Origin of the sequence: Mesorhizobium quangtriensis (genome assembly GCF_040081925.1) — a bacterium.
GTDB lineage: Bacteria > Pseudomonadota > Alphaproteobacteria > Rhizobiales > Rhizobiaceae > Mesorhizobium_K > Mesorhizobium_K quangtriensis.
Genome location: NZ_JBEBMF010000002.1, coordinates 827,834 through 1,275,744, shown reverse-complemented (window position 1 = coordinate 1,275,744; position 447,911 = coordinate 827,834). Strand labels below are relative to the sequence as shown.

At 62.5% G+C, this 447,911-nt stretch carries 454 protein-coding genes, 3 tRNA genes and 5 pseudogenes (1 of these 462 cut by a window edge); 241 read left to right on the top strand and 221 right to left on the bottom strand.

Annotated features, from left to right (window positions below; genetic code table 11):
* From ABMA32_RS14820 to ABMA32_RS14750, 15 genes are all read right to left on the bottom strand, one after another.
* Positions 1-3,121, bottom strand: the 5' portion of a protein-coding gene (locus ABMA32_RS14820; protein ID WP_349014513.1) for an efflux RND transporter permease subunit. Its footprint begins 50 nt before the window's first position; only the first 3,121 of its 3,171 coding nucleotides appear in the window; it begins with the start codon at positions 3,119-3,121; its stop codon lies beyond the left edge, outside the window.
* Positions 3,122-3,147: 26 nt separating this feature from the next.
* Positions 3,148-4,281 (bottom strand): efflux RND transporter periplasmic adaptor subunit, encoded by a 1,134-nt coding sequence (locus ABMA32_RS14815; RefSeq protein ID WP_349014512.1) that lies wholly within the window; start codon positions 4,279-4,281, stop codon positions 3,148-3,150.
* A 270-nt stretch (positions 4,282-4,551) separates the two neighbouring features.
* Positions 4,552-5,955 (bottom strand): dihydrolipoyl dehydrogenase, encoded by a 1,404-nt coding sequence (lpdA, locus tag ABMA32_RS14810; RefSeq protein WP_349014511.1) that lies wholly within the window; start codon positions 5,953-5,955, stop codon positions 4,552-4,554.
* A gap of 27 nt (positions 5,956-5,982) precedes the next feature.
* Positions 5,983-6,735: a glucose 1-dehydrogenase gene (locus tag ABMA32_RS14805; RefSeq protein ID WP_349014510.1), complete on the bottom strand. Its 753-nt coding sequence runs from the start codon at positions 6,733-6,735 to the stop codon at positions 5,983-5,985.
* Between the two features lie 2 nt (positions 6,736-6,737).
* Positions 6,738-7,142: an MAPEG family protein gene (locus ABMA32_RS14800; RefSeq protein WP_349014509.1), complete on the bottom strand. Its 405-nt coding sequence runs from the start codon at positions 7,140-7,142 to the stop codon at positions 6,738-6,740.
* A 107-nt stretch (positions 7,143-7,249) separates the two neighbouring features.
* Positions 7,250-7,981, bottom strand: coding sequence for a DUF4241 domain-containing protein (locus tag ABMA32_RS14795; RefSeq protein WP_349014508.1), 732 nt, complete (start codon positions 7,979-7,981; stop codon positions 7,250-7,252).
* Positions 7,982-7,989: 8 nt separating this feature from the next.
* Positions 7,990-9,282, bottom strand: a complete 1,293-nt coding sequence (odhB, locus tag ABMA32_RS14790) for a 2-oxoglutarate dehydrogenase complex dihydrolipoyllysine-residue succinyltransferase (RefSeq protein WP_349014507.1) — start codon at positions 9,280-9,282, stop codon at positions 7,990-7,992.
* A 42-nt stretch (positions 9,283-9,324) separates the two neighbouring features.
* Positions 9,325-12,312: a 2-oxoglutarate dehydrogenase E1 component gene (locus ABMA32_RS14785; RefSeq protein ID WP_349014506.1), complete on the bottom strand. Its 2,988-nt coding sequence runs from the start codon at positions 12,310-12,312 to the stop codon at positions 9,325-9,327.
* Between the two features lie 110 nt (positions 12,313-12,422).
* Positions 12,423-13,325, bottom strand: coding sequence for a succinate--CoA ligase subunit alpha (gene sucD / locus ABMA32_RS14780; protein ID WP_349014505.1), 903 nt, complete (start codon positions 13,323-13,325; stop codon positions 12,423-12,425).
* 7 nt (positions 13,326-13,332) lie between these two features.
* Positions 13,333-13,704: a cupin domain-containing protein gene (locus ABMA32_RS14775; RefSeq protein WP_349014504.1), complete on the bottom strand. Its 372-nt coding sequence runs from the start codon at positions 13,702-13,704 to the stop codon at positions 13,333-13,335.
* A gap of 4 nt (positions 13,705-13,708) precedes the next feature.
* Complete coding sequence (gene sucC / locus ABMA32_RS14770) at positions 13,709-14,902, bottom strand: ADP-forming succinate--CoA ligase subunit beta (protein WP_349014503.1); 1,194 nt, start codon at positions 14,900-14,902, stop codon at positions 13,709-13,711.
* Between the two features lie 12 nt (positions 14,903-14,914).
* On the bottom strand, positions 14,915-15,883 hold the full coding sequence (gene mdh / locus ABMA32_RS14765) for a malate dehydrogenase (protein WP_349014502.1): 969 nt from the start codon (positions 15,881-15,883) through the stop codon (positions 14,915-14,917).
* 260 nt (positions 15,884-16,143) lie between these two features.
* Positions 16,144-17,340: a cell division protein ZapE gene (gene zapE / locus ABMA32_RS14760; protein WP_349014501.1), complete on the bottom strand. Its 1,197-nt coding sequence runs from the start codon at positions 17,338-17,340 to the stop codon at positions 16,144-16,146.
* Positions 17,341-17,371: 31 nt separating this feature from the next.
* A complete protein-coding gene (locus tag ABMA32_RS14755) occupies positions 17,372-17,911 on the bottom strand; it encodes an AprI/Inh family metalloprotease inhibitor (RefSeq protein ID WP_349014500.1) in 540 nt (179 codons plus the stop codon).
* Between the two features lie 154 nt (positions 17,912-18,065).
* Positions 18,066-18,518 (bottom strand): VOC family protein, encoded by a 453-nt coding sequence (locus tag ABMA32_RS14750; RefSeq protein ID WP_349014499.1) that lies wholly within the window; start codon positions 18,516-18,518, stop codon positions 18,066-18,068.
* A gap of 159 nt (positions 18,519-18,677) precedes the next feature.
* Here ABMA32_RS14750 and dapF point away from each other — a divergent pair, with 159 nt between their 5' ends.
* From dapF to phnE, 8 genes are all read left to right on the top strand, one after another.
* Positions 18,678-19,562 carry a diaminopimelate epimerase gene (gene dapF / locus ABMA32_RS14745; RefSeq protein ID WP_349014498.1) on the top strand — a complete coding sequence of 295 codons (885 nt, stop codon included), beginning with the start codon at positions 18,678-18,680 and terminating at the stop codon, positions 19,560-19,562.
* On the top strand, positions 19,562-20,869 hold the full coding sequence (gene mtaB / locus ABMA32_RS14740) for a tRNA (N(6)-L-threonylcarbamoyladenosine(37)-C(2))-methylthiotransferase MtaB (protein ID WP_349014497.1): 1,308 nt from the start codon (positions 19,562-19,564) through the stop codon (positions 20,867-20,869). Before dapF ends, mtaB begins: the two co-directional genes overlap by 1 nt.
* A gap of 5 nt (positions 20,870-20,874) precedes the next feature.
* Positions 20,875-22,236 (top strand): signal recognition particle-docking protein FtsY, encoded by a 1,362-nt coding sequence (gene ftsY, locus ABMA32_RS14735; protein WP_349014496.1) that lies wholly within the window; start codon positions 20,875-20,877, stop codon positions 22,234-22,236.
* Between the two features lie 3 nt (positions 22,237-22,239).
* Entirely contained in the window at positions 22,240-22,890 is a 651-nt protein-coding gene (locus tag ABMA32_RS14730) for a septation protein A (RefSeq protein WP_349014495.1), read from the top strand.
* A 14-nt stretch (positions 22,891-22,904) separates the two neighbouring features.
* Positions 22,905-23,525 carry a pyridoxamine 5'-phosphate oxidase family protein gene (locus tag ABMA32_RS14725; protein ID WP_349014494.1) on the top strand — a complete coding sequence of 207 codons (621 nt, stop codon included), beginning with the start codon at positions 22,905-22,907 and terminating at the stop codon, positions 23,523-23,525.
* Positions 23,526-23,659: 134 nt separating this feature from the next.
* Positions 23,660-24,520: a PhnD/SsuA/transferrin family substrate-binding protein gene (locus tag ABMA32_RS14720; RefSeq protein ID WP_349014493.1), complete on the top strand. Its 861-nt coding sequence runs from the start codon at positions 23,660-23,662 to the stop codon at positions 24,518-24,520.
* Positions 24,501-25,340 carry a phosphonate ABC transporter ATP-binding protein gene (locus ABMA32_RS14715; RefSeq protein ID WP_349014492.1) on the top strand — a complete coding sequence of 280 codons (840 nt, stop codon included), beginning with the start codon at positions 24,501-24,503 and terminating at the stop codon, positions 25,338-25,340. Before ABMA32_RS14720 ends, ABMA32_RS14715 begins: the two co-directional genes overlap by 20 nt.
* Complete coding sequence (phnE, locus tag ABMA32_RS14710; protein ID WP_349014491.1) at positions 25,333-26,142, top strand: phosphonate ABC transporter, permease protein PhnE; 810 nt, start codon at positions 25,333-25,335, stop codon at positions 26,140-26,142. Before ABMA32_RS14715 ends, phnE begins: the two co-directional genes overlap by 8 nt.
* Positions 26,143-26,197: 55 nt before the next feature.
* Here the strand turns inward: phnE and ABMA32_RS14705 are convergent, their stop codons facing one another.
* The 4 genes from ABMA32_RS14705 to ABMA32_RS14690 form a co-directional block, all read right to left on the bottom strand.
* The gene (locus ABMA32_RS14705) at positions 26,198-26,893 is read right to left on the bottom strand and encodes a class I SAM-dependent methyltransferase (protein ID WP_349014490.1); all 696 of its coding nucleotides are present in this window, start codon (positions 26,891-26,893) and stop codon (positions 26,198-26,200) included.
* Between the two features lie 12 nt (positions 26,894-26,905).
* Positions 26,906-27,700: a DUF805 domain-containing protein gene (locus ABMA32_RS14700; RefSeq protein WP_349014489.1), complete on the bottom strand. Its 795-nt coding sequence runs from the start codon at positions 27,698-27,700 to the stop codon at positions 26,906-26,908.
* Between the two features lie 63 nt (positions 27,701-27,763).
* Positions 27,764-28,225, bottom strand: coding sequence for a hypothetical protein (locus ABMA32_RS14695; protein ID WP_349014488.1), 462 nt, complete (start codon positions 28,223-28,225; stop codon positions 27,764-27,766).
* Positions 28,226-28,246: 21 nt separating this feature from the next.
* Positions 28,247-28,627 carry a DUF6152 family protein gene (locus ABMA32_RS14690; RefSeq protein ID WP_349014487.1) on the bottom strand — a complete coding sequence of 127 codons (381 nt, stop codon included), beginning with the start codon at positions 28,625-28,627 and terminating at the stop codon, positions 28,247-28,249.
* A gap of 144 nt (positions 28,628-28,771) precedes the next feature.
* On the opposite strand from ABMA32_RS14690, the gene ABMA32_RS14685 reads away from it, so the two are divergent.
* A complete protein-coding gene (locus ABMA32_RS14685) occupies positions 28,772-28,930 on the top strand; it encodes a hypothetical protein (RefSeq protein ID WP_349014486.1) in 159 nt (52 codons plus the stop codon).
* A 105-nt stretch (positions 28,931-29,035) separates the two neighbouring features.
* Positions 29,036-30,070, top strand: a complete 1,035-nt coding sequence (locus ABMA32_RS14680) for an aspartate-semialdehyde dehydrogenase (protein WP_349014485.1) — start codon at positions 29,036-29,038, stop codon at positions 30,068-30,070.
* Positions 30,071-30,251: 181 nt separating this feature from the next.
* On the opposite strand, the gene ABMA32_RS14675 is transcribed toward ABMA32_RS14680, so the two are convergent.
* The 5 genes from ABMA32_RS14675 to htpX form a co-directional block, all read right to left on the bottom strand.
* A complete protein-coding gene (locus tag ABMA32_RS14675) occupies positions 30,252-30,596 on the bottom strand; it encodes a hypothetical protein (RefSeq protein WP_349014484.1) in 345 nt (114 codons plus the stop codon).
* Complete coding sequence (gene purH, locus ABMA32_RS14670) at positions 30,596-32,212, bottom strand: bifunctional phosphoribosylaminoimidazolecarboxamide formyltransferase/IMP cyclohydrolase (RefSeq protein ID WP_349014483.1); 1,617 nt, start codon at positions 32,210-32,212, stop codon at positions 30,596-30,598. Before purH ends, ABMA32_RS14675 begins: the two co-directional genes overlap by 1 nt.
* Positions 32,213-32,274: 62 nt before the next feature.
* A complete protein-coding gene (locus tag ABMA32_RS14665) occupies positions 32,275-34,011 on the bottom strand; it encodes a heparinase II/III family protein (RefSeq protein WP_349014482.1) in 1,737 nt (578 codons plus the stop codon).
* Positions 34,012-34,148: 137 nt separating this feature from the next.
* The gene (locus tag ABMA32_RS14660) at positions 34,149-35,534 is read right to left on the bottom strand and encodes an RsmB/NOP family class I SAM-dependent RNA methyltransferase (protein ID WP_349014481.1); all 1,386 of its coding nucleotides are present in this window, start codon (positions 35,532-35,534) and stop codon (positions 34,149-34,151) included.
* Positions 35,534-36,580: a zinc metalloprotease HtpX gene (htpX, locus tag ABMA32_RS14655; RefSeq protein WP_349014480.1), complete on the bottom strand. Its 1,047-nt coding sequence runs from the start codon at positions 36,578-36,580 to the stop codon at positions 35,534-35,536. Before htpX ends, ABMA32_RS14660 begins: the two co-directional genes overlap by 1 nt.
* 114 nt (positions 36,581-36,694) lie before the next feature.
* On the opposite strand from htpX, the gene ABMA32_RS14650 reads away from it, so the two are divergent.
* From ABMA32_RS14650 to ABMA32_RS14630, 5 genes are all read left to right on the top strand, one after another.
* Entirely contained in the window at positions 36,695-36,907 is a 213-nt protein-coding gene (locus ABMA32_RS14650; protein ID WP_349014479.1) for a DUF1674 domain-containing protein, read from the top strand.
* Positions 36,908-37,021: 114 nt separating this feature from the next.
* Complete coding sequence (locus ABMA32_RS14645) at positions 37,022-37,891, top strand: transglutaminase-like domain-containing protein (RefSeq protein WP_349014478.1); 870 nt, start codon at positions 37,022-37,024, stop codon at positions 37,889-37,891.
* 62 nt (positions 37,892-37,953) lie between these two features.
* Positions 37,954-38,388 carry a thermonuclease family protein gene (locus ABMA32_RS14640; protein ID WP_349014477.1) on the top strand — a complete coding sequence of 145 codons (435 nt, stop codon included), beginning with the start codon at positions 37,954-37,956 and terminating at the stop codon, positions 38,386-38,388.
* 254 nt (positions 38,389-38,642) lie between these two features.
* A complete protein-coding gene (locus ABMA32_RS14635) occupies positions 38,643-40,025 on the top strand; it encodes a TadE/TadG family type IV pilus assembly protein (RefSeq protein WP_349014476.1) in 1,383 nt (460 codons plus the stop codon).
* A 345-nt stretch (positions 40,026-40,370) separates the two neighbouring features.
* On the top strand, positions 40,371-41,648 hold the full coding sequence (locus ABMA32_RS14630) for a class I SAM-dependent methyltransferase (RefSeq protein ID WP_349014475.1): 1,278 nt from the start codon (positions 40,371-40,373) through the stop codon (positions 41,646-41,648).
* A gap of 3 nt (positions 41,649-41,651) precedes the next feature.
* Here the strand turns inward: ABMA32_RS14630 and ABMA32_RS14625 are convergent, their stop codons facing one another.
* Positions 41,652-42,380 (bottom strand): MOSC domain-containing protein, encoded by a 729-nt coding sequence (locus ABMA32_RS14625; RefSeq protein ID WP_349014474.1) that lies wholly within the window; start codon positions 42,378-42,380, stop codon positions 41,652-41,654.
* The gene (acs, locus tag ABMA32_RS14620) at positions 42,377-44,332 is read right to left on the bottom strand and encodes an acetate--CoA ligase (protein WP_349014473.1); all 1,956 of its coding nucleotides are present in this window, start codon (positions 44,330-44,332) and stop codon (positions 42,377-42,379) included. The genes ABMA32_RS14625 and acs overlap by 4 nt, the downstream gene beginning before the upstream one ends.
* 331 nt (positions 44,333-44,663) lie before the next feature.
* Here acs and ABMA32_RS14615 point away from each other — a divergent pair, with 331 nt between their 5' ends.
* Positions 44,664-44,936, top strand: a complete 273-nt coding sequence (locus ABMA32_RS14615) for an usg protein (RefSeq protein WP_349014472.1) — start codon at positions 44,664-44,666, stop codon at positions 44,934-44,936.
* Positions 44,937-44,972: 36 nt separating this feature from the next.
* On the opposite strand, the gene ABMA32_RS14610 is transcribed toward ABMA32_RS14615, so the two are convergent.
* Both ABMA32_RS14610 and ABMA32_RS14605 read right to left on the bottom strand, forming a co-directional pair.
* Entirely contained in the window at positions 44,973-46,022 is a 1,050-nt protein-coding gene (locus tag ABMA32_RS14610; protein ID WP_349014471.1) for an aldo/keto reductase, read from the bottom strand.
* Positions 46,023-46,152: 130 nt separating this feature from the next.
* Positions 46,153-46,815, bottom strand: coding sequence for a YggS family pyridoxal phosphate-dependent enzyme (locus ABMA32_RS14605; protein WP_349014470.1), 663 nt, complete (start codon positions 46,813-46,815; stop codon positions 46,153-46,155).
* Positions 46,816-46,959: 144 nt separating this feature from the next.
* Between ABMA32_RS14605 and leuS the strand changes: the two genes are divergently transcribed.
* Together leuS and lptE are read left to right on the top strand one after the other, a co-directional pair.
* Positions 46,960-49,593 (top strand): leucine--tRNA ligase, encoded by a 2,634-nt coding sequence (gene leuS / locus ABMA32_RS14600; protein WP_349014469.1) that lies wholly within the window; start codon positions 46,960-46,962, stop codon positions 49,591-49,593.
* Positions 49,580-50,149, top strand: coding sequence for an LPS assembly lipoprotein LptE (lptE, locus tag ABMA32_RS14595; RefSeq protein WP_349014468.1), 570 nt, complete (start codon positions 49,580-49,582; stop codon positions 50,147-50,149). The genes leuS and lptE overlap by 14 nt, the downstream gene beginning before the upstream one ends.
* A 6-nt stretch (positions 50,150-50,155) precedes the next feature.
* On the opposite strand, the gene ABMA32_RS14590 is transcribed toward lptE, so the two are convergent.
* Positions 50,156-50,962 (bottom strand): 2-keto-4-pentenoate hydratase, encoded by an 807-nt coding sequence (locus tag ABMA32_RS14590; protein WP_349014467.1) that lies wholly within the window; start codon positions 50,960-50,962, stop codon positions 50,156-50,158.
* Between the two features lie 6 nt (positions 50,963-50,968).
* Positions 50,969-51,625, bottom strand: coding sequence for a fructose-6-phosphate aldolase (fsa, locus tag ABMA32_RS14585; RefSeq protein ID WP_349014466.1), 657 nt, complete (start codon positions 51,623-51,625; stop codon positions 50,969-50,971).
* Between the two features lie 95 nt (positions 51,626-51,720).
* On the opposite strand from fsa, the gene ABMA32_RS14580 reads away from it, so the two are divergent.
* From ABMA32_RS14580 to ABMA32_RS14545, 8 genes are all read left to right on the top strand, one after another.
* Complete coding sequence (locus ABMA32_RS14580; protein WP_349014465.1) at positions 51,721-53,910, top strand: primosomal protein N'; 2,190 nt, start codon at positions 51,721-51,723, stop codon at positions 53,908-53,910.
* A gap of 108 nt (positions 53,911-54,018) precedes the next feature.
* The gene (locus ABMA32_RS14575) at positions 54,019-54,429 is read left to right on the top strand and encodes an MAPEG family protein (protein WP_349014464.1); all 411 of its coding nucleotides are present in this window, start codon (positions 54,019-54,021) and stop codon (positions 54,427-54,429) included.
* A gap of 70 nt (positions 54,430-54,499) precedes the next feature.
* Positions 54,500-54,895: an AGROH133_08824 family phage infection protein gene (locus ABMA32_RS14570; protein ID WP_349014463.1), complete on the top strand. Its 396-nt coding sequence runs from the start codon at positions 54,500-54,502 to the stop codon at positions 54,893-54,895.
* Between the two features lie 257 nt (positions 54,896-55,152).
* Positions 55,153-55,713, top strand: a complete 561-nt coding sequence (locus tag ABMA32_RS14565) for a F0F1 ATP synthase subunit delta (protein WP_349014462.1) — start codon at positions 55,153-55,155, stop codon at positions 55,711-55,713.
* On the top strand, positions 55,713-57,242 hold the full coding sequence (gene atpA / locus ABMA32_RS14560) for a F0F1 ATP synthase subunit alpha (protein WP_349014461.1): 1,530 nt from the start codon (positions 55,713-55,715) through the stop codon (positions 57,240-57,242). Before ABMA32_RS14565 ends, atpA begins: the two co-directional genes overlap by 1 nt.
* Before the next feature lie 15 nt (positions 57,243-57,257).
* Positions 57,258-58,142 (top strand): F0F1 ATP synthase subunit gamma, encoded by an 885-nt coding sequence (locus ABMA32_RS14555; RefSeq protein WP_349014460.1) that lies wholly within the window; start codon positions 57,258-57,260, stop codon positions 58,140-58,142.
* 47 nt (positions 58,143-58,189) lie between these two features.
* Positions 58,190-59,656: a F0F1 ATP synthase subunit beta gene (atpD, locus tag ABMA32_RS14550; protein WP_349014459.1), complete on the top strand. Its 1,467-nt coding sequence runs from the start codon at positions 58,190-58,192 to the stop codon at positions 59,654-59,656.
* Between the two features lie 94 nt (positions 59,657-59,750).
* Positions 59,751-60,149 (top strand): F0F1 ATP synthase subunit epsilon, encoded by a 399-nt coding sequence (locus ABMA32_RS14545; protein WP_349014458.1) that lies wholly within the window; start codon positions 59,751-59,753, stop codon positions 60,147-60,149.
* An 837-nt stretch (positions 60,150-60,986) separates the two neighbouring features.
* Here the strand turns inward: ABMA32_RS14545 and ABMA32_RS14540 are convergent.
* The 5 genes from ABMA32_RS14540 to tsaD are packed head-to-tail and all read right to left on the bottom strand — an operon-like array spanning position 60,987 to position 64,486.
* Positions 60,987-61,661: a class I SAM-dependent methyltransferase gene (locus ABMA32_RS14540; protein WP_425475544.1), complete on the bottom strand. Its 675-nt coding sequence runs from the start codon at positions 61,659-61,661 to the stop codon at positions 60,987-60,989.
* Entirely contained in the window at positions 61,658-62,083 is a 426-nt protein-coding gene (locus ABMA32_RS14535) for an EVE domain-containing protein (protein WP_349014457.1), read from the bottom strand. The genes ABMA32_RS14540 and ABMA32_RS14535 overlap by 4 nt, the downstream gene beginning before the upstream one ends.
* Before the next feature lie 12 nt (positions 62,084-62,095).
* Positions 62,096-62,401, bottom strand: a complete 306-nt coding sequence (locus ABMA32_RS14530) for a YciI-like protein (RefSeq protein ID WP_349014456.1) — start codon at positions 62,399-62,401, stop codon at positions 62,096-62,098.
* A gap of 22 nt (positions 62,402-62,423) precedes the next feature.
* Entirely contained in the window at positions 62,424-63,404 is a 981-nt protein-coding gene (locus ABMA32_RS14525) for an NAD(P)H-dependent glycerol-3-phosphate dehydrogenase (RefSeq protein WP_349014455.1), read from the bottom strand.
* Positions 63,401-64,486, bottom strand: coding sequence for a tRNA (adenosine(37)-N6)-threonylcarbamoyltransferase complex transferase subunit TsaD (gene tsaD, locus ABMA32_RS14520; RefSeq protein WP_349014751.1), 1,086 nt, complete (start codon positions 64,484-64,486; stop codon positions 63,401-63,403). Before tsaD ends, ABMA32_RS14525 begins: the two co-directional genes overlap by 4 nt.
* Positions 64,487-64,598: 112 nt before the next feature.
* On the opposite strand from tsaD, the gene hemC reads away from it, so the two are divergent.
* From hemC to ABMA32_RS14490, 6 genes are all read left to right on the top strand, one after another.
* Positions 64,599-65,528 carry a hydroxymethylbilane synthase gene (gene hemC, locus ABMA32_RS14515; RefSeq protein WP_349014454.1) on the top strand — a complete coding sequence of 310 codons (930 nt, stop codon included), beginning with the start codon at positions 64,599-64,601 and terminating at the stop codon, positions 65,526-65,528.
* Positions 65,529-65,532: 4 nt separating this feature from the next.
* Positions 65,533-66,267: a uroporphyrinogen-III synthase gene (locus ABMA32_RS14510; protein ID WP_349014453.1), complete on the top strand. Its 735-nt coding sequence runs from the start codon at positions 65,533-65,535 to the stop codon at positions 66,265-66,267.
* A gap of 61 nt (positions 66,268-66,328) precedes the next feature.
* Positions 66,329-67,747: a COG4223 family protein gene (locus ABMA32_RS14505; protein WP_349014452.1), complete on the top strand. Its 1,419-nt coding sequence runs from the start codon at positions 66,329-66,331 to the stop codon at positions 67,745-67,747.
* 9 nt (positions 67,748-67,756) lie between these two features.
* Positions 67,757-69,352: a heme biosynthesis protein HemY gene (locus tag ABMA32_RS14500; protein WP_349014451.1), complete on the top strand. Its 1,596-nt coding sequence runs from the start codon at positions 67,757-67,759 to the stop codon at positions 69,350-69,352.
* 15 nt (positions 69,353-69,367) lie between these two features.
* Complete coding sequence (locus ABMA32_RS14495; protein WP_349014450.1) at positions 69,368-69,853, top strand: tellurite resistance TerB family protein; 486 nt, start codon at positions 69,368-69,370, stop codon at positions 69,851-69,853.
* The gene (locus ABMA32_RS14490) at positions 69,853-70,581 is read left to right on the top strand and encodes a glutamine amidotransferase (RefSeq protein WP_349014449.1); all 729 of its coding nucleotides are present in this window, start codon (positions 69,853-69,855) and stop codon (positions 70,579-70,581) included. Before ABMA32_RS14495 ends, ABMA32_RS14490 begins: the two co-directional genes overlap by 1 nt.
* Here ABMA32_RS14490 and ABMA32_RS14485 read toward each other — a convergent pair.
* Complete coding sequence (locus ABMA32_RS14485) at positions 70,574-71,827, bottom strand: MFS transporter (RefSeq protein ID WP_349014448.1); 1,254 nt, start codon at positions 71,825-71,827, stop codon at positions 70,574-70,576. The genes ABMA32_RS14490 and ABMA32_RS14485 overlap by 8 nt on opposite strands.
* 201 nt (positions 71,828-72,028) lie before the next feature.
* Here ABMA32_RS14485 and ABMA32_RS14480 point away from each other — a divergent pair, with 201 nt between their 5' ends.
* Entirely contained in the window at positions 72,029-72,727 is a 699-nt protein-coding gene (locus ABMA32_RS14480) for a fumarylacetoacetate hydrolase family protein (RefSeq protein WP_349014447.1), read from the top strand.
* Positions 72,728-73,189: 462 nt separating this feature from the next.
* Here the strand turns inward: ABMA32_RS14480 and ABMA32_RS14475 are convergent, their stop codons facing one another.
* Positions 73,190-74,200: an NAD(P)H-quinone oxidoreductase gene (locus ABMA32_RS14475; protein ID WP_349014446.1), complete on the bottom strand. Its 1,011-nt coding sequence runs from the start codon at positions 74,198-74,200 to the stop codon at positions 73,190-73,192.
* A 100-nt stretch (positions 74,201-74,300) separates the two neighbouring features.
* On the opposite strand from ABMA32_RS14475, the gene ABMA32_RS14470 reads away from it, so the two are divergent.
* The 4 genes from ABMA32_RS14470 (at position 74,301) to ABMA32_RS14455 (ending at position 76,934) form a co-directional block, all read left to right on the top strand.
* Positions 74,301-74,492 (top strand): DUF1192 domain-containing protein, encoded by a 192-nt coding sequence (locus ABMA32_RS14470; protein ID WP_349014445.1) that lies wholly within the window; start codon positions 74,301-74,303, stop codon positions 74,490-74,492.
* A 91-nt stretch (positions 74,493-74,583) separates the two neighbouring features.
* Positions 74,584-75,837, top strand: coding sequence for an MFS transporter (locus ABMA32_RS14465; RefSeq protein WP_349014444.1), 1,254 nt, complete (start codon positions 74,584-74,586; stop codon positions 75,835-75,837).
* Positions 75,838-75,897: 60 nt separating this feature from the next.
* Positions 75,898-76,161 (top strand): ArsR/SmtB family transcription factor, encoded by a 264-nt coding sequence (locus ABMA32_RS14460; protein ID WP_349014443.1) that lies wholly within the window; start codon positions 75,898-75,900, stop codon positions 76,159-76,161.
* Positions 76,162-76,229: 68 nt separating this feature from the next.
* Positions 76,230-76,934: a pentapeptide repeat-containing protein gene (locus ABMA32_RS14455; RefSeq protein ID WP_349014750.1), complete on the top strand. Its 705-nt coding sequence runs from the start codon at positions 76,230-76,232 to the stop codon at positions 76,932-76,934.
* Between the two features lie 208 nt (positions 76,935-77,142).
* On the opposite strand, the gene ABMA32_RS14450 is transcribed toward ABMA32_RS14455, so the two are convergent.
* A complete protein-coding gene (locus ABMA32_RS14450; RefSeq protein WP_349014442.1) occupies positions 77,143-77,322 on the bottom strand; it encodes a YdcH family protein in 180 nt (59 codons plus the stop codon).
* Between the two features lie 238 nt (positions 77,323-77,560).
* Between ABMA32_RS14450 and ABMA32_RS14445 the strand changes: the two genes are divergently transcribed.
* The 3 genes from ABMA32_RS14445 to ABMA32_RS14435 all read left to right on the top strand — a co-directional run bounded on the left by ABMA32_RS14445 (position 77,561) and on the right by ABMA32_RS14435 (position 79,483).
* Positions 77,561-77,764 (top strand): YdcH family protein, encoded by a 204-nt coding sequence (locus ABMA32_RS14445; protein ID WP_349014441.1) that lies wholly within the window; start codon positions 77,561-77,563, stop codon positions 77,762-77,764.
* Positions 77,765-77,891: 127 nt separating this feature from the next.
* Positions 77,892-78,389 (top strand): 5-(carboxyamino)imidazole ribonucleotide mutase, encoded by a 498-nt coding sequence (purE, locus tag ABMA32_RS14440; RefSeq protein ID WP_349014440.1) that lies wholly within the window; start codon positions 77,892-77,894, stop codon positions 78,387-78,389.
* Positions 78,386-79,483 (top strand): 5-(carboxyamino)imidazole ribonucleotide synthase, encoded by a 1,098-nt coding sequence (locus ABMA32_RS14435; RefSeq protein WP_349014439.1) that lies wholly within the window; start codon positions 78,386-78,388, stop codon positions 79,481-79,483. The genes purE and ABMA32_RS14435 overlap by 4 nt, the downstream gene beginning before the upstream one ends.
* A 3-nt stretch (positions 79,484-79,486) precedes the next feature.
* Here ABMA32_RS14435 and ABMA32_RS14430 read toward each other — a convergent pair whose 3' ends face one another.
* Positions 79,487-79,897, bottom strand: a complete 411-nt coding sequence (locus ABMA32_RS14430; protein ID WP_349014438.1) for a lysozyme inhibitor LprI family protein — start codon at positions 79,895-79,897, stop codon at positions 79,487-79,489.
* A 183-nt stretch (positions 79,898-80,080) separates the two neighbouring features.
* Between ABMA32_RS14430 and ykgO the strand changes: the two genes are divergently transcribed.
* From ykgO to ABMA32_RS14415, 3 genes are all read left to right on the top strand, one after another.
* Positions 80,081-80,206, top strand: a complete 126-nt coding sequence (gene ykgO, locus ABMA32_RS14425; RefSeq protein WP_292766300.1) for a type B 50S ribosomal protein L36 — start codon at positions 80,081-80,083, stop codon at positions 80,204-80,206.
* Between the two features lie 79 nt (positions 80,207-80,285).
* A complete protein-coding gene (locus tag ABMA32_RS14420; RefSeq protein ID WP_349014437.1) occupies positions 80,286-80,942 on the top strand; it encodes a tetratricopeptide repeat protein in 657 nt (218 codons plus the stop codon).
* Between the two features lie 55 nt (positions 80,943-80,997).
* Positions 80,998-82,050, top strand: coding sequence for an alpha/beta fold hydrolase (locus ABMA32_RS14415; protein ID WP_349014749.1), 1,053 nt, complete (start codon positions 80,998-81,000; stop codon positions 82,048-82,050).
* Between the two features lie 107 nt (positions 82,051-82,157).
* Here the strand turns inward: ABMA32_RS14415 and pyk are convergent, their stop codons facing one another.
* Positions 82,158-83,633, bottom strand: coding sequence for a pyruvate kinase (gene pyk / locus ABMA32_RS14410; protein WP_349014436.1), 1,476 nt, complete (start codon positions 83,631-83,633; stop codon positions 82,158-82,160).
* Entirely contained in the window at positions 83,630-84,166 is a 537-nt protein-coding gene (locus tag ABMA32_RS14405; RefSeq protein WP_425475528.1) for a DUF1036 domain-containing protein, read from the bottom strand. Before ABMA32_RS14405 ends, pyk begins: the two co-directional genes overlap by 4 nt.
* Before the next feature lie 229 nt (positions 84,167-84,395).
* On the opposite strand from ABMA32_RS14405, the gene ABMA32_RS14400 reads away from it, so the two are divergent.
* From ABMA32_RS14400 to ABMA32_RS14385, 4 genes are all read left to right on the top strand, one after another.
* Positions 84,396-85,205: an N-formylglutamate amidohydrolase gene (locus ABMA32_RS14400; protein ID WP_349014435.1), complete on the top strand. Its 810-nt coding sequence runs from the start codon at positions 84,396-84,398 to the stop codon at positions 85,203-85,205.
* An 8-nt stretch (positions 85,206-85,213) separates the two neighbouring features.
* Positions 85,214-85,522, top strand: coding sequence for a DUF1244 domain-containing protein (locus tag ABMA32_RS14395; protein WP_349014434.1), 309 nt, complete (start codon positions 85,214-85,216; stop codon positions 85,520-85,522).
* 101 nt (positions 85,523-85,623) lie between these two features.
* The gene (locus ABMA32_RS14390) at positions 85,624-85,884 is read left to right on the top strand and encodes a DUF2312 domain-containing protein (RefSeq protein ID WP_349014433.1); all 261 of its coding nucleotides are present in this window, start codon (positions 85,624-85,626) and stop codon (positions 85,882-85,884) included.
* 111 nt (positions 85,885-85,995) lie between these two features.
* Positions 85,996-87,825: a mechanosensitive ion channel family protein gene (locus ABMA32_RS14385; RefSeq protein WP_349014432.1), complete on the top strand. Its 1,830-nt coding sequence runs from the start codon at positions 85,996-85,998 to the stop codon at positions 87,823-87,825.
* Positions 87,826-87,834: 9 nt separating this feature from the next.
* Here ABMA32_RS14385 and ABMA32_RS14380 read toward each other — a convergent pair whose 3' ends face one another.
* From ABMA32_RS14380 to ABMA32_RS14370, 3 genes are all read right to left on the bottom strand, one after another.
* Positions 87,835-88,314 carry a class I SAM-dependent methyltransferase gene (locus tag ABMA32_RS14380; RefSeq protein ID WP_349014431.1) on the bottom strand — a complete coding sequence of 160 codons (480 nt, stop codon included), beginning with the start codon at positions 88,312-88,314 and terminating at the stop codon, positions 87,835-87,837.
* A 100-nt stretch (positions 88,315-88,414) separates the two neighbouring features.
* Complete coding sequence (locus tag ABMA32_RS14375) at positions 88,415-88,552, bottom strand: hypothetical protein (RefSeq protein ID WP_349014430.1); 138 nt, start codon at positions 88,550-88,552, stop codon at positions 88,415-88,417.
* A 62-nt stretch (positions 88,553-88,614) separates the two neighbouring features.
* The gene (locus ABMA32_RS14370; protein ID WP_349014747.1) at positions 88,615-89,547 is read right to left on the bottom strand and encodes a tyrosine recombinase XerC; all 933 of its coding nucleotides are present in this window, start codon (positions 89,545-89,547) and stop codon (positions 88,615-88,617) included.
* Between the two features lie 93 nt (positions 89,548-89,640).
* Here ABMA32_RS14370 and rimM point away from each other — a divergent pair, with 93 nt between their 5' ends.
* The 8 genes from rimM (at position 89,641) to ABMA32_RS14330 (ending at position 94,970) form a co-directional block, all read left to right on the top strand.
* Entirely contained in the window at positions 89,641-90,216 is a 576-nt protein-coding gene (rimM, locus tag ABMA32_RS14365) for a ribosome maturation factor RimM (RefSeq protein ID WP_349014746.1), read from the top strand.
* Positions 90,213-90,917, top strand: coding sequence for a tRNA (guanosine(37)-N1)-methyltransferase TrmD (gene trmD, locus ABMA32_RS14360; protein ID WP_349014428.1), 705 nt, complete (start codon positions 90,213-90,215; stop codon positions 90,915-90,917). Before rimM ends, trmD begins: the two co-directional genes overlap by 4 nt.
* A complete protein-coding gene (locus tag ABMA32_RS14355) occupies positions 90,914-91,279 on the top strand; it encodes a DUF4260 domain-containing protein (protein ID WP_349014427.1) in 366 nt (121 codons plus the stop codon). The genes trmD and ABMA32_RS14355 overlap by 4 nt, the downstream gene beginning before the upstream one ends.
* Positions 91,280-91,484: 205 nt before the next feature.
* Positions 91,485-91,991 (top strand): 50S ribosomal protein L19, encoded by a 507-nt coding sequence (rplS, locus tag ABMA32_RS14350; protein ID WP_292766274.1) that lies wholly within the window; start codon positions 91,485-91,487, stop codon positions 91,989-91,991.
* A 187-nt stretch (positions 91,992-92,178) separates the two neighbouring features.
* Positions 92,179-92,970 (top strand): transporter substrate-binding domain-containing protein, encoded by a 792-nt coding sequence (locus ABMA32_RS14345; RefSeq protein ID WP_292766269.1) that lies wholly within the window; start codon positions 92,179-92,181, stop codon positions 92,968-92,970.
* A 9-nt stretch (positions 92,971-92,979) separates the two neighbouring features.
* Positions 92,980-93,507 (top strand): GNAT family N-acetyltransferase, encoded by a 528-nt coding sequence (locus ABMA32_RS14340; protein ID WP_349014426.1) that lies wholly within the window; start codon positions 92,980-92,982, stop codon positions 93,505-93,507.
* 1 nt (position 93,508) lies between these two features.
* A complete protein-coding gene (locus ABMA32_RS14335) occupies positions 93,509-94,339 on the top strand; it encodes an amino acid ABC transporter permease (RefSeq protein ID WP_349014425.1) in 831 nt (276 codons plus the stop codon).
* 160 nt (positions 94,340-94,499) lie between these two features.
* Positions 94,500-94,970 (top strand): class I SAM-dependent DNA methyltransferase, encoded by a 471-nt coding sequence (locus ABMA32_RS14330; protein WP_349014424.1) that lies wholly within the window; start codon positions 94,500-94,502, stop codon positions 94,968-94,970.
* Positions 94,971-94,974: 4 nt separating this feature from the next.
* Here the strand turns inward: ABMA32_RS14330 and ABMA32_RS14325 are convergent, their stop codons facing one another.
* From ABMA32_RS14325 to sdhC, 7 genes are read right to left on the bottom strand one after another with little or no spacing between them, the layout of a single operon-like run.
* Positions 94,975-95,610 (bottom strand): YceH family protein, encoded by a 636-nt coding sequence (locus ABMA32_RS14325; RefSeq protein WP_349014423.1) that lies wholly within the window; start codon positions 95,608-95,610, stop codon positions 94,975-94,977.
* Positions 95,607-96,416, bottom strand: a complete 810-nt coding sequence (locus tag ABMA32_RS14320; RefSeq protein WP_349014422.1) for a nucleotidyltransferase domain-containing protein — start codon at positions 96,414-96,416, stop codon at positions 95,607-95,609. Before ABMA32_RS14320 ends, ABMA32_RS14325 begins: the two co-directional genes overlap by 4 nt.
* A 7-nt stretch (positions 96,417-96,423) precedes the next feature.
* Positions 96,424-97,203: a succinate dehydrogenase iron-sulfur subunit gene (locus ABMA32_RS14315; protein ID WP_349014421.1), complete on the bottom strand. Its 780-nt coding sequence runs from the start codon at positions 97,201-97,203 to the stop codon at positions 96,424-96,426.
* Positions 97,204-97,206: 3 nt separating this feature from the next.
* Complete coding sequence (locus tag ABMA32_RS14310; RefSeq protein ID WP_349014420.1) at positions 97,207-98,001, bottom strand: glycosyltransferase family 25 protein; 795 nt, start codon at positions 97,999-98,001, stop codon at positions 97,207-97,209.
* Between the two features lie 20 nt (positions 98,002-98,021).
* Complete coding sequence (sdhA, locus tag ABMA32_RS14305; protein WP_349014419.1) at positions 98,022-99,851, bottom strand: succinate dehydrogenase flavoprotein subunit; 1,830 nt, start codon at positions 99,849-99,851, stop codon at positions 98,022-98,024.
* A 1-nt stretch (position 99,852) separates the two neighbouring features.
* Complete coding sequence (sdhD, locus tag ABMA32_RS14300) at positions 99,853-100,236, bottom strand: succinate dehydrogenase, hydrophobic membrane anchor protein (RefSeq protein ID WP_349014418.1); 384 nt, start codon at positions 100,234-100,236, stop codon at positions 99,853-99,855.
* Between the two features lies 1 nt (position 100,237).
* On the bottom strand, positions 100,238-100,642 hold the full coding sequence (gene sdhC / locus ABMA32_RS14295) for a succinate dehydrogenase, cytochrome b556 subunit (RefSeq protein WP_349014417.1): 405 nt from the start codon (positions 100,640-100,642) through the stop codon (positions 100,238-100,240).
* Between the two features lie 495 nt (positions 100,643-101,137).
* On the opposite strand from sdhC, the gene ABMA32_RS14290 reads away from it, so the two are divergent.
* Together ABMA32_RS14290 and ABMA32_RS14285 are read left to right on the top strand one after the other, a co-directional pair.
* A complete protein-coding gene (locus tag ABMA32_RS14290) occupies positions 101,138-101,554 on the top strand; it encodes a hypothetical protein (protein ID WP_349014416.1) in 417 nt (138 codons plus the stop codon).
* A 96-nt stretch (positions 101,555-101,650) separates the two neighbouring features.
* Positions 101,651-102,493 carry a COG3904 family protein gene (locus tag ABMA32_RS14285; protein ID WP_349014415.1) on the top strand — a complete coding sequence of 281 codons (843 nt, stop codon included), beginning with the start codon at positions 101,651-101,653 and terminating at the stop codon, positions 102,491-102,493.
* Between the two features lie 3 nt (positions 102,494-102,496).
* On the opposite strand, the gene ABMA32_RS14280 is transcribed toward ABMA32_RS14285, so the two are convergent.
* Both ABMA32_RS14280 and ABMA32_RS14275 read right to left on the bottom strand, forming a co-directional pair.
* On the bottom strand, positions 102,497-103,702 hold the full coding sequence (locus ABMA32_RS14280) for a GGDEF domain-containing protein (protein ID WP_349014414.1): 1,206 nt from the start codon (positions 103,700-103,702) through the stop codon (positions 102,497-102,499).
* Positions 103,703-103,796: 94 nt separating this feature from the next.
* A complete protein-coding gene (locus ABMA32_RS14275) occupies positions 103,797-104,996 on the bottom strand; it encodes a GGDEF domain-containing protein (RefSeq protein WP_349014413.1) in 1,200 nt (399 codons plus the stop codon).
* Between the two features lie 130 nt (positions 104,997-105,126).
* On the opposite strand from ABMA32_RS14275, the gene ABMA32_RS14270 reads away from it, so the two are divergent.
* On the top strand, positions 105,127-105,438 hold the full coding sequence (locus ABMA32_RS14270; protein WP_349014412.1) for a hypothetical protein: 312 nt from the start codon (positions 105,127-105,129) through the stop codon (positions 105,436-105,438).
* 76 nt (positions 105,439-105,514) lie between these two features.
* Here the strand turns inward: ABMA32_RS14270 and leuC are convergent, their stop codons facing one another.
* The 5 genes from leuC to ABMA32_RS14245 form a co-directional block, all read right to left on the bottom strand.
* The gene (gene leuC, locus ABMA32_RS14265; RefSeq protein WP_349014411.1) at positions 105,515-106,924 is read right to left on the bottom strand and encodes a 3-isopropylmalate dehydratase large subunit; all 1,410 of its coding nucleotides are present in this window, start codon (positions 106,922-106,924) and stop codon (positions 105,515-105,517) included.
* A 59-nt stretch (positions 106,925-106,983) separates the two neighbouring features.
* On the bottom strand, positions 106,984-107,106 hold the full coding sequence (locus ABMA32_RS14260; protein WP_349014410.1) for a hypothetical protein: 123 nt from the start codon (positions 107,104-107,106) through the stop codon (positions 106,984-106,986).
* Between the two features lie 90 nt (positions 107,107-107,196).
* Positions 107,197-107,751: an MgtC/SapB family protein gene (locus tag ABMA32_RS14255; RefSeq protein ID WP_349014409.1), complete on the bottom strand. Its 555-nt coding sequence runs from the start codon at positions 107,749-107,751 to the stop codon at positions 107,197-107,199.
* 89 nt (positions 107,752-107,840) lie between these two features.
* On the bottom strand, positions 107,841-108,266 hold the full coding sequence (locus tag ABMA32_RS14250; protein WP_349014408.1) for an OsmC family protein: 426 nt from the start codon (positions 108,264-108,266) through the stop codon (positions 107,841-107,843).
* Positions 108,267-108,379: 113 nt separating this feature from the next.
* Entirely contained in the window at positions 108,380-108,838 is a 459-nt protein-coding gene (locus tag ABMA32_RS14245; protein ID WP_349014407.1) for a YbaK/EbsC family protein, read from the bottom strand.
* 132 nt (positions 108,839-108,970) lie between these two features.
* Between ABMA32_RS14245 and ABMA32_RS14240 the strand changes: the two genes are divergently transcribed.
* Positions 108,971-109,162 (top strand): hypothetical protein, encoded by a 192-nt coding sequence (locus tag ABMA32_RS14240; protein WP_349014406.1) that lies wholly within the window; start codon positions 108,971-108,973, stop codon positions 109,160-109,162.
* Positions 109,159-109,515 carry a YciI family protein gene (locus tag ABMA32_RS14235; protein ID WP_349014405.1) on the top strand — a complete coding sequence of 119 codons (357 nt, stop codon included), beginning with the start codon at positions 109,159-109,161 and terminating at the stop codon, positions 109,513-109,515. The genes ABMA32_RS14240 and ABMA32_RS14235 overlap by 4 nt, the downstream gene beginning before the upstream one ends.
* Before the next feature lies 1 nt (position 109,516).
* Here ABMA32_RS14235 and ABMA32_RS14230 read toward each other — a convergent pair whose 3' ends face one another.
* Complete coding sequence (locus tag ABMA32_RS14230; protein ID WP_349014404.1) at positions 109,517-110,773, bottom strand: ubiquinone biosynthesis hydroxylase; 1,257 nt, start codon at positions 110,771-110,773, stop codon at positions 109,517-109,519.
* Positions 110,774-110,860: 87 nt separating this feature from the next.
* On the opposite strand from ABMA32_RS14230, the gene ABMA32_RS14225 reads away from it, so the two are divergent.
* The 3 genes from ABMA32_RS14225 to ABMA32_RS14215 all read left to right on the top strand — a co-directional run bounded on the left by ABMA32_RS14225 (position 110,861) and on the right by ABMA32_RS14215 (position 113,704).
* Positions 110,861-111,733: an acyl-CoA thioesterase gene (locus ABMA32_RS14225; protein ID WP_349014403.1), complete on the top strand. Its 873-nt coding sequence runs from the start codon at positions 110,861-110,863 to the stop codon at positions 111,731-111,733.
* Positions 111,734-111,956: 223 nt separating this feature from the next.
* Positions 111,957-112,295, top strand: a complete 339-nt coding sequence (locus ABMA32_RS14220) for a P-II family nitrogen regulator (protein WP_292766213.1) — start codon at positions 111,957-111,959, stop codon at positions 112,293-112,295.
* A gap of 32 nt (positions 112,296-112,327) precedes the next feature.
* On the top strand, positions 112,328-113,704 hold the full coding sequence (locus ABMA32_RS14215) for an ammonium transporter (RefSeq protein ID WP_349014402.1): 1,377 nt from the start codon (positions 112,328-112,330) through the stop codon (positions 113,702-113,704).
* Positions 113,705-113,864: 160 nt separating this feature from the next.
* Here ABMA32_RS14215 and ABMA32_RS14210 read toward each other — a convergent pair whose 3' ends face one another.
* Entirely contained in the window at positions 113,865-114,170 is a 306-nt protein-coding gene (locus ABMA32_RS14210) for a hypothetical protein (RefSeq protein ID WP_349014401.1), read from the bottom strand.
* 170 nt (positions 114,171-114,340) lie between these two features.
* Here ABMA32_RS14210 and ABMA32_RS14205 point away from each other — a divergent pair, with 170 nt between their 5' ends.
* The 3 genes from ABMA32_RS14205 (at position 114,341) to ABMA32_RS14195 (ending at position 118,734) form a co-directional block, all read left to right on the top strand.
* Positions 114,341-117,007, top strand: coding sequence for a DNA translocase FtsK (locus ABMA32_RS14205; RefSeq protein WP_349014399.1), 2,667 nt, complete (start codon positions 114,341-114,343; stop codon positions 117,005-117,007).
* 111 nt (positions 117,008-117,118) lie between these two features.
* On the top strand, positions 117,119-117,826 hold the full coding sequence (locus ABMA32_RS14200) for an outer membrane lipoprotein carrier protein LolA (RefSeq protein ID WP_349014397.1): 708 nt from the start codon (positions 117,119-117,121) through the stop codon (positions 117,824-117,826).
* Positions 117,827-117,927: 101 nt separating this feature from the next.
* A complete protein-coding gene (locus ABMA32_RS14195; RefSeq protein ID WP_349014396.1) occupies positions 117,928-118,734 on the top strand; it encodes an exodeoxyribonuclease III in 807 nt (268 codons plus the stop codon).
* Between the two features lie 5 nt (positions 118,735-118,739).
* On the opposite strand, the gene ABMA32_RS14190 is transcribed toward ABMA32_RS14195, so the two are convergent.
* Both ABMA32_RS14190 and ABMA32_RS14185 read right to left on the bottom strand, forming a co-directional pair.
* On the bottom strand, positions 118,740-119,192 hold the full coding sequence (locus tag ABMA32_RS14190) for a cyclic nucleotide-binding domain-containing protein (protein WP_349014395.1): 453 nt from the start codon (positions 119,190-119,192) through the stop codon (positions 118,740-118,742).
* A gap of 79 nt (positions 119,193-119,271) precedes the next feature.
* On the bottom strand, positions 119,272-119,955 hold the full coding sequence (locus ABMA32_RS14185) for a response regulator transcription factor (protein ID WP_349014394.1): 684 nt from the start codon (positions 119,953-119,955) through the stop codon (positions 119,272-119,274).
* A 97-nt stretch (positions 119,956-120,052) separates the two neighbouring features.
* On the opposite strand from ABMA32_RS14185, the gene ABMA32_RS14180 reads away from it, so the two are divergent.
* Positions 120,053-120,646, top strand: coding sequence for a L,D-transpeptidase family protein (locus ABMA32_RS14180; protein WP_425475527.1), 594 nt, complete (start codon positions 120,053-120,055; stop codon positions 120,644-120,646).
* 101 nt (positions 120,647-120,747) lie between these two features.
* Here ABMA32_RS14180 and ABMA32_RS14175 read toward each other — a convergent pair whose 3' ends face one another.
* A complete protein-coding gene (locus ABMA32_RS14175) occupies positions 120,748-120,975 on the bottom strand; it encodes a hypothetical protein (RefSeq protein WP_349014393.1) in 228 nt (75 codons plus the stop codon).
* A gap of 127 nt (positions 120,976-121,102) precedes the next feature.
* On the opposite strand from ABMA32_RS14175, the gene gcvA reads away from it, so the two are divergent.
* From gcvA to ABMA32_RS14160, 3 genes and pseudogenes are all read left to right on the top strand, one after another.
* Entirely contained in the window at positions 121,103-122,023 is a 921-nt protein-coding gene (gene gcvA / locus ABMA32_RS14170) for a transcriptional regulator GcvA (RefSeq protein WP_349014392.1), read from the top strand.
* A 26-nt stretch (positions 122,024-122,049) separates the two neighbouring features.
* Positions 122,050-122,283: pseudogene (locus ABMA32_RS14165) on the top strand (divalent metal cation transporter); the annotation flags it as partial.
* 159 nt (positions 122,284-122,442) lie between these two features.
* Positions 122,443-123,135, top strand: a complete 693-nt coding sequence (locus tag ABMA32_RS14160) for a DUF1013 domain-containing protein (RefSeq protein ID WP_349014391.1) — start codon at positions 122,443-122,445, stop codon at positions 123,133-123,135.
* A 34-nt stretch (positions 123,136-123,169) separates the two neighbouring features.
* On the opposite strand, the pseudogene ABMA32_RS14155 reads toward ABMA32_RS14160, so the two are convergent.
* The 4 genes and pseudogenes from ABMA32_RS14155 to ABMA32_RS14140 form a co-directional block, all read right to left on the bottom strand.
* A pseudogene (locus ABMA32_RS14155) lies at positions 123,170-123,612 on the bottom strand (GFA family protein).
* Between the two features lie 3 nt (positions 123,613-123,615).
* The gene (locus ABMA32_RS14150) at positions 123,616-124,338 is read right to left on the bottom strand and encodes a helix-turn-helix transcriptional regulator (protein WP_349014390.1); all 723 of its coding nucleotides are present in this window, start codon (positions 124,336-124,338) and stop codon (positions 123,616-123,618) included.
* Positions 124,339-124,496: 158 nt separating this feature from the next.
* Complete coding sequence (locus tag ABMA32_RS14145; protein WP_349014389.1) at positions 124,497-124,670, bottom strand: hypothetical protein; 174 nt, start codon at positions 124,668-124,670, stop codon at positions 124,497-124,499.
* A gap of 107 nt (positions 124,671-124,777) precedes the next feature.
* Positions 124,778-125,563, bottom strand: coding sequence for an SDR family NAD(P)-dependent oxidoreductase (locus ABMA32_RS14140; protein ID WP_349014388.1), 786 nt, complete (start codon positions 125,561-125,563; stop codon positions 124,778-124,780).
* 173 nt (positions 125,564-125,736) lie between these two features.
* On the opposite strand from ABMA32_RS14140, the gene ABMA32_RS14135 reads away from it, so the two are divergent.
* From ABMA32_RS14135 to ABMA32_RS14125, 3 genes are all read left to right on the top strand, one after another.
* Positions 125,737-126,033: a DUF6958 family protein gene (locus tag ABMA32_RS14135; RefSeq protein ID WP_349014387.1), complete on the top strand. Its 297-nt coding sequence runs from the start codon at positions 125,737-125,739 to the stop codon at positions 126,031-126,033.
* A 143-nt stretch (positions 126,034-126,176) separates the two neighbouring features.
* Positions 126,177-126,836, top strand: coding sequence for a peroxiredoxin (locus ABMA32_RS14130; RefSeq protein ID WP_349014386.1), 660 nt, complete (start codon positions 126,177-126,179; stop codon positions 126,834-126,836).
* A 68-nt stretch (positions 126,837-126,904) separates the two neighbouring features.
* Entirely contained in the window at positions 126,905-127,936 is a 1,032-nt protein-coding gene (locus tag ABMA32_RS14125) for an MBL fold metallo-hydrolase (RefSeq protein WP_349014385.1), read from the top strand.
* A 44-nt stretch (positions 127,937-127,980) separates the two neighbouring features.
* On the opposite strand, the gene ABMA32_RS14120 is transcribed toward ABMA32_RS14125, so the two are convergent.
* Positions 127,981-129,645, bottom strand: coding sequence for an alpha/beta hydrolase (locus tag ABMA32_RS14120; RefSeq protein WP_349014384.1), 1,665 nt, complete (start codon positions 129,643-129,645; stop codon positions 127,981-127,983).
* A gap of 142 nt (positions 129,646-129,787) precedes the next feature.
* Between ABMA32_RS14120 and ABMA32_RS14115 the strand changes: the two genes are divergently transcribed.
* The gene (locus ABMA32_RS14115; RefSeq protein WP_349014383.1) at positions 129,788-129,949 is read left to right on the top strand and encodes a hypothetical protein; all 162 of its coding nucleotides are present in this window, start codon (positions 129,788-129,790) and stop codon (positions 129,947-129,949) included.
* A 48-nt stretch (positions 129,950-129,997) separates the two neighbouring features.
* On the opposite strand, the gene ABMA32_RS14110 is transcribed toward ABMA32_RS14115, so the two are convergent.
* From ABMA32_RS14110 to tkt, 5 genes are all read right to left on the bottom strand, one after another.
* Positions 129,998-130,900, bottom strand: a complete 903-nt coding sequence (locus ABMA32_RS14110; protein ID WP_425475526.1) for a fructose bisphosphate aldolase — start codon at positions 130,898-130,900, stop codon at positions 129,998-130,000.
* A 112-nt stretch (positions 130,901-131,012) separates the two neighbouring features.
* Positions 131,013-132,212, bottom strand: a complete 1,200-nt coding sequence (locus ABMA32_RS14105; protein WP_349014381.1) for a phosphoglycerate kinase — start codon at positions 132,210-132,212, stop codon at positions 131,013-131,015.
* A gap of 96 nt (positions 132,213-132,308) precedes the next feature.
* Entirely contained in the window at positions 132,309-133,214 is a 906-nt protein-coding gene (locus ABMA32_RS14100; protein ID WP_349014380.1) for a bestrophin family protein, read from the bottom strand.
* 124 nt (positions 133,215-133,338) lie between these two features.
* Positions 133,339-134,349, bottom strand: coding sequence for a type I glyceraldehyde-3-phosphate dehydrogenase (gap, locus tag ABMA32_RS14095; RefSeq protein WP_349014379.1), 1,011 nt, complete (start codon positions 134,347-134,349; stop codon positions 133,339-133,341).
* Positions 134,350-134,493: 144 nt separating this feature from the next.
* The gene (tkt, locus tag ABMA32_RS14090; protein WP_349014378.1) at positions 134,494-136,545 is read right to left on the bottom strand and encodes a transketolase; all 2,052 of its coding nucleotides are present in this window, start codon (positions 136,543-136,545) and stop codon (positions 134,494-134,496) included.
* A gap of 283 nt (positions 136,546-136,828) precedes the next feature.
* Between tkt and ABMA32_RS14085 the strand changes: the two genes are divergently transcribed.
* The 4 genes from ABMA32_RS14085 to ABMA32_RS14070 all read left to right on the top strand — a co-directional run bounded on the left by ABMA32_RS14085 (position 136,829) and on the right by ABMA32_RS14070 (position 140,300).
* Complete coding sequence (locus tag ABMA32_RS14085) at positions 136,829-137,101, top strand: DUF4164 domain-containing protein (RefSeq protein WP_349014377.1); 273 nt, start codon at positions 136,829-136,831, stop codon at positions 137,099-137,101.
* Between the two features lie 4 nt (positions 137,102-137,105).
* Positions 137,106-137,474, top strand: coding sequence for a cell division protein ZapA (locus ABMA32_RS14080; RefSeq protein WP_349014376.1), 369 nt, complete (start codon positions 137,106-137,108; stop codon positions 137,472-137,474).
* A 184-nt stretch (positions 137,475-137,658) separates the two neighbouring features.
* Positions 137,659-138,726, top strand: a complete 1,068-nt coding sequence (locus ABMA32_RS14075; RefSeq protein WP_349014375.1) for a glycosyltransferase family 2 protein — start codon at positions 137,659-137,661, stop codon at positions 138,724-138,726.
* Positions 138,723-140,300, top strand: a complete 1,578-nt coding sequence (locus ABMA32_RS14070) for a glycosyltransferase (RefSeq protein ID WP_349014374.1) — start codon at positions 138,723-138,725, stop codon at positions 140,298-140,300. Before ABMA32_RS14075 ends, ABMA32_RS14070 begins: the two co-directional genes overlap by 4 nt.
* 75 nt (positions 140,301-140,375) lie before the next feature.
* Here ABMA32_RS14070 and rpoH read toward each other — a convergent pair whose 3' ends face one another.
* A complete protein-coding gene (gene rpoH / locus ABMA32_RS14065) occupies positions 140,376-141,287 on the bottom strand; it encodes an RNA polymerase sigma factor RpoH (RefSeq protein ID WP_349014373.1) in 912 nt (303 codons plus the stop codon).
* A gap of 206 nt (positions 141,288-141,493) precedes the next feature.
* Complete coding sequence (locus ABMA32_RS14060) at positions 141,494-142,555, bottom strand: RluA family pseudouridine synthase (protein WP_349014372.1); 1,062 nt, start codon at positions 142,553-142,555, stop codon at positions 141,494-141,496.
* A gap of 20 nt (positions 142,556-142,575) precedes the next feature.
* Between ABMA32_RS14060 and ABMA32_RS14055 the strand changes: the two genes are divergently transcribed.
* From ABMA32_RS14055 to ABMA32_RS14045, 3 genes are all read left to right on the top strand, one after another.
* Complete coding sequence (locus ABMA32_RS14055; protein WP_349014371.1) at positions 142,576-142,962, top strand: fimbrial protein; 387 nt, start codon at positions 142,576-142,578, stop codon at positions 142,960-142,962.
* Complete coding sequence (locus tag ABMA32_RS14050; RefSeq protein ID WP_349014370.1) at positions 142,959-143,357, top strand: VOC family protein; 399 nt, start codon at positions 142,959-142,961, stop codon at positions 143,355-143,357. Before ABMA32_RS14055 ends, ABMA32_RS14050 begins: the two co-directional genes overlap by 4 nt.
* Before the next feature lie 95 nt (positions 143,358-143,452).
* Positions 143,453-143,527 (top strand) — tRNA-Glu (locus tag ABMA32_RS14045).
* Positions 143,528-143,756: 229 nt separating this feature from the next.
* Here ABMA32_RS14045 and ABMA32_RS14040 read toward each other — a convergent pair.
* Entirely contained in the window at positions 143,757-144,896 is a 1,140-nt protein-coding gene (locus ABMA32_RS14040; protein WP_349014369.1) for a sugar ABC transporter substrate-binding protein, read from the bottom strand.
* 56 nt (positions 144,897-144,952) lie between these two features.
* The gene (locus ABMA32_RS14035; protein ID WP_349014368.1) at positions 144,953-146,305 is read right to left on the bottom strand and encodes a sensor histidine kinase; all 1,353 of its coding nucleotides are present in this window, start codon (positions 146,303-146,305) and stop codon (positions 144,953-144,955) included.
* A gap of 185 nt (positions 146,306-146,490) precedes the next feature.
* On the opposite strand from ABMA32_RS14035, the gene ABMA32_RS14030 reads away from it, so the two are divergent.
* Positions 146,491-146,985 carry a YciE/YciF ferroxidase family protein gene (locus tag ABMA32_RS14030; RefSeq protein WP_349014367.1) on the top strand — a complete coding sequence of 165 codons (495 nt, stop codon included), beginning with the start codon at positions 146,491-146,493 and terminating at the stop codon, positions 146,983-146,985.
* 318 nt (positions 146,986-147,303) lie between these two features.
* Here ABMA32_RS14030 and ABMA32_RS14025 read toward each other — a convergent pair whose 3' ends face one another.
* The 6 genes from ABMA32_RS14025 to ABMA32_RS14000 form a co-directional block, all read right to left on the bottom strand.
* A complete protein-coding gene (locus tag ABMA32_RS14025) occupies positions 147,304-147,612 on the bottom strand; it encodes a hypothetical protein (RefSeq protein ID WP_349014366.1) in 309 nt (102 codons plus the stop codon).
* Positions 147,609-147,881, bottom strand: coding sequence for a hypothetical protein (locus tag ABMA32_RS14020; RefSeq protein WP_349014365.1), 273 nt, complete (start codon positions 147,879-147,881; stop codon positions 147,609-147,611). The genes ABMA32_RS14025 and ABMA32_RS14020 overlap by 4 nt, the downstream gene beginning before the upstream one ends.
* Positions 147,882-148,111: 230 nt before the next feature.
* Positions 148,112-148,297, bottom strand: coding sequence for a hypothetical protein (locus tag ABMA32_RS14015; protein WP_349014364.1), 186 nt, complete (start codon positions 148,295-148,297; stop codon positions 148,112-148,114).
* A gap of 55 nt (positions 148,298-148,352) precedes the next feature.
* Complete coding sequence (locus tag ABMA32_RS14010; RefSeq protein WP_349014363.1) at positions 148,353-148,835, bottom strand: hypothetical protein; 483 nt, start codon at positions 148,833-148,835, stop codon at positions 148,353-148,355.
* A gap of 25 nt (positions 148,836-148,860) precedes the next feature.
* The gene (locus ABMA32_RS14005; protein WP_349014362.1) at positions 148,861-149,058 is read right to left on the bottom strand and encodes a hypothetical protein; all 198 of its coding nucleotides are present in this window, start codon (positions 149,056-149,058) and stop codon (positions 148,861-148,863) included.
* A 45-nt stretch (positions 149,059-149,103) separates the two neighbouring features.
* On the bottom strand, positions 149,104-149,364 hold the full coding sequence (locus ABMA32_RS14000) for a hypothetical protein (protein ID WP_349014361.1): 261 nt from the start codon (positions 149,362-149,364) through the stop codon (positions 149,104-149,106).
* A gap of 108 nt (positions 149,365-149,472) precedes the next feature.
* Between ABMA32_RS14000 and ABMA32_RS13995 the strand changes: the two genes are divergently transcribed.
* The 8 genes from ABMA32_RS13995 (at position 149,473) to ABMA32_RS13960 (ending at position 154,451) form a co-directional block, all read left to right on the top strand.
* Positions 149,473-149,757 carry a helix-turn-helix domain-containing protein gene (locus ABMA32_RS13995; protein ID WP_349014360.1) on the top strand — a complete coding sequence of 95 codons (285 nt, stop codon included), beginning with the start codon at positions 149,473-149,475 and terminating at the stop codon, positions 149,755-149,757.
* A complete protein-coding gene (locus ABMA32_RS13990; RefSeq protein WP_349014359.1) occupies positions 149,750-150,721 on the top strand; it encodes a hypothetical protein in 972 nt (323 codons plus the stop codon). The genes ABMA32_RS13995 and ABMA32_RS13990 overlap by 8 nt, the downstream gene beginning before the upstream one ends.
* A gap of 445 nt (positions 150,722-151,166) precedes the next feature.
* The gene (locus ABMA32_RS13985) at positions 151,167-151,850 is read left to right on the top strand and encodes an SOS response-associated peptidase (protein WP_349014358.1); all 684 of its coding nucleotides are present in this window, start codon (positions 151,167-151,169) and stop codon (positions 151,848-151,850) included.
* Positions 151,851-151,870: 20 nt separating this feature from the next.
* Entirely contained in the window at positions 151,871-152,104 is a 234-nt protein-coding gene (locus ABMA32_RS13980) for a hypothetical protein (RefSeq protein ID WP_349014357.1), read from the top strand.
* A 109-nt stretch (positions 152,105-152,213) separates the two neighbouring features.
* Positions 152,214-152,963: an outer membrane protein gene (locus ABMA32_RS13975; RefSeq protein ID WP_349014356.1), complete on the top strand. Its 750-nt coding sequence runs from the start codon at positions 152,214-152,216 to the stop codon at positions 152,961-152,963.
* 115 nt (positions 152,964-153,078) lie between these two features.
* On the top strand, positions 153,079-153,765 hold the full coding sequence (locus tag ABMA32_RS13970) for an outer membrane protein (protein WP_349014355.1): 687 nt from the start codon (positions 153,079-153,081) through the stop codon (positions 153,763-153,765).
* Positions 153,766-153,950: 185 nt separating this feature from the next.
* A complete protein-coding gene (locus tag ABMA32_RS13965; protein WP_349014354.1) occupies positions 153,951-154,133 on the top strand; it encodes a DUF3606 domain-containing protein in 183 nt (60 codons plus the stop codon).
* Positions 154,134-154,235: 102 nt separating this feature from the next.
* On the top strand, positions 154,236-154,451 hold the full coding sequence (locus ABMA32_RS13960; protein WP_349014353.1) for a hypothetical protein: 216 nt from the start codon (positions 154,236-154,238) through the stop codon (positions 154,449-154,451).
* Positions 154,452-154,517: 66 nt separating this feature from the next.
* On the opposite strand, the gene ABMA32_RS13955 is transcribed toward ABMA32_RS13960, so the two are convergent.
* From ABMA32_RS13955 to ABMA32_RS13905, 11 genes are all read right to left on the bottom strand, one after another.
* Complete coding sequence (locus ABMA32_RS13955) at positions 154,518-154,724, bottom strand: hypothetical protein (RefSeq protein ID WP_349014352.1); 207 nt, start codon at positions 154,722-154,724, stop codon at positions 154,518-154,520.
* 68 nt (positions 154,725-154,792) lie between these two features.
* Positions 154,793-154,993: a hypothetical protein gene (locus tag ABMA32_RS13950; RefSeq protein ID WP_349014351.1), complete on the bottom strand. Its 201-nt coding sequence runs from the start codon at positions 154,991-154,993 to the stop codon at positions 154,793-154,795.
* A gap of 4 nt (positions 154,994-154,997) precedes the next feature.
* Positions 154,998-155,327 (bottom strand): hypothetical protein, encoded by a 330-nt coding sequence (locus tag ABMA32_RS13945; protein WP_349014350.1) that lies wholly within the window; start codon positions 155,325-155,327, stop codon positions 154,998-155,000.
* Between the two features lie 285 nt (positions 155,328-155,612).
* Positions 155,613-155,879 carry an HGGxSTG domain-containing protein gene (locus ABMA32_RS13940; RefSeq protein ID WP_349014349.1) on the bottom strand — a complete coding sequence of 89 codons (267 nt, stop codon included), beginning with the start codon at positions 155,877-155,879 and terminating at the stop codon, positions 155,613-155,615.
* 5 nt (positions 155,880-155,884) lie between these two features.
* Positions 155,885-156,571 carry a hypothetical protein gene (locus ABMA32_RS13935; RefSeq protein WP_349014347.1) on the bottom strand — a complete coding sequence of 229 codons (687 nt, stop codon included), beginning with the start codon at positions 156,569-156,571 and terminating at the stop codon, positions 155,885-155,887.
* 17 nt (positions 156,572-156,588) lie between these two features.
* On the bottom strand, positions 156,589-156,717 hold the full coding sequence (locus tag ABMA32_RS13930) for a hypothetical protein (protein ID WP_349014346.1): 129 nt from the start codon (positions 156,715-156,717) through the stop codon (positions 156,589-156,591).
* 57 nt (positions 156,718-156,774) lie between these two features.
* On the bottom strand, positions 156,775-156,933 hold the full coding sequence (locus ABMA32_RS13925) for a plasmid mobilization protein (protein ID WP_349014345.1): 159 nt from the start codon (positions 156,931-156,933) through the stop codon (positions 156,775-156,777).
* Between the two features lie 1,455 nt (positions 156,934-158,388).
* Entirely contained in the window at positions 158,389-158,916 is a 528-nt protein-coding gene (locus ABMA32_RS13920; RefSeq protein ID WP_349014344.1) for a hypothetical protein, read from the bottom strand.
* A gap of 493 nt (positions 158,917-159,409) precedes the next feature.
* Positions 159,410-159,586 (bottom strand): helix-turn-helix domain-containing protein, encoded by a 177-nt coding sequence (locus ABMA32_RS13915; RefSeq protein ID WP_349014343.1) that lies wholly within the window; start codon positions 159,584-159,586, stop codon positions 159,410-159,412.
* Positions 159,587-159,698: 112 nt separating this feature from the next.
* Positions 159,699-160,385 (bottom strand): hypothetical protein, encoded by a 687-nt coding sequence (locus tag ABMA32_RS13910; protein ID WP_349014342.1) that lies wholly within the window; start codon positions 160,383-160,385, stop codon positions 159,699-159,701.
* 70 nt (positions 160,386-160,455) lie between these two features.
* On the bottom strand, positions 160,456-161,802 hold the full coding sequence (locus tag ABMA32_RS13905) for a tyrosine-type recombinase/integrase (RefSeq protein ID WP_349014341.1): 1,347 nt from the start codon (positions 161,800-161,802) through the stop codon (positions 160,456-160,458).
* Positions 161,803-161,934: 132 nt separating this feature from the next.
* On the opposite strand from ABMA32_RS13905, the gene ABMA32_RS13900 reads away from it, so the two are divergent.
* The 4 genes from ABMA32_RS13900 to ABMA32_RS13885 all read left to right on the top strand — a co-directional run bounded on the left by ABMA32_RS13900 (position 161,935) and on the right by ABMA32_RS13885 (position 166,483).
* Positions 161,935-162,014: transfer RNA gene (locus ABMA32_RS13900), tRNA-Glu, on the top strand.
* Positions 162,015-162,950: 936 nt separating this feature from the next.
* Positions 162,951-164,339: an aspartate aminotransferase family protein gene (locus ABMA32_RS13895; RefSeq protein ID WP_349014340.1), complete on the top strand. Its 1,389-nt coding sequence runs from the start codon at positions 162,951-162,953 to the stop codon at positions 164,337-164,339.
* 44 nt (positions 164,340-164,383) lie between these two features.
* Positions 164,384-165,301, top strand: coding sequence for an LLM class F420-dependent oxidoreductase (locus ABMA32_RS13890; RefSeq protein ID WP_349014339.1), 918 nt, complete (start codon positions 164,384-164,386; stop codon positions 165,299-165,301).
* 6 nt (positions 165,302-165,307) lie between these two features.
* Positions 165,308-166,483, top strand: a complete 1,176-nt coding sequence (locus tag ABMA32_RS13885; RefSeq protein WP_349014338.1) for a M24 family metallopeptidase — start codon at positions 165,308-165,310, stop codon at positions 166,481-166,483.
* 15 nt (positions 166,484-166,498) lie between these two features.
* Here the strand turns inward: ABMA32_RS13885 and ABMA32_RS13880 are convergent, their stop codons facing one another.
* On the bottom strand, positions 166,499-167,443 hold the full coding sequence (locus ABMA32_RS13880; protein ID WP_349014337.1) for a nucleoside hydrolase: 945 nt from the start codon (positions 167,441-167,443) through the stop codon (positions 166,499-166,501).
* A gap of 360 nt (positions 167,444-167,803) precedes the next feature.
* Here ABMA32_RS13880 and ABMA32_RS13875 point away from each other — a divergent pair, with 360 nt between their 5' ends.
* The 11 genes from ABMA32_RS13875 to ABMA32_RS13825 all read left to right on the top strand — a co-directional run bounded on the left by ABMA32_RS13875 (position 167,804) and on the right by ABMA32_RS13825 (position 177,424).
* Complete coding sequence (locus ABMA32_RS13875; RefSeq protein WP_349014336.1) at positions 167,804-168,919, top strand: ABC transporter substrate-binding protein; 1,116 nt, start codon at positions 167,804-167,806, stop codon at positions 168,917-168,919.
* Positions 168,920-169,000: 81 nt separating this feature from the next.
* Positions 169,001-169,885: a branched-chain amino acid ABC transporter permease gene (locus ABMA32_RS13870; RefSeq protein WP_349014335.1), complete on the top strand. Its 885-nt coding sequence runs from the start codon at positions 169,001-169,003 to the stop codon at positions 169,883-169,885.
* Between the two features lie 3 nt (positions 169,886-169,888).
* On the top strand, positions 169,889-170,764 hold the full coding sequence (locus tag ABMA32_RS13865; protein ID WP_349014334.1) for a branched-chain amino acid ABC transporter permease: 876 nt from the start codon (positions 169,889-169,891) through the stop codon (positions 170,762-170,764).
* Positions 170,748-171,521, top strand: a complete 774-nt coding sequence (locus tag ABMA32_RS13860) for an ABC transporter ATP-binding protein (RefSeq protein ID WP_349014333.1) — start codon at positions 170,748-170,750, stop codon at positions 171,519-171,521. The genes ABMA32_RS13865 and ABMA32_RS13860 overlap by 17 nt, the downstream gene beginning before the upstream one ends.
* A complete protein-coding gene (locus ABMA32_RS13855) occupies positions 171,518-172,240 on the top strand; it encodes an ABC transporter ATP-binding protein (RefSeq protein ID WP_349014332.1) in 723 nt (240 codons plus the stop codon). The genes ABMA32_RS13860 and ABMA32_RS13855 overlap by 4 nt, the downstream gene beginning before the upstream one ends.
* Before the next feature lie 4 nt (positions 172,241-172,244).
* Complete coding sequence (locus ABMA32_RS13850; RefSeq protein WP_349014331.1) at positions 172,245-173,144, top strand: polysaccharide deacetylase family protein; 900 nt, start codon at positions 172,245-172,247, stop codon at positions 173,142-173,144.
* A gap of 42 nt (positions 173,145-173,186) precedes the next feature.
* A complete protein-coding gene (locus ABMA32_RS13845) occupies positions 173,187-174,320 on the top strand; it encodes a DmpA family aminopeptidase (RefSeq protein WP_349014330.1) in 1,134 nt (377 codons plus the stop codon).
* 27 nt (positions 174,321-174,347) lie between these two features.
* Positions 174,348-174,845 (top strand): Lrp/AsnC family transcriptional regulator, encoded by a 498-nt coding sequence (locus tag ABMA32_RS13840; RefSeq protein ID WP_349014329.1) that lies wholly within the window; start codon positions 174,348-174,350, stop codon positions 174,843-174,845.
* A gap of 739 nt (positions 174,846-175,584) precedes the next feature.
* Positions 175,585-175,893, top strand: a complete 309-nt coding sequence (locus ABMA32_RS13835; protein ID WP_349014328.1) for a hypothetical protein — start codon at positions 175,585-175,587, stop codon at positions 175,891-175,893.
* A gap of 279 nt (positions 175,894-176,172) precedes the next feature.
* On the top strand, positions 176,173-176,295 hold the full coding sequence (locus ABMA32_RS13830; RefSeq protein WP_349014327.1) for a hypothetical protein: 123 nt from the start codon (positions 176,173-176,175) through the stop codon (positions 176,293-176,295).
* A 64-nt stretch (positions 176,296-176,359) separates the two neighbouring features.
* Complete coding sequence (locus tag ABMA32_RS13825) at positions 176,360-177,424, top strand: zinc-binding metallopeptidase family protein (RefSeq protein WP_349014326.1); 1,065 nt, start codon at positions 176,360-176,362, stop codon at positions 177,422-177,424.
* A 76-nt stretch (positions 177,425-177,500) separates the two neighbouring features.
* Here ABMA32_RS13825 and ABMA32_RS13820 read toward each other — a convergent pair whose 3' ends face one another.
* Positions 177,501-177,791 carry a hypothetical protein gene (locus ABMA32_RS13820; RefSeq protein ID WP_349014325.1) on the bottom strand — a complete coding sequence of 97 codons (291 nt, stop codon included), beginning with the start codon at positions 177,789-177,791 and terminating at the stop codon, positions 177,501-177,503.
* A 459-nt stretch (positions 177,792-178,250) separates the two neighbouring features.
* Here ABMA32_RS13820 and ABMA32_RS13815 point away from each other — a divergent pair, with 459 nt between their 5' ends.
* The 4 genes and pseudogenes from ABMA32_RS13815 to ABMA32_RS24310 all read left to right on the top strand — a co-directional run.
* Positions 178,251-179,738, top strand: a complete 1,488-nt coding sequence (locus ABMA32_RS13815; RefSeq protein WP_349014324.1) for a sensor histidine kinase — start codon at positions 178,251-178,253, stop codon at positions 179,736-179,738.
* The gene (locus ABMA32_RS13810; protein WP_349014323.1) at positions 179,735-180,181 is read left to right on the top strand and encodes a response regulator; all 447 of its coding nucleotides are present in this window, start codon (positions 179,735-179,737) and stop codon (positions 180,179-180,181) included. The genes ABMA32_RS13815 and ABMA32_RS13810 overlap by 4 nt, the downstream gene beginning before the upstream one ends.
* Positions 180,181-181,218: a sensor histidine kinase gene (locus ABMA32_RS13805; protein WP_349014322.1), complete on the top strand. Its 1,038-nt coding sequence runs from the start codon at positions 180,181-180,183 to the stop codon at positions 181,216-181,218. Before ABMA32_RS13810 ends, ABMA32_RS13805 begins: the two co-directional genes overlap by 1 nt.
* 146 nt (positions 181,219-181,364) lie before the next feature.
* Positions 181,365-181,516 (top strand): annotated as a pseudogene (locus ABMA32_RS24310) (IS3 family transposase); the annotation flags it as partial.
* Positions 181,517-181,522: 6 nt separating this feature from the next.
* Here ABMA32_RS24310 and ABMA32_RS13800 read toward each other — a convergent pair.
* A pseudogene (locus ABMA32_RS13800) lies at positions 181,523-181,854 on the bottom strand (ubiquinone-dependent pyruvate dehydrogenase); the annotation flags it as partial.
* Between the two features lie 305 nt (positions 181,855-182,159).
* On the opposite strand from ABMA32_RS13800, the gene ABMA32_RS13795 reads away from it, so the two are divergent.
* The 3 genes from ABMA32_RS13795 to ABMA32_RS13785 are packed head-to-tail and all read left to right on the top strand — an operon-like array spanning position 182,160 to position 186,330.
* Positions 182,160-183,410 (top strand): FAD-dependent oxidoreductase, encoded by a 1,251-nt coding sequence (locus tag ABMA32_RS13795; RefSeq protein ID WP_349014321.1) that lies wholly within the window; start codon positions 182,160-182,162, stop codon positions 183,408-183,410.
* Positions 183,407-184,447 (top strand): glycosyltransferase family A protein, encoded by a 1,041-nt coding sequence (locus ABMA32_RS13790; protein WP_349014320.1) that lies wholly within the window; start codon positions 183,407-183,409, stop codon positions 184,445-184,447. The genes ABMA32_RS13795 and ABMA32_RS13790 overlap by 4 nt, the downstream gene beginning before the upstream one ends.
* Positions 184,444-186,330 (top strand): glycosyltransferase family 2 protein, encoded by a 1,887-nt coding sequence (locus ABMA32_RS13785; protein WP_349014319.1) that lies wholly within the window; start codon positions 184,444-184,446, stop codon positions 186,328-186,330. Before ABMA32_RS13790 ends, ABMA32_RS13785 begins: the two co-directional genes overlap by 4 nt.
* Here ABMA32_RS13785 and ABMA32_RS13780 read toward each other — a convergent pair.
* Together ABMA32_RS13780 and ABMA32_RS13775 are read right to left on the bottom strand one after the other, a co-directional pair.
* On the bottom strand, positions 186,311-186,700 hold the full coding sequence (locus ABMA32_RS13780; protein WP_349014318.1) for an SOS response-associated peptidase family protein: 390 nt from the start codon (positions 186,698-186,700) through the stop codon (positions 186,311-186,313). The genes ABMA32_RS13785 and ABMA32_RS13780 overlap by 20 nt on opposite strands.
* A 26-nt stretch (positions 186,701-186,726) precedes the next feature.
* Positions 186,727-187,677, bottom strand: a complete 951-nt coding sequence (locus ABMA32_RS13775; RefSeq protein WP_349014317.1) for a DMT family transporter — start codon at positions 187,675-187,677, stop codon at positions 186,727-186,729.
* A 177-nt stretch (positions 187,678-187,854) separates the two neighbouring features.
* Here ABMA32_RS13775 and ABMA32_RS13770 point away from each other — a divergent pair, with 177 nt between their 5' ends.
* The 6 genes from ABMA32_RS13770 (at position 187,855) to ABMA32_RS13745 (ending at position 196,349) form a co-directional block, all read left to right on the top strand.
* Positions 187,855-189,192: a malonyl-CoA decarboxylase gene (locus tag ABMA32_RS13770; RefSeq protein ID WP_349014316.1), complete on the top strand. Its 1,338-nt coding sequence runs from the start codon at positions 187,855-187,857 to the stop codon at positions 189,190-189,192.
* Positions 189,189-190,703 (top strand): malonate--CoA ligase, encoded by a 1,515-nt coding sequence (locus ABMA32_RS13765; RefSeq protein ID WP_349014315.1) that lies wholly within the window; start codon positions 189,189-189,191, stop codon positions 190,701-190,703. The genes ABMA32_RS13770 and ABMA32_RS13765 overlap by 4 nt, the downstream gene beginning before the upstream one ends.
* A gap of 270 nt (positions 190,704-190,973) precedes the next feature.
* Positions 190,974-193,034, top strand: a complete 2,061-nt coding sequence (locus tag ABMA32_RS13760) for a hydantoinase/oxoprolinase family protein (RefSeq protein ID WP_349014314.1) — start codon at positions 190,974-190,976, stop codon at positions 193,032-193,034.
* The gene (locus ABMA32_RS13755) at positions 193,031-194,944 is read left to right on the top strand and encodes a hydantoinase B/oxoprolinase family protein (protein WP_349014313.1); all 1,914 of its coding nucleotides are present in this window, start codon (positions 193,031-193,033) and stop codon (positions 194,942-194,944) included. Before ABMA32_RS13760 ends, ABMA32_RS13755 begins: the two co-directional genes overlap by 4 nt.
* 28 nt (positions 194,945-194,972) lie before the next feature.
* Entirely contained in the window at positions 194,973-195,515 is a 543-nt protein-coding gene (locus ABMA32_RS13750) for an SRPBCC family protein (RefSeq protein WP_349014312.1), read from the top strand.
* A 36-nt stretch (positions 195,516-195,551) separates the two neighbouring features.
* Positions 195,552-196,349 carry a creatininase family protein gene (locus ABMA32_RS13745; RefSeq protein WP_349014311.1) on the top strand — a complete coding sequence of 266 codons (798 nt, stop codon included), beginning with the start codon at positions 195,552-195,554 and terminating at the stop codon, positions 196,347-196,349.
* Positions 196,350-196,352: 3 nt separating this feature from the next.
* On the opposite strand, the gene ABMA32_RS13740 is transcribed toward ABMA32_RS13745, so the two are convergent.
* Positions 196,353-197,213 carry an IclR family transcriptional regulator gene (locus ABMA32_RS13740; RefSeq protein WP_349014310.1) on the bottom strand — a complete coding sequence of 287 codons (861 nt, stop codon included), beginning with the start codon at positions 197,211-197,213 and terminating at the stop codon, positions 196,353-196,355.
* 95 nt (positions 197,214-197,308) lie between these two features.
* Here ABMA32_RS13740 and ABMA32_RS13735 point away from each other — a divergent pair, with 95 nt between their 5' ends.
* From ABMA32_RS13735 to ABMA32_RS13700, 8 genes are all read left to right on the top strand, one after another.
* Positions 197,309-198,733, top strand: coding sequence for an amidase (locus tag ABMA32_RS13735; protein WP_349014309.1), 1,425 nt, complete (start codon positions 197,309-197,311; stop codon positions 198,731-198,733).
* Positions 198,734-198,982: 249 nt separating this feature from the next.
* Entirely contained in the window at positions 198,983-199,852 is an 870-nt protein-coding gene (locus ABMA32_RS13730) for an FAD binding domain-containing protein (RefSeq protein ID WP_349014308.1), read from the top strand.
* Positions 199,853-199,856: 4 nt separating this feature from the next.
* Positions 199,857-200,390 (top strand): (2Fe-2S)-binding protein, encoded by a 534-nt coding sequence (locus ABMA32_RS13725; protein ID WP_349014307.1) that lies wholly within the window; start codon positions 199,857-199,859, stop codon positions 200,388-200,390.
* An 11-nt stretch (positions 200,391-200,401) separates the two neighbouring features.
* The gene (cutA, locus tag ABMA32_RS13720) at positions 200,402-202,789 is read left to right on the top strand and encodes an aerobic carbon-monoxide dehydrogenase large subunit (RefSeq protein WP_349014306.1); all 2,388 of its coding nucleotides are present in this window, start codon (positions 200,402-200,404) and stop codon (positions 202,787-202,789) included.
* 89 nt (positions 202,790-202,878) lie between these two features.
* Complete coding sequence (locus ABMA32_RS13715) at positions 202,879-203,961, top strand: BMP family ABC transporter substrate-binding protein (RefSeq protein WP_349014305.1); 1,083 nt, start codon at positions 202,879-202,881, stop codon at positions 203,959-203,961.
* Between the two features lie 17 nt (positions 203,962-203,978).
* Complete coding sequence (locus ABMA32_RS13710) at positions 203,979-205,514, top strand: ABC transporter ATP-binding protein (RefSeq protein WP_349014304.1); 1,536 nt, start codon at positions 203,979-203,981, stop codon at positions 205,512-205,514.
* On the top strand, positions 205,507-206,604 hold the full coding sequence (locus tag ABMA32_RS13705; protein ID WP_349014303.1) for an ABC transporter permease: 1,098 nt from the start codon (positions 205,507-205,509) through the stop codon (positions 206,602-206,604). The genes ABMA32_RS13710 and ABMA32_RS13705 overlap by 8 nt, the downstream gene beginning before the upstream one ends.
* Before the next feature lie 5 nt (positions 206,605-206,609).
* A complete protein-coding gene (locus ABMA32_RS13700; protein WP_349014302.1) occupies positions 206,610-207,542 on the top strand; it encodes an ABC transporter permease in 933 nt (310 codons plus the stop codon).
* A gap of 169 nt (positions 207,543-207,711) precedes the next feature.
* On the opposite strand, the gene ABMA32_RS13695 is transcribed toward ABMA32_RS13700, so the two are convergent.
* On the bottom strand, positions 207,712-208,677 hold the full coding sequence (locus ABMA32_RS13695; protein ID WP_349014301.1) for a sugar-binding transcriptional regulator: 966 nt from the start codon (positions 208,675-208,677) through the stop codon (positions 207,712-207,714).
* 233 nt (positions 208,678-208,910) lie between these two features.
* Here ABMA32_RS13695 and ABMA32_RS13690 point away from each other — a divergent pair, with 233 nt between their 5' ends.
* The 8 genes from ABMA32_RS13690 to ABMA32_RS13655 all read left to right on the top strand — a co-directional run bounded on the left by ABMA32_RS13690 (position 208,911) and on the right by ABMA32_RS13655 (position 217,712).
* Positions 208,911-210,221: an ABC transporter substrate-binding protein gene (locus tag ABMA32_RS13690; RefSeq protein ID WP_349014300.1), complete on the top strand. Its 1,311-nt coding sequence runs from the start codon at positions 208,911-208,913 to the stop codon at positions 210,219-210,221.
* A 185-nt stretch (positions 210,222-210,406) separates the two neighbouring features.
* The gene (locus ABMA32_RS13685; protein WP_349014299.1) at positions 210,407-211,279 is read left to right on the top strand and encodes a carbohydrate ABC transporter permease; all 873 of its coding nucleotides are present in this window, start codon (positions 210,407-210,409) and stop codon (positions 211,277-211,279) included.
* 9 nt (positions 211,280-211,288) lie between these two features.
* Positions 211,289-212,113, top strand: coding sequence for a carbohydrate ABC transporter permease (locus ABMA32_RS13680; RefSeq protein WP_349014298.1), 825 nt, complete (start codon positions 211,289-211,291; stop codon positions 212,111-212,113).
* A gap of 19 nt (positions 212,114-212,132) precedes the next feature.
* On the top strand, positions 212,133-213,131 hold the full coding sequence (locus ABMA32_RS13675) for an ABC transporter ATP-binding protein (RefSeq protein WP_349014297.1): 999 nt from the start codon (positions 212,133-212,135) through the stop codon (positions 213,129-213,131).
* A gap of 1 nt (position 213,132) precedes the next feature.
* Positions 213,133-213,903 (top strand): L-iditol 2-dehydrogenase, encoded by a 771-nt coding sequence (locus ABMA32_RS13670; protein WP_349014296.1) that lies wholly within the window; start codon positions 213,133-213,135, stop codon positions 213,901-213,903.
* Positions 213,904-213,918: 15 nt separating this feature from the next.
* Positions 213,919-215,394, top strand: coding sequence for a mannitol dehydrogenase family protein (locus ABMA32_RS13665; RefSeq protein WP_349014295.1), 1,476 nt, complete (start codon positions 213,919-213,921; stop codon positions 215,392-215,394).
* Positions 215,395-215,409: 15 nt separating this feature from the next.
* Positions 215,410-216,090, top strand: coding sequence for an HAD family hydrolase (locus tag ABMA32_RS13660; protein ID WP_349014294.1), 681 nt, complete (start codon positions 215,410-215,412; stop codon positions 216,088-216,090).
* Entirely contained in the window at positions 216,090-217,712 is a 1,623-nt protein-coding gene (locus ABMA32_RS13655; protein WP_349014293.1) for an FGGY-family carbohydrate kinase, read from the top strand. Before ABMA32_RS13660 ends, ABMA32_RS13655 begins: the two co-directional genes overlap by 1 nt.
* Before the next feature lie 110 nt (positions 217,713-217,822).
* On the opposite strand, the gene ABMA32_RS13650 is transcribed toward ABMA32_RS13655, so the two are convergent.
* Complete coding sequence (locus tag ABMA32_RS13650; RefSeq protein ID WP_349014292.1) at positions 217,823-218,752, bottom strand: dihydrodipicolinate synthase family protein; 930 nt, start codon at positions 218,750-218,752, stop codon at positions 217,823-217,825.
* Between the two features lie 58 nt (positions 218,753-218,810).
* Positions 218,811-219,719 (bottom strand): helix-turn-helix domain-containing protein, encoded by a 909-nt coding sequence (locus tag ABMA32_RS13645; protein ID WP_349014291.1) that lies wholly within the window; start codon positions 219,717-219,719, stop codon positions 218,811-218,813.
* Between the two features lie 170 nt (positions 219,720-219,889).
* On the opposite strand from ABMA32_RS13645, the gene ABMA32_RS13640 reads away from it, so the two are divergent.
* The 7 genes from ABMA32_RS13640 to ABMA32_RS13610 all read left to right on the top strand — a co-directional run bounded on the left by ABMA32_RS13640 (position 219,890) and on the right by ABMA32_RS13610 (position 228,898).
* On the top strand, positions 219,890-221,443 hold the full coding sequence (locus tag ABMA32_RS13640) for a sugar ABC transporter ATP-binding protein (RefSeq protein ID WP_349014290.1): 1,554 nt from the start codon (positions 219,890-219,892) through the stop codon (positions 221,441-221,443).
* 4 nt (positions 221,444-221,447) lie between these two features.
* Positions 221,448-222,515, top strand: coding sequence for an ABC transporter permease (locus ABMA32_RS13635; protein ID WP_349014289.1), 1,068 nt, complete (start codon positions 221,448-221,450; stop codon positions 222,513-222,515).
* A 50-nt stretch (positions 222,516-222,565) separates the two neighbouring features.
* The gene (locus ABMA32_RS13630) at positions 222,566-223,675 is read left to right on the top strand and encodes a substrate-binding domain-containing protein (protein ID WP_349014288.1); all 1,110 of its coding nucleotides are present in this window, start codon (positions 222,566-222,568) and stop codon (positions 223,673-223,675) included.
* 86 nt (positions 223,676-223,761) lie between these two features.
* Complete coding sequence (locus tag ABMA32_RS13625; protein ID WP_349014287.1) at positions 223,762-225,012, top strand: LVIVD repeat-containing protein; 1,251 nt, start codon at positions 223,762-223,764, stop codon at positions 225,010-225,012.
* Positions 225,013-225,022: 10 nt separating this feature from the next.
* On the top strand, positions 225,023-226,441 hold the full coding sequence (locus tag ABMA32_RS13620) for an FAD-binding oxidoreductase (protein ID WP_349014286.1): 1,419 nt from the start codon (positions 225,023-225,025) through the stop codon (positions 226,439-226,441).
* Positions 226,438-227,646, top strand: a complete 1,209-nt coding sequence (locus tag ABMA32_RS13615; RefSeq protein ID WP_349014285.1) for an MFS transporter — start codon at positions 226,438-226,440, stop codon at positions 227,644-227,646. Before ABMA32_RS13620 ends, ABMA32_RS13615 begins: the two co-directional genes overlap by 4 nt.
* A gap of 109 nt (positions 227,647-227,755) precedes the next feature.
* Entirely contained in the window at positions 227,756-228,898 is a 1,143-nt protein-coding gene (locus tag ABMA32_RS13610) for an NAD(P)/FAD-dependent oxidoreductase (RefSeq protein ID WP_349014284.1), read from the top strand.
* 44 nt (positions 228,899-228,942) lie between these two features.
* Here the strand turns inward: ABMA32_RS13610 and ABMA32_RS13605 are convergent, their stop codons facing one another.
* Positions 228,943-229,905 carry a dihydrodipicolinate synthase family protein gene (locus ABMA32_RS13605; protein ID WP_349014283.1) on the bottom strand — a complete coding sequence of 321 codons (963 nt, stop codon included), beginning with the start codon at positions 229,903-229,905 and terminating at the stop codon, positions 228,943-228,945.
* Positions 229,906-230,306: 401 nt separating this feature from the next.
* Here ABMA32_RS13605 and ABMA32_RS13595 point away from each other — a divergent pair, with 401 nt between their 5' ends.
* The 3 genes from ABMA32_RS13595 to ABMA32_RS13585 all read left to right on the top strand — a co-directional run bounded on the left by ABMA32_RS13595 (position 230,307) and on the right by ABMA32_RS13585 (position 233,087).
* The gene (locus tag ABMA32_RS13595; RefSeq protein ID WP_349014282.1) at positions 230,307-231,347 is read left to right on the top strand and encodes a sugar phosphate isomerase/epimerase family protein; all 1,041 of its coding nucleotides are present in this window, start codon (positions 230,307-230,309) and stop codon (positions 231,345-231,347) included.
* Between the two features lie 188 nt (positions 231,348-231,535).
* Positions 231,536-232,081, top strand: coding sequence for a dTDP-4-dehydrorhamnose 3,5-epimerase family protein (locus tag ABMA32_RS13590; protein WP_349014281.1), 546 nt, complete (start codon positions 231,536-231,538; stop codon positions 232,079-232,081).
* 49 nt (positions 232,082-232,130) lie between these two features.
* Positions 232,131-233,087, top strand: a complete 957-nt coding sequence (locus tag ABMA32_RS13585) for a glycosyltransferase family 2 protein (RefSeq protein WP_349014280.1) — start codon at positions 232,131-232,133, stop codon at positions 233,085-233,087.
* Positions 233,088-233,120: 33 nt separating this feature from the next.
* Here the strand turns inward: ABMA32_RS13585 and ABMA32_RS13580 are convergent, their stop codons facing one another.
* On the bottom strand, positions 233,121-233,906 hold the full coding sequence (locus ABMA32_RS13580; protein WP_349014279.1) for a DeoR/GlpR family DNA-binding transcription regulator: 786 nt from the start codon (positions 233,904-233,906) through the stop codon (positions 233,121-233,123).
* Positions 233,907-234,272: 366 nt separating this feature from the next.
* Between ABMA32_RS13580 and ABMA32_RS13575 the strand changes: the two genes are divergently transcribed.
* The 10 genes from ABMA32_RS13575 (at position 234,273) to ABMA32_RS13530 (ending at position 243,322) form a co-directional block, all read left to right on the top strand.
* The gene (locus ABMA32_RS13575) at positions 234,273-235,682 is read left to right on the top strand and encodes an ABC transporter substrate-binding protein (protein ID WP_349014278.1); all 1,410 of its coding nucleotides are present in this window, start codon (positions 234,273-234,275) and stop codon (positions 235,680-235,682) included.
* 105 nt (positions 235,683-235,787) lie between these two features.
* Positions 235,788-236,660, top strand: coding sequence for a carbohydrate ABC transporter permease (locus ABMA32_RS13570; protein WP_349014277.1), 873 nt, complete (start codon positions 235,788-235,790; stop codon positions 236,658-236,660).
* A gap of 4 nt (positions 236,661-236,664) precedes the next feature.
* Positions 236,665-237,582 (top strand): carbohydrate ABC transporter permease, encoded by a 918-nt coding sequence (locus ABMA32_RS13565; protein WP_349014276.1) that lies wholly within the window; start codon positions 236,665-236,667, stop codon positions 237,580-237,582.
* Complete coding sequence (locus ABMA32_RS13560) at positions 237,582-238,673, top strand: ABC transporter ATP-binding protein (RefSeq protein ID WP_349014275.1); 1,092 nt, start codon at positions 237,582-237,584, stop codon at positions 238,671-238,673. Before ABMA32_RS13565 ends, ABMA32_RS13560 begins: the two co-directional genes overlap by 1 nt.
* Complete coding sequence (locus tag ABMA32_RS13555) at positions 238,670-239,770, top strand: ABC transporter ATP-binding protein (RefSeq protein ID WP_349014274.1); 1,101 nt, start codon at positions 238,670-238,672, stop codon at positions 239,768-239,770. The genes ABMA32_RS13560 and ABMA32_RS13555 overlap by 4 nt, the downstream gene beginning before the upstream one ends.
* On the top strand, positions 239,767-239,967 hold the full coding sequence (locus ABMA32_RS13550; RefSeq protein ID WP_349014273.1) for a hypothetical protein: 201 nt from the start codon (positions 239,767-239,769) through the stop codon (positions 239,965-239,967). Before ABMA32_RS13555 ends, ABMA32_RS13550 begins: the two co-directional genes overlap by 4 nt.
* Positions 239,960-240,967: a dihydroxyacetone kinase subunit DhaK gene (locus tag ABMA32_RS13545; RefSeq protein WP_349014272.1), complete on the top strand. Its 1,008-nt coding sequence runs from the start codon at positions 239,960-239,962 to the stop codon at positions 240,965-240,967. The genes ABMA32_RS13550 and ABMA32_RS13545 overlap by 8 nt, the downstream gene beginning before the upstream one ends.
* Before the next feature lie 10 nt (positions 240,968-240,977).
* Positions 240,978-241,610 carry a dihydroxyacetone kinase subunit DhaL gene (gene dhaL, locus ABMA32_RS13540; RefSeq protein ID WP_349014271.1) on the top strand — a complete coding sequence of 211 codons (633 nt, stop codon included), beginning with the start codon at positions 240,978-240,980 and terminating at the stop codon, positions 241,608-241,610.
* Between the two features lie 25 nt (positions 241,611-241,635).
* Positions 241,636-242,523, top strand: a complete 888-nt coding sequence (gene lsrF, locus ABMA32_RS13535) for a 3-hydroxy-5-phosphonooxypentane-2,4-dione thiolase (protein ID WP_349014270.1) — start codon at positions 241,636-241,638, stop codon at positions 242,521-242,523.
* Between the two features lie 25 nt (positions 242,524-242,548).
* Positions 242,549-243,322: an SDR family oxidoreductase gene (locus ABMA32_RS13530; protein ID WP_349014269.1), complete on the top strand. Its 774-nt coding sequence runs from the start codon at positions 242,549-242,551 to the stop codon at positions 243,320-243,322.
* Positions 243,323-243,357: 35 nt separating this feature from the next.
* Here ABMA32_RS13530 and ABMA32_RS13525 read toward each other — a convergent pair whose 3' ends face one another.
* On the bottom strand, positions 243,358-244,332 hold the full coding sequence (locus tag ABMA32_RS13525) for a glycosyltransferase family 2 protein (protein WP_349014744.1): 975 nt from the start codon (positions 244,330-244,332) through the stop codon (positions 243,358-243,360).
* A gap of 442 nt (positions 244,333-244,774) precedes the next feature.
* Positions 244,775-244,918 carry a hypothetical protein gene (locus tag ABMA32_RS13520; protein WP_349014268.1) on the bottom strand — a complete coding sequence of 48 codons (144 nt, stop codon included), beginning with the start codon at positions 244,916-244,918 and terminating at the stop codon, positions 244,775-244,777.
* Positions 244,919-245,165: 247 nt separating this feature from the next.
* Between ABMA32_RS13520 and ABMA32_RS13515 the strand changes: the two genes are divergently transcribed.
* From ABMA32_RS13515 to phoB, 7 genes are all read left to right on the top strand, one after another.
* On the top strand, positions 245,166-248,867 hold the full coding sequence (locus ABMA32_RS13515) for a PAS domain-containing protein (RefSeq protein ID WP_349014267.1): 3,702 nt from the start codon (positions 245,166-245,168) through the stop codon (positions 248,865-248,867).
* A 463-nt stretch (positions 248,868-249,330) separates the two neighbouring features.
* Positions 249,331-250,353 carry a substrate-binding domain-containing protein gene (locus tag ABMA32_RS13510; RefSeq protein ID WP_349014266.1) on the top strand — a complete coding sequence of 341 codons (1,023 nt, stop codon included), beginning with the start codon at positions 249,331-249,333 and terminating at the stop codon, positions 250,351-250,353.
* Between the two features lie 142 nt (positions 250,354-250,495).
* Entirely contained in the window at positions 250,496-251,869 is a 1,374-nt protein-coding gene (gene pstC / locus ABMA32_RS13505; protein WP_349014265.1) for a phosphate ABC transporter permease subunit PstC, read from the top strand.
* 2 nt (positions 251,870-251,871) lie between these two features.
* A complete protein-coding gene (gene pstA / locus ABMA32_RS13500; RefSeq protein WP_349014264.1) occupies positions 251,872-253,257 on the top strand; it encodes a phosphate ABC transporter permease PstA in 1,386 nt (461 codons plus the stop codon).
* A 64-nt stretch (positions 253,258-253,321) separates the two neighbouring features.
* Positions 253,322-254,137: a phosphate ABC transporter ATP-binding protein PstB gene (gene pstB, locus ABMA32_RS13495; RefSeq protein ID WP_349014743.1), complete on the top strand. Its 816-nt coding sequence runs from the start codon at positions 253,322-253,324 to the stop codon at positions 254,135-254,137.
* A 46-nt stretch (positions 254,138-254,183) separates the two neighbouring features.
* Positions 254,184-254,891: a phosphate signaling complex protein PhoU gene (phoU, locus tag ABMA32_RS13490; RefSeq protein ID WP_349014263.1), complete on the top strand. Its 708-nt coding sequence runs from the start codon at positions 254,184-254,186 to the stop codon at positions 254,889-254,891.
* A gap of 25 nt (positions 254,892-254,916) precedes the next feature.
* Positions 254,917-255,606 carry a phosphate regulon transcriptional regulator PhoB gene (gene phoB, locus ABMA32_RS13485; protein WP_292765895.1) on the top strand — a complete coding sequence of 230 codons (690 nt, stop codon included), beginning with the start codon at positions 254,917-254,919 and terminating at the stop codon, positions 255,604-255,606.
* Between the two features lie 14 nt (positions 255,607-255,620).
* Here the strand turns inward: phoB and ABMA32_RS13480 are convergent, their stop codons facing one another.
* Positions 255,621-256,862: an ROK family protein gene (locus ABMA32_RS13480; RefSeq protein WP_349014262.1), complete on the bottom strand. Its 1,242-nt coding sequence runs from the start codon at positions 256,860-256,862 to the stop codon at positions 255,621-255,623.
* Positions 256,863-257,101: 239 nt separating this feature from the next.
* Between ABMA32_RS13480 and xylF the strand changes: the two genes are divergently transcribed.
* The 4 genes from xylF (at position 257,102) to ABMA32_RS13460 (ending at position 262,147) form a co-directional block, all read left to right on the top strand.
* Positions 257,102-258,142 (top strand): D-xylose ABC transporter substrate-binding protein, encoded by a 1,041-nt coding sequence (gene xylF, locus ABMA32_RS13475; RefSeq protein ID WP_349014261.1) that lies wholly within the window; start codon positions 257,102-257,104, stop codon positions 258,140-258,142.
* 163 nt (positions 258,143-258,305) lie between these two features.
* Positions 258,306-259,619: a sugar ABC transporter permease gene (locus tag ABMA32_RS13470; protein ID WP_349014260.1), complete on the top strand. Its 1,314-nt coding sequence runs from the start codon at positions 258,306-258,308 to the stop codon at positions 259,617-259,619.
* Between the two features lie 13 nt (positions 259,620-259,632).
* Positions 259,633-260,418, top strand: coding sequence for an ATP-binding cassette domain-containing protein (locus tag ABMA32_RS13465; RefSeq protein WP_349014258.1), 786 nt, complete (start codon positions 259,633-259,635; stop codon positions 260,416-260,418).
* 88 nt (positions 260,419-260,506) lie between these two features.
* Positions 260,507-262,147, top strand: a complete 1,641-nt coding sequence (locus ABMA32_RS13460; protein ID WP_349014257.1) for a CHASE domain-containing protein — start codon at positions 260,507-260,509, stop codon at positions 262,145-262,147.
* Here the strand turns inward: ABMA32_RS13460 and ABMA32_RS13455 are convergent.
* The 5 genes from ABMA32_RS13455 to ABMA32_RS13435 form a co-directional block, all read right to left on the bottom strand.
* Positions 262,144-262,395, bottom strand: a complete 252-nt coding sequence (locus ABMA32_RS13455) for a hypothetical protein (RefSeq protein WP_349014256.1) — start codon at positions 262,393-262,395, stop codon at positions 262,144-262,146. The two genes, ABMA32_RS13460 and ABMA32_RS13455, sit on opposite strands and share 4 nt — an antisense overlap.
* Positions 262,396-262,464: 69 nt before the next feature.
* Positions 262,465-262,908: a hypothetical protein gene (locus ABMA32_RS13450; protein WP_349014255.1), complete on the bottom strand. Its 444-nt coding sequence runs from the start codon at positions 262,906-262,908 to the stop codon at positions 262,465-262,467.
* Positions 262,909-262,922: 14 nt separating this feature from the next.
* Positions 262,923-263,981, bottom strand: a complete 1,059-nt coding sequence (locus ABMA32_RS13445; protein ID WP_349014254.1) for a PAS domain-containing sensor histidine kinase — start codon at positions 263,979-263,981, stop codon at positions 262,923-262,925.
* Positions 263,982-264,112: 131 nt separating this feature from the next.
* Complete coding sequence (locus ABMA32_RS13440) at positions 264,113-264,277, bottom strand: DUF1328 domain-containing protein (RefSeq protein ID WP_121583648.1); 165 nt, start codon at positions 264,275-264,277, stop codon at positions 264,113-264,115.
* Positions 264,278-264,395: 118 nt separating this feature from the next.
* On the bottom strand, positions 264,396-265,190 hold the full coding sequence (locus ABMA32_RS13435; protein ID WP_349014253.1) for a response regulator: 795 nt from the start codon (positions 265,188-265,190) through the stop codon (positions 264,396-264,398).
* Positions 265,191-265,418: 228 nt separating this feature from the next.
* Between ABMA32_RS13435 and ABMA32_RS13430 the strand changes: the two genes are divergently transcribed.
* The 6 genes from ABMA32_RS13430 (at position 265,419) to ABMA32_RS13405 (ending at position 268,585) form a co-directional block, all read left to right on the top strand.
* Complete coding sequence (locus tag ABMA32_RS13430; protein ID WP_349014252.1) at positions 265,419-265,613, top strand: NepR family anti-sigma factor; 195 nt, start codon at positions 265,419-265,421, stop codon at positions 265,611-265,613.
* A gap of 4 nt (positions 265,614-265,617) precedes the next feature.
* Positions 265,618-266,166 carry a sigma-70 family RNA polymerase sigma factor gene (locus ABMA32_RS13425; RefSeq protein ID WP_349014251.1) on the top strand — a complete coding sequence of 183 codons (549 nt, stop codon included), beginning with the start codon at positions 265,618-265,620 and terminating at the stop codon, positions 266,164-266,166.
* 143 nt (positions 266,167-266,309) lie between these two features.
* A complete protein-coding gene (locus tag ABMA32_RS13420) occupies positions 266,310-266,639 on the top strand; it encodes an ElaB/YgaM/YqjD family protein (RefSeq protein WP_349014250.1) in 330 nt (109 codons plus the stop codon).
* Positions 266,640-266,645: 6 nt separating this feature from the next.
* Positions 266,646-267,101 carry a hypothetical protein gene (locus ABMA32_RS13415; protein WP_349014249.1) on the top strand — a complete coding sequence of 152 codons (456 nt, stop codon included), beginning with the start codon at positions 266,646-266,648 and terminating at the stop codon, positions 267,099-267,101.
* Between the two features lie 76 nt (positions 267,102-267,177).
* Positions 267,178-267,432, top strand: a complete 255-nt coding sequence (locus ABMA32_RS13410) for a hypothetical protein (RefSeq protein WP_349014248.1) — start codon at positions 267,178-267,180, stop codon at positions 267,430-267,432.
* Positions 267,433-267,664: 232 nt separating this feature from the next.
* On the top strand, positions 267,665-268,585 hold the full coding sequence (locus ABMA32_RS13405; protein WP_349014247.1) for a PRC-barrel domain-containing protein: 921 nt from the start codon (positions 267,665-267,667) through the stop codon (positions 268,583-268,585).
* A gap of 57 nt (positions 268,586-268,642) precedes the next feature.
* Here the strand turns inward: ABMA32_RS13405 and ABMA32_RS13400 are convergent, their stop codons facing one another.
* A complete protein-coding gene (locus tag ABMA32_RS13400; RefSeq protein WP_349014246.1) occupies positions 268,643-270,208 on the bottom strand; it encodes an alkaline phosphatase family protein in 1,566 nt (521 codons plus the stop codon).
* 203 nt (positions 270,209-270,411) lie between these two features.
* On the opposite strand from ABMA32_RS13400, the gene ABMA32_RS13395 reads away from it, so the two are divergent.
* The 5 genes from ABMA32_RS13395 to ABMA32_RS13375 all read left to right on the top strand — a co-directional run bounded on the left by ABMA32_RS13395 (position 270,412) and on the right by ABMA32_RS13375 (position 273,275).
* On the top strand, positions 270,412-271,344 hold the full coding sequence (locus ABMA32_RS13395; protein WP_349014245.1) for a VOC family protein: 933 nt from the start codon (positions 270,412-270,414) through the stop codon (positions 271,342-271,344).
* A gap of 11 nt (positions 271,345-271,355) precedes the next feature.
* Entirely contained in the window at positions 271,356-271,985 is a 630-nt protein-coding gene (locus ABMA32_RS13390) for an alpha/beta hydrolase (protein ID WP_349014244.1), read from the top strand.
* Positions 271,982-272,290: a GNAT family N-acetyltransferase gene (locus tag ABMA32_RS13385; RefSeq protein ID WP_349014243.1), complete on the top strand. Its 309-nt coding sequence runs from the start codon at positions 271,982-271,984 to the stop codon at positions 272,288-272,290. The genes ABMA32_RS13390 and ABMA32_RS13385 overlap by 4 nt, the downstream gene beginning before the upstream one ends.
* A 34-nt stretch (positions 272,291-272,324) precedes the next feature.
* On the top strand, positions 272,325-272,621 hold the full coding sequence (locus ABMA32_RS13380) for a GNAT family N-acetyltransferase (protein WP_349014242.1): 297 nt from the start codon (positions 272,325-272,327) through the stop codon (positions 272,619-272,621).
* Positions 272,622-272,900: 279 nt separating this feature from the next.
* Positions 272,901-273,275, top strand: a complete 375-nt coding sequence (locus ABMA32_RS13375; RefSeq protein ID WP_349014241.1) for a hypothetical protein — start codon at positions 272,901-272,903, stop codon at positions 273,273-273,275.
* A 150-nt stretch (positions 273,276-273,425) separates the two neighbouring features.
* Here ABMA32_RS13375 and ABMA32_RS13370 read toward each other — a convergent pair whose 3' ends face one another.
* Positions 273,426-275,510, bottom strand: a complete 2,085-nt coding sequence (locus tag ABMA32_RS13370; protein WP_349014240.1) for a PAS domain S-box protein — start codon at positions 275,508-275,510, stop codon at positions 273,426-273,428.
* Positions 275,511-275,559: 49 nt separating this feature from the next.
* Positions 275,560-276,342 (bottom strand): response regulator, encoded by a 783-nt coding sequence (locus tag ABMA32_RS13365; RefSeq protein WP_349014742.1) that lies wholly within the window; start codon positions 276,340-276,342, stop codon positions 275,560-275,562.
* Positions 276,343-276,398: 56 nt separating this feature from the next.
* Here ABMA32_RS13365 and ABMA32_RS13360 point away from each other — a divergent pair, with 56 nt between their 5' ends.
* Positions 276,399-277,085: a winged helix-turn-helix domain-containing protein gene (locus tag ABMA32_RS13360; protein ID WP_349014239.1), complete on the top strand. Its 687-nt coding sequence runs from the start codon at positions 276,399-276,401 to the stop codon at positions 277,083-277,085.
* A gap of 55 nt (positions 277,086-277,140) precedes the next feature.
* Here the strand turns inward: ABMA32_RS13360 and ABMA32_RS13355 are convergent, their stop codons facing one another.
* Complete coding sequence (locus ABMA32_RS13355) at positions 277,141-277,368, bottom strand: hypothetical protein (RefSeq protein WP_349014238.1); 228 nt, start codon at positions 277,366-277,368, stop codon at positions 277,141-277,143.
* A gap of 174 nt (positions 277,369-277,542) precedes the next feature.
* Here ABMA32_RS13355 and ABMA32_RS13350 point away from each other — a divergent pair, with 174 nt between their 5' ends.
* The 8 genes from ABMA32_RS13350 to ABMA32_RS13315 all read left to right on the top strand — a co-directional run bounded on the left by ABMA32_RS13350 (position 277,543) and on the right by ABMA32_RS13315 (position 286,626).
* Positions 277,543-279,765, top strand: a complete 2,223-nt coding sequence (locus ABMA32_RS13350; RefSeq protein WP_349014237.1) for a CHASE2 domain-containing protein — start codon at positions 277,543-277,545, stop codon at positions 279,763-279,765.
* Between the two features lie 81 nt (positions 279,766-279,846).
* The gene (gntR, locus tag ABMA32_RS13345; RefSeq protein ID WP_349014236.1) at positions 279,847-280,878 is read left to right on the top strand and encodes an HTH-type transcriptional regulator GntR; all 1,032 of its coding nucleotides are present in this window, start codon (positions 279,847-279,849) and stop codon (positions 280,876-280,878) included.
* 185 nt (positions 280,879-281,063) lie between these two features.
* Positions 281,064-282,188, top strand: a complete 1,125-nt coding sequence (locus ABMA32_RS13340) for a sugar ABC transporter substrate-binding protein (protein WP_349014741.1) — start codon at positions 281,064-281,066, stop codon at positions 282,186-282,188.
* Between the two features lie 68 nt (positions 282,189-282,256).
* Positions 282,257-283,810 carry a sugar ABC transporter ATP-binding protein gene (locus ABMA32_RS13335; protein WP_349014235.1) on the top strand — a complete coding sequence of 518 codons (1,554 nt, stop codon included), beginning with the start codon at positions 282,257-282,259 and terminating at the stop codon, positions 283,808-283,810.
* On the top strand, positions 283,807-284,787 hold the full coding sequence (locus ABMA32_RS13330) for an ABC transporter permease (RefSeq protein ID WP_349014234.1): 981 nt from the start codon (positions 283,807-283,809) through the stop codon (positions 284,785-284,787). The genes ABMA32_RS13335 and ABMA32_RS13330 overlap by 4 nt, the downstream gene beginning before the upstream one ends.
* The gene (locus ABMA32_RS13325) at positions 284,784-285,773 is read left to right on the top strand and encodes an ABC transporter permease (protein ID WP_349014233.1); all 990 of its coding nucleotides are present in this window, start codon (positions 284,784-284,786) and stop codon (positions 285,771-285,773) included. Before ABMA32_RS13330 ends, ABMA32_RS13325 begins: the two co-directional genes overlap by 4 nt.
* A gap of 7 nt (positions 285,774-285,780) precedes the next feature.
* Positions 285,781-286,326: a gluconokinase gene (locus tag ABMA32_RS13320; RefSeq protein WP_349014232.1), complete on the top strand. Its 546-nt coding sequence runs from the start codon at positions 285,781-285,783 to the stop codon at positions 286,324-286,326.
* A 159-nt stretch (positions 286,327-286,485) separates the two neighbouring features.
* Positions 286,486-286,626, top strand: coding sequence for a DUF1127 domain-containing protein (locus tag ABMA32_RS13315; RefSeq protein ID WP_292765817.1), 141 nt, complete (start codon positions 286,486-286,488; stop codon positions 286,624-286,626).
* A 134-nt stretch (positions 286,627-286,760) separates the two neighbouring features.
* Here ABMA32_RS13315 and ABMA32_RS13310 read toward each other — a convergent pair whose 3' ends face one another.
* The 5 genes from ABMA32_RS13310 to ABMA32_RS13290 form a co-directional block, all read right to left on the bottom strand.
* Entirely contained in the window at positions 286,761-287,108 is a 348-nt protein-coding gene (locus ABMA32_RS13310) for a winged helix-turn-helix domain-containing protein (RefSeq protein ID WP_349014231.1), read from the bottom strand.
* A 43-nt stretch (positions 287,109-287,151) separates the two neighbouring features.
* Positions 287,152-288,294, bottom strand: a complete 1,143-nt coding sequence (gene modC / locus ABMA32_RS13305) for a molybdenum ABC transporter ATP-binding protein (protein WP_349014230.1) — start codon at positions 288,292-288,294, stop codon at positions 287,152-287,154.
* On the bottom strand, positions 288,291-288,995 hold the full coding sequence (modB, locus tag ABMA32_RS13300; protein ID WP_349014740.1) for a molybdate ABC transporter permease subunit: 705 nt from the start codon (positions 288,993-288,995) through the stop codon (positions 288,291-288,293). Before modB ends, modC begins: the two co-directional genes overlap by 4 nt.
* Positions 288,996-289,019: 24 nt before the next feature.
* Entirely contained in the window at positions 289,020-289,787 is a 768-nt protein-coding gene (modA, locus tag ABMA32_RS13295; protein WP_349014229.1) for a molybdate ABC transporter substrate-binding protein, read from the bottom strand.
* 187 nt (positions 289,788-289,974) lie between these two features.
* Entirely contained in the window at positions 289,975-290,688 is a 714-nt protein-coding gene (locus ABMA32_RS13290; protein WP_349014228.1) for a DeoR family transcriptional regulator, read from the bottom strand.
* A 159-nt stretch (positions 290,689-290,847) separates the two neighbouring features.
* Between ABMA32_RS13290 and deoC the strand changes: the two genes are divergently transcribed.
* Together deoC and ABMA32_RS13280 are read left to right on the top strand one after the other, a co-directional pair.
* Complete coding sequence (gene deoC, locus ABMA32_RS13285; protein ID WP_349014227.1) at positions 290,848-291,843, top strand: deoxyribose-phosphate aldolase; 996 nt, start codon at positions 290,848-290,850, stop codon at positions 291,841-291,843.
* A 10-nt stretch (positions 291,844-291,853) separates the two neighbouring features.
* The gene (locus ABMA32_RS13280) at positions 291,854-294,235 is read left to right on the top strand and encodes an aldehyde dehydrogenase family protein (protein WP_349014226.1); all 2,382 of its coding nucleotides are present in this window, start codon (positions 291,854-291,856) and stop codon (positions 294,233-294,235) included.
* 9 nt (positions 294,236-294,244) lie between these two features.
* Here the strand turns inward: ABMA32_RS13280 and ABMA32_RS13275 are convergent, their stop codons facing one another.
* Positions 294,245-295,501 carry an aminopeptidase gene (locus ABMA32_RS13275; RefSeq protein WP_349014225.1) on the bottom strand — a complete coding sequence of 419 codons (1,257 nt, stop codon included), beginning with the start codon at positions 295,499-295,501 and terminating at the stop codon, positions 294,245-294,247.
* 236 nt (positions 295,502-295,737) lie between these two features.
* Here ABMA32_RS13275 and ABMA32_RS13270 point away from each other — a divergent pair, with 236 nt between their 5' ends.
* Entirely contained in the window at positions 295,738-298,107 is a 2,370-nt protein-coding gene (locus tag ABMA32_RS13270; protein WP_349014224.1) for a trimethylamine N-oxide demethylase, read from the top strand.
* 155 nt (positions 298,108-298,262) lie between these two features.
* Here ABMA32_RS13270 and ABMA32_RS13265 read toward each other — a convergent pair.
* A tRNA-Met gene (locus ABMA32_RS13265) sits at positions 298,263-298,339 on the bottom strand.
* Positions 298,340-298,550: 211 nt separating this feature from the next.
* On the opposite strand from ABMA32_RS13265, the gene ABMA32_RS13260 reads away from it, so the two are divergent.
* Complete coding sequence (locus ABMA32_RS13260) at positions 298,551-299,504, top strand: Gfo/Idh/MocA family protein (RefSeq protein WP_349014223.1); 954 nt, start codon at positions 298,551-298,553, stop codon at positions 299,502-299,504.
* 11 nt (positions 299,505-299,515) lie between these two features.
* Here the strand turns inward: ABMA32_RS13260 and mnmA are convergent, their stop codons facing one another.
* Positions 299,516-300,706, bottom strand: coding sequence for a tRNA 2-thiouridine(34) synthase MnmA (mnmA, locus tag ABMA32_RS13255; RefSeq protein WP_349014222.1), 1,191 nt, complete (start codon positions 300,704-300,706; stop codon positions 299,516-299,518).
* A 247-nt stretch (positions 300,707-300,953) separates the two neighbouring features.
* Here mnmA and sciP point away from each other — a divergent pair, with 247 nt between their 5' ends.
* Positions 300,954-301,229: a CtrA inhibitor SciP gene (gene sciP, locus ABMA32_RS13250; RefSeq protein WP_023679563.1), complete on the top strand. Its 276-nt coding sequence runs from the start codon at positions 300,954-300,956 to the stop codon at positions 301,227-301,229.
* 27 nt (positions 301,230-301,256) lie between these two features.
* On the opposite strand, the gene ABMA32_RS13245 is transcribed toward sciP, so the two are convergent.
* Together ABMA32_RS13245 and ABMA32_RS13240 are read right to left on the bottom strand one after the other, a co-directional pair.
* Positions 301,257-301,709, bottom strand: coding sequence for a paraquat-inducible protein A (locus ABMA32_RS13245; protein WP_349014221.1), 453 nt, complete (start codon positions 301,707-301,709; stop codon positions 301,257-301,259).
* A gap of 61 nt (positions 301,710-301,770) precedes the next feature.
* Positions 301,771-302,148: a flagellar export protein FliJ gene (locus ABMA32_RS13240; protein WP_349014220.1), complete on the bottom strand. Its 378-nt coding sequence runs from the start codon at positions 302,146-302,148 to the stop codon at positions 301,771-301,773.
* A gap of 431 nt (positions 302,149-302,579) precedes the next feature.
* On the opposite strand from ABMA32_RS13240, the gene ctrA reads away from it, so the two are divergent.
* Positions 302,580-303,275, top strand: coding sequence for a response regulator transcription factor CtrA (ctrA, locus tag ABMA32_RS13235; RefSeq protein ID WP_292767409.1), 696 nt, complete (start codon positions 302,580-302,582; stop codon positions 303,273-303,275).
* A gap of 76 nt (positions 303,276-303,351) precedes the next feature.
* Here the strand turns inward: ctrA and ABMA32_RS13230 are convergent, their stop codons facing one another.
* Positions 303,352-303,720, bottom strand: coding sequence for a response regulator (locus ABMA32_RS13230; RefSeq protein ID WP_349014219.1), 369 nt, complete (start codon positions 303,718-303,720; stop codon positions 303,352-303,354).
* 121 nt (positions 303,721-303,841) lie between these two features.
* On the bottom strand, positions 303,842-304,471 hold the full coding sequence (chpT, locus tag ABMA32_RS13225; RefSeq protein WP_349014218.1) for a histidine phosphotransferase ChpT: 630 nt from the start codon (positions 304,469-304,471) through the stop codon (positions 303,842-303,844).
* 338 nt (positions 304,472-304,809) lie between these two features.
* Here chpT and ABMA32_RS13220 point away from each other — a divergent pair, with 338 nt between their 5' ends.
* Positions 304,810-305,325, top strand: a complete 516-nt coding sequence (locus tag ABMA32_RS13220; protein ID WP_349014739.1) for a DUF1134 domain-containing protein — start codon at positions 304,810-304,812, stop codon at positions 305,323-305,325.
* 174 nt (positions 305,326-305,499) lie between these two features.
* Positions 305,500-306,738: a coiled-coil domain-containing protein gene (locus ABMA32_RS13215; protein ID WP_349014217.1), complete on the top strand. Its 1,239-nt coding sequence runs from the start codon at positions 305,500-305,502 to the stop codon at positions 306,736-306,738.
* Here the strand turns inward: ABMA32_RS13215 and ABMA32_RS13210 are convergent, their stop codons facing one another.
* The 6 genes from ABMA32_RS13210 to ABMA32_RS13185 form a co-directional block, all read right to left on the bottom strand.
* Positions 306,739-307,539, bottom strand: a complete 801-nt coding sequence (locus ABMA32_RS13210) for a TrmH family RNA methyltransferase (RefSeq protein ID WP_349014216.1) — start codon at positions 307,537-307,539, stop codon at positions 306,739-306,741.
* Positions 307,536-309,731 (bottom strand): heavy metal translocating P-type ATPase, encoded by a 2,196-nt coding sequence (locus tag ABMA32_RS13205; protein WP_349014215.1) that lies wholly within the window; start codon positions 309,729-309,731, stop codon positions 307,536-307,538. The genes ABMA32_RS13210 and ABMA32_RS13205 overlap by 4 nt, the downstream gene beginning before the upstream one ends.
* Positions 309,732-309,746: 15 nt before the next feature.
* Complete coding sequence (locus ABMA32_RS13200; RefSeq protein WP_349014214.1) at positions 309,747-309,956, bottom strand: heavy-metal-associated domain-containing protein; 210 nt, start codon at positions 309,954-309,956, stop codon at positions 309,747-309,749.
* Positions 309,957-310,039: 83 nt separating this feature from the next.
* Positions 310,040-310,336, bottom strand: coding sequence for an ArsR/SmtB family transcription factor (locus ABMA32_RS13195; RefSeq protein WP_349014213.1), 297 nt, complete (start codon positions 310,334-310,336; stop codon positions 310,040-310,042).
* A gap of 160 nt (positions 310,337-310,496) precedes the next feature.
* A complete protein-coding gene (locus tag ABMA32_RS13190; RefSeq protein ID WP_349014212.1) occupies positions 310,497-311,264 on the bottom strand; it encodes a HugZ family pyridoxamine 5'-phosphate oxidase in 768 nt (255 codons plus the stop codon).
* A 79-nt stretch (positions 311,265-311,343) separates the two neighbouring features.
* On the bottom strand, positions 311,344-311,874 hold the full coding sequence (locus ABMA32_RS13185; RefSeq protein WP_349014211.1) for a GNAT family N-acetyltransferase: 531 nt from the start codon (positions 311,872-311,874) through the stop codon (positions 311,344-311,346).
* Between the two features lie 245 nt (positions 311,875-312,119).
* Between ABMA32_RS13185 and ABMA32_RS13180 the strand changes: the two genes are divergently transcribed.
* Positions 312,120-313,109, top strand: coding sequence for a glutathione S-transferase family protein (locus ABMA32_RS13180; protein WP_349014210.1), 990 nt, complete (start codon positions 312,120-312,122; stop codon positions 313,107-313,109).
* Between the two features lies 1 nt (position 313,110).
* Here ABMA32_RS13180 and ABMA32_RS13175 read toward each other — a convergent pair whose 3' ends face one another.
* A complete protein-coding gene (locus ABMA32_RS13175) occupies positions 313,111-313,608 on the bottom strand; it encodes an NUDIX domain-containing protein (RefSeq protein ID WP_349014209.1) in 498 nt (165 codons plus the stop codon).
* A gap of 74 nt (positions 313,609-313,682) precedes the next feature.
* Here ABMA32_RS13175 and ABMA32_RS13170 point away from each other — a divergent pair, with 74 nt between their 5' ends.
* Complete coding sequence (locus tag ABMA32_RS13170) at positions 313,683-314,630, top strand: metallophosphoesterase family protein (RefSeq protein WP_349014208.1); 948 nt, start codon at positions 313,683-313,685, stop codon at positions 314,628-314,630.
* Positions 314,631-314,632: 2 nt separating this feature from the next.
* Here ABMA32_RS13170 and ABMA32_RS13165 read toward each other — a convergent pair whose 3' ends face one another.
* From ABMA32_RS13165 to ABMA32_RS13140, 6 genes are all read right to left on the bottom strand, one after another.
* On the bottom strand, positions 314,633-315,238 hold the full coding sequence (locus tag ABMA32_RS13165; protein ID WP_349014207.1) for a hypothetical protein: 606 nt from the start codon (positions 315,236-315,238) through the stop codon (positions 314,633-314,635).
* Positions 315,239-315,349: 111 nt separating this feature from the next.
* The gene (gene leuA / locus ABMA32_RS13160) at positions 315,350-317,020 is read right to left on the bottom strand and encodes a 2-isopropylmalate synthase (protein WP_349014738.1); all 1,671 of its coding nucleotides are present in this window, start codon (positions 317,018-317,020) and stop codon (positions 315,350-315,352) included.
* Positions 317,021-317,343: 323 nt separating this feature from the next.
* The gene (locus tag ABMA32_RS13155) at positions 317,344-318,426 is read right to left on the bottom strand and encodes an AbrB family transcriptional regulator (RefSeq protein ID WP_349014206.1); all 1,083 of its coding nucleotides are present in this window, start codon (positions 318,424-318,426) and stop codon (positions 317,344-317,346) included.
* Positions 318,427-318,502: 76 nt separating this feature from the next.
* Complete coding sequence (locus ABMA32_RS13150) at positions 318,503-319,441, bottom strand: cation diffusion facilitator family transporter (RefSeq protein WP_349014205.1); 939 nt, start codon at positions 319,439-319,441, stop codon at positions 318,503-318,505.
* 1 nt (position 319,442) lies between these two features.
* On the bottom strand, positions 319,443-321,632 hold the full coding sequence (locus ABMA32_RS13145) for an anthranilate synthase (protein WP_349014204.1): 2,190 nt from the start codon (positions 321,630-321,632) through the stop codon (positions 319,443-319,445).
* A 215-nt stretch (positions 321,633-321,847) separates the two neighbouring features.
* Positions 321,848-323,026: an MFS transporter gene (locus ABMA32_RS13140; protein ID WP_349014203.1), complete on the bottom strand. Its 1,179-nt coding sequence runs from the start codon at positions 323,024-323,026 to the stop codon at positions 321,848-321,850.
* Between the two features lie 286 nt (positions 323,027-323,312).
* On the opposite strand from ABMA32_RS13140, the gene ABMA32_RS13135 reads away from it, so the two are divergent.
* Positions 323,313-325,028, top strand: a complete 1,716-nt coding sequence (locus ABMA32_RS13135) for a trimethylamine N-oxide permease (RefSeq protein ID WP_349014202.1) — start codon at positions 323,313-323,315, stop codon at positions 325,026-325,028.
* A gap of 62 nt (positions 325,029-325,090) precedes the next feature.
* On the opposite strand, the gene ABMA32_RS13130 is transcribed toward ABMA32_RS13135, so the two are convergent.
* On the bottom strand, positions 325,091-326,149 hold the full coding sequence (locus ABMA32_RS13130) for a M14 family metallopeptidase (RefSeq protein ID WP_349014201.1): 1,059 nt from the start codon (positions 326,147-326,149) through the stop codon (positions 325,091-325,093).
* A gap of 707 nt (positions 326,150-326,856) precedes the next feature.
* Between ABMA32_RS13130 and ABMA32_RS13125 the strand changes: the two genes are divergently transcribed.
* Positions 326,857-327,333, top strand: a complete 477-nt coding sequence (locus ABMA32_RS13125; RefSeq protein WP_349014200.1) for a DUF1801 domain-containing protein — start codon at positions 326,857-326,859, stop codon at positions 327,331-327,333.
* A gap of 12 nt (positions 327,334-327,345) precedes the next feature.
* On the opposite strand, the gene ABMA32_RS13120 is transcribed toward ABMA32_RS13125, so the two are convergent.
* Entirely contained in the window at positions 327,346-328,005 is a 660-nt protein-coding gene (locus ABMA32_RS13120; RefSeq protein WP_349014199.1) for a glutathione S-transferase family protein, read from the bottom strand.
* 82 nt (positions 328,006-328,087) lie between these two features.
* Between ABMA32_RS13120 and ABMA32_RS13115 the strand changes: the two genes are divergently transcribed.
* A complete protein-coding gene (locus ABMA32_RS13115; RefSeq protein ID WP_349014198.1) occupies positions 328,088-328,507 on the top strand; it encodes a DUF1801 domain-containing protein in 420 nt (139 codons plus the stop codon).
* Positions 328,508-328,613: 106 nt separating this feature from the next.
* On the opposite strand, the gene ABMA32_RS13110 is transcribed toward ABMA32_RS13115, so the two are convergent.
* The 5 genes from ABMA32_RS13110 to ABMA32_RS13090 all read right to left on the bottom strand — a co-directional run bounded on the left by ABMA32_RS13110 (position 328,614) and on the right by ABMA32_RS13090 (position 334,768).
* Complete coding sequence (locus ABMA32_RS13110) at positions 328,614-329,519, bottom strand: carbohydrate ABC transporter permease (protein WP_349014197.1); 906 nt, start codon at positions 329,517-329,519, stop codon at positions 328,614-328,616.
* Positions 329,519-330,457 (bottom strand): carbohydrate ABC transporter permease, encoded by a 939-nt coding sequence (locus ABMA32_RS13105; protein WP_349014196.1) that lies wholly within the window; start codon positions 330,455-330,457, stop codon positions 329,519-329,521. The genes ABMA32_RS13110 and ABMA32_RS13105 overlap by 1 nt, the downstream gene beginning before the upstream one ends.
* 202 nt (positions 330,458-330,659) lie before the next feature.
* Positions 330,660-331,991, bottom strand: a complete 1,332-nt coding sequence (locus ABMA32_RS13100) for an ABC transporter substrate-binding protein (protein WP_349014195.1) — start codon at positions 331,989-331,991, stop codon at positions 330,660-330,662.
* A gap of 70 nt (positions 331,992-332,061) precedes the next feature.
* A complete protein-coding gene (locus ABMA32_RS13095; protein ID WP_349014194.1) occupies positions 332,062-333,129 on the bottom strand; it encodes an ABC transporter ATP-binding protein in 1,068 nt (355 codons plus the stop codon).
* Between the two features lie 196 nt (positions 333,130-333,325).
* Entirely contained in the window at positions 333,326-334,768 is a 1,443-nt protein-coding gene (locus ABMA32_RS13090) for a patatin-like phospholipase family protein (RefSeq protein ID WP_349014193.1), read from the bottom strand.
* Between the two features lie 153 nt (positions 334,769-334,921).
* Here ABMA32_RS13090 and ABMA32_RS13085 point away from each other — a divergent pair, with 153 nt between their 5' ends.
* Complete coding sequence (locus ABMA32_RS13085) at positions 334,922-335,392, top strand: cupin domain-containing protein (RefSeq protein WP_349014192.1); 471 nt, start codon at positions 334,922-334,924, stop codon at positions 335,390-335,392.
* 3 nt (positions 335,393-335,395) lie between these two features.
* Here ABMA32_RS13085 and ABMA32_RS13080 read toward each other — a convergent pair whose 3' ends face one another.
* The 3 genes from ABMA32_RS13080 to epmA all read right to left on the bottom strand — a co-directional run bounded on the left by ABMA32_RS13080 (position 335,396) and on the right by epmA (position 338,438).
* Positions 335,396-336,778: an FAD-containing oxidoreductase gene (locus ABMA32_RS13080; RefSeq protein ID WP_349014191.1), complete on the bottom strand. Its 1,383-nt coding sequence runs from the start codon at positions 336,776-336,778 to the stop codon at positions 335,396-335,398.
* A complete protein-coding gene (locus ABMA32_RS13075) occupies positions 336,775-337,236 on the bottom strand; it encodes a DUF4126 domain-containing protein (protein ID WP_349014190.1) in 462 nt (153 codons plus the stop codon). Before ABMA32_RS13075 ends, ABMA32_RS13080 begins: the two co-directional genes overlap by 4 nt.
* Before the next feature lie 149 nt (positions 337,237-337,385).
* Positions 337,386-338,438 carry an EF-P lysine aminoacylase EpmA gene (gene epmA / locus ABMA32_RS13070; RefSeq protein ID WP_349014189.1) on the bottom strand — a complete coding sequence of 351 codons (1,053 nt, stop codon included), beginning with the start codon at positions 338,436-338,438 and terminating at the stop codon, positions 337,386-337,388.
* 111 nt (positions 338,439-338,549) lie between these two features.
* Here epmA and efp point away from each other — a divergent pair, with 111 nt between their 5' ends.
* Complete coding sequence (efp, locus tag ABMA32_RS13065) at positions 338,550-339,119, top strand: elongation factor P (protein WP_349014188.1); 570 nt, start codon at positions 338,550-338,552, stop codon at positions 339,117-339,119.
* Positions 339,120-339,741: 622 nt separating this feature from the next.
* Here efp and ABMA32_RS13060 read toward each other — a convergent pair.
* The 9 genes from ABMA32_RS13060 to ABMA32_RS13020 all read right to left on the bottom strand — a co-directional run bounded on the left by ABMA32_RS13060 (position 339,742) and on the right by ABMA32_RS13020 (position 350,245).
* The gene (locus ABMA32_RS13060; protein WP_349014187.1) at positions 339,742-341,421 is read right to left on the bottom strand and encodes a formate--tetrahydrofolate ligase; all 1,680 of its coding nucleotides are present in this window, start codon (positions 341,419-341,421) and stop codon (positions 339,742-339,744) included.
* A gap of 289 nt (positions 341,422-341,710) precedes the next feature.
* Positions 341,711-342,928 (bottom strand): DUF2333 family protein, encoded by a 1,218-nt coding sequence (locus ABMA32_RS13055; RefSeq protein WP_349014186.1) that lies wholly within the window; start codon positions 342,926-342,928, stop codon positions 341,711-341,713.
* A gap of 33 nt (positions 342,929-342,961) precedes the next feature.
* Positions 342,962-344,248 (bottom strand): DUF6638 family protein, encoded by a 1,287-nt coding sequence (locus ABMA32_RS13050; protein WP_349014185.1) that lies wholly within the window; start codon positions 344,246-344,248, stop codon positions 342,962-342,964.
* Between the two features lie 64 nt (positions 344,249-344,312).
* A complete protein-coding gene (locus ABMA32_RS13045; RefSeq protein WP_349014184.1) occupies positions 344,313-344,726 on the bottom strand; it encodes an endonuclease domain-containing protein in 414 nt (137 codons plus the stop codon).
* Between the two features lie 58 nt (positions 344,727-344,784).
* Complete coding sequence (locus ABMA32_RS13040; protein ID WP_349014183.1) at positions 344,785-346,695, bottom strand: AAA family ATPase; 1,911 nt, start codon at positions 346,693-346,695, stop codon at positions 344,785-344,787.
* A gap of 2 nt (positions 346,696-346,697) precedes the next feature.
* A complete protein-coding gene (locus tag ABMA32_RS13035; RefSeq protein WP_349014182.1) occupies positions 346,698-347,480 on the bottom strand; it encodes a Fic family protein in 783 nt (260 codons plus the stop codon).
* Between the two features lie 66 nt (positions 347,481-347,546).
* Entirely contained in the window at positions 347,547-347,999 is a 453-nt protein-coding gene (locus ABMA32_RS13030; RefSeq protein ID WP_349014181.1) for a hypothetical protein, read from the bottom strand.
* Positions 347,992-349,137 carry a hypothetical protein gene (locus ABMA32_RS13025; RefSeq protein WP_349014179.1) on the bottom strand — a complete coding sequence of 382 codons (1,146 nt, stop codon included), beginning with the start codon at positions 349,135-349,137 and terminating at the stop codon, positions 347,992-347,994. Before ABMA32_RS13025 ends, ABMA32_RS13030 begins: the two co-directional genes overlap by 8 nt.
* Before the next feature lie 19 nt (positions 349,138-349,156).
* Complete coding sequence (locus ABMA32_RS13020) at positions 349,157-350,245, bottom strand: hypothetical protein (RefSeq protein WP_349014178.1); 1,089 nt, start codon at positions 350,243-350,245, stop codon at positions 349,157-349,159.
* A gap of 264 nt (positions 350,246-350,509) precedes the next feature.
* Here ABMA32_RS13020 and ABMA32_RS13015 point away from each other — a divergent pair, with 264 nt between their 5' ends.
* The 3 genes from ABMA32_RS13015 to choV all read left to right on the top strand — a co-directional run bounded on the left by ABMA32_RS13015 (position 350,510) and on the right by choV (position 353,606).
* Positions 350,510-351,454, top strand: a complete 945-nt coding sequence (locus ABMA32_RS13015) for a choline ABC transporter substrate-binding protein (protein WP_425475525.1) — start codon at positions 350,510-350,512, stop codon at positions 351,452-351,454.
* 119 nt (positions 351,455-351,573) lie between these two features.
* Positions 351,574-352,425 (top strand): choline ABC transporter permease subunit, encoded by an 852-nt coding sequence (gene choW / locus ABMA32_RS13010; protein ID WP_349014177.1) that lies wholly within the window; start codon positions 351,574-351,576, stop codon positions 352,423-352,425.
* Positions 352,425-353,606 carry a choline ABC transporter ATP-binding protein gene (gene choV, locus ABMA32_RS13005; RefSeq protein WP_349014176.1) on the top strand — a complete coding sequence of 394 codons (1,182 nt, stop codon included), beginning with the start codon at positions 352,425-352,427 and terminating at the stop codon, positions 353,604-353,606. Before choW ends, choV begins: the two co-directional genes overlap by 1 nt.
* Positions 353,607-353,661: 55 nt before the next feature.
* On the opposite strand, the gene ABMA32_RS13000 is transcribed toward choV, so the two are convergent.
* The 3 genes from ABMA32_RS13000 to ABMA32_RS12990 form a co-directional block, all read right to left on the bottom strand.
* Positions 353,662-354,183, bottom strand: coding sequence for a hypothetical protein (locus ABMA32_RS13000; protein ID WP_349014175.1), 522 nt, complete (start codon positions 354,181-354,183; stop codon positions 353,662-353,664).
* The gene (locus tag ABMA32_RS12995) at positions 354,180-354,515 is read right to left on the bottom strand and encodes a hypothetical protein (RefSeq protein ID WP_349014174.1); all 336 of its coding nucleotides are present in this window, start codon (positions 354,513-354,515) and stop codon (positions 354,180-354,182) included. The genes ABMA32_RS13000 and ABMA32_RS12995 overlap by 4 nt, the downstream gene beginning before the upstream one ends.
* A gap of 188 nt (positions 354,516-354,703) precedes the next feature.
* A complete protein-coding gene (locus ABMA32_RS12990) occupies positions 354,704-355,654 on the bottom strand; it encodes an AraC family transcriptional regulator (protein WP_349014173.1) in 951 nt (316 codons plus the stop codon).
* Between the two features lie 209 nt (positions 355,655-355,863).
* Here ABMA32_RS12990 and clpS point away from each other — a divergent pair, with 209 nt between their 5' ends.
* On the top strand, positions 355,864-356,175 hold the full coding sequence (gene clpS / locus ABMA32_RS12985) for an ATP-dependent Clp protease adapter ClpS (protein WP_349014172.1): 312 nt from the start codon (positions 355,864-355,866) through the stop codon (positions 356,173-356,175).
* A 3-nt stretch (positions 356,176-356,178) separates the two neighbouring features.
* Here the strand turns inward: clpS and betC are convergent, their stop codons facing one another.
* A complete protein-coding gene (betC, locus tag ABMA32_RS12980; protein WP_349014171.1) occupies positions 356,179-357,690 on the bottom strand; it encodes a choline-sulfatase in 1,512 nt (503 codons plus the stop codon).
* A 55-nt stretch (positions 357,691-357,745) separates the two neighbouring features.
* The gene (locus ABMA32_RS12975) at positions 357,746-358,687 is read right to left on the bottom strand and encodes a choline ABC transporter substrate-binding protein (protein ID WP_425475524.1); all 942 of its coding nucleotides are present in this window, start codon (positions 358,685-358,687) and stop codon (positions 357,746-357,748) included.
* 120 nt (positions 358,688-358,807) lie between these two features.
* Here ABMA32_RS12975 and ABMA32_RS12970 point away from each other — a divergent pair, with 120 nt between their 5' ends.
* Positions 358,808-359,692, top strand: a complete 885-nt coding sequence (locus ABMA32_RS12970; RefSeq protein WP_349014170.1) for a choline sulfate utilization transcriptional regulator — start codon at positions 358,808-358,810, stop codon at positions 359,690-359,692.
* A 142-nt stretch (positions 359,693-359,834) separates the two neighbouring features.
* On the opposite strand, the gene ABMA32_RS12965 is transcribed toward ABMA32_RS12970, so the two are convergent.
* The 6 genes from ABMA32_RS12965 to ABMA32_RS12940 all read right to left on the bottom strand — a co-directional run bounded on the left by ABMA32_RS12965 (position 359,835) and on the right by ABMA32_RS12940 (position 367,974).
* Complete coding sequence (locus tag ABMA32_RS12965) at positions 359,835-360,203, bottom strand: DUF2019 domain-containing protein (RefSeq protein WP_349014169.1); 369 nt, start codon at positions 360,201-360,203, stop codon at positions 359,835-359,837.
* Positions 360,200-360,910 carry a hypothetical protein gene (locus tag ABMA32_RS12960; RefSeq protein ID WP_349014168.1) on the bottom strand — a complete coding sequence of 237 codons (711 nt, stop codon included), beginning with the start codon at positions 360,908-360,910 and terminating at the stop codon, positions 360,200-360,202. Before ABMA32_RS12960 ends, ABMA32_RS12965 begins: the two co-directional genes overlap by 4 nt.
* A gap of 208 nt (positions 360,911-361,118) precedes the next feature.
* Positions 361,119-363,203, bottom strand: a complete 2,085-nt coding sequence (locus ABMA32_RS12955; RefSeq protein WP_349014167.1) for a hypothetical protein — start codon at positions 363,201-363,203, stop codon at positions 361,119-361,121.
* Positions 363,204-366,020 (bottom strand): DUF4159 domain-containing protein, encoded by a 2,817-nt coding sequence (locus tag ABMA32_RS12950; RefSeq protein WP_349014166.1) that lies wholly within the window; start codon positions 366,018-366,020, stop codon positions 363,204-363,206.
* On the bottom strand, positions 366,017-366,922 hold the full coding sequence (locus tag ABMA32_RS12945; protein ID WP_349014165.1) for a DUF58 domain-containing protein: 906 nt from the start codon (positions 366,920-366,922) through the stop codon (positions 366,017-366,019). The genes ABMA32_RS12950 and ABMA32_RS12945 overlap by 4 nt, the downstream gene beginning before the upstream one ends.
* A 44-nt stretch (positions 366,923-366,966) precedes the next feature.
* Entirely contained in the window at positions 366,967-367,974 is a 1,008-nt protein-coding gene (locus ABMA32_RS12940; protein ID WP_349014164.1) for an AAA family ATPase, read from the bottom strand.
* 160 nt (positions 367,975-368,134) lie between these two features.
* Here ABMA32_RS12940 and ABMA32_RS12935 point away from each other — a divergent pair, with 160 nt between their 5' ends.
* From ABMA32_RS12935 to ABMA32_RS12925, 3 genes are read left to right on the top strand one after another with little or no spacing between them, the layout of a single operon-like run.
* Positions 368,135-368,764, top strand: coding sequence for a DUF1285 domain-containing protein (locus ABMA32_RS12935; RefSeq protein ID WP_349014735.1), 630 nt, complete (start codon positions 368,135-368,137; stop codon positions 368,762-368,764).
* Positions 368,761-369,396 carry a CoA pyrophosphatase gene (locus ABMA32_RS12930; RefSeq protein WP_349014163.1) on the top strand — a complete coding sequence of 212 codons (636 nt, stop codon included), beginning with the start codon at positions 368,761-368,763 and terminating at the stop codon, positions 369,394-369,396. Before ABMA32_RS12935 ends, ABMA32_RS12930 begins: the two co-directional genes overlap by 4 nt.
* Positions 369,393-370,658 (top strand): CCA tRNA nucleotidyltransferase, encoded by a 1,266-nt coding sequence (locus ABMA32_RS12925; protein WP_349014162.1) that lies wholly within the window; start codon positions 369,393-369,395, stop codon positions 370,656-370,658. The genes ABMA32_RS12930 and ABMA32_RS12925 overlap by 4 nt, the downstream gene beginning before the upstream one ends.
* Here the strand turns inward: ABMA32_RS12925 and ABMA32_RS12920 are convergent, their stop codons facing one another.
* The 3 genes and pseudogenes from ABMA32_RS12920 to hemF form a co-directional block, all read right to left on the bottom strand.
* Positions 370,659-370,844, bottom strand: a complete 186-nt coding sequence (locus tag ABMA32_RS12920; protein ID WP_349014161.1) for a DUF1059 domain-containing protein — start codon at positions 370,842-370,844, stop codon at positions 370,659-370,661. It abuts the gene before it with no gap.
* 136 nt (positions 370,845-370,980) lie between these two features.
* Positions 370,981-371,244, bottom strand: a complete 264-nt coding sequence (locus ABMA32_RS12915; RefSeq protein ID WP_349014160.1) for a DUF1344 domain-containing protein — start codon at positions 371,242-371,244, stop codon at positions 370,981-370,983.
* 279 nt (positions 371,245-371,523) lie between these two features.
* A pseudogene (gene hemF / locus ABMA32_RS12910) lies at positions 371,524-372,399 on the bottom strand (oxygen-dependent coproporphyrinogen oxidase).
* A 124-nt stretch (positions 372,400-372,523) separates the two neighbouring features.
* On the opposite strand from hemF, the gene ABMA32_RS12905 reads away from it, so the two are divergent.
* On the top strand, positions 372,524-372,781 hold the full coding sequence (locus ABMA32_RS12905; protein WP_349014159.1) for a hypothetical protein: 258 nt from the start codon (positions 372,524-372,526) through the stop codon (positions 372,779-372,781).
* Positions 372,782-372,858: 77 nt separating this feature from the next.
* The gene (locus tag ABMA32_RS12900) at positions 372,859-373,557 is read left to right on the top strand and encodes a hypothetical protein (RefSeq protein WP_349014158.1); all 699 of its coding nucleotides are present in this window, start codon (positions 372,859-372,861) and stop codon (positions 373,555-373,557) included.
* A 9-nt stretch (positions 373,558-373,566) separates the two neighbouring features.
* On the opposite strand, the gene ABMA32_RS12895 is transcribed toward ABMA32_RS12900, so the two are convergent.
* A complete protein-coding gene (locus ABMA32_RS12895; protein ID WP_349014734.1) occupies positions 373,567-374,025 on the bottom strand; it encodes a tRNA (cytidine(34)-2'-O)-methyltransferase in 459 nt (152 codons plus the stop codon).
* A gap of 291 nt (positions 374,026-374,316) precedes the next feature.
* Here ABMA32_RS12895 and ABMA32_RS12890 point away from each other — a divergent pair, with 291 nt between their 5' ends.
* From ABMA32_RS12890 to ABMA32_RS12850, 9 genes are all read left to right on the top strand, one after another.
* On the top strand, positions 374,317-374,733 hold the full coding sequence (locus ABMA32_RS12890; RefSeq protein ID WP_349014157.1) for a hypothetical protein: 417 nt from the start codon (positions 374,317-374,319) through the stop codon (positions 374,731-374,733).
* A gap of 48 nt (positions 374,734-374,781) precedes the next feature.
* Complete coding sequence (locus tag ABMA32_RS12885; protein WP_349014156.1) at positions 374,782-376,671, top strand: ABC transporter ATP-binding protein; 1,890 nt, start codon at positions 374,782-374,784, stop codon at positions 376,669-376,671.
* On the top strand, positions 376,668-378,536 hold the full coding sequence (locus ABMA32_RS12880) for an ABC transporter ATP-binding protein (RefSeq protein ID WP_349014155.1): 1,869 nt from the start codon (positions 376,668-376,670) through the stop codon (positions 378,534-378,536). The genes ABMA32_RS12885 and ABMA32_RS12880 overlap by 4 nt, the downstream gene beginning before the upstream one ends.
* 26 nt (positions 378,537-378,562) lie before the next feature.
* A complete protein-coding gene (locus tag ABMA32_RS12875; protein WP_349014733.1) occupies positions 378,563-378,862 on the top strand; it encodes a DUF6665 family protein in 300 nt (99 codons plus the stop codon).
* Positions 378,863-379,110: 248 nt separating this feature from the next.
* A complete protein-coding gene (gene petA / locus ABMA32_RS12870; RefSeq protein WP_349014154.1) occupies positions 379,111-379,674 on the top strand; it encodes a ubiquinol-cytochrome c reductase iron-sulfur subunit in 564 nt (187 codons plus the stop codon).
* 14 nt (positions 379,675-379,688) lie between these two features.
* On the top strand, positions 379,689-380,990 hold the full coding sequence (locus ABMA32_RS12865) for a cytochrome b (RefSeq protein ID WP_349014153.1): 1,302 nt from the start codon (positions 379,689-379,691) through the stop codon (positions 380,988-380,990).
* 14 nt (positions 380,991-381,004) lie between these two features.
* Positions 381,005-381,862: a cytochrome c1 gene (locus ABMA32_RS12860; RefSeq protein ID WP_349014152.1), complete on the top strand. Its 858-nt coding sequence runs from the start codon at positions 381,005-381,007 to the stop codon at positions 381,860-381,862.
* 98 nt (positions 381,863-381,960) lie between these two features.
* The gene (locus ABMA32_RS12855) at positions 381,961-382,506 is read left to right on the top strand and encodes an adenine phosphoribosyltransferase (protein WP_349014151.1); all 546 of its coding nucleotides are present in this window, start codon (positions 381,961-381,963) and stop codon (positions 382,504-382,506) included.
* A gap of 34 nt (positions 382,507-382,540) precedes the next feature.
* The gene (locus tag ABMA32_RS12850; RefSeq protein ID WP_349014150.1) at positions 382,541-383,530 is read left to right on the top strand and encodes a glycosyltransferase family 8 protein; all 990 of its coding nucleotides are present in this window, start codon (positions 382,541-382,543) and stop codon (positions 383,528-383,530) included.
* 4 nt (positions 383,531-383,534) lie between these two features.
* On the opposite strand, the gene ABMA32_RS12845 is transcribed toward ABMA32_RS12850, so the two are convergent.
* From ABMA32_RS12845 to ABMA32_RS12830, 4 genes are all read right to left on the bottom strand, one after another.
* Positions 383,535-383,993 (bottom strand): MaoC family dehydratase, encoded by a 459-nt coding sequence (locus tag ABMA32_RS12845; RefSeq protein ID WP_349014149.1) that lies wholly within the window; start codon positions 383,991-383,993, stop codon positions 383,535-383,537.
* Positions 383,990-384,451: a MaoC family dehydratase gene (locus tag ABMA32_RS12840; RefSeq protein WP_349014148.1), complete on the bottom strand. Its 462-nt coding sequence runs from the start codon at positions 384,449-384,451 to the stop codon at positions 383,990-383,992. The genes ABMA32_RS12845 and ABMA32_RS12840 overlap by 4 nt, the downstream gene beginning before the upstream one ends.
* A gap of 75 nt (positions 384,452-384,526) precedes the next feature.
* On the bottom strand, positions 384,527-385,501 hold the full coding sequence (locus ABMA32_RS12835; RefSeq protein WP_349014147.1) for a magnesium transporter CorA family protein: 975 nt from the start codon (positions 385,499-385,501) through the stop codon (positions 384,527-384,529).
* Between the two features lie 131 nt (positions 385,502-385,632).
* The gene (locus ABMA32_RS12830) at positions 385,633-386,523 is read right to left on the bottom strand and encodes a GntR family transcriptional regulator (RefSeq protein WP_349014146.1); all 891 of its coding nucleotides are present in this window, start codon (positions 386,521-386,523) and stop codon (positions 385,633-385,635) included.
* 225 nt (positions 386,524-386,748) lie between these two features.
* Between ABMA32_RS12830 and ABMA32_RS12825 the strand changes: the two genes are divergently transcribed.
* The 4 genes from ABMA32_RS12825 to ABMA32_RS12810 all read left to right on the top strand — a co-directional run bounded on the left by ABMA32_RS12825 (position 386,749) and on the right by ABMA32_RS12810 (position 390,561).
* Positions 386,749-387,684, top strand: a complete 936-nt coding sequence (locus ABMA32_RS12825) for an ABC transporter permease (RefSeq protein WP_425475543.1) — start codon at positions 386,749-386,751, stop codon at positions 387,682-387,684.
* Positions 387,681-388,442 carry an ATP-binding cassette domain-containing protein gene (locus ABMA32_RS12820; protein WP_349014144.1) on the top strand — a complete coding sequence of 254 codons (762 nt, stop codon included), beginning with the start codon at positions 387,681-387,683 and terminating at the stop codon, positions 388,440-388,442. Before ABMA32_RS12825 ends, ABMA32_RS12820 begins: the two co-directional genes overlap by 4 nt.
* A 94-nt stretch (positions 388,443-388,536) precedes the next feature.
* Complete coding sequence (locus tag ABMA32_RS12815) at positions 388,537-389,436, top strand: sugar ABC transporter substrate-binding protein (RefSeq protein ID WP_425475542.1); 900 nt, start codon at positions 388,537-388,539, stop codon at positions 389,434-389,436.
* Between the two features lie 105 nt (positions 389,437-389,541).
* The gene (locus tag ABMA32_RS12810; protein ID WP_349014142.1) at positions 389,542-390,561 is read left to right on the top strand and encodes a zinc-binding alcohol dehydrogenase family protein; all 1,020 of its coding nucleotides are present in this window, start codon (positions 389,542-389,544) and stop codon (positions 390,559-390,561) included.
* Positions 390,562-390,575: 14 nt separating this feature from the next.
* Here the strand turns inward: ABMA32_RS12810 and ychF are convergent, their stop codons facing one another.
* The 9 genes from ychF to pgeF form a co-directional block, all read right to left on the bottom strand.
* Positions 390,576-391,679, bottom strand: a complete 1,104-nt coding sequence (gene ychF, locus ABMA32_RS12805; RefSeq protein WP_349014141.1) for a redox-regulated ATPase YchF — start codon at positions 391,677-391,679, stop codon at positions 390,576-390,578.
* Positions 391,680-391,689: 10 nt separating this feature from the next.
* Complete coding sequence (locus ABMA32_RS12800) at positions 391,690-392,148, bottom strand: PIN domain-containing protein (protein WP_349014140.1); 459 nt, start codon at positions 392,146-392,148, stop codon at positions 391,690-391,692.
* The gene (locus ABMA32_RS12795) at positions 392,126-392,356 is read right to left on the bottom strand and encodes a hypothetical protein (protein WP_349014139.1); all 231 of its coding nucleotides are present in this window, start codon (positions 392,354-392,356) and stop codon (positions 392,126-392,128) included. Before ABMA32_RS12795 ends, ABMA32_RS12800 begins: the two co-directional genes overlap by 23 nt.
* A gap of 98 nt (positions 392,357-392,454) precedes the next feature.
* Positions 392,455-393,183: an aminoacyl-tRNA hydrolase gene (gene pth / locus ABMA32_RS12790; RefSeq protein WP_349014138.1), complete on the bottom strand. Its 729-nt coding sequence runs from the start codon at positions 393,181-393,183 to the stop codon at positions 392,455-392,457.
* 24 nt (positions 393,184-393,207) lie between these two features.
* Positions 393,208-393,840 carry a 50S ribosomal protein L25/general stress protein Ctc gene (locus tag ABMA32_RS12785; RefSeq protein WP_349014137.1) on the bottom strand — a complete coding sequence of 211 codons (633 nt, stop codon included), beginning with the start codon at positions 393,838-393,840 and terminating at the stop codon, positions 393,208-393,210.
* Between the two features lie 192 nt (positions 393,841-394,032).
* Positions 394,033-394,968, bottom strand: coding sequence for a ribose-phosphate pyrophosphokinase (locus ABMA32_RS12780; RefSeq protein ID WP_349014136.1), 936 nt, complete (start codon positions 394,966-394,968; stop codon positions 394,033-394,035).
* A 123-nt stretch (positions 394,969-395,091) separates the two neighbouring features.
* On the bottom strand, positions 395,092-395,661 hold the full coding sequence (locus tag ABMA32_RS12775; protein ID WP_349014135.1) for a hypothetical protein: 570 nt from the start codon (positions 395,659-395,661) through the stop codon (positions 395,092-395,094).
* A gap of 51 nt (positions 395,662-395,712) precedes the next feature.
* On the bottom strand, positions 395,713-396,864 hold the full coding sequence (locus tag ABMA32_RS12770; protein ID WP_349014134.1) for a M24 family metallopeptidase: 1,152 nt from the start codon (positions 396,862-396,864) through the stop codon (positions 395,713-395,715).
* Positions 396,864-397,658 (bottom strand): peptidoglycan editing factor PgeF, encoded by a 795-nt coding sequence (pgeF, locus tag ABMA32_RS12765; protein WP_349014133.1) that lies wholly within the window; start codon positions 397,656-397,658, stop codon positions 396,864-396,866. Before pgeF ends, ABMA32_RS12770 begins: the two co-directional genes overlap by 1 nt.
* On the opposite strand from pgeF, the gene ABMA32_RS12760 reads away from it, so the two are divergent.
* Positions 397,591-398,694 (top strand): hypothetical protein, encoded by a 1,104-nt coding sequence (locus ABMA32_RS12760; protein ID WP_349014132.1) that lies wholly within the window; start codon positions 397,591-397,593, stop codon positions 398,692-398,694. The genes pgeF and ABMA32_RS12760 overlap by 68 nt on opposite strands.
* 19 nt (positions 398,695-398,713) lie before the next feature.
* On the opposite strand, the gene ABMA32_RS12755 is transcribed toward ABMA32_RS12760, so the two are convergent.
* Together ABMA32_RS12755 and lgt are read right to left on the bottom strand one after the other, a co-directional pair.
* Positions 398,714-399,796: a class I SAM-dependent methyltransferase gene (locus ABMA32_RS12755; protein WP_349014131.1), complete on the bottom strand. Its 1,083-nt coding sequence runs from the start codon at positions 399,794-399,796 to the stop codon at positions 398,714-398,716.
* On the bottom strand, positions 399,793-400,644 hold the full coding sequence (gene lgt / locus ABMA32_RS12750; RefSeq protein ID WP_425475541.1) for a prolipoprotein diacylglyceryl transferase: 852 nt from the start codon (positions 400,642-400,644) through the stop codon (positions 399,793-399,795). The genes ABMA32_RS12755 and lgt overlap by 4 nt, the downstream gene beginning before the upstream one ends.
* Before the next feature lie 151 nt (positions 400,645-400,795).
* Between lgt and ABMA32_RS12745 the strand changes: the two genes are divergently transcribed.
* The 3 genes from ABMA32_RS12745 (at position 400,796) to ABMA32_RS12735 (ending at position 402,296) form a co-directional block, all read left to right on the top strand.
* Positions 400,796-401,110: an accessory factor UbiK family protein gene (locus ABMA32_RS12745; protein ID WP_349014129.1), complete on the top strand. Its 315-nt coding sequence runs from the start codon at positions 400,796-400,798 to the stop codon at positions 401,108-401,110.
* Positions 401,111-401,429: 319 nt separating this feature from the next.
* Positions 401,430-401,930 carry a type III secretion system chaperone family protein gene (locus tag ABMA32_RS12740; protein ID WP_292766650.1) on the top strand — a complete coding sequence of 167 codons (501 nt, stop codon included), beginning with the start codon at positions 401,430-401,432 and terminating at the stop codon, positions 401,928-401,930.
* Positions 401,931-401,936: 6 nt separating this feature from the next.
* Positions 401,937-402,296: a tRNA-binding protein gene (locus tag ABMA32_RS12735; RefSeq protein ID WP_349014128.1), complete on the top strand. Its 360-nt coding sequence runs from the start codon at positions 401,937-401,939 to the stop codon at positions 402,294-402,296.
* On the opposite strand, the gene ABMA32_RS12730 is transcribed toward ABMA32_RS12735, so the two are convergent.
* From ABMA32_RS12730 to ABMA32_RS12715, 4 genes are all read right to left on the bottom strand, one after another.
* A complete protein-coding gene (locus ABMA32_RS12730) occupies positions 402,293-403,300 on the bottom strand; it encodes a glycosyltransferase family 4 protein (protein WP_349014732.1) in 1,008 nt (335 codons plus the stop codon). The two genes, ABMA32_RS12735 and ABMA32_RS12730, sit on opposite strands and share 4 nt — an antisense overlap.
* Before the next feature lie 161 nt (positions 403,301-403,461).
* Positions 403,462-403,758 (bottom strand): type II toxin-antitoxin system RelE/ParE family toxin, encoded by a 297-nt coding sequence (locus ABMA32_RS12725; RefSeq protein WP_349014127.1) that lies wholly within the window; start codon positions 403,756-403,758, stop codon positions 403,462-403,464.
* Complete coding sequence (locus tag ABMA32_RS12720) at positions 403,746-404,024, bottom strand: CopG family ribbon-helix-helix protein (RefSeq protein ID WP_349014126.1); 279 nt, start codon at positions 404,022-404,024, stop codon at positions 403,746-403,748. The genes ABMA32_RS12725 and ABMA32_RS12720 overlap by 13 nt, the downstream gene beginning before the upstream one ends.
* Before the next feature lie 76 nt (positions 404,025-404,100).
* A complete protein-coding gene (locus tag ABMA32_RS12715; protein WP_349014731.1) occupies positions 404,101-405,441 on the bottom strand; it encodes an ATP-binding protein in 1,341 nt (446 codons plus the stop codon).
* A gap of 344 nt (positions 405,442-405,785) precedes the next feature.
* Here ABMA32_RS12715 and cls point away from each other — a divergent pair, with 344 nt between their 5' ends.
* Positions 405,786-407,225 (top strand): cardiolipin synthase, encoded by a 1,440-nt coding sequence (gene cls / locus ABMA32_RS12710; RefSeq protein ID WP_349014125.1) that lies wholly within the window; start codon positions 405,786-405,788, stop codon positions 407,223-407,225.
* Between the two features lie 6 nt (positions 407,226-407,231).
* Here cls and ABMA32_RS12705 read toward each other — a convergent pair whose 3' ends face one another.
* Entirely contained in the window at positions 407,232-407,951 is a 720-nt protein-coding gene (locus ABMA32_RS12705; protein ID WP_349014124.1) for a response regulator, read from the bottom strand.
* Entirely contained in the window at positions 407,938-408,477 is a 540-nt protein-coding gene (locus ABMA32_RS12700) for a MarR family winged helix-turn-helix transcriptional regulator (protein ID WP_349014123.1), read from the bottom strand. The genes ABMA32_RS12705 and ABMA32_RS12700 overlap by 14 nt, the downstream gene beginning before the upstream one ends.
* A gap of 247 nt (positions 408,478-408,724) precedes the next feature.
* Between ABMA32_RS12700 and ABMA32_RS12695 the strand changes: the two genes are divergently transcribed.
* Both ABMA32_RS12695 and ABMA32_RS12690 read left to right on the top strand, forming a co-directional pair.
* A complete protein-coding gene (locus tag ABMA32_RS12695; RefSeq protein ID WP_349014122.1) occupies positions 408,725-409,615 on the top strand; it encodes a branched-chain amino acid aminotransferase in 891 nt (296 codons plus the stop codon).
* A gap of 141 nt (positions 409,616-409,756) precedes the next feature.
* Positions 409,757-410,071, top strand: coding sequence for a hypothetical protein (locus tag ABMA32_RS12690; protein ID WP_349014730.1), 315 nt, complete (start codon positions 409,757-409,759; stop codon positions 410,069-410,071).
* A 54-nt stretch (positions 410,072-410,125) separates the two neighbouring features.
* On the opposite strand, the gene ABMA32_RS12685 is transcribed toward ABMA32_RS12690, so the two are convergent.
* Positions 410,126-410,815 (bottom strand): outer membrane protein, encoded by a 690-nt coding sequence (locus ABMA32_RS12685; protein WP_349014121.1) that lies wholly within the window; start codon positions 410,813-410,815, stop codon positions 410,126-410,128.
* A gap of 150 nt (positions 410,816-410,965) precedes the next feature.
* Between ABMA32_RS12685 and ABMA32_RS12680 the strand changes: the two genes are divergently transcribed.
* The gene (locus tag ABMA32_RS12680; RefSeq protein ID WP_349014120.1) at positions 410,966-411,607 is read left to right on the top strand and encodes an MBL fold metallo-hydrolase; all 642 of its coding nucleotides are present in this window, start codon (positions 410,966-410,968) and stop codon (positions 411,605-411,607) included.
* A gap of 27 nt (positions 411,608-411,634) precedes the next feature.
* On the opposite strand, the gene ABMA32_RS12675 is transcribed toward ABMA32_RS12680, so the two are convergent.
* The 3 genes from ABMA32_RS12675 to ABMA32_RS12665 all read right to left on the bottom strand — a co-directional run bounded on the left by ABMA32_RS12675 (position 411,635) and on the right by ABMA32_RS12665 (position 413,081).
* Positions 411,635-412,054, bottom strand: a complete 420-nt coding sequence (locus tag ABMA32_RS12675) for a BA14K family protein (protein ID WP_349014119.1) — start codon at positions 412,052-412,054, stop codon at positions 411,635-411,637.
* 182 nt (positions 412,055-412,236) lie between these two features.
* Positions 412,237-412,449, bottom strand: coding sequence for a cold-shock protein (locus tag ABMA32_RS12670; protein ID WP_121581102.1), 213 nt, complete (start codon positions 412,447-412,449; stop codon positions 412,237-412,239).
* Positions 412,450-412,868: 419 nt separating this feature from the next.
* Positions 412,869-413,081: a cold-shock protein gene (locus tag ABMA32_RS12665; protein ID WP_349014118.1), complete on the bottom strand. Its 213-nt coding sequence runs from the start codon at positions 413,079-413,081 to the stop codon at positions 412,869-412,871.
* A 384-nt stretch (positions 413,082-413,465) separates the two neighbouring features.
* On the opposite strand from ABMA32_RS12665, the gene ABMA32_RS12660 reads away from it, so the two are divergent.
* Positions 413,466-413,993: a Kazal-type serine protease inhibitor domain-containing protein gene (locus ABMA32_RS12660; protein ID WP_349014117.1), complete on the top strand. Its 528-nt coding sequence runs from the start codon at positions 413,466-413,468 to the stop codon at positions 413,991-413,993.
* A 61-nt stretch (positions 413,994-414,054) separates the two neighbouring features.
* On the opposite strand, the gene ABMA32_RS12655 is transcribed toward ABMA32_RS12660, so the two are convergent.
* From ABMA32_RS12655 to uvrB, 5 genes are all read right to left on the bottom strand, one after another.
* Positions 414,055-414,339, bottom strand: a complete 285-nt coding sequence (locus ABMA32_RS12655; protein WP_349014116.1) for a hypothetical protein — start codon at positions 414,337-414,339, stop codon at positions 414,055-414,057.
* Between the two features lie 105 nt (positions 414,340-414,444).
* A complete protein-coding gene (locus ABMA32_RS12650) occupies positions 414,445-414,798 on the bottom strand; it encodes a DUF1428 domain-containing protein (protein ID WP_349014115.1) in 354 nt (117 codons plus the stop codon).
* A gap of 79 nt (positions 414,799-414,877) precedes the next feature.
* The gene (locus ABMA32_RS12645; RefSeq protein ID WP_349014114.1) at positions 414,878-415,285 is read right to left on the bottom strand and encodes a hypothetical protein; all 408 of its coding nucleotides are present in this window, start codon (positions 415,283-415,285) and stop codon (positions 414,878-414,880) included.
* A gap of 98 nt (positions 415,286-415,383) precedes the next feature.
* Entirely contained in the window at positions 415,384-416,163 is a 780-nt protein-coding gene (locus tag ABMA32_RS12640) for a pseudouridine synthase (protein WP_349014113.1), read from the bottom strand.
* A 6-nt stretch (positions 416,164-416,169) separates the two neighbouring features.
* On the bottom strand, positions 416,170-419,193 hold the full coding sequence (gene uvrB, locus ABMA32_RS12635) for an excinuclease ABC subunit UvrB (RefSeq protein WP_349014112.1): 3,024 nt from the start codon (positions 419,191-419,193) through the stop codon (positions 416,170-416,172).
* 146 nt (positions 419,194-419,339) lie between these two features.
* On the opposite strand from uvrB, the gene ABMA32_RS12630 reads away from it, so the two are divergent.
* Both ABMA32_RS12630 and ABMA32_RS12625 read left to right on the top strand, forming a co-directional pair.
* A complete protein-coding gene (locus tag ABMA32_RS12630) occupies positions 419,340-420,329 on the top strand; it encodes a hypothetical protein (RefSeq protein WP_349014111.1) in 990 nt (329 codons plus the stop codon).
* Positions 420,330-420,841: 512 nt separating this feature from the next.
* Positions 420,842-421,768 (top strand): diacylglycerol/lipid kinase family protein, encoded by a 927-nt coding sequence (locus ABMA32_RS12625; protein ID WP_349014110.1) that lies wholly within the window; start codon positions 420,842-420,844, stop codon positions 421,766-421,768.
* Positions 421,769-421,832: 64 nt separating this feature from the next.
* On the opposite strand, the gene ABMA32_RS12620 is transcribed toward ABMA32_RS12625, so the two are convergent.
* The 4 genes from ABMA32_RS12620 to ABMA32_RS12605 all read right to left on the bottom strand — a co-directional run bounded on the left by ABMA32_RS12620 (position 421,833) and on the right by ABMA32_RS12605 (position 426,145).
* On the bottom strand, positions 421,833-422,753 hold the full coding sequence (locus tag ABMA32_RS12620) for an NAD(P)-dependent oxidoreductase (protein WP_349014109.1): 921 nt from the start codon (positions 422,751-422,753) through the stop codon (positions 421,833-421,835).
* The gene (locus ABMA32_RS12615; RefSeq protein ID WP_349014108.1) at positions 422,750-423,958 is read right to left on the bottom strand and encodes a mandelate racemase/muconate lactonizing enzyme family protein; all 1,209 of its coding nucleotides are present in this window, start codon (positions 423,956-423,958) and stop codon (positions 422,750-422,752) included. The genes ABMA32_RS12620 and ABMA32_RS12615 overlap by 4 nt, the downstream gene beginning before the upstream one ends.
* 75 nt (positions 423,959-424,033) lie before the next feature.
* The gene (locus tag ABMA32_RS12610; protein ID WP_349014107.1) at positions 424,034-424,465 is read right to left on the bottom strand and encodes an endonuclease domain-containing protein; all 432 of its coding nucleotides are present in this window, start codon (positions 424,463-424,465) and stop codon (positions 424,034-424,036) included.
* Between the two features lie 63 nt (positions 424,466-424,528).
* Positions 424,529-426,145: a GMC family oxidoreductase gene (locus ABMA32_RS12605; protein ID WP_349014106.1), complete on the bottom strand. Its 1,617-nt coding sequence runs from the start codon at positions 426,143-426,145 to the stop codon at positions 424,529-424,531.
* Between the two features lie 241 nt (positions 426,146-426,386).
* Between ABMA32_RS12605 and ABMA32_RS12600 the strand changes: the two genes are divergently transcribed.
* On the top strand, positions 426,387-426,722 hold the full coding sequence (locus ABMA32_RS12600; RefSeq protein ID WP_349014729.1) for an acyl-CoA thioesterase: 336 nt from the start codon (positions 426,387-426,389) through the stop codon (positions 426,720-426,722).
* 9 nt (positions 426,723-426,731) lie between these two features.
* Here the strand turns inward: ABMA32_RS12600 and ABMA32_RS12595 are convergent, their stop codons facing one another.
* Positions 426,732-427,121 carry a winged helix-turn-helix transcriptional regulator gene (locus tag ABMA32_RS12595; protein WP_349014105.1) on the bottom strand — a complete coding sequence of 130 codons (390 nt, stop codon included), beginning with the start codon at positions 427,119-427,121 and terminating at the stop codon, positions 426,732-426,734.
* Positions 427,122-427,206: 85 nt separating this feature from the next.
* On the opposite strand from ABMA32_RS12595, the gene ABMA32_RS12590 reads away from it, so the two are divergent.
* Positions 427,207-427,809, top strand: a complete 603-nt coding sequence (locus tag ABMA32_RS12590) for an NADPH-dependent FMN reductase (RefSeq protein ID WP_349014104.1) — start codon at positions 427,207-427,209, stop codon at positions 427,807-427,809.
* A gap of 58 nt (positions 427,810-427,867) precedes the next feature.
* Here the strand turns inward: ABMA32_RS12590 and ABMA32_RS12585 are convergent, their stop codons facing one another.
* The 6 genes from ABMA32_RS12585 to ABMA32_RS12560 all read right to left on the bottom strand — a co-directional run bounded on the left by ABMA32_RS12585 (position 427,868) and on the right by ABMA32_RS12560 (position 434,147).
* Entirely contained in the window at positions 427,868-429,175 is a 1,308-nt protein-coding gene (locus ABMA32_RS12585; RefSeq protein WP_349014103.1) for a hemolysin family protein, read from the bottom strand.
* 83 nt (positions 429,176-429,258) lie between these two features.
* Entirely contained in the window at positions 429,259-429,993 is a 735-nt protein-coding gene (locus ABMA32_RS12580) for an LssY C-terminal domain-containing protein (RefSeq protein ID WP_349014102.1), read from the bottom strand.
* A 41-nt stretch (positions 429,994-430,034) separates the two neighbouring features.
* The gene (locus ABMA32_RS12575; RefSeq protein WP_349014728.1) at positions 430,035-430,931 is read right to left on the bottom strand and encodes an extensin-like domain-containing protein; all 897 of its coding nucleotides are present in this window, start codon (positions 430,929-430,931) and stop codon (positions 430,035-430,037) included.
* 200 nt (positions 430,932-431,131) lie between these two features.
* Positions 431,132-432,370, bottom strand: coding sequence for an extensin-like domain-containing protein (locus ABMA32_RS12570; protein ID WP_349014101.1), 1,239 nt, complete (start codon positions 432,368-432,370; stop codon positions 431,132-431,134).
* A 49-nt stretch (positions 432,371-432,419) separates the two neighbouring features.
* Entirely contained in the window at positions 432,420-432,854 is a 435-nt protein-coding gene (locus tag ABMA32_RS12565; RefSeq protein ID WP_349014100.1) for a DUF3775 domain-containing protein, read from the bottom strand.
* A 66-nt stretch (positions 432,855-432,920) separates the two neighbouring features.
* On the bottom strand, positions 432,921-434,147 hold the full coding sequence (locus tag ABMA32_RS12560) for an SLC13 family permease (RefSeq protein WP_349014099.1): 1,227 nt from the start codon (positions 434,145-434,147) through the stop codon (positions 432,921-432,923).
* A gap of 198 nt (positions 434,148-434,345) precedes the next feature.
* Between ABMA32_RS12560 and ABMA32_RS12555 the strand changes: the two genes are divergently transcribed.
* The gene (locus ABMA32_RS12555; protein ID WP_349014098.1) at positions 434,346-435,215 is read left to right on the top strand and encodes an SDR family oxidoreductase; all 870 of its coding nucleotides are present in this window, start codon (positions 434,346-434,348) and stop codon (positions 435,213-435,215) included.
* 2 nt (positions 435,216-435,217) lie between these two features.
* On the opposite strand, the gene ABMA32_RS12550 is transcribed toward ABMA32_RS12555, so the two are convergent.
* The 3 genes from ABMA32_RS12550 to ABMA32_RS12540 all read right to left on the bottom strand — a co-directional run bounded on the left by ABMA32_RS12550 (position 435,218) and on the right by ABMA32_RS12540 (position 439,967).
* On the bottom strand, positions 435,218-437,347 hold the full coding sequence (locus ABMA32_RS12550; RefSeq protein ID WP_349014097.1) for a DUF294 nucleotidyltransferase-like domain-containing protein: 2,130 nt from the start codon (positions 437,345-437,347) through the stop codon (positions 435,218-435,220).
* A gap of 68 nt (positions 437,348-437,415) precedes the next feature.
* Positions 437,416-437,928: a TIGR00645 family protein gene (locus ABMA32_RS12545; protein WP_349014096.1), complete on the bottom strand. Its 513-nt coding sequence runs from the start codon at positions 437,926-437,928 to the stop codon at positions 437,416-437,418.
* Between the two features lie 245 nt (positions 437,929-438,173).
* Positions 438,174-439,967, bottom strand: a complete 1,794-nt coding sequence (locus ABMA32_RS12540) for an OmpA family protein (RefSeq protein WP_349014095.1) — start codon at positions 439,965-439,967, stop codon at positions 438,174-438,176.
* Positions 439,968-440,172: 205 nt separating this feature from the next.
* On the opposite strand from ABMA32_RS12540, the gene ABMA32_RS12535 reads away from it, so the two are divergent.
* Together ABMA32_RS12535 and ABMA32_RS12530 are read left to right on the top strand one after the other, a co-directional pair.
* Positions 440,173-440,619, top strand: coding sequence for a YcgN family cysteine cluster protein (locus ABMA32_RS12535; RefSeq protein ID WP_349014727.1), 447 nt, complete (start codon positions 440,173-440,175; stop codon positions 440,617-440,619).
* A gap of 144 nt (positions 440,620-440,763) precedes the next feature.
* Positions 440,764-441,168 carry a hypothetical protein gene (locus ABMA32_RS12530; protein WP_349014094.1) on the top strand — a complete coding sequence of 135 codons (405 nt, stop codon included), beginning with the start codon at positions 440,764-440,766 and terminating at the stop codon, positions 441,166-441,168.
* A 525-nt stretch (positions 441,169-441,693) separates the two neighbouring features.
* Here ABMA32_RS12530 and ABMA32_RS12525 read toward each other — a convergent pair.
* Positions 441,694-442,404 carry an SIMPL domain-containing protein gene (locus tag ABMA32_RS12525; RefSeq protein ID WP_349014093.1) on the bottom strand — a complete coding sequence of 237 codons (711 nt, stop codon included), beginning with the start codon at positions 442,402-442,404 and terminating at the stop codon, positions 441,694-441,696.
* Positions 442,405-442,622: 218 nt separating this feature from the next.
* On the opposite strand from ABMA32_RS12525, the gene ABMA32_RS12520 reads away from it, so the two are divergent.
* Together ABMA32_RS12520 and ABMA32_RS12515 are read left to right on the top strand one after the other, a co-directional pair.
* Complete coding sequence (locus tag ABMA32_RS12520; RefSeq protein ID WP_349014092.1) at positions 442,623-443,789, top strand: efflux RND transporter periplasmic adaptor subunit; 1,167 nt, start codon at positions 442,623-442,625, stop codon at positions 443,787-443,789.
* A gap of 3 nt (positions 443,790-443,792) precedes the next feature.
* The gene (locus ABMA32_RS12515; RefSeq protein WP_349014091.1) at positions 443,793-446,936 is read left to right on the top strand and encodes an efflux RND transporter permease subunit; all 3,144 of its coding nucleotides are present in this window, start codon (positions 443,793-443,795) and stop codon (positions 446,934-446,936) included.
* Positions 446,937-447,911 lie beyond the last annotated feature (975 nt).

Here is a 447,911-nt window from a genome sequence, read left to right as displayed (position 1 = left end):
TTGGCGCAGCTGTGACAGGTGGCTTCCTGCCAAGGAGCCGTCGAAGCCAGCCGCGACGTGCACTCTTCCTCGGCGCGTCGCGTGTGAAGACCATCAGCATTGACGGCGTCACGATCAGCGTAAGGACCGTTGCAAAGGACAGGCCGAACACGATCGCGGATGACAGCGCGATCCACCATTGCGTCGAGGGCGCGTTGATCGTGGTTTCGTGGTGGAACAGTTCGAGGCCGAGGCCGAAGGCGATGGGCAGAACGCCGAGGATCGCGGCAAGGGCCGTCAGCACGACGGGACGCGCGCGCTCCCGGCATGTCTGCAGGACCGCGTCTTGCCGGTTCCAGCCTTCCTCGCGGAGGCGGTCGTAGGTGTCGATCAGCACGATGTTGTTGTTGACCACCACCCCGGCGAGCGCGATGACGCCGATGCCCGACATGACGATGACAAAGGCCTGCCCCGTCAGCATCATGCCGAGCAATGCCCCGATGGTGGCCATGACGACGCACGAGAGCACCAGCCAGACGCTGGTGAACTTGTTGAACTGCGCCAGCAGCACTAGGAAGATCAGGAAGATCGCCGCGCCGAAGGCGTTGGTAAGGAACGCGCCGGCCTCCTCGCTGTCCTGGTTGGAGCCGGCCAGCTTCCAGCCGATGCCGCTCTGATCCAGTCCCATGCCGGCAACCAGTTGGCTGACCTCGCCCTGCACCGCCGCCACCTGATAGCCGGTCGCGACATTCGCCTGGATGGTGATGGTGCGCTTGCCGTCGATGCGATTAAGGATGCCGACCGTCCTCTCCGGCTTGCGCGAAACGAAATTCGAAATCGGCACCGAGCCCTGGCTCGTTTCGATGCGCAGCTGGTCTAGGGCGCCAAGAGTACGACGGTCTTCCGGCAGGCGCAGCCTGATATCCACCGCGTCATCAGCCCCAGCGGGACGATAGTCGGTGAGCTTGAGGCCGGTGGTGACAAGCTGCACGACAGTGCCTACAGCGATTGGGCTGACGCCGAACTGCGCAGCCTTGGCGCGATCAATCTCAAGCGACCAATCGATACCTGGCGGTGGCAGTCCGTCGGAAATGTCGATAACGCCCGGCACCTTGGCGACCGCCGCCGCGACTTCGGCTGCCTTTTCGTTCAGGCTTGTTGGATCCACGGCCGAAAGCTGGATCTGGATCGGCTTGCCGGTCGGTGGCCCCGCATCGGGCACGCGCACCTCCACGTCGACACCGGGTATCCCCGCCATGGCAATGCGAAGCTCGTCGAGGATCTCGTGCGCGGACTTGCGCTCGCGCCAGTCGATGAATTCGTACTGGATCACGCCGACGACATCCTCGGGAATTTCCGCGCCGCCACCCCGCGCCTTGCCGGAGCGCGTGTAGACCGACTTGATGCCCGGCCAGTTCAGGATGCGGTTCTCGGCCTCGCGTGTCGCGGCGTCCATCTCGGCGAGCGAGAGGTTGCCCCGCGCATGCACGTACAGCAGGCCGTAGTCCGGCTCGACTTGCGGGAAGAACTCCACACCAGCGCCGAATCTTGAATATGCCACGGGCACGGCCACCAGAAGCGCCAGGGTCAGCACCAACACGGTCTTGGGATAGGCGACCGCGCGCTTGACGATCGCCATGTAGAGCCCGTCGCGGTTCTCGCCTTCTTCGTGGATCGGCGCCTTGGCGAACATGGCGCCCAGCGTCGGCGCGAAGATCAGCGCATAGGCCATGGAGGCCGCCAGCGTGACGATCAGCGTGATCGGCAGGTACTTCATGAAGTCGCCGACGATGCCCGGCCAGAAGAGCAGCGGTGAGAAGGCCGCGATGCGGGTCATGGTCGCCGCGATCACCGGTCCTGCCATGCGCTTGGCGGCAAGCTCGAAGGCTTGCTCTTTCGGCATGCCTTCCGACATGCGCCGTTCCGCGAATTCGGTGACGATGATCGCGTCGTCGACGAGCATGCCGACAGCCAGGATGAGGCTGAAAAGCACGATCATGTTGATCGTATAGCCCATCAGCGCCAGCGCCAGAATGCCCATCAGGAACGATGCCGGGATCGCCAGCCCGATCAGCAGCGATGCGCGCCCGGAGAGCGCGTAGAGGATGACGATGAAGACCAGGATGACGGCGATCATCACATGGTTCTGCAGGTCGTTCAGCAGCGTGTTGACGAAGACCGACTTGTCCTGCGTGTAGGTGACTTCCATGCCTTCCGGCGCTTGCGCCAGAAAAGCATCGGCCACGGCCTTCGCGCCGTCGATCGTCTCGACGATGTTTGCGCCGATGCGCTTCTTGACCTCGATCGCAATGGCCGGCTTGCCGTCAAGACGGGTGATCGTCTCGGCATCCTTGAAGGTAGAGCGAACGGTGGCGAGGTCCTGCACGCGCACGATTGCATCCGGTCCGGCGACGACAGGCAGTCGTGCAATGTCCTCGGGCGTCTCGATGAGGGCCGGGACACGGACGGCGTATTTGCCTTCTGAGCCTTCTATCGCGCCCGCCGCGACGAGGCTGTTCGACGCGCCGATGCCCTGGATCAACTGGTCGAGTTGCAGGCCGTACGACGACAGCTTCACCGGATCGATGATCGCCTCGACCTGTTCGTCGCGCGAGCCCTGGATCGTGCCTTCCAGGACGCCGGGCACTTCCTCGATGCGGTCGCGCAATTCCTTGGCGGCGGCTGTCAACGTGCGTTCGGGAATGTTACCCGAGAGCGTCACGACAAGGACCGGGAATTCCGATAGGTTGACCTCGTTAACGGTTGGCTCCTCGACGCCAGACGGTAGGTCGCGCTTGGCGTCCTGCACCTTGTTGCGTGTGTCGATCAAGGCGTCGGAGAGGTCGGTCGACGGGTCGAACTCGACCAGGACATAGCCGCCGCCTTCATAGGCGGCCGACTTCATCTCCTTGAGACCCTTCAGGTTCTTGAGCTGCGATTCCACAGGTCGCAGCAGAAGCCGCTCGGAGTCCTCCGGCGAAATGCCCTGATAGACCAGGCTGACATACATGATCGGAATGGCGACGTCGGGCTCCGCCTCCTTCGGCACCGCGCGATAGGCGAGCGCACCTGCGATGACGAGGAATATGAGCACGGACAGCGTCAGCCGCGCATTGTTGATCGCAATCTTGACGATATCCATTGCGGCTGACGTTTCCTGCCTTGTAATCAGGTACCGTTACCGGCCTGGCCGATGAGCTTCTGGATTGTCGCGGCATCGGCCTCGACGGGCACCACCTCGTCGCCGTCATTAACGAGATCCTGCCCTGCGACGATGACCCGGACTCCTGCAGGGATACCACCAAGGACAAGGCCTGTCGGCGTGTCGTCGACGAGGTCGATCGGGTAGAAGACCACCTTGTTGTCGTCGCCGACGGCGCGGATACCGAGATCACCGCCCGAACTCAATGTCACAACCGACCGGGGCAGCACGACGGAATCCGTCGGCGCAGCGCGCAAGGTGATTTCCGCCGTCATGCCTGCCGGCAGCGACTTGTCCGGGTTAGGGATCGACACCTCGATGGGGAAGGTGCGGGTCGCCGACGTCGCGTCCCGGCTGATGTACGTTACGGTGCCTTTCACCGACGTCCCGTCGACTAGAACGATGTCCGCCGCGCTGCCGAGGCTGACATATTTCAGGTCGCGCTCGCTGACCTGGCCGATCGCCAGAAGCGGATCGAGATTGATAAGCGTCGCGACCTCTGCACCGGCGAGGATGGCACTACCGCGTTGCACAGGCAGCTTGTCGATAACGCCGTTGTAAGGTGCGTAGATGCTGTACTGCGCGAGCTCCGCTTTCGCGCTCTCGAGCTGCGCACTGGCGGTGGCCAGCGCGGCGCGCGCCTGGTCTGCCTGAAGCTTGGGGGCGTTGCCGCCGCCGACAAGCCGCTCGGCCGCGTCGGCCTCAGCCTGGCGTTGCGTGACGACGCTTTCGGCCATGCGCACGGCCGCTTCCTTGTCTTCGGCATTCAGATGCATGACAAGGTCGCCGCGCTCGACCCGCTGGCCCTGCCTGACCGGCAGCTTCTCGATGACGCCCATCACGCGGGTCGCAAGCGTGACGCGCTTCTCCGCGTCCGTGCGGCCGGAAATGCGGATGGCCCGCTGGTGCTCGACACGCGGCGGCGCGATGACTGCCACGGTTCGCAATGGAACTTCCACCTGATCGCTGGCCTCCGCCGGAGTGGGCGGCGCCTCGTTCTGAGCGCTGCCCACGGAGGAGAATTCTCCCGTCGCCACCCAGGCGCTGACACCGATCAGAACCGCGATCGCGGCCAGTTTGTGGAACCTGAACTTCGCCATGCTCACTTGTCCGATTGCGCGACGCCAATATAGCCGCGTCTGTCCGGATATGGGCCCGAGCCACTTGGAGATCAAACAGACAAGCCGTCCCATCGCCGGGCTTACGCTGGGGCGGGCGAACCCTTACATCAGTTTTGCAGTGCAAAACAGTCACAAAAAATGATGCGCCGATCAGTCCTGACAGGACTCTTGTCAGGAATTGACTGCAGGCGCGTGGGAAGTCCGCGACAGCCTTCAGGCGGCTTTCCGGGCTTACGTTAGGTCAGGAACTCAGATGTGGATCGGCTTGAAGAAGGTGGCCAGCGCAGCTTCCTTGACCGCTTCCGACATCGTCGGGTGCGGGTGGCAGGTCCGCGCCAGATCTTCCGAAGAGCCGCCGAATTCCATGAGCACCGACGCTTCCTGGATCAGTTCGCCCGCGCCGAAGCCGATGATGTGCGCGCCGAGCACGCGGTCGGTTGCCTTGTCGGCGAGGATCTTCACAAAGCCATCAGTGTGCAGCGTCGCCCGCGCTCTTGCATTGGCCGAGAACGGGAACTTGCCGACCTTGTAGTCGATGCCAGCCTTCTTGAGTTCCTCTTCGGTCTTGCCGACCGAGGCGATCTCGGGGCTGGTGTAAACGACGCTCGGGATCACGTCATAGTTGACGTGGCCGGCCTGCCCAGCGAGGATTTCCGCGACGGCGACGCCTTCGTCCTCTGCCTTGTGCGCCAGCATCGGCCCGGCAATCACGTCGCCGATGGCATAGATGCCTGCGACATTGGTCTGGAAATGGCCGTCGGTCTTGACGCGGCCGCGTTCGTCGAGCGCCACGCCTGCCTCGGCCAGCCCCAGCTTGTCGGTATACGCCTTGCGTCCGGTGGCGATCAGCACCACGTCGGCGTCGATGGTCTCGGCATTACCGCCCTTGACCGGCTCGAAGGTGACGGCCGCACCCTTCTTCGCCTTCTTCACGCCAGTGACTTTTGAGCCTAGCTTGAACTCGAAGCCCTGCTTGGCGAGCAGGCGCTGGAACTGCTTGGCGACCTCGCCGTCCATGCCGCCGAGAATGGTGTCGAGATACTCGACCACGGTGACCTTGGCGCCGAGCCGAGCCCAGACCGAACCCAGTTCCAGTCCGATCACGCCGCCGCCGACCACGACGAGATGCTCGGGCACCTTGGCGAACGACAGCGCGCCGGTGGACGATACGATGACCTTCTCGTCGATCGCGACTTCGACGCCGGGAATGCCTGATACATCCGAACCCGTTGCGATGATGATGCTCTTCGTCGCGACTTCCTCGGTCTTGCCGTCTTCCCCGGTGACGGAGACGAGGCCAGCGCCGAGCACCCTGCCGGTGCCCTTCAGCCAGTCGATCTTGTTCTTCTTGAACAGGAAGGCGACGCCGTTGACGTTGGATGACACCGTCGTGTCCTTGTGCGCCATCATCTTCTTGAGATTCAGCTTAGGCGTCACTTCGACGCCGAGCGTGTCGAAGGAGTGGTTGGCCTCGGCGAACACTTCCGAGGCGTGAAGCAGAGCCTTGGAGGGGATGCAGCCGATGTTGAGGCAGGTTCCGCCCAGCGTGGCGTTCTTCTCGACCACGGCGACCTTGAGGCCGAGCTGAGCCGCCTTGATGGCGCAGACATATCCGCCCGGTCCCGAACCGATGACGATGAGATCATAAGCCATTTTTCGAAACCTCGTTTCGTAGCCGCCTCAGCGGCCACCGCTGACATTTAGGATGCTGCCGGTGACATAGGAAGCATCGTCGGAAAGGAGATACAGGACCGCGCGGGCTACCTCGTCGGGCTGGCCCGCGCGCTGCATCGGCAGGAGTGAAGTCATATCGCGGGGCCAGTCGGGTTCGCCCCGCGAGGCGTGGATGTCCGTCTCGATAATGCCCGGCCTGACGCCATTGACCCTGATGCCCTCGGCTGCGACTTCCAGCGCCAGACCGTAGGTGAAGGTGTCGACTGCTCCCTTGGAAGCGGCGTAGTCGACGTAGAGCGACGGACTGCCAAGCTGGGCCGCCATTGACGAGATGTTGACGATGACGCCGCCTTTGCCGCCATGCCGTGTCGACATGCGCCGGACAGCTTCACGCGTGCAGAGCATCGTTCCCACCGTGTTTACGGCCACCATGCGCTGAAGCCGCGCGGCGTCCATTTCGTCCAGCCGCGACCTGCGACCAACGACGCCAGCGTTGTTGACCAGCGCATCCAGCCGGCCGAAGCGTTCCTCGACCGTCGCGAACATCGCCAGGATGTCTTTTTCCTCGCCGATGTCGGCGCGGATGGCGAAAGCCTCGCCGTCGCCTGCCTCGATTTCGCGCACCACCGCGGCAGCCGCCTCGGTGTCAGAGACGAAATTGACGGCGACGCGGTATCCGGCCTTGGCGGCAAGTCGCGCAATCGACGCGCCGATGCCGCGCGAACCGCCGGTAACGAGGAGAACCTTTCGTTCGGACATGCTCAGAACAACAGCCTTATCAGCATGAGTACGAGACCGGCCGTGGAAACCAGCCAGACCAATGTGCGCAGCAGCGGGATGCCCGCCGCGTAAACCGCCACGAAAACCACGCGTGCGACGAGCCAGATGACCGCACCGGTCGCGGCGATGCCGCCAGTCTTGCCTGTGACCACCAGCGCCACCACGATGGCGATAAAGGCAGGATAGGTCTCCAGCAGGTTTCGCAGAGCGCGCTTGAGGCGACCGGCGAGAACGTTTCTCGACACGCGCTTTTCGTCGCGCGGGCCGAGCAGGTATTTCGGGCCGAGGTCATAGCTCGACGTAGCCTGCAGACAGACCTGCACGATAAGGAGCACTGCGCTCCAGCCGAGAATCCAGATTTCGGTAGATGCCGCGGCGGTTTCCATGTCCTCACTCTCTTGGCGCGAAGCGCGCGTCACAGTTGCAGGCGAATGTCACTTCATGCCTCCGACGGCACACTGCACGCGCAACAACCCCAACCCTCACACCAGGTCTACTGTAGATTCTTTCGAAACCGCGCTTCCAGCAGATAGAAGCTCACCACCAGTGCCGCCGGCTCTCCGTTCGAGGCGAGCCCCCAATAGATTGGATAGCCTCCGTCGCCGATGCCGGTGCCGATGAACAACAAATTGTCTGGTCCATCGCCAACACGATAGTCTTGAGCAACTAGATCGTATTGCTCATTCATCTCTCCGAGTTGATCGCCCTCATCGCCGATCTCGCCGGCCTCAATGCGCCGCTTGACGATATTTCTGAGGTTATCGATACTGCTCAAATCGCCCAATCCGATGGTACCCGCATCCACATAAATCAGATGCGTGGGCTCATCTGGAGCGTACTTGAGCGAGCTAGCAAAGCTTGCGGCTGTCCACTCGACGGGTTGTGCTCCTTCGAACGTCACAACGAACATTGCATTGCACTCGCCCCACTTCCCGGCTTCGCAGGTAAGAATGTAAGCATCATGAGCGCCGTTAGGCACGGTAAGGTCGAGCGGGTCAGACCACTGTTCCATCGGCCAAAGAGGGTCGAACACAGCCAGTCGGCCGCTGGTTACGACAAGCTGGCCAGTATCTTTCCTAGTTAGCGCGAGCAGTTCTGTATCGGGCCGCTCCAATGTCCTTAGAGCAAATCGGTCAGCGGCCGTCAGGCGATACTGATCGCCCGTGCGCGAAAAACCTGGGTGATTCTCTGCATTGTATCGCTCGAACTCGTCGCGGTCGTCCATCGGTCCGCCTAAAGGTCCAGCACCAGCCGCTCGGGATCCTCGAGGCTTTCCTTGACGCGCACAAGGAAAGTCACGGCTTCCTTGCCGTCGACGATGCGGTGGTCGTAGGACAGGGCGAGATACATCATCGGGCGGACGACGATCTGGCCGCCGACCACGACCGGACGGTCCTGTATCTTGTGCATGCCGAGAATGCCCGACTGCGGCGCGTTCAGGATTGGCGTCGACATCAGCGAACCGTAGACGCCGCCATTGGAGATGGTGAAGGTGCCGCCCTGCATGTCGGCAACGGACAGCTTGCCGTCGCGAGCCGCCAGTCCAAGCCTGCCGATCTCCTTCTCGATCTCGGCAATCGACATCTGGTCGGCGTCGCGCACCACCGGCACGACGAGGCCCTTGTCGGTGCCGACGGCCACGCCGATGTGGGCGTAGTTCTTGTAGATGATGTCGGTTCCGTCGATCTCTGCGTTGACCGCCGGAATCTCCTTCAGCGCATGCGTCACCGCCTTGGTGAAGAAGCCCATGAAGCCGAGCTTCACGCCGTGCTTCTTTTCGAATACGTCCTTGTACTTCGCGCGCAGGTCCATGATGCCCTTCATGTCCACCTCGTTGAAGGTGGTGAGCATGGCGGCTGTCGACTGGGCTTCCTTCAGGCGGCGCGCGATGGTCTGGCGCAGCTTGGTCATGCGCACACGCTCTTCGCGCACGGCGTCGCCCTCGGATGAAGCAGGACGTGGCGCAGCGGGCGCTTCGGCAATCCTCGGCGTCTCGACCGGCTGGGAAGCAGCGCCCTTGGCGATCGCTTCCAGCACGTCGCCCTTCAGCACCTGGCCCCGCTTGCCGGAACCGGCGACCTGGCCGGCCGACAGGTTGTTTTCCGCGAACAGCTTGGCGGCGGCGGGCGCGGGCGGCATCTTGCGTTCCTCGATCGGTCCCTCGCCGGCAATGGCCGCTGTCTTCTTCGCGGCTTCCTTCACGGTGTCGCCACCGGAGGAGCCGGCTGCCTGCGCCACAGCTTCGGGCTTTGCCTCAGTCTTCGCCGCAGGCTTTGCGGCTGCCGCGCCGCCTGCGCCGATCTGGCCGAGCAGGGCGCCGAGGCCGACCGTGTCGCCTTCATTCGCCGCGATCTCGGAGAGCGTTCCGGCGACCGGCGAGGGCACCTCGATGGTCACCTTGTCCGTTTCCAGTTCGACGATCGGCTCATCTGCGGCGATCGTGTCGCCGACCTTCTTGAACCACTTGCCGACAGTCGCCTCGGTGACGGATTCGCCGAGAGTGGGAACGCGGATTTCGGTAGCCATCGTTTCGGTCCTGCCTGTCCGTTTGCCAGTTGCCGTCTTCAGTTATTCGCCCAACGCGTCTTCCAGGAACGCCGCAAGCTGGGCCAGATGTTTCGACATCAGGCCCGTCGCAGGCGACGCGGCCGCCGGGCGACCGGTGTAACGCACGCGCTGGTGCTTGGCGTCGATATGGGCGAGCACCCATTCCAGATAGGGGTCGATGAACGACCACGCGCCCATGTTCTTGGGCTCTTCCTGGCACCACACCATCTCGGCGTTACGGAACCGCGACAGTTCCGTAATCAGCGCCTTTGCCGGGAAAGGATAGAGCTGCTCGACGCGGAGCAGGTAGATGTCGTTGATGCCGCGCTTTTCGCGTTCCTCGTAAAGGTCGTAGTAGACCTTGCCCGAGCAGATGACGACGCGACGAATCTTCGAATCCTTGACCAGCTTGATCGACTGACCGCTGAGGAATTGTGCGTCGTCCCACAGCAGCCGGTGGAAGGTGGACTCGCCCGACATCTCGGCCAGCGTCGAGACAGCGCGCTTGTGGCGCAGCAGCGACTTCGGCGTCATCAGGATCAGTGGCTTGCGGAAGTCGCGCTTCAGCTGCCGGCGCAGGATATGGAAGTAGTTGGCCGGCGTCGTGCAGTAGGCCACCTGCATGTTGTCTTCGGCGCAAAGCTGCAGGAAACGCTCCAGGCGTGCCGAGGAATGCTCGGGCCCCTGTCCCTCATAGCCGTGCGGCAGCAGGCAGACGAGGCCCGACATGCGCAGCCACTTGCGTTCGCCCGACGAGATGAACTGGTCGAACACCACCTGCGCACCGTTGGCAAAGTCGCCGAACTGCGCCTCCCACAGCGTCAGCGCATTGGGCTGCGCCAGCGAGTAGCCGTATTCGAAGCCCAGCACTGCCTCTTCCGAGAGCATCGAGTTGATGACCTCATAGCCAGCCTGCGCCGCCGACAGATTGTTGAGCGGAATATAGCGTGCCTCGTGGCGCTGGTCGTAGAGGACCGAGTGGCGCTGCGAGAAGGTGCCGCGCTCCGAGTCCTGACCCGACAGCCGGATAGGGTTGCCGTCCAGCACGATCGAGCCAAAGGCAAGCGCCTCCGCCGTCGACCAGTCAAGACCTTCGCCGGTCTCGATCATGGTCCGGCGCGTCTCGAGGAAACGCGCGATGGTGCGATGGACCTCGAAGTCCTTCGGCACCTCGGTCAGCTTCTTGCCGATTTCCTTCAGCGTCTTGACCGGCACGGCCGTCTTGCCCCGGCGCAACTCGTCCTCGTTGTCGGCAGCACGCAGTCCCGACCACGCGCCGTCGAGCCAGTCAGCCTTGTTGGGCTTGTAGGCCTGCCCGATCTCCCATTCGGTTTCGAGACGCGCGCGCCAGTCGGCACGCATCTTGTCGATATCTTCCTGCGTGAGCAGGCCTTCGGCGATCAGCCGTTCGGCATAGATGGACGCCGTGGTCTTGTGGCTGCGGATGTTGCTGTACATCAGCGGCTGCGTGAAGGCCGGTTCGTCGCCCTCATTGTGGCCGAAGCGGCGGTAGCAGAACATGTCCACCACGACCGGCTTGTGGAACTTCATGCGGAATTCGGTCGCGACCTTGGCCGCGTAGACCACGGCCTCGGGATCGTCGCCATTCACGTGGAAGATCGGCGCCTCGATCATCTTGGCGACGTCCGACGGGTATGGCGATGAGCGCGAGAAGCGCGGATTCGTCGTGAAGCCGATCTGGTTGTTGATGATGAAATGCACGGTTCCGGCGACGCGGTGGCCACGCAGGCCCGACAGGCCGAGAATTTCCGCGATGACGCCCTGTCCCGCAAAAGCCGCGTCGCCATGCAACAGCAGCGGCATCACCTTGGCGCGTTCCTCGAGCGGCACGATCTCCTCCCGGGTCCGCCCGTAGAGCTGGTCCTGCTTGGCGCGCGCCTTGCCCATGACGACGGGATCGACGATCTCGAGGTGCGATGGGTTGGCGGTTAGCGACAGATGCACCTTGTTGCCGTCGAATTCGCGGTCCGAGGAAGCGCCGAGATGGTATTTCACGTCACCGGAGCCCTCGACATCATCAGGCGCGTAGGAACCACCCTTGAACTCGTGGAACACGGCGCGGTGCGGCTTGCCCATGACGTTGGTCAGCACGTTGAGGCGCCCGCGATGGGCCATGCCGAGCACGACTTCCTTGAGGCCGAGCGCGCCGCCGCGCTTGAGGATCTGTTCCAGCGCCGGAATGAGCGACTCGCCGCCGTCGAGGCCGAAGCGCTTGGTGCCCTTGTACTTCACGTCGATGAACTGCTCGAAGCCCTCGGCCTCGATCAGCTTGGCGAGAATCGCCTTCTTGCCTTCGGCCGTGAACTTGATCTCCTTGTCGGAGCCTTCGATGCGCGCCTGGATCCAGCCCTTCTCCTCGGGATCGGAGATGTGCATGAACTCGACGCCCAGCGTCGAGCAATAGGTCCGCGTCAGGATGTCGAGCATCTCGCGGATCGTCGCGTATTCGAGCCCGAGCACGCCGTCGATGAAGATCCGCCGATCGTAGTCCGCTTCGGTGAAGCCGTAGGACGTGGGCGACAGTTCGTTATAGTCCTCAAGCGGCTTGGCGATGCCGAGCGGGTCGAGGTTGGCGTGCAGGTGACCGCGCATGCGGAAGGCGCGGATCATCATGATCGCGCGCACCGAGTCGCGCGTCGCCTGCAGGACATCGGTCTCGGAAGCCGCCACGCCATTGGCAGCGGCCTTTTCCTTGACCTTCTTTTCGATGACCTTCTCGACAAGGCCCCAGTTGCCGTCGAGGGCGGAAACCAGTTCGCCGTTTGCCTGCAGAGGCCACGATGGCTGCGACCATGATGCGCCCTTGGCGTTCTTGCGAACGTCGATGGCGTCATCCTTCAGCGCGCCGAAGAAATCCTGCCACTGCGGATCGACGGACTGCGGATCGCTTTCCCACGCAGCCTGAAGCTGCTCCAGATAGTCGGCGTTGCCGCCGTAGAGGAACGATGTAAGCGAAAATTCGTCGTTGGCCTGATCTTGTCGTGCCATCTTTGCCTCTCGGAGCGCCGCGCTCCGTCTCCTTTGAGGGGAGTGAATGGTGACTATGGGAGTAGCGATATTCGTGCCCTACGAACCTACTCCCCTGATCCCATACTCCCTTAACCCTTGATCGCCTCGACCAGCGTCTTGCCGAGACGTGCCGGCGAGGGGGACACGCGGATGCCCGCAGCCTCCATCGCCGCGATCTTGTCTTCCGCGCCACCCTTGCCGCCCGAGATGACCGCGCCGGCGTGGCCCATCGTCCTGCCGGGAGGGGCGGTGCGACCCGCGATGAAGCCTGCCATCGGCTTGCTTCGACCTTTCTTCGCCTCGTCGATCAGGAACTGCGCCGCGTCTTCCTCGGCCGAGCCGCCAATCTCGCCGATCATGATGATCGACTTGGTCTCGTCGTCGGCCAGGAACATCTCGAGCATGTCGATGAACTCAGTGCCTTTGACGGGGTCGCCGCCGATGCCGACGGCAGTCGTCTGGCCGAGCCCTTCATTGGTGGTCTGGAACACTGCCTCATAGGTAAGCGTTCCCGAGCGCGAGACAACACCCACCGAGCCCTTGCGGAAGATGTTGCCGGGCATGATGCCGATCTTGCACTCATCAGGCGTCACGATGCCGGGGCAGTTCGGCCCGATCAGGCGCGACTTCGACTTGTCGAGCTTCGCCTTCACCTTGACCATGTCCATAACCGGGATGCCCTCGGTGATGCAGACAATGAGTGGGATCTCGGCCTCGATCGCCTCGATGATTGCAGCGCCGGCGCCCGCCGGCGGAACATAGATCACGGACGCGTCCGCGCCGGTCTTCTGCTTGCCCTCGGCCACCGTCGCGAAGATAGGCAGCATCTCGCCCTTGGAGCCTGTCCAGGTCTCGCCGCCCTTCGACGGGTGGATGCCGCCCACCATCTTCGTGCCGTGGTAGGCCAGCGCCTGCTCGGTGTGGAAGGTGCCCGTCTTGCCGGTCAGGCCCTGCACGAGGACCTTCGTGTTCTTGTTGATCAGGATGGACATGGGGTTCCTACAATCTCTTCAGCTCAGCGACAGTCAGGTCACTCTTGGCATTGCCGGTGTTGAGGGTCGTCGAGGGTTCGAACATCAGTACGATGGGTTCGGCCGTCATCGAGCGCGGGCGATGCTCGACGCCGCGCGGCACGACGATGAAGTCGCCCTCGCCGAGCTCGACTTCACCATCGCGGAAATCGATGGCGATCCTGCCGCGCAGAACCAGAAACGCCTCGTCCTCGGCCTCATGCGCATGCCAGTCGAAAACCGCGCCGAACTTCGCGACCTTGGCCTGGGCATCGTTGATGTCGCCGGCGATGTGCGGATCGAAGACCTTGGCGATCTTCTCATCCGCCGCCTGAACGAGGTTTATCTTGCGCGGGGGCACAGGGTCAGCCCTTCACCGCCGCGACGATCTTCTTCGCGGCATCGTCGAGGTCGTCGGCCGAAACAACGTTCAGGCCGCTCTCGTTGATGATCTTCTTGCCTAGTTCCGCGTTGGTGCCTTCCAGCCGCACGACAAGCGGCACCTTCAGCCCGACTTCCTTGACGGCTGCGATCACGCCCTCGGCGATGACGTCGCACTTCATGATGCCGCCGAAGATGTTGACGAGGATGCCTTCGACCTTCGGGTCAGCGGTAATGATCTTGAAAGCCGCCGCGACCTTTTCCTTGCCGGCGCCGCCGCCGACGTCGCAGAAGTTGGCCGGCTCGGCGCCGTAGAGCTTGATGATGTCCATCGTCGCCATGGCAAGGCCGGCGCCGTTGACCATGCAGCCGATGTTGCCGTCGAGCGCGACGTAGGCGAGGTCCCACTTGGAAGCCTCGATTTCCTTGGCGTCTTCCTCGGTCTCGTCGCGCAGCGCCTTGATGTCGTCATGACGGAACAGTGCATTGCCGTCGAACGACATCTTGGCGTCGAGAACGCGCAGGCGACCGTCCTTCATGACGATCAACGGGTTTACTTCCAGAAGGCTCATGTCCTTGTCGGTGAAGGCCTTGTAAAGCAGCGGGAACAGCGTGCTGCCATCCTTGGCAGCGTCGCCGTCGAGCTTCAGCGCGGTGTTCAGCTTTGCGACGTCCGCAGCGGTCACGCCCGTCTCGGGGTCGATCGCCACGGTGATGATCTTCTCGGGCGTGTCATGCGCGACCGTCTCGATGTCCATGCCGCCTTCGGTCGAAACGACGAAGGCGATGCGGCCGACCGAGCGGTCGACCAGGATGGAGAGGTAGAGTTCGCGTGCGATGTCCGCGCCGCCCTCGATATAGAGGCGGTTGACCTGCTTGCCTGCCGGGCCGGTCTGCTTGGTGACCAGCGTGTTGCCCAGCATCTCCTTGACGTTGGCAACGACCTCCTCGACGGACTTCGCCAGCCGCACGCCGCCCTTGGCGTCAGGCGAAAGCTCCTTGAACTTGCCCTTGCCGCGTCCGCCGGCGTGGATCTGGCTCTTCACCACATAGAGCGGGCCGGGCAACTTCTTCGCAGCGGCCTCGGCGCCGGCTGCGTCAAACACCGGAACGCCCTCGGCGATCGGCGCGCCGTAGGCCTTCAGAACCTGCTTGGCCTGATATTCATGGATATTCATGGCTGCGGCACCTTATTTGCGGGCGAGGTTCGGCGCGATCTTCACGCAGGCCTCGCACAGCGTCTGCACGGATTCGACCGACTTCTCGAACATCTTCTGCTCGGCCTTGTTCAGGTCGATCTCGATGACGCGCTCGACGCCGCCGGAGCCGATGACTGTCGGCACGCCGACATAGAGGTTCTTCACGCCATACTGGCCGGACAGGTGGGCGGCGGCGGGCAGCACGCGCTTCTTGTCCTTAAGGTAGGACTCGGCCATCTGGATCGCCGAGGAAGCCGGAGCATAATAGGCCGAGCCGGTCTTCAGCAGGCCGACGATCTCGGCGCCGCCATCGCGGGTGCGCTGGACAATCTGGTCGAGCTTTTCCTTGGTGGTCCAGCCCATCTTGACGAGGTCGGGCAGCGGGATGCCGGCGACCGTCGAATAGCGGGTCAGCGGCACCATCGTGTCGCCGTGGCCGCCAAGCACGAAAGCGGTCACGTCCTCGACGGAAACCTTGAATTCCTCGGCGAGGAAGTAGCGGAAGCGTGCCGAGTCGAGCACGCCGGCCATGCCAACCACATGCGTCTTGGGCAGGCCGGAGAACTTCTGCAGCGCCCAGACCATCGCGTCGAGCGGGTTGGTGATGCAGATGACAAAGGATTTTGGTGCATATTTGCGAATACCCGCTCCGACCTGCTCCATGACCTTCAGATTGATGCCGATCAGGTCGTCGCGGCTCATCCCGGGCTTGCGCGGTACGCCGGCGGTGACGATGCAGACGTCCGCACCCTCAATGCCGGAATAGTCGTTGACGCCGGCGTAACGGGCGTCAAATCCCTCGACCGGCGAAGACTGCGCGATGTCGAGGCCCTTGCCCTGCGGTGTGCCTTCCGCGATGTCGAAGAGCACGACGTCGCCCAGCCCCTTGAGGCCAATGAGGTGTGCAAGCGTGCCGCCGATCATGCCTGACCCGATGAGGGCAATCTTGTTGCGTGCCATGTGAGGATTTTTCCCTATAATCCGTGAACCAGGACAGCCCCGGTCTATGCGAAAGCCAAAGATTAGGCGGCATTGACGCCGGAAAATGTGCGCATGCAAATAAACCCATGCCAGAAAAACTTCAAACGATAATTTTGAGTCGAATGTTTTCAATCGTTTAGATAAATATTCATTTACGTAAACGTCAAAGTTTTGTCATCAATTCGTCATCAACCTAGCGCAAAGAACCGTCTGGAAGCAGTGATTTTACGGGGCGGACATCATTCCGGAACCGAAGCGTTCGGGCTGGTAAGCGTGCGCTCCTTCGACCATGCCTCCAGCCATTCCGCGCTTTGCATCTCCATCAGGCGCGAGACGGTGCGGTCGAATTCGAACGCTTCCGTGACGCCGGATGCGCCGGCATAGAGCCCGTCGGGCGGTGTAGCGGCGCTGATCACCACCCGCATGTGCCTGTCGTAGAGCGTGTCGACCAACAGGATGAAGCGCTTGGTGGCGTTGCGGCGCGACTGGTCCATCACCGGCACATGGTCAATGAATATCGTGTCGTACTTTTCGGCGATGGCCAGATAGTCGCGCGCGGCAAGCGGCGCGTCGCAGAGATCGGCAAAGCCGAAGCGCGCGGCCTTGCCGGCGCTTAGCGTCACCGCGACCTGCCGGCCTTTTACCGTGACCATGTCCGGCGCGGCGACCTTGCCATGCGTCACAGCGGCCCAGGCCTCGCCCATACGTCGGTCGGTCTCCGCCGAAAGCGGCGTCAGGTAGACCGGCATGCGATTGAGCTTTTCCATGCGGTAGTCGGTCGGGGACTCCAGCGTCATGACCTGCGTATGGCGCTTTAGCAGCGCTACGAAGGGCAGGAAAAGCTGGCGGTTCAGGCCATCGCGATAGAGGTCGTCGGGGGCGACGTTGGAGGTGGCTACCAGCACGACGCCGTTCTCGAACAGCGCGGAGAACAGCCGAGACAGGATCATTGCGTCGGCGATGTCGGTCACCGTGAATTCGTCGAAGCACAGCACCCACGCCTCGTCCGCAAGCGCCCGCGCCACCGGCGGTATCGGATCGTCCTCGCGGACTGTCCCTTCCTTGCGTGCCTGCCGGTGCTTCTGGATGCGGTCCTGCGCATCCGCCATGAAGGCGTTGAAGTGGACGCGACGCTTGCGCCGCACCGGGACAGTGTCGAAGAACATGTCCATCAGCATCGTCTTGCCGCGCCCGACGCCGCCGTGGATGTAGAGGCCGGTGACTTTCTCCTGCGCGGCTCGGTTCTTGGCGAACAGCCAGCCGAGCGCGCTCGACTTGCGCTGCAGCCTTTTGGCGCGGATTTCGTCGATCAGGTTGTCGAGAGCCGCAACCACCGGACGCTGCGCCGGGTCGTCAGTGATCTCGCCCTTTTCGACTAGACGCCCATAGCGCTGCGCAACGGTCGAATACGACTCTGGACCGTCACGCAGGTGCATTGATCATTAGGACGAAAAGTGGATGGGACAATTACCTGGAAAGCGAGATAGGCAATCCGGTGGCTGTCTGTCCATTGAATTTTCCTTCGCCGGAAGAATACAGAGTCGCCACCACCGAACCGCTCTCGTCATAGAGCGAGAGCTGCTTGCCGGCGACGTTCCAGCTCTTGACGCCATCGACCGGAGCCGGGCAACGCAGCGGGCCGGCGCGGTAGCCGGAGCCGAACTTGGTCTGCGGGGTCGCGACGCGGCAGCTCTGGCCGGCGACCGAAGCGCTCCAGACGCCTGCGACATTCGCCGTCGTCAGATCGGGCGCGGCTGCCGCTGCCGGATCGGGTCCCGCGGCCGCAACCTGCGTGCCTGCGCCGGGTGCGGTCGGGAAGGCTGCAGGGTCAGTCGGCGTGGTCGGCGATGCCGGCGGCGGCAGGGTCGTCGAGGACGTGACACTGCCCGACGGCGCCGCCTGCAACGGGGCCGGCTGTTCGTTCATCGACGAGAAGCGCGTGCTGGAGCAGCCCGCGGTCAACACCGCCAGCGACACTGCAGCAAGGCTGATCTTCGAAAATGCCATAACACCCCTCCGTCGGGCCGGCGCGCGGCCTCGGGACAATCCTTCCACCACCTACAAGACGATGAAGGTGGCCAAATTTCAGCCTGATATGGTTAAAATTGGGTGTGCGGCGAGATTTATCGCGAAATATTCTCAATATTTATGACGTTCTGTGTCAGCCGGGACGACTTCCTGGCGCTAAGCTCGGTACGAAGACATACCCGCTCGGACCTATGACGTAGCATTCCCGCAGGCCGTGCGGCTTGTCGAGTGAGCCAGCGAGAACGTGGTAGTCATGTTCGCGCGCCTTTGCCTCGGCCATGTCGGGGTCGAGGCCATAGATGCGGATCTCCATGCCTGTTCCGCGCTGTTCTGCGCCGTCGATCAGGCCGGCCATGGGATTGTCCGAATAGGAATGGTCGGCATGCAGCATGAAGACCGAGCCCTGTAGCGTCACGGCTGCGAAATCCTCGTCGGCATAGACGATCGTTGCGCCGAGGACATCGCGACAGAAAGCCTGCATCGGCGCGATATCAGGCACGAGCAGGTTGATCCCGATCCCGCGCGGCAACGAGCGGCCGAAATCGTCGGCGCTCATCCACGGCGTCCTGGTGCGTTTCATCGCCATGAAGTCGATCCTAGCCGGCCTTGTTGCCGGCGCGGCGTCCAGTGTTGGCGAATTCTTGTGCCAGGGAGAGCCTTGGCCACCATGGGTGGCTGCGGGCCGCACTGGTAATTGCCCGTCGATTCGGCCATATAGCCGGAAACCGAAGCGGAAGCGTTCTCCATGGCCAGCGCGGCCCCATTTGCCAAGATGAACGGGCTCGGCAACGCCATTGTCGTTGCCGACATGCGCGGCCGCGCCGATCGCGTAACGCCGGATGCTGCGATCGCGCTCAATGCCGATCCCGCGACCAAGTTCGACCAGATCATGGCCATCCACGATCCCCGAACGCCGGGCACGGCCAATTATATCGAGATCATCAATTCCGACGGATCGCGGGCGCAGGCCTGCGGCAACGGCATGCGCTGTGTCGTGCAGGCGCTTGCGGCCGAAACCGGCGAGAAGCGCTTCACCTTCGAGACCGTCGCCGGCATCCTGACGGCGGAAGAACATGCCGACGGGCTGATCTCCGTCGACATGGGCGTGCCGCGTTTTGGCTGGCAGGATATCCCGCTGGCCGAAGAATTCCGCGACACGCGCATGATCGAACTGCAGATCGGGCCGATCGACGCGCCTGTCCTGCACTCGCCCTCGGTCGCCAGCATGGGCAATCCGCACGCCATCTTCTGGGTCGACAATGACGTTTGGAGCTACGCGCTCGACCGCTTCGGCCCGATGCTGGAAAACCACCCGATCTTCCCGGAGCGCGCCAACATCACCATCGCGCAGGTCACCTCGCGTGACACGATGACGATCCGCACCTGGGAACGCGGTGCGGGCCTAACGCTGGCCTGCGGATCCGCCACCTGCGCAGCGGCGGTGTCGGCAGCGCGCACGGGCCGCACGGGCCGGAACGTCGCGGTCACCGTACCGTCGGGTGGGACGCTGACAATCGAATGGCGCGGCGACGACCATGTCGTCATGACCGGCCCGGCGGAGTGGGAATTCTCCGGCACCTTCGATCCCGCGATCGGCACATGGCTGCGTGATACGGAAAGCGACGCCTGATGTCGGGTTCGACACGCGGCATCGACATCGTCACCTTTGGGTGCCGGCTCAATACCTATGAGTCGGAAGTCATGCGCCGCGAGGCGACCGCCGCCGGACTTGGTGAACTGCAGGACGGCGCCGTCATCTTCAACACCTGCGCCGTAACGGCGGAAGCCGTCCGGCAGGCCAAGCAGTCGATCCGCAAGGCGCGCCGCGAGAACCCGAACGCCCGCATCATCGTCACCGGCTGCGCCGCGCAGACCGAGCCGGCGACCTTCTCCGACATGGACGAGGTCGATCTCGTCCTCGGCAACGAGGAGAAGCTGAAGGCCCACAACTACCGCGCGCTGCCGGACTTTGGCGTCAACGATTTCGAGAAGGCGCGCGTCAACGACATCTTCTCGGTGCGCGAAACCGCTGGACATCTGGTCGACGCCATCGAGGGCCGCGCCCGTGCTTTCGTGCAGGTACAGAACGGCTGCGACCATCGCTGCACCTTCTGCATCATCCCCTACGGTCGGGGCAATTCGCGCTCGGTGCCGATGGGCGCTGTTGTCGAGCAGGTGAAGCGGCTGGCCGGCAATGGCTATGCCGAGGTGGTGTTGTCGGGCGTCGATCTCACCAGCTACGGCGCCGACCTGCCCGGAGCGCCGAAGCTCGGCAAACTCGTCAAGACGATCCTGCGGCAGGTGCCGGATGTGCGCCGGCTAAGGTTGTCCTCGATCGACTCCATCGAGGCGGAGGCGGAACTGATGGAAGTCATCGCCACCGAGAAACGGCTGATGCCGCATCTGCACCTGTCGCTCCAGTCCGGCGACAACATGATCCTGAAGCGCATGAAGCGCCGCCATCTGCGCGACGATTCCATTCGCTTCTGCGCCGAGGTTCGCGCACTGCGGCCAGACATCGTCTTTGGCGCGGACATCATCGCCGGCTTTCCGACCGAGACGGAGGCGATGTTCGAGAATTCGCTTGGGATCGTCGAGGAATGCGGACTGACGCACCTGCATGTCTTTCCGTTCTCGCCGCGTGAAGGCACGCCTGCCGCGCGCATGCCGCCGGTGCGGCGCGAAGTCGTCAAGGAGCGCGCCGCGCGACTGCGTGCCGTGGGCGAAAAGGCCTACAAGCGGCATCTCGCCTCTGTCGTGGGAACCGCCCAGTCCGTGCTGATCGAGCGCGAGGGACTTGGCCGTACCGAAGGCTTTACGCTGGCCGCGCTCGACGCCGGCCGCCCGGGTGAGATCGTAGAGGCTATCGTCACCGGCCATGATGGCGAGCGACTGGTCGCCGTGCCCGCCCCAACCCAACAGGTACGGGCTGCCTGACACCCATGGCCACCGGTTTCTTCAAACGCGTCTTTTCCTTCGGTAGCGACCCGGTTCCGCCGCCGCCTCCGGAAACACCTGCTGCACCGCCGGAAGCGCCCCCCGTTCCACGGGAGACGCCGAGCCAGCCCCCCGAGACGCCACCCGCCGCTCCGCCAGAGACGCCGCAGCCTCCTGCCCCCGCGCGGCCTGCTGAAGTCCCGCCAAGCTCGCCGCCGGAGGTGCCCGCCGAACCGGTCCCGGAATCCGACCCCGCGCCAATAGAAATACCGCAAGCGCCGGACCTTCAGCCCATCGAGCCGCCGCCGGAGATTCCCTCGCAAACGGTTATCTCGGCTCTTCCTGTTGCAGGCGTCGAGCCGCCACGCCCCGGCGGCGCGAAGGTCATCGTCGGCAAGACTGTCGGTCAATCCGCCGAGCCCGTTGCAGTTGCTCCGACGGAAGCGCCGAAGCCCTCGTGGTTCCAGCGTCTAAGCCACGGTCTCGCCCGTTCCTCGCGTGAGCTTTCGGGCAACATCGCCGGCGTCTTCACGAAGAAGAAGCTGGATGAGGAGACGCTGCAGGATCTGGAGGACGTGCTGATCCGAGCCGATCTCGGCATGGAGACGGCGCTGCGCATCACCGACGCGCTGTCGGCAAGCCGCTATGGACGCGATGTCTCCGACGCTGACGTGCGCACCATCATGGCCTCCGAAGTCGAGAAGGTGCTGACGCCTGTGGCGAAGCCGCTGGAGCTCGATCTCTCGCATAAGCCACATGTCGTCCTCGTGGTCGGCGTCAACGGCACCGGCAAGACGACCACCATCGGCAAGCTTGCGGCCAAGCTGACCGCCGGCGGTCTGAAGGTCACGCTTGCTGCCGGAGACACCTTCCGCGCCGCCGCGATCGAGCAGCTGAAAATCTGGGGCGAACGCACGGGCTCGCAGGTCGTGTCTTCGAAGCTTGGCGCGGACGCTGCCGGCCTTGCCTTCGAAGCCTACGAAAAGGCAAAGGAGGCTGGCTCCGACGTCCTCATCATCGACACGGCCGGCCGGTTGCAGAACAAGGTCGAGCTGATGGCCGAGCTCGAGAAGATCGTGCGCGTGCTCGGCAAGCATGATGCCGACGCGCCGCATACGGTGCTGCAGACTGTCGATGCGACGACCGGGCAGAACGCCATGAACCAGGTCGAAATCTTCCGCAATGTCGCCGGCGTCAGCGGTCTCGTCATGACCAAGCTCGACGGCACGGCGCGGGGCGGCATCCTCGTGGCCATCGCCGCCAAGCACAAGCTGCCGGTCTATTTCATCGGTGTCGGCGAAGGCGTCGACGACCTCGAACCTTTTTCCGCAAGCGATTTCGCCAAAGCGATCGCAGGAGTGGCGTGACGCATGAATTCTTCCGTGATCGAACGCGAACCCGGCGACCCCAAGAAGAAGGAGATAAATCCGCTTCTGAAGCTGGCGCTGGAGCTTGGGCCGCTGCTGGTGTTCTTCTTCGCCAATGCGCGCGGCGAATGGCTTGGCGAACGGTTTCCTGTCCTTGCCGAGTTCGGCGGGCCGATCTTCATTGCGACCGGCCTGTTCATGATCGCGACCGCGATTGCGCTTTCGGTATCTTGGGTGCTGACGCGCACCTTGCCGATCATGCCGTTGGTGTCGGGCGTTGTGGTCTTCGTGTTCGGCGGGCTGACGCTCTATCTGCAGGACGATCTCTTCATCAAGATGAAGCCGACCATCATCAACACGCTGTTCGGCGCTGTCCTGCTTGGCGGTCTCTTCTTCGGCAAGTCGCTGCTCGGCTACGTCTTCGATTCGGCCTTCAGCTTGGACGCGGAGGGATGGCGCAAGCTGACGCTTCGCTGGGGCCTCTTCTTCCTGTTTCTGGCTGTTATCAACGAGATCGTCTGGCGCAATTTCTCGACCGATTTCTGGGTGGCGTTCAAGGTGTGGGCGGTGATGCCTATCACGCTGGTCTTTACGTTCAGCCAGATGCCGCTCATCATGCGCCATTCGCTCGATGACAGGTTCAAGAAGAGCTAGCGGGGACACGGCCGGTGGAATTCATTGCGACATATGACGAGCTGCGCACAGTCTATAAGACGCCGGAGCCCGATGCCGGTTCAATCCGCAAGGAACTGAAGAAGCTCGACGGCCACTGCAAGGCTTTTATTGCGCGCAGTCCCTTCGTCCTCATCGGCTCGTCGGATGGCATGGGCAATGCAGACGTGACGCCGAAAGGCGACAAGCCCGGTTTTGCCGCGATCCTCGATGACAACACGATCGCCATTCCCGATCGACCCGGAAACAACCGGCTCGACACGCTGGAGAATATTATCGTCAACCCTGCGGTCGGTCTGCTGTTCCTTATCCCCGGCATGAACGAGACGCTGCGCGTCAACGGCGAGGCGAGGATCACCGTCGATGCCGGCTTGCGCGAGCGCCTGACGGTGGATGGCAAGCCGCCGCTCAGCGTCGTGGTCGTCACCGTGAAGGCCGCCTACATGCATTGCGCCAAGGCTTTCATGCGCTCCGATTTGTGGAAGCCGGAGGCCTGGCCCGACCGCAAGTCGATGCCGACGCTCGGCCAGATCCTGCACGACCAGCTTTCGCTCGAAGAAACGCCGGCTGAGACAGACCGCTGGCTGGACGACGCCTACGCCAAGTCCATGTGGTGACCGACCGCCCGCGCGGATAAGGAACGCGCCGGACGTCGTCCACAGCCCCATATCCTTAGCCGGATACCGTCATCCGCCTGTCAACCGGCCGCGCTAAGCCAGTCCCGACCTGTGATCCAAGGAAGGGACTCCGAATGCTGAAGATGATTGGCGCGGTTGCCGCGCTGGCGATGATGACTTTGACCGCCACCGCCGCCGACAAGGTGCGCTTTGCCGTGACCGACGTCGAGGGGTTGGAGAAGCTGCACCAGGAATTCGGTCCGTTCCGCGACGAGCTGCAGGAACTCACCGGCCTTGAGATCGAGTTCTTCCCCGTCAATTCGCGCACCGCCGCCGTCGAGGCGCTGACCTCCGACCAGGTCGATCTGGTCCTCACCGGCCCGGCCGAATATGTGGTGATGAAGGAACTCACCAACGCCGAGATCGTCACCGCATGGCAGCGCCCGGAGTACTATGCGCAGGTTGTCGTGCTGGCCGACGGCCCCATCAAAACGGTCGCCGCCCTCAAAGGCAAGAAGGTGGCCTTCGGGTCGGTCGGCTCGACCTCGCAGCATCTCGGCCCGGCGCAGGTGCTGACCGATCTTGGTCTGCCGCAGAGCGACTACACCCCTGAGATCATCAGCCGCAACGTCGCTGTGGAAGCGATGATCAATGGCGACATCGCCGCCGTCGGCATGAACCGCGGTCACCTTGCCAGCATCCGTGAGGCCTATCCCGAGACGGCGTTCATCGTGCTGGCGCGCGGCCGCGATCTGCCGAACGACGTGCTCGTCGCCCGCGCAGATGCGGACGCCGCCGTCGTGCAGAAGGTACGCGACGCCTTCGTCAACAACGGCAAGGACCTTATGGCGTCCGTTGTCGAAACCACTGACGACAACAAGAAGTACGAAGGCGGCTTCTTCATCACCACTGTGAAGGACGCTGACTACGACTACGTCCGCGACATGTACCGCACCATCGGCGTCGACAGCTTCAATGCCTTCGTCGGTGACTGAACTCGACCTGCCGGGGACCGCATCGCGGTCCTCGGCTGTCATTGAAAGCCTGTGTCCGCCGCCCACGCGGGTGGCGGCGCTGATCGAGACGCGCGACCTCGTCCAGCGTTACGCGGGCGCGTCCCCCGTCCTCGACCGCATCGACCTGACTATTCGCGAAGGCGATACAGTTGCGCTGATCGGATCGAACGGTGCAGGAAAATCGACGCTCCTGAAGACGCTGGTTGGTCTGAACGCCATCGATGCCGGCAGCGTCACCATCTTCGGCGAACGGTTCGAGCGTCGGCCCGGGCGCAGTCACATGGCCGCGATCCGCCGGCAGATCGGTTTCGTCTTCCAGCATCACGGGCTGGTGCGCCGGCAGACGGCGCTGACGAATGTCGTCCAGGGCATGCTCGGCATGCCGGGCGGCTGGCGGGCATGGCACCATGCGATCGCACCCGCCGAATGGCGGGACCGGGCTGTGGGCGCGCTCTCGGCTGTTCGCCTCGCCGACAAGGCGCAGTCGCGTGCCGACCGACTGTCGGGGGGGCAGGCACAGCGAGTGGCCATCGCGCGCGCCTTGGTGCGCCAACCGCGTCTGCTGATCGCGGACGAACCGGCGGCGAGCCTCGATCCGGCTACGGGTCACGATGTCATGCGCACCTTCCTCGAGATCGCGGAATCGACCGGCACCACGCTCGTCTTCACGTCGCACGACATGGAGCATGCGCTTTCCTATGCGCGGCGGGTCATCGCTCTCAAGGGCGGACGCGTGTTCCTCGATGCCGAGAGCCGCGATCTCAGGGCACACGATCTGGAGCCGGTTTTCCGTGGCTGACATTCTTTCGTCGCGGCACGAGACGCCGCCTCGCTTGGCGGGCGCTTCGGCGCTCCGCTTCACGCTTCTCGTCGTTGCGGCGGCGCTCGTCATCGTGTCGATCGGTGATGTCGCACCATCGCCCGAAAGGCTGCTGAACGGGTCTGAGCGCATGGTGAAGCTGGTCGGCCGCATGCTGCCGCCGGAGACGAATCCGGAATTCCTCTGGCGCATTACGCTCCGGCTGATCGAGACGTTCCAGATCGCCATCGCCGGAACTGTGATCGGCATACTGGTCAGCCTGCCCATCGCCTGGATGTCGGCACGCGGCATCACTCCGGTCGCGATGACCGCCTTTCTCTTCAAGGGGCTGGTTTCATTCTTTCGCACGGTGCCCGACCTCGTCTGGGCACTCGTCTTCGTCGCTTCGGTCGGGCTCGGTGCGGTGGCCGGCACGATGACGATCATCGTCGACACAATAGGCTTCTGCGGGCGCTTCTTCGCGGAGGCGATGGAGGATGCCGACAGGGAGCCGCAGGAAGCGCTGACAGCGATCGGCGCCAGCCGCTTCAGTATATTGTGTGGAGCGGTGATCCCCGACGCGCTGCCGTCGATGGTCAATACGGGGATTTTCGCGCTGGAGAAATCCGTACGTGCCTCGGTGGTGCTCGGCCTCGTGGGGGCCGGCGGCATCGGGCAGGAACTGAAGGTCGCCTTCGACCTCTTCCAGTACCGCAACGCGTCCACCATCATCATCGCGGTCTTCGTGGTCGTGCTGGCGATGGAATGGGCGACCGACCGGCTGCGGGCGCGGCTGGCCTGAAACAAACACCTGAAGGCTTCGCCAGCCTTCAGGTGTTAAAGTGCGATGCCGATTCTCAGAGCTTCTCGGCTACCACGTGCCAGTGCCAGTGGCCCGGCTTCTGCTCGCGGTCGACGAGGCCCTTCAACTCGAAACCGGGCAGCAGAGCGACGAGTTCGCCCGCGTTGCAATAGAAATGGGGATGGACTTTGTCGTCGCTGGCGTCCTTCACGACGAAGGTGTTCGGCGCGATCTCCTCGCCGACGCCGTAGTTGACGTTGCGCTTGGATAGCATGGTGAGCTGCAGCGTGGCGCCTTGGCGCAGGACGCGCGATATTTCGGCGATAGTGGCGGCCAGGATTTCGGGGTCGCCGTGATAGATGACGTTGAAGGCGAGCAGATAGTCGAAGCTGGCGTCGGCGAAGGGTAGCTCGGTCATGACGCCGTGATGCGTGCGCACCGACAGCCGCTCGGACTCGGCGTCCTTGCGCAGTTGAGCGATGCCGACCTCGCTGCCATCCAGCGCATCGACGTTGAAGCCCATGCGGGCCAGGGCAAGCGCATGACGACCGACGCCACTGCCGAGATCGAGCGCGTCAGCCCCGCCCGCAGAAATCACCGAAGTCGCGCAGGCAAGAACGTCCGGGTCCGCCTGCGACCAAGCGCGTCGCCCATCCTCGGACTGCCAGGTCTCGTTCCATTTCCGGTGTGCCGTATCTGTGCGCATCGCCTGCTCTCCGTTGGGGTTCAGGCGCGCGTAGCAGAACTGCATGACAGCCGTGCGTCAGGGGCCGGTATAGGGCGGCGGGATCGGCACGCCCTCGGGCATCGGTCCCCACTTGTTTTCGCGCTTCTGCGAGGGGATCAGCGTCACTACGAAGATGATCAGGCCGCCGATGGTGAAGAGCGAGAGCACGACGAACAGCAAATAGAACCAGCCCGACATGCCGACATCGTGGAAGCGCCGCACGGTCACCGCAAGTCCCGGCAGGAAGCCGACGAGGATGGCGAGCCCGAGAGCTATCAGGATCCCCACCGGCCCGCTGCCATAGGGATCGAAATTGCCGAGCATGGCATCGGCCATGAGGCCGGCAAAGGACAGGACGATCAGCGCAAGCGTCGAGAACAGCACGAAGGCCCAGTATTCCTTGCGCCGCGCGCGCCCGCGGAATGTGGCGTAGTCGGCAGTCATGCAATTCCAGAAGTAGGCCCACAAGCCCATCGAAGGCGTCGGTTGGGCTACCGGAGCGTCGCTAGCGGAAGCGTTGCGGCCAAAATGCTGTTGCGCAGTGGGAGCGGCGCGCGGCGCCGCCGGCGGTGTAGCCAGCGAAGGCACGGAAGATACGCGTACGCGCGGCTCCGATGTTTCGACCGTTGCCGTTCCGCCTGCCTGAGACACGCCCGCCTGGAACACGTCGCGCGCCTGCGTGCCGTTTTCGCGGAATTCAACCGCCGTTCCCCTGGCGATTGGGAAGGCGCGCCGCATGTCTTCGCGCCGGAAGGTGTAGCGGTTGCCGTCGTCGCCCGTGATAAAGCCGAAGCCTTGCGCCTCGTCGTAATGTAGCACTTCCCCGCGCATCGATCCCTCCGAATCCCCGCGTCAGCCTAGCATTGGGCTTGCTGTCCCGCCAATCGCGGGCGTTCAGAGGTAGCCTATGAACCGGCCAGCCAGAAGCGCGCCGCTCCAGGCCAATATGGAGAGAACTGCGCTGATGCGCATCGCTGTCGGTGGCGCGTCAGAACGCTTCCGATGCGCAGACGCGGCGAAGACGAGGAAATTGAGTGCTGCCAGCGCGATCAGCCCGAGCTTCAACAGGAAGGCAAAGTTGCCGGCATAGGTTGTCGCCTGAACCGAGAAAAGCAGCAGCCCCGTGACCGCCGCGAATGCGAATGCCCCGAGTGCGATGGGCCGAAGCAACTCGACGAGCTTTTCGGTAGTAATAGAGCGTATGGCGCCCAGCGTCGCGAAGTCCATCAGCAAGACGCTCGTGAAAAGCGTTCCGATCGAAGCGATGTGCAGCGCGTTGACGAGCGGATAGGCAAAGAACGAACCCTTGAGCACGCGGGCCGGCCACAAGTGCTCGATGGCTTGCAGGAACTCCATGCTTCCGCCGACTCTGGTCGATCAGCTCGGCGCTCGGTTCGGATAAACGTCATAGGACTTTCCGTTGACCGTCACGCGTACCGCCTTCATGTGCTTTTCTGTCTCTTCCCGCGAGCGGTTGCCAAGCACGACGACATCGTCGCCAACCTTGGCGGTGTCTTCCATGAAGCCGGCGCGCGCTGTGGCCGAGGGCGTGGCGAGATCGACGCGCCAGATCTCGCCCTCCACGTCAACATCGAGCGTCGGGTGCGGGTTTCCGTAATAGATGGCGCTGATCTTGCCGGTCAACTCGAAGAAACCGTCCTCGGTCCATGCCCAGCCGTGGTGGGCAAATGCAGGCGCGGCCGCCAGCAGCGCAATCGCTGCCGCTCCCGTTAGCAGAACCCGTCTGGTGATTGCCATGGTCCTTCTCCTTATCTGAATGCCGCCAAAGCTAGGGCTTGGTGCCAGGCCGTCCAATCACATCCGGCTGAACGCCGGGGAGCCTCCCGATTGACTATTTGCGGATTCCCGGTAAAAGCCCGGCCTCGAACGGGAATTCGGACAATGCGCGGCCTCGCCATGGCGCTTTTTGCACTGGACTTCCCCGGCAACGAAGGATCGCTTGCAGCGAACCGTTGGGCCGGGCGGTTTGGCGTGCCGTTCCTGTCGATACTCACCACGACCAAGACGATCAGCAAAAAAACGACCGCCAAAACGGTCTGATCTCCCTTGGCCTAACCTTCCCTCCCGGGTTTGGCCCGGGGAGACGAGGCCCGCGCCGACCGGCGGGGTTTCCTCCAAACAACAGGCGAGGGCAGGAGAACTACCATGGGTTTCAAGGTTGCAGTCGCCGGTGCCACGGGCAATGTCGGTCGTGAAATGCTCAATATCCTCGAGGAGCGCGGCTTTCCGGCCGACGAGGTCGTGGCGCTTGCCTCGCGCCGCAGCCAGGGCACGGAAGTGTCCTATGGCGACAGGACGCTGAAGGTCAGGGACCTCGCGACTTACGACTTTTCCGACACCGACATTTGCGTCATGTCGGCCGGCGGCGAGGTGTCCAAGCAGTGGTCGCCCAAGATCGGCCAGCAGGGTTGCGTCGTCATCGATAATTCGAGCGCCTTCCGCTACGACCAGGACGTGCCGCTGATCGTGCCGGAGGTGAACCCCGACGCGATCTCGCTGTTCTCCCGCAAAAACATCATCGCCAACCCGAACTGCTCGACCGCGCAGCTTGTCGTCGCGCTGAAGCCGCTGCATGACGCCGCCACCATCAAGCGTGTCGTCGTGTCGACCTACCAGTCCGTTTCGGGCGCCGGCAAGGAAGGCATGGACGAACTGTTCACCCAGACCCGCGCTGTCTTCGTCGCCGATCCGGTCGAAGCGAAGAAGTTCACCAAGCGCATCGCCTTCAACGTCATCCCCCACATCGACGTGTTCATGGAAGACGGCTCCACCAAGGAAGAGTGGAAGGTGTCGGCCGAGACCAAGAAGATGCTCGACCCGAAGATCAAGGTCACCTGCACGGCCGTGCGCGTGCCGGTCTTCATCGGCCATTCGGAAGCCGTCAACATCGAGTTCGAGAAGCCGATCACCGCCGACGAGGCGCGCGACATCCTGCGCGAGGCGCCGGGCGTGCTCGTCGTCGACAAGCACGAGAACGGCGGCTACATCACGCCGATCGAGAGCGCCGGCGAAGACGCCACCTACGTCAGCCGCATCCGCGAGGACCAGACCATCGACAATGGCCTGAACATGTGGGTCGTCTCCGACAACCTGCGCAAGGGCGCTGCCCTCAACGCCGTGCAGATCGCCGAACTGCTGATCGAGCGCGGCCTGATCCAGCCGAAGAAGAAGGCGGCGTAGTTTTCGCTCACGGGCCCTATCGCCGCCTGTGGCGGCCGGCCCTTCGCGGGGGCCGGATAAGCAGGCGGCCCGCAGTCGCGAGTTCGGCCTAACGGGGACCAGAGAATGGATATAAAGCGAATTTGCAGACAAAGAATCTGTCCAATCACCTTTCGTAGAAGACTCGAGACCTCTACCAAATTCAATCGAACTGATAGCGCTTATAGAATACCATGATCCGTATCCCAGCCTTAGTGCTACGGACGAACAGATTTATGTCTGGACCGTTAGCGGCTTTGTGCGGAAGCCCGACATGAATCAGTCTATCGCCACCAGAAAGTTTTTCGACGAAGGCGTTGTCTTCCCATCGGCTTAGGTCGTCCGAAATCAGCTTTACGGTATCGTCGAATTGCTCCTTCATGCTTGCGGGGTTGATAAACGGAAGATCCGACAGAGCTTCGAAGCGAGGCCAGTCCTTTGCCAGGGCCGCTGCGAGGATGTTGGCTATTTTTTCCCGTTCCAGGGAAGTAAGCGGTAGGCTGGGCATCAGTGCCTGAAATGCCTCGTGCCGGTGAACACCATGGCGATGCCGTGCTCGTCGGCGGCGGCGATCACGTCTTCGTCGCGCATCGAGCCTCCCGGCTGGATCACAGCCGTCGCGCCGGCCTCGACCGCAGCCAGCAGTCCGTCGGCGAAAGGGAAGAAGGCGTCCGACGCCACGACCGAGCCCTTCGTCAGGGGTTCTGAGTTTCCGGCCGCCTCAGCAGCATCCAGCGCCTTGCGCGCCGCGATGCGTGAAGAGTCCACGCGGCTCATCTGGCCGGCACCGATGCCGACGGTGGCGAGATCCCTCGCATAGACGATTGCGTTGGATTTGACGTGCTTGGCAACGCGGAAGGCGAATTTCAGGTCGGCCATCTCTGCATTCGTCGGTGCACGCTTGGTTACGACCTTGATATCGAGGTCATCGACGACTGCATTGTCGCGGCTCTGCACGAGCAGCCCGCCGGCGACCGACTTCACGCCCATGCCAGCCCCGCGCGGGTCGGGCAAGCCGCCCGTCACCAGCAGGCGCAGGTTCTTCTTCGCCGCGACGATGGCCTGTGCAGCCTCGCTCGCGTCGGGAGCGATGATCACCTCGGTGAAGGTCTTCACGATCTCCTCGGCCGCCTCCGCATCGAGCAGTCGGTTCAGCGCGACGATGCCGCCGAAAGCCGAGACAGGATCGCAGGCGAGCGCCTTCAGGTAGGCGTCCTTCAGGCTCGTGCCCTCGGCCACGCCGCACGGGTTGGCGTGCTTGATGATGGCGACGGCTGCCGTCCGTGCCGGGTCGAATTCACCGGCAAGCTCGAAGGCGGCGTCGGTGTCGTTGATGTTGTTGTAGGAAAGCTGCTTGCCCTGCAACTGGCGCGCGGTGGCGACGCCCGGGCGCTTCTCGCCGGTGACGTAGAAGCCGGCCTGCTGGTGCGGGTTCTCGCCATAGCGCATCACGCTGTCGAGCTTGCCGCCGAAAGCGCGCCACGTCGGATGCTCGATCGCAAGCGCATCGGCGAACCAGCTCGAGATGGCCGCATCATAGGCGGCGGTGCGCGCAAACGCTTTGGCGGCCAGCTTCTGGCGGAACTCCAGCGACAGGCTGCCGAAGTTCATTTCCAGTGCGTTCAGTACGGCCGCATAGTCTTCCGGGTCGGTGACGATGGCGACATAAGCGTGGTTCTTTGCCGAGGCGCGCACCATCGCGGGCCCACCGATGTCGATGTTCTCGACGATCGACGCGTAGTCCGCGCCCGACTGGCGGACCTGCTCGAACGGATAGAGGTTCACCACGACGAGATCAATCGGCTCGATGCCGTGCCTCTCCATCGCCTCGACATGTTCCGCGTCGTCGCGAATGCCGAGTAGAGCCCCATGCACCGAGGGATGCAGCGTCTTGACGCGGCCGTCCATGATCTCGGGGAACCCGGTCAGTTCGGAGACGTCGCGCACGGCGATGCCGGCCTGTTCCAGCGCCTTGGCGGTGCCGCCCGTCGACACCAGCTCCACGCCGCTCTTCGACAGCGCCGCCGCGAACTCCGTCAGTCCGGTCTTGTCGGAGACGGACAGCAGCGCACGTCGTACCGGCACGAGGTCAGGCGCGGGAATCTTCTTGGAGGCGACCGCCATGTCGGGAGGCCTTTCTTTGTGGCTGACAGAAAGGCTGCGCGTAACCCCTCGGGAGCGGGAAATCAAGAAGCCGAGGGACCTCGGGGCTCAAGCTCCACGATATGCGTGCGGGTCAGCTGCCAGTGCACCTCGGGAATCTCGGACGCCTTGAAGGCAAGCAGGATCTGGCGGCTGCGGCGCGGTCCGCCGAGGCCAGCGAAATAGATGGACTCCTCCACCGTCGGCATGACCTCCTCGCAGGACAGCACCCAGCGGTCGGCGTTCGTCGCGGTCAGCACGAAGCGGTCGGCCTCGTCCTGAAAGAGCTCCACGTCAGGATGCAGATGGAAGCGGATCGTCACGAGGTCGCGCCCGTTGTCGCGGGCGGCAGCTCCGCCGGAACGCAGGAAGCGGTCGACGCCGGCCAGCACGTTGCCTTCCGAGGACAGCGAAAGCTCCCGCTCGTGGTAGAGCGAGAACCGCGCAACGTAGCCGTCGTGGCTGGCGATGAAACCCTGTGAGCCGGGCCGGTCGGTGCGCTGGCAGGGTACATGCTGAGGGCCGCCGATCAGCGGCGGGCTTTGCAGATCGTTGACGCGGATGGAGTGGTTGAAGCGCGCCGACGAGGTGTCGTTGATGGTAGCCGTCGAATGCGCTGCGGTCGCCCGCGCGAGCGGCCGGAACTCGGCCGCGCCATAGGTGTCGACGCCACAATTGACGACAAAATGCTGCCGGCCCGACGACATCTCGAAGGAGAGGCAGCCGGCATGGGCGGCGTTCGACACGTCGACCGGCGGCGGCTGGCCCGTGTCGGCGATGACGGTCACCCCGCCCATCGACAGCCGCTCGTAGCCGGAGTGCGGCGCGTGCAGAAGCGGCGCGCCTTCGGTGTCGTCATGGCGCAGGATGGCCGCGATGCGGTCGTGGATGGTGGCGCCCATGCCGTTGAAGCGAGCGAGCGCGCCGTCCTCGTGGCGGAAGAAGCGCAGGGCCGGCAGCATGCGGTCGACCGCGCCGACAAGCGCAGGCGGCGGCGTCTCGGCCTGGTTGGTGTAGGTGTGGCGCAGCGGCAGCAGGTCCGCCAGCAGTTCCATCACGGTCATCGGGTTGCGCGAGATGTGCCCACCGTCGGGCAAAATCTGCCGCTCGAGCTCCTCCGACAGTTGGCGCGTGGCGTTGCGCAGCGCCGAAACAGGAGTTGGCAGCGAGAGCGCGGCGAAAGCAAGCGCGATGCGCGCGCGCAGCCTGTCCTTTCCGTCCGGCATCTCCTTCACGACCGAGCGAAGGTACCGGATCTGCATGGCCAGCGATTTCAGATAGGCCCGGTAGAATGGGAACTCGGCCCCCTGCAGAACGACAGGCGAATGCTGCAGCCAGGCGATGATGCGCTTGGCCGTCGTCGACGGCTCCCAGGCGACGCCCGAGATGGTTCCGCCATGGGTGGAGATCCAGTCGGAGACCAGCGCCCGCGCGTTGGCGGCGGAGAGGTCCGTGCCGGCGGCGCGCATGTGGCGCAGCCAGCGGAAGCCGTGCAGCGTCTTCAGCCAGCCGCGGTTCTGCACCTCGATCTGGAAAGGTGAGCGCCCCCCGGTCTCGACGAGATGGCCCGAAAGCGGAAAGCGGCCGTAGTAGATTTCCAGCGCGATCTGCGGGTCGGCGAGACGAAGGTCCGGCGGCGCGATCAGCACCCGCTCGGGCGTTCGGCCCGAGTAGCGCCAGCGGTAGAGTGGGCCGGCGCGCAGCCGCCGCCGCGTCTTTCGCCACATCTCGCGTGCGACGAGCGTCCAGAGACGCGTCGTGTTGCCCGTCGCAGTCGCCAATGCAAATTCCTCTCCGCTTCGCAGCCGGACGACCGCTGTCCCGGGGTGGTCGAATGGCTAGCCGATTCAGGACTTTACATGAGAGTGAATTTTACGTGAAGGCAATTGCGTGGTTTTTGGGCAATCCGGACGGGCAATCAGTCTTTTCGGCGAAAACGGGCAGCGAAGAAACCATCCAAGCCGGAAATGCCAGGGGAGCCAAGCGTCATGCCGGCCGGCGTGGTCCGTAGGGTTCCTTGGGAAGTCAGGAATTCGTCGGCGCCAGCGATCTCGCCCGGCTGGATCGGGTCCGCCTCAACATCGGCCGAGGCGGAAAAGGTGCGACAGATATCCTCGCCCTCGGCGGGATCGAGCGAACAATTCGAAAAAACGATGCGCCCGCCCGGCTTCACCAGTTTGGCGGCGGCGGCGAGCATCTTCGCCTGCAAGGCTGCCAGCTTCTCGATGTCGGCAGGAGATTTCGTCCACGGCACATCAGGATGCCGGCGCACTGTCCCGGTCGAGGAGCAAGGCGCGTCGAGCAGCACGGCGTCGAACAGTTCTGTCGGCCTGAATTCGAGGAGGTCGGCCTGCAAAGTCTCGGCCGTCAGCCGCAGCCGTTCGAGGTTCCGCTGCAATCGGACAAGCCTGTTCTTCGAGGTGTCGAGCGCGGTGACATGCGCTCCCGCTAGCACCAGTTGAGCGGTCTTGCCGCCGGGTGCAGCGCAGAGGTCAGCGACGCGCTTGCCGGCGATGTCGCCGAGCAGGCGCGCGGGCAGGGCGGCGGCGGCGTCCTGCACCCACCATTCGCCCTCGGCAAATCCGGGTAGTTCTGAAACGGCGGCGTTCAACTTCTCGACGCGAACGCCGCCCGTCGGCAACACGATGCCGCCGAACCGTTCGGCCCAAAGTGCCGCGTCTGCCTTGACGCTGAAATCGACAGGCGCCTCTACGCGATGGGCAGCAAGGATCGCTACGGCCTTTTCCTCGCCATAAGCCGAGACGAGCCCCTGCACGAACCAGTCTGGTGCATCCCGCGTAGTGTCGAGCATGGGCCGCAGTTCGGCGTCCTTGCCACGCGCCAGCGAGCGGAGCACGCCGTTGACGAGCGCCGCGAAGCGGGTCGTGCGCGGGTCGGACTTGGCGTGGGTGACGGCGAGGTCGACCGCAGCGCTGTCCGGCACATCGAGAAACAGGATCTGTGCTGCGGCAACATGCAGGATGTGCGTCAGCGTGGCGGCGTTGGGTGGCAGCGGTCGTTCGAGGCGCAGCGTAAGCAGCTTGCCGATGGTGACGCGGAACCGCAGGGCGGTGGTTAGAATAGCACGCACCAGCGCCCGGTCGCGTGGCTCAAGCGCCAGATAGTGCGGATGGCCGTTGTCGTTGTCGGTCAACCCGTCGAGGGGTGTCTTCGCATCGATGACGATGGCAAGCAGCTTGGCTGCCGTCATGCGTGCAGCAAGGCCGGGAACGTTCCTGTTCCCGGCCTCAGCGTCTTGCTTTGGTTTCGTGGGTCGCGCCTTCCGCCCGGCTTGGCGATCCATCACCAGCGGCTCTTCGGCCCGGTGGGGTTCCGCCCCCACGGGTTCTGTTTCGGCTGCTCCGGCTCGGCCGGCTGCGCCGACTTTCGGGTGCCCCAGGGTCCATCGCCGGGTTCGTCATGCGAGCCTGTGCTCGGCGCTTCCGGTTCCGGCTGGGGTGCTGGAGGTGGAGCTTCCGCGCGGCGCTGCGGCCGGGCAGGTTCAAAGCCATCGTCGGCCATCTGCTGCAGCGCGCGGATGCGATTTTCCGTGTTCGGATGGGTCGAGAACAGATTGTCCATGCGCTCGCCCGACAGCGGGTTGATGATGAACAGCGATGCGGTCGCCGGGCTGCGTTCGGCGTCGGGGTTGCGGATGCGCTGCGCGGCGTTGGCGATCTTGCCGAGCGCCGAAGCCAGCCACAGGGGATGGCCGCAGATTTCCGCGCCACGCCGGTCGGCGGAATATTCGCGGGTGCGGCTGATAGCCATCTGCACGATCGCCGCCGCGATCGGCGCCACGATGACCGCGACCAGCACGCCGATGGCGCCGAGCCCATTGTTGTTGTTGCGGTTGCCGCCAAAGAACAGCGCAAAGTTGCCGAGCATCGAGATCGCGCCGGCGATGGTCGCGGTGATCGTCATCGTCAGCGTATCGCGGTTCTGGATGTGCGCGAGCTCATGCGCCATCACGCCCGCCACTTCCTCGTAAGACAGGCGCTCCAGAAGCCCGGTTGTCGCCGCCACCGCCGCGTTCTGCGGATTGCGGCCGGTGGCAAAGGCGTTGGGCTGTGGGTTGTTGATGAGGTAGACTTTCGGCATCGGCAGGTTGGCGCGCGCGGCGAGATCGCGCACGATGCCGTAATATTCCGGCGCGTTCTGCTCGTTGGTTTCGACGGCATGGTGCATCCGCAACACCATCTTGTCGGCGTTCCAGTAGCTGAAGAAGTTCATGCCAGCCGCAATGAGGAAGGCGATCAGCACGCCGCTCTGGCCGCCGATCAGATAGCCGACGCCCATGAACAGAGCAGTCAGGAAGGCCAGCAGCATGGCTGTGCGAAGGATATTCATGCCGGTCTCCGTTGGGCTGCCGAGACATTTGACGCAGCCGTGGTTCGCCAATCCTTGTTGGCGATTATATGATGGGAAAGATATGAAGTCATTTCAACGTTCCGGACCGCAATCATGACGCAAGACATCCAGCAGACGGGCGAACCCGGGAAGTCCGGTGCCAAGCCGCTGTCGCCGGCGGCGCGTCGCGCCCTTGAGGAAGCCGCCGCGCGCCGTATCGCGGCGGACACCGACGCCGCCCGACCGAAGGAAGTGGGCGGGCGCGGTGGCAAGGAACCCATCCGCTACGGCGACTGGGAAGTGAAGGGTCTCGCCTCCGACTTCTGAACCCTGAGGTCTTCTGGCGTTTTCTATCGAGAATCTGGCCGGACGCCGGAACCCTCCGGGGGTTGTGGGCGTTGTCGACCAAATTTTCCGAAATCCCTCAACGAGGTTCCCGCCATGCTCATCCGGCTCGGCTACGAAATAGCCATCGAGTGCCAGCAGCAGACGCCGATCATTTCTCTTCTTGAAATCCACGAGGAGCGACAGGCCGACATCAAGCGCCAGACGCGGGTGCTGACGTCACCATCGGTTCCCTCCTCCGTCTACAACGACCGCTATGGCAATGCGTGCCGCAGGTTCAGCGCACCGGCCGGCACCTTCCGCATTCTGTATGACGCGGTGGTAGAGGACTCGGGCGAGCCTGATGAGGTCAACACGCTGGCGAAGGAGACTCCTGTAGATGACCTGCCGCCGGACGTGCTGGGCTACCTGCTCGGAAGTCGCTATTGTGAAACCGATCACATGAGCGGGCTCGCGTGGAGCCTGTTCGGGCACATGCCGCCCGGCTGGGCGCGCGTTCAGGCGATCGTCGATTACGTGCACAACCGCTTGTCCTTCGGCTACGGCTACGCCCGCTCCACCCGCACCGCGGCGCAGGCACATGAGGAGCAGGTCGGCGTTTGCCGCGACTTCGCCCATCTTGCCATCACGCTCTGCCGCTGCATGAATATCCCGGCGCGCTATGTAAACGGCTATCTCGGCGATATCGGCGTGCCTGCCGACCCCGCGCCCATGGACTTCTCCGCGTGGATGGAGGTGTTCCTCGACGGCAAGTGGTACACCTTCGATCCGCGCCATAACAAGGCGCGCATAGGCCGCGTCGTGCTGGCGCGCGGGCGCGACGCCACCGACGTTCCCCTGCTGCACAGCTTCGGGCCGCACAACCTCAGCCTGTTCAAGGTCTGGACCTACGAGCAGGAGAGCCATCCGGCCAAACCGCCCCTCCACGGTATCGACCGTACAGTCGGCGCGCAGATCCTCGCCTAGGCGCAGTCGGCGACAACCCACGGTTTCTTGTCGAAACTTCATAATAGGATTAAATTCCTCTAATGAAGTTTCGATTTGCGATAATCGCGATATGTGTCGTCGTTGCGCTTCCCGCATTTGCCGGTTCGCGTTCGTTTCCCGGGCCCGTCGATGCGCGGGTCCTCGATGTGCTCGACGGCGACACCTTCCTCGCAGATGCGCTGGTGTGGCCCGGCCATGTGGTGCGCATCAACGTCCGCATACGGGGTATAGACGCGCCGGAGATGAAATCGCGCTGCGCGGCCGAGCACGATGCGGCGCAAAAGGCGCGCGATGCGCTGGCCGATCTTCTTCGCGACGGCGCGGTCGCCCTGTCGAACATATCAGGAGCGAAATACTACGGCCGCGTGCTTGCCGATGTCGAAACAAGCGGCGGGCAGTCTGTGGCCCCGATCATGCTTGGAGAGAGGCTGGTGCGGCCCTATGACGGCGGGCGTCGCGCGCCGTGGTGCGGATGACCCATCTCGGTACAGTCGCGCGTCCCATCCTGATACGCCTTCGTTAATGCCAATCCCCTGCCCCGTCCTTTGGGTAAACAAGCCGTTAGCGTTTTTCACGCAACACGGAAATGTTTACCGGTCATTTACCATGATCGGGCGTCATATCCTTTGTTTTCAATGGCTTGCGAGAGGCGCGCCTGCCGCCTGCCGATACGAAACAAGTTGGCCGGAATCCTGCTCTGTCTGCTTCAGTTGCGCGGATGGAGGCCTGAATGCGGTTCAACCTGATTGGAAAAGTTAACGAGTTCGCCCGTTCCAGGTCAGGCAGCTTTGCCATCCTGACGGCGATGGTGGCGGCGGTTCTGGCGCTGTCGGCGGGTTTCGCCGTCAATCTCGCCCAGCTCTACAATGTGCGATCGGCGCTCAGGAGTTCGCTCGATTCTGCGGTCACCTCGACGGCGCGCGACATCACGACCGGCGTCATCGACGTGAAGGATGCCCGCGAGTGGGTCGAGCGCTTCCTGATCGTCAATGGCGAACCGACCATCATGGACGGCGAGCGCATCGTGCTGAACACGCTCGTCGTGGACAAGCTTCTCGGCACGCTGGAGGCGACGGCCTATGTCGATGTCGCAATCTATTTCCCGCTCTTCGGCTCCAACAAGGAACGCCGCGTCAGCGCCCAGTCGTCCTCGCTCTATTCCGACAAGAAGATCGAGGTCGCGATGATGCTCGACGTGACGGACTCGATGGGTGGTCAGAAGATCAAGGACTTGAAGACGGCCGCCAGCAACGCTGTCGATGCGCTGACGAAGAACCAGAAGATGGACAATCCGCGCGTGCGCATCGCGCTTGTGCCTTACTCCGATGGCGTCAATGTGGGCGCGCTTGCCAAGGACGTAGTCTTTGTCGAAAAGTCCGGCGGTTGGGATCTGCCGCCGCCGGTTGATGCAACCAAGGCGGAGATAAGCAACAATACCGGCACTGCCTCCGACAATTGCGCCACCGAGCGAAAGACTGTCGATCTCAAGGCCGATTTCACCGATGACGCGCCAGACTCCATCCGCACGCGCAAGATCAGCGGCAAGTCCCGCGATTATCCCGCCAAGGTCAACCGCGACGATCGACTGAACGCCTGCGCCAAGGCGGTGCTGAAGCCCCTCAGCGCCGACGCCGATGCACTGAAGAAGCAGATCAACGACTTCTCGGTTGCCGGTTACACGGCTGGCGCGACGGGCATTCAGTGGACCAACTATATGCTGTCCGAGAAGTGGGCGCCCGCAATCAAGAATGCCGGGCTCGGAGACGGCCCGGCGAAGGCCGATCCCAAGAAGATCGCCAAGATCGCAATCCTGATGACCGACGGCGAGTTCAACACAGCGCACGCAGATGTCACCGGCAATGTTCGCTCCCAGGGAACGAAGTCGCGCTCCTATGCCGAGTCGCTCTGCGAGACCATGAAGAAGAACGGCATCGAGGTCTTCACCATCGGCTTCAAGCTCACCAACAACGACGCCAAGGGCGTAATGAAGAAATGCGCCTCACCGGATACCGGCGCATTCAAGCGCTACTACGAGACCTCTTCGGGTGACGAGCTCAACGAGGCGTTCCTGACGATCGCCCGCAACATCGAGGCGCTTGTCCTCACAAACTGACACATTCTTGCAGCGCGAACCGTCCAGGCAACACAGACGTCCGCGCATAAAGCAAGGGCCGCCTCGCGAGAGGCGGCCCCGTGCTTTCGTCCGTGGCGCGGCTCGTGGCCGTAGCTAGGCTACCGGCCGCGCATCATGCCGCTGTCAGGAAGGCTGCTTCCCGAAAGAGCAATCCGCACGAGCCACGCTCTGGAAACCGAAACCACTCGACATCGGATCACCTCCTTTCGTTTCGTTGAACACGATACATAGAATGGGGTGTCGGCGAACGAATGACAATGGGGAAAAGTCGCGTTACATGTCGCGCGCAGCCAACACCAGCGGCATAGCGACAGGATAAATGCGATGAACAGCGCGGACAGGGCGGCCCGGCTTATCCGGACCATCGTCGGGGAATTGCAGCCGGGCTTCGCGGTGCGCCTGTGGAACGGCGAGCGCATCGATCCGCCCGGCGCCTCGTCCAGTGGCCTGACGCTGCTCATCAACGACAGCGGCATCGTCGGCCGTGTGCTGCGACATCCCAATGTCGATACACTGGTCGCGCTCTGGGTCTCCAAGGCTGTCGACATCGAGGGCGGTACGCTGTTCGACCTGATCGAGCAGCGCCAGATGAACAGCCTGAAGGTCAAGTTGCGCGCCATGTCCAAGGGCAGGCTCCTGCGCGATGCTCCCTTCCTGTTCTTTGCGCGCGGCAAGGAAAGCCAGGGCATCCACGATCTCGCCGGGCGCGTGGCGAGCGGCTCCGACAAGCAGGCGATCACCCACCACTACGATATCTCGAACGCGTTCTATCAACTCTTCCTCGACAAGCGCATGCTCTACAGCTGCGGCTACTTCACGGACTTCTCCAACGACATCGACCAGGCGCAGATCGACAAGCTCGACCACATCTGCCGCAAGCTCAGGCTGACGCCCGGCGAGACGATGCTCGACATCGGTTCCGGCTGGGGTGCGCTGCTCATCCATGCCGCCAAGAATTATGGCGTCCTCGGACGCGGTGTGTCGCTGTCCGAGGCGCAGACCGAAATCGCCCGCCAACGCATCCGCGCCGAGGGGCTGGAGGACAGGATCACGATCGAGGTCAAGTCCTATACGGAACTGACCGGAACGTTCGACAAGATCTCGTCGATCGGCATGTTCGAGCATGTAGGCTTCGCCCACCACGACGAATATTTCCATGCCGTGAATCGCTTGCTGAAACCCGGTGGGGTCTATCTGCACCACGCCATCACACGGCGCATGAAGCGCGATATGAAGACGTTCCACCGCAAGGGGCCGGGGTACCGTGCAATCCTCAAATACATCTTCCCCGGCGCCGAGCTCGACGCGATCGGGCTGACCGCGAACAATCTGGAATCGCATGGCTTCGAGGTTCACGACATCGAAAACCTGCGCGAACATTATGCGCAGACCTGCCGTCTCTGGGCCGAGCGGCTGCAGGCGCGCTTCGATGAAGCCATCGCGGAAGTCGGTGAGCCGAAGGCACGGCTTTGGCTGCTTTATCTGGTCGGCTGCTCGCTTGGCTTCGACGGCGGCTCGATCATGATCTACCAAACCGTCGCGACACGCCGGACCAAGGGCCGCAGCGGCCTGCCGCCTACGCGCGCCGATCTGTATCGCTAGCGCTCAGTCGAGGAACCGCATGGCGTCGGCCGGCCGCACGGTGCCGGGCCGTGTCACTTCGCAATAGACGCCGAGGTTGTGCCGGTTCTTGCGCACCAGCGTGCGCAGGATGTCTGCATCGAACTCGAAGCCGTCCTGTCCAATGATCGTGAAGCCGCAGCGGCGGCAGGGGTCGGTGATCTCGAGCTCGACCTCGCCGATGGCGATCCTGCGGCCGAGCCAGTCCGTCTCGGGGAAGTGCCCCGGCACACGCGGCATGTCGACGACGATATTGGGGCGAAAGCGGCGCGGGTCCGGATCGCCACCCGGATGCTGCGCCTTCAGTTCAGCCAGCGACGCCGTTGTCAGCAGATGGATGGGCGCTTTTTTATAGCGCGGCGCCTCAAGGGTGGTGCCTTCCTCGAAACGGCGGATCGCCGCATCGAAACCAAGGAAGGAACTCGCCGCCTTGTCTGCCGCGTCGCTCGGAGCTGGCAGCCAGTTGCCGCCGGGAACTTTTATCTCCAGCGCGCCGCCGTCGAGCCGTGCCGCGATCCGGGGAACAGGATGCCACTTCCTGTCCGAATCCGGCTTGGCGATCACGCCCGTTGCCGCGTCCACGATACCGAACAGCCGGTCGCCCTCGACGCCGTCGGTGCGAAGCGGGGCCGCGTCGAGACGCTCCCCGCCCAGCGAACTGGCGGGATAGCGCCAGAGGGACGCGACGCTGCCGATTTCCTCGGCCGCGCTCAAGCCTTCTTGTTCTGCCGGTTGGCGACGAGATCATCTACGACGCCCGGGTCGGACAGCGTGGAGGTGTCGCCCAGCGCGCCGAAATCGTCCTCGGCGATCTTGCGCAGGATGCGGCGCATGATCTTGCCGGAGCGCGTCTTCGGCAGGCCCGGCGCGAACTGGATCTTGTCCGGCGTGGCGATCGCGCCGATTTCCTTGCGCACATGCGCTACCAGTTCCTTGCGGAGGTCTTCCGAGCCTTCCTCGCCGGCCATCAGCGTCACATAGCAATAGATGCCCTGACCCTTGATGTCGTGCGGATAGCCCACGACCGCAGCCTCGGACACCTTGTCGTGGCTGACGAGCGCGGACTCGACCTCGGCGGTGCCCATGCGGTGGCCCGAGACGTTCAGCACGTCGTCGACGCGGCCGGTGATCCAGTAGTAGCCGTCCTTGTCGCGGCGGCAGCCGTCGCCGGTGAAGTACTTGCCCTTGTAGGTCGAGAAATAGGTCTGCACGAAACGTTCATGGTCGCCATAGACCGTGCGCATCTGCCCCGGCCAGCTGTCGGTGATGCAGAGGTTGCCGTCGGTAGCACCTTCCAGCACCTTGCCTTCGCCATCAACCAGCTGCGGCTGTACGCCGAAAAAGGGGCGCGTCGCCGAGCCGGCTTTCAGGTTGGTCGCGCCGGGCAGCGGCGAGATCAGGATGCCGCCCGTCTCGGTCTGCCACCACGTGTCGACGATCGGCACCTTGCCGTTGCCGACCACGTTGAAATACCACTCCCAGGCTTCCGGGTTGATCGGCTCGCCGACCGAGCCCAGCACCTTCAGCGACTTGCGCGAGGTCTTTGTCACGAAGTCGTTGCCGGCACCCATCAGCGCGCGCAGCGCGGTCGGGGCGGTGTAGAAGATGTTGACCTGATGCTTGTCGATGACCTCCCAGAAGCGCGACATGGACGGGTAGTTGGGCACGCCCTCGAACATCAGCGTTGTCGCGCCGTTGGCCAGCGGTCCGTAGAGGATGTAGCTGTGACCGGTCACCCAGCCGACATCGGCCGTGCACCAGTAGATGTCACCTTCGTGGTAATCGAAGACGTATTGATGCGTCATCGACGCGTAGACGAGATAGCCGCCGGTCGTGTGCAGCACGCCCTTCGGCTTGCCGGTCGAGCCGGAGGTGTAGAGGATGAACAGCGGGTCCTCCGCCTTCATCTTCTCTGGCGGACAGTTGACGTCCACTGTCAGCATCTCGTCGTGGTACCAGAGGTCGCGGCCGTTGGCCCATCCGACCTTGCCGCCGGTGCGGCGCACCACCAGCACGTTCTTGACGAGGACATGGTTCTTCGCGGCGATGTCGATCGCCTTGTCGGTGTTCTCCTTGAGCGGAATGGTGCGGCCGCCGCGCAGGCCCTCGTCGGCGGTGATGACAAAAGTGGATTCGCAATCGACGATGCGGCCGGCGAGCGAATCCGGCGAGAAGCCGCCGAACACCACCGAATGGACCGCGCCGATGCGGGCGCAGGCCAGCATCGCATACGCCGCCTCGGGGATCATCGGCATGTAGATAGTGACGCGGTCGCCTTTCCTGACGCCGTGCTTCTTCATCACATTGGCCATCCGCGCGACGCGGTCGTGCAGTTCGCGGTAGGTTATCTTCTTGTCGTCATAGGGGTTGTCACCCTCCCAGATGATCGCCGTCTGGTCGGCGCGCTTCTTAAGATGGCGGTCGATGCAGTTCCAGGCGACGTTGGTGACGCCGTCCTCGTACCACTTGATCGAAACCTTGCCCTTGAAGCTGGTGTTCTTGACCTTGGTGTAGGGCTTGAACCAGTCGATGCGCTTGCCGTGCTTGCCCCAGAACTTGTCAGGGTTGGCTATGCTGTCCTTGTACCATTTGAGGTAGGTGTCGTTGTCGATCAGCGCGCGCTTCTTCCACGCAGCCTGAACCTTGTGAACATGAACTTCGGACATCTCGTCTTCCCCTCCCGGTACGGCCGCCACGGGTCGGCGGTGGGCTCTGGCGCGCACTGGCCCCTGGATTGCGCGGGCATTTATTATCAGTTCGCGGTTGAGGGCAATATTAGACGTTCGGTCTGCGCGGCGGCTTGCCGCAGCGGCAACAAGCTCTCTGTGCCAGTGTCGTGCCGTAACGTGGCAGCACTCGGGTCGATGCGCTGCTAACGTATTGGATTCACGAGACTTTTATTCGTGAGGCATGGAAAACTCAATAGACGGGTAATGAAATTTGCATGACACTCTGTCCTTGGGAGGAGACGATTCTTGTCGGAGCAGGGGACCTGAAATGCGCAATCACGCCGAGATGGAGATGATGCTCAAGGGCTACGGCCTCACCACGGCGGAAATACTCTATCGAATGCCGGATCATCCACATGTCCTGCAGACCTACATCTGGCAGGACTACGACTTGGCGCCGAAGTTCCCGGCGCTCATCCGTTTCATCGATTTCTGGAAGGCAAAGCTCGAAGGCCCGCTGCATTCGGTGCGCTACACGCACAAGAAGCTGATCTCGCCGTCAGAATGGCGCAGCGTCTGCGGCGAGTTCGCGCTGAATTAAGGGAAGACCGGCACACCCGATGCCGGGCCGGACGTTTCATGCCTTCGGCACGAATGGCCCCGGCACGCGGCCCGCTCCCTGCCTCTCGACCATCCAGCCCGGATATTCGGAAGGCAGCGCGCTGGCTTCGTCCAGCTTGGCGATGTCTTCCGCATCGAGCTTCAGGTCTACCGCTGCGAGGTTCTGTTCGAGCTGGTCCATGCGGCTCGCGCCGATGATGATGCTCATCACAAACGGCTTCGCCAGCACATAACCCAGCGCCACCGTAGCGACGCTGACATTGTGCTTCTCGGCGATCCTGCGCATCTCCGCCACCGCCGCCCAAGCGCGGTCCTCGTTGACAGGCGGGAAGTTGAAGTTGGCGCGGCGACCCTCGCCGTTGCCCGGCGCGCCGGGACCGTATTTGCCTGACAGCAGTCCGCCCGCCATCGGCGACCAGACCATCAGGCCGAGTTTCTCCTCGTTGATCAGCGGCACGATCTCGCGTTCGAGGTCGCGCCCGGCGATGGAGTAGTAGGACTGTATCGTCTCGAAGCGGGCGTAGCCCTTGCGCTCCGAAATGCCGAGCGCCTTGGCGATGCGCCAGGCTTGCCAATTGGAGACGCCAACATAGCGCACCTTGCCGCTGGCGACGAGATCGTCCAGCGCGCGCAGCGTTTCGTCGATCGGCGTCACCGTGTCGGTGCCGTGCAACTGGTAGAGGTCGATGTGGCTCGTCTGAAGGCGCTTCAGGCTGCCCTCCACGGAATCCATGATGTGGCCGCGTGAGGAGCCGCGCTGGTTGGGGCCGTCGCCCATGGCGCCATGCACCTTGGTGGCGATGACGACGCTCTCGCGGTTGAGGCCGAGATTGCGGATCGACTGGCCGAGCAGTTCCTCCGACTTGCCGATGGAATAGACGTCTGCCGTGTCGAAGAAGTTCACGCCTGCCGCTACCGAGCGTCCGACGATCTCATCGACACCCTTCTGGTCGAGGCTGGCGATGTTGCCCCACAACCCGTTCTCGCCGGGAGGTCCGAAGGTCATCGTTCCGAGACAGAGTTCGGAGACGAACAGACCGGTGTTGCCAAGCTGTTTGTAGCGCATGGGGTAGGCTCCATGTTGGGCCTCGCGCGTCGGGAGGGGCGCTGCGGCGAAAGGGAGAGAGAACCTCGAAACAGATAGGGTGCCGCAACAGTGCTGCCAATGCCGTGCGAGGAATTGGAGCGACCCGGGCCTATCGCGTCCCGAGAATCGCGCTGCCCACGCGCACGCTGGTTGCGCCGAAAGCTACCGCCGTTTCGTAGTCGCCCGACATGCCCATTGACAGCTTTTCGACGCTGGCTTCCTTCGCCAGTTTGGCCAGCAGCGCGAAGTGCGGACCGGGGTTCTCATCCGCTGGCGGAATGCACATCAGGCCTTCGATGGCGAGGCCGTGGGTATCGCGGCAACGTTTCACGAACGCCACGGCTTCGGTCGGCTCGATGCCGGCCTTCTGCGGCTCCGAACCGGTGTTGACCTGCACGTAAAGCCTCGGCGCCTTGCCCTGCTTCGCGATTTCCCTGGCGAGTTCCGCTGCGATCTTCTCGCGATCGACCGTCTCGATCACGTCGAACAGGGCCACTGCCTCTTTGGCCTTGTTGGATTGCAGCGGGCCGATCAGGTGCAACTCGATATCGGGGAATTCAGCCTTCAGTGCGGGCCATTTGCCTTGCGCCTCCTGCACGCGGTTCTCGCCGAAGACGCGCTGTCCCGCCTCGATGACAGGACGGATATCCGCTGCATCGAAGGTTTTCGACACCGCGACCAGCGTTGCCGAACCTGCCGGCCGCTTCGCCTCGCGCTCCGCTGTCGCGATCCTGTCCCGCACCTCGCCCAGCCGTTCGACCGCGCTGCTCATGCCTGATTCCGCTCCGTTTCGGGCAGCCCAGCCGCCCGCGCAGTTGACGCTTCGGGCAAACCATGGTGAAGGTCCGCCCGAATTTTCCATGATCTGCCGGACGCACCCGGCGGATAGCTTGCTCTTTTAAGTGAAATACCGGTCATGGCAACCGAACGATACAACGCCCGAGCGTCCGAACCGAAGTGGCAGAAGGCCTGGGACGCCGCCAAGCTCTTCGAGACGAAGAACGACGATTCCCGGCCGAAATACTACGTGCTCGAGATGTTCCCCTATCCGTCCGGGCGCATCCACATGGGCCACGTCCGCAACTACACGATGGGCGACGTTGTCGCGCGCCACCGCCGCGCGCTTGGCTACAACGTGCTGCATCCCATGGGCTGGGACGCGTTCGGCCTGCCGGCCGAGAACGCAGCACGCGACCGTGGCGTCAACCCGCGATCGTGGACCTACCAGAACATCGAGGCGATGAAGGCGCAGCTCAAGGTGATGGGCCTGTCGCTCGACTGGGCGCGCGAGATCGCCACCTGCGATCCGTCCTATTACAAGCACCAGCAGAAGATGTTCCTCGACTTCTGGAAGGCAGGCCTCGTCGAGCGCCGTTCGGCCAAGGTCAACTGGGATCCCGAGGACATGACCGTGCTTGCCAACGAGCAGGTCATCGACGGGCGCGGCTGGCGCTCCGGCGCGCTCGTCGAACAGCGCGACCTGACGCAGTGGTTCTTCAAGATCACGTCGATGTCGCAGGATCTGCTGGACAGCCTCGATACGCTCGACAAATGGCCCGAGAAGGTCAAGCTGATGCAGGCCAACTGGATCGGCCGCTCGGAAGGCCTGTTGCTGCGCTGGAAGCTCGACGCGGCGACCGCGCCCTCAGGCGAGACGGAACTGGAGGTCTACACGACCCGTCCGGACACGATCTTCGGCGCGTCCTTCATGGCGATCGCGGCCGATCATCCGCTGGCGAAGAAGGCAGCGGAAGACAATCCGAAGCTCGCTTCCTTCATCAAGGACATCAGCCATCGCGGCACCGCCGCCGCCGATCTGGAGACCGCCGAGAAGCAGGGCTTCGACACCGGCATCCGCGTCGTGCATCCCTTCGATCCAGCGTGGACGCTGCCAGTCTACGTGGCGAACTTCGTCTTGATGGAATACGGCACGGGCGCGATCTTCGGCTGCCCAGCGCATGACCAGCGCGACCTCGACTTCGCCAACAAGTATGGCCTGCCGGTCACGCCGGTCGTCATGCCCGAAGGCGCGGACGCCGCGACCTTCCGCATTCTCGAAGAGGCCTATGTCGATGATGGTGCGATGATCAATTCGCGCTTCCTCGATGGCATGAAGCCGAAGGACGCCTTCGACGCGGTCGCCGAGCGCCTGTCGGGCGACGTGCTCAACGGCCGCCCGCAGGGCGAACGCAAGGTGCAGTTCCGTCTGCGCGACTGGCTGATCTCGCGCCAGCGCTACTGGGGCTGCCCGATCCCGGTCATCCACTGCGATTCCTGCGGCGCGGTGCCAGTGCCTGCCTCCGCCCTGCCGATCGAGCTGCCGACCGACGTCACCTTCGACCGGCCAGGCAATCCTCTCGATCATCATCCGACATGGAAGCATGTCGAATGCCCGCAATGTGGCAAGGACGCGCGTCGCGATACCGACACGATGGACACGTTCGTCGATTCGTCCTGGTATTTCGCCCGCTTTACCGATCCGTGGAACGAGACGGCCCCCACCACGCTGTCGGCTGTCGACGGTCCGAAGGGCTGGCTGCCGGTGAACCAGTATATCGGCGGCATCGAGCACGCGATCCTCCACCTGCTCTATTCGCGCTTCTATGCCCGCGCCATGAAGGCGACCGGCCACCTCAACACGGTCGCGGAGCCGTTCGAGGGCCTGTTCACGCAGGGCATGGTCGTGCACGAAACCTACAAGGGGCCGGACGGCTGGGTCACGCCCGCCGAGATCAAGGTCGAGGAGTTCGACGGTTCGCGCAAGGCGTTCCTGCTGACGGACGGCACGCCGATCGAGATCGGCGCGATCGAGAAGATGTCGAAGTCGAAGAAGAACGTGGTCGACCCCGACGATATCATCGGCTCTTACGGCGCCGACACCGCCCGCTGGTTCATGCTTTCCGATTCGCCGCCCGAGCGCGACGTGATCTGGACCGAGGCCGGCGTCGAGGGCGCGCACCGTTTCGTGCAGCGCCTGTGGCGGCTTGTTTCAGAGGCAGCGCCGGGTCTGACCGGTGTCGCGCCCGCGGCCGCGCATGACGGCGAGGCGGCGGCTCTCTCCAAGGCCGCGCACAAAATCGTGAAGTCGGTCGGCGAGGAAATCGAGAAGCTCGGCTTCAACAAGGCCGTCGCCCGCATCTACGAACTCGCCAACGCGCTGCAGGGGCCGGTTTCGGACATCGCCGCCGGCAAGGCATCGGCCGAGCTGAAGGCGGCGACGCGCGAGGCGCTGGACATGCTGGTCGGCCTGATCGCACCGATGATGCCGCATCTGGCCGAGGAGTGCCACGCCGAGCTCGGCGGTGCCGGGCTGGTCGCCGACAAGCCGTGGCCAGCCTATGACCCCGCGCTGACTGTGGACAGCGAGATCGTCATGCCTGTTCAGATAAACGGCAAGAAGCGGGGGGATTTGACAATCGCCCGCGACGCAGATCAATCTGCCGTAGAGAAAGCCGCGCTCGCGCTCGATGTCGTGCAGAAGGCTCTCGAGGGGAAAACGCCGCGCAAGGTCATCGTCGTGCCGCAGAGGATCGTGAATGTCGTCGTCTGAACGGTCCCTGCCGAAAGCCCGGCTGCGCGCGGCAGCACTTTTCGCCGTTCTGGCCCTGCCTTTTCTGGCCGCCTGCACGGTGCAGCCGCTCTATTCCAATCCCGATTCGGGCAAGCCGCAGGGGGCCGTCACCGCCGACCTGTCGTTGATCGCGATCAAGCCGGTCGATGATCGCGCGGCGCAGCAGCTGCGCAACCAACTGATCTTCCTGTTTGGGCGCGGCGCTGGTCAGCCTGCCACACCCGCCTATACGCTGACGCTGAACGTCATCACGGTCCACCAGACCGGCGCGGTCGTCCAGATCGGCGAGGACAACGAGCCGACCGCGGGCACGGTCACCATGACCGCCAACTATTCGCTGACCGCTGCTGGCAGCGCAGAGGTCGTCACCACCGGCCGTAGGCGGATCACCTCGCAATATGACGTGCCGCGACAGGAATTCGCGGCCTATCGCGCGCGCCTCAACGCCGAGGACCGCGCCGCCCGCGAACTCGCCGAACTGCTCAACATCGTGATTGCGCAGGAACTGTCGAAGCGTCCGACTTCGCTGAAGTAGCCGGCTTCAGGCGATCCGGACGACCAGCCCCGGCAGGTCGACGCCCGCGATTTCAGTCGACCATTTTTCGCCCGGCAGCACCGGAAAGGCACGAGTCAGCGTTCCGGTCGTGACGATCTCGCCTGCTCTCATTGGCGGGTTGAGCCGATCCTTCTCAAGCACGGCGACCAGATGCGCCAACGCATGGATCGGCCCATCCAGCACGTTCGCGCCCACGCCCGTGTCGATGACGGTCCCGTCGTGGCTCAACCGGATTGTCAGGCTGGACAAGTCGGCTGCGAGCGTCCTGCGCTCCCTGTCTGACAGAATCCGCCTCGGCCCGACGAACAGCCGCCCGTGCAAGCCGCCATCGGCGACACAGTCAGCCACGTTGAATTTCCAGCCCGGAAAGATCGATTGCACAAACTCGAATCCATGCGCGACCCAGCCTATCGAGGCCGCGATCTCCTCGACGCCCATGTCAGGCGTCAGGTCGCTGGCCAACCCCAGCACGATCTCCGGTTCGATGCGCGGCTCGGGCAATTGCGAGACGACGACCCGGTCGCCGGGCGACACGTCGCGCACGGTCGTGTCGTAGACATCGCCCCAGATCGGCTGGAAGACGCCGTATTCGTCCCAGATGGTGCGGTTGGTGAAGCCGATCTTGCGGCCAATGGGTTTTTCGCCGCGCGCGATGCGAAGCGCGCGCAGCTCGGCCGTCACGGCGTATGCGTCTGCCTCCGAAAAGGCCGCATCGCGCGTCGTGAAAGGCTGCATCTGGCTGCCGCCGTCGATCGCTTCCAGGACGGTTTTGGCGATCGCGGCGGCGTCCATAGGGGATCAGGCGATCTTCTGGCCGGTCTTCGCCCAGTCGGCGAGGAACTGCGCCAAGCCCTTGTCGGTCAGCGGATGGCTGACGAGAGCCTTCAGCGTCGCCGGCGGCGCGGTCACCACGTCGGCGCCGATCAGCGCAGCCTGCTTGACGTGGTTCACGGTGCGCACCGAGGCGGTCAGGATTTCGGTCGGGAAGTCGTAATTGTCGTAGATCTGGCGGATTTCGGCGATCAGCTCCATGCCGTCCGAACCGGTATCGTCGATGCGCCCGACGAAGGGCGAGATGAAGGTCGCGCCGGCCTTGGCCGCCAGCAATGCCTGGTTTGCCGAGAAGCACAGCGTCACGTTGACGAGGCGGTTCATGCTCGTGCGGATGGTGCGGCAGGCCTTGAGCCCGTCCAGCGTCAGCGGCACCTTGATGCAGATGTTGTCGGCGATCTTGGCCAGAACCTCGGCTTCCTTGATCATCTGGCCGTATTCGGTGGCGACGACCTCGGCCGAGACCGGGCCCTCCACGATAGAGCAGATTTCCTTGGTTACGTCGGTGATGTTGCCGCCCGATTTCAGGATCAGCGACGGGTTGGTGGTGACGCCGTCGACCAGGCCGAGGTCGTGCAGTTCGCGGATTTCCTTGATGTCAGCGGTATCGACGAAGAACTTCATGGGCGTATCCTTCCAGTGACCGGAGTTGTTCCTGAGGGATCTTCGATCCCAGCCGGCCTTTGCTCTAGCCGAAAGTCGCGGCAAGGTCACGCGCCATGAAAGACGATTCGCGCAAGCCACCCATGCGCTCGGCCCCCGTTCTGGTGCCGATGCCTGCGGAGCGACCCTACACCTACGCGGTGCCCGACGATATGCATGTCGAGCCGGGTTCGATCGTGCGTGTGCCGCTGGGGCCACGTGAGGTTGCAGGCGTTGTGTGGGACACCGACGCCGGCGACGTCGATTCGAAGAAGCTGAAGCCAATCTCGGAAGTCTTCGATTGTCCGCCGATCGACCCTGAAACCCGCCGCTTCGTCGACTGGGTCTCGGCCTACACGCTCTCCGCACCCGGCATGGTGGCGCGCATGTTGTTGCGCGCGCCGGCCGCCTTCGACCCCGAACCCTGGACGGAAGGCCTGCAGCGCACCGAAGCAGCGCCCGACCGGATGACGGCGGCACGCGCCCGCGTGCTTGACGCCGCCCATGACGGGCTTGCCTGGACGCGCTCCGGTCTCGCGCATGCCGCCGGCGTCTCGTCCACGGTCATCGACGGGCTGCGGGACCAGGGCGTGTTCGAGACGGTCATGATCCCGCCGCGCCCGGTCGTCGCGCGTCCCGACACTGATTATTCGAAGCCCGAGCTGTCCGATGACCAGCAGGCGGTGGCCGATATGCTGCGCGCCTCCGTCGAAAAAGGTGGGGCAGGGGTGACCCTCATCGACGGCGTCACGGGGTCAGGCAAGACGGAGGTGTATTTCGAGGCCGTCGCCGCCGCGCTCGACAAGGGCAGGCAGGTTCTCATCCTTCTGCCCGAGATCGCACTGACCCATGCTTTCCTCGAACGATTTCAGGACCGCTTTGGCGCAAAGCCTGCCGAATGGCACTCCGATCTGGCGCCGCGCATGCGCGAACGCGTCTGGCGGCAGGTGGCCGAGGGCAGCATCCGCGTCGTCGCCGGCGCGCGCTCGGCGCTGTTCCTGCCCTTCAACGAGCTTGGTCTGATCGTCATCGACGAGGAGCACGATCCTGCCTACAAGCAGGAGGATCGCGTCACCTACAACGCGCGCGACATGGCTGTGGTGCGCGGCCACATAGGCAGCTTCCCCGTCGTTCTGGCCTCGGCCACGCCCTCCATCGAAAGCCGCGTCAACGCAGATCAGGGGCGCTATGCGCGCGCCGTGCTACCCGCCCGTTTCGCCGAAGCCTCGCTCCCCGACCTCAAGGCGGTCGACCTGCGCCGTTCACCGCCCGCCCGCGGCGGCTTCCTGTCGCCGGCCCTCCTCGCGGAAGTACGCAAGACGCTGGAGCGCAAGGAGCAGTCGCTGCTCTTTCTCAACCGTCGCGGCTATGCGCCGCTGACGCTCTGCCGCGTCTGCGGCCACCGCTTCCAGTGCCCGGATTGCTCGAGCTGGCTGGTGGAGCATCGCTTTCGCGGTCAGCTCGTCTGTCATCATTGCGGGCACCATAAAAAGCGGCCTGATGCCTGCCCGGAATGCGGCACCTTCGACCATCTTGTCGCCTGCGGCCCCGGTGTGGAGCGCGTCGCCGAAGAGGTCGTCAGCCATTTCCCCGACGCCCGCACCATCGTCCTTTCGTCGGACCTGCTTGGCGGCGTCAAGCGGCTGAGGATGGAACTCGACGCCATCGCCAATGGCGAGGCCGACATTGTCATCGGCACGCAGCTTGTCGCCAAGGGGCATAATTTCCCGAACATGACGCTGGTCGGCATCGTCGACGCCGACCTCGGCCTCGCCAATGGCGACCCGCGCGCGGCCGAGCGCACCTTTCAGCTTCTCAGCCAGGTCACGGGGCGGGCCGGGCGCACCGGCAAGAAGAGCCTCGGCCTGCTCCAGACCTACCAGCCGGACCATCCGGTCATGCGGGCGATCGTCTCGGGCGACGCGGAAACCTTCTATGTCAGGGAGATCGCCGAGCGAGAACGATCCGGACTGCCGCCCTTCGGACGGCTGGCGGGCATCATCGTCAGCGCCATGACGCGCGCCGAAGCGGAAACTCATGCGCGCGGCATCCGCCGGGCCGCGCCGCCTTCGTCCGACATCCAGGTCCTCGGACCGGCCGAGGCGCCGCTGGCGCTGGTCGCCGGTCGTCATCGCTTCCGCCTGCTCGTCCACGGCGAGCGCCGCTCGGACATGCAGGGCTACATCCGCGCCCTGCTTGGGGCAGGGCCGAAGGTCAGGGGCTCGGTGCGCGTGTCGGTCGACATCGATCCGCAGAGCTTTCTTTAATAGTCCCGCGTCAGAAACGGTTTGCCGACTGCCGCACCCCAGACCATGATCGCGACCATATTCTGATCCGCACCAAGTTCCGGCAAAGACCGACATCGGGAGTTGTGAATGTCATTTCCCACCATCACCGCCTTCTATGCCGGCCTGTTCGGGCTTCTCTATGTGGCGCTCTCGCTTTGGGTCAGCATGGGACGCCTGCAGATGAACGTGATCAACGGCGACGGCGGGCATGCCCGGCTCAGCCTGCGGATTCGCGCGCATGCCAATTTTGCCGAGTATGTCCCGCTCGGCTTGCTGGTGGCTGCTCTGGCCGAAGGGCTGGGTGCCGCCTCGACAACCATGCACGCGCTGCTTCTGCCCCTGCTGGTCGCCCGATTGCTGCATCCATTCGGCATGTTCGCCCCCGTGCGTTCCATGCGTCAGCTTGCAATGCGCGGCTTGCCCGCCATCGCGACATGGGTGGTTCTCGCGGCGGCATCGGCCATTTTGCTGATCCAGCTCGTCCCGCGTATGTCCTGATCGACGGTCGGACGCGACAGCGCCGCGTCCGTTCGCTAATCTCACAATTGCGATTCGAATGGAGGGCGCATTGGGATTCGCGTTTTCGTGGCCTGTGACACAAGGCGAATGGCTAGCCTGGATTTCCGCCGTTGTGACGGTTCTTCTCGGCGTTTTCCTGCTGTTTGCGCCCGGCACGGCCTTCCGGCTTCTGCGGCTGCCGGCGAAACCGGAGCGCCCGGAAGCCTATGCGGTGGCACGGGCCAACATGGCCGGTTTCTATCTCGGAGCGGGCCTGTCGGCGCTGTTGCTCGCGCAGCCGCTGCTCTACATGGCGCTGGGCTTCTGCTGGCTGTTCACCGCCTTCGGTCGAATCGTCTCGATGATGTCCGATCAGGCCAACCGGCTTTCCAACTGGCTGTGGCTGGTCATCGACGTCACACTGGCCGCCATGGCGCTGGCCTTTTCCTTCGGGCTGGTGGCCTGAATCTTCGCTGAATCCGGCCCGAATCCGGCGGCCTCTTGCGGGCCGGTTTCCACAGTGCGACAAAAGTGCCGGAAAGCCCGCGCGGCAACGTGTTGCGGTATCGGAAAGCCTGTGCTAGACGGCAATCGACTTTCGGCAGGGGGATGCGGAACGCGTAAGCCCAGGTCGGAAAAAATCCAATAAGGCCAGGTACTTAGCCAGCTCTGCAGCTAGCCACATGGAACCTGCGGCCGACAAGACAAGAGAACAGACGAAACGTGGCACAGTCCTCTTCGCCAGTCTCCGGTATCGCCGAACGCTACGCCGGCTCGCTCTATGAGCTGGCGGCCCAGTCAAATTCCGTCGACAAGGTCGAGGCGGACCTTTCCAGCTTCGAGAAGCTTCTCGTTGAGAGCGCCGATCTCGATCGTCTGATCAAGAGCCCGGTCTTCTCGGCCGAGGATCAGCTGAAGGCAATCGCATCGATCGCAGACAAGGCAGGCATCACCGGGCTGGTCGGCAATTTCCTGCGCGTCGTCGCGCAGAACCGCCGGCTCTTTGCCGTTCCGGCCATGATCAAGGCGTTCCATGCCATTGCGGCGGATGCGCGCGGCGAGGTTGCGGCCGAGGTTACCTCGGCGCATCCGCTGTCGGCTGCGCAGCAGGATGAACTCAAGGCGGCGCTCAGGGGCGTCACCGGCAAGGACGTGGCGATCGCCGCCACTGTCGACCCGTCGTTGCTCGGCGGGCTCGTCGTGAAGATCGGCTCGCGCCAGATCGACACGTCGCTCAGGACAAAACTCAATTCGCTCAAGCTTGCACTGAAAGAGGTCGGCTGATGGACATCCGCGCCGCGGAAATTTCCGCAATCCTTAAGGACCAGATCAAGAATTTCGGCAAGGAAGCCGAAGTCTCCGAGGTCGGTCAGGTTCTCTCGGTCGGCGACGGTATCGCCCGCGTCTACGGTCTGGACAACGTCCAGGCCGGTGAGATGGTCGAGTTCCCCGGCGGGATCCGAGGCATGGCGCTCAACCTTGAAAGCGACAATGTCGGCGTCGTCATCTTCGGCGCCGACCGCGACATCAAGGAAGGCGACATCGTCAAGCGTACCGGCTCCATCGTGGACGTGCCGGTCGGCAAGGGCCTGCTCGGCCGCGTCGTCGATGCTCTCGGCAACCCGATCGACGGCAAGGGCCCGATCGAGGCGACCGAGCGTCGCCGCGTCGACGTCAAGGCCCCCGGCATCATTCCGCGCAAGTCGGTGCACGAGCCGATGTCGACTGGCCTCAAGGCTATCGATGCGCTGATCCCGATCGGTCGCGGCCAGCGCGAGCTGGTCATCGGCGACCGCCAGACGGGCAAGACCGCCATCATCCTCGACACCTTCCTCAACCAGAAGCCGCTCAACGAAGGCGACGACGAGGGCTCCAAACTCTACTGCGTCTACGTCGCCGTCGGCCAGAAGCGTTCCACCGTCGCGCAGTTCGTGAAGGTTCTGGAAGAGCGCGGCGCGCTCGAATACTCGATCGTTATCGCCGCCACCGCCTCGGACGCTGCGCCGATGCAGTTCCTGGCGCCGTTCGCCGGTTGCGCCATGGGCGAGTACTTCCGCGACAACGGCATGCACGCCGTGATCGCCTATGACGACCTGTCCAAGCAGGCCGTCGCCTACCGCCAGATGTCGCTCCTGCTGCGCCGCCCGCCGGGCCGCGAAGCCTATCCGGGCGACGTGTTCTACCTGCACTCCCGCCTGCTGGAGCGTGCCGCCAAGCTCAACGACGAGAACGGCAAGGGTTCGCTCACCGCGCTTCCCGTCATCGAGACGCAGGCCAACGACGTGTCGGCCTACATCCCGACCAACGTGATCTCGATCACCGACGGCCAGATCTTCCTCGAAACCAACCTCTTCTTCCAGGGCATTCGTCCGGCCGTGAACGTCGGCCTGTCGGTGTCGCGCGTCGGTTCTTCGGCGCAGATAAAGGCGATGAAGCAGGTTGCCGGCTCGATCAAGGGCGAGCTCGCCCAGTATCGCGAGATGGCTGCCTTCGCGCAGTTCGGCTCCGACCTCGACGCCGCCACCCAGCGCCTGCTCAATCGCGGCGCTCGCCTGACCGAGCTCCTGAAGCAGCCGCAGTTCTCGCCGCTGAAGACGGAAGAGCAGGTTGTGGTGATCTTCGCCGGCGTCAACGGCTATCTCGACAAGCTGACCATTCCGCAGGTCGGCAAGTTCGAGCAGGGTCTGCTGGCTCACATGCGCTCCGACGGCAAGGACGTGCTTGACGCGATCCGCATCGAAAAGCAGATCAGCGACGACACCAAGGCCAAGCTCAAGGGCCACATCGACGCCTTCGCGAAGAACTTCGCCTAAGCAGACGGGTAAGGCATGGCCTCGCTAAAAGAGCTCCGCAACCGGATCGCCTCGGTCAAGGCGACGCAGAAGATCACCAAGGCGATGCAGATGGTCGCCGCGGCGAAGCTGCGTCGTGCGCAGGAGGCCGCCGAGGCCGCGCGTCCGTACTCGCAGCGCATGGGCGCGGTGCTTTCCAACATCGCACAGGCCGTCGGCTCGGGCGGTGATGCGCCGGCCCTGATGACCGGTACCGGCAAGGACGACGTGCACTTGCTCGTGGTCGCCACCGCCGAACGCGGTCTCTGCGGCGGTTTCAACAGCCAGATCGCCCGTTTTGCGCGCGACCATATCCGTCGCCTGCAGGGCGAGGGCAAGACGGTCAAGATCATCACCGTCGGCAAGAAGGGCTTCGACATCCTGCGCCGCGACTTCGCGTCGCTCATCATCGAGCGCGTCGATCTGCGCGAGGTGAAGACGCTGAACTTCAGCCATGCGGATGCGATCGGCAGGAAGGTCATCCAGCTTTTCAACGAAGGCCAGTTCGACGTCTGCACGCTGTTCTATTCCGAGTTCAAGTCGGTGATCAGCCAGATCCCGACGGCGCAGCAGATCATCCCGGCCGCAGCCTCGGTCGCTGCCAACGCGGCGGAATCGGGTGGAGCCGCGATCTACGAATACGAGCCGGAGCCGGGCGAGATCCTCTCCGATCTCATCCCGCGCAACATCTCCGTGCAGATTTTCCGGGCGCTGCTCGAAAACGCGGCCGGCGAGATGGGCGCCAAGATGAGCGCGATGGACAATGCGACCCGCAACGCAGGCGAGATGATCGGCAAGCTGACGATCACCTACAACCGCCAGCGTCAGGCAAACATCACCAAGGAACTCATCGAGATCATTTCGGGCGCGGAAGCGCTCTAGGACGCCGCTAATACGGCTCCCGAACCAGATAAAGACGAGAGGCACACATGGCTAAAGCAGCTACCACCAAGAAGGCCGATGCCGGCAAGGCCGGCCACGTCGCCCAGGTCATCGGCGCCGTTGTCGACGTCCATTTCGACGGCGAACTGCCGAAGATCCTGAACGCTCTGGAGACGGAGAACGGCGGCAACAAGCTGATCCTCGAGGTTGCCCAGCACCTCGGCGAGAACACCGTGCGCTGCATCGCCATGGACATCTCCGAAGGCCTCGTGCGCGGCCAGCCGGTCTATGACACCGGTTCCCCGATCACCGTGCCTGTCGGCGACGAGACGCTCGGCCGCATCATGAACGTCATCGGCGAGCCGGTCGACGAAGCCGGCCCGGTCAAGACCTCGTCGCGCCGCGCCATCCACCAGGACGCCCCTCCCTATGTCGACCAGTCGACGGAAGCGCAGATCCTCGTCACCGGCATCAAGGTCGTCGACCTGCTCGCACCTTATGCCCGCGGCGGCAAGATCGGCCTGTTCGGCGGCGCCGGCGTCGGCAAGACCGTGCTGATCCAGGAACTCATCAACAACGTCGCGAAGGCGCACGGCGGTTACTCCGTGTTCGCCGGCGTCGGCGAGCGCACCCGCGAGGGCAACGACCTCTATCACGAGATGATCGAGTCGGGCGTGAACAAGGACCCGCACGAGAATAACGGCTCGACCGAAGGTTCCAAGTGCGCGCTGGTGTTCGGCCAGATGAACGAACCTCCGGGTGCCCGCGCCCGCGTCGCGCTCACCGGCCTCACCATCGCCGAGCACTTCCGCGACCAGGGTCAGGACGTGCTGTTCTTCGTGGACAACATCTTCCGCTTCACGCAGGCAGGCTCGGAAGTGTCCGCTCTGCTCGGCCGTATTCCTTCGGCCGTGGGCTATCAGCCGACGCTCGCGACCGACATGGGAGCGATGCAGGAGCGCATCACCACCACGACCAAGGGGTCGATCACGTCCGTGCAGGCCATCTACGTTCCGGCCGACGACTTGACCGACCCGGCGCCGGCAACCTCGTTCGCCCACCTCGACGCGACGACCGTGCTTAACCGCGCGATCTCCGAGAAGGGCATCTACCCGGCGGTCGACCCGCTCGACTCGACGTCGCGCATGCTCGACCCGCTGATCGTTGGCGAGGAGCACTACACGGTTGCCCGCCGCGTGCAGGAAACGCTGCAGCGCTACAAGTCGCTGCAGGACATCATCGCCATCCTGGGCATGGACGAGCTTTCCGAAGAGGACAAGATCACGGTCGCCCGCGCCCGCAAGGTCGAGCGCTTCCTGTCGCAGCCGTTCTTCGTCGCCGAGGTGTTCACCGGTTCGCCGGGCCAGCTCGTGCCGCTCGAAGACACGATCAAGAGCTTCAAGGGCCTCGTCGACGGCGAATACGATCACCTGCCGGAAGCTGCCTTCTACATGGTCGGCGGCATCGACATGGCGATCGCCAAGGCGCAGAAGCTCGCTGCGGAAGCAGCGTAAGACAGCGAATAGCGGATAAGGGAGTAGTGAATAGGGGAAGACGAGTTTCGCGGATAACTATTCGCTACTCGCTACTCGCTATTGGCTAAATTCGATGGCTGAAGCTTTCCAGTTCGAACTCGTCTCGCCAGAGCGCCTGCTCGTTTCCGAGCAAGTCGAGTCTGTCGTCATTCCCGGCACGGAAGGCGAGATGACTGTTCTCGCCAACCACGCCCCGGTCATGACAACGATCAAGCCGGGCGTTGTCACGGTGAAGACCGTCGCGGGCGCGACCGAACGCTACTGCGTGTTCGGTGGCTTCGCCGACATCCTGCCGTCCGGCTGCACGCTGCTGGCCGAATCGGCTGTTGACGTCGGTTCGATCGACCGGGACGATCTTGCCCGCCGCATCAAGAATGCCGGCGAAGACGTGGCCGACGCCAAGGATTCGCATTCGAAGCAGAAGGCCGAGGAATACCTCAACCATCTCAAGACGCTCGAAGCCGCGGTCTGATCCTCCGTTAGCAATTGCTTACCGATTAAAGCGAGGCTTCGGCCTCGCTTTTTTCTTTTCGCCGGTGCGGCGGGTCGCGGGAGGCTCACCTCTGTTTTCGTCATCCCAGGGCAAGCGCAGCGCGACCCTGGCATCCATGCCGTGACAGTCCAGCAGCGCACTGCCTTCCACCGCCGCACCCGTTGACGCCGTCATCCCGGGACGCGCAGCGGACCCGGGATCCAGAGGGTCGTGCTGTCTCCAGTCTGCGCCGTCATAGAAGCCTGTTCTCACAAGCGTCCGCGCTCTGGATTCCGGGTTCCGCTCTGCGGCCCCGGAATGACGGCGGGATGAGCTACCGCGCTCAAACGTGGATAGTTCTTCGCAACTGGAAACATATGCCACTGAAATCGCTCGGTTTTCCATTTTTCCTTCGCAACTGGATTCACACCCTTCCAACCTCCCGCATACTTCCCCGCATCGCCCTCACGGGAACCTGGTGCGCACCGGGTATCAGGGAGGGCGGCGGTGTCCGGGTCGGCCGCGCCGGAGCTGATCGCGAAAGGCGGGAAACCGTTCTTTGCGATCATGCTCCATCGGTAGCGCGGTTTGGGGAGGCGATCACCTAAGACCCGGGCCCGGCGATGTGTCTGGCCGGCGGCGAGCTTTGCCCCGACCGGCCCACCATCGTCGCGGTGACAGCACTGGCGGGGCGCGGAAGTCGCGCCACGTACTAAATTTTGAGAGGCTCGGCCCCGTGCCCCGCTTCCCGACTACTCCTTGCAAGCCAAGGAGCGTTCTTTGAAATGGCCAGACTGCGAAAGCAGGGCGTGGCAACGGGAAAGTGCGGCCAAGCGCCTACCCGAACCGCCACACCACCGTGCGCTTGACCTCCGCGTCCTCCAGCGCCCGCGTCACCGGCACCTGATATTCGGCAAGTTTCGTCAGGCGTTCGCGCGGCAGATAGCTCCGTCCGGGATCGCCCACGATAATGTCCGTCCCGCTCTGCACCAGCTTTGCAAACCACGGGATCAGCCGATCCGCAAAGGCCCGATCATAGAAGACATCGCCTGCAAGCAGCACGTCGGCATCGACCACGTGGCCAACAAGGTCGCGTCCGTCGAAGGTCGCAGCCGCGCCATTCGCCGCCGTGTTCAGCCGCACCGCCGCCGCGCAGAATGGATCGATGTCGGCAGCCGTCACGTCGCCTGCTCCCGACTTCCAGGCAGCAACGGCGACAAGCCCCGAACCGGTCGCGAAATCCAGAACCCGTTTGCCAGAAACCGTATGCGGATTGTCGAGCACGTACCGCGCCAACCCCTGTCCGCCGGCCCAGGCAAAAGCCCAGAAGGGCGGCGGCAGGCCGATCTCGGAAAGCTCGTCCTCGGTGCGTTGCCAGAGGTCGTGCGCCTCGTCGGCCAGATGCAGCTTCACTTCCGGCACATGCGGCGGCGGCTGCAGCCTCGTATTGTCGAGGATGAAGCGCTCGGCGTTGTCGGGCGTCAGACGGGTGCTGAGGTAGTGGGCGCTCAGGGCGCGGCCTTCAGCCCGCCCATGCGGCAGACTTCCTTCCACTCGGCAGGCGTCACCGGCTGCACCGAAAGCCGCCCCAGCCGCACCAGCGCCATCTCGGCGAGCTTCGGGTTGGCCTTGATGTCGGCCAGCGTCGGTGGTTTTGGCATGTCGGCGAAGGCGCGCACGTCGACGCATTCCCAGCGCGGGTCGTCGGTCGTCGTGTCGGGATGTGCCAGCGCACAGACCTCGGCGATGCCGACGATATTGAGGCCCTCGTTCGAATGATAGAAGAAGCCGAGGTCGCCGACCTTCATCGCCTTCATGTTGTTGCGCGCCGCATAGTTGCGCACGCCGTCCCATTGCGTGCCGGCCTTGCCCTTCTTCTTCAACGCGTCGAAGGAGAACTTGAACGGCTCGGACTTGAACAGCCAGTAGTTCATGGAAGCCGGTCCTTACGGGTTCGACGGATTGGCCGGGTTGTTGAAGGTCCAGTTCCAGGCCCGGACGCGCACGCTCTCGAACAGGCCGGCCCTGGCGTATGGATCCTGCGCGCCGATCTTGGCGGCTTCGTCCTTGTTGGCTGCCTCGATGACGACGAGGCTCCCGTAGGGCTTTCCGTCGTCATCCAGGAAAGGCCCCGCGATCTTCAGCGTGCCTTCCTCGTTCAGCTTGCGCAGGAACGCGACATGGTCCGGCCTGTTGTCCAGCCGCACCTGAAGGTGGCCGGGCTTGTCCCTGCAGATCAACGCAAAAAGCATGTGTTCTACTCCCTCTCGAACGTCACTCGGCCTCGGCGCGCAGCGGCCGGGTCATCAGCGCAGATACAGCCTCGGTTATGGTCAGCCGTCCAGCCAGAATCGCTGCGACGGCAGAAATTATCGGCGCGCTGATGCCGCGATCGGCGGCGATCCGCGCCGCGATGCCGGCGGTCGCGACGCCTTCGGCGAGCGGCCTGCCTTCGAGACTTTCGCCGCGCCCCAGCGCGAGGCCATACGCAAAATTGCGCGACTGCGCCGAGCCGCAGGTCAGCAGCAGGTCGCCGAGGCCCGACAGGCCCATTACCGTCTCCTGTTCCGCGCCGAAGGATTGCGCGATGCGCCTCAACTCGACGAAGCCACGCGTCACCATGGCGGCCTGCGCGCTGGCGCCGAGCCCCGCGCCGGTCACCGCGCCGGCGGCGATGGCGAAGACATTCTTCAATGCGCCGCCGATCTCGACGCCGACGAGGTCGCCGGTAGAGTAGCAGCGGAACCGTTCGGTCGAGAAAGCCTGTGCAAGCTCGGCCGCCCGCTCCTCTTCCTGCGACGCGATCACCACCGCCGTCGGCAGACCCCGCGCGAGATCGGCCGCGAAGCTTGGACCGGACAATGCAGCGATCGGGTTGTAGGGCAGGAATTCACCGGCGATCTGCGACAAGAGCAGCCCGGTGTCGTGTTCGATGCCCTTGGCGCAGAGCACCAGCGGCGCGGCTTCCGGAATATGCCGGCCGATGGAGCCCAGCACGGTGCGCAGCGCCTGCGCCGGCGTCACCACCAGCACGCAGTCGGCGCCGTCGAGGGCGTGGGCGGCGTCCGTCGTCGCGCCGAGGTCCGCATCGATCGTGACGCCCGGGAGGTAACGGGCGTTCGCTCCGGCCCGGATCGCCTCTACCATGTCGGCATTGCGAGCCCACAGCCGGACCTCGTGGCCGGCGCGATGCATTTGCATCGCCAGCGCCGTGCCCCACGCGCCCCCGCCGAGAACCGCGATCCGCATGCTCATGCCTTGGCTCCGCGTCGGCCCGAACCGACAACCGGAGCAGAGACTTCGTCCAGCGGCCAGCGGGAGCGGGGAACAAACCGGAATGCGTCCTCGCCGCGAAGCCCTGCGCGGATGCGCTCGATCCCTGCCCAGGCAATCATCGCGGCATTGTCCGTGCAAAGCTCGTGCGGTGGTGCGATGAAGCGAAAGCCGCGTCGGGCGCATTGCTCCTCCAGCGCCGCGCGGATCGCCTTGTTCGCCGCCACTCCACCGGCAACGACAAGGGCAGGCTCGGCGATATCAGGAAACTCTTCGCGAAAGCGCGCAAGTGAACGCCCCACCCTGTCAGACAGCGCATCGGACACGGCGGCCTGAAAGGAGGCGCAGATGTCGGCGACATCCTTGTCCGAGAGTGGCGCAACCGCGGTCGCTGCCTGCCGAACGGCTGTTTTCAAACCGGCGAAGGAAAAGTCGGGCTGGGCGGAACCCTTCATCGGGCGAGGGAAGGCAAAACGCGTGGCATCGCCTTCCTTCGCGACCCGCTCCACATTCGGTCCGCCGGGATAGGGCAGGCCGAGCATCTTGGCCGTCTTGTCGAAGGCCTCGCCGAGTGCATCGTCAATCGTCGTCGCCCAGCGCTGGTAATCGCCAACGCCCCGCACCAACACGATCTGCGTATGCCCGCCGGAAACCAGCAACAGGAGATACGGGAAGTCGAGGCCATCAGTCAGACGCGCCGTCAGAGCGTGGCCTTCGAGGTGATTGATCGCCAGCAACGGCTTTCTGGCTGCCGCCGCGACAGCCTTCGCCGTCATCAGACCGACGATCAGTCCGCCGACAAGGCCGGGGCCGGCCGTAGCAGCGACCGCATCGACATCGGCGAGCTTCAGGCCTGAATTGGCCAGCGCGGCATCCACGATGCCGTCCAGCGCCTCGACATGAGCGCGCGCGGCGATCTCCGGCACGACACCGCCGAAGGCGGCATGTTCCTCGATCTGGCTCAACACCACGCTGGACAGAATTTCCGGCTCCGCGCCTTCGCGCAGCGCAACGACGCTGGCGGCGGTTTCGTCGCAACTCGTCTCGATTCCGAGAACGCGGATCATCTTGTCGCGCGGTTCAAACATTGCCGGTCCGGCGTGTCCTGGGTTAGGAGGTGTGGGCAAAACCCGGTTGGCCAAGTGTTGTCGAGCCGGGCGTATCACGGACCATGCCATGCAAACAACCGTGCTCAGGATCGGAACGCGCGGCAGCCCGCTGGCGCTGGCTCAGGCGCACGAGACCCGTGCGCGGCTGATGGCCGCCCACGATCTGCCGGAACACGCCTTCGCCATCGAGGTGATTACCACCAGCGGCGATCGCATACAGGACCGGCCGCTTTCAGAAGCCGGCGGCAAGGGCCTGTTCACGAAGGAAATCGAGGAAGCGCTGATCGGTGGCCGCATCGATATCGCTGTGCACTCCTCCAAGGACATGCCGACCGTGCTGCCTGACGGCCTCGAATTGTCGGCTTTTCTGCCGCGCGAGGATCCGCGCGACGCTTTTATCGGCAAGGCGGCCAAGTCGATCCAAGACCTGCCTCACGGCGCGACGGTCGGTTCCTCATCCCTTCGTCGTCAGGCGCTGATCCTGCGCATGCGGCCCGATCTCGAGGTGGTGACCTTCCGAGGCAACGTACAGACCAGATTGCGCAAGCTGGAGGAGGGCGTTGCCGATGGAACGATCCTCGCGCTCGCCGGTCTGAGGCGGCTCGGGCTGGAGCATGTGGCAACAGACGTGATGCTGCTGGACCGGTTTCCGTCCGCTCCGGGGCAGGGCGCCATCTGCATCGAGAGTCGTACAGGTGACCTGCGCATCGAGGAAATGCTTGGCGCGATCAATCATGTCGAGACGGCACAGGCGCTTGCCTGCGAACGTGCTTTTCTTGCCGCGCTCGACGGTTCTTGCCGTACGCCGATTGCCGGCCACGCGATGGTCGATGGGGACAGGCTGACATTTGAGGGTGTCATCCTGACGCCCGACGGTACGCAGTCACATGAGATCAGGGCCGAAGGCGCGGTATCCGAGGCAGACAAAATCGGCAGGGCAGCCGGAGAAAAAATCCGCCGGGACGCCGGCTCGCATTTCTTCGATGGTTGGGCCTGAGCGCATGGCGACGCGACGACGGGTCCTCGTCACGCGGCCGGAGCCCGGCGCAAGCGAGACAACCCGCCGGCTGGAAACGCTTGGCTTTCAGCCGATCAAGCTGCCGCTGCAGGAAACACGTCCGCTGCCGGTGGACGATTCTGCTTTTCCCGAAGACGTCTCCATCGTCGTCATTCCAAGCGCCAGTGCTGTCCACCATTCGTCGCGAGGGTTGCTCAACAAGTGGGCCGACATTCCTTGCCTTGCGGTGGGCCAAGCTACGGCGCGGGTAGCCAGGGCGGCGGGCTTCACACAAGTGCGCGAAGGCGGTGGCGATGCGGAATCGCTTGCTGATGACATTATCGCGAACAGGCCGGCAGGTGTTGTCGGGTATATGTGCGGAAAGGTCAGGCGTCCTGTATTCGAGCAGCGGCTTACAGCCGCGGGCATTCCGGTTTGCGTCGTCGAAACTTACGATACGGTGCCGATAGCGCGTGACGAGGAGGCCGTGATCGACGCCCTAGGCGAGGGTCCGATAGACCATTCGCTGGTCTATTCCGCGAATGCCGCTGAGTTGCTGCTCGATCTCATGACGCGGGAAACGTTGCAAAACCTGTTCGCCAGCACGACATGGATCTGCATCTCGGCCCGCGTGGCGGAGCTTTTTCCCGAGGATCGCAACAAAATCGTCATCGCTCAGGAACCAAATGAAGGGGCGCTGCTTGAAGCGCTTTCGCACTCAGCGAATCGGGTGTCATAAGCCTGCCTCTTTTTTCGCAGCACGGGTATGCTAGGACCAATCCAAGAACGCGGAGGCCGTAATGGTCAAAACCCCCAGGACAGGACATTCAAAATCGGGGCGGGATCCGCTGACCATCGAGTTGGGGCCGGGCGACATTTCGCGTGTCGAGGGTGTCTCTGATGAGGTTTCAGGGACGCAAGCCCAGCCCGATCCGCAGGCAGAAGAGGTTCTGGCGCCTGTTACTGAGCCGCCTGCGCAAGATGCCGGGAACAGCCCCTCGTTTGAGCCGGCTTCCGAATCCGCGGGCCCTGAGAAATCGTTTGACGCCATCAATGAAGGCGAGAATACCAGCCACACAGGGTCTTTTGGCAGGGCGTCCGAAGAGCCGAAATCCGAAACACCGCCACCACGTCCGTCCACCGCTGCGCCGTCGAAACCCTCGCGTGCGTCTTCCCTCGGAGCAGGACTTGCAGGAGGCGTCGTCGCGCTCGCCGCTGCCGGGCTGCTGCATTATTCGGGGCTGCTTGCCCTGCCGGGAGCCTCGACGGTATCGGATACCGTGCCGGCTTCGGTCGAAGCCGAGCTTGTCGCCCTCAAGGCTGAGATCGAGGCGCTGAAATCCGGTCAAGCTGCGCCGGTCGATATCAGCGGTGTAACCAGCCAGGTCGATGGGCTGTCGCAAGGCCTCGATCAGGTGAAGTCGGATATCGCTTCCCTGCGCCAGTCCATCGAGGCAGGCGGGGCAGGTGACGGCGCTGCCGTCGAAGCGCTGAATGCCAAGATCGCCGACATCGAGAGTCGTATTGCCAGCATCGGCCCCGGTACTGAAGGCCCCAGCGCTCAGGATATCGCGGCCATCGGCGAACGCATCGCCTCGGTCGAAGCTTTGGCGAAGGCAGCGGGCGAGGCCGACTCCGCGTTGACGACACGGCTCGGCGCGCTTGAGCAGTCTCTGACTGCCCTGTCGACAAAGGTCGATGCGCAGGCCGGGCAGCCCAAGATCGCGCTGGCGATTGCGTCCGCTGCGCTCAAATCCGCGATCGAGCGCGGTTCGCCCTTCCAGTCCGAAATCGAAACGTTCGCGGCAATCGCGCCGGACGCTCCGGGGCTTGCCGAACTTCGGCCCTATGCAGAGCAAGGGGTGGCGACGCGCGCCGACCTCGTGGCCGAGACCGATGCCGCCGCCAAGGCGATGATTGCCGCCGCCAATCCGCCACCCGCCAATGCCGGTTTCTTCGAGCGCCTGCTTTCGAGTGCGGAATCGCTGGTGTCGGTCAGGCCGATCGGCGCGGTCGATGGGCCGGGAGTGCCCGAGACCGTTGCGCGGATGGAAGTGGCCCTGCAGGCCGGCGATCTCGCCAAGGCGGTGGCCGAATACGACACGCTGCCCGATGTCGCGAAATCCGCCGGCGCGGCTTTTGCCGACAGGATCAAGGCGCGGCTTGCGGTCGAACAGCTTGCCGATCAGGCCGTCGCTGCGGCGATGCAGGCGGCGTAAGGATACGACATGATCCGCATCCTCATCTTTCTCACGATCGTCTTCGGTCTAGGGCTGGGCTTTGCCTGGCTTGCCGACCGGCCGGGCGACATGGTCGTCACGTTCAGCGGCTACCAGTATCAGGTGAGCCTGATGGTGGCGGCCGTTGCCGTGACCGCGATTGTCGCCGCGGTCATGATCACCTGGTGGCTGGTCAAGTCGATCTGGAACAGCCCCTATACGATCGCGCGCTATTTCCGCGTCCGTCAGCGCGACCGTGGCTATCAGGCGCTTTCCACGGGCATGATCGCGGCCGGTGCGGGCGACGCCGCGCTCGCCCGCAAAATGAACAAGCAGGCCGCCAAGCTGATCCGCTCCGAGACCGAGCCGCTGATCAATCTCTTAGACGCGCAGGCGTCGCTGCTGGAGGGCGATCACAAAAGTGCGCGCGAGAAGTTCGAGCGGATGCTCGACGATCCGGAGATGCGGTTGCTCGGCCTGCGTGGCCTTTATCTCGAGGCCGAGCGTCTGGGCGACCGTTCGGCAGCGCGCCATTATGCCGGCCGTGCGGCAGACATCGCGCCGCAGCTTGGCTGGGCGCTCGATTCGACGCTGGAAGAAAAGACCGCCGCCGGCGACTGGGATGGCGCGCTCAAGCTTGTCGATGCGCAGAAATCTGCGGGCGGTGTGGAGAAGGACGTCGTCAACCGCAGGCGTGCCGTGCTGCTGACGGCCAAGGCAGAGGACCTGCTGGACACCGACCTTGCGTCCGCCAAGGCGGCGGCCATCGAGGCGAACCGGCTCGCGCCGCATTTCGCGCCTGCCGCAGTGGTCGCGGCCAAGGCGCTGTTTCGCCAGAACGATGTTCGCAAGGGCTCGAAGATCCTGGAGGCGGCGTGGAAGGCCGAGCCGCATCCGGCCGTCGCCGACCTCTATATCCACGCGCGGCCCGGCGACGCCGTGCTCGACCGCTTGGCGCGCGCTCGCAAGCTGGAGCAGCTGCGGTCCAATAATGTCGAGACGTCGCTTGCCGTCGCCCGCGCAGCGCTTGACGCGCATGAGTTCAGGCTTGCGCGAGAAGCGGCCGAGGCTGCCGTCCGCATGCAGCCGCGCGAGGGGGGCTATCTGCTGCTGGCCGACGTCGAGGAAGCGGAGACCGGCGATCAGGGTCGCGTCAGGCAGTTCCTCGCCCGCGCGGTGCGGGCGCAGCGCGACCCGGCATGGGTGGCGGATGGCTTCGTTTCGGAACGCTGGGCGCCCGTTTCGCCCGTCACCGGCAAGCTCGATGCTTTCGAGTGGCGCGTGCCAGTAGAGCGTCTTGGCCCGGTGATCGAGCAGGATATGCCGGAGCACCCCTCGCTCGCGCTGCCCTCGGCTGCTGAAGACGAGGCGGGAGACGCCACGATCCTGGATGAGGTCGATACGACGGTTGCCGGCCCGCTCGAAATCGTCGAAGAGAAGGTGGAAATCAAACCGGAAGCGACAGAAGCGCGGCCCGCCGAGCAGGGTGTCGCCGAACCGGTGGACGTTTCCGAGCCGGCCGAACCGGTTCGCTTGCCTGATGATCCGGGCGTCGAGCCCGAGCAGGAACAGGAAAAATCGGAGCGCCGGTTCCGGCTCTTCTAGATCATGAGAGACAGGATGTTCGACCGCATAATAGCCTTCCTGAAGGATCTGCCGTCCGGCGACAGTGCGGCCGCACAGCTCGGCCCCGAAGACCCGCGTGTCGCGGCGGCCGCCCTGATGTATCATGTGATGGACGCTGACGGCGTTCGTCAGGACGCCGAGTGGGAGCGGATGAAGGAATTGCTGTCCGAAGCCTACGGGCTGACGGGGGCGGCGCTCGACGACCTCGTGGTTGCCGGGGGCGAAGCCGACGAAGAGGCCGTCGATCTTTATGCCTTTACCAGCGTGCTGGCACGTCATCTCGATGCAGCGCAGCGGGTCGAGTTCATCGGCCTGATGTGGGAAGTCGCTTATGCCGACGGCGAGTTGCATGAACTGGAAGACAATACACTCTGGCGGGTTGCCGAACTGCTCGGCGTCGACAGCCGCGACCGCATCCTGGAGCGCCAGAAGGCCAAGGCCGAATCCGTGAAGCTGACGGGAAAATCCTTGGACGACTAATGCCGAGACGCGAGCGTCCGAGAGAAAGCATACTGGTCGTCCTGCACCAGGAAAGTTCTAGCGCCGGCCGTGTCGGCCACCAGCTCATCGAGGCCGGATTCGATCTCGACATCAGGCGGCCGCCGCTCGGCGACCAGCTTCCGGAGACGCTGGAACGCCACGCTGGCGCGGTGGTGTTCGGCGGGCCGATGAGCGCCAACGATCAGGAAGAATTCGTGCGCCGCGAGACGGACTGGCTGAAGGTCCCGCTCAAGGAAAACCGGCCGCTGCTCGGCATATGCCTCGGAGCGCAGATGCTGGTGAATCATCTTGGCGGCAAGGTCGAGGGCCACGGCGACGGGCTGGTCGAGATCGGCTGGTATCCGATCAAGGCGACTGACGACGGCAAGGCGCTGATGCAGTGGCCCGAGATGGTCTACCAGTTCCACCGTGAAGGTTTCTCGTTACCTAAGGACGCCACGCTGCTCGCCACGGCCGACGCCTATCCCAACCAGGCGTTTCGTTATGGCGAGAACGCCTGGGGCATCCAGTTCCACGCGGAACTCACCCGCATGATGATGCACCGCTGGGTCGTGCATGGCGCGCATCGCTTCGAACTGCCGGGCGCGCAACCGGGTCGCGACCATCTCGGCGGGCGGCTGATCTGGGACATGCACCTGAAGCGCTGGCTGCAGGAATTCCTGGCGACGATTTTCGGACGGCCTGCCGATAAGAACGCGGTCAGGTAGACGAGCCGTCCGAATGCTTCCCGCGCAGGTCGCGGATGTTTCTAAGTTGCGGGAACAGGAACGCCCAGAGGCCGGCCACGCCGATCGCCCCCACGCCGCCGAACACGACGGCGGGCACCGTGCCGATAAGCGCCGCCATCGTTCCGGCGCGGAACTCACCGAGTTCGTTCGATGCGCCGACGAAAACCATGTTCACGGCGTTGACGCGGCCACGGACCTCGTCGGGCGTCCACAGCTGGATCAGGGTCTCCCTGATGTAGACACTGACCATGTCGGTCGCGCCGAGCGTTGCGAGTGCGAAGATCGAGAGCCACGGTATGGTCGAGACGCCAAACACGACGGTGAAGGCGCCGAACAGCGCAACAAAGGCGAGCATGATGACGCCGGCATGGTTGCGGATCGGGTGGCCGGTCAGCCAAATCGCGACGAGGATCGCGCCGACACCGGGCGCCGCGCGCAACAGGCCGAGGCCCCAGGGGCCGAGCTCGAGGATGTCGCGTGCATAGACGGGCAGCAAGGCGACGGCTCCGGAGAGCAGCACTGCGAACAAATCCAGCGAGATTGCGCCGAGCACGACCTTCTCGGTCCAGATGTAGCGGAAGCCTGCGAACAGGCTTTCCAGACTGGGTTGCTCGCGCGTGTCCTGCTGCGCCGGTTTCGGGATGGTGAAGATGAAGACTGTCGCGGCGGCCATCAGAAGCACGGCAGTGCCGTACGCGGCTTCAGCCGACAGCCCGTAGAGCAACCCGCCGGCAACCGGTCCGACGATCGTTGCCGTCTGCCATGCCGACGAATTCCAGGCCACGGCGTTCGGGAAATCTTCCCTGGGGACCAGATTTGCTACCAGCGAGGCGGACGCGGGTCCGAAGAAAGCGCGCGCCACGCCGAAGGCGGCAAGGACGATGAAGATGGGGCCGACGCCGGTCAGTCCCCGTACCGTCAGCAACAGCAGCGAGAGCGCGCAGATCGTCTCGATGCCCATCGTAATGCCCATGATGAGCCGTCGGCCGAAACGGTCTGACGCCGCCCCTGTTACGAGCACGAGCAGCAGTGACGGCAGGAACTGGATGATTCCGACGAGCCCGAGATCGAAAGGATCGCGGGTCAGGTCGTAGACCTGCCAGCCAACCGCTACCGAAACGATCTGGGTGGCGAAGGTAGCGAGAAACCGCGCAGCCCAGAAGCGCACGAATGCCCTGTGTCGGAAGGCGGCATAGCGCCGGTCGGATGAACTGCCTGGGGTCATGCCTGCCTGATCATCTCCGCCGACCAGAATTTTTATGCTGCCTTAGATAGCGCTCCGGCCTTGGCTCGGCGCGCTGATTTGGAGCCTTCTCGTGCAAATCCATTGTGCCACGGCCTGACGAGTCTCTTCTCCGGCCCACTGTTGATTGAAGATGATTGTGTTTGTGTCATATCTGCTCAGCGAATTTGAAGGAGAGAGCGGATGAACGCCGGGAACGTGCAATACGCTGTAAGGCCGGTGCCCGCGGCAACGCTTCCGATTGCCGGGTCGGACATGCTCTTTCCCATTCATCGCGTCTACTGCGTTGGGCGGAACTACGCAGACCACGCGATCGAGATGGGCGGCGACCCGAATCGCGAGCCTCCGTTCTTCTTCCAGAAGAACCCCGACAATCTTTTTGCCGGCGACAGTTTCCCCTACCCGTCCGCGAGCAACGACGTGCATCACGAGATCGAGATGGTCGTGGCACTGAAGGGTGGTGGTGTGGATATTCCGGTCGCCGACGCGCTCGACTGCGTCTGGGGCTACGGCGTCGGGCTCGACATGACGCGGCGCGACCTGCAGGCGAAGGCCAAGGAACTGGCGCGCCCATGGGAGGTTGCCAAGGCGTTCGAACAGTCCGCGCCGTGTTCGCCGCTGGTTCCCGCCGAAAAGATTGGCCACCCTTCGCGCGGTCTGATCCAGCTCGACGTGAACGGCGAGCGTCGGCAGGCAGGCAATCTGGATCAGATGATCTGGAAGGTGCCGGAAATGATCAGCTGCCTGTCCGGCCTGTTCCGGCTCGCTCCGGGCGACGTGATCATGACGGGCACGCCGGCCGGCGTCGGGCCGGTAAGCCGGGGCGACGTCCTGCATGCCCATGTCGAGGGGGTAGGCGACCTCCAGGTGCGGGTGGTGTGACCGGCTTGCATATGTGGAAACGATTTCCACTCAACCCTTTGATTTAGCTGCATATCAAAGAAAAGATCGCCTTCTTTATCCCCACCCTATCGTCCTCCCGCATAATCGCCCTGCCTGCGCGGGGAAACGGATGCGCACCTATCATTCAGGCAGGCGGGTACCGGGTAGGTCGTGCAGGGGTGCATGGCTGGGCGATGAGCCCACAGGTCCGGCCCTCGAACCGGACGTCGTGTGCTGCCTGTGGCGTCAAAACCACCACGGGATGGCCGGCGGGTCGGTTGAGGGAAGCATGCCTGACGGGCGGCCGCGAGGTCGCACGCAATACCTTTATATGAGCGACCAAACGGCCGCCCGTCTTCCTCACTCCCTGAAACGGGAGCGTTCTTTGACAATGGCCAGACTGCAAAAAGCAGGGCGTGGCAACGGGAAAGCGCGACGCCTGTTAAGGGGCGAATCCCCAGGCTACGCCACATCCAGCATGATCTTGCCGACGTGATCGCCTTCTTCCATGCGCTCGTGTGCGCGCCACGCTTCCGACAGCGGAAAGATCATGTCGAGCACAGGCGCTACCCGGCGTGCTTCCAGGAGCGGCCAGACATGCGTTTCGAGTTCCCGGGCGACCTCGCCCTTGAATTCGACGGTTCGCGGCCTGAGCGTCGAGCCCGTGTGCGTCAGCCGCTTGACCATGAGGCGTGAGAAGTCTGTGCTGGCGACCGCGCCGTCTTGCGTCGCGATCTGCACGATACGGCCCTCGACTGCGGCAGCGTGATAATTGCGGGCGACATAGTCGCCTCCGACCATGTCGAGGATAAGGTTAACCCCCTTACCGCCGGTCGCCTGCTTCACCGCATCGACGAAATCCTCCTCGCGGTAATTGATCGCGCGCTCGGCCCCAAGCTTGATACAGGCCGCGCACTTTTCCGCCGAGCCGGCGGTCGTGAAGACACGCGCGCCGAAGGCCGAGGCAAGCTGGATCGCCGTGGTGCCGATGCCCGACGAGCCGCCGTGGATCAGGAACGTCTCGCCGGCCTTGAGGCCGCCGCGCTGGAAGACATTGTGCCAGACGGTGAAATAGTTTTCGGGCAGCGCGGCGGCTTCCGTGAAGGTGAACCCGCCCGGAACAGGCAAGGCGTTGCTTTCATGCACGGTGACATATTCGGCATAGCCGCCGCCCGATGTCAGAGCGGTGACCGTGTCGCCGCCGTGCCAGCGTTTCACCTCGGCCCCCACGGCTGCGACCTCACCCGCAACTTCAAGGCCGGGCAGGTCCGATGCGCCCGGGGGCGGCGGGTAGAGCCCCTTGCGCTGCTGCACGTCCGGCCGGTTCACACCTGCAGCGCGGACGCGAATTAGGATTTCGCTCGGGCCCGGCCTCGGCACCTCGCGCTGTTCGGGCTTCAGGACGCGCGGCCCGCCCGGTTCGGAAATGGCGACTACCGTCATGAGCGCCGGAATGCTCGCCGTTCTCGCCATCGTCATCTCCCTGTGCCGCGTCGTTCCGGCATCCCCTGGTTGGTGCTTCTCGCTGGACTATGTATTCTTTGCCGACGGGTGATGCAAAGCGGAGGACGTGATGGCGCTTTTCGACGACGAGCCGAAGAAGAAGCCGAAGGCGCACGAGATCGGCCAAGACCTGTCGCTTCTGTCTGTCGCCGAACTGACCGACCGCATAGGCATCCTGCGTGGCGAGATCGAGAGGCTGGAGGCTGAGCTGAAATCAAAGGGCGCGACCAAGACCGCTGCCGAAGCGCTGTTTCGCCGCTGAGGAAAACGATGTCGCGCTACTGCCGCAAAAGAAGCTCAAAACCGCTATCCTGCCGGTTGCCTGCTCATTCCGATTCGGACTCCGATCCCGCATGCTGAATTTTGGGGCCTACAAACCCATCTTCTCGCTGTTGCGCGGCACCGCTTTCCTGCTGGCCGCCTCCGGCCTGCATGGCCTTCTGCTCCCATTGCGCGGTCAGATAGAAGGATTTTCAACGGCTTCGCTGGGCTTCATGGGAACCGCCTGGGCTGGCGGCTTCGTCGCCGGCTGCATCTTCGCGCCGAGGATCGTTCGCCGCGCTGGGCATGTTCGGGCTTTCGGAGCCTTTGCCGCTTCCGGGGCAATCGTCGCGCTTTTGACTGGCCTGATGATTGATCCCTACATCTGGATCCTGCTGCGCGCCTTTACCGGCTTCACGATGGCGGGCGCATTCATGGTAATCGAAAGCTGGCTCAACGAGCGCGCGACCAACGAGAACCGGGGCACGGTGTTCGGCCTCTACATGATGGTCACCTATGCCTCGATCATGGCCGGCCAGATGATCGTTGCTGCTGGCGACGTGGGCTCCGCATCGCTTTTCATGGTCGCCGGCATTTTCTTCTGCGCGGCGCTTCTGCCGACGGCGGTATCGACCGCAGCGCATCCGAGGCCGTTGCAGGACGTGACGCTCGATATACGCGGGCTCTACGCGAATTCGCCGGTGTCGTCAGCGGCCTGTCTGCTGATCGGGGTTGCGAATGGCGCGTGGGGCACGCTCGGCGCGGTTTATGGCGCGCGCATCGGCATCTCGACGGCCGAGATTGCCTTGATGATGAGCCTTGTCGTGGTGGCCGGCGCAGCGATGCAGATGCCCGTGGGGCGCCTTTCGGACAAGACGGATCGACGCTACGTGCTGGTGGGAGCATCAGCAGCCTGCGCGGCTGTCGGCGTGCTGATCTTTCTGTTCACGCCGCGCTCGGGCGCCGCCGTCATCGCCATGACGGCGGCCTATGGCGCGTTCGCCTACACGCTCTATTCGCTGGCCGTGGCGCATGCCAACGATCACGCCAAGCCGGAAGAATTCGTCAAGGTGTCGGGCGGGCTGCTTTTGCTCTACGGTTTCGGCACCATGATCGGGCCGATGGTCGGCGCGGCGCTTATGGGGGTGATGCGGCCCGAAAGCCTGTTCCTCGCAACCGCGCTCGCACATTTCCTGCTCGTCGGCTACACTATCCTGCGCATCGGCCGCCGCGCCCCTGTGCCGCTTGAGCAGCGCGAGGCGTTCAAGACCATGCCCGCCGATAAGGGCGCGACACCGGAGGCTGCGCGGCTCGATCCACGCACACCGGCGGAGGATGCCAAATAGAAGAGCGTTCACGGTGAAGAAGGGAGTTGTGATCGCTCCCGTTCTGTCCCACAAAAAGCGATGACCTTCGCCGATGCATTCCTGGCGATAGCCGACCCGAACCGGCGCCACCTTCTGGAGGAGCTTCGCCGGGGACCGAAGACGGTCAGCGAACTCGCCTCCGGCCTGCCGGTATCGCGCCCGGCCGTTTCGCAGCATCTGAAGATATTGCTCGATGCCGGACTGGTCGATGTAGAGGCACATGGCACCCGTAGGATTTATGCGGTGTCGGCAGGCGGGTTCATGAAGCTCAACATATGGCTGGACCAGTTCTGGGAAGCATGATGGAGATGACGGCGCGGTGCCGAATGGATAGGGTGCGGCAAGGTCCCTGGAGGAGGGTTGAGTTGACGATGTGCGCTGGTTCGACATTCGCCATGAAAGCCGCGCTGATCGTGGCGGCCTCGCTGCTGGCCCTGTCTGCTGCGCAAGCAGCGCCCGACTGCTCGGCCTCCGCTGCGCCGGGCGTCGACTGGACCGGGTGCTCGAAGAAGGTGATCGTCATCAGCGGCAGCGACCTGAAGGGCGCAACGCTTGTCGAGACCGATTTTACCTCCACCGACCTGCGCGACAGCAATTTGATGGCGGCCAATTTCGAAAAGGCGACGCTGGTGCGGGCGTCGCTTGCCGGTTCGCATGCTGAGGGCGCGAAGTTCGACCGCATCGAGGCCTATCGCACGAATTTCAGTGGGCTTCTCGCCAAGGGCGCCACCTTTGCCAGCGCCGAGTTGCAGCGCTCGAATTTCGCCAACGCCAATCTCGTCGACGTGGACTTCACGAAGGCCGATCTCGGCCGGGCGGATTTCACCGGAGCTGACATAACCGGCGCGAAATTCGCGCTCGCCAATCTGTCTCGCGCTGACCTCAGCAAGGCGAAGTTCACCGGCGCGCTCGACTTTGCCAACGCCTTCCTCTTCCTGACCCGCTTCGAGGGCCAGGACTTGTCGGCGGCGACCGGACTGCAGCAGTGGCAGGTCGACATGTCGTGCGGCGATGCGCAGACGAAGCTGCCGGCGGGTCTCAATGTGCCAGGGAACTGGCCCTGCGCGTTCGATTGACGCCGCAGGCCGGGATGTTCCGGAAAGATCGGCGTTAGCCGGAGAAGGCTCAGGGACAAAGTATCGCTCGGTGCGAGCGCAAGGCCTCAAAAGCCCCGCTCGAAAATCCCTAATCCGCCGCTGCACATCAGAAAAATCAAACCACCAACCGGCGGCACGATATGCGCCGCCGACGATAGATATTCGCCGCGTGTGCGACGAAGGGGCGTCAGTGTTTCGTGGGCTGCGCCCTCAGTTTCTCAATCTCGTCCTTGAGGGCCAGCTTGCGCCGCTTGAGAGCCGCGATATCGAGGTCGTCGACCGACGGATGAAGCAATGCTTCATCGATCTCACGCTCGATATCGCCGTGCTTTCGCTGCAGCTCTTCAAGATGGTTGGCAAGAGACATGATTGGTTCTCCCTTTCATGGTTTCCTCGATGCTAACCGAAACAGACGGTATCCACCGCTGGTTCCGCCTATGACGGCACGATGACAGTTTGCCACCTTACGGCTTCGGTGTCGAAGGGCTCTTGGTAGCATTCCCGTGAACGCAAAAATGTGCTATGGGCTGCCGCGCCGGTGGTGCTTGCTTCCGGAGCCCTCCGGATGGCGCTTTTCGGCGCCAGAAACCCTGCAGACGGTAGACATGTCCGACCAGGAACAGAGCGAAATTCGCCTGGAATTCGCAAAGCTCAAGCAGGAACACACGGATCTCGATGCCGCGATCAACGCAATGATGGCGGTCGGCTGTGATCCGCTGCAGATCCAGCGCATGAAGAAGAAGAAGTTGGGGCTCAAGGATCGGCTGAAGGCGTTGGAAGACAAGATCATCCCGGACATCATCGCCTGATTCGCGTTGGAGGCTGGCGCGAGCCGCGATTCCTGCGGCTGCCGTCCTTGCGAGGGCAGGCGAATTCCACTAGGGCCATTTGCGCATTGGGGCCACAGCGCCCGACGAATCGCCGGGAGACATGCCGTTGAACAGCAAGCGCGCCGACGTCGCGATCATCATGGGCAGCCAGTCCGACTGGGCGACCATGCGCCACGCGGCCGAAACCCTCTCCGCGCTCGGCATCGGCCATGACAAGAAGATCGTCTCCGCCCACCGCACGCCCGAGCGTCTCTACGATTTCGCCAAGGGGGCAAGGGACGCCGGCTACAAGGTCGTGATCGCTGGCGCCGGCGGGGCGGCACACCTACCGGGCATGACGGCGGCACTGACGCCGCTGCCGGTGTTTGGCGTGCCGGTGGAATCAAAGGCGCTTTCCGGTCAGGATTCGCTGCTCTCCATCGTGCAGATGCCGGCCGGCATTCCGGTCGGGACATTGGCGATCGGCCGCGCCGGTGCAGTCAACGCCGCGCTTTTGGCCGCGGCGGTGCTTGCGCTTCACGACGAGGCACTGGCCAAGCGGCTGGACAAGTTCCGCGCTGCGCAGACCGCGAAGGTGGCGGCAGAGCCGTCCGAGGGACAATGATCGGTCGGACCAAAACGAAACCGCTCGCTCCCGGAGCGACGATCGGCATCGTCGGCGGCGGCCAGCTTGGCCGCATGCTGGCGATGGCCGCTGCCCGGCTGGGCTACAGAACGGTCATTCTCGAACCGCAGGCCGACTGCCCGGCGGCGCAGGTCGCCAACCGGCAGATCGTGGCGGCCTATGACGATCCGGACGCGTTGGCGCAGCTAGCGCAGCTCTCGGACGTCGTGACATACGAGTTCGAGAACGTGCCGGTTGCGGCAGCCAACAGCCTTGCCGGCCCCGTTCCGGTTTACCCGCCGCCGAAGGCTCTCGAAGTGAGCCAGGACCGGCTGGTCGAAAAGCGCTCGTTGAAGACAGCCGGCATCGCAACTGCTAACTTCCTGCACGTGAACAACGATGCCGATCTGGCGGTTGCGCTTGCCGGCTTTGGCGGGACGGGCGTTCTGAAAACCTGCCGCATGGGATATGACGGGAAAGGCCAGCGCGTTTTCCGGAATTTCTCCGGTGACCCGACCGGCATATACGCCGCCATGGGCGGCGTGCCGCTCATTTTCGAGCAACTCATCGCCTTCGAGCGCGAGATTTCGATCATCGCGGCGCGTGGATGGGACGGTACGATCCGTTGCTACGATCCGGCGGAAAACGTTCACCGTGCCGGGATTCTCCACACGTCCACGGTGCCGGCGCGTATCCCGGCCGCCACGGCGGAGGCCACACGGGCAGCTGCCTTCGCCATTGTCGAGGCGCTGGACTATATCGGGGTCATTGGCATTGAGTTCTTCGTGCTGGCCGACGGCTCGCTGCTGGTCAACGAAATCGCGCCGCGAGTCCACAATTCCGGCCACTGGACGGAAGCTGCCTGCGCCGTCTCGCAGTTCGAGCAGCATATCCGGGCGATTGCTGGCCTGCCGCTCGGGGATACCACGCGCCATTCGGACTGCGTGATGGAAAACCTGATCGGGGACGAGGTGGCGCGGGCGCCTGCACTGCTCGCCGAGCCGAACCTCGTGCTGCATCTCTACGGCAAGGCCGAAGCCCGGCCTGGCCGCAAGATGGGCCATTTCACGCGCATCCGTCCGGTTGGATCGTAAGCGCTATTGGGCGGCCGGAACCGGGCACGACATGTCGCCTTCCTCGCAGTCGAGGTAGGCGCCAAGCTGCTTGGTGCGCGCTTCGGTGAGGTCGGCCAGGCACTGTGACAGCAACATGGGATAGATGGAGCCGTCCTTGCTGTCGTTGGTCGAGAAGGCGCATTCGGCGTCGCGGAAGGCGATCCAGTCGCGCTGGGCGGTCTGGAGCAGTTTCTTGTCCTCGGGCGAATCCGCCAGCCGCTTGACGATTTCGCGATAGGCGCGGTTCAGCTTGGCGTCTTCGGCCTTATAGTCGGCGGCCGCGCAGATGTTCATTCCCATCTGGCTTTCGTCGTTCGGGTCGCATTCCTGCGACATGGCTGGAGAGGAGAATGCAAGGGGCATGAGGGCGATAGTGAGGGCAAGCCGTCGCACGGTTGTTCTCCTGTGGCGTGATGAGGTTAAAGAGGCTGCATCCGGGTCGCAAGCCAGAAGGGGCATGCCGCCGTGGTTGACAGGGACAAGATTCCTCGTCTATGAGCCTTTCACAAATTCGGGCGCGCTCTTGGGCGCGCCTTTTAGTTCGGCCCGAATGGGCCCATTCGACAGGCCAGACCGATGAAGATCAAGAACTCCCTCAAGGCCCTGAAGGCCCGTCACCGCGACAACCGCCTGGTTCGCCGCAAGGGCCGCGTTTACCTGATCAACAAGACCGCTCCGCGCTTCAAGGCGCGCCAGGGCTGAGCTGATCGGAAGCGCCGCGAGGCCTTCGACACGAAAAATTCAATTTGACCTTTGTGCAGGTGCGAATAGATTCGCACCTATGCGGATTCGTTTTGCCTTCTGCGGCATGGCCCTCACCGCCGCTCTTTTCCCGGCCTTCGCCAACGAACCGCCGGAAGAATCCTTGCCCGAATTGCCCCAAGCACTGCCTCAAGAGGCCCTACCAAGCGAGGCGTTTCCAGCGCCAGACACCGCGTTGTCTTCCGGCGAAAAGCAGCACAATCGCATCGACGCCTTGTTTGGCCAGTTGAAACGCGAGCGCAACGAAAAGGCGGCCGAACGCATCGCCAGCCGCATCTGGGAAGAGTGGAGCCGCTCCGGCAGTGCTTCCATCGACCTCATGATGGGCTGGTCCAAGAATGCGATCGACAGCAAGAAGTTCGACGTGGCGCTGGACTTCCTCGATCAGGTCGTGACGATGAGGCCCGACTATGCCGAGGGCTGGAACAGGCGCGCGACCGTGCATTTCATGATGCACAACTACGCCAAGTCGATGTCCGATATCGGACATACGCTCGAGATCGAGCCGCGCCATTTCGGTGCGCTTTCGGGCATGGGCCAGATCATGAAGACGACTGGCCGCGACGAACTGGCGCTGCAGGCCTGGCAGCGCGTGCTCGATGTCTACCCGATGATGCGCAGTGCCCAGAACGAAGTTGCCACGCTATCCGAGGAACTGGCGGGCGAAGGCATCTGACCAGCTCTCGGGCCGACTGCCCGCATCCAGATCATCTCAATCTTACCGTTCGGTCATCGTGGCTGCCTTCGTTCTCGTTCTTCTGGTTCCGCTGGTGCTGCTCGCTGTCTTCACACGCGTGAACACATGGCTGATCGGCCGGCGCAATCCGCCGGCCGGGGTGTTCGCGGAGGTCGGCGGCGTCCGATTGCACCATGTTCACCTTCCCGCTCCGCATGGGGACCTTCCGCCGGTCGTGTTCATTCACGGTGCCAGCGCCAATCTCAACGACCAGATGATGCCGATGAGGCCGTTGCTGGAGAGTCGGGCCGAGATGCTGTTCCTCGATCGGCCGGGTCATGGCTGGTCTGGTCGCGCGAAGGGGCATGAGTCGCAACGCGAGCAGGCTGCGATGATTGCCGCATTGATGGACCGCCTTGGCATCGGCCCTGCGATCATCGTCGGGCATTCTTTCGGCGGATCCATCGCCGCAGCATTCGCGCTCACCTTTCCTCAGAAGACGAAGGGTCTTCTGTTCCTCGCCGCAGCCACGCATCCGTGGCCGGGTGGCAAAACTTCCTGGTACTACAGCCTGACCCGGATGCCTGTGATTGGCTGGCTGTTCTCCGAGACTGTCGTCAGCGTCGCGGGCTCATGGCAGATGCGCCGGGCGACGGAATGCGTGTTCGCGCCGAACCCGATGCCAGACGATTATATCACGCAGGCGCAAATTCCTCTCGTGCTCAGGCCCGGAGCGTTCCGGTCGAACGCAGCCGATGTCGAGGGCCTGTACGGCTTCGCACTTGCCAATGCGCCGCGCTACCGCGAGATCGCCGCGCCGGCGGTGGTTATTTCCGGGAATGCCGATACGGTCGTCTATGAGGAAATCCATTCGCTCGGACTGGCGCGCGATATCCCGACTGCAGAACTGGTCTGGGTGAGGAACATGGGCCACAAGCCAGACTGGATCGCGCCTGACCTTGCCGTGGCGGCGATCGAGAAACTCGCCGGTAGTCCACGCGATCTGCAGGCGATGGCGAGGCAGGTGGAGGTGCGGATCGCGGGCGACAAGTTTTCGCCCGGTTGTGAGCCGACCGCAAATCCAGGCGGAGAGTTTGCCGGGATCTGAGTGCCCAGAGCGGTTCTGCTTTTTCGTTGAATCGCAGACACGCTCCAAGTATTTGTTCTGACGCAATTCCGGACGGAAAACCGGTGCGCACTTTTCCTGAAATTGCCCTAGCGAGGGTTCTTCTGTGGCGTGATGCGCCCGCGCTCCGGATCGGCTGAGCCTTCATCGACGCCGATATAGGCGATGCGCAGCATGTTGGTGGAGCCCGGAGTGCGCAGCGGCACGCCGGCCGTTATAATGATACGATCGCCCTTAGCGCCGAAGTTTTCTTCCTGCGCGATGCGGCAGGCGCGATCGACCATGTCATCGAGATCGGCGGCGTCCGGCGACACGACGCAGTGCGTGCCCCAGAGAAGCGACAGACGGCGTGCGGTGTTGAGGATCGGCGAAAGCGCGATAATCGGCACCTGCGGGCGTTCCCGCGCGGCGCGCAGCCCGGTCGTACCAGATGCCGTGTAGGTCACGATGGCGGAAAGCTTCAGCGTTTCCGCGATCTGGCGTGCGGCGAGCGAAATGGCATCCGCGCCGGTGGCTTCCGGCTCGGAGCGCTGCGCGTTGATAATGCCGGCATAAAGCGGATCGGTTTCGACCTTGGTGGCGATCCTGTTCATCGTCGCCACCGCCTCGACAGGATAGGCACCCGCCGCCGATTCCGCCGAAAGCATGATCGCGTCGGCGCCTTCGAACACGGCGATCGACACGTCCGACACTTCCGCACGCGTGGGTACGGGCGAGGTAATCATCGACTCCAGCATCTGCGTGGCAACGACCACCGGCTTGCCGGCGCGGCGTCCGGCGCGGGTGATCTGTTTCTGGATGCCCGGCACGGCCTCCAGCGGCATCTCGACGCCGAGGTCGCCGCGCGCGACCATAAGGGCATCGGAATGCTCGATGATCTCCGAGAGGCGCGCGACCGCCTGCGGCTTCTCGATCTTGGACATAAGGAGCGCCCGGCCGCGTGCGATCTTGCGCGCCTCGGCCAGATCGTCGGGGCGCTGGATGAAGGAGAGCGCGACCCAGTCCACACCGGTCTCGAGCACAGCGTCGAGGTCGGCACGATCCTTGTTCGTCAGGGCGCCGACTGGAAGATCGGTGTCGGGAAGGCTGACGCCCTTCTTGTCGGAAATGGTGGTGCCGGCGATGACGGTGGAGGTGATGGACTTGCCGTCACAGGCCGTGGCTTTGAGTTCCAATTTGCCGTCATCGATCAGCAGGCGGTGTCCCGGTTCGACGGATTTCAGGATTTCCGGATGCGGCAGGTAGACACGGGTCGCGTCGCCGGGCTCCGGATTGTCGTCGAGCGTGAAGGTCTGGCCCTGCTTCAGGGTTTCCTTGCCGTTGGCAAACTTGCCGACACGAAGCTTTGGCCCCTGAAGATCGGCGAGAATGCCGATCGGCCGACCGACAGCTTTCTCGACCGAGCGGATGCGCGCTACGAGGGTGCGCATCAGGTCGTGATCAGTGTGGCTCATGTTGATGCGGAACACGTCCGCGCCGGCGTCGAAAAGCTTCCTGAGCATCTCCTCGCTGGAGGAGGCCGGACCTATGGTGGCGAGTATCTTGACCTTGCGGCTACGTCTCATTGAGCAGTTGGTTCCATGGGAGTGGTTTGCCCGTCGACGGATGGCCCATCGACGGATGGCCCGTTGACGGATTGCTCGGCGTCGGGCGCGGGCTCGTCTGTGAGCTGGACCATCCAGCTTGCCTGCTCGCCCGTGTCATATTCCTGGAAGCCGGCCCGCTGGTAACCGCGCGCGAGGCAGTCGTTGACGCCGGCGATCTTGAACTCTTTTTCCGCCACGCACATGGTGATGGGCCCATCCCATCGTCCGCCGCGCTCGGCGTCTTCTGCATAAAGATAGTAAAATCTGGATGACAGTGCGCCCTCGATCAGCGTCTTGCAGGTCGATCCCTCTATGTGCCACCAACCCTCGGTGACCCAGCCCGCCTGCGCGCGGTAGCCGATGCCGACGCCGACGAGGTTCTGCGTTGCGTTGCAGACGCGGAAGTCGGCCTTCGCGCCCGTCGTTCCGAGCGCAGTGAAGCAGGCCATGGCCAAGAGGATGAGCGGTACGGGCGACGCACGAAGAACGCGTTGCCCAGCGGCAAAAGCCATCCCCGAACCTCTCTTGGATTTCAGAAGCATTGTCTGCGCCCCTTTTCGGAAAAGTCCGGCCGTATGTCAACGCGCGCAACTCTTCCGGTCCAATCGATTTAGCCGAGTGAAGCACGCTTTTTGCCGCGCGCCGCAGAATTCCTTGAAAAGCATGGCCAAACAGCGGCATTGTTCTCGGCATCCCTTAAAACGCGCAGTCCGTTCGCGCTCCATCGCAGAAGCCATTTTCATGACCCGTTCGGCAGTTTTCGCTCCTTTCGAAATCGTGGACGGCAACCGCGGCCAAGGTCTCGTTCTGGTCGCAGACCATGCGAGACGCGATCTTCCCGACGAGTATGGGGACCTCGGTTTGCCGGCGTCAGAGTTCGACCGGCATATCGCCTACGACATCGGCGTCGAAGCGGTGACGCGGCGGCTGGCGGAGCTTACAGGTGCGCCGGCGGTTATGGCGGGCTTCTCGCGCCTGCTCATCGATCCCAATCGGGGCGAGGACGACCCTACGCTGATCCGGCAGCTCTACGACGGCACAGTCGTGCCGGCCAATTATCCGATGCCGGAAGTGGAGCGCGAAAGGCGGCTGGAGCAGTTCTATCGCCCCTATCACGATGCGGTCGGCGCCATGGTCGCCTCGGTTGCCGCTGCGTCCGGCCGGCCGCCGCTGATCGTTTCGGTCCATTCCTTCACGCCCGTCATGCAAGGTTTCGTGCGTCCTTGGCACGCTGGCGTTCTGTGGGATCTGGACGACCGGGCGGCGCGTCCGCTGATCGACATGTTGGCTGCCGACCCGTCGCTCGTGATCGGCGACAACGAGCCCTATGACGGCGCGCTGCGCGGCGACACAATGTACCGGCACGCCATCGTCAACGGCTTGGCGCATGCGCTGGTTGAAATCAGGCAGGACCTGATCGCCGACGAAAGCGGCGCACACGACTGGGCGGCGCGGCTGGCACCGATTGTTGACGCCATCAACCGCCGGCCCGATATACAAGAGGTCAGGCAATATGGCTCGCGAACCGGGCTGGTGCCGTTTGAACCGTGAGGACAGCCATGACCGATCTCAGCGAAACGCAGCGGCGCGATTTCGAGGCGGCTGCCTTCCGGCGGCTGGTCGCGCACCTCCGCGAACGAACCGACGTGCAGAACATCGACCTGATGAACCTCGCCGGCTTCTGCCGCAACTGCCTGTCCAACTGGTACCGCGAGGCGGCGGAAGCGGAAGGCCTGCCGCTGTCGAAGGACGAGTCGCGCGAGATCGTCTACGGAATGCCCTATGCCGACTGGCAAAAGAAATACCAGACGGAAGCGTCGGATGCCAAGAAGGCGGCGTTCGAGATCAACCGGCCCAAGGACCATTAGGCGCGGTCGCGCGGCCCCTTGACCCTCCCGGCTGCTTGAGGCATCGAACCGCACCCCGTACGGTCCGCCCGAGTCGGGCCGCAAGAGTTCAGGAGAGCACCATGGCCGATGACATAACCGAGACCAGCCAGACTGTGGCCGCGGGCCAGTTGCGCGCCTTCATCGAGCGCGTCGAGCGCCTGGAGGAAGAGAAGAAGACGATTGCCGACGACATCAAGGAAGTCTTTGCCGAGATGAAGGGCACCGGCTTCGACACCAAGGCGGTGCGCAAGATCATCCGCCTGCGCAAGCAGGACCAGGCGGAGCGGCAGGAAGAGGAAGCGATCCTTGACCTTTATCTGGCCGCGCTCGGGATGGTGTAACTTCGGCAATAGCGAGCGTCCTGCCGCTTGAAGTCATCTTTGTTTCCCCGAAAATCTGCTATAAGTGTGGCGATGTGGCCCGGCTCCGCCCGAGGCCACTGAGAGGGGAAAATGGCGGAAGAGACTTCTTTGCCGGCGACCGATGTTACGTCGATCGTATCCGGCTTCGAACAAATGATGGGTCGTTTCGTTGCCGGGCTGGAAACCCGCGCCAGCGCTTTCCGAACTATCGGGGCGGAAATTGAATCCTTGCGCGCCTCTTTCGTGGCGGGTGGGACGAGCCTTGGTGAACTTGCGCTACAAATTCTGCTCGTGGTCCTCACCACCGTCGCGGTGTTCCACTTGTGCCGGCGCTGGTTTGGGCGTGCACATCAAGGCGCTTGGCGCCGGCTTTTTGCACTTGTTGCTTCAATATTTTTAGCCATCGTTGCAGGCGTCGTCGTGCAACGCTTGATGTTGGCTGAAGGGCTTGCAGTTCGTACACTGCGAATCTGGATCGTGGCAGCCGCAATCGCCTTGGTTGGCTTCGAATCGCTTCATGCGCTCTTGTCGAAATCGCCGCTCGGCAGGGGACATCTCGGTAAATTGGCGCGGGATCTTTGCGTCGCGGTCGGATGGGCCTTGGTTGGCATGGCCACCATGGCGACGCTGCGACTCTGGAAAGCGGGACCCGGCATTGGCGACGTCTTGGGAACGCTGCTGTTCGTCCTCCCCCTCTTCGCCATGTTCTGCTGGATAGTCTGGTACCACGGCAAAACGCTCTCCGCTGCCATAGCGGGCTCCAAGCCCCGAGCGCGTTGGCACGGATGGCTTGCCCGACTTTGGCCAGCGATCGTTATCGGATTTCTGATCGTTACTTTAGCGACGACTCAGATTGCACAGACTCTCGGGGTTGCACTGCCAAGCGGGTCGGTACTCCTCACGATCATAATTGTCTTTCTGCTTCCGCATATTGATGCGCTAATTGCAACGCGAGCGAACACTGCACTGGAAGCAACACGCGTATCCTTTGTCGGTATAGCTCTTCAGCAAACTCTAAGGTTTGCGGTGCTGATCGCAATGCTCACCATGCTCGGCGCGATCTGGGCCTCGCCGCTGGCATCCGGTTTCGGGATCAACCTTCACAGTATTCGCACCGAAGCAATTCACATCGGTCTGATTGCTACAGCCGCCGCCTTCTGCTGGAATCTGCTTGGGACCGTAATCGGACGGATCGCCTTACGGGACCGGGAATCGGCAGGCAATCCGGCGACACCCTATTCGCGCCTAGGCACATTGGTGCCGCTGATCGGTTGGGTCGGCAAGTCGGCCATCGCCGCGCTTGCCTTTCTTTCGGTTCTTGTATCGTTCGGCGTCAATGTCTGGCCGCTGATCACGGGTCTCAGCGTCTTCGGCCTGGCCATCGGTTTCGGCTCGCAGACGCTGGTCAAGGACATCGTGTCGGGCCTCTTCTTCCTGGTCGACGATGCTTTCCGCATCGGCGAGTATATCGAGACGTCCGGCGCCAAGGGCACGGTCGAGAAGATTTCCGTGCGGTCGGTCACACTGCGCAACCCGCGCGGTCCAGTGGCGACCATCCCCTACGGCCAGATCAGCAAGGTCGTGAATTTCAGCCGCGACTGGGCGATCGAGAAGATCGCCTTCCGGCTGGCCTTCGATACCGACATGGAAGTCGTGCGCAAGCTGTTCAAGAAGATCGGACAGGATCTGCTTACAAACCCGGAACTGTCACCAGGCATCATAGAGACGTTCAAGAGCCAGGGTATTGCGAACGTCGAGGATGGCACGCTCGTGGTTCGAGGCAAGTTCACTGCAAAGCCGGCCGACGTTTCCGGGATACGACGCGAAGTCCTGAAGGCCGTGCACCATGCCTTCCGTGAAAACGGCATCAAGGTGGTCCCCAAGCCATTGACCGGAGATGCCCCGGCACCCGCAGCCTGATAGGAACCGTCAGACCTTTCGGTAAAGGAAGTACCGGCCCGGGCGGATTCCTTCCGGCAAAGGCAACACGTTCAATTCGGGATGGTCGAGCGGTACGCCGCTTGCCGCGATTCCGCCCGTGGCGAGCAGGTCGACCGTCAGTTGCGGGAGCCAGCGCAGGTTCATCTCATCGAGATCGTCATAGCCGCTGCCGATGTCCGCGTGGACAAGGGCGGCACCGATCCCGGCGAAAGCGGGGGCGGTTTCGCTGATCTCTCCGAGGATGAGATCGCCTTCCAGGGGCAACGAGCGTAGATTGGCGCCGTTCACCCGATCGAAGGCGATGATGCGCCGTCCGGGCAGCCTTTCGCGCAGGTGGTCGTAGGTGCGACCGTTCCCGAGACCGAGTTCCATGACCGGACCGTCGCGAAGGTCCAGGTCGCGGCAGATCATGTCGAGGATGTCGCGCTGCGCCGTCAGGCGGCGGATGAAGCTTTCGAGACGGCTCATGACGACTTTTCAGTGGGGAGTAGAGGTCGCACCTGATAGCGGCGAGATTGGCGGACGGCAACCACCAAGTCTTCTTACAGAACGGTGAAGTGGCGGGGTGCTAAGGCCGGGCTATAGCAATAGCCGTGGCGAGCGCCATGAGGAACGAGGCAAGAAACAGAAGATTGCCAGCCGTGATCAGCTTCAGCGCAACAGGAGCCGCACGGTCTGCAATGGCGATGGCGCGTTTCTTTCTCATGACGGCGAGCCTACGCCCTGAATTGCGGCGAAACCGTTAACGCGAATGGCGAAATTGTCGGATCATGCGCGTGGATGCGCCGCGTCGTAGATGTCGAGCAGGCGCTGCGTGTCCACACCGGTGTAGATCTGTGTCGTCGACAGGCTGGCATGACCCAGCAGTTCCTGGATGGTGCGCAGGTCGCCACCGCGGCCGAGCAGGTGGGTGGCGAAGGAATGCCGCAGCGCATGCGGCGTGGCCGTGTCTGGCAGGTTCAGCGCCGAGCGCAACTTGCGCATCTCGCGCTGGATAATCGCCGGATCGAGCGGCCCGCCGCGCGCGCCACGGAAAAGCGATTGTTCCGGATCGAGATGGTAGGGGCAGAGCCTGCGGTATTCCGCAACCGCCTTCTGGGCAACAGGCAGGACCGGCGTCAGGCGTGTCTTGCCGCCCTTGCCAGTGACGCGCAGAACGCCGGGACCGGGTAAGTCACCGGCCTTGATACCGAGCGCCTCGGAGATACGCAGGCCGGAACCGTAAAGCAGGGTGAAGACGGCGGCATTGCGCGCGGCGATCCAGGGCTCCTCGGCGAGTTGTTCGTGGGCAGATGCCACGCGCCGCGCGTCCAACGCCGTCAGCGGCTTTGGCAGCGACTTGGGTTGTCTCGGAGCGCGCATCGCAACAGCGCCGGTGGCATTGGCGAGGCCACGCTTTTCGAGAAAACGCAGCAGCGAACGCACACCTGCAAGGCCGCGTCCAAGCGTTCGCGCGCCAGCGCCTTGTGCGCGGCGATTGGCGAGGAAGCCACGCAGGTCGGCTGGGCGAAGTTCGGCGATATCCGAAATGCCGGGCGGGCCGGCATTGTATCCGGTGAGGAATTGCAGGAATTGCCGAGAATCGCGCTCGTAGGCCTCGACGGTTTCCGGCGACAGTCTGCGCTCCTGCGACAAAGAGGCCAGCCAGTCCTGGCGAGCCTTTTGCAGGTCCGGCTTGGCCGAGATGAGGAATTCCTGCATCGCCTTTGGCATTGGCAGCGCGTATCCGGTTGGAATACATCATTCTTGATCGAACGAGGTTAGCAAGGCGTGAAGCTGCAAAGTCCTGTCCAGATGGCCGTCATCGGCGCCGCGCATGGCATCAAGGGCGAACTGCGCGTGAAGACATTCACCGGCGACCCGCTGGCGCTTGGCGACTATGGGCCATTGTACACGAAGGATGGACGGGCTTTCGAGGTCGAGGACATCCGCCCGGCCGGTGAGGTCGTGGTGGTGCGCTTCAAGGGTTTGCGGGACAGGACGGCGGCCGAGAGGTTGACAGGGACGGAGCTGTTCGTCGATCGCTCCGTGCTGCCGCCCGAGGAAGAGGACGAATTCTATCACGGCGATCTGGTCGGGCTTGCCGTGCGCGACGAGACGGGTGTCGAAGTCGGGCGGGTCAACGCGGTTCACAACTACGGCGGCGGCGACATCCTGGAAATCACCTTCCAGGGTCTTAAGGGGCTGCTCATCCCGTTCACGCAGGCAGCCGTGCCGGAAATTGACCTCTCAGGTGGCTTCATCCGCGTCGATACCGTCGCGGCCGGACTGGTTGAAGACGCGGACGAGGATGGCGAACCCGATCGGCCGGGGCAGTTCAATCCGAAGGCCCGCCCGCGTGGCCCGAAGGATGCAGGCGGCAACCGATGAGTTTTCGTGCCACGGTGCTGACGCTCTACCCCGAGATGTTTCCGGGTGCGCTGGGACTTTCGCTGGCTGGCCGCGCGCTGGAGGCCGGAAGCTGGTCGCTGGAGCCGGTGCAGATCCGCGACTTCGCCACCGACAGGCACCGCACGGTGGACGATACGCCGGCTGGCGGTGGCGCCGGCATGGTCATGCGCGCCGACATTCTGGCGAAGGCAATCGACCATTCCTCGCCTCCCGGTGATGTCCGTCCGCGCCTGCTGATGAGCCCGCGCGGCAAGCCGCTGACGCAACAGAAGGTGCGCGAACTCGCTGCCGGTCCCGGTGTGGTTATTCTCTGCGGGCGCTTCGAGGGTGTCGACCAGCGCGTCATCGAGGCGCGTGGGTTGGAAGAGGTATCGATAGGCGATTTCATCTTGTCCGGCGGCGAACCGGCAGCGCTTGTGCTGCTCGATGCCGTTGTGCGCTTGCTGCCCGGCGTCATGGGCAACGAGGCTTCGGGCGACGAGGAGAGTTTCGAGAACGGGTTGCTGGAGCATCCGCATTATACGCGGCCGCCGGTCTTCGAGGGGCTGGAAATTCCGGCCGTGCTGACGTCAGGCAATCACGGCAAGATCGCCAAGTGGCGGCGGGAGCAGGCGGAACGGCTGACGGCGGAACGCCGGCCGGATCTGCTTGCCGCTGCACGTGACGCGGGTAAGACATGACCCTGCTCCTGCGCCTCGAATATGCGGCGCTCGCCATTGCGGCGCTGGTTGCCTATCAGCTTTCGGGCGGAAGCTGGTGGCTTTTCGCGATCCTGATCCTGGCGCCGGACCTCTCCATGCTCGGCTATCTAGCCGGTCCGAAGGTCGGCGCATGGTGTTACAACGCCGTGCATACATGGCTGGCGCCGGTGGCGCTCTGGCTCGTCGGAATGGCCGCAGGGTCGCTACTCGTTGTGCATCTCGCGATCATCCTTGCCGCCCATATCGCTATCGACCGGGCCCTCGGGTACGGGTTGAAGCACGAGAGCGGTTTCCAGGACACGCATCTGGGGCGGATCGGAAAGGGCGGCGCGGCTGGTTGATAAGGCTCAGTTGTCGAGCCGCTGTTGATTCAATCAGGGATGTGGTGTATGTGCCCCGCCACAAACGGCTTATAGCCGGGAATTCAACCAGAACACGTGAATTCGCTCCTGTCTCCTTCGTCAAGAAGGAGCGCTTTCAAGGCGGTCAAGGACTGCCGGAAAGACGGGCGCTCTGGCGGTTCGCAAGAACTAAAGGAACATTCCGATGGACATCATCCGTCAGCTCGAGGCCGAACAGGCCGCCAAGATCGAAGCCAAGCGCACCCTGCCCGAATTCCAGCCCGGCGACACCGTCCGTGTCCAGGTGCGCGTCACGGAAGGCACGCGTACCCGCGTGCAGGCCTATGAGGGCGTGGTCATTGCGCGCTCCGGCTCGGGCCTCAACGAGAACTTCACCGTGCGTAAGATTTCCTATGGCGAGGGCGTGGAACGCGTGTTCCCGGTCTACTCGCCGCTGGTCGAGGGCGTCGAGATCGTGCGCCGCGGCAAGGTGCGTCGCGCCAAGCTCTATTACCTGCGCGACCGTCGCGGCAAGTCGGCCCGTATCTCCGAGAATACCGGCGTGCGCGCCCGCAAGCTGAACGACGCCGAGCGCGAGGCTCTGCAGGCCGAGAAGGCCAAGCTGGAGGCCGAGAAGGTCGCTGCCGCTGAGGCGCTGGCCGTCGAGAAGGCCGCGCAGGATGCCGCCGAGAAGGCAGCCGCCGCCGAATAAGGCGATGCGCATTGATTGAAGGAAAGGGCGGCTTCGGCCGCCTTTTTTCTTTGGTGGTTTGTGAAAGCTCCAGACGTCCTGTCGATGTTGCCCGGATTGGAACGCCTGCACTTGCAAGGTCGCGCGCGCGGAATAGAGTAGCGGCGAACGCCGGCAGGACGCCGGACTGGTACAGGGAGTTTACCGCATGATCCGGCTCTTCTCGTCTCTGGCTGCAGTCGCCGCTGCCGTCGTCCTTTCCGCCTCGGCGTTCGCGCAGGAGGTCCCCGACCTCGGCGGGCGGACCGTTTCGGTGGTGACGGAAAACGCCTATTTCCCGCTGCAGTTCGTCGATCCAGCGAGCGGCAAGCCGATCGGCTGGGAATATGACGCCATGGACGAGCTGGCCAAGCGGCTGAACTTCAAGGTCGAGTACCAGAACACCTCTTGGGACGCGATGATCCAGGCCGTTTCGGACAAGCAGTACGACATCGGCATGACCGGCATCACCATCAAGGACGACCGCAAGGAGAAGGTCGATTTCTCCGATCCCTACATGAAGTCGGAGATTTTCATGCTGGTGCGCGGCGACGAGACGCGCTTCACCGATCCCAAGAGCTTTGCGGCCAACGACAAGCTTCTGGTCGGCGCGCAGGCGGGCACCTCGCCCTTCTACGTCGCCGTCTACAATGTGCTCGATGGCAACGAGGCCAATCCGCGCATCAAGCTGCTCGAAACCTTCGCCGCGACGGTCGAGGCGCTGAAGTCCGGCGACGTCGACCTGGTGCTGACCGACAGCGCGGCCGGCAAGTTCATCTCCGACGGTTCCGGTGGCAAGCTGAAGCTGATCGGCGAGCCGCTGCAGGCGGAGGAATTCGGCTTCATCTTCCCTAAGGGTTCCGACCTCGTCGCCCCGATCAATGCCGGGATCGCGGCGCTCAAGGCTGACGGCACGCTCGACAAACTCACTCAGAAGTGGTTCGTCGACTACAAGCCTTAAGGAGACCCGATGGCGAACGGGAAGAGTACCGGGCCGAGCTACGCGATCGACGGATACAGGCCGGGCGCGCTTTCCGACATCGTCGGCCTGCATGCGCGGTACTATGCGAAGCATTGGAATTTCGGCCTACCCTTCGAGACGAAGGTGGGCATGGAACTGGCCGAGTTCCTTGCGCGCCACGACGCGGAGCAGGATCTTTTCCTTGCCGCCTACACGGACGACGGCGCGGTCGCGTCGGTCATCATCGATGCCAGCGGCGGCGGTCAGCGCGGCGCGCATCTGCGCTGGTTTATCGTCTCGGAGCAGATGCAGGGCAGGGGGCTGGGCGCCGACCTCATCGGCCGCGCGCTCGGCTTCTGCGACGGGCGCGGCTACGAGCGCATCTGGCTGACGACCTTCGCCGGGCTCGACCGGGCGCGCAGCCTCTATGAGCGAACGGGTTTCGTCCTGACCGGCGAAGACGAGATCGACCAGTGGAACGGGGGCGTGCGCGAGCAGGTCTTCGAACGGGTGAAGCCTGCGGCGAGCCGCCCCTGAGATGGCTCCGGGGGCAGGGTCGGGACGGACCGGAAGAAACGACTTTCCCTGGTGGCTGGTGGCGGCGGTTGCGATCTCGATCGTCGCCGCGATCGTCATCGCGACAAACGAGATTTATTCGCAGGTGTTTTCCATCGTCCTGAAGGGCGTGGGCATCACCATCTTCGTCACCATCGTGGCCTTCGCCATGGCCTCGGCGCTTGGGCTCGGCGTCGCGCTAATGGCGTTGTCGCCATCGCGCCTGCTCAGCCAGGCGGCGCGCTTCTATGTCGAGATCATCCGCGGCATCCCCATCCTGGTGTTGCTGTTCTGGATCGCCTTCGCGGGCGTACCTGTTTTCGTGGTCGGCTGGAATTATCTCGCAGCGCCTCTGCAACAGGCTGGCGTCATCGGCGAGATGCAAGTGCGCGACGTGTCGCTTTTGTGGCGCGCGATCATCGCGCTTACCATCGCCTATTCGTCCTTCATTGCCGAGATTTTTCGGGCTGGTATTCAATCCGTCGATCCAGGCCAGATCGAGGCTGCCAAGGCGCTTGGCCTGTCGCGCTACCGTCGCTTCAGGCACGTCGTCTGGCCGCAGGCTTTCCGCACCATCCTGCCGCCCTACAGCAACGACTTCGTCGCCATGGTGAAGGACTCCTCGTTGGTCTCCGTGCTGGGTGTCGCCGACCTGACCCAGATGGGCAAGGTCTATGCAGCGGGCACGTTCCGCTTCTTCGAGACCTATTCCATCGTCGCCTATATCTACCTCATCCTCACGGTGGGGCTGTCGCTGGCCCTACGCGCGCTCGAACGGCGCATGCGCAACCACGGCGCGGAGGAGGGCAGATGAGCGGGAAGGGACACAGCGAGGCGCTGGACGGTGTCTATGCGGCAGCCTCGCGGACGAACTGGCGCGCGCCTATTCGGACTGGTCGGCCTCCTACGACCACGAGACGCTTTCGCTCGGCTATGCGCTGCCCTTCGTCGTGACGAGCTGGCTGGCGCGTCATGTGCCAAAGGGCGACGGTCCGATCCTCGACGCCGGCTGCGGCACCGGGCTTTCGGGAGGTTACGCGAAGGCGCTGGGCTACGACCGGCTTGAGGGGCTCGATTTTTCCCCCGATATGCTTGCGGTCGCGGCTGGACGCGGCGCCTACGCCAAGCTGACGGAGGCCGAGCTGGACAAGGCGCTGCCTTGGCCGGACGGTCATTTCGCGGCCTTCTTCTCGACCGGCGTCTTCACGGAGGGCCATGCGCCGGCCTCGGCGCTGGATGAACTCGTCCGCATCACGCGGCCGGGTGGTTACGCCGTGCTGACTGTCCGCGACACGGTTCTGGATGCCCAAGGGTTTCGCGCGAAATTCACGCAGCTTGAAAACGAGGGGCGCTGGGAGCCGGTTGAGGAAAGCCTGTCCTTCCGCGCCTTTGCGATCGCCGAGCCCGAGGTGCTGGTTAAGGCCTTCGTCTTCAGGGTGCTCTGAAGGCTTATTCGCCGACGAGGATTCGCAGCTTTTCAGACAGTTCGGCAACCTGTCTTTCCAGTGCCTCGACGCGCTCTTCCAGATCGGATCGATGGGAAGAGTATGACACCGCAGCCGGTTGCGCCGCGTAGACCGGCATCTGCACCTCGCCGGACAGCAGATGCGCGTAGCGCTCCTCGCGCTGGCCGGGGCCGCGCTCGATCAACTGGACAAGTGGCGGGCGGCGGCCAATCAGCAGGTCGAGGTCGCCGCGCAACTGCTCGATCGACTGGAAGCGCGCCATGCGCTCAGTACGCGCCAGAAGCTCATGCGCCGTCTGCGGGCCGCGCAGCAGGAGCAGGCCGACAATGGCGATCTGCGACTGGGTGAGCGAAAATTTCTGCGACAGCAGATGTTCGTATCGTTCGACGCGCGAGCCGAAAGCCTGCCGCACCAGTCCCTTCTCGGTCAGCGTCTTCAGCGCGCGGTTCACCTCGACCTGTTCCAGAGCCATCACCGGCTCACGCGCTGTCTTCTGGTTGGCGGCTGCGACCGCGCTGTTCAGCGTCAACGGATAGACGTCGGGCGTCAGCTCGCGCTTCTCGATCAGGCAGCCGAGGACGCGGGCTTCGGCAGGGTTTAGGATCGGCAGGTCTGTCATTGGCTTTCGGCTTCCCGGCGGTAGAAGGCGGTTGCCAGGGCGCGGTTGCGCGCGTGACGCTCTTCGTCCCTGACCGATTCCGCAGAATTCATTTCGTGATGAGCATAACGCGCTTCCAGCCAGCGCGCGATCTCGGTCGGGATAGGTCCAATGCCCATCTCGCGCGTGCGGCTCTTGATGTCGATCAATTGTCGAATTGCTTCGGACGTTTGGCGCGGAAGCTCTGTCTGAGCCAGGCAATCGAGAATGTTCATTGGCGGGAGAGCAACGAAACCGCGTTGTTCCATCCAGTCCAGCGCGACGATTGGTCGGATGAGATAAAACAGCTTCTTCAGCTTCACCGGGCCGGACAGCTTTCCAAGCTTGGTGGCCTGCGAACTGGCGAGACCGAAATAATGCCGTGACACCTTTACCGGGTCTACGATCTCGGCAAGCAGTTCGAGCAAGCGCGGCCGGACGCCATCGATTTCCTCATAGACGATCTGCGACTTCGCCCATTCGACGATGACTGCGTTTCCGCCGAGCGCAAGGAGCAGGGCCTTGCGGAGGTCCCAGCCGCCGGCGTCGATCTCGCCCTCGATCGGAAACTCGATCACGTCGCGCGCCTGTTCCAGCACGAGATGGTCGGCGACCGGACGGATGTAGACGAAGCGGCAGTCGTAGTCGCTGTCCGGCGACGGAAAGCCCCAGGCGCGGCTGCCGCTCTCGATTGCGAAAAGCACTCTCGCGCCTTGCGCGCGGGCCATGTCGAGCCGAGCGCGGATCGCCGCCACGGCTTCGGGGTCGAAGTCGTCCGGCAGCGACACTGCGGGCCTAGACCCGCCGCTCCACCATCATCTTCTTGATCTCGGCGATCGCCTTGGCGGGGTTCAGGCCCTTGGGACAGGTTTGCGCGCAGTTCATGATGGTGTGGCAGCGGTAGAGGCGGAAGGGGTCTTCCAGATTGTCGAGACGTTCGCCCTTCGCCTCGTCGCGGCTATCGATCAGCCAGCGGTAGGCCTGGAGCAACGTCGCCGGGCCGAGATAGCGGTCGCCGTTCCACCAGTAGCTCGGGCAGGAGGTCGAGCAGCAGGCGCAGAGGATGCACTCGTAGAGGCCGTCTAGCTTCTGGCGGTCCTCATGGCTCTGCAACCATTCCTTCGCCGGTTCCGGCGAGACGGTCTGGAGATACGGCTGGATGGAGGCGTGCTGGGCGTAGAAATTGGTTAGATCCGGCACAAGGTCTTTCACCACCTGCATGTGCGGCAGCGGGTAAACCTTGACCGCGCCCTTGATCTCGTCGGCGCCCTTCGTGCAGGCCAGCGTATTGGAACCGTCGATGTTCATGGCGCAGGAGCCGCAGATGCCTTCGCGGCACGAGCGGCGCAGCGTCAGCGTCGGGTCGATCTTGTTCTTGATGTAGAGCAACGCGTCGAGGATCATCGGCCCGCAATCGTCGGTATCGACGAAATAGGTGTCGATGCTCGGGTTCTCGCCGTCATCCGGGTTCCAGCGGTAGATGCGGTATTCGCGCAGGTTTTTCGCACCGTCCGGCTTCGGCCACGTCTTGCCCTGCCTGATCTGCGAGTTCTTGGGAAGGGTGAGTTCAACCATGGCTCAGGCGCTCCGGTTCTCGGCACGGGCAAGGATGGTCGGACAGACGGCGACCGTGCGCGTCACGGCGATGCCCATAGTTGCGACCTTGCGAAACATCATCGAAAAATAGCCGGTGAGCCGGCGCAGCTTGAAGGTGGGATGGCGAAGGGTCACCGCCTGCCGCTGACGCCTGTTCGGCTTTGTAATCGTGGTCTTGAAGCCGCTCGCCGTGCGGCGGCCGCGATCGACGAAGATCGTCGCGACGAGTCCGGGGTCGGCCTGCAGCCTGGGCACACCACTTAAATCGATGAAGGCATCCGACGGCGCCGCATAGGTCTTCGACAGTTCGACAAGGTTCCTTGCTGCGCCCGGCGTGACGATGTAGCCGGCCGTGCCGCCTCGATCGACGAAAAGCCGGTAGAGACGCACCGCGCTTTTTCGCATCGCCGGAAGCGGGCTCTTCGATATCCTCTTCCTATAGCCTCGCGTCTCAAGATTGATCACGCCGTGAACGCCAAGTCCGTCGAATTCGGCGAGGAAGGCGGCCAGCCTCTCGGACAGGAAGGAATCGTCCTCTAGCACCAGCACCGGCTGGTCACGCTCGATGCAATGCTGCCAAGCTCTGATATGGCTCGTCAGGCAGCCGAGTTCCGAGCGGGTGATCGGGCGCATGTAGGTGTTGGCGAACCTGTCGAATTCAGCGTCGGGAATGCTTGCTCCCTCAGTTGCCGGCAGACGGATGAAGGCGATGCCGAGATCGTCCAGTTGCCCGGCCATGAAGGCCAGGCGTTCCGGACTGCGATCAAGGTTGATCACCAGCGTGTCCATCATCGCAATCAGTATACCCGAGCCTTGGGCGCGATCTTGGCCGGGTCGATGCCTCCCTCGGAGAGCGGCAGCATCGTCTCGGTGTGCACCGGCCTGTAGCTGAGCGTCACCTTGCCGTCGGGTGCGACGTGGGCCAGCGTGTGCTTGCGCCAGTTGACGTCGTCGCGCGCGGAGAAGTCCTCGCGGGCATGCGCGCCACGGCTCTCCTTGCGCGCTTCCGCGCCATAAACCGTGACGATGGCGTTGGCCATCAGGTTTTCCAGTTCCAGCGTCTCGACCAAATCGGAGTTCCAGATCATGGAGCGGTCGCTGACCTTGATGTCCTTCAACTCGCCCCAGATTTCGGACATGCGCCTGCAGCCCTGCTCCAGCGATTCCTGCGTCCGGAACACGGCCGCGTCGTCCTGCATGGCGCGCTGCATCTTGTCGCGAAGCACAGACGTCGGCGAATGCCCGTTCGCATGGCGCAGGCGGTCGAAGCGTTCCATGATCTTGTCGCATGCCGCGATGTTCAGCGAAGGGATCGGCGCTTCGCGGTCGACGACCTGGCCGGCGCGGATCGCGGCGGCACGGCCGAAGACGACGAGGTCGATCAGCGAATTCGATCCGAGGCGGTTGGCGCCGTGGACGGAGGCGCAGCCCGCTTCGCCGACGGCCATCAGGCCGGGCGAAACGCGGTCCGGGTCGTCGGCGGTCGGGTTCAACACCTCGCCCCAGTAATTCGTCGGGATGCCGCCCATGTTGTAGTGCACCGTCGGCAGCACCGGGATCGGTTCCTTGGTCAGGTCGACGCCGGCGAAGATCTTGGCCGACTCGGAGATGCCGGGCAGGCGTTCGTGCAACACGGCAGGATCGAGATGATCGAGGTGCAGGAAGATGTGGTCCTTGTTCTTGCCGACGCCGCGACCTTCGCGGATCTCCATGGTCATGCAGCGGGACACCACATCGCGGGAGGCGAGGTCCTTGGCCGATGGTGCGTAGCGCTCCATGAAGCGCTCGCCTTCCGAATTGACGAGATAGCCGCCCTCGCCGCGGGCACCCTCGGTGATGAGGCAGCCGGAGCCGTAGATGCCGGTCGGGTGGAACTGCACGAACTCCATATCCTGCAGCGGCAGGCCCGCGCGCGCCGCCATGCCGCCGCCGTCGCCGGTGCAGGTGTGCGCCGACGTGGCGGAGAAGTAGGCGCGACCGTAGCCGCCGGTGGCGAGTACGACCATCTTGGCGGCGAAGCGGTGGATTGTGCCGTCGTCGAGGTTCCAGGCGACCACGCCGGTGCAGCGGCCGTCCGCTTCCATGATCAGGTCGAGCGCGAGATATTCGATGAAGAACTGCGCGTTGTGCTTCAGCGACTGGCCGTAGAGCGTGTGCAGGATGGCGTGGCCGGTGCGGTCGGCCGCGGCGCAGGTGCGCTGCACGGGCGGGCCGTCGCCGTAGTTCATCATGTGGCCGCCGAACGGGCGCTGGTAGATCTTGCCCTCTTCGGTTCTGGAGAAGGGCACGCCGTAGTGTTCGAGTTCGTAGACCGCAGCCGGGGCCTCGCGGACCATGTATTCCTGCGCGTCGGTGTCGCCGAGCCAGTCCGACCCCTTGACGGTGTCGTACATGTGCCACTGCCAGCTGTCGGGGCCCATGTTCTGCAGCGAGGCTGCGATGCCGCCCTGCGCCGCAACCGTGTGAGAGCGCGTCGGGAACACCTTGGTGATGCAAGCGGTCTTCAGGCCCTGTTCGGCCATGCCGAGAGTCGCGCGCAGGCCGGCGCCACCGGCGCCGACGACGACGATGTCGAACTTGTGGTCGACATAGGTGTAGGCCTTCGCGGCCTTCTTTTCTTCAGCCACCTCAGCCCCCGAATGCAAGTCTGATCAGGGCGTAGGCGCTGGCAGCGCCTGCCGCGATGCAGAAGAAGGTGTTCAGCATGATCAATGCCAGCTTCAGTCCCTCGCCATGGATGTAGTCCTCGATGACGATCTGCATTCCGAGCCGCATGTGGTAGAGCCCGGAGAAGATCATCAGGCCGAACATCAGCGTGACGAAGGGGTTGGCGAGCGCCTGCCTGACGGTCGCGTAGTCCGCGCCGTTGAGCGAGACCAGGAAGCCGACGAAAAACAGGAAGAGCGGAATGTTGGCGACGGCGGTCAGCCGCTGCCGCCAGAAATGGTCGGTGCCTTCGTGGGCCGAACCCAGTCCGCGAACCTTAGCGAGAGGGGTACGCATGTCAGCCATGTCAGAAGCTCCGCGCCATGTAGCCCACCACCCAGACCAGCACGGTTAGCACGACGGACCCTGCCAGCGTCGCCCAGGCGACTTTCGAGGCGGTGTGCTTTTCCAGCATCGCGCCGGTGTCCCAGATGAAATGCCTGATGCCGCCGAGCATGTGGTGCATCAGCGCCCATGTGTAGCCGAACAGCACCAGACGACCGAGCCACGTTCCAAAGGCCCAGTTCACCAGATTGAACCACTCCTCCGACACGGCGGCGGCGAGAAGCCAGCAGACGAGCAGCAATGTGCCGACATAGAGCGCGATGCCTGTGATGCGGTGCACGATCGACATCGTCATCGTTATCGGCGGACGATAGATCGACAGATGCGGCGAAAGCGGTCTTGCGCGGGTGGCTGCGGCCTTGCTCATGGCTCCCCCAGATTGCATCGCAGGCGCCGGCGGGAAGCTGCGCCAGCATGCCGTTCGCGACGTTTGCTGTCGTTTCCCTAAAACTCTTTTTGCACTGCGTCAAAGAGCGAAAAGCGCCTTGGCCCACTTATTTGATCGAGAATGCGGCCAGCCCTCGCGGGAGCGCAAACTTCAATCGATTGAAGCTCTTAGCTTTCCACAAGGGAAGCGGCGGGGCCGCTCCTCGCCAATCAACCTGACGCCGGGACATGGTGATTCGGCGTGGTGCGAGGCGATAACATTTCGCGCCCGGAACGATATTCCCGGCTGTTGATATTAACCATGTTTCCCGAAGCCTTGGTCGGGATGCGGCCTTTGCCTCTTAACAAACCTTAATAAAACGTTAATTTGCGTCGAGAGGGGGCGAAGGGTCTTCGAATCTCTGGTGCCGGGGAAGGCGGCTTTCCCGGGTCAAGGCTGGAGCTTCGGGCCAAACCGCACGAAGGATGACGCAGCATGCGTTGGAAACTGAGTGAACTTGCCTTCCTGCCGCTGGCTGCTGGCGTGTTGATCGCCGGCCTTTCCATGCCGGCCGCAGCCCAGAGCCAGTATGGCGAGCGCATCTATGCCGACAGCTTCGGCAATCTCGTCGTACACAGCCGTAGCGGCTACAAGCGGATTGTCGTCGGCAAGGGCTACATGGCCAAGGAACTGGCCGCTTACGAGAATCCCAGCGCCTCTGACGACGTCGTCTATCTAAACGATGAAGAGTCGATTCCCTACGAGTGCTGGCGGCCGGCGGTTCTGCTGAAGGGCCGCAGCTACATGTACGGGCTGGAGGACGGCGAGTTGCCCGACCTGCCCGGAAAATGGTGCGGCGGCATTCACGAACGCGCAGCGCCCGGCGCTGCGATCAGGCGTGTCCAGCCCTGATTCCCTAGCAGCGTTCCCGGCTGGACCTGTTGAGACACGACCCAGGCCGGAGAACGTCACGCAGCTTTCGCCCGGAGAACGCAAGGGCAATGAGTGATGAGCGACATGCAGGCCGCGGGACTGCCGGATAGCACAGCGCCAAGGCGCAATGTGCTTCTTCGGTACGTGGCGCGTTTCGACGACGCGGAACTCGTCCGGTCCGCCTTCATAGGCATGCTGGTTGGCGCGGTCGCCGTTGTGGCGTTCGATCTGCGCGACATGGCGGCTGAGGAAGGCTGGTTCACGCGCGAGACATTCATGACGGTGGCTATGCCAGCGGAACCTGTGTTGGCGCCTGCCGTCCAGACGGACGTGCCTTCCCGCCCCGAGGATAAGCGCCGCGTCGTCACGGCCGGCGACGAACTGCTGAACCAGCCGATGACTTTTACGCTGGCTTCTCGCGGCGTCCTCCTTGCGGAAGGCACCATCGACAGCGGTGCGGTCTCCCGGCTTGCGGCTGAACTTGAGGCGCGCGGGGAATATGTTCGGGTCGTATCGCTGAATTCGCCGGGCGGCGCGCTCGAGGACGCCATGGCCATGGCAAAGCTGATCAGGGACAAGGGCGTCTCGACGGAGGTGGTTGACGGCGCCCTTTGCGCATCGTCCTGCCCGCTGGTTCTGGCCGGTGGGCTGGAGAGGACCGTCGCGCCGAAGGCCGCTGTCGGTGTGCACCAATTCTACGTGGCGACGAAAGCAGAAGTCGCACCGGCGCAAGTGATGGCGGATGCGCAGATGACGACGGCGCGCATCTCGCGGCATCTCATCGACATGGATATCGATCCGGCTCTGTGGCTCCACGCACTCGATACGCCGCCGCAGGCGCTTTATTATTTCTCCCCGGAGGAGATGGCCAGATACCGGCTCGTCACCGCGCCGGTCGGGTCGGCGCAGACGCAGTAGCGGCTATCCGAGGCTTACGGCGGCGCCATGCTCGTCGCTCCAGCGTCTTTCGGGACGCGGCGCGATCTTGACGCAGTCGCGCCCACTCTTCTTGGCGATGTAGAGCGCCTCGTCGGCGCGCGCCATCAGGTCCCGGATGGATTCGCCGCTGCCACGTTCGGCGACTCCGAAGCTTGCGGTGACGCGCTTGACGGGCGGCAATCCTTCGATTGCGAGCGCGCTGAAGGCGCTTCTGGCGTTCTCGGCGAACAACCGCGCGGAGACAAGATTGGCGCCGGTCAGCAGCACCGCGAATTCCTCGCCGCCGACACGTCCCGTCAGATGGTGCGGTTCCATTGCCGAGCGCAGGAAGGTCGAGAACGATACGATGACGGTGTCGCCGGCGGAGTGGCCGAAATTGTCGTTGATCGACTTGAAGTGATCGAGGTCGGCGATCACGAGCGAGACAGGCATGCCATGCTTGTCGGCGTCGTGGAGCATTTTTTCAGCATGCATCTCAAAGCCCCCGCGGTTGAGCAGCCCCGAAAGGGAGTCCGTCTGCGAGCGCTCGTCCGCATCGAAAAGAACGTCGCGCACCAGAATGACGAGCAGCATCAGGGCGATCGCCATCGCAAAGACCGTTCCCATAGATTGCGAGAACATCGCGTAGCTGGTGGTGATGTAGAGGTCCGGAGTGTTGCCCGCCCCGCCGAAAGCGCCGAACAGGAACGGCTTCGACAGGAATTGCAGGGCGCTAAGGGCAAGGAGAACCATCAGCAGGTTATCAAGCGGCTTGCGCCTCCGCGCCTGGGCGACGAGGCCAGCCGCCATCGCCTGCATGATGAAATAGGGCGACTGATAGGCAAGCATGCGCGTGAAGGACTGGCGCGGCATCTCCAGCGTGAACGCGCACAGGATGAGGGCAATCGGGACAAGGATCGACATGGCCAGCCACGGCACGGGGACGGAATAGTTGCGCGCCACGCCGATGTTGAAGATTGCGAGGGCCGCGAGGAACGATCCGAAGGCGGCCAGCGACAGAATGGCAGACGCACCCAATGTCGCGATGGCGAATTCGAACAGGATGGTGGACATGCCGACGGCGTAGCTGAACGCGAACCAGCGCGCGGCCTGGCGTCGCCTGTCATATAGCACGACGATGCCGAACGAAGCCGCGAACAGCCCTGCCATGAAGAGATTGATCGCGAGAATGAAGCCTGCGCCCGTCATGGCGTCATGTGACCACAGGTGCCGACAAGAAGACGTTAATCTCCATATTCAATATCGACACAGGGCAGTGATTCCTTAACCTGGGGTTGTGCCGCTATGCCACCTGCGGCGGCGCGTCCGAGACGACCGCCTCCGGCAGGCGCTGGTAGGAAACCCGCACGCCGTCCCTGCCGCTTTTCTTCGCATGATAAAGAGCTTCGTCGGCTCGGCGAAGCATGTCGTCCAGGCTTTCGTCTCCCGAATGCGAGGAGATGCCGAAGCTGCCCGTGACCCTCACGTCCAGCGGGAGGCCCGCAATCGCGTTGCCGGAGAAGACGGTCCGCACGGCCTCGGCGAAGAGGCGCGCAGCGGCGGGGTCCGCCATCGGCAGGAGGATCGCGAACTCCTCGCCGCCGGTCCTGGCGGCCACCGCGCGCGAGCCTGCCGCGTCCCGCAGGCGTGTGGCGAACTCGACAATGACCTTGTCGCCGGCGGCATGGCCATGGCGGTCGTTCAGCGACTTGAACCGGTCGAGGTCGGCGACCACGAGCGACACCGGAAGTCCGGACGATATGCAGGAACCGAGAAGCTTCGATGCCTTCGCTTCAAAGCCACGCCGGTTCAGAAGTCCGGAGAGAGGATCCGTCAGGGATTCCGAGCGCAAGGTCGCGGTGAGGTCGAGTACTTCGACGGTAAAGAGGCAAAGCGCGATCATGAGAGAGAGGATCGCGTGGGAGAACAGGGCGGTTGTCCAATAAAGCGAGGAATACAGGTTCTCGTAACCTGTGAAGGGACCGTTTATCGCAACCGATACGACCGGACGGACGAAGAAGTTGACGGCTGATAGCAAGGCGAGCGCAAGCATGACCCTTTGGACAGGCGCCTTGTTCGGAATGGCCCGCAGCTCTGCCGCGACGATAAGGCTGATGCCGCCGATGCCGAAGTTCAGCAGCAGGACCCGCCATGTGATGTCCGGCTGGACAAAAATGAACCAGGAAAAGCCTGCGAGTGCTCCGGCAGCGAACAGCCCCATCCCGAACCAGGGAATGCGACGTCCGCATTGCCCTATGACGGTCGCAGCGATACCCAGCGAGGCGACCATGAAGCCGATGTTGGAAAGAAGTTTCGTGGCTGGCAAGCCGATCGGCAAGGTGAAGTACTGCAGCAGGAAGCCGGTTGCGGAGCTGGCATAGGCCATCGCAACAAGGACGAGGTGGGAGCGGTTAGGCCGATACAGCCACAGCGCCAGAAACGCCGTGGCGAGCGTCAGCGCAATCGCCGGGTTGACCAGCGATATGAAAAGTCCGTTATCCAAGAAGCCGCGCCCCAGTTGCGGTTTGGACCAAGCCTAGTGCCGAGCCCCAAAAATAGGGTTAAGGTCTGTTTGTCGATTTGATGGAGATGACCCGGCGAGATGTGCCGGGGAGCAAACCTGGAGTTGAGATATGGCTGAGACGATCATGCTGACCGATCACGAGGCGATCCGGGACTGGGCCGCAGCCCGTTCGGGTTTCCCGGCCATCGTCGACATTTCACCGGCTGGCGGCACCCAGCCCATGGTGAGGCTGGTCTTCGACCAACACGCCTACCAGGACGAGGATAGGGCCGAGCGGGCGGCTAATGCCGGCGGCTATGAACTGGTCGAATGGAGCGAATGGTTCAAGGTCTTCGATGAGCATCGTCTGGCGCTGGTGGTGCCAAAGGACACTCCCGGCGTTCGCGACAGCTTCCACGAAATCGTTCGCAGGCCGGGCTGACCGGATTTGCCGGCTAATCGACAATAAAAAAGGGCGCCAAACAAGGCGCCCTTTTATCTGAGTTAGCAGCTTTCGCTTATTTCCAGTCGCGGATGTCGACGAAATGGCCGGCAATCGCGGCCGCTGCGGCCATGGCCGGCGACACGAGATGCGTGCGGCCCTTGAAGCCCTGCCGGCCCTCGAAATTGCGGTTCGAGGTCGAGGCGCAGCGCTCGTGCGGCTTCAGGCGGTCGTCGTTCATCGCGAGGCACATGGAGCAGCCCGGTTCGCGCCAATCGAAACCCGCCTCGATGAAGATTTTGTCGAGACCTTCGGCCTCCGCTTGTTCCTTCACCAGGCCGGAGCCCGGAACGATCATGGCGTTGACCGTTGCGGCCACCTTCTTGCCCTGGGCGACGGCGGCGACCGCGCGCAGATCCTCGATGCGGCCGTTGGTGCAGGAGCCGATGAAAACGCGGTCGAGCTTGATGTCGGTGATCTTCGTGCCGGCTTCCAGGCCCATATATTCGAGCGCGCGCTTCTTGGAGTTGCGCTTGTTCTCGTCCTCGATCTCCTCGGGGTTGGGAACGACGCCATTGATGGACGTCACGTCTTCCGGCGACGAGCCCCAGGTCACGATCGGAGGCAGTTTCGCCGCGTCGAGCATGATCACCTTGTCGTAGTGCGCGCCTTCGTCGGATTTCAGCGTCTTCCAGTATTCGAGCGCCAGATCCCAAGCCTTGCCTGTCGGCGCGCGGGGTTTATCCTTCACATAGGCGAAGGTTGTCTCATCGGGCGCGATTAGGCCAGCGCGCGCGCCACCTTCGATCGACATGTTGCAGACGGTCATGCGGCCTTCCATGGAAAGCGCGCGGATCGCCTCGCCGGCATACTCGATGACGTAGCCCGTGCCGCCGGCCGTGCCGATCTCGCCGATGATCGCGAGGATGATGTCCTTGGCGGTGACGCCGTCGGGCAATTGGCCGTCGACACGCACCAGCATGTTCTTGGCCTTTTTCTGGATCAACGTCTGGGTGGCAAGGACATGCTCGACCTCCGACGTGCCGATGCCGTGCGCCAGCGCGCCAAAGGCGCCGTGCGTCGAGGTGTGGCTGTCGCCGCAGACGATGGTCATGCCGGGCAGGGTGAAGCCCTGCTCGGGCCCGATGATGTGGACGATGCCTTGGCGGCGGTCCTTCTCCGAATAGTACTCCACGCCGAAGTCGGCGGCGTTCTGCGCCAGCGCCTCGACCTGGATGCGGCTTTCCTCGTTCTTGATGCCGTTGACGCGGTCCTTCGATGTCGGGACGTTATGGTCGACGACCGCAAGTGTCTTTTCCGGATGGCGGACCTTACGGCCTGTCATGCGCAGGCCCTCGAAGGCCTGCGGGCTCGTCACCTCATGCACGAGGTGCCGGTCGATATACAGAAGGCACGTCCCGTCCGGGTCGCGCTGGACGACGTGGTCGTCGAAAATCTTGTCGTAGAGGGTGCGCGGTGCGCTCATGTGCGTGAATCCGTCGATCTTGAAAAGGGAATGCGCTCAGCTCCGGCCCTGCCGGACGGTCACGCCAGCCGAAGTCGGCTGGTGGGAGCACCGACGACCCGCGCAAAAAACCGCGCCGGCAGGCGCTTCTTGTCCTGCAGCGTGAAATGCCTGTAGCTAGGGTTTCCGAACAGCCGTTCCATGGGCGGCTTCCATAGCATCAAGGCGTTGCCACGGCAATGTTTCCTGGATTCCGCCGTCTTCGTTGGACCCTGTTCTGCCTGACGCAGGTTTCAGTCGCCTTTTGATGCGGGCTGTGCATCGCCGCCTTCATGTTTGTCTGAAGCGTCGGCATTTTCCACTGGAGTTCCGTTCTTCAGGTCCAGGCGCCGCTCGAAGCTGTGCAGCATAGTGAGCACAATGAGCGCCAGCACGGTCGTGAACAACGAGATCTGCCAAAGGCCGAGACCGCAACCCACGCCGATCGCGCCGGCCAGCCACATGCCTGCACCTGTGGTCAGGCCGTGAACCTGCCCGCGCGTGAAGATGACGACGCCGGCGGCGAGGAACGCGACGCCCGCCGTCACCGCCTCGATGATACGGATCGGGTCGAACTGGCTGGCGTCCATCTCGAACATCGGCGCGTGAGCGATCTCGATGGTGAGCAGTGCGAAAGTCGCCGCCGCGACGCAGACCAGGATGTGCGTGCGAAGCCCGGCCGGCCGGTTTCGCCACTCGCGCTCAAAGCCGATGGCGGCGCCGAATATCGTTGCGAGCAAGAGCCGCGCCGCCATGACGGGGAACGATGTGTAGGTCGGATGCGCGAATTCGTCGACGAGCTGTTCCATGATGCCCCTCTAATGTGAAGTCGGCAGGAACGCTGAACCTTAGCGTGGGTTCCGCGTCCTGCCGTCACAAAAGGAGCTTCAGCGTTCGATCAGCCGAGCTTTGCGTCGAGCGACACGTTGATTGCCCCGAGCGCGCGGGAAACGGGGCATTCCGCCTTTGCCTTGTCGGCGAGTTCCTTGAATTTTGCCGCGTCGATGCCCGGGACCGTCCCGACCAGCGTGATTGCGCTGCCGGTGATGCCTGTGCCGGGAACGAGCGTCACGACCGCCTTGGCATCGAGCTTCGTGGCAGGAGTGCCGTTTTCGGCGAGGAAGTGCGAAAGCTGCATGGCGAAGCAGGCGGCGTGCGCTGCGCCCAGCAATTCCTCGGGATTGGTGCCGGACTTGCCGCTTTCGTCCTCGAAGCGGCCCTTGAAGGAATAGGGGACGCCTTTCAGCGCACCGCTCTGCGTATCGATCGTGCCCTTGCCTTCCTTCAGCGTGCCCTGCCAGGCGGCTGTCGCGTGACGGTCCATGGTCGTCTCCCTGAAAAGATTGTCCAAGAATGAATGTTGCGTGGGCATCTTGCCCTGGCGACAACATAGGCCAGCCGGTGCCGGTGTCTACCGGGTGGCTTGCGAGGCGGCGCCTATTGGCAGACGTCGACCCATGTTGCGCCCGTCAGTTCGGCCATCCGCTGCGGCGTGATGCGCACGGCGGAATTGGTCGCGCCGGCTGCCGGCACAACGACCTCGAACTGTTTTAGGGACACATCGCAATAAATGGGAAGCGGCTGCGGTAGGCCGAAAGGGCAGACGCCGCCGACCGGATGGCTGGTAAGCTCGACGACTTCGTCCGCTCCCAGCATGCGGGGCTTGGCGGAAAACGCGTACTTGAATTTGCGGTTGTCCAGCCGCGCCGTGCCCTTGGCGACGACGAGCATCACCTGGTCGCCGGCGCGCAGGCAGATCGTCTTGGCAATCTGATCGGGCGCGACGCCATGGGCGGCGGCGGCGAGGTCGACTGTGGCCGAACTCTGGTCGGTCACGATCACCGGAATGTCAGGGGCTTTTTCAGCGAAGAAGGCGCGGACGGATTCGAGGCTCATGCGGCTGACCTATCCGTTGGAGATGCAGGCGACAATCGCGCGGCGAAAATTTTCACGCCGGCACTGCGAAAAATGTCGGCGTTGCTCGGCCGGGCGCGTCCTGTGCCCGCGACACAACGGGCGGAGACAGCAATGGACATTCTTTTTTCCGGGAGCCGAAAGACAAACGCCCACGATGAACCTTTGCCCGACCAGTTCCATACTGCCGGCATCGGTCGCCTGCTGCTGGCTTTTTGCATCATAGCTGGAGGGGTATTCCTGCTCGATCGGGCCAGCGAGGATAGGGCGTCCTCGCTGGCAAGTCACCAAGGAGACATGCAATGAACTACGTCTGTCTGGTCTACGGTGAGGAAAGCCACCTGCATGCGCTCGGCAGGGAAGGGCTGGCCGAACTCGACCGCCGCTCGGTGGGCTATGACAAGTCGATTGAAAAGGCCGGAAAGCTGGTCGTCGCTCAGGCGCTGCAATCGGTTACGACTTCGACGACAGTGCGAAAACGCAGCGGCAAGGTAGTGATGACGGACGGCCCTTTCGCAGAAACCAAGGAACAGCTCTTGGGCTTCCTGATGATCGAGGCGGACAGCCGCGAGGACGCTTTGGAGATCGCGTCAGGAATCCCGATCGCCGAATGGGGAACCATCGAGGTGCGTGCCGTCTACGACGTTCCGGAGCGTTAGCTCAGATCGCCTCGCCCCTGAGCAGGCGTGGCGTTTCGCCTGATAGTCCCGCGGCCTGCTTGATGAAGAATGCCTTCATGCGCGGCATGCGATCGACAAGGCCCAGGCCGACGTCGCGCAATTGGCGCAGCGGTGCAAAATCGTTGGAGAAGAGGCGGTTGAGGACATCCGTGGTGATGCCCATCTGCAGCGTGTCGAAGCGACGCCATTGCTGGTAGCGTTCCAGCACATCCATCGCGCCGATGTCCTGTCCCAGCCGGTCGGCCTCGACGATCGTCTCGGCCAGCGCCGCAGCGTCCTTGAGGCCGAGATTGAGGCCTTGTCCGGCGATCGGGTGGATGCCATGCGCGGCGTCGCCGACAAGGACGAAGCGCGGGGCGACGAAGGAACGCGCCAGCGTCAGGCCGAGCGGAAAGGCGCGGGGCTTGTCCTCGACGGAAATTTCGCCAAGCTTCAGGCCGAAGCGCTGCTCCAACTCGACCTCGAAGACCAGATCGTCGCCGGCCACCAGCTTGTCGGCGTCGGCCGTTCGTTCCGTCCAGACGATCGAGGACCTGTTCGAGCCATCCGCTCCGGGCGCGAGAGGCAGGATGGCAAAGGGGCCGGCCGGCAGGAAATGCTCCTCGGCGCGGCCGTTGTGCGGGCGTTCGTGGCGGACGGTGCAGACGATGCCGGACTGGCCGTAGTCCCAGCTCACCGTCTTGATGCCGGCCATGTCGCGCAACTTCGAGCGCACGCCGTCGGCCGCGACCAGCAGGCGCGTCTCAAGCGCCACGCCGTCGGCAAGATGCACGTGTGTCAGCGCAGGACCTGCCTCGAACGAGGCTACCGCCACGCCTTCCAGAATATCGATGCCGAGTTCGGCGGCGCGTCGGCGCAAGGCGGCACTCAGAATCTTGTTGGCGATCATGTGGGCGAAGGGTTCGCCGGGTGCGACTTCGCCATCGAATGTCAGGAAAACCGGGCGGATGGGATCGGCGGTGCGCGAGTCGGTGACGATCATCTCGGTGATCGCTTGCGCTTTTTGGGATACCTCGGCCCAGCAGCCGAGCTGATCGAGCATGCGACAGGCGGCTGCCGCGATCGCCGATGCGCGGCCATCCCTTTCCCATGCTCCGGCCGGCGCTGCGTCGACGACCGCCACGGAAAGGCTTGGGCGCGCCTGCTTCAGCGATACCGCCGTCGCGAGGCCGACATAGCCGGCACCCGCCACCAGGATATCGAGCGCGCCGGTCGTTCCTGACTTGGTTCCCGCCATCTCGCTGCTCCGGATACTGCCTTGACTTGCACCTTGCCCCTGATGGAAACCGGCTCGCGTCAACACCGTTCCAAAAAAGGCGCAGACATGACGGCCATGCAGGAGCTTCTGTCCATTCTCGACCTGGAAAGGCTGGAGCACAATCTGTTTCGTGGTCGCAGCCCGAAGCTCGACTGGCAGCGCGTTTTCGGTGGACAGACCATCGCCCAGGCGCTGGTCGCTGCGCAGCGCACGGTCGATGCCGACCGGCATGTCCATTCGCTGCACGGCTACTTCATGCGGCCGGGCGACACCAAGGTGCCGATCATCTACGAAGTCGACCGCATTCGCGACGGCGGCAGCTTCACCACGCGGCGGGTGGTCGCGATCCAGCATGGACATGCGATCTTCTCGCTGGAGGCATCGTTCCAGGTTGAAGAGGGCGGGTTGGAACACCATGTACCAATGCCGCTGAATGTTCCGTCGCCTGACAGTCTTCTCGACCAGCGGCAACTGCTCGGCGAATATGGCGACCGCGTGCCGGAGGGGATCAAGCGCTATTGGGAGCGCGATCGGCCCCTCGAGGTCAAGCCAATCATGCTCAAGCACTATACCAGCCGCGAAAAGCTGGAGCCGCATCAGGACATATGGATTCGAACCACCGGGCCGGTTCCGGCTGACAGGGCGCTGCAATCCGCCGTGCTCGCCTACCTTTCCGATATGACGCTACTGGACACGTCGACCTTCGCGCATGGCCGGGCCGTCTTCGATCCGGACATCCAGGCGGCAAGCCTCGACCATGCGATGTGGTTCCACAGGCCGCATCCGCTGGATGGATGGCTTCTCTACTCGCAGGACAGCCCCTCAACGCAGGACGGACGGGGCCTGTCGCGCGGTGCAATCTATGGGCAGGACGGCACTTTGATCGCCTCTGTGGCACAGGAAGGGCTGATCCGCGTCCGCAAGCAGCCTTCCTGTTAAGCAAAATCCCGAAACTGCACATTTTTTAAGCAATATGACAGGACCTACAATGGGCACTGGCGCAGCCGTGCGCCCAAGAGTTATTCATTTACAATAGGTTAACACCAGTTTCAGGCAACTGGCACGGAGCTTGAATTCCCTTTGGCACTGCCCGGTCTCCGCAAGGTCTCCGGTAAGTCACGTGTAACGCGGGGGACCCGCAATCAGCAAAGGGTGAAACCTTATGAAAATCGTGATGGCTATCATCAAGCCGTTCAAGCTCGACGAGGTGCGCGAAGCGCTCACCGCCGTCGGGATTCAAGGCCTGACCGTCACCGAAGTCAAAGGCTACGGGCGTCAGAAGGGGCATACGGAAATCTACCGTGGCGCGGAATATGCCGTCAGTTTCCTGCCGAAGATCAAGATCGAGGTGGCTGTGGCCACCGACGTCGTGGACAAGGCCGTGGAAGCCATCGTCGGCGCCGCCAAGACCGGCCAGATCGGCGATGGAAAGGTCTTTGTCTTCCCGCTCGATCATGCCGTTCGCATCCGCACCGGCGAAACAGACGCCGACGCGCTCTAAGCGGGCCAATTCCCAGTTTCATGGAGATTTCAATGAACATTCCAACTAATTTCAAGAAGGCGGCCCGCACCGCCCTCACGGGAGCGGCAATCCTCGCTGCGCTCGGAACGGTCGCTGCCTTTGCACAGGACGCCGCTGCGCCGGCCGTTGATGCTGCTCCTGCAGCGGTCCCGGTGCCGGACAAGGGCGACACGACATGGATGATGGTGTCGACCATCATCGTGCTGTTCATGGCCTTGCCGGGTCTGGCGCTCTTCTATGGCGGCCTCGTGCGCGCCAAGAACATGCTTTCGGTACTGATGCAGTGCACGACCATCGTGGCTTTGGTGATCGTGATCTGGGTTGTCTATGGCTACTCCTTCGCTTTCGGCGGCAGCACCAGCCCTTACTGGGGCGGCCTTGGCAAGCTCTTCCTTGCCGGCGTGACACCGGACTCGACGGCGGCAACCTTCTCCGAAGGCGTCGTCATCCCCGAGTTGGTCTTCATCTGCTTCCAGATGACCTTCGCAGCAATCACGCCTGCACTGATCATCGGCGCCTTCGCCGAGCGCATCAAGTTCTCGGCCGTGCTGCTGTTCGTGGCGCTATGGGTCACCTTCGTCTATTTCCCGATCGCGCACATGGTCTGGGATGCAAACGGCTTGATCTTCGGTTGGGGCGCGCTCGACTTCGCCGGCGGCACCGTCGTGCACATCAATGCCGGTATCGCTGCCCTCGTAGGTTGCATCCTGGTCGGAAAGCGCAAGGGTTACGGCAAGGATAACATGGCTCCGCACTCGATGACGCTGACCATGGTCGGCGCTTCCATCCTCTGGGTCGGCTGGTTCGGTTTCAACGCCGGCTCCAACCTAGAGGCAAACGGCGGCGCCGCTCTCGCCATGATCAACACCTTCACTGCAACGGCCGGCGCCATCCTGGCCTGGGTGATCGTAGAGTCGATTGCTCGCGGCAAGGCTTCCATGCTCGGTGCGGCTTCGGGTATGATTGCCGGCCTGGTGGCAGTCACGCCGGCAGCCGGTCTCGTCGGCCCTGTTGGCGCGATCGTTCTCGGCGCCATCGCGTCGGTAATCTGCTACTACTTCGTGACCGTCGTGAAGGTGAAGGTTGGATACGATGACTCCCTCGACGTGTTCGGCATCCATGGCATCGGCGGCATCGTAGGCGCCATCGGTACGGGCATTTTCGTCTCGGAAGGCCTTGGCGGCATTGGTTATGCCGAGGGCGTCACCATGGGCTCTCAGGTCTGGACGCAGATCCTTGCCGTTCTCGTGACGGTCGTCTGGTGCGGCGTCATTTCGGCGATCCTTTACAAGATCGTCGATGCGATCGTCGGCCTACGCCCCACTCCCGAAGCCGAGAGCGAGGGTCTCGACCTCACCTCGCACGGCGAAGTGGCCTACCACTCCTGATCAATCGCCGGGCGGTATCTCCCGTCCGGCTCAATAATCCCGTCGGGAGATTCTCCCGCGCTTCAGCCCGGCTCCGGCCGGGCTCTTTTTTTGTAATCTTACGCTGGATGTTAGCGCGCTCATCGCGCTTCGCAGCGAGAATTGGCCACCTAGTCCAAGCTCAGCGGGACTTGAATATCTGGCTTTCAACGCATTTGTGGACCGGGCAATAGTCCTTGTCCGAGGTGGGCACACCCGCGCCGCGCACAACCTCGTCGGCGTTACAGTTCTTCTGGCCATCGACGTAGCGGTCGTAGATCGGCAGGCCGAGAATCCCTCGCGACCGATAGACGAGAATGACTGCTCCTTCCGTTCGCAGCAGCGCCTGTACCGTCTCGCAGGTGACGTTGGACACCTCGTAGCGCGACACCGCAAAGGCGTGCGACGCGGTCAGGGATATAAGCAGTGCGGCGATCAGTCTTCTCATTGCTTCATTTTCCTCCTTCGCATTGACGGACGCAAGCGGACTTCACACGCGAAAGGGTCGGCGATTGGCGGCCCATGGTTAATGCGCCCTTAACCTCCCGCCGATAGGCTTCCCGTATCGGCCGCAGGTGCGCCTGCGCATCGCTTATGCATGGGAATATGGGGAACGACATGCGTTCTGGGGTTTCAGTTCCGCTTGAGCTGGATGAGGCGGGGCACGGATTACAGGCCTTTCTCCGCCGTCAGGCGGGGCGCGTGGCCGGCATCGGGCTGTTTGGTTTCGTGGGCTTCGCGCTGGCGAGCCTCGCTACTTGGAATGTGGCCGATCCGAGTTTCAGCCATGCCACCGATGCGCCGGTCTCCAACGCCATGGGCTATGCGGGCGCGGTCTTTGCCGACCTGGCCATGCAATTTTTCGGGCTGGCGTCGGTTGCGGCGCTGGTTCCAGCCGTGATCTGGGGCTTTTTCTTCGTCACAGCACGCGGCGTCGACAGCATGCCGAAGCGCGCCGCTGCATGGTTCGGGGCGGCGCTTCTGTTCGCGGCGATCGCCGGCTGCCTGACGCCGCCGCAGACATGGCCACTGCCGACCGGGCTCGGCGGAGTGTTCGGCGACATGGTGCTGAAAGTTCCTTCGCTGTTTACTGGCGGCGGCTATCCGGATGGTCTGCTCGCCACCGTGCTGTGCATCGTCTTCGTCGTGCCCGCCGCCTATCTGTTCGCCTATGGCTCGGGCCTCAGCGCCCGCAAGAACGGCTTTGCCGTGCTGGCACCCGCGAAAGCGAAGCAGAAACCGGTTGAGGAAGAGCTTGGCTTCGACGAGGATGAAGACGACCGCAACGGTGGTGTCCAGGCGCTGATGGGGGCGGTCGCGCATTCGTGGCTGTCGGCCAGAGCCTTCGTTCGGCGCGTCTCGGCGAAATACCGCAGCCGTGACGAATACGAATTCGCAGGTGTCGAAAAGGCGGGCGGCTGGCGGGCTGCCGCTGAGCGCGTCGAAAAAGCAGAGCGCGCCGAAGCGGGCGTCAGCCCTGCCGGCCGCGCCCGTGTCGAGCCGGAATTCTTCGCCGCAATGGTTTCCGACCGGACGGCTTCGGTGGACCCTGTCGATGTCGATGAGGAGTTCGTCCCTCAGGAGGACGACGACGAGGAATTCGAACTGGAGATCGAGGCGCCGCGCCGCGCCACCGCGACTTCAGTCAGGCAATTCCGCTCGGACGCCGCCACGCGGGTCGAGGCGCCTGCGCCACGGCCAAAGCCGGGCGCGCGCACCCAGCGCGAGGCGCAGACCTCGCTGATAGGCTCCGATGATTTCGAGATGCCGACGCTGCATTTCCTCTCGGAACCGAAGAACATCGTCCGCGACTCCACACTCTCCAAGGACGCGCTGGAACAGAATGCGCGGCTGCTCGAAGGCGTGCTGGAAGATTTCGGCGTCAAGGGCGAGATCATCCATGTCCGACCCGGACCGGTGGTTACGCTCTATGAGCTGGAGCCCGCTCCGGGCATCAAGTCGAGCCGCGTCATCGGCCTTGCCGACGACATCGCCCGCTCGATGAGCGCGATCGCCGCCCGCGTCGCGGTCGTGCCCGGTCGCAACGCTATCGGCATTGAGCTTCCGAACGCCAAGCGCGAGACTGTCTTCCTGCGCGAAATTCTCGCCAGCCAGGATTTCGAGCAGACAAAGGCGAAACTGGCTCTGGCGCTGGGCAAGTCGATCAACGGCGAGTCCGTCATCGTCGACATCGCCAAGATGCCGCACGTCCTTGTCGCGGGCACCACGGGCTCGGGCAAGTCGGTGGCCATCAACACCATGATCCTGTCGCTGCTCTATCGCATGACGCCTGCTGAATGCCGGCTGATCATGATCGATCCGAAGATGCTGGAGCTTTCCGTATACGACGGCATCCCGCATCTGCTGACGCCCGTGGTGACCGATCCGAAGAAGGCGGTCGTGGCGTTGAAATGGACGGTCCGCGAGATGGAGGACCGCTACCGCAAGATGTCGAAGGTCGGCGTCCGCAACATCGACGGCTTCAACGCGCGTGTTGGGCAGGCCGAGAAGAAAGGGGAGAAGATCTCCCGTACGGTTCAGACCGGTTTCGACCGCCAGACCGGCGAAGCGATCTACGAGACCGAGGAGATGGATCTCGAGGTTATGCCTTACATCGTGGTCATCATCGACGAGATGGCCGACCTCATGATGGTGGCCGGCAAGGACATCGAGGGCGCGGTGCAGCGCCTGGCACAGATGGCGCGCGCGGCGGGCATCCATGTCATCATGGCAACGCAGCGTCCTTCGGTCGACGTCATCACCGGCACAATCAAGGCGAACTTCCCCACCCGCATGTCCTTCCAGGTCACCTCCAAGATCGACAGCCGCACCATTCTGGGCGAGCAGGGCGCAGAGCAGCTCCTCGGCATGGGCGACATGCTCTATATGGCGGGCGGCGGCCGCATCCAGCGTGTCCACGGCCCCTTCGTCTCCGACGACGAGGTGGAGAAGGTGGTCGCCCACCTCAAGCTGCAGGGCGTGCCAGAATATCTCGACGCCATCACCGAGGACGACGAAGAGGACGAGGACGATGAACCCTCCGGCAAGGGCGGCGGCAGCGTCTCCGGGGTGTTCGAGGAGTCCGACGATCCCTACGATCAGGCGGTCGCCGTCGTGCTGCGCGACGGGAAGGCGTCCACCAGCTACATCCAGCGCCGCCTCGGCATCGGGTACAACCGTGCGGCGTCGATCATCGAGAAGATGGAGAAGGAGGGTATCGTGGGCCCCGCGAATCATGCGGGAAAACGCGAAATCCTCGTTCCGACGGAGGAGGACAAGCTCTAGACTGCCGCAGCGGTATTCAATTTCGGGAACTTTGCCCCCATGTAACGGGTTTTCAGGGGTATCCCAAGTGTCGCCAAACTTAGGCCCCACTGCGTGCCTATCGAACTCGCCATGAACAAGACGACGAAAGTGACGACCGGCATGAAAACCCGTTCAACGACAGATATCACCCGGCGCGGCCTCCTCAGGCTCGGCGTTGGCGCGGCCGGTCTGGCCGTTCTCACGCAAATGCCCGGTTTTGCGCTGATCGAGCCCGCAAGCGCAGCGACCGACGCTGCGCAGCGCATAGCGGACCACTTCTCGAAGGTCTCGACGATGACCGGCGAGTTCGTGCAGTTCGGGCCGCGCGGAGAACAGACCGGCGGCAAGTTCTTCATCCAGCGCCCCGGCAGGCTGCGTTTCAATTATGAGCCGCCGTCTGGATATCGTGTCATTGCCGATGGCAAGAACGTCGTGATCGACAACAGCAAGCTCAACACGATGGACATGTACCCTCTGTCCAAGACACCGTTGAAGCTGCTTCTGGACGAGCGGATCGACCTTTCCGGCAAGCGCGTGAAGAGCGTACGCGAGGAAAACGACCTGACGACGATCCAACTCGCCGACCGCCAGTTCTTCGGCAACTCGACCATCACGCTGATGTTCGATCCGAAATCCTACGAGTTGCGCCAGTGGACAATCACCGACCCGCAGGGCAAGGACACGACCGTGATGATCTTCAACGTCCAGCAGGGCGTAAAGATCGACCAGAATCTGTTCGTGGTCGACTACAAGCGCAACTACGATCTGAACAAACCGGGCGCTAACAGGAACCGTTAGACGCACACCGTATATAGACAGAAGCAAGGCCGCGATCTTTCGCGGCCTTGCTGTTTTCAGGCGCTGCTGGCAGTTTCCGGCCTTCCGATTCTGGACCTGCCATGCCCTTTTCCATCGCCACCTGGAACATCAACTCTGTGCGGTTGCGCGCGCCCTTGGTCGAGCGGCTGATCCTCGAACAGGCCCCTGACGTCATCTGCCTGCAGGAAACGAAGTGTCCGGACGACCTTTTCCCGCTCGCCCGGTTCCAGGAACTCGGCTATCGGCATATCGAGATCCATGGCCAGAAGGGCTATCACGGCGTGGCCACGCTTGCGCGGATGCCGCTTGAGGTGGTGGAGCGCCGACGCTTCTGCGAGATCCCGGACAGCCGCCATATTTCAGTGCGGCTTGACGCCGGCGGCCGTTCCATCGTGGTGCACAATTTCTACGTTCCTGCCGGGGGCGATGAGCCCGATCCGGTGATCAACCCGAAGTTCCGCCACAAGCTCGACTTCGTCGCCGAGATGAATGCAATCCGGGCTGAGCAAGACGGGGCGTCGGGATCGATCCTCGTCGGCGACCTGAACATCGCGCCGCTGGAGCACGATGTCTGGTCGCACAAGCAGTTGCTCAAAGTCGTCAGCCATACGCCGGTCGAGACCGAAGGTTTCGAGGCGATGCGCAAGGCCGGCGGCTGGGTCGACCTGATGCGGCTCAACGTTCCGCCGGAGCAGAAGCTCTACACTTGGTGGAGCTATCGCGCTGCCGACTGGGCGGCGTCCGACCGTGGTCGCAGGCTCGACCACATCTGGTCGTCCGAAAATCTGGCACCGGGTCTGAAGCGCATCGATATCCTGCGCGACGCGCGTGGCTGGGACAGGCCGTCCGACCATGTGCCGGTCATCGCCCGCTTCGACTTCGACTGAAGGTTTTAGCCGAGGCGTTCGCCGACCTGTTCGAGACGCCGGATCATGGTCTGCAGGTCCTCGATGATCTGGAGGCGCAGCTTTTCGGCGGTGTCGGGGAATTCTTCCAGGATGCGGCGGAACATCGAGCGATTGATGCGCAGGATTTCGGAATCGGTGGCCGCCTCGGCGCTGGTCATTCGGCGGGAGTCGGCGATCAGCGCCATCTCGCCAAGCACCGAGCCGTTGCTGGCGACGCTGACCTCGACATTCTGGCCGTCATGCTCGCGAAACAGGCGGATAGTGCCGCGGATGACGATGTAGGCGGAATCGGCCTCGTCGTCCTCCAGATACAGGCGCTTGCCGGCGGGCAGCCGCATCGCCTCCGCTCCGAAGGCGAGCAGGCGCAACTGTTCTACCGTGAAACCCTCGAAGAGCCTCACGCCGGACAGGATGCGGATGTGATCATCCAGCGCCATGATGTCCCCGAAAACCCAGTCTGGCGCTCCTCCAATGGTGGTCCCCTACCTCTCCGCGACAGGACCCCTTATCCTGCCGCTAGGGAACGAGTTTGTATCCGCCGCTTTCTGTCACAAGAATTTCGGCATTGGAAGGATCGCGCTCGATCTTCTGCCGCAACCGGTAAACATGGGTCTCGAGCGTGTGGGTGGTGACGCCGGAATTGTAGCCCCAGACCTCCTCCAGCAGGATGTCACGTGTCACCACCTTCTGGTCGGCCCTGTAGAGATATTTGATGATCGAGGCTTCCTTCTCGGTCAGCCGGACCTTGGCTCCGCGCTGGTCGACCAGAAGCTTCTGAGATGGCTTGAACGTGTAGGGGCCGACGGAAAAGGTAGCGTCCTCGCTCTGTTCGTGCTGGCGCAGTTGCGCGCGGATGCGCGCTAGAAGCACGGCGAAACGAAACGGCTTGGTCACATAGTCGTTGGCGCCGGCCTCGAGCCCGAGAATGGTGTCGGAATCGGTGTCGTGGCCGGTCAGCATGATGATCGGCGCCTTGTAGCCGCCCTTGCGCAAGAGCTTCACGGCCTCGCGCCCGTCCATGTCAGGCAGCCCCACATCCATGATCAGGAGATCGACAACGCCACCGCGCGCAACGGTGATACCCTTGCCCGCGGTCGGCTCTTCCAGGACGTCGAATTCCTCATAAAGCGAGAGTTGTTCGACAAGAGTCGAGCGCAGGTCGTCGTCATCGTCCACGATCAGGATTGTGCGTAAGGTCATGCTTCATTCCGTGACAGCGGCCACGAGGGCCGGTTGATCGGTTGACCCGGTGGTCCGTTTGTGCGGAACGTCTGCCATCCGGGTCGGGTGATTTGTCGTGCAAGGATCATACAGCAAAAAATATAAGTGTAAGTCGGGCAATGCAAAATACCGTGCGGGCCGGCAGCCGGGGGTTAACCGGCTTACCGTCCGCGCAAGGCCGGGCAATCCGTCGCAGGGCCTGCTGAAGGCCGGCAGCCTGGTGTTTCCTTGTGCGTTGGGGCGCGGGGGCATATCGTCAAACAAGCGCGAAGGCGACGGCGCGACGCCGCTCGGGCGTATGCGCCTCCTGTCCGGCTATTTTCGGGGCGACCATGTCGCCGCCCGCCGTACCCGCCTCGTCATGACGCCGATCTCGGCCAATCTCGGCTGGTGCGAGGTGCCTGACGATCGGAACTACAACCGTCCGATCAGGATTCCATACGGCGCCAGCCACGAGACAATGAGGCGCGACGATCGGCTTTACGACTACTGCCTCGTGCTGGACTGGAATATCTCGCCGCGCCGGCGCGGACGGGGCAGCGCCATCTTCTTCCATCTTGCGCGTCCCGGCTTCACGCCGACGCAGGGTTGTGTGGCCGTGACAGCGAAGGTCATGGCCCGGCTGCTGCCGTTCCTGTCGAGGCACACGGTGCTGCAGGTGTCACGATAGGCGAAAATTGCCGCCTCTCCCGCTCAAGAGGGAAGAGGCGGCGAGGTGTGCAGCCAGACGGGAGGGAGTTCGTCGCAGCCTTCCGCCGGGGCGCTGCAGCTCTATCGTCCGAGACGCCAGCCGAAATCGACCAAGCGGGGCTTCGAGGCTTCCCGATCGACGCTGCTCGACAGCGTTCGCGGGCGGACGCCGATGTCGGCGAGATCCCTGTCGGACAAGGCGGACACCCGTGCGGAGCGGCGGACCAGGGCAGATTTCGCCTCGCGAAGCCATGCGAAAGCGTCTTCCAGCGCACCGGAGCGCGGACGAGGATCGAATGCGATGGACATGACGTGTTTCCGAGGTTGCCGGATCAAATCCGGTTTGATGGTGTCTTCTAACGCCCACCATGTCTCATTGCGTTGAAAAGGAGAAACGAGTAGTTTTAACAATATCGTCAAACTCTATTTGAAGATCATGGCCCGTTTTCTGCCTGGTACCCGTGCCTTGCGGACGCTGGAAGCGGCGGCCAGGCACCTGAATTTCACGCGGGCGGCCAACGAACTTGCGCTGACGCCGGCGGCGGTCAGCCATCAGGTCAAGGAAATCGAAGATCAGCTCGGGCTGACGCTTTTCACCCGCAACAGCCGCAGCATGAGACTGACCGAGGCGGGAACGGTCCTCTTCGAGGCATCAAAGGAAGCGATGGATGTGCTCGGTCGCGCGGTGTCGCGGGCGCAAAAGGTGTCGCGCGGCCAGTCGCTGCTGAAAGTCACGGCCGACGCCCATTTCGCGGCCAAGTGGCTGATGCGCCGTGTCGACAGCTTCCGGGCTGCCTTCCCGGACATCGACCTGCGCTTCGACATTTCCTATGACGTTCGCGATTTCGAGGCCGACGACGTGGATGTCGGCATTCGTTTCGGCGAGGGGAAGTATGCCGGGCTGGCAGCACACCGCCTCTTCGACAATGTCATCGTTCCCGTCTGCAGCCCGCAGCTTTTGCGCAACGGGCCGGCGCTCAACGTTCCGCGCGATCTTTTCAACCACAGGCTCGTTCACATCGACTGGTCGCGCCAGGGCGTGACCTGGCCGAACTGGAGCATGTGGATGGCCGCCGCCGGCATCGACGATTTCGACGACAGGCGCGCCGTGGTGTTCGGCAACTCGTCGGACTGCATCCAAGCGGCCGTGGATGGCAGTGCAGTCGCGCTCGCGGATTTCGCCATGGTTGCGAACGATCTTTCCGAAGGGCGTCTGGTGCAGCCTTTCGAACTGGGCGTGCGCATGGCGCCGAGGTTCGCCTATCATCTCGTCTATCCGCAGGCGAACGAGCACGATCTGCGCATCGTCGCCTTCCGGGAGTGGGTTCTCGCGGAAGCCGCGGCGACCGGGAACTGAGGCCGCCCTTTATCGACCTTTGCGGCATGACGATCCTCTATGACGTGGCGCAGACCGGCAAGCTGCTGATCCTGACCCAAATGGAACTGAGCCTCCAGCTTCCCTTAGCGGTGGTGCCACTGGTGATGATGACCTCTTCGCGAGGCAAGATGGGGTCGCTGGTCGCGCCGCGATGGATGACGACGGTCGCGGTGCTGGTCGCGACGCTGATCATCGCGCTCAACGTCAAGCTGGTCTTCGATTTCCTGACCGGAAGCTGAGCGGCGCACCGTTCCAGGCGGAAAGAGCTTCCATCCCCTGCCAATGGTGAAGATTCTTGCCCTTGCGGCCGAACATCGTTATATACGCCGCGATTTCCCAAATTGGTGGTCTGACCACCGTCCGCGACGGGACGCGGGCGAACGAGAGGATTTTATGCAATGGCAAGCACTCTTCTGATGCCCAAGGCGACGGCCGTCTGGCTCGTCGACAATACGGCGCTGTCCTTCGATCAAATCGCGCAGTTCTGCGGTCTGCACCCGCTTGAAGTTAAGGCGATTGCCGATGGCGAGTCCGCGCAGGGCATCAAGGGCATGGACCCGATCATCACCGGCCAGCTCACCCGCGACGAGATCAAGAAGGGTGAGGCGGACCAGAACCACAGGCTGCATCTTTCCGAGCCGAAGGTCCGCGTCCCGGAGTCCAAGCGCAAGGCGCCGCGCTACACGCCGCTTTCCAAGCGTCAGGACCGGCCCAACGCGATCCTCTGGCTGGTTCGCAACCATCCCGAACTGAAGGATGCCCAGATCTCGCGCCTCGTCGGCACGACCAAGTCGACCATCGAGCAAATTCGCGAGCGTAAACACTGGAACGCCTCGAACCTCGTCCCGATGGACCCGGTAACACTCGGCCTCTGCTCGCAGATCGACCTCGATCTCGAGGTGAACCGCGCTTCGAAGGGCAAGGAGCCAGCAGTACCGGTCGGCGATACGTTGCTGCCGGCGGCGCTCACTGAGCGCCTGCAGCCCGAGCAGCCGAAGGCCAAGAGCGAGGACGACGAGCTTGACGCTGACGCCGTGTTCGCCAAGCTGTCGGCGCTCAAGTCGACGCAGCCCGAGGACGAAGAGAAGTAAGCTTTCTGCGTCACCGCATGAGAAAAAGGCCCGCTCAGCGGGCCTTTTTCTTTTCTGCAGGTTCGTAACGCAGGATACCCGCTATCCCGTCGCCCGCATGGCCGTCGGAAGGATGGTGGATGCCGTCCAGCACCAGCACTTCCCGGAATCGAACGGGCTGACGCCTTCGAGGATCGCGACGTTCACGCCGTATAGGTTCGGGTTGGAGCGGCGCTGGTGGTGCGTGTAGATCCCGCAGACCGAGCAGAAGTGATGTTTCGCCTTCATAGTGTTGAACTGGTAGGTCGCGAGCGAGTCCGCACCGGCCACGACCTGCAGATCGTCCAATGCGGCCGAAACGACGACCGCACCGCGCATGCGGCAGAGCGAACAGTCGCAGCGGCGCGCCGCGCCCAGCCCATCAGATAGCTTCACGCGCAGGCGCACCGTTCCGCAATGGCAGGCGCCTTCGACTTGTTTGGGGTCCAAATCGGTCACAGCTCAATAGTGTCCGCTTGCACGCCCCGGCGCGGCTGCCGAACGCTCACCGCGCTCCATCGAGCGGTAGAAGTCGGCGAGTTGCTTGCCGCGTTCGGGCTTGTAGGTACGGTCGGTCGGGATGACGGCGGCGATGCGGTCGATGCGGAAGGCACGGAAGTCGGAGCGCATCTCGCACCACGCAACCAGCGTCCAGACCTTACCCCAAAACCAGAGCCCGAGCGGCCGCACGTCGCGCGCCGAGGGCCGGCCTGCCTCGTCGCGATAATCGAGCGTCAGCACCTCGCGCTTCTCCACCGCGCGCTCGATACGGTCGATATGCGCGCGGTCGGCGTCGCTCACGACCCACATCGGGGCATGGATTTCGGTGCGGGCGATGCGATCCTTCTCGGCGTCCGGCAGCACAGCACCGATCTTGACCAGCGCTTCGTCGGCCGCACGCGCCATGGTCGCGCCGCCGAAGGCGCGCACCATGCGGGCGCCTGCGACGAGCGCCACGATTTCGTCACGCGTGAACATGAGCGGCGGGAGGTCGAACCCCTCCCTCATCATGTAGCCGACGCCGGCCTCTCCATCGATCGGCACGCCTGTCGCCTGAAGATCGGCGATGTCGCGATAGATGGTGCGTTCCGAAACCTCCAGCCACTGGCCCAGCTTCTGGGCAGTAACCAGCCGTCCACCGCGGAAATGCTGTACGATCTGAAAAAGCCTGTCCGCCCGGCGCATGCGTCGCTCCCGTTCCCTCAAAAAAGCACGGCCCAATGCGACGTGAAAGGCATCCGGCCGGAGGGCAAAACTGCCACAGGGCTCCTGACAGCATATTGTCAGGAGCCTTCAGGATAGCGCGTTTTGCGGAAGAAGGAAGCAGGTGCATTTCCGGGTCCCTAGCGCCCACGCGAGATGCGGCCACCATCGAAGTCGGGCCAGCCGATATCCTTGCGGATGTCTTCCGGGAGGGAATACATGAAATGGGCCATGCGGAAATCGTCGTGCATGGTGCGCAGCCTGCGCGAATAGCTGCGAACTGACTCGAAAAGGCTGGCAGCGAGCGGGGTCATGGCGGTTCTCCTCCTGTTAGGAGAACACTATCGCATGCCCCTCCTGACAGCCCTCCGTCAGGAGCGATCAAGCCCGTTTTCGGGCGGTCGCAAAGGCCCCGGAAAAGCTAGTGTTTCACAGGCACGACGTAGTTCAGCGGCAGGCGCCCGCCATCAGCGTAGATGGTCTGGCCGGTGATGTAGCTTGCCTCGTCGGAAGCGAGAAAAGCCGCGATTGCCGCGATTTCAGCCGGTTCGCCGATGCGCCCCAGCGGCGTACGAGACAGCAGCCGGTTCTTGGCCGCCGGATCGCTGTTCACGCTGGCCAGCATCTCGGTCATGATCGATCCCGGCCCGATCGCGTTGACGCGGATCCCATAGGGCGCAAGGCCGATGGCCATGCCCTTTGTCAGTTGGTTTACGCCGCCCTTCGAGACCGAATAGGGGATCTGGTTCGGCAGCGCGAAGACTGCGTTTACCGAGGACATGTTGACAATCGAGCCCGGTTTTTCGCCAGCCTTGACGCGCTCGGCCATGTGACGTGCAACCGCCTGGCCGACCAGGAAGGAGCCCTTGAGGTTGACGCCGAGCACGCGGTCGAAATCCGCTTCAGCGAGGTCGAGGAAGTCCGAGGCGTGCACGATACCGGCATTGTTCACCAGTACGTCTATCCTGCCAAACGCCGCTATGGCGGCGGCAACCAGGCTGTCGACCTCGGCCCGGTCGGCCACGTTCGTCTTGTGGAAGAGAGCCTTGCCCTTTGCCGCGAGAGCGGCGGCCGCTTTCTCACCGCGCGCCGGGTCGACATCAGCGATCATGACGCTGGCGCCGTCTTTCACGAAACGCTCGGCGATGGCGTAGCCGATGCCGCTCGCGCCGCCAGTGACGATGGTCGCCTTGCCGCCGATGTTCATGGGAATACTCCTTGTGTTTTCGCTTGCCGGTTCGAATTGCAGCGGAGGATGCTGGCCGCAAGGGACAGGAAGGTCAACCGGACAGTCCAGGCACGTATTATTTGTCCGATGATCTGTCGGGGATTTGCACGACAATACGTCCTATGGCAGGTCCTGCATTCGGAGGAGCAAGAATGGCCAAAACCGAGAAAATCCAGATCGAGAATGTCCTCCAGCCCGGCAAGACCTATTCGGTCGACCCGGACAAATATGTCGCGATGCGCAAGGCGGTGCTGGCCGTTCTGCCTGCTAAGCCTCCGGGTATGAAGGTCGCAGAGCTGCAGAAGGGTGTTCTGAAAAATCTTCCCGACGAGTTGTTTCCCGGCGGCGCCACCGCCGGTTGGTGGGTGAAGGCCGTTCACCTCGACCTGGAAGCCAAGGGAATCGTCGTCAGGGAAAAAGGTTCTCCGGTCAGACTGCACAAGACCTGAAATCACCCGGTTTTGACTGCTTTTGAGCAAATGCGCGGCTTGCCCGTAGGGAATCTCGGTCATAGATTGCCGCCCGAATGTAGGCGGTCCGACGACCGGCACTCACGACCCACCCTGCCGCGCGGCAATCCAAGGAGATACCCATGGCCCTGACGATCAACGACACCGCTCCCGATTTCGAGGCGAACACGACAGAAGGGCCGATCCGCTTCCACGAATGGCTGGGCGACAGCTGGGGCGTCATCTTCTCGCACCCGAAGGATTTCACGCCGGTCTGCACCACCGAGCTTGGCCGCATGGCGGCGTTGAAGCCGGAATTCGACAAGCGCGGCGTGAAAGTCATCGGCCTTTCGGTCGATCCCGTCGAGAACCACAAGAAATGGTCGATCGACATCGCCGAGACGCAAGGCACCGCCCCGAACTATCCGATGATCGGCGATACCGACCTGAAGGTGTCGAAGCTTTACGGCATGCTTCCTGCTGACACGGCGGGCACGTCCGATGGCCGCACGCCGGCGGACAACGCCACTGTACGCGCCGTCTTCGTGGTCGGCCCGGACAAGAAGATCAAGCTGGCGCTCATCTACCCGATGAGCACCGGGCGAAACTTCGACGAGATCCTGCGCACGATCGACTCGCTGCAGCTCACCGCCAAGCACAAGGTGGCGACGCCGGTCGACTGGAAGCAGGGCGGCGACGTGATCATCCTTGGCTCGGTATCGGATGACGACGCGAAGAAGCAGTACCCCGACGGCTGGAAAGCACCTCGCCCCTATATCCGCATCGTGCCGCAGCCGAAATAATCGTCGCGCAAAAGATCCCTCTGCTGTGCTAATCTCCCACCGATCCAAATGATCGTTGGGAGGCCAGCATGATTTTCCGCCAGCTCTTCGATTCCACGTCCAGCACCTACAGCTATCTGATCGCCAGCCGGCGCGGGGCTGAGGCCCTTATCATCGATCCTGTGCTGGAAAAGGTCGACCGCTACATCAAGCTCTGCAACGAGCTCGATCTCAGGCTGGTCAAGGCCGTCGATACACACCTGCACGCCGACCATGTCACCGGGCTGGGCGAACTGCGCGATCGTACCCATTGCATCACCGTCATGGGCGAGCAGACCAAGGCCGACGTCGTGTCGATGCGGCTTGCCGATGGCGACAAGCTGTCGATCGAGGGCGTCAGCCTCGATGTCGTTTATACGCCAGGCCACACGGACGATTCCTATTCCTTCGTCATGGAGGACCGCGTCTTTACCGGCGATACGCTGCTGATCCGCGGCACTGGCCGGACCGACTTCCAGAACGGCGACCCGCGCCAGCAATACGAGTCGATCTTCAACCGCCTGCTCAGGCTGCATGACGATACGCTCGTTTTCCCGGCGCACGATTACAAGGGCGACACGGTGAGTACCATTGGCGAGGAGAAGCGCAACAATCCCCGGCTTCAGGTGCCGTCGATGGAAGCCTATGTCGAGCTGATGAACAACCTCAATTTGCCCAATCCCAAGATGATGGATGTCGCCGTGCCGGCCAACATGCATATCGGCCTTCATCAGGACGAGGTCGCGGCCAAGGGCTGGGCGATCAAGGCCGGTTCAGCGGTCGGCTTGCTCGGCCGCCCGGATGTCGCGCTGGTGGACCTTAGGGAAAAGAGCGAGCGCGAACGCCATGGCACGATCCCCGGCGCGCTGCACATGCCCTATGCGACCATTGACGACAGCGTGAAGGCGGGCGGCATCCTCCACCAACTAGGGTCGATGCAGAAACTCGCTTTCTTCTGCGCCTTCGGGGAACGCTCCGCCATGGCGGTGACTGCCGCACGCGACGCGGGCATAGGCTCGGCTTTCCATATCGAAGGCGGCATCGAGGCCTGGAAGAAGGCAGGTGGGCCGGTCGAGCACTGAGACTGGTCGAACACTGAGACCGGCCGCAACCTGAACCGCCCGCGCTAACTGCTCTCCTGGTTCCGCAGGTCGATGAAGTGCTGTTTCAGCCGGGCCACGTCGTCTGGCGACCAGCCCTGGATGTCGGCCACCTCCATCCAAGCGTCGATGTAGTGCTCGGCGGCGAAGACGTGGCCGTAGCCCATCGGCGAGGTGGTTGCCATGGCGATGTCGAGCGTCAGCTGCAGGAAGGTGACGACAGGGTACCAGCCGAGATAGGGCGATACGTCCGGACCGCGCGGTGGCTGCATCCAGTCGGGTTCGTGATAGAGCGAATGCGGATCGTAGAAGGTGATGGGGTCGCTTGCATATTGCAGGTAGACGACGCGCATCGGGCCCCACACCGCGCCCGGGATATCAAGTGCGTTCTTCTGCGCCGTGAATCGGACAAAAGACCCGTCGCGGAATTTCGGCAGCCACTCCGGTGAGCCGGGGTTGCGGTCGCGCGTGATTGAATTCCAGATGCGGCTGGAGAAGGGTGGGCCCGCCCAAAGCGCGCCCTGGTACGGGTCGCCAAGCACTTCGAACAATTCGTTGGACAGTTCCGAGCTGAGCGCGCCTAGGCTGAGGCCGAACAGATAGAGTTTCGGCCGCGTCTCCTTTGGCAGGGTTCTCCAGTAGCCGTAGACCTCCGAGAACAGCGCGCGTGCCTGCTCGGCACCGTAGCCGGGCTCCACCAGCAGCGACATCCAGCTGGCGAGGTAGGAGTATTGCGCACCGATGCTGGCGATGTCGCCATTGTGCAGGAACTCGATGGGATTGATCGCCTGTTCGTCGACCCAGCCGGTGCCGGTGGGCGTGATGATCACCAGCGTGGAGCGGTCGAAGCCGCCGACGCGCTTCAATTCCTCAAGCGCCAGCTTTGCGCGCGCCTGAGGGGACTCGTCCGAGTGCATGCCGACATAGACGCGGATCGGCTCAAGCGCCGGCTTTCCGGTCACGGCGGTGATGTCGGCGGCGGACGGACCGGTGCTGATGTAAGAGCGGCCCATGCGGCCGAGATCGTCCCAGCGCACCAGCGACTCAGGGCTGCCCGTCTTGGCGGGATCGGATGGCTGGCTTGTTTCAGGCGGAATGAGCGCGTCCAGCCGCTCGAACGAGCCATCCATGAAACGCAACGCGGTGCGGAAGATGATGCCGTCGCCGATCGACCAGAACAGCAGGGCAGCGATCACGGTGCCGGCGACGTAGGAAAAGCGCTTCGGCACATAGCGATTCAAGTGCCTCGACACGAAGTAAAGCGTTCGCTTGAACAGCCTGGCAAGCGCGATGAGGAGGACGAATGTCACGATTGCGATTGCGCCGACCTCGATCGGGTGTGCCGTATCGACCGGCTCCATTTCCATCAGGCTGCGGATGGAGTTCTGCCATGCCGCCGCGCGCCACAGGAACCCTATGCCGATGGCGCCACAGATAATCGTGGCGGCGAGCTTGGTGCCGAATAGGAACCGCCCCTTGGGTTCTGGCAGTTCGAGATAGCGCCAGAGCCATTGCAAGAAGAAGCCAACGCCATATCCTGCGGCCGCCGAGCAGCCCGACAGGACACCCTGCGTCAGAAAGTTGCGCGGGATCAGCGTCGGTGTCAGCGAAGCCGCGAAAAACAACGTGCCGAAGAGCAGGCCCGCCAAGGAGAATGACCGAAAATACCTGACGGCCCACTGACGAAACATATCTGCGCCACTCCCTCAAGCTGGCGTTTACCGGACAAATTGCCGATCGCAGATGCTTTACACAATAAAGCGCCGTGTGAAAGGAGCGAAGGCGATCGGATACTGGCTTTGACAGCAGCCAGCGCGCCTGCTCAAAAGCCGTATGTCGAAAATACTCGCCCTAGTGATCCTGGCCATGATGGTGATTCAGCTCATCAAGCCGCTTGGCCTGCCGGGCTTGAAGCAGCGGCGTGATTTCTGGAAGCTGGCCGTTGCAGCGCTGGCCGCGATGATGGTGACGGTGCTGCTCAGCCATCTGCAATGAAAAACCCCGCCGGAGCGGGGCTTTTATGCGTTACCGGAGGCCTGATTTTCAGGCGGCGATCTTGTGGCTGGACGCATCGAAGATGCTGTCGATGGTCGAGGCGATCTCCGCGTTGAACTGTTCGTCGGTCTGGCCGGCAGACAGGCCCTGCGTCAGCGCGCGCGAGAAGCTGGCGATGATGCCGTCATTGTGCTTCAGTTTTTCGTTCGCATCGGCGCGGGAATAACCGCCCGACAGAGCCACCACGCGCATGACGCGCGGGTCCTGGGTCAGAGCCTTGTAGAGATTGGCCTTGGTCGGCAGAGTCAGCTTCAGCATGACCTGCTTGCCTGATGGTACGCCGTCGAGGTGTTTCGTGATTTCGGCGAGCAGGATATCCTCGGCTGCCGCCTTGTCCGGGATCGAAATCGTCACTTCCGGCTCGATAATCGGAACGAGGTCGTGCGCCAAGATCTGCCTGCCGATTTCGAACTGCTGGTCGACGACAGCCTTGATGCCGACCGGGTTCGCGGCGTCGATCACCGAACGCATCTTGGTGCCGAAGATGCCCTTCGCGACTGCGCGCTTCAGCAGCGCATCGAGATCCGGCATGGGTTTCATCACCTTGACACCGTCCTTCTCGTCCGCGAGGCCCTTGTCGACTTTCAGGAACGGCACGACTTGACGCTTCTCCCAAAGATACTGCGCCGTCGGAATGCCGTCGATGTCGCGGTCCATCGTCTGTTCGAACAGGATCGCGCCCATGATCTTGTCGCCGGTGAAAGCGGGGGACGTGATGATGCGCGTGCGCATCTGGTGGACGAGGTCGAACATCTGAGCGTCGTTGGACCAGGCGCTTGCGTCGATCCCATATTCCTTGAGAGCTTTCGGTGTGGAGCCACCCGATTGATCGAGCGCGGCGATGAAGCCGTTCTTTTTACCGGCCTGCGCGGCCATCTCCTTGTTCATCAAATTCTCCCGATTTTATGATTTCAAGAACTCAATACGTGAAGGCGTGACGCAAGGCTACCGTAAGCCAGCCATGCTCAATCGATTCAATTGAAGGCGCTTCAATGATAGCGCCTTAGTTGCGCTTCAGCACATCGACGCCAGGCAGTTCCTTGCCTTCCATCCATTCGAGGAAGGCCCCCCCGGCGGTCGAGACATAGGTGAAGTCGTCTGCCACGCCTGCATGGTTCAGCGCCGCGACCGTGTCGCCACCGCCGGCCACCGACAGCAGCTTGCCGGCCTTGGTGCGGCTCGCTGCGTGCTTCGCGACCGCCACGGTGGCCTTGTCGAATGGCTTCGTCTCGAAAGCGCCGAGCGGGCCGTTCCAGACCAGCGTGTTGGCGCGGTCGATCCATGCGTTGACCGCCTCGATCGATTTCGGGCCGACGTCGAGGATCATCGAATCGGCCGGAACAGCGTTGACGGGAACCACATCGCTCGCCGCGCCCGCCTTGAATTCCTTGGCGACAACCGCGTCCGTCGGCAGGATGATGGCACAGCCCGCGGTCGCAGCCTCGATCATGATCTGGCGGGCGGTCGGCGCGAGGTCGTGCTCGCAGAGCGACTTGCCGACATTCTCGCCGCGCGCCGCGAGGAAGGTGTTGGCCATGCCGCCGCCGATCACCAGCGCATCGACCTTCTTGACGAGGTTCATCAGAAGGTCGAGCTTGGTCGAGACCTTTGCCCCGCCGACGATCGCGACCACGGGCTTCTCCGGATTGCCGAGTCCGCGATCGAGCGCCTCCAGTTCGGCCTGCATGGTGCGGCCGGCATAGGCGGGCAGGAGTTTTGCAAGTCCTTCGGTCGAGCAATGAGCACGGTGCGCCGCCGAAAAGGCGTCGTTTACATAGAAGTCGCCATTGGCCGCGAGCTTCTTGGTGAATTCCGGGTCGTTCTTTTCCTCGCCCTTGTAGAAACGGGTATTTTCCAGAAGCGCGATGTCGCCCGGCAGCATGGCGAAGATCGCCCCTTCCACCATCTTGCCGATACAGTCCGGAATGAAGGTGACATTGCGGCCGATGATATTCGACGTCGCCCGTGCGATCGGCTCCAGGGACAATGCGGGGTCCGGCCCGTCTTTCGGTCGGCCGAAATGGGCCATGAGTATGACCTTGGCGCCCTTGTCGGAGAGCTCGAGAATGGTTGGCGCGACGCGTTCGATGCGGGTTGCGTCCGTCACTTTGCCGTCGACCATCGGTACGTTCAGATCGACGCGCACGAGTGCGCGCTTGGCTTTGATGTCGCCGAGATCATCGAGCGTTCGGAAGTGGGCCATGAGTGTTTCCTTCAGGGGAGGATTTGGCGGGACATTAGCGGCAAGCGGCGCGGATTCAAGTATGCACGACGTATCGGACGCCGGAAGGTTTCGCGCTCAGGAGTAGTAGAAGCGCTCGGCGCCAAGCGGCGCTGGTGGCGGTTCGCCCAGCGCCTCGAACACGGAAATCTCGCAGACCCGGCACAGGCTGTCGAGCGCGAGGTCGTTGGCCTCCGTGCCGAACGGGTCTTCCAGTTCTTCCGACAGCGCATCGAGCCCGAAGAATGTGTAGGCGATGAGGGCGGTGAAGAGCGGCGTCGCCCAGCCGGTCGTCGTCGCCAGCCCGAAGGGCAACAGCAGGCAAACGATATAGGCGGTGCGCTGGAGCAGCAGAGTGTAAGCGAAGGGCAGGGGCGTGGTCGCGATGCGCTCGCAGCCCGCCTGCGGCGCCGACATGCCGGCAAGCCGCTCGTCGAGGATGCGATAGCCGATGGCGTCGACCGATCCATGCCGCCTCAGCCTTGCGATCCGCGCACCCATGCGCCGCATCGCGGCGTCCGGCTTGTTGGCGGCTGATGCGATTTCGCCTACGTCGCCACCGAGCAAATCCTTCGCCTTTTCCATCGCGTCGACTTTGCGCAACTGCGCCCGCAGCAGGTGGCAGAAAACAAGCGCCTCCATCAGGAGCGACCGCCATTCGCCGCGATCGGCGACGAGCCCGTCGCTGGCGCGGGCGAGGTTCCTGATGTCGTAGACGAGTTGGCCCCAGAGCTTGCGCGCCTCCCACCAGCGGTCGTAGGCGGCGTTGTTGCGGAAGCCGAGATAGATCGACAGCGTAACCGCGATCAGGCCGAAGGGAGCGATGTTGAAATCGTGAAGCGGGACGGCGAGCAGCTCGACTGCGACGACGACGATCGCCGCGTAGATCGCGAAGCCGATGATCTGCGGCAGGATGCGCGGCACGACGGAACCGCGCAGCACGAAGAAGAGCTGCAGGAAGGTCGGTCGGGGGCGGATGATCATGGCGGTCTGCCGTCGTGGGAGAAGTCCGCATCTCTATGCGGCAAAAGAAAACGCCCGGGCAAGCCGGGCGTTCGAAGGAGTTTTGGACAATTTTGCCCCAGTCGTGAGAACCGACAAAGCCAGGTCAGGCGATCGTCTTGGCGAAGGCTACGGCCGTGTCGGCCATGCGGTTCGAGAAGCCCCACTCGTTGTCGTACCACGACAGCACCGAGACGAAGTTGCCATCCATGACCTTGGTCTGGTCCAGCGCCAGCGTCGAGGAATGCGGATCGTGATTGAAGTCGATCGAGACGTTCGGGTGCGCGGTGACGGCGAGCACGCCTTTCAGCTTGCCCTTCGACGCCGCGATGACCGCGTTGTTGATCTCCTCGACGGTCGTGTTCTTCTTGGCGATGAATTTGAAGTCCACGACCGAGACGTTCGGCGTCGGCACGCGGATGGAGATGCCGTCGAGCTTGCCCTTCAGTTCCGGGATGACAAGGCCGATGGCCTTGGCGGCACCCGTCGAGGTCGGAATCTGCGACAGCGCCGCGGCGCGGGCGCGGTACAGATCCTTGTGCATGGTATCCAGAGTCGGCTGGTCGCCGGTGTAGGAATGGATCGTCGTCATCATGCCTTTCTCGATGCCGACAGCCTCGTGCAGGACAGCGGCGAGCGGGGCGAGGCAGTTGGTGGTGCAGGACGCGTTCGAGACGACGATATGGTCCTTGGTCAGCTTGTCGTGGTTGACGCCGTAGACGACTGTCAGGTCGGCGCCGTCGGCCGGGGCCGAGACCAGCACGCGCTTCGCGCCGGCGGTCAGGTGCGCGGCTGCCTTGTCGCGGGCCGTGAAGATGCCGGTGCATTCCATGGCGATGTCGATGCCCAGCTCTTTCCAGGGAAGCTTCGACGGGTCGCGCTCGGCCAGAACCTTGAAGCTGTCCTTGCCGGTCGAGATCGTGTCGCCGTTTACGGTTACTTCCCGGGGGAACTTGCCGTGCACGCTGTCGAAACGCAGCAGATGCGCGTTGGTCTCGACCGGGCCGAGGTCGTTGACGGCAACGACGTCGATGTCGGTGCGGCCGGATTCATAGATCGCGCGCACGATGTTGCGGCCGATGCGGCCAAATCCGTTGATTGCAACTCTGACAGCCATGTCAATCTCCTGCAGCGCTTGGGAAGGGTCGCAGCTTCATAGCGGCGAAAGGAGAAAGAATCCAGACGCCGGGAAGGTGAATTTAAATCGATTAGCTGTCGAAGTATTGGGCCAGCCCGTTAAGGGCTAGCCCGAACACGCGCCTCAAGGGTGAGGGCGCGCCGGTTCGCTATCCGGGATGGCGCGGGCGTCCTCGCCCTTCGGCACACCGTTCTTGACCCGGTCGCCGGCGACCTTGGCCACCGCCTCGGCAGTGATGCCGAAATACTTGTACAGCTCCTTGGCGGGCGCGCTGGCGCCGAAGCCGGTCATGCCGACGAAAGCGCCGTCCGACCCGACGAACCGGTCCCAGCCGAAGCGCAGCGCCGCCTCGACCGCGACTTTTACCGGCGCCTTGCCAAGAACCTTCTCGCGATATGCCTTGTCCTGTTCCTCGAACAACTCGAAGCAGGGTACGGAGACAACCCGCGTCGGGGTGCCGGCCTGCTGCAGGATGTCCCGGGCATCCAGAGCTATCTCGACCTCGGACCCGCTGGCGAAGATGGAGACCTTCGCCTCACCGCCCTCGGCTGCCGCCAGTTCATAAGCACCTTTCGCCGACAGGTTCTCGGCAACATATTCGGTGCGCACGGCGCGCAGGTCCTGGCGCGTCAGCACCAGCGTCGAGGGCGCCTTCGTCGAATGGATCGCCGCCTGCCAGCACTCGGCCGTCTCCATCGCGTCCGCCGGGCGGAAGACGAGATGGTTCGGGATAGCGCGCATCGCGGCGAGATGTTCCACCGGCTGGTGGGTCGGGCCGTCTTCGCCGAGGCCGATCGAGTCGTGCGTCATGACGAAGAGCGAGCGGATGCCCATCAGGGAGGCAAGCCGCATGGCCGGCCGCGCGTAATCGGTGAAGCAGAAGAAGGTGCCGCCATAAGCGATCAGGCCGCCATGCAGCGTGATGCCGTTTATGGCCGCCGCCATCGCGTGCTCGCGGATGCCGTAGTGGACATAGCGATTGCCGTAGTTGGCTGCCGACAGTTCCAACGTCTGGCTGGTTTTGGTGTTGTTTGAAGGGGTCAGGTCGGCCGAGCCGCCGATCGTCTCGGGCAGCGTGCCGTTGATGACCTCGAGTGCCATCTCTGACGCCTTGCGGGTCGCGACCTTCGGCTTGTCGGCCGCCAGCTTCTGCTTGTAGGCCGCGATGGCGTCGTCGAAGCCGGCGTGCTGCTCGCCGGCCATGCGGCGGCTGAATTCCTTGCCGCGATCGCCCGCTGCCGCAAGCCGCTTTTCCCATTCGGCGCGGGGTGCCGCACCACGGGCACCGGCGTCGCGCCAGGACTTCAGCACGTCATCGGGGATGACGAAGGGAGGCGAATCCCAGTTGAGCGCCTTGCGGGTCGCGGCAATCTCGTCCTTGCCGAGCGGCGAGCCGTGGGCGGCCTTGGTTCCGGCCTTGGTCGGCGCACCGAAGCCGATTGTGGTCTTGGCTGCGATCAGCGTCGGCTTGTCGGACTTCTGCGCGGTCTCGATGGCCTTGGCGATGGCCTCCTGGTCGTGGCCGTCGATGTGGAAGGCGTTCCAGCCGGAGGCCTCGACACGCGCCACCTGGTCGGTGATGTCGGCGAGCGAGACCGGACCGTCGATCGAGATGTTGTTGTTGTCCCAGAAGACGATCAGCTTGTTGAGCTTCAGCCGGCCAGCCAGCGCGATGGCCTCCTGGCTGATGCCTTCCATCAGGCAGCCGTCGCCGCAGATGACGTAGGTGTGGTGGTCGACGAGGTCGTCGCCGAACTGCGCATTCATGACGCGCTCGGCGAGCGCCATTCCAACCGCGTTGGCGACACCTTGGCCGAGCGGGCCGGTGGTTGTCTCGATGCCGGTTGCGAACCCGTATTCCGGGTGTCCCGCCGTCTTGGAGCCAAGCTGACGGAAGCGTTCGATCTGGTCGATCGTCATATCCTCGTAGCCGGTGAGATAGAGGCACGAGTAGAGCAGCATGGAACCGTGGCCCGCCGACAGCACGAAGCGGTCACGGTCCGGCCATTTGGGGTTCTTCGGATCGAACTTCAGATATTTCGTGAACAGCACGGTGGCGATGTCGGCGCAGCCCATCGGCAGGCCGGGATGGCCGGAATTCGCCCTCTCGACGGCATCCATGGAAAGGAAACGTATGGCGTTCGCCATCCGGTCATGCTGTTCGCGCGAGGCCATGGTCGCTCCGTTCGTGGGTTCGATCGATAAGCAGGAAAGTCGCCGCGACACATATCAGGCACGGTTTTGGTGTCAACAAAATGAAGGTCCCCGCGCGAGGCCGTCTGACTCGTGGCGGCGAGCGTCCAGGCGTCTTTCGTCGTCGAAATGATTTGTGCACGCCTTCGCAGGGGACAGTGTAGAGAGCTTTGTTGACGAGGATTTCACTCGATGCCTAATGTTTCTCTGGTAAATCGTTCTGAATGCGAACGATTCGGTGATGGGCGGGTCGGACACGGGAGCCATGACCGAGGAAGCCACCTTGAAGGAAGTGCTTGCCAGGTTGGGCAGGGCGATGGATGCGCTTGAATCCGCAGTCTCCGTGCGCCTTGAGCACGAGCAGGATTATTCCGAAGCTGAAGCCGAGGTACAGAGGCTGAACGCCGATCGAGGCCGGCTTGCGCAGGAACTCGACAGTTCCGAGGCCAGGAGCGACAGGCTCGAGGAGGCGAACAAGGAAGTTTCGCGCCGGCTGGTGACGGCTATGGAAACCATCCGCGCGGTTCTGGACAGGTAGGATCATGGCGCAGGTCACTGTGACGATCGACGGCAAGGCCTATCGGATGGCCTGCGACGAGGGACAGGAAGAGCACCTGATCGGCCTCGCCGAGCGCTTTGACCGCTATGTCTCGCACCTGAAGGATTCGTTCGGCGAGATCGGCGATCAGCGGCTGACCGTCATGGCCGGTATCATGGTGATGGACGAGTTGTCAGAAGTGCAGAAACGCCTGATGGGGATGGAAAGCGAGATCGCGACGCTGCGCAAGACGCGCGACGAAGCGCTCAGCAAGGCGGACAGAAGCGACGCCGCGCTGACCGGCGCGCTGGGCGGGCTTGCCCAGCGCATGGAAGCCATTGCGGAGAAACTGTCGCCCAAGCCGGCGACCTGAGTCTAGAGATCCATTTCGCCTGTATGTCGCCGATACACCAGCGTCGGACGAGATCATCGTGTCTTGTCCAACGTTAGGGCTATTGGCTAAGCTGGCCAAAAGTGCGAAGTGGCGGGGACCGAGGAGCCATCTGCCCCGGTTCCCACAGGATCACTATCTGGAGAATGCGCCCGCGCGCCGCAATATGCCGAAAACCGGATCGGGGCAGATAAGCGTCATCATACCGGCGAGGAACGCCTCCTCGACGATAGCGCGGACATTGTCGAGCCTCGAAGCCGACAAGGCGTTGATCCACGAAATCTTGCTCGTAGACGACGGGTCGCAGGACGGAACGGCCAATGTGGCAGCGAAGGCGGGGGATCTGCATGGCTTGCCCCTGACGGTATTTGAAGCCGGCTTCTCGAACGCTGGGGCTGCCAGGAACTTCGGCCTCGACCGGGCGCGCGGCGGTCGCCTGTTTTTTCTGGACGCCGACGATGAGGTGTTGCCGGGCGGGATGACGCTGCTCAGCGACGCTCTGGACGCATCTCCGGCCGCCAGCCTTGCAATCGGAGCCTCGATCCATCGCGGACAGACCGTCCAGAAGTTGAAGCTTCCCGGCAATTACGGGCAGGACAATTCTGCGAACGCCAGGCGCTATCTCCTGAATGAGCTACGCTCCATCACGGTCGGCAGCGCGCTCGTCACCGCGAAGGCCGCCGCCGGAGTGCGATTTCCCGAAAGCATAAATCTCGACGAGGATACGATCTATTGGGCGGCGATTCTTTCGCGTTGCGCCGTGACGACGATCGGGCAGCCCGTCCTGGCCTACAATCTCGACGAGGCCCGCATGTCGCGACGCTTCGTTTCCGATCCGCACGGCGTCTTCAGCGGCATTGCCGTCGAACTCGACAAATTGCGCTCGTTCGGCTTCCCGGAAGACGTCCTTCAAAAGCGCAAGAGCTTCATCTCAATGCGGATCGTGCGACATCTGATCCGCCAGCGCCGGTTCAATGAAGCGGCTGACATGATGCGCGTGTCGCGACACTACGGCGGCGGCGGCCTGCGTGATTTGAAAGCGCTGCAATACAGGCTCAGAATCTGGCGCGGGTATGCCACAGGGCTCTTTGGCTTCGGTACGGCCGGAATGTCCGGAGATGCCGGAATTCTGTCGCGGTCACATGACGAGAAGCAGCCCGGCGGTACTCCGGAACTGATCGTCAACGACTTTCACCCTCCTCCTGGGCGACATGGCAACGGTTCTCCGGAATGATACCGCGGATTCTGCACCAGACCTGGAAGACAGACCGGATTCCGGAGCAATTCCAGCCTTGGGTCGACAGTTGGGCGAAGCACAATCCCGGCTGGACGAGAATGTTCTGGAATGATCGGACGCTCCTCGATTTCGTGGGCGAGCACTACCCTGAATTCGTCGATACCTTCTGCGGCTATCCGAGCGGCATATTCCGGGCCGACGCGGGCCGTTACCTGCTGCTGCATCATTTCGGCGGGGTCTATGCCGATCTGGACTGTGAGTGCGTCGCGCCGTTCGACCCGATCATGGCTGAAGACCGAGTCGTGATGTGCAAGGAACCCGCGGCCCACCAGGTTGCTCATACGTCCCAGCACCGCCTGCCGCATCTTCTCTTCAACGGCACCATCGCAAGTCCGGCAAAGCATCCGTTCTGGGCCCATGTGCAGGCTAACATGCTGTACTCGGCCCATAGCGGCGAGGTGCTGAACGCGACCGGCCCCTGCCTTCTAACGTCCGCGCAGGTGAGTTACTCCGACCAAGCCGGCCTGATTGTCCATCCCCCGAAGTTATTCGCTCCAATCGATCATCATGGAAAACAGGATGCCTCGCCGGAAAACGAGCAGGTTGAAAACCTGTCGATACATCATTGGGCCGGCACGTGGCTGGCGAAGCCCGTTGGCCGGAAGTTCGGACGATCCGTCAAGAAGCGCTTTTACCGCGCCAAATACTACCTGACACGCGGCGCGCAGAGCGACGAGAAGGAACTGCAAGGCAGGATAGCTCCGGAAGTCATCCGCAGGTCTGCTCCCAAGGACGGAAACATCGCTGTGCTCGTACCGTTGCGGGACGCAGTCGAGCATATCGAACCGTTTCTGCACCTCATCGGTTCGCTCGACTATCCAAGCGAACGCATCAAGCTGGTTTTCTGCGAAGGGGACAGCAAGGATGGCAGTTGGGAGCGCCTGCAGGCATCGGTTGCTGCGCTGCGCGACCGATACCGTGACATCGTCCTTCTGCAAAAGGGCCTCGGAACAAAGCTCGACCGCCTGAAGCGCCACAAGCCGAGGTTCCAGCGCGAACGGCGCAGTGGATTGGCAAAGGTCAGGAACCACATTCTGCAGCACGGCCTTGACGAAAGCGATGACTGGGCGCTGTGGATCGATATCGATGTGTGGAAGTTTCCTCCGGACATCCTGCGGACGCTCCTGTCGACCGGAGACAGGATCGTGACGCCGAACTGCGTCAAGGTCGCCGGCGGCCACAGTTTTGACTGCAACAATTTTCTGACGACCTGGGCGAGAAGAGACTATCAATATTACAGGTCGGTCAAGGATGGCCTGTACCAGCCCCCCGCGGACTTTTGGGGGCGCCTTCATCTTTCCGACCTTCGTCATCTGGAAAAGGTCGAACTGCATGGCGTCGGTGGCACGATGCTTCTGGTCGATGCGTCGCTGCATCGCGCCGGACTGCTTTTCCCGGAGAAGCCCTACAAGGATCTTGTCGAAACCGAGGGGTTTGGCGTGCTGGCGCGCGATGTCGGCGTGACGCCGATCGGTTTGCCCCGGGTGGAGATTTTTCACGTACCCTGGTGACACGAAGCAGTCTTCCGACGTGAAAAAACCGCGCCGGTTCCGGCGCGGTTTTGCATTTCAGACGAACAGGTTTCGTCAGGCTGTCGGCTGCGCCTCGATGGTCCGCAGGGCCTGAAGCTGCCGCTTGGCAGCCGCCTTGACGGCATCCTGCACCTTCTCGAAAGCGCGGACCTCGATCTGGCGCACGCGCTCGCGGCTGATGTCGAACTCGCTCGACAGTTCTTCCAGCGTCAGCGGCTCGTCTGCGAGGCGACGCGCCTCGAAGATGCGCCGCTCGCGATCGTTCAGCACCGACATGGCGTCGCTGAGCATGGCGCGGCGGTTGTCGAGCTCGTCCTGTTCGACCAGGATCTGCTCGGCATTGTCGCTGTCGTCGACCAGCCAGTCCTGCCATTCGCCGGACTCGCCTTCCGATGCGCGGATCGGCGCGTTGAGCGAGGCGTCGCCGGAGAGACGGCGGTTCATCGACACGACTTCCTCTTCCGAGACGTTCAGCCGAGTCGCGATCTCCGCGATCTGGTCCGGCTTGAGGTCGCCGTCGTCGAGCGCCTGGATCTTGCCCTTCACCTTGCGCAGGTTGAAGAACAGCCGCTTCTGGTTGGCGGTCGTGCCCATCTTCACAAGGCTCCACGAACGCAGGATGTATTCTTGGATCGAGGCCTTGATCCACCACATGGCGTAGGTCGCCAACCGGAACCCGCGCTCGGGTTCGAATTTCTTCACGGCCTGCATGAGGCCGACATTGCCTTCGGAGATGACCTCGCCGATCGGCAGGCCGTAGCCGCGATAGCCCATGGCGATCTTGGCCACGAGCCGGAGATGGCTGGTGACGAGCTTATGGGCTGCGCTGGTGTCTCCATGCTCGTTATACCGTTTGGCGAGCATGTACTCTTCCTGCGGCTGGAGCATGGGAAAACGTCTGATTTCCTCGAGATAGCGGGACAGGCCGCCCTCTCCGGAAACGATACTTGGCAGTGACTGGGCCATTGTTGCGCCCTCCTCTCTCTTACTTTGCCCCCTCAAACGAGGCGGGCATGAGGCACCGGCCGCATTTGCGCGCATCCGGGGCCAACCGACATATATAGGAACAAAACCGGAAAATACAGAGGTTTGTTCAAAACTAAACAGATTGTAATGTTGGCGTGCCGCAACGCCAGTTCCATTTGCTGAACGCAGATTGAATTGCGGTGAAGTCAGCTTGCGCGGAACGCCGCAACCAGCTCCGCCATGTCGGCGGGAAGCGGAGCTTCAAAGCGCATCATCTCACCCGTCACTGGATGAGTGAAGGCAAGAAGTTGCGCGTGCAACGCCTGGCGCTGAAAGTTCTTCGCCACTGTCCGTGCTGGCTCCGACAGCCGGTTCGCCTTGGTGCGGAAGGCCTGGCCGTAGTCCGGATCGCCGACGACCGGATGGCCCATATGGGCCATATGAACACGGATCTGGTGTGTTCGGCCAGTTTCCAGTTCGCATTCCACCAGCGCTGCAAGGGCGGCGGGATTTCGCGCGCCCGGCTTGCCGGTTGCGACCGACGTCCCGAAACGATCGAGTACCTTATAGTGTGTGACAGCGTGGCGAGCGTCGCCACGGCCCGCCGGCACCACGGACCGCCGGACCCGGTCGGCGGCGCGGCCGAGCGGCGCGTCGACCGTGCCGGCGTTGCGTTCCGGTGTGCCCCAGAGCAGAGCGACATAGGCGCGCTGGAGGTCTCCGGTGCGGCCGTGATCCGCAAAGGCCTCGGACAGGGCACGATGCGCCCGATCGGTCTTGGCGACGACCATTACGCCCGATGTCTCCTTGTCCAGCCTGTGCACGATACCCGGCCTTTTCACGCCGCCGATGCCCGACAGGCTGTCGCCGCAATGGTGGATCAGCGCGTTGACGAGCGTGCCCGTGGCGTTTCCCGCGCCGGGGTGGACGACCAGCCCGGCCGGCTTGTTGATGACGACCAGTTCGGCGTCCTCATAGAGAATGTCGAGCGGTATATCCTCGCCTGCGGGCTGGGCGGCTTCCGGCCCGGGCAGGGCTACATCGAGAATGTTGAAGGCCTTCAGCTTTCGGCCGGGATCGTCGACCGGCTTACCGTCGACTGCGATCGCCCCCTGGCGGATGAGCGCCTGGACGCGGCTGCGCGAGAACTCCGCTCCCAGCATTTGTGTCAGCCACTGATCCAGCCGCTTGCCTGCGGCCTCCTGCGTGGCTTCAAACCGCAAGGACCCTATCAATTCGCGAGGGTCTTCGTTATCAGGGTCGCCCATCGGACATCCGGGACTTGATCATGACGCGGCCGGTTTTGAATATCGAAGAGGAAAAACCGCTGGATCCGGCGGTCGAGAATGTCAGGCGCAAGCTGGTGCGTTTTGTGGCCATCAACCTCGGCATACTTTTCGCCGCCCTTATGATCGTCGTTGCGGCCCTTGTCTACAAGTCGATGAATACGACGCCCGCGCCAGCTGTGGTCGATGCTGGCGTCGAGATCCCGTCGCCGGAGGGAGTCGTCGAGGGGCAGATCGTGCTTCCGGCGGGAGCCCGGATCGTCTCGCAGTCGCTGTCGGGCAACCGTCTCTCGCTCGCGCTCGACCTGACGGACGGCAGCCGGGCGATCTACATCTACGACATCCTGTCGAAACGCGTGGTCGGCCGCTTCGTGGTGGCTGAGGAATGAGCGCCCCCGATCGCCGCATCGCGACCGTGGCGCTTGTCGTGGCTGACTATGACGAGGCGGCGAACTGGTACGCCGAGAAACTCGGCCTTCAGCGCGCCGAGGATGTCGATCTTGGCGGCGGCAAGCGCTGGGTGACGCTGGTCGCCGGCAATTCCGGCGCGAGACTGTTGCTCGCCAAGGCCGAAGGCGAAAGCCAGCAGGCACGTGTCGGCGACCAGACCGGTGGCCGGGTCTTCCTGTTCCTGGAAACGGACGATTTCCATCGCGATCATGCGGCCCTGCTGGCCAAAGGCGTTGCCTTCAGAGAAGAGCCGCGCCGCGAAGCCTACGGCACGGTGGCCGTCTTCGCCGACCTCTATGGCAATTTATGGGATCTCATCGAGCCGAAGCGCTGAGTTTGCTCGACCAACTGGGCACTTCTGGCACCGCTGTTTGATTTGCCGCGAAGCCCGTTGCATTTTCTGGATAGCCAGCCTATATCGCGGCTTCCGCGCCCATCGTCTAGCGGTCAGGACGGCGCCCTCTCACGGCGCAAACCGGGGTTCGATTCCCCGTGGGCGTACCAATCTTTTCAATCACTTAGCGCCTTGATCCCGAAAGTCGTCAAATAACGGTCAAATAAGCCGTCTGAGCACGAGCTGATTTGGGAGGGTGAAAGCGACCTTTTCCGGGAATAGCCGGGATTTGCCGAGAAGAGGTGGTGAGGACACCTTGGCATTTTAGCGGAGGTAAAATGGCGTTGGCTCGCCAGCGAGGCGATAAGAAGGTACGCCGTCATGAGACTTTGCGCGGCGTTAGTTCGGCTCGGCTTCCGAAGACCAAGCAAAATTCAGATACTCACTACGTGTGTCGTAGCAGATACCGCCGTACATTCTCAGGTACTCATCGCGGCGCTTTTTGTCGTTCCAAACCTGGGCGGGGTCGGAAATCTCTGCCTGATAATTGGCAATGTTGTCACGAGTGAGCAAACTCGGCAGGACATCCAAACCTTGCGGTACGACCTTTCCGTCCAGCCAGTCGGCGGCAAATTGCCCAAGGGCATATCCAAAGATCGAAGACGCCAGACTTACAGTGGCCCTATATGGGCCGTCGTTAGTTTGGATAGCTCGAATAGCGTCAGGCTCGCCATCTATTCCGCCGAGAAATTGATCGTTCCGCGCCTTCCCGGATTCCCGAAGCGCACGCATTGCTCCCAGCACTACAGCATCGGCACCCAGCACCACGTCTATATCAGGCTGGGCCAAGAGGATGGTCTTCATTGTCTGGTAGCCTCCCTCCTCACTCACCGGCGTCGGAGATATGTCGGCAACAATCGTCACGCCCGGCAACTGGCCAAGAACGTCGCGCATTGCCCTGAACCGAGGGGCCAGGAATTGAAGACTGTCATGGGTGAGAAGGACGACATTTGCTTTGCCACCGAGACTATCCCGAATGTAACGAGCAGCTTCCTCGGCAAGCGTTTTTCCAGTCAGATACTGCGGTGCGTTGAGAATTGTGACTGCGGGGGGCGGCACCACTGCGCCAACATAGGTGCCTTGAGCTATAAGCGCCTGCAGACTGGGAGCCAGCGACCGAGGATCAACAGGTGCAACCACCACCGCCCCTGTCGCGGATGCACGAAGCGCATTGACCTGTTCGATCATCCGCCCTGCGTCATTCTCCGAAAGAACATTGGAATAGGTCAGATCGCGGTCGCCGGCAGCGCGTTCGAGGCCAAACCCCACGCCTTCCATGAAGTCCCGTCGATTATCTTGTACAAAAACCAGGTTCTGCTGGAGGCCCGGCGGCCTCGTACACTGAGCTTCCGTGGCGACATATGGTGCAAGAATTAAAGGTTCCGTGATGCCAGGCGGAACGCCCTCCTGGCCTTGAGCTACGGAATGCAGGCCCAGCGTAACCAAACAGGCAGCAGTGAACTTGTACCTATCAAACACCGGACGGCACCCGCAGCGACAGACCCTTACCCCAGCTAGAGGCTACCCAATCCATTTCATGCCGAGAGCGGAAAAGCTAGCCTAGCGGAAAGACCCGGATTGCGATCCACGTATTCAACGCGTCCGCGCAAAGCCGTCGCCATCGCCTTAACGATCCGACTTCCCAGACCAGTACCTTGTGCCGGTCCCGTACCTCGGCCGACCCCGTCGTCTTCGACAGACAATAAAGCATCGCCCTCAGCTCCTCGCGTTAAATTGACACGAACTGGTCCGGCTCGTTCAGGATAGGCATATTTTGCGGCGTTCATCACCCATTCGGAGGCAATAACGCCCAGGTTGATTGTGGCGTCTGTCCGCAACGAAATAGGTTCCAGATGGTAGCTGAGCGAGATGCGCTTATCGTCACCCATCGTTGTCTGAAATTGGTCGAGCAAGCTGCGCAGGTAATCGTCTAGTGCCACTTCGGTAACGTTGTCAGACCTGTAGAGACGCTGATGGACGAGCGCCACAGCTTGGATGCGTGACTGAGTTTCTGTCAGCGCGGTTTTGGTTGAAGCGTCCCCACTGGAATTTGCTTGAAGGCCAATCAAGGATGATACGATCGCCAGACTATTGGCAACCCGGTGATTAACCTCAAGCATCAGGGATTCTGCACGATCCTTTGCAGCCCGCATTTCCTCAGTGCTTTTCGCTAGGTCGGCTGTCCTGTTGGCAACCTTTGTTTCAAGCTGAGTGTTGGCCGCGCTTAGCATTTTGTGGGCACGTGACAGTTCCCTCGCGTAACGAATGATGGTGAACAGCGCGGCGAACGCTGCAGCCGCCACCACAGTCGCTCCGACGATGGAAACTAGGCGTTGCCACAACGTATTGGCAGTTTGCTCCGATACGAGGCTATTCAAGCGCCTGTCCGCAGCGAGGCTGAGTCCGCTGATATAGACCATTGCCTCATCCATCAGTGCCTTGCCTCGGTTAGTCAGCACCAAGTCCAGCGCCGAACTCCTCTCGCGTGAACGAGTGAGACGAATGCTCTCGTCCATTTCCGCAAACTTCTCTGTGATGACCTGCTTTAGACGTTCGGTGACCGCAACCAAGTCGGCGTACCCCTCGACACGCGGCGGAAGTGCGTCGATGTCCCTTAAAGCGGCCTCTTTCGCGAGATCATATGGTGCCAGATAGATCTCATTTTCTGTGTATAGGAATCCTCGCTGGCTGGACTCCGCCCGCTGTACAAGCGCGCCGAGGTCAACAGAGGCTGATTTAAGGTCACGCGCATCCAAGATCTGGCTTGCGATTACGCTTGACCGATCGTCAAGCCAAAAGGCAGCAGAAACAATGGCCAGAAGCGCTAAGACGCCGACGGCGATAAAAAGTATCTGCGATCTGACCAGCGTGCGGACATTTGTAGGCATCGCTGCCTGTAATGACAGAAAAGCTCGACTGACGCCACGAACTTCCGCGTTGGATGAGGGCGTGTTGTACTCGATAACGCCGACCTTCTGGTCAGCATCTGCGCCAGACCAATCCTGTTAACGGCACCAAGGAACAATCCATCTGGGACGTCATTATTGCACTGGTTCTAACCCGGAGAAGTGCCATGAAGACGCTGGCCGACATATTCGAGCATACGCTTGAGGACGTCTATTATGCTGAGAATGCTATCGTGAAAGCTCTGCCGAAGGTTGCGAAGGCGGCCACGGACGCAAATCTGAAGAAGGCTGCGGAAAATCACCTCGCCGAGACGAAGGTACAGATCAAAAAGCTGGATCAGGTTTTTAAATCGCTCGGCAAGAAAGCCGCCGGCGAGAAGTGTGATGCGATTGAGGGGCTCATCAAAGAAGCTGAGGGTCTGATGAAAGAGGCTTCTGGTGTCGCTCTGAATGCCGGGCTTCTTGCGGCATGTCAGGCAGTCGAGCACTACGAGATTTCGCGATACGGCTCTCTGCGAGAGTGGGCAAAGGACCTTGGCCACGATGAGGCGCACAAGCTCCTGAGCGAAATTCTCGATGAAGAGAAGGCGACCAACAACAAGCTCACCAACCTTGCGGTGACCTCAATAAACAAGGCGAGCGCTGCGGCTAAGGCGGCGTGATAAGACCGGGGCAGACTTTGGGCATCGATGTTCTGCCCCGTACTCCAAGAGGTAAGCCGTATGCAGCATGTCATCCCGGACCTGAGCGAACCTGCGGTGATTGATCAGCTTAAGCGTGACCAATGTCTAGTCAGGTTTACGATCACCGTAGAGCCAGACACGGCTGTGGATATGTTAGAGGCACTGGGTTCGCTTAAGACGCCGGTAGCACCTGAGCATGTTGAGATAGTGAACCCGACTTTCGGCGGTGGATAAATCCTCCCCACTCGGAACTAGCGTTTCTTGAGGATGGCTTTGCCAGATGGAGCCGCAGGGAGGTCATCGTACGGCCTCCCGGATGCTACAGATCGGCGCTAGCGCGTCTTCATCGGCAATGCACCAATCCGGTTCGCCCTCGTCGTCACACTGAGCGCCCTCGTCCTCACATTCTTCCTCGCGGTCGTCGCCAAGGTCGCCGGTCCCGAGCTGACCAGAAAGCCACGGCTCCAGATCAGGGTCGGGGTCCATCGCGTCGAGAATGGATATGAGCCGCTCGATGGTGGTAGCGATTGAGGCGCGGTCTTTGCTATTGATGGTGAGGAAGAACACGCCATCCACGTTGGCTAAATCGGCTGGAGCGCTTTTCATGTCGCGCCTCCATCGAAATAGGCCAACGCTGCGGCCAGCATAGTGACCGTGAATTCCTCCTGGCTGCCGCAAGTCTTTTCCTCGTGCATGACCAGCCGGACGGCCGCGACAGCACCCTCCAATGTTGTTGCGGCGGGCGGGCTATCGGCCAAGGCGGCATAGGCTTCCCCGAACGGTTCCTCCTTGGAGTCGTCATCGCGAGGGGAAGCGATCAGGGCGGCCTTTGCGGCTTCATATTCATTGATCAGGACGACAAGGGGATCGGTCATCGCACCGCCCCCTTTTTCTTTTGGAGGGTGGCGCCCACCAACGCGTTTATTGAATCGTCAATGCGGTATGCCTCGTCTCTCGCGAGCGTGGCGAGAGCAGCGGCGCGGTTCACGGCGCTCCGGGCCTCTGTATCGGGACTCGGGATGTCGTAGACATAATCCGCCAAGACTTTCAGAAGCTGGTGCAGATTGTGGGTGGCGGCGTTGATGTCCTGGAGGTCGTCCCTCGATCAGCCCTCCGCCTTGCGCGCAGCCGCCATGGCGTCGGACCATTCCGCCTTTGCCCTTTCAACAAGTGTCAGGGTGTGCATGGTCGCGAAGGCCAGCAGACGCATGCTACCTTCATCGATCAGAAAGCCCTTGGCTGTCCGATGGCCATGGAGCGCTGTTACATGATCGGCGGCGAGCTCTGCCATGTTGAGGGCGTCCCACAGGCCACCCTCAAGGTCCGAAATCCTTGGCCATCATCGGTCAGCCCTCCAGCACACGGACAAGGCGCAGACGGCTTTCTGAGTAGCGCAACCACCCTCCCTGCCGTGCACCCTTCCACCAATGTGCACAGCGGTATCCCTTGGCGGTTTTCTCTACCCAATAGATCGGCTGTTGTCCGGTTTTCTCGTCGCGGCATTCGTAGACGTCGGGGCCTGACCATGGGACACGACAAACGCGCGCCGAACGTCCCACGATAACCATGACAGGAAGCGCTTCGGCCGTGTCGCCGGGCGTGCCCACATGCTCCCGGTGAATATCCGCGTCGGGCCAGAGTTCGGACGCCGCTGCCTTCAATTCGGCAATGGCTGCGTCCAGACGCTCTTGAGCGGTCACCGGTTCCACCGCAGCAACTGCTACTGCGGGGAGGGCGACAACCGGAGCGGTGGCTAGGCCGGCGAGCAGGTTGCGGCGGTTGAGATTAGGCATGCCTTCGGCGGCTGCCTGAACGGTCTTGTTCAGCATTGGTATTCTCCCGCGTGTTGACTTTTTAGGCCGTGGTGCAGCGTCTCTCTGCGAGCTGCATCAGGGCTATGATGTCGTCCACAACGCGACCGGCTTCACGGTCGAAATGGGCGAGGGAACTGGTAGCGATGCCATGGGCGCGGAAGGCGTCAAGAAGGGCTTTGTTCGCCGTGAGGGCGAAGGCTGCGAACTTCGGGTCTAGGCGCTTGCGGCGGCGGGCCATTGGAATGCTCCGGGTTGTTTCGCTACGAAGCCTGTGTGCCGCTGGCTAGGCGGCGAGAGCCTGTGCCTCCGTGAAGTTGTCGAGAGTGGCAAGAAAGCGCTGGCGGGCCTGCTGGCGGGCAGCGCTAATCCATGACGGAGGCGAGGCAACCCAACTCTTCATGGCGCGGTGCGCACCTTCGATGGTGGCGTTGAGGCCATAGGAGAAGTCGCCGGCCACGTCGCGAAACTCTGCGCGGGCTTCCTGCGGCAAGGTCCGGTAAATGTCGATCAGGAGGTTCGGGGTGGTGTCTACGAGAAGCGGCATTCCATTTTCCCTGTGCTTGTTTCTTTAGCGTGTGTGATGTATTTTATAGCACGGCGTTCACTATGATTCAAGCATTATCTTGCTCATATGCGATAAATTATCGCACATATGAGATTGGCAATATCACAGGCGAGGAAAGTCAACGTGATTTCAGGTTCGCAAATCAGGGCTGCGCGCGCACTCCTTGGGCTTACGCAAAACGATCTGGTGGAACGGTCAGGTGTTTCGTTCGCGACAATTCAACGAATGGAGACAATCGGCACAGGCCGAAGCTCGGTTGCGAATTTGGACGCAGTCCAGAAAGCCCTAGAGAAGGCCGGCGTTCAGTTCATCCCGGAGAATGGCGGTGGGGCTGGCGTGCGGATGACAAAGCCAGGAGGTGATGATGCCTAAAGCACTTGGTCCGTTAGCCATCGGACTTGCATGGCTGTTTTCAGCCTCCGCCCACGGTAGTGAATTGCACGCGTACTTGACGAAAGATGAGGCGCAGAAACGGGCCTCTATCGACTACAGCGAATGCTCAGGCGACGAAGTCCCAGAATGTATCTCTCACTCCCTTTCTTGTGGTGAGTTCGGCTCTGCAAATTTCACCGTTACTGTCGGACCTGTGGAGCGCATTGCTGCCAGTTTGATTATTGGCACGGAAGGCGCGGCAGAGGGTCAGTTGTTGCTGGCTGGTGGTTGGCCCACGACGCTCGCAATCAACTCGATTGAAGTTTCATCTAACGAGCTTGATGGTGGTTGGATGCTTTCGCTGACGATTGGAAACGCTGAAGCAGTGTTCGAGCACTGGAACAACTCAAGTACCGAAGGTGCAGAGATAGAGGTTGGGGGGGAACGCTTCTCGCTTGCTCCTCGACCCGGCGATGGCGCAAAGCTTATGGACTTCAAAGCAGCGTGTGGCGGCTCTCAACAACCTGCGTCGTACGGCGATAGCTCCTGGACGCTATACGGCAATCCCCGTTTCGGATTCTGGATCGATATCCCTCCAGGCTTTTCCGGGATCGTGGAGTCAACCAATGGCGATGGCGGAATCGCAAAGTCGGCTGATGGAAACGCTGAGCTATCGATTTGGGGAAGCCATCTCACAGAAGGCAATTTCAAATCCGAAGTTAGGGAGCGAATTGAACTCACCCGCTCTTACGGCTGGAATGTCACATACGAGAAAAGAGATGAGACGTGGGCGAGTTGGTCAGGCACCAAAGGGGACCGCGTCATGTACGAGCGCGCAATCGCGATTTGCGATTCTGGCTCCGCCTTTTTCCTTCTCGAATACGATACTGCCGACATTGCTGAGTTTGGCCCTGTGATCGACCATTTGCTCAAATCCTTCAAGCCCGGAACAACGTGCAACTGAGCCGCTGCACATTCTGATAACTCACACACCCCGCTTGTCCTTCCAGACAATTCTGCGGGTGTAGACGACGCGCTCAATCTTTCGCTGGATGGCAAGGTCAGCCATATCGCTGGGCGGACCACCTAGCCTGAAATCCAGAGACCCCTTCCCGTCGCACTGCCGACACCGAAGGCCGGTCGCCCGGATAACATCATCGCATTCCATGTCACCGAACGCGGTCAGCAGATCGGCAATGAAATAGTACCGGTGCCGCTTGCAATAAGTGCATTTGATCGACGCGTACTGACCGTTCTTGGCCGCTTCGGACAGCCAGTATGCTCCTTTGCGTTTCGGCCAATATGGTTCGGGCATGCACCGAATTAGGAGCGCAGGGCCGGCTTGGTCAATCCGTCCATTGACTCTTTTGTTCCATTTTTGTTCACTGTGGAAAAAGGGAGGGATAGGTATGTGCGGTCGCTTCACCCGCTTCCACACCTGGGCTGAAATACACCGCATGTACAGCCTGCTGCCGGCGAGCGAGACGGGCCGCAACACCCAGGCCCGCTACAACATCGCGCCGACAGAGGATGTCTATTTCGTCACGGCAGACGAGGATGGTGCCCAGCAGGTCAGGGAAGGTCGCTGGTGGCTCGTGCCATGGTGGGCGAAGGAAATGCCCAAGGCGGCGATGTTCAATGCGCGCATCGAGACAGTCGACACATCAGGGGCTTTCAAGGATGCATGGAAGTCGAAGCGTTGCCTGATCCCGGCCGATGGCTTTTATGAATGGACGATCAGCCCGGCCGACAAGAAGCGTGATCCCTGGTTCATCCACCTGCCTGACAACCAGCCATTCAGTTTTGCCGGCCTGTGGGCGCACAATGACAATCTCGGCATTACCAGTTGCACGATTATCACCATGCCGGCGGCAGAGCCGATGAGTGAGTTGCACGACCGCCAGCCGGCCATTCTGGCACCCGATGCCTATGACGCATGGCTGCACCCAGCCACGCTGCTGCCTGACGTGAAGCCGCTCCTGTCGAAAAATTTAGACGGTGAGCTGAAATTCCATCGCGTCGATCGCGCGGTCAACGCGTCGAGCCGCGCCGACAAGCCGAACGATGACGCCACTATGGTCAATCCGCTGTGAGCCAACTTCCTGAACGCAAGATGCCGAAGCTCATCGTCGCTGCGGCGTTTGATCGTGGCGAAGACGGCGAGCTGGTAGCGGCATACGGACCTGCCGAGCAGCAGAGTGAGGAACGCGCGATCCGGACGGCCAAGGCGCTCGCGACGAAACATGCTGGAGTGATTGCATGGAGCCGCGAGGCCAACCCGGCGATCGGCGAATACGGCGAGCCGACGACGCTCTTTCAGGCCGGCGACGTTCCGGACATGGAATGAACAGGGCGCATACCGCCAGAATCGGGCCGTCGGATGTTGCCGTTGGGTAACAGACTGCTCAACCAAGCCGTGCTAATTGCAATCATCAACTCGGTCGGGGACAACTCTTATGAGAATACGGTTGCTTGCAGCGGCTCTTGCGATGGCTACGGCAGTTCCGGCCTATGCGGCGGATGCCGTCGTGGAAGACGTTGTCGTGGTCGACGGCGCCTACGACTGGTCAGGCGTATATGTCGGCGTTTTTGGTGGCTGGGCGCATAGCCGGACCAAGGCCACGGATATCACCGGCGAGGAGTATGGCGGCGCCACGCCTGGGGCCCAACTGAGTATAAACGACGACGGTTTCACTCTCGGCGCAACGCTTGGCTACAATTTCCAGAGCGGCTCTTGGGTATTCGGTCCGGAGGCTGAATTGGGTTGGGTCTCAAACGATAAGACCTACACAGATCCAAACGATGACGACGACGGTCTCTTTACCGAATACGGTTTCTTCGGGTCGGTTACCGGCCGGGTCGGCTATGCTGCCGATCGCACACTGTTCTACGGCAAAGGCGGCGTTGCCTTTGCCACCATGAAGAACGCGGGTGGCGAGTTCGATGGCGTCGGCAACGAGGACAGCGATGGCAAATGGGGCTTCGATGGAAACGAAGCCGGCTTCGGCGACGAGACCCGTGTCGGCTGGACAATCGGCGCGGGCATCGAACATGCCTTTACGGACCAGTGGACCGTGAAGGCCGAATATATGTTCGCCGACTTCGGCGGCGAGACTTATGGCCATGTCGACGGGAGCATGGACGAGCCATTCTCCTTCGACAACCAGTTGCACACCGTCAAAATTGGCTTGAACTACCAGTTCTGATTGTTCTCCCAAGCCTTAGGCAGAGCCCGGCCTTCGCGCCGGGCTTTTTGTTGCCCGCTTGCATCGCTGCCGGCTTCAACCGTACGATGCAGGCGGTTTGGAGTGGAAGTGGCGCATGCGGGGTTGGATTGCAGGTTTGTTGACGTTAGGCGCGTGCGGTTCGGCGAATGCCGACCCAGCCCTTGACTGGTCAGGGTTCTACGCAGGCGCCATGGTGGGATACGGGTGGAGCGACGGCAGTTTCTATGCTGGCGAGCCGGACTTCAACTTCGTTTCGAACCATGTCCTAGAAGACGGCTTCGCGGGTATCTTTGGCGGCTATCAGACCCATCTCGCCTCTGGTTTGGTGCTTGGCATTGAGGCTGACATCGCCCGCCGATTGGCGTCGGCCCATGACGGCCTGACGCTCAACGTTATGCCGACCTGGTTTGACGGTCAGCTATTGGAAGCTGATCTCAACTGGTCCGGCTCCGTGCGAGCGCGCGCTGGGTATGCGGCCGGCCGGTGGCTGCCGTTCGTGACCGCCGGCGTCGGGTGGGCTTCTTACGACATCACTCATCAGAACATCGACCCCAAGGTCATTTGGGAACCGCCGCAGTCCATCACCTACTCCGAAACGTCAGTCGGCTGGACAGCCGGTGCTGGCGCAGATTTTGCACTAACGGAGAAGGTCATCGCGCGGTTCGAGTATCGGTACGCCGACTACGGCAAAGCCGACGTTCCGCTTTATGCTTGGCAGATCGATTCCGATTACAGCTTGAAGACCCATGATATCATCGCAGGCCTAGCATACCGGTTCTGATGAAGCTCGACGAGGATACCGAGACGGAGGGGAGCGCTTAGGGCATATATGACAAGCCCCACCGAAGCGGGGCTGTATTCTGCGCCACCGAAAAAAGGCAAAAGTGGCGTGCTGCGCGGGACATCGTCATGGAACTTCGGGCACGCCGTCCCAGTTAACGTCGAGTGTTCGACGAGGAAGCGACGATGGCCGACGACAAGAGCAAGACTGACAACCGCGACCGGAGCAAGGTTGCTGGTGACGAGGATTACGAGATAGCGTACCTCTCCAAGCAGGCTGGCATCACACCTGAACAGGCCCGTGAGTTAATCAAGCGCTACGGCAACAACCGCGACAAGCTGATGGAGCATGCCAGGAAGCTGACCTGATCATGCTACTTTAGTTGATGGTTGATAATGGTAGCGATACCGAGGTTGACTCCAACCGGGCGAGGTAGAGGATAAGTCGGGGCTCGGATCAGGGAGGCCTTGATGAGCGACACCTATCAGCCTAGTGACGTGCATTGCTTGGCCCGGGTGGTAGAGCGTTATTGCGCATGGCAAGGAGTGTCTTGCGACTCCGACCGGCAGGCCGTCGCTACCGAGGTTATGGCGATCTATCGGCACGGAATTCACGAAGAAGAAGAGATTCTAGCAGCTTTGCTGCATAAGGGAGACCGCGCAAAGGCGCATATGCCTAGTGCTTGACTCCGGCTTCATCTTCTACGGTCGGCACGGCACTGTCTGGTAGCAGGCAGTCTGTGGCCGAAGTATCTATGCATCGTTCATCCTCATCCATTCGAGAACGAAAGGTTCGAGGCAGGCACAGTCCTCACAATCTTCAAGTTCGTCGTCGTATGCGAGCATATCGCAGACGATATCGTTCACCGTCGCTGCATGAAGCTGCTCGCCTTCCGCGAAGTGGCCAGCCCGCTTGGCATGGTCCAATGCGGCGAATACCAGCCTCCGCAGGTCACTCATAGAGGTGCTGCTATCCGTTCATCAGATGGTTTGCTTTCGCAGCATGGACGCGACGCCGGGACACCAGTTTACGGATGGTTCCGCGTCTTCGCAAAATCTGTGGCACCATCTCGGTCTGGCTTTTTCAGGGTTTCACCTGCCGCATCTTCTTCCGTCTCGGGATCATCCTCCGCAGGAAGATAGCCACGTGGACGCGTCTCTGCAGGGCCTTCCCATCGGGGAGATTGGTCTGTCGTTCCGGGCTTGCCGTCTTTAGGTGCATTACTCATGGCTTCACCTATTCTTGGACTTGAAAGGGAATGTGGCGTCGCCGTCATCATTGCCTGACAGGACGCGTGGGTTTGCGCTCGACACCCCATCGTTGCTTCCACCTTTGTGGCGCTTCTCCGACTGACCTTTAGCATCCGCCTCGGGATTACTCGTTGGCTTATTCTGCAAATCGGACTTGTCGCTTTCGCTGTGTTCGCCAGGCGGATCGGTCAGCCCAATACCTCGTGGCGGCTTTCTGTTCTCGGCGGCCTTTTGCGAGAAGTCGTCGTTTGGATCGGAACCTGAACGAGGCTTAAGCTCTCTTGCTCCGTGTTCGTATGCTGTCCTTGCCATGTCGACCTCCTATGAGGATGCAACAAGGACCGGGCGGGATAGGCGCTCGTCTGCCGTTTCGTTGGCCAGTGAGGGAAATCGGGAAAACCTCACTGTTCACCGCTACCGCCATGCCCGATTGACACGGCCCTTGGAACTATCCCAATGCACGAGGCACGAAACGGTTGCTGAGAGATTGGTTGAAACATGAGTGTCGGGTTGATGCCTCGCCGCAAGTAAGTCAAACGATGCGGTTGGACGGCGACGCAGCGTACTTCTTACTCACGCATCGGCAGCACTACGGACTCAGAGATCCGCAGCGGACGCCCGCGCTAGTCGGATTAAAGCCGCCACCGCAGCCCGTCTGTTGACCGCCTCACACGTGAATTGACCGTGCCTGTATCGACCATTGGCAACACCAGTAGGGGCGCCGGCTTTTGCACCGTGCATCCTGCAAACGCGCTTGCCTCTCACGGCAGGGCTGCGACATGCCTTTCCTGACCGCTTGGATTTTGCCGAACAGCGAGGAGCGGCATTAGCAAGGTGCAAGGGATTGACCGGCTCGGTTTTCATCTTTCCTACCCCCTCCCGCTTCCCGCGTGAACATCACCAACGATAGCCTGGCCGCCTTCAGACACGTTCACGCGCTCCACGACGATCCGTTGGTTGCCTTTGCTGCGGTGGCGCTTCAGTGCCTCCATTTGTGTCGTGAATGTCCGGCCCAGCTTGTTGAGGCTTGCTTCATAGATTGCCATTCCCTTGACGGTCGAAGAGGCCGAGAGTCCCGCCACAGCTTTCATGGTCGCGATATGTACGGCGGCCATTTGCAGAGCCAACATCATCTCCACGGTGTCACGAGGTTTGATGCCCGCAGCGATGGCAATGCCGTAGTTTGCCTGCTCCATATCCATCTTGGCGTTCGGTTTCATGCCAAGCCCAGTCGCCTCCCGAAGCCACCCGTAAACTATCGGCATGTCCCCGGTATTCAGGGCGTCCGCGATTACCTGATAGGCAATGGTCTTGTCGGGATGGTCTACACCCAGGACGGCATCAAACGTATTGTCGCCCGTCTGCTTCATCTCGCACTTCATCTGCGGGAGCGTGGCTCCGGAGCCTTTGCGCTTCCTGCAGCGCGCGACGGCGGCAGCCTCATCGTCTGAGGGCTGGTATTCTGCGGCCACCTGAGAGCGCGGCTGCAAAGGTATGACATTACCTTCATCCGCGCTTTTGTCCTTGGTCGCGGGGCCTTTTGCGGCTCTTGCCATCTGCTCCTCGTCTGTTTTCAGTGAACCGACTTGCCGCCATCCACAAGCGCACCGCTAGCGGCGATCTGGTGCGCTGCTTTGTGCACCACCTCACCCAGTAGCTTGCCGATGTCGCTGGTGGCGTACTTCAGAAACATCTGCCCCATTGCGTGGACTTCATGCGCCCAGGCCCATCAGCGTCAAGTCTGGTGAGGTCTGCATGGTCACGCGGCGGCCACCATGCCTTGGCTGACAATCGCACCGTCGCGGAGAAGCTGGCTCAGGCTGACGCCACGGGCGCGGGCGAGCGCACGCAGCGCCGCCTTCTCGTCTTGCGATACACGCACACGAATCTGTTTATCCATCGACTGCGCCAAACGCATTGCCGTCTCCGCGAAGATTTGTTGCCACAACATAACAATTTCTGTGGCAACAATCCAGAGGCGGATGCCTCTAACCCATTGATAACAATAGGCGTTTCAGGATGTTCCTTGTCGTCTCGCTGCGTCTTGGAGTGTTTCAAAAGTCGCGTCGGGGTCATCGCGTCGGATGAAAAAAATTCGCCAAAATGGGCGTCGAATGTGCCGCGCCCTCGCGGGGCGAAGTTGGGTTGGCAGACTTCGCCAACCCTATGCGGCTCTCTCATTGCGGCGGAATGCTTAAAGCCTCGCGCGCGCGTATTGGTCGCGGAATTAACCTGCGGACGTGCTTTTTATGGCTTCGCAAAAATTCAGACCGCTCGGAGTCTTTTCAAGATGAAAACACGAGGGGACCGCAAGTCGATCAAAGTCGCAAGTGTAGAGTTTGAATCAGCATCGGGTGGTGGCGCGATGAAAGCTCGGGTCGCAAATGGACCCGAGGTCCTACGCCATTGGACCGTGTGGCAAAATTTGCCAGACGGTAGCCACACTGGGCAACATGAAAAACAATCAAGAGCAATCAAGTGGCAAACTCTGCCACTCGATCCTACGCGGCGAGAAGGTGCGCTCACTGTCAACGTTGACAGTGACGGGGCGAAGCCGGCCGCTCCAAAACCCGCATTTAAATTCACTTATCCCGTTGAAAACATTGAGGGCCGTCAAACTGACTTACCCACGCCTAACCGCTCGAATAGCTTGGCAACCGCCGTCGCTGCTTCTGCGGCCATTGGGATTGGCTGCCCTTCCTCTAGAGGCTCCACCTCTGGCATGGTTTCGAGCATCAGCCGGTTTTGACGCCAGACGGATTCCGTCTCATCCCGCCAACTGGACATCAGGTTTTCACCTACGTTCCACCGGACATTGTGGTCAGGGCAGAAACACCAGTGGGTTCGGCCGACATTGGCCCATTGGGCTTGCCCGCATCGAGGGCATCCGCCGTAGTATTCTTCGCAGACTAATTCCGTCATGGCAGCGCTCCTGCAATTGTGAGGACAACGAGGGCTATTGAGAAACAGAGCGCGAGATAAATCACGTTCGCGCCCTCCTGCGTCTTGCAGCCCTGGCTCTGAACTTCTCTTTCCGTTCGAGCCACCGGGCCGCAGCATCCCGGTCCAGCCATTCGCGTTCATCTGCTATCGAGAGTTGGGGCTTTCGGCGCATCTTTGCCTTTTGATAATTCAGGGGTGCGCTCATCGGCTTGCCTCCCACGTTGGAAGACCTGGCGCTGCCGCTGGAGCTTGACGGGTTCCTTTCCCTCCAAAGCCCATGCGACGTTTCCGCCGGCACGGCGTTTGAGAGTTCGCGCCTAAAGGTCTCTGTCTCTGGTCTCTGGTCTTGGTATGTGGCACCGGTGCTACACGGTGTAAAACCAACTCAACCACGGGTGTCCAGACAGTGGGGACACGGTATGCACACGGTCTAACCATGGGCACCTCGCATAATCCGCGATTGCATCAGCCTTGCCGTACCGCCGATCAAATTGGCCGTATCCGCTCGTTTGGCAGCTTCCCTGGATTCCTTGGCCGCCGCTTTCTGAGCCTCGCGCTCAACGCGCTCGCCATCGGCAACCTCAAAAGCCGCCATGGCCTTTTCTCTCAACCGATCGCACTCAATAAGCTGGAGGCGCTTCCTCGTACCTATGGAGTGATCTGGATTGGCAATGGGGTTGTGACGAAACCATCGTTCGATGAGGATTACGTCAGTGTCCGGGTCGCGGTCGATCAGCTCAACCGCGACCAGTTCCTTCAAGACGGATTCGTATGCGGTTTCCGTCCATCCAAGATCGGCGCAGGCATACCCTCGCGGGAGTTCGTAAACCCCCGCGCTGGTTACGTGTGCATTGCTGAGCAGGTACAGGAATCCAACCTTTGCCTCGTCTGGCAAATTGATAAATCTTCGGGATCGCCACACCGCAGGCGCGACCTTTGTGAAGTTGCGGGCGCTCATCAGGACACCCCCTCACATTTGAGGCGGGCGTGCTCTGCCTTATGATGTTTCCGGCAAAGCCAGCGGACGACCATCGGACGGGAATAATCGTCGTGATGACCGTCAACTTCACTCGCGCCGCATACCTCACAAGGTTGTCGTTGTGTCAGGCCGCGACGTAGAGCAGATTCAAGCGACTTGTGCGCCCAACGCTTGAGCGGGTTGCTTTCGCGCCATTTTGCTTGGGATGGGAAGGCCAATTCCCTGGTCTCGATCGCGATCTCAGGTATGTCACTCATTGAGCGAGCCCTCCCATGCCTGAGAGGTGCGCGACCAGCCGCGCCGTCTCGATGCGCATGCTGAACCGCGTCAATAATTTCGCGGTCGCATAGGTCTCGGACGTTGCGAGATTCGAGGCTTTTTGGTATGAAGAAGGCACCACACCTTTCGACGATAGCGGAACGGTCAGCCCTGCCAGGCTGGCCGTTTTGCAATGTATCTCCATGCCTGCACCTCAAGCCGCTGCCGGGAGGCTCTTGAGGAAGTCTTGCAGCTCTGAAATCAGGATCAGGCTACGCTTGCCGTTCTTGCGGAGAGTCAGCTTTCCGTCCCGCGCAGCTCGGTAGATAGCCGAGCGCGATAGCCCGGACATCTCGACGGACTCGCTGATGGTTGCGGCTAGTTTGGTCATGCGTTTTGTTCTCCTGTATGTCGCGGCGTGCCGCCGTGTTGCAGGAGCCAATCTGGGACCATTTCTATGGAAAGGGGCGGTGCAGAACTCGCCAACTTTGCACCACCGAAATCTAGCTGCCAGCGGCCTTCATAATGACGGCGAGGTCCCTGAACAGGGAGTGGCAACGCGCAGAGAAGTCGATACGATCGCATGTGGCTGGCAACGCCATGTCAAGATGGGCGGGCTTGTCGGTGCGAGTCCCTTTCTCCCAACTCCGGATCGCCTCGGAGAGATTTTCGTCCCCGATATCTACAAACGCTCCGCAATGCTCGACGACGGCTTCCATAACGATTTCGCGGACGTCGGTTTTTGTGGCCATGCCGCCTCCATAGCCAGTGACTTTGCCGAAGCCGTCCCTCACAAAGCTCACGGCGTAGGAGCGGATGAAATCCCGCTTCACTTTTGAGGCATTGGCATTTGGGTTGCGAAGGCGCGTTAGGAAGGCAACTGCCACAATTACGAAAAATGCAGGGTGGCTTGATGGTAAGCCGGAAACCGTCGCTGCCGTAGCCAAATTACTGCAAAGGGCGGTTACAAATCCCTCGGGGGTTTTTACCGCCTGGTTTTCGGAGGTTATCTGTTGATCCTTGAGTTTCCACCACAGTTCTCCAACAGAGTCGAAAAAGCCCCTGATAGCGTCCAGTGGTTGTGCTTCCAAGAATTCCTTTGATGCCCAACGCTTTTCGCCAATGGCACCGGCAACTAGGTCTGCTCCATATCTGCCGTGGTTCACTAGAACTGGCGAATGCGACAACATTGGTGAGCCGCGAACGACCCTTGGCGGTGGACTTGGAATTGTTGCGGGTCGTAAAACGGCGTCTTTGAATTTAGCGCCTACCTTCATTTCGCAGCCTCACTACGTTGTCCTCTGATGTTGCTACGAGCGGTATTACAGCACCGGCTGACAGGTCATCGAGAGCGTCAACAATGGCGGCGCTATAGTGCAGTTCGATCATGCGAGCGCTGGTGTCGTGCAAGGCTGCTACAAGGCGCACAGGCAGGCCGGCGCGTAACTGACGAACGATAGATGAGTGCCGAAGCGCATAGGGAACGGTATCGGCCGGAAGCCCGGCGAGCTTGATGATCTTAGACCAAGGCCTCGCAAGCTCCGTAGCGTTGAGCCACGGCCCCCGTTCAGACTTCACCCAGCGCGGCGGCTGGTCTTCGGTAGCTTTCTCTTGCTTGTGCCGCCAGCGTTCCAGAAGGGGCTCTTTCCCTCGCCTTCCGGCAATGGCGGGTCGCAATTCCTCCAGAACATCGGATCCGATGCGAATGCCGATGTGCGACGCCTTTTTCTTTCCTCGGCCCTTCCGGCTGGTCGGAACCATCAAGCGGTTCTGTGCTATCTGCAAATCGGCGACGGCGTTGCGCTTGACCTGCGAGAAGCGCGAGCCTGTGGCGGAAAGAACAAGCACCATACGTAGAAGATCGCCGCCCCAGTCGTCATCGGAATCGACAGTGCTTGCGGCCTGGATAATGCGTCGGATGTCAGCGTCGGGGAGGGCGGCTTTGTCCCTGGCCTGCGCCGTCTCGGCATCTACCGTCGCCAGCCCTGCCTTGATGACCATCATCGTCTCGGCGGGGAGGCGGGCACGGTGTTTCATCGCAGCCGCGTTTAGAGCTGCACGGAGGTCGTTGACGATCCGGCGCACCGTCGCAGAAGCGAGCCCATCCGCCAGAGACGCACGCCACTTTCCCAGGTCAGACTCGGTGAGGGCGTGGAGGGCGATGGTTGCGAGCCGCGACCGTGAGACGTGCTTGGTAAGACGTACCCGAATATCTCGCTTGCTCTCACCGCGCGCCGCCTGCCTCACATCATGTGCGGCGATATGGTCCTGCACGGCAGAGCCAACGGTGGGGGCAGGGCCGTCGGCAGATGCGATTTCATCGGCCCGCGCCTGACTGGCAACCTTCGCAGCTCTTGTCTTGGCCTGCTCGAAGCTCAGGCAGTCAGCGCCGTTCGCTTCCATCTTCCCATCATCGGCAGTTCCGATGGTGGCTTGCTTGTATTTCTGATCACCCCGGTACCAGCGCACCATCCACCGGCCGCCACGCTTCTGCTTGCGATAGCCGAGGTGGACATCGGCATTGATGCCGCGCCAGTGGTTTCCCTCAGCCAATGCTTTCCGGGCGTTGGGCGTGGACAGTGCGGCTTCATTCAGGGTTTTCGACATCGAGGCGGATGACCAAATCGTCAAATATCCGTCAAATATACAGCCGCAGACGCGCTGACACAATAGGCGACGCCTGCCTTTAGAACGTGAACGGGGAACGAACGTGCGCGGAACAATGCGGAACATTCGGGGACGTTTGTGCGAAACGGGTCCAAGTATGCGGTTGCCCTCTCACGGCGCAAACCGGGGTTCGATTCCCCGTGGGCGTACCAATCCTTCCTAGAAACAAATCTTATCAAAGACTTGCCGGACCTGTTGTCCAACCTTTGAGTGCAGTTTGGACAAGATTTGTTTCCCGTTTGGGCACTGAGCCCGCTTACGGAGTAGTGCGCCGTTGCGACAGTCGGTGGGCGCGAGGCTAGCTGATGTGATGGCACAGCAGGAGCTTGCTGTTGTCCGCGAGACGGTGGCCGCTGAATAGTAGTTCAGTGCTTCTTGTCCGTTATGCGTGCAATGAGCATCCCGAGCGTCTCGCCCTTGAGCCTTTGCAGAAACGATGCCCGCTGCCGGTGCTCGCGAGTACCGCGAATTCGCTGCTGAAGAGGCATCAGGAACTCCGCGAGCTCGCGGACATGCTTTCCGAACTTCGCGTCGCGATTCTTCCGCGCCGACACGGCGCGCCGCTTTACATGAACGAAGCGGGCGATATCGAGGCCCTTTTGTTTGACCGCTTTGCGCCCCCTTATCGGACGGCTTACGCGGGAAGGGCATACTACCGAAAGCCGACTTTAACGCCCCCGGTATGACGTCTCTTGACCGCTTTGCACGCGTGAATGTGGGAAAAGCGCCTTCGTTGCCTTCAGCAAGGTAGGCCTTTGCCGATTGGCCACATACAACCGGTCACTATTGGGCGTTTGCTGTGACCTTGACGGGTGCTTTCAACCCTCATGCATTTACGGCGTTGGCGATGATCGGAAAAATGGGTGTTGTGAGCGTGATCGCGCGGCACACCTGACGGCTATAAGAGTTGCCGAAAGAAGTTCTGGAAACAACGTGAAACGACGAAATCCATTCGTCAGATTGGTGATCTACCGATCAATGGCCGGCAGGAATCCGGTTATGCTCAACACATCAAGACACTGACTGTCGCGGCATAGCAGGCAAGCGGCAGGATCAAACGCCTTTGAAGTATACGTCAGGGACAACGCATGCTGAACACTCCGCCCCTTGATAATGAACTAAACGCCTGGGACCGGGATCACTTCTTTCATCCGTCAACGGATATGGGTCAGCATGCGCGTGGTGACACGCCGAACCGCATCATCCGGGAGGCGGAAGGCGTGTACATCGTTGATCGCGAGGGAAAGCGTAGCCTCGACGGCTTTGCGGGGCTCTACTGCGTCAATATCGGCTACGGTCGCAAGGAGATCAGCGACGCGATCGCCGCGCAGGCCGCCGAGCTTCCCTACTACCATGCCTATGCCGGCCATGGCTCGGAGCCCTCGATCCGCCTAGCCAAGATGGTAATCGACCGCGCGCCTCAAGGGATGAGCCGGGTGTTCTTCGGCCTGTCGGGCTCGGATGCCAACGAGACCAACCTCAAGCTTGTCTGGTATATCAACAACGTCCTCGGCCGCCCGGAAAAGAAGAAGATCATTTCTCGCTGGCGTGGTTACCACGGCTCAGGCGTAATGACGGGCAGCCTCACCGGTCTCGCCGCCTTCCACAATCTCTTCGACCTGCCGAAGCCGCCGGTCGTTCACACGGAAGCGCCGTATTTCTACCGCCGGCCTGATCGTTCGATGGACGAGGCGGCGTTCTCGCGCCTCTGTGCCGAGAAGCTGGAGGAGATGATCCTAGCAGAAGGTCCCGATACGATCGCGGCATTCATAGGCGAACCTGTGCTCGGCACCGGGGGCATCGTGCCGCCGCCTGCGGGCTACTGGCAGGCAATTCAGGCCGTCTTGCAGAAATACGACATCCTTCTGATCGCCGACGAGGTCGTCACCGGCTTCGGCAGGCTGGGCTCGATGTTCGGATCGGATCATTACGGCATCAAGCCGGACCTCATCACCATCGCAAAGGGTCTCACCTCGGCCTATGCGCCGCTATCCGGTGTCATCGTCTCCGAGAAGGTCTGGCGCATTCTGGAGAAGGGTTCCGACAGCTACGGCTCGATCGGTCATGGCTGGACTTATTCCTCGCATCCGCTTTGCACCGCCGCCGGTGTCGCAAACCTCGACTATCTCGACCGTCACGATCTTGTGCGCAACGCCGGCGAGGTCGGTGCCTATCTGAAGCAGACCCTGGTCGACGCTGTGGCTCACCATCCTATGGTTGGCGATGTGCGCGGTGAGGGCATGCTCGCGGCCGTCGAATTTGTCAGGGACCGCGACGACCGCGTTTTCTTTGATGCGTCCGAGAAGGTCGGCATCCGGGTGGCGGCGGCACTCCTCAGGCGCGGCGTCATCGGCCGCGCCATGCCACAGGGCGACATCCTCGGCTTCGCGCCGCCGCTTTGCCTGACGCGCGAGGAAGCAGACACGATTGTCGCGGCCGTAAAGGGCGCGGTGGACGAGGTCGGCGCCAGCCTTTAAGGGCTGGAACGGCCCGCAGGATTATCCCTTGGAGTAATTGGCATATGAAGATCGGCGCCCTGTTCCCCCAGTTCGAGATAGGGGAGAACCCGAAGGATATCCGAGATTTCGCGGTCGTGGCCGACACGCTCGGCTACACGCACCTGACCGCTTTCGACCAGATCGTCGGACTGAACAAGGCGAGCCGGCCGGACTGGACCTATGTCCACGATGCCGGCGACATGTTCCACGAACTGTTCGTGCTGTTCGGCTACCTCGCCGCGGTGACGGATAAGATCGATTTCGTGACCGGCGTGCTTGTGTTACCAATGCGCGGAACGGCGCTCGTCGCCAAGCAGGCTGCGGAAGTCGACCTGCTCAGCGGCGGTCGGCTGCGGCTCGGGGTCGGCGTCGGCGTCAAGCCTGATGAGTTCGAGGCCTGCGGCGAGGAGTTCCGCAACCGCGGCAAGCGCATGGACGAGCAGATCGAACTGCTGCGCAAATACTGGTGCTCCGACCTGATCACCTATGAGGGCAAGTACCATCGCGTCATCGACGGCGGGATCAATCCTCTGCCTGTCCAGCGACCGATCCCGATCTGGATCGGAGGCGTTTCGGAGGCTGCGATCAAGCGTGTTGGGACGCTGGGAGACGGCTGGCTGCCCAATTTCCAGGCCGACGATACCGGCAGGCGCGCCATCGCAGCGATGCGCGAAGTGGCGGTCGCCAACGGCCGCGATCCCGACAAGATCGGCATCGAGGCGACGATGACGATCATCGACCGGACGCATGCCGAACTGCGCGATGAGATGGAGGAATGGCGCGCGATGGGCGCCACCCACATCACCGTCAACACCATGCCGGAGCGTTGGGTCGAAGAAGAGCAGCGCTGGAACAAGGCCGACATTGGCGGGCTTTCAGATCCGGCAGCGCATATCGAGGCGATCAAGGAATTCCGCGCCGCGCTTCCTGCGTACTTCTGAAGACCGATGACAGTTTTTAATCGTCCGGAATTCCTGTCCCGAATCGTGCGCGTCAAGGCGCGCATGGCGGACGCTGGGATCGATATGCTGGTCGTGGCCGATCCGGCGAACATCAACTATCTCACTGGTTATGACGGCTGGTCGTTCTACGTCCACCAGTATGCGGTGCTCGGTCTCGACTTCGACGAACCCTTGTGGATCGGCCGTGCCATGGATTCGCCGGGCGCGTTGCTGACCGCGTTCCTGAAACCCGAGAACGTGGTGCCGTATCCTGAGACCTATGTCGATTCCACCTTGTTTCACCCGGCACAGTTCCTGGCGCAGCGCATCTCCGACAGCGGCCACGGCAAAGCGCGCATTGGGGTGGATCTCGACGCCTTCTATTTCACCGCTAAGGACTATATCGAGCTCGGCAAAGCGTTGCCGGGAGCGAGCCTCGTCGATGCCGAAGGGCTGGTGAACTGGGTGCGCCTCGTCAAGTCGGACGCGGAAGTCGCGCTGATGCGCGGCGCCGCAGCGATCGTCGGCAAGGCGATGGAAGTCGGTATGGCGGCGGTCAGGCCAGGCGTGCGCGAATGCGACGCTGTGGCCGAGATCACCGCCGCGCAATTCCATGGCACTACCGAATTCTGGGGCGATTATCCTGCGGCGCTGGCCCAGGTGCCGAGCGGCAGGAAGAGCGCGGCGCCGCATATGACATGGTCCGGAGACACCTATCAGAACGACACGGTTGCCTATCTCGAACTCGGCGGCTGCCACCATCGCTACCACGCCGCGCTGGCGCGCACGCTCTATCTCGGCAATCCGCCGTCCGAGCTGACCTACATCGCCAAGGTCGTCGCCGAGGGGCTCGACACCGCGCTCGATGCGGCAAGGGCGGGTATCACCTGCCATGACGTCGAGGCGGCCTGGCGCAGGGTCATCCGCCGCGCCGGCTATGACAAGGCGTCGCGCATCGGCTATTCGATCGGCCTGAACTATCCGCCCGACTGGGGTGAGCGCACCGCCAGCCTGCGTGAGGACGACCAGACTGTGCTGGCCCCAAACATGTGCTTCCACATGATACTCGGCATGTGGATGGACGACTGGGGCTATGAGCTGAGCGAGACCTTTCGCGTCAGCAAGAATGGCGCTCCGGAGGTGCTCACCTCGTTCCCTCGCGACCTCGTCGTCAAACGCTGACGGAAAATTCGCAGCTCACGGTAGGCGCGACAGGCGCTCAAGGATCAGGTCGTAGAATGGGGGATTGTCGAGATCCCTAAGCACCATGCAGTTCGGTTCCTGCTTGGTGACGTTCCACCAGTCCACGACTGTCATACCCATCGTGGTCGGCGACGTGATCTCGATGCTGACATGGCAGTTGCGACCGCCGAACAGCTCCGGCTTGAGCAGGTAGCCGATCACGCAAGGGTCGTGCAGCGGATAGCGGTCCGTACCGAACTTCTGGTTGCCCCACTGCTGGTAGAACTCGGCCATTCCAGCCGCCTCGACCGCGGTTCGCGTGCCGACGGCGCGCAGTTGCTTCAACCAATCGGGCGTCATGAGCGCCTTATACGTGCAGTCGATCGGAACCATGGTCAACGGCACGCCCGACGTGAAGACGACATGGGCGGCGTGCGGATCGACGAAGATGTTGAACTCGGCAGCCGGAGTCGTGTTGCCACCTTCGAAGAAGCCACCGCCCATGAACACGATCTCCCGGATGCGGGTGACGATCGCAGGTTCCTTGATCATGGCCATCGCGATGTTCGTCATTGGACCGAGCGGGCAAAGCGTGATCTCGCCCGGAGCGCTCGCCATCAGCGTGTCGATGATGAAATCAACGCCGTGCTTCTCGCCGAGGGCATGCGACGGCTCCGGGAGGTCGCATCCTTCGATTCCGCTTTCGCCATGGACGTATTCCGCGGTGAACAGCTTGCGCACCATCGGACGTTGGCAGCCGGGATAGACCGTGATGTCGCCGCGTCCGGCCAGTTCGAGCACCATCTGGGCATTCCGCGCGGTGCGGGCGAGCGGCACGTTCCCGGCGACGGCGGTAACGCCCACGACCTCCAGTTCGTCCGGCGATCCGAGAGCAAGCAGGATGGCGAAGGCATCGTCCTGACCCGGGTCGGTGTCGATGAGGATTTTCCGTGGGGGCATAGCAGGCATTCACCAATGAGAGGGCGCAGGCGGGAATAGCCTGCGCGCCTAAGAGTTTCGTCGTATACCGGCCGAAGTTTCTTCGGGCGATGCTGGGATCGATTTGGTCTACAGCGTTCGCAAATCGGAACAAGCTGCACGACGCTGCGACGATTGTCACAGAAGCTCTGTCGCATCATCTCCGAAACAAGTCGCCGGCACCGAAACTTATTCGGCTACACCGCCGACGCTTCGATTGTTTTTCCGTGGCGCACTCAATACCGTTTCCCTGCGCCAATCCCGGCCATCTCCCAAATGCCGGGCCTGCGTCAAGACCAAGAGGCAAAACGCCCTCCTAACCCTCCAGAGAGAAGAAAAACGATGAAAAAATGGCTTTCACTTGCATTGGCCGGCGCAGTGGCGACAGCCAGCACGCTTGGCGCCGCGCAGGCCGCCGACCCGATCCAGATCGGCGTCATCGCCAACCTGACCGGGCAGGACGTCAAGACCAGCGTGCAGATGGTGCGCGGCGTCGAACTCGCCGCCGACGACATCAACGCGGCGGGCGGCATCAACGGCCAGCCGATCAAGCTGATCGTAGAGGACTCCGAATACCGCGCGCAGGAAGCGCTCAATGCGGCGACCAAGCTATACACCGTGGACAAGGTCGAGGCCGCCATCATGTTCGGCGGCAGCAGTCTGATGATACCTGTCGCCCAGATGGCAAAGGAGCAGGGCAAGATCCTGGTCAACACCTCCTCTTCCTCGCCGAAGCTCGGCGAGTATCCCGGCACGCTGTTCAGCATCCTGCCCCTCGATGACATCCTCGCGAAGGACCTCGGCAACCTCGTAGCCGACGGCGGCGCGAAGACAGCTGCTGTCGTTGTGCCGAACAATGCGTTCGGACTGGGTGTCGCCGAGGCCGCCGCCGCGGCGTTCAAGGCCAAGGGCGGAACGATCGTCGAGACGATCGCCTACACCGAAGGCCAGCCCAACTATCGAGCCGACATCCAGGTGCTGGCCGGCAAGAAGCCCGAAGCCATCATCACCTGCGGCTATGGCGACGATTCGCGCACGATCCTGCGCACCGTGCGCGAGCTCGGCATCGACGCTCCCTGGTACGCCGCCTATCCGTCCATCCTCGAAGTCGAGAATCCGGAGTGGATGAGCGGCAAGCTTTCGGGTGTCGATAATGGCGGCTATTCACAGGGCGTCGGCAAGGCGGTGCTCGACAAATACAAAGCCAAGTACAACGAGGAAGACGTCCTCGCTCACGTCTACTACGGCTATGACGCCTTGATGGTGCTGGCCGAGGCGATGAAGAAGGGCGGGACGGACGCGGCATCAATCGCGAAAGCGCTTCCTGATGTCGTGAAGGCCTATGATGGCGCCAGCGGCAAGATCGTCTGGGATGATCGCGGCCAGCGCATCGACCCGCCGCTTGACATCATCGCCTACAAGGACGGCAAGTTCGAGACCACCGGTACCCTCAACTAATCCAGCCGCCAAATATCAGCCGTCGCGGTCCTCCGCGACGGCTGATATTATTTTTTGAGTGTCCGGCGACCAGGACGTCACGTGCTTCAAGTCTTTATCAATTCGATAGTCTACGCCAGCGAGATCGCCGTGATCGCTGTGGGCGTTTCGCTCAGCTATTCCGTCCTGCGCTTCGCCAACTTCGCGCATATCCAGCTTGCCATCGTAGGCGGCTATCTGACGTACAGCTTCGCGGCGATCCCCGGCCTTCCGATGGTCATCGCCGTGCTGCTCGCAGCGATCGGCACCGGCATTATCGCCGTCCTGATCGATGTGCTCGTCTTCAGCCGGATCCGCGGTATCTCGGCGGAGGGCAAGATGATTGTCTCGTGGGGCGTCGCGCTCTTCATCCGCTCTATGCTGTCTGTGATCTATGGCGGTTCCGCCAAGGTCTTCGACGTGCCGAGCGAGGTCATCATCGTCCAGGATGCCGTATTCACCACCCTCGATATCACGGTTGTCGTCGCGACCGCTGTGCTGATGGTTGGACTTCACGCCTTTCTATACCGCACGCGCACCGGTTCGGCGCTTCGGGCGCTTGCCAGCAATTACGACCTCGCGGTGACGCGCGGAATTCCAGGCGAGCGCCTCATCCGGCTGATGTGGTTCCTGTCTGGCGCGCTCGCGGCCGTCGGTGGTTCTCTTTTCGCCATGCAGACGCGCCTGCAGCCGAGCCTCGACCTCGTCATCCTGCTGCCGGTGTTCGCCGCCGTCACCATCGGCGGTATGTCGAACGTTTTCGGAGCAGTCATTGGCGCCTTGGTGCTTTCCTTCGCGCAGAATTTCCTGATCTGGATCGACTTCGGCACGCTGTTCTTCGGCGAACCCTGGCACATTCCCACGCAGTTCCGCGACTATATCGCGGTGCTGGCGCTGCTAATCGTCCTGCTCCTCAAATCCGGCCGCGCGGCCGGCGGCAAGAGGTAGGCGATGATCGACTTCGTCATATATTCGGTCACCGTCATCGCCATCTGGTCGGTACTCGCGCTCAGCCTGAATTTGCAGTTCGGCATGACCGGTCTCGTCAATTTCGGGCAGATACTCCCCTTCGCGATCGGCAGCTATGCAGCTGGCATCGCTGCGTCTTTCGGCTATCCCTGGTGGATCGGCGTCATCGGCGGGTTGCTGTTCGCGCCGTTGCTTTCGCTGGCGGTGATCCTGCCGGCACAGAGGCTTTCGCAGGACTACTGGGCGCTCATCACACTCGGTGCTGCCGAAATCTTTCGGCTCACAATGTTGAACACGCCTTCGCTGGCGGGGGGCGCGGACGGCCTCAACGTGCCGCGTTTTGGCAGCCCCGTGCTGGCGCTTTGCATCGCGCTCGCGCTGCTCGTCGTGTCATTCTTTTTTGCCGAGCGGGTAAGCCGTTCGCCCTTCGGCCGCATGCTGCGGGTGATCCGGGAAGACGAGGTGCTCGCCTCGACGCTTGGTCGCAATCCGATCCGCTATCAGGCCTCGGTCTCGGTGGCGGCCTGGATGATGGCTGCCGCAGCTGGCATCACCTACGGCCATTTCAGCGGCTACGTGGCGCCGACGAGCTTCACCGTCACGGAGACCTTCATCATCTGGACCGCGGTCATCGTCGGCGGCCCGGGGCGCAACATAGGCGTCGTAATCGGTGCAGCCGTCATCCAGTTGCTCGGCGTGTCTTCGCGTTTCGTCGCGCAGTGGGTCGACCTTCCATCCGACCTCATCGCGAACCTGCGCCTTGCGGCATTTGGTCTGATCCTCGTCCTGATGTTCATCTACCGGCCGCAAGGCTTGATTGCCGAGAAGCGGGAGGCACACAATGTTGACCGCGACTGATCTGAGCCTACGCTTCGGCGGCCTCAAAGCGCTCGACCGCGTCAGCATCGAGGCCCCACCGGGCATGGTGACCGGGCTGATCGGGCCAAATGGCTCCGGCAAGTCGACGCTGCTCAACGTGATCGGCGGCGTTTATGTGCCCAACGGGGGCGAGGTGACGCTTAACGGCGCGCCGCTGCCGTTGGGGCGACCCGACAAGGTCGCCCAGAAGGGCGTTGGCAGGACTTTCCAGATCCCGAAGCTGGCGCAGCGGCTGACAGTGTTCCAGAACATGCTCGCCGGCGAACCAGACCATTGCGGCGAGCGGATCTCGAACCTTTTTTTCCGGCCCGGCAGGGTCGCCCACCAGGAGCGCGCCGCAGCCGAAAGGTCGACGTCGATCCTGAAGCGGCTGGGCATGGTCCACAAGGCAAACGATCTGGCCGGCAGCCTGTCTGGCGGCCAGCGCAAGCTGCTCACCATGGGCATGCTCCTGATGGCCGATCCTGCCGTGATGCTGCTGGATGAACCGGCAGCCGGCGTCAACCCGGTGCTCATCGAGCAGCAGGTCGCTTTCCTTAAGACGCTGCGCGACGAAGGCCGCATCGTCATCCTGATCGAGCACAACATGGACATGATCGCCAATGTCTGCGACCGGGTCTATGTCCTCGACGCGGGCAGCGTGATCGCCTCCGGCACACCCGCCGAAATCCGCTCAAACGAGACCGTCATCCGGTCCTATCTCGGGCAGCCGGCAGAGGCTGAGGACGAGCCATGAGTGAAATCCTCTCCTTCACCAATGTCACGGCCGGCTATGGTCCGGTCACTGTGCTCAACGACCTGTCGATGGAGCTTCGTGCCGGCGAGATCCTCGCGGTTCTCGGCGCCAACGGCTCGGGCAAGTCCACAGTGCTCAAGACGGCGATGGGCCTGACGCAGGTCAGCGAGGGCAGCGTGATGCTGGCCGGCAAGCAGATCACCGCGATGCCGGCCCACCAGCGCGCCGCCGGCGGACTCGGCTACGTGCCCCAGACCGGCAACGTGTTTTCCGACATGACCGTCTGGGACAACCTCCGCATGGGCGCATTCCTGCGCCCGAAGCAGTTCGCTACCGATGTGGACGAAGTGTTCGGCCTCTTTCCGCGCGTCAAGGAGCGCCGGAGCGAGAAGGCAGGTAACCTGAGCGGCGGCGAGCGGCGCATGCTTTCTATCGGCATGACGCTGCTCATCAAGCCGAGCATACTCCTGCTAGACGAGCCGAGCAGCGATCTCGCGCCGTCCACGGTCGATCTCGTCTTCGAGTCGATCGCGGAAATACACTCGCGGCTGTCCGTGCCGATCCTGCTGGTCGAGCAGAACGTCAACAAGGCGCTGGCGATATCGAGCCGCGTCTGCGTGCTGGTGCGCGGCAGGCAGGCGCTTGACGTTCCCGCCAAGGAGATCGATACGCGACATCTTCACGATCTTTTCATGGACGGTGGCGTCCGTACCAGCTGAGGTGATGATGATCACGAACCCGCCACCCTGGCCGAACGGCGCGCGGTGCGCGGTCGCGTTCAGTTTCGATGTGGATGCCGACAGCGTCGTGCATGCCGCGCACGGAGCAGCCGCGCCGGCCATGCCGCATGCGCTGGCCCACATGCGCTACGATCCATTCGTGGCGACGCCGCGCCTTGCAAAGCTTTTCGGGGATCTCCAGGTTCCGATGACCTGTTTCGTACCGGGCTGGGTGGCCGAAACATACCCGTCGGCGATCGAGGCAATCCTGAAGCACGGCAACGAACTCGGCCATCACGGTCATTTCCACGAATGGCCCAGCAAGCAGAGCGTTGAAGCTGAGAGGGAGACGCTGGCGCGCGGATCGGAAGCCCTGGCGAAGGTTTCCGGCAAGCGGCCGCGCGGCTATCGCGCACCCTATTATGGCCTGTCCCCGGCGACCTTCGACCTTCTGATCGAGGCGGGTTTCGACTACGACTCCTCGCTGTTTGCCGACGATGTGCCAATCCTCCTCGACAACGGCAAGGGCAAGCTGGTTGAGATACCTGTCCCTGCTTCGGTGGACGACTACAACCAGTACGTCTCCAGCCGCGCATTCGACTACCTGATGAAGATTTCCTCTCCGCAGCAGGCGCTTGAGGTCTATCAGGCCGAATTCGACGCGCTGCGTGAGTTCGGCGGCCTCTGGGTATCCGTCTGGCATCCGGCTGTCAGCGGCCGGCCCGCGCAGGCGCTTGCGATCAGGAAGCTCATCGAGCACATGCAGTCGGTCGGAGGCGTCTGGTTCGCTACTCTCGGCGATATCTCCGATCACGTCGGCCGGCTGGTCGAAGGCGGCAAATGGCAGCCGCGCATCGAGACAATCCCGTTCTACAAGGCGCCTGTCCTAGACCATCCGACATGAGAGACGGGTCCGCGTGACCACACGACCCCAAGTGAGACAGAAATGACGACCCCACACGACCCCAAGCGCCTAACGCCGTCCGGCCTTCCGAGGGCACGCTTCTACGACATCCCCTTCGATGGCGCGCCCGGGCCGAACAACGCCATCACCGACGTTCCCGGCGTCGCTGTCGGCTACACCACGCTCATCGAAGGTGACGGTCCTCTGGTCGTCGGCACGGGACCTGTTCGCACCGGCGTCACCGCCATCCTCCCGCGCCCCAGGGCTGAGCTTGCCAGCCCCGTCTTCGCCGGCCTGTTCAGCGCCAACGGCAACGGTGAAATGACGGGCTCCCACCTCATCGAGGAAATCGGAACGTTCAACCTGCCAGTGACGATCACCAACACGCATTCCTGCGGCGTTGCTCGCGATGCGACCGTCCGCTGGTTGGGAGGCAAGGATCCTGATGCGCTTGAGGACAGCTGGGGCTTGCCAGTGGCTGCCGAGACCTATGACGGCTTCCTCAACGACATCAACGGGCACCACCTGACCGCCGAGCATGTCGCTGCGGCGATCGACAATGCCACGAGTGGCCCGATCGACGAAGGCAGCATCGGCGGCGGCACGGGAATGGTCACATTTCAGTTCAAGGCAGGTTCGGGAACAGCCTCCCGCGTTGTCGGCTGGCAGGGCAGGACTTTCACCGTCGGGAGTTTCGTCCAGTCGAACTTCGGTCCCCGGAAGAACCTGATGATACGCGGCGTTCGCGCGGGTGCCGAACTGGCGGAGCCTCAGATCATCGAGAGGACGCCTCGCAGGGAAAAGGGATCGATCATCGCTGTCGTGGCGACGGACGCGCCGCTGCTGCCGCATCAATTGAAGAGGCTCGCGAGGCGCGTGCCACTTGGCGTCGCATGGACTGGTGGGCTCGGCTACCACAGCTCCGGCGACATTTTCCTGGCGTTTTCGACGGCGAATCCGGAAGCCGCGAGCTCGCCGCCCGGACGATTGGCGCAGGCCCTCTATGTACCCGATTGCGACATCGACCCGTTCTTCGACGCAGTCGTCCAGAGCGTCGAGGAAGCGATTCTCAACGCGCTCATCGCCAACGATGACATGACAGGCCGTGACGGGAACTACGTCCCGGCGCTGCCAAGGGACTGGCTTGAAACCAAATTTGGCCGTAGATCGATCTGACACTAACCTTCAGCGATCCAAAGGCCGATGCAGGGTCAGAAACTCGATGCCATAGACGTCCGAATTCTCGCTGTCCTGCAGAAGAACGGCAGGACGAAGAAGGTCGAGCTTGCGTCGGCTGTCGGCCTTTCGCTTTCGTCCTGTTGGGACAGGCTACAAAAACTCGAGCAAAAAGGCTTGGTGCGCGGCTATTATGCGGAGATCGATCTAAGCCGCCTGGTGAAGTGCGAAACGATCTTCACAACGCTCACGCTGCAATATCACACGCAGGCGCACTTTACGCGCTTCGAGCAGGCGGTAAAGCAGATCCCCGAGGTGGTGGTGTGCCACGCGGTTGGTGGCGGAATCGACTACATCATGCAGATCGTCGTCCGCAATATCAGCCACTACCAGGACATAATCGATGACCTGCTGACTCGAGAAATCGGCATCTCGGTCTATTTCACCTACGTCGTCACCAAAGTGGTCAAGCGATATGAGGGCTATCCATTGGCCAAGCTACTCGATAGTGACGACAATGGTTGAGTTTAGGATGATGAATCTTGCTCTTGGCATCTCTCCGCAGTTCAGCAGTTGGTTGCAACCGGCTGCAGCAAAAGCGTAGGTCGGCTTTCTCGGTTTCTCGGCCATAACCGGACAGTCAGCAGCCGGCCCAAAGCTGCCGAGGCGCGCCTAGCGCGTAGCCGACGACATAACAACGGTTTGAATTACATAGTCCTAGTAGCAGATGTCTTATTGCTCGACTTCAGACGCTTCGCCATGCCGGAGTCGCCGAGCGTCTTCCGGTTCGCCTTCTTCGTACGTTTTGCCATCCCATGCGGCAGATGTCCTCGGGGCCGCGACGGTATAGAGCATCAGGCGGAGGGCCAGGACGGCCTTGGAACTGGCGCCGTGGTGCTGCTCGAACGCGTTTACCAGCCTCGGCCGCAGAAGACCGATCCGGAAAAGCCGTCCTGCTGTTGGCCGCCGCCATTCTTGCGAACGGAGCGGCAGGCCTGCTTTACATCTGGAGCCTTTTCATTTTGCCGATGGAAGCCGCACCGGGGCTGAACCGTGCGGACCTCGGGCTCATTTCTTCGCTGGCCCTCATCAGTTTCACGGTTGGCGTTTCCATCCTGCCGGCAATTTTAGCGCGGATCGGACGAATGTCTGGGACCGGTCTGGCCTTTGCGTTGATTGCGGGCGGCCATCTCGCTTTCAGCATGTCTGCCTCCTGGACCATGCTCGCCTTCGATACGGGGTCGGACTCGGCGCGGGCTCGGGAATGGCATACGGCCTTGCCCTGTCGCTGGCAGCCTCGATGCCGGCACGGGTTCGCGCGAAGGCAATTGGCCTCGCCATGGGAGCATTCGCCCTCAGCGGTATCGTGTTGCCGGTCGCGCTGGGCACTTGGATCGCCACGGCGGCGCCGGACGCCGCCTTCTGGCGGATAGGCATCGTGGTCCTGGTTGTCGGGGCTCTCTGCCTGGCGAGCCTTGCGGGAGCCGCCGCCAACGACAAGACGAGGCGGCCGCGATCGCTGCGACCGGACCGATCGCCGTGGATCGCCAGACATTCATCTCGCTTAAGCTGATCGACCACTGAGGGATCGCTGAGATCCGGTTTGCCATGCTCCATCTGGCTTGCCTCTGATTAACTCTAATCTTGCCGAGGCAGCGCGACGGGAGAGCCCAGCAAGATCAAGGCAGTGCCAAAGCGAAACAATCGCCGCTGCTCCCAGAGCGCGATCGTGGGGACGTGGGTCAAACATTTGTTATTGCCGCCGGAAGCAGATCAGTTGCCTTATCAAAGCGCTATGACGCGGCCTTCCATCCGAAAAGACTTGAGCCGACCGCCCGCCGTTGATGGCAAGTTGGATTTGAAAGCAGCGATCGACGATGTCGAGGGACAGCTACCCTCGACGATCTCCAGGCAGGACATCATAATGGTGATCGGGCTGGCTGCGCTCGGTCAAGAAGTGTCTATAGCCGAGTGAGCGCGGAAATCAGCCAGGCGATATCGCGCAGCGATCTAAATCAAAACGTATGGAGAATGATTAGGTGCGCCTATGGAAGTGCGACGTCAGCGGCCTGCCGCTTTATTTCGATAATCACTTCAGCGTTGGAGCGGGCGGCGCACCAGTAGGCTTTGCCCCTGACACCATGACCTTGCACACGCTTAAGCAGGCTGGTGAAGGGCTCTGGCGCATCGCATCCCGCCCGGATGAAACCTGGCGCTTTTGCGCTAACGCGCCGGTAGACGGTAGCAATTGGTTGGTGAGGTCGGACGATCCCAACCCACTAGCGATACCGGCCAGATACAACAGGCTGGTTCCAAATACCGACACGCCTCAAGGCCTGGAACGTTTTCACAGGATCGGCGCCGCACAGCGCCATCTCTTTTATTCAATCCTGCGTTTCGGTCTGCCGCGGCCCGGTCGCGACGTCGATCCTCAACGCGGTCTGGTTTTCGATTTTCTTGAGGACGCAATCGATGAGGTCGGCAACCTGGTGCCGTCAATGACGGGTCACGAAGACGGGCTGATAAGCCTTCGCGCTGCGGAAGCTGACGATGTCGTACGCGAAACGATGCGCGTCTCGATGGGAGAGCCGTATCGCACGTTGCTCGGACATTTCCGCCATGAGATCGGACACGTCTATTTTCAGCTGCTTGTCGAACAAAGCGACATGATCGAGGAGGCGCGTTTTCTGTTCGGTGACGAGCGCGAAGATTACGCAGCGGCGCTGCAGCGCAACTATACCGAGGGACCGCCTGCAAACTGGTCAGAGAATTTCATCTCCACCTACGCAAGCTGCCATCCATCTGAAGATTTTGCAGAATGCTGGGCACATTTCTTTCACATCGTGGACACGCTGGAATCCGCCCAGGCTTTCGGAATTTCGGTTGCGCCGTCTCTTCACGATGACCTGGCCGCGGCAGTCACCTTCGATCCATACCGGGCCGTGAACGCCCAGCAGATCGTTGACGCCTGGGTGCCGATCAGCCTCGCTCTCAACACGATCCAGCAGTCTATGGGGCAGCCGAGTGCCTATCCGTTTGTAATGCCGATTCCGGTGGTGCAAAAATTTGATTTCATCAATCGCGTCATCACGGCCGTCCGCTAGCCGCAACGGACATAATCAACCAGCTGAGGTGTCGCGCTGGAAATAGTCGAAGGACTTGCGCAAAAAGGTATCCGGCTCAACTCCGTCCACGTACTGGCTTGGTTTTGATCATTGACCGCCTGCGTTTGGCATCCTCAAGCAACCACTTGTCCAATTCCGCTTGGCGGGTATTTGGGCCGCCGGCAGTCTTTGCAGCCCCAGCGTTGATTGCCTTCAGTCCAAGCCGCAACAGTTGCCCTGCTGCAAAGTTCCTGGCGAACGCCTCACCATCGAATTTCGTTTCTTCGGTCTCTCCGTTCTCAGTCACGTAGACCGCCCATGCACCGTCCAACTCTGCCAACCTAACGTCGTTTTGTGACTTCTTCATCGTGTATCCGGCTCCGTTCACTTTCGTGAGGAGCGAACGTTGGACTTGCCGCTCAGCTGCCGCGCAGCCGTCACGAGACTGGTGGTGTCTGTGCCGTATGCCCTGATCAGCTGCCGTGCCTGTTCAAGCGACACACCGCACATCTTGGAAATTTCCTGATCCGCCAAGGTCGCTTCACCACCACTCACTTTACGATCGGTGTTTTGTCGTTCGGCATCTCGGTGACTCCAATGGGATGCAGAATAACAGCGATGTGACCCGCTTGTTCCGAAGCCGTTATGCTTCGTGGAACTCGCTAACATTTGTTAGTGCGGCGGGTGTTTTCTTGTTGTTTGTGGCAGTGCCTACGGGCGGCCGGCTGTTCGCTTGAGGAGGCTCTTTCCTTGCGTTCGCAAAGCACGGACGTGACGCCACCGAGAAAACCGGCTACGGCAAGAGTCTCGCCTGGACAATCACTTCATGCCATTCACCAGCCGGTCAGTACTGCAATGGACGTCGGTGCTATTCGGCATCGGCGTGCTTGCCCTGCTCGCAATCCTGATTGCCACTGGTTGGTTGATATCTACCACTATCAAAAACGCGGACCAGGTTGTTGAAGCCCGCGAAACGCGTGCGGCCATCGTGGACCTCAAGTCTCTTGTCCAAGATGCGGAAATCGGGCAGCGCGGATTTCTGCTGACCGGGCGCGAGACCTACCTCCAGCCCTTTGAGCGCGCCAAGGCGGAAATCCCCGCACGCTTCCAGGCGCTGAGCCACCGCTTGGCAGACGAGGTAAGTGCTCAGCAAATCTCTGACTTGTCCTCCAAGATCGATGCGAAGATGGAGGAACTGTCGCTGACAATTTCGCTGTTCAGGGATGGCAAGCAAGACGAGGCCCGCGCAATCGTGGACAGCGATCGGGGCAAGGCAGTCATGGACGAAGCCAGAGCCTTGTTCGACAATTTGACTGCCGTGGCAGATCGGCGCTTTTCCGAGAGCGTGTTCCACCAGCGAACGAGTGCCCAGGCTCTCCAATGGATCGAGATCATCGGAGCGATAGTTATTCTTGCGGTTGTCGGAGGTGCCGCCTGGCTTGTGACGAAATACACGCGCGATCTGCTGTCGGCGCGCGATGAGATCGAAGCGCTCAATGTCGGGCTGGAAGAGAAGGTCCAGAACCGCACTGTCGAGTTGGGCCGGGCCAATGAAGAAATCCAGAGATTTGCCTACATCGTTACCCATGACTTGCGGGCCCCGCTCGTCAACATCATGGGCTTCACCAGCGAACTCGAAAACAGCCTCGTGCCGTTGCGAACGTTGGTGACGGATGCCGAGTCCGACGGCCGCCAGGTCGAAGAGGCGAAGCTAGCCGTCAACGAAGATGTGCCGGAGGCAATCGGCTTCATCAGATCCTCGACGAACAAGATGGATGGACTGATCAATGCCATTCTGAAGCTGTCCAGAGAGGGACGTAGACAGCTCAAGCCTGAACGCATTGATTTGAGGACGCTGTTGCAGTCAGCCGTCGACGTTGTGCAGCACCAGGTCTTCGAGGCAGGCGGTGAAGCCGAGATCGACACCAGTGTCACGTCGATACAGTCTGACAGATTGGTCCTGGAACAGGTAATCGGGAACCTACTCGACAATGCCGTCAAATACGCTGCAGCAGATCGACCCCTTCATATCAAGCTGCGCGCAAAACCCACCTTCGGTAATCGCGTGGTAATCGAGGTAGAGGATAACGGACGTGGAATAGCCGAGCAGGATCACCAGAGGGTGTTCGACCTGTTTCGTCGTTCGGGCAGCCAGGACAAACCTGGCGAGGGAATTGGGCTTGCACATGTGCGCTCCTCGATCAGGAGCCTTGGTGGAGATATCACTCTGAGTTCTAGTCTAGGAACGGGGTCGACCTTCCGAATTGATCTCCCATCCGATCTATCAAAGTTTCTAAGGAGCGCTGGTTCATGACCGACGAAGCGAAGGCTGTCACGATCGTGATGGTAGAGGACGATGAGGGCCATTCCCGGCTCATCGAGAAGAACATCCGCAGAGCGGGTGTCAACAATGAGATTGTACCCTTTTCTAACGGCACCGATGCGCTGACATTTCTTTTTGGCCACGACGGATCAGGCTCAGTCAGCGCAGGCCGTCACCTCTTGATCCTCCTCGACCTCAATCTTCCCGACATGACAGGCGTCGACATTCTGGAGAAGGTAAAGGCGAACCAGCACACCAAGCTAGCTCCGGTCGTGGTGCTGACCACCACGGATGACGCTCGCGAGATCCAGCGATGCTACGATCTCGGCGCGAATGTCTACATCACCAAGCCGGTGAACTATGAAGGCTTTGCCAATGCCATCAAGCAGCTCGGGCTGTTCTTCTCGGTGATGCAGGTGCCGCAGACAAACTGATGCCTGACGTGAAAGTCCATATTCTGTACGTTGATGATGATGCAGCTCTTGTGCGTCTCGTCGAGCGCGCATGCAGACGTCGTGGCTATTCACTATCCCATGCTTCGTCCGTCGCTGACGGCCTTGCTATGCTGGAAGCGATTGACTGCAGTGTCGTGGTGCTGGACCACGAGTTGCGTGGAGAGACTGGGCTCGATTTCCTCGGCGCCGTCAATAGCAAGGTACCGAGACCGCCTGTGATCTACGTGACCGCCTCCACCGACGCTGCCGTTGCTGTTGGGGCTCTCAAGGCCGGCGCATCAGACTATGTGATCAAATCTGCGAGTGGCGATTTCCTTGAATTGCTCTTCAGTGCAATCGAACAGTCGCTGGAAAAGGCACGCCTTGAGCGTGCAAAGGCACGGGCAGAGTTGGAAGTTCGAGAGGCGCGCGACCGAGCGGAATTGATGCTGCACGAGGTTAATCACCGGATCGCCAACAGTTTGTCGTTGGTTGCCTCTCTTGTTCGTCTTCAGTCATCGGTCGTGCACGACGACAGTGCAAGGTCAGCACTGACAGAAACACAGGGGCGGATCCAGGCAATAGCAAAGGTTCATCAACGGCTTTACAGATCGACCGATGTCCAACGCGTCGCTCTCGATGATTATGTCCGTGACCTAGTGACCGACCTCGAAATGGGCATTCAATCTCAGGGCGGGTCGGGCAGCATTCAGATGGTTCTCGACCCTGTTAAACTTCCCACGGATAAGGCTGTGTCGATCGGTGTGGTGCTTACCGAACTGGTCACCAACGCGGTCAAGTATGCGTATCCTGACGCGGCAGGAGGACCGGTTCGCGTCACGCTCAGCAGACTGATGTCAAACAAGGCCCGGCTATCGGTGGAAGACGACGGCGTGGGTTGGGACGGCACCGGTACTGCGCAAGGGACCGGACTCGGCACAAAGGTGATTGGAGCGATGCTCCTAAATTTGGGCAGCACGCTATCCTACCAGAAGGTCCAACAAGGAACGCGCACGTTTTTCGAGTTCGACCTTTAGCGGCCCGTTACGTATCGTAGGTCTAGCCCCTTCCCATTCCGTTGCGCTGCGCGGGTGCGTCGAGAATTTGCGTAGGGGGTCGTAGCGGACAGTCTGGCTGGGCCCGCTAAGCGGGGAACTGCACGTCCATTTGGTGAGAACAGCGGATTCTGAAGCGCGAAGGCGTGGCGGTGAACTGGAAGAACCTCTACCCGCTCTGTCGCGAAGAGCGGCTGACGGTGCGCAGGCGCGGTGCCGCAAGCGGGCGCTCGGCACGAGAGCACCGACGGCGATCCCGCAGGATGCCAACCAGCGCTGGAGGGCTGTTAAGTGTGTCAGCCAGGGCATCAAGCTCGGTATCGGAAGGCGTGACGATCGGAGATGGCGGAAGGAGGCCGGCGACTGGTGATACTGCGCGCTCGCGTTGCAGCTGGAGGGCGATGTCACCTGGTATGACGATAACCGCTACGCCACGCTCGCCGACCTCGGCACGGATGCCACTCTCCATCACAAACGGCATCTGCTTGGGGGCCGAAACCAGCCCGCAATAGACGCTGCACCCGCGGAACAGGTTCTGCGGATGCGTTTCCTGGAAATAGTTACCGCCGATTCGGCTGAAGGAATCTGCGCCGCGATCGCCAGCACTTGCGTGCGAGTTCAATTGCCGTCTCTTAAAGGCTGTTGATCGATTGCCTGGTCCGCATGGCTCTGCGGTATCTGTAATGGTGTGCCTGAGAGTTCTGTTCGTTTCCGCCGCATCGGGTGGACGCGAGTCTGTGAACACTTCTCGGCCGGACATTGACCCAAGAGCTTGACTCGAAACATATTTGCGCGAACCACCTTAGATATTTCTGGACCCAGCCAATATACGGCTTCGGAGCGTTGCAGATGCCTATTAGACTTTGGCGTGAAGAGCGGCCGGTAGATGAGGTCAACGATTTTGCGCTTTTGAAGGCGATGCATTGACGCATGTCGGGGTCATGGGCGGCGGTCTACAGGGCTGCTGCATAGCGATGGCGCTAGCGGATCATGGCGCGCGCGTAACCCTTTTCGACCGGAACCCTGCTTTGCTTACCCGAGCGGCGGTGGCGAATGAGGGTAAGGTTCATCTCGGCTATATGTATGGCGGCGATCCATCGCTTCGTACTGCCAAGATGATGATGCGCGGAGCACTTTCCTTCGCGCCGCTACTTTGCCGGTGGCTCGCTAACGATGCTGGAGACTTCGAAACATCGGATCCGGCCGCCTACGTCGTCCATCGTTGTTCACAGCAGGAGCCGGATCGAATCCACGCCTATTTGAATGCTGTCCACCGTTTGATCCAAGACGCAGTCGGCACAAGCCGGCGTGGTGACTATTTCAATGCCGACTTGGCGAGCCCGATAAGGCCGTGGTCGAAGCGGGAACTGGAAATCGAGCTGAGCAATCAGGCCTTGGCGGCTTTCCAATCGCCGGAGGTAGCCATTGATCCGGTAGCGCTCGCCGACCTGATCAGACAACGCATCGCCGCGACGCCGACAATCGAGGTTAGAACAAATCACCTGATCACCGCCGTTGATCTCGAAAGATCTAGGGTCGCTAGCACGTCGAATGACATCCAGCATGACGACGGCTTTGATCACATCGTCAATTCGCTTTGGGACGGACGCATTGCGATCGATAGTACCGCCGGGATGCGGCCTCGGCGCAAGTGGATCCACCGGCTCAAATATGGGGTAAGCTTCCGCCCCCCAGACGCAGCCCGACCTGCCCGGTCTATGACCATCGTTCTTGGCCCTTTTGGCGAAGTCGTCCGCTATCGAAACGGTACCGTTTACCTAACCTGGTACCCCAGCTGTCTCACTGATCGCACCTTTGATGCAGAGCCGCCATTTTGGCCGATCATGCCTGATGAGCCTCTCCGTTCCACCATATTCGGAGGCACTTACTCCGGTCTCGCAGCCATCCATCCAGTGCTGTCTGAATACGCCGCCGATGAGTTATCGGACGTTGTGGTGCGCGGCGGACCAATCGTTGCTTGGGGTGAAACCGACATCGACGACCCCAACAGCGAATTACACAACCGTTTCGAGATCGGCGTGACATCTGTCGGGCGCTATCACAGCGTTGATCCAGGCAAGCTGACGATGGCGCCGTATTTCGCGGACGAGTGCGCGCGTCGCATCATTGGCGCCGTCAGTACTCATGCGGTTTCAGGATGTCGCGCAGTATGACGGAAGCACGGATACTGATCGCGATGCCCCTGTTCGAAGGCTGGGAGCACGTTGAGCAAACGCTATTGTCGATCCAGCGGCAGACTTTTCGTGACTATCGTGTTTTGATTTCGGTGGACGGAGGCGACAGGCGATCATACGAGGCTTGCAAGAGCTTCGCCGAAGATCCTCGAATCGAGGTCGTCCTTCAGAACGACAGGCTTCGCTGGGAAGGCAACATAAATTGGCTCGCCCGCCACTTACGCGAGGACTATTTCTGTTATTGGCAACATGACGACCATTGCGCGCCGGATTACCTTGAGGTGCTGCTGGACCATGCCGATCGCCATCCAGAGGCCGCGAGTGTCTACTGCGACATGCAGCACTTCGGCACTCGCAATGACGTTGTGCGACACCGATCGGTTCTGGGCTTCGCACTTCAGCGCGTACTCGAACAGGCCGGGAGAGCCAACCCGGCGGCTATCAGGTGTCTAGTTCGCCGGGAAGCCATGCTGTCAGCGCTACCCATCACGTCGGCCACGACCTGGACAATCGCTGTTGCCCGAGCTGGCGAGCTGCATCGAATCCCCCGTGTTCTTTATTTTCGGCGCAACCGGCCCGAGTCGCTCGGCATGCAGATGCTAAAGATGCCAGAAGACGAAATGCTAGACTTTACGCTGGAATACGCGCTCGGCGTGTTCCGACACGCTTATCCCCTGATCCAAAAGAATGAGGCCGCCCAACTGCTCGCCATGATCGCCGACCAGTTGGTCAACGCGCAGATCCGAAAGCGCTGGCAGGTAGATTTCGCCGCGGGTCCATCTGAGCTCCGCCATCAGTTTGTCGAACGTTTTTTAACAGGTGCGACGGCCGAGTTCGACGTCGATCCAGCGTCGATCGATAAGGCTCGGGACCTCCTCGCCCGGCTATCTTCACGGGCGCCCACACCTAAAAGCGGCGGCAACAGGCCAGCATCGACCAAGAAATCGGGATTCTGGACCAGAGCCGTTAGAGCGGTGTGGGGGCCTGCCAGATCCGGCCGACGCGTGCGAAAATGACGCCGTGTGAGCAGGATATCGCTGACCTGTCTCGTGCATTTGACCAAGCGAAACACGCCCGAGACGAGGGCCGTATCAAAGATGCTCTTCGGCTGGTCGAGGGTTTCACGGAACGTCTCGCTGCAGTCTCGGCGCGATATCCGTTAGGCCCACAACCGAAATGCCCGGTGCTCAGCATTGTAGTGCTCAGTCATCGCGACCATCCTGGTATTCAGCGCGCCCTTGAGGCTTTGGCGGGAGATTGCGCAGGCGAAACGTACGAGGTGATTTTCGTCGATGATGGCAACAGGGTGCTGTTCGATAGCGTCGCGCAGCACTTTTCGTCATTTCTCGGCGTTGCGACGCCCTTTAATGTGGGGTGCGCCGCCGGGCGCAATCTTGGAGCATTGCTCGGCAGCGGTACGGCCGTTGTTTTTCTTGATGACGACGGCGTCATAGAGCCTGGATGCATCGCAGCTTTGAGACGTTGCATTGAGAAAACGGGTGCTGTCGGCGTTCGCGGGAAAGTGGTTCCCCATGACGGTGGTATCGGCCAATCCCACTACGATCTCGGTACGGTGCGCAAGCCTTCTTTCATCAACTGCGAAGGTGTATCGATTTGGCGGCGCGAGGTATTCTTGCAATCGGGAGGATTTAATCCGGTGCTCGCCGGCCATGAGGGCATTGATCTATGCGCCCGGCTTTGGCGGCTGCATGGCCCGTTGGCCTTCGTCTACGAGCCTGAAGCGATTCTGCGTCACAACTATGTTGACCACGAGGCTGACGTGGAGTTGAAACGCGCTTCCTTTGCCCGAAATCGAACCTTCGTCGAATTCTCGAGCATCGAACCTTTTCTTGTTGCGTCCAGCCTTGCCAAGCTGTCGCAGCGCAAAGCCATTCGGCGGCTGGCGACGAAGATTTGGGATCGTGCTGTGGCGGTTCCTGACAACTCGAGCGAAGCGGTGACTTTGCTCGTTATAGGCGGGCAAGATCAAGCAAATCTCGGTGCTTTTAATGACGCCCTGAAACAGCATCGGAACCAGAATTTTCAGCTGATTTTTATCGACTGCTCAGACGACGGGAGTGGCTCCGCTCAGATGCGGATAGAGTGGCAGAGGAACGACCAATTAAACTGCCTAGATGGTGCGTCACTGACAGCTGGTGCTGCTTTGAACCTGGCGATATCGCATGCCCGAAATGACGTCTGCCTGCTGTCCTACGTTGAAGACCTAAACACCGTTGGCAGAGTTGATCTGACTTTGGCCCATTTTGCAGCAGACCCAGATGTCGCTTGTGTATCGTTTCTTTCATTTAACGAAGCCGCCGTTTTAGGAAAAAGTGATGACCTTCTCGAAGGCTGGCCCAGCGACGTGAACCTGATCGCTTTGTTCGGCAGCGAACCCGATTGGTCCACATTCGCGTTCCGAAAGAGCCGGTTTTCGGAACCATTAGATGCAGATGGTCCGGTTGATCCACTTCCAACTTGGTTCAGAAAAAATGTTGTATCTGCCCGAATCCGCGGTTTCGCGTGCCCAATCCCGCTTGTCTACTCGACGAGGCCGAAGCCCGACGCAGCAGCTCGGCTCGAGGTAATGGAATGGGCTTATTCGCGCTTGCTCGGTCAGATCAGCAAAGACGACAGGCTTGCGATGTCTGTTCTTTCTGGTTCGACGATAGGGCAGACCAACGAACGCCTGCTCCGGATCTTTTCGCGGCGCGTCCTGCGTAGAAACAGTTCCGCAATGCTCTATGATCAGGCCGCGCTAACGCAGTGTCTTTCCACGAGAATGAAACGTTTAGGAGGTAGTCCCAACGAGACCCAAAAAAAGTGGACCGGCCGGCGGTCGTTTCTGCAGCGACTAAAGCAGCATTTTCGACGAGTATTTAGGGCAGAACGCTCATAGCGGATTGACCCATAGTCGCGTCGTCGTTCGGCTTGTCGATCCGGCTCGAAGCGTTGCCCCTTCTGTCCACACGATGGAATTGCAGCCCGCCTTCCAGATTGTTGGATAGGGTCAGCTTCACATCTTGAAGCGGCGTTGATGGGCTCAGCCAGGCGCCATAGGCATTGGGTGCAACGATTGCCGGCTGGCGGTCGTGCAATTCACTCATAGGTTCGGAGGCTGGCATGGTGATGATCGTCCATCTTGTCACGTCGAGATTGTCGTTGTGCACCCACAGCCCGGCAAAGCTGAACGGCTGCGTCCCGTTGGCGTACCAACCCTTAGAGCGGTCATCCTTCGCCTTGGCGGGCCTGCAACCGTTCACGTTCACGCCACCGCTTTGCCATCCAGGACGGACTACGACGCCGCATCGTCGGCAAACCTGCGGCTGGGCGATGACCCCGTAGAGTCGGGGGTCGACACGACTACAATCAGGCCGAGGCAGGTTATGGCGGCGCCTACCGTGATCGCCAAAGGCGGAAGACCGTGCCCGAGGATAATTTCCAGAAGGATGACGAAACTGGGCGTCAGATAGGCGTAGGCAAACAGCTTCGATGCGGGAAGATGCATTGAGCCGTATTGCAGAAGGTAGAACGACACCGCAGTCGCTCCGACGACCAGATAGGCTATTGCCAGCCACACCTGCCACCCAAGGCTGCTCCAACCGGTCTTGGCAAGCTCAGGTACGGCGAATGGCAACAGGCAGACCGTGCAGCCCACCAGGGTCCACACAGTGAATTCCAGTATACTTTCGCCTCGGCTCAGCAGCCTGACCATGGGCGCGTAGAGGGCCTGACACGCACACCCGACAAGAAAGATCGCCTCGCCCTTGCCGACGTGGAACTCTAGCGCGCGCGCAACGTCACCCCTAAAGATGACCCAGAGCGCGCCGATCGCTGCGACCACCAGTCCTAACCAGACCGCCGGGCGCGTTTTCTGCTTCATGAGAAACCAGCCGAATACGGCGGACATGAAGGGGATCAGCGTGAAGACTGCGCCGGTGGATACCGGATCGGTTATCCGCAAGGCGACGAACATGAGGACGAAATAGACGGCCATAAGCCCGCCGAGGACCATGAATCGCCATGGCGCCGACGGCATTTGCACACGACGTTGCGACGCGAGCAGCATGAAGCCCATCAGGACGCTTGCCGCAAGAAATCGCAGCGCGTTGAGGACGGTCGGTGGAATATGCGGTGCGGCCAGAGCGCCGAAGGAAAAGGAGCCGGCAATCAACAGCGCATAAGCGAGCATTGCAAGATGCGCGAGAAGAATTGCGCGGCGCGTATGCCTCGGGTTGTCGTCCATGATCGACATCCTGAAAACGGGAAGGCCAGTCTTGATCCTGAAGTCCGTTCGAGTATGTTGCCACAGCCATTATGTGGATATAAAGTCCATTATATGGATATTTCTTAGACGGCAAGCCAACTCTGGAACAGCCGCTTTCTTGATGAAGCTAGGCGGCAACTGGGACGAATACCGGATATGTCTTTCCTGAGCGACATGCTGGCGGCGATTACCGAACGTGGACGGTCCCTCGTGGACTTCAGCTCCCTGTCGCAGGAGACTCCCACGGAGCAGACGGCAGCACTTTGCCACAGCCTGCTTTCTTCTCGAGGTGAGGCGAGCGCGCTTGCCACTGCCTCCGAGATTCTCCTCCGGTATCGCGCAATGGACGGAGGGGGAAAGCTTGAATTCTTTCGCATGCTGCTTGAGGATTTCGGGCCGGACATGAAGCCTCTGGTCGCGGCGGTAAACGTGTTCGTGACGTCTCCCAACGAACGTGCTGCCGAGACGCTTCATCGTCTGTCGGAGCCGCGACGGCAGAATCTCTTCCGCATGCTAAACCAGTCGGCGCAGGGAACCGCGGAACTTATCCGGATGCGCGCCGAACTGCTGGCGCTGCTGCCCGACTATCCTGAACTGGATCCTGTCGACAAGGATTTCCAGCACCTGTTCCGTTCGTGGTTCAACAGGGGTTTCCTGGAATTGCGCAAGATCGACTGGCGCACACCGGCTGCTATCCTCGAACGGATCATCCGCTACGAGGCCGTGCACGAGATCGCGGACTGGGATGATTTGAGGCGGCGCATCGATCCGTCAGACAGGCTGCTCTACGCCTTCTTCCATCCAAGGCTGCGTGACGAGCCGCTGATCTTCGTCGAAGTCGCCCTGGCCGGCGAAATGGCCTCATCGATCGATTCCATTCTCGACCCCGATCGCACGATTGTACCGACCGAGAAGGCAGATACCGCGATTTTCTATTCGATCTCGGATTGCCAGCCGGGGCTTCGCGGTATCTCTTTCGGGAACTTCCTGATCAAGCAGGTGGTCGAGGAACTGCGCACCAACCTGCCGCAGCTCAGCCGCTTCGTCACCCTCTCGCCGGTTCCGTTGTTCGCACGTTGGCTTTCACGTCATCCGACAGAGGGTTCCGACATGGACGCGCTGTCTCAGCCGGACTGGTGGCATGATGGGAAGGCTGCGTCCGGCCTTGAGCACAAGCTTTCTGCGCTGGCCGCATGGTACCTGACAGGCCCGCGCGACGCCGCTGGCCGGCTGCCGGATCCGGTGGCGCGTTTTCATCTCGGCAATGGCGCGCGTCTGGAGCGGATCAACTGGCTAGCCAACACTGGTAACGCCGGCATGGCTTCGTCGCATGGGATCATGGTCAACTATCTCTATAAGCTCGACGAAATCGAGCGTAATCACGAGACTTACGCGTCGGGCCAGCCTGTAGCCGCCTCGGCATCCGTTCGTCGCCTGGCAGCTGCTGGCGCGCGGCTGCTGGAGACGGCGCACACAAACGGGGGAAAATCATGAAGGGCAATTTGTTCGCAACCGTTGCGGGTCGCATCACTGATCAGTCGCGGCCTTTCCTGTTCACCCAGGATGGAGCCGTCTGCAGTTACGGCGACATGCTCGACGCTTCGGCACGCTATGCCAATGCGCTTGTCTCACTCGGCGTGAGAGCGGGCGATCGCGTTGCCGTCCAGACAGAGAAGCATATCGACAGCGTGTGGCTCTATCTCGCCTGCCTGCGCATAGGAGCAGTCTATCTGCCCCTCAACCCTGCATACACATCCGCAGAAGTTGCCTATTTTGTGTCCGATGCCGAGCCAGCGCTGCTGGTTTGCGAGCCCAAGTCCATAGATACGCTCCGCGCCAGTCTGGGAGGCTCGCTTTCCCGGATTGAGACGCTGGATTGTGCCGGTGCCGGCTCTCTGCAGACGCTGGCCAAAACCATGCCCTCGCAATTCACGACGGTGGATGCAGGCGCGGACGATCTCGCCGCAATTCTCTACACGTCGGGGACGACGGGGCGCTCCAAGGGCGCGATGATCACGCATGAAAACCTGCGGTCGAACGCGCTCGCGCTTGTCGATATATGGCAGTTCACGGCAGGCGACGTGCTTCTGCATGCTCTGCCGATCTTCCATACGCACGGGCTCTTCGTGGCAATGAACACGGTCATGTTGTCGGGCTCGTCCATGATCTTCATGCCCAAGTTCGATCTCGATGCCGTGATGGCAGCGTTGCCGGCAGCAACGACCATGATGGGGGTTCCGACCTTCTACACGCGGCTTCTGTCGGATGCGCGTTTTGACCGTGCCGCAGCCAGCCACATGCGCCTTTTCGTTTCGGGCTCGGCGCCGCTTTCGGCGGAAACCCACCGCGCGTTCACCGCGCGCACGGGTCACGCGATCCTCGAGCGCTATGGGATGACCGAAACGAACATGATCACGTCGAACCCCTATGACGGCGAGCGACGTCCAGGCGCGGTCGGCTTCCCGTTGCCTGGTGTGTCCGTGCGAATCGCCGATCCCGAAACCGGCAAGGCATTGGCGGAAGGCGGTATCGGCGTGATCGAGTTGAAGGGACCGAATGTTTTCAAGGGATACTGGCGGATGCCCGAAAAGACCGCGCAGGAGTTCCGCGCCGACGGCTGGTTTATCACCGGCGACCTCGGCTATATCGACCCCGACGGATATGTCACCATCTCCGGCCGCGCCAAGGATCTCATCATATCCGGTGGCTTCAACGTCTATCCTGCCGAAGTCGAGAATGCGCTGGACGCGCTCCCGATGATCGGCGAATCCGCTGTCATCGGCCTGCCGCATGCGGACTTTGGCGAGGCAGTAACGGCAGTCGTGACCGCCCGCGGCGGATCCGAGGTCGACGAGAGCGCTGTCCGCGCGCAGCTGGAATCCGCGCTAGCGAAGTTCAAGATACCCAAGCGTGTCCTGGTCAAGGATTCGCTGCCCCGAAATGCCATGGGCAAGGTTCAGAAGAACGCGCTTCGAGAGGAATTTGCGAAGCTCTACGCGATCTGATCCATAGGCGATAGCCGATAGTCCGACCTCCAACCGCGCAGCTTCCCACAGCTTCCACATCAGGCGGAAGCGGTGGTTTTCGCGCGAGTGCGCCGCTCGAATCTACCCCTGCAATTGCATCACACAGGCCAGCGCGCCCCTGTGTTTCGGCCGTTTTTCAATCTCTCTCCGGAACCTGTCTAGAGGGTTGAGAAAGTGGGTTGCCAGCCTTCGCAGAATGTGCGTTAAATGAATGATGTATCCGTATAGTGGATATTTTGGAGGGCGAAAATGAACGTCACGGTAGCCATCGACACCGGCGGCACATTCACCGACGTGGTGGCCATCAACCAGCAAAGCGGGGCGATCACCGCGATCAAGACGCCGTCCACGCCAAGCGATCCGAGCGTCGGTTTGCTCGATGGCGTCCGCAAGGTTCTGGAGAAGGTCGGTGCGGAGCCGAAGGACCTCGCCATGCTGCTGCATGGCTCGACGGTCGCCACGAACGCCGTGCTCGAACACAAATTTGCCGGTCTCGGCCTCATCGTGACGCGCGGCTTCCGTCACATGATCGAGATCGCCCGCCAATCGGTGCCCGACGGTTACGGCAACTCGTTTTTCTGGGTGAAGCCGCCACGGCTGGTTCCCTTGCATCTCGTTCGCGAGGTTCCAGGCCGGATGAAATTCGATGGCAGCGAACTCGAGCCGATCGACGAGGAAGAGACGCTCCAGGCAGTTCGCGAACTCGTCGAGGACGGCGTGAAATGCATCGGCGTCTGCCTGCTCCATTCTTACGCCAATGGCGAGCATGAGCGCCGCATTGGCGATTTGATCGAGAAGAATTTCCCAGGTGTTTTCGTGTCGCTGTCCTCGGTCGTCCTGCCGGAATACCGCGAATACGAGCGCGCCATGACGACGCTGGTGGATGTGCTGGTCAAGCCTTACTGCAAGACCTATCTGCAGAGCGCCGCTGACAGGCTGCGCGCTCAGTCGGGCGACATTCCCTTCCTCATCATGCAGTCGAACGGCGGTGTGGTGAAGCATTCGACCGCCGGTGAAAAGCCCGTGACGATGCTGCTGTCCGGTCCGGCGGCCGGCATCCTCGGCGCGATCCACATGGCGACGCTCGCCGGCTACGACAACATCCTGACTTCGGATGTCGGCGGCACGTCAACGGACATCGCCATCATCGAGAAGCAGACGCCGATGTACACGTCGGAATCGATGATCGAGCACTATCCCGTGAAGACGCCAATGCTCGACATCGTCACGGTCGGGTCCGGTGGCGGCTCGATCGCCTGGACCGATCCCTACGGCAGCCTGAAGGTCGGCCCGCAGAGCGCCGGGGCTGATCCCGGCCCGATCTGCTATGGACGCGGCGGCACACAGCCGACCGTCACGGATGCCGCGATCGTGCTTGGCCGGCTGCCGACGTCGCTTATCGGCGGCGAGATCAAGCTCGACCTCGATGCAGCACGCAAGGCCTACGAGGCGCTCGGCCGCCAGCATGACATGAAACCGGAAGAAGTCGCGTCGGGCGTGCTCGAGATTGCTGCCGTCAACCAGGTTTTCGGCATTCGCAAGGTGACGACATCGCGGGGCCGCGATCCAGGAAATTACGCTATGGTTGCGTTCGGTGGTGCGGGTGGCTTGTTCGCGACCGAAGTCGCCGACTTCCTCGGCATGAAGACCGTCATCTCGCCGCCCGATCCGGGCAATCTCTGCGCGCTTGGCCTGCACGTCTCTGACGTTCGCCGCGACTACATTCGCACCATGGTGCGCCGCCAATCGACCGCGGACATTTCCGAGATCGTCTCTGCCTGGACCACGCTTGCGGATGAAGGCCGTCGCGACATTCGTGCCGAAGGTATCGCCGACACGGACATCAAGATCGAATATGTCGCCGACGTACGCTATTTCGGCGAAGGTCATGAGGTTCAGGTGACGGCCCCGGAGGGTGCCACCGGTGATGCTGCAGTTGCGCATATGTGGAAGGACTTCCATCGCGTGCACGATGAATCCTTCGGCTTCCACTATGAAGGCGAACAGGATGTCGAGCTGGTCAACCTGCGCGTGCGCGCGGTCGGCATCCAGAGCCGCCCGCAGATCAATTCCACGGAAAGGGTCGGTGAACCTGGCAAGCCCTTCGGTTCGCGCAACGTCTACTGGAAGGGTGCAGGCTGGATCGAAAGCCCGCTCTATGAACGCACCGAACTTGCAGCCGGTCAGGTGATAGAGGGGCCGGCCATCGTCCAGGAGTATGGCTCGACCGTGGTCGTGCCCGGCGGATGGACTTGCACTGCAGACCGCTACAGGAACCTGATTTTGACCGCGAGGGAGACGCAGTCGTGAGCAGCAAGAAGAATATGAAGCTCGGCCCGATCGAGCTGGAAGTCATTCACGGCACCATCCGCGCCGCCGAGCTGGAGATCGAGGCTGCCGTCGAGCGCACCGCGCGCTCGCCGATGATCCGCGACCAGCACGATTACCGCGTCGCGCTGTTCGACGCCAAGGGGCGCAAGCTTACCGGCCGTTCCTATTCGGCCATCGTAGAGCCTGTGTTCGAGTATTTCGGCGAAGACAACATCTTCCCCGGCGACGTCTTCTTCTGGAACGACCCGTACAATTCCTGCGGCGGCATCGGCCACGTTCCCGACCTCTGCACGACTGTGCCGATCTTCCATGAAAACAAGCTCATCGGTTTCAGCCAGGTCTTCGGCCACCATGACGATATCGGCGGCGCGGTTCCGGGCAGCTTGCCGGTCCATGCGACTGACAGCTGGATGGAAGGGGTGATCATTCCGCCGATCAAACTCTACGACAAGGGCGTCCTGAACGAGGCGGCGTTCCGCATCATCACGCGCAACTCGCGGCTGGAGGACCATCTTGCGGGCGACCTTGACGCCGAGATCGGTGCCTGCAAGCTCGGCTCGCGTCGCATCGTCTCGTTGGCCGAACGCTATGGCGTCGAGACGCTGGAAGCAGCCTTCGAACAGATTCTGAAGAATGCCGCCGAGATATTCCGGCGCGAAATCCTGCCGAAGATCAAGGACGGCGTCTATCACTACGAAGACTACATCGAGGCCGATGGCGTCGAGGACGGCAAGATTCACGCGCTGCGCGTCACCATGACCAAGACGCCGGACAAGATCGTGCTCGATTTCAACGGTACCGACCCCGAAGCCAAGGGTCCGATCAACTGGTCGCTGGACGAGGTCGAGGGCCGCTACTTCAGGAAGTGGCTCGCGCCGGTTCTGAGGTCGCTGGCCGCATCTCCTGAACGTGCCGCAGAGATCGACTCCAACGAAGGCGTGCTCGACGTCATCGACGTCGTGTTCCCGGAGAAGGGAACGCTCATCACGCCGACCTTCGGCAAGCCGACCGGCATGCGCTTCTTCCTGATGCTGCGCTCGCTTGGCGTCTTCGCTGCATGTCTTTCGAAGGCGACCGGCGGCCGTATGCCCGCCGATCACGAGACCATCCGCATCTGGGGCCTGACCGGCGGCCGCAACCGCGACGACTTCTTCCTGTTCCGCGAAGTGCTGGGCGGCGGTGGGCCAGGGCGGCCCTGGGCAGACGGTTCCGACGTTGTCCACATCGTCCCGAATTCACGCAACCTTCCCGCGGAATTCTCCGAGACGCGCTATCCGATCATGGTCGAGCAGCTGGCGCTCAAGGTGGACTCCGGCGGTGCTGGCTTCCGCCGCGGCGGCTTCGGCTATGACAAGCGCATCCGCGCGCTGGATGACTGCAAGCTCATTTCCAACGCCGACCGGTCGATCCTCGGCTGCTACGGCGTCAACGGCGGCAAGATCGGCCAGAACTATCAGGTCTCAGTCATCGAGTCCGGAGTTGAAAAGGTCTATCCCGGCATGTCCGACACGGTGGTGGTGGAGCCCGGAACCTCGGTACGCGTCGTGACAACGGGCGGCGGCGGCTGGGGCGATCCATTGGCGCGCGAGGCCGACAAGGTTCTCTACGACCTGCAATGTGGATTGATCTCCGAGGCGAGCGCGCGCGACGACTACGGGCTGGCCGTGACGCTGAAGGGGCGGAAGTGGACTTATGACGTCGCGCAGACGCAGGCATTGCGCGAGCGCCTCAAGAAGGCGCGCGGTACGCCGCCCATGTTCGATCGCGGCGAGGCCTTCCGGGCGATGAAGGCAAAGGGCATGGTGCGCTATCCCGAAAACTGGAGCGATCCTGACGAGGGGTGGCACGCGGTGGGCGAGGGCGCTTCCTTCTCGCAGGCCGCCGAATAGCCGGCTTACATAACGCGGAGGGAATGCGATGCAGATCAAGCAGGCCGTGACGGTCAACCGCCCCCGCGAAGAAGTCTGGGCGCTTTTCCAGGACATCCCGACTGTAGCGGGATGCATGCCCGGCGCAGAGCTTACGCGCGACGATGGCGACGGCGCCTATGCCGGTATCGTTTCCATCAAGCTTGGTCCGTTCAAGGCAGCGTTCGAGGGGGAGGTCCAGCATACGCCGGACCCGGCCAATTTTTCCGGCAAGGCGGAAGGGCGCGGAATCGACAAGAAGGGTGGCAGCCGCTCCCGCATGACTATGACCTACCTCCTCCTGGATAAGGGAGAAGCAACCGATCTGGAAATCGACGCCGAGGTCCAGCTCAGCGGTCCCGTGGCCCAGTTCGGGCGGCCGGGCATTGTTTCGGAGACTGCCAAGCTCCTCATCCAGCAGTTCGTGTCCAATATCGAGGCCGAGCTCAACGGGGACGGTTCTGCCGGGGCGGCGAAGGATATCAGCGCGCTGAAGTTGAGCGGTAAGGTTGTCGGCGCTTCGGTGAAGCGCTGGCTCGGCAAGGAAGGCTGACAAGATCGGCCTAGGTCAGGGGCGCAGGAGACCAATATGCAGCACCGCATGTCTTACATGACGCAAATGGAAATCGCCGACGCGATCGCGGAAGGGCGTGCCGTTATCGTTCCGACGGGGGCGACCGAGGCGCATGGGCCTCATATGCCCGTCGATACCGATACGCATCAGGCCGACCACATAGCCGTGCTGCTCGCAGAGAGGATCGGCGCGATCGTCGCCCCGCCGGTCGCCTATGGTGTCTCTATGACCTTTGAGCATTTTCCTGGCACGATCTCGCTGTCGATCCCGACCTATCAGCTCATGCTCTTTGAAATCGGCGCGGCGCTGGTGCGGCAGGGTTTCACCCACATCATACTGCTCAATGGCAACCGCCCGAGTGGAACCGCGAACGATCAGGTGGCCCGCCACATGGTCGACCAGCTGGATACGAACCACAATTTCAAGGTTTCGGCGGTCAGCTACTGGGAGCCTTCGGCGGACGAGATCCACGCCATGCGCAAATCCGTTGTCGGCGGCATGGGCCATGGCTGCGAACTGGAGGCCTCCTTCCAGCTTGCGACGCGGCCGGAGCTTGTGAAGATGGACAAGCTCAGGGGAGCGAAATACGGCCCGGTGGGCTGGGACCTCGTTGCGCCCACCAACCCCACTCGCACCTATGCGCGCCGCCCACGTCCGGAGGCAGGGCACGCGGCGATCTTCGGCGATCCCACGGTTGCAAGCGCCGAGATGGGCAACAAGGCCATCGAGATCATCGTCGACGTGCTTGAGGAGACTTTCAAGAACCTGCAGGGATCCTATCAGGACAGGCCGGGAATGACGAAGACGGCTTGAAGCTCAAGCCTGCCTTGGATGCCAGCCCAGTTCGACCGAAAGCGCGTGCGTCATGAGCAGAAGGCATTCCTTCAATTCGTCCATGGCGACCTGGTCGCGCGCCAGCTTCTTCAGATAGACGAAGCAGATGCAACCGAGCAGGCCTTTGGGACCAAAGACCGGCGCGGCGATCGATCCGGTAAAGTTCTGCACATCGCCTTCGGTCTGTGCAAAGCCGGCGGCTCGCACTTCCGTCAGTTGCTGACGCAACGCCGCCTCGTCGCTGATCGTCAGGGCGGTCAGTTGTTCGAGCGGCTGCGCGCAATAGGCGGAGATAAATTCCGGGGTCTCATAGGCAAGAAGGACGAGGCCCTTCGAACCGGCATGAAGCGGTATGTGGTAGCCATACTGAGCCTTGGAGATTTCCTGAAGCTGACGTTTTTCGGCATGGATGACGACGGAATAGCTGCCGATGCGCTCGACCACCTGCACGTCGACGCCACGGATGTCGCGATCCCGGGCAAGGTAGGAGATCGCGGCCTTCAGCATCTTGTTGTTGGCCAGATAGGCAGACCCGAGATGCCACATGCGCGGGCCGATCTCGTAGTGCGACGTTTCGGGATTGAGCATCAGGAACTGGGCCTTCTCCAGTTTCTTTACCGTCCTGTGGGCCGTTGCCCACGGCAGGCCCATGTCGCGCATCACATCGACAACCCGACAAGGCCGGGCGGCTATCAGGTCAAGCACAGCAAAGGAGCGCTCAAGTCCCTGCTTGGCATCGGGCGAACGCGCGTCCATGGCTGTCGGTTTCTGAATTTCGTATCGCGCGGCGGCGTCCTCTTCGGGCTGCTCTGCCGCTCGCTTTCCCCCCAGTGCTTTCGCCATCGCCTACCATCTGCCGCTTGTTCGTTATTTAGATATCGTATCCACTATTTTGACAATTTGCCAGCAAGGGACTGGCGGTGCCGGGGAATGCCGACATGAGCGAGCCGCTTTGGGCCAAGGACGCACTTGCCATGGTCAAGCTCCTACACTCGGGCGAGATTGACGCGCAAGAGTTGCTGGATGCAACCGAAGAGCGCGCAAATGCCGTAAATCCCGTTGTAAATGCGCTGCCTACCCTTTGTTTCGATCGCGCCAGACAAAGGATTTCCTCGCGGGGTGGGCTGGCGGAAACTTTGCTGGGCGGCCTTCCGGTTCCTATCAAGGATTCCTATCCGGTAGAGGGCGTGCGCACGACATTTGGTTCCCGTGTCTATGAGCACAATATCCCCAGCCAATCCGACTTCCTTGTCGAAGCAATGGAGGCGGCTGGCGGAATCGTCTTTGCAAAGTCGAACACACCTGAGTTCGAAGCGGGCGCGAACACGTTCAACGATGTCTTTGGTTCGACGCTCAATCCATGGGACACGCGTCTGTCGGCCGCCGGGTCGTCAGGCGGTGCAGCGGTCGCGGTAGCGACAGGCATGGCGGCGATTGCGCAGGGTTCTGACTTTGCCTGCTCGCTCCGCTATCCCGCCGCCTTCTGTGGCGTGGTGGGCTTGCGGCCAAGCCCGGGCATCGTGCCCCAGGGGCCTGGCGGTGTTCCGGGGCAAACGCTCTCGGTGATCGGACCACTTGCGCGGAACGTCGTCGACGCAGGGCTGGGCCTGCAGGCGATGGCGCGTTTCGACATGCGCGATCCGCTGTCGCGCCCGATGCCGCAGACGAGCTTCGTCGATGCCGCGACGCGACCTGAGAAACCTGTGCGCTTTGCCTTCGCGGCCGATCTCGGCGTGGCAGACATTGATTATGAAGTTCGCGACGTCCTCGTCCGCGCCATGCACAAGCTCGTCGCGGCAGGCGGGGATGTGGTTGAAGCCTGTCCTGATCTGTCGGCGGCGGATGCCGCTTTTCGAACGCTCAGGGCGCACCAGTTCGCCGCTGCGCGCGGCGAACTGCTCCAGGGACCGGAGCGGGACATGCTCAAGCCGGAGGTGATCTGGAATATCCAGCACGGCCTTGGCCTTTCGAGCGCGGATATCTCGGCAGCGGTGCGCGAACAGGCGCGCGCTCGCTCCAACCTCGTCACGTTTCTCGACGATCATGAATTCTTGCTAAGCGCGACGGCTCCGGTAGCGCCGTTTCCCGTTCAGGAACGATATGTCTCCGAAATAGCGGGACGCGAACTTGCGACCTATCTCGACTGGCTCATTCTTGGATATGCGGTCACCGTCACCGGCTGCCCCGCGATCTCAATTCCATGCGGCTTGACATCGGCGGGTTTGCCCGTCGGGCTTCAGATCATCGCGCGACCGTATGCCGAAGCTTCCTTGCTGTCCGTGGCTGCGTGGTGCGAGGGCGTTTTGGGCTGCGGAATGAAGCGTCCCATCGACCCAAAAGTCTTCTCCGGTGAGTTGGTTTGAGAATGTTTTCGTTTCTGCTCCAAGCCAGCTCGGGCAGTCTTCGAAGAACGTTTCCAAAAAGCCGGTTGACACTCCATAAAACGCAAACCTATAGTCAAAAAGTCGATATAATATCCACTATCAGGATAGCGACGGGGAACAAAAGTGGAGGCTTGCCAAGAAGTGGCAGCCGCGGGAGACGAGTTGCGCCGAGTGGCGCAATTTCCAGCGGATTGCTCGCTCTTCAGGCCTGATGTTGGGGAATGCCGGGTGAAACCACCGCTTTTCGACTATCTCGTCGCGCGGTCATCGGATGAGGCCATTCGCCTGCTTTCCGACAATCCTGGCGCCATGATTCTCGCTGGCGGGCAGAGTCTTATCCCGGCGATGAATTTCCGCCTGGCATCCCCGTCGGCGCTCATCGACATTAGCCGGATTGGCGACCTGAAGAGCATCGACATCGTCGATGGAAATGTTCGGGTCGGAGCGGCGGTGAAGCATCGCGACCTTGAGCAAAGCGACGCTGCTTTTGCCGTCAACCCGCTGATGCGTACCGCCCTACATTACGTGGCGCATGTGCCGATCCGCAATCGTGGCACGACCGTTGGCAGCCTGTGTCACGCGGACGCTGCTGCCGAGATGCCGATGATCCTGCTTTTGAGCGGCGGCTGGGTTACGGCCTCAGGTCCAAACGGTCAACGGCAGATTCCCGCTGCCGACTTTTTCGAATTCCATATGACGACGACGCGCGAAGCAGACGAGATGATCGTCAGCGCCACCTTTCCTGCCTTGCCGTCCGGCGCCGGTTACGCCTTCGCGGAATTTGCCAGGCGCAAGGGCGACTACGCGGTCGCCGCGGTCGGCGCGATCCTGGAGCGCGATCTCGACGGCAGGATTTCTGCTGCGCGGCTCGCCGCATGCGGCATCGCTTCGCGACCGGTCAGGCTGTTTGAGGTCGAGGCTTCGCTTGTCGGAACGCACCTTTCGGACACCGAGGTGGAGGCCGCCGGCGAATTGGCGAAAGAAGCCGTGACCGCGCCTGACGATGCCAACGCGACCACGGCCTATCGCCAGCATTTGCTCGCTTCGCTGACGCGTCGTGTCATCCGCGAGGCGTCTGAGAAAGTACGGAAAGGCTGAACCGATGAGCAGGCACGAGCACCTTGAGCGCTCTATACCCAGCACATCCTCTGACCCGACAGCCGAGGTCACGATGACGATCAATGGCGTCACGCTCACGCGTCAGGTCAGCACGCGTATGCTGCTTTCCGATTTCATCCGTCATGGACTGCGCCTGACCGGCACCCATGTCGGCTGCGAGCACGGCGTTTGCGGCGCCTGCACCATCATGATCGACGGCCGCGCCGCACGCTCCTGCCTGACATTCGCGGTCCAGGCCGATGGCGCGGAAATCCGGACCATCGAGAGCGAGGAAAAAGAGGATGGCACCCTCAGCGCGCTCCAGCAGGCGTTCCAGGAGTGCCATGGTCTGCAATGCGGCTACTGCACGCCCGGCATGATCATGAATATCCGTTCGCGTTTCGATTCCGGCGAAGAACTTGATCTCTCGGATGACGGCATCCGCGAACTTATCTCTGGCAATCTCTGCCGATGCACGGGCTACGCCAACATCGTGAAGGCAGTTCGGCGCGCAGCCGAACTCACCGGCAGGGCCTGAGGGAGCGAACGATGTCGACGCGAAAGTTCGGGGCTCCCATAAAGCGCAACATCGACCCGCGCCTCCTCACGGGCAGGGGCGCCTTCACGGATGACATAAACCTGCCTGGCGTACTTCACGCGGCATTTGTGCGCAGCCCGTTCGCGCGGGCCCGCATAAACGGCATCGACACAAGCATGGCTGAGCAGGCCGAAGGCGTCGTTGCTGTCTACACCTGTGACAATATCGGGCATCTCGACATCGAGTTGCCTCTCCTCATCCCGCACCCTTCGATGACGAAAGCGCGTACCCAGCGGCCGCTGGCGCGCGGTGACGTCTATTACGTCGGACAGACGGTAGCCATGGTCGTGGCCGTCGATCGCTATGTTGCAGAAGACGCCGCAGCCCTGGTCGATGTGGATTACGATCCGCTCGATGTCGAACTCGATCTGGAAAAGGCCATCGAGGACGGCGCGCCTCTCGTCCACCCGACCCATCCGAACAACATCGCCGCGGACTTCACGCAGGTGAGCGGCGATCCCGAAGCAGCCTTTGCCGAGGCAGAACACGTCACGCGCATCCGGGTGCAGGTCGATCGCTCGACCGCGGCTGCGATGGAGTGCCGGACGGTCGCTGCCCGCTATGACGCGACTCGCGGTGAACTCACTGTGTGGGACGGAACGCAGGCGCCGCTCGGCGTGCGTGGCGGTCTGGCGTCCATCTTCGGCATGGACGAGGACAAGGTGCGGGTCATCGCGCCGGATGTGGGCGGTGGCTTCGGGCAGAAGGTGATGTTCCCCTATCCCGACGAACTGCTCGTGCCGCATGCGGCGATCCAACTCGGGCGGCCGGTGAAATACATCGAGGACCGCCGCGAGAATTTCATTGGCTCGAACCAGGAACGCACCCAGATCCACGAGATCGAGCTGTTTGCCAAGAAGAACGGCGAAGTCATCGCCCTGAGGGACAACTTCCTGCACGACACCGGAGCATTCATCCCCTACGGTATCGCGGTGGCGCAGGTGGCATCGACTTCGATTGCAGGCCCTTATCGCATACCAAACATCCATGTCCGATTCCGGGCGGTCTATACGCCAACCGTACCGGTCACGCCCTATCGCGGCTGCGGCCGCCCGCAGGCCTGCTTCGCCATCGAGCGCGCCATGGACCAACTCGCCGAGGAACTTGGCATCGACCGGTTCGAGATACGCCGTCGCAATCTCATTCGCGACGAGGAGTTCCCCTACACGCGTGAAGGTCTTCTCTTTGCCGATGGCCTTCGTGTGAAGCTCGACAGCGGGCAGTATCTCAAGGCCCTCGACATGGCCCGCGACGCCATCGGCTTTGACGAATTCGCAGCCATGCAAACAAAGGCTTCAGGGGAAGGAAAGTCGCTCGGTCTTGGACTTGCCTATTACGTCGAAGGCACCGGCCTCGGCCCCTATGAGGGCGGCCACGTCAAGATTCACCCGATTACTGGCAAGGTTTACGTCAACACCGGCCTGACCTCGCAGGGGCAAGGCCACGACACCGTCTTCGCGCAGATCGTTTCCGACCAACTTGGCGTGAACGTCGAGGACGTGATCGTGGTGGAGGGCGACACCGGTACCTTCGAATGGGGCGTCGCCACCTTTGCAAGCCGTGCGGCGGTTGTCTCCGGCAATGCAATTCACAAGACCGCCGTGAAAGTCCGCGAACAGACGATCAAGGCTGCCGCGAACATGCTCGAGGCCGATCCTCTGCAGATTGTCCTCAGCGACGGCTACGCGGAGGTTCCCGGCACGAACCGCAGGGTGTCATTGGCAGCTATAGCCACGGCCACCAACCCGTTGCGATATGCTTTCAATTCTGCCGCGCAAGCCGCGACACAGTTTGCCCCCGCTTCGCGACACGATGGTCCGCCGCTTATCGAAGGCCAGCATCCCGGACTGGAAGCCACGGACTATTTCAGCCCGGAATGCGCGACATGGGCTTATGGCGTCCATGCGGCAATCGTCGAGGTCGATCGAGAGACCTGCCGCGTCGACGTGAAGAAGTACGTCTGCATTCACGACTGCGGAAACATGATCAACCCGGTGATCGTGGATGGCCAGGTCATGGGCGGCTTCGCGCAGGGCATCGGCGGCGCTCTTTATGAGCGCATCGAATACGACACGGACGGAAACCCGACGAACGCGAATTTCGTGGACTTCCTCATCCCCTATGCGACCGAGGTCCCGGCCATCGAGATATCGCACATCGAAACGCCGTCGCCGCTCAACCCGCTGGGCGTAAAGGGCGTCGGCGAAGCGGGCTGCATCGCTGTCGGCGCCACATTGGCGTCGGGCATCGAGGATGCGCTGCGCCCGCTAGGCGGTGCGAAATTTCACAAGACGCCGATCACACCGAGCATGATCTTCGAGGCGATGGCGAAAGCATGAACACGATTCCGGTCGAGTAGCCAACGGAACCGACAAAAAGAAGACGGCTACGGGAACCAACAACAAACACGAAGGATCATGAAATGGGCATGACTCGAATTTCCAGGACGCTTCTATTTGGGCTGGCTCTGTCTGCGGCGCCGATCGCCATTCACGCAGAGCCCTTCAAGCTGGAGGGCGCTCCCAGCCCCGCGCTCGTGATTTTCTCGCAGAAGAATGACGGCGGTTGGTCGCAGTCGCTCGACGAGGCGCGCGCCAAGGTCGAGAAGGAACTCGGTCTTACGATCCCGGTCGTCGAAAACGTTCCGGAAAACGCCACCGCGATCCGTCCCGCCGTGGAGCTTTTCATCGATCGCGGCGCCAACATCGTCATCGGTTCCGCTTTCGGCTACTCCGATACCTTCCTCGAACTGGCAAAGCAGTATCCGAACGTGGCCTTCATCAATCCGGCTGGCACCACCAACGCCGCGAACCTGCAGTCGATCTACGGGCGCACCTATGAAAGCCAGTATCTCTGCGGAATGGCAGCCGGCGCCCTGTCGAAGTCGGGCAAGATCGGTTTCGTCGCCGCGAATCCCTTTGGTCTGGTGAACTGGACCGTCAACGCCTACGCTCTCGGCGCGCAAAAGATGAATCCGGACGCAACCGTGACGGTCGTATTCACAGGCGCATGGAACGATCCGGTCAAGGAGCGCGCAGCGACCGAGGCACTGATCGAGCAGGGGATCGACGTCATCGGCCAGCACGTGGATTCGCCTACGCCGCAGATCGTGGCGGAGGAGAAGGGCGTCTACGGTACAGGCCACCATCGCGACCTAAGCGAATTCAGCAAGGCGACCCAGTGCTCGTCGGTCTGGGTCTGGGATCGCTATCTGGCGCCGACGATCACCAAGATCGCCGCCGGTGAATGGGAGCCCGGTCCGTACGGCGCATTCCTGTCGATCAAGGAAGGTGGCACCGACATAACATTGAGTGGCGACGCGCTTTCCGAGGACACAAAAAAGCAGATCATGGATGAGCGCCAGGCCATCGTTGACGGAACGAAGCAGGTCTATGCAGGCCCGCTCAATGACCGCGACGGCAAGGAGCGGGTTAAGGCAGGGGAGGTGCTGTCCGATGGCGATCTTTGGGGCATGGACTGGTACGTCAAGGGCGTGATCAGCCAGCAATGAACGCGATGACGGGCCATATGCGGGACAAAGCCCGCCCTGGCCCGGGCGCTGATGCCCCGCCGGCCCTGGTGCTGGCGGGCATATCCAAGACGTTCGGCGACTTCGCTGCATTGAGCGACGTGGATTTCGACCTGAGGCCAGGCGAAATCCACGCCCTGCTTGGCGAGAACGGCGCCGGCAAGTCGACGCTCATGAACATTGTTGCCGGCATCTACACACCCGACAGCGGCAGGGTGGCAATCAAGGGCCAGTCTGTCGCGATCCGGGGGCCCTCCGATGCGCAGCAGCTCGGCGTCGGCATGGTCCATCAGCACTACAAGCTGGTGAAGCCGTTCACTGCGCTTGAAAACATTCTCCTTGCGCATCCCGGCGGGTCGTTCCGATCGGCCCGCAGCCGGCTGGAGGCGTTGACGAAGGACGCGTTGGATCGAATAGGATTTGACGTCGATCTCAATCGCACGGTTGAGAGCCTCTCTATTTCGGAACAGCAGCGCGTCGAAATACTCAAGGTCTTGGTTGCGGGTGCAACCATCGTGGTTCTTGACGAGCCGACCGCGGTCCTGACCGACGATGAGGCAGCGCGGCTTTTCAAGGCGATCAGAAGCCTCGCGATGGAGGGACACTCCGTCGTGCTTGTCACTCACAAGCTCTCCGAGGCGCTGAACTACGCCGACCGTATCACCGTCATGCGCGGCGGAAAGGTCGTCCGCACTGTGCTGCCTGCCGAGGTGACCGAGGCGGAACTGACCGAACTCATTGTTGGCAGCGCCCTCAGCGAGCGCAGCCACAGCGCTGGGACGGCGGGCAAGCCGGTTTTGAAACTGCGAGCCATCGAACGCACCGACAGCCGTGGCGGCGGATTGCGCAATCTGACGTTCGATGTCCGGGCAGGCGAAATCTATGGGATCGCCGGCGTTGGCGGCAATGGCCAGAATGCGCTGGTCGAGGTCATCACAGGGCTCAGCCGGGTTGATGCCGGCAACATATGGCTCGATGCGCATGGTGACGTAACCAACCAGCCGTCAGATCGCATGCGCCGGTCGGGCATCGCCTGCATTCCGTCTGATCGCCATTCGGACGCTATTGCGGGCGAGCTTCGGATTGCTGACAACTACGCCATCAGCGGCGTGATCGAGGGCAGGTACGGTTCTACCTTGCGGGTCGATCGACGCCGCATCGCGGCCGATACGCAAGACGCTATCCGGCGCTTCGAAGTCATGGGTGTCCGCAGCCCTTACCAGAAAGCCGGCCTCCTGTCGGGCGGCAACGCACAGAAGCTCGTCATTGCGCGGGAGTTTTCAGGGAAACCTTCGCTGATCATCGCGCATTCGCCGAGCCGCGGTCTCGATGTCAGGGCATCCGCTGCGGTTCACGAACATTTGCGAGCCGCACGCGACCGTGGCGCGGGCGTCATCCTGATCAGCGAGGATCTGGATGAGGTCCTCGTGCTTGCAGATCGCATCGGCGTCATGAACCGGGGCACGATCGTCGCCGAATTCGAAGCGCCTGCTGACAGACAGATGATCGGCAGGGCGATGGTGGGTCATGGCTGAAACGACGATTTCCACGCCCAGCGTTCGGCGCGGTTTCTTCGGCCGCTTCAATCTGGAGGTCCGCGGCCACATGCCGACGGGCCAGCAGATACTGGTGGTAGCCGCCGGCATCATGCTTGGCCTGCTAATTTCCGCGATGCTTCTTGTTCTTTCGGGCGTCAATCCGTCAGGCCTCGTCAACGAGTTTGTCGTCGCGATCTTTACGAGCAAGCGCAATGTTGCAGCCGTCCTGTCCTATGCCGCGCCGTTGACGATAGTGGGGCTTGCTGCCGCGCTGGCATTCAAGGCGCGCTTCTGGAACATCGGCCTCGAGGGGCAGGTCATTCTGGGCGCCATCGGAGCCACGCTCGTCGCCAATCACGACTTTGGCCCGCCGGCACTTCGTCTCGTCATCATGGCGCTGGCTGCGATGGCAGCCGGCGTTCTCTGGATAGGCCTGCCGCTGTTCCTGAAGATCAGGCTCCAGGTGAACGAGATCATCAGTACGCTGCTGATGAACTACATTGCGTTCAACCTGCTTCTTCATCTCCTGTATGGACCCTGGAAAGATCCGCAGAGCGCATTTCCCAATTCAAAGCTCTTCGATGAGGTCGAGCGACTGATGCCGATCGGTTGGCAGAATCTGAACCTTGCACTTCCGATCGCCGTGCTGCTGGTTCTGCTGACTGCCTGGCTACTCGGGATGAGCCGTTACGGATTTCTGCTCAACTTTGTCCACGCCAACGCCCGCATGGCTCGCGCGCTCGGCGTCCGGATCGTTGGCTTAACGGTGCTATTCGCACTCGCTTCGGGCGCCCTTGCAGGGTTTGGCGGCTTTATCATCAGCACCGGCATCGAGAGCCGGCTGACGCAGTCGTTCTTTGCCGGCTACGGCTTCTCCGGAATCCTGATCGCCTTTTTGGCGCGCAACAATCCGTTTGCGGTGGCATTCTTCGCTGTGCTGGTCGCCATTCTCATGGTTGCCGGCCAAAGCCTGCAGGTTTTCTACCAGATTCCATTTGCCATGGTGCAGCTCATACAGGCGATCATCGTCATCTGCGTAGCAGCCTCCGAGTTCTTCATCCACTACCGTCTGAGAATGGTGGAGTAGGCGCGATGGACTTCGTTGTTAACTGGCTCGCGAACGTCCCCGGCTTTGCCGTGCCATTCGCTTTGGCAGCTCTTGGCCTGATCATTTGCGAAAAGGCCGGCGTGCTGAATCTCGGCGCTGAAGGCTACATGCTGGTCGGTGCGATGGCTGGCGCCGGTGCGATGCTTTCGCTTGGCGTACATCCACTGGCTGCACTTGCCATTTCGGCGCTCGCTGCCGGACTCCTTTCGCTTCTCTTTGCCTTGCTGGTGATCGCGCTGCGCGTGAACCAGGTTATCTCGGGCCTTGTGATCGTGTTTTTTGCTCAGGGCCTGACCGCCTTGATAGCGACGAGCCAGGGTTGGACAAACCGGGCGTTCTCCGGCCTCCAGGACCTCCACTTCGGGTTTCTGTCATCCCTGCCTGGCATCGGACGCATCGTCTTCCAGCAAGACCTCATGGTCTATCTGACGATCGTCTTCTTTGCGATCACGGTGCATGTTCTTCGCGCCACCCATGTCGGCATGCGTTTGCGGGCGGTTGGCGAAAATCCCGAAGCGGCTGATGCGGCCGGCGTGCCGGTTGGCTGGTACAGGACGGGTGCGGTTATCGTCGGCTGCATGTTCATCGGTCTTGCTGGAGGCTACCTCTCCGTTGCCGTCTCGAAAATCTGGGTCGACGGCATGTCGGGTGGCCGCGGATGGATCGCCATAGCGCTTGTCATCTTTGCGCGCTGGCAGCCGTGGCCGGCATTGGCGGGTGCCGTGCTTTTCGGCTGCATCGAGGCGCTGATACCACGCATGGCCGCGATTGGCCTTCAACTGCCTCAGTATTTCGTCCTGATGCTGCCCTATGTGGTCACGCTGGCCGTGATGGTGTGGACAAGCCTGTCTGCCAATCGCCGCAGCGGCCAACCGGCGGCGCTTGGTCAGCCCTTTGTCAGGGAAGAACGGAGGTAGGCGGATTCGGTAGCGAAGCCGCAGAGGCCGCGACCCACCGATAGACACCGCAGTGTGCGGATCGTCACGCGCGATGAGGTTAGTTGCGAGAATATTCTATGTCCGCAGCCCGCATGCCAGATTACTTTCCAAGGGCGTTGTCCCAACCTTTAAGCATCCGCACGCAGAGCTATAGGTTCGTGGCTAAAAGAGATTGTGCCGTCAGTTCGTCGGTGATCAGGCCGTTTACAAGCCTTCGGGTTATGGCCGCCAGAATGCCGAGGAGCTTGTTGTCGCCTTTCGCCAGAGCGACGACAAGTGATGTCTCACGAGACGGGAGCGGCGCCGAGGCGACCCGATCGTTGGTCAGGCCGGGGATGAGCTTTCCTTCCCTGTCGAACACCCAGCCCATGATCTCAGCCACCCCGCCGGCCCTCTGCAGCGCTTTCAGCTCCGCTTCGGTGACGAAGCCGTCCTGGTAGAGCGGCGCCTTCGGTCCGAGGTCGCCGATGCCGACGAAAGTGATATCCGGGTTCGTTGCCAGCTGAAGCGTCGTCTGAATCATGGGCTGGCGCAGCAGCATGGCACGTTCCTCCGCGGAAGATGCGATCACGGGCAGGGGCATCGGGAAGCTGCGGGATTTGATGCGATCGGCCATCGTGAAAATGACGTTGTAAAATGCCGCGGAGCCATCCGGAGAAATGTTGCCGGTCAACGATACGATCTTGTGTTGCGGACACTCCATTGCCGGGAGTTGTTCGATCGCGGCCTTCAAGGTGCGACCGGTTCCGATTGCCATCACGATGGGCTTGTCCATTCTCAACCAGCGCTCGATCTCGGCGGCGGCGGCCTCCGCCACGCCGAGCGTCGTCGATGTCGAGGACGGGTCGCTTGGGACGATCTCAACGTAGTCAAGCGCAAACCGCCCCTTCAGCCGGGAAGCAAGGTCGAGGCAACTGGCGATCGGGTGATCGACCCTGACCTTGATCAGTCCTTCCGACACCGCAAGTGACACGAGACGCTGAGCGGTTTGGCGGGAGACGCCCAGCTTCGTCGCGATTTGATCCTGTGTGTTCCCGGCAATGTAATAAAGCCAACCAGCCCGTGCGGCATCATCAAGCCGAGGATTCGCCGTGCTGTCCTGTTTGCCGTTCATACCCCGGTTCCCGCAACTCGTCGCCTGCTTGTGCCATTTTCGCAGGATGGCTCCATCAGTGCAATTGTCCGTCGCAAATAGCGAAAACTCATGTCTTCCAGCCTTTGGAACCTTGATCTTATTGGTGTCTAGTGCGGTGCAGCAATGAATCCGGCTTGACTCCAAAATTCCTGATGCGAATAATTGCCCATAACCAAAGCAAATGCTCAATTGGTTTATGGGAGGAATTCTGGATGAAACTGAAAACGCTCGTTCTGAGCCTATGCTCCGCCAGCGTGCTGGCTTTTGCTGCGCATGCCGAAACCATAACCATCGCCACGGTCAACAATGGCGACATGATCCGCATGCAGAAGCTGACGGACGACTTCAAGGCGAAGAACCCCGACATCGAATTGAACTGGGTCACGCTCGAGGAGAACGTGCTGCGCGAGCGCGTCACTACCGACATCGCCACCAAGGGTGGGCAGTACGACGTGATGACGATCGGCACCTACGAGGTTCCGATCTGGGCCAAGCAGGGCTGGCTTCTGCCGCTCGACGACCTCGGCGCTGACTATGACGCAGCCGATATCATTCCCGCGATCGCCGGTGGCCTCACGGCCGATGGCAAGCTGTTTGCCGCGCCGTTCTACGGCGAGTCCTCATTCGTCATGTACCGCAAGGACCTGATGGAAAAGGCCGGACTGACCATGCCCGACGCGCCGACATGGGAATTCATCGGCGAGGCCGCGCGCAAGATGACCGACCGCGCCAACGACATCAACGGCGTGTGCCTGCGCGGCAAGGCCGGCTGGGGCGAGAACATGGCATTCCTGACCGCCATGTCGAATTCGTTCGGCGCGCGCTGGTTCGACGAGAGCTGGCAGCCGCAGTTCGACCAGCCCGAATGGAAGAACACGCTCGATTTCTACGTAAAGCTCATGAACGATGCAGGCCCTGCGGGGGCGTCGTCCAACGGCTTCAATGAAAACCTCGCGCTGTTCCAGCAGGGCAAGTGCGGCATGTGGATCGACGCAACGGTCGCGGCCTCATTCGTCTCAAATCCGAAGGACTCCACGGTGGCCGATAAGGTTGGCTATGCTCTGGCGCCCGACAACGGCCTCGGCAAGCGTGGCAACTGGCTGTGGGCATGGTCGCTGGCGATCCCTGCGGGTACCCAGAAGGCCGACGCAGCAAAGAAGTTCGTCTCCTGGGCGACCGACAAGGCCTATCTCGACCTCGTCGCATCGAAGGAAGGCTGGGCCAACGTGCCTCCAGGCACACGCACTTCGCTCTACAACAACGCCGAGTACCAGAAGGCGGCGCCTTTCGCGAAGATGACGCTGGACTCGATCAATTCGGCCGATCCGAACAAGCCAACAGTCAAGCCTGTTCCATATGTTGGCGTGCAGTTTGTGGCAATCCCCGAGTTCCAGGGCTTGGGCACGACGGTCGGCCAGCTGTTCTCGGCAGCCTTGGCGGGCCAGATGTCTGTCGACGACGCACTCGCCCAGGCGCAGTCCGTCTCGGTTCGTGAGATGACGCGAGCCGGCTACATCAAGTAGTTCGAAGGCATCCTCCCGATGCCTTGCCGTCCGGGGTCTTCCCTGTACCCGGACGGCACATTTCCGGTGCTACTGCCGTAGCCCCTGACGTTTCTCATCTCGCTTCAGGCAGCAACGGCAGCCCGACGGAACCAAGTTTTCTGCATCCAGGATTCCGCGGCAGAAAGCCGCGCGAGGACACGACCATGGCCACAAGACAGACGCGAACACTCGCCCGCTTCATGATGGCCCCATCGGTCATACTGCTGCTCTTCTGGATGATCGTGCCACTGGCGATGACGCTGTGGTTTTCCTTCCTGAACTACAACCTGCTCAATCCCGGCAACGTCAGCTTCGCCGGCCTGTTCAACTACCGATTCTTCCTGACCGACCCTGCCTTCGTCCAGTCCATCTGGAACACGCTCCTGCTGGTGCTCGGCGTCCTCCTCATCACGGTCGTCGGAGGCATCCTGCTTGCGCTGTTGCTTGACCAGCCGATCTTCGGCCAGGGCATCGTCCGCATCCTTGTGATCTCACCCTTCTTCGTCATGCCGCCGGTTGCGGCGCTGGTTTGGAAGAACATGATCATGCACCCCGGCTACGGCGTGTTCGCTGACATCGCGAAGTTCTTCGGTGCGCAGCCCATCGACTGGTTTGCGCAATACCCGTTGCTGTCGATTATCATAATCGTCGCCTGGCAGTGGCTGCCGTTTGCGACGCTGATCCTGCTGACCGCGCTGCAGTCGCTGGACAGCGAGCAGAAGGAAGCCGCCGAGATGGACGGTGCAAATTTCGTCAGCCGATTCATCTACCTGACGCTCCCGCACCTGGCTCGCGCCATCACCGTGGTCATTCTCATCCAGACGATCTTCCTGCTCAGCGTCTACGCGGAAATCCTGGTCACCACCAATGGCGGTCCGGGTTACGCCTCAACGAACCTGCCGTTCCTCATCTACCGCACCGCGCTGCTCGGCTACGACGTCGGCGGGGCTTCGGCAGGCGGCGTCATCGCAATCGTCCTCGCAAACATCGTCGCGATCTTCCTGATGCGCGCGGTCGGCAAGAATCTGGATCGGTAGGAGACAGCCATGGCGCGCGCGATCTCGACACGCAGCAAGTTCGGATGGACGCTCGCCGCATGGGCGGTGGCGTTGATCATCTTCTTTCCGATCCTCTACACGGTCATCACCTCGCTCAAGACCGAGTCCGAGGCGATCGCGGGTTTCAACTTGATCCCTTCCTTCACGCTTGAAAATTATGTCGAGGTCCAGACACAGCGGGACTATTTCCGTCCCTTCATGAATTCGGTGATCATCGCGGTCGGCTCCACGCTGCTCGGCATCATCATCGCAGTGCCAGCCGCATGGTCGATGGCCTTCTCGCCGACGCATCGCACCAAGGACATCCTGATGTGGATGCTTTCCACCAAGATGATGCCGGCCGCCGCAGTGCTGGTGCCGATCTACCTTCTGTTCCGCGACTTCGGGCTGCTCGACAGCCGCATCGGTCTGACGCTCATGCTCATGCTGATAAACCTGCCGATCGTGGTTTGGATGCTCTACACCTATTTTCGCGAGATACCCGGCGAGATCCTTGAAGCCGCGCGGATGGACGGCGCAACGCTGTGGGGCGAAATCTGGTACGTGCTGACGCCAATGGCGGTGCCGGGGATCGCATCGACAATGCTGCTCAACATCATCCTCGCCTGGAACGAGGCGTTTTGGACGATCCGGCTGACCACCACAAACGCCGCGCCTTTGACCGCATTCATAGCTTCCTTCTCCAGCCCGCAGGGCCTGTTCTGGGCGAAGCTTTCCGCTGCCTCGACGCTGGCGATTGCCCCGATCCTGATCATGGGGTGGTTCAGTCAAAGACAACTGGTGCGCGGCCTGACCTTCGGCGCGGTCAAGTAGGAGATATGGGGAGCGAACGATGGGCCAGATAACGCTGAAGAACGTCCGGAAGTCCTTTGGGGCGACGAACATTATCCCGAACATCAATCTCGAAATCGAAAACGGCGAGTTCGTCGTCTTCGTCGGCCCGTCCGGCTGCGGAAAGTCCACGCTGCTCAGGCTCATTGCGGGACTGGAAGACACCACGTCCGGTACCATCGCCATCGACGGCCGCGATGTGACAAACGAAGCTCCCGCCAAGCGCAAGCTGGCGATGGTGTTCCAATCCTACGCCCTCTATCCGCACATGACCGTTGCGAAGAACATCGCCTTTCCGCTGAAAATGGCCGGCGAGAGTCCGGAGACGATCGAAAGGAAGGTGGCGGACGCGGCGCGTGTGCTGAACCTTTCGAACTATCTCGAACGGCGTCCCGGCCAGCTTTCGGGTGGCCAGCGCCAGCGTGTCGCGATCGGCCGTGCCATCGTGCGACAACCCTCCGCCTTCCTCTTCGACGAACCGCTATCAAACCTTGACGCCGCTTTGCGCGGTACGATGCGTCTGGAAATCTCCGAGCTGCACAATCAGCTCAAGACCACGATGATCTATGTCACGCATGACCAGGTCGAAGCCATGACCATGGCCGACAAGATCGTCGTGCTTAACGCAGGCAATATCGAGCAGGTCGGCTCGCCGCTCGAACTCTATCGCTCGCCGAAAAATCTCTTTGTCGCGGGCTTCATCGGTTCGCCACGCATGAACCTGATCGAAGGCAATCCGGCTGCGGACCACGGTGCCGCGACGATCGGCATCCGGCCGGAGCATCTTTCGGTTTCGACCACTGAGGGCAAGTGGAAGGCAACCGTCGGCGTGGCCGAACATCTTGGCTCGGATACATTCCTGCATGTTACGGCCGACGGCGTTGGCCCGCTCACCGTGCGAGCGGGCGGCGAGATCGGCGCACATCACGGTGACACGATCTTCCTGACGCCGGATGCCGCCAAGATCCACCGCTTCACCCCGGACGGACTGGCGATCTGAGATGCGGCTTGCAGGCAGATCGGCGCTGATCACCGGGGCCGCACGCGGCATTGGCCGGGCCTTCGCCGAAGCCTATGTGCGCGAGGGCGCGACGGTGGCGATCGGCGATATCAACCTCGCCGCAGCCGAGCGGACAGCGAGCGCAATTGGGCCGCAAGCCTATGCAGTGCATTTGGATGTCACGAGCCAGGACTCGATCGATGCTGCCATTCGTGCGGTCGAGCAGAAAGCGGGAGGGCTCGACATTCTCGTGAACAACGCTGCCTTGTTCGATGCTGCGCCCATCGTCGATATCACCAGAGCAAGCTATGACAGGCTGTTTTCGGTCAACGTCGCCGGCGCATTGTTTACGCTGCAAGCTGCAGCCCGCTCGATGATTGCCCGGGGCAAGGGCGGCAAGATCATCAACATGGCGAGCCAGGCGGGGCGGCGGGGCGAAGCACTCGTCGCCGTCTATTGCGCCACCAAGGCAGCCGTCATTTCGCTAACCCAATCGGCCGGGCTCGACCTGATCAAACACCGCATCAACGTCAATGCGATTGCGCCGGGCGTGGTCGACGGCGAGCACTGGGACGGCGTCGACGCCCTGTTTGCGAAATACGAGAACCGCAAGCCCGGCGAGAAGAAGAAGCTTGTGGGCGAGGCTGTGCCCTATGGGCGCATGGCAACGCCCGACGACTTGACCGGTATGGCGATCTTCCTCGCCAGCTCGGAAGCCGACTACATCGTGGCGCAGACCTACAATGTCGACGGCGGCAACTGGATGAGTTGAAAGGTATCGGGTTCGATGAGTGTAAAACTCTCCCTTTCCAATCTGGACAGGATGCCGTCCGGCGTCGCCGTCCCTGGCTATGCGAGGAATGATCTGAAGGCAGGAATCCTGCATTTCGGCGTCGGCAACTTTCATCGTTCGCACCAGGCCGTTTATCTCGACCGGCTCTTCAACAGCGGCAAGGGTCTCAATTGGGCGATTGTTGGCGCTGGTGTGTTCGAGGGGGAGAAGGCTGGCCGCCTTAAGCTGAAGGAACAGGATTGGCTGACTACCGTTGTCGAGCAAGACGCCGGCCACAAGCAGGCTCATGTAACCGGCGCGATGATCGACTTCCTGACACCGGGCGACGCTGATGCCATCATAGGCAAGCTCGCCGATCCTGCGATCCGCATCGTCTCGCTCACCATCACCGAGGGTGGCTATTTCATCAATCCGGCGTCCGGGAAGTTCGACCCGGCGCATCCGGATATCGTCTCTGATGCTAAAAACATCGCAAAACCGACGACTGTTTTCGGGTTGATCCTCGCAGGCCTTATCCGGCGGCGAGAGCTCAAGCTCAAACCATTCACAGTCATGTCCTGCGACAACATTCCTCACAACGGCAAGGTGACAGCCGATGCCGTTACGGGACTGGCCGGGTTGGTCGACAAGGAGTTGGCAGCGTGGGTTTGCGACACCGTGGCGTTCCCGAACGGAATGGTCGACCGCATCACGCCCGCCACGACCGATCGCGAGCGCACGATGCTTTCTCGGGATTTCGAGGTGGAGGACAACTGGCCGGTCTTCTGCGAACCCTTCATTCAGTGGGTCCTGGAAGACAGGTTCACCAATGGCCGGCCTGCGCTGGAAGAAGTCGGCGTCCAGTTCGTACAGGACGTGTCACCCTTTGAGCTCATGAAGATCCGAATCCTCAACGGAGGACATGCGACGATCGCCTACGTGTCCGGGCTACTCGACATCCACTTCGTCCATGAGGGGATGGAGGACCCGATGGTGCGGGCGTTCCTGGACAAGCTTGAGAAGGAAGAGATCATCCCGACGGTGCCGCCAGTGCCGGGCGTCGTGCTCGACGATTACTACGCGTTGATCGCACGCCGCTTCTCCAACCCCACCATCGGCGACACGATCCGCAGGCTTTGCCTTGATGGGTCCAACCGGCAGCCGAAATTCATTATTCCAACGATCGCTGACAGGTTGAAGGCTGGCCAAGGCATAAATGGCCTGGCGCTGGAATCGGCACTTTGGTGCCGCTACTGCTTCGGCACCATGGACTCGGGGACACTCATCGAGCCGAATGACCCCAACTGGGAACGTATGACTGCTACAGCCAGAAAGGCGAAGGACGATCCCCCAGCATGGCTGGCAATGGGCGACATCTACGGTGAAGTCGGCCGCAATACCGCTTTTGCGGATGCTTTTTCACGCGGCCTGAGATCGCTCTGGTCAGAGGGCACGCGTGCAACGGTGCAGCGCTATCTCGGTGGCGCCTGAGAGCGCGGCCGTCCAATGCCGCCCGCGCCAAAGCTCGTGATTTTTGATTGTGACGGCGTGCTGGTCGACAGCGAGCCGATTTCCGTCTCGGTTCTGGTGGATCATCTGCGCAAAGCTGGTCTCAGCCTGAACGAGAGCGATGCCTACAGGTTGTTTCTCGGCCGCAGCATGGGTGCGATCGAGGCTCTTCTGGAGCAGGATTTCCGGCTTACTCTGACACGCCCGCAACTCGACGACATCAGGACGGAGACGTTTCGTCGTTTTCGCGCCGCGCTAAGGCCTGTGCCGGGAGTCGTCGAGACGCTGCCGCGCTTGCCGCGCTGTTGCGTCGCCTCGTCAAGCGGGCTGGATCGAATCCGCCTTTCGCTGTCGCTTACCGGCCTGCTGGAAATGCTCGAACCGCACATATACAGTGCCTCTATGGTAGCGAGGGGCAAGCCGGCGCCCGATCTCTTCCTGCGTGCAGCGAGCGAGATGGGTGTCCGAGAGGAGGATTGCGTCGTCGTGGAGGATAGTCCGGCCGGAATCGATGCCGCAAAGCGAGCCGGCATGAGGGTGCTTGCCTTCACCGGCGCCTCGCATGCGGCCGATGCCGGCCTGACAAATGTACTGGCGTCTCTGAAGCCGGATGCCGTCTTTTCGGACATGACGCAGTTGCCTAACCTGCTTGCGGACAAAGACGAGCGCGCCTGCTGATGGAACGATATGTCTGCGCCGTCGATGTGGGGACGGGAAGCGCGCGGGCGGGTGTTTTCGACCAAGTAGGTACGCTGATTGGCCGCGCCGAACATCCCATCCAGATGCATAGGGCGCAGGCGGATCACGCGGAGCATGATTCCCGCGACATCTGGGGTGCGGTCTGCCACGCCGTGAAGGGAGCGATGGCCAGAGCCAATGTCCCACCGCAGTCCGTTGCCGGTATAAGCTTCGACGCCACATGCTCGATCGTCGTCGTTGACGCGGACGGCGGACAGGTGAGCGTCTCGACAAGCGGCGAGAATCGGTGGGACACGATCGTCTGGCTCGACCACCGTGCGCTCGCGGAGGCAGATGAGTGTACGGCCACCGGCCATCGCGTCCTCGACTATCTGGGCGGCGTCATGTCGCCCGAGATGGCGACGCCAAAGCTCATGTGGCTGAAGCGGCATATGCCGGCAAGCTGGAAACGGGCGAGCCACATATTCGACCTGGCCGATTATCTCGCCTGGCGCGCGTCAGGGTCGCAGGCGCGATCGCTGTGTACGATGACTTGCAAATGGACCTATCTCGCGCACGAGAATCCGGGGTGGCAGCGCGACTTTTTTGCCGGCGTGGGGCTGGACGACATCTTTGCGCGCGCGGGCCTGCCTGAAACCGCCAGCCCCGTCGGGTCCGATCTCGGACCTCTCACTGCGCAATCGGCGAGGGAACTCGGCCTAACCTCGGATTGCCGGGTGGCGACGGGCGTGATCGATGCGTATGCCGGCGCGCTCGGCGTGATTGGCGGTCTCGCCGGCGGCGTCGGTGACCTCAAACGCCATCTGGCGCTTATAGCCGGCACATCGAGTTGCGTGATGGCGATGTCGCCGACCGCCGAAGCGTTTGTCGGAGGCTGGGGTCCCTACTACGGCGCGGCTTTGCCTGACTGCTGGATCGCGGAGGGCGGGCAGTCAGCAACCGGCGCGCTGCTCGATCACATCATCCGCCTGCATGGCGCGGGGGGCGAGCCGACGGCAGATCGTCATCGCGCGATAGCCGAGCGCATCATGGCGGTGCGTGCAGAACAGGGTCTCGATCTCGCCGGCCGGCTCCATGTCCTGCCGGATTTTCATGGCAACCGGTCGCCGCTGGCTGACCCGCATGCGCTTGGCGTCATCAGCGGGCTAAACCTGGATGCGTCCTTCGACAGTCTGTGCCACCTCTACTGGCGCACCGCGGTCGGCATCGCGCTGGGCGTGAGGCACATCCTGGACACGCTGAACGCCAGCGGCTTTGTTATCGACACATTGCACGTCACAGGCGGTCACACGAAGAACCCGCTGTTGATGGAGCTCTACGCCGATGCCGTCGGCTGCACGGTTGTGGAGCCGATAGCGGACGAAGCGGTGCTGACCGGCACGGCGGCGCTCGCAGCAACCGCTGCGGGTCTCTACCCGGACGTGGCCAGCGCATGCGCCGGCATGCGCCAGCCAGGCAGGGAACGACGTCCAAAACATGAAGCGAAGGCGCGCTTCGATCACGACTACCGGGTGTTCCTGGAAATGCATCGCCAGCGCAAAGTGATCGATGAGATGTCATTTGGCTACGACGGGACGACTGAGTGTCCAATTGAAGCTTGATGCGGAGGCTGCCTTACTGGGTACAGCTCCATTTTATGGTCTTCGCCTACGGCAAGCCGTTCGCCCAAGGTTACATACGGGTGAAAAGGCTGACGGGCGCCGTATCGCGATCAGCCCTGGCTCAGTTCGCCCGAAAGGCCTGGCATAGCGAAACCTACCGCTGCCAGCGCCGACATCAATTCGTCGCCCTGCGCCTCGCCGAAACGTACAAGCGGTGGCCGGACTGTGGCAAAGTCCGCATGGCTACCTAGCCGCGCCGTCGCGGTCTTGAGAGCGGCAATCATCGGCCTTGTTTCGAATATCTTGCGCACTGGGTTGAGGACCTGCTGGAGACTTTCCGCGTTTGGCTGATCCCAGTTATTGCAGAGACTATCGATCGCCGCCGGATTGACGTTCGCGCAGGCCGAAATGCAGCCCGCGCCGCCGTGGCGCATGGTTTCGAGGAGCAGGGATTCGCTGGCGCAGAACACGCGCAGTTGCGGGAATTCGCGCAGCACGCTCAGCGTGTTTTCAAGCACGCCGGACGAATCCTTCAGGCCCACGACGGTGTCCGGATAGCGCGAAACCAGCCTGTCGATCAGCGGAAGCGTGATCGGGACGCCGGAAAACTGCGGGATGTGATAGAGTAGCACCTTCAGGCTCGCGTCGCCGATCCGCTCGATAACTTCCGCATAGCTGGCGAAAACGCCGTCCTCGCTGACGTTCTTGTAGAAGAAGGGCGGCAGCATCAAAACAGCCGCCGAGCCGGCATTCACCGCCGCACGGGTGAGCACAACGCTGTCGGGCAGGGCGCTTGCTGCTGTCCCCGGAACCAGCCGCGATGCAGGAATTCCACTGGCCAGCAGATTGTCGAGGAGTTCCAACCGCTCGTCCACTGACAACGAGTTGGCTTCGGAATTGGTGCCGAAGACGGCGAGGCCTGCATTGTTGGCCAGCAGCCATTTGCAGAAGCGGAGGTGGGCCCTCTTGTCGATGGAAAGGTCGGCCTTGAATGGTGTAAGCACCGGGGCGAATACCCCGCTAAGCAGTTCGGTGGGCAAGGCGTCCTCCGTGAGATGCGACTGTCGTTTGCCGGCATACCAAAACTAGAAAATTCTTTCAGTTATTACTTTTTTCGGCCTTATGTTGCAGTGCGGTATCCGCATGGTCGCGGCAGCACTGCAATGCGGCTCGATTGCGTTGCCGATATTCGCCCGGCGACATGCCGGAGCGGTTGCTGAAAGCCGTCGTGAACGAACTGACGCTCGAATAACCCACATTCTGCGCGACGGCTTCGATCGGCAGGTTATCCTGTGCGAGCAGTTCCATGGCGCGCATCATCCGGACCTCCATGATCAGTGTCTTCAGCCCGAAAGAGAACTCTTCGTGCGATAGGCGCTGCATGGTGCGTGGAGCGAGATGGCAGGCGTCACAGGCGTCGGAAACAGTGGCGTCCTCCAGATGTGCGCTGACATAATTGATGAAGGCACGCATCTCGTCGGATTTCGCCGCGGGAAGCCACAGCATCTTGGGATTGGAGAACCATTCCTGGCAAAGGTGCGAGAGCGTCCTGAAAAGCTGACGCAGTGTGTCGGCTCCGTCCGACCCCCGCTGTGCGATGCTTAGCATGAGCGCAAGCAGTTCGTGGACAAGCGGATTGGCCTGCGTCACCCAGCAGCCGTGATGGTGCCAGGGATGATCCTTGGGATCGAGGAAAACGACATGCGCGCGCATGCCGCGCGACGTGCGCAGGTTGAAGGGGCGGTCGGCCGGAACGAAGATCATGTGGTTGGGTATGACGAGCCATCCGCCGGATCCGCCCTCGACGTCGATCTGCCCCTGCATGACCAGGATCATCTTGTGCATGCGGTCGCCCGCAGAGGATTCGCTCCAGCGGTTGCAGTCGATCACGGCGATTGAAGGCTCGCGGGACTCGCTTTCCGAGAAGCGGCGCGCCCCTCCCGGTATCAGCTTGAACGGCCTTGTCGTTCGCTCGAGCCTGGCGGCGGTCGTTACACCTCTAGGCACCTGTTTCTCCCTGTTCCACCGAGGCTCTGTCAGGCCGCGAACGCTGTCGAAAGACGCAGAAATGTTTGTGTGCACTGCACGAATAAGATTGTTCTTGCATATTTTTAGAAAAATGGCCAGCATTGTATCGCTATCGAATTCATGAGCCGTTCTGGGGAGGAGGGCACGTCATGACGACCGAGGCTGCTCTTGTGCCCGAAGCTGGCGCGTCCGATGCCCTGACCATCAGGGGGCTCTACAAGACGTTTGGCGCGACGAAGGCGGTGCAGGATGTCGACCTGACGCTGCCGCGTGGCGAAATCCTCGCCCTTCTCGGGCAGAACGGCGCCGGCAAATCCACGCTGGTGAAGATACTGGCGGGCGTCATCGCCGCCGACAGCGGCGAAGTCATGCTCGACGGCAAGCCCTATGATCTTCGCCGCGACCGCCACGCGATCGCTTTCGTCCATCAGGATCTTGGCCTGATCGAGTGGATGACGGTCGCCGAGAACATCGCCATGGCGCAGGGCTTCACGCGCCGGTTCGGCCTCATCGACTGGACGCGGGTTGAAGAGCAGGCGCGACAGTCGCTCAAGGATATCGCGCCGGCCATCGACCCGCGCAAACGGGTCAGCGATCTCACGCGCACCGAAAAGTCGCTGGTTGCGATCGCCCGCGCCGTTGGCATCGGGGCAAGCGTGCTGGTTCTGGACGAACCGACGGCCAGCCTGCCGAAGGACGACGTCGAAGTGCTGTTTTCCGTGCTGCGCGGCCTCAAGAAGCGCGGCGTCAGCATGATCTACGTTTCTCACCGCCTCGACGAGATTTTCGCCATCTCGGATTGCCTTCTCGTGCTGCGCGATGGCCGCGTAGCGGATTCGCGGCGGACCTCGGAGTCGAACCCGGAAAGCCTGGTCAGTTCCATCATCGGGCGCGCGCTGGAAAACGCCTTCGTGCGGCCACCCAGCAAGGAGTCCGAGACGGTCCTCGTCTGCACGGATGTTGCCGGCGAAACCGTTGGCCCGGTATCCTTTTCCGTCAAGCGTGGCGAGATCGTCGGCCTCGTTGGCCTGCGTGGCGCCGGCCACGAAGTGGTCAGCCGCATCCTGATCGGCGACGAACCGCAGGTTTCCGGGACCGTTACGATCCACGGAAAGCGGCTGGATCATTCCTCTCCCGATAAGGCAATCGCGGGAGGCCTTGGCGTGATCGGTGCGGATCGCCTTGCGGAATCGATCGCGCCCGGACTGTCGATCCGGGAGAACATGTATCTGAATCCGCTCGCGATCGGTAGCAGTCTGCTGTCGTGGAGATCGCCCGCCGCGGAGGTTGCGGAATGCCGAGATGCCGGCCGCAGCGTCGGCCTCGTGCCGAATGCGCCCGAAGCGCCGATCGAAAGCCTTTCGGGAGGCAACCAGCAGAAGGTCGTATTGTCACGTTGGATCCGCGTCGCGCCCGAGGTTCTCATCCTCGAAGACCCCACCGCCGGCGTCGATGTAGGAGCCAAGAACGAAATCTACCGGCTGCTCGCGCGCCAGCTCGAGGCCGGCCAAGCCATCCTGCTCATCTCCACCGATTTCGAGGAGGTGGCGGCTATCTGCCATCGCGCCCTCGTGTTTCGCAACGGGAAGATCGAGAGCGAGATCGATGAAGGTGCGATGAGCGTAGAGGCCGTGACGCTTGCCTCATCCATGGCGGAAAGCACCTCGCACCGCGCCGTCCCAATTCAGGCTGGAGGTCGATAGACACATGCAATCCGTCAAGTCGACTGCACTGGAGCCGACCGCCGTCGAATTGGAGACGATGTCGCTTGGCCAGAAGATCGCCAGGCTCATTCCGGTCTATGGCCTGCTCATCTTCACGGTGCTGCTGATCGTCATCTTCTCGATCCTCCTGCCCAACACCTTCCCGACGATGCTGAACCTGCGTTCCATCCTCGGCGACAAGGCGATCATCGCTATCCTGTCGCTGGCGGCGATGATCCCGATGGCGGCGGGCCGAATCGATCTTACCGTCGGATACGGTATCGTGCTGTGGCACATTCTGGCGATCGCTCTCCAGACCAACGTCGGCCTTCCCTGGCCGGCTGTCGTGGTGATCGTTCTTTTGGCCGGATGCTTCCTCGGGCTGCTCAACGGCTTGCTGGTGGAGATCGCGCGCATCGATTCCTTCATCGCCACGCTCGGCACCGGTACGGTGCTCTACGCAATCGCCCTCTGGTACACGGAGGGCCGCCAGATCGTCGGCATGCTGCCTCCGGGCTTCACCGGTCTCTACACGTGGCAACCCTTCGGCATTCCCGTCGTCGCGTTCTACGTGCTCGTCATCAGCCTCGTCATGTGGATCGTCATGGAATACACGCCGATCGGCCGCTGCCTCTATGCGATCGGCGCAAATCCGCGTGCGGCCGAACTGAACGGCATTCCCAACCGACGCTTTATCATCGGAGCCTTCGTCGCGGCGGGGTTGCTGGGCGCACTGGCCGGCCTGCTGCTGGCTGCTCGCCTGCGTATCGGTCAGGCAAGCGTCGGCCTCGAATATCTTCTGCCCGCTCTGGTTGGCGCGTTCCTAGGATCGACCACCATCCGTCCCGGCCGCGTCAACGTCTGGGGCACGATCGTCGGCGTGGCGATCCTCGCGGTCGGCATATCCGGCATCCAGCAATTCGGCGGCGCGTTCTACATCGAGCCGCTCTTCAACGGCGTCACGCTTCTGATTGCCATCGGCCTTGCGGGCTATGCGCAGAAGCGTCGCGGTCTCGCAAGGCCCGCGGCCGCACCGGCGCCGAGCAACGCACATCCGCCAGCAGGCGGATGACACAAGCCTTCGCATGTCGCGGAGAAGCATACTTCGGGAGGAGTAAAAACATGAGGCTTACAAGGAAATTGCAGTTTGCCGCCGCCCTGTGCGCGGTGTCGGCGCTCGGTATCGCGTCGGCATCAGCCGATGCGGTGTCCGACGCCAAGGATTTCGTTGCCAAGGTCAGCACGCCGAATGCGCCGTGGAGCGGTCCGACCACCGGGCCGAAGGCGCTGCCGGGCAAGACCATCATCTATGTCTCGACTGACCAGCGTAATGGCGGTGCCCGCGGCGCTGGCGAGGGAGTCAAGGCCGCCGCCGAAAGGATCGGCTGGACCTTCAAGGAAAGCGATGGCCAGGGTTCGGTTGCCGGTCGCGCCACCGCGCTCAACCAGGCGATTGCTTCCAAGCCTGACGTTATTGTCCTGGGCGGCATCGACGCCACGGAGCAGGCGGCGGTGATTGAGGATGCGGCCAAGCAGGGCATCGTCGTCGTCGGCTGGCATGCCTACGGCAAATCCGGCCCGCATGATACTCTGCCGATCTTCACCAACATCACGACCGATCCGCTCGAAGTCGCACGCGCAGCCGCGTCCTACCCCTGTGCCGAACTGAACGGCAAGGTCGGCGCGGTGATCTTCACCGACAGCACCTACGAGATCGCGGTCAAGAAGTCCGATGCGATGGCCGAAGTCATCAAGGCCTGCGGCGAAAGCAAGGTGCTTGAGATCGTCGACACACCGCTTGCCGACGCCTCAAACCGCATGCCGCAGCTCACCACCTCGCTGCTGCAGCGCTACGGCGATGCCTGGACGACATCGCTCAGCATCAACGACCTGACTTTCGACTTCATGGCTCCATCGCTGGCAGCCGCCGGCATCGGCGGAACGGGCAACCCGCTCGCCATCTCTGCTGGTGACGGCAGCGAGGTCGCGTTCCAGCGTATTCGCGCCGGAGAATATCAGGCGGCCACCGTGGCAGAGCCTCTCTTCCTGCAAGGCTGGCAGATCGTCGACGAAGCCAACCGCGCGCTCAGCGGAGAGAAGGACAGCGGCTTCGTCGCTCCGGCCCACCTCTTCCTTCCATCCAACATCGAGCACGATGGCGGCCCCAAGAACATCTACGACCCCGGCAACGGCTATGCCGACGCCTACGCCAAGATCTGGGGCGTGAACTGACAAGCGTTTCGGGGGCGGCCACGCGCCGCCCCCGAATTCCGACAGTCACGGCGTTTTACGGCGCCACAGCAACAGGACTTCCCAAGATGTCTGCGTCCAGCCTGCCCAAGCCCGACTTTGCCCGCAACATGACGCTCATTGGCCACAGCGACCAAGGCGGCCGGCCGGACGGCGTGCAACTCATGGTCAACAAGGGCTTCGCCTATATCGGCCACATGTTCTCCAAGGGCTTCAGCGTGGTCGACGTGCGCGATCCCCGCAATCCGGTCGGAGTGGACTATATCGCCGCGCCACCGAACACTTGGAACATCCATCTCCAGACTTATGGCGACCTGCTGCTGGTCATCAACGCCAAGGATATGTTCGCATCGGCCGAATTCCAGGACGAGAAGGCCTACTACACCGGCCAGATCGGCAAGAAGGTCGGTACGGCTTCGGGTGTCGTGGAAAAGAACTGGACTGCCGGCATGGCCGTCTACGACATCTCGACCCCCGGCAAGCCGCGCAAGATCGGCTTCATGCCGGTCAAGGGCGGCGGCATCCACCGCATCTGGTACACCGGCGGTCGCTACGCCTATGCCTCGGCGCTGCTTGACGGCTTCACCGACTACATCTTCATCACCATCGACATGTCCGATCCCGCCAATCCCGTCGAGGCCGGACGCTACTGGCTGCCGGGCATGAACGAGGCAGCAGGCGAGGTGCCGACCTCGGACAGGCGCGCCGGCCTGCACCACCCAACGGTTTCCGGTGACACCGCATACTGCGCATGGCGCGACGCGGGGCTTGTCATCCTCGACGTCAAGGACGCCACAAATCCGAAGCTGAAGGTGCACCGTAACTGGTCTCCGCCGTTCAAAGGCGGCACGCACAACTGCCTGATGCTGCCCGACCGCGACCTTCTGGTCGTGGCTGACGAGTCTGTCCTCGACAATTACGAGGACGGCTTCAAGCCGATCTGGCTTTTCGATATGCGCGAGCCGTCGAATCCGGTCAGCATCTCGACGTTCCCGGAACCGGCCGAGGCCAACTACAAGTCCAAGGGCGGCCATTTCGGCCCGCACAACATCTATGAAAACCGGCCGGACGGTCTGGTCAGCTCGAAATACATCTTCGCGACGCTGCAGAACGCCGGCATTCGTGTCTTCGACATCAGCAACCAGTACCGCCCGGAAGAGGTCGGCGCGTTCGTTCCGCCGGAGCCGGCAACCCTGATGGACCGGCGCCCCAACCGCAAGAAGGTGATCCAGAACTGCGACGTCTATGTCGACAAGGAGGGGCTGGTCTACGCCAACGACTACAATGGCGGCCTTTACATCCTGGAATTCAAGGGCTGAGGCGCATTCCTTGCACGACACCTTTCTTGCCGGATGCCGGTCGGCGATCGGTACGGAGCACGTGTGGACGGAAATGGCCGACACGCAGCGCTTCACGCATGATTTCTGGGACCAGTACAAGGGCCACGCGGCTGCCGTGCTTCGGCCCGGCAGCACCGACGAGGTCGCGGCTGTCCTTGCGCTCGCCTCGAAGCATGGCGTGGCCATCGTGCCGCAGGCCGGCAACACGGGACTGGTCAATGGCGGTGTGCCGGATGCGACCGGCAGTCAGGTCGTGCTGTCGGTCGAGCGCCTTGACCGCATCCGCGCAGTAGATCCTGCCGGCGACTACCTTATCGCCGAGGCAGGCTGCATCCTCGACGACGTGCAGGCTGCCGCCGCCGCTGCCGGCCGGCTGTTTCCGCTGGCGATGGGATCGAGCGGATCATGCCGCATCGGCGGCAACATCGCCACCAATGCCGGCGGGCTCAACGTCCTGCGCTATGGAATGACCCGCGAACTGGTGCTTGGGCTTGAAGCCGTCCTGCACGACGGCTCCATCCTCGATTTGCTGCGCCCGGTGCGCAAAGACAATACCGGCTACGACCTGAAGCAGCTTTTCATCGGTTCGGAGGGAACGCTCGGGGTCGTTACCGCTGCCGTCCTGCGGCTGATGGCGCAGCCGCGCGAACGCGTCACGTTCTGGCTGGCGGTCGAAACGCCCGAACATGCCGTCAGCCTTTTCCGCACATGCCGGAGCCGTTTTGGCGAGTTGATATCCGCCTTCGAAATCATCGCCTCGGAAGGCGTCGAGATTGCCGTCAACGGCCTCCCCGGAGCGCGCCGCCCTGTCGGCGAGCCAGCGCCGTGGCATGTGCTCATCGAGGTCGCCTGGACCTTTGGCGAGGGCTTGCGCGGGCAGGTGGACGCCATGCTGGAAGACATCCTGTCCGAAGGCCTCTGCCTCGACGGCACAGTCGCCGAAAACGAGGCTCAGCGCGCCAACATGTGGCGGCTTCGCGAGGGCCAGAGCGAAACGGCGCGCGCCTTTGGCTACATCCTGCGCAGCGACGTGGCCGTCGCCATCGCGGATATCCCCGACCTGCTGGCCTGGACACAGCAACGACAGGCATCGCTCGTCGACGTCGGCATCCGGATACTGCCCTTCGGCCACATCGGAGACGGCAACCTGCACATCAACTTCGTGCTTCCGCCGGGAACGGACACCGGTCTTCACGCAGGGCTGCTGGAAGGCCTCTATGATCAGGTCGACCGGCTCGGCGGCTCGATCAGTGCCGAGCACGGTGTCGGTCGCGCCAAGCGCGAAGCCGTCTCGCAGCGCAAGTCCGCGGCCTCCCGCGATCTGTCCCGGCGCATCAAGCGCGCGCTTGATCCCGACAATCTGCTGAACCCGGGTGTCGTGCTGACACGGGAAGAGAGTTCCCCATGACAGCTTCCGCGGCCACCGCTGCTCGGGCCCACCTGCCGATCCAGATTTACGCGCTGACCGCCGCCGCCTTTGCCATCGGCACGACGGAATTCGTCATCATGGGCCTCCTGCCGGAAATCGCCGCGGACCTGCAGGTGTCCATTCCGTCGGCCGGGCTCTTGGTCGCCGGCTACGCGCTTGGCGTGGTCGTCGGCGCGCCCATCCTCACGCTGGGCACGCTCCGCTTCGAGCGCAAGTCGCTGCTGCTCGCCCTCATGGGCCTGTTCATCGCAGGCAACGTCATCGCTGCCATTGCGCCCAGCTACACGGTGCTGCTGCTCGCCCGCGTGGTGGCCGCTCTCTGCCACGGCACCTTCTTCGGCGTCGGCGCTGTCGTCGCCGCAAGCCTGGTGCCCAAGGAACGGCAGGCCAGCGCCATCGCCCTGATGTTCACCGGCCTGGCGCTCGCCAATATCCTCGGCGTGCCGGGTGGAACGGCAGTCGGCCACATGTTCGGCTGGCGCGCGACCTTCTGGTGCGTCAGCGCCATCGGTGCGGCGGCGGCCGTAGCGATCGCCATCCTTATCCGTCCGATGCCGGCCCCGCCGTCGCGCGGTATCGCTTACGAACTCGTTGCGGTGCGTAATCCCAGCCTCTGGCTGGCGCTCGGCACCACAGTGTTCGGATTTGGCGGCGTCTTCGTCATCCTCACCTTCATCGCGCCGATCCTGCAGGATGCCACTGGAATGTCGCCGAACGGCGTGGCGATCGCGCTTCTCGTTTTCGGTGCGGGTCTCACGCTTGGCAACCCGGTTGGTGGCCGTTTTGCAGACCGCGCCCTGATGCCCTCGCTAATCGCCATCCTCATCGCGCTGTCAGCGCTGCAGCTCGTCTTCGGCTGGGCGATGTTCAACAAGGTTGCGGCCTTTGCCTTTCTCTTCTGCTGGGGGGTGGCCGCGTTTGCCACGATCGCACCGTTGCAGACGCGCGTGGTGCGCTCGACGCCCCAGGCGCCTGCGCTGGCCTCTTCTCTCAACATTGCTGGCTTCAATCTGGGCAATGCCTGCGGCGCCTTCATCGGCGGCGCGCTCATCAAATATGGCTTCGGCTATCCCATCCTTGCCGTTGCAGGTGCGGTCGTGACTGCCTGCGGCATCCTGCTGGCCCTTGCCGGCGCCCGGCAGGATCGGCGGCCAGGTGTGGCGGAACATGCGTCTGCTTCGTGATGGTCAGCCATTGGTCTTCGGGATTAACATCCCTGTGGCTGGAGGACGATATGTGGGTAGCCATGGCCCATGTGTTCGCTCGTCGACCATTCCGTAGACGGTGCTCGTAATGGAAGAAGTGGAATGCCTCGTCATCGGAGCCGGCGTAGTCGGTCTTGCGGTGGCGCGCGCACTGGCATGCGCGGGCAGGGAAGTCATCATCGTCGAGCGTGAGGACGCTATCGGCACGCAGACCTCTTCCCGAAATAGCGAGGTGATCCACGCGGGCATCTACTATCCTCGCGACAGCCTCATGGCGCGCTTCTGCGTTACGGGAAGGCAGGCGCTCTATGACTATTGCGCCACCCGAACGGTGCCTCACAGTCGCTGCGGCAAGCTTGTCGTGGCCACGGACGAAACCGAAGCCGAGCAATTGGGGTCGATTGCGACTCGGGCCAGGCTCAACGGCGTCACAGATATTGCGGAGATCGACGCATCTCGGGCGCTCAAGATGGAACCGGCTCTTCGCTGTACGGCAGCGCTCCACTCACCCTCGACGGGCATCGTGGATGGTCACGCGCTGATGCTTTCGTTTCGAGGAGAAGCCGAGAGCCGCGGCGCGATGATCGCCTTCAATTGTCCCTTTCTCGGCGGCAGGCCGGAGCGAGGCGGCTTCGCCGTGGATCTGGGGGGCGACACGCCGACGACGTTGCACGCTCGACTTGTCGTCAATTCGGCAGGGCTTTTTGCTCCTGATGTCGCTGCACGCATCGAAGGGATAGAGCTAGCATCCGTGCCACAGGCGTACTTTGCGCGCGGAAGCTATTTTACGCTGACGGGCCGTTCGCCTTTTTCACGGCTGGTTTATCCCGTGCCGGTGGCCGGCGGGCTGGGTACTCATCTTACCATCGATCTCGCGGGACAGGCCCGTTTTGGGCCGGATGTTGAATGGATCGATTCCATTGATTATTCCGTGGATGCATCCCGTTTGCCGCTGTTTGCGGAAGCGATCCGCAGATACTGGCCTGACCTGGATGAGAGCCGCCTGCGCCCAGGCTATGCCGGCATTCGGCCGAAGATCGTACCGCCGCAAGTCGCACGGCAGGATTTTGTCATCCAGGGCAGCGACGGTCATGGCCTGACAGGTCTCATAAACCTCTTCGGCATCGAATCCCCAGGGCTTACGGCGTCGCTTGCCATCGCCAACCATGTGCGAGGTCTCGCGGATACCGAAATGAACCGACCCGCGACCATTACCGGCGCGCGCCAGTAATCCCGGTCGTTGCCTTGGCGGCGCGTCCTGACGCTCTTACGGCGCTAGCCCATGTAGGTCTGGACTGCGCCGGGCAGCTTGCTCCATTCGGCGTACCAGGCATTGAACAGCTTGAACTGGGCGTTGACGTAGCCGATCTGGCTGTCGCTCAGCCTGTCGGTTTCGTTGAAGTGGAGCATGTATTCCTTGTCGCCCTTCAGGACCATCATGTGCTTGTAAAAGAGCACGAGGTCGGCACCCTCGTCGAAGGACGAAAGGACGCCGAGTGCCTGCTCCAGCTCAAGGGCGCGCTGTCGCGCTTCGACATCGTCCGCGGCGGCTGCCTGCGAGAGCTTGCAGAGGTGGATAACCTCCTTAGGCAGGACGTTGCCGATGCCGGTGATTGCGCCTTTCGCGCCGCAGTTAACGAAGCCGTGGAAGACGGCGGTGTCGACGCCGACCATAAGTGCGATGTCGTCGTTGCCGCTGGTAATATGCTCGGCGGCGTAGCGCAGGTCGGACGGGCCGCCGAACTCCTTGAAGCCGACGAGGTTCGGATGCTCGGCGCGCAGGGCGAAGAACAGGTCCGCGCGGGTCGCAAAGCCGTAGTATGGGCTGTTATAGATTACGGCGGGCAGATCAGGCGCTGCGAACAGGATCGCCTTGAAATGCGCCTTCTGCGCGCTGGGCGACGTACCGCGCGAAAGGACGCGCGGAATGACCATGAGGCCCTTCGCGCCGACTTTCTGGGCGTGGGCGGCATGGGCGACCGCCGATGCCGTGTTGACCGCGCCGGTACCGACGATGACGGGAACGCCGGCCTTCGTCAGCCTTTCCACGCCCTCCATCCGCTGTGCGTCGGTCAGCAGCGGCCAGTCGCCCATCGACCCGCAATAGATCACAGCCGACATGCCCTTGCCGATCAGTTCCTTGCCCTTGCGCACGAGGTTGTCGAAATCGGGAGTGCGGTCGTCCTTGCATGGGGTCATCAGGGCGGGCATCACGCCGGAAAAAACATCAGCCTTCATATCGTTCAACTCCAATAGCAGGACGGCTCTACCGTCGACTTTACGAGAGACAGCGGCACTTGTCGCCGTCAAAGGAAACAAGCCGGACTGATGGGGACAACTACCCCATCAGGGCGCGTCCGAGGGCGGAAACTGGCGACCCAGGATCGCGTCCGATATCTTTTCGCCGATCATGATGGTCTGCCGATACGTGTTGCCGGTGGTCAGGGAAGGCATCAGCGAGGCGTCTGCGATGCGTAGCCGCCGACTTCGGTCGAGCCGGTGAACCTCAGGCATGATGCGAGGAATGGACACGCCGGAAGCAGCCACTATCCGACGATGATTGAATGAGGCTTCATAGTCCGTGGCTCTTGCGAGCCGGTTACGCTACAAGGCTCGGGAATGGGCAGGAGGAGTTGACCATGCAGCAACCGAAATATCCGAAGCTTCACAATGCGATGTGGCCCGGTCTAGTGGGCAAGGGTGGCGATGCGGAGCCTCCGATCGACCTCGACACGATGTTACGGCTGACGGCGGACGCGAGGGTAGGAGATCGCCGGTTCGACGGCGTCGACCTCTTCCTCGCCGACCCACACATTTCGATCGATTCCAGCGATGCCGAGATCGATGCGATCGGGCGCAAGATTTCCGGTCTCGGCCTCGTCGTCGGTTCCGTAGTTGCGCCGGTCTGGCCTTTCACAGGCGGCGGCTCGGCCATGGGCAACCAGGAGGAGCGCGACCGCTTCGTCGAGATGATCCGGAAGGCTTGCCGCATTGCCGGCCGCTTCCGGCAGAGCGGCCTTTGTCCCTACGGCGTCATCCGCATGGATTCGGCAGCCTCCGTCGAGGAGTGGTCGAAGGACCCGGCTGGAAACACCGCCTTGATCGCCGAAACGTTCCGGCGTGCCTGCGATGTCGCCGCTACCTTCGACGAGCGGCTGGCCATCGAGGGCGAAATCTGCTGGGGCGGCATGCACAGCTGGAAATCCGCGGTGGAACTGCTCGAAGCAGTCGACCGGCCGAATATCGGCTTCCAGGCGGACATGGCCCATACGCTCCTCTACACGATGGGGTACAACGCGCCCGAGGCTCGCCTCCTGCCCAAAGACTACGACTGGTCGGACAAGGGGCCGATGCGCGAAGCGCTCGCGAAGGTTTCCGCGGCGCTCAGGCCATGGACGATCGATTTCCACGTTGCGCAGAACGACGCGACGGTGAAGGGATCGGGTGCCCACGATGTTACCGGCAGGCATTGTCAGGTCAACGATCCCAATGGCAAGCTGGATGTGGTGAAAGATGCCGGCTTCTGGCTGCGTGACGAAAAGGGCCAGTTGACCAAGGCTTTCCGCCACATCTGCTGGGATGGCTGCATGTTCTCCAACGAGGTCATGCTGCAGCAGCAGACCTGGAACGACATTCTCGCCGCCATGATCGCGGTCCAGCGGGAATACGGCTGGAGCTGAGGTCAGACGAACAGTCCCTTCGCGCCCTCCGTGGTGCTATGTGACGGCCGGGACTGAATGTGCTGGAGGGCGGGCTGTCAGGACGGCCCGCCCCGGCCTTGAGGCACTTGGCTCGCTATTGATAGCGCCCTTCCGATTGACTATTGCCAGTGTCCAGAGCCGCCCAAAATGCATCAGGAGCCCCAGGGATGTCCAATGACGACCGCCAGCGTCCCCAAGGCTGGATGACGACGGGTACTGCCGACCCGGCCACCGTCACACCGGACTGGGAGATGCTCAACGGTCCCACGATTGACGGCGTCTCGATCAAGGAAATTCGGCCTGTCGCGACCTCAACCGGTTATCTGACGGAAATCTTCCGCGAGGAATGGCGGCTTGATGAGGTGGGTGTCGGCTCGGTCTTCCAGCGCTCCTTATACCCCGGCAGCATAACTGGTTGGCATGCGCATGCTACGACGACGGACCGCCTCTTCTGCTCTGTCGGGACAATCCGCATTTCATTGTATGATGGACGGACATCGTCCCCCAGCTTCGGCACGGTCTGGCACAAGGTCTGCGGAGCGCTTCGTCCGGCCGTCGTCACTATCCCGCCGGGGATCTGGCACGGCGTAGCCTGCCTCGGGCCCGAAACCGCACTTCTGCTGAACATGGTGGACAAGGCTTATTCCTATACCGCGCCGGACCATTGGCGGCTGCCTCCCGACACCGACCAGATTCCCTACAAGCTGGTGTGACGTGCCTCCGGTCGCTGAAGATGGTTTGGCAGACCGTGGAGCGCCGCTGGTGTCGGTGGTTATCGCAACCCACAACCGTCCGGCGGCTTTGAGGGAGGCCATCAAGAGTGTCGTCGCACAAACATTGACCGACTGGGAAGTCGTCGTAGTCGGTGATTGTTGCGAGCCCGACACCCCGGCCACGATTGCTGAGTTCGGCGATCCCCGAATCCATTATGTCGACCTGCCGATAAATTTTGGCGAGCAATCCGGTCCCAACAATCTCGGCATTGCGAAGTCACGCGGCCGCTACGTCTCATTCCTCAATCACGACGACCTCTGGTTTCCCGACCATCTCGCCAGCCTGTGTGCGTGGATCGAGGCAACCGGTGCCGATCTTGCCTTTGCTCGTGCCGCCGTCATGGAGCCTCGTCCGGCTGGAGAGCTTCAATATCGAACGACGATCCTGGGTGGCGGCCGTCGAGGCCGGTACGACCCCGCGTCCACGCTGGCCTGGGCATCGACAATACTGGTGCGCCGATCCTCTGCGGACCTGATGGGGCCATGGCGCGCCGGATCGGAGTTGATTGCCGCGAGTTCGCAGGACTGGCTGTTCAGGGCATGGCGCAAGGGCCTCGTCCTTGCCAGCATGCCGCATCTGACAGTCCTGCTGATCCAATCGGGGTCTCGCCAGGGAAGCTATCTGGCAAACCAGGCTGATGAACAGGCGGCGCTCTTTCGACACATGCATGCGGACGCAGACGCGCTGAGGCTGCTTCTTCTCGAAAGCGCTTCCGAGCCCAAACCTTCCAGCACGCTGCGGTACTGGAAACGTCGTTTCTACGCGGCGTGCGGTATCCATCCCGACGCCAGGTCGTTTCGCCGAAACTTCGGACCGGGAGATTTCATCCAGAAGCTGCGGCGAATCCGCGGGCTTGAAGCTTCTCCCATACGCGAGCCTGGCGTGGACGACTTGCGGGACCGTTACCGCAAGAAGGTATGCCGGACTTCTGTAGCGAAGGACTAGCGCCACGCCTGCATGGACGACAAAGGGCCGTGTTCAGACCAGTTCGGGCCTGATGCCGGCCTGCGTCATGCGCTCCACCACGGACCTGTCGACCGAGCTCGAAACGAGGACGACGTCGAAGACGCTGAGGTCGGCGACGTAGTTCAGGGCGGAAAAGTGAAACTTGCTTTCGTCCACCATCAGGATTTTCTTCCGCGCGATCTCGATCATCGCCTGCTTGGTCCGAACGACGTTCTCGTCCTGGGTGAAGAGCGACATCCCCTGGATCGTCGTCGTGGACAAAAGCGCCACGTCCACATGGTAAGAACGGATCGCCTTTTCGCAGGCCATGCCGAAGAAGCCATTGTAGCCTCGATGGTACTTCCCGCCGAGGCCGATAAGGTCGACATCCTGCTTGTCTCGCAATTCTTCCATCACCGGGAGTGCGTTGGTGATGACGGTCAGGGGCGTGACCTGATCGATGAAGTCGCAGACATGGAAGGTTGTCGAGCTGTCGTCCCAGACAACCGCGTTGCCGGGTTCGATATGGGCAACAGCGGCGCGCGCAAGGCGCCTTTTTTCATCGACATGCTGGCGGGCGCGATACAGATAGCTGCTCTCGAACAGCATCGATTTTTCGGCTGAAACCGCACCGCGGATACGGCGCACCAATCCCTGGTCATGAAGATCGTTCAGGTCACGGTGGATCGTCATAAGCGACACGTCGAGAGTCGTCGCCAGATCCTTGATCTGCGCCGAGCCCGTTTCCATCAGGATGCGAATGATTTCCGACCGGCGCAGTTCGGCCTTCGACATCTGCGGTGCGTCATCCTCATCCATGGCGAATCCCCTTGAAGGCTTGTTCCAACTTTTAACAACACCTCCGCGTGACGCCAGATAAAAATGTTAACATACCAAAAATGTGATGTTGCATCGCAGCAGCGCGTGACATTGGGAGGCGCGAGACTTCAATTCGAAAAGGCCAGAAAACAAAGGAAATTTCGCCTTATTGCATCGCAGAAACCCGTCTGTTATGGCCATGTTATGTAGCTATTCGCCCAAGGTTAAACGAGATATTTAACGCGATTTTATGCTCTAAATAACTTTTCTATTGATATTTTTTAACATGGCTCATACGGTGAAATGAGGGGCAGGAGAGGTTGGGTCAGCGATCCGGCGCCCCGCGAAACCAGTGGAGGAAATGAAATGAACAAGCCTTTGCGCACACGTCTCTTGACGTCGGCCGCAGCGCTTGCGGCGGGCCTTGCCGCAAGCTCGGGCGCCGCTCGCGCCACCGATCTCACATTCGTCTGGCATGCCGGAACCTGCGCCGACGCGCTGGTTGAGATTTCCAAGGACTATCCCGACAAGAGCGTGAAGATCGTTCCCGCGCTGGTGCCATATGGCCCGCAGTGGCACGACAAGATCGCATCCGAATTCGCCATCCAGGGCGACGCCTTCGACTTCGCCATGTGGGACAGCCAGTCGACAGCCGAATTCGCATCGCACGCAGTCAAGATCAACGACATCTTTGACAAGTCGGAATACCTCAAGGCAGATATCTTCCCGCCGGCGTCGCTGTCGCGCTACGGCGAATATCCCGACGGTTCGGGTGAGTTCTTCGGCCTGCCGGCCAACCAGGACGCCTACGGCCTGACCTACCGCAAGGACCTCTTCGAGGATCCCAAGGAGCAGGAAGCGTTCAAGGCCAAGTATGGCCGCGACCTCACAGTGCCGCAGACCTACCAGGAAGCCAAGGAAGTTGCCGAATTCTTCACCCGTCCCGACCAGGGCCTCTATGGCTGGGCGCAGATGGGCGGCCGCGACTATGACTTCGCGACGACGGCATCGAACTCCTTCCTCTGGTCGTTCGGTGGCGAGCTCTACAATCCCGAGACGTTCGAGGTGAAGGGCTATCTGGATTCGCCTGCGTCGGTCGATGGCGTGCAGGCCTACGTCGACATGTTCAAGTTCGGACCACCCGGTTCGAGCAACTGGGGCTTCGACGAAGTCAACACCGCGATCCAGCAGGGCCAGGTGGCCATGGCCATGCAGTGGTTCTACTTCAACGGCTCAAATGCCGATCCGAAGGTCTCGAAGTTTGCTGACAAGGTCGGCTTCGCTGTCCTTCCCGGCGCTGTCGGCCGTGACGGCAAGTTCCGCCGCCAGTTCTCGGTCGGTGGTCAGGGCATGGGCATCAACAAGTATTCCAAGAAGCTGCCCGAGCTGACCAAGTTCATGGAGTGGTACTTCCAGCCCGAGCAGCAGAAGCGCTATGCCGCCGTCTGCCAGACCGGCCTGAAGGCCGTTCTCGACAGCCCCGACTGGCAGAACCTGAACTCCTACAACCACCAGTTCTCGCAGGCACTCGCCTACCTGAACGACTACTGGCACCTGCCGGAGTATCCGATCCTGCTCGACGAGCTGCAGCAGGAAGTCTCCGCCGCCGCAGCCGGCACAAAGACCGTGCAGCAGGCACTGTCCGACGCGGCCGAGAAGAACGAGCGCACGCTCGAGCGCGCCGGGTATGAGATCAAGCGTGGCGATACCACGCCTGAGGTGCCGGATCAGACCATCTCGCCGGTCGGCCAGGACAAGGTCGTTCCCGTCGAGTGACGGCTATGGTCCCGGGCACGGTTCTCCGTGCCCGGTCCTCCCAAGGGCGTCCGGATGCATTGCGGCCGGACGCCGCTTCCGCGTATTTTTCGTACAGGCTGACGCATGAGCCCTTCCCGGACAACCACGTTTGACCTCGTAAGCCGCTGGCTGATCTTCGGCCTGCTCGCGGTCTATACTCTCTACAACATCGGGCCGGTCTTCTGGCTGGTGCTCTCGTCGTTCAAGAGCCGCATGGACCTTTTCGCCATGCCGCCAAAGCTCTTCTTCACGCCTGACTTCTCCGGCTACCAGAGCGTCTTCGGCGTCGGCGCGGCGGCCAACAGCGCCTCCTCGGTCGGCGTCTTCGATTCGCTCGTCAACAGCATCATCGTCTCCGTCAGCGGCACGACGCTGGCCGTCGCCTTCGGCACGCTGGCTGGCTATGTCTGCTCGCGCTTCAATTTCATCGGCAAGGGCGACTTCATGTTCTTCGTCCTGTCGACCCGCATGCTGCCGCCGGTCGCGGTTCTGGTGTTCTATCACCTCATGTTCGCACGGCTCGGCCTCACCGACACGCGCTTCGGCCTCACGCTCGTTTCCATCTTCGCCAATGTCGGCCTCGCCACATGGATTATGAAGGGGTTCTTCGATGGTGTGCCGAAGGAAGTCGAGCAGATCGCCATCGTGAACGGCTATACCCGCATGTACGCTTTCACGCGCCTCGTCCTCCCGATGGTGAAGGGTGGCATCGCGGCGACTGCCGGCTTCTGCTTCATCTTCGCCTGGAACGAATTCGCCTTCGCCTCGATCCTCACAACGACGCAGGCCAAGACTCTGCCGGTCAAGATTTCGGCGGCCTCGGGCGCCACTGGCCTGGAGTGGACTCAAATCTGCGCCGCTGGCGTGGTGCTCATCATTCCGGTGCTCATCTTCTTCTACCTGATCCGAAAGCATCTCCTGATGGGCATGACCTTCGGCGTGCTGGGCAGGAGATGATCCGATGAGTGCGCAATCCCACACCGCTCGTCAGGTCGAGCTGAAGCGCCAGTCCTCCGGTCGACTGATGATCTTCGGTTTCCTGTCGCCAACGCTGGCGATCCTGCTCTTCATGGTTGCCTACCCGTTCGTCTCGCTGGTCTACTATTCGTTCTTCAACTTCTCGGCCCTGCGCCAGACGACGATGAAGCCTGTCGGCCTGGGCAACTACGAGTTCCTGCTGTCCGATCCCCAGCTCTGGGACCGCTTCGTCTTCACCGGAAAGTTTGTCTTCATCTGCGTGACACTGCAGATGCTGATCGGCATTTTCGTCGGCTACCAGCTGCAGAAGAACTTCAAGGGTCGCGACATCGTCTTTACGGCGCTGATGATGCCCATGATGCTGTCGCCGGTCGTCGTCGGCTTCCTGTGGCGCTACATGCTGAACTCCGAATGGGGCATCGTGAACTTCCTGCTCTATTCGGTCGGCCTGCCCAAGATCGACTGGCTGGGACAGGCCAATGCTGCGCTCTGGGCGGCGGCCGCCGCCGATACATGGATGTGGACGCCCTTCATCATCCTGCTCGCGACTGCCGCTTTCCGTGGCATTCCCGAGACGATTCACGAAGCGGCCGAAGTGGACGGCGCAAGCCCGGCCTACAAGTTCTTTCGTATCACCTTGCCGATGGCGGCTCCCGTGCTGTTCATCGCACTCATCCTGCGGCTGATCGACAGCTTCAAGCAGTACGATTTGTTCGTGGCGCTCACCGGCGGCGGTCCCGGCACGGCGACGGAAACGGTTTCCTTCGCGGTCGCCAAGACAGCGTTCAGCTATTTCTATACCGGCGAGGCGTCGGCGCTGGCGGTGATCCTGCTCGTCATCATCATCGGCCTGTCGATGATCCTCGTGCGTCACCTGCAGAAACTGGGCGAGCGCTACTGATGGCCGAAATCGAACTCAAGGACCTGTCGATCGAGTTCGGCGCCTTCAAGGCCGTCGACAAGGTCAACCTGACAGTCAGGAACGGCGAATTCGTCGTCTATCTGGGGCCATCCGGCTGCGGCAAGACGACGACTCTGCGCTGTATAGCCGGGCTGGTGAATGCGACCTCGGGCGACGTGCTGTTCGACGGCAGGCGCGTCAACGACCTGTCCGCCAGCGAGCGCAACATCGCCATGGTGTTCCAGTTCGTCTCGCTCTATCCGCACCTCAATATCCGCGAGAACATCATCTTCCCGCTCAAGGCGCGCGGCATTCCCCGCGCCGAGATCGCGCGCAAGCTCGACTGGGTGACCGGCATCTTTAATCTGGGCGACGAGCTCAAGCGTTATCCCTCGGCGCTGCCGCCGGGCGCCCGCCAGAAAGTGGCTCTCGCGCGCGCCGTGATCCGCAATCCTGCCGTGCTGCTGCTCGACGAGCCGTTGTCGGCGATCGACGAGCAGTTCCGCGAGGAAATGCGCTGGGAGCTCGGCCACCTGCAGCGCGAGCTCGGCGTCACCACGATCTACGTCACGCACGACCAGCGCGAGGCGATGAGCCTGGCCGACCGCATCGTGCTGATGAGCGACGGGCGCATCGTGCAGGTTGGTGAGCCGGATCGCATCTTCCTCGAACCAGAGAATGTCTTTGCAGGCCAGTTCATCGGCTCGCCGTCGATGAACCTGATCGACCTCACGCCGGTCGATGGCGGCCTCACGCTCGGCGGCAGCAACGTGACGCTGACGCCCGCTAGCAATCTCATTCCCGAATGGGCGGTCGCCAGCCGCCGGAAACTCAAGCTCGGCGTACGGCCGCTCAACGTGCATCTCGTCGAACCGGGCAGCGACCCGACCGCCTTCCCGCTTGCCGTGGACGACGTCTTCTCCGTCGGGCGCGAGCGCTTCTTCATGTTCTCGATCGACGGCGTTCCCTATCAGGGTGTCGACAAGCGCAAGACCGCCGTCAGCGCGGCCAATGCCGTGCATTTCGTGCCGGACGGGCTTCTGTTCTTCGACGCCGAAACGGGCCTCCGCGTGACGGGAGACGCAGCATGACCCTTCCGATGTTGAAGCTCGAAGGGCTGAAGAAATCCTACGGCGCCAAGCGTGCCCTGCGCGGGCTCAATCTGGAGGTTCCGGACAACGAGATCCTGGCATTGCTGGGGCCGACTGGAGCCGGCAAGAGCACCACGCTTCTGGCCTCGGCCGGACTGGTCAGGCTCGACGCAGGCAAGGTTTCGCTTGGCGGGCGGGAGGTCACCGATATCGACCCGTCGGCGCGCGACGTATCCATCGTCTTCGAAGGTTTCAACCTGCTGCCCGTTCTCGACGTGAAGGACAACATCGCCTTCGCGCTGCGCTCGCCGACCTATCGCGAGGAGGAGGGCGAAATCAGGACGCGTGTCGGCCGTACGGCGGAGCTGCTGCGGATTTCGCATCTGCTCAACCGCGACGTCGACACGCTGTCGGGTGGCGAGCGCCAGCGTGTCGCCATTGCCCGCGCCCTCGTGCGCCGTCCAAAAATGTTCCTGCTCGACGAACCCCTCTCGGCGCTCGACCTGAAGCTGCGCGAAGGACTTCGAGCCGAGCTGAAGCAGATCCATCGCCAGCACCGCTCGACCATGCTCTACGCCACGCACGATTATCACGGAGCGATCGCGATCGCCGACCGGCTCGCGATCATCGACGGCGGTGTCATGCAGCAGACCGGCACGATCGACGAGATCATCGCCTTGCCGGCGAATGTCACCGTCGGCCGCCTCATCGGTAGCCCGTCGATGGCCTTTTTCGACGCAATCATTGCGGACGGGTCGGTACGTCTCGCTGGCGGCGCACAGGCTCTGCCGCTCGCCTCTTTCGGCGAAACCAAGCCGGAAAGCGGCAAGATTCGCCTTGGCGCATGGCCCGAGGATATCGAGGTCGAGCCGGCAGGTGCCGCGGGTGCGAACTCCGGAACCATCTATGCCGTCGACAATCGAGGCTTCGAGCGCGCCGTGCAGGTCAATTCCGATGCGGGATCGTTCCGCAAGGTGCTGCGGCCCGGACAGTCCTTTGATCAGGGCGATGCCTGCTCATTCCGCATCGACTCCGGCTTCCTGTTCGATGCGGCTACAGGCGTGCGCATCTCGCACCTGGGAGGGAACCCGGCATGAGCGATCTAACCAAGACCTGGCTGTACCGCATCGCGTCTGGCCTGATCCTGATCGGCTTCGCGATGCTCTGCCAGCCCTTTACCCACGATTTATTTGCGTTCGGCTTTCCGGTTTTGCTTGCAGGCGTGGTGCTGTTCATGATCCTCGATCATGTGCCGGACGCACGGCCGCATAATCAGGAGGAGAAAATTGGCTAATCCGAAGAAGATTCTCAACGACCCCAAGAAGGTCGTCGCCGAGATGCTGGAAGGACTGGTGTTCGCCAATGACGGGCGCCTGCGCAAGCTGGAAAAGCACGCAGCGATCGTGCGCACCGACCTGCCGGAAAGCAAGGTCGCGCTGCTGATCGGCGGTGGCAGCGGCCACGAACCGATCTTCCACGGCTTCGTCGGCAAGAATATGGGCGACGGCGCCGCTTGCGGCCAGGTGTTTGCGGCTCCCTCGCCAGATATCATCGTAGCGGCGGCCAAGGCGGTGCATCGCGGCAAGGGCGTCCTGTTCCTCTATGGCAACTATGCCGGCGACAACATGAACTTCGACATGGCCTCGGAGATACTTACCGAGGACGAGGGCATCGATGTTCGCACCGTGCGCGTTACCGACGACGTCGCCGCCGCGCCACCCGAGCGCATGCATGACCGCCGTGGTGTCGCAGGAGACCTTTACGCGATCAAGATCGCCGGCGGCGCAGCGACTGAGTGCGATACGCTGGATGAGGTTGAGCGCATCGCGCGCAAGGCAGTCGCCAATCTCCGCTCGATCGGCATTGCTGTCTCGGCGGGCTCCATCCCCGAGACCGGCAAGCTCACCTTCGAACTCGCCGACGACGAGATCGAGATCGGCATGGGCGCGCATGGCGAGGCCGGCGTGTCGCGCCAGAAGATCGCCCCGGCCGACGTCGTCGCCGACCAGATCATGGAGAAGCTGCTCTCCGACCTGCCGTTCAGGCGCGGCGACGAGGTTGCTCTGATGATCAACAATCTTGGCGCAACGACGATGATGGAGATGCTGATCGTCAACCGCCGCATACGCCAGATCCTCGAGCGCGAAGGCATCAGGGTGCATCGCACCGATGTCGGAACGTGGTTGACGGTGCAGGAGATGGCCGGCTTCTCGGTCACCCTGCTGAGGCTCGACGACGAGTTGAAGCACTATCTCGACCTGCCGGCGGAATCGCTCGGCTATTCGCGGATGTGAGGGCGGGGCGATGAGCGACACACTCGACGCAACGCAGGCGCGCGACATGCTGGTCGCTGTCTCGCGATACATGATCGACCGGACCGACACGCTCACCGACGCCGATCTCGCCATCGGCGACGGCGACCATGGCATCGGCATGCGGCGCGGATTTGAGGCGGCGCTCGAAGCCCTCAACGGCGAGACGCCGGAAACCGTCGATGCGCCCTTCAAGGCGACTGGCATGGCCATCATGTCCAACACGGGAGGCGCTGCCGGTGCCGTGTTCGGGACGCTGTTCCGTGCCGGCTCGAAAGGCTTTTCGGGCGACGTCATCGACGGGGCCGCCTTCGCGGCGTTTCTCGAGGAAGGCCTTGCCGCTGTGTTGAAGCGCGGTGGCGTCACCGAGGGTCAAAAAACGATGGTCGATGCGCTGGCGCCGGCGGCGCGGGCCGCTCGCGCGGATTCCGCGAACGGACTGCAGGCGGCAACCGCCGCAGCGCTGGACGGCGCTCTGCAGGGCGTCGAGGCCTCAAAGGCGATGATCGCGACGACAGGCAAGGCGCGCTCGCTCGGCGAACGCAGCATCGGTCATCCCGACCCCGGCGCGATCTCCATCTCGCTGATCCTGACCGCGATGCGCGACTATACGCACAAGAACTGAAGAACAGACCAAAGAGGATACGGATATGGCCGATCTGGATGATATTAAGGATGGCAAGGACTGGGGCCAGGGCCGTCCGGCTGACACCAGTCGCTTTTTCCTGAAGGGCGCTGCACATCATGATTGGGGCATGAAGGCGCGTCTGTCGCGTATCTTCAATCCGGCCAGCGGCCGCACCGTCATGCTCGCCTTCGACCATGGCTACTTCCAGGGCCCGACCACCGGGCTGGAGCGCATGGACCTGACGATCGCTCCGCTTGCCGAACATGCCGACGTGCTCATGTGCACGCGCGGCGCGCTGCGCTCGGTGATCCCGCCTGAAGTCAACAAGCCGGTCGTGCTGCGCTGTTCCGGCGGCAACTCGATCCTGACCGAATTGTCCAACGAACTGGTTGCCGTCGATATCGACGATGCGATCCGTCTCGGCGCCGTCGCCATGGCCGCTCAGGTCTATGTCGGCGCCGAATACGAGCATAAGTCGATCTCCAACGTCGTGAAGCTGATCGACACGGGCACGCGCTATGGCATCCCGACAATGGCGGTCACCGGCGTCGGCAAGGACATGGTGCGTGACGCCCGCTATTTTGGTCTCGCCACGCGTATCGCCGCGGAGATCGGCGCGCAGTTCGTGAAGTCCTATTATGTCGAGGAGGGTTTCGAGAAGATCGTCCTCGGCTGCCCGGTCCCGATCGTCATCGCCGGTGGCAAGAAGCTGCCGGAGCGCGAGGCGCTCGAAATGGCCTGGCAGGCGATCGACCAGGGTGCTGCCGGCGTAGACATGGGCCGCAACGTGTTCCAGTCGTCGAGCCCTTCGGCCATGCTGCAGGCGCTGCAGGCAGTGGTGCACAACAATGAACGGCCAGACCAGGCCTATGCGCTCTTCAAGGACTTCGAACAGAAGAAGGCAGCCTGACGTCATGGATAGCCCGGCGACCTCCGTGCAGATATCCTCCGGTCCCCTGGAGGGCCGTCTTGTGGCGGTCACCGGTGCCGCCAGCGGCATCGGTCGGGAGATCGCGCGGACGTTCCTGAACGCCGGTGCGAAGGTTGCGGCGTTGGACGTCAACCTCGCGCTGCTCGGCGACCTCGGCAAGGAACTCGGCTGCCATACGGGCTATTGTGACGTCACCGATGAGGCCTCGGTTGCCGAGGCCTTTGTTGGGTTGGACCGGGCGCTCGGCGGTCTCGACATCCTCGTGTCCAACGCTGGCTCGGCGCCACAGGGCGCCATCGGCGATCTGTCCGTCGATGATCTCAAGCGCAGCTTCGACCTGAATTTCTTCGGTCATCATCTCGCCAGCCAGGCGGCACTGAAGATTTTTCGCAGGCAGGGCAGGGGTGGGACGATCCTCTTCAACATCTCCAACCAGTCAGTCAATCCCGGCAAGGATTTCGGCCCCTATGGTCTGCCGAAGGCCGCGACGCTGGCGCTGATGAAGCAATATGCGCTGGATCACGGCCACGAAGGCATCCGGTGCAACGGCGTCAATGCAGGGCGCATCCGCTCCGGCCTCATGACGGACCAGATGATCATCGACCGAGCTGCTGCACGTGGCCTGAGCCCGGCTGCCTATATGTCTGGCAACCTGCTTGGCGTCGAAGTCACCGCCAGCGACGTGGCCGACGCCTTCCTGCACCTCGCTCAGATGGACAAGGTCAACGCGGCGGTGCTGACGGTCGACGGCGGCACGATCGCAACCGCATTGCGGTAGATTGCCATGTGTTACGAAAAGGAAGCGATCGCGCTCTACGCGCCCGTCGTCTCTCTATAGTGCGAGGACGTCGCACCCCAGAACACGGATAAACGTCCGACGATCCAGCCGAACGAGCGCGCTATGGGCACGAGGCTGGCGCCTCTCGTGATCGGAATTACAAGGATTTGAAACCCGGCGCCGGCCGCCCGCATGGCCACTGAGATCGGCACCCAGGACAGCGCGGCGGAATCCCTTTCGATCTTGCGTCTCAGCGAGACATTGGACTGGTCCCGCGCGCGCCGGAATTGATAGCGCAGCGAAAGTCGATCGACTGAAATGGTCTCCCGGACGATCGCATCGGGAGCCCATCCAATGCGAACCCCCGCCACCCTTGCGTCGTAGCAAAACTTCGCGTCGCTGCCCCCGGTGAAGCGCAGGCGTTCATCGAATGAAAGGCCGTATTTCGCCATAAGCGATACGTCCGCAAGCCAATTGCTTGTCACCACCGTCGTGGCCTCCAAGCCATTGGCCTTGACCTTGGCATTCTTTCTGGCCAGCCTGTCACGCACTCCGCGGAAGACGACAGCCTGCCAGAACGTAAGCGGTTCAGGCGGAGGCACAGGCTCGACCGGCCCGCCGATCAGGCCCCAGCCCGTCTTGCGATACGCCTCTACCATCTTGACCAGCCAACGCGTATCAGCGGTTTCGTCGTCATCGATGAAGAGCATCACATCGGCATTGCGTTCCAAGGCGATTTTACAGGCCCTGTTTCTGGCGATCGGGATGCCCTGTTGGGTTTCCAGATAATAAACCAGTTCCGCGTCGCTCCAGGCGCCGCCCATTTTTTTCGGCAGCTTGGCGCTGCGGGCCCCATCATTTTCTACAACCAGGAATGTACACCGACAATTGCGCGGGCGCTCGAGCTTGGTCCACGACTCCAGCAGCGCGCCAAGCATCTTCGGCCGGCGGCGAGTGATCGTCGCAACGACAACGTTTAACGATCCCTCCCGTTTACTCAAAGGAAGCATGGCTACCACTTCTCGGGGTTGTCCACCTTCGATGAGACGGATGTTCTGGGGCTACTTTTTTGGGTGCTCCGCTGAAAATCAAGTGCTTCTTTTGAATTCGTAGAAAAAGAACGCACCAATCCACCACCGATATCCTTTGGCTCAGATTGTGACGGCTGACGCCGCCGCTTCGTGTAACTGAACCCGGTCAGTTGCACATGGCAACGGTACCATTGACGTCTGCCTCGTAAGGACAGCCTCAATAAAGTCGCGCGAATCCTGCTGCATGGTGCCGCAGATGTAAGCTACACGATGACGCAGTGTCGATGTAAGGAAGGTGTGCGTTCACGGTACTTGACGCGTATCCGCGACCCTTGGCGGCGGCAATTGCCGAGGCCCGAGGTTTTGCGGTCGAGCGATCAGGCTCGCGGCGTGACCTTGGTCAGTAGGCTGGATGGTTGGATCAAAATCCGAAAAACGTCTTGGCGATCACGTAGGCCGCTCCCACAAGGAATGCCGGGAAAAGAAGATCGACGCGCCAGCTGGTCGCCTTTGCGGCCTCGCCGATCCGATCGCCTGATCCGGAAAGTTCAAGTCCCTTTCTCATCGCAACGCTCCCGGCCTGAAACATGGTGACGTTACGATAGCAGACCCGACGCACCCTGCAGGCAATGATGAACCGTTGGTTACTTTTGAGGTAACGGCTCGTTAACCATCTTGCCCCGCGCACGGGCACCGCGCGTGGAAAAGCCAGCGGCGCGGGCAAAGTTATGGTTAGTCAATCCTTAATGCTTCTCCCGCACATTCCCCGGAGGAGGCTGTGGCAGGAGGCGCCCAGCCGCGGGTGGAACGGCATGGCGGACAGGCAGGAGACGCAGCGCGGCGCATCGGCACGTTCATTCGTGCGTGTCAGGGGCGTTGCGACATGCGACGCGCGCGAGTTTTCCTGCCGCGATCTCCTTGAACTCGCACAAGCCGGAAGCGACTGGATCTGGGAGACCGATGCCGAGCTTCGCTTCTCCTGGCTGTCGGAAAACTATGAGGAGCAGACGGGTATCCCGCCTCAGGACGTGCTGGGCCGCCTGCGATTCGATTTTCTCGATCACGGACCCGACGAGAGCAAGAAGGCGCAGGCCCATCTCGACGATCTCCAGTCGAGGCGTCCGTTCCGCGATTTCGTCTACGAGTTGAAGAAGGGTCAGCCGGATTGCCGTTGGGTTTCGGTCACCGGCTTTCCGCGGTTCAGCGCGACGGGCGCGTTCCTCGGCTATCGCGGTGTCGGGCGCAACATAACCGCCCTGGTTGCGCCGTTTGAGGCAGCGCTCGAACGGTCCCGGCTTGCCGAGTCGGTCCTCCACTCGGTCAGCGATCCAATTTTCGTCAAGGACGAGCAGCTTTGCTTCACCTTCGTCAACAAGGCGTTTGCCTCGATGTTCGGCAAGTCGCCGGAGGCGATGATTGGTCGCCATGCCGCGAACTTCCTGCCGCCAGACAAGGTGGCTGAGTTTGAGCCTTCCGAACGGCGGGTGCTCCATTCTGGGGGGCCCTTCGAGGTCGAGGAGGACTTCGAACAGGGCGGTTCGGTCCGTTCCCGCGTGGTGCGAAGACATCGCGTCGATCTGGAAAGCGGCCGCCGCTACGTAGCCTGCTTTGTCTTTGACGTAACCGAGAGGAAACGCCGCGAGACCGAGGTGGAAGAAGCCCGGCGTATCCTTGCGGACGTGCTGGAATCGCTGCCCGCCGCCGTCGTCATCTACGATCGCAACGATCGCTTCGTCCTCGCCAACCGCAAGCTGCAGGACTCCCTACCCGGTCTTGAGCCGATCTGGCAGCCGGGTCTCACCTTCCGAGAAGCAATCGCGCGTGGTCGCGACCTCGGCTACTTCCGCTCCAGCGGCGATGCGGACATCGACAGTCTGTATGATGCCGATCCCGACGCCTGGATCGACGCCTATATGGGGCACCATCGCAAGCCGCACGGCATGTACGAGCGCCGCAATCCCGACGGCCGCTGGTATCAGGTGTTCGATACGCGCACCGACGACGGCGCGTTCATCGGCGTGCGGGTGGACATCACGGAAATAAAGGAGCGCGAGCGGGCATTGCGACGTTCGATGCGCAAGACCGAGCTTTATCGTCATGTGCTGGATGAGTTGCCCGTCGCCGCTTACGTAAAGTCCGAAGATCTGAGCTTCGAGTTCGTGAACAAGGCCTGGACGGACCTCACCGGCATTTCCAAGGAGCAGGCGTCCGGCAGGACCGACCGCGATTTCTTTGCGGCAGACGGTCTCGGTTTCGCGGAACGCGACATGGACGTCCTGCGCACGGGCGTCGCCAACGAAATGGAAGAGTCGCTGACACAAGCGGGCGGTTCGCGCCGGCAATTGATTGCCCGCAAGAGCCGCCTCGTCGCCAGTGACGGATCGGTGCATCTGATCGGCTCCAGCACCGACATCACCGAGGTCAAGGAGCGCGAGGAGAAGCTTAAGGAAAGCCAGCGCGAGAACGAGATATTCCGCAGCCTCATCGACAATGTCCCGGTCGCCATCTACGCCAAGCGCGAGGACCTGAAACTCTTCTACGTCAACAAGTACTGGTCGCAGCTTACCGGCGTTTCGGGCGAGGATGCGATCGGCAGGACGGACGCCGAGGTGTCGGGCGACGACGGCCTCGCATTCATGGAAGCCGATCGTACCATCCTGCGGACCGGCGAAAGCCTGGAGATGGAGGAAATCGTCAACGCTCCGGACGGTGGCGTCCGCTACCAGATGGCGCGCAAGAGTTCGTTGCTGGCCTCCGACGGTACGCTCTATCTGTTGGGCTCGACCATCGACATCACCGACCAGAAGGAACGCGAGCAACAGCTTGAGGAAGCGCAGCGCCGCGCGGTGCTTGCCGACCGCGCCAAGTCCGAGTTCCTGGCCAATATGAGCCACGAGATCAGGACGCCGATGAATGGTGTGCTCGGTATGGCGGAGCTTCTCGCGCGTTCGGACCTCGACCCCAAGCAGAAGACGTTCACCGAAATCATCGTGAAGTCGGGCAATGCGCTGCTCACGATCATCAATGACATCCTCGACTTCTCCAAGATCGACGCCGGTCAGCTCGTGCTCGATCCGGCGCCCTTCTCGCTGACCGAAGCGATCGAGGACGTGGCGACACTGGTCTCGACGCGCGCCAAGGAAAAGGACCTGGAACTGATCGTCCGCGTCCAGCCGGGGTTGGGAGATACGTTTATCGGCGATGTCGGCCGGATCAGGCAGATTGTCACCAACCTGATCGGTAACGCCGTGAAATTCACCGATTCAGGCCATGTGCTCGTCGATGTCAGCGGCGAGCCGGCCGAACACGGCATGCAAATGCGTATTTCGGTCGCCGATACGGGAATCGGCATTCCAGCCGACAAGCTGGCGTCCGTCTTCGAGAAGTTCAGCCAGGTCGATGCCTCGTCCACCCGGCGGCATGAGGGGACCGGCCTTGGCCTCGCCATCACGTCGCGGCTCGTCGCCCTGATGGGCGGTGAGGTTGGCGTGGAGAGCGTCGAGGGCGAAGGCTCCACCTTCTGGTTCAGCGTGACGCTGCCCCAGGCCGGAGCGCCGCGCTCGCGCATCACGCCTTCGGACGTCACCGGTTCGCGCATTCTCATTGTGGACGACAATCAGGTGAACCGCGCCATTCTTCTGGAACAGATGGCATCGTGGACCTTCGACGCCTGCGCGGCCGAAGGCGGCGCGGAAGGGCTGAAAGTCCTCACGGCTGCGGCCGATCTCGGCATATCGGTGGACTGCATTGTGCTCGACTATCAGATGCCGGGCATGACGGGTGGCGAGATGGCGCGCCTTGTCCGCTCGACGCCTGGCATCGCCGACACGCCGATCGTCATGCTGACTTCCGTCGACCAGTCGCTTTCGGGGCCGTTCTATCGCGATCTGTCGATCGACGCCCAGCTCACCAAGCCGGCGCGCTCGTCGCTGCTTCTCGAAACCGTCGTCGCGGCAATCCAGAAGCGGCGTTCTCCCGGGCATGAAGCCGCACCGGCGGATTCAAAGCCGGCTCCCGTTCGTGACGCTGACGACAGGGCGACACGCGCGCCCGTCCCGATGCGCCCGCGTCGGTCGGTCGCCCGCGACAGCTTGCCGGAGGGTGGCCACAGGGTCGATATCCTCGTCGCCGAGGACAATGAGGTCAACCAGCTCGTTTTCACGCAGATCCTGGGCGAAACAGGCTACAGCTTCGAGATCGTCGGCAACGGCCGCCTTGCACTACAGGCCTTCGGCGAGATGAACCCGCGCATCATCCTCATGGACGTGTCCATGCCGGAGATGAGCGGTCTGGAAGCGACGGCGGCGATCCGGGCATCGGAAAGCGAGAGCGACCGGCGAGTACCCGTCATCGGCGTCACCGCGCATGCGCTGAAAGGCGATCGCGAACGCTGCCTGGCCGCCGGCATGGACGACTATCTTTCCAAGCCGATCAGCCCGAAAGCGCTGGCCGAAATGGTCGAACGCTGGATGGCGGCTTCCCGAGGCGAGAATCGCGCGACTGCCCAGAAATAGGGCAGCTTGCTATGGTGCGATCGCACCATAGCTCCCCGTTCGGCCCGGATATTAACCATGTATCCAGGTTCCGTTTTGGTTCCACGGACGGGAAGAGCGGCCGCCGAGAAAACACGGTGTCATATCCCCAACGGGACATCGTTCGGTGTGTCCGGCCAGTATCGATGCTGGCAGGAGGCTTCGCCTCCCGTCCGGTTTTTTTCTTCCACACAGCTGTCTTAAGCCTGCTGGCAGTCCCAACGGCCGTTCTGACATAAGCCGCGCGCGCAAGGCGTTGGCAGCGCTGGCATAAGCGCCGGTCGGCCATGTCCCCGCCTTTGCTTAGCCGGCGGTATTCCCCCGTTCGCGTTATGGGACTGACATCAAAGTGTCATCCAACTGTAATAGTCGGCGGCTATTGGGCTCACCGGGCGCTGATTGATCGCGCCTCGACAACGGGATTTCCGACCAGGAGTAGGCACCCATGAAGAAGATCATGCTTTCGACGGCCGCGCTTGCGGTTGTCTTCGCGGGCCATGCATATGCGCAGTCGCGTGACACCATCCAGATCGCAGGCTCGTCGACGGTGCTTCCGTTCGCGAGCATCGTGGCCGAGGAATTCGGCAATGCGTTCCCCGACTTCAAGGCTCCCGTCGTCGGTTCCGGCGGCACGGGTGGCGGCCTCAAGCAGTTCTGCGAAGGCGTCGGCGAGAACACCATCGACATCGCCAATGCCTCGCGCGCCATCAAGGAAGACGAGATCAAAACCTGCACCGACAACGGGGTGAAGGACATCCGCGAAGTCCGCTTCGGCTACGACGGCATCGTCTTCGCGACTTCGGCCAGCCAGGGCGATTTTGCGCTGCAGCCGGTGCATGTGTTCAAGGCGGTCGCGGCCGAAGTTCCGGTCGATGGCAAAATGGTCGCCAACCCCTACAAGACCTGGGACCAGATCGACGCCTCGCTGCCCAAGCAGGAAATCAACGTCGCCATCCCCGGGTCCAACCACGGCACCCGGGAAGTCTTCCAGGAGAAGGTCATCAACGCAGGCTGCAAGGAAGCTGGCCTGCCCGAGATGGACAAGGAAGCGATGAAAAAGGCCTGCGAGACCTTCCGTCAGGACGTCGTTGTCGAGATCGCCGGCGATTACACCGAGACGCTCGCCCGCCTGCAGGCCAACCCGGCCACCGTCGGCGTGTTCGGCCTGTCCTTCTACGACCAGAACAAGGACAAGCTGAAGGTCGCGACCGTGAACGGGGTCACCCCGTCGCTCGAGACCGTCGCCAGCGGCGACTATCCGGTTTCGCGCCCGCTTTTCTTCTACGTTAAGGGCGAGCACATCGGCACCATCCCGGGCCTGGCCGAGTACACCGAGTTCTTCCTGTCCGACGGAATCTCGGGCAATGGCGGCACGCTTGAGACCGCCGGCCTGATCCCTCAGCCCGACGCTGACCGCGCCGCGGTCCTGGAGGCCTTCAAGGAAGGCAAGACCGTCGGCACCAATTGATCGACATGGAATGGGGCGGCGTCCTGCGCTGCCCCATCCTCTTGAGTTTCGCTGAGCACGGCTTGTCGGGGAGCCGGCTCGGCCTTGCGGCATGGGGATTGCCGCGCAGGTTTCATTGCGCCCGGTTCGGAGCGTCGCTGCCGTGAACAGTCTTGTCGTCGTCCTGTTTCTGCTCGCCCTGTTGTCGGTGGGCTATCAGGTTGGCCTGACGCGGGGGCGTGCCGTCGCCGCGACGGCGCAGCGCACGATGCACTCGCGCCCCAACTACCACGGGCTGATGGTTGCGCTGTGGTGCGCGATCCCGGCCGTCGTGGTGCTGCTCGCCTGGGCGCTCTTCTCCGACAGCATTGCGCTCAGCCACGCACAGTCCTTCCTCCCGCCGGAGCTCGTTGCCGGTGACCCAGCCGCGCTACGCGATACGATGCGCCGCGTCGAGCAGATCGCCAGCGGCTTCGGCGTTGTCGGCGACGTGCAGCCATACGAGCTTGCCGCCGGCGAGGCCCTGCGTTCCTTCCGCATCACGAGTTTCTGGGCGATGATGGTCGCCGCCGCGCTGCTTGGCCTGCTTGGTCTCCTGTTTATGGCCCGCCGCATCGCGCCGAGGCTGAGGGCCCGCAATGAGTTCGAGGGTGCGGTGCGCATCCTTCTCATCGCCTGTTCCGGCGTGGCCATCCTCACTACGGTCGGCATCGTCGCCTCGCTCCTGTCCGAGGCGCTGCGCTTCTTTACATTTGTCAGCCCGATCGACTTCTTCTTCGGGACAGTCTGGAACCCCGGCTTCACCACAACGGGCGAGGCAGGTGGACAATACGGTCTGCTGCCGCTGCTCTGGGGCACGATCATGGTCAGCGCCATCGCCATGGCGGTGGCCATCCCGGTCGGCCTGCTGTCGGCGATCTACATGGCCGAGTATGCCGATCCGCGCGTCCGCGCCGTTGCCAAGCCCATCATCGAGATTCTCGCCGGCATCCCGTCGGTCATCTACGGCGTCTTCGCGCTGATCACGCTCGGGCCGCTGCTCAGCGACCTCGGCGCCCTCGTCGGCATCCAGATTCGCGCCACCAGTGCGCTGACGGCCGGCATCGCCATGGGCCTGATGATCGTCCCCTTCGTCTCGTCTCTCTCCGACGACATCATCACCCAGGTGCCGCGCGCCATGCGTGACGGCTCGCTCGGCATCGGCGCAACCAAATCCGAGACGATCCGCAAGGTCGTGCTCCCGGCAGCGCTTCCCGGCATCGTCGGTGCCTTCATGTTGGCGATCAGCAAGGCGTTCGGCGAGACCATGATCGTGGTGCTCGCGGCCGGTAACGCGCCTGTCCTGCGCTTCAACCCCTTTGACGCCATCTCGACGGTCACCGTCTCGATCGTCAACCAGCTCACCGGCGACACCAACTTTGCCAGCCCGCAGGCACTGGTCGCCTTCGCACTTGGCCTGACGCTCTTCGTCATGACGCTGATCCTCAACGTCATCGCCCTCTACGTCGTCCGCAAGTATCGGGAGCAGTACGAATAGCCATGGCAAACGTGGATACAGCCTCGATGATACCCGGCCGCACACCCGGCGTGGAAAGCAACCAGGACCGGCTCGCCCGCATCCAGAAGGGACTGCGCCGCCGCCGCGCCGCCGAAATGCGCTTTCGCGCCTACGGCGCAGGCGCCGTGGCGCTTGCCGTCGGTTTCGTCATCTTCCTTTTCGGCTCGATCCTGATCCAAGGCATTCCAGCCTTCTGGCAGCCAGCGGCCAACCTGAAGGTCACCTTCGATCCTGCCCTCATCAAGGTCGATCCCAAGCCCGTGCAGCAGCCGGGCCAGTCCGAAGCTGAGTTCCGCCGCGCCACGCTCGACTGGGAGCGCGCCGTGACGATGGTCAACTGGAATCGCGTCATCGAGAACGCGGTGCGCGAGGCCGCGCCCAATGTCGAATTCACCGCGAAGGACGTGCAGGCCTTCGTGTCGCCCAACCAGCGCTTCGTGCTGCGTGACATGTTCGTCAGGGATCCGGGCTTGTTCGGCCAGACGGTCGAAGTCGAGCTACTGCTTTCGGCCAATGTCGACAACTGGCTAAAGGGCAACATCGACCGCTCGCTCGCGGACGACCGCCAGCAGCTTTCGCCCGGCGCGCGCGCTCTGGCCGACACGCTCTATGCGGACGGCACAGTGCGCATGATCTTCTCCTACGTGTTGTTCACCAACGCGGACTCGCGCGCCGCTCCGGCCGAGGCCGGTCTGCTTGGCGCCTTCATCGGTTCGCTCTACATGATGCTGATCGTGATTATCCTCGCGGTGCCGATCGGTGTCGCCGCTGCGATCTACCTCGAGGAATTCGCGCCGAAGAACAAGCTCACCGACCTGATCGAGGTCAACATCAACAATCTCGCTGCGGTGCCTTCGATCGTGTTCGGTCTGCTCGGAGCGGCGGTCTTCATCGGTTATTTCCGTATGCCGCTGTCTGCTCCGGTTGTCGGCGGTCTGGTGCTGGTCCTGATGACGCTGCCCACGATCATCATCGCCACGCGCAATGCGCTCAAGGCGGTGTCGCCGTCGATCCGGCAGGCCGCACTCGGCCTTGGCGCATCGAAGACGCAGATGGTGTTTCATCACGTCCTGCCAATCACCTATCCGGGCATCATGACCGCCACCATCATCGGCGTGGCGCAGGCCATCGGCGAGACCGCGCCGCTGCTGCTGATCGGCATGAACGCCTTTGTCGCCACCCTACCGGCCACGCCGCTCGACCAGTCGACCGCGTTGCCGGTTCAGATCTTCCTCTGGGAAGGCAACGAGAACCGCAACTTCTTCGAGCCGCGCACCGCCGCGGCCATCATCATCCTTCTGGCCGTCATGCTCATCCTGAACGCGGCTGCGATCTACCTGCGCTCGCGCTTCGAGCGGCGGCAGTAGGACCATGGAGAACCCGACAATGACAGCGATGACCGCAACCGAAGTCGAGGCCGCAGTGGCGCGCATGCAGCCGGCGCAGTCCGGAGCCTTCTCCACCGTCCGTACGCCGGATGCGCATCCGCGCCCGGTCCGCGTGAAAGCGGAAGACGTGCGCGTCTTCTACGGACCCAAGCAGGCGCTCTTCAATGTCTCGATCGACATTCCCGAAAAGGCGGTAACCGCGTTCATCGGCCCGTCGGGCTGCGGAAAGTCGACCTTCCTGCGCTGCATCAACCGCATGAACGACACGATCGAAGGCGCACGCATCGAAGGCAAGATTTCCCTCGACGGCAACGACCTCTACGATCCGAAACTCGACGTGGTGGAACTGCGCGCCCGCATCGGGATGGTTTTCCAGAAGCCGAACCCGTTCCCGAAGACGATCTTCGAGAACGTCGCCTATGGCCCGCGCATCCACGGCCTGGCGCGCAACAAGACCGATCTCGAGGAGATCGTGGTGACCAGCCTCAAGAAGGCGTCGCTGTTCGAGGAAGTGAAGGATCGCCTGCACGAAGTCGGCACCGGCCTTTCCGGCGGCCAGCAGCAGCGGCTGTGCATCGCGCGCACCATCGCGGTGTCGCCGGAAGTGATCCTGATGGACGAGCCTTGCTCGGCCCTCGACCCGATCGCCACGGCCAAGGTCGAGGAACTGATCGACGAGCTCAGGGAGAACTACACGATCGTGATCGTGACGCACTCCATGCAGCAGGCCGCGCGCGTTTCGCAGCGTACCGCGTTCTTCCATCTCGGCGTGCTGGTCGAGGAAGGCCCGACCGACCTGATCTTCACCAGCCCGAACGAGAAGCGCACCCAGGACTACATCACCGGCCGCTTCGGCTGAGCCGAACCGTCGTCGCAGAACACCCGGAACCCGAAAGGCTCCTCCCATGGGCGAACACACCGTTACCTCCTTCGACGAGGAACTCGACCACATCCAGCGGCTGGTTCGCGATATGAGCGACCTCGCTGGCTCGATGGTCGGCGATGCGATCCGCGCGCTTTTGGCTTCCGACAATGCGCTGGCGCAGCGCGTTATCTCCGACGACGTCATCATGGACGCCCGCCAGCGTGAGCTCGACGACCGCTCGATCGCGTTGATCGCGAAGCGCCAGCCCATGGCGCAGGATTTGCGCGCAGTGGTCGGCGCCATCCGCATGGCCGGCGACCTCGAACGGATTGGCGATCTCGCCAAAAACGTTGCCAAGCGGGTCAGTGCCGTCGGCCATGGCGCGACGCCGCGCAACCTCGCCTATGGCATCGAGGACATGTCGCAACTGGTGCTGGATCAGGTTCGCCGCGTCATAGATCGTTATGCCGACCGCGACGCGGAAGGCCTGCGCGCGCTACGCGCCGACGACGAGAAGGTCGACGTGAAATACACGGCGGTCTTCCGCGAGTTGCTGACCTACATGATGGAAGACCCGCGCAACATCACGGCGTGCACACATCTGCTGTTCTGCGCCAAGAATCTGGAGCGGATCGGCGACCATGTGACGAACATCGCCGAAAATGCATACTATGTGGTGACGGGCGAACAGTTGCCGGTCAATCGCCCTAAGATTGACGAGACGCAGCTCTCGGCTCTGGCGGAATAAGGCCCGGACGGCAGGAGATCGACGGATGATTGCGCCGAAGATCATGGTGGTGGAAGACGAGGAGCCGCTCGGCGTGCTCCTGCGCTACAACCTCGAAGCCGAAGGCTATCAGGTCGAGATCGTTACGCGCGGCGACGAGGCCGAGGTCAGGTTGCAGGAACATGTGCCCGACCTCCTCGTGCTCGACTGGATGATCCCCGGCATTTCCGGAATCGAACTTTGCCGTAGGCTGCGTATGCGTCCCGAAACGCAGCGCCTGCCGGTCATCATGCTGACCGCGCGCGGCGAGGAGAGCGACCGCGTGCGCGGCCTTTCCACCGGCGCGGATGACTATCTGGTCAAGCCTTTCTCGACGCCCGAATTCATGGCGCGCGTGCGGGCGCTGCTGCGCCGCGCCAAGCCGGAAGTGCTCTCGTCCGTCCTCAAGGTCGGCGACATCATGCTCGATCGTGAGGCGCACCGCGTCTATCGCAAGAAGAATGAGATCCGGCTCGGCCCGACCGAGTTCCGCCTGCTCGAATTCATGATGCGCCATCCCGGCCGTGTCTTCTCGCGCAGCCAATTGCTCGACAATGTCTGGGGCGAGACGATCTATATCGACGAGCGCACCGTGGACGTGCACGTCGGCCGCCTGCGCAAGGCCGTCAACACCGGCCGCATGCCCGACGTGATCCGCACGATCCGCGGCGCGGGTTACGCGATCCGCGAGGACTGATCGTAAGGTCCTGCCTATGCGATGTCCGCTTGCAGAAGCGGGGACGCGGGATAGCCATCGGCAAAGATCTCCTGGTCGACATAGGTCAGCGCGCGCATGGCGCAGCCCTGCCTGATCAGCGGCAACTCGTCCGGGATCGTGTCGAACGCGATCGCGTCCGAGTGCTGGCCCCCTGCCGTTTCGGCGATCGCTGCGCGGATTGCCGGCTCCAGCAGGTCGAAGGCCGCAGCACCAGCGCCGACGAAGGCGATCGGAGCCGGGTCGATCAGCGCGAACAGGCTGCCGATGCCGTAGCCGATCGCCGTGCCTGCCTTGCGATAGGCTTCGCGTTCCGGCCCCTCGGCCGCGCGTGCCCGCTCGGCCAGTTGCTTCATGTCCTCGGGCTGTACGCCGTCTTCCGGTGTCGAGAGTTCGCTCTTGCCCTGCGCGTTGCGCCAGATCGCGTAGTCGCCAGCATAGGCTTCGATGCACCCGCGGCGGCCGCAACGGCAGAGCGCCCCGTCCGGACGGTGGATAACGTGACCGAACTCGCCTCCGGAAGATCGCGTTCCGGTGAAAAGGTTTCCTTTCAGCACCAACCCCATGCCGATACCGTGCGACAGCAGGATGGCGATGAAATCGGCGCGGTAGCGCGCCGGATCGCGCCAGCGAAGCGCCACCGCCATCATGTTGCAGTCGTTCTCGACTGTCGTCGGTATGCCGAGCTTGCGCTCCAGTATCTCGGCGAAGGGTACATCCTTGTGAGGCGTTATCGGTGACCAGAGCATGGTGCGCGCGTCTGCGTCGGTGATGCCCTGTATGGCGAGCACGATGCGCAGGGGGCGGGCGCGTCCCTCCATCCCGGCCGTCAGCCGGCAAAGCATCGCCACCAGTTCGGCAATCAGGTCGTCGCGCGAGATCGTCGCCGTCGCCAGCGTGCGGCTTTCCTCGGCGATGAGACCTCCCGAATAATTGATCGTCGCCGCTGACAGCTCGTTCAGCGACAGCACGGCGACGATGACCGTCGCGGCTTCGGGATTGAGCGACAGGCCCACCTGCGGCCTGCCGCGGCGGGCGTTGGCATGTTCGCCGGCCTTTGCCTCCGCCAGGATTCCTTCGTCGATCAGATCGGCTGAAATGGCAGATATGGTGGAATGGCTAAGCCTGGTAGTAGAGGCAATTTCGGTGCGCGACGGCTGGCCGGCGCGTCGCACGGCCGCGATCACAAGCCCGCGATTGCGACGCCGCAGATCGTCATGGCGTATTCCAGCCGTCATTTGCCTGTACTCCTCCCGGCTCGCCCGATGATCGCCTGGGCCGCCGAACTATTCCCGGCAAAGCAGACATCGAGCCAGTTTGCCAAGCTCCTTCCGCCGTTCCCCAACTTGGCCTGGCGCCTCCCGAATCGATATTGACAGAAAGTGGCCGATACGCCACTATTTTTTCGAGGCTCGAAAAAAGTCTTCGGGCTGAAACTGAGTGTCACTGTGCGCCCGAGGGCGCAGGGAGGATTGTCATGAAAAAGTTTACCACCGCCATTCTGGCGGGTGTCGCCATGTCGTTTGTGCTGTCCGGCGCTGCGCATGCCGCAGGCAAGGTCATCGGCGTTTCCTGGTCGAATTTCCAGGAAGAGCGCTGGAAGACCGACGAGGCAGCCATCAAGGCCGCGGTCGAAGCCGCTGGCAACACCTACATCTCGGCGGACGCCCAGTCGTCACCGACGAAGCAGCTCACCGACGTCGAGAGCCTTATCAGCCAGGGCGCCAACGCGCTCATCATCCTGTCGCAGGACGCTTCCGCGATCGGCCCGGCCGTCCAGAAGGCTCTCGACGAGGGTATTCCGGTTCTCGGCTACGACCGCCTGATCGAGAACAGCAACGTCTTCTACCTGACCTTCGACAACAAGGAAGTCGGTCGCCTGCAGGCCGCTGCCGTGTTCAAGATGAAGCCCGAGGGCAACTACGCCTTCATCAAGGGTTCGTCGGCTGATCCCAACGCCGACTTCCTGTTCTCCGGACAGGTCGAGGTGCTCAAGGAAGCCATGGACGCCGGCAAGATCAAGAATGTCGGGGAAGCCTATACGGATGGCTGGCTGCCGGCCAACGCGCAGCGCAACATGGAGCAGATCCTGACCGCGAACGACAACAAGATAGACGCCGTCGTCGCTTCCAATGACGGCACCGCCGGTGGCGTTGTCGCGGCGCTTGAGGCACAGGGTCTTGCCGGCACGGTTCCGGTCTCCGGCCAGGACGGCGACAAGGCCGCGCTCAACCGCATCGCACTCGGCACGCAGACGGTTTCCGTCTGGAAGGACGCGCGTGAACTCGGCAAGTCCGCCGGCACGATCGCTTCCGAACTCGCCGATGGCAAGCAATTTACCGACATCGCCGGCGTCGTCGACTTCACGACGCCAGGTGGCAACGTCACCAAGTCGGTGTTTCTGACCCCGGTCGCCATCACCAAGGACAACCTGAACGTCGTCATCGACGCCGGTTGGATCAGCAAGGACGAGGCCTGCGCTGGCGTCGCCGCTGGTTCGGTCGCCGCCTGCAACTGATCCTTCGGACGGTTCAGCTTTTGACGCCGCGGCTCGCAAGAGCCGCGGCGTTTCACCAAGAGGGGACGAAAACCCCTTACTTCAAACGGCCGGCCAAACCGGCTAACGTCCAATACCCTGACGGTTGCGCCCGGATGGCGCGCTTGATGGCGGGGAGACGACCATGACCGATACCACCACTGCGCAGCCGGATCGCGCCAGAGCGTCCGAACTCGGGCTGATCGGCCGCTTCCTGCAGGCCACGGAACTCGACACCCGCATGCTGGGCATGGTCGGAGCGCTGTTGATCATCTGGATCGGCCTGAACATCGCGTCGGGCGGGCTCTTCCTGACGCCGCGCAACCTCTGGAACCTGTCGGTCCAGAGTTCGTCCGTCGCCATCATGGCGACCGGCATGGTGCTCGTCATCGTCACGCGCAACATCGATCTTTCAGTCGGTTCGGTGCAGGGCTTCATCGGCATGATCGTCGGCGTGACGCAGGTACAGATCCTGCCGCAGATGTTCGGTTTCCCGCTCGGCGATCCCTATATCTGGATCATTGCCGTTGCAGTTGCGCTCGCGCTCGGTATAGCCGTCGGCGCATTTCAGGGCTTCCTGATCGCCTATCTCGCCATTCCGGCCTTCATCGTTACGCTGGGCGGGCTCTTGGTCTGGCGCGGCGCCGCTTGGTGGGTCACCAGCGGACAGACCGTCGCGCCTATGGACGCCACGTTCCGCCTGATGGGCGGCGGGCCGGAGGGTGCGATCGGAACGACATGGAGCTGGGTCGTGGGCGTCTTCGCCTGCGTGGCGCTCGTGTTCTCGATGCTCAACGCCCGCCGCCAGCGCCAGCGCTTCCATTTCCCGCAGCGGCCCGTGTGGGCCGAGACGTTTCTCGGATTGGTAGCTTGCGGCGCGATCCTGGGAGCAGTTTGGGTCATGAACTCCTATCCGTGGCCGGTCGGCATCGTGAACCGCTACGCCCAGCAGAACGGCATCACGATCCCGGAAGGCGGCCTGTTCATCGGGCACGGCATTGCCATTCCCGTTCTGATGGCGATCGCCACCGGCGTCATCATGACGTTCATCACGAAACGCACCCGCTTCGGGCGCTACGTCTTTGCGATCGGAGGCAACCCCGAAGCAGCAGACCTGGCAGGTATCAACACGCGCTGGACCATCATGAAGATCTTCATCGTGATGGGCATCCTCGCGGCGCTGGCTGCATGCATCGGCACTGCGCGCCTCAACGCGGCAACGAACGCGCTAGGCACGCTTGACGAGCTTCTCGTCATCGCGGCTGCCGTCATCGGCGGCACGTCGCTTGCCGGCGGCGCGGGCACGGTCGTCGGGGCTATGCTCGGTGCGCTGCTCATGCAGTCGCTGCAATCGGGCATGGTGTTGCTCGGCATAGACGCACCGTTGCAGAGCATCGTGGTGGGCGGCGTTCTCGTCGTCGCCGTCTGGCTCGACACGATCTATCGCAAGCGGCTTTGAAGGGGAACACGTCATGGCTGATACGCCTCTCGTCGAGCTGAAGAACATCTCTGTCGCCTTCGGCGGCATCCGCGCCGTCGACAACGCGTCAGTCGATCTTCATGAGGGCGAGGTGGTCGCGCTGCTCGGCCACAACGGCGCGGGAAAGTCGACGCTGATCAAGATCCTGTCCGGCGCCTACAAGCGCGATTCCGGCAAGATCATGGTGCGCGGGCAAGAAGCGAACATCGGCAATCCGCGCGACGCCAAGAAATACGGCATCGAGACGATCTACCAGACGCTGGCGCTGGCCGATAATGTCGACGCCGCCGCCAACCTCTTCCTTGGCCGCGAGCTGCGAACGCCTTGGGGTACGCTCGACGACGTCGCCATGGAAGCCGAGGCCCGCAAGGTCATGGGTCGGCTCAATCCGCGCTTCCAGCGCTTCAAGGAGCCGGTGATCAAGCTCTCCGGCGGCCAGCGCCAGTCGGTGGCGATCGCGCGCGCCATCCTGTTCGACGCAAAGATCCTGATCATGGACGAGCCGACAGCCGCGCTCGGGCCGCAGGAGACGGCGCAGGTCGGCGAACTGGTCAAGCAGCTAAAGTCGGAAGGGATCGGCATTTTCCTGATCAGCCATGACATCCACGATGTCTTCGAACTGGCCGACCGGGTCTGTGTGATGAAGAACGGCCAGGTCGTCGGCACATCCAAGACCACCGACGTGACGCCCGACGAGGTGCTGGGCATGATCATCCTCGGCAAATGCCCTCCCAGCGCCATTCCTGGACCAGGCGCGATACCGCCGCTTGCAGCGTGACGAAGAGGAAGGTCAAGGCGCGTAATTTGCATTGAATTCTCCCCACTGAGTCCCGATAAAGAGCCGGGAAATCAAGCAGGCCCGGTGAGTGAAAAGATACCTTCCTGTTCTGGCGTTCATCGCGGTCGCGCTTGCGGGCTTGGCCATGGCGGTTTTCGCCTATAGGGCCAGCGAGGAAGCGACCCGGATAAAGTTCGAGGCAACGGCGGACGATGCCCTGAACCGCATCGAAAGTCGCGTGGTGATGCATGTTTCGCTGCTTCGCTCCGCCGACGCCTTCTTGACAATGCTCGATGGCGAGGTGTCGGCCGATCAATTCAGGGAATATTTCGATACGCTACAGGTCGAGACGAATTTCGAGGGTCTTCGGGGCCTTGGCGTCCTCTCGTTGGCGGAGGCGGGATCCGAAACCGTCCTGGAGAACGAGATATTCGACCGCCAGGGTGTAAGCCGAACGATCTACCCGGCTTCGGATGGCGAGTGGCGCGCCCCGATCGTGCTCTATGAGCCGCTGGAGCGACCTTCGATGGTAGGGCTCGGCTTCGACATGTTCAGCGACCCGGCGCGGCGTGAGGCGATCCTGTCCGCGATGGATACGGGCGAGCCGCGGGCGTCCGGCCGGCTGATGCTCGGGCAGGCGACCGGCTCGGATGTCTGGCCAGGGTTCCTGATCTTCTCGGCGGTGGAAAAGCAGAGTACCGGCAAGCCAATGTGGCTGGTCTTTTCGACCTTCCGGGCGGACGATCTTTTCAGGAAGATCCTCGACAAATTTCCAATCCTGCCCATCCATGCGGATGTCTATGACGGGGCCCTCGATCAGGCCAACCTGCTGTTCAGTTCGGAAAGGGCGGGCGTTGGCGAGCTTGTTACCACGCGCCAGCTTCTCGTCGCCGGGCGCCCCTGGACGATCGAATTCCGGCCGACAGCCGAGTTCACGCCGCCGACCTCTTCGGTCGTGCCCTTCCTGCTGGGGGTGTTCGGGCTGCTTCTGGCGACTGCGATCGCCTTTCTGCAGCGCTACCAGATGCGTGCCTACGAGGCTGCCTCCGAGTTGCAGGAGAATGCCGAGAAAAGCCTTCTGGAAAAGGATCTGATGCTTCAAGAGATGAAGCATCGCATCAAGAACTCGATCACGCGCGTTCTGGCAATAGCCCGGCAGACCGCGGCGAATGCAAAGGATATGAGCGATTTCTCGGAATCGTTTTCCGCGCGTCTGCAGGCAATGGCGGCGTCGCAGGATATGCTCACGCGCTCGCGTTGGCAGAAGGCGGATCTTCGGGAACTCCTGCGCATGGAACTGTCACAGGCTTTCGGAAAAGAGCTTCCCGAAGGGATGCTGAAAGGTCCGGCCGTGTTGCTGTCCGAAACAGTCACCCAGGCGCTCGGCCTGACGTTCCACGAACTGGCCACCAACGCGCTTAAATATGGAGAGGTTGGCCGCTCACCGGATACGCTTCAGGTGACTTGGGGACTGCGTCAGGGAGAAAGCGTGCTCTGGCTCTCGTGGCGAGAATCCGGGGGCCAGGCTGTGGCGCAACCCGAAAAAGCCGGCTTCGGCACGAAGCTCATCGATATGAACATCACGCGAGAATTGAACGGCAGGATCAAGCGCAGCTACACAGCTGACGGTCTGCAAATCGAAATTCTGATTCCGCTTGGTGCAGGAAAGAGCCGCAACAGGGCTGTTCCATCAGAGTCGATAGAACAGCCCCAAGGCAAACAGGCTTAGCGGCAGCGAGCTTCGTAAATGCGGCCGTAGCGGTCGCGATAACGGCACCAGCCGGTGCGCGTGGCCTTGCCGAGCAGAACGCCGGAAGCCGCGCCTACGACGCCGCCCACGATAGCCCCGCCGGCATCACCCGTTGCCAGGCCGCCGATGAGAGCGCCGGCGGTGCCGCCGACGGCAGCGTCCTGTTCTGCGGTCGTGCAACCGGCAATCGCCATCATGGCGGCAAGCGCAATAATAGTCTTTTTCATATGAGGCTCCTCATTAAGATCGTCCCGACGCGGGATTTAACACAAAACTTGGTCTTTGCGCGGCAGAAATCATTCATGTCTAAGATACTGGTTCTTCCGCGCTTCCGGGCCTGATGCAATCATGAATTCAGGCACTTCGATCATCGCGAAAAGAGTGCCGTCGGGCTTCACGTTCCAGACAAGGTCCGCGTCTTCCTCCTCAATGGCGGGATCGACGCTGACGCATTGGCCGAGCACCTGCGGATAGCGGGTGACAAACCGGCTGATCGTGGGCTGCAGGTCGACGTCGCATTCTTCCTGCGTCTCGTAGACCGCAGAAGCGGTCTCAAGTTCCCGGCATTGTGCCATGTCGTCCGAGCAAGCGACGATCAGCAGCAGTGCAGCGATATGTTCCATGGCAGTCACCTCCGGAGAAGAGACAACGGCTCCTCGTGGAGGTGAAAACGCGGTGTAGGCAAGCGGGTTCCAGCGGCTGACAATGATATGAGGATTATTGCCCTGAATGCCGCCCATGATTTTGGTCGACCTCAGGCGGCCTCAAAGTTTCCCGGTGGAACGGTCAGCCTGTATTCCAGCAGGTCGTCGTCTATCTTCAGTTGTGCTTCGCCGTTCAACGATGCCGGGACGAGGCGTTCCAGCGCGACGCTGCCGAACCGCTTTTCCTGTGGCGCCGGACTTGCGCGGTCACCTGCTGGACCGATCGTCTCCACCCAGACAAGAAGCAGTGCTCCGTTGCCTTCTGGGTTGCGCTGGATTCCTGACCGCAGGGTGGCGTAGCCGCCCGGCCGCGACATGGCTCCATAGCTGACGGAGTTGGCAATCAATTCGTGGAGCGCGAGGCCCACATGCAGGGCGGCATTCGGGTTCAGCCATGGCCTCTCGCCTTCGAGCCTCAAGGCATCCTGCGGGTTGTCGCTGTAGCGTGCTGCCTGCCCGTAGGCGAGTTCGCCAAGATCGGCGCCGCGCCAGTTGGACGATGTGACGAGATCCTGCGAGGCTGCGAGGGACTGCACGCGCCCCCGAAAACGTATGAGGAATGCGTCCACGGTTTGCGCATGACGTCCCGTCTGCGTGGCTATGCTCTGGATGATGGCCAGCAGGTTCCGCGACCGGTGGCTGACTTCACGGAGAAGCACGCGCAGCGTTTGCTCGCGTTGCTTCTGGTCTGTAATCTCCACGGCTGTCGTCACCAGACCGCGAATTTCACCAGTCGGGGCTTTGTCGGCATCGATCCAAAGGTTGAACCATTTGTCGCCATGTCCTGTTGCTGGTGGCACATGAATTTCGAGGCGCTGCGGACCTGAACCTCCCAGCACGTTCACCTTGCTCTCACGCACCAGCTTCGCGGCGTGGGCTGGGAGAAAAGTTTCGTCTGTTTGCCCAACGAGGCTTTGCGTCGACCAGGACGGCGGCACGTTGCGCGCCCAGCTCACCCTGAGGTCTGGAGTCTGGTAAACCACGGATACGGCGGTATTGCGCAGCGCGCGGAGCAGACTGAACGCGGATTCCGGAGCGAGGTCGTTTTCCGTTGCGGATACGGGGACCAAAGGAAGGTCAGGTCCGCCATTTTCCTTTCCCGCGCTCATGCCTGAAGCTCATTAGAGGTATACGATGCGTAACTCGACAAAACAAGACCGCCGGACGACTTCTGCGAAGAAAGCCGCCCGGCGGAAACCGGAAACCGATTGAGGGGTGCGGTCGCCGGTATCGGCTTTCGTTATGCCCGACGGAACAAGCCGGCGAGCAGCGAAATCACCAGGAATGCCAGGAATACGAAGAATAGAATCTGCGCGATTCCCGCCGACGTTCCCGCTATGCCGCCAAAGCCGAGGGCGCCGGCGATGATGGCTACGACGAGAAACACAAGAGCCCAGTAAAGCATTTGTTCGAACTCCTCGAATTTCAGATGCTTAGGAACGGCGGACCTAACGGTTTCGTTCCTGCCCGATCAAGAAAAAAGGCCGCAGGAAGCGGCCTTTTTTATTGCGGGATTTCATCCTTCAGGCGGCTGCCTGCGCCTGCCTGTCGAAGAACAGTGCTTGGCTGATCAGCGCCTTCACCATATCCGGATTGAATGGCTTGGTGACCAGGAAAGCAGGCTCGGGCCGCTCGCCGGTGAGAAGCCGCTCGGGGAAGGCGGTGATGAAGATGACCGGGACCGACGCCGTCGCCAGGATCTCGTTGACCGCGTCGATGCCTGAGCTGCCGTCTGCGAGCTGAATGTCGGCCAGGATCATCTTTGCGCGGGAGGACCTGAACAGGGCGGTGGCCTCGGCGTGCGTGCGCGCCGTGCCGACAACGCGATGGCCAAGGCTCTCGACCATCTGTTCGATGTCCATGGCAATGAGCGGCTCGTCCTCGATAATGAGGATGTCGGTCGCCACCTGACGCGAGATTTCCGTGCTCGCCTCGGCGAGAAGACTGGCGAACTCTTCGTCGGACACATCGAGAATTTCAGCGGCCTCCTCATTCGAAAAGCCCTCCACCGCGATTAGCAGGAATGCTTGCCGGGCCTGCGGCGCCAGCGCGCCAAGATTGGCGGCGGCGCGCTGTTCCCATGCGGATGGAGCTTTCTCCTGCGGAACACGGATGGAGACCGACGTGAAGAGCTGTGCGAAAAGCTTGTAGAGTGCGATCCGGTCGCTGGAAGCGCCGGGAAAAATACTCGTGTCCGCGATAATCGCTTCAAGCATCGCGGCGACCAGCGCGTCGCCGCTGTGCTGCGATCCTGATACCGCCCGCGAAAACCGCCGCAGAAACGGCAGATGCGGGGCAATGGTGGCGGATAGACTCATGTGAAACCGTCTCCCTCAAAATGACGCAAAGGGCGAAGCCGTTCATATGTGGTTGTGGCAGCCCCGTCGATAAAAACGCACCCAGTCGAAAAAGGTTCCAAAAAAAAACGACGTGGCCGGAACCAAAACGGAAATCTTGCGTTTACGGGCCGGCAATCGGGGCCAGACATCCGATTTGTGTTAAGGTGTAAGCGGTGTCTTTGGGCAAATGAGGGCGAAATATCGGTCATGACAAAAAAAACCAGTGTTGCGGATGCCGCGACGCCGCGCGGTGCGACTCCAGATCCGTTGGGGTCTAACACAGAGATCGGGCGCAAGCTGAAGCAGTATTACGACGACCTTGTGTCGGAGGACATACCTGACCGTTTCGCATCCCTGCTGGCGCAGCTCGAAGACGCCCGGCCGCAGCCGAAGAAGGACTGACCGCATGGCGGTTTCAGCTGAATTCAAGGCCGACCTGCTGCGTGCCATTCCCAGCTTGCGCGCCTTTGCCATGTCGCTGTCCCAGAATGGGGACAAGGCGGACGATCTGGTGCAGGAGACGCTGGTGAAAGCATGGGACAAGCATGAGAGTTTCCAGCTTGGCACGAATCTAAAGGCATGGCTGTTCACGATCCTGCGCAACGAGTTCTATTCACAGATGCGCAAGCGCGGTCGCGAGGTACAGGACTCCGACGGGCTGATGACGGCCCGCATGGCGGTCCATCCCAGCCAGCACGGCCAGCTTGACCTCAAGGATTTCAGGGCAGCGCTCGAGCAGCTTCCGGAAGATCAGCGCGAAGCGATCATCCTCATCGGCGCATCTGGCTTTTCCTACGAGGAAGCGGCCGAGATCTGCGATTGCGCGGTCGGCACCATCAAGAGCAGGGTCAGCCGCGCTCGTACGCGCCTTCAGGACATCCTGCAGATTTCGGGCGAGGCCGAGTTCGGCCCTGACGCCATTTCCTCTCAGGTCATGGGCTCCAGCGCCGCCTGAACGCCTTCTTTATCGTTCAGCGCCTGAGCGGAAAATTCTCATCGCCCTGGAATAGATAAAACGCCCTTTGACTTTCAACCGCCGGCGTCGGAACTTCGTCACCAAGGCGGCGTTGAACGACGCGAACGCAAGGAGTGTAGATCATGGCTACTGCTGCAGCCGGCAAACCCGGCAACGGATCGAAGGAATATGCGGAACTCGAAGCCGAGATCAAGGTGCTGAAGGCGGAACTGGAAAAGCTGGCCAAGCAGGCGCAGTCCACCGGCGAACGCGGCTACGGCACCGCGAGGAAGGCTGCGGCGCTCGGCGCCGAGCAGTTGCGACTGCAGGGTGAAGCGAAGTTCGAGGAACTGCGCGCCACTGCCCACGACATTGAGGAACAGGTTCTTTCCCATGTTCGGGAGAAGCCAGTGACTTCGCTGGCGATAGCCGCCGGCGTCGGTTTCCTGTTCGCGCTCATAGCGCGGCGGTAACGTTCCGTGCTGGCGCTGCTCGCGAGCCTGGCCTCAGGCGAGACGGTCCTCGCTCTCAAGCGGGCGCGCAGGATGGCGACCGTCTATCTGATCGCCATAATCACGGGCAGCATCGGCGCGGGGTTCATGGTGGGTGCTGCCTATATCTGGACGGCGCGAAAGCTCGGTAGCCTTGAAGCCGCGCTAGTTTTCGGCGCGGTGTTCATTGTGTCTGCGCTTATCATTCTTCTCGTCTACAAGCTGACGTCAGGGCCTCGCGCGCGCCGCGCGTCTCAGCAGCGCAAGTCAGACCTGACCGCGTTTGCGACCGCGGCGGGGATCGCCGTCCTCCCCACTCTGTTGCGCCGCCCCGTGGGTGTGACGGCGCTGCTCGTGCCCGGTCTCGCCGTCATCGCCTATGCGATCTACCGCGAGAACATGCGCAAGGGCGACAAGGACGATACCAATCCCCTTGACCGGTAGCCTCTAAGCCGATCCGGAACCACCAGTCTCCGCGCGCATTGTCATTCAGACAGCAGCTTGTCCGCAGGAGAATACAATGCAGCATAGAACACATGACGGAATTCCCGAGCGGGAAGTCCCGGCCACCAAAGCGCGTCAGGGCAGATGGGGAGCTCAGGTCTTCACTGTCCTCGCGGTCAGCCTTGCCCTGTTAGGTTTGGTATGGCTGGCGGTCGAGTTCTACGGTCAGGCTATTGACACGAGCAGCACAACAACCGAGCCGGGAGCGGCAACGCAGCCGCAGGCAACGGAGCCGCCTGCTGGCGAACCCACGCCCGAGAGTACACCCTAGGTCCAGATACAACACTCTAAGATTAGCCGGCTAACGCCGGCTTTTCTGCTTTCGGCACGTAACCCATTTGCCTTTGAAATTAGACGCTTAGGAGATGCGCTTTTTCGGAACTGAATCGCAGAAGCCACGTTGGGTGCATGTGCCGCCGCACCGGCCCTCCCCAGCGACGAGTCAGGCCGGTGCGTCGATGCAATGAGATCGAGAACGAAATCACGCACGAGGAGAAGCTACCATGATCCGTAATCTTCTAGCCAGTACCGCTGTTGCTGCAGCACTCATCGCCACGGGCGCTTTTGCTCAGGAAACCACCGCACCTGCGCCGGCCGAAACTGCACCGATGACGCAGGACGCCGCGCCTGTCGTTAAGGCCGAAGGTAATCTGGCGACGAAAATCATCGGCGAGACCGTATACAACGGCACAGGCGATGACGCCGAAAACATCGGCGAAGTCACCGACTTTGTCATTGGCCCGGACGGCAATATTCAGCTCGTCGTGGTGGGCGTTGGCGGCTTCCTTGGCTTGGGCCAGAAGAACGTCGCCATGGAATACGCCAACCTTGAATGGGTTGAGCGCGATGGCGACCGTTGGCTTGTCGCCCCGATGACCAAGGAGCAGCTTGAGCAACAGGCTGAATTCGACACGCGTCCCTATGAGCCGACGCCAGCTCAGACGACGGCTGCAAACGATCCGGCACTGTCGCCGACGCCAGTCGCCCCGGCGCCTGACACGACCGCTCAGGCTCCCGTCGTCGATCCGGCCGCTCCGGCCCCGGATGCTTCTACTGACCAGACGACGACCGCAGCGATTGATCGCTCCACCCTGACCGAAATGCCGGCCGACCAGATTCGCGCCGAGGAGATGATCGGCACTACCGTCTACGGCGCGAATGACGCGAATGTCGGCGAGATCGGTGACGTTGTCTTGTCGGCTGACGGAAAGGTCGACGCCTATATCGTCGATGTCGGCGGTTTCCTGGGTATGGGTGAAAAGGAAGTCGCAATCGGGAGCGACAATCTCGCCTTCATGACCGACGCCGATGGCAACAAGTATCTCTACACGACCTTCACCAAGGAGCAGCTTGAGGCCGCCGCCACCTACGACAAGAGCACCTTCACCGAGAAGCGCGACGACCAGCGCCTGATCGTTCAGTAAGCGTAGCCTTACCAGTGGCGAAAGCCCGCGCACCGGCGCGGGCTTTTGCTGTGTGGGTCAGACGAGTGGCAGCGCCGCCGGGATTCCCACCACGCCGCCTTCCGTCAGCGCGGAAAGGGCCAGCGACTGATCGAGGTGCTCTGCGCGCCAAGACAACAGCCGTTCAGCCATTTCGAGCCGTATCGGCGCATAAGCCCGATCGTCGGCAAGGTTCTCCAACTCCCCCGGATCGTTCTCAAGGTCATAGAGCAACGGCGAGAGTCCGCCGCCGAAATGCACGTATTTCCACCGCTCTCCCCGGATCACGGCGAGGTTGCACTGCTGCGGCTTCAGCCGGAAATGCCGTTCGGCCGAGCCTTTTTCGATCGACCGGAAATCGAATTCCCAATGCGCCGCGTCGCGCCAGACGGCAGGCGGCTTGCCGTCCATAAATGGCTGCAGCGACCGGCCATCGAGATGCGGCGGGACCGCTGTGCCGAGCAGATCGAGCAGCGTCGGCATGACATCGACTGCTTCGGTGAAGCGATCGACGATGGCACCCGCCGCCTTGCGTCGGCGCGGGTCGCGGATGACGAGCGGGATATGGAAGCTCTGGTCGAAGAAGCCGCCCTTGCCGAGCATGAAGTGGTCGCCCATCATCTCGGCGTGGTCCGAGGTCAGAACGATGATGGTGTCGTCCCAATCGCCCCTCGACTTGATCGCATTCCAGATGCGGCCGAGTTGTGCATCCGTCTCCGAGATCATGCCCCAGTAAAGCGCGCGGATCGCCCGAAACTCCTCCGGCGAGAAGTCATGCACCTTGCCCTTCATTCGGGGCAGGAATTTTCCCTTCTTCTGCCTGCCGATCACGTAGTCGAGAAAGGGGTGGGCGTTTGCCTCGCGTTTCCAGGTCTTGCGCCGCGCGAAGTCCGGCCCATCGGCCGGGTCGTACATCGTGTTGTAGGGTTCTGGCACGATGAAGGGCGGATGCGGGCTGATGAAGGAGAGGTGGGCAAACCATGCGCGCCCTCCGTCCTCCGGCCGGTCCTGCTCGCCAAGCCAGCGGATGAATTCGCCTGCGATGAAGGCGGCGGGCGTCTCGTCGGCAGAATAGACCGGCGGACTGGTACTGACCGTTTTACCGACGTTTCCGAGTGGCCGGTGGATGTACGGGTGACCGGCCGAGGCATCGACGCCGCGCGCGGCGAGCCATGACAGCCACGGCTTCTGGTGCTCGGGCAGGAGTTGGCGCACGGTGAAGCCGGGCAGAACGCCCTCATAGCTCCGCAGCACGGGATCCTCCGGTGCGTGATGGCGCGGATCGGGCGACACGTCCGTATAGCCGAATAGCGTCGGGTCGTATCCGAGTGCGCGGGCGGCAAGCGCGATGTTGCCGTGCCGTCGGTCGAGAGGGCTGCCGTTCCGGCACACCCGATTGTTCATCTGGTAGAGGCCCGTATAGAGGCATGCGCGTGCGGGCGAGCAGGGTGCCGCGCCGCCGAAATGGCGGCGAAAGAGCACGCCTTCGGCCGCGAGCGCGTCAGTGTTTGGCGTACGCACCACCGGATGGCCTGCTGCCGACAGCGAGTCGCCCCGCCACTGGTCGCATGTGATCAGGAGGACGTTGGGTTTCGCACGCGCCATGACTATCTCCGGGGACAGGGTGCCATGGAACCCGATTTCCGCTTCGTTGCAAGATAAGGCAGACTGCGGCCTGCGAAAGATACGTCGTTCACATATAGAGAACAGTCCATGCTGTGATTGATCACTGGCGGTGAACGATCAGATCGACAACATATGACCCATCGAACGCGGCAACCGCCGCCAGGAACGAAGGGAGCCTCAAAATGCTCGACCAGATCAAGGGCCTGCACCACGTCACATCGATGGCGAAGGATGCCCGCCAGAACAATGACTTCTTCACCAACAAGCTCGGCCTGCGCCGCGTCAAGAAGACCGTGAACTTCGACGCGCCGGACGTATACCACCTCTATTATGCCGACGAGGTCGGCACGCCGGGTTCCGTCATGACCTATTTCCCTTTCCCGCACATTGCCATGGGACGCCCCGGCGTGGGCGAGGTCGGCACCACGGTCTTCTCCGTGCCCGAGGGGGCGCTCGGCTACTGGAAGGAGCGTTTCGAGAAGCATGGCGTTACCGGGCTGAAGGAGGAAACGACTTTCGGCGAAAACCGGCTGGTTTTCGATGGTCCTGACGGCGACAGCTTCGCGCTCGTCGAGGCGAAGGGCGATACCCGTGCGCCTTGGGCGAAGGGCGGCGTTGCGGCCGACGAGGCGATCCGTGGTTTCCACTCGGCTTCCCTCAGGCTGCGCGATGCCGGCAAGACCGAGGAGCTTCTGAAGTACATGGGCTATGAGACAGTGGACCAGTCCGGCAACGTCAAGCGTCTGGCCATCAAGGATGGCAATGGCGCTGACATTATCGACCTCGAGACGCTGCCCGGCGCGCAATTCGCCGATCTCGGCGCGGGTTCGGTCCACCACATCGCCTTTGCGGTGGAGAATCGCGCCAAGCAGCTCGAAGTCCGCAAGGCGCTGATCGACACCGGCTACCATGTCACGCCGGTCATCGACCGTGACTATTTCTGGGCGATCTACTTCCGCACGCCGGGCGGCGTTCTGTTCGAGATCGCGACGAACGAGCCGGGCTTCGACCGTGACGAGGACACCGCCCATCTCGGCGAGGCGCTGAAGCTGCCAACCCAGCATGCCCATCTGCGTGGCTATCTGGAAAAGCAGTTGCAGCCGCTCGGCAATTGAGGGAGATGACGATGTCTATAGACAGCTACATCCACAAGGTCATGCCCGGGCAACCGGGCGGACCGCTCCTCTTCACCTTCCACGGCACCGGCGGCGACGAGAACCAGTTCCTCGGCCTCGCTCGCGAGCTTCTGCCGACGGCAACCATCGTGTCGCCGCGCGGGGATGTCTCCGAATACGGCGCGGCGCGCTTCTTCCGTCGCACTGGCGAGGGGGTTTACGACATGGCCGATCTTGCCCGCGCGACGGGGAAAATGGCGGGGTTCGTCAGTGCGCATGTCGCGGCGGCGAAGCCATCTGCCGTGCTCGGCCTCGGCTATTCCAACGGCGCGAACATCCTCGCGTCGGTCCTGTTCGAGGAGCCGGGCCTCTTTGACGCCAGCGTGCTGATGCACCCGCTGATCCCGTTCGAGCCGGTCCGTAACGATCTGTCGGGCAGGCGCGTGCTGGTCACCGCCGGCCGGCGCGACCCGATTTGCCCGCCGCAACTAACCACGCGGCTGGTGGCCCTTCTCCAGGAGCGCGGCGCCGATGTGAGTGTCGAGTGGCACGAAGGCGGGCATGAAGTCAGACCCAATGAGATCGAGGCGGCCGGGCGGTTTCTCAGCGCCGCCTCGGCAAAGACAGGAGAAGCGGCATGACCGATGACGTTCAAGCAGGGCCTGAGATCAAGCTCGAAGAGAGCGACACGAAAGGCCGCTACTTCGTCAGCAGCCCGGCCGGCGATGTGGCCGAGATGACGTTCAGCAAGCTCGGCGATCGCCAGATCATCATCGACCACACCGGTGTGCCGGATGCGTTTCGGGGGCAGGGCACGGGCCTGCGCCTCGTCACGCGCGCGGTCGAGGATGCGCGGGCGGCGGGTAAGACGATCATCCCGCTCTGCCCTTTCGCGGCCGCCCAGTTTCGCCGGCACCCGGAATGGGCTGACGTCCTGAAGAAATGAAGGAACCCTGCAGCCGCCGGGCGCCTTAACCGACATGAGCGAAGACTCCGAAATCATCATCGAACGGAACGGCGGGCAGGGAGCGTACCTCCTGCCGTTGCCGGGCGAGCAACCGGCGCGGCTGACATTCGTCGAGCGCGGGCCGGGCCACATTGCGATCGACTACAGTTTTGTTCCACCTGCGTGGCGCGGTCGCGGCGTGGCTCTCAGGCTGATCAGGCGGGCGGTGGACGACGCGCGGGCGCAGGATTTCAGGATCACGCCGCTCTGCGCCTATGTCGCCGCTGTGTTCCGGCGTCATCCCGAATGGTCCGAGGTGCTGGCACGCTGACGGTCTGCGACACAAAGTTTTCTTGGCCGGACGGTGGCGGCGTTCTCTGCCGCTATTTCCCGCAATCGCAGCCTTGCCTCAAAAAGTGAATATATTTCAGTGGTTTGTCTGAAAGATGGCAGTCTTCGTCCTGATAGATCAAACCAAATATGACCATTTTTGACCGTAATATGCGAAACAATCGCGATACACAGTCATTAAGCTGCAACATCGGTCGGAAACCAAACGCCCCTAATTTCGTTACATCGCATCAATTCTCCGAGATGAAGGCCAACGGCCATGACCGCCACAACCGACAGGGATTTCGACCGCAACCTGCGCCCCCGCGAACGCAACGGGGGCTTTCCGAAAATAGCGCTCCGCCAGCGCAGTGCCGATCATCCGATGATTCTGTTCTTTCTGGTTATCATGACGGCGTTCATGGCGATGGCGCTGGTCCCGCCTTCCGGCATCGCCCTTACGTCGCTCGCGGGTTCCACGACGGCCACGCCTCCTGCTGAAACTGGTGCGCCGAAGACCGTCGGCCTGTCGGAAATCGATATCGCCTGCCACGGTCAGGCTTGGGGCGCGGAAAGCGCCGAATGCCTCGCTGTCATCGCAAAGGATTCCGGCCGTCCAGACGGCCGCCCGGTTCGCGTCATCGCTGGCGCCTAGGCAATTCCAGCAAAAGTGTTCAGCGGGTTTGCGTCCGGAATTGCATCGAAATACCGAGTAGTCCCCCGCGCAGTCCCCATTGCGCAATCGCGCAATTCCTCCTGCGCGCAACTGCAGCCCCGCCACCTGCCCGGCGGGGCTTTTTTTGTCTCAGCGCTGCATGGCTTGGTCGTTGACGGCAGCAAGCACGCTGCGCACGTCGAGCGTGGAGAACGGTTTCTCCAGCACCAGCGGCCTTTGGTGCGGCGCAAGAGCGCCGATCTCCGCGCGCGCACCGACCATGTCGCCGGTGACAAGCACGAAGCGCCGGGCGAGGTCGGGGTTTCTCATCGTCAGTTCGCGCAGGATAGTGATGCCGCTCGCCTCGGGCATGCGCAGGTCACTGAACACGATGTCGGGCAGGAACTCGGCCAGCACCGCATCCGCTGAACTCCATGCAGTGACGACGCGGGACTTGATGCCCATCAGTTCGAGAATGTCCGACAGCGAGCCCGCGACATCCGGCTCGTCGTCGATTATCAGCGCCTCGCGCAACCCGGTCGAGCGGGTCTCCTGCGCGGCTGCACTGACATGCGCGCCCTTGAATGCCGGCAGTTCGACGACGAAGCGCGCGCCGTTCGGCTGTGCCTCCTCGAAGCGTATCAAGCCCTTGTGACGCTCGACGATCGCCTTGGAGATCGAGAGGCCAATGCCGGTGCCGACCCCCACGGGCTTGGTGGTGAAATAGGAATCGAAGATGCGGTGTCGTATCGCGACCGGAATTCCAGGCCCCGTATCCTCCACACAGAAACCTACCGTGCCGTCGCCGACGCGATAGGTCCTGACGCTGATCTTGCGCTCGCCATTGTGGGGAGCCAGCGCGTGCTGACTGTTGATCAGGAAATTGGCAGCGACCTGCGTGATGTGGTCGGAATCCGCCATGACTGGCATGGCTCCTTGCGCGAAATCCGTCGAGATCACGATGCCGGTAGAGCGCGCGCCGTAGGCGGTAACCTCAAGTGCCGCCCGGATGGCGTCGTTGAGGTCCGTCTCGGCCGGCACCGTCGGGTGCAGCCGCACCATGCCGAGGAAGCTCTTGACGATGCGCCCGCAGCGCTCGGCGGCCGCGCGCACCTTCTCGGCGCGCAATTTGGTCTGCTGGTCGGGCGCGAATTCGTGCAGCAGCGTCGACTGCGCCACCACCACGGCCAGCGGGTTGTTCAGTTCGTGCGAGACGCCCGCCAGCAGCGAGCCCATCGCGGCCATCTTCTCGTTCTGGTGCAGCCTCTCGCGCTGGCGGTTGATCTCCTCTTCCGCCCGCCGCCTCTCGCGCAGGTCGCGGATGGATCCGAAAAAGAAGCGCCGGTCGGCGACGTTCATTTCCGTCACCGTCAGTTCGATCGGGAAGACCTCGCCGCTCGCCGTCTGGGTCACGGTCTCCATGCGCTGCCCGATCATAGGCGCGCCGCGCCCGTGCATGTACTCGGCGCCCGTCGCATAGCCCTTGCGGTAGAAACTAGGGACGATTGTGTCGATCAGGTCCTTGCCCAGGATGTCCGCGCGCTTGAACCCGTACATGCGTTCGGCGGCGGGGTTGAACTCGACGATGGACGCCGTCTCGTCGATGACGATGATGGCGTCGAGCGAGGATTGCAGCATTGTCTGGCGGATGATCTCGCTGACATGCGCGTCCGACAGAGAGCGCTCGATCGCCGCGCCGATGGCCATCGCGACGATCTCGACGGCGGCCTTCTCCTCGTCGGTCCAGCGCCGCTCGACTGTGCAGTCGTTGACCGCCAGCGTGCCCCAAAGGTTGCCGTTGGCGAACACCGTCACCGACATGAACGACTTGATGCGCTGGCCCTCGAAATCCTCGCGCAGATAGCCGTCGATCTCGCGCGTGCGTCCGGCGAACATCTTGCCCTGGCGCACCTCCTCGCCAAGCCGCGACAGCAGCTCGTCCGAGTTGACCACCGATTGCAGGATGACTTTCGGGCTGTTGGCGCCGCGCACCACGGGTTCGTCTTCCCAGTAGGCGGCGATCGACTGGGCAAAACCTTCGCCCGGCAGTTCACGCAGGCGGAACAGGATGCCGCGATGGCAATGCAGCGACTTCGCCAGAAGCTCGAGCACGTCGTTGATGATGCGCTGCCATTCGGCCGTCTCGTGCAGCCGCCTGACGATACGCGCGGCAGCCACCGTGCAGCCGGGCTCGGTGAGTGAAAGGTCGGTGCTTGGGGGCTGCGTATCGATCATGTCAGCCCTTTAAACGTCACTGGCCGTTGCCGGTCAACGGGAAGGCCATTTATCGGGATGCGTCTTCCGGTAGCGAGAAAATATAGCCTTCGCCGCGCACGGTGCGCAGGAATTTCGGGTTGGCGGGGTCGTCCTCGATCTTCTTGCGCAGCCGCATGATGCGGATGTCGACGGCTCGCGAGGATTCGGGGTCCTCGGCAAAGCCGATCGCGTCTGAGATGGTGGCGCGGCTGAGCAGCCTGTTGGAGCGGGTGAGGAAGATCTCCAGCACGTCGAACTCGCTCTTGGCGAGATCGAGGATCGCGCCGCCGCGACCCGTCACCATGCGTCCGTCGAGATCGGCCTTGAAATCGCCGAAACTGATGATCCGCCGCTCGGGTTCGGGTGGCTTTCCGGCCGAATGGGTCTCGCCGGGTCTCGGAACGCGACGCAGGACGCTGCGCACGCGCGCCAGCAGTTCGCGCAACTCATAGGGTTTTACGACATAGTCATCGGCGCCGAGTTCCAGCCCGACGATGCGGTCGATCGCAGAGCCGGCGGCGGTTGCGTAGATGATGCCCATCGGCGCCTGCTGGCGCAGCCAGCGGCCCAGGGAAAGACCGTCCTCACCGGGCATCGCGATGTCGAGTATGGCGAGGTCGAAGCTTTCGGTCGCCACCAGTTCGCGCATCGCGTCTGCGCTCTCGGCCGTCAGCACGTCATAGCCGTTGGCGCCGAGATACTCGGCCACGGCATCCCGCAGGTCGGGCTCGTCTTCTACGATTGCGATCCGTATAGGCAGGGAAATCGTGCCTCCGCTATCGGCGGAGGAAAGTAGATTGGGTATAAACATCATGTCCAGCGTTGATTTGGGCGGTTGTCGGGAATTGTTGGGAACGAGGTTTAAGCATGGGAGCAAGGCCGGTCATCGCGCTGATTTGTCTGTCGCAGGATCCGGACGACAGCCTCGCCGACTATCTGGAGCGTCGCGGCTACGAGGTGCGCGAGGCTGAAGAGGACTGGATGGTCGAATCTTTGATGTCGCGCGGCGACATCGAGGTAGCGGTCATCGGCGACCGCTATCCGCCGGGCGCGGCTCTTGATCTCCTGCGGAAGCATGCCGGCGGCGGTGGGCCTAGCTTCATCATGGTTCCTGGTCGCGCCGATCTGGTGGACAAGGTCCTGGCGCTTGAACTCGGGGCGGCCGACATCGTCGCCAGCCCGGTCGTGTGGCGAGAACTCTCGGCGCGGATCGGCGGGATCGTCGGACGGCGCGGAAAATCTCAGCGCGAACTCGTGGTGCTTGAAAACGCAACGGTCGACCTGAGGGCGGCACTGGTGATGCATCGCTCCGGCAGCGAAGATCAGCTGTCGCCCGGCCAGGTGGCGCTTCTGAAGCTGTTCCTCGCCAATCCTCGTAAGGTGCTGACGCGCGACGACATCATGGCGGCCGCTCCTGCCGAAAGCGCTGATGCTTTCGACCGCTCCATCGATTCCCGCATCGTGCGGTTGCGGCGCAAGCTCGACACGGACAGCATCGCGACCATTCGCGGTTCCGGATACCGCTTCGACCCGCCACAGCCCGGCCAAAATTGATACCCGCAAACAAGGTGTCTGCGGGACACATGTCCGGGCGGAGAGCATGGTCGCTTTAGCGCACCAGCGACTGGACTGAAGTAGCCGGCTGGGCGGACGCTGACAAAACGACCTTCCCGGGTTCCGGCCGGTCCTTCAGCATCACCAGCGTGACCGCTGCGATACCGAGCAAGCCTTGCGCATAAAGCAGGCCCATCAAAGCGGCTGCGGCGAGTTTTGAACTTTTCCCGTGCATGACGGCCGTTCCTGTTTCGATTGTTTGTTGAACGAAATTGCGCGTCAACGGTTCCGGCTCGCGCTTTCATGACGCTCACCATGCTGTGAGGCTGTATCGGGCCGATGCTGCCGGTAGCGCCTCATGTATCAGGCTGGTTACGGCAAGGACCGCGAAATCACGCCCCCTTGCTTCGCGGCGTCCGTCACTGCAAGTCTAGGCGCGCAAAATTGGGGGGGATGGATGCGAGGCTTCCTGACACGTCTGTTGCATCGTGCGCGACGCAGGCGGCATCTCGCCATCTGGTCGGTCGGGTTGGCCGTCATCGCGCTAGTCATCGCCGCGGCCTACTCGCCGTTCAGTCCGCTCGACCGACTGAACCTTCTGGTGTTCGATACTTATCAGAAACTGCGTCCCCGCCCGCCAACCGAAAGCGCCGTCGTCGTCATCGATATCGACGATGAAAGCATCCGGCAGCTAGGACAATGGCCATGGCCGCGCACGGTGATGGCGTCGATCATCGATAGACTGACTGCTGAGGGCGTGGCCGCGATCGGCCTCGATATCGTTTTTTCCGAGCCTGACCGTACCTCGCCGTCGCTTGCGGTCGCCCAACTCCAGAGCCAGGGATTCCAGGTCAGCCACCCGGGTCCGACCGAGGACCTCGACCACGACAAGGTCCTCGCCGCCAGTTTCGCGCGCGGCCCAGTTGTTGCCGGGCTCGTTCTATCGGAAGGTGTCGATACTCCGCCGCCGCAGCCAATGGCCGGTTTCGCCTTCGCGGGCGACAACCCGTCGCAATACTTGCCTGCCTTCCCGGGCTCGGTGCGCAACCTGCCAATTCTCGACGCCGCCGCGCCCGGCATCGGCGTCTTCAGCTTTCCGCCAGCGGAAGACGGCGTGGTGCGGCGCATCCCGCTTCTCTCGCGCTATGGCGATAACCTCTATCCGGCACTGTCGATCGAAACGCTCAGGATTGCGCAGGGCGCTTCGACCGTCATAGCGCGCAGCACGGGCGCCAGCGGCGAGTTCGACACAGGCCAACCCGGCATGACCGCACTCAAAGTCGGCGACCTTGAGATACCCACCGGGCCGGACGGTCGCATATGGGTGTATTATGCGGCGGATCAGACATCGCCGGTTATCCCTGTTCACAAGCTGCTCGATCCTTCGGACGCTGAAGTTCGCAGCACAGTGGAAGGTCGGATCGCTTTGATAGGAACCTCCGCAGTAGGCCTGCGCGATCTTGTAGCCACCCCCCTTCGCGCTGGCTATCCGGGCGTACTCGTGCACGCAGAGATGATCGACCAGATCATCAACCAGGAATTCCTGACGCGGCCGGACTGGGCTGAGGGGCTGGAAATATTCGCCGCGATTGTGCTTGGCCTCGTCGTCCTTGCCTTCCTGCCTTGGCTGCCAACATGGGCCAACATATTGATCGCCGCCACCGCGCTCGCCATCAGCATCGGCGGCGGCTGGTTTGCCTTTGCCAGTCACAGCCTTTTGCTGTCGCCGATCCTACCGGCGCAGACAAGCCTCCTAGTCTTCGGCGTGGCGTCGGGTATCCGGCTGCTGCTTAGCGAGAGCGAAAGCCGTTACATCCGTTCCGCCTTCAGCCACTACCTGTCGCCGCACATGGTGGAACAGCTTGTCCACAATCCGGACGCGTTGGTGCTCGGCGGCGAGAACCGTGAACTGACGATCCTGTTCTGCGACATCCGCTCCTTCACAACCATTTCCGAGACGATGGAGCCGACGCAGCTTACCGTATTCCTCAACAACTTCCTGACGCCAATGACCAATGTGCTGATGGAGCGCGAGGCGACCATCGACAAGTATATCGGCGACGCGATCATGGCGTTCTGGAATGCGCCGCTCGATGTTCCGGATCATCGCCAAAAGGCTTGCGAAGGCGTACTCGCCATGATGGCTGCGCTGGAGGAACTGAACAAGACGCTTGAGAAGCCGGTCAAGATCGGCGTCGGGTTGAACACCGGCATATGCTGCGTCGGCAACCTCGGTTCGCGCCAGCGCTTCGACTATTCCGCGATCGGCGACAGCGTCAATCTCGGCTCGCGCATCGAAGGACTGACCAAGCAATACGGCCTCAGCAACCTCATGGCGGACAGCACGGCCAGCGGCGTCGAGGGCCTTGCCATCCTGGAGATCGACAAGGTGATGGTGGTCGGTCGCGACGAGGCGACATCGCTCTACACCATGCTGGGCGGGCGCGAGCGTGCGGCGGCGGCGGATTTCGCCGAGCTGAAGACCCTCCACGACAGCTTCCTCGCCGCCTACCGCTCTAGCCGTTTCCCAGATGCCGCGGCCGAGCTTGCTCGGCTCCAGGAATCTGCACCTACGGAACTCGAGAAGGTCTACGCCGAGTATCGCCGGCGCGTGGAGGCCTATCTAGTCTCGCCGCCACCGCCAGACTGGGACGGTTCCTACCGCGCCGAGCACAAATAGGCCGTTCGTCTTGGACTTGTTCACAGGGGAACTGTTCGGACTATACTGGCCGGAAGGAATTCGGGGAGGCATTCACTCGGGATGAAGCCGCGTACGCGCAGGGGAGGCGGACGGCCTACCATTGCCGATGTCGCCAGGCTGGCCGGCGTCGGCGCGATCACCGTGTCGCGCGCGCTGCGCGAGCCGGAGCGCGTCTCGGAAGCTCTCCGCCAGCAGATTCAGCAGGCAGTCGACGAACTAGGCTACGTGCCGGACCCCAATGCTCGTGCTCTCGCCTCGGCGCGCGCGGAGGTCTTTGGTGTACTGGTCCCCTCGCTCACCAACAACGTCTTCGCCGAGGTCGTACGCGGCATCTATGACAGCCTCTCGGACGGACCATTCCGCGTCCAGCTCGCCAACACGCATTATTCCGGGCTGGAAGAAGAGCGCCTGCTCCAGCTCTTTCTAAGCCAGCGGCCGGCAGCCTTGATCGTCTCCGGCATCGACCAGACCGATACCGCCCGCCGGTTGCTCGAAACGGCTGACTGCCCCGTGGTCCAGATCATGGAGATCGGACCGGACCCCATCGACATGATGGTCGGCCTCTCGCATCTCGAGGGCGGTCGCTCGGCTACCAACCACCTGATCGAGACCGGCTGTCGGCGCATCGGTTTTCTCGGCGCGCGCATGGATCCGCGTTCGCAGCGTCGCCTCGCCGGCTACACTGCGGCGATGAAGGCGGCGGGCCTCTACGATCCGCGGCTCGTGACGACCACGCCGGTGCCTTCCAGCGTGACTCTCGGCCGTGATCTCTTTAGGGATGCGCTCGCCAAGATGCCGTTGCTCGACGGTGTGTTCTGCAACAATGACGACCTGGCGCTCGGCGTCCTTTTCGAATGCCATCGTGCTGCAATCGCCGTGCCCCAGACGATCAGTATCTGCGGTTTCAACGATCTCGATATGATGCAGGTGGCATACCCGTCGGTGACCAGTATCAGGACCTACCGGTATGAGATCGGTCGTCAGGCGGTCAGCATGGCGATGGCTGCGATAGGAGGTTCGCGGCCTGAAAATCGTGTCGTCGATCTTGGTTTCGAGCTCCGTCGCCGTGAAAGCACGGATCGCCAGAATTGATCACGCCTTCGTGAGAATCCTGCTTTACAGACCGAATTGGTAGCGCTACCATCAGGATGTTCAAGCTGCTGGGAGGCGGCGTGGACTGGAGGATCAGCGGCCGCTATGGCCGTCGGCGGCGTGGCCGAACCCGCGCTGGAGGTCTTGTGTCGGCGTTCGCTGCCGCAAGTATAAGGGAGGAATGCATCATGAAGGCGCTTTTGGGCGGCGTAATCGCCGCCGCTGCAATGACTATGCTCAGCACAACCGCGATGGCCGAGCCTGAAATCGTCAGTGGCCCGGCCGGCAATCCCGAATGTTTCGTGCCGTGGAGGCAGGATACCAAGTTCTTCAAATTCCCGAAGAAGGAAGGTCCGTATCGTATCGCGTTGGCAAACGGATATATCGCCAACACCTGGCGCATCCAGATGATCCAGACGGCCAAGGCCTATGCGGCGCAGCCCGACGTGGCGGCGAAGCTGAAGGAGTTCAAGGTCGTCTCCACCGGCGAGGATGTTCCGGCGCAAATCTCGGCGATCAACAACTTCATCGATTCCGGATATGACGCGATCGTCGTCAACGCGCAGAACCCGACCGCCTTCGCGCCTGTCATCAAGCGCGCCAAGGATGCGGGCGTCGTGCTCGTGGCATTCGACAACATTCTCGACACCCAGGACGCCATCAACGTCAACGTCGACCAAAAGGGCCTCGGCGAACTCTGGGGCGACTGGCTGATCGAGCATCTGCCTGATGGCGGCAAAATCCTGGAGGTGCGCGGCGTCGCCGGCACGTCGGTCGACACCGACCGTCACAACGGCATCCACGAGCGCTTCGCCGCCAGCGGCAAGAACTGGGAAGTGGTCGAAGTACTGGGCAAGTGGGATGACCCGACCGCCCAGAAAGCGACGGCGGACGCGATCGCCGTACACAAGAAATTTGACGGCATCACCGTGCAGGGCGGATCCACCGGCACCATTCAGGCGGTGATCGACGCCAATCACCCATTCGTGCCAGTAGGAGGCGAGACGGAAAACGGCTTCCGCAAGTTCTGCGCGAAGTTCGCCGGAGAAGGGCTGAAGTGCACCTCGGCTGGTTCCGGACCCGCGCAGGTCGCAGTCGCCATCAAGACGGCGATCGCCGCGCTTGAAGGCGAAGTGCTCCCGCAGACTGTGAAGCTGCCGCTGGCGATCGTCTCCGATCCGGACTTCAAGGAAGGCGTCGACTTCTTCCCGAACGAATCCGACAATTTCTTCGTCGGCAATTCCTTCCCCACCTGCGGTATCAACTTCACGGCCCAGGAGATCATGGGTCAGTCGAAGGAAAACCAGTAGTCTGTCGATATCGACCGGCGCCGCAAACCATCGTGGCGCCGGTCGCCTTGTCGGATCGGGGAGGTTTCATGGACACGGCTTCGGAGGAGACGCCGCTCCTGCAGATGGAGGGCATCTCCAAACGCTATGGCGGCGTGCGTGCTTTGGAAGATGCGGACCTCGTCGTCCATGCCGGCCGCATCCATGCGATCCTCGGCGAGAACGGCGCCGGCAAATCCACGCTCATCAAGGTCATGTCGGGCGTCGTCGCGCCGGATCAGGGACGCATTGTCCTTGACGGTCGCGAGGTCACTTTCGACTCGCCTGCCGCCGCCAACCGGGCCGGAGTGGTCTGTATTTTCCAGGAGCTGTCGCTGATCCCGGAACTCAGCGTCGCCGACAACATCGTCATTTCCGATCCGCCGAAGAAGTTCGGCATGATCGACCGCAAGGCGCAGCGCAGGATCGCTGAGGAGGCGCTTGCACGCGCTGGCGCCTCGGACATCCACCCTTCGGCGCTGGTCAAGGACCTGCCGCTGTCACGACGTCAGATGGTCGAGATCGCCAAGGCGCTGGCGCGTAAGCCGCGCATCCTGATCCTCGACGAAGCGACCTCGGCGTTGACCGCAGCCGACGTGTCCAAGGTGTTCGACGTCCTTAAGCGTTTGCGCGAGGAAGGTCTGGCGCTGCTCTACATCTCGCACCGCATGCACGAGATCGCCGAGCTTGCCGACGACTGCACGGTCTTCCGCAACGGGCGCAAGATCGCGACCTACAAGGCGGGGACCAAGTCCGACACCGAAGTCATCGAACTGATGATCGGCCGTGAATACCAAAACGTGTTCCCGCCGAAGTCGGCGGCAAACAGCACGGCCAAGCCCATCCTCGAGTGCCGGGGACTTACCTGGACCGACCGGCTGACCGACATCAGTTTTGCGGTGCGGCCGGGCGAGGTGATCGGCCTTGGAGGGCTCGACGGCCAAGGGCAGCGGGAATTGCTGCTGGCGCTCTTCGGCGTGTTGCGTGGCTGCAGCGGCGAGGTCGTCATCGACGGCAAGCCGGTCAGGCTCGGAAGTCCCGCGCAGGCGAGTTCAGGCGAGATCGGCATGGCGCTGATCCCCGAGGACCGCAAGACCGAAGGCCTTATGCTGCCCATGAGCGTTCGCGAGAATCTTGCCTTTTCCGCGATGGACAAGGTGTCGAAGCACGGCATTATCGATCGTGCGGCCGAAGACCGGCTGCTCGACGAGATGGTCAAGCTGCTCGCCATCAAGACCGCCGGACTTGAAGTCCCGGTAGGCGCGTTGTCGGGTGGCAACCAGCAGAAGGTCGTCATCGCGAAGTGGCTGATGCGGCATCCGCGCATCATCCTGCTCAACGATCCGACGCGCGGCATTGATGTCGGCACCAAGCAGGAAATCTACCAGCTGCTGCGCCGTCTCGCCGACGAGGGCGCGGCGATCGTGTTCTATTCGACCGACTATGACGAGCTGATTGGCTGCTGTGATCGCGTGCTCGTGCTCTATGACGGCGCGATCAAGCGGGAACTGGCAGGCGACGAGATCACCGAACACGCGCTGATCGCCAGCGCGCTCAACATCGACGTTGCGCAGGCCGAGAAGATGGCGAGGGCACACCCATGAGCGAATGGCGTTTCTGGTTCGCCGCGCAGAAGGGAACGCTGCTCGCGCTCGGCATCTTCGTTGCGATGTTCATCCTCTACACGTCGAACCACCCGGCCGGTTTCACCGCTAATGTGGTGCAGACAGCTTCCAACAAGGGCGTGCTGCTCGCCTTCGTCGCCATGGCGCAGACGCTGGTCGTCATCACCGCAGGCATCGACCTTTCGGTCGGCATGATCTTTCTGTTGACGAACTGCCTTGCTTCCTGGCTCGTCGTCGGCGGGCCGGTCGAGACGACGCTTGGTGTCATCGCGGTGCTGTTTGTTGGCATTCTCTGCGGAGCGCTGAATGGGGCGATCGTGATCTACGGCCGCCTCCAGCCAATCGTTGCGACGATCGCGACCGGTGCGGTATATTTCGGCATCGCGCTTCTGCTACGACCCTTTCCCGGCGGCTCGGTGAACGAGGATCTTGCCGATGCCCTCACCGGCAGGCTTTTCGGCTTCGTTCCGGCGAGCCTTGTGACGCTGCTTGCGACTGTCCTGATCATCTGGGTGCCGTTCAGCCGCTCGGTCTATGGTCGCGCCGCCTATGCCGCCGGCTCCTCGGAAGTCGCTGCCTACATGTCCGGCGTACCGATCAAGCGCGGCAAGTTCCTCGCCTACACGCTTGCCGGCCTTCTCGCTTCTATCGGCGGTCTCTTCTTGACCTTCTTCACTTACACAGGCGAGGCAGCCTATGCGAGCGGCAATGCCTATACGCTGTTTTCCATCGCAGCCGTGGTGCTCGGCGGCGTCTCCCTTTTCGGCGGGCGCGGCAGTGTCATCGGTGCGATCTTCGGTGCCTTCGCGTTCCGCACCATCGGCGACTTGCTGTTCGTCTTCGATCTTGATCCGCTTTGGCAGCCGCTCTTCCAGGGCGTGGTGCTGCTGCTCGCGGTGAGCCTTGGCGCATTCGCGCTGTTCCGGGTCAAGAACCGTCTGGAGTGGTTCGGATGAGTGACACGGTCACATCAGGCGGAGCAATGAGCCGCATGCCGAAATTACTGCGCAACGCTGATCCGGCAGTCGCGACAGCGTTTGCCTGCATTGTCGCCTTGCTTGTCTTCGGCAGCCTCTATTCGCCGAGCTTCCTGTCGCCGGAATATCTGCTGCAGCAGCTTAAGGTCGCCTCCTTCCTCGGCGTGATCGCGACCGGCATGATGCTCGTCATCCTGCTCGGCCAGATCGACCTGTCCGTGCCGTGGGCGGTCGCTACGGGCGCGATGATGGCGTCAGCGGCGGCGGCCTTCGGTCCGACCGGTGTCGCTCTCGCGATCCCGTTCGGCATTCTATGCGGCGTCCTGATTGGCGTCGTGAACGGCATCGGCGTCGCCTATCTGCGCATTCCCTCGATGATCGTGACGCTTGCGACGAACGCCGTCGCGCAGGGCCTGATGGTCGTCTACACGGGCGGCTTCTCGCCGCAGGATTCGGCAACCGCAGCCATGCGTTATCTGGCTACAGGCTCTCTCATTCCCGGCGTGCCCAACGCAGTCATCGTCTGGGCGCTGATCGGTGCCGCGACGGTCTTCCTGCTCACCCGCACAACCTTCGGCCGCTCTGTCTATGCCATCGGCAACCGCGAGCGTGCGGCCTATCTCTCGGGCGTCGACACGCGGCGCATCGTCCTGATCGCCTTTGCCATTGCCGGCGGGCTCTCGGCGTTCGGCGGCGTGCTGTTGGCCGGCTACGCCTCGAAGGCCGCGCAGTCGATGGGCGATGCCTACCTGCTGCCGGCGATCGCGGCGGTTGTGCTCGGCGGCACGTCCATCCTGGGCGGGCGTGGTTCCTATCTGGGCACCGTCGCAGGCATCATCCTCATCACGCTCCTGCAATCGATCCTGTCAGTCATGCAGATGCCCGAAGCGGGTCGCCAGATCATCTACGGTGTCGTGATCGTTTCCATGCTGCTGCTGTATGGCCGCGCGCCGGCGAGCCGGTGATTTTTGAATGGACCGAGAGGCGAAAAGCATTTCCGGAAATCAGTTACCTATCGTTGTCGTGATGGGGGTCAGCGGTTCGGGCAAGACCGTGATCGGGTCCGGACTGGCCGAGGCGCTTGGGATGGACTTTGCGGAGGGAGACAATTTTCATCCGCCCGCAAACGTAAGCCGCATGTCGGCCGGCATGCCCTTACGGGACGAGGATCGATGGGGCTGGCTCGACGCCATTGCCATCGAGATCGCCAACGCGGAGGCGAAGAGAAGAGGGCTGGTCGTCACCTGTTCGGCCCTGAAGCGCATCTACCGCGACCGGCTGCGGCTGGCGAGCAGACGCCTTCGCTTCGTCTATCTGGAAATCTCCCGGGATGCCGCTGCCGAACGTGTTGCGGCGCGCAAGAACCATTTCATGCCGGCCAGCCTGATCGACAGCCAATTCGCCGACCTGCAGCCGCCGACCGGCGAGGAGCATGTCGTCGTGCTGGATGCATCGAGACCCCCCGCTGAGCTTGTGGCCACGGCGGTGAAGGCTCTTTCCAAAGCGCCAGTCGGCTAGGCTCGGACCTCCTGATCCAGGACATAGCTTGTTAACCCGCTATGCGGCGCCTGCATAAATGCTATGCAAACTCGTCCATTTTATAGGCAGTGAATGACCACTATCTGAGCGTTGCAAACGAGAACAGCCCAAAGACGCTGAGAATAGAGAGAAGAAATCATGAGCCTTATCCGTAACTTCCGTAACTGGCGCCGCTATCGCGATACCGTGAACGAGCTGAGCCGCCTTTCGAACCGCGAACTCAACGACCTGGGCATCACCCGGGCTGAGATTCACTCGATCGCCCGCGGCGGTCGCTAACGACGAGATTTCGGCGGTTCCCTCCCGTCCGCCGAACAGGTCAGCGTTCCTCCTCCCTCCCGAGCGCTGGCCTACCCCTCAAGAACCCGTCAGGTATTCCTGGCGGGTTCTTTTCTTTTCCGGGGTGAACTCCCCTAAATCTGGACGGCAGCGATCTCCGCCTGCAGCGCCGTCATATGCTGCTGTGCTGCCGATTCCGCAGCCCGCTCTATCGCGCGGAAACGGCTGACGATCGCGAGACCGACAGGGGTGAGTTGCGCGCCGCCGCCCTTGCGCCCCCCCGTTTGCGCGGAAACCACCGGCTTGCCGAACAGCCGGTTCATTTCCTCGACCAGATCCCAGGCACGCTTGTAGGACATGTCCATGTTGCGCGCGGCGGCCGATATCGAGCCGAAAGCCGCGATCTGTTCCAGAAGTTCGATCTTGCCCGGTCCGATTCGGCCCTCGGGATCGAGGTTTATCCTCAGGCTCAGCGATGGCATCGTTCGTGCTCCGGTCGCTCTGTGGCTGCGTCGTCTGGCCATCCTATTCGACCTTTTCGTTGATTGTCTTGTCCTGCGGCTGCGGGTGTCCCGCCGCGACGCTCGCCGTGTTCGCACGGTCGAAGGTGACCGACTTGATGATCGCGAAGACCGGCAAGCCCGGTCGCAGTCCAAGCGCCTCGGAGGATTGCCTGGTGATGCGGGCTGCGATGTGCTGGCCGTTGCAGTCGATCAGCACGTCCGCGAAGGGGTCCGCGCCCGTGCGAATGCTGGCGATGGTTCCAGGCAGGATGTTCAGGGCGCTGAGTCCTGTTGGCCGCTCCGCGGCGACGATCACGTCGCGCGCGCGGATTCGCACCCGCGCCGCCGTGCCGGGCTCGGCGTCCAGTCCAGTGACCTGTATTTCGCCGGCTGAGGACACAAGAGTTGTCATCCCGAACGCGTCGTCGCGACCCGACACGCGCATGTCGAGCACAACGCCGCCTTCACCGCGCTCATCCGCCGGCAGCAGGTCCAGCCGCCTGAGAACATCCGACGCCTGTCCAGCGACCACAACCTTGCCGCTGTCGAGGACGACCATATCGGTTGCCAGCCGCGCCACTTCGCCCAGCGAATGGCTGACATAGACGATCGGGATTTTCGTCTCGTCACGCAGGCGTTCGATATAAGGCATGATCTCCGCCTTGCGGTTGTCGTCGAGCGAGGCCAGCGGCTCGTCCATGAGGATAAGCCGTGGGCTGGCCATGAGCGCGCGTCCGATCGCGATGCGTTGTTTTTCTCCACCTGAGAGCGAACCAGGCTTGCGGTCCAGCAGGTGGCCGATACCCAGCAGCGCGACAACGCCATCCAGATCGCCGTACCGTTCGGTGGTCGGAGCGAAAAAGCGGCCATATAGGAGGTTCTGCGAAACCGTCATGTGAGGGAAGAGCCGCGCGTCCTGAAAGACGTAGCCGATGCGCCGCTTGTGCTTCGGGACGAAAATCCCGGCTTTCGTATCGACCAGCACGCGGCTGTCGGCAACGATCCTGCCTTCGTCGGGACGAAGCAATCCGCCTAGCAGATTGACCAGCGATGTCTTGCCGGAGCCGGATGGCCCGAAAAGCGCGGTCAATCGGCCGTTGCTCTCGATGGCGACGTCGAGCCTGAAGTCGCCGAGGCGATGGCGGAGGGCGACCGACAGGCTCATTCGATCTCTATCCGCCTGCTGATCCGACGCGCCACCACCTCGGAGGCGACTAGCGCCGCCATGGCGATGATGATGGATATGATGGTGAGGCGTAGCGCGCCGGCGTTCCCGCCGGGAACCTGCGTGAAGGTGTAGATGGCGGACGGCAGCGTCTGCGTCTCGCCTGGGATGTTGGAGACGAAGGTGATCGTCGCGCCGAATTCGCCCATCGCCTTGGCGAAAGCGAGGATCATGCCCGCTACGATGCCGGGCAGGATGAGCGGCAGCGTGATCGTCCCGAAGACCCAGAGCGGGTTTGCGCCGAGCGTGCCGGCAGCGGCTTCCAGTTTGCGGTCGACCGCCTCGATCGACAGGCGGATGGCGCGAACCATCAGCGGAAAAGCCATGATGCCGCAGGCCAGCGCCGCGCCAGTCCAGCGAAACGAAAAGACGATGCCGAAATGCTGGTCGAGGAAGGCGCCGACCGGGCCGCGTCGCCCGAAGGTGATGAGAAGCAGGTAGCCGGTCACCACCGGAGGCAGGATCAGGGGCAGGTGGACGATCCCGTTAAGGATGGACTTGCCCCAGAACCGGCCCCGCGCCAGCAGAAGCGCGATAATGATGCCCGGCGGCAGGCTGAAAACCATCGCCACCGCCGAGACCTTTATGGACAGCCGGACCGCATCCCACTCGTCCGGAGTGAGGTCCAGCAGCCACTGCATCGATTGCATTCTCCAGTAAGTTTCCTAGTTCGAGGCGACCGGAGCTAGAACCGTGAAACCCTGCGCCTCGAACAAGTCTTTTGCTTTGGCCGTCTGCAGGCATTTCAGGAACGCCGGGGTCTCCGCATCCTTCGAATCAGCCGTCTGGGCGACAGGATAGATGATCGGCGGGTGCGTGCCTTCCGGGAAGGTGCCGATGATCTTGACCTTCGGGTCGGCCGCGGCATCCGTCTTGTAGACGATGCCGAGAGGGGCTTCGCCGGTCGAGACCAGCGCAAGTGCGGCGCGGACGTTCTCGGCCTGCGCGACATTGCCTTCGACGGACGACCAGACGCCCAGCGCTTCCAGCGATGCTTTTCCGTATTTGCCGGCCGGCACGGATTCGACGTTCGCCATGGCGAGCTTGCCGCCACCGAGCGCGCCGGCGAGGTCGAAGTTAGGCCCGATCTCGAGCGAGGCCGCCGAATCCGCCGGCGCGATCAGCACGATGCTGTTGCCGAGCAGCTTGGTTTCGGTATCTGCCTTGATGAGGCTCTTGTCGGAGAGGTATTTCATCCAGTCGAGGTCTGCCGACATGAAGATGTCCGCAGGCGCGCCTTCCTCGATCTGCTTCGCGAGCGCGGAGCTTGCCGCGTAGGAGATCGTGGCCTGTTCGCCGACTTCGGCCTCGCAGGCGGCGTTGACCGCGTCGAGCGCATTCTTGAGGCTGGCCGCTGCAAAGACCGTGACCTTCTCCTGCGCCAGTGCGCCGGAGCCTCCCGCGAGAAGCAATGCGGCAAAGCCCGCAGCCATTATCGTTGCAATTCCGGTCCGTTGATTACGCATAAAATTCTCCCGTATCGATTTGCGCATGACGACAGCGATATATCCAAATGAATATAACCGTGAAAGGCCATTCGAAGTCAAACGACGAAACGGTATCGATTTTCGTCGCCACCCGTACGCTGCGGACAGATTCTTTCGGCTATAGCGCGTCAGGTCATCCGCGGTCGGAGCAGATCGACACAAACGCGTCGGTTTGCGCGAAAAATGCCGGCCGCACCTTGTCGAACTTGCTCGAGTCGACGACCAGATGGGATTGGACGGAGCGCGCCATCGCCGCCTGCTTCACCGGAACTTCGTGGAAATGGGAACAGGTGACGCCGCGCTGCTCGTCGACACCGCCTGCCGAGATGAAGGCCTTGTTGATGCTGAGGCGCTGGAGTTCCTGCAAGGCGACGTCGCCGGAGAACGAAGCCGCTTCAGGGTGAAACAAGCCGCCAAGCAGGATCAGCCGCGTGTTCTGGCGGCGACTGAGGATGTCCGCGATGTTGAGCGAATAGCAGACAGCGGTCAGGCGCAGGTCTTGCGGAATCATCGCCGCGAGATGAGGTGTCGTGGTTCCGCAGTCGATGAAGATCGTGTCGTCGTCTTCGACCAGATTGGCAGCTCTGGCGCAGGCTTTAGCCTTGGCTGCTGCGTGGTGATCGATCTCCTGTTCGAGGACATAGTCGCCGGCGATATCGTTCTGCGCGCCGATGACATGGCCGCCGAGACAGGTGAAGCGACCGCCGGAGTCCAGCACGTCGCGGCGCACGGTCATTTCCGACACGCCGAGTTCTGCGGCCGCCACCTCCAGCTTGAGCGGACTTTGCACGGCAAGCATGACGGCAAGCTTTTCGAGTCTTTCGCTCTTCAGGCTCGTTCTGGACATCGGGTCTCCGGAACCATCTGGTGACGTTGCCGACTGCGGTCACGACACTACATCGGCCTTGACATTCCCTTCGTCCATATGAGACGAATGAAACATAATGTTTGTTATGTTACATTATGTGGCTTGTGCCGGGTAGGTCAAGCGTTTGGAGGACCAGCCATGCAAGGAACGGCAGTCGCCCTGGCCCAGCCGGAGGCTTTGCGAAATTCGCATCGAAACGCAGGTATCCCACTTCGTCCGGATGCCTTCGAGTCGATCCAGGTCAATCTGAGCGCAGTCGAACGACGGGCGGCGACCCTGCCGACACGTCGGACCGTAAAGAAGGAATATCAGGCTGCCTGGCTGGTGAAGGCCCTGACCTGCATCGATCTGACGACGCTTGCGGGCGACGACACGCCGGGTCGGGTGCAGCGTCTCTGCGCCAAGGCGAAACGGCCCTTGAGCGACGCGTTGCTCAAGGGGCTCGGTCTGGAGGACGCGCCGCCGACGGTCGGCGCTGTTTGCGTCTACCCAACGATGGTGCCCGCCGCGGTGAAGGCATTGAAGGGCTCCGGCATACCGGTGGCGTCCGTCGCTACGGGCTTTCCCACCGGACTAACGCCGCTGCCGCAGCGGCTCGAAGAGATAAAGTACGCGGTCGGCGAGGGGGCGGGAGAGATCGACATCGTCATCAACCGCGCATTGGTTTTCGATCAGGAATGGCAGGCGCTCTACGACGAAGTCACGGCGATGCGGGAAGCCTGCGGCGAAGCGCATCTCAAGGTCATCCTCGCGACCGGCGACCTGAAGACGCTGCGCAATGTCTACAAGGCCTCGATGGTGTCGATGCAGGCCGGCGCCGACTTCATCAAGACCTCGACGGGCAAGGAAGACGTCAACGCGACGTTGCCGGTCAGTCTCGTCATGCTCCGTGCGCTGCGCGACTATGGCGAGGAAACGGGTTACCGCGTCGGCTTCAAGCCGGCCGGCGGGCTGAAGACGGCCAAGGACGCGATGAACTGGCTGATTCTGATGAAGGAGGAACTCGGTCGTCCGTGGCTGGAGCCGGACCTCTTTCGCATCGGCGCGAGTTCGATGCTTGCCGACATCGAGCGCCAGCTCGAGCATTTCGTGACCGGCCGCTATTCGGCCACCTACCGTCATCCGATGGCCTGAGGAACGCAGCATGGTTCACGTCAAGGACGTCCTGAAGAGCATGGATTACGGCCCGGCACCCGAAGGCAACGAGCATGTCGTCGCCTGGCTGGAGGCGCACAAGGCTGGCTTCGGCCATTTCATCGGCGGCAAGTTTACCGATCCTGCCGCGGGCAAGAGCTTTAAGGTTACCAATCCCGCCGACGGAAAGCCGCTCGCCCGCGTTGCGCTGGGTACGACCGAAGATGTCGATAATGCGGTCGCGGCGGCAGCGCGCGCCTTCAAGAGCTGGTCGAAGCTCTCAGGCCACGAGCGCGCGAAATATCTCTACGCCATCGCCCGCAACATCCAGAAGCGGGACCGTTTCCTCGCCGTCCTTGAGACGATGGACAACGGCAAGCCGATCCGCGAGACGCGCGACATCGACATCCCGCTGGTGGCGCGTCACTTCTACCATCACGCCGGCTGGGCCGAGCTGCTGGAAAGCGAGTTTCCCGGATATCGACCGGTTGGCGTCTGCGGTCAGGTCATCCCCTGGAACTTTCCGCTGCTCATGCTCGCCTGGAAGATCGCGCCGGCGCTCGCGGCGGGAAACACCGTGGTGCTGAAGCCGGCCGAGCAGACGCCGCTGACCGCGCTTGCCTTCGCCGAAATCTGCCGCGAGGTCGGCTTGCCCGCCGGTGTCGTCAACATCGTGACGGGTGAAGGTGATACAGGCGCCGCTCTCGTCGCGCATGAAAGCGTCGCCAAGATCGCCTTCACGGGCTCGACGGACGTTGGCAAGATCATCCGCACTGCCACCGCAGGATCGGACAAGAAGCTCTCGCTGGAACTGGGCGGCAAGTCGCCTTTCATCGTTTTCGACGACGCCGATCTCGACAGCGCCGTCGAGGGGCTGGTCGATGCGATCTGGTTCAATCAGGGCGAAGTCTGCTGCGCGGGTTCGCGCCTGCTCGTTCAGGAAGGCATCGCCGAGAAGCTTTACGCCAAGGTGCGTGCCCGCATGGAGACATTGCGCGTCGGTTCACCGCTCGACAAGTCGACCGACATCGGCGCTGTCGTCTCGGCCGAACAGCTCGAGCGGATCACGTCGCTGGTGGCTACCGGCAAGAAAGAGGGCGCGGAGGTCTTCCAGCCATCCATTTCAATTCCCGGCACCGGCACCTTCTTTGCCCCGACGCTGATGACCGGTGTCGAGCCCGCTTCAACCGTGGCGGTCGTCGAGATTTTCGGGCCGGTGTTGGTGGCCATGACCTTCCGCACGCCAGACGAGGCGGTAGCGCTCGCCAACAACACGCGCTTCGGTCTTGCTGCTTCGATCTGGTCGGAAAACATCAACCGCAGCCTCGATGTCGCGTCACGGATCAAGGCCGGTGTCATCTGGATCAACGCGACCAATCTTTTCGACGCGGCCGCGGGCTTCGGCGGGTATCGCGAGAGCGGCTATGGCCGCGAAGGCGGCCGCGAAGGGCTGTTCGAGTATCTCGTGGCCGGTGAGGCGAAGCCGAAGGGCAAGGATAGTGCGAAGGCGACGCTCGTTGCCGCGCCTGCGGCCGACGCGCAGATCGTTGCCACAGACGAGGTGGATCGGACCGCAAAGCTCTACATTGGCGGCAAGCAAGCGAGGCCCGACAGCGGCTACAGCTATGCCGTGTCGAATGCAGCGGGAAAGCAGATAGGGCTCGCCGGCCTCGGCAACCGCAAGGACATCCGCAACGCGGTCGAGGCCGCGACGAAAGCCGAAAGCTGGGGTGCCGCCACGGCCCACAACCGCGCGCAGATTCTGTATTACCTTGCCGAGAATCTGTCGGCTCGAGCGGGGGAATTCGAGGAAAGACTGCGCGTGATGACAGGTGCATCGAAGCGTGCTGCGACTGATGAGGTCGCAGCTGCGATCCGGCGTACCTTCTTCTACGCGGGGTTCGCCGACAAGCATGACGGCGCCGTGCATTCGACAAAGTCGCGTCACGTGACGCTCGCGATGAACGAGCCATACGGCATCATGGGCGTGCTGTGTCCCGACGACGCACCGTTGCTGGGCTTCGTTTCGCTTGTCATGCCCGCTCTCGCAACCGGCAACCGGGTCATAGCGGTTCCGTCATCGCGTTATCCGCTCGCGGCGACCGATTTCTACCAGATTGTCGACACGAGCGATGTGCCGGCCGGCGTGCTCAGCATCGTCACCGGCAATGCGGCGGAACTGGCAAAGACGCTTGCCGACCATGACGAGGTTTCCGCGCTCTGGAATTTCAATGGTGGCGTCGACGCGGCACTTGTCGACAAGGCGTCCGCGGGCAACCTGAAGCCGGTCTGGAACGGTGCTCGCGACTGGCACGGCGTCGAGGCGCAAGGACGCGAGTTCCTGCGTCGTTCGACACAGGTCAAGAATATTTGGGTGCCCTACGGCGAGTAGCGGAGTTTCCTACGCCCACTCGCCCTGGCGGAAGACCGGTACGCGGCTTCCGTCGGCGCGGATACCGTCGATGTCGATCTGCCCAGAGCCGATCATCCAGTCGATATGGATCAGGCTCTTGTTGCCGCCCTGCGCGGCGATCTGCTCCGGTGTCAGCTTGTCGCCATTGACGAAGCATTTCGAGTAGCACTGGCCGAGCGCGATGTGGCACGACGCGTTCTCGTCGAACAGCGTGTTGAAGAACAGGATGCCGCTCTTCGAAATTGGCGAGGAATGCGGCACCAAAGCGACTTCGCCGAGACGACGTGCGCCTTCGTCGGTGTCCAGCACCTTGTTCAGCACTTCCTCGCCGCGGGAGGCCTTGGCCTCGACGATCCTGCCGGCCTCGAAACGAACGGCAATCTCGTCGATCAGGGTGCCCTGATAGGAGAGAGGCTTGGTGCTTTTGACATGTCCATCGACCCGCAGCGCGTGCGGCGTGGTGAAGACTTCCTCGGTCGGGATATTGGCATTGCAGACGACGCCGTTCTTCGCTGTCGAAGCGCCGCCCTGCCATTCGTGGCCGTCGGCAAGCCCGATGGTGAGGTCCGTTCCGGGTCCCTTGAAGTGAAGGGCCGAGAAGCGCTCGCCATTCAGCCAGTCGGTGCGCTGGCGCAGGGTCTTGTTGTGTTCCGCCCAGGCGGCGATCGGATCGGCGACATCCACCCGCGAAGCCGCGAAGATCGCGTCGGCGAGCTTCTTCACCGCCGTGCTCTCGTCATCGGACGAAAACACCTGTTTCGCCCATGCTGCACCCGGAAAGGCGACGATATTCCAGTTGATGTCGAAACCGACGATCTTCTCAAGTGCCGGCTGGTAGGCGGTCGAATTCGCCTTGTTGGCGCGCGCGACCTTCTGCGGGTCTTCGCCAGCGAGAAGCAGCGGATTGTCGCCTACGATCGCAAGACGCGCCGTGTTGGCCGAGAAAGCTTTCGCCATTCCTTCGTAAAGCCATCCCGCTGCACGATCGAAGCTTGCGTCCGGCGCATTCCGGTAGCGGGCAAGCGTGACCTCTTCGTCGGACAGGAGGGGCGTCACCAGACCCGCGCCTGCCTTGTAGGCGTGTTTGGCGATGCTGCGCACGAGCGGCAGCGCAGCGGTGGGCGCCGTCATGAGCAGATCCTGCCCAGGCTGCAGATTGAGCCCGACGCGAACCGCCACTTCGCCCAGACGATCAAGCTTCGCAGGGTCGATCAAGGATGCGTTCGCGTCGGCGGCGAGGGTCATGGTTCTGGCTCCCTATTTTCTTACGGCCTGATGTATTGATTGCCGACAAATCGACAAGTCATATTCGAGACGTGGCATCGGTATGCAAACCGAAATTTGCATAGTCGTCCGCTCTGCGATCGTCGGGTGACCGTGTTGGCGGCAGCTGCAACATCCGGCTGGACCTTGTGTGAACAGGTGCGATGGCGCAAAAGGGTCGCGAATTTCCGTGACGCTGCAGGGAGGCAGAAGTCAAAATGCGAGCGGCTGTTTACCCCACTGTTGTCTCCGGTCCTCCGCGGGCGAGCGCGATTGTGCGGCCGGGGCGGTTTTCGCTGCCGGCGGGTGTGGAGCGCTACGTCGTGCCGGGGGGCGGGGCGCTGCTGGTCGAGGTCGGCGCGGGCGACCGGGTGACGGTGCTGAACGCGGAAGGCGGACAGGCCTGCGAACTGGTCGCGCTTGGGTCTGACGGGCGCGCCGATCCGGGGGTGCTTGGGGCACGGGGCAACAGCAGTGCCGCCGGCCTGAAGGCGCTTTTGCTGTCCGGCGAGGAAAGCCTCTTGCAGTTTCGCCGCAAGATCGAACGGCGTGGCATCAATCTCGCCGGCGTCGAGGCGATCCGCTTCTTCGATGCGACGACGCCGGCTGGAGCCGAAGAGAGTTTCGTAGTGCTGCGGGACGGCTCGCTGATCGTGGCCGCACCCGGCGGACCGATGTCGCTCGAGGACCAGGACACCGTTACGCCGCTGACGCTGACGATTGCGCGCGCGACGGTGAAGCCGGTGAAGTCCTTCGATCTGCCGGACCCGCTCGCCGATCCGGTGCTCGACCGGCGCGTCAGGTCGATGACGGCCGAGGCCTATTTCGTCAAGGCCGGCGACTACATCCAGATCATCGACGTCGATGGGCGCCAGTGCACCGACTTCCAGTGCTTCTCCGCGCGCAAGCTCGACAAGGGACGCGACCTGCCGCTCGACGTGACGACGACGCGCACGCTGATGGGGTCGAGCTATCCGATGCCGGGCCTGTTCTCGAAGTATTACGACCAGGACATGGAGCCACTGGTCGAGGTGGTGCAGGACACATGCGGCCGCCACGACGCCTTCGCGCTCGCTTGCGCCGCCAAATATTACGACGACATCGGCTATCCCGGCCACCCGAACTGCTCGACCAACTTCAACTCCGTGCTGGCCGAGCATGGGGTGACGCCGCGCGCCGGCTGGATGGCGGCGAACTTCTTCTTCAACACCGCCATCGACGCGCACGGCCTTGTCGTCTCCGACGAGCCGTGGTCGCGGCCGGGCGACTATGTGCTCATGCGTGCGCTAACCGACCTGGTCTGCGTCTCGTCGGCCTGCCCGGACGACACCACGCCGGCCAATGGCTGGAACCTGACCGACATCCATGTCCGTACCTATAGCGGGGCGGAAAAGTTCACTCGAGCGATAGCCAGAAGAATGAGCCCGGACGCCGAACCCGTCATGACCCGAGAGACCGCCTTCCATTCGAGCTTCGCCAAGCACACGCGCGACTTCATCGAGTACAAGGGATACTGGCTGGCCAACTCCTTCGCCAAGGCGGGGCCGATCGAGGAATACTGGGCCTGCCGCGAGAAGGCGGTGGTGATGGACCTGTCGCCGCTCAGGAAGTTCGAGGTGACGGGGCCGGATTCCGAGGCGCTGCTGCAATATGTGCTGACACGGGACGTGAAGAAGCTTTCGGTCGGCCAGGTCGTCTATTCGTCGATGTGCTACGAGCATGGCGGCGTCATCGACGACGGCACGCTTCTGCGGCTCGGCCAGGACAACTTCCGCTGGATCGGCGGCGACGATTTTGGCGGCACCTGGCTGCGCCAGCAGGCGGAGAAGCTCGGCCTGAAGGTGATGGTCCGCTGCTCGACCGACCAGATGCACAACATCGCCGTGCAGGGCCCCAACAGCCGCGATATCCTGAAGGAGATCATCTGGACATCGCCCAAGCAACCGTCGATCACCGAACTCGAATGGTTCCGCTTCGCGGTGGCGCGCGTCGGCGACGCGCAGGGCGTGCCGGTGGTGGTATCGCGCACCGGCTATACCGGCGAACTCGGCTACGAGATCTTCTGCCATCCGCGCGATGCAGAGACAGTGTTCGACGCGGTGTGGGAAGCCGGGCAGTCGCATGGGCTGAAGCCGATGGGCATGGCGGCGCTCGACATGGTGCGCATCGAGGCCGGGCTGGCGTTTGCCGGCCACGAGTTCTCCGACGAGACAGACCCGTTCGAGGCCGGCATCGGCTTCACCGTGCCGCTCAAGACCAAGCCCGACGACTTCATCGGCCGCGACGCTCTCATTCGCCGAAAGGAACACCCGGCGCGCAAGCTCGTCGGGCTGGAGATATCGGGCAACGTCGCTGTCGGTCACGGCGACTGCGTGCATGTCGGGCGGCCGCAGATCGGCGTCGTCACCTCGTCGATGCGCTCTCCGGTTCTCGGCAAGAACATCGCGCTCGCCCGGGTCGATATCGCACACTCCGACATCGGCACCGAAGTCGAGATCGGCAAGCTCGACGGCCACCAGAAACGCCTGCCCGCAAAGATCGTCGCCTTCCCCCACTTCGACCCGCAGAAGACCAGGCCGAGATCGTAGGCGGCCCAGCGTTCCGATCGCGCCACATCCGGGACACCCGGCTGGCGGGCGGATCGGATTTATCGATTGCTGCTTATTTGCCGGGAAAAATCGAAGATTTCGGCATTGAATGCGCCCTGTCGGCGAGACTCCGGCAGGCTGTGGTGGGGACTGGATGGTAGCGGAGGAGGGATTTGAACCCCCGACCCCAGGATTATGATTCCCGTGCTCTAACCAACTGAGCTACTCCGCCAATCCGGCAGCACGGAAACAGCAGGGCTGTTCCAAGCGACCCTCAAGGTGACGCGGATATACGTTTCGTGTGGCAAGGCTGTCAAGCTGCCAACGCTGGAGGGGCCCAGTTTCCGGGCGAAGTTTGCCCTTACCTGGCATTTGGCCGCATGCCTTGAGTTCGCGGGGCGGCGCCGTTATGTGTCCGTCACAATTTCCTGAGTTGGCAAGTGATGAATCCGCGCATTGCAGTCCTTGGTTGCGGCTATTGGGGCTCGAACCACATCCGTACGCTCAAAGGTCTTGGCGCGCTCCATGCTGTGGCCGATGCGAACCGCGCGCGCGCCGAAGGCTTTGCCAGCGAGAATGAGTGCCTGGCGCTCGATCCCGAGGCGCTTTTCGCGCGGGACGACGTGGACGCCATCGTCATGGCGTTGCCGCCGCAATTCCATGCGGAGACGGCTATTCGCGCGGTCGAGGCCGGCAAGGATGTTCTGGTGGAAAAGCCCATCGCGCTGACTGTCACCGATGGCGAGCGCGCCGTGGCGGCGGCCAAGGCCAATGCGCGCATCTTCATGGTCGGCCATGTGCTGCGTTTCCATCCCGCCTTCGAGAAGCTGAAGGAACTGATCGACGCGGGGGAACTCGGCGACGTCAAATACATCCATTCGCACAGGCTTGGCCTCGGCAAGTTCCACACCGAGAACGATGCGCTGTGGGACCTGGCGCCGCACGACCTGTCGATGATCCTCGCCATCACCGGCGAGCCGCCTGCGGAGGTGCGCGGCGAGGGGGCCGCCCTGCTCGACCATCTTTCCGATTTCGCGCACGTCCATATGCGTTTCCCCAGCGGCATCAGGAGTCACCTGTTCGCTTCGCGTCTGAACCCCTATCGCGAGCGCCGCCTGACGGTTGTCGGCACCAAGGCCATGGCGGTGATGGACGATGTCGAACCGTGGGAAAGGAAGCTCGCGGTGTACCGGCATGCCGTCTGGCAGGACAGCGGCCAGTGGGCGTTCACTGCAAACGACCCCACCTATGTCGAGGTTGCCGCAGGAATGCCCCTGACGCGCGAACTCGAGCATTTCATCGACTGTATCAGGACGCGGGAAGCGCCGCGCACCGGCGGCGGGGAGGCGATCACGGTGCTTCGCATCCTGACGGCCGGCACCGTCGTGCACGTCTGAGATGGCAGCCCTTATTCGGCAGGGACGCTTGCGGATTCCCCGGCAAGGCGTGACAGCATGGCCTCGGCCTCGCGGCCGCGCTGCGAGCGGTCGATGAAGCCGCCGCCGAAGACACGCGCTTCGTTGCCTTCGTCGCTGTAGAGGACGCACGCCTGGCCGCGGGCGATGCCGGACTCGCCTTCGCCGAGTTCGACCCAGACGGACGATGCGTCGCGTCGCAGGACGGCGGGGCGGGGCGGGCGCGTCGAGCGCACCTTGGCAAAAAGCTCGATGCCCTCGTCGGGAATCTCTGAAAGCGGCGCGTCGCCAAGCCAGTTCACGTCGCGCAGGAATACGCGACGCGTCTCGAGTGCCTCGCGCGGTCCGACGATGACGCGGGCGCGCTCCGCATCGATATGGACGACGTAGAGCGGCTCGCCGGACGCAATGCCGATGCCGCGGCGCTGACCGATGGTGTAGTGCAGGATGCCGTCATGCCTGCCCAGCACTCGGCCGTCGATGTGTACGATGTCACCGGGATTGGCGGCTGTCGGTCGCAGTTTTGCGATGATGTCCGAATACTTGCCCTGCGGGACGAAGCAGATGTCCTGGCTGTCCGCCTTGGTGGCTACGGTCAGGCCCATCTCTTCGGCGATGGCGCGGACGGCGGGCTTCGGCATGTCGCCCAGCGGAAAACGCAGGTAGTCGATCTGCGCCTGTGTCGTGGCGAAAAGGAAATAGCTCTGGTCGCGATCGGCATCCACCGGGCGGTAAAGCGCGCGGTGCGCACCATTGGAACGGCTGCGGATGTAGTGGCCAGTGGCGAGCGCATCGGCGCCCAGTTCGCGGGCCGTGGCAAGCAAGTCGGCGAACTTGACCGTCTGGTTGCAGGAGACGCAAGGGATGGGCGTTTCGCCCGCGACATAGCTCGCGGCAAACGGGTCTATCACCGCCTCGCGAAAACGCTGCTCATAGTTGAGCACATAGTGGGGAATGCCTAGCGTCTCGGCGACGCGGCGTGCGTCGTCGATGTCCTGTCCTGCGCAGCAGGAACCGGCGCGATGCACCGCGGCGCCGTGATCGTAAAGCTGCAGCGTCATGCCGACGACGTCATAGCCTTCGCGCTTCAGCAGACCGGCGACGACCGACGAATCGACGCCGCCCGACATGGCGACGACGACGCGGGTGTCTTCCGGCCTTCCGGGAAGGTCGAGGCTGTTCATTACATTGCAGTCCGTTGCGTGGTGGCAAAGGCCATTGTCGAAAGCAGAATATAGGTCAAGGCCCGGGGTTATGCCAACGCGCCTCGCCGAAAGGAAATGACCGCTGCCTCAAATCTTAGCGAAATCCCTAACGCCGGATTCAGGAAGCTTACTTACCCATTAGGAAACGCTTAGGCAATTTTTAAAGCTGTGGCCGTAATGTGACGGTCGTTGCGTCTGTAGCGTTTGTGATTGTGTAGAGAGTACGATGACCGATCTTATTAGACCGCGAGTCAAATACGTGATTGGCCCGGACGGCAGTCCGCTGACGATCGCGGACCTTCCCCCGACCAACACGCGACGTTGGGTCATCCGGCGCAAGGCCGAAGTTGTCGCGGCGGTTCGCGGCGGGTTGCTCAGTCTTGAAGAGGCATGCCAGCGCTACAAGCTCACGACCGAGGAATTCCTGTCCTGGCAGGCTTCGATCGACGAATACGGGCTGGCCGGGCTGCGCACGACCCGCATCCAGCAGTACAGGCACTAAGCCAGAACCATCCAGCCGGGAGACGCCCTAAGCTCTTCCGGACCTGCGCTTCAACAGCGTGGACGCCGCGGCCGTCAGCAGGGCTGACGCCGCGAAGAACCAAAGCCCCGGTTGTGTAACCGCGGTCGCAAGGCCGCTGGTCTTGGCGGCGAAGATCACCAGCGCGACAAGCATCACGTCCAGCATCGACCAGTTCGACAGAGCCCGGATCCAGGACGGCACGCTGATGGATTCGTTGGCGTCTGTGTAGGCCGCGACGTGCAGGAGCCCGAGCTTGAGGCACGGCAAGATAATCGAAAACAGCGCGATGATCGCCGCCAGCACGATTTCGCCATCCGACCAAAGTCCGGCGACGATTTTCAGAAGCGAGGGTTCGTCGGAAAGAAAGTAGAGCCTTTCGATCCTGATCAGTGGCAGGACGAGGCCGAACCCGAGGGAAAGGCCTGAGGCAAACAGCGTGATAGGGAGGGCAAAGCGCATCGCTTCGCCATAACGCAGGCCGCGATCTTATAAAAGAATGGCGAGCTGAACCCTGTCTGTATCAGCCGATCATCGCGCTGCGCAGGCCCGTGTCCACTTCGCGGTTCTTGGCGTCGCGCGACTCAAGCGCCTCCGCCTTGGAAAGCTCCGCTTCAGCTTCGTTGAGTATGTTCTCCGCCATGGTTCGCTGCTGGAGCAAATCCTGCTGAGAATTCTGCAGATTGTCCCTGCGCTGGCGCGCAGCCTTGGCGAAGGTCGGATAGGCGAAATGGCTGATGTCGGTGATGCCGGCTTTCTTTTCCTCGGCGAGGATCTGGACATCGAGTTCGTTGGCCATGCGCTCGAACTCGGCGATCATCATATCGAGTTGCAGCAGCTGCCGACGCTTCTCGTTCACCTGGAACTGCTTGAGCCGCACGAGATTGTCACGTGTCTTCATGGTCCGAAACTCCCGGCTACGCCGACGCCCTCACAAAATACCCTCCGGCGTCGACGACGGCACCAGCGCGGAACCATAGGAAACAAAATCCTAAGATATTTCGCCGGCGGTAACCATTCGTTTACGCGCATTGTTAATCATACGTGTCAGGACTTAAGGCGGGGTAAAAATCCGAGTTCGCAACTGCGTCGAATCCACTGCTTTTGACCGAACTGCTTAGATAAATTCATTAAAGCAGTGAGTGAACAAGCGAGAGATTGGATTCGGCTTTAGATTCAAGATGGTGTGCCAGATAGCTGAAAGATCGGTTTTTGCTTGCCAAGTCGAATTATGTTTTGTTAACCATTCGATGGCAGCTTCTGATTCAGGCATGAACTGCTCCGATACCGGATGCCTTTCGAGACGGTCCGGCAGCAGAAAAGGGGAATAGAATGCGCGTTCTGCTGATAGAAGATGACAGTGCGACCGCCCAGAGCATCGAACTGATGCTCAAGTCGGAGAGCTTCAACGTCTACACCACTGACCTCGGCGAGGAGGGCGTGGATCTCGGCAAGCTCTATGATTATGACATCATCCTGCTTGACCTGAATCTTCCGGACATGTCGGGCTACGAAGTGCTTCGCACGCTTCGCCTTTCCAAGGTCAAGACGCCGATCCTTATCCTTTCCGGCATGGCCGGCATCGAGGACAAGGTCCGCGGCCTGGGCTTCGGCGCCGACGACTACATGACCAAGCCGTTCCACAAGGACGAACTGGTTGCCCGTATCCATGCCATCGTGCGCCGCTCCAAGGGGCATGCACAGTCGGTCATCCAGACCGGCGACCTTATCGTCAACCTCGACGCCAAGACGGTCGAGGTCGGCGGCCAGCGGGTTCACCTGACCGGCAAGGAATACCAGATGCTGGAGCTGCTCTCGTTGCGCAAGGGCACCACGCTGACCAAGGAAATGTTCCTGAACCACCTCTATGGCGGCATGGACGAGCCGGAATTGAAGATCATCGACGTCTTCATCTGCAAGCTTCGCAAGAAGCTCGACGCAGCGTCCGGCGGTCAGAATTACATCGAGACAGTGTGGGGCCGCGGCTATGTGCTGCGCGAACCAGAAGACATTCGCGAAAGCGCCTGACGCTTACGTCACGACGGAAATCGAACCCGGCTTCAGGCCGGGTTCTTTCGTTTCAACCCATTGATTTCGTTTGGCTTCAGGCCGCGTTCTCGAGGATGCGGAAGCGGTCGAGCAATTGCGGCCGGTTGAACGGCTTCAGCAGATAGCCCTGCGCGCCGGCGCGCTTGGCGCGCATGATCGCGGCAATATCGACTTCGGTCAGGCAGACCGCGATCTGGGGTCTGACAGGGCTGTCGATGCCGCGCACGCGGCGGATGAACTCGACGCTCGTCATGTCGGGAAGGGCGCCATCGACGACGATGATTTCCGGCATGTCGGCTGCACAGATTGCGATGGCGTCGAAACCGGTCGCTGCCTCCAGGATCTGGAGGTCCAGGCCACCAAGTATGCGCTTCGCCACCTTCCGGATGACGGCCGAATCATCGACGAAAAGGCAGCGCTTCATGTCCCCGCGGTCCCTGCTTGACTGTGCCGGAACGGACGCTCCGGGCAGAATGCAAGCACCTTAGCCCCATTGCGTAAACAAGCCGCGAAGCGGTTAGGTAAAAATTTCGAAAACCGGATGCCTACGCAGCCTTCAGCACCACTTCCTCTGCCGTCGCATGGATCGAAATGGTCATGTTGGCCTCCCGCGCGAGCAGCAGCGTGTAGTAGGGCTGCACCGAATGCGCGTCGATAGGCTCTTCCGGCTTGTGGCCGGAATGCAGTTCGAGGAACTTCGGCGGGACGCGCAGCATCGGACCGCTGGAAGCGAGCGTGAATTTCGCCTGCGTATGCACGTCGTCGAGCGTGACTGTGATCTTTCCGCCGCGCGGGATAGCCGCAAGCGCCACCAGGACAAGATTCAGCAGGAGCTTGACCTGATTCTTTGGAAGAAGCGCGCGGCCGCCGTTCCAGACCAGTTCCGGCTTCTCGTTCTTCAGGAAAGCGGTGGTGACGGTCTCGGCATCGCCCGTGTCGATCTGCATACCGGCGGAACCGGCCGCACCGAAGGCGATTCGGGCGAACTGCAGTCTTGCCGAGGCATTCTTTGCGCTTTGGCGGATAAGGTTCATCGCGTCCTCGTCCGCGCCGCCCTCGTCAAGCAGTTCAAGTCCGTTGTTGATGGCGCCGACCGGCGAAATGATATCGTGACAGACGCGGCTGCAGAGCAACGCCGCCAGATCGGGCGCGGAAAGCGTAAAAAGGTCAGACATTAACGATCGATCCCCTCGTCAAAATAGCCGGACGCCTCCCAATGCGAATCACCACCCACCCCTCGCGCGCAATTGGTATACAGCCTCGCCGCCAGCGGCAAGGATTCTGCGGACTGAAGGCAGTTTCGCCGTCATCGATCCGCCATCTTCCTCATGCTTAACAGTTGGAAAAGGAATGGGGCCTAGTTTGTCCTCCATTCCGAAGAATCGGCCGCAAGAGCCGAGTCGGGGCAGGCGTCGGCGGAATAGCTCCTGGACGGAGATTTGGAAGCATGTTTTCCCGACTTAACAACCGGATATCGCTCCGGATCATCTTATCGCTGTTCGCACTTGCCTGCATGCTGGCCTTCTCGGCAGCGCCGGTGCGTGCGCAGGAGTACACGGCAGACGAAATCGTCCAGTCGGGCCATCGCTTCTTCGGAGCGACGTCGGGCGGTCTAGCCAGCGTCGTCGAACACATATTCGCCTCCTACGGCCTGCCGAACGGCTATGTCCTGGGCGAAGAGGGGTCGGGCGCACTCGTTGGCGGCCTGACCTATGGCGAAGGCACGCTTTATACGAAGAACGCGGGCGATCATAAGGTGTTCTGGCAGGGGCCATCGCTTGGCTGGGATTTTGGCGGGCAGGGGTCGCGCACCATGATGCTCGTCTACAACCTCGACGACGTGCCGAACCTCTACAATCGCTTCGCGGGCGTTGCGGGTTCGGCCTATGTCGTCGCCGGGCTTGGCTTCAACGTTTTGAAAAACGGCAACATTCTGCTCGTGCCGGTCCGCACCGGCGTCGGGGCGCGCCTCGGCGTCAATGTCGGCTACCTGAAACTGACGGACAGGCCGACCTGGAATCCCTTCTGATTGATCGATCCTGAAGGAAATCCTGCTTTGCGGCGGCTTCGGGCCGCCGTTTCGCTTTAAGCGCCGGCTCTCCGGAGGCGAATTTGAAGCAACTTTGATGCTTGGCACTGGATTTCGCAGCGCGCCGCTGGCAAAAGCGGTTCGGCTCGTATTGCGGCCGCGCACGGAAGAAATATGCAGTCCAGCCTCATTTTCATCCTTGGCTTTCTGTCGGCCGGGTTCATCGCCCTGATCGTAGCGCCGATGGCTTGGCGTAGGGCGGTGACGCTGACGCGCAGGAGGATCGAGGCATCGGTGCCGCTGACGCAGGCCGAAATTCAGGCCGACAAGGATCGCATGCGCGCCGAATTCGCCATGTCTACGCGCCGGCTGGAGATCAACTTCAAGAATTTCCGGGAAAAGGCGGCGGCACAGATCGTTGAGATCAACCGCAACCGCGAAGAGCTGAAGCAATTGATGGCCGAGCGCACCGAGCGGCACGAGGCACTGACGCGGCTGGAAACCCAGTCAGGGGAGATCCGCGCCGAATTGCGCAAGCGCGAGGAAGAACTGGAGGTGCTCACGCAGCGGCTTGAAGAGGGGGAAGCGCTTCTGCGGCAGCGGGCCGATGAAATCGAGAAACTCGGGCGCATGTACGACGATGCTACCTTCTCTGCGTCGAACCGGCAGGTCGAGATCGCGGCTCGCGAAAGCGAGATCGAAAAGCTCAACACCGAGATGATCGCCTTGCGCAACGAACGTCGCGAGATCGACCGCCGCAGCCAGGAGAACGTCGCGGAGGTGCGCGGGGCGCGGGAAGCGTTGCGGGCCGAACAGGAACGGTCACTGGCCCTAGAAGCTCGGATCGAGCGGCTTCTCGCGACAATCGCCGATCGCGACGAGAAGATCGACCGCAGCGAGCGCGAGGTTGGCAAGATGAGGGAGACGGTCAGGACGTCTTCCGATTCGGAAGGCGGACTGCAGTCGCAGGTTGCCGCGCTCGAGGCGGACAAGGCGAGGCTGGAAGCCGAAAAGGCCGAGATCGCCGAGCAGCTTGCCGCTTACGTGACAGGCGCGAAAAGCAAGGAGGCTGAACGGCTGATGGCCAAGCTGTCGGCAGACCGCGACCAGCTCGACGAGCGGGTGCGTGCGCTGACGCGCGAGAACCGCAAGCTGAAGGTCGATGTCGCCGTGCACGAGCGGACCAAGTCCGATGACTGGAACGGCGAAAAGCGTGAGAGCGCGCGGCTGCGCGAGGAGATGAACGAACTTGCTGCCGAAGTCATCCGGTTGACCGCTGCCCTTGAGGGTCCGAATTCGCCGATAGAAAAGGCGCTTGGTCTCGCGGGCGAGGCGCACAACGATGCTGGCAAGAAAACACAAAGCCTCGCCGACAAGGTTCGGGAACTACAGAAGGCCGCGGCGGCGGGCTGATCAGCAGCTCCGCTGGAAATGATGCAGGACCACAGCCGAGGCTGCAGCCACGTTGAGGCTGTCGAAGCCGGGAGCCATGCCGATACGGACCGTGTCGAGACGTGACATCAGCGTTTCCGGCAGGCCTTCGCCTTCCGTCCCGAAATAAAGAGCAATGCGTTCGGGCCGCTCGGCTTCGCGTAGATCGGTAGCACCGGTGGGGCTGAGCGCGATCTGGTGAAAGTCTGCGTGGCGGAGAAGCTTTACGAGCGAAGCGCTGTCGGGCGCAATCGCGAAGGGCACCTTGAGCGCCGCGCCGACTGAGACCCGGATGGCCTTGCGGTACAGCGGATCACAGCAGGTCTGGTCGAGCAGCACTGCATCCGCGCCGAAAGCAGCCGCATTGCGAAAGATCGCGCCGACATTGTCATGGTTCGACAAGCTGACCAGCACGACCACCAAGGCCTGCCGAGGCAAAGCGGTGACGATGTCGGCCGGCGTGTCGTCCACGCGCTTCCTGCCGATCGCGAGGATGCCGCGATGCATGTGGAAACCAGCGATGTCGTCCATCACCGCCTGAGAGGCGACATAGACGGGCATCGAGGCTGGTGCGCTGCTTAAGGTTTCAGCGAGACCAGCCAGTCGGTTCTCCAGCACCAGCACCGACTCCACCGCGAAGCGCCCAGCCGAGAACAGGACATTCAGGACGACCTTTCCTTCGGCAATGAAACGCCCCTGCCGCCCTGCGAGGTCGCGCTCCTTTATGGCGACGTAGGGCGCGATCCGTGGGTCCGATGGATCATCGATGTGGATCGGCGTCATGCCTGGGATCGCACCTTCCAGCGGGCTAGGCGAAGCGCGTTTGCCACGACCGAGACCGAGGAAAACGCCATGGCAGCGCCGGCGAACGTCGGGGACAGCATGCCGAAAGCAGCCAGCGGTATGCCGAACAGATTGTAGACGAACGCCCAGCCGAGATTTTGCCGGATCGTGAGGCGTGTCCTGGCGGCTATGTCGAGGGCGGCGGGCACAAGGCGAAGGTCGGGACGCATCAGCGTGATGGGCGCTGCCTCTCGCGCGACATCAGCACCGGACGACAGAGCGATGCCAAGGCGGGCGGTGACAAGCGCCGGCCCGTCGTTGACGCCATCGCCGACGAAAGCGATGGCGTCGCCATGCGTTGCGGCGAGCGCCTTCAGGGCCTCAACCTTCTCTTCCGGTTGCAAGCCGGCGCGCACTTCATCGATGCCGATCGCACGCTCGACCGTGTTCGCGGCAGCCTCGTTGTCGCCGGTCAGCATGACGGTGCGAAGTCCGCGCGACTTCAGCTCGGCCAGCGTAGCGGCTGCTTCCGGGCGCGGCTCATCGGCGAAGCGCAGGGCTCCTGCGAGCTTGCGATCGACGATGACGAAGGCGATCGTGCCTCCAGCCCCGATTTTTCCCGTCATTTCCGCCGTCTGCGATGCGTCCACATCGAGGCTCAGTGCCAGCTTTTCGTTGCCGACAGCCACGGTACGGCCATCGACGGTTCCCGAAAGGCCTTGCCCATAGATCGCGCGCACATTCTTAGCATCGCCGACGGCGACGCTTTCCTGCATCGCATGCGCCACCAGCGCCTTGCCAAGCGGATGTTCGCTCTTCGCCTCGATGGCGGCGGCCAATGTGAGCATCGAGCGGACGCCGCCGTCCGTTGCGGTCATCGCAGCTATCGTTGGCTTGCCCTTTGTCAGGGTTCCGGTCTTATCAAAGGCGACGACGGCGATCTCGCCCGCACGCTCCAGCGTCTCGATGTCCCTGATCAGAATGCCTGCGCGCGCGGCCGCGCCCGTTCCTGCAACGAGCGCCGTCGGTGTTGCGAGCCCGAGCGCGCAGGGGCAGGCGATGACCAGCACCGCGATCGTTGCCGAAAGGCCGCTAATGGTATCGCCTAATGCCAGCCACCAGACGAGGAAGGTGACTGCTGCGACGACAAGGATCACAGGCACGAAGATCGCCGAGATACGATCCACGAGCCGCTGGATCGGTGCTTCGCCGGTCTGCGCCTCTTCGACAAGCCGCGCCATGCGGGCGAGGCGCGTATCTTCACCCACCCGGCTGACGACCACTTCCAGCGCCGCTTCGCCGTTGATGGTGCCAGTGAGGACAGTATCGCCTTCGCCACGCTCGACGGGTAGGCTCTCGCCGGTGACAAGCGCCTCGTCCACGGACGAATGTCCGCTCCGGATGATGCCATCGGCAGGAAAGCGCGCACCCGGTCGGACCAGCACTAGATCGCCCTTGCTCAACGCAGCAGCCGGGATTTTGCGCGTGCCTTCAGCGACGACGAGTTCCGCTTCGGCGGGCTGCAGCCTGCCGAGCGCCGACAGAGCCGCACCAGCGCCTCGCTTGGCGCGGGCCTCCAGGTACTTGCCGAGCATCACCAGCGTCAGGACGACCGCCGCGGCTTCGAAATAGAGATGGGCGTGGCCGTTGCCGCGAAGAACCTCAATGAGCGACGCGACAAACGCGACGGTCGTGCCGAGCGACACGAGGACCGCCATGTTCGCGCTGCCGCGGCGAACCGCATTGAACGCCTCGCGGTAGAAGCGCGTGCCAGAGGCGAGCATGACGCCGGCGGCGAGCGCAGCCTGCGTCCACGGGCCGATCAGCGCGTGGCCGGTTCCGATCATCATCGGCAGGGTGCCGATGACAAGCGGCAACGTCAGTAGGGCGGAGATGCCGAAGCGGAGCAGGGTCGTGCGCTCTTCGGCAAGCCGGACGGCTTCGCGCTCCGCATCGGCGAGGCGCTGCCTTGTCTGATCTGACTCGCGCAGCGTCGCGCCATAGCCTGCTTTCTCGACCGCGGCGATCAGTGCATCCAGCGTAACCGCGTCTGTGAGTTCGATGTTTGCGCGCTCCAGAGCGAGGTTCACCTGCGCGTCCGAAACGCCATCGACTCGAGACAGCGCTTTCGCCACGCGCGAGGAGCAGGCGGCGCAGGTCATGCCCGAGATATCGAGGCTTACGTGGCTCATGACAGCGCCATTCGCTCAGGCTGCGACGCGAGCGTCGTAGCCTGCATCCTCGACCGCCGCGACAAGCTGTGCCGGATCGACGTCAGCCGAGGTTTCGACCGTCGCATATCCGGCTTCGAGGTCCACGCTGACGCCGGTCACAGAGGGATTTGACGACAGCACGCGTTTGACCGCGTTGGCGCAGCCTCCGCAGGTCATGCCATCGATTTTCAGTTTGACGGTCATCACTGATGCCTTTCATCCGATTGATGCGGAGATAAGGGTTCCAGTGGATGGAAGGTCAAGAGGCCGACGCCTGCGCTGTTGCCTCAGGCTTGGCCAAAGACCTCGTCCAGCGTATGCAGGATTTTGCGCACCGCCTCGGATTTGCAACTGTAGTAGATCATCTGGCGGTCGCGACGGGTTTCAACGAGATTCAACGCCCTTAGTTTCGCCAGATGCTGCGAAAGCGCGGACTGACTGAGGGACACCTTTTCGGCAATTGTTCCAACGGTCAGTTCGTCGTCGAGAAGGTGGGTCAGGATCGCCAGCCGCTTTTCGTTGGCGACGAGAGTCAGAAACTCCGCGGCGGCAAAAGCATTGTCCAGAAGTTTGTTCGACACCATCCGATCCCCTGCGCCGTTTCGTCGGACGCCGAGGCGACACTTCCGAATTCCACGCTCGAATTCTGCGGAAGCGATGCGGTGCTTCGCGCAGCAAATTGCAAGCTAGAGCACCGTCATCAAATCTCAAGGCACGTGAACGCGGAAGCTGACCAAAAAAATGCTACGGCTGAACGGCTTCCCGAGCTTCCTTGGCCATTGCCACGAGTATTTCCCGCATCTCCCGTGCATCCTTCAGCGGAGAGGGAAAAAAGATACGCCGCGCTTCGTCGCCTGCGACGATGTCGAACCCGTCGATATCCAGGCCCGTCATGACCCAGCCGGCGCTGTCGACCTTGGCGAAATGGCGCGCAAAATTGGCGATCGCGTCCAGATGATCGTCGTTCATGTGGTCGACCGCACGTTGTTCGGCGGCGGCGAGTTCTTCAACCACGGGGCTGTCGAGCACGATATCCTCGCGCTTCAGTGCATAGGCCTTGCCGAAGCCGCCATTGAGGCTGGCGCGCTCGACCTCGAGGCGGAAAAACGAGAAGTCGCCAAGGCCGACATAAAGCTTCGCCTTCGGATTGCGGCTCAGGTAGCGCCATTCGGCGCGTGTGCGCTCCGGCGTTTCACACTCCAGCCTGACTGCTCTGCATTGGAGCGTGATCCTTGGGTGGGCGAGGGGATCGCCCTTGCCCGGTTCGCCGACCAGAAGCGAACAGCGCGGATCGGCCAGAATTGCTCTTGTGTGGGCCGCGAGCCCGGAAACGAGGATGAGCGGCGTGCCGTCGGCATCGGTCGCAACGCCGACGCGGCTCGCAATTGGCGCGCCGGTTTCGGCGTCCAAGGCTGCAAGCGCGCCGAATCTGGCCACGCGGACAAGCGTCTTGGCCAGCCGGATCGCCTCGGCGTCGGTTTCGCGGATCACGTCTTTCGGCTGGTCATTCATCGCTTCATCTAAAGTTGACTGCGTTAATCCGGTTATTGCCTTGTCCAGCCTGTATGGCAAGTGCCGGGTTCAATCGTCGTCAGACCACTAGGTCCTTGGCTCCGACCCCAGACTGGTCTGCATGACGCACCTCGCCCTTGAAGTGCGTAGCCGCGCCGGGCTCGATCTCTGCCACCAAGATGCGGTTCAGATCCACCGGGCGCGGCATGGCCACCTGTCCGCGCGGCACACGCGCGAATCCCAGCGGGCCATAGTAGGGCTCGTCGCCCACCAGCAACACCAGCGGCGCGCCTGCCTTTCTGGCCGCATCGACCGCAAGCGCCACAAGTTTGCGACCGATGCCGAGGTTCTTGAAAGCCGGCCGTACCGCCAGCGGACCAAGAAGCAGGCCTTTGCCCTCCATGGCAGCGATCCGTGTCATGCGGACCGACGCGATGACCACGCCTTCATGGACGGCTACGAAAGATAGAGCGCGTTCGTGCGGGCCGCCCTCGCGGATTTTATAGGCCGCGCGGACGAAGCGTCCCGGTCCGAACGCTTCTTCATTGATGTGTTCGATTTCGGCATCGTGCGCCGGGCATTCCGGCAGATAGGTCACGTCGGCGGTCATTGTCTGGTCCGGTCGAAGAGGAAGGAATGCCGCGAAGGCGCGGCGGGCCATCGGCGCCTTCAGGCGCGGGCTTCCATTCGTCGTCGGTTGATCCGGATCATGAGCATGGCGCGCCCGCTAACATCATTTCGACGGGACGTCTACGGCTTTTGTCGTTTTGGGTGACGGAGTGTCACCGCAGTTTGTCCTGTGCTTCGCCCCCGGTGGAACCTAAATACGGCCGAAAGGAACGAGGAGCGCTGATCATGGGACTGCTGGTCGACGGAAAATGGGTTGACCGCTGGTATGACACCAAGGAGTCAGGCGGCAAGTTCGTTCGGCAGGACGCCAAGTGGCGCGACTGGGTGACGGCGGACGGAAAGCCGGCGGACGGCCGGGTGCGCGGCTTCAAGGCTGAGCCGGGCCGCTACCACCTCTATGTCTCGCTGGCCTGTCCGTGGGCGCATCGCACCCTGATTTTCCGCAAGCTCAAGAAGCTGGAAGACATCATCTCGGTTTCCGTCGTCCACCACTACATGGGCAAGGACGGCTGGACGTTCCTGGCCGAAGACGGGGCCACGGGCGACACGCTCTACGGCCTGGACTTCCTGCACCAGATCTACACCAAGGCCGACCCGGACTATTCCGGGCGCGTTACCGTGCCGGTTCTCTGGGACAAACAGGAGAAGACAATCGTCTCCAACGAGTCCCCCGAAATCATACGCATGCTGAACTCGGCCTTCGACGAATGGGCCGATGCCTCAGTCGATTTCTACCCTCAGCCCCTGCGCGAGGAGATCGACCGTATCAACGCGCTCGTCTATCCATCAGTGAACAACGGCGTCTACCGGGCAGGCTTCGCCACGACGCAGGAAGCCTACGAGGACGCCTTCCGCGAACTGTTCGCGGCGCTCGATCAATTGGAGGAGCGTCTTTCCAGGCAGCGTTATCTTGCGGGCAACGTGGTCACCGAAGCCGACTGGCGGCTTTTCACCACGCTGGTGCGTTTCGATCCCGTCTATGTCGGGCACTTCAAATGCAATCTGAGGCGGATCGCCGACTACCCCAACCTCTCCAACTACCTGCGCGATCTCTATCAGGTGCCGGGCGTGGCAGGCACGGTAAACCTGCATCACATCAAGTCGCACTATTACGGCAGCCACGCGACCATCAATCCGACGGGCATCGTCCCTGTCGGACCTGAGGTCGACTACGGCGCGCCGCACGACCGCGACCGGTTTGGCAAAGCGGCTTAGCTTACCAATCGGGAGACACGGGCACAGCGCCGAATACCTCGGCGATGCGCCGGTGTGTCGCCGGCGTGGTCGCCTGAGGCAGAGCGTCGAGCGGAAAGAAGCCTGCTTCCGCGATCTCCCGGTCTGGCAGCTTCGGCGCAGCCTGCCGAAAGCTTTCGATCAGGTAGAAGGCAACATGGTCGCGGCGGCTTGCCTGACGGTTGAAGTGGATCGATCTTAGCACCGGTTCGCCGGTGATCTCGATGACGCCTTCCTCGAACAGTTCGCGCTCAAGCGCCTGCATGGCCGTTTCGCCGACCTCGACGCCGCCACCGGGCAACTGCCAGCCGGGCACATAGGTGTGCCGGATGAGGAAGACGGCGTTTTTCTCTCGGTCGTAGACGAGGCCGCGCACGCCAAAGGTCATCGGCCTTTTCAGACGGAAGTAGAAATGAAAAAGCCTCGCCCGAAGGCGTGGCCAACCTATCTGGCGAAACCGGTCGTTCGCAGGGGACGTCACCGGAACATTCCGGTCGCGAACGCATTGCCGTCGGTACGTTTCAATCCGGGCCCATCTCGGTCTAAAAGAGCACGATGTTCAGGCTCGCCCATATCTCCGACGTCCACCTTGGTCCTCTTCCCGATGTAACCTATCGCGACCTCGCGTCAAAGAGGATGGTCGGCTACGTCAACTGGCAGCGCAATCGCCGGCATATCCTGCACGAAGGCATTCTCGGCCATATCCTCGACGACATCAAAGCGTCGGGCGTCGATCATCTCGCAGTCACCGGAGACCTGGTGAACCTCGCGCTCGATGCGGAAATCGAACTGGCGAAGCTCTGGCTGGAGGCGCTTGGAACGCCTGAAAGCGTCTCGGTGGTTCCCGGCAACCATGATGCCTATGTGCCCGGCGCTTTCGACAAGGCCTGCCGTTTCTGGGGGCCATGGATGGCAGGGGACGGCGGCTCGGCGACGGTCGATAGGCATTCCTTTCCCTATCTGCGCGTGCGGGGCAACGTGGCCCTGATCGGCGTCTCCAGCGCCCGCGCTACGGCTCCCTTCATGGCAAATGGCTTTTTCCGGGAAGACCAGTCGCACAGGCTGGCGACGCTGCTCGACAAGGCTGCCGGGCAGGGGCTGTTCCGCGTGGTGATGATCCATCATCCTCCCGTGCGCGGCGCGGTTGCCCAGCACAAGCGGCTCTTTGGTATCGGCAATTTCCAGAACACGATTGCAAGACATGGCGCGGAAGTCGTTCTGCATGGTCATTCGCACGAACCGACGCTGAACTGGATCAGCGGGAAGGGGCGCTCGAAGGTGCCCGTCGTTGGCGTTGCTGCCGGCGGCCAGTCCTTCGGCGGCTCGCATCCGGCGGGACAATGGAACCTGCTGGAGATTTCGGGCGATCCGGGCGCCTGGTCGCTGCGGCTTGTCCGCCGTGGCCAACATGGCCCGACCATGCCGGTCGAGGATCTCATGAGCGTCGATCTGGCCGGCGATCCGGACAGTGGGGCAAAAGTCGCGATCGGCGGGTCGCGATAAGACTACTGACCGGAACCGAAGGTTGTGAGCAACCGATCCCAGAGCGTAAGCACCGTGGCGATCAAGCCGACGAGCGCGCCGGCTGCCACCAGTCCCAACCCGGAAAGGAACGCCGGCCAGCCGCCGCGCCGCACGACTGTCTCCGGCGAGGGCTCCGCTGCGCTGCCTTCATTTCTCAGCGAAAGGGGTAACCCATCCATCATGCGCTCCCGCTCGATCAGGCGTTCGGCGACATAGCGCGCGACCTGGTCGGCTACGGGCTTTATGGCGATGTCCTCGGCCAGCACGACACGTCCCGCCCGCGTGTCCCGGAGGAAGCGATAGGTGCGGCGGTCGCGTGCCATCGCGACGTGGCTGACCGCGTCGATCCAGAGGCGCGGCTGCAGTCCGGATGATATGGTGAAGTCGAAGAGATCGGCGTCAGCCGGCACCTGGGCGAACACTGGTGCCAGTTCCGCCGCCATCAGTTCAAGCCGTGTGCGGGTGGCCTCGCGCAGTTCGACAACGACGTCGTCGCGGTCGGCCATCGCGTTCTTGACCTCCCGCACAACGTCCGCCAGACGGCGCGTCTGGGGCGATTGGTCCTGGTTTTCTGCCTTGTCGCTCATGGTTCCCAGCCCGGACAACATAGTTAACCATCAGCTAATTTTGTCTTTTTTCCGCATTCGCTCAAGCGGCGCGTTTGCGTCGCCGCCTGAGCAATTCAGGTGCGGGCTGGATTATTTGGCCGCGAGAATCCTGTTAACGGCTGACGTCACCGCTTCAAGGGAAGCGGCGACGATGTTCGTGTTGATGCTAACGCCGAAGAGGGTTCCGCCCGGATGTTCCATCTCGACGTAGCAGATCGCGGCCGCGTTCGAGCCATGCTGGATCGAATGCTCGGAGTAGTCGCGCACCGAGAGAGGGATGCCGACATGCCGCGAGAGCGCGTCGACAAAGCCGTCGATGGGACCGTTGCCGCTTCCTTTGATCACCAGTTCCTTGCCCTTGTCGAGGATGGTCGCCTCGACGACACGGCGACCCTTGGCTTCCGTATCCGGATAGGTCTGGTGATCGAGAAATTTCAGCCGTCCTTGTGGCTGGTCGACATAGACTTCGCGGAACCGGTCGTAGATGCGCTTGGCGGAAAGCTCCTTGCCTTCGGCGTCGGTGATCGTCTGGATCTCCTTCGAAAACTCGATCTGCAGGTTGCGCGGCAGGTTCAGCCCGTAGTCGGCCTGCAGCACATAGGCGATGCCGCCCTTGCCGGACTGCGAGTTGATGCGAATGATCGCTTCGTAGGTACGGCCGACATCCTGCGGGTCGATTGGCAGGTAGGGCACTTCCCAGAGCGGCTTGTTGGCGACCTTGATCGCCTTCATGCCCTTGTTGATCGCGTCCTGGTGCGAACCGGAGAAGGCCGTGTAGACCAGTTCGCCGACATAGGGATGACGCTCGGGAATCCGCAACTGGTTGGAATACTCGTAGACATCCTTCATGCGGTTGATGTCGGAGCAATCCAGCTCGGGATCGACGCCCTGCGTGTACATGTTGAGCGCCAGCGTGACGATGTCGACATTTCCGGTGCGCTCTCCATTGCCGAACAGCGTGCCCTCGACGCGATCCGCGCCTGCCATCAGGCCGAGTTCGGTCGCGGCGATGCCGGTGCCACGGTCGTTGTGCGGGTGGAGCGAGACGATGACGTTCTCGCGGTTGTCGAGATTACGGCACATCCATTCGATCTGGTCGGCGTGGATGTTCGGCGTCGACATCTCGACGGTCGCGGGCAGGTTCAGGATCAGCTTATTGTCAGGGGTCGGCCTGACGATCTCGGTAACCGCGTTACAGATTTCCAGCGAAACCTCGAGTTCGGTGCCGGTGAAGCTTTCCGGCGAGTATTCGAAGCGGAAGCCGCCGCCTGCCTTGGCCGCCATGTCGGTGATCATCTTGGCAGCGTCGGTCGCGATCTGCTTTATGCCGGCCACGTCCTTGGCGAAGACGACGCGGCGCTGGAGCTCGCTGGTCGAATTGTAGAAATGGACGATGGGATTTTTCGCGCCCTGCAGGGATTCGAAGGTGCGCGTGATCAGTTCGGGCCGGCACTGCACCAGCACCTGCAACGACACGTCGTCCGGCACGCCGGCTTCCTCGATCGCCCAGCGGGCGAAGTCGAAGTCGGTCTGCGACGCCGAGGGGAATCCGATCTCGATCTCCTTGAAACCCATATCGAGCAGGAGGCGGAACATGCGCGCCTTGCGCTCCTGACCCATCGGGTCGATCAGCGCCTGGTTGCCATCGCGCAGGTCGACTGAGCACCAAATCGGTGCCTTTTCGATGCGCTTGTTCGGCCATGTGCGGTCGGTCAGGCCAACAGCCGGGTAGGGTTCATATTTTCGCGCGGCGTCGGGCATGCCCTTGCGAATCGCTGCTTCGATCTTTGCGTCCATCTTTCTTCTCTTCCCGGCGGCTGCGGACCATGCGCAGGCGTCGCCTGACGAATATTAAACCGGAATTGTGACTGCAAGGAGCTGGCGGCGCGAAGGCGGCTCGTTCGACCGCCGGGCGCTCCTCAACGGACCCGGCGATCGCCGATAAGGCCGAGCAGAAGAAGCGTCGAGGACAGCGCGCGCAAAGTCTCGGCCGCAAAGGCGGGCCGGTGAGACCTGATCATGGACGAGCGCGAGAACATGCACGGTGACATACAGGAGCCGCGTTTCGCTTGCAAGGGCGTCGCCTATTGCTTCACCCAACGCGAAACCAATCTCGCCAGAAACGGCCCGAAGGCGAGCACGAAGGCCAGCCGGCAGCTTTGCAGCGCCATGACAAAGGACATGTCCACGTCCTTGGAAGCCGCCGCAATGATAGCCACGGAATCAAGGCCTCCGGGGCTTGTCGCCAGATAGGCGGTCAGCGGGTCGATGCCCAACTCGTGGCTGAGCAGCCAGGCCAGCCCGCCGCAGAAGGCCATCAGCGCGATGATTGAGCCGACGATCTGTGGCAGGGCGCGGGCGGCGTGCAGCAGGATGCTGCTGGTGAAGTTCAGGCCGATCGCCCAGCCGATCAAGGCGTATGACGCCGCCAGCAGCCATTCGGGAAGCTGGATCGGCACCCCGAAACCGATGTGGGCAACCGCACCCAGGATAGCGGCGCCCAGAAAGTAGGGGGAGGGCAGGCGGGCCAGCCGTCCTAACGCTGCGCCGGCCACTGCAATTGCGATCATCGCGCCGAAGGCGGGCCACTGGATGGCCGGAAACCAGATGTGGGCCGGCAGTTCCGCGCCGGATGTATCGACCCAAAGCCGCGCGACCAGCGCGGCCGCGATCGACACCATGATGACGCGCAGGTACTGCATGAAGGCGACAAGCCTGACGTCGGCCCCAAATGCACCCGCCATCAGCACCATCGCGGTCGCGCCTCCGGGTGCCGAACCCCATACGGCGGTGGAGCCGGGCAGCGCCTTGAAGCGGCTGATGAACCAGCCGAGGAAACTCGATGCGGCAAGCGTTGCCATGACCACAGCCGTGACGAGCGGCCAGTCCGAAGTGAAGGCGGCGATAATCTCGATCGAAATAGATGCCGCGACGAGGCAGCCCACGACTGCCTGCGCTGCGCCGAACAGCGGCCGCGGGACACGAACCGTCGCGCCGTTCGTGCCAGCGATGATGGCCGCGAACATAGGCCCGATCAGAAATGCGGCGGGCAGGTGAGTGAGATCAAGGAGGAAAACGAAAACCGCCGAGACAAGAAGCAGCGCCGCATATTGGACCGCCGCTGGCAACGTTCCGAGGCGCTGGGGGGCGGGTGGCAGGGAATCCATTGTCCCTCTTTAGACCCGTCTCGATGCCACTGTCAGGTCCAGCGGCTCGATAACTTTTGGTCGGCTGGGCTCGGTGTCAGGCGAACGGAACGGCGCTGGTCCCGGGCGGGAGTTTCGCCTCGTCGTCCGGCTCGACGTGGATGGTGACGCGCACGCTCGGAATTTCGGCTTTCAGCGCCTCTTCGATGCGATCGCAGATGACATGGCTTTCGCGCACGGTCATGTCGCCGTCCACGATCAGGTGGAATTCGATGAAGGTCGCGCGGCCGGCGATACGGGTCTTGAGATCATGGACCTCGATGGCGCCCTTGGACTGGACCGAGACGATATCGCGGATGCGGACGTGTTCCTCCACGCCGACCGCCTTGTCCATGAGGCCGCTTAGCGAGTCGCCCATGATCTTCCAGCCCTGCACGAGGATGTTGATCGCCACAAGCGTGGCGAGTAGCGGATCAAGAACCGTCCATCCGGTCGCGACGGCCAGGATGAGGCCGGCGATGACCCCTCCCGACGTCATGACGTCGGTCATCAGATGGTGACCGTCCGCTTCGAGCGCTGGCGACCGCGCGGCGCGACCCTGGCGGATCAGAACTGTTGCCCAGATCGCGTTCAGGACCGCCGCCCCGCCGTTGATGGCGAGACCTTCCCACGGCTGCTCGATCGGACTTGGATTGCTCAGCGTCTGGATGACCTGTGACATGATGAGCAGCGCGGCGACGATGATCATCGCGCCTTCGAAGACGGCCGCGAAATATTCCGCCTTGTGGTGGCCATGCTGGTGGTCGCGGTCGGCCGGCATGTAGCTGATCCGGATCGCCCAGACTGCGGCGATTGCGGTCACCACGTTGACGATCGATTCCAGCGCGTCCGAATAAAGCGCGACCGATCCGGTGATCCACCATGCGAACAGCTTGAGGCCGAGCACAACGAAGGCGATGACGATCGACCAGGCCGCCAAACGGGCGACCTTCTGCTTGACGTCTGCCCTCGAAGCCGTTGCGGAGGAAGTGCTCAACTCAGGCAGCCTTGACCTTCGCCTTGCGCGGCAGGTGCGCGACGACGTTCTCGATCATCCGCATACCGGCATTTTGGCCGAGTGTCATGATCGATTCCGGATGGAACTGCACAGCTGCCACCGGCTCCTTGCGATGCTCGAAGGCCATGATGACACCGTCTTCTGTCTCCGCCGTGACAAGGAATTCGTCAGGCAGGCGCACGGGGTCGGCGAAGATCGAGTGGTAGCGGCCGACCGTGACTTCCTTCGGCAGGCCGGAGAAGATGACACCCGGTTTTGATACCCTGATGCGCGACGGCTTGCCGTGCATGGGCACGTGAAGCTGGCGCAACTCGCCGCCATAGGCTTCAGCCAGCGCCTGCAGGCCGAGGCAGACGCCGAAGATCGGCAGGCTGCGCTGCCGCGCCTTCTTGATGGTCGCCGCGCAGTCGAAATCCTTGGGCATGCCCGGCCCGGGCGACAGCACGACGAGATCCGGCTTCAGCCTGTCGAAGATTTCCTCGGGGACCGGAGAGCGTACCGTCGAGACGTTCGCGCCTGTCTGGCGGAAATAATTCGCCAGCGTGTGGACGAAGCTGTCCTCGTGATCGACGAGCAGGATGTTGACGCCGTCGCCTACCTTGGCTGCCTGATGTTCGGCGGCGGCCGCATTGCCGGCCTTTGCGTCACGAATGGCGGAGAGCATGGCGGATGCCTTCAGTTCGGTTTCAGCTTCTTCTTCCTCGGGCACGCTGTCGAAAAGCAATGTGGCGCCAGCGCGCACTTCGGCAATACCGTCCTTGATGCGGATGGTGCGCAGCGTCAGGCCGGTGTTGAGGTCGCCGTTGAAATGGACCATGCCAATGGCGCCGCCATACCAGGCGCGCGGGCTCTTCTCATTCTGCTCGATGAAGCGCATGGCCCAGAGTTTTGGCGCACCGGTCACGGTCACGGCCCATGCGTGGGACAGGAAGGCATCGAAGGCGTCCATGCCTTCTCGCAGCCGGCCCTCGATGTGGTCGACCGTGTGGATGAGACGCGAATACATCTCGATCTGGCGGCGGCCTATGACGCGTACTGAACCCGGTTCGCAGACGCGCGACTTGTCGTTACGATCGACGTCAGAACACATCGTGAGTTCCGACTCGTCCTTCTTTGAGTTCAGCAGTTTCAGGATCTGCTCGGAATCGGAAATCGCGTCGTCGCCGCGCTTGATAGTGCCCGAGATGGGGCAGGTCTCCACGCGCCGACCGTTGACCCGCACGAACATCTCAGGGGAAGCGCCGATGAGATATTCACCCTCGCCGAGATTGATGAAGAAGGAATAGGGCGAAGGGTTGATCTGCTTCAGGCGGCGGGAGATGTCGGCTGGCGTGGTCTCGCAACGCTCGTAGAACATCTGGCCGGGCACCACCTCGAACAGGTCGCCGCGACGGAAGCTTTCCATCGCCCGCTTGACCAGTTCGGCATATTCGCCCGGCTCGTGGTCGCCGCGCGGGGGAATCCGGTCCGACGGCTTGAAGGGTGTCCTTTCGCCGTCGCGCGGCAGGCCTGCCGTCGAGAAACCGTTGCCCGAATAGTCGTAGCGGTCGTGCCAGGCCTTGGCCTGGTGGTGGTCAACGACGAGGATCTCGTCGGGCAGATAGAGTACGAGGTCACGCTGGCTTTCAGCGCGCTTCAGCGAATAGTCGACCGGATCGAACTGGAAGGCGAGGTCGTAGCCGAACGCGCCGTAGAGGCCGAGGTTCGCGTCGTCTTCCGTGTGGAAGAGGGCCGTGATGGCGCGCAGGACGGTAAACACCGACGGAACGCGACTGCGCTCCTCCTCGGTGAAGACACGGCCGGGTTCGGCGACTGTCAGCGCCAGACGCTGCTTCGATGTCTGGGTGAGCGTCACCTCCTTCAGGGCCGAGACGGCCTTGCCGATGACGGGGAGCAGCACCTCACCGCGCGCGTTCAGCGCCTCGATGCGCATGGCGCGGCCTCGCGCCGAGACGACGACGGGAGGGTCGATGATGGCGGTGTCCCAGCGGGTGTAGCGGCCGGGATATTCGTAGTTCGAGGAAAAGACCGCGCCACGCCGGCTGTTCAGGCCATCGACATAGGCTTCGATGGCGCCGGCATAGGGCGTGTCGTGTCGTTCTCGGACAATCGCCACGCCACCTGCGGTGACGAACTTTTCCGCTCCGGTTTCAAGCACTTCGATGGTCATTCCCCGTCTCCGTTGATCCTGCCCGGGATCCGGAAAGCACTTGAAAAAACAAATGGCCGCCCGGACTTTCCGTTGCGGCCACCCAAATTCTCGCGCGCATGCGCCGTCAGGCCGCTGTCAGCAGGCCCACCACCAATTCATCGCGTTCGAAAGGTTCTTCATGGCCATTTCCATAGCGGCGATTGACGGAGGTCGCAACTGGAATCGCGCGGATGCTATTCGGCCGGCGCGGCAAAGCTGGCCGCCGCCGCTTGTCGGTCAAGCGCGTAGGAGAACACTGCCACGCTCAGTGCCGTCAACGCGAGCGCTGCGCCGACGAAAGGCAAATTCTGGTACGAGACTCCCAGCGAAATTGCGGCGCCGCCGATCCATGCTCCTACGGCATTGCCGACGTTGAACGCACCCTGGTTCAATGTCGCTGCGAGGTTAGGCCCGTCGCGGGCCGTCTGGACGACGCGCATCTGCAACGGCGGCACGATGACGAACGCGACAACGCCCCACAGGAAAACCAGGACGACGGCCGCCGTCGCCAGACTGGCGAGTTCTGCAAAAAACAGGTGGACCAGGACCATGGCGACCAGCGCTCCGATCGCGGTGGGCATCAGCTTCCAGTCGGCAAGCCTGCCGCCGATCACGTTTCCGATCGTGAGGCCGGCACCGAACAGCAGCAGGACCCATGTAACGGCGCTCACGGAAAGGCCGGAGACGTCCGTCAGGATCGGCTTTATATAGGTGAAAACGGCGAAAAGGCTGGCGGAAGCCAGCGCCGAGATCGACATCGCGAGCCAGACCTGTCCCTTGCGAAGGACACGAACCTCGCCTGCCAGGCCGTCCTTGGTGACGGGAGCGACGCCCGACGGCACCAGCCAGGCGATTGCTATGACCGAGATCAGCCCAAGGCCGACGACGGCCCAGAACGTCGAGCGCCAGCCGAACGCTTCGCCGAGCGCCGTGCCAGCCGGTACACCGAGGATGTTGGCAAGCGTCAGGCCTGCGAACAGCAGCGACATTGCCCGAGCCTGCTTGTTCTTTGGGACGAGGCTCGCCGCTACCACCGACCCAATGCCGAAGAATGCGCCATGGCCGAAGGCCGTAACGACCCGCGCGGCCATCAGAGTCCAATAGCCCGGCGCAACGGCGCAGAAGAAATTGCCGATGACAAACAGCGAGGCGAGGAACACCAACACGGACTTGCGTGGCAGGCGGGCAGTGGCAAGCGCGATGACCGGCGCGCCGACCACGACGCCAAGCGCATAGCCCGTCACCAGCATGCCGGCCGCAGGAATCGACACGCCCAGGTCGGCGGCAATCTCCGGAAGCAGCCCCATGATAACGAATTCGGTCGTGCCGATGCAGAAGGACGCAATGGCGAGGGCGAAAATCGGCAGCGGCATGGAGAATCCGGAGGCAGGCTGAATATGTAGGTATGGCTCCGCGCCGTGAATCCGACAATTGCGCTTGCTGCAATGCAGCAATGCGTTTTCGACCAGCGAGATGCTTGGCGAAACTCTGGTTGACGACGCAGCGCATCTCTTGACGGCGGTCAACTTTCCGTGAAAGTTTTACCTGCAAGAAAAAAATACAACTGAGCGGAAAGTGCTGACGGGGCGACTTTTCGACTGGTTGCGGGAAACAAGACGAAAACTGGAGCCGGCAGCGGCGCCATAGGGAAGGGACACAATGACATCGATAACGACGCACGACGCTGCGGCGCCAGGCGGGCAATTGCATCGGACGATCAACTGGCAGGGCGCTTTCTGGGTTGCCAGCGGCGTGCCGGCGCTGGTGCTGTTCTCGATCGGCGGCATTGCCGGTACGACAGGCAACCTCGCTTTCGCTATCTGGATCGCCTCTGTGATCCTCGGGCTGATCCAATCCTTTACCTATGCTGAGATCGCCGGCCTGTTCCCATCCAAGTCGGGCGGGGCGTCGGTCTATGGCGCAACAGCGTGGCTGCGCTATTCCAAGTTCATCGCGCCGCTGTCGGTGTGGTGCAACTGGCTGGCCTGGACGCCTGTGCTGTCGCTGGGCTGTTCGATCGCGGCCGCCTACATTCTTAGCGCTCTCGCGCCGATCCCGGGCTTCTCGGAAGCCTCGCCGGAAGTCGCCGCATGGCTCGCCGATCCGGCCAATGCCGGCAAGGCCGCCGCCGATGCCATTGCCGCGCTGACGGCAGCCGGCACGCCTGCGATACGCGACTGGACGCTCTGGAGCGGCTCGCTTGGCCCGGTCAGCTTCTCGCTCAACGCCGTCTTCTGGATCGGCGTCATCCTGATGCTGATCGTCTTCGCGATCCAGCATCGCGGCATCCTCGGCACCGCCAACGTGCAGAAGATCATCGGGCTCGTCGTGATCATCCCGATGCTGATCGTCGGCATCGTCCCGATCCTCACCGGACAGATCAACTGGGACAATTACACGCCGTTCGTACCGTTGGCGGCAGCCTACTCGCCGGAACCGGGCGAGTGGAATATCGCCGGCTGGACGCTGGTGTTCGGCGGCATGTTCATCGCGGCTTGGTCGGCCTATGCGTTCGAGACCTCGATCTGCTTTACCAGCGAGTTCAAGAACCCGCAGCGCGACACGGTCAGGGCGATCCTCTATTCAGGCCTTCTCTGCCTCGTGCTCTACAGCCTGGTGCCGTTCACCTTTCAGGGCGTGCTCGGCCTTGAAGGCATGCTGGCGGGGCCGATCGTCGACGGCTCGGGCGTCGGCCATGCCATGGCCTCGATGGTCGGTGGTACCGGCATCATCACCTCGATCATGATCATGCTGATGATCCTGGCGCTGATGTTGGCCATCATGACGGCTATGGCCGGTTCGTCGCGGACGCTCTACCAGGGTTCGGTGGACGGCTGGCTGCCGAAGTATCTCAGCCACGTCAACGACCACGGCGCGCCGACGGCGGCGATGTGGACGGACCTCGTCTTCAACCTCTTCCTGCTGGCGATCGCGGCGGCGGATGCGACGAGCTACTTCTTCATCCTGGCGGTGTCGAACTGCGGCTACATCATCTTCAACTTCCTCAACCTCAACGCAGGCTGGATACACCGCATCGACAACGGCCACATCCCGCGGCCGTGGAAGGCGCCGACGATCTTCATCGCGGCGGGCTGCATCCTCTCCTTCGTCAACGCCATGTTCATGGGCGCAGGCGCCAAGGTGTGGAACCCCTGGGCGCTGTGGGCCGGCGTCATCGCAGCGGCGCTTATCATTCCGGTGTTCTGCTTCCGCCACTATGTGCAGGACGGCGGCAAGTTCCCGCCGCACATGCTGGACGACCTCGGCCTCAAGGAGGGTGATCTGGCGGTGCGCAAGGCCGGCATGCTGCCATACCTCACATTGGCAGCCGGCGTTGCCGTCGTGCTGATCGCGAACTGGATTTTCGTGATCTGACGGAAGTAAGACGATCTCCCTTAAAGGCCCGGAGTGAAAAACTCCGGGCCTCTTTTTTTGCTTCAAGCTTCCAGTGCGCCCGACCTCGCGTCGGCGCTGCGCTTCTCGCCGATCATCTTGATGAGGTTGTCGCCGGCGCGGCCGGACCGACCGACGACGCGGGTGAAAACATAGCCTGCCTGGGGGGCCAGCACGTCGACCGAGCCGTCCGGCTCGCCCGGCGTATGGACGATGGTTGCGAGCCTGGCGCCCTTGCGGACATGTTGGCCGGGCTCGACATGGAACAGGATCGCACCCGCACGCGGCATGTCGACCATCTCGACGTGATCGATGGGGGCCGCGATGCCGGTGAATTTTCTCGGCTTCGCGGCCTTCTCGTCGGCGATCACGCCGCGTGTCGCCAACACCCGGTAGAGGCCTTCGGCGTCTGACTTCGCGTATTTCTCGTAGACATCGCCGAGACCGCGATATTCGACGGTGGTGACGACGCGTCTGTCGAAGCCGGCCTGCTCCGGGGGCATCTGCAGATAAGGGTGGATGGCCGCTTCCTCGAAGGCCGCGCCCGAGGCCCCGTCCCACAGGATGACGGCGTCGACGCCCATCGCGCCGGCGCAGTCCTGCATTGCGGGCCAGAGCTGCGCCGGGACGTAAAGGTAGGGCACGGATTCGAAGTCGCAATGCAGGTCGAGCACGATGTCGTGGCCCATCGACAGCTCGACCAGCAGGCGCTTGAGGCGCACGTCAGCCGTGGCCATTGGATTGGCCGGCGGCAGGGCGTTCTTGTTCGGGCGGTCGATCAGCGGGAAGTCGCGATTGAAATTGGTGCGCGTGCCGAGGTGAAAGCGCCCCTCAACCTCGCCGAACAAGAACTGGGCCCGCCCGACCGGATTGGCGGCCGGCACGATGGTGATGTCACCGAGGATGCGACCTTCCGCCTCGGCCTTGCGCAACAGCGGCATCAGCGCGTGAACGGCGACGACGCCGGGAAGCTCCCCTGCGTGGAGCGCGGCCTGAATATAAGCGCTGGGGGCGGTCTTTGACGTTCCCTTGAAGCGGAACACGGTGAGTTCGTAAGACACGCCTTCGGTGTCGCCGGCAAGCTTTTCGATCGTCTTCTTCATGGGAGTCTCCTGATCGCCCGGAAGATGCCTCGTGTCATGTGTCGTACGCAATGGGAATGGGACATGCGAGATCGTTCCGGCGCCTTGTTTTTTGAGGCCGGGGTATGGGAAGCGGCGCATGGCAGCGACGTCTTCTAAGTAGGTAATATGACGCGCTGCCATGCGCCGCCGGCGTTTATCCCCCTGCCGGCGCCCGGCCCATCGAACTCCGGTCGTCTGGAGTCCGCGAGCGCACGAGGCGACAGACGGTCGGACGTCCCGCCCAGTTCAGCGGAAGCACCCGGCGCCACACTTGCCCGGGACGCTGGCTGTACACACCCGTTCCCACACGCAAGTTGCAGGATGCAGAATAAAGGAGGTGGGATGGGTGGGGATAAATCGGCCAGTTTTTTTCCAGGGCCTAATTAAATCAATTACTTAGCTGGTTTTGCTGTCCACGTCTGCCCTTTCCATTCGTCATCATCGGGCTTGACCCGAGTATCCATGTCGTGAGGTTGAACGTGCTGGCAGGTGATGAAGGTTCGACTGCTGTTCTGCACGGGGGGCGCGCTGCCGGAAGGTCACGGCATGGATCCCAGGGTCTGCGCCGTGTCGCTTGGCTCCTTGCTTCGCCCTTGGATGACGAAAGGGTCGGGCGGATTCACGGTTATGGTCGTGATTGGCAATCTTCCCTGCTGCGCTAGGTTGCACTCAGGAGGAAGCTTCTCATGACGGACAAGACGACGCCCAAACCGAAGAGCGCGCCGAAAACAAAGGCCGCCGACAAGGTCGCGCCGAAGAAGGACGTCGCGCTGCTTTCGGGTGGCAATCCGCAGATCGCGAAGGGCTACGGCAACGAGCCGGTGCAGGCCTATATCGCGGCGATGCCGGGCTGGAAAAGCGCGGTCGGTAGCAGGCTCGACGCGATCATCGAAAAGGCCGTGCCCGGTGTCGCAAAAGCGGTGAAGTGGAACTCGCCTTTCTATGGCGTCGAGAAGGGAAACTGGTTCCTGAGCTTCCACGTCTTCGCGAAATACATCAAGGTGGCGTTCTTTCGCGGTGCGCAGATGGACTCGCCGCCCCCTGTCACGTTAAAGCAGAGGGATGTCCGATATTTTCATATCCACGAGGACGACGAACTGGACGAGAAGCAGTTTGCGGACTGGGTGAAGCAGGCAAGCCGGCTGCCGGGCGAGACGATGTAAACGTTTGGAATCTCAGCCGTCCGGCTCGAAATCCTTCAGCGGGAAAAGGTGCCGCATCGGGCGCGCCTCGTCCACGACGCGCCTGATTGACGGACGCTCCAGAAGCCGTGCACGGTAGGCGTGCAGCGCCTTGTGCTCGCGCGGGATAGGATGACCCCAATGCGCGTAGAAAAGGGCGGGTCCGGCCGAGACGTCGGCGATGGTGAAGGTATCGTTCGCCGCCCATGTCCGGCCTCTCATCCAGCGCTCCAGCCATGCATAGGTTCTGTCGAGCGTGGCTCTCGCCTCGCTGACAGCCAGCGCATCGCGCTTGTTTTCCGGGCGAATGGCGTTCAGCACCATGCGCGTCAGCGGAGCCTGCACATAATCGTCGAAGACGCTGTCCATCTGGCGTGCCTCGATGGCCGCCTTGCGGTCTGCGGGCACCATCGGCGGCGCGTCGCCGTGATGCAGGTCGAGATACTCGATAATGGCTGCCGACTCGATGACGACGCGGTCGCCATCGACAAGCACCGGGAACTGGCCGGTGGGCGCGAGGCGGGTAATGGCTTCGGCGTTTTGGGGGTGTTCAGGATCGACCATGAGAAATTCGAACGGGATGTTGCGCTCGAAAAGCGCTATCGCCGCTTTCCAGTAGAACGAAGCGAAAGGGTGGCCGTAGACTTTCAGCATCCTAGATTCCAGGCAGCGGGAGGGGTTGGTGTCGCGCCAGCGTGGCGAACCGGCTGACAGAAGGCAAGGTAGGGAGGAACAGATGGTGACAGGGCCTGACAAGAAGAAGGCGGAAGCCGACGAGGACGCATCGCGGCTGATCGATGCGAAGATCAAGGAGCTTGGCGGCTGGCGGGGCGCGCTGCTGGCGAAGTTGCGGGCAGCGATCAGGCAAGCAGACCCGCAGATTGTCGAGACGGTGAAATGGCGCAAGCCGACGAACCCGTCCGGGGTGCCGGTGTGGGAATGCGGCGGCATCATCTGCACGGGCGAGACCTACAAGGACAAAGTGAAGCTGACCTTCGCGCAGGGCGCTGCGCTGCCTGATCCGAAGGGGCTGTTCAATGCGAGCCTCGATGCGGGGACGCGTCGTGCGATCGACGTGTTCGAGGGGGACAGGGTGGATGCGGCGGCGCTGAAGGCGTTGGTGCGGGCGGCGGTGAAGTTTAACCTTGGTGGGTGAGGCGGCGTTCTGAGGCGTACGCTCCGAGACGAGACCTCACGGCATGGATCCTCGGGTCAAGCCCGAGGATGACGAAGTAAGGGGACTGGCGCGGACCCGGGAAGAGCTACTCCTTCACTGCGCCGGTCATCGACGAGACGTAGTGCTCGACGAAGAAGGAATAGAGAATGACGACCGGCAGCGAGCCGATCAGCGCGCCGGCCATCAGCGCGCCCCATTCGTAGACGTCGGAGCGGACGAGTTCGGTGAGCACGCCGACAGGCACTGTCTTGTTCTCAGACGACTGGATGAAGGTCAGCGCGTAGATGAATTCGTTCCACGATAGGGTGAAAGCGAAAATGCCGGCAGAGATCAGGCCGGGCACCGAGAGCGGCAGCACAATCTTGGTCAGGATCTGCCAGCGGCTGGCGCCGTCGATGAGCGCGCATTCCTCCAGTTCGAAGGGGATGGAGCGGAAATAGCCCATCAGGAGCCAGGTGCAGAAGGGCACGAGGAAAGTGGGGTAGGTGAGGATGAGCGCGAACGGCGTGTCATAAAGGCCGAGCCGAAAGACCATGACCGAAAGCGGGATGAAGAGGATCGACGGCGGCACGAGATAGGCGAGGAAGATCGCCAGGCCCACCTGACGCGAGCCGGAAAAGCGCAGACGCTCGATGGCGTAGGCGGCGAAGACGGCGGCGAGCAGCGACAGGAAGGTGGAGCCGAACGAGATCAGGATCGTGTTCCACAGCCAGCCCGGATAGGAGGTGTCGAAGAGCAAATAGCGGAAATGCTCCAGCGTCGGTCCGATGACCCAGAAGGGGCTGTAGTCGTTGAAGTTGGTCATCTGCTCGTTGGGCTTCACCGAGGTGATCGCCATCCAGTAGAACGGAAAGAGCAGAACGAAGACGAAGATGACCAGTGGGATGTAGACGGTGACGACGCGGCGCGGCAGGCTCTGCAGATAGCCCATGCCGCCTTCGTCTCCCCCTTTTGGGCCGACGGCGGTGTTGCGGGTTTCGGTGACGGCCATCAGTCGCCTCCTCCCTGCTGCCATTTGCGGCGCTGCAGGCCGAAATACGAGAACAGGATTGCGGACAGCAGGAAGGGGATCATGGCGACCGCGATTGCCGCGCCTTCGCCGAGCTGACCGCCGGAGATGCCGCGCTGGAAGGAAAGGGTCGCCATCAGGTGCGTGGCGTTGACGGGCCCACCGCGCGTCAGCACGTAGATGAGCTGGAAGTCGGTGAAGGTGAAGAGCACCGAGAATGTCATGGTGATGGCGATGATCGGGGTGAGCAGCGGCAGCGTCACATAGCGGAAGAGCTGCCAACGGCCAGCGCCGTCGAGCGTGGCGGCCTCGTAAAGCGATTGCGGGATGGTCTGCAGGCCGGCAAGCAGCGTGATTGCGACGAATGGGATGCCGCGCCAGACGTTGGCCGCGATGACCGAGGCGCGCGCATTGGTGGGGTCGCCGAGGAAATTGATGCGCTGGTCGATGATGCCCATCTCGATCAGCGCCCATGAGATGATGGAAAACTGCGAGTCGAAGATCCACCAGAAGGCGATGGCCGACAGCACGGTCGGCACCACCCAGGGCAGCAGCACGATTGCGCGGAAGAACGACTTGAACGGCAGGTTCTCGTTGAGGATAAGCGCCAGCCACAGGCCGAGCACGAATTTCAGGATCGAGGCGACGGTGGTGTAGAGCAGCGTGTTGAAGACGGAGAGCCAGAAGACGCTGTCGTCCCATAGATACTGGTAGTTCTCCAGGCCGATGAAGATGCCGGGCCGGCCGATGCGCGCGTCGGTGAAGCCGAGCCACACGCCGAGCCCGAGCGGATAGGTGAGGAAGACGAGCAGCAGGGCAGCCGCCGGCAGCATGAACCACGTCGACAGCCAGCCGCGGCTTTCGGTGAGGCCCGCGAAGCGGGAGGACGTGTCCTTGGTCGATGCTGTCGTAGAGACCATGGTGTGTATTCCGGCTTTTCTCTTGGGGCCTACACGGCGAGATTGGCGAAGACCTCGATGTCGGCATTTCTCTCCCCGCATGAGGGGAGAGATGTCCGGCAGGACAGTAAGAGGCGGCGCAACACTTCGCGATCCGGGCGCTGCCCCTCATCCGTCACTTCGTGAAACCTTCTCCCCGCAGGCGGGAAGAAGGAAGCAGGCGCTAGACCCGATAGTAGCGGTTGGCGCGTTTCTCGGCCTCGGCCATCGCGTCTTCCGGCGACGCCTGGCCGGTCACCGCGCGGGCGTACATGTCGACCAGCACGTAGTCGGCCATGGTTGCCGCCGACGCGTAGCCGAGCGGGCCGGAGTAGCCGTTGGGGCGCAGCGTCTCGGATGCCTTCGAGTAGGGCGCAGCGACCGGATCGGACGTCCACACCGGATTGTCGGCGAAGGCCTTAAGCGACTGGCAGCAATAGCCGAGCGACTTCTCGATCCAGTCGGCCATCTGCTCCTGTTCGAACATGAACTTGAGATAGGCCTTGGAGGCGTTCGGATAGGGTGTGTAGTCGAAGATGACCGCCGTCGTCGTCTGGTGCAGTTCCACCGACTTTCCGACCGGTCCGATCGGCAGATTCGTGGTGCGGATGTCCTTGGCGATCTCGGCGAGCTTCGGATCGTTGTCCTTGTTGATCTGCGCCGTGCGGTAGGCGGAGATGCCGTTGGCGATGACGCCGAGTTCGCCGGCGAGGAAGGCGCGGTTGTTGTTGACGTCGAGCCAGCTCTCGGTGCCCGGGATGAAGGTCTTGTAGAGTTCCATCGCGTACTGGATGGACTTCAGCGTCTCGGGGCTGTTGATGACGACCGTGCCGCTGTCGTCAACCATGCGTCCACCGTGGCTCCAGAGCAGCCAGTGGGCGTAGTTGTTGCCGTCGCCGACACCGTGGCCGTGTGTGAAGCCGGCGGGGTGGCCGATCTTCTGCAGCGCCTTGCAAAGCTCAAGGAATCCGTCGGTATCCTTCGGGAATTCGGAGAAGCCGGCTTCCTTGACCCAGGAGTCACGGTAGACGATGGCGTTGCCGATGGCCGCCAGCGGCAGGCCGATGAACTTGCCGTCCTTGGTGGCGTAGTCCTTGCCGCCGTCATACCAGCCGCCATATTTGTTGCCGAGATAGTCGGCCAGTTCGGTCACGTCGTGCAGCTTGTCGGGATACTGGTGGGCGTCGTCGAACCAGACCCACATGATGTCGGGACCGGAGCCGACATTGGCGGCGACCGCTGCCTTCGGGCGGATGTCCTCCCAGCTTTCCTTGTCGATGCGGACCTGCACGCCGGTGGCGTCGGTGAACTTCTTGGTGTTGGCGATCCAGGCATCCTCGTCGCCCTGCACGAAGGGCGACCAGCGCAGCACGCGCAGGCTGGCGCCGGCTTCGGGTGTATAGGTCGGCTCGGCCGCCTGCGCGAAGGCCGGGGTGCCGCCGAGAAGCCTGCTCCCGGCGACGCCGGCGGCAAGACCCGCCGTGGTGCGCATCAAATCACGTCTGGTGAATTTCATAGTCACTTCCTCCTTGTTTCCATGAAACGCTATTTGCGTGTGGTTGTGTCCGGTGTGGCGTTGGCTTCCCCTAGAATCGCTTTCCGGTTTCCGCGTTGAAGAGGTGGATCAGATGCGCGTCCGCGACGAGGCGGATGGTCTGGCCGGGTTCGAAGGAATGGCGCTCGCGGAAATTCGCGACGATCTCCTCGCCGCCCGGCGCGCGGCCGATGATCTGGAGTTCGGAGCCGGTCGGCTCGATGACGACGATCTCGACGGGAAACCCCTCGTCGGCGAGCCTCAGATGTTCGGGGCGGATGCCGAGGACCACCGACGCGCCGCGCTTCGCCGACGTGCCGGGGGGCAGGGGAATGGAAATGCCGCCGGCGCCCTCGAAGACGGGCGCGCCGTCGCCGCCTCCGGCCACTCCCTTCAGCATATTCATCGCAGGTGAGCCGATGAAGCTGGCGACGAACAGATTGTCGGGATTGTCGTAGAGTTCGAGCGGCTTGCCGATCTGCTCGACGATGCCGTCATGCATGACGACGATCTTGTCGGCCATGGTCATCGCCTCGATCTGGTCGTGCGTGACGTAAATGGTCGTGGTCTTGAGGCGCTGGTGCAGTTCCTTGATCTCGGCGCGCATGGCCACGCGCAGCTTGGCGTCAAGGTTGGAGAGAGGCTCGTCGAAGAGGAAGACCTGCGGGTCGCGCACGATGGCGCGGCCCATGGCGACGCGCTGGCGCTGGCCGCCGGACAGCTGCCGTGGGTAACGCGACAGCAGCGGCACGAGCCCGAGGATTTCCGCCGCGCGGCTGACGCGCGTGTCGATCTCGTCCTTGGACGCGTTCTTCAGCTTCAGCGAGAACGCCATGTTCTCGGCGACCGTCATGTGCGGGTAGAGCGCGTAGTTCTGGAACACCATGGCGATGTCGCGTTCCTTCGGCGCGACGCGGTTGACCACGCGGCCGCCGATCGCGATCTCGCCTCCGGAAATGCTTTCCAGCCCGGCTATCATCCTGAGAAGGGTGGATTTTCCGCAGCCCGACGGGCCGACCAGCGTGACGAATTCGCCATCGACGATGTCGATGCTCACGCCATGGAGAATTTCAGTCGTACCAAAAGATTTATAGACGTCACGGATTTCGACAGACGCCATCGTTCCTCCCGAACGGTTGCTTCCGCGACGCCCTTCAAACAGAAACGCGCCATTCCCTATTATGAACCCCTGCTTCGTGCAGGTTTCGAACCCCGGATGGTAGCGCTACCCCACGTTGCGTGTAAACCCCGACTAAGGGTGAAAGCCGAAAGGCTTGACGTCGCCAAATGCGCGGCCCTGCACAGGCTCCGAGCCACTACTGCAAAGACGCCGAAAGCGGATCGATGCCTGCCCTCCGTTGAATGCGGTCGAAGGCGTCACGCAGGATGACGTTGTCGTGCAGCGACTGGCTACCGGCGGAGATCAACAGGTCAACCTGTTCGCGCGGCAGCTTGAGGCGGGTCGGGATGGCGTTCAGCTTTCCACGCTCAGGTTGAGGAAAATCGTCGAAGGAGACATCCTCGACGACAAGGTCGACATCGCGGCAGTTCCAGCCGGCGAGCGTACCGCGATATCTGCGCACCGTCTCGGAGGGCAGTCCGCAACGCCATGCGACCAGCTTGTTGCGCCACACTTCAACGGCAAGGCGCAGCGCATCGAATTCGTCGCGGACTGAGGAGCGGATGCTGGCGTTGGAAATGGCGCCGACCATTTGCGGAAATTTGGGGCCGCTCTTGGTCTGCACCCAGTCGCCCTCGGTTCGGATGCTTGCGTCTGCGACGATGAAAACGAAAGTCCTGAGCTTCACGGCCTCTTCCGCTGACAATGGCCCGTGCGCTGATTTTGCCGCTTCCCGCTCCAGGCTGAAACCGGTGACGCCGATGTTGTCGGTCAGGCCGCCGTCGAGCAGCTTGATGTAGTCGACGTTATCGTTGCTCTGGTAGGTATCGAGGGCGCGCGCATAGGCTTTCAGGCGGATCGAGGCCGCCGGGTCGGCAAGCGCCCGCGTCAGCCATTCCGGCCGCTGGTAGCCGCATTTCGTCCTGGGCGTTGTCGTCGAGACGACAATCGGCGCGAAAACCACGGGGAAGGCGGCCGAGGCAGCGACGGCGTCGGCGATGCGCACCTTGTCGAGGTCGCTGCACAGAGCGGCGAAGGTATCGTAGGTGAAGGCGAAGGGCGTCGCATTGTAGATATCGGACGCATTGATCCAGACGATCGGCGCGTGCTTGCGCTGGAAGGAGGCGTAGGTCTTGCCGTCAAAGACGTTGCGGTTCAGCCAGTCGGCGAAGGTCGAACGGTCGTTGGCGCCGCCATTGTAGATGCGTACCCAGTTGGCCGGCGACAGTTCCGACTTGTGCAGTTCCTTCTCGGCGTCGGCGAGCAGGAAGCGTTCGCGCAGGTCGACATAATCGCGCCCCTTGAGACCGAAATAGGCGGCGGTGACCGCGCCGCCAGAGGTGCCGGAGATCATGCGGATATCGTCGGTTAGCATACGCCTCTTCGGGCCGCGGCCGACCACGATCTCATCGAGGCCCCGCAGCACGCCATAGCCGAAGGCGGCGGCGCGCGTGCCGCCACCGGAGATGGCCAGGCCGATGACCGTCGAGCCGTCGCCGGCGGGATCGGGGATGTATTCGGCGGACGGTCTGCCGACCTCCGCGACATGCGTGTTGATCGGGCCGACATCGGTCGAGACACAGGCGGAAAGCGCCAGCCCGGCGAACGCGATACAAAAGGAACCGAACGCAGCACGCATCAAACCGGATGTCTCCCCTCCTGCGGCGGCGACAGTGCCGCACGATCTAGCTCAGCGCAACCGTTGAGAAGGCAAGCCGAGGCGTTGGTGGCAAGGTGCGACGTTTCTGCTACGTTCCTGGCCGGAACGAAATTGCGAAAGAGGAGAGCAGGCATGAACTTCTCCAGTGCAGTCGTCTCGATCCCAGGCAAGGAAAGGTTCGCGCGTGCTCCGTTCGGCGGACGCGTGATCATCCATGCCACCGCCGAAGAGACAGGCGGAGCGTTTGGCATGTGGGAAACATTCACGCCTCCGGGGCAGGGGCCGGACACGCACATGCACACTCGCGAGGCGGAAATGTTTCGTGTCATCAGCGGAACCTACCGGTTTCGCTGCGGCGACGAAGAATTCGACGGGCCGCCGGGAACGGTTGTCGTGCTTCCACCCAATATCCCGCATAGCTGGCGCAACATCAGCGACGAGCCGGGCCGCATCTTTGCAACCGTGACGCCGGGCGGTTTCGAGCGCCTGTTCGTCGAGATCGAGGCGACCGGGGCTGATACGCCGGAGAAGATCGCCGTGATCGAGGCAAGGCTGGGTGTCGTCAACGAGGAGACTGAAAAGCTGGCTGCCGCGAATGCCTGATCCTCACGCAACCGGCTTCATGTCGGCGATGACGGTCGGCAGCAGTTCCGAGACGGTCGGGTGGATGGGCACCATGCGCTGCATCACCGTATAGGGCGCTTTCGCATAGATCATGTCGAGGATGCCGTGGACGACCTCGTCGCCGCTGGCGCCGAGAAGGGACGCGCCGAGAAGCTCCTTGGTGTCGGCGTCGGCGATGATCTTCATGAAGCCCTTCGTCTCTCCGCGTTCGACCGCGCGGCCCACCTGCGTCATCGGCCGCGTGCCGACGAGGATGTTCCGGCCGCATTTGCGAGCTTCTGTTTCCGTCATGCCGGCGCGGCCGAGCGGCGGATCGATGTAAAGCGCGTAGCCCGGCTTGCGGTCGCTGACTCGGCGCGTGTCGCCATCGAGCAGATTGGCGGCGACGATCTCGAAATCATTGTAGGCGGTGTGGGTGAATGCGCCGCGCCCGTTGCAGTCGCCGAGCGCGTAGATATGCGATTGGCTGGTGCGCAATTCGTCGTCGACGGTAATGTAGCCGCGCTCGTCAGTCGCGACTCCGGCCTTGTCGAGGCCAAGGTCGTCGGTGTTGGGGCGTCGGCCGATGGCGAGCAGGACATGGGTGCCGGGCACATCGCGGTCGCCTGACGTGCAATCGACATGCACGCAGACGCCATCGGCGCGCGGCGAGAAGCTGATGCATTCCGCGTCGAGCCGGAAGGCGATGCCTTCGTCCTCGAGGATCGCCTTGATGGCGTCGGAGACGTCGGGATCCTCGCGGGAAATGAGGCGCGAGCTCTTTTCGACGACCGTGACCTTCGCACCGAAGCGGCGGTACATCTGGGCGAATTCCAGCCCGATGTAGCTGCCGCCGACGATGACGAGATGCTCTGGCAGGAAATCGATATCCATCATTGATGAGTTGGTGAGGTAGCTGATCCCGTCGATGCCAGGTATGGGCGGGACATTGGCCCGGCCGCCGACATTGATGAAAATGCGGTCGGCGGAAAGCGTCTCGCCGTTGACGCTCACCTCATGCGGCGAGAGGAAGGTCGCGTGTCCGCGGAAGATGGTGCAGCGCTCCATGCCTTCCAGCCAGCCTTCGGTGCCGGAACGCGAATCGAGCGTCACCTTGTCCTTGCGCGCCTTGATGGCCTTCATGTCGGGCACGATGTCGCCGCCGACGGAAAAGCCGTAGTCGGCGGCGCGGCGTGCCACGTGCATGGCGTAGGCGCTGGCAACCATCGTCTTGGTCGGCTTGCAGCCGGTGTTCACGCAGGTGCCGCCGAAAAATTTCCGCTCGATCATGGCGACCGACTGGCCGGCCGCCGTCAGCCGGCCGACAAGCGAAGGGCCGGCCTGTCCGGCCCCGATGACGATGGCGTCAAACCTCTTCGATGTCATACGACCGCCGAAACGACCCAGAAGGCGAGCGCGATGGCGACGATATCCTCCAGGATGGCGGCAGGCGGGTCCTTGCCGAAGGCGGCGGCAAGACGGGCGCGGACGGCAGCGCCGCCATAGGTGCCGATGACCGCGCCGACAACGCCGGCAAGCAGTCCGACGAGCAATGCGCCGCCAGCCGTGCCGATGATCGCGCCGGTGAAGGCGCCGCTGACGAGGCGCGCGCCGAACTGCTGCGGCACCTTACGGCTGGGCGTCGAGGGAAGCTGGTCGGTGACGAGTTCGACAAGGGCGAGCACGCTGAAGACCGCAACCGCGATCCAGTGGCCCATGAAACCGGCCCAGGTGCCGGCAAGCGGCAGCCAGCCGAGATAGGCGCCCCAGGCGACGGCGGCAGGCGCGGTCATGGCGCGCAGACCGGCGACGACGCCGATCAGAAGTGCAAGCAGGTACAGCATGATGTTCCCCTCTAAGATCGAAGCTATTGGTGATAGAAGCCGTTGGCGTGACCGGCGTAGGGAAACATCCCGCGCGACAGGTCGGCTGACGCAACGGTAGCCGAGAAGATTTTGCAGCGCCAGATGGAGAATGGCGCGGCGGTCGTCGATCAGTAATCGCCGCCGGCCACCGGGGTCCAGATGACATCGTCCACCCGTTGCGCGCCGGTGGCCAGCATGACGAGCCGGTCGAAACCGAGCGCGGAGCCGGAGGCCTGCGGCATGATCTTCAGCGCGGCCAGGAAATCCTCGTCGATCGGATAGCGTTCGCCGTAGATCTGTTCCTTCTCGTCCATGTCGGCCTCGAAGCGGCGGCGCTGTTCGTCGGCGTCGGTCAGTTCGCCGAAGGCGTTGGCGAGTTCGACGCCGCAGCAATAGAGCTCGAAGCGCTCGGCGACGCGCGGGTCGCGAGGCGAGGGGCGGGCAAGCGCCGCCTCCGAGATCGGATATTCGTAGAGGATGGTGGCGCGGCCGGAGCCGAGGTTCGGTTCGATGCGCTCGACCATGACGCGGCTGAAGAGGTCGGTCCATGTGTCGTCGGTGGCGGTGCGCATGCCTGCCTTGCTGACCGCAGCGTGGAGCGCGTCGCGGTCGGTCGAGCCGTCGTGACCGACAGTGGCGAGCAGGTCGATGCCGGCATGGCGGGCGAAGGCGTCGGCGACCGTCAGGCGCTCAGGCTCGGCAAAGGGATCGGCTTCGCGGCCGCGAAAGGAGAAGGTTTTCGCGCCCGTCTTTTCGGCCGCGAGCGAGATGAAGGCGGCGCAGTCGGCCATCAGGCTCTCGTAGGTCTCGCCGGCGCGGTACCATTCGAGCATGGTGAATTCGGGATGGTGGAGCGGACCGCGCTCGCGGTTGCGCCAGACCGGGCCGAAGTTGAAGATGCGTTCCTCGCCGGCGGCGAGCAGCTTCTTGCAGGCGAATTCTGGCGAGGTATGGAGGTAGAACGGCGCGCGCGTTGTGTCGGGCAGGATGGCTTGTGTCGCAAAGGCAGACAGATGCGTCTCGTTGCCGGGAGAAATCTGGAGGGCCGCCGTCTGCACCTCGATGAAATCGCGGGCGGCGAGCCAGTCGCGGATGGCGGCGGCGATGGCGTTTCTCGCCAAGAGGCGAGGGCGACGGTCGGCGTGGCGGTGGGGTGTCCACCAGGGTGAGACCTCGCTCATCGCCTGGTTTCGCCTGTCGTTGAGGGCTGGCGGCGCGGCTCAAGATGCGCTAGGGCACGGCTCAAACCCTTCATGGCCGGCATTCGCTGGCGAACAATCGCAGGATTTCTCATGGTGAAAGTGATCGCCAGCTCGCTCCGCAAGGGCAATGTCGTCGACAAAGACGGCAAGCTCTATGTCATTCTCTTCGCCGAGAACATCCATCCTGGCAAGGGCACGCCGGTGACGCAGCTGGACATGCGCCGCATTTCGGATGGCGTGAAGGTGTCGGAGCGCTATCGCACCACCGAGCAGGTCGAGCGCGCCCATGTCGAGGATCGCGAGCACACCTTCCTTTACGCCGATGGCGAAGGCTTCCACTTCATGAACCCCGAGACCTATGACCAGGTCGCGGTCGCCGAAGACGTGATCGGCGACGCTGCTCCGTATCTGATCGAGGGCATGGCGGTTTCGCTCTCGGTCCATGAGGGCGTCGGCATAGCCATCGTGCTGCCGCAGCGCGCGGTGTTCGAGGTGGTGGAAACAGAACCGACGACCAAGGGTCAGACGGCGTCGTCGTCATACAAGCCGGCGCTGCTCTCCAACGGCGTGAAGACCGCGGTACCGCCGCACATCGCAGTCGGCACGCGCATCGTCGTCATGACGGCCGACGGGTCGTATGTCGAGCGCGCGAAGGACTGATCTTCCGCGTCTCTGCCGAACGTAACGTAGTCTGAAAGTGGAAAAAACTGTATTCCGGAGCGGAATATGCTGCAAAAGAGGTTGTTGATACACGTCAAATTTTTGAATGCAGTTTTCATATGCTCTTCGGTAATATTTTTTCTACAGAACGACAAAGAGGGATTTGCCATATCTTATGGTGTATCTTCTTTTTTGCTATGTTATTTAATAGCTTCAGGAAACATAAAACCCAGAATGGTTTACACTATTACTTTGGATGAAAAAGACAGATATTCTTTTGAGAAAGAAGATTATTCAATAAGAAATATGAGAATAATTGATAGGCTGAAGCGCGATTTTTATAGAGGCGCCTTCGAATGCGCTTCAATATTGGTTTCTATTTTTTCGATCTTCTATCTTTATAATCTTGTCTACATTCTTATTATTATTTTGGGCAATTCAGCCATTCACGCCACAGATTATGTTATGGCGATCCGCTTAATAAAGACGCGGAATAAATAGCGCCGTGCTTGGTCCCCCCGAGCGAGAATGGGGATTGAGCACCATCATCGATCTAGCACCCAACGGCCATATCGCCGTTGGATGCTCTGGGTCGGAAAGCGCCGTGCTGCGGAGTTGCGCCTCAGAACAGGCCTTCGATCTCGCCCTTGTCGTTGAGGTAGATCTTTTCGGACGACGGGACCTTGGGTAGCCCGGGCATGGTCATGATCTCACCGCAGATGACGACGACAAAGCCGGCGCCGGCCGAGAGCCTGACCTCGCGAACAGGGACCGTGTGGCCGGTCGGAGCGCCGCGCAGGTTGGGGTCGGTCGAGAAGGAATATTGCGTCTTGGCCATGCAGACCGGCAGGTTGCCGTAGCCGGCCTGTTCCCAGGCATGGAGTTGGTCGCGCACCGACTTGTCGGCGATCGCCTCCGAGCCGCGATAGATGCGCTTGACGATGGTGTTGATCTTGTCGAACAGCGGCATGTCGTCGGGATAGAGCGGCGCGAACTGCGACTGACCGGACTCGGCGAGTTCGACAACCTTGTGCGCGAGTTCTTCGATGCCGGCCGAGCCATGCGCCCAGTGCTTGCAGAGGATCGCCTCCGAACCCTGCGCGGCGACGAATTCCTTCATCGCGGCGATCTCGGCGTCGGTGTCGGAGATGAAGTGGTTCATGGCGACCACGACCGGCACGCCGAACTGCTTCACGTTCTCGATGTGGCGGCCGAGATTGGCGCAGCCCTTCTTCACGGCCTCGACGTTTTCGGTGCCGAGGTCTTCCTTCTTGACGCCGCCGTTCATCTTCATGGCGCGCACGGTGGCGACGATGACGGCCGCGGCCGGCTTGAGGCCCGCCTTGCGGCATTTGATGTCGAAGAACTTCTCCGCGCCGAGGTCGGCGCCGAAGCCGGCTTCGGTGACGACGTAGTCGGCGAGCTTCAGCGCTGTCGTGGTGGCGACGACGGAATTACAGCCGTGCGCGATGTTGGCAAACGGGCCGCCGTGCACGAAGGCCGGGTTGTTCTCCAGCGTCTGCACGAGGTTCGGCTGCATGGCGTCCTTCAGCACCACGGCCATCGCACCGTCGGCCTTGAGGTCTCGGGCATAGACCGGCGTCTTGTCGCGGCGGTAGGCGATGATGATGTCGCCGATGCGCTTCTGCAGGTCCTTCAAGTCGGTGGCGAGGCAGAGGATAGCCATGACTTCCGAAGCGACGGTGATGTCGAAGCCGGCCTCGCGGGGATAGCCGTTGGCGACGCCGCCGAGTGAGCAGACGATCTCGCGCAGGGCGCGGTCGTTCATGTCCATGACACGACGCCAGGCGACTCGGCGGGTGTCGATGCCGAGTTCGTTGCCCCAGTAGATGTGGTTGTCGATCAGCGCCGACAGCAGGTTGTGCGCCGTGGTGATGGCGTGGAAATCGCCGGTAAAGTGGAGGTTCATGTCCTCCATGGGCACGACCTGCGCATAGCCGCCGCCGGCCGCGCCGCCCTTGACGCCGAAGTTCGGGCCAAGCGATGCCTCGCGGATGCAGGTGATGGCCTTCTTGCCGATGCGGTTGAGGCCATCGCCGAGGCCGACGGTCGTGGTGGTCTTGCCTTCGCCGGCCGGCGTCGGGTTGATGGCGGTGACGAGGATCAGCTTGCCGTCCTTGCCGCCCTTCTTCGAGGCGATGAACTCGGCCGAAATCTTCGCCTTGTCATGGCCGTAGGGCAGGAGATGCTCGGCGGGGATGCCCAGCTTCGCGCCGATCTCCATGATCGGCTTCTTCTTCGCCGCGCGGGCGATCTGGATGTCGGATTTCACTTCGGCCATGACGGCGTTCCCTCGGGCTGGACGTTTGCGGCGGTTTTTTCTGGTTGGCGCGGCGGCAGGAGCGGCGCGCACCATGCGCGGCGATCTAAACTCTCACCACCGGCTTAGTCAACCAGTATGCAAAATTGTTTCCTTGAAAGAAACTTTCGATCGGCCAAGAGGTTTTTGCGCTTGGCCTCGGACCGCTGGAATAGAGCCTCAGCGCCATCCTGCGCGCCGTCCCAAAACAGGCGTGGAATGAACGAAAAGCGACGCCGCAAACGGAGCGGCGTCGGCTGTGCGTTGACGGTCAGCGGTCCAGGACGGCGCGGATTTCGACGATCTGCGAGCGAGCCCGCAACAGGTTGAAGCCCATCGTCGCAAGGTGCGAGGGGAAGAAGGCGCTGGACTCGTTGCCGTTCGAGATGATCCACGGTTGCATGTTCAGCGCGTCGCGCATCTGCACCATCATCGTATCCCAGAGCGTCCCGATGTTGCGCTCCTGGATAACCTTGGAGAAGTCTGCCTGTGTGGCGTGCAGTATGCCGTAGTAGGCATAGAGCTGGCCGTAGGCGAACCAGAAGCGGTCGTCTGCGCGCGGATCGAACCAGCCTGCGTCAGAGGCCTCGATCTGGCCACGCAGGATGTCCGACGTTGAGCCCATGTCGCCTGCGATGCGGTCGAGGAACTGCATCAGATTGTCGGCGCGCGCGTCAAAGGTCGCCTGGCACTGCTGAAGGCTGGCGTTGAAGGCGTTGAGGTTCTCGATCGCATCGCGATAGACGCTTGGCGTCGGCCGGGTAGGACCGCGCATGCCGACATACCAGGCGTCTTCGTCCCAGGCGAGCGCGGTACGCGCATTCTGCAGGTTCTGGTCGATGCGCGAGGTACCGCGCGCACGGCCCAATGTATCGACCAACTCGGTGGTAGTGCGGCGCATCACCTGGTTGATGCCAAGCTGGAAGGCCGCCTTGTTGTCGAACCAGGGCGTGTTGCGCCACGGAATGCTGAACAGGCCGAGCTTTGACACCAGCATGGAGGAAATCCATGCGTTCTGGTTGACATTGAAGTCGACCAGAAAAGCGGTCATGTCGGCGATTTCCGAATGCTTGCAGGCCGGGGCCGCTGGCTGGGCAGGTGCGGCTGGCTGGGCAGGAGCCGCAGGCTGTGCTGCGGCGCCGTCTCCGGAGCCCTGGGTGGTGCCGTCCATCGTCGCCTGTGCGGGCTGGGCGATGCGCTCGCCGGCCAGAAGGCTTGCGGTCTGTGGCGCGGCCGTGTCCGCGAGGATCGCGCCTGGGTAGTCAGGGTCGAAGTTTGTCCAGAACTGGGTGACGTAGAAGAAATAGCCGTAGGCGATGATGATGCCGGCGATGATCGCCCCGAGCACCGTCTTCAGGATCCAGCCCCGTTCCGTGTACCAGCGGCCGAACCACATGAAGGGCCAGAGCAGGATACCGATGACGAAGCCTATGCCGCGCCCGATCCACTGGAAGACCCGGGTGAAGAAATTCACGATCGGATCAAGCATGCGTCCCCTCCGTTGCGGGCATGTTGGCCAGAGCTAGTCGACAAGCCCGTAAAGACGCTCGCGATAGCCGGCCTTGTCCTTCAGATATGTGGTTTTGAGCGTCTCGACAACATGGGCCCGCCAAAGCTCGGGCCATTCCTGATAGTCCTTGTAGAAGCCCTGCTTGTTGAAAATGTAACGGGAGACGAAGTCGGACGGTACGAAATCGGAGATCAACCGGTTGGTCAGCCACGCGTCGGGATGGTCGGGTTTTGCGCGCACCACCAGGAAACGATGCAGCGGAAAGATCTCCTCCAGCTTCAACTGGCCGTATTGCGCGATCTCGCGCTTGGCCGCGTTCAGGAAGGGGAAGGTGCCCTCGCTGGCGATCAGTTGCGCGTTCTGATGGATCCAGGTCTGCAACCAGACCTTGTCGAGCTGCCTCAGGTCACGCTTGGGGTGGCTGTCGCGGATGAGGCTTCGGATCGCCATCTCGGCGCGATGCTCGAGATAGCCAGACGTTTCCAGCCACGAGGCGCGGGGCAGTTCGATGCGGCCGGTGGTGGCAAGGAAGCGGAACACCCGGTCGGCATCGCGGATCGACAGATAGCTGACCTGCCACGGGCGGGACCGGCGAAAACCCGGCGCAGTGGGGTCGGAGATGACGGTGGTCATGTCCGGATCGACGAACACATAGAGTCCGCCGAAATGGCTGGTCCAGTAGGCGTTGTGGCGGAAGATGACCTGGTCGGGCACCAGCGCGTTCTCGCGGATGTCGCCGGTGACCTTGGCGAGTTCCACCATTTCGCCCAGCATGGCATCGTCGCGCCAGGCTTCCGGCTCCTGCTTCAGCCGGTCGACCAGGCGGCCAAGCTGGGCTGCCTTGCCCAGCACGTCCTCGGCCGACAGGACGCGGAACTCGACCTGGTTGATGGAGAGCAGGTCCTCGATGTCTTCGACCTTGGAGACGGAATCCTCGATCTCGCCGTAGATGACATCCTTGATTGTCAGCGCATCAATGGCGCGGGCATTCTTCTCGAAGAACTCGAAGAGAAGCTGAGATGTGTTGGAGAAGGCGGTGTGGACGACCGGCAGTTCCTGTTGCGACGGCGTCAGGATGATGAAGCGGCGGTTGATCTCGTTGGGGTCGAGATACTGGTAGTCGCCAAGCTCCTCGGCGATTTGCGGGGAAAAGCCGGTGCGGTCGATCTCGAAGGATTTGAGCGCCGTCGGCTTCAGGCCGAAGGCAACAAGCGCCTTGTTGTAGCGATCGATGAGATGCGGCTCCTCGACCGGCAGCAGTCGGCCGTAGATGAGATCGTTGTCGCGCAGTAGGTCCATCAGTCCTTCTCCCCGTTCACGGGGAGAAGGTGCCCGCAGGGCGGATGAGGGGCGGCACTAACCTTCATGATTTCAGCGTCTCTGATCTTGCGGGCACAAAGCGCATGTCGTTCGCAACCAGGCCACCTACCAGACGTCCTTCAAGGGCTTCAACAATCGTGTCCAGGACGAGGCTGCGTTGCGTCAACACGTCTATGTTCCAGAATCTCAAAACAGACCAGCCATTGGTTGACATTGTCTCGTCCCGCATGCGGTCGTAGCCAGACCCGGCATGTTGACTGCCATCTATCTCGACCACAATATTCTTTTCGCGACATGCGAAATCGGCGAAGAACGGCCCGATGGGAAGTTGACGGACAAACTTGTATCCGTTCAAGCGACGGCCGCGTAGTTCGTACCACATCAGTTCTTCCGCCTCGTTTTCCACCTTGCGAAGATTTCTGGCACGGGTGGCCTTATTGGAATTTCCTCCGCGCATGGCTCTGCCCCTCATCCGCCCTTCGGGCACCTTCTCCCTGTGAACGGGGAGAAGGATACTACGCGTTCCAGAGCCCCTTCTGCTTCAGTTCCTCCATCTCCCGCGCCGCGCGCTCTCGCAGGCGCTGGTCGCGCAGGAGTTTCTCGACGGCGGAATCGTCGGCGCGGTCGGAGTACCGGAATTCGGAATCGGCGTAGCGGTTGATCTCCTGCATGACCATGGCCATGTCGAAGGGGCCGCGCAGGTCCTCGATCATCGCCTTCTTGTCGTCGTAGGACTTGTGCATGAAGGTTTCCGGCTTCTCGAACCAGTCGTCGGGAAGCTCGATGTCCATGGCGCGCATCTTGATCGCGTCGGTGACGTTCTTGATCGCGCGGCCGGTGAAGCGCGGCTCGGCCTCCTTGATCAGGTGCAGGTATTCGCCGACGTCGGCGAGAGTCTTCGGGTCGCCGTTCTCCTTCATGAAGCGATCGTAGACCTTCATCAGGCCGTCCTCATGCGGCTTCGTGTGGCTTTCGTAGGCGGTGTCCACGGCGCGCTGGATTTCCTGCGCAGCGTAAAGCTCATGTTCGCCGAGCGGTATCTTGTGGTTCTTGCCGGCGAGCAGAACGAAGATGTCGATGTAGTCCTCGCGGGTCTGCGGGCCGTCGACCAGCCAGCGTGCGCCGGCGCGCTGGCGCAGCGCGTCGTCGACGTTTTCGGGGTAGTTGGAGAACATGCCGAATGAGCAGTTGCCGCGAATGACGGTCATCGCACCTGAGAAGGCCGACATGAGAACGCCGGTGATCTCGTGCTGGCCGGCCGAGGCGCGGTCGTCCGAGCGTTTGGCGGCGACCTGGTCGATGTCGTCTATGGTGCCGAAGCCAATGGCGCGCGGGTTGAGCACGTTGTCGATGAAGGCGCGGCAGTTCTGGCCGGACTTGCCCTGATAGGACGAGATCTGGTCTACGCCGAAATTCTCGTAGTGGAAGGGCCAGCCGGCGACCTGGCAGTAGTTGTTGACGAGGCCGGCGATCATCTGGATCAGCGTCGTCTTGCCTGTGCCGGGGGCGCCGTCGCCGATGAAAGTAAAGAGGAAGCCGCCGAGTTCCACGAAGGGGTTCGACTGGCGGTCGAAGTCATAGGCCATGAGCATCTTGGCGAGCTTGACCGACTGGTACTTGGCAATGTGGTTGCCGACGACCTCCTCGGGCTTCTTGAAGGTCATCACCAGCGGCTTGGAGCGCTTGCCAGGCGCGACGTCGAAGCCATCAAGCGTGAAGTCGTCCGCCTCGATACGAATATGCGAGTCCTCGAAGGCGCCAAGCCCGTCGAAGCGGCCTTTTCGCGTCAGGAGGCCGTCAACAGCGACGCGGGCGAAGGTTTTCGCGCGCAGCGCAAGATCGGTGTCGGCCTGCGCGCCGGCAAGGGCAGCGTCCAGTCCGGCAATCATGGACTTCAGCGCGTCCTGCGGGGTGTCGAAGAGGAAGTCGGGTTCCTTGACGTCGTTCGGCGCTTCGCCGTCGGCCTCGATAAGTTGCGACAGGTAGGAGGCGAAGGCGAAGGCGGCGACATAGGCGGAAGCCGACAACAGCTTTTTGAAGCGGCTGGCCTCCTCGCCTTCGAGCGGCGCGCGAGCGTTCTTGCCTGCTAAGCTTTCCAGTTCGCCAGAACGCGAGAAAACATCGGAGACGGCAAGCGCGATCGCAAGACCACGGCGCGCGCGATAGAGCAGCGTATGCTGGGCGATCGACATCAACTGGTCGTCGGGCTTCATCGACGCGACCGTCTTGGCCAGCTCAACCTCGCGCGTCTTGCGCACCGAGCCGGTGGAGACGGTCGAGACGAATCGGCGGCCGGTTCCGGCCAGCGGGGTCGAGGACTGGCCCGACGAATCCTCCAGCACGACAATGCGCGTGATCATCGACTGCGCGGTGGCGCGGTGCTTCTCGATGTCGGCTTCGGGGATGGTGGTCAGGCCTGTGTCCATGATCACGTCCTTGTTGATGCAGCCGGAACCGCTTGTGCCTGCGCCCGCCGGGCGGCTCCGAGGAAGGTGTCGAGCGTGCTGTCGAGCCGCTGGAAGAAGAATTCGCTCAGCGCCTTGTTGTCATTGTCGCGCAGGCCTTTGCCGATTGCCTGCGAATAAGCGGAAAAATCCTCGGGCCGGATGGCGATGAGCGGGAAATCGCAGCGCGCGAGCAGCCAATTGGTGAGCAGGCGCGCCGCGCGACCGTTGCCGTCGTTGAAGGGATGGATCGCCATCAGCCGGAAATGCGCCTCGAATGCAGTTGCGGGCTCCTTTGGCGCAGGCGCGAGCCAGGCGCAGAAGTCGGCCATCAGGGCCGGTATGCCGGCCGACCCGAGAAAGTCGATCGCGCCTGCCTCGGTTTCCATGCGGCGTGGCTTGTCGGCATAGCGACCGGAAATTTCAGGGATCGACTGGCAGACCGCCAGGCGGTGGAGGTGGCGTATGTCCGACTCGCCGATCGGCGCGTCAGGCCTCGCCGAGGCGCGGATGATCCAGTCCAGCGCGCCGGCGTGTTCGGCAACCTGCAGATGGTCCTTGAGCGGCCTGCCTGCAAAGGTCATTCCACGCTCCAGGATGAGCGCCGTCTCGCCTGGTGTCAGCGTGCTGCCGTCGATTGCGTTCGACGCGTAAGTAATGCCGATGCGGTGGTTGTGCTCGAGGTCGGCGAGCGCATCGGCCGGCAGCGTGTGGCGCAGCGCGTCGAGTTCCCATTTCTTGGCGAGCACCACATCGGCAAGCGTCATGGCGCGGTGTCCACCTTGAGAAATTCCATAGTAGCTACTGCTTTGCGTTCCATCTGTTGGAATCAGTCATGTCTTGTTGTTGTCTGTTTCGTCCAATCTTAGCAAAAAGAACCACAAAATAACCATAACTATCAATGATAATAAATAAATTGTGGTATAGTAAAACGCTAACATTGGGAAAGATTCTGGATTTGATCCGTACATCCATGGAGGAAAATTTGAATATTTTGTATAAATAATAGTCATTGTGAAAGTAGAAACTACTCCACATACAGTTAGTAAAAGAAATTTCTTCGGAGATTTAATTGATTTTTCTAAAAAAAAGGCCCCGACCATCGCTGTAAATAATGGCGCGCTTGCTGCCAGGCCGACATTCGAGTTAAAGAAAATCCCCAAGCCGAAAACGACAAGCCAGGTAAGGACGTTCACTGCGAGGATTTTTCTGGCGTCTACATAGATTGCGTCCACGCGGCACATTTTTATCGGATCGGGAGAATTGCGTTCGAGTTCGCTAAACATCGCTGATCACCTGTCCCTTCGACAGGATGTGGACCTTGTAGCCGAGGAAGATTTTTTGGGCTTCGCCGGCGGCGTAGAGCGCCTGATAGGCCTCGTGGGGAATGAGCGCGTGCTTCTCGTAGCTGGAGACGCCCTGGCGGGCGGCCTCGAGGTCGTCGGTGTTGATGTAGAACTCCTGGACGTCCTTTTCCTTCGACCACAGGCCCTTGCGGCCTGCACGCTCGCCCTTGGAATAGACCTCCTGCACGGTCCAGGTGAGAAGCCACGCATTCTCTGATTTGCGGACCTTGGACAGCACGTCGGAAACCGCCGAATTGTGTTCGGTGATCCCGGCAGAATAGAAGGGGCCGAGTACGACGCGGCGCAACTGAGTTGGGTGGAGCGTCTCGAAATCCTTGTCGAGATTGGTCGCAATCGTGGTGGGCGACAGCGTGTAGGCCGAGTTCTTCTCGGTAAAGTCGTCGAAGCGATGGGCAAGCTCGGGGTTGAGCAGGCCGTCAACGGGCAGGGGGATATCTACCTTTTGGTTGAGCTTGCCGTCGCGCGTGACGAGCTGTCGGCGCATCGCCTCGGAAGAATCCTCGACGGTGACCATGTAGATCAGGGGCAGGTTGGCCGTGCCATCGAACGCCGCCCAGTGCACGAGGTAGAACGGCCGGCCGGTCTTGGGATTGACCGAGACCTTGACCGTTTTCGCGAGCGTGAAGGGGCCGAAGATGTCGCCTCCCTGCACTGCTTCGAGATAGAGCCGCTCGGCCATAGACTTCTGCAGCCCGGCGGGGAATTCCTTCCGGCGCAGGATGAAATCGGCCATCTCGGCGCGCAGTTCATCTGCGGCGGGAATGTTGGCCAGTCGTTGCTCGGCCTGCCGGCGATCGTTTTCGAGTTCGAGCAGGTTCTGGAAGACGGGAAAGCCGCTTTCGGCGCGTGAGATGCGGAACGTCTCCATGAAGCCGAGCCGGTTCTTCCAGCAGGAGAACGAGATTTCCAGCCGCGCGATATATTCGGCGACAATCTTGGCGACGATGCCGTGCCGGTACAGCGGCGAGCGATCGTCGCGCATGAAGATTTCGAGACCGCGAAGCGCGGCCGCGATCGCCGAGAAATATTGCGCCGCGGCGTCGGTCTGGGGTGTCATGCAGGGGCTCGCGGAGAAATCAGCTCTGCACGTAGTTCGACGCGTTGTGCTTCTTCAGTACGTCTTCGAAGCGGCGGGCGAAGGCTTCGTCGGCGAGTTTCTTGCGGCGCTGGATGTCGGCGGTGGCGACCATGTTCTTCTCGTGCAGTTCCAAGAGGTCGCCGATGTGCTTCTGCGCGGCCGCGCCGATGCCGGCCATCGTCTCCTCGGCGGTGTTGTCGACCTTGGAGCCCAGCGTGTTGATCTTATGCGCGACGTCCTGCTGGGCGGCGGTCTTCAACGAGTCCTCCAGCGCTTTGTAGAGCACGATGCGCTGCTCGGTATCGATGGTGAGCTTGTTGATCAGCGTGTTCTGCGCGGCGATCTGGTTGTTCAGCGAATCGACAAAGGTCTGGAACATGGAGGTGTAGCGCTCCAGCGTCTGGCTTTCCGCCAGCAGTTCCTGCTCCTTGGCCTGCTTCTCGTTATATTCGGTGGCGAGCTTCGAGCGCTCTCCTTCAAGCTGGGTGCGCTGCGTCTGGTCGGTCGACGCGGCGATCCTGTTCTCGATGTCGAGCAGGATCGGGTTCAGTTCCTCGATACGCTTCTGCACGCCGGTGAGGTTGTCTATGGTGGCCTTGCGGCGCTCGATGACCTGGGCGAGGCTCGTCTCCGAGGTGGCGTAGCGCTGCTCCAGCACCTGTTTTTGCGCCTTGAGGATCCCGACGATGGTGTCGGACTTCGCCAGAAGCTCCTGGAGGTTGCCGGAAAGCGACATGTTGCGGACGCGCTCGGTGCGCATGCGCTGCTTTGATTGCGGAGAGAAGATGCCGATGAAACTTTCCCATCCGGTAAAGCTCTTCATGCTCTCGAATTCGGTGCCGAAGACGTTGGTGGCGTCCTCAAGACCGATGATCAGGTCGGCGATGTTGCCTTCCATGACCTTCTGCTGGCGGATCACATCCTCGATGCGGGCGTTCTCGATGTCGAAGTCGGACGCGCCGATCTTGGCATCGGTCTGGGCGATCTTGTCGAGAACGGTGCCGGACTGCTCGATCTTGGAGCGCATCTCCTCGACGACCTGCCTGGTCTTCGCAATCTCGGCATCGAAATTCTGCAATGTCGCCATTCTGATGTCTCCCGCAAAGCTTACGCGGCGGGAATATATGAGGGGTCGGTATCGATTGAAAGACGCGGCGAGGCGATTCCGTTATTTGTCGGAAACACGATTCATGTCGCAGAAGGATCACAAACCGCCGCGCCACGCTGCGTCATATCGCTTGAAACGGCGTGAAAATGGTGTTTGGCTTGGGTGAAAGGGGTGGAGCGGCCGTCCGCATGGATTTTGGACCGCTTCCGGGGCAACAAGCATCGATAAATGGGAGAATGAAGTATGTTGCGTATGAAATCTTTCGCCGCCGGCATAGGCTTGGCAGCTCTGCTTTCCACGGGAGCGTTGGCGGCCGATCCTGAAAGCTGCAAGACGGTCAAGTTCTCGGATGTCGGCTGGACCGACATCACCGCCACCACCGCGACGGCCTCCGTCATCCTCGAGGCGCTGGGATACGCGCCCGAGGTGCAGGTGCTGTCGGTTCCGGTGACCTACACGTCGCTCGCGTCCAAGGACATCGACGTGTTCCTCGGGAACTGGATGCCGACCATGGAAGCCGACATCAAGCCGTATCTCGAGAACAAGTCGGTCGAGGACATCAAGGTGAACCTCGAAGGCGCGAAATACACGCTGGCCGTGCCGAAGGCCACCTTCGATGCGGGCCTCAAGAGCTTCCAGGACATCGCGAAGTTCAAGGACAAGCTCGGCAACAAGATCTACGGCATCGAGGCCGGCAATGACGGCAACCGCCTGATCCTCGACATGATCGCGGCCAACCAGTACGACCTCGGCGGCTTCGAACTGGTCGAAAGCTCCGAGGCCGGCATGCTGGCGGCGGTGCAGAAGGCGGCAGGTTCCAAGGAGGACGTCGTGTTCCTCGGCTGGGAGCCGCACCCGATGAACGCCAACATCGAGATGGCCTACCTGTCGGGCGGCGATGACGTGTTCGGCCCGAACTATGGCGGCGCGACCGTGCACACCAACGTGCGCGCCGGCTATGTCGGCGAATGCCCGAATGTCGGCAAGTTCATTTCGAACCTCGTCTTCTCGTTGAAGATGGAGAACGAGATCATGGGCGCTATCCTCAACGACGGCACCGATCCCAAGGCAGCCGCGACGGCTTGGCTGAAGGCCAACCCGGACGTCATCGGCCCCTGGCTGGACGGCGTGACCACCTTTGACGGTGGCGACGCAGCGGCCGCGGTCAAATCCGCGCTCGGCTCGTGATCCCGTCGGTGACCCCGATACGATAAGCCTGACAAAGGCGGCAGTCCAAACAGGATTGCCGCCTTTATCGTAAGCAAGCAGGAATACCTGCGCGAAAAAAGATTGCCGGAGGGGCGAGTTTGGATCCGATCAGCGAACTCATCAGAAGCGTCAAGATTCCCATAGGCCAATGGGGCAAGTCGTTTTTCGACTTCCTGACAAGCAACTTCGAGTGGTTGTTCGATTCCATTGCCGGTGCCTTGACCTTTCTGCTTCAGGGCATGATCAACATCATGCTCTGGTTTCCGCCGATCGTGGTGGTGGCGGCGATCGCGGCCCTCGCCTGGTGGCTGCAGCGGTCCTGGAAGATCGCACTGTTCGTCGTCCTTGGCCTGCTCTTCATCGTCAACCAGAATCTGTGGAAGGAAACGGTCGAGACGATCGTCCTCGTCGTGGCGGCGGCGGCGGCCTCGATGGCGATCGGCGTTCCGGTCGGCATTTGGGCGGCGCACAAGTCGAGCGTCTGGTCCTGGCTGAACCCGGTTCTCGACCTGATGCAGACCATGCCGACCTTCGTCTACCTGATCCCGGTGCTGATCCTCTTCGGGCTGGGCATCGCACCCGGCCTGATCGTGACCGTTATCTTCGCCGCGCCTGCGCCGATCCGGCTCACCTATCTCGGCATCACCTCTGTGCCGAAGCCGATGATCGAGGCTGGTGAGGCGTTCGGCGCGACCAAGCGCCAGTTGCTGTGGAAGGTCGAACTGCCGGCAGCGCTGCCGACCATCATGGCAGGCCTGACCCAGTGCATCATGCTCTGCCTGTCGATGGTGGTCATCGCCGCGCTGATCGGCGCCAACGGGCTGGGCAAGCCGGTGGTGCGCGCGCTCAACACCGTCAACATCCCGCTCGGCCTCGAAGCCGGCCTCGCCATCGTCATCCTCGCCATCATCCTTGACCGGATGAGCCGCGTTCGCATGGGAGGCGTATGATGAGCGTCGCCGTCGATTTCAAAAATGTCGATATCGTCTTCGGGGAAAACCAGAAGGCCGCGCTGGCGATGATCGACAAGGGCGCTACGCGCGCCGAAATCCTGGAGAAGACCGGGACGGTGCTCGGCTGCGCGGGCGCGAACCTGACTGTCCATGAGGGCGAGATCTCCGTCCTGATGGGCCTGTCGGGCTCGGGCAAGTCGACGCTGCTGCGCGCCGTCAACCGGCTGAACATCCCGGTGCGCGGCAACGTCTTCGTCAAGGCCGGCGACAAGACCGTTGACGTCGCCACCTGCGATGCCGAGACGCTGCGCGGCGTCAGGCAGCGTCATGTCGCCATGGTTTTCCAGCAATTCGCGCTGCTGCCGTGGCGGACCGTCGAGCAGAATGTCGGTCTGGGGCTGGAGCTTGCCGGCGTTCCGGATGCCGAGCGCAAGGCGCGGGTGGACAAGCAGCTCAAGCTCGTCGGCCTCGACCAGTGGTCGAAGAAATACGCGCATGAGCTTTCAGGCGGCATGCAGCAGCGCGTCGGCCTGGCGCGTGCCTTCGCCACCGAAGCGCCGATCCTTCTGATGGACGAGCCGTTTTCCGCGCTCGATCCGCTGATCCGCACCAAGCTGCAGGATGAACTGCTGCAACTGCAGGCGGAGCTCAAGAAGACGATCGTCTTCGTCAGCCACGATCTGGAGGAGGCGCTGAAGATCGGCAGCCACATCACCATCATGGAAGGCGGGCGCATCGTGCAGACCGGCGCGCCGGAAGACATCGTGCTCCGGCCCGCCAACGATTACGTTCGCGATTTCATCGCCAACGTGAACCCGCTCTCGGTGCTGACCGCCTGGAATGTGATGCGCGACCGCCGCGACCTCGAGCAGGCGGGCGATGGCTGGATATGGCTCGATCGACGCCAGACGACCCGCTTCAAGCTGGACGGGCAGGGGCTCGTCGAGGCTGCCGAGCGGGACGGAAGGCCATCGGTCTGGGTGTCGTGCGACGATGTCGAGAGGTTGCCGGACGATGCGCCGCATGTGTTCTGGGCGCGGCCAGGCACCTCGCTGAAGACGGTCATGCTTGCCATGCACCGCTCGCAGACCGCACCGGTGGCCCTGTTCGACGACCAGTCGCGCTTTGTCGGCGCGATCGGGGTGAGGGACGTTCTGAGCGCGGTGCTGCGAAGATAATCGGCGGGGTTGTCGGGTTCGGTTGCACCCTGAGGGCGGGCAGACAAGGCACGATCTATTGGTTGATGCCGAAGCCGGTGTCGAATGCGGTCTCCAGCTTGGCCGCATGTGGACGAACGAGATCGGCGTAGCGTGCGCCTTCGGCTCGCAGGAGCTGGATTTCCGCGATCTTCTCCTCGATGAGGCTGCGCAGTTCTGCCTTCTGCGCTGACGATAGGTGCGGCGCATCGTCGAAGCCCTTGATCGCCTCGGTGAGGCGGGCGGAAAACACATCGGTGGGGATAGTCGCCAGATAACCGCGGAAGGTCGTGTCGAGGGCCTTCTTCCATTCCTGCCGATTGAAGCCCGCCGCGGCGATTTCGCCGTTCCAGTTTGCATCCTCTTCGAAGATGCGGTCGGCTTCCTCTTCATCCCATGCGAACGGCCCCAGTTCCGGCGCCAGACTGACCATCAGGAGCGTCACCTTCTCGACCTCGTCGGGCGAGAGGCTTTTTGCCGGAAAGGTCAGGCCGAGCGCGAGACCTATCCCGGAGATCGCGGCGATCAGGACACGGCGGAAGAAGGAGGGTTGCTTCATGACAGGCACTCCTGCTGGACCGCGTCCTGGGTGTCGGTGCGGGCCTTGGCCTGCATGACGGAGCCGCCCATCGAAACGGCTTGCCCGGCGATCGCGCCGCCGCGTCCGGCGAAGCCGCCGAGCCCGCCCGCCATGGAAAGGGCGCTGCCGAGCATGGCGGCGTTTGTCGCCTGTTGCTGCGCCTTGGCGATAGCTTCCTCGCAGCGTGTTGCGGAAGCGGTGTGACGCGCCGCCGGCTTCTGCTTCATGCCTTTTGTTGCGGAGGTCTGTTCGTTACTGGTCTGGCTGCATGCGGCGAGCGCGCCGCAGAAAAGAACTGCGATTATTCTCATCGTTTTTCCTCAACAGGATTTCGCGACGCGGCGTGTCCGCGTGCTGTCGACAAGCGGAGCCGGGCGCAATCCCGTTCATGGAACGGCCGCGCCCGATGCTTGTGTGCGAACCGTCTAGGACCGCAGGAGAACGTGGTCTTGGGGTGAGGCGAACGATTGCGGGCGCATGCGAACTCCGCGCGCTTTTTTTACTGGAACCTCAGAAGGGCGGCCGCCCTGATATCGCGCGGCGTGGCGGCAAAGCGCTCTCGAAACGCCTTGTTGAAATGGGAGAGGTCGCCAAAGCCGCAGTCGAATGCGATCGCTGCGATCGTCCTGCCGTCGCCTTGCTCGATCGCCTTGCGGGCCAGATCGAGGCGTCGATCACGCAGGAATCGACTGAAGGTGGTTCCCTCCCGCTCGAACAGGCGCTGGACATAGCGCGGCGTGACGCCCTGCCGACGCGCCACGACGGCGATGTCGAGATCGGGATCTGCGAGGTTTCGCGCGATGTCGTCCCTGACGAGCACAAGCCGCGCTTCGCCGATGCCCGGCTGTTCGGCGGCAGGCTCCGCCTCGCGCTGTTCCAGTGCAAGGGCGGTGAGTTGGTAGAGATGCTCGGCCGCGAGTTGTGCCGCGGCGCCGTCCAGTGCGCAGTCTTCGAGAAGCATGCGCCCATAGCCTGCGAGCATTCTCGCGCCGGGCGTGGCTGCAGGCAGATGATGCAGCGGCTGCGAGCCGATCGCAGGCGCAAGCGTGTTCATCCGCCGTTCGTCCAGCACGATGGCAAGTAGGCTGGTGTCTGGCATGGTGAAGGTCTGCTCGAGGCTTTCGCGGACGATCACCACGTCGCCCCTGGCCACGCTGATGTTGCGTAGCCCCCGGTTCAGGTCGATCTCGTAGCCCGCCTCGTGGATGGTCAGCATGTAGTTCTGGCGACCGTCGGCCGTCAGTTCGCGCGTCCGTGCGCCGGTGACCGCGGAATAGCGGGCGGAGCCCACAACCGTCGCAGCATCCAGTTTCCGCGAGGCCAGTTCGAACGCGAAGCCGGTGCGGTCTTTCGGCGTGAAATGCAGGCCAGCCACCGAACGGGCGACGAAATCGTGCAGGTAGGAAAGGCGGTCGGCAGCCGGAACGTCCCGATCCGAAAGCCTCAGCATCCGCAAGCTTCCAATTCGGATGGCGAAAGGCGGGACGTTACGGACGTTATGCGGCTCATGACGGCTCCTTCGTGGGACCGGCAACTTGGTGGCGTCATGTTTCGTGGCTGTGACGCGGCGGACGCCTATATGTAACGCAGCCAGCCATAGTGGATTGCGCCACATTGTCGTGCGACCATGGCAGTGCGATCCCGTTACGAGCGACGCCGATGTCCGATGACCAGACCCTCACGAAACCGCGCGTGAAGACCAAGCCGAAGGTCGAGCGGCCGAAGCTGCACAAGGTTATCCTGCTCAACGATGACTTCACTCCGCGCGAATTCGTCGTGATGGTATTGAAGGCTGAGTTCCACGTCGGGGAAGACCTCGCCCACAAGATCATGATCACGGCGCACCGGCGCGGCGTCTGCGTGGTCGCCGTGTTTCCGCAGGACGTCGCAGAGACGAAGGCGACCCGCGCGACGGACGCGGGCAAGGCCAAGGGCTACCCGCTGATGTTCACGACCGAGCCCGAGGAATGACGCCTACTCGCCGCGTGGAAAGCGCTGAGCTTCTTCCAGTACGTTGAGATCCATATGGTTGCGCATGTAGCGTTCTGAAGCGCGTTGCAGCGGCTGGTAGTCCCACGGGTAATAAGCTCCGTTCCGCAATGCCTCATAGACGACGTGCCTCCCGGCCTGGCTGGCCCGGACCTCGGCGTCGAAACGTGCAAGGTTCCAGCGAGTGCCGGCGGCACTCTTCAATCGCGACAGCGTCTCGGAATGCTTCGGGTCGTTCGCGAGATTGGTCATCTCATGCGGATCGGCCTCCAGATCGAACAGCAGCGGGGGATCGGGTTTGCAAAGGACGAGCTTGAAGCGTCCGTCGCGCAGGGCGACCGTTGGAGCAATGGACCCTTCGGCCGCGTATTCCATCGGAACGGCCTTCCGCGCTGCGCCGGTCGCCACGCCAACGAGGCTTTCGCCATCGGTCCATGGCGCGATCTCCGTGAGATCGATGCCGGCCATTTCGGCCAGCGTGGGCAGGACGTCGAGAGTCGAGACCGGTGTGTCGATGCGCCCCGGCGCAAGACCGGGTGCGGAAATCATCAGCGGCACGCGCGCCGATCCCTCGAAGAAGCTCATCTTGAACCACAGGCCATGCTCGCCCAGCATGTCGCCATGGTCGGAGAGGAAGACGACGATCGTATCCTCCTCCTGGCGCGTTCGCCTGAGAACATCGAGAATCTCGCCGATCTTCTCGTCGATGTAGGAGATGTTGGCGAAATAGGCGCGGCGCGACCGGCGCACGTCGTCCCGCGTGATCTCGTAGCTCGGGTAGTCGCTGGCGGCCATCAGGCGTTGCGAATGGGCATCCTGCTCCTCTGCCGGGATCGGAGCCACGGCGGGTTCGAGATGCGCGCAGTTTTCATAGAGGTCCCAATGGCGCTTGCGCGCGACATAGGGGTCGTGCGGGTGGGTGAAGGAGACCGTCAAGCACCATGGACGGGCGTCGTGGCCGCGCGCGAGGTCGTAGAGCTTGCGCGTGGCGTGATATGTGACTTCGTCGTCATACTCGAGCTGGTTGGTGATCTCGGCGACGCCAGCGCCCTTTACCGAGCCCAGGTTGTGATACCACCAGTCGATGCGTTCTCCCGGCTTCCTGTAGTCGGGCGTCCAGCCGAAATCGGCGGGATAGATGTCGGTGGTCAGCCGTTCCTCGTAGCCGTGCAACTGGTCCGGCCCAACGAAATGCATCTTGCCGGATAGCGCAGTCTGGTAGCCGGCGCGGCGCAGATGGTGGGCGTAGGTGGGAATGTCCGAAGCGAATTCGGCTGCGTTGTCGTAGACCCTCGTCCGCGAAGGCAGTTGCCCCGTCATGAAGGACGCGCGCGCCGGGGCGCAAAGCGGGCTTGCCGTGTAGGTGTTGGCGAAGCGGACCGAGCGTGAGGCGAGCGCGGCAAGGTTTGGCGCGTGAAGGAAGCTCGCGGGGCCGTCGGGGAACAGCGTCCCGTTCAGCTGGTCAACCATCAGGATCAGGATGTTGGGGCGCTTCATCCGGGTACTCGGGAAGGAACGGGAGGCGGCCTGGCAACCGCCTCCAGTTATTTGATCAGAGGCCGAGGGAGGTCTTGACCGCGGCGAGACCGGGCTGGCCGTCGAAGGTGGTGACGTCCTTCAGCCACGCGTCGAGCGCACCGGGATTGGCCTTGATCCAATCCTTGGCCGCATCGTTCGCCGCCATGCCGTCATCCATGATCTTGCTCATCATGGCGTTCTCGATGTCGAGCGTGAAGGTCAGGTTCTTGAGGAGCTGCGTGGCGTTCGGGCATTCGGCCGGCCAGCCGGCGCGCGCCAGTGTGTAGACCTTGGCGCCGCCGTAGTTGGCGCCGAAATAGGCGTCGCCGCCGGACAGGTAGGTCAGGTCGAAACGCGTGTTCATCGGGTGCGGGGCCCAGGCGAGGAAGACGACGTTCTCCTTTGACTGCGTGGCGCGCGCCACTTCCGCCAACATGCCGGTCTCGCTCGATTCCACGACGCTCCAGCCGCCGAGACCGAAATCATTGGCGTCGATCATCTTCTGCATGTTCTCGTTGGCGGGCGCGCCCGGCTCGATGCCGTAAATCTTGCTGCCGAATGAGTCCGCATTTGCGGCGAGGTCCTTGAAGTCCTTGATGCCCTTTTCGGCGACATAAGTCGGCACGGCGAGCGTGAACTTCGCGTCCGGCAGATTTTCGGTCACCACCTCGACGGCCTTGGCCTCGTTCAGTTCGTCAATGAACTTCTGCTGTGCAGGCATCCAGTTGCCGAGGAAGACATCGATGTCCTTGTTCTTCATCGACTGATAGCCGACGAGCACGGATAGAGTCTGGATGTCTGTCGAGTAGCCGAGGCCCTCGAGGATCACGGTTGCGATGGCATTGGTGGAAGTGATGTCGGTCCAGCCCGGATCGGACATGCGGATGGTCTTGCAGCTTTCGGCATCGGCGGCGAGCGGCGATGTCGTGAGCAATGCGGTTGCGGCCATAGCCAGGCCGAAGCGGCGAATCGTCATGGCAGTTCCCCTTGATTGAACTCGTTGCAGACCGATGACGCTACGGCCCGCTTCCATCCAAGCTCTTTATGCGGTTATCTTGTAGGGGCTGATTTTAGATGTTTAGCATAGAGAATTTCTATGTCAGAAAGAAAACTGGACCTCGGGTGGCTGAGAATATTCGAAGCCGTTGGTCGGCTTGGCAGCATCACTGCCGCAGGCAGGGAACTCGGCCTCACCCAGCCTGCCGTGAGCTACCAGATACGACGCATCGAGGAGCAGGTCGGTGCGCAACTGATCGACCGGCTGCATCGAGGCTGCAAGCTGACAGAGGCTGGAGAAACGCTCTTCCGTGCAGCCAGTGCCGGCATCGAGCGGATTGATCTGGCCTCACGGGACATCAGGACGCGGGCAGGCACGCCGGTTGTCCGTATCTTCACCGACTACGGTTTTGCAAGCTTCTGGCTGATGCCACGCGTTTCGGAGTTCCGGACGCTGCATCCGGGCGTGGAGGTGCATGTGGTCGCGTCGCAAGGACTTACCGGCGCCTTCGACGAAACCGCCGATGCCGCCATCGTGTTCGGGCGAAGGAGCGACTTCCCCGCCGGGGCGCGGTTGTTGATGGTGGAACGGGTGGTGCCAGTCTGCAGTCCCGGGTTTCTGGAGCGCGCCGGGCCGATTGCCGACGCGGAAGCGATCGCACGCCAACCGCTGCTGCATCTCGACACATCAGGCAAGCCGCGCTGGTTGACCTGGACGTCATGGCTCGCCGCGTATGGCGTCAACCGGACACCCAGGCAGGGCGATCTCGGACTGAACACCTATGGTTTCGTGATCGATGCGGCGCTTGCGCATGAGGGTCTGGCGCTTGGCTGGATGGGGCTGATCGATACGCAGCTTGCAAACGGTTCGCTGGTGTCGATCGGGCCGGAGCTTCTGCGAGAGGACTGCGGCTACTGGCTAATCGTGAACCGGCAGGCGCGCCACATTGAGGCGCTGGGCGACTGGCTCGTGGGCCATGCCTGAACTGGGGGCGTACTGCTGATCTGCCACTGTTATTTGTTTGACGGGGCCGGGCAGCCGCGAAAGCGTCCCAACCTGAATCGCCGGGTCGGCGCCAGCGAGGCGCCGACCCGGTACTGTCAGTGTCCTCGACCCTAATGTTCCTCTAATCTAGCTTGCCCAGGCCCTCGTCAAGGGACCAAAGGGTCATGCCGGCGCTGCCCGCCCACGGCTGAATCTTCGTGTCGGCGATGGCCTGGATGACCGCCCGCGCGCCTTGAGTGTTGAGCGCGTAGGTTGATTTCGCGGCGTTCAGCCGGACCTGAATGTTCGGATGGTCGTACAGGGCGATAAGAAGCCGCCGCTGATCGTTGTCGCGGCGTCTGAGTTCGTTGATGATAAGTTTTTTGCGGTCATACAGCTTGTTAAAAGTCGAAATACGAAACTCCTCCGCCGCTGCGCTTTGAGCGACTCCGATTTCGACAAACGATGCAACAAGTTCTTCCAAGGACATTTTTTCTGGTCGTTTTTTCATGGCTTTAACACCCCATGTATTTTCAAAGCCTGCATGCCGACCGCGCGTCTTATGTCCCAAGGTTGATCGCGTAAGTATTCACGAGGCGAGAGGTCGCCAAAATCATCATTCTTGGTTTGATACCACCCGGTGATTTCCCAGTGTCGATAAGTTGGCACAGCAACTCTATTCTCCCATGACTCGATCTTATCGTTAGAAAATCCATCGTTCCTCGCAGGCGTTTGCTCGACAATGTGATGTATATCGAAGCCGGCCGGCCGATCGAAGGCCATGTCCTGTAGTTCCTGCAGCGTCTTGGGAGGCGTCAGATAGGCGCGAATGCGATGGTCAGCGTGTCGGATAAGCCAGTTGGCAAATACCGACGCTGCAAAAGTATGAGACGTTGTGGCGAGATACTTGGCGACGCGCACGCCCCAGGCGTTACGCTCGCGTATGGTTGGCGGCTCCCGTTCGGGAACATCAGGGGGCAGTTCGGGGCGGTCGCCGGCCAACCAGAGGCGCGGAGCTTGCTCGGAACCAGCCAAACCTTCGCCGACCCATTGGCCGCCGTCGGAGTTGCCTGCCGGCACGCGAGGCTGGTTCGGCCTGAAGCCGGCCTTTGCCGCCAGCAAATGCAGGTGCTTTGCCTGCGTGAGAAGAGTATGCGCGGCGATCTCACCGCGCATATTCTTCAGTTTCCTGATGATTTCCTTGTCGATGATGTCCATGTTCCCGCCGTTCGTTTGCGGCGAGAATTTTCAGGGCATCTGCAGGTGGGGGGAGAAGATTGTGGGGGATGCCGCTGCCGAAAGCGAAACAAACCGTTTTTCTTCAATTACTTAGGACGATCGCCGTCTGCAACGGGCACCTGAATTTGTGCACGTTCCGCCTCGTCTCCGAGGCATCGAGGGGAACCGGGACAAATACCACGCGGACCTACCGCCCCTCGCGGTACCACATCGAGCCGAGCGCAAGCAGCAGGACGCCGAGGCCGAAGAAGCCGCCGAAGAGCGGGACACGGCTGACCGATTTCAGCACGCTGTCGTCGGTCGTCCTGAGGCCGATCCAGTCGTTGTCGGATGCATTGGACGAGCCGCGTACAGGCACGATGCCCGGGAGCGAGACGCCGGTCAGCGAAGCGATGCGGCGCACGGAGCCCCCGGATGCTTCGGCGGGAGCGCGAAGCACGTCCTCGGTGGAGACCGTGTCGGCGAATTCCGGCGCGTTGACTGGGCCGACATGGGCCAGCGCCGAGAGGTCGCCGTTGCCGACCTGATAAAGGCCGATCTCGTCGACCTCCATGGAGCCGGTGAAGACGCCTGGCTGGGAGTTCGTGAGCGGGATGGTGATCGCCTGCCCGGACGGCGAGATGACGGTGGCCGGACCCGGATCGTCAGACATGGTCTGCCTGACGACGTCAAGCGTCATGCCGCGGCCGTTGGCGATCAGCCGCTCTTCTTCCAGTTCGGGCTCCTTCATCAGCCAGTGCGCCATGCGGCGGTAAAGCTGCACGTGCGGGCCGCCGCCTTCGAAGCCGCGCGCCCACAGCCAGCCCTGGTCGGAGAGCAGCATGCCGACGCGGCCTTCGCCCTTACGGTCGAGCAGCAGGAGTGGGCGGTCGTCGGGGCCCTTCATGACGACCTCGCCCTCGGGACGGTCGATGCCGATGAGGCGGAACCAGCGGCTCCAGTGCGGCGGCTCCGAGCCCGACCCCTCGAGCCCGCGCGTGACGGGGTGGCGCTGTCCGAGATCGGTGAGGCGCGGGTAGAAGGGCTGGTCGATGACCTGGCCAGACGGCATCGCGGGCAGGGCCGACATCAGCGGGGTGCGCGCGATCGACTGGTCGCCGGCATATTCCGGCCCGGCCGCAATGAGCAGCGCGCCGCCCTTTTCGACATATTCGGCGATGTAGTCGTAATAGAGGATCGGCAGCACGTCGCGGTGCTGGTAGCGGTCGAAGATGATGAGGTCGAAATCGTCGATCTTCTCGACGAACAGTTCGCGTGTCGGGAAGGCGATCAGCGATAGTTCATTGATCGGCGTGCCGTCCTGCTTCTCCGGCGGGCGCAGGATGGTGAAGTGCACGAGGTCGACGGAGGCGTCGGACTTGAGCAGGTTGCGCCACGTACGCTCGCCGGCATGGGGCTCGCCCGAGACGAGCAAGACGCGCAGGTTCTCGCGGATGCCGTCGAGGATGGCCACGGCGCGGTTGTTGGTGTCGGTGATCTCGCCCTCTTCGGCGGGAATCGAGAGTTCGACGATGTTGCGGCCGGCATTCGGGATAATGAGATCGAGCAGCATCTGCTGGCCGATGGTGGCGCGCTCGGTGGAGACCCATTCGCCGTTGACGAGGACGCGCACCTCGACCTGACCGTTCTGGTTGGGGCCAGTCTGGTTCTGGGGAGAGGCGATGACGCGATAGCTCATCTGCAGCGGCTTGCCGACGATGCCGAAGCGCGGCGCGTTCTCGAAGCGGATGCGGCGGTCCTTCTCACCCTCATCGCCGGTGATCAGCGCGTGCAGCGGTGCGTTGAAGGGTTCGGCACCGGTGGGCACGTCGTGCACTTGGCCGTCTGTGACCATGATAGCGCCGGCGACGCGCGACGGCGGCACGTCGCGAAATGCGCTTTCCAGTGCGCCGAACAGGCGCGTCTCGGTGCGTTCGTCGGCGGCGTTGGCGCGGCCGGCCTCGACCACGCGCACCTCGAATTGCGGGAAGCGGGCGAGGCGCTGCTGCAGGCCCTCGACGGCGGCGCTCGTTTCGGCCTGCCTGTCGCCGATGTCCTGGCTCTGGCTGCGATCGACGACAAGCGCGACGACGCTCTTCAGCGGCTCGCGTTCTTCGTCCATCAGGACCGGGTTAATCAGCGCAAGCGCCAGCGCGGCCAGCGCCAGCAGGCGCACCCATGCGCCGCGCTGGCGGAAGAAGAGGCCGGCCAGCGCAAGCAGCGCGATGGGGACGAGGACGACGGCGAGCCAGATCCACGAGATCAGCGGTTCGAAGGAGACAGACCAGTTCATCTACTGCCCCAGCCGTTCGAGCAGGACGGGAACGTGGACCTGGTCGGATTTGTAGTTGCCTGTCAGCATGTACATCATGATGTTGACGCCCGAGCGAAGCGCATAGACGCGCTGCATCGGGTCGGCCGGCACGGTCGGCAGCATCGGGTTGCCCTGTGCATCAACGGCCCATGCGCCGGCGAAATCATTGGCGGTGATCATGATCGGGGTGACGCCGTCGCCGGTGCGCACCGGACGGTTGTCGAGGTTCTGTGCCTCGAGCGATGCCTCGACCCAGAGCGGACTGCCGTTGAAGCGGCCGGGAAATTCGGGGAGGATGAAAAAGGACTTCGTCAGCACGTGGTCTTCAGGCACCGGCTCCAGCGGCGGCACGTTGAGGTTGCTCAGGATGTCGCGCAGGCGCTGGGTTGCGGGGCTGGCGGAGCCGGCATCGATGCCGGTCGCGTACTGGTCGCGCGTGTCGAAGAGAACGGTTCCGCCGGCCTGCATGTAGGCGTCGATGCGGGCGATGGCTTCCTGGCTCGGCATCGCGGAATTCGCGTCGACCGGCCAATAAATGAGGGGGTAGAATGCGAGTTCGTCGGTGGCGATGTCGACGCCGGCCGGGTCGCCCGGCTCCAGCGCTGTCTTCTCGATGAGGAAGCGGGACAGGCCAGTGAGGCCGGCGCGGGAAATCGCGTCGATGGAGGAATCGCCGGTGATGACGTAGGCGAGCCTTGTGGTGGAGATGGCGGCCATCGCCGTGTCGTCACCCGGCTTCATGTCCTGCGCGCGGGAGATGTCGGGGACGAGTACGAGGCCGGCGGCGAGGAACAGGGCGGCAGCCGCACCGGAACCGCGACGCAGCATGCGCGAACGACGCGAAAACAACCCACCCATCCAGAAGACGGCAAGCGTATCCAGCACCATGAGCGCGAGCGCGGCAGCCACCAGAGGCCCCTTCAAATCACGCGATTCGTCGAAAGCATAGCGCACTTCCGTCACCGGCGCAGTCACCGTCGGACGGACGAGCGGCGCGAAGGCTGCGTCCGCCGGCAGGAGATTGTGGGCGACCACTCCTTCCTCGGTGCCGTAGAGGCCGGGCGGGTTCTCAAGATTGACCACGGTCGAGCCGGCGGCGAGGGGGCGCGCGTCGGGCGACGGTGGAACCAACTGCCCGTCGGCGGCAATCATCCGGTAGGGCGGGAGTGAGGCTGGCTGGCCATCCGCGCCTGTCGTTGCCGCACCCTGGTTGCGCGACAGTTGCACAATACGACGAAGCATCTCCACGAAGCTGCCGGAGATGGGCAGGTTCGACCATGTCGCTTCCGGCGTGACGTGGAAGAGGACGACCGTACCCTGGCCGCGCGTGGCGCCCGTCACCAGCGGGGTGCCATCGGCTAGATTTGCCCATGTGCGTTCGACGATGTCGGAGGTAGGCTCAGCGAGTACCTGACGGGTGACGGTCACCTCGGCTGGTGGCGCGAGATCGGCGAAGGGACCGTTGGCCGGAAAATCGCTGACAGGCTGTGGCTCGGTCCATGACAGTGCGCCGCCAAGCGAGCGTTCGCCGAGGCGCAGGCGCACCGGCAGGAGTTCCTCGTCATTACCGGCCGCGGCGAGGCGGGAGCCGGCGAAGCGGACCAGCGTGCCGCCGTCTTGCACCCATTTGACGAGTTGCTCGCGCGCGGCATCTGGGATGGTGCCGACATCGGCCATGACGATCATGGCCGGGTTCTGCTCGAGGATCTGAGGTATGGCTTCCGCGAGATCCTGGCTCGTCGGTTCGACCAGATCGGCGAACGGCTGCAGCGCGCGGGTGATGTAGTAGAGCGGCGACAACAGCGGCTGCGCCTGGTCGGCCTCGGCCTGCGAAAGAAGTCCGACACGCCTGCGCCGCGAGCTTTCGTCCAGCACGCGTACGGAGGCTGCCTGCCGCTCGCCGTCGATAGCAACGGAAGCAAAGTCGTTGCGCAGTTCGAACGGAACGGTCATCTCGCCGGTGCCTGATGTCTGGCCAGCGCCGAAGGAGATGAGGGCGTCGGCGATGCGGCGGCCACGATCGTCGAAGGCGCCGGCGGTGACCTGACGCGGCGCGATGTCGCTTGGCGCGCGGATGGCCGAAAGGGTGAAGCCCGCGGCGGCGTTTTCTGTGGCTGTGAGACCGACCATGTCGAGGCGATCAGGAACAGCCCAGAGGACGTTGGCTGGATCGCGGCCGAGAAGCTGTGCGAAAGCCGCCTCGTCGCCCGGTGCTGCTAGTCCGTCCGCGAGAACGGCGACGGAAGCGCCCGGCAACTGTTCTAGGGCGGCTGCGACGCGCGCATAGACGGCCTGACGATCGACCGGGACCGGACGCGGTTGGGCGACGTTGAGCACTTCCATCGCGGCAGCGGCGTCGAAGGGACCGATTTCGGCGTTCGGCCGTTCCGCCGTGAAGGCAAGCACGACGGGCGAACCGGTCGCGTTGGCGTCGGAGATCAGCCGAGCGGCGGTTGCGACGCGTTGGTCCCAGCCGGGGGCGCTTGCCCATCCGTTGTCCACCACGAGCGCCAGCGCCGTTCCGCCGGTAGGAAGCCGCTCGCGCGGATTCCAGATGGGATCGGCGAGCGCCAGCACAATGAGCGCGGCCATCAGCAGGCGCAACAGTGTCAGCCACCACGGGCTCTGGTGCGGGGTTTCTTCCTTGCGCAGGACCCGAGCGAGGATTCTGAGCGGCGGGAAGACTTCGGTCTGCGGCTTGGGCGGCGTCAGGCGCAGCAGCCACCAGATGACCGGCAGTGCAAGCAGGCCCCAGAGGATGGCGGGAAAGCCGAAGGTGAGCGGGAGCCAGCTCATGACCGCCCTCCGCTCTCGGCGGCCATTGCCATGTGGACGCGCACCAGCGCCTCGGACGCAAGGCGGTCAGTGTGGTTGACGGTGTAGCTCCAGCCGAGCCGCTTGCACCAGCGGATCAATTCCTCGCGGCGGGCCGAATAGGCGAGGCGGTAGTCGTCGCGGATCGCTTCGGCGCGGCCGGCTGTCAGCTTCTGGCCCGTCTCGGGGTCGGCGAATTCCGTGCGGCCGGCATAAGGAAAGGCTTCCTCTGCCGGGTCGGCGACCTCGATCAGGTGTGCACGCACGCCGTGGCGCGCGAGCACGTCGAGCCAGGCCATGATCTCCTCCGGCGGATCGAGGAAGTCGCTGGCGAGGATGATGTCGGAGAAGCGGCGGATGTTCGAGAGATCGGGTCGCGTCGGCAGGTTGACGCTATGTGACAGATGCGAAGCGAGCCGCTCCGCGCCGTTGCGGGCGGTGAAAGGATCGGTCAGGCCCGGCCATGCAATGCGTTCGCCGCTGCGCGACAGAAGCTCGGCCAGCGCCAGGATCAGCACCAGCGCGCGCGATTCCTTGGAAACCGTCGCGCCCGCGGACTTGTAGAGCATGGAGGGCGAGGGGTCGGCCCACAGCCAGACAGTGTGGGCGGCTTCCCATTCGCGGTCGCGCACATAGGTATGGTCGTCGCGGGCGGAACGTCGCCAGTCGATGCGCGCCATGGCGTCGCCTTCGACGAAGGGCCGGAACTGCCAGAAATTCTCGCCGATACCGCGCTTCTTGCGGCCGTGCCAGCCGCTGATGACGGTGTTGACGATGCGGCGCGCCTCGACGAGAAGGTCGGGTACCAGCGAGGCGCGCAGCCTGCCGCGCGCCAGCGCGTCGCTGGTGCCAACCGGAGCGGTGGCTTCGCCGATGCGGGCCATCTATCGGGTCCTCGCCGGTCGGGGTGCCATGCTCAGCGCCCTGATCAACCCTGTGCCTTCACCAGCCCGGCGATGACGTCGCGCACGGTCATGCCCTCGGCGCGCGCGGCGAAGGTGAGCGCCATGCGGTGCTGGAGAACAGGCTCGGCGAGCGCGTGGATGTCGTCGATCGATGGCGCCAGCCTTCCTTCATAGAGAGCGCGGGCGCGGGCGCAGAGCGTAAGGGCCTGCGAGGCGCGCGGGCCGGGGCCCCATGCGACATGCTTGTCGGTCTCGGCATTGCCCTGGCCGGGGCGGGCGGAACGCACGAGCTTCAGGATCGCGTCGACGACGCTTTCAGGCACCGGCATGCGGCGGATGAGAGTCTGGATCTCCTTCAGGCGAACAGGACTGAGCACGTTCTCGGCGCGGCTGTCCTCGACGCCAGTCGTCTCAATCAGGATACGCCGCTCGGCCTCGATCTCCGGATAGAGAATGTCGATCTGCATCAGGAAGCGGTCTAGCTGCGCCTCGGGCAGCGGGTAGGTGCCTTCCTGCTCCAGCGGGTTCTGGGTCGCGAGGACATGGAAGGGCGAAGGCAGGTCATGGCGCACGCCGGCGACGGTGACATGGTACTCCTGCATGGACTGCAGCAGCGCCGACTGGGTGCGCGGGCTGGCGCGGTTGATCTCGTCTGCCATCAGGAGCTGGGCGAAGATCGGGCCGGAAATGAAGCGGAAGGAGCGCTTGCCGTGGTCGTCCTGCTCCATCACTTCCGAGCCGATGATGTCGGAGGGCATCAGGTCCGGCGTGAACTGGATGCGGCGGGCATCGAGGCCCAGTACGACGCCGAGCGTCTCCACAAGCTTGGTCTTGGCGAGGCCGGGGACGCCGACCAGAAGCGCGTGACCGCCTGCGAGAAGCGCGACCAGAGCACGCTCGACGACGCTTTCCTGGCCGAAGATGACCTTGCCGACGCCTTCTCTTATCCGGGAAATGTCGGCCAGCGCCTTTTCGGCCTCGGCGACCATCTCCTGCTCGGAGAGCGGGGCCTGCTTGATCATGATGCTCATGCGGAACTCCTGAGGGGCGGGCCCTATTGTCCTCCCGGTTGCGTTCCTCCCGGCAGTCCCCGCAAACCGATCCGTACCCGGATAATTTACGGCATGTAAGGCTGAACTTAAATCAGACCATAAGGCTGACAAGCGATGCAACAGTGACTATTTCGTGACCATGGCAGATCACAACAATTCTACCGAGGGCAGTCTCGCCGCCGCCAAGGACCCCGCCGGGTTGACGGCCCTGATCTCGCGCGCGACCCGCGCGGGCAAAGGCTTGCCGCCGGTCGACAGGTGGAACCCGGACTTCTGCGGCGACCTCGACATGGAGATCCGGGCAGACGGAACCTGGTTCTATCTCGGCACGCCGATCGGGAGGATGCCGCTCGTTCAACTCTTCTCCACGGTGCTGCGGAAAGACGCCGACGGCAAGACCTATCTGGTGACGCCGGTCGAGAAAGTGGGGATAAGGGTGGTCGATGCGCCCTTCGTGGCGGTCGAGATGAATGTGTCTGGCGAAGGTGACGCGCAGGTCATCACTTTCCGTACGAATGTGGGCGATGTCGTGGAGGCTGGACCCGCGAATCCGCTGCGCTTCATTGACGAGGACGAGACCGGCGGGCTGAAGCCCTATGTGCTGGTCCGCGGCCGGCTCGAAGCGCTGGTGGCGCGGCCGGTGATGTACGAACTTGTCGAATACGGCGAGGAGATCGAGATGGACGGAGAGCCGATGTTCGCCGTCCGCTCGAAAGGGGTGACCTTCCCGATCATGCCCGCCGAGCGGCTGGAGCGCTTGAGCGCATGATCGCGGACGCCGGGATAGCGCCGTTCTCGGCGGAGGATTTCCGCCGGCGCGCGTCGGTCGACCGGGGGCCGCACGAGAATTTCGACTATGGCGACCATAGCTTCAATCCGGGTCACCCGCGCTTCCTCGAACAGAGGACGCTGCGTGAGGCTGCGGTACTGATCCCGGTCGTGGATCACGGATCCGAGGCGAGCGTCATCCTGACCAAACGGGCGGAGACGCTGTCCGACCATAAGGGGCAGGTGGCTTTTCCGGGTGGCCGCATCGATCCGACGGACGCATCGCCGGAGGCGACGGCACTGCGGGAGGCGCAGGAGGAGATCGGCCTCGACCCCGGCCATGTCGAGGTGATTGCTCGTATACCTGACTACGTGTCGGCAAGCGGCTATCGTATAGCGCCAGTGCTTTCGATAGTGCGGCCTGGCTTTCATCTGATGATCAACCCGCATGAGGTCGACAAAGCTTTCGAGGTGCCGTTGCGATTTCTGATGGATCCAGCGAACCATGCACAGGAGAGCCGCGAATACAACCGGCAGCTCTGGACTTACTACGACATGCCCTATGGCGAACAGCGCATCTGGGGCGTAACGGCGGGCATCATCCGTACGGTTTACGAAAGGCTCTACTTGTGAACGGCGCGACGGTGGCGGGTGCCGAATGGCTGGAGGATGCCGGGCTGCAGAAGCTGCTCGGCGTCCTCAACGCGAAGGGGGAAGAAGCGCGCATCGCGGGCGGCGCGGTACGCAACGCACTGCTGGGCGAGGCGGTCGCCGATGTGGATATCGCCACGACCTGCATGCCGGAGGAAACCATGCGCCGGGCCGAGGCGGCGGGGTTCAAGGTCGTGCCGACGGGTATCGAGCATGGCACCGTGACCGTCATCGCGCATGGCGTCGGATACGAGGTGACGACCCTGCGCGCCGATGTCGAGACGGACGGACGACGAGCGAAGGTCGCCTTCGGGCGCGATTGGAAGGCGGATGCCGAGCGGCGCGACTTCACTATCAACGCACTCTATGCAGAAGCGGATGGCCGCGTGATCGATCTGGTCAGCGGGCTGGCCGATCTCCAAAGCCGCACGCTGCGCTTTATCGGTGATCCCGAAGCGCGCATCCGCGAAGACTATCTGCGCATCCTGCGCTTTTACCGCTTCTTTGCATGGTATGGGAAAGGACGGCCGGATGCGGAGGGTGTCAAGGCAACCGCCCGGCTGAAGGACGGGCTGGAGAAGCTGTCGGCTGAGCGAGTCTGGGCAGAACTGAGGAAACTGCTTTCCGCGCCCGATCCCTCGCGCGCACTCCTGTGGATGCGGCAGGCGGGAGTGCTGACGAAGGCGCTGCCCGAAAGCGAGAAGTGGGGCATCGACGCCATTCACGGGCTGGTCAAGGCGGAGGGCGACCTCGGCTGGCCGGCCGACCCTCTGCTGCGGCTGGAGGCGATCGTGCCGCCGGACGCCGCGCGCATGGCGGCGATGGCGGAGCGGCTGAAGCTTTCCAACGCGGACGCCGATCGGCTGAAGGGCTGGGCGATGGCGCCGCCGATCGGTCCGAAAGCCACGGAAAGCGAACTGGCCAAGCGGCTCTATCGGGAAGGCCGGCAGCCTCTGCTCGATCGGCTGAAGCTGGCGCTTGCCGGAGCGCGCGCACGGGCGATCACCGAGAACGAGGCGCTGGTGGAGGCGGGCGGCTATGCGCGGCTGCTGAAATTCGCGCAGAACCGGGAAACGCCGAAATTCCCGCTCAAGGGTGCGGACCTGCAGAAGATTGGCGTTCCCGCGGGTCCGGAGATGGGAAAGCTGTTGAAGCGACTTGAGGAGGAGTGGATCGAGGCCGAGTTCAGGCTCGATGGCGGCGCGCTTCTCGAACGCGCCGCAGCCTATGTTTCGGGTAGGTGATCAGGCCGCGCTGCGGACCTTCTCGATGCGCGAGCGAATGGCCTCGACCATCGTCTCGCGTATAACGGTCTCGCCGTGAGTCTGGCGCATATGGTCGGCGGCGCGGCGGATGATTTCGGCTTCTTCCTCGTGGCGGGTGTGCCAGTCACAACCGGGCACCAGCGAGCCGCAATGGAATTCCTTCATCGCTTCCTCCTTTTTCAGGTTTCTTGTCGTTGCCAAGAGCGGGAGAATAACATGAAAAGAAGGCGAAAGGTTGCGTCGCCTCTCACAAAGAAAGACGGCAGGACCACGCCGATCCCGCCGTCCTCCGGGAACGCGGTTACTTGGTGATCATCACCTGATCGGCGGCCTTGGTCGACCCCTTCATTTCCCAGTTGATCGACACCTTCTCACCGGCTTTCAGACCCGGATCCTTGAATGTCTTGGGCAGCATGTAGACCGAGCCATCCGCCAGCGTCAGCGACTGGGCCTTGGAGTCGTAGGACTTGACCGTTCCCGTCGTGTGCTGCGCGGTGGCGGCAAAGGTAAGAGCGGAGGTGGCGAGAAGGGCAGCGGCCGCTGCCGGAACAAGAAGCTTGCGCATGGCAGGCTCTCCTGAATTGGCGGGAGGATCATGCTCGATCCGTCCCGCATAGTCCGGACCGTCTGGACACGTCGTGTCGCGGCTCCTTGGGGGGATGAAGCCGCCGGCGTGTTCCGGCCCGCCGACAGAAATAGACCCGCCAGCCAGCGGGGCTATTAGACGAAAAAGAAACTCTCCGGCGGGAGAGACGACACAATCAGGCGGTCGTTGACGCGATTTCGCCCCGACAGTGGCGGAGGTGCCGTGTGGCGAGATGACGCAGGGCGGCGGCCCAGTGCCTCAAGGCCATTTCACCGTCGGCGGCAGGCTGGAGAGGATAGAGACGACGTTGCCGCCGGTCTTCAGGCCGAAGATGGTGCCGCGGTCGTGGAGCAGGTTGAACTCGGCGTAGCGGCCGCGGCGCACGAGCTGTTCCTCGCGGTCGGCATCGGTCCACGGATTATTGAAGTTTCGACGCACGATGCGGTCGTAGATCTCCAGGAAGGACCGGCCTAGATCCTGCACGAAGGCGAAATCGGCCTCCCAGCCGCCTTTCTCTTCGGGTGAATGCTGCCAGTCGAAGAAGGTGCCGCCGATGCCGCGCGGCTCGTTGCGGTGGGGCAGGAAGAAATACTCGTCGCATCATTTTTTCAGGCGCGGGTAGTCGGCGACATCAGGATGGCGCTCGCAGCTTTCGCGCATGGCGGCATGGAAGGCGATTGCGTCGGGGTCGGTCTGCACGCGGCGACGATCCAGCACGGGCGTCAGGTCCGCGCCGCCGCCGAACCACCAGCGTGAGGTGACGACCATTCGCGTGTTCATGTGGACGGCAGGCACATTCGGGTTCCACGGATGGACGATGAGCGAGATGCCGGAGGCCCAGAAGCGCGGGTCTTCCTCAGCGCCGGGAATCTGCTTGCGGAATTCGGGCAAGAACTCGCCATGGACCGTCGAGGTGTGGACGCCGGCCTTCTCGAAGACGCGGCCGTGCAGCATGGACATGGTTCCGCCGCCCTCTTTGCCGTCGTTGCGCAGCCATGGCGTGCGGTCGAAACGGCCTGGTGAGCGGTCGGTGTGAGGCCCTGAAACGTCGTCCTCGATCTTTTCGAAGCCGGCGCAGATTGTGTCGCGCAGCGCCTCGGGCCAGGCGCGGGCGCCCTGCTTGCGCTGTTCCATGTCGGCAGGCCGGCTGGCCGGGATGTCGGGCGTTCCATGGTCTGCAGAGGCGCCTTCGACAAATGACTCGTAATTTCGTGGGGTTTCCCTAGTCTCTTTGCCGGAAGGGTCAAGGATTCCGTGCATGCGTACGCCGGCAAGACCACCGTTGGACGGGCTGAAGAAGCGGCTGGAAAAGTCGCGCGCCGAGCGCGAACGCATGCCGCGCGACGGATTCCTGCGCGAGACCTACGTGCTGCCGCGCCCCGACGCGCGTGACAAGGCGCGCGAATGGTTCGACCGCTGGCCCAAGCAGGCCTACTGGACCGAGATCGAAAGCTGGTTCGAACGGCCGGGCGACGTGATCGAGTTCACCATCCGCCGGCTGCCGGCGGCGGATTGACCCGCCATCACCTCTGCTTGATTTGACCCGGCGAGAGACTACACTGGCAGAGATACGCCCTTTTCGGCGGTGGACGTATGAAAAGCCGTGCAGGATCAATTGCGACGGGCTTGCTGGTGCTGTTCCTGGTCATCTCGACGGCAACGGCACAGGAACAGGCTGTTCCCCTGACCGCAGCCCCTTCGCCGGTCGCGCCCGACTCCACCAGTCTCGGGCGATCCAGCGGTTTGTTGGACGGTGCCTGCGGCATTTTCAATCAAACCTTCTCGGGGCCGTGCAGCCGTCTGACTCAAGGGCTTGGCAACGAGCTTTCCGGCGGCGGCATCGCATATGGCTCGTGGAAAGCGCACAAGGGGCTGGGCGGCATCAATTCCAATCTGATCACCGACACCGATCTCATACGCAGGCTTAGCCCTATCCTCGGCAACGACGTGTCCTCTGCGCGGATCAGGTCGCTGGCGCCGGTGACCCGGCGGCTGTCGGCTCTGCCTGCGATCAGGCACGCGCCGAAGGTCGGTGTTTTTCTTGGGGCCGGCATCATCGCCTACGAATATTTCATCGACACGGAGGAATCCGGGCAGGCCGATGTCGCCCCGCTTCTGCCTGGTACGGCCGGTGATACCGTGTCGAGGCATCAGCCAGATCCGTTCCTGGCGCTGCCTTCGGAGGGAGAGGGATCGCTGTTCGAGAAAAAGAACGGCTCGGCTGCGCACCGAATGCTCATAGAGGGCGCGGGGTCGAACGGCTCACCCACTTCCGTTGCGCCATCGCCGTGAAGTGCGCCTTCAGTTCAACTGCCGCATCGCCTCGCCGGCGACCATTGCGGAGGCAAGTGCGAGGTTGAGGCTGCGGCCGCCACCGGGCATGGGGATCAGCAGGCGCGCATCTGCCAGGTCATGAACGGAGTCGGGCACGCCGGCCGATTCGCGGCCGAACAGCAGGATGTCCCCGTCGCCGTAGCTGAAGTCGGTGTAGGGAAGGGCGGCCTTGGTCGAGAGCAACAAAAGGCGGTGCTTCCCGGCGCGCCGCCAAGCGTCGAACCGGTCGAAGTCGACGTGCCGGGTCAGCGCGGCCATCTCTAGATAGTCCATGCCGGCGCGCTTCAGGTTGCGGTCGGAAAGATCGAAACCGGCAGGCTCGATGATGTCGACAGCGACGCCTAGGCACGCCGCCATACGCAGGATCGTGCCGGTGTTGCCGGCGATGTCGGGTTGATAGAGGGCGATGCGGAAGGATGCCAGGATGGGCCTCCGGCTGTGCGTTGCAGGATGGCCACAGTTGTCAGCAGAGCGGCTGCTCCCAGAGCATTGACGGTGGCTTTCGCAGCGGAATGCGACTATAGCCGCAACCCTGTCAACCTGAACAGCAACTCGAACCAGCGGAGGCGGATATGGAATTCATGATGACCGTAGATATCCACCGCCCCACCCGATGGGGTTTCGCCTAAGGGCGGAATCGGTTCGACGCTTTAAGACATTCTCCAAAAGCCGTTCGCGATTTCCGCCGGACCTTCCGGTTCTCCAGGGATTCTCGCGATGTTTTTCCGTTTCAAGCGCGTACGGCGTGATCCGTACACAACACGACTGTTCGAGGCCGAGAGGCCAATAAGGCTCGACGATGCGCGGCTGAATGCCTGGGCGTTGGCGCTGGGCCAGCGGCGCGAGGCTGAACGCCCGACCTTCCGGCCGCATCGCGGCCAGTTGTCTGATGTCGACCTCTCGCAGGTCGTCCGGGTGGATAGGCCGGGCCTGATCGCGCGGCTTCTGCGCATGCTGTTTCGGCGCGGGCAATCCGCACCGAAAGAGCCTGGCGCAAGCGCTCGGGTCGACCCGGTACTCGGCGAAACCGTTCGCAAGCCCTATGTATGGCTCGTCGAAGCCGAGTCGGGCGCCTCCGTAGCAGAAAAGCCGAAGCTGAACGGTTCCAAACTGAACGGCAGCCGGGCCGCCTGAAAAGCGGTCCGGCCCATACGACACAAGCATTTGAAAGACGAAATTCGCATGTTTCGCTGGTTTGAAAATCGCCTCGATCCGTTTCCGGCAGCAGAGCCCGTCGAGCCGCCTAAGACGCTGGTCGCCTTCTGCCTTCACTACACAAAGGGGTCGTGGCCCTACATTACGATGGCCGGGTTGCTGATCTCTGCGATCGCCATCGCGGAAGTCTGGATGTTCGGCTTCCTAGGCTCGATCGTCGACTGGCTGTCGAACCAGAACCGCGAGACGTTCCTGCAGACCGAGGGCTGGAAGCTCGCCGGCATGGGCTTTGTCGTGCTGATCCTAATGCCCGCAATGGCGCTGCTGCAGTCTCTGGTCCACCAGCAGACGCTGATGGGCAACTATCCCATGCGCATCCGCTGGGACGTGCATCGCTATCTGCTCAAGCAGTCGATGACCTTCTACCAGGACGAATTCGCCGGCCGCATCGCCACCAAGCTGATGCAGACGGCGCTCGCTGTACGCGAATGCGTGATCAAGCTGATCGACGTCCTCAACTACGTCATCGTCTATTTCCTCGGCATGCTGTGGATTGTCGGCTCGTCCGACTGGCGGCTTGCGGCGCCATTGGTTGTGTGGCTCGTCGCCTACATCATCCTGCTTCGATACTTCATCCCCCGGCTTGGCAAGGTCGCGGAGCAGCAGGCCGATGCGCGCTCGATGATGACCGGCCGCGTGGTCGACAGCTACACCAACATCCAGACGGTCAAGCTGTTTTCTCACGCCAAGCGTGAGGCGAGCTTCGCAAAAGAAGGAATGGGCGAGTTCCTGCAGACCGTGCATCGTTCGATGCGGCTCGTCACCAGTCTCTATGGCCTGCTTTACCTCATGAACTCGCTGCTGCTGTTCTCGGTGGCGTCGATGTCGATCTGGCTGTGGCTGGGCGACGCCGTGTCCATCGGCGCGGTGGCGGTCGTGATCGGCCTCGTGCTCAGGCTCTGGGGCATGTCGCAGTGGATCATGTGGGAAATGTCGGCGCTGTTCGAGAACATCGGCACGGTGCAGGACGGCATCGGCTCGATCTCGATGCCGAGGCTGGTCGAGGACCGGCCCGGCGCGAAGGAACTCGTCGTCAGCAAAGGCGAGATCCAGTACCGCGACATCGGCTTCCACTACGGCAAGGGCAAAGGCATCATCGAAAAGCTGTCGCTGACCATTAAGCCGGGCGAGAAGGTCGGCATCGTGGGACGGTCCGGCGCCGGCAAGTCGACGCTGGTCAACTTGCTGCTGCGGTTCTACGACCTCGAGAAGGGAAGCATCCTGATCGACGGGCAGGATATCGGCGCGGTGACGCAGGACAGCTTGCGCGCGCAGATCGGAATGGTGACGCAGGACACCTCCCTGCTGCATCGCTCGGTGCGCGACAACATCCTCTACGGCCGGCCTGACGCCAGCGAGGCGATGGTGATCGAGGCGGCGCGGCGCGCCGAGGCGCTCGGCTTCATCGATGGGCTGACCGATCCAAAGGGGCGCAAGGGTTTCGACGCGCATGTCGGCGAGCGCGGCGTGAAGCTGTCGGGTGGCCAGCGCCAGCGCATCTCGATCGCGCGCGTCATGCTGAAAGACGCGCCGATCCTGATCCTCGACGAGGCGACCTCGGCGCTGGATTCTGAAGTGGAGGCGGCGATCCAGGAAAACCTCTACCGGCTGATGGAAGGCAAGACCGTGATCGCCATCGCCCACCGGCTGTCGACCATCGCGGCGATGGACAGGCTTGTCGTCATGGATGGCGGTCAGGTGGTCGAGGACGGCTCGCATGAGGAACTGGTGGCCAGGGGCGGCATCTATGCTCAGCTCTGGGAGCGCCAGTCCGGCGGCTTCCTGCCAGACGACTCCGCGCCCGAGGCAAAAGCGACGGTGGAACCGACCGAACGCGAGGGCATTGCAGCGGAATGACCGACGGCGATTTCCGCGAAAGGTTGTGGGGACGGTTCGAGGGCGCGATCGACGCGTTCTCGGATACCGACCGCGACGTTCTGCCGAAGGACGCTTGGCGCTTCATCCTCTATTTCGCGGAACAGGCGAGAATACCGTTCATCCTGCTCCTGGTGACGAGCTTTTTCGTCGGTGCGGTGGATGCGGCACTCTATTGGTCGGTCGGCTGGCTGATCGATCTGCTGGACAGGTCGAGCCCAGCGGCCTTGCTCGCCGACCACTGGCCGGAGCTGCTCGGCCTGCTCGTGCTTTTGCTGGTCGTGCGCGCGGTCGTGATGATCGCGTCCGCGGTGGTCGAGCAGCAGGTGGTGGTGCCAAGCTTCTATTCGCTGGTGCGCTGGCAATCCTTCCGGCGGGTGATCGAGCAGTCCTATTCCTTCTACCAGAACGATTTCGCGGGGCGCATTGCTACCAAGATCATGCAGGCCGGCGATGCGGTGGGCGAGTTCATCGTCAACGTGCTGCAGACCGTCTGGTCGTTCATCACCTTCATGGTGCTGACCATCACGATCCTCGCCTCGCTCGATCCGTGGCTGGGGCTGGTCGTGGCGCTTTGGTTCGTCGGCTATGCCGCGATCATCTGGTTCCTGATGCCGGAGATGCGCAAGGCCGGCCGCGCGACGGCCGATGAGCGCGCCGTCTTCAACGGCCGGCTGGTCGATGCCTTCACGAACATCATGTCCGTGAAGCTGTTCGACAGCGGCCGGCGCGAGCATGTCCATGTGCGCGACGGGCTGGAGAGCCTACTCGCCGCGACGGTCAGGCTAACGCGCGCCATCACCACGGTTCGCTCGGCGATCGCCGTGCTGAACGGCATCATGATGAGCACGGTCGCCGCGATCTGTGTGATGAGCTGGACGAACGGGCAGGTGTCGACCGGTGCGATCGCGGCGGCGCTCGGCCTCGTCTTCCGGCTGAACCAGATGTCGGGCTGGATGATGTTCAACATCAACGGGCTGGTCCGCAACTACGCCACCGTACAGGACGCAACGCGAACGATCTCGGTCAGGCCGGCGATACAGGACGCGCCCGATGCCGCCGTCATGACGCGCGCCAAAGGCGACATTCGCTTCGAGGACGTGACGTTCCACTACGGCAAGGGCGAGGGTGTCATCGAGAACCTGAACCTGCATATCCGGCCGGGCGAGCGGGTGGCGCTGATCGGCCCGTCGGGTGCCGGCAAGACGACAGTGGTGAACCTCATCCTCAGGCTGTTCGATGTCGAGGGCGGTCGCATCCTCATCGACGGGCAGGATATCCGCTCGCTGACGCAGGCATCGCTGCGCGCGCAGTTCGGTGTGGTGAGCCAGGACGCCGTGCTGATGCACCGCGCGATTCGCGACAACATCGCCTACGGAAAGGCGGATGCCACCCAGGCCGAAATCGAGGATGCGGCGAAACGCGCCTCGGCGCATGATTTCATCGCAGACGTTGCCGATCCGAGGGGGCGCACAGGCTATGACGCGCAGTTTGGCGAACGTGGCGTCAAGCTTTCCGGCGGGCAAAGGCAGCGAATCGCGATTGCGCGCATGATGCTCAAGGATGCGCCGGTGCTGATTCTCGACGAGGCGACCTCGGCGCTCGATTCGGAGGTGGAGGCGGCGATCCAGGACAATCTCTACCGGCTGATGGAGGGCAAGACGGTGATCGCCATAGCCCACCGGCTCTCCACCATTGCGGCGCTCGACCGGCTGATCGTGCTCGACGAGGGCAGGATCGTCGAGGAAGGCACGCATGAAAGCCTGCTTGCGAAGGGCGGCCTCTATGCCCAATTGTGGAAGCGGCAGTCGGGCGGTTTCCTGGGCGACAGGCTGGCCGCCGAATAGAGCAAGGACAGACTGTGTCGCAGCGCATGTCATCAATGTGGCCGGGCCTGCCGGCCGATTCCGGGCTCGATCTTCTCGGCCACGAGATATTGGCGGAGAAGGCGGCGGCGCTGGGCAAGGCCGGGGAAAAGGCGCGGCTGGCGCTCGCCCGTCTGAAGGAAATCCCCAAGGAAGACGAGGGCCGCGAAGCCGCTCTCAAGGCGGCTGCGGCCGCCGTCCACGCCTATTTCATCCAGCGGGAACTGTGCGGCTTTCGCAGGCACGAGGCGATCATCCGGGAATATGATATTCCGCGAGCCGTGCTGGTCCGCATGGGAGCAGCCTGACAGCATCATTCGCCGTCTTCGTTTTTCAGCGGAAAGCCGCAGTCCGGCTCGCTATTCCCTATCCCCGCGACAATCTGCCCTCTCTGCCGCTGCCGTCTGGACAAAGGGTGGCTTCACGCATAAACCGAAATCGAAAAATGCCGGAGGAATCTCGCTAGCTCGTTGCCATGTGCTGACGGGCCGGCGTGTAGGTGAGCGAGGGGAAAAGCTCCGTCTTCGGCTTTCTTGAGGCGAAAGGACGGAGTCCCGTGAGCGCGACCGACATCCACGATCCCACACGACGGGACTTCCTTTACGTTGCTACCGGCGTTGCCGGCGCCGTTGGCGCCGCGGCGTTTGCGTGGCCTTTCATCGACCAGATGCGCCCGGACGCCTCGACGCTGGCGCTGGCTTCCGTGGAAGTCGACGTTTCGCAGGTGCAGCCCGGCATGTCGCTGACGGTCAAGTGGCGCGGCAAGCCGGTCTTCATCCGCAACCGCACGCCCGAGGAGATCGAGGCCGCGAAGGAAGTTCCGATGTCGGAACTCAAGGACCCTGTCGCGCGCAACGCCAACCTGCCCTCCACCGCCGCTGCGACCGATGTGGATCGTTCAGCCGGCGCCGACCGCGAGAACTGGCTGGTGATGATCGGCGTTTGCACGCATCTCGGTTGCGTGCCGCTCGGCCAGGCCGGCGATTTCGGCGGCTGGTTCTGCCCGTGCCACGGTTCGCATTACGATACTGCCGGACGCATCCGGAAAGGTCCGGCGCCTCAGAACATGGCCGTGCCGACTTTTGCTTTCATATCCGACACCCGCGTGCGGATCGGCTGAGGGGACAGATTCCGATGAGCGGTGGACACTCGACCTATACGCCAAAGACCGGCATCGAACGCTGGTTCGATTCGCGCATGCCGCTGCCGCGGCTGATGCATGATTCCTTCGTTTCCTACCCGGTTCCGCGCAACTTGAACTACGCCTATGCCTTCGGTGGCATCCTGGCGATCATGCTCGTTTCGCAGATACTGACCGGCGTGGCGCTCGCCATGCATTACGTGTCGGACACCGGCCTGGCCTTCCAGTCGGTCGAGAAGATCATGCGCGACGTGAATTCGGGCTGGCTGCTGCGCTACCTGCATTCCAACGGCGCTTCGATGTTCTTCATAGCCGTCTATGTCCATATCTTCCGCGGCCTCTACTACGGCTCGTACAAGGCGCCGCGCGAGTTGCTCTGGATCCTCGGCTGCATCATCTATCTGCTGATGATGGCGACGGGCTTCATGGGCTACGTGCTGCCTTGGGGCCAGATGAGCTTCTGGGGCGCGACGGTCATCACCGGCTTCTTCACCGCGATCCCGCTGGTCGGCGAATGGATCCAGCAGCTGTTGCTCGGCGGCTTCGCGGTCGATAACCCGACGCTCAATCGCTTCTTCGCCCTGCACTACCTGCTGCCGTTCATGATCGCCGGCGTCGTGGTCCTGCACATCTGGGCGCTGCATGTTGTCGGTCAGACCAACCCGACCGGCATCGAAATCAAGTCGAAGACCGATACTGTCGCCTTCACTCCGTATGCGACGGTGAAGGATGCTCTGGCGATGGTGTTCTTCTTCATCCTCTTCGCCTGGTTCGTGTTCTACATCCCGAACTATCTCGGCCATCCCGACAACTACATCGTCGCCGACCCATTGAAGACGCCGGCCCACATCGTTCCGGAATGGTACTTCCTGCCGTTCTACGCGATCCTGCGCGCCGTCACCTTCAACATCGGGCCGATCGATTCCAAGCTGGGCGGCGTGCTCGCCATGTTCGGCGCGATCGCGGTGCTGTTCGTGGTGCCATGGCTCGATACGTCGAAGGTGCGCTCGGCTGTCTATCGCCCGTGGTACAAGTTCTTCTTCTGGCTGTTCGCGGCGAACGCCATCTTCCTCGGCTGGCTCGGTTCCAAGCCGGCGGAAGGCTGGTACATCCCGGCGATGCAGGTGTCGGCGCTCTACTACTTCGCGTTCTTCCTTGTCATCATGCCGCTGCTGGGCTTGTTCGAGACGCCGCGCCGGCTGCCGAACTCGATCACGGAAGCCGTGCTCGAGAAGAACAAGGGCGGGGCGGGACACCCCGCCGGCGCTGCCGCAGCGCCTGAAACCAAGGGCTGAGAGGGATATTTCCGATGAACAGGATTCTCAGCGTTCTGGCCGTTGCCGGCGTCGTGATCGGCTGTGCCACCGGCCTTGCCGGCGCCGCGGAGGAGGCCGAAGGCGGCACCCCGCACTATCCGATCCTGCACCCTACCGAGGAGAGCTGGTCTTTCGCCGGTCCATTCGGAACCTACGATCGCGGTCAGTTGCAGCGCGGCCTGAAGGTTTACAAGGAGGTCTGCTCGGCCTGCCATTCGATGAGCCTCGTTGCGTTCCGCACACTGTCCGACCTCGGTTACTCCGAGGCGCAGATCAAGTCGTTCGCCGCGGAATACACGGTGACGGACGGCCCGAACGCTGATGGCGAGATGTTCGAGCGCCCGGCGATTCCGTCGGATCATTTCCCGTCGCCGTTCCCTAACCACGAGGCGGCCGCGGCGGCCAACAACGGCGCAGCGCCTCCGGACTTCTCCCTGATCGCGAAGGCTCGTGGCGTCACGCGCGGCTTCCCGACCTTCGTGTTCGACATCTTCACGCAATATGCCGAAGGCGGCCCGGACTACATCCACTCGCTGCTGACGGGCTACGACCATGAGCCGCCGGCAGGACTGCAGATCGGCGCGGGCACGCACTACAACCCGTTCTTCATGAACGGTCCGGCGCTGGCGATGGCCAAGCCGCTGTCCGACGGGCAGGTTACCTATGACGACGGGGCACCCGAGACCGTTGACCAGTATGCGCGCGACGTTTCCGCGTTCCTGATGTGGGCCGCTGAGCCGCATATGGAGACCCGCAAGCAGATGGGTTTTAGCGTGATGGTGTTCCTGATCCTCTTCGCAGGTCTTGTCTGGGCCACCAAGCGCAAGGTCTGGGCGAACGTCGCTCATTGAGCTGGCTTAAATGACTTGACGGGAAGGGCGCTTAAGGCGCCCTTTTCTTTTGCCGCGCGGGCGGGCAAAACCAGATCCGCTGCTGGGGACCGGAAAACATGAAGCTCACCCTCGAAGACACGTTGCTGGCCTCGATCCGGACGATTCCGGATTATCCGAAGCCCGGCATCCTGTTTCGCGACATCACCACGCTGCTCGGCAATGCACGCGCCTTTCGGCGGGCGATCGACGAACTGGTGCAGCCCTATGCAGGGATGAAGATGGACAAGATCGCTGGCATCGAGGCGCGAGGCTTCATCCTCGGCGGCGCCGTTGCGCACCAGCTTTCGGCGGGCTTTGTGCCGATCCGTAAGAAGGGCAAGCTACCGCACGAGACGGTGCGTGTCGCCTACAGTCTCGAATACGGCCTTGACGAGATGGAGATGCACAAGGACGCCATCCAGCCGGGAGAGAAGGTCATCCTGGTCGATGACCTGATCGCAACCGGCGGTACTGCCGAGGCCGCCGTCAAGTTGCTGTCCCAGATGGGTGCGGACCTCGTGGCCGCCTGTTTCGTCATCGACCTGCCAGACCTTGGCGGCCGCAGGAAACTCGAGAATCTCGGTGTCCCGGTTCGCACGCTGGTTGCGTTCGAGGGACATTGAGGGCCGCAAGGCTGCCGTGCCGAGGCGACGATTCATGCAGAACGAGGCGTGCTACTTCTTCGCGGCGGACAAGAAGTATTTTCCGTACGCCTGTCTCGCGGCACGCAGGGTTCTCGACGTGTCAGGCAAAACCATGCCTGGCGTGATTTTACAGACAGGGGTCGGGCGCGAAGATCTGGATGCGGCAACAGTGCTGTTGGGAGACGACGTCGCCATTGTCGATATGTCGCGAGAACTCGAAGGATTTGCGTTCAACACCGATCGGCTGGGGCTGGCTGCCTACATGCGCCTGTTCGTCGACGTGCTGCCGGCTTTCCTGCCGTACCGGTCGCTTGTCTATGCCGACTGCGACGTGCTCTTCAATCGGTCGGTGGCAGATCTGGCCGCAACGCCCCTGAATGGCGCGCTGCTCGCCGCACATGACGAGCAGCAGTACTACGATCCGAAGTACCGAGCGCGACTGCCGATGAAGTCTGGCGCGCCGTATTTCAACTCGGGGGTTCTGGTCTTCAACATGGAGCAGGTGCGTGGCGAGGGGCTCCTGGAAAGGACCAGGCGGTTTGCGCAGGAGCGCCGCGACATCTGCCTCCAGCATGACCAGGACGCGCTCAACGTCGTGTTCGAGGGCCGTTGGCAGACAATGGATCCGCGCTGGAACGTGATGACGAACTTCAACTCGCAGATACCGTTCGCCGAATCTTTTGCGCGGCATTTCAGCTGGGGCAAGCCTTGGTGGAAGCCGCTCGGCGTCGAACCGGAGGCGCAGGCGATCTACCGGGAAATGGCGCGGAATACGCCTTGGGCAGACCGCTTCGATCAGAGCACCACTGCCAATCGCGCGCAGTTCCTGCTCAAACGGTTCAGCCGGAAATTCGACGGGCCGCTTGGCTTCCTGACGGGCAAGGAAAAGCTCCGCAAACGGGCGCATTACAATTCCAGGCACTCACGCGAAGTCTTCGGCGCGCAGGCCGCAAAGGGTGTCATCGCAGGCAGCTTTCCCGAGAGGCAGATCGGGTTGGGCTGATCGCCTACTCGACCTTGACGAGGACGGCGCTGTCGAACTCGATGACCTTGGCGCCCGTGGAATCGACTCCCTCGGCACGGACCGTCAGCAATTGCCATCCCGGGCGGGACGACATCGGACGGTGCGAAAGCGCGGTTCGGCTGTAGCTGACCGTCTCGCCGGCATAGACCGGCTTCAGCCATTTGAGGTTCGTGATCCCAGGCGAGGGGCCGAAGACCGGCGCCGGGCCTTCGCCTGTCCACACCTTCATTGGTGTCGCAAGATTGCGCTTCATCCACGCCGATGCTGTCTGCCAGCCGGAAGCGCAGAGCCCGCCGAAGACGCTGTTCTTTGCCGCTTCCTCGTCGATATGGAAGGGCTGCGGGTCATATTTGCGCGCGAACGCCTTGATGCCTTCCGCATCAAAGAGATGCGTGCCGAGCGGCGTGACGACGCCGATCTCGAAGAACTCGTCGAGCGTCATGCCTGCGCCTCACGCTTCAGGAACATGATGGAGTTATCCAGTTCGAGAACCGCGTCGCCGCGCTGGTTGAAAAGCTCCGACCGGAAGCTGACGATGCCGATCGCCGGGCGCGATTTCGACTCGCGCGCGGCAAGCACCGTTATGCTGCCGCCGAGACGGTCGCCGGCCAGCACCGGCCTTTTCCATTTGATCTGGTCAATGCCTGGCGCGCCCTGCGAGGTCGAGTCGAGCAGGAAGGCGTCGCAGAGCAGACGCATGTACATCGAACATGTGTGCCAGCCCGAGGCCGACAGCCCGCCCAGGATGCTCGCGCGGCCGGCTTCCTCATCGAGATGCATTGGCTGCGGATCGTATTCGGCGGCGAACTCTACGATCTCCTCCGCCGTGACGTCCTTATGGCCGAGGTCTATCGACCTGCCGACGGTCAAATCCTCGAAGGCCCAAGTCTTTCTGGTCACCGCTTTTCCAGTCATTCTCCCCTCCCGCGTCCCTCTCGACGCTGGCCGACGACGCCCTGATAAGCGATCGGTTGGTCAGAGCCAACCCTTGCGGCGGAAGAACCAGAACGGAAGGATGGCGGAGAGCACCATGACGCCGAGCGCGATAGGATAGCCAAGGTCCCATTTGAGCTCCGGCATGATCTCGAAATTCATGCCGTAGACCGAGGCGACGAGAGTCGGCGGCAGGAAGACCACCGCGGCAACCGAGAAGATCTTGATGATGCCGTTCTGCTCGATGTTGATCATGCCGAGGGTGGCGTCGAGCAGGAAGTTGATCTTCTGCGTCTGGAAGGAGGCGTTGTCGGACAGCGAGGACACGTCGCGCGCAATGGTCTTGACGCGCGCGCGTATCACTTTGCCGCCGACATCCTGGGTGACGACGTTGGCGAGGAAGCCGGACAGGCGCTGCAGCGTGAGCAGGCTGTCCTGGATCTTGGAGATCAGGTCTTCCTTGCTGCCGATGCGGTGAATGATCTCCTTGAAGTTGCGGTCGCGCTTCGAGGCCTTCTTTTCCTTGGAATCGAAGATGTCGTGCGAGATGCCGATGACATCCCGGCTTGTCCGCTCGAGCACGTCGGCCAGCCGATCCACGATCGCCTCCAGAAGCGAGACGAGAATGGTCTCGCCGCTGGTGCAGCCGACGTCGGTCTTCTCCGCCCGCATCGGGAACGTCTGGAAGGCGCGTGGCTCGTGATAACGGATCGTGATCAGTCGCTCTCCAGCCAGCATGAAGGTAACCGGCAGCATTTCGGGCTGGTCGCCGTCGGTGTGCGCGGGAAGCGTCGCCGTCATCACATAGGCGCCCTTCTCGGCGTAGAGGCGCGATGATATCTCGATCTCCTCCATCTCCTCACGGGTCGGGATGAGCACGTTCAGCCAGAGTTCGACGGCCTTTTCCTCGTCCTTCGTCGGGTTGAGCATGTCTACCCACACCACATCGACGCTGTTGGCTGTCAGATGATCCACCGGATGCAGCCGGTCCTGATCGACGACGAAGGCTTTGATCATCGTCGTTCTCCATTGCGAGAGGAAAAAGGAGCGCATTCGCGCGCGATGGCCGCCGCTTAGCTGCCCTCGCATGTGGCGTCAAGGCAGGGCGGGGCGCGCGTTCGTCGCCCGATATACCGGCGTTTTGACGGCTATTGCTGGGATGTGGAGCGCAGCAAGGTCTGTTTCGCGGATATGAGGTGTGCGCGGCAGGCCAGTTCTACGAGGGCGATGTTGCGGCCGAAAAGTGCGTCGATATAGGTCAGGTGCTCGCGGATCGCGACCTCGTTGCGCTGCCGCTCGTCCTGCTTGTTCCACTGGTAGTGGAAATGGAAGATGACGGTGATGATGTCGTAGAAGCTGTCGATGAAGCGGTTCGGCGCGGCCGAGCTGATCAGGCGGTGGAAACGGCTGTCGAGATCGGAGAAGTCGTGGAAGCGCGTCTCGATGTCGTCAAGCAGTTGCAGGTGCTCGCGCCGCAGCGCTTCCAACTGGGCCCAGAGCGGTGAATCGTCAGGCAGCGCGGCAAGTGCGCGTGCCGAGCGCAGCTCGAACATCTCGCGAATCTCGAACAGCTCGAGCGCGAAGCTCTCGGTGAAGCCCTTGAAGACCCAGCCCGAATTAGGGCGCTTCTCGATCAGCCCGAAGCGCTGAAAGCGGTTCAGGAATTCTCTGATACCTGTTGTCGCGATGCCGAACTGACGCGCAAGCTCCAGTTCGTTGATGGCGGTTCCGGGCCGCGCGTTGTCACGCAGCAGCCACTCCATGAAACGCTCCTCAACCTGCGCGGCCATGGGTATCGTTTCCGAGTGCGGGAAGGGCTGCATCGCCTCTCCGGTTGTCCGGACGACACGCTCGCGTCCGTCCCCGTCGACGATCCCTTGCGCCTCCAGTGCTGCAATCACCTTCCTGACGGTCGTGCGACTGACCTTCAGCCGGGCACCAAGCGTGTTTTCCGACGGAAGCGCTCCGCCGTCCGGGATGCGCGACACGAGATCAAGCGCGTCGTTGAAGGCTCGTTTGAAGACTGTGTCCGTTTTCATGGCCCGCCAGAATACAAGGAAAGAGTGTCCTTTAGTCCATAAAATACAATTTGACGGAACCCGGTCAAATGATTTTTGTCTATAAGAAACAAAAGGGAGGAAATGAGGGTGACGGATACGACGAGGCAGCAGGACATGTTGTCCGGCGCCCCGGCAGCGGGTCGTGCGCAGGCAAGCGCTTCGCCGGTCGCTCTCGGGCTGAGGCTGCTCAACTTTGGTCCCTTGCTGATCCTTGCCGTGCTAGTGGTGGTGTTCAGCGTGCTGACGCCGAATTTCCTGAAGCCCGGCAATCTCAGCAACATCCTCGCGCAGACCGCGGTCATCGCCATCGTGGCGATGGGGCAGCAACTGGTCATCCTCACGCGCGGCATCGACCTTTCGGTCGGCGCTAACCTTGCGCTTGCGACCGTGATGGGAGGACTCATCTTCCGAGCCACTGACGGTTCCGGCTTCATGGTCATCATGGCGATGCTGGTCGCCGGCACGGCGGTGGGTCTCGTCAACGGCGTCGTCTTCGTGTTCGGACGCCTGCCGCATCCCTTCATCATAACGCTGGCGACGCTCAGCATCTGTCGCGGGCTGGCGCTACAGCTGTCGATCAACAACACCACCATGCGCGGCATGCCCGACGCCGTGCTGTTCCTTGGCGAGACGTCGGCGCTGGGCATTCCCAATTCCTTCTACGTCGTCCTTGGCATGGCGCTGATCGTGCTGGTGATGACCAAGTCCATGGTCTGGGGGCGCTGGACCTATGCCGTCGGCGGAAATCCGAAGGCCGCCGTCGAGATGGGCATTGCGGTCAAATGGGTCCTGGTCTCGACCTATGCGTTCGCCGGTCTTTGCGCAGGCATCGGCGCGGTGGTCCTGTCGGGCCGAACGGGGGCCAGTTCGCCGCTCTACGGCACGCTTCTCGAACTCGACACGATCGCGGCCGTCATTATCGGCGGCGCGAGCTTCCTCGGCGGTCGCGGCCATATCGGCCACGCACTGATCGGCGCGCTGATGATCGGCGTCATCCGCAATGCGCTGAACCTGCTCAATGTCGGCGTGTTCTACCAGATGATCGCCATCGGCGTGATCATTGTGGTCGCCGTGGAGGCCGACGTGCTGCGCAGCTATCTGGAGGGCCGCGCCCGCAGCCAGGCGGCGAGGGCCCAATGAGCACTGCGGCAACCCCGGCTTTGTCCGTTCGCGACGCGCACAAGCGGTTCGGCGCGGTGCATGCGCTGAAGGGCGTCAGCCTCGACGCTTACGGGGGGCAGGTGATGGCGCTTCTCGGCGACAATGGCGCCGGCAAGTCGACGCTGGTTCGCTGCATCAGCGGTGTGCATACGCTGGACGAGGGCGAGATCCTGCTCGATGGCGAGGTCGTTGCGCTGTCGACGCCGGCGCAGGCGCGCCGCGCGGGGATCGAGACGGTCTACCAGGATCTCGCCCTGTTCGACAATCTGACGCCCGCGCAGAACTTCTATTGCGGCCGGGAGATTTCTTTCCCCATCTGGCTGCCGCGAGCGCTTCGGTTCCTCAACAAGCGTGCGATGGATCGGGAAGCCGCTTCCGTCATCGACAGGCTCAAGGTCAAGCTGCCGAAATTCGACGCGCCGGTGGCGCTGATGTCCGGCGGTCAACGCCAGGCGATCGCCGTTGCCCGCGCGACCGTTTTCGCGCGCAACGTCGTGATCCTCGACGAGCCAACCGCGGCGCTGGGGTTGCGGGAGTCGCGCAAGGTTCTCGACCTCGTCCACCAGCTTCGCGACGAGGGCAATGCAGTGATCCTCATCACGCACAACATGGAACATGTCATCGAACTGGCCGACCGGGCGGTAGTGCTTCGCCAGGGCAACAAGGTCGGTGAGCTGAAGCCCGAGCGAGCGAACCAGCAGGAACTGGTGTCGCTGATCGTCGGCGCGGAGGCTTGAAGGGTTTCGTCATCCAGGGAGGAAGACGGAAGGAAGATCGCTCAAGGGGAGCGATCCGCAACAGAGAGGGAGGAGCGCAGTGAAGTTTTTCCACATGTTCGCGGGAGCGGCTTTCGCCTTGGCGACAGCAATGCCCGCATCAGCGGCCGACGCCGTGAAGATCGGCTTCATAACCAAGTTCCCGGTGCCGTTCTTCGCCACCATGGAGAATGCGGCGAAGGAGTACGCAGCGGCCAATCCGGGCATCGAGCTCGTGTTCGGCCAAGGGACGTCGGCCACCGACATCGAGGGGCAGATCGCCCATATCGAGTCGATGGTGACGCAGGGCGTGCAGGGTATAGCCATCACACCGGTCGATCCAACTGTGGCGGCGGCTCTCGACAAGGCGGTCGCCGCCGGCGTCAAGGTCGTGCTGATGGACAACAACATCCCGGGCTGGGAAGGCCGCACCGCGCTGGCCACCACCGATAACTTCGCCGCTGGCAAGATCGCTGGCGGCTATCTGAAGAGCGTGCTGAAGAGCGGCGACACGCTGGGCATCCTTGAAGGCGTGCCGGGCGTTCCGTCACTGGATGACCGCGTCAAGGGTATGCAGGAGGGGCTTGCAGGCGTCGACGTGAAGATTGTCGGGCAGGGCGCCACCGACTGCACCGAGGAAAAGGGCATCAGCGTCGCCGAGGACATCCTCACCGCCAACCCCGACCTGAAAGCCATCTACGCGGCCTGCGGGCCGCCGGCCGCGGGTGCTGCGCAGGCGATCAAGAACGCCGGCAAGGCTGGCAAGGTCATTCTTGTCGGCTTCGATTACTGCTGCGGCGAGGCCGAGGCGCTTGAGGCGGGCATCGAGAACGCGACCGTCGCACAGTTCCCGACCAAGATGGCTTCGCTTGGCGTCGACGCGCTGGTGAAGGCGATCAAGGGCGAAAAGGTCGAGTCGCTGATCGATTCCGGTGCGGCACTTGTCACCAAGGACAACATGGCCGAATTCAATTAAGACGAACATGCAGATGGGGCCGGTTCAGAGTCGGCCCCATCTGTTCTCATGAAGGCCTGGTCTCATGAAAGCCTGGGCGGCCTTTGCCAGAAAGAAGGATCAGGCGTGCATTCCTTTGAAGCCCTCGTATGCGTCGAACCGGGAAAGCTGCGGCTGGAAAAGCGGCATGCCGCACGCCTCGATCCGTCGCATGTGCTGGTGCGGCCCCGAAGGGTAGGCATCTGCGGCACGGACTATCATATCTATGAGGGAAAGCATCCGTTCCTGCAGTATCCGCGCGTGATGGGCCACGAACTCGGCGTGGAAGTGGTCGAGGCACCCGCTGGCTCGGACATTCGGCCCGGCCAGATCTTCGCTGTGAACCCTTATCTTTCCTGTGGCCATTGCATCGCCTGCCGGCGCGGCAAGCCCAACTGCTGCGTCAGGATTTCAGTGCTCGGCGTGCATCAGGATGGCGGCATGGGCAACCTGCTCAGCCTTCCGCCGGGCAACCTGATCGCCGCCGATGGGCTGACGCTGGACCAGTGCGCGGCCGTCGAGTTCCTGGCCATCGGCGCGCATGCGGTGCGGCGCGGCGGTGTTGGGCCGGGTGACCGCGTGCTGGTGGTGGGCGGCGGTCCGATCGGGCTCGGTGTTGCGATCTTTGCCAAGCGCGCCGGCGGTATGGTTGCTGTTCTGGATCGCGAAGCCGAGCGCGCGCAGGCGGCGGCCGGGATCGTCGGCGTGCAGGCATTTACCGGTGACGAAACAGGCCTTGCGGCCATGGCCGCCTTTGCCGCGAACGAAGGCTATGACGTGGTCTTCGACGCGACTGGCAGCCCGCGCGCGATGGAACAGGGCTTCGACCATGTCGCGCATGGCGGACGCTATGTGCTGGTCAGTGTCGTCAAAGAACCGATCACCTTCATGGACCCGGATTTCCATCGCAAGGAAATGACGCTTCTCGGCAGCCGCAACGCGACCGCGCAGGATTTCGAGACCGTCGTCGCCGCGATCAAGGACGGCTCGGCGGCCGTCGACAGGCTGATCACGCACCGCACGGACCTTGCCGGCGCGGTCGACGACCTGCCGCGATGGGCGACGCAGAAGACCGGGCTGATCAAGGCGATCATTGAGATCGCCTGACGACCTCCGGTTGTTCAGGTGTTGAATTTGAAGAGCAAGATGTCGCCGTCCTGGACGATATATTCCTTGCCTTCGTCGCGCGCCTTGCCCGCTTCCTTCGCCGCGACTTCGCCGCCAATGGTGACGAAGTCGTTGTAGGCGATGGTCTGGGCGCGGATGAAGCCGCGTTCGAAGTCGGTGTGGATAACGCCGGCTGCTTGCGGAGCCTTGGTGCCCTTGACGATCGTCCACGCCCGCGTCTCCTTCGGACCGGCGGTGAAATAGGTGATGAGGTGGAGAAGCTCGTAGCCGGCGCGGATGAGCTTGTCCAAGCCGGGTTCTTCCAGCCCCATCGACGCCAAGAACTCCATTTCCTCGTCATCGGGAAGCTGCGCCACCTCGGCCTCGATCGCCGCCGAGATGACGACGGTGCTCGCGCCCTGCGCCGCGGCCATCTTGTCGACGGCCTTCGTGTGCTCGTTGCCGGTGGCGGCGTCCTTCTCCGCGACGTTGCAGACATAGAGAACGGGGTGGGCGGTGAGCAGGTTCAAACCCTGCAGGATCCGCAGGTCTTCCGCCGCGATGCCCTTGAGCAAGACACGCGCAGGCTTGCCCTCCTGCAGCAGCGCCAGCGCCTGTTCCATGACGGGCAGGACCGTCATGGATTCCTTGTCCTTCGCCTGTGCCCGCTTGCGGATGTTGACGATGCGCCGTTCCAGGCTTTCGAGGTCGGACAGCATCAGCTCCGTCTCGACCGTGTCCGCGTCTGCGACGGGATCGATGCGCCCCTCGACATGGGTGATGTCGTCATCCTCGAAGCAGCGCAGCACATGCACGATGGCGTCGACCTCGCGGATGTTGGCCAGGAACTGGTTGCCCAGCCCTTCGCCCTTCGAGGCGCCGCGCACGAGGCCGGCGATATCGACGAAGGAGATGCGGGTCGGAATGATTTCCTTCGAGCCGGCGATCTCCGCGATCTTCTGCATGCGCGGATCGGGAACCGCGACCTCGCCCGTGTTCGGCTCTATCGTGCAGAAGGGATAGTTTGCGGCCTGCGCGGCGGCCGTGCGCGTCAGCGCGTTGAAAAGCGTCGACTTGCCAACGTTGGGCAGCCCAACGATGCCGCATTTGAAACCCATGGTGGTGGTCCTATCGGGAGATCAGAATTTGCTCAGGGCTATGGGCGAAAGGATCGACGATCGTCAAGGTGTCGATCACTTGTCCGTCCTGCAAATCCTCGGAGAGGAAGTGAGTGCAGCCAAGTTCGAGGGCGGAAGCGACCAGGAGGCAGTCCCACCAGGAGTAGTGGAACTCTGAAAAATAGCGCCTCGCGGAAATCGAAGTAGCAAGGGTGACCGGCGATGATCCGAAGATCGAAAACGCATCGATTCGGACAAATGGGTCATCCCTACCAAATCTCGATCGTTTCCGCGTCGAAACGCTTGCGACTTCATTCAGCGCCTGAAGGTTGGTCACTCCCTCATCGTGGTCTGCGAGGGCGATCAGCCAGTTCTGGGCGACCCGTCGCTTGTCCGCCTCGAATTCGTCAAATGTGTAAAGGAACGTGTTGCTGTCGATGAAGACCCTAGCGGCGGGCATTGCGCTCATCCGCGGTCGGCATCCGGCCGTTTTCGGAAATGGGAAGCTTGGGCCCGTCAAAGACTCGCCTCAGCGCCTCAAGCCTAAGCTTGCGAGCCTCGACTTCCTCTTCGGCCAACGCTTCGCTGCTACGCAACCTGTCGGCGATGTGTTTGGACATGCTTTTTCCAGCACGCGCCGCGTCGATGCGCGTTACGCGGTAAAGCTCGTCGTCCATGGAAATCGTGACATTCTTCATATCGTTCTCACGGAAACACGAAGTTCGTGTTTTCGTGATTTAGTGGACGGCAAGCCGGAATTCAAGCTGCGTCGTGCTCAGTCCTTGCCAAGCAGCTTCTTCAGCATGGCGGCCATGGGGCCGCTTTCGGGAATCTTGACCGCTGGCTGTTGCTGGCGCGCCTGCCTGATATGGCTCTGGCCCTTGGCTTTCGGTTCCTTCGGAGAAGGGCGGTCGTCGTCGCTGGTCGGCTGAAGCTTGTCGCGCAGCGTCAGCGTCACCTTGTTCATGAAGCCATTGTCGTCACCTTTGGCAACCATGTCGGCATTGTCAGCGATGGCGTCGAGCAGGACGTCCAGCCATTCGCGGTCGGAGGTCGAAAAATCGCCGAGCACGTGGCCGTGTACCATCTCCTTCGCACCGGGATGGCCGACGCCGATGCGCACGCGGCGATAGTCCTTGCCGAGATGCTGGTCGAGCGAGCGGATACCGTTGTGGCCGGCGGAGCCGCCACCGGTTTTGACCCGGACCTTGCCGGCCGGAAGTTCGATCTCGTCGTAGAGGACCGTCACGGCCGACGGTTCGAGCTTGTAGAAGCGAAGCGCCTCGCCGACCGACTGTCCGGACAGATTCATGAAGGTCTGTGGCTTGATCAGCAGGACCTTCTCGCCGCCGATCCTGCCTTCGGCGATCTCGGCCTGGAATTTCTTCGCCCAGGGGGAAAAGGAATGGCGGCGGGCAATTGCGTCCGCCGCCATGAAGCCGACATTGTGCCGGTTGTTCCGATATTTCGCGCCCGGATTGCCGAGACCTGCAAAAAGCAGCATCTGTGCGGCCCTCCGGGCCCGAAATTACTTCTTCTCTTCGGCCGGGGCCGCGGCTGCCGGAGCGGCCGCAGCGTCTTCCTCGGACTTCATGGCCGAGGAGCCGGCGATCGTTGCGATGGTGAAGTCACGATCAGCGATGACCGGCTTCACGCCCGCGGGCAGCTTGACCGCCGAGATATGAAGCGAGTCACCGATGTCGGTGCCTTCCAGATCGAGCGTGATGAATTCCGGGATCGCGTTGGCCGGGCAGTGGAACTCGACCTCGTGACGCACGATGTTCAGCACGCCGCCGCGCTTGATGCCGGGCGACTTGTCTTCGTTGATGAAGTGAACAGGCACGTTGACGTTGACTTCGGTGTTCTTGCCGACCCGGAGGAAGTCGACATGCAGAGGGCTGTCGCTGACCGGATCGAGCTGGAAGTCCTTCGGCAGGACCTGGATCTTCTTGCCGCCGACGTCGATCGTGGCGACCGTGGTCAGGAATCCACCGCCGTGAATCTTGTAATAGACGTCCTTCCACGACAGGGCGATCGCCAGGGGAGGCTGCTTGTCGCCGTAGATGACGGCTGGTATCTGGCCATTACGGCGAACTGCACGGGCGGACCCCTTACCGACCTGTTCGCGCGCATCGGCCTTGAGCTCGTAAGTGGTGCTCATGGCTTTTCCTTTTGCGTTGCTGGAGCATTTTCGGGTCTTGCCGATGCAAGAGCCTGAAAATGTCGAAAGCCGCGAAATTCGCGGCCCTCATCCGCGTTGCCTCCAAGGGTGTCTACGCGGGTGGCGGTCCTATAGCGGAAGGCGGCGGAGGGTGCAAGGCTGGTAGAAAGCCGCCGGTTTGAGCGGCACGGCTTAGTCGAACAGGCTGGAGACCGATTCCTCGGTGGCTGTGCGCGAGATGGCCTCGCCGATCAGGTCGGCGATGGAGACGACGCGGATGTTGGGCGCGGCATCGACGCCCGAGGTGGGCTGGATGGAGTCGGTGATGACCAATTCCTGCAGCTTGGAGCCGGCAATGCGCGCCACCGCGCCGCCCGAAAGGACGCCGTGGGTGATGTAGGCCGTGACGCTGGTCGCGCCGTTGGCGAGCAGCGCGTCGGCCGCGTTGCAGAGCGTACCACCCGAATCCACGATATCGTCGATGAGGATGCAGTCCTTGCCGTCGACCTCGCCGATGATGTTCATCACCTCGGACTCACCGGGACGCTCGCGGCGCTTGTCGACGATGGCGAGCTGGGCGTCGAGCCTCTTGGCAAGCGCGCGGGCGCGCACCACGCCGCCGACATCAGGCGAGACGACCATGACGTTGTTCAACTGCTTGTACTTGGCCTTGATGTCGCGCGACATGACCGGGACCGAGAACAGGTTATCGGTGGGGATATCGAAGAAACCCTGGATCTGGCCGGCATGCAGGTCGAGCGTCAGCACGCGGTTGGCGCCGGCGCGAGCGATCATGTTGGCGACCAGCTTGGCGGAGATCGGCGTGCGGCCTGAAGCCCGGCGGTCCTGCCTGGCGTAGCCGAAATAAGGGATGACCGCCGTGATGCGCCGCGCCGAGGAGCGCATGAACGCGTCGATCATGATGAGCAGTTCCATCAGGTGATCGTTGGTCGGGAAGGAGGTGGACTGGAGAATGAAGACATCCTCGCCACGTACGTTTTCCTGGATTTCGACGAAAATCTCCTGGTCGGCGAAGCGCCTTACGCTGGCCTTTCCGATCGGGATGTTCAGATATCGCGCAACGCCTTCGGCCAGAACCCGGTTCGAATTGCCCGCGAAAAGTTTCATGAAGCGCGTCTCGGCGGCGTTGCCTGGATAATGATCGGGCTTTTAGCGGCAAGCGCCGTCAATGCAAGCGCTTGAGGCGAATTAATACAAAGATTCGGTTTCGGCCCCTTCGCGAGGCGTGTTCTATCCGGTGCTGCCGGCGATCCATGTGGTCAGCCGATCAATGGTGGAATCGGCGATCGCCTGCATGGTGGCGGGCGGGACCGCCGCCCATCCTTCGCCCCGTCCCGCCGCCTTTTGCTGCCCGTTGATACGGTGAAGCCTGTTGCCTGATGTGTCGTACACGTCCCACACGTAGATCACGGTGGTCTGGCCACCTTCCGTCAGGGTTGAGAAATAGCCCTTCAGGACATGCGTGGTGGAGGGGTCGGTGCTGCCGGCAAGCGCGATACCGCTGGCGCGGGTCCTCTCAGCCAGCCGTGCGGTGAGCGGGGCCGCAACATCCGCGGTGGCGCCGACGATGGGGTCGAAACGTAGCCGCGTCCGCGACGCTATGCCGGGATTGATGGCAGCCGATTGATTCGTCGATGCCGTCTGGACGGGAAGGCTGCCCTGGGTCTCGGACTGGAGGACGCCCGGCGCGGGCGGCGACGCGGCGATCGCGGACGGCTCAAGCACGTCCTGCGTGCTCGAACAGGCGGAGACGGCGAGGACGGCAAGCAACGATATGGCGAGCAGCGGCAGTCGCTTCATGCCCTTGGTTCTCTCAACGCAATACCCAGCCGCCCAAGCAATTTCCTATCGTCACTGCACGATCAAGTCGAGATCATGGCGTGAAAGCGGCTTCGGCTCGGATTCCGTCGTCAGGTAGGTGCGGCCCAGCGTCATCGCGGTCTCGGTTTCGGAATCCATGATGATCATGTGCGCGAAGAGCGTCATGTTGGGGGCGATCGGCTCCGGGTTGCCCTGATAGAACATGGGCATATCCATCCAGGACGGCGTGAAGCGCGCGCCGAGCGAATAGCCGCAGGCGTTCAGGCGATGCTTGGTCAGCCCGTGCGCTTCCATCGTGCGGGCGTGGGCATCGAACACATCGCCGAAGGTGTTGCCAGGGATCATCGCCTTCTCGACGGCAAGCAGGGCGTCGCGCGAGGCCTCGAACAGTTCCAGATGGCGCTTGGACGGCTTGCCTGTCAGCACCGTGCGCATCATGGCGGCGTGGTAGTGATGGAAAACGCCGGCCCATTCCAGCGTCAACTGGTCGTTCTTGCCGAGCTTGCGGCGGCCGGCCTTGTAGCGGCAGAGCAGGGCGTCTGGGCCGGAGCCGATGATGAATTCGTTGGCGGGATAGTCGCCGCCGCCGGCAAAGATCGCGCCCTGCATGGCGGCCAGGATCGCCGACTCGTCGCCGCCGCTCTTGATAAGGGGGAGGGCGGCGTCCAGCGCCTCGTCGGCCAGTTGCGCGGCGCGTTCGGCCTTCGCGACCTCTGCCGGGCTCTTGAACAGGCGCAGGCGGCTGACGATGCCGGAGGCGTCGGCGATCTGGCCGAAGGTCTGCAACTGCTCGTCCAGCCGGCGGCCGTTATAGGCCGTCAGCCCGTGCGTGTCGTATTCGACGCCGATGCGTTTTCCCAGAAGGTCGAGATCGTTCAGCAGGTTGCGCAGGTCGACTGCGGGGTTGGCCCCGTCGCGGTCGGTCCAGACGATGATGTTTTCCAGCGTCGAGGTGTGGCGGGCCTGCCTGAGGTCGGCCGAGCGCGTCAGAAGCACCATGGAGCCGTCGGACTTCACCACCAGCGACTGGAAGAAGCAGAAGCCGAACGTGTCGTAGCCGGTCAGCCAGTACATGCTTTCCTGCGCGAAAAGCAGGATCGCGTCGAGCTTCTTGTCCGCCATCTCGATGAGCAGCCGGTCGCGACGCGCGTCAAATTCCGAACGATCAAAATGAAGAGCCATCAAATCCGCTCCAGGACGATTGCAGAAACATGCCGCCCGTAGTCCGGTTCGGACCGGTGCGTGGAGCGGCGGTAGGAGAAAAACAGGTCTTCCTCCGCGTAGGTGCAGCGATAGAGCGCATCAGCGGTGACGCCCGCCTTCGTCAGCCGGTCGACCGTGTAGCGGTTGAGGTCGAACAGCGCGTGGCCAGGCTTGCCCGATGGCGCGAAATAGCGATCATTGGCAGCGTCTGCTGAGACGAAGCGCTCGATGAATTCAGGCCCGACCTCGTAGTTGGCCGCGCTGATGGAGGGGCCGAGCACGGCGACGATGTTATCTCGCCGCGCGCCGAGGCTTTCCATCGTGGCGATGGTGTTTTCCAGCACGCCGGTGAAGGCTCCCTTCCAGCCGGCATGGGCCGCCCCGATCACGCGCGCCTGCGGGTCGGCGAAAAGGACCGGGCCGCAATCGGCCGACGATGCCCCGACGGCGATGCCCGGGCGGTCGGTGACGATGGCGTCGACCTTCGGCCTTTCGCCGGAAAACGGCTCGCGGGCAACGATTACGTCAGGCGAATGGATCTGGTAGGCGGTCAGGAGAAGGTCGGGCTCGACGCCCATCCACTCGGCGACACGCCGTCGGTTCTCGCGCACATGGTCGGGATTGTCGGCCGAACCGGTGCCCGTGTTCAGGCTGCCATAGAGGCCACCTGAGACGCCGCCGGGGCGCGTAAAATAGCCATGCCTGATGCCGGCGTCGGCGATACCGTCGAGCAAAGGAGAACGAAGCGGTTCCGGTCTGGTCTGGGTGAGCATTGCCGACTTCTTTGTCTCAACCGACCGTTTCGTCAAGGCGCGATTTTGCGTTGCGGACGTGGGTACGATAACTTGCCGGGCAATCTTCGAGGCCGTATACCGCCAAAAACCGGCGATAGCCCCAGGATCGTCCATGCATCGCCACGCCGTCAAAACGGTCGTCAATTTTCTCAATCGGAATCCTCTGTCTCGAGCCGCGAAGAACTTTCGCAACGGGATGCTCGACGCGATGTTCAGAGCTCGTGACAGCGAGAGGGGGCGTGCGTTTGCCCAAGAACTCCCGCAAAGTGCGAGAGACGGGCTCTGCGTCACGATCGCTTTCAACACGCCCTGGGTCATCGACATCCTGACGGCGGGGTGGCTGCGCTATTCCAGCGGCATGACTCTGCTGGTTGCAGACAATTCGTTGGACGAGAAGGCGCGCCAGAGTATCAAGGCCATCTGCGATGCGAGGGGAATTCCCTACCTCGCGCTGCCCCCTAATCCGGAATGGAGCCCAAATCGGTCGCATGGCATCGCCATGAACTGGGTCCACTACAACGTGATCCGCCATCTCCGCCCGACCGTATTCGGCTATATCGATCACGACTGCCTGCCGATCGCGCCGATCGACATACCTTCGCTCATGGAAGGGAAATCTGTCCACGGGCTGGCCCGATCGGAAGAAAGGCCGCTTGGGACCGCGCCATGGGCCCTGTGGGCAGGCTATTGTTTCTTCCGGTTTTCATCGGTGGAGGCGTTGCCGCTTGATTTCAAGCACAGAATAGAATGGCTGCTCGATACGGGAGGCGGCAACTGGAACGCCCTTTTCCGGCATCTGGGGCCGGAAGATATCCTTGAGGCACGGCGACAGGACTGTACACTCTCCTTCGCTGGCATCGAAGCGACGCACGAAGTTTTTGACGACGCCGTCCTGCATCTCGGCGGCGCTTCCTATTTCGGTAACTTCAGTCGGAGTGACTACCGCAAGTTGTTGTCCGACCACATCTGGGACACCTATCTTGGCGGTCGCGCCGATCGCTTGCTTGCCCCGTGAGCACAGGCCAAGAAATGGCTCAAAGGCGAGCAGGAATATCGGTTACGCCTTGCGGGAGGACTTTCAGGACCTTGAACAGTCGGCCCATCTGATCCGGTCCGGCAAGGCGCTCAACATCGGCGGAAATCTGCTCGCGCCCGGTCGCGTCGGAGTCCTGTCCGAGACGACCTGCCCTTTCAAGCAGTCCCATGCCGAGCAGGAATTCGCCCTGCGTCGTCGTATGAGCGGCAAGGCCGTGTGCACTAGCCACATCGGCGAGCGCCGAGAAATCGACATGTGACGTGAGGTCGGCTTGGCCGGGATTGTCGAATAAGCCTTCGCTACGATGCCTGCGCACTGCCTGGAAGGTATCTCCGAGACCGGGCTCCAGATGGCCGTAGTCGAAGAAGATCCCCGCCCCGCCGTAACGGGCGAGTCGCTCGACGATTTCGGCCATCAGCGCCTCGCGCGGTGGCGCAATCTCGAAAATGCTCCCGTCCGGCGCTGAGGCCGCTTCCGACGGAAGCGCATCGCTGCCAAGCGTCGCGGCACCGATCCCGAAGTGGAATTGGCCCTGTTGGTCAAGGCCGATGGCCCGCTCCAGCCACTTGGCGTCCGCCTTGACGAACTGCCGGAACGGGAGCGCGTCGAATATCTCGTTGCCAACAATCAGCAGCGGCTGGTCGCGCAACGTCGCCGGCGTCGCGTGCCATGTGATCGAAACGCCGCTTTGGCCGACGGTTTGCCGCTGGACTTCGGTCAGGCGCGGGCTGGCTTCGATGAGCCCGAAGGTGGCGTTGGCGGCGAGGTCTGGAGCGATGCGCCCAACCGTGCGGACGATGTCCTTCATCAGCGTGCCGCGGCCCGGCCCGATCTCGGCAAGCGTGACCTGTGCCGGCCTGCCGATCGCCTCCCACGCCTGCACCAGCCAGACGGCGACGAGTTCGCCGAACATCTGGCTGACTTCTGGCGCGGTGATGAAGTCGCCCTTCGCGCCGAACGGCTCGCGCGTCGTATAGTAGCCGTCGTCCGGATCGAAAAGGCACATCGCCATGTAGTCGGCGACCGAAATCGGTCCGGCGGCGCGGATCAGGCGGGCGATCTTTTCGCCGAGACGGTTCATGCCGGAGAGCGCGCTACCTGCGAGCGGGCCACCTGTGAACGTCCCCGGTTGATCGCCCAAAGGCCGAACAGCACCATCGGCGTCGACAGCACCATGCCCATGGTCAGCCAGCCGCCGGCGAGATAGCCGATCTGGACGTCTGGCTCGCGGAAGAATTCAACGAAGATGCGCGAAAAGGCATAGCCTGCGAGGAACGCACCGGCGACCGTGCCGGGGTTCTTCAGCTTGAGGAAGGTGTGGGTCAGCAGCCGCAGCACGAGGAAGAGAACGAGCCCCTCCAGCGCGGCCTCATAAAGCTGGCTCGGATGGCGTGGCTCCGGCCCGCCGGTCGGAAAGACGAAGGCCCACGGCACGTCCGTAGGCCGCCCCCAGAGTTCGGAATTGATGAAATTGGTTAGACGCACCAGTCCGAGGCCGACGGGGACCCCGGCCGAAATCACATCGAAAAACGTCCAGATGCCGATGCCGCGCGAACGCGCGAAGAGAATCATGGCGATTGTGACGCCGGCAAAACCGCCATGGAAGGACATGCCGCCCTGCCAGACCGCGAAGATGTCGAGCGGATTGGCGAGGTAGCGAGCGAAATCGTAGAACAGGATGTAGCCGACGCGGCCGCCAAGGACGACGCCGATCGCCGCCCAGACGAGAAAGTCGTCGATATCCTGCGGCTTCATCGGCGTCACGCCCGCCGGCCAGAGGCGCGGATTGCTGACGATGCGCTTTGAATACCACCATGCAAACAGGATGCCGACGACGTAGCCCAGTCCGTACCAGTGGATGGCCAGCGGGCCGATCTGCACGATCACCGGGTCGATCTCGGGGAACGGCAGCACCGCAAGGGGCAACATCAGATGGTCGATCACGGGAGGCTCCTGTTCGGTCGGCGGGGACCATGCTGCAGCGTTTTGACAGGGTCAAGGCAGCGGGCCGAGTGCCTTATCAACCTTGCATTCGCGCCGCCACGCCACTAGGTCAAGGAAAGCGCCAGGGAGATTTGCAATGTCGAACGGACCGAACCGCATTCTCGATGAATTCGCCAAGCTCATGACGGACGCGGCCGGCGCTGCCCAAGGCGTGCGGCGCGAGGTCGAGACGGCCTTCAAGGCGCAGGCGGAAAAAGTGCTGAACTCGATGGACGTCGTCCAGCGCGAGGAATTCGAGGCCGCTCGCGAAATGGCTGTGAAGGCACGCGCCGAGAACAAGGCGCTGACCGAGCGGATCGTCGCGCTGGAAGCGAAAATGGCTGAACTGACCGGCGAAAATGCCGCTGCAGGCGCGTCGGACGCTTCGTCGAAGCCCCGCTCGAAAAAATAATTCCTAAACTTTTCCACAAAGGCCGGCGCGGAAAAGCCTAGCGTCCTGAATCGCTTATCCGCAGCCGTGAATCTTTGCCGTGACGGCTTTCCACACCCCAGCGTGACTTCCCGCCAAAAAGGGGCTGTTCACGCGACTCCGCATCAATACACTGAATTTGTTGCATGATTCGGAACCGGGTCGTGCGCCGGGTATGGGGTCCGGCAGAAGGTCCGTTGCGTCGCTAGTCCTGCCTGCCAGAGTTCGAGAAACAGATTGTTCGTCGTGTGTGCCTCTGGCCGAGCGCCCGGGCGCTCCCGCAACGACAGGAAGATTTTGCATGGAATTGATCGAACTCGACATCGCCCGCGAAATTCATCCGGTGGATGTGATCGAGCAGGTTGCCCACAGCAACGACTGGGCGTTCGAACGGACCGGGGATGACGAAATCTCCATCTCGGTCGCCGGAAGCTGGACGGACTATCACGTCTCCTTCTCCTGGATGGAGGACTTCGAGGCGCTTCATCTCGCCTGCGCCTTCGACATCAAGGTGCCGGAGAACCGCGCGCTCGAAGTGATGCGGCTTCTCTCGCTGATCAACGAGCAGATGCTGTTCGGCCATTTCGATCTATGGGAACAGGAAGGCGCGATCATGTTCCGCCAGTCGCTGCTTCTGGCTGGTGGGGCCGAGCCGACGAGCGCGCAGGTGGAGGTGTTGCTGTCGTCGGCGTTGGAGGCCTGCGAATGCTATTTCCAGTCCTTCCAGTTCGTCGTCTGGTCGGGCACCTCGGCGAAGGACGCGCTTTCCAGCGTCCTGTTCGAGACGCACGGCAACGCCTGACCCGCGATGTCTCAGGGAAAAGCGAGAAAGCCGGAGATCGGCTTTGCGGATTTCGACAAGGTCGATATCCGGGCGGGTACGATCGTGGAGGCCGAGCCTTTCCCCGAGGCACGGAAACCTGCTTTCAAGCTGAAGATCGATTTCGGCGAGCCGATCGGCGTGAAAAAGTCCTCGGCGCAGATCACGAAATACTACTCGCCGGAGACGCTGGTCGGCCGGCAGGTCTTCGCAGTCGTCAATTTCGCACCGCGCCAGATCGGCCCGTTCATGTCGGAAGTGCTGACGCTGGGCTTTCCGGACGAAGCGGGCGATGTGGTGCTAGGTGCGATCGAGCGCAAGGTGCCCGACGGCGGCGGGCTGTTCTAGCCTGAAGGCAGGGACGCCCGGGCGGCGCGGACGTTGTCCATGTACATTTCCGCACAGGCCTTCCACGTATAGCGCATGGCCCGCTCGCGCGCTGCCGACCTGTCGACGTCCAGCGCTGTCAGTGCGGCGAGCCGCAGGTCCTCCGACACGACGCCGCCAAAGCCGTCGCCGACGATGTCGATCGGGCCAGTCACCGGAAAGCCTGCCACCGGCGTGCCGCTTGCCAGCGCCTCGATGATGACGTTGCCGAACGTGTCCGTACGGCTCGGGAAAACAAAGACGTCGGCCGACGCATAGATGCGCGCCAGTTCATTGTTGGGACGATGCCCCAGAAAATGGGCGTCGGGGTATTTTGCCTTCAGTCTTTCGAGTTCCGGCCCTTCACCGACGATCACCTTGCTGCCCGGAAGGTCGAGATCGAGGAAGGCTGGCAGGTTCTTCTCAACCGCGACGCGGCCGACGCACAGGAAGATCGGCCGCGGAAAATCGAGCGCACCGCGCTTGTCGGGCGTGAAGTGCTCGACGTTGACGCCGCGCGTCCATGGCTGCAGCTTGGTGAAGCCGCGCGCCTCGAGGTCGCGCGCCATCGAGGGCGTGGCGACCATGGTGCCATGGCCGGCATTGTGGAACTTCTTCAGCCAGTTGTAGGTCCAGTTCTCCGACACGAACGGCAGCCGCGCCGTGACATATTCCGGAAAACGGGTGTGGTAGCTCGTCGTGAAGGGCTGCTTTTGGGAGATGCAATGGCGTTTTGCCATGAGGCCGAGCGGGCCCTCTGTGACGATGTGGACGTGATCCGCGTCGCTTTCCTCGATCAGCTTGCGGACCCGGCGGGGCGTCGTCAGCGCCAGCCTGATGTCCGGATAGGTCGGCATTGGCAGCGTCCGAAAGAGGTTGGGCGTCAGGAACCGCACCTCGACGCCGAATGTCTTCAGCGTCTCCGTCAACCGCTCCAGCGTGTGGACGACGCCGTTGACCTGAGGCCGCCAGGCATCGGTGACCATAAGGATGCGCCGGGGGCCGTCCCAGCGCGTTTCGGCAAGGCCGTCAGCGGCCTGTTCGAACAATCTCGGATCCGCGCTGATGGGTGCACTGATTCTGGCGTGACGCATGACGCGCCTTTGACCACCGTTTCATGACAGGCGCATGAAGCGGTGAGGGAGGTCTATTTGTAGCCCGCCTCCTTCTGATGACGGATCGCGAGGATCGTGATTGCATCATCATCATCAACCCGGTACCGGGCGACGTATCCGCTATCGCCGAAATCGATCAGCCATTCGCGATAGTTTTCGGGGAGTTCATCCACCATTCGGCCCATGCGTGGATATTGGCCAAGTGCATTTAGCCCCTGTCGGATCGCTTCACCGGCTCGGCGCGCCGCTTGCGCATTTTTGGGCAGCAAGAACCCGCGCAATCGATGCAAGTCCCGGATTGCGGCCGGAGCGAAGACTACTTGTGGCATTCAGGCGCCGGTTGCTCGTTCTCGGTGCCCCAGGTTGCGAGCCATCTGTCGACTTCATCGGCCGTGGCATGAAGCCCGTTTGCCTGAAATTCCTCCCACGCCATCAGCGTGTCCTGCCGCAGGGTTTCGCGCTGTTCCTCGCGCTCGACATACTGTGCGATGGCTTCGCGCATGATCCAGTGCGCACTGCGGCGGCGCGCCTCGGCCAGATGCTGGATGCGGCCCTTCAAATCTTCATCGAGTTTGATCGACGTTGCCGTTGCCATGAAGCGGCCTCCGCAGTGAAAGGTATTACCTGTAGATACGTAGTCGCTTCGTCTCCCCTTGTCTAGCTCCGCTGTCTCAGGCCGGAACCCTGATGATCACGCGCAGGCCACCCATCGGGCTGTCGGCAAGCGTGATCTCGCCGCCGTGACTGCGGGCGATGTCGCGGGCGATCGACAGGCCGAGTCCGGTGCCGCTGGAATCGAGGTTGCGTGCCTCGTCGAGCCGCACGAAGGGTTTGAACACCTCGTCGCGGGCCTCTTCCGGAATGCCCGGCCCGTCATCATCCACGATCACCATCAGCGAGCCCTTGGCGTGGGTGGCTTCGACGCGGATCGTCTCGGCGTAGCGGAACGCGTTGCCGATCACGTTGGACAGCAGCCGGTCGAAGGCTTTCGGACGGACCTGGATATCGGGGTCGCCGGCCAGGGTGGTCGAAAGTTCGCGCTGCCTGAGCTTGGCCTCCTTCGCCAGCGTGTCGAGATAGGCAGCGAGATCGAGACGACCCTTGTCCTCCGCCGCCTCGCCGCGGGCGAATTCGAGATAGCCTTCTAGCATCGACTGCATGTCGTCGATGTCGCGGTTCAGCTCCTTGAAGTCGGACCTGGAGCCGGACAGCGCCAGCTGCAACTTGAAACGGGTCAGGATGGTGCGCAGGTCATGGCTGACGCCCGACAGCATGGCCGTGCGCTGTTCGATTTGGCGCTCGATGCGCTCGCGCATCTGGATGAACGCAAGGCCGGCACGGCGTACTTCCTCGGCGCCGCGCGGCTTGAAGTCCTCCGGCATCGGGCGGCCCTTGCCGAAACTTTCTGCCGCCTCCGCGAGCTTGAGGATCGGTCTGATCTGGTTGCGCAGGAAGGGGATCGCGATCATCAGCAGCACAAGCGAAGTGCCGACCATCCAGACCAGAAAGATATGCGTGTTGGACGCATAGGCCTGATTGCGGAGAATGAACGCCCGCAGAACCTTGCCCTCAAGCTGGATACGGATTTCGAGAACGCGGGAGTCTCCAACGGTGTCGATCCAGAACGGCCGGTTGATCTGCCGCGTGATTTCCGAAGACAGGATCTGGTCGAGGATGGAGAAGAACGGCTTGCGACCGGGCGGTGGCAGGGGGTCGGGCGGCAGGATGTCGATCTTCATCGACAGCCGCTCCTGCGCGATGCGGATGACGTTGGCGTAGTCGTCGTCGTTGGGATAGGTCTCGATCATCTCGATGATCGCGGCGAGGTCGCGCGTCGTCGCCTGTGAAAGGCGCTGGGTCACCGTCTGCCAGTGTCTTTCCATGAAGACGAGCGTGACCACCGACTGCAGCAGGATCATCGGCGTGATGACGATCAGCAGCGAGCGCGTATAGAGTCGTTTCGGCAGATAGATGCCGACCCGTCGCCAGAAACGGTTCCATGGTACCGATATCCGGCTGGAAAGCGGTTCGGGAACGAGCGCCCAGACGCCGGCCCACAGCCCGCGCCACGCAGTGGATACGGCGTCCGTGGCACGTTTGCGCAGGGCGGTGAAGCCTCCCTTTGGCCGGTTCCTGCTCTCGATCTCGGTACTTGCCATCGTTTTCCGTCGCGGCCGCCTGCGCAGCCTGGGCCAATGCCCGTGTCTCCTGCGGCCATTGTAGGATAGGTCAGTCGCTTCGGGAACCTCGCGTTGGCCGACGCGACCGAACTGGACTTGCCATCGGCCCCGGCGATAGTGCGTTTACCGGGGAAATATGCGCAAATGCGGGCCGACTATCGCGCGTCGGAGGGGGGATGTCGTCTGAACTGACCTACGAGTTGCTCAGCATCTATCCGATTGTGAGCATTGCGATCAGGCTGGCCATCATGGCGCGCATCCTGCTCAGGCCGAACCGCACGCCTGCATCCCGTATTGCCTGGCTTGTGGTGGTCGGCGCGGTGCCGGAAGTCGGCATCATCGCCTACCTGCTGCTGGGCGAGGTGAATATCGGGCGGCGGCGGGTGGCGCGCGTTCGCGATGCGCTGTCGCGAATCCCCCGCTACACGGAAGGCAACGAGGAGATCGTGCCCGAGCGTTACCGGAACCTGTTCCGGCTCGGGCAGTCGGTCAGCGGGTTCGGGCCGATAGGTGGCAACAGTGGCCATTTGCCTGCCGATTCCAACGCGACAATCAATGCCATGGTTGCCGACATCGATGCGGCGAAGGACCATGTACACCTGCTGTTCTATATCTGGCTCGCCGACAACAACGGCTGCAAGGTCATCGACGCGGTGAAGCGCGCCGCCGCGCGCGGCGTCACCTGCCGGGTCATGGTGGACGATCTCGGCTCGCGCACGCTTGTCCGTTCGCATCACTGGGAGGACATGCGGCAAGCGGGCGTCAAGGTGGCGAGCGGGCTGGCGGTCGGCAACCCTTTCCTTCGGCTGATGACCAGTCGCATCGACCTTCGCAACCATCGCAAGATCGTCGTCATCGACGGCACGATCACCTATTGCGGCAGCCAGAACTGCGCCGACCCTGAGTTCCGCGTAAAGCCGCGCTATGCGCCATGGGTCGATGCAATGGTGCGCTTCGAGGGGCCGATCGCGCACCAGAACCAGCTTCTCTTTGCCGGCGACTGGATGGCCGGCGTCAGGGAGGATCTCGGCGATCTTCTGAAATCTCCGGCCGCGACTGACGGAACTTCGATGCCGGCGCAAGTCATCGGCACAGGCCCGACCGTGCGCTATTCAGCGATGCAGGAGGTGTTCCAGTCGCTGGTCTTCGCCGCAAGGCGCGAACTCGTCATCACGACGCCCTACTACATCCCCGACGATGCGCTGCAGACCGCCATCTGCGCCTGCGCCTATCGTGGCGTCGACACCACGATCATCTTCCCGGCCCGCAACGATTCCTGGATCGTCGGGGCAGCGAGCCGCAGCTACTATGCCGACCTGCTCGCCGCTGGCGTGAAGATTTACGAGTATGGCTCCGGTTTGCTGCACACCAAGTCGCTGACAGTAGACGGCGAGGTTATGCTGATCGGTTCCGCCAACATGGACAGGCGCAGCCTCGAACTCAACTACGAGAACAACATTCTCGTCTACGATCCCGAACTGACAGCGACGATGCGGGCGCGCCAGAAGAGCTATCTGGAGCAGTCGCGCGAGGTGACGCGCGGCGAGGTGGCGCGTTGGTCCATGCCGCGCCGGCTGTTGAACAACACCGTCGCGATCCTCGGCCCGCTGTTCTGAGCCGGCCTACTCGATGCTCAGCCGATAGCCGACGCCGCGCACGGTCTGCAGCCAGACCGGATTCGACGGGTCGCGCTCGATCTTGCGGCGCAGCCGGTTGATCTGCACGTCGATGGTGCGTTCGCCGACATCGGCCTCGCCGGCCACCAGTTCGTGGCGCGGGATCGTCTCGCCCGCGCGGCTGGCGAAGATGGCGAGGATTTCCTGCTCGCGGTCGGTCAGCTTCAACGGCTCGCCGCCCCGCTTCAACTCGCGGCGCGCGATCTGGAAGGTGTAGGGGCCGAAGACGAGTTGCTCGACCTTCGGGGTTGCGGCAGGACCGCCGCGTCGCAGGATGTTGTTGATGCGCAGGATAAGCTCACGCGGATCGAACGGCTTCGGCAGGTAGTCGTCGGCGCCGGCTTCAAGCCCGGCGATGCGGCTGTCAGTTTCCGACAAGGCCGTCAGCATGAGGATGGGAACATCCTTCTGCTGCCTGAGCGAGCGGGTGAGTTCGACACCGTTCTCGCCCGGCATCATCACGTCCACGATCAGCAGGTCGAAGTCGAGACCATCCAGCTTGCGCCGGGCCTCGGCCGCGTTGCCGGCCACCGTGACCCGGAAGCCGTTCTCGGACAGGTACTGCTTGAGGAGATTGCGGATGCGCGTGTCGTCGTCGACGACCAGCAGGTGAGGCGCATCGTCGCCCGGTGCTGCCGGGCCGGACGTCCTGTCACTCGTCTCCATTGTCCCGTCCTACGATTTTGCCGGCCCTGTCGGCCGGCAGGTTGTCGATCTGCGGCCTGAGCTCGGGGTTAACGAGCGCCTTGAGAAACCGCTCGACGGTCGCCCTGTCCCCCGGGACTGCCTCCAGCAATGCGTCCTGGATACGCCGCGACTGTGGCCGCGCCAAGGCGAGCGCCAGGGCACGCCCCTTGGCGGTTGGGTAGAGTTCGCGCTGTCGGCGGTCGCGCGGTCCCTGGATCTGGACGATGTGGCCGGTGTCGATCAACTGCTTCAACACACGGGCAAGGCTCTGCTTGGTGATCTTCAGCACGTCGAGCAATTCGGCCACGGTCAGGCCGGGCATCCGGTTGACGAAGTGGACGATCCGGTGGTGGGCACGGCCGAAACCATATTCTGCCAGAATCTTGTCCGGGTCGGAGGTGAAGTCGCGATAGGCGAAGAACATCAGTTCGATGATCGTAAGATCGATGCCGTCATCGTTGGTGAGGGCGGTCCTGATCGGTTTTGCGGCTGCGACGTCGGCCATGTCGATTCTCGTGGTTGCCAAAATACGTCAGTACCATTGACATATTTTTGGCCGGATGGTAATTTTTGCCAAGCTTTTCGGATTATTGCGAACGAAAAGGCAAGTCTGCTCCGGCTTCACCGGAATATCATGAATTTGCCTTCGCGTTCCAAATCCGCCAAGCTTTAGCCTCGCAACAACGCTATTGCCCGGCTGATATCAACAGATCAACGATAACGTGGGCGCCGGCCCGCGGGAGGTTACCCCAATGACCGTTTCCTTCGACAAACTCGATGGATTCATCTGGATGAACGGCGAATTCGTGGAGTGGGCGAACGCCAAGATTCACGTGCTGACTCACGGCCTGCACTATGCCAGTGCGGTATTCGAAGGCGAGCGCGCCTATGGCGGCGAGATCTTCAAGCTGACGGAACATACCGAGCGGCTTCACGAATCCGCGCGCCTCCTCGGCTTCAAGATACCCTACAGCGTCGAGACGATCGACGACGCCTGCCGCGAATTGCTCAAGAAGCAGGGTTTCAAGGATGCCTATGTCCGCCCGATCGCCTTCCGAGGCAGCGAGCAGATGGGCGTGTCGGCGCAGAACAACCGCATCAACGTCGCCATCGCCATCTGGCAGTGGCCGAGCTATTTCGACCCAGCGCAAAAGCTGAAGGGCATCCGGCTCGACATCGCCGAGTATCGCCGCCCCGACCCGCGCACCGCGCCGTCGAAATCGAAGGCGGCCGGCCTGTACATGATCTGCACGATCTCCAAGCACGCCGCGGAAGCAAAGGGTTACGCTGATGCGCTGATGTTCGACTGGCGCGGCCAGGTGGCGGAAGCGACCGGCGCCAACGTGTTCTTCGTCAAGGACGGCAAGATCCACACGCCGAAGCCGGACTGCTTCCTTGACGGCATCACGCGCCGCACAGTGATTGATCTGGCCAAGCGCCGCGGCTACGAGGTGATCGAGCGGGCCATCATGCCGGACGAGCTCGAGGGCTTCGAGCAGTGTTTCCTCACCGGCACCGCAGCCGAAGTGACCCCGGTCTCCGAGATCGGCCCGTACAAGTTCACGGTCGGCACGATCGCCGAGACGCTGATGAACGATTATTCCGCCGAGGTTCAGCCCAAGCGGGCCCTCGCAGCCGAGTAAAACCGGCCTTCCAACACCCTGGAACGACAATCGCCCGCGCTTGCGGGCGATTGTGTTTACGGCAGTCGCTATTTGACTTTCGTCGTATTGGGGGTCTGATGGGCGGGCCGAGTCGCGATTGATCGGCGTCCTGAGGAGGGAATAGGGATGGAAAGTCTTCTTCCAATCGTAGTGCAGATCATCACGGGTATCATTGGCGGCCAGGCGGTCGGCGCCGTGCTGAAGCAGGCCGCAATGACGCAGCTTCCGAAGATTTTGAGCGGCGCGATCGGCGGTGTCGCCGGTGGCGCGTTGCTCAACAGCCTGATGGGCGCGGGTATGGATCCCGCAGCGATGGCGGATGCTGTGGGCGGGCTGGGCGGTTCGCTCAACATCCCGAACATCGTCGGCGGTGCTGGCGGTGGTGCTATCCTGACCGCAATCGTCGGCGCGGTCATGGGCGCGATGAAGAAGTAAGCGCCTTCAGTTGCGGCGGAGACGGGCGACCTTTGCGGCCGCCCGTTTCAATGCCTAGAAGCGCATGTTGACGCCGAAGCGGGCGGCGTTGGACGTCGTATCGCTGGTGGACGAGAAGGCCTCGCCCTCGAACCACGTTTCCTCGCCGAGGTCGGTGTACATATATTCGCCGACCACCGACCAGCGCTCGTTGATGCCGACTTCGAGGCCCGCGCCGGCGGTCCAGCCAACCTGAGTCTTGGTGTCGCCCCTGCCCAGGTCCGTGGAATATGCCTCGGAGCGGGCGAAGGCCAGGCCGCCGGAAACGAACGGCAGAAATTGGCCGGCCGCGTAGCCGGTGCGTGCCCTGAGCGTGCCGACGAAATCGGTGTTGGATTCGATTGTCCCGGAACCGGCAAGCACGTCCGGGATCGAGTCGCTGATGTCGGCATAGGACAACGACGCGTCGAAGCCCACCACCAGGTTGTTCGAAGCCTGGTAATTGTAACCGGCCTGGATGCCGCCGAAGCCACCGCTTGGGTCCATGGACAGGGGACCGCCCAAGGCAGCATAAAGCGGATCGTCATAGCCGGCTGTGGCGTCAGCCCAGCTGTAGCCGCCATGCAAACCGACGAAACCGCCGGTCCAGTCGAAGGCCGGCTTCAGGTCGACCACGGGCGGCAGGTCGGGCGCGACGATTGCGTCGGCGGCGTAGACTGCGCCCGAAAGCAGGACTGCAGCGGCCGAAATAAGAATTCTCTTCATGGTGGTCATGCTCCCTGCAATTCAATTTCTGGCAAATAAAGATGATTTGGGTGAAAGGACTCTTAACTATACTTCATTCGCCATGCGCGACGGGCAATCCGGTTGGCCGCTTGGGGTAAGCGAACATTATAAGCAAGAAAGGGATTTCATTTGGGTAGGCTCAATGCCGGGATCGTACCGGTCACCGCGTTCCAGCAGAACTGCACGATCCTCTTCGACATGGATGACAAGACTGGCGTCGTGATCGATCCGGGCGGCGACGTCGACAGGATTCTGGAGGCGCTCGAACAGAACGGCATCAAGGCCGGTGCGATCTGGCTGACCCACGGCCATATCGACCATGCCGGCGGGGCGATGGAACTGAAGGAGGCGCTCGGCGTCGACATCATCGGCCCACACGAGGCGGACAGGCAGCTACTTGAAAACATCGAGAACCAGGCGAGGATGTTCGGAGTGGGCGACGCCGTGCGCAACTGCACGCCCGACAGGTGCCTCGTCGAGGGCGACAGGGTTTCGTTCGGGGGGCACGAATTCGAGGTGCTGCACTGCCCCGGACATGCCCCTGGCCATGTGGTCTTCTACAATCGTGCCGCGAAGTTCGCGCATGTCGGCGACGTGCTCTTTCGCGGTTCGATCGGCCGAACCGACCTGCCGGGCGGCGATCACGCCGCGCTGATCCGCTCGATCAAGGAAAAGCTGTTGCCGCTCGGCGACGATATAGGCTTCATCTGCGGCCACGGCCCGGGCGGCCAGTTCGGCGAGGAACGGCGCAGCAATCCGTTCCTCGTCTGACGGCAGTCTTTCGCCACACAGCTTCGGCTAGTTGGCGACGCAGAAATGTTCGCGTCCGTCATAGCCGACGAAGGTGCCGCTTTGCGGATCGAAGCTGCGGTAGCGGTCGGAGCAGTATTCGTACCAGCCCCGGCTCCACGGTTCGAGGCTACCGCCATAATAGACGGTCTGCGGATAGTCGCGGACCGGACGCGGGCGCGGCTGGCGGTAGGGGTTTTCGTAGATAGGTTCAGGTTGAGACTGCGCAGCCAGGCCTACGACAAGTGCGCCGGCGGCGAGCCCGAGAATGCCTGCGACCGCCAGGTCGTTGTTGTTCTTCGAATAGTAGCGATCGTTGCCGCCATGGTGACGCCAGTAGCGATCGCCGGCATTGGCGGCGGGCAAGGCGGCGAGGGTGGTGGCGGCGACCGCGACGGACAGGACGACGGTCTTGAGAATGCGGTTCATCTTGGTCTCCTTCGGACCGCAGCCAGATCATGGACGGCGCGGCCAATGGTCGAAGGATAGGGAGACCAAGCTGAATGCCGGCTGAACGACCGGCAATGGCACCAAGACGCGAGCCGCACGTGTTGCGGCGCTTCGGTCACGGACGAAAAGACAGTCTGGCGCCGTCGAAACGGCGTCGCCAGTCAGAGAACGGTCAGGTTGACCGCTTTCGGGCCTTTGCCGCGCTTGTCCGGCTCGGTGTCGAAACTGACCTTCTGTCCATCTTCCAGTCCCGGCAGGCCCGACGCCTGCACCGCCGAAATATGGACGAATACGTCCTTCTCCCCGCCTTCCGGCGTGATGAAGCCGAAGCCCTTTGCGTGGTTGAAGAACTTGACTGTGCCGGTCTGCGGCATGGGAAACTCCTCTATCCCATCTTCGTGCTTGCCAGCGGGAAACCCGATCCCGGCTGGTTCGGCTTTCACCGGAGGAAGCTGACAAGATACCCGCGTCGGGACCTATTGATCCTCGTTTCGCGAACGCCCGTACCCCTTGTCGCGGGCGCAGTCCCCTGCCATTTCCGGGCCGGTAAAGTGCCCGAAGTTAAAATGTTGGTTTATTTTTGGGCCACGGGCAAGTGGAAACTTATTCCAAACTGCCTGCAAAGCTACGTAAACCCTACGTAAGTTGAAGTAATCTTACAGTCTCGCGTGACTATCCAGCCTGTTTCCCGATGGCTGGGCCGGGCAGATTATCGCTTAGTCGGCCAACCAAAAAGGGCACGGCTAATGCCGTGCCCTTCAAGATAAATGCGATATGGTTGCTGGCGCTGTGCCTACGAGGCTTTCAGGTTGACCGCCTTGGGGCCTTTGCCCATACGGTCGGGCTCGACGTCGAAGGTGACCTTCTGGCCGTCGATCAGGGTGCGCAGCCCCGATTTCTCGATGGCCGAGATGTGGACGAAAACGTCCTTGGCGCCGCCATCGGGCGTGATGAAGCCAAAACCCTTGGTGGCGTTGAAGAACTTTACGGTTCCGGTCTGGGACATGGGAGAACTCCTTCACCCGTTGCTTGCTCTGGTCCCTGATCCGCCGCTTCGCCCGGCAGGCAGGTCCCGGTTTCGTCTTGGCGGTTCATGCATTCGCGCATGCAACAACCCCCCGCCAAAGCGGGGCCGTCAGATATTCACAGCTTCGGGGAAAGGGCCGGTCAAACGTTCCACTCTCCGGGTCAGTAAACGCCCGAACGGCGGATTTGTCGCATAAATGCGCCGTTTTGACAAGATGTCGCACTGCGTTGCGGGCCAGACATTCCGACATTTCGGAACTGGCGCCCCCCGCGCATAGTGGCGAGCGGCGGTGCGTGTGGGTTATCGCTTGAAATAATCGCAAGTCTGTGAAGCATTGCACGGGGGGCAACGAGGAGGATTTTCATGCGTTGGACTGCTATTGCGCGCGGGTGCGCGGCGATCGCCGCGGCCCTTGTCTTTCTGTCGTCCTGCGTGGTCGTGGAGGAACCCGGGCCCGTTCGTCGGGGTCCAGCCCCGGGATTTTGTACTCGCGAATACCAGCCGGTCTGCGGGCAACGCGGCGATACGCGACGGACCTTCTCGAACGCCTGCGTCGCCAACCAGTCCGGCTTCCGGGTGGCCCATCGCGGAGAATGCCGCCGGGGAGGAGGCAGCCAGCCGCCGCAGGCGTGCACGCTTGAATTCCGGCCGGTCTGCGCCCAGCGCGGCAACACGCAGCGTACGTTCTCCAACTCCTGTATGGCTGACGCATCCGGTTTCCGCGTACTCCATCGCGGGGAGTGCCGCAGCGGCGGCGGGAGCCAGCCTCAGGTCTGCACCCGCGAATATCGTCCCGTCTGCGCGAGGCAGGGTGGACAACTACGCACCTTCGGCAATTCCTGCGAAGCAGACGCCGCCGGCTGGCGCGTGATCAGACCCGGCCGATGCTGAACGCGGGCCGAGGCTGAGTTGATAATCGCCGCTCCCGGCAATCCTGACGGGAGTGGCCTGGTCAGTTAACCTGGCGGACTTCGCGCACCTGGCAGTTGTCACCGACATGGCGATGACGGATCTTCACGCCGTTGATGCGGTGGGTGCGGACGTCGCGGTGACAGTCGGCCTGCGCGTGCCAGTAGTCGTCTTGCCGCTTTTTCTGATGCTTCTTCTGATAGTCGAGCGGCTGGCCGGGACTCGCGGTCGAGGGCAGTTGCATGGTTGGCAGCGTGGTGTCGGCGCCCGCGACCGTGACACCCGACATCACGAGCCCCGCTGCAAGAAACAAAGGTCCAATGCGCATCACAACCTCCGGCTGACCGGCGTCATATAGTGCGCATTGGTTCCGCTTTCCTGCCCCACGGGTCGCGGTGGTTAATTTTCCGGCTAGGCCAGCCGCCGGAACTGATCAGTTTTGGACCACAGTTTCGAAGCCGCCAAAAATCATGCGCTTGCCGTCGAAGGGCATCTTGTCCATCTCGCCGACCATACGCGGGTCCTCCATGACGAGCTTCATGATGCGGTCGCGGTCCTGTCGCGACTTGTAGGTGATCCAAGAGAAAATCACTGTTTCGTCCTCCGTCGCCATGACCGCGCGCGGAAACGAAGTCAGTTCGCCGTAGGGCACGTCGTCGGCGACCGTCTCGACATAGCTGAGCGCGCCATGCTCCATCCAAACGGTGCACCCCTTGCGCGCCATCTCCTTGTATTCCTCGAGCCTGGCCTTGGGCACGGCGATTACAAATCCATCGACGTAGGTCATGTGCGTTCTCCTTGATTGTCGCTTCAAGGACGAACGGACCGGCGCCAATCCGACACCGGTCCGTCGATTCCAGTCTGGCTTAGCCCTCGCAGTAGCGGACCGGGCCGATCTGGACGCAGTTGCGTCCGCCCTGATCGTAGCGACGCAACACGCGGACGCGGCAGTCCGGCCCGACATGGCGGTGGACCACGCGGCCGATACCGGGGACGTAGTGCCTGCGGGCGTCGCGGTGGCAGTCCCTTGGCCGAGGCCCCGGTCCGCCGTCGACCCGGACAGGCCGGCAGTCACGGCGGTGACGATGCTCGACCGTGCGGCCGAACTCAGGCACATAGTGCCTGCGGACGTCGGAATGGCAGCCCCTGACCGGGACGACCAGACTTGCGGGCGCCTGAACGCCGGGGTTTACGGCGGGGGCTGCTCCTGCCGGCGCGACAAAGGCCAAGCTGACGGCCAGGCAGGCCGCCGATGCCATGGATAGAATTTTCATAAGCGTTTCCTCGAGATGCGTCCCAACGGGCCGCTAACGCATCAACCGGGGAAAGGTTCACGGAACCGTGCAGATCGCGTTCAGACCTGCACGCCCACCTACCCCAGCTCGTCGGCGTCCCCCCGATCGGCAAGCAAAGCAAGGTCTTCGGCGGTGAGATGTCGTGCCTTGCCCTTGGCGAGGTCGCCGAGCGGCAGCCGCCCAATGGCAACGCGGATCAACCTCAACACCTCAACGCCATTCGCTTCGAGCAGGCGCCGGATGTGGCGGTTGCGACCTTCGTCGAGTTCGATTGCCAGCCACGCATTGCGTTGGCCGGCGCGCAGAAGCTCGACCGACCTGGCGTTCAATGTCTCGCCTCCGACCGTAGCGCCGGCGCGCAGCCGCTCCAGCAGCGCCTCGTCCGGCACCGCGCCGATCTGCACATGATAGAGCTTGTCGACTCCCGACAAGGGGTCGAGCAGGCGATCGGCCCAGCGCGTGTCGTTGGTCATGAGGATGAGACCCTCGCTCGCCTTGTCGAGACGTCCGACCGGCGAGACGAAGGGCAGGTCAAGTCCGTCGAGGCAATTATAAACCGTGCCTCGGCCTTCGGGGTCGTCGCGCGTGGTCACTAGACCGCGCGGCTTGTTGACCATCAGGTAGACCTTGCGTTCCTCGACAACCCGTTTGCCGTCGACGGCAATGGTGTCGCGGTCCGGATCGACGCGTCGCTCGGCATCGCGAACCACCTCGCCGCCAACCGTGACCCGGCCGGCGGCCACTAGCGCTTCGGCCTGCGTGCGGGAGCAATAGCCAAGCTTGGAAAGCGCGCGATTGAGGCTGACTCCGGCGGAACGCGGCCGGTCGCCGGCAGATCGTCGTGCCGCAGGCTTCATCGGAGGCTAGTGTCCGGGCCTTCCGGTCTTGCCGGTGCGCTTCTTGCGGTTCGCCTCGTCGGCGGGGTCCTCATAGGAGCCGGCGCCGATCTTGGCGCGCTTGACCGGCTTGACGCCTTCGACTGGCTTTTCGGTGCGGCGCACGGTCATCTCGTCCAGCGAGTTCTTGCGGAACAGCGACGAGCCATCGTCGCGGACGCCGTAATCGGACTGGTGCGCCTCGCTGGCGGACTGTTTTTTGAACAGGGAGCGCGGTACGGCGCCGGCCGGGACGGTATGATCGCCCGACGTGCCCATCTCGTCGAGATCAGGCTTTTTGAATAGGTTCGGTCGCGCGGCCTTCGCCGCCGCTTCCGCCGCACGCGCTGCATCCATCTGGCGAAAACGCTCCTGCTCCTCTGCCGTGCGATGCCTGGCTACGCCCTTGTTGTGCTTGCCCTTCTCGCGGCCACTCGACGGGCTCTGCCCCTCGACCTCGCGCGCCAGCGGATCGTCGGAGACGGCAAGCTCCAGTTCGGTCAGGCGCTTGATCTCGTCGCGCATGCGAGCGGCTTCCTCGAAATTGAGGTCGGTCGCGGCGTCGCGCATCTTCTTCTGCAGGAATTCCAGATGCGCCTTGAGATTATTGCCGACCATGTTGCCGTCGGCGGCGAAGTCCGAGATGTCGGGGCGGACGTGGTCCTTTTCATAGACAGAGTCGAGAATATCGGAGATGCGGGACTTCACGCTCTCCGGCGTGATGCCGTTGGCTTCGTTCCAGGCGAGCTGCTTCTCGCGGCGGCGGTTCGTCTCCGCCATCGCCCGCTCCATCGAGCCGGTAATGTTGTCCGCATACAGGATCACCTTGCCGTCGACGTTGCGCGCAGCGCGGCCGATCGTCTGGATAAGCGACGTCTCCGAGCGCAGGAAGCCTTCCTTGTCGGCGTCGAGGATGGCGACGAAACCGCATTCAGGGATGTCGAGGCCTTCGCGCAGCAGGTTGATGCCAACCAGCACGTCGAACGCCCCGAGGCGCAGGTCGCGCAGGATTTCGATGCGCTCCAGCGTGTCGATGTCGGAGTGCATGTAGCGCACGCGCACGCCGTTCTCGTGCAGGTATTCGGTCAGGTCCTCGGCCATGCGCTTGGTGAGTACCGTCACCAGCGTGCGATAGCCCTTCTTCGTCGTGTCGCGGATTTCGCCGACGACATCATCGACCTGCGTCTTGGCCGGGCGCACCTCGACAGGCGGGTCGATCAGGCCGGTCGGGCGGATGACCTGCTCGGCGAAGACGCCACCGGCCTCTTCCATTTCCCAACTGCCGGGCGTCGCAGACACCGCAACCGAGAGCGGCCGCATGGCGTCCCATTCCTCGAAACGCAGCGGCCTGTTGTCCATGCAGGACGGCAGGCGGAAGCCGTATTCGGCAAGCGTCGCCTTGCGGCGGAAGTCGCCTCGATACATGCCGCCGATCTGCGGGATGGTGACATGGCTTTCGTCGATGAAGACCAGCGCATTGTCAGGGATATATTCGAACAGCGTCGGCGGCGGATCGCCCGGCCGGCGGCCGGTCAGGTAACGTGAATAGTTCTCGATGCCGGCGCAGGAACCGGTCGTCTCCAGCATCTCCAGGTCGAAGCGCGTGCGCTGCTCCAGCCGCTGCGCCTCAAGAAGACGTCCAGCCTTTTCAAGCTCTTGCAGGCGATACTGCAGTTCTTCTTTGATGGACTTGATGGCTTGATTCAACGTCGGGCGCGGCGTCACGTAGTGCGAGTTGGCATAGATCTTCACTGACTTGAGGTCGCCGGTCTTCTGCCCGGTGAGCGGATCGAACTCGGTGATGCTCTCGATCTCGTCGCCGAACAGGGAGATACGCCACGCCGAATCTTCGAGGTGGGCAGGGAAGATCTCAATCGTGTCGCCGCGAACCCTGAACGAGCCGCGCACGAAGTTGATGTCCTGCCGCTTGTACTGCTGCGCGACAAGGTCGGCGAGCAACTGCCGCTGGTCGAGCCGGTCGCCGACCGTCATCTGGAAGGTCATCGCCGTGTAGGTTTCGACCGAGCCGATACCGTAGATGCAGGAAACCGAGGCGACGATGATGACGTCGTCGCGCTCCAGCAGCGAGCGAGTCGCCGAGTGGCGCATGCGGTCAATCTGCTCGTTGATCGAGCTTTCCTTCTCGATGAAGGTGTCGGTACGCGGGACGTAGGCTTCCGGCTGGTAGTAGTCGTAATAGGAGACGAAATACTCGACCGCGTTGTCGGGGAAGAACTTCTTGAACTCGGCGTAGAGCTGGGCGGCCAGCGTCTTGTTCGGCGCGAGGATGAGGGCGGGGCGCTGCGTCTCCTCGATCACCTTCGCCATGGTGAAGGTCTTGCCCGAGCCGGTGACGCCGAGCAGCACCTGCGTGCGCTCCGCCTCGTTTACGCCTGAGACGAGATCCTTGATCGCCTGCGGCTGGTCGCCGGCCGGCTGGAAGTCCGACACCATGGTGATCGGCACGCCGCCTTCGGATTTCTCCGGGCGTGCGGGGCGGTGCGGCACCCATAGCTCGCCATTCTTGTGCAGCGGGTTGCCGCTCTCGATGAGATCGGCAAGCGCCTGCACTGTTGCGGTAACGCCGGAGTTGGAGAGCTTGTCGACGTCCTCCAGGGCGATGTCGAGGCCGGGCACCGGGTTCAGGCCGGCGGCCGCGCGCTCCTTCGGGGTCGCCGCGCCGCCCATCGACGTGCCGCGCCCACTGCGGGTTGGCGCGGACGAGCGCTCGGGGATTTTTTTCGACGGTTTTTGGGATTTGCCGGTCTCTGCCTTCGAGGGCGAGATGTCAGGCTGGACGGACGTATCCGCCTCTCGCGCAATCTGATCGGCCCAATCCGAGATCGAGCCTGAAAGCGGACGGCCCGAAAGCTCGGCTTGCGGCGCTTCGGCAAACCCCTTGCGCTCCAGCGGAACGGCCGCGTCGAGATAGTCCGTCAGCGGGTTGCCGCGCTTGCGATAGGACGCTGCGCCGTCGGTCGCCGGCGGCTTCTTGTCAGGGGTTTTGGCCATGTCCTGAATATGGGGCGAGTCAGGCGGAATGAAAAGTGCCGGTTGGCTTGCCGCAACGCCTGGACGGACATTCCTGACAGGAGGTTGTCAGGAGCGGACACCGAGCCCAAAAGCCGCTATAGAGGCTTGGTCAATCGGAGGGGGCGATGAAGGCGGACGATTTCCTGCCCGGCGAGGATGTTATCGCCGGCATCAAGGCGGACATGGACCGCTACGAGGCCGAGCGGACCCGCGTACACAGGTCTCTCCTGTGGCGTGTGCCGTTGTTCGACGGGCTAACGCTTCTCGTCATCTTCGGGCTTGCTTGGCTGGCCAACGGGCTCGCCCATCCGCAGGAGTTGTGGTTCTCGACGCCCCACATCTTCATCTACATGTTTGGCTTCGCCGCGCTGCTGTTCATGCATGCGCAGGCGGTGAAGCCGGCGAAAAATCTGCAACAGGCGCTGCGCGACCGCGCCATTCCGGTCATCTTCCGGTTCATCGAGGACATCAAGTACGGCCACGGGACCACGCCCCTCTCCTATGAAAGGTTGCCGCGCGAGATGCTTGGCGCGTTCAACCGACAGCAATTCGACGACGTGATCTCCGGACGCTACGAGGATTTTCCGTTCGAGCTCTATGAGGCGACGTTGCGACAAAAGTCCGGCAAGTCGAGCTCGGAGGTGTTCAAGGGCGTCATCATCGCCTTCCAGACGCCGACGCCGTTCAAGGGCGTTCTCTTCGCGGCGCGCAAGTCCGGCAAGGTCGCCGGCTTCTTCCGTGGCCTGTTCGGCGAAAAGTTCAAGGAAGTGCAGAGCGGCAACGCGGCGCTGGACGAGATCTACGAGTTCCGCACCGACAATGTTGCGGCCGCACAGCCGCTGGTGGGCGGCAGGCTGGCGCAGGCGCTGGAATGGCTGGTCGAAACATGGCCGGAAAGCCCGGCGCTGGTCGCGCTGAAGGGCGATGACGGCTTCCTGCTCATCCCGCAGAAGAAGAATTTCTTCGAGCTGCCCGGCATCTCGCAGCCGCTCGACTACAAACTTCACGTCGAGCCGATGGTAGCGGATATGGCGGCGCTGCTGGCGACGGCATCGCTGGTGCGCAAGGTCGGCGGCAGCGACGATCAGCCAGCAGGGCCAGCTCAAAAAGAGTAGGCGCCGGGATTGCTCCCAGCGCCTCCCTGTCAGACCCTGGCCTTCGCTCGCATCCACCGCCCGAAGGACGTGGAGCCGCGCTGGTCCCTTGTCTTGACGGTCCGGCAGGGCGCTTCCCGAAAGATTCGCATCTGCCCGACCAACGCCCGCATCTCCCGAAGGGTCTGCTGACGCGCCATCGAAAGACTTTCCCGGTCCTTCATGGCAGCATCGGTCCGCCGTACGCGCTTGCACGCTTCCCGCGGTCCCCGGTCGTCTGACTGGCGCGTCACGGGAAAACCCGTCGCCTTCCTGTCCCGTTTCCGGGTCCCCAGGTTGCTCCCTCACTTTCCCTTCGCCTTGCGGCTCCGTTTCCGTGGGGGCCTGAGATGGGTTGACCGTACGTCAGGGAAGTCAGCTGGGGAATGGCCCGAGGCCTGTGGAAAACGGGATTATCGGGGAACGCCGGCTAAAATTTCCTGCGCTTGCCGTTGGCCCTGAACTGACACAGGGTGCGTGCGGGGAGGATGGCGATGAAGGTGGGCGTCATCATGAATCCTGTCGCGGGAGGCGGCAGGCTGAAGCGCCGGTGGCCGGAGATCGGCGTGGCGCTGAGGGAGATGTTCGGCGAGGTCGATCTGCGCGAGACGCAGGCGTCGGGTGACGGCGTGACTCTGGCGATGGACCTTGCCGCCGGCGGTTGCAAACTGGTGATCGCGGCAGGCGGCGACGGCACGGTTGGCGAGGTTGCCTGCGGCCTGATCACGGCAGGCGCGGAAGGGCATGCGGCTGCGCTTGGTGTCCTGCCATGCGGCACTGGAACGGATTTTGCACGCGGGCTGGGGCTGCCCTCGAAAGACGAAGCTGCGCTGCGGCGCATTGCCGACTCGCCGGGTCGCAGGATCGATGCCGGCCGTGTCTGCTACATTGATGACGATGGCCGTCTGGCCAGCCGGCATTTCGTCAATATCGCGAGCCTCGGCCTGTCAGGGACGGTTGCCCGCGCCGTCAACGCGGACGAACGTAAGGGCCGCGTTTCCGCCAAGGCACTCTACTTCTGGCGCACGGTCACGGCTTTCGTCCGTTATCGCTTCCAGCACGTCCGCATCACGATCGACGACGGCGAACCCATGGAGGCGCGGGTCGCCCTGGTGACGGCGGCCAACGGGAAATTTTTCGGAGCCGGCATGATGGTCGCGCCGGATGCCAAGGTCGACGATGGCTTCTTCGATGTCGTGATGCTGCGTGCGGCCGGCAAGCTCGGCCTGATCCGCGATATCCGACTGCTTTATGGCGGACGGCATCGCAACCATCCGGCGATCACGATTTTCCGCGGCCGCAAGCTCCTGGTCGAGCCGTTGGACGGGACTGCCCTTCTGGTCGAGGCCGACGGGGAGCCGCTAGGCCAGGCGCCGGCGACTTTTGACATCCTGCCCGGCGCGCTGACGCTGAGAGATTGAATCAAGTCACTGCCGGTTTGATTCTACCCGGCGGATCAAGTTTCTGTTTTTGCAAGTAAATCGGTCATACCTCCAGTTTCGAAGGAAAGCCTGGCGCACGCAGGTCGGTCCCGGTGGCGTCTTCCAGAAGCTTCACGATCTGCGTCGACCATGCGTTGCCGCCATAGGCCTCCTTGCCTTCCTCGAAGATCGCGTTGACGCGAGATGCCAGGTCCAGCGGCGCGCCGAATTCCTCGCCCATGGCGAGCGCGAAGCCGAGGTCTTTCAGCGCGAGGTCCATGGTGAAGCCGATGTCGTAGGAGCCGTTCAGGACGAGCTGGCTTTCCGTCTCGTGGACGAAGCTGTTGCCCGACGAGGCGACGATGGCGTGGTAGGCCTGCGCGAGATCTAGCCCCCCGCGCTTCGCCAGCATCAGTGCTTCGCCGGCCGCGACGAGATGGATGAAGGCCAGCATGTTGGTGATGACCTTGATGACCGCCGCCGAGCCGATCGGCCCCATCAGGAAGCTTTTCGCGCACATCGCCTCGATCGCAGCGCGGTGTTTTTCGTAGAGCGCGGCGTCGCCGCCGACCAGTGCGGTGATCTTTCCAACCGCTGCCAGATGCACGCCGCCGGTGACCGGGCATTCCAGCGTCTCGACGCCCGCTTCTTTCGCTATGCTAGCGAGCCTGACGATCTCCTCGCGGCCGTTGGTGGACATCTCGATCCATGTGCCGCCTTCGGGCAGGCCTTCGAGCAGACCGGCCGGCCCAGCCAGCACCGCCTCGCTCACCGCGGGCGAGGGCAGGCAGGTGATCGCGTTGCCCGCGCGGGCGGCCGCCGCTGCGGGGCTCGCTGCAGCGCTCGCACCCATCGCCACCAGCCGCGCGACCACTGCAGGGTCGCGGTCATAGACGGTGACGTCGAAGCCGGCGCGCAGCAGCGAGGCGGCGAGGTTGCCGCCAAGATGGCCGAGGCCGATGAAGGCGTAAGCTTGCTTTTTCATGTCAGTGGCGTCGGCCGCATCTCAAGATGCAGCGCCTTGCCGTCATAGGGATGTGCCTCGCAGACGGCCTCGTCGAGTTCGACGCCCAGCCCCGGCTCCTTCGACGGGATGACGTGGCCGTCGTGCCAGTCGATCTTCTTCTTCAGAAGCTTTTCGTGGAAGCCGTCCCATTGCTTCAGCGATTCAAGGATCAGGAAGTTGGGCAGCGTCACCGCAAGCTGGATGTTGGCCGCGCCGACGATCGGCCCGCAATAGCAGTGCGGCGCAATCTGGATGTGGTAGGCCTCGGCCATGGCCGCGATCTTCTTCGTCTCGAGGATGCCGCCCGAGCGGCCGAGGTCCGGCTGCAGGATCGTCGCCGCACGCGTCTCGATGACACGCGCGAACTCGAATTTCGTCGTCAGCCGCTCGCCGGTTGCGATCGGGATCGACGTGCCGCGCGCCACTTCGGCCATCACCTCCGGCATATCCGGCGGCACCGGCTCCTCGAACCAGAGCGGGTCGTAGGGTTCGATGGCCTTGGCCATGCGCAGCGCGCCCGACGCCGTGAACTGGCCGTGCGTGCCGAACAGGATGTCGGCTTTGGTGCCGACCGCCTCGCGGATCGCCTTCAGCATGCGCGCCGACAGGTCGATGTCGATGAGACGGGGCTGGTGGCCGTCGAAGGCGGTATAGGGACCAGCCGGGTCGAGCTTCACCGCATCAAACCCCTGCTGCACGTAGAGTGCCGCGCATTCCGCAGCCATGTCCGGGTCGTTGTAGACGTTCTTCGGCGCGACATCCTCGGTGTGGACGCTGCCCGTATGAGGGTAGAGATAGGTGTAGCTCCGCAACGTCTCGTGCACCTGCCCCCCGAGCAGCTTGTAGACCGGCTTGTCGGCTTCCTTGCCGATGATGTCCCAGCAGGCCATCTCCAGCGCCGAGAAGCAGCCCATGCCGGAGACGTCCGGCCTCTGGGTGAAGCCGGACGAGTAGCAGCGGCGGAAGAACACCTCGATGTCATGTGGGTCTTGCCCGACGAAATAACGCTCCGCCATGTCCTCGATCATTCGAGCGGTGACATGCGCCGAGAACGTCGCGTTGTAGGCCTCGCCATAGCCGACGACGCCGGAGTCGGTCGTGAGCTTCACGAAGATGAAATACTTGCCGCCAATGCCCGGCGGCGGATTGCCGACGACCCAGGTCTTCACGTCGGTGATTTTCATGGCTGCATCCTGTCGCTGTTTCCTCTCCCCCGCGAAGCGGGGGAGAGGTGGCCGCGAAGCGGTCGGTGAGGGGGTCTATCTCTTGTCATTGGGATTGGCCGAAACGCCTACAAATCTCATCTCGAATGACTCGACGTCGCCATTCAGTTTGCCTGTCAGGGCCGCCAGAATCGTTTCGCAAACGGGCTCGATGTTCGTGATCACGTCGGTGTTCCAGAAGCGCAGTGTCGCGTATCCTTTTTCTCGCATGTATTCCTCGCGCCGCCGATCTGTTTCGCTTTCCGCATGCTGACTTCCGTCGACCTCGACGACAAGCTTATGTTGCCTGCAAAGGAAATCGGCAATGAATGGACCAATCGGACACTGACGAACGAATTTGAAGCCGCAGAGCCGTCTATCCTTCAATTCGTTCCACAACAGCGCCTCGGACATGTTGTCTCCCAGACGGAGCTGCCTCGCCCGAGTGGTCGCGCCTGATCTGCGCCTTGTTCGGCTGCCTTCCTGCATTCCCCCTCACCGACCGCTTCGCGGCCACCTCTCCCCCGCTTCGCGGGGGAGAGGAAGTCGCGCTCATCCACAATCCTCCAGCACCATGTCGGCGCCCTTCCAGCCCGTCATGATAGACGCGGCGTTGGTGTTGCCCGAGATATTATCCGGATAGATCGAGGCGTCGATGACCCGCAGGCCGGCGATGCCGTGGACCCGCAGGCGCGGATCGACGACGTTGTTGCCGGCGTCCGGACCCATGCGGCAGGTCGAGACCGGGTGATAGACAGTGCCGGAGCGCTTGCGGAAATCGAGGATTAGGTCTTCGTCGGAGGTGATCGACGGGCCGGGCAGCACTTCTTCCTCGATGATCTCGGCCAGCGCCGGCTGGGCAGCGATTTTCCGTACGAACTTCACCGCCGCCAGCATCTCGGCGACGTCCTGGTCCGTCGAATAGGCGTTGGGCGTGATCCTCGGATAATCGCGCGGGTTGGCGCTTCGGATCATGATCTCGCCACGGCTCGACGGCCGGCAGTTGGAGAGGCCGACGGAAAAGCCGGGCCACGGGTCGGGCGTCAGGATCGGCCGTTCGCCGCTCTTCGGGATAACGGTCGAAAACGCCTGGAAGTAGAGCTGCATGTTCGGCCGCGTCATCGCTGGGTCGGTGCGGAAGAAGCCGCCTGCCGCGTTCATCGACAGCGACAGCGGGCCGCTGCGCAGCAGCAGGTATTGCATGCCGACCAGCATCTTTCCCCACCATGGCCGCAGGATCTGGTTCAGCGTCGGCTCGCGTCCCTTGAAGCTGTAGTTGATGCCGAGATGATCCTGCAAATTCGCGCCGACGTGATCGTTCGCATGGACGACCGGGATGCCGAGGCCCTGCAGCAGCGTGGCCGGGCCTATCCCCGAAAGCTGAAGCAGTTGCGGCGAGTTCACCGAGCCACCCGACAGGATCACTTCGCGTCCGGCGCGGACGATATGCTTTCGCCCGTGCTGCTCATATTCGATGCCGACGGCGCGGCTGCCCTCGAACAGAATTTTCGTCGCCAGCGCATGGGTTTCCACCCGCACATTCGCGCGCTTCATTGCCGGCCACAGGAAGGCGCGTGCCGCCGACATGCGCCGGCCGTTCTTCGCGGTGATCTGGTAGACGCCGGCGCCTTCCTGGCTCGCACCGTTGAAATCGGGGTTCAGCGGCAGCCCGGCCTGCTCGGCGGCTTTCAGGTAGCGCTGGGTGAGGGGATGGACAAGCGGCCGGCAGTCCTGAACATGCACCGGCCCACCGGCCCCGCGCCATTCGTCCGCACCGCCCTCAAAATCCTCGATCGCCTTGAAGGCCGGCAGCAGGTCGGCATACGACCATCCCGGGTTGCCTGCGGCTGCCCAGGCGTCGAAATCCTCGCGCTGGCCCCGGATCCAGACCATGGCGTTGATGGAGCTCGACCCACCCAGAAGCTTGCCGCGTGGCCAGTGGTCGGCATTGCCGGCAAGGCCGGGGTCCGGCTCGGTGCGGTAGTTCCAGTTGACCGCAGGGTCGTAGAAGGTCTTGCCGTAGCCGAGCGGCATCTGGACGTAGAAACGGCGGTCGGTGCCGCCCGCTTCAAGCACCAGCACCGAAAAGCGGCCGCTCGCCGACAGGCGTTCGGCAAGGACCGAACCCGCCGAACCCGCTCCGACGACAATGAAATCATAAGTCTGCATGCGAACGCTTTGCCCGTGAAGCCCGCCGAAGCTAGTCCGGGGCGAATGCTTGCGTCACGCGGCTTCCGGCATACCCTGTGGAAAATGCGACCGCAGGGCTGCGCGCAATGGGCGGGCGAGGGGGCCTTGGCTTTCGGCAAGGGCTGCGGCATGAGGGAAGCAGTGCTTTGCAGGAGGAGTGCATCAGGTGACCGGCACCAAGACCCATCCGATCGGGGAACTGACGTTGCGGACGCTTGCAATGCCGGCTGACACCAACGCCGCCGGCGACATCTTCGGCGGCTGGGTGATGGCGCAGATGGATCTGGCCTGCGGCATCCGCGCCGCCGAGCGTGCGCGCGGCCGCGTGGTGACGGCGGCGGTGAAGGAGATGTCGTTCGCCGCACCCATGAAGGTCGGCGACACGCTCAGCATCTACACGGCGGTGACGCGCGTCGGCCGTACGTCCATGACGCTCAAGGTCGAGGCGTGGGCGCAGCGCTATCTCTCCCATGTCAGGGAGAAGGTCACCGACGCCGAGTTCGTCATGGTGGCGCTTGATAGCGAAGGAAAGCCGACGGCCGTCCCGGCGGAGTGAGGCGGGCGGTCAGCCCACGCGGATACGCTTGTCGGCCGACATCGCATCGAAGCGCGCGCGGGCGGCGTTGACCTTGCTCGTATTTTTCCGCGCCCATTCGCCGAGCGCCGCGACAGGCTTCAGCAACTCGCAGCCCAGTTCGGTCAGTTCGTAGTCCACACGCGGCGGGATCGTCGGATAGACGGTGCGCGTGACGAAGCCGTCACGTTCCAGCCCGCGCAGCGTCGTGGTCAGCATCTTCTGCGAGATGCCGCCGACGGCCGTGCGCAGCTCGTTGAAACGAAGCGGTCCGTCACCGAGCTTATCGACAACAAGAACGGTCCATTTGTCGCCGACGCGCTGGAGGATATCGCTTACCGCGCGGCAATCCTCGGTGTTGTGCGGGTGCCCTAGTTTCAAAAAAGTGCCTCCTTGTGGGGCTCGTTGTCAGTATCTTATGTAGTTCAGGTATCTAACGGATACTAGAGCTTTACAGGAGACTGAAATGTCCAAACCCAAGATCGCGGTCATCATCGGCTCGACCCGCGCCACCCGTTTCGGCGACAAGCCGGCCGAATGGATCGCCAATATAGCAAAGGCGCGCGGCGATTTCGATGTCGAGATCGTTGACCTCCGCGACTATCCGCTACCCTTCTTCGACGAGGCCGCTTCGTCGCTATGGGCGCCGTCGAAGAACGAGGTCGCGCAGAAGTGGCAGAAGAAGGTCGCGGAGTATGACGGCTACGTCATCACGGCCGCCGAATACAATCGTGGCCCGACGGCTGTGCTGAAGAATGCGCTCGACTACGCCTATACCGAATGGAACCGCAAGCCGGTGACCTTCGTGGGTTATGGTGGTGTCGGCGGTGCGCGCGCCATCGAGCAACTGCGCCTGCATGCCGTCGAACTGCAGATGACGCCAATCCGCCATGCCGTTCACGTAACGTGGGGCGATTTCATCCAGATCCTTCAACAGGGCAAGAAGCTCGAAGATTTCGAGCACTTGCATCAGGCTGCCGAAACCGCGCTCGACGACCTCGCCTGGTGGGCCAAGGTCTTGAAGAAGGCGCGCGAGGATGATGTGCAGGCCAAGCAGGCGGCCGAATAAAAGAGCCTGATTCCAATTGATCACCGAGGAGGGCGGCTAGTGCCGCCCTTTTTTGGCGTCAGCTCTTCGCCGCGCGGTGTACATCGGGCAGGCGCGAGGCGATGATCTTGTCGATGCGGCGGCCGTCAAGATCGACCACCTCGAAACGCCAGCCTTGCGCGTTGAAGCATTCGCCGGTGGCCGGCAGGCGGTGCAGGTGCGAAAGCACGAAGCCCGCCACTGTTTCATAGTCCGGGTTTTCAGGCAGGTCGATGTCGAGCTGGTCGGCCATCTCGTCGGCCGGCATGTAGCCGGCCAGCAGCCATGAGCCGTCCTCGCGGCGGACCGCCGGCGGCTCGTCCTCCTCGTCGAGGTCGGAGCGGAACACACCGGTGATCGCTTCCAGGATGTCGGCCGGCGTCACAATGCCCTCGAAGTGACCGTACTCGTCATGGACCAGGGCGACCGGTACTTCGGATTCGCGCAGCGTCGTCAGCACGTCGAGCGCATCGGCCTGATCATGAACGATCGGGGCGGTGCGCATGTGCCTGCGCGGCTCGAACGGCTCGCCGGCAAGCAGCGATGCAAGCAGGTCGCGCGTCTTGACCACGCCGATCATGTTGTCGATCACGCCTTCGCCGACCGGCAGCCGGGAATGCTGCGTCTCGATCAGCATTGCCCGCGTCGCCGCTTCGTCGGCTTCGAGGTTCAGCCAGTCGATGTCGGTACGCGGCGTCATCACAGCGCGAACGGCCCGGTCGCCGAGGCGCATGACGCCGGCGATCATGCGCCGCTCGTCAGATTCGATGGTGCCGTGGTGTTCCGCCTCGGCAACCAGCATCCTGATCTCCTCGTCGGTGACCTTCTCATCGCTGTCGCCGCTCTGGCCGAGCAACCGCAGCACCGCCTTGCCCGAAACATCGAGCAGGAAGACCAGCGGCAGCGCCACCCTCGACAGCAGTTTCATGGTCGGCGCCACAAGGGCCGCGACGCGTTCGGGATTGCGCAACGCGACCTGCTTCGGCACCAACTCGCCAATGATCAGCGAGGCGTAGGTGATGACCGCGACCACGATGCCGACGCCCAACGTGTTGGAAACGCCTTGCGAAAACCCCTGCGCCAGCAGTGCCTCACTCAGGCGCTGGCCGAGCGTCGCGCCTGAGAACGCGCCGGAGAGCACGCCAACCAGCGTGATTCCGATCTGGACTGTGGAGAGGAAGCGTCCCGGATTCGAGCCGAGGTCAAGCGCTGGCGCTGCTCCGCGCACGCCTTTCTCGATCATGGCACGGAGGCGGGCGGGACGGGATGAAACAACCGCCAGTTCCGACATGGCCAAAAGGCCGTTCACAAGGATCAGAACGACGACAATCGCAATTTCTAAGTACATCGAAGGTCAAAAAACATCCCGCAGGGACCGCTAACTATAGGGCCTAACGGGATTAATACAATGGCTGGAGGGTGGTCGGATGGTCATTCCGCAGGTTTGCCCAACACGCCGACAAGCACCTTGCCGTCGGTGAAGTAGGGGTCTCCGCCGCCGTTTCGACCGGTTTTCGTGGCTCCGGAGCCCTCGATGTCGTATGTCGATCGCACCCAGCCGGCCTGTGAGAGATTCGACATCACGAAATCGCGTTCGGCGTCCAGGTCGGGCCCGATATGGTGGGTGATCTGGCCGGTGTCGTGGCTGACGCCGACGCCACGGTCGAAGCTGGCGGAGGCCAGCCAGAGCGGTCCCTGCGCGCCCGGTGCGAGCGGATCCGTCTGCCAGAGCCGGACATGGTGGCGCTGGTCGGCGCTGTCGCCCACCGGTTTCTCGAAGGCGAGATCCTGCCGGCGTCCGTCATAGATCAGCGTGCTGACGGGCGCGTCCGGATCGGGTTCGTGCAGGACGACGCTCAGGCCGATCTCTATGCTGGTCTTCAGCGTGATAGCATCGGCCGGCCGCCAGCCTGCTGCCGCGAAAGCCTGCAGGACGTCATTCTTGACGCCGACCAGCCCGACATTGATCGGGTCGCCGGGGATGCCGTCGGTTGTCGTTGTGCGCATGTCGCGCTGGTCGAGACCGCCCTCGTGAACCCACCAGAATTCGGGCGCGGCGATGTAGGCGACCGCGAGATAGGCGAGCAGGGCGACGAGGCTGGCGGTCGCGGCGCGGCGCGACCGTTTCGAACGGTGCTTCTGCGGTTCCTCGGCCGTAGCGGGCATTGCCTATCTATGACGCAGGGCGAGCCTGACGCCAAGTGGCCCTAGTGGCAGGCGACGCGACGCCGATCCTTGATGTCGAAGTGGAAGTGGTTTCGGTGGTCGTAATTGTATCCGGGGCCGAGCACCGTGTTGAAATACTGGCAGCCGTCGGCGCGCACGGTGTTCAGCAGGCCCTTCTGGCGGAATGCGAAGAAGCCCGGCTTTTTCACGTCGATGTCCTTGCCGTTGTTGAGTTCGATGCTCATGATGTCGAGCGCGTTGCCCTTGCCGTGCTCCGAAAGGGTGCGGCTGCCGGCGATCTTGCGGCAGGAATAGCTCGAGCCCTGGTTGATGGTTCGCACGCCTGTGAAATAGCGCCGTCTTGCCGAGGGCACGAGTTCGTTCTTCGTCCATTGCGAGAAGGTCAGCGCCATCGCGCAGGTCAGCGTCGCCGCCGGCTTCATCTTGACGCTGCCGATCGCCGACACCTTGACCGGGTGGTCGATGCCGCACTGGCCGTCGCGGATGGGCGCGAGGTCGCTAAATTCCACCTTCAGGCGCTTCAACTGCTTGCGGCAGTCGACCTCATCGGCCGGCAGGTAGCTGCCGGGCGCAGCCGGAGGATCCATGCGCGGGTAGCCCGCCAGATAGGGGTCTTTCGGCACGAGCGTCTGCAGCCCGGTGCCTTGCCGTGGCCGCACCATTGCGGCGGTCTGCACCTCGGCCGACACATCCGCCTGCATTTCCGGCGAAAAGACATCAGGCGATTGGACGGTTGGCGCCTCGAAGGCAGGCGACTGCGCGTCCTCCAGCGCCGCGCCGCGCGGCAGCGGTTCGGCGATGCGCGGCACCGAGGCCGTCGAGGAACCCACATCGACTGCTGGCTGCAGCGAAAGGACGCTGCCTGTGGTGCAGGCCGCCAGGAACGCCGCCAGTGCAACCACCCCAACGCCGGACATCACGCGTGAACGCGCGCGGCCTTGCAAGGCTGAGAGGTGGTGGCGATGCTTCGCCATCGGCGGCTCCAAAACTCGATAGAAAGAGCAGGTCGAAATCGTATGCGGGGGGCGTCCTGCTCTGGAGAGGACCCAGTCTAGGCGGCAATCGTAAAGGAAAGCTCAGCGCTGCAATTTACGCGTGCGGCGGAATTGCGGCGAGCTTACTCGCAGACCGTGCCGCCATGCCGGCGCGGAGCGAGGTCGAAATGCAGGTGCTCGGCGTGGTCGGCGTCGCTGCCGGGGCCGAGCACTGTCTTGAACGGCCCGCAGGCCGCCGCCCGAACGTTGGTGAGGAAAAGCAGGTGCTTCTCCGGCGGGTTTAGCTCCACGGCGACCACTGTCCCGTCCGCAAGAGTAAATGCAGCGATATCGAGCGCGTTGCCGAACGCATGCTCGGAGAGTTTGTGCGTGCCATTGCGGGGCCGGCAGACATAGGCTGAGGCGTGCGAAATTGAGCGTAGCGTTGTCCCGAACACGGTCTTCGCGGTTGGCGAGATGACATCGCGCGTAAACCTCGCGGTGGCCTCCGCCGTCGAACAGTTCATTTCCGCATCAGGCGCGAGTTCGAAGCCACCCCCTAGCGACTGGACGATTATCGGATAGGGCATCGAGCAGCCGGAAGGGTCGCTTTCGGCTTTTGCTTCCTTGAACTTTACGCCTAGATCGGTCAGGCGACTGCGACAGGCGAGTTCTTCCTCTGGCAATTTGCCGGACGGATCGGGCCTGACCGCGGATCTGGGATCGGGAGGCGGAGGGGGCTCAGCCGGCTCGGCCTGTTCAGCAGGTTTCTCCAAGTCCGGCCTGTCTGGACGGAATTCAGGCTTCGGCGGCTCCGGTGGAACTGTCTCGAGGGGGTCGACTCCCGCGTCCGCAGGCTTCTCTTCAGGGACTGGGACGCCCTTGTCCGGCACGGCCGGTTGTTCTGGGCGCGCTTCAACTGGAACCTCCGCAGGCGCAGGCGCCGTGTCGGGAAGCTCGACATCGTTCGGGGCCGCTTTGTCCTTCGCCGGCTCGGAGACAGGCGGGGCCGGGGGCGATGGCGAAGCGTTGTCCGTTGCCTCGGTGTGGGCCAGTTTCACCTCATCAGGCGCTTCTGCGTCCATTCCCTTTTGCGCGCGCTCGTCTTTGGGCAGAGGCGGCTGTGCTGAAGCCTGGTCACGCACCGCGAATTCCGGGATAGGAGCGGTCGCGGGCAGGACGATGCTGCCGGCTGATTGTACCGACGTGTTAGCACGGCGCTGCTTGCGCTTTTTGGTGGCTTGCTTTTGCGGCGCGGAGAAGACCTTTTCCAGCCTTTTCTCCAGCCAGCTTTTGGCCGCAAAGGATTCGGTTGGAGAAGAAAGGAGGATTGCCGGAATCGCTATCGCAATGGTCAGTCGTGGGATCGATAGCTTGCCCATGCTCACTCAACGAGTTCACGCAGCGGAGGTTGCATGTCGATCGGAGGCGCTATTCCTCCGGTGCGACCCCGATTGCCTCAAGCCCTTCCTCGAGCCAGTCGCCCAGCATCGGCATGCCAAGCAGGTAGCGTACTGGCTTGTAGTCGCGCTGCCTGGCCTCCTTGACCGCATCGCCGAATTCCGCCGCCTCATAGTCGCCGCGGCCGATCCACACCAACGCGATCAGCTCGGCCGCCTCGTCGACGTTCAGTTCGCGCACGATCTGGCGCAGCTCGCGCTCCGTCTGGTCCTCGGTCTCTTCCTCGGCTAGGCCGTCATGGTGGTGGGTCCGGTGCGCGTCGCCGTCCAGTTCGACCTCGTGTTCGGCGCCGTCGTCATAATCCTCGTTGACCGCTGCACTGATCGTGCGCGCCTTGTCGACGATCAGCCGCACAGTATCCGGCGCGATCGTCAGGTCCCAAACCGGCTCGACACTCTTTCGCACGCTCTGCTCCGCTGATTGCGCACCAAGTTAAGCAAAATGCGGTTGCCACTGTAAACCGCGATTGGCCTACAACGGCACCAGCCCGGTCGCCCAGAGCCACAACATCGTCACGGCGAAGCTTGCCAGCGTCATCGGGATGCCGGAGCGGGCAAAATCCATGAAACCGAGCTTGGCGCCTACCGTAGCCGCGCGTTCGGCGACGATGATGTTGCAGAGCGATCCCGTCAGCAGGAGGTTGCCGGCGAAGGTGGAGAGCAGCGCCAGCGCGGTCAGTGCGCCGTCGGACAGGTCAGGCACCAGCTTGATGAGCAGGATCACCGCCGGCACGTTGCCGATCGTGTTGGAGGCGATTAGCGTCAGCGGCGCGAGCACCGAGAGGCGATCGGGCAGCAGGCCGTGTGCGGCGAGCCAGGCAAGGCCTTCCTGCGACAGGCCGGTCTTGCCGAAGGAGGCGGTAACGCCGAACAGGCAGACGAACAACAGCAGCAGCTGCCAGTCGACGGCGCCGATCATGGCGCGCGAGGACAGCCGTCGCGACAACAGCAGTGCGCCGGCGACGGCGAGCGCCGACAATTCGCGTGGCAGCGGCGTCAGGAAGAGCCCGATCAGCGCGACAATGGCGACGATGCCTTTGCCGAGCTGGAAGCGGTCGATGGGTGGGCGCGGCACCTCGCCCGGCGCCCTGCCGGTACCGGGCACCAGCCGCCATGTGACGAGAATGGTCACGTAGACGATGACGAGAACGGCAATCGTCGGCGGTATGGCGTAGGTGAGGTATGTCCAGAAATCGAGACCGCCCGCCTGGCCGATCAGGATGTTCTGCGGGTTGCCGATAAGCGTTGCGGCCGAGCCTGCGTTCGCTGCCGCTGCGAGCCCGATCAGGTAGGGGCGGGGATCAAGGTTCTCCGACATGAGACCTGCGGCGACCAGCGGTGTCAGTGCAAAGACGATCACGTCATTGGTGAAGATCGCCGCCATCGCGCCGGTGACCGCGATCAGCACGGCGAGAAGCCGCTTGGGATTCTTTGCCGCGTGCACCACCCAATGTGCGACCCAGCCGTAGAAGCCAGAATGCTCGAACTGCGCAGACAGGATCATCAATGCGAAAAGCAACGCGATCGTCGGCATGTCCACCGCCGCGCCGGCTTCTGCCAGCGTCAGGTCCTCGGTGGCCAGAAGCACGATCAGGCCGAGCAGCGCGACCCCGGTGCGGTCGATCGCAAGGCCGGGCACGCGCCCGAGCGCCATGCCCAGATAGACGAGCACGAAAACCGTGACGGAGAGCGTTGTCATGCGGAACCCGGAGAATCGCAGGAAGTTGCGAGAGGAGACGGTTATGAAATAGCGCAGGTCGAGGATTTGCGCGCGGGGCCGCTGAAATAATTCTATCTGTCAAATTCTATTGATCCTGACCCTGCGTGACGCGACCTGCACCCTTGCCAGCGGCCGTGTCAGCCGCAAGGGTAGGCTGTTCCAGACTGGAGGACGACCGTGTCGCTCAAGAACAAGACGCTTTTCATTTCCGGCGGGTCGCGCGGAATCGGGCTGGCGATCGCGCTGCGCGCCGCGCGCGACGGAGCGAACGTCACCATCGCCGCCAAGACCGCCGAGCCGCATCCCAAACTGCCAGGCACGATCTACACGGCGGCGGACGAGATCGAGAAGGCCGGCGGCAAGGCGCTGCCGGTGCTTTGTGATATTCGTGACGAAGCGCAGGTCGCGGATGCCGTGGTCAAGACCGTGGAGGCGTTCGGCGGCATCGACATCTGCGTCAACAACGCCAGCGCCATCAGCCTGACCGGCACGCTCGACACCGAGATGAAGCGCTACGACCTGATGCACCAGATCAATACGCGCGGCACGTTCCTCGTGTCGAAGACCTGCATCCCGCACCTGAAGAAGGCCGCCAACCCCCACATCCTCAACCTCGCGCCGCCGCTCGACATGAGCGCGAAATGGTTCAAGGGACACGTCGCCTATACGATGGCGAAGTTCGGCATGTCGATGTGTACGCTCGGCATGAGCGCGGAATTCGCGAAGGACGGCATCGCCGTGAATTCGCTCTGGCCGCTGACGGCGATCGACACGGCCGCCGTGCGAAACCTGCTCGGCGGCGAACAGGTCGCGGCGATGAGCCGGTCGCCGGAAATCCTGGCCGACGCGGCCCACGCGATCCTCAATCGCCCGTCGCGCGATGCGACGGGCAATTTTTACATTGACGAGGAGGTGCTGCGCGAAGAGGGCGTCACTGACTTTTCCGTCTATGGGCCCGGCGCGAAAGGACAGCTTGCTGGAGATTTCTTCGTGCCGGACGACGTGTTCGCGCGAAGCCCGACCAAGGTGGCGAAGACGTTTGGTTGAGATCAACCGAACATCAGCGAACGCACAAGTTCCGGTACTGCCTGCACGGTTCTGAGCGCGGACTTGAGTTCTGACTGCCGGCTGCGGTCAAGCGCGCCGACATCGACCCGGTTCGATACGGCGATCCCGGTCTCCAGGTCGTGCGCCTGCTGGTTGAGCATGAGCGCCATGAACAGCTGGTGAGCATCGATTAAATCTGCGATCTCGCCCGCATTTCCCAGTCCTAGTTCTGTAACGCCTTCCAGCCGCTGCCTTGTCGATCGGCGCACGATGTGGCGGCGGATTGCGATTGTGCGGGCCGCCGTTACGATCGGAAAAAGCCCGTGCAACTTCAGGTCGATGCGACCCTGTTCGGTATGCAGACCTCCTAACATGCCAAACGGGCTGGGCAGCCCAAAAAGCTTTTCGCCCATCAGCTTGGCGAAGGGGGGATTCTCCGCAGCCGCGGCAAATGCGTGATCGAACAGGTCGGTGCCCAGCGAGAGTTCGCCGTGCACTGGCCGTAGGTCGAAGAAGATATCGACATTCAGCAGGTCGGCGCCGTCGGCGCGCTTGACCCAGTGTCCGATACGCTCCTTCCAGGTGGCCATTGAGCCGCGCCACTCAGCGTTTTTCGCCATGACACCACCCTTGCAATAGGGGATTCCTGCGACATCCAGCGTGTCTGAGATCCGCGCGCCGAGTTCCGCGAACCATCGATCGTTAGCTCCGTCAGGCTCCCCTTCGGCAAAGACGATCGCATTGTCCTGGTCGGGAGCGAGCAGGCTTTCACCCCTTCCGCCGGAACCGAGGACCAGGAGCGCATAGGGGCAAGGTGGCGACCCTGATCCCGCCTCCTGCATGGCTCCCTCAGCCATCTCGGCGGCGCGCCGTGTCATGACGCGGATTTCCTCGCTGACGACCCCCGACACGAGGTTCGCGTCGAGCTTCTCCGCGAGCAGCGTTCGCGCGACGGCTGGCACGCTTGCCCACGCCTGCGCCATCTCGGCGGCGTTGCGCGCCGCGCCGATGGCGTCGTCCAGGCTGATCGCCGCGCTGGCGCGCAGGCGAAGAAGATCGCGTGCGGAGATTACGCCTGCCAGCCGCTCATGCTCGTCGCGGACGGCGAGATGCCTGAGCTTCAGCCGATCCATACGGGCGATGGCGCGATAGACGAAAGCGCCTCCTGCGATGCTGGCCAGAGGACGCGATGCGAAGTCGCGGACAGGTACGGCAAGGCCATCGGCTCCACGGGTGGCGATCAGACGCATGACGTCGCGCTCCGTCACGATGCCGTAGTCGGCGACAGGATGGCCGGGCTCGGCGTGTGAAGCGACGAAGATGGAGGAGATGCGCCGCTCCACCATGAGGTCGATGGCCTCCCTGGCGGTGGCTCGGTCTGACACCACAACGACGGAACGGCTCATCAATTCATGGACGCGATGGCTGTAGGCATATGGATCAAGCGCCCCGGCCTGGGAGGGCTGTGGCCGGGAAACCGGTTCGGTCCAGCCGGCCCGATAGCCGGATTCGAGCTGGTCGGTGCGCCGAAGGCAGGCCAGTTCGGCCTCGGCCAGCGTGGTGATGCCCCTACCGGCGAGATGTGGGAGGAGGGCGGAATATATCTCCGCCGCCGCGGCTGCGTCGCCAGGCGCCGTGTGCCGCCCGCCTATGGAAACGCCAAGCCACGACGCCAAGGCGTCCAGCGACCCTTCAGGCAGGTTCGGATTGGCGATCGAGCCGAGGAGACGCAGGCAAAGCGATCGCGGCTTGCTCCACGTCGCTCCCACCCGTCGCGCCTCGTGCTCGAGCACCGCCAGATCGAAACCGATCGAGTGGCCAACGAGCAGCCGTCCGGCCCGGAAGGTCTGGAAACCGGCCAATGCCGAGGCGAAACCGGGTGCTCCGCGGACGGTGTAATCCGCAATTCCGTGAATAGCCGTCGAAGCGGCAGGGATGGGTTCGCCCGGATCGACCAGCGCTTGATAGGCGTCATCGTAGGCCGGCTTGCCGAGCCTGATCCCGACCCCGGCCAACTGGACGACGCGTGCGCGCTGGACGTCGAGCCCCGTCGTTTCGGTATCCACCGCCACCGCATCGAGCGCGGCGAGCGGCGTTGCCCCGGTGCTTAGCCTTGCCGGAATCTCCTGCATCGAGCCATCTTCGCACCTGTCGGGCGTCTCGTCACCGCGACAAAAGTCTAGGCGTCGGCCCAGAAGGCCTAGACGTCCGGCTCGCCCTTCACCTTCTTGCCGCCCAGGCGGTCGATGTATGCCAGCAATAGCGCCGACAGCACGAAGGCCATGTGCATGATGGTGACCCACATGAGCTGCGCATTCGTGTAGGTGGCGCTGTTGAGGAAGACCTGCAGCAGATGGATCGACGAGATGGCGACGATGGTGGATGCGACCTTCACCTTCAGGGAGCCGACGTCGATCGTGCCCAGCCAATGCACGTCGCGATCCCCGTCGAAGCGGCTGACGAAGTTTTCGTAGCCCGAGATGATCACCATAACCACGAGGCTGGCGACAAGTGCGGCGTCGATAAGCCCAAGCATGCGCAGGATGGTGTCGGTGTCGTTCAGCGTCATCACCACCGTGCTGAAATCGAACAGCTTCTTTGCGAAGGACAGCGCATAGATGCCGAGCGCTACCGCCAGTCCGAGGTAGAATATCACCAGCAGCCAGCGGGAGGCGAGGATGATGGATTCGATGGCGAGTTCGATGCGCTTCATGCGGGGACGGGTTCCGGCGGGTCTCGCTGCTATTTCGGTGGCGCCACTGTGCAATGCAAGGGGGTTGCAGAACCACCTTTGAAATTTGGGCAAGAGAAACCCGGCCGGGAGGGGGGAGCCGGCCGGGTTTCAGTCCCGGGAGGGGATCGCGGGACAGGGCAGGGAAGCCTTGCCCCGGAATCTGGTGTCTTTCCGCCGCAATTCAAGGCGTTAGCCTCGAAGCCCGACGAATAGATTCCCTGACGTCAGTTGGCGCTGGCGACCGGGGCCACAAGCGGGGTGATGCGGCGTATCGCAACCCGCCGGTTCTCGCGTTCCGGTGCCTGTGTCTTCACCTTCAGGTAGCGCTCACCGTAGCCCTGTGGCGCCAGGTTTTCCGGCGGAATGCCGAAAACGTTGGTCAGGGCTTCGGCGACGGCTTCCGCGCGCCGGTCTGACAGCGCCAGGTTGGCGACGTCCGATCCCACCGCGTCGGTGTGACCTTCGATCAGGAAGGTCTCCGCCGGATTGCGCTCCAGAAGCCGTTCCATGGCCGACGCTACGCCTTCCAGGCGCTGTATCTCGCTCTCGGGGATGGAGGCCGAGCCGAACTCGAAGGTCAGCGTATCGAGGTCGATGCGCCGGGCGATGTCGCGCACACGAGCCGAGCGTTTCACCTCGTCCACCGAATAGAGGCGCTGGACGCGTTCCACCGGCGGCTGTTCGAGGAAGTCATAGTAGTCGTCCGGCCCGTCGACATATTCCGACTCCAGGATGTATTCCCGACGAGGGATGTTCACCCGCAGGGGCGGCAGGTCATAACCGGGATCACGCCATTCGCCGACGCGGTCGTAATTGTCCTCGTCGACATAGACGAGCACGTATTCGCGGCCGTCGGGCGTGATGCGCGAGCGGCGGATCACGTCGCCGTAGCGGTCGCGGATGGTGATGATCTGCACGCCGTTGTCGCGGATGATCGTCTCGCGGGTGCGGCCGCGCGGCAGGTCCTCGTAGTAGACGTCACGAGCGCCGCGCGTCATGCGCGGACGGTCGTTGCTCTCGACGATGGTCTGGCCACCGAGCTGCAGGATCAGCCGGTCGCCGATCTCGCGCAGGACATCGACGCCTTCGGGACGTTGTTCGCGGCGCAGGTTCTCTTCCGGCGGGCGCTCGCGGCGTTTGCCGCGCTCCTGCGTCACGGCCTCGATACGCTGCGGTTGAGCAGCCTCCGTCGCCGCCGCGTCGCTTTCTGGCGGCGGGCCGGGATCGACCACAGGAGGCTGTGCAGCCTGTTGGCCCTGCTGACCTTGCTCCGCGCCGGATTGCTGTGCCGGAGCCTCTTCCTTCTGACTGTCGAACAGAGGCGCTTCGTTCGGGTCGGTCGGCTGGGCCGTGGTTTCGGGTACGGACGGTGCTGGCTGCTCGCCGGGTGCTGCTGGCTGTGCTTCGGCTGGCTCCTGCGCAGGCTGCGAAGCATCAGGCGATGCTGGCTGCTGTTCCTGCGGCTGTTGGGTCGGAGCCTGTTCCGCAGGAGTCTGCTCGCCTGGGGCCTGCTGTGCAGGCTCTTCCGCTGGCTGCTGTTCGGCAGGCGGCTGCTCCGCCGGGGCCTGTTGTTCTGCAGGCGCAGGCTCGGGCGCTGCTTCCGGTACAGGTTGCGGGGCTGGCTCTACCTGTGGAGCAGGTTCCTCCGCCGCCGGTGGCGGTTCGGGCTGAGGCTCAGGTGCCGGTTCCGGAGCGGCCTGCGGTTGGGGCTCAGGTTCGGGAGCGGGAGCGGGCTCTGGTGGGACAGCCTCGGGCTCCGGCGCAGGGTCGGGCACTGTCTCGGGCTGCGGTTCGGGTGCGGGCGCTGGCTCTTCCGCCGGTGCCTGCTGCTGTTCTTCTGGCGGGCAGTTTTCGCCTTCGCATTCTGCCTGCGCCAGTTGCAATTGCGACAGTTGGAACGGGACAGTGCGGCCCGAAAGCTCGCTCCTGTCGCCCGAAAATGGGTACGCGCCCAACGGCGCGGACGCCATCAGCAGGCCGATAGCCGTGCCTGCCAGAATCCGTGGTTGGCGTTTCATCGTTTATGTCTCCTTGGAATTTCGGGTGTCCCTAGCCCAGCGAAAACCGAATTTGGCCGTTTTGGTTCCGTCGGCCACCGGTGCCGGCGGCCCGAGAACCATATCTCGACCGGGGGTACGTCAACGTGGCGGCTTGATGGCACGATGATGACAATGAGTGCTGCCCTCGCTTGACGCGACGCTTGCGAAGGCTCACATCCGCGCCATGGCCAAGCCTTTCTGGAAGGAAAAATCGCTCGAGGAGATGAGCCCCGCCGAGTGGGAATCTCTCTGCGACGGATGCGGCAAGTGTTGCCTGTCCAAGCTCGAGGACGAGGACACCGGCGAAATCTACTTCACCAGCATCGGCTGCCGCCTGTTCGACGCCGAGAGCTGCCGTTGCAAGGACTATGAGAATCGCCTCGCGACCGTCTCCGACTGCGTGCGCCTGACACCGGAAAACGTGCGAACCATCACATGGCTGCCGAGCACCTGCGCCTACAGGCTCGTCGCTGAAGGACGCCACCTCTTTCCTTGGCATCATCTCGTTTCCGGCGATCGCAAGGCCGTTCATCGGGCCGGCGTTTCTGTACGCGGCCGCGTGACCGCCTCCGAGGAGGATATTGCCGAGGTCGAGGACTATTTCGATCATATGCTTGATGGCGAGCCGTGAGAGCGGATTTCGTCTGAAGATTTGGAGCGCAAGAAGGCGCTTTCGTACATGAACCGCTCATGAATGCGCGGTTCCCGGACCGTTCAGCTTGGCTGGCGCAATCTCCACTCAATCGCTTCGGCGAGAGACAAAGGAGATATCGAGATGTTTACCAGGTTCAAGGCCGCTGCCCTGTCCGCCCTTATCGGCCTCGGCGCGCTCGCCGCTGTTCCCGCCGCCGCCCAAGCCCAGGGCGCGTATCTGGAATATGACGCAGGCAATGGCGTTGGCATCGGCATGGAATTCGGCGGCTACGACCGCGCCGACTACCGCCATGGTCCGCGCTGGGACGACCGCCGCGATGACCGTTGGGACCGTCGTGATGATCGGCGCTACGATCGCCGGTGTTCCCCCGATCGCGCTGTAGACAAGGCGGAGCGCTACGGCCTGCGCCGTGCGCGGGTGGTGGATGTCAGCCATCGCACCATTACCGTCGCTGGCCGCAAATGGGGCGAGCGCGTCCACATGACCTTCGCCCGTGCGCCAAACTGCCCGATAGTGCGCTGGTAGAGTAGCGGGAGCAGTCGTCCGCCGACACGGACGAGCAGCTTCCAAATCAGAGCCCCGGAGAAAACCTCCGGGGCTTTTTGTTTCTTAGGCGCAAGTTTTTAGCGATGCGGGACGGAGAACAGAATCCAGCCGTCACGCCGGCCCACTTCCTTGCCTCCGGTCTCGAAGGCAAAGAGCCTCGCGTCGGTGCCGGGGGGGCACGCAACCAGTTGGGCAGAGTCGCTCAGGAATTGGTTCGTGAAGACGCTTTCGCCGGCGCGGCGGCAAAGATCACCGGAATTGCGGAAGCCCGGTCCAAACAGCGGAACGCCGGAAGGCGGACGCGCTCCACCACCGCCTGAAGGCGGGGGAGTTGTGTTGCAGGCGCTCAACAGAAGAGCGACAGGAATAGCAAGAAGTGACCAACGGCGCATTAAACCCTCCACTGCGAAAACCGATCGTCTATCATTTGTTATAGGCGACTATCGTCGCATTTCCGTCAAGCGCGCCTTGGTAGCGGCGCGCTTCTGTTGGCTGGAGTAGCGCTCATTCCAGTTCGAAGGTCATGTTGACCTGGACGCGGTAAGAATTTTCCCCCGCCTGGATTGGTATGCCAGCAGCCGCGCGGTCAAAGGCCTTCGCCTCGATCGGCATCGGCTGGATACCGAAGGTCTGGTCGGAAATCTCAAGCACCCGGCCGAGCTTGACGCCTGCCGCGCTTGCAAGGGTATTTGCTTTCTGGGTCGCATCCTCGACCGCCCGCTTGCGCGCCTCGGTGACTGTGGCCGATGAGTCGTCGTTGGTGAACGTGATATTGCCGCCCTGGTTGACGCCGAGCGTTACGGCCTTGTCGAGGACTTCACCGGTCTTGGTGATGTCGCGGACCCTGACCGATAGTGTGTTCGTCACCTGATAGGCGACGAGATGGGCTTCCTGGGTGCCGTCTGGATTGTTGGTGAAATTGTAGCGCGGGAAAATCTGCAACCCCGAGGTCTGGATGTCGCGGTCTGCGACGCCGAGATCCTTGATGGCCTTTGTCACGTCTGTCATCGCTGCGTTGTTGGCGTCGAGCGCCTCGCGCGCCGTCGGCGCCTCGCGCATCACGCTGAGCGACAGCAGTGCCATATCGGGCGCGACGCTTGCCTGGCCTTCGCCAGTCACGATGATGCGCGGCTGGATGGGTGTCTCCGCGGCGGTAGCAGCTGCTGGAAGCGCAATTGCCGCCGCAAGCCCGAGCGCCATCATACGTCTGTTCATGAACTGTCCTTACTGGTTTCGTTGCAAACTGAAGTCTTTGTTACGTCGTGAAATACGCAGTGATTGTGGATGGATTGCGGCGGGTCCGAAAGTCCCCGCAAGCAGTATTGAAAAAGCGGAAAGCGCTTGAAAAGACGAACAACCGGGTCTGGCAGAAGCAGCAGAGAGTCTTTAAGAAACATGCTGACGTATCGGCAGCCAGACGAGGGAGATTGGGCGTGGGAACACTGGAAAGAGGTGCTTCGCTCATAGCGGCCCTGTTGCTCGCCGGCAGCGCCGCGCTGGCGCAGGAAGCGGCCCCCGCCGCGCCGCCCATCGTCGAAACGGCGGCTGTGAAGCTCGCCTCGGTCACCAACCAGACCGAGTTCGTTGGCTCCGTCGTCGCCGCGCAGCAGGTTGCGCTGACCTCGCGCGTCGAGGGTTTCCTCGATTCCGTGAATTTCACCGAAGGCGGTTTCGTCCAGGCAGGCAGCACCGCCTTCGTGATCGAGAAGGATACCTATCAGGCGGCGCTCGAGGGCGCCCAGGCCCAGCTTGCGTCCGCCCAGGCGGCGGAAGCGGGTGCGGAAGCCAATCTCAAGCTCCAGGACATCAATCTGCAGCGCCAGAAGGATCTGCTCAAGACCGCCGCGGTGTCGCAATCGGTTGTCGACCAGGCGCAGGCCAACCGCGACAGCGCCGCCGCCCAGGTCGATCAGGCCAAGGCGCAGATCCTGCTCATGCAATCGCAGCTCACGACGGCGCAGCTCAATCTCTCCTTCACGGATATCAAGACGCCGATTACCGGCCGCATCGGCCGCGCGATCATCACCGAAGGCAACCTTGTGTCTCCTTCGAGCGGAACGCTTGCGACCGTCGTACAGACGGATCCGATCCGGGTCGTCTTCTCGATCTCGGACCGCGAATATCTCGGTGTGGTGAAGACGCTGCAGCCTGACAACAAGGGCCTTGCCGCTGACGCAGCATCCTTCCAGCCGAAGCTGAGGCTTCCCGACGGCACGGAATACGACCAGTCGGGCCGTATCGCCTTCATCGACAACACGATCGATCCGTCCACAGGCACCATCGCTGTCTATGCCGAGTTCCCCAACCCGCAGCTCAAGCTGGTGCCGAACCAGTTCGTCCAGGTAACGGTGCAGGCCGGCCAGAGTGTCGAACTGCCCGTCGTGCCGGCATCCGCCATCCTGCAGGACCAGGAGGGCCCCTATGTGTTCGGCCTTGACGAGCAGAACCGCGCCCAGATCCGCCGCGTCACGCTCGGCCAGCGCGTCGGCACCGACTGGGCGATCACCGGCGGGCTGGCTCAGGGCGAGATGGTCATCGTCTCGGGGATACAGAAGGTGAGACCGGGCATTGTCGTAACGCCGCAGCCGGCGGGGACCTGATCCATGTTCGCCGACATCTTCATCCGCCGTCCGCGGCTGGCGATGGTTATCGCCATCCTCATCACGCTTGCCGGCACCATCGCCATGGTCAACATACCGGTGGCGCAGTATCCGGACATCACGCCGCCAACCGTACAGGTGACCGCCAGCTATCCCGGCGCGGATGCCGAGACACTGGCCGAGACGGTGGCCGCGCCCATCGAACAGCAGGTGAATGGCGTCGAAGGCATGATCTACATGGCCTCGACAACCAGTTCGTCGGGCCTCTACACGCTGACAGTAACCTTCGCTGTCGGCACCGACCACGACATCGCGCAGGTCAACGTCCAGAACCGGGTGGCGCTCGCCACGCCGCTCCTGCCGGATGCAGTGACGCGGCTCGGCGTCAACGTGCGCGCGCAGCAGCCCAACTTCCTGATGATCGCGAACATCTTCTCGCCCGCGGGGACGCATGACGGGCTGTTCCTGTCGAACTACGCCCAGATCAATGTGGTCAACCCGATCTCGCGCGTTTTCGGTGTCGGTTCGGCGACGCTCATGGGTGGTCTCAGCTATTCCATGCGCATCTGGCTCGACCCGCAGCGCATGGCTGCGCTTGGCATCACCTCGGACGACGTCACCAATGCGATCCAACAGCAAAACGTGCAGGCTGGCGCCGGCCTGATCGGTGCGCCGCCGATCCCAAATGACCAGGTATTGCAGTATTCGATCACCGCGCTTGGCCGTCTCGAAAGCGTCGACCAGTTCGCCGACATCATCGTCCGGACGGGCGCTGATGGCGGCATCGTGCGCGTGCGTGACATCGGCCGCGTCGAGCTTGGCGCGCAGTCTTATTCCTCCGTCTCGCAGCTCAACGGCAAGCCGGCTGCCACGATGGCTATTTACCAGTCGCCCGGCTCCAACGCGCTAGGTGTGGCCGGAGATGTCAAAGCCCAGCTGGAGATGCTCAAGAGCCGTTTCCCGGCAGACGTTTCCTACGAGGTGATCTACGATTCGACCGATTTCGTGCGCGCTACAGTGCACGAGATCATCTTCACGCTGATCCTGACCGGCGTCATCGTCCTAGCGGTTGTGTTCATCTTCCTGCAGGACTGGCGCGCGACCCTGATCCCGGCGCTTACAATTCCCGTTTCGCTGATCGGCGTGTTCGCCGTGCTGCTGGCATTCGGTTTCTCGGCGAACACGATCACGCTGTTCGCGTTGATTCTCGCCATCGGCCTCGTGGTCGACGATGCGATCGTGGTCGTCGAGAACGTCCAGCGCGTGATGGAGGAAGAGCCTGGCATCCATCCCGCCGATGCCGCCCGCAAGGCAATGGCGCAGGTGACCGGGCCGATCATCTCCACCACCCTGGTGCTCGTCGCCGTCTTCCTGCCCGTCGCCTTCCTGCCCGGAATCACAGGCCAGCTCTACCGCCAGTTCGCGATCACCATCGTGGCGTCCGTCACAATCTCGGCGATCAACGCGCTGACGCTCAGCCCGGCCCTCTGCGCCGTCTTCCTGAGGCCGCCGCGCGAGGGCAGGGGCCTGTTCCGCTACTTCAACAAAGGTCTGGACAAGACCCGCAACGGCTACTCCTGGCTCAACCGAGCGCTATCTCGCCGCTCATTCGTCGCCGCGCTCATCATCCTCGCCTGCGCCGGGCTTGCCGTCTGGCAATTCTCGCGCACGCCGACCGCCTTCATCCCGACCGAGGACCAAGGCGTCCTGTTCGTCAATGTTCAGCTGCCCGACGCGGCCGCGCTGCCACGGACGCAGGATGTGCTGAACAAACTCGAGGCGATCGCGCGCGGTGTCGATGGCGTCGCCAACGTGGTCACCGTGTCGGGCTACAGCCTGCTCTCCGGCGCGATCCAGCCGAACTCCGGCCTCGGCCTCGTCGTCATGAAGCCGTGGGACGAGCGCACTACTCCAGAAACGGGCCTGCGCGGCATCTATACGAAGCTGAACCAGGAATTCGCCGCGCTCGGCTCGGCCAGCATCATCGTGTTCCCGCCGCCGGCCATTCCCGGCGTCGGCAACGCCGAAGGCTTCGACTTCCGGCTGCAGGCACTTGGTGGCCAGTCGCCCGAGGAACTGGCGCAGGTCATGCGCAACTTCATCGTCGCAGCGAATTCCGACCCGGCCATCGGCCAGGCCTACTCGACCTTCTCGGCGGAAGTGCCCGGCCTCTATCTCGACATCGACCGCGTCAGCGCCCAACGCCTCAACGTGCCGGTGTCGACCATCTTCAACACGCTTCAGACGCAGCTCGGCTCGTCCTTCGTCAACAACTTCACGATCCTCGGCCAGGTCTACCAGGTCAACGTCCAGGCGGATCAGCAGTTCAGGCGCACGCCCGACGACATCCTGAAGATCTTCGTGCGCAGCACCACCGGCGCGATGGTGCCGATGCGGGCCGTGGCGAGTGTGCGGACCGACCTGCAGCCGACGCTGCTGTCGCGCTACAACCAGTTCACGGCAGCGACCATCAACGGAAGCCCTGCCGCCGGCGCTTCATCCGGCGACGCCATGGCGGCCCTCTCGAAGCTTGCCGGCACGAGCCTGCCGCAGGGCTATGCCTACGAATGGTCGGGCCTGTCCTATCAGGAGGCGCTCGCGGGCAGCGAGACGATCATCGTCTTCGCCATGGCGATCATCTTCGGCTACCTCTTCCTCGTTGCGCAGTATGAGAGCTGGACGATACCCTTCGCCGTCATGACCTCGGTCGTCGTGGCGGTTCTGGGCGCCATTCTCGGCATTCGGCTGATCGGGCTCGGGCTCAACATCTACGCCCAGATCGGCCTTGTCCTGCTGATAGGCCTTGCGGCGAAAAACGCGATCCTGATCGTCGAATTCGCCAAGGAACAGTTCGAGTCCGGCAAGTCGCTGGTCGATGCGGCTGTCGAGGGCGGGCACATGCGTTTCCGCGCGGTGCTGATGACGGCGATCGCCTTCATCCTCGGCTCGGTGCCGCTGCTGCTGACGCATGGCGCGGGCGCCGCCAGCCGTGCCTCCATCGGCGCGACGGTGGTGGCCGGCATGCTCGCCGCTACTGTGGTCGGCATCCTGCTCATCCCGGCGCTCTTTGTCTTCTTCGAGAAGGTCGGGCATCTGTTCGGCGGCAAGGGCAAAGCCGAGCCGCAGGCGGAGGAAAGGACAGTCTGAGGGCGGATAGGACGCGCTCCGGCAGGCCGCCAGATACGGCTGGCGTAGATCGCGAATGCGTCTCGCTTGCCAGCGTCTGCACTCTGGATCCGGGTTCCGCTGCGCGGCCCCGGAATGACGACGGCCGTAGTCGGCGCGGCAAGGCACTGCAGGGTCGTCAGGTCCACCATCACCTTCGTCATCCTAGGGCAAGCGCAGCGAAGCGGAGCGCGACCCTAGGATCCATGGCGTGACGGCACGGCGGCATACAGCCCCCTCAAGCAGGCGCTAACCGCCGACGCCATCAGGCAGGCATCAACCTCACGGCGTGGATCCTCGGGTCAAGCCCGAGGATGACGAAGTGCGAGGGCAAGGTGTGAATACACCTTCCGCCCAACCCATTGATTTCATTCGATCAGAAGAAAAACTTCAGCCAACTTATCCACGCCCCTCAGACCTCCCGCATACTGCCCCCATCGCCCTCACGGGAACCTGGTGCGCACCGGGTATCAGGGAGGGCGGCGGTGCCGGATCGGTCAACGCTGCGGTCGCGTTGGCTGGCTGATGAACCCCCAGGTCCGGGCCCCGACGGAGACCAGCGGCAACGGCCGTGTCCTCCATCGGGGCAAGAACGCCGGCGGGGCGCGGGAGACCGGCCACGTTACTAAAAATATGAGAGGCAAGGCCCCGTGCCCCGCTTCCCGACTTCTCCCTCCGTGGCAGGGAGCGCTCTTCGAATGAGCCAGACTGCGAAAGCAGGGCGTGGCAGCGATGAAGTGCGCGGATACCCCTCCCCCTTGCGGGGAGGGTGGACGACCGCCGCAGGCGGTCGGACGGGTGAAGTAGCCGGAGGCACCGCTCGACGCTCATATCTCCATGTCCCGCCTGTGATAAGCAACCCCACCCGGCCGGATTACATCCGGCCGACCTCCCCGCAAGGGGGAGGTGAGTCCGCTCAACACCGTGCCGCTTCCCCCCCCCCCCCCCCCCCCCCCC

Bases quoted from the DNA above. Each gene is read 5' to 3' on its own strand.
- ABMA32_RS14815 (WP_349014512.1), bottom strand. From the start codon at position 4,281: ATGGCGAAGTTCAGGTTCCACAAACTGGCCGCGATCGCGGTTCTGATC.
- lpdA (WP_349014511.1), bottom strand. From the start codon at position 5,955: ATGGCTTATGATCTCATCGTCATCGGTTCGGGACCGGGCGGATATGTC.
- ABMA32_RS14805 (WP_349014510.1), bottom strand. From the start codon at position 6,735: ATGTCCGAACGAAAGGTTCTCCTCGTTACCGGCGGTTCGCGCGGCATC.
- ABMA32_RS14800 (WP_349014509.1), bottom strand. From the start codon at position 7,142: ATGGAAACCGCCGCGGCATCTACCGAAATCTGGATTCTCGGCTGGAGC.
- ABMA32_RS14795 (WP_349014508.1), bottom strand. From the start codon at position 7,981: ATGGACGACCGCGACGAGTTCGAGCGATACAATGCAGAGAATCACCCA.
- odhB (WP_349014507.1), bottom strand. From the start codon at position 9,282: ATGGCTACCGAAATCCGCGTTCCCACTCTCGGCGAATCCGTCACCGAG.
- ABMA32_RS14785 (WP_349014506.1), bottom strand. From the start codon at position 12,312: ATGGCACGACAAGATCAGGCCAACGACGAATTTTCGCTTACATCGTTC.
- sucD (WP_349014505.1), bottom strand. From the start codon at position 13,325: ATGTCCATCCTGATCAACAAGAACACGAAGGTCCTCGTGCAGGGCCTG.
- sucC (WP_349014503.1), bottom strand. From the start codon at position 14,902: ATGAATATCCATGAATATCAGGCCAAGCAGGTTCTGAAGGCCTACGGC.
- mdh (WP_349014502.1), bottom strand. From the start codon at position 15,883: ATGGCACGCAACAAGATTGCCCTCATCGGGTCAGGCATGATCGGCGGC.
- zapE (WP_349014501.1), bottom strand. From the start codon at position 17,340: ATGCACCTGCGTGACGGTCCAGAGTCGTATTCGACCGTTGCGCAGCGC.
- ABMA32_RS14755 (WP_349014500.1), bottom strand. From the start codon at position 17,911: ATGGCATTTTCGAAGATCAGCCTTGCTGCAGTGTCGCTGGCGGTGTTG.
- ABMA32_RS14750 (WP_349014499.1), bottom strand. From the start codon at position 18,518: ATGGCGATGAAACGCACCAGGACGCCGTGGATGAGCGCCGACGATTTC.
- dapF (WP_349014498.1), top strand. From the start codon at position 18,678: ATGGCCAGCGCGGCCCCATTTGCCAAGATGAACGGGCTCGGCAACGCC.
- mtaB (WP_349014497.1), top strand. From the start codon at position 19,562: ATGTCGGGTTCGACACGCGGCATCGACATCGTCACCTTTGGGTGCCGG.
- ftsY (WP_349014496.1), top strand. From the start codon at position 20,875: ATGGCCACCGGTTTCTTCAAACGCGTCTTTTCCTTCGGTAGCGACCCG.
- ABMA32_RS14730 (WP_349014495.1), top strand. From the start codon at position 22,240: ATGAATTCTTCCGTGATCGAACGCGAACCCGGCGACCCCAAGAAGAAG.
- ABMA32_RS14720 (WP_349014493.1), top strand. From the start codon at position 23,660: ATGCTGAAGATGATTGGCGCGGTTGCCGCGCTGGCGATGATGACTTTG.
- ABMA32_RS14715 (WP_349014492.1), top strand. From the start codon at position 24,501: ATGCCTTCGTCGGTGACTGAACTCGACCTGCCGGGGACCGCATCGCGG.
- ABMA32_RS14705 (WP_349014490.1), bottom strand. From the start codon at position 26,893: ATGCAGTTCTGCTACGCGCGCCTGAACCCCAACGGAGAGCAGGCGATG.
- ABMA32_RS14700 (WP_349014489.1), bottom strand. From the start codon at position 27,700: ATGCGCGGGGAAGTGCTACATTACGACGAGGCGCAAGGCTTCGGCTTT.
- ABMA32_RS14695 (WP_349014488.1), bottom strand. From the start codon at position 28,225: ATGGAGTTCCTGCAAGCCATCGAGCACTTGTGGCCGGCCCGCGTGCTC.
- ABMA32_RS14690 (WP_349014487.1), bottom strand. From the start codon at position 28,627: ATGGCAATCACCAGACGGGTTCTGCTAACGGGAGCGGCAGCGATTGCG.
- ABMA32_RS14685 (WP_349014486.1), top strand. From the start codon at position 28,772: ATGCGCGGCCTCGCCATGGCGCTTTTTGCACTGGACTTCCCCGGCAAC.
- ABMA32_RS14680 (WP_349014485.1), top strand. From the start codon at position 29,036: ATGGGTTTCAAGGTTGCAGTCGCCGGTGCCACGGGCAATGTCGGTCGT.
- ABMA32_RS14675 (WP_349014484.1), bottom strand. From the start codon at position 30,596: ATGCCCAGCCTACCGCTTACTTCCCTGGAACGGGAAAAAATAGCCAAC.
- purH (WP_349014483.1), bottom strand. From the start codon at position 32,212: ATGGCGGTCGCCTCCAAGAAGATTCCCGCGCCTGACCTCGTGCCGGTA.
- ABMA32_RS14660 (WP_349014481.1), bottom strand. From the start codon at position 35,534: ATGGATCGCCAAGCCGGGCGGAAGGCGCGACCCACGAAACCAAAGCAA.
- htpX (WP_349014480.1), bottom strand. From the start codon at position 36,580: ATGAATATCCTTCGCACAGCCATGCTGCTGGCCTTCCTGACTGCTCTG.
- ABMA32_RS14650 (WP_349014479.1), top strand. From the start codon at position 36,695: ATGACGCAAGACATCCAGCAGACGGGCGAACCCGGGAAGTCCGGTGCC.
- ABMA32_RS14645 (WP_349014478.1), top strand. From the start codon at position 37,022: ATGCTCATCCGGCTCGGCTACGAAATAGCCATCGAGTGCCAGCAGCAG.
- ABMA32_RS14640 (WP_349014477.1), top strand. From the start codon at position 37,954: ATGAAGTTTCGATTTGCGATAATCGCGATATGTGTCGTCGTTGCGCTT.
- ABMA32_RS14635 (WP_349014476.1), top strand. From the start codon at position 38,643: ATGCGGTTCAACCTGATTGGAAAAGTTAACGAGTTCGCCCGTTCCAGG.
- ABMA32_RS14630 (WP_349014475.1), top strand. From the start codon at position 40,371: ATGAACAGCGCGGACAGGGCGGCCCGGCTTATCCGGACCATCGTCGGG.
- acs (WP_349014473.1), bottom strand. From the start codon at position 44,332: ATGTCCGAAGTTCATGTTCACAAGGTTCAGGCTGCGTGGAAGAAGCGC.
- ABMA32_RS14615 (WP_349014472.1), top strand. From the start codon at position 44,664: ATGCGCAATCACGCCGAGATGGAGATGATGCTCAAGGGCTACGGCCTC.
- ABMA32_RS14610 (WP_349014471.1), bottom strand. From the start codon at position 46,022: ATGCGCTACAAACAGCTTGGCAACACCGGTCTGTTCGTCTCCGAACTC.
- ABMA32_RS14605 (WP_349014470.1), bottom strand. From the start codon at position 46,815: ATGAGCAGCGCGGTCGAACGGCTGGGCGAGGTGCGGGACAGGATCGCG.
- leuS (WP_349014469.1), top strand. From the start codon at position 46,960: ATGGCAACCGAACGATACAACGCCCGAGCGTCCGAACCGAAGTGGCAG.
- lptE (WP_349014468.1), top strand. From the start codon at position 49,580: ATGTCGTCGTCTGAACGGTCCCTGCCGAAAGCCCGGCTGCGCGCGGCA.
- ABMA32_RS14590 (WP_349014467.1), bottom strand. From the start codon at position 50,962: ATGGACGCCGCCGCGATCGCCAAAACCGTCCTGGAAGCGATCGACGGC.
- fsa (WP_349014466.1), bottom strand. From the start codon at position 51,625: ATGAAGTTCTTCGTCGATACCGCTGACATCAAGGAAATCCGCGAACTG.
- ABMA32_RS14580 (WP_349014465.1), top strand. From the start codon at position 51,721: ATGAAAGACGATTCGCGCAAGCCACCCATGCGCTCGGCCCCCGTTCTG.
- ABMA32_RS14575 (WP_349014464.1), top strand. From the start codon at position 54,019: ATGTCATTTCCCACCATCACCGCCTTCTATGCCGGCCTGTTCGGGCTT.
- atpA (WP_349014461.1), top strand. From the start codon at position 55,713: ATGGACATCCGCGCCGCGGAAATTTCCGCAATCCTTAAGGACCAGATC.
- ABMA32_RS14555 (WP_349014460.1), top strand. From the start codon at position 57,258: ATGGCCTCGCTAAAAGAGCTCCGCAACCGGATCGCCTCGGTCAAGGCG.
- atpD (WP_349014459.1), top strand. From the start codon at position 58,190: ATGGCTAAAGCAGCTACCACCAAGAAGGCCGATGCCGGCAAGGCCGGC.
- ABMA32_RS14545 (WP_349014458.1), top strand. From the start codon at position 59,751: ATGGCTGAAGCTTTCCAGTTCGAACTCGTCTCGCCAGAGCGCCTGCTC.
- ABMA32_RS14535 (WP_349014457.1), bottom strand. From the start codon at position 62,083: ATGAACTACTGGCTGTTCAAGTCCGAGCCGTTCAAGTTCTCCTTCGAC.
- ABMA32_RS14530 (WP_349014456.1), bottom strand. From the start codon at position 62,401: ATGCTTTTTGCGTTGATCTGCAGGGACAAGCCCGGCCACCTTCAGGTG.
- ABMA32_RS14525 (WP_349014455.1), bottom strand. From the start codon at position 63,404: ATGAGCATGCGGATCGCGGTTCTCGGCGGGGGCGCGTGGGGCACGGCG.
- hemC (WP_349014454.1), top strand. From the start codon at position 64,599: ATGCAAACAACCGTGCTCAGGATCGGAACGCGCGGCAGCCCGCTGGCG.
- ABMA32_RS14510 (WP_349014453.1), top strand. From the start codon at position 65,533: ATGGCGACGCGACGACGGGTCCTCGTCACGCGGCCGGAGCCCGGCGCA.
- ABMA32_RS14505 (WP_349014452.1), top strand. From the start codon at position 66,329: ATGGTCAAAACCCCCAGGACAGGACATTCAAAATCGGGGCGGGATCCG.
- ABMA32_RS14500 (WP_349014451.1), top strand. From the start codon at position 67,757: ATGATCCGCATCCTCATCTTTCTCACGATCGTCTTCGGTCTAGGGCTG.
- ABMA32_RS14495 (WP_349014450.1), top strand. From the start codon at position 69,368: ATGTTCGACCGCATAATAGCCTTCCTGAAGGATCTGCCGTCCGGCGAC.
- ABMA32_RS14490 (WP_349014449.1), top strand. From the start codon at position 69,853: ATGCCGAGACGCGAGCGTCCGAGAGAAAGCATACTGGTCGTCCTGCAC.
- ABMA32_RS14485 (WP_349014448.1), bottom strand. From the start codon at position 71,827: ATGACCCCAGGCAGTTCATCCGACCGGCGCTATGCCGCCTTCCGACAC.
- ABMA32_RS14480 (WP_349014447.1), top strand. From the start codon at position 72,029: ATGAACGCCGGGAACGTGCAATACGCTGTAAGGCCGGTGCCCGCGGCA.
- ABMA32_RS14475 (WP_349014446.1), bottom strand. From the start codon at position 74,200: ATGGCGAGAACGGCGAGCATTCCGGCGCTCATGACGGTAGTCGCCATT.
- ABMA32_RS14470 (WP_349014445.1), top strand. From the start codon at position 74,301: ATGGCGCTTTTCGACGACGAGCCGAAGAAGAAGCCGAAGGCGCACGAG.
- ABMA32_RS14465 (WP_349014444.1), top strand. From the start codon at position 74,584: ATGCTGAATTTTGGGGCCTACAAACCCATCTTCTCGCTGTTGCGCGGC.
- ABMA32_RS14460 (WP_349014443.1), top strand. From the start codon at position 75,898: ATGACCTTCGCCGATGCATTCCTGGCGATAGCCGACCCGAACCGGCGC.
- ABMA32_RS14455 (WP_349014750.1), top strand. From the start codon at position 76,230: ATGTGCGCTGGTTCGACATTCGCCATGAAAGCCGCGCTGATCGTGGCG.
- ABMA32_RS14450 (WP_349014442.1), bottom strand. From the start codon at position 77,322: ATGTCTCTTGCCAACCATCTTGAAGAGCTGCAGCGAAAGCACGGCGAT.
- ABMA32_RS14445 (WP_349014441.1), top strand. From the start codon at position 77,561: ATGTCCGACCAGGAACAGAGCGAAATTCGCCTGGAATTCGCAAAGCTC.
- ABMA32_RS14435 (WP_349014439.1), top strand. From the start codon at position 78,386: ATGATCGGTCGGACCAAAACGAAACCGCTCGCTCCCGGAGCGACGATC.
- ykgO (WP_292766300.1), top strand. From the start codon at position 80,081: ATGAAGATCAAGAACTCCCTCAAGGCCCTGAAGGCCCGTCACCGCGAC.
- ABMA32_RS14420 (WP_349014437.1), top strand. From the start codon at position 80,286: ATGCGGATTCGTTTTGCCTTCTGCGGCATGGCCCTCACCGCCGCTCTT.
- pyk (WP_349014436.1), bottom strand. From the start codon at position 83,633: ATGAGACGTAGCCGCAAGGTCAAGATACTCGCCACCATAGGTCCGGCC.
- ABMA32_RS14405 (WP_425475528.1), bottom strand. From the start codon at position 84,166: ATGGCTTTTGCCGCTGGGCAACGCGTTCTTCGTGCGTCGCCCGTACCG.
- ABMA32_RS14400 (WP_349014435.1), top strand. From the start codon at position 84,396: ATGACCCGTTCGGCAGTTTTCGCTCCTTTCGAAATCGTGGACGGCAAC.
- ABMA32_RS14395 (WP_349014434.1), top strand. From the start codon at position 85,214: ATGACCGATCTCAGCGAAACGCAGCGGCGCGATTTCGAGGCGGCTGCC.
- ABMA32_RS14390 (WP_349014433.1), top strand. From the start codon at position 85,624: ATGGCCGATGACATAACCGAGACCAGCCAGACTGTGGCCGCGGGCCAG.
- ABMA32_RS14385 (WP_349014432.1), top strand. From the start codon at position 85,996: ATGGCGGAAGAGACTTCTTTGCCGGCGACCGATGTTACGTCGATCGTA.
- ABMA32_RS14380 (WP_349014431.1), bottom strand. From the start codon at position 88,314: ATGAGCCGTCTCGAAAGCTTCATCCGCCGCCTGACGGCGCAGCGCGAC.
- ABMA32_RS14375 (WP_349014430.1), bottom strand. From the start codon at position 88,552: ATGAGAAAGAAACGCGCCATCGCCATTGCAGACCGTGCGGCTCCTGTT.
- ABMA32_RS14370 (WP_349014747.1), bottom strand. From the start codon at position 89,547: ATGCAGGAATTCCTCATCTCGGCCAAGCCGGACCTGCAAAAGGCTCGC.
- rimM (WP_349014746.1), top strand. From the start codon at position 89,641: ATGGCCGTCATCGGCGCCGCGCATGGCATCAAGGGCGAACTGCGCGTG.
- trmD (WP_349014428.1), top strand. From the start codon at position 90,213: ATGAGTTTTCGTGCCACGGTGCTGACGCTCTACCCCGAGATGTTTCCG.
- ABMA32_RS14355 (WP_349014427.1), top strand. From the start codon at position 90,914: ATGACCCTGCTCCTGCGCCTCGAATATGCGGCGCTCGCCATTGCGGCG.
- rplS (WP_292766274.1), top strand. From the start codon at position 91,485: ATGGACATCATCCGTCAGCTCGAGGCCGAACAGGCCGCCAAGATCGAA.
- ABMA32_RS14345 (WP_292766269.1), top strand. From the start codon at position 92,179: ATGATCCGGCTCTTCTCGTCTCTGGCTGCAGTCGCCGCTGCCGTCGTC.
- ABMA32_RS14340 (WP_349014426.1), top strand. From the start codon at position 92,980: ATGGCGAACGGGAAGAGTACCGGGCCGAGCTACGCGATCGACGGATAC.
- ABMA32_RS14335 (WP_349014425.1), top strand. From the start codon at position 93,509: ATGGCTCCGGGGGCAGGGTCGGGACGGACCGGAAGAAACGACTTTCCC.
- ABMA32_RS14325 (WP_349014423.1), bottom strand. From the start codon at position 95,610: ATGACAGACCTGCCGATCCTAAACCCTGCCGAAGCCCGCGTCCTCGGC.
- ABMA32_RS14315 (WP_349014421.1), bottom strand. From the start codon at position 97,203: ATGGTTGAACTCACCCTTCCCAAGAACTCGCAGATCAGGCAGGGCAAG.
- sdhD (WP_349014418.1), bottom strand. From the start codon at position 100,236: ATGGCTGACATGCGTACCCCTCTCGCTAAGGTTCGCGGACTGGGTTCG.
- sdhC (WP_349014417.1), bottom strand. From the start codon at position 100,642: ATGAGCAAGGCCGCAGCCACCCGCGCAAGACCGCTTTCGCCGCATCTG.
- ABMA32_RS14290 (WP_349014416.1), top strand. From the start codon at position 101,138: ATGCGTTGGAAACTGAGTGAACTTGCCTTCCTGCCGCTGGCTGCTGGC.
- ABMA32_RS14285 (WP_349014415.1), top strand. From the start codon at position 101,651: ATGAGCGACATGCAGGCCGCGGGACTGCCGGATAGCACAGCGCCAAGG.
- ABMA32_RS14280 (WP_349014414.1), bottom strand. From the start codon at position 103,702: ATGACGGGCGCAGGCTTCATTCTCGCGATCAATCTCTTCATGGCAGGG.
- ABMA32_RS14270 (WP_349014412.1), top strand. From the start codon at position 105,127: ATGGCTGAGACGATCATGCTGACCGATCACGAGGCGATCCGGGACTGG.
- leuC (WP_349014411.1), bottom strand. From the start codon at position 106,924: ATGAGCGCACCGCGCACCCTCTACGACAAGATTTTCGACGACCACGTC.
- ABMA32_RS14260 (WP_349014410.1), bottom strand. From the start codon at position 107,106: ATGGAACGGCTGTTCGGAAACCCTAGCTACAGGCATTTCACGCTGCAG.
- ABMA32_RS14255 (WP_349014409.1), bottom strand. From the start codon at position 107,751: ATGGAACAGCTCGTCGACGAATTCGCGCATCCGACCTACACATCGTTC.
- ABMA32_RS14250 (WP_349014408.1), bottom strand. From the start codon at position 108,266: ATGGACCGTCACGCGACAGCCGCCTGGCAGGGCACGCTGAAGGAAGGC.
- ABMA32_RS14245 (WP_349014407.1), bottom strand. From the start codon at position 108,838: ATGAGCCTCGAATCCGTCCGCGCCTTCTTCGCTGAAAAAGCCCCTGAC.
- ABMA32_RS14240 (WP_349014406.1), top strand. From the start codon at position 108,971: ATGGACATTCTTTTTTCCGGGAGCCGAAAGACAAACGCCCACGATGAA.
- ABMA32_RS14235 (WP_349014405.1), top strand. From the start codon at position 109,159: ATGAACTACGTCTGTCTGGTCTACGGTGAGGAAAGCCACCTGCATGCG.
- ABMA32_RS14230 (WP_349014404.1), bottom strand. From the start codon at position 110,773: ATGGCGGGAACCAAGTCAGGAACGACCGGCGCGCTCGATATCCTGGTG.
- ABMA32_RS14225 (WP_349014403.1), top strand. From the start codon at position 110,861: ATGACGGCCATGCAGGAGCTTCTGTCCATTCTCGACCTGGAAAGGCTG.
- ABMA32_RS14220 (WP_292766213.1), top strand. From the start codon at position 111,957: ATGAAAATCGTGATGGCTATCATCAAGCCGTTCAAGCTCGACGAGGTG.
- ABMA32_RS14215 (WP_349014402.1), top strand. From the start codon at position 112,328: ATGAACATTCCAACTAATTTCAAGAAGGCGGCCCGCACCGCCCTCACG.
- ABMA32_RS14210 (WP_349014401.1), bottom strand. From the start codon at position 114,170: ATGAGAAGACTGATCGCCGCACTGCTTATATCCCTGACCGCGTCGCAC.
- ABMA32_RS14205 (WP_349014399.1), top strand. From the start codon at position 114,341: ATGCGTTCTGGGGTTTCAGTTCCGCTTGAGCTGGATGAGGCGGGGCAC.
- ABMA32_RS14200 (WP_349014397.1), top strand. From the start codon at position 117,119: ATGAACAAGACGACGAAAGTGACGACCGGCATGAAAACCCGTTCAACG.
- ABMA32_RS14195 (WP_349014396.1), top strand. From the start codon at position 117,928: ATGCCCTTTTCCATCGCCACCTGGAACATCAACTCTGTGCGGTTGCGC.
- ABMA32_RS14190 (WP_349014395.1), bottom strand. From the start codon at position 119,192: ATGGCGCTGGATGATCACATCCGCATCCTGTCCGGCGTGAGGCTCTTC.
- ABMA32_RS14185 (WP_349014394.1), bottom strand. From the start codon at position 119,955: ATGACCTTACGCACAATCCTGATCGTGGACGATGACGACGACCTGCGC.
- ABMA32_RS14175 (WP_349014393.1), bottom strand. From the start codon at position 120,975: ATGTCCATCGCATTCGATCCTCGTCCGCGCTCCGGTGCGCTGGAAGAC.
- gcvA (WP_349014392.1), top strand. From the start codon at position 121,103: ATGGCCCGTTTTCTGCCTGGTACCCGTGCCTTGCGGACGCTGGAAGCG.
- ABMA32_RS14160 (WP_349014391.1), top strand. From the start codon at position 122,443: ATGGCAAGCACTCTTCTGATGCCCAAGGCGACGGCCGTCTGGCTCGTC.
- ABMA32_RS14150 (WP_349014390.1), bottom strand. From the start codon at position 124,338: ATGCGCCGGGCGGACAGGCTTTTTCAGATCGTACAGCATTTCCGCGGT.
- ABMA32_RS14145 (WP_349014389.1), bottom strand. From the start codon at position 124,670: ATGACCCCGCTCGCTGCCAGCCTTTTCGAGTCAGTTCGCAGCTATTCG.
- ABMA32_RS14140 (WP_349014388.1), bottom strand. From the start codon at position 125,563: ATGAACATCGGCGGCAAGGCGACCATCGTCACTGGCGGCGCGAGCGGC.
- ABMA32_RS14135 (WP_349014387.1), top strand. From the start codon at position 125,737: ATGGCCAAAACCGAGAAAATCCAGATCGAGAATGTCCTCCAGCCCGGC.
- ABMA32_RS14130 (WP_349014386.1), top strand. From the start codon at position 126,177: ATGGCCCTGACGATCAACGACACCGCTCCCGATTTCGAGGCGAACACG.
- ABMA32_RS14125 (WP_349014385.1), top strand. From the start codon at position 126,905: ATGATTTTCCGCCAGCTCTTCGATTCCACGTCCAGCACCTACAGCTAT.
- ABMA32_RS14120 (WP_349014384.1), bottom strand. From the start codon at position 129,645: ATGTTTCGTCAGTGGGCCGTCAGGTATTTTCGGTCATTCTCCTTGGCG.
- ABMA32_RS14115 (WP_349014383.1), top strand. From the start codon at position 129,788: ATGTCGAAAATACTCGCCCTAGTGATCCTGGCCATGATGGTGATTCAG.
- ABMA32_RS14105 (WP_349014381.1), bottom strand. From the start codon at position 132,212: ATGGCCCACTTCCGAACGCTCGATGATCTCGGCGACATCAAAGCCAAG.
- ABMA32_RS14100 (WP_349014380.1), bottom strand. From the start codon at position 133,214: ATGATCATCCGCCCCCGACCGACCTTCCTGCAGCTCTTCTTCGTGCTG.
- gap (WP_349014379.1), bottom strand. From the start codon at position 134,349: ATGGCTGTCAGAGTTGCAATCAACGGATTTGGCCGCATCGGCCGCAAC.
- tkt (WP_349014378.1), bottom strand. From the start codon at position 136,545: ATGGCCTCGCGCGAACAGCATGACCGGATGGCGAACGCCATACGTTTC.
- ABMA32_RS14085 (WP_349014377.1), top strand. From the start codon at position 136,829: ATGACCGAGGAAGCCACCTTGAAGGAAGTGCTTGCCAGGTTGGGCAGG.
- ABMA32_RS14080 (WP_349014376.1), top strand. From the start codon at position 137,106: ATGGCGCAGGTCACTGTGACGATCGACGGCAAGGCCTATCGGATGGCC.
- ABMA32_RS14075 (WP_349014375.1), top strand. From the start codon at position 137,659: ATGCCGAAAACCGGATCGGGGCAGATAAGCGTCATCATACCGGCGAGG.
- ABMA32_RS14070 (WP_349014374.1), top strand. From the start codon at position 138,723: ATGATACCGCGGATTCTGCACCAGACCTGGAAGACAGACCGGATTCCG.
- rpoH (WP_349014373.1), bottom strand. From the start codon at position 141,287: ATGGCCCAGTCACTGCCAAGTATCGTTTCCGGAGAGGGCGGCCTGTCC.
- ABMA32_RS14060 (WP_349014372.1), bottom strand. From the start codon at position 142,555: ATGGGCGACCCTGATAACGAAGACCCTCGCGAATTGATAGGGTCCTTG.
- ABMA32_RS14055 (WP_349014371.1), top strand. From the start codon at position 142,576: ATGACGCGGCCGGTTTTGAATATCGAAGAGGAAAAACCGCTGGATCCG.
- ABMA32_RS14050 (WP_349014370.1), top strand. From the start codon at position 142,959: ATGAGCGCCCCCGATCGCCGCATCGCGACCGTGGCGCTTGTCGTGGCT.
- ABMA32_RS14035 (WP_349014368.1), bottom strand. From the start codon at position 146,305: ATGCCTACAAATGTCCGCACGCTGGTCAGATCGCAGATACTTTTTATC.
- ABMA32_RS14030 (WP_349014367.1), top strand. From the start codon at position 146,491: ATGAAGACGCTGGCCGACATATTCGAGCATACGCTTGAGGACGTCTAT.
- ABMA32_RS14025 (WP_349014366.1), bottom strand. From the start codon at position 147,612: ATGAAAAGCGCTCCAGCCGATTTAGCCAACGTGGATGGCGTGTTCTTC.
- ABMA32_RS14020 (WP_349014365.1), bottom strand. From the start codon at position 147,881: ATGACCGATCCCCTTGTCGTCCTGATCAATGAATATGAAGCCGCAAAG.
- ABMA32_RS14015 (WP_349014364.1), bottom strand. From the start codon at position 148,297: ATGGCAGAGCTCGCCGCCGATCATGTAACAGCGCTCCATGGCCATCGG.
- ABMA32_RS14010 (WP_349014363.1), bottom strand. From the start codon at position 148,835: ATGCTGAACAAGACCGTTCAGGCAGCCGCCGAAGGCATGCCTAATCTC.
- ABMA32_RS14005 (WP_349014362.1), bottom strand. From the start codon at position 149,058: ATGGCCCGCCGCCGCAAGCGCCTAGACCCGAAGTTCGCAGCCTTCGCC.
- ABMA32_RS14000 (WP_349014361.1), bottom strand. From the start codon at position 149,364: ATGCCGCTTCTCGTAGACACCACCCCGAACCTCCTGATCGACATTTAC.
- ABMA32_RS13995 (WP_349014360.1), top strand. From the start codon at position 149,473: ATGAGATTGGCAATATCACAGGCGAGGAAAGTCAACGTGATTTCAGGT.
- ABMA32_RS13990 (WP_349014359.1), top strand. From the start codon at position 149,750: ATGCCTAAAGCACTTGGTCCGTTAGCCATCGGACTTGCATGGCTGTTT.
- ABMA32_RS13985 (WP_349014358.1), top strand. From the start codon at position 151,167: ATGTGCGGTCGCTTCACCCGCTTCCACACCTGGGCTGAAATACACCGC.
- ABMA32_RS13980 (WP_349014357.1), top strand. From the start codon at position 151,871: ATGCCGAAGCTCATCGTCGCTGCGGCGTTTGATCGTGGCGAAGACGGC.
- ABMA32_RS13975 (WP_349014356.1), top strand. From the start codon at position 152,214: ATGAGAATACGGTTGCTTGCAGCGGCTCTTGCGATGGCTACGGCAGTT.
- ABMA32_RS13970 (WP_349014355.1), top strand. From the start codon at position 153,079: ATGCGGGGTTGGATTGCAGGTTTGTTGACGTTAGGCGCGTGCGGTTCG.
- ABMA32_RS13965 (WP_349014354.1), top strand. From the start codon at position 153,951: ATGGCCGACGACAAGAGCAAGACTGACAACCGCGACCGGAGCAAGGTT.
- ABMA32_RS13960 (WP_349014353.1), top strand. From the start codon at position 154,236: ATGAGCGACACCTATCAGCCTAGTGACGTGCATTGCTTGGCCCGGGTG.
- ABMA32_RS13955 (WP_349014352.1), bottom strand. From the start codon at position 154,724: ATGAGTGACCTGCGGAGGCTGGTATTCGCCGCATTGGACCATGCCAAG.
- ABMA32_RS13950 (WP_349014351.1), bottom strand. From the start codon at position 154,993: ATGAGTAATGCACCTAAAGACGGCAAGCCCGGAACGACAGACCAATCT.
- ABMA32_RS13945 (WP_349014350.1), bottom strand. From the start codon at position 155,327: ATGGCAAGGACAGCATACGAACACGGAGCAAGAGAGCTTAAGCCTCGT.
- ABMA32_RS13940 (WP_349014349.1), bottom strand. From the start codon at position 155,879: ATGAAAACCGAGCCGGTCAATCCCTTGCACCTTGCTAATGCCGCTCCT.
- ABMA32_RS13935 (WP_349014347.1), bottom strand. From the start codon at position 156,571: ATGGCAAGAGCCGCAAAAGGCCCCGCGACCAAGGACAAAAGCGCGGAT.
- ABMA32_RS13930 (WP_349014346.1), bottom strand. From the start codon at position 156,717: ATGGGGCAGATGTTTCTGAAGTACGCCACCAGCGACATCGGCAAGCTA.
- ABMA32_RS13925 (WP_349014345.1), bottom strand. From the start codon at position 156,933: ATGCGTTTGGCGCAGTCGATGGATAAACAGATTCGTGTGCGTGTATCG.
- ABMA32_RS13920 (WP_349014344.1), bottom strand. From the start codon at position 158,916: ATGAGCGCCCGCAACTTCACAAAGGTCGCGCCTGCGGTGTGGCGATCC.
- ABMA32_RS13915 (WP_349014343.1), bottom strand. From the start codon at position 159,586: ATGACCAAACTAGCCGCAACCATCAGCGAGTCCGTCGAGATGTCCGGG.
- ABMA32_RS13910 (WP_349014342.1), bottom strand. From the start codon at position 160,385: ATGTTGTCGCATTCGCCAGTTCTAGTGAACCACGGCAGATATGGAGCA.
- ABMA32_RS13905 (WP_349014341.1), bottom strand. From the start codon at position 161,802: ATGTCGAAAACCCTGAATGAAGCCGCACTGTCCACGCCCAACGCCCGG.
- ABMA32_RS13895 (WP_349014340.1), top strand. From the start codon at position 162,951: ATGCTGAACACTCCGCCCCTTGATAATGAACTAAACGCCTGGGACCGG.
- ABMA32_RS13890 (WP_349014339.1), top strand. From the start codon at position 164,384: ATGAAGATCGGCGCCCTGTTCCCCCAGTTCGAGATAGGGGAGAACCCG.
- ABMA32_RS13885 (WP_349014338.1), top strand. From the start codon at position 165,308: ATGACAGTTTTTAATCGTCCGGAATTCCTGTCCCGAATCGTGCGCGTC.
- ABMA32_RS13880 (WP_349014337.1), bottom strand. From the start codon at position 167,443: ATGCCCCCACGGAAAATCCTCATCGACACCGACCCGGGTCAGGACGAT.
- ABMA32_RS13875 (WP_349014336.1), top strand. From the start codon at position 167,804: ATGAAAAAATGGCTTTCACTTGCATTGGCCGGCGCAGTGGCGACAGCC.
- ABMA32_RS13865 (WP_349014334.1), top strand. From the start codon at position 169,889: ATGATCGACTTCGTCATATATTCGGTCACCGTCATCGCCATCTGGTCG.
- ABMA32_RS13860 (WP_349014333.1), top strand. From the start codon at position 170,748: ATGTTGACCGCGACTGATCTGAGCCTACGCTTCGGCGGCCTCAAAGCG.
- ABMA32_RS13855 (WP_349014332.1), top strand. From the start codon at position 171,518: ATGAGTGAAATCCTCTCCTTCACCAATGTCACGGCCGGCTATGGTCCG.
- ABMA32_RS13850 (WP_349014331.1), top strand. From the start codon at position 172,245: ATGATGATCACGAACCCGCCACCCTGGCCGAACGGCGCGCGGTGCGCG.
- ABMA32_RS13845 (WP_349014330.1), top strand. From the start codon at position 173,187: ATGACGACCCCACACGACCCCAAGCGCCTAACGCCGTCCGGCCTTCCG.
- ABMA32_RS13840 (WP_349014329.1), top strand. From the start codon at position 174,348: ATGCAGGGTCAGAAACTCGATGCCATAGACGTCCGAATTCTCGCTGTC.
- ABMA32_RS13835 (WP_349014328.1), top strand. From the start codon at position 175,585: ATGGCATACGGCCTTGCCCTGTCGCTGGCAGCCTCGATGCCGGCACGG.
- ABMA32_RS13820 (WP_349014325.1), bottom strand. From the start codon at position 177,791: ATGAAGAAGTCACAAAACGACGTTAGGTTGGCAGAGTTGGACGGTGCA.
- ABMA32_RS13815 (WP_349014324.1), top strand. From the start codon at position 178,251: ATGCCATTCACCAGCCGGTCAGTACTGCAATGGACGTCGGTGCTATTC.
- ABMA32_RS13810 (WP_349014323.1), top strand. From the start codon at position 179,735: ATGACCGACGAAGCGAAGGCTGTCACGATCGTGATGGTAGAGGACGAT.
- ABMA32_RS13805 (WP_349014322.1), top strand. From the start codon at position 180,181: ATGCCTGACGTGAAAGTCCATATTCTGTACGTTGATGATGATGCAGCT.
- ABMA32_RS13790 (WP_349014320.1), top strand. From the start codon at position 183,407: ATGACGGAAGCACGGATACTGATCGCGATGCCCCTGTTCGAAGGCTGG.
- ABMA32_RS13785 (WP_349014319.1), top strand. From the start codon at position 184,444: ATGACGCCGTGTGAGCAGGATATCGCTGACCTGTCTCGTGCATTTGAC.
- ABMA32_RS13775 (WP_349014317.1), bottom strand. From the start codon at position 187,677: ATGGACGACAACCCGAGGCATACGCGCCGCGCAATTCTTCTCGCGCAT.
- ABMA32_RS13770 (WP_349014316.1), top strand. From the start codon at position 187,855: ATGTCTTTCCTGAGCGACATGCTGGCGGCGATTACCGAACGTGGACGG.
- ABMA32_RS13765 (WP_349014315.1), top strand. From the start codon at position 189,189: ATGAAGGGCAATTTGTTCGCAACCGTTGCGGGTCGCATCACTGATCAG.
- ABMA32_RS13760 (WP_349014314.1), top strand. From the start codon at position 190,974: ATGAACGTCACGGTAGCCATCGACACCGGCGGCACATTCACCGACGTG.
- ABMA32_RS13750 (WP_349014312.1), top strand. From the start codon at position 194,973: ATGCAGATCAAGCAGGCCGTGACGGTCAACCGCCCCCGCGAAGAAGTC.
- ABMA32_RS13745 (WP_349014311.1), top strand. From the start codon at position 195,552: ATGCAGCACCGCATGTCTTACATGACGCAAATGGAAATCGCCGACGCG.
- ABMA32_RS13740 (WP_349014310.1), bottom strand. From the start codon at position 197,213: ATGGCGAAAGCACTGGGGGGAAAGCGAGCGGCAGAGCAGCCCGAAGAG.
- ABMA32_RS13735 (WP_349014309.1), top strand. From the start codon at position 197,309: ATGAGCGAGCCGCTTTGGGCCAAGGACGCACTTGCCATGGTCAAGCTC.
- ABMA32_RS13725 (WP_349014307.1), top strand. From the start codon at position 199,857: ATGAGCAGGCACGAGCACCTTGAGCGCTCTATACCCAGCACATCCTCT.
- cutA (WP_349014306.1), top strand. From the start codon at position 200,402: ATGTCGACGCGAAAGTTCGGGGCTCCCATAAAGCGCAACATCGACCCG.
- ABMA32_RS13715 (WP_349014305.1), top strand. From the start codon at position 202,879: ATGACTCGAATTTCCAGGACGCTTCTATTTGGGCTGGCTCTGTCTGCG.
- ABMA32_RS13710 (WP_349014304.1), top strand. From the start codon at position 203,979: ATGCGGGACAAAGCCCGCCCTGGCCCGGGCGCTGATGCCCCGCCGGCC.
- ABMA32_RS13705 (WP_349014303.1), top strand. From the start codon at position 205,507: ATGGCTGAAACGACGATTTCCACGCCCAGCGTTCGGCGCGGTTTCTTC.
- ABMA32_RS13700 (WP_349014302.1), top strand. From the start codon at position 206,610: ATGGACTTCGTTGTTAACTGGCTCGCGAACGTCCCCGGCTTTGCCGTG.
- ABMA32_RS13695 (WP_349014301.1), bottom strand. From the start codon at position 208,677: ATGAACGGCAAACAGGACAGCACGGCGAATCCTCGGCTTGATGATGCC.
- ABMA32_RS13690 (WP_349014300.1), top strand. From the start codon at position 208,911: ATGAAACTGAAAACGCTCGTTCTGAGCCTATGCTCCGCCAGCGTGCTG.
- ABMA32_RS13685 (WP_349014299.1), top strand. From the start codon at position 210,407: ATGGCCACAAGACAGACGCGAACACTCGCCCGCTTCATGATGGCCCCA.
- ABMA32_RS13680 (WP_349014298.1), top strand. From the start codon at position 211,289: ATGGCGCGCGCGATCTCGACACGCAGCAAGTTCGGATGGACGCTCGCC.
- ABMA32_RS13675 (WP_349014297.1), top strand. From the start codon at position 212,133: ATGGGCCAGATAACGCTGAAGAACGTCCGGAAGTCCTTTGGGGCGACG.
- ABMA32_RS13670 (WP_349014296.1), top strand. From the start codon at position 213,133: ATGCGGCTTGCAGGCAGATCGGCGCTGATCACCGGGGCCGCACGCGGC.
- ABMA32_RS13665 (WP_349014295.1), top strand. From the start codon at position 213,919: ATGAGTGTAAAACTCTCCCTTTCCAATCTGGACAGGATGCCGTCCGGC.
- ABMA32_RS13660 (WP_349014294.1), top strand. From the start codon at position 215,410: ATGCCGCCCGCGCCAAAGCTCGTGATTTTTGATTGTGACGGCGTGCTG.
- ABMA32_RS13655 (WP_349014293.1), top strand. From the start codon at position 216,090: ATGGAACGATATGTCTGCGCCGTCGATGTGGGGACGGGAAGCGCGCGG.
- ABMA32_RS13640 (WP_349014290.1), top strand. From the start codon at position 219,890: ATGACGACCGAGGCTGCTCTTGTGCCCGAAGCTGGCGCGTCCGATGCC.
- ABMA32_RS13635 (WP_349014289.1), top strand. From the start codon at position 221,448: ATGCAATCCGTCAAGTCGACTGCACTGGAGCCGACCGCCGTCGAATTG.
- ABMA32_RS13630 (WP_349014288.1), top strand. From the start codon at position 222,566: ATGAGGCTTACAAGGAAATTGCAGTTTGCCGCCGCCCTGTGCGCGGTG.
- ABMA32_RS13625 (WP_349014287.1), top strand. From the start codon at position 223,762: ATGTCTGCGTCCAGCCTGCCCAAGCCCGACTTTGCCCGCAACATGACG.
- ABMA32_RS13615 (WP_349014285.1), top strand. From the start codon at position 226,438: ATGACAGCTTCCGCGGCCACCGCTGCTCGGGCCCACCTGCCGATCCAG.
- ABMA32_RS13610 (WP_349014284.1), top strand. From the start codon at position 227,756: ATGGAAGAAGTGGAATGCCTCGTCATCGGAGCCGGCGTAGTCGGTCTT.
- ABMA32_RS13605 (WP_349014283.1), bottom strand. From the start codon at position 229,905: ATGAAGGCTGATGTTTTTTCCGGCGTGATGCCCGCCCTGATGACCCCA.
- ABMA32_RS13595 (WP_349014282.1), top strand. From the start codon at position 230,307: ATGCAGCAACCGAAATATCCGAAGCTTCACAATGCGATGTGGCCCGGT.
- ABMA32_RS13590 (WP_349014281.1), top strand. From the start codon at position 231,536: ATGTCCAATGACGACCGCCAGCGTCCCCAAGGCTGGATGACGACGGGT.
- ABMA32_RS13580 (WP_349014279.1), bottom strand. From the start codon at position 233,906: ATGGATGAGGATGACGCACCGCAGATGTCGAAGGCCGAACTGCGCCGG.
- ABMA32_RS13575 (WP_349014278.1), top strand. From the start codon at position 234,273: ATGAACAAGCCTTTGCGCACACGTCTCTTGACGTCGGCCGCAGCGCTT.
- ABMA32_RS13570 (WP_349014277.1), top strand. From the start codon at position 235,788: ATGAGCCCTTCCCGGACAACCACGTTTGACCTCGTAAGCCGCTGGCTG.
- ABMA32_RS13565 (WP_349014276.1), top strand. From the start codon at position 236,665: ATGAGTGCGCAATCCCACACCGCTCGTCAGGTCGAGCTGAAGCGCCAG.
- ABMA32_RS13560 (WP_349014275.1), top strand. From the start codon at position 237,582: ATGGCCGAAATCGAACTCAAGGACCTGTCGATCGAGTTCGGCGCCTTC.
- ABMA32_RS13555 (WP_349014274.1), top strand. From the start codon at position 238,670: ATGACCCTTCCGATGTTGAAGCTCGAAGGGCTGAAGAAATCCTACGGC.
- ABMA32_RS13550 (WP_349014273.1), top strand. From the start codon at position 239,767: ATGAGCGATCTAACCAAGACCTGGCTGTACCGCATCGCGTCTGGCCTG.
- dhaL (WP_349014271.1), top strand. From the start codon at position 240,978: ATGAGCGACACACTCGACGCAACGCAGGCGCGCGACATGCTGGTCGCT.
- lsrF (WP_349014270.1), top strand. From the start codon at position 241,636: ATGGCCGATCTGGATGATATTAAGGATGGCAAGGACTGGGGCCAGGGC.
- ABMA32_RS13525 (WP_349014744.1), bottom strand. From the start codon at position 244,332: ATGCTTCCTTTGAGTAAACGGGAGGGATCGTTAAACGTTGTCGTTGCG.
- ABMA32_RS13520 (WP_349014268.1), bottom strand. From the start codon at position 244,918: ATGAGAAAGGGACTTGAACTTTCCGGATCAGGCGATCGGATCGGCGAG.
- ABMA32_RS13515 (WP_349014267.1), top strand. From the start codon at position 245,166: ATGGCGGACAGGCAGGAGACGCAGCGCGGCGCATCGGCACGTTCATTC.
- ABMA32_RS13510 (WP_349014266.1), top strand. From the start codon at position 249,331: ATGAAGAAGATCATGCTTTCGACGGCCGCGCTTGCGGTTGTCTTCGCG.
- pstA (WP_349014264.1), top strand. From the start codon at position 251,872: ATGGCAAACGTGGATACAGCCTCGATGATACCCGGCCGCACACCCGGC.
- pstB (WP_349014743.1), top strand. From the start codon at position 253,322: ATGCAGCCGGCGCAGTCCGGAGCCTTCTCCACCGTCCGTACGCCGGAT.
- phoU (WP_349014263.1), top strand. From the start codon at position 254,184: ATGGGCGAACACACCGTTACCTCCTTCGACGAGGAACTCGACCACATC.
- phoB (WP_292765895.1), top strand. From the start codon at position 254,917: ATGATTGCGCCGAAGATCATGGTGGTGGAAGACGAGGAGCCGCTCGGC.
- ABMA32_RS13480 (WP_349014262.1), bottom strand. From the start codon at position 256,862: ATGACGGCTGGAATACGCCATGACGATCTGCGGCGTCGCAATCGCGGG.
- xylF (WP_349014261.1), top strand. From the start codon at position 257,102: ATGAAAAAGTTTACCACCGCCATTCTGGCGGGTGTCGCCATGTCGTTT.
- ABMA32_RS13470 (WP_349014260.1), top strand. From the start codon at position 258,306: ATGACCGATACCACCACTGCGCAGCCGGATCGCGCCAGAGCGTCCGAA.
- ABMA32_RS13465 (WP_349014258.1), top strand. From the start codon at position 259,633: ATGGCTGATACGCCTCTCGTCGAGCTGAAGAACATCTCTGTCGCCTTC.
- ABMA32_RS13455 (WP_349014256.1), bottom strand. From the start codon at position 262,395: ATGAAAAAGACTATTATTGCGCTTGCCGCCATGATGGCGATTGCCGGT.
- ABMA32_RS13450 (WP_349014255.1), bottom strand. From the start codon at position 262,908: ATGGGCGGCATTCAGGGCAATAATCCTCATATCATTGTCAGCCGCTGG.
- ABMA32_RS13445 (WP_349014254.1), bottom strand. From the start codon at position 263,981: ATGAGCGCGGGAAAGGAAAATGGCGGACCTGACCTTCCTTTGGTCCCC.
- ABMA32_RS13440 (WP_121583648.1), bottom strand. From the start codon at position 264,277: ATGCTTTACTGGGCTCTTGTGTTTCTCGTCGTAGCCATCATCGCCGGC.
- ABMA32_RS13435 (WP_349014253.1), bottom strand. From the start codon at position 265,190: ATGAGTCTATCCGCCACCATTGCCCCGCATCTGCCGTTTCTGCGGCGG.
- ABMA32_RS13430 (WP_349014252.1), top strand. From the start codon at position 265,419: ATGACAAAAAAAACCAGTGTTGCGGATGCCGCGACGCCGCGCGGTGCG.
- ABMA32_RS13425 (WP_349014251.1), top strand. From the start codon at position 265,618: ATGGCGGTTTCAGCTGAATTCAAGGCCGACCTGCTGCGTGCCATTCCC.
- ABMA32_RS13420 (WP_349014250.1), top strand. From the start codon at position 266,310: ATGGCTACTGCTGCAGCCGGCAAACCCGGCAACGGATCGAAGGAATAT.
- ABMA32_RS13410 (WP_349014248.1), top strand. From the start codon at position 267,178: ATGCAGCATAGAACACATGACGGAATTCCCGAGCGGGAAGTCCCGGCC.
- ABMA32_RS13405 (WP_349014247.1), top strand. From the start codon at position 267,665: ATGATCCGTAATCTTCTAGCCAGTACCGCTGTTGCTGCAGCACTCATC.
- ABMA32_RS13400 (WP_349014246.1), bottom strand. From the start codon at position 270,208: ATGGCGCGTGCGAAACCCAACGTCCTCCTGATCACATGCGACCAGTGG.
- ABMA32_RS13395 (WP_349014245.1), top strand. From the start codon at position 270,412: ATGCTCGACCAGATCAAGGGCCTGCACCACGTCACATCGATGGCGAAG.
- ABMA32_RS13390 (WP_349014244.1), top strand. From the start codon at position 271,356: ATGTCTATAGACAGCTACATCCACAAGGTCATGCCCGGGCAACCGGGC.
- ABMA32_RS13385 (WP_349014243.1), top strand. From the start codon at position 271,982: ATGACCGATGACGTTCAAGCAGGGCCTGAGATCAAGCTCGAAGAGAGC.
- ABMA32_RS13380 (WP_349014242.1), top strand. From the start codon at position 272,325: ATGAGCGAAGACTCCGAAATCATCATCGAACGGAACGGCGGGCAGGGA.
- ABMA32_RS13375 (WP_349014241.1), top strand. From the start codon at position 272,901: ATGACCGCCACAACCGACAGGGATTTCGACCGCAACCTGCGCCCCCGC.
- ABMA32_RS13370 (WP_349014240.1), bottom strand. From the start codon at position 275,510: ATGATCGATACGCAGCCCCCAAGCACCGACCTTTCACTCACCGAGCCC.
- ABMA32_RS13365 (WP_349014742.1), bottom strand. From the start codon at position 276,342: ATGTTTATACCCAATCTACTTTCCTCCGCCGATAGCGGAGGCACGATT.
- ABMA32_RS13360 (WP_349014239.1), top strand. From the start codon at position 276,399: ATGGGAGCAAGGCCGGTCATCGCGCTGATTTGTCTGTCGCAGGATCCG.
- ABMA32_RS13350 (WP_349014237.1), top strand. From the start codon at position 277,543: ATGCGAGGCTTCCTGACACGTCTGTTGCATCGTGCGCGACGCAGGCGG.
- gntR (WP_349014236.1), top strand. From the start codon at position 279,847: ATGAAGCCGCGTACGCGCAGGGGAGGCGGACGGCCTACCATTGCCGAT.
- ABMA32_RS13335 (WP_349014235.1), top strand. From the start codon at position 282,257: ATGGACACGGCTTCGGAGGAGACGCCGCTCCTGCAGATGGAGGGCATC.
- ABMA32_RS13330 (WP_349014234.1), top strand. From the start codon at position 283,807: ATGAGCGAATGGCGTTTCTGGTTCGCCGCGCAGAAGGGAACGCTGCTC.
- ABMA32_RS13325 (WP_349014233.1), top strand. From the start codon at position 284,784: ATGAGTGACACGGTCACATCAGGCGGAGCAATGAGCCGCATGCCGAAA.
- ABMA32_RS13320 (WP_349014232.1), top strand. From the start codon at position 285,781: ATGGACCGAGAGGCGAAAAGCATTTCCGGAAATCAGTTACCTATCGTT.
- ABMA32_RS13315 (WP_292765817.1), top strand. From the start codon at position 286,486: ATGAGCCTTATCCGTAACTTCCGTAACTGGCGCCGCTATCGCGATACC.
- ABMA32_RS13310 (WP_349014231.1), bottom strand. From the start codon at position 287,108: ATGCCATCGCTGAGCCTGAGGATAAACCTCGATCCCGAGGGCCGAATC.
- modC (WP_349014230.1), bottom strand. From the start codon at position 288,294: ATGAGCCTGTCGGTCGCCCTCCGCCATCGCCTCGGCGACTTCAGGCTC.
- modB (WP_349014740.1), bottom strand. From the start codon at position 288,995: ATGCAGTGGCTGCTGGACCTCACTCCGGACGAGTGGGATGCGGTCCGG.
- modA (WP_349014229.1), bottom strand. From the start codon at position 289,787: ATGGCTGCGGGCTTTGCCGCATTGCTTCTCGCGGGAGGCTCCGGCGCA.
- ABMA32_RS13290 (WP_349014228.1), bottom strand. From the start codon at position 290,688: ATGTCCAGAACGAGCCTGAAGAGCGAAAGACTCGAAAAGCTTGCCGTC.
- deoC (WP_349014227.1), top strand. From the start codon at position 290,848: ATGCAAGGAACGGCAGTCGCCCTGGCCCAGCCGGAGGCTTTGCGAAAT.
- ABMA32_RS13280 (WP_349014226.1), top strand. From the start codon at position 291,854: ATGGTTCACGTCAAGGACGTCCTGAAGAGCATGGATTACGGCCCGGCA.
- ABMA32_RS13275 (WP_349014225.1), bottom strand. From the start codon at position 295,501: ATGACCCTCGCCGCCGACGCGAACGCATCCTTGATCGACCCTGCGAAG.
- ABMA32_RS13270 (WP_349014224.1), top strand. From the start codon at position 295,738: ATGCGAGCGGCTGTTTACCCCACTGTTGTCTCCGGTCCTCCGCGGGCG.
- ABMA32_RS13260 (WP_349014223.1), top strand. From the start codon at position 298,551: ATGAATCCGCGCATTGCAGTCCTTGGTTGCGGCTATTGGGGCTCGAAC.
- mnmA (WP_349014222.1), bottom strand. From the start codon at position 300,706: ATGAACAGCCTCGACCTTCCCGGAAGGCCGGAAGACACCCGCGTCGTC.
- sciP (WP_023679563.1), top strand. From the start codon at position 300,954: ATGACCGATCTTATTAGACCGCGAGTCAAATACGTGATTGGCCCGGAC.
- ABMA32_RS13245 (WP_349014221.1), bottom strand. From the start codon at position 301,709: ATGCGCTTTGCCCTCCCTATCACGCTGTTTGCCTCAGGCCTTTCCCTC.
- ABMA32_RS13240 (WP_349014220.1), bottom strand. From the start codon at position 302,148: ATGAAGACACGTGACAATCTCGTGCGGCTCAAGCAGTTCCAGGTGAAC.
- ctrA (WP_292767409.1), top strand. From the start codon at position 302,580: ATGCGCGTTCTGCTGATAGAAGATGACAGTGCGACCGCCCAGAGCATC.
- ABMA32_RS13230 (WP_349014219.1), bottom strand. From the start codon at position 303,720: ATGAAGCGCTGCCTTTTCGTCGATGATTCGGCCGTCATCCGGAAGGTG.
- chpT (WP_349014218.1), bottom strand. From the start codon at position 304,471: ATGTCTGACCTTTTTACGCTTTCCGCGCCCGATCTGGCGGCGTTGCTC.
- ABMA32_RS13220 (WP_349014739.1), top strand. From the start codon at position 304,810: ATGCTGGCCTTCTCGGCAGCGCCGGTGCGTGCGCAGGAGTACACGGCA.
- ABMA32_RS13215 (WP_349014217.1), top strand. From the start codon at position 305,500: ATGCAGTCCAGCCTCATTTTCATCCTTGGCTTTCTGTCGGCCGGGTTC.
- ABMA32_RS13210 (WP_349014216.1), bottom strand. From the start codon at position 307,539: ATGACGCCGATCCACATCGATGATCCATCGGACCCACGGATCGCGCCC.
- ABMA32_RS13205 (WP_349014215.1), bottom strand. From the start codon at position 309,731: ATGAGCCACGTAAGCCTCGATATCTCGGGCATGACCTGCGCCGCCTGC.
- ABMA32_RS13200 (WP_349014214.1), bottom strand. From the start codon at position 309,956: ATGACCGTCAAACTGAAAATCGATGGCATGACCTGCGGAGGCTGCGCC.
- ABMA32_RS13195 (WP_349014213.1), bottom strand. From the start codon at position 310,336: ATGGTGTCGAACAAACTTCTGGACAATGCTTTTGCCGCCGCGGAGTTT.
- ABMA32_RS13190 (WP_349014212.1), bottom strand. From the start codon at position 311,264: ATGAATGACCAGCCGAAAGACGTGATCCGCGAAACCGACGCCGAGGCG.
- ABMA32_RS13185 (WP_349014211.1), bottom strand. From the start codon at position 311,874: ATGACCGCCGACGTGACCTATCTGCCGGAATGCCCGGCGCACGATGCC.
- ABMA32_RS13180 (WP_349014210.1), top strand. From the start codon at position 312,120: ATGGGACTGCTGGTCGACGGAAAATGGGTTGACCGCTGGTATGACACC.
- ABMA32_RS13170 (WP_349014208.1), top strand. From the start codon at position 313,683: ATGTTCAGGCTCGCCCATATCTCCGACGTCCACCTTGGTCCTCTTCCC.
- ABMA32_RS13165 (WP_349014207.1), bottom strand. From the start codon at position 315,238: ATGAGCGACAAGGCAGAAAACCAGGACCAATCGCCCCAGACGCGCCGT.
- leuA (WP_349014738.1), bottom strand. From the start codon at position 317,020: ATGCCCGACGCCGCGCGAAAATATGAACCCTACCCGGCTGTTGGCCTG.
- ABMA32_RS13155 (WP_349014206.1), bottom strand. From the start codon at position 318,426: ATGGATTCCCTGCCACCCGCCCCCCAGCGCCTCGGAACGTTGCCAGCG.
- ABMA32_RS13145 (WP_349014204.1), bottom strand. From the start codon at position 321,632: ATGACCATCGAAGTGCTTGAAACCGGAGCGGAAAAGTTCGTCACCGCA.
- ABMA32_RS13140 (WP_349014203.1), bottom strand. From the start codon at position 323,026: ATGCCGCTGCCGATTTTCGCCCTCGCCATTGCGTCCTTCTGCATCGGC.
- ABMA32_RS13135 (WP_349014202.1), top strand. From the start codon at position 323,313: ATGACATCGATAACGACGCACGACGCTGCGGCGCCAGGCGGGCAATTG.
- ABMA32_RS13130 (WP_349014201.1), bottom strand. From the start codon at position 326,149: ATGAAGAAGACGATCGAAAAGCTTGCCGGCGACACCGAAGGCGTGTCT.
- ABMA32_RS13125 (WP_349014200.1), top strand. From the start codon at position 326,857: ATGACGGACAAGACGACGCCCAAACCGAAGAGCGCGCCGAAAACAAAG.
- ABMA32_RS13120 (WP_349014199.1), bottom strand. From the start codon at position 328,005: ATGCTGAAAGTCTACGGCCACCCTTTCGCTTCGTTCTACTGGAAAGCG.
- ABMA32_RS13115 (WP_349014198.1), top strand. From the start codon at position 328,088: ATGGTGACAGGGCCTGACAAGAAGAAGGCGGAAGCCGACGAGGACGCA.
- ABMA32_RS13110 (WP_349014197.1), bottom strand. From the start codon at position 329,519: ATGGCCGTCACCGAAACCCGCAACACCGCCGTCGGCCCAAAAGGGGGA.
- ABMA32_RS13105 (WP_349014196.1), bottom strand. From the start codon at position 330,457: ATGGTCTCTACGACAGCATCGACCAAGGACACGTCCTCCCGCTTCGCG.
- ABMA32_RS13100 (WP_349014195.1), bottom strand. From the start codon at position 331,991: ATGAAATTCACCAGACGTGATTTGATGCGCACCACGGCGGGTCTTGCC.
- ABMA32_RS13095 (WP_349014194.1), bottom strand. From the start codon at position 333,129: ATGGCGTCTGTCGAAATCCGTGACGTCTATAAATCTTTTGGTACGACT.
- ABMA32_RS13090 (WP_349014193.1), bottom strand. From the start codon at position 334,768: ATGCGTGCTGCGTTCGGTTCCTTTTGTATCGCGTTCGCCGGGCTGGCG.
- ABMA32_RS13085 (WP_349014192.1), top strand. From the start codon at position 334,922: ATGAACTTCTCCAGTGCAGTCGTCTCGATCCCAGGCAAGGAAAGGTTC.
- ABMA32_RS13080 (WP_349014191.1), bottom strand. From the start codon at position 336,778: ATGACATCGAAGAGGTTTGACGCCATCGTCATCGGGGCCGGACAGGCC.
- ABMA32_RS13075 (WP_349014190.1), bottom strand. From the start codon at position 337,236: ATGCTGTACCTGCTTGCACTTCTGATCGGCGTCGTCGCCGGTCTGCGC.
- epmA (WP_349014189.1), bottom strand. From the start codon at position 338,438: ATGAGCGAGGTCTCACCCTGGTGGACACCCCACCGCCACGCCGACCGT.
- efp (WP_349014188.1), top strand. From the start codon at position 338,550: ATGGTGAAAGTGATCGCCAGCTCGCTCCGCAAGGGCAATGTCGTCGAC.
- ABMA32_RS13060 (WP_349014187.1), bottom strand. From the start codon at position 341,421: ATGGCCGAAGTGAAATCCGACATCCAGATCGCCCGCGCGGCGAAGAAG.
- ABMA32_RS13055 (WP_349014186.1), bottom strand. From the start codon at position 342,928: ATGCTTGATCCGATCGTGAATTTCTTCACCCGGGTCTTCCAGTGGATC.
- ABMA32_RS13050 (WP_349014185.1), bottom strand. From the start codon at position 344,248: ATGGACCTACTGCGCGACAACGATCTCATCTACGGCCGACTGCTGCCG.
- ABMA32_RS13045 (WP_349014184.1), bottom strand. From the start codon at position 344,726: ATGCGCGGAGGAAATTCCAATAAGGCCACCCGTGCCAGAAATCTTCGC.
- ABMA32_RS13040 (WP_349014183.1), bottom strand. From the start codon at position 346,695: ATGGACACAGGCCTGACCACCATCCCCGAAGCCGACATCGAGAAGCAC.
- ABMA32_RS13035 (WP_349014182.1), bottom strand. From the start codon at position 347,480: ATGACGCTTGCCGATGTGGTGCTCGCCAAGAAATGGGAACTCGACGCG.
- ABMA32_RS13030 (WP_349014181.1), bottom strand. From the start codon at position 347,999: ATGTTTAGCGAACTCGAACGCAATTCTCCCGATCCGATAAAAATGTGC.
- ABMA32_RS13025 (WP_349014179.1), bottom strand. From the start codon at position 349,137: ATGACACCCCAGACCGACGCCGCGGCGCAATATTTCTCGGCGATCGCG.
- ABMA32_RS13020 (WP_349014178.1), bottom strand. From the start codon at position 350,245: ATGGCGACATTGCAGAATTTCGATGCCGAGATTGCGAAGACCAGGCAG.
- ABMA32_RS13015 (WP_425475525.1), top strand. From the start codon at position 350,510: ATGTTGCGTATGAAATCTTTCGCCGCCGGCATAGGCTTGGCAGCTCTG.
- choV (WP_349014176.1), top strand. From the start codon at position 352,425: ATGAGCGTCGCCGTCGATTTCAAAAATGTCGATATCGTCTTCGGGGAA.
- ABMA32_RS13000 (WP_349014175.1), bottom strand. From the start codon at position 354,183: ATGAAGCAACCCTCCTTCTTCCGCCGTGTCCTGATCGCCGCGATCTCC.
- ABMA32_RS12995 (WP_349014174.1), bottom strand. From the start codon at position 354,515: ATGAGAATAATCGCAGTTCTTTTCTGCGGCGCGCTCGCCGCATGCAGC.
- ABMA32_RS12990 (WP_349014173.1), bottom strand. From the start codon at position 355,654: ATGCTGAGGCTTTCGGATCGGGACGTTCCGGCTGCCGACCGCCTTTCC.
- clpS (WP_349014172.1), top strand. From the start codon at position 355,864: ATGTCCGATGACCAGACCCTCACGAAACCGCGCGTGAAGACCAAGCCG.
- betC (WP_349014171.1), bottom strand. From the start codon at position 357,690: ATGAAGCGCCCCAACATCCTGATCCTGATGGTTGACCAGCTGAACGGG.
- ABMA32_RS12975 (WP_425475524.1), bottom strand. From the start codon at position 358,687: ATGACGATTCGCCGCTTCGGCCTGGCTATGGCCGCAACCGCATTGCTC.
- ABMA32_RS12970 (WP_349014170.1), top strand. From the start codon at position 358,808: ATGTCAGAAAGAAAACTGGACCTCGGGTGGCTGAGAATATTCGAAGCC.
- ABMA32_RS12965 (WP_349014169.1), bottom strand. From the start codon at position 360,203: ATGAAAAAACGACCAGAAAAAATGTCCTTGGAAGAACTTGTTGCATCG.
- ABMA32_RS12960 (WP_349014168.1), bottom strand. From the start codon at position 360,910: ATGGACATCATCGACAAGGAAATCATCAGGAAACTGAAGAATATGCGC.
- ABMA32_RS12955 (WP_349014167.1), bottom strand. From the start codon at position 363,203: ATGAACTGGTCTGTCTCCTTCGAACCGCTGATCTCGTGGATCTGGCTC.
- ABMA32_RS12950 (WP_349014166.1), bottom strand. From the start codon at position 366,020: ATGAGCTGGCTCCCGCTCACCTTCGGCTTTCCCGCCATCCTCTGGGGC.
- ABMA32_RS12945 (WP_349014165.1), bottom strand. From the start codon at position 366,922: ATGGCCCGCATCGGCGAAGCCACCGCTCCGGTTGGCACCAGCGACGCG.
- ABMA32_RS12940 (WP_349014164.1), bottom strand. From the start codon at position 367,974: ATGAGCATCATGATCAAGCAGGCCCCGCTCTCCGAGCAGGAGATGGTC.
- ABMA32_RS12935 (WP_349014735.1), top strand. From the start codon at position 368,135: ATGGCAGATCACAACAATTCTACCGAGGGCAGTCTCGCCGCCGCCAAG.
- ABMA32_RS12930 (WP_349014163.1), top strand. From the start codon at position 368,761: ATGATCGCGGACGCCGGGATAGCGCCGTTCTCGGCGGAGGATTTCCGC.
- ABMA32_RS12920 (WP_349014161.1), bottom strand. From the start codon at position 370,844: ATGAAGGAATTCCATTGCGGCTCGCTGGTGCCCGGTTGTGACTGGCAC.
- ABMA32_RS12915 (WP_349014160.1), bottom strand. From the start codon at position 371,244: ATGCGCAAGCTTCTTGTTCCGGCAGCGGCCGCTGCCCTTCTCGCCACC.
- ABMA32_RS12905 (WP_349014159.1), top strand. From the start codon at position 372,524: ATGCGTACGCCGGCAAGACCACCGTTGGACGGGCTGAAGAAGCGGCTG.
- ABMA32_RS12900 (WP_349014158.1), top strand. From the start codon at position 372,859: ATGAAAAGCCGTGCAGGATCAATTGCGACGGGCTTGCTGGTGCTGTTC.
- ABMA32_RS12890 (WP_349014157.1), top strand. From the start codon at position 374,317: ATGTTTTTCCGTTTCAAGCGCGTACGGCGTGATCCGTACACAACACGA.
- ABMA32_RS12885 (WP_349014156.1), top strand. From the start codon at position 374,782: ATGTTTCGCTGGTTTGAAAATCGCCTCGATCCGTTTCCGGCAGCAGAG.
- ABMA32_RS12880 (WP_349014155.1), top strand. From the start codon at position 376,668: ATGACCGACGGCGATTTCCGCGAAAGGTTGTGGGGACGGTTCGAGGGC.
- ABMA32_RS12875 (WP_349014733.1), top strand. From the start codon at position 378,563: ATGTCATCAATGTGGCCGGGCCTGCCGGCCGATTCCGGGCTCGATCTT.
- ABMA32_RS12865 (WP_349014153.1), top strand. From the start codon at position 379,689: ATGAGCGGTGGACACTCGACCTATACGCCAAAGACCGGCATCGAACGC.
- ABMA32_RS12860 (WP_349014152.1), top strand. From the start codon at position 381,005: ATGAACAGGATTCTCAGCGTTCTGGCCGTTGCCGGCGTCGTGATCGGC.
- ABMA32_RS12855 (WP_349014151.1), top strand. From the start codon at position 381,961: ATGAAGCTCACCCTCGAAGACACGTTGCTGGCCTCGATCCGGACGATT.
- ABMA32_RS12850 (WP_349014150.1), top strand. From the start codon at position 382,541: ATGCAGAACGAGGCGTGCTACTTCTTCGCGGCGGACAAGAAGTATTTT.
- ABMA32_RS12845 (WP_349014149.1), bottom strand. From the start codon at position 383,993: ATGACGCTCGACGAGTTCTTCGAGATCGGCGTCGTCACGCCGCTCGGC.
- ABMA32_RS12835 (WP_349014147.1), bottom strand. From the start codon at position 385,501: ATGATCAAAGCCTTCGTCGTCGATCAGGACCGGCTGCATCCGGTGGAT.
- ABMA32_RS12830 (WP_349014146.1), bottom strand. From the start codon at position 386,523: ATGAAAACGGACACAGTCTTCAAACGAGCCTTCAACGACGCGCTTGAT.
- ABMA32_RS12820 (WP_349014144.1), top strand. From the start codon at position 387,681: ATGAGCACTGCGGCAACCCCGGCTTTGTCCGTTCGCGACGCGCACAAG.
- ABMA32_RS12815 (WP_425475542.1), top strand. From the start codon at position 388,537: ATGTTCGCGGGAGCGGCTTTCGCCTTGGCGACAGCAATGCCCGCATCA.
- ychF (WP_349014141.1), bottom strand. From the start codon at position 391,679: ATGGGTTTCAAATGCGGCATCGTTGGGCTGCCCAACGTTGGCAAGTCG.
- ABMA32_RS12800 (WP_349014140.1), bottom strand. From the start codon at position 392,148: ATGAGCGCAATGCCCGCCGCTAGGGTCTTCATCGACAGCAACACGTTC.
- ABMA32_RS12795 (WP_349014139.1), bottom strand. From the start codon at position 392,356: ATGGACGACGAGCTTTACCGCGTAACGCGCATCGACGCGGCGCGTGCT.
- pth (WP_349014138.1), bottom strand. From the start codon at position 393,183: ATGCTGCTTTTTGCAGGTCTCGGCAATCCGGGCGCGAAATATCGGAAC.
- ABMA32_RS12785 (WP_349014137.1), bottom strand. From the start codon at position 393,840: ATGAGCACCACTTACGAGCTCAAGGCCGATGCGCGCGAACAGGTCGGT.
- ABMA32_RS12780 (WP_349014136.1), bottom strand. From the start codon at position 394,968: ATGAAACTTTTCGCGGGCAATTCGAACCGGGTTCTGGCCGAAGGCGTT.
- ABMA32_RS12775 (WP_349014135.1), bottom strand. From the start codon at position 395,661: ATGAAGCGACTGCCGCTGCTCGCCATATCGTTGCTTGCCGTCCTCGCC.
- ABMA32_RS12770 (WP_349014134.1), bottom strand. From the start codon at position 396,864: ATGGCTCTTCATTTTGATCGTTCGGAATTTGACGCGCGTCGCGACCGG.
- ABMA32_RS12760 (WP_349014132.1), top strand. From the start codon at position 397,591: ATGCCGGCGTCGGCGATACCGTCGAGCAAAGGAGAACGAAGCGGTTCC.
- pgeF (WP_349014133.1), bottom strand. From the start codon at position 397,658: ATGCTCACCCAGACCAGACCGGAACCGCTTCGTTCTCCTTTGCTCGAC.
- ABMA32_RS12755 (WP_349014131.1), bottom strand. From the start codon at position 399,796: ATGAACCGTCTCGGCGAAAAGATCGCCCGCCTGATCCGCGCCGCCGGA.
- lgt (WP_425475541.1), bottom strand. From the start codon at position 400,644: ATGTTGCCCCTTGCGGTGCTGCCGTTCCCCGAGATCGACCCGGTGATC.
- ABMA32_RS12745 (WP_349014129.1), top strand. From the start codon at position 400,796: ATGTCGAACGGACCGAACCGCATTCTCGATGAATTCGCCAAGCTCATG.
- ABMA32_RS12740 (WP_292766650.1), top strand. From the start codon at position 401,430: ATGGAATTGATCGAACTCGACATCGCCCGCGAAATTCATCCGGTGGAT.
- ABMA32_RS12735 (WP_349014128.1), top strand. From the start codon at position 401,937: ATGTCTCAGGGAAAAGCGAGAAAGCCGGAGATCGGCTTTGCGGATTTC.
- ABMA32_RS12730 (WP_349014732.1), bottom strand. From the start codon at position 403,300: ATGGTCACCGATGCCTGGCGGCCTCAGGTCAACGGCGTCGTCCACACG.
- ABMA32_RS12725 (WP_349014127.1), bottom strand. From the start codon at position 403,758: ATGCCACAAGTAGTCTTCGCTCCGGCCGCAATCCGGGACTTGCATCGA.
- ABMA32_RS12720 (WP_349014126.1), bottom strand. From the start codon at position 404,024: ATGGCAACGGCAACGTCGATCAAACTCGATGAAGATTTGAAGGGCCGC.
- cls (WP_349014125.1), top strand. From the start codon at position 405,786: ATGTCGTCTGAACTGACCTACGAGTTGCTCAGCATCTATCCGATTGTG.
- ABMA32_RS12705 (WP_349014124.1), bottom strand. From the start codon at position 407,951: ATGGAGACGAGTGACAGGACGTCCGGCCCGGCAGCACCGGGCGACGAT.
- ABMA32_RS12700 (WP_349014123.1), bottom strand. From the start codon at position 408,477: ATGGCCGACGTCGCAGCCGCAAAACCGATCAGGACCGCCCTCACCAAC.
- ABMA32_RS12695 (WP_349014122.1), top strand. From the start codon at position 408,725: ATGACCGTTTCCTTCGACAAACTCGATGGATTCATCTGGATGAACGGC.
- ABMA32_RS12685 (WP_349014121.1), bottom strand. From the start codon at position 410,815: ATGAAGAGAATTCTTATTTCGGCCGCTGCAGTCCTGCTTTCGGGCGCA.
- ABMA32_RS12675 (WP_349014119.1), bottom strand. From the start codon at position 412,054: ATGAACCGCATTCTCAAGACCGTCGTCCTGTCCGTCGCGGTCGCCGCC.
- ABMA32_RS12670 (WP_121581102.1), bottom strand. From the start codon at position 412,449: ATGCCGCAGACCGGCACAGTCAAGTTCTTCAACCACGCAAAGGGCTTC.
- ABMA32_RS12665 (WP_349014118.1), bottom strand. From the start codon at position 413,081: ATGTCCCAGACCGGAACCGTAAAGTTCTTCAACGCCACCAAGGGTTTT.
- ABMA32_RS12660 (WP_349014117.1), top strand. From the start codon at position 413,466: ATGCGTTGGACTGCTATTGCGCGCGGGTGCGCGGCGATCGCCGCGGCC.
- ABMA32_RS12655 (WP_349014116.1), bottom strand. From the start codon at position 414,339: ATGCGCATTGGACCTTTGTTTCTTGCAGCGGGGCTCGTGATGTCGGGT.
- ABMA32_RS12650 (WP_349014115.1), bottom strand. From the start codon at position 414,798: ATGACCTACGTCGATGGATTTGTAATCGCCGTGCCCAAGGCCAGGCTC.
- ABMA32_RS12645 (WP_349014114.1), bottom strand. From the start codon at position 415,285: ATGAAAATTCTATCCATGGCATCGGCGGCCTGCCTGGCCGTCAGCTTG.
- ABMA32_RS12640 (WP_349014113.1), bottom strand. From the start codon at position 416,163: ATGAAGCCTGCGGCACGACGATCTGCCGGCGACCGGCCGCGTTCCGCC.
- uvrB (WP_349014112.1), bottom strand. From the start codon at position 419,193: ATGGCCAAAACCCCTGACAAGAAGCCGCCGGCGACCGACGGCGCAGCG.
- ABMA32_RS12630 (WP_349014111.1), top strand. From the start codon at position 419,340: ATGAAGGCGGACGATTTCCTGCCCGGCGAGGATGTTATCGCCGGCATC.
- ABMA32_RS12625 (WP_349014110.1), top strand. From the start codon at position 420,842: ATGAAGGTGGGCGTCATCATGAATCCTGTCGCGGGAGGCGGCAGGCTG.
- ABMA32_RS12620 (WP_349014109.1), bottom strand. From the start codon at position 422,753: ATGAAAAAGCAAGCTTACGCCTTCATCGGCCTCGGCCATCTTGGCGGC.
- ABMA32_RS12615 (WP_349014108.1), bottom strand. From the start codon at position 423,958: ATGAAAATCACCGACGTGAAGACCTGGGTCGTCGGCAATCCGCCGCCG.
- ABMA32_RS12610 (WP_349014107.1), bottom strand. From the start codon at position 424,465: ATGCAGGAAGGCAGCCGAACAAGGCGCAGATCAGGCGCGACCACTCGG.
- ABMA32_RS12605 (WP_349014106.1), bottom strand. From the start codon at position 426,145: ATGCAGACTTATGATTTCATTGTCGTCGGAGCGGGTTCGGCGGGTTCG.
- ABMA32_RS12600 (WP_349014729.1), top strand. From the start codon at position 426,387: ATGCCGGCTGACACCAACGCCGCCGGCGACATCTTCGGCGGCTGGGTG.
- ABMA32_RS12590 (WP_349014104.1), top strand. From the start codon at position 427,207: ATGTCCAAACCCAAGATCGCGGTCATCATCGGCTCGACCCGCGCCACC.
- ABMA32_RS12585 (WP_349014103.1), bottom strand. From the start codon at position 429,175: ATGTACTTAGAAATTGCGATTGTCGTCGTTCTGATCCTTGTGAACGGC.
- ABMA32_RS12580 (WP_349014102.1), bottom strand. From the start codon at position 429,993: ATGCCCGCTACGGCCGAGGAACCGCAGAAGCACCGTTCGAAACGGTCG.
- ABMA32_RS12575 (WP_349014728.1), bottom strand. From the start codon at position 430,931: ATGTCCGGCGTTGGGGTGGTTGCACTGGCGGCGTTCCTGGCGGCCTGC.
- ABMA32_RS12570 (WP_349014101.1), bottom strand. From the start codon at position 432,370: ATGGGCAAGCTATCGATCCCACGACTGACCATTGCGATAGCGATTCCG.
- ABMA32_RS12560 (WP_349014099.1), bottom strand. From the start codon at position 434,147: ATGACAACGCTCTCCGTCACGGTTTTCGTGCTCGTCTATCTGGGCATG.
- ABMA32_RS12550 (WP_349014097.1), bottom strand. From the start codon at position 437,347: ATGCAGGAGATTCCGGCAAGGCTAAGCACCGGGGCAACGCCGCTCGCC.
- ABMA32_RS12545 (WP_349014096.1), bottom strand. From the start codon at position 437,928: ATGAAGCGCATCGAACTCGCCATCGAATCCATCATCCTCGCCTCCCGC.
- ABMA32_RS12540 (WP_349014095.1), bottom strand. From the start codon at position 439,967: ATGAAACGCCAACCACGGATTCTGGCAGGCACGGCTATCGGCCTGCTG.
- ABMA32_RS12535 (WP_349014727.1), top strand. From the start codon at position 440,173: ATGGCCAAGCCTTTCTGGAAGGAAAAATCGCTCGAGGAGATGAGCCCC.
- ABMA32_RS12530 (WP_349014094.1), top strand. From the start codon at position 440,764: ATGTTTACCAGGTTCAAGGCCGCTGCCCTGTCCGCCCTTATCGGCCTC.
- ABMA32_RS12525 (WP_349014093.1), bottom strand. From the start codon at position 442,404: ATGAACAGACGTATGATGGCGCTCGGGCTTGCGGCGGCAATTGCGCTT.
- ABMA32_RS12515 (WP_349014091.1), top strand. From the start codon at position 443,793: ATGTTCGCCGACATCTTCATCCGCCGTCCGCGGCTGGCGATGGTTATC.